The organism is Nocardia abscessus NBRC 100374 (assembly GCF_000308455.1).
Lineage (GTDB): Bacteria > Actinomycetota > Actinomycetes > Mycobacteriales > Mycobacteriaceae > Nocardia > Nocardia abscessus.
On sequence record NZ_BAFP01000139.1, the window covers coordinates 1 to 329,495 of the forward strand.

Genomic DNA, 329,495 nt, shown 5'->3' on the forward strand with positions numbered 1-329,495 from the left:
GACGGTGCGGAGCCACCCCATGCGGGCCGCGGCGGCGCAAGGCGCCCGATCGGCTCTCCGCGCAGGATCGCCGTGTGCGCCGCGGAAAGCGCCGGTCCTGGATCGGTGCCGAGCTGGTCGGCCAATCGGGAGCGGAAGGCCGCGAATGATTCCAGCGCCTCGTTGGGCCGTCCCGCCGCGGCGAGCAGACGCAGGAGGGTCAGCTGCGCGGGCTCGTCCAGGGAGTCGGCGGTGGCACGCCGACGAGCCAGGCGCAGCGCACCGTCGATATCGCCGCCGTCCTCGCGTGCGGCGAGTTCGAGCTCATCGAGTTCGGCGAGCCGCCGCCCGGCCGCGGCGCGCAGCTCGTCGGCGAGGTCGCCCGGGGGGCAGATCGGCGCCGGGGTCGCCGCGCCACAGCGCGCGCGCCCGCGCGATCTCCGCCAGGCACCCGGGCAGGTCGGCTGCGGCGTGCAGTCTGCGCGCCCGCGTCACCCGCTCGCCTACCGAGGACAAGTCGACTTGGTCGGCGCCGAGGGTCAGCCGGTAACCCGCCGGGCCGATTTCCAGCGCACCGACCGGCAGCGCCGATCGGAGCCGGGAGACCTGGGTATGCAGCGCGTTCATCGGCGACCGCGGCGGCTGTTCGCCCCAGACCTCCTCGATCAGGGCGTCTGCGCCACGGCTGCGGCCGGGCCGCAGTGCGAGGGCGGTGAGCAGGAGCCGGGAGCGCGCCCCTGGCAGCGGTGTCAGGGCACCCTCGCGGCGCAGCGCGACCTCGCCCAGCAAGGCCACCACGACCGATTCGCCTGCGGGCGTCGTCACTGCTCGACTGTGGCCGTGCGGGCCGTTGTGCTCCGGAAACATCCCGCGGTCATCGTAGGCGAGCAGGCCCGATGGGGCCGACACGATTTCTTTGCCGCGATCCGGAGTGGTCGGTCGCATAGTCTGACCCCCATGGCTGAGTTCGAGGTGGTCCGGTCGGCCGTGATCACGGCCGCTCCCGCGCGCGTGCACGGGCTGATCGATGATTTCCACGAGTGGGTCAAGTGGTCGCCGTGGGAGGACCTCGACCCGCAGCTGCAACGCAGCTATTCCGGCGCCGACTCCGGTGTCGGCGCGCGCTATGCGTGGAGCGGCAACCGCAAGGCGGGCGCGGGCAGCATGGAGATCATCGGCAGCGCCGACCGCGAGATCGGCGTGCGCCTGGAGTTCCTGAAGCCGATGAAGGCGACCAACATGGTGACCTTCACCCTGGACCCGGTCGAGACCGGCACCGAAGTGACCTGGCGGATGACCGGACAGCAGACCGGCCTGATGGGCTTCATCGGCAAGATCATTCCGATGGACAGATTCATCGGCCGGGATTTCGAGAAGGGACTCGCGCGGTTGCAGGAGGCGGCGACCGCCGAAACGGCCTGACTGCCGCGCGCCAACCACGGCGTACCTCCGCCTCCGCTCCGGCCATGCGCAGACTGACGACGGACCACGTCCGACCGCGCCCACTATGCGTACCTCCGCCTCCGCTCCGGCCATGCGCAGACTGACGACGGACCACGTCCGACCGCGCCCATTAAGCTGCGGACATGGCTACTGCAGCGCAATGGATCGAGGGCGCGCGACCGCGTACCCTGCCGAACGCGATCGCCCCGGTGCTCGCCGGGACCGGCGCCGCCGCGTCCGTCGACGGTGCGGTGTGGTGGAAAGCGATTCTCGCGCTGTTCGTTTCGCTGGCGTTGATCATCGGCGTGAACTACGCCAACGACTATTCCGACGGCATCCGCGGCACCGATGACGTCCGAGTCGGCCCGTTGCGCCTGGTCGGGCAGAAACTGGCCTCGCCCGCCGCGGTGAAGACCGCCGCGATCGTCAGTCTGGTCATCGCCGCCGTCCTGGGTCTGGTGCTGGTGTTCACCAGCGCGTGGTGGCTGCTGCTCGTCGGCGCGGCTTGCCTGGCCGGGGCCTGGTACTACACCGGCGGCAGCAACCCATACGGCTACAGCGGATTCGGTGAAGTGGCGGTGTTCGTCTTCTTCGGCCTGGTCGCCGTGCTCGGCACCCAGTTCGTACAGGCGGGCCGGATCGACTGGGTGGGTGTGCTGCTCGCGGTCTCGGTGGGCGCGTTCTCCAGCGCCGTACTCGTCGCGAACAACCTGCGCGACATCCCCACCGACACCGACTCCGGGAAGGTCACGCTGGCGGTGAAACTCGGTGACCCGCGCACCCGCACCCTGCACCTCGCGCTGCTGACGGTGCCGTTCCTCGCGACGCTGGTGCTGGTGGCCCGCACGCCGTGGGCGCTGGCCGGGCTGCTGGCGATCCCGCTCGCCGTGCGCGCCAACGCGCCGGTGCGCGGCGGCAAGGGCGGCCTGGAGTTGATTCCCGCGCTGCGGGATTCCGGCTTGGCCCTGCTGGTCTGGTCGGCGGTCACCGCGCTGGCGGTCGGGCTGGGCTAGCGCGCACGCGAGCCCTGTGCTCGACCGACGCGACCACGTCGGCCCGAAGGTGGCTCTCGCGCGAAGCCAGACCGAGCGTGGTCCGTGCGAGGCGCCGGGAATCAGTCCGCGTCCGGCACCAGGATGCCCAGCACCCAGTTCACGATCGAGACGATGATCCCGCCGAGCACCGCGGCCCAGAAGCCCTCGACGCGCAGGCCGTAATCGGTGAACGCGTCGGTGATCTCGGCGGTCAGCCACAGCATGAGCGCGTTGATCAACAGCAGGAACAGGCCGAGCGTCACGATCACCAGCGGTAGTGACAGCAACTTCACGATCGGCTTGACCAGCGCGTTCACCACCGTGAACACCGCGGCCACCGCGAGGACGACGGCGATCTTGGCGCCGGTGCCGCCTTCGGGCGCGAGGATGTCGATCTTGTCGACCCAGAAGGCGGCCAGCCAGATGGCCGCCGCGTTGATGATCAACCGAATCACGAGCTGCATGGGCCAATGCTAGGCCCAGAGTGCGGGCATGCGCCGCCGGAAAGACCGACTGGGACAGCGCATGCCCGCTCACTCATGCCGCTCGGTCGAGCAAAGTGTGCACTTCGGGGCGCAGCCGGTCGATCGCGGCGGCTCCGCCGAACAGGCGCTCGGTGGTCTGGTTGGGCGCCCGCAGGATGCCGAGCAGGATGTGCCCGGATTCGATGGTCTTGTCCTTGCGGCCGAGCGCCTCGCGCAGCGAGAGCTCGAGCACCTTCTTCGCGTCTCTGGTGAACGGGATGTGCCGGTAGTCCCCGGCGCGACCCCAGCCGAACAGCCCGCGCCGCGGCTCGGGTGCGGCGCGCTCGAGCGCGTCCTCGCCGAAGTGGGCCTCCAGCGACTCCCGCACCGCGTCGAGGTCGATGCCGATGGACCGCAACGCCTCGGCGTCCTCGGCGCCGAGCGGATCACCCTTGCCCTGCTCCGAGAGCGTGCGCAGCACGCCTTCATGGGTGAGTCCCGTGTCGGCGAGCAGTGCCACGAGCTCCGGCTCGCCCTGCGCGAGCAACCCGAGCAGCACATGCTCCACATCGATGGTGGACGAGCGCAGTTCCCGCGCGTCCTCCTGGGCGACCACGATCGCCGTGCGCGCCGACCTGGTGAACCGTTCGAACATCAGCGGCTCCTGTCTCTCCGGTTGTATTTCTGGTGGACCGCCTGCTTGCTGACCTCGAGCGCTTCCGCGATCGCCTGCCAGGACCAGCCCTGGGCTCGGGCGTTGGCGACCTGGATCGCTTCGAGACGTTCGAGCAGCCTGCGCAGCGCGAGCACCGCGCGCAGCCCGACCTTGGGATCGGGGCTGCCCGCGGCGGCCGCCAGAGTGGTTGCTTCCGTCATGACGTCAATTTTGATTGACGCGCACGCATCGTGTCAACAAAAATTGACGATCGAGGGCGCGGCACAGCTCGATTCCACGATCCGCGAACAAAGAAGACGCGCTTGCGCGCGGCAGATCAGCCGTCCCAGACGCCGGTCGCCAGGAACTTCTCCAAGATCGCCGTCGGCCCGGCGAGGTTCAGCCCTTGCGAGGCGACCCACGCGTCATCGAAATACGTTCCGGCATACCGATCGCCGCCATCGCACAGCAGCGTGACCACGCTGCCGCTGCGGCCTTCGGCGATCATCTCGGCGATCAGGGCGAACACACCCCACAGGTTGGTTCCGGTCGATCCGCCTACCCGCCGGCCGAGCCGCGTGCTGGCGAACCTGGCGGCGGCGATCGACGCCGCGTCGGGCACCTCGAGCATGCGGTCCACCACCTGGCCGACGAACGACGGCTCCACCCGCGGGCGGCCGATGCCCTCGATCCGGGAGGGCATTCCGGTCTGGTAGGCCGCGTCCCCGGTCTCGTATCCGCCGAAGAAGGCGGAATTCTCCGGATCGACCACAGCCAGCTTCGTCGCGTGCCTGCGGTAGCGGATGTAGCGGCCGATGGTGGCGCTGGTGCCGCCGGTGCCCGCCCCGACCACGATCCACTCCGGCACCGGATCGTTCTCCAACGCCATCTGCTGGAAGATCGATTCGGCGATGTTGTTGTTGCCGCGCCAGTCGGTGGCGCGCTCGGCGTGGGTGAACTGGTCCATGTAGTGGCCGCCGCATTCGGCCGCCAGCCGCGCCGCCTCGGTGTACATGTCCGGCGGGCGCCGCACGAAGTGGCAGCGTCCGCCCTGCGCCTCGATCAGCGCGATCTTCTGCGGGGAGGTGCTCGCGGGCATCACCGCGACGAAGTCGAGGCCGAGCAGCTTCGCGAAATAGGCCTCGCTGACCGCGGTGGAACCGGAGGACGCCTCCACCACGGTCGTCCCCTCGGTGACCCAGCCGTTGCAGATCGCGTAGAGGAACAGCGAGCGGGCCAAGCGGTGCTTGAGGCTGCCGGTGATGTGGGTGGACTCGTCCTTGAGATACAGCTGAACGTTCCACTCGGTGGGCAGCGGGTAGCGCAGCAGGTGCGTATCGGCGCTGCGCTGGGCGTCGGCGTCGATCAGCCGCACCGCGTTGTCGACCCAGTCGCGCGGAGCGGCGTGATCGCAGAATTTCACGAAGGCGTGCCCGAGCCGGGCGGGGTGGGCGGCTGATCACCGCGCAGCCGCGCGCGCAGCTCGGCCTTGTCGCGCCGTCTGCGCTCGTCGACCAGGGCGATGTCCTCGTTGACCTTGACCCGCAGCCGCTTGAACAGGGTCAACGACAGCGGCATCGCGATGATCAGAGCGAACAGGGCGGCGACCACCAGCGGGATGTCCACCGACACCAGCCGCGCGGCCAGCACGATCACCGCGGTGAGCACTACCACGAGACCCAACCTGGCGACGGTGTACAGCGCTAGATTGCGGGCCAGCCTGCGTCCTGCGCCAGGGGTTTGCTGTCCGGAAGCACCTTTTGGTGGAGTTGCGTCACGCACATCCCTCAGCCTATGCGAAGCTGTTGCCCGCCCCCGGTGCACGCCCATAGCCGAGGGTGGGGCGCACATCCGTTTTGTCTATTACCTCCCCTTTACCAACTGTAGGTGGTTCGAGTACCTAGGGGTTTCAGTGCGACGATGGCGCCATCTGATGAGGGAACTGTCGAGAACGGAGAGGTTTGCTATGACTGCGATCACCGTCGGCGGCCAGGACACCCTGCTGACTCCGGGCCAGGTTGCTGCCCTGTTCCACGTCGACCCCAAGACCGTGACGCGCTGGGCTCATGCCGGGCGCCTCGGGTCGCTGCGCACACCGGGCGGACATCGCCGGTTCCGCGAATCGGAAGTACTCCAGCTGCTCAAGTCGCTGACCACCGAAGCGACCGCACGCTGATCGCAGGCCGCGCGGGCCCGTCATGCTCGGGTCCGCGCTCGCCCGCAGACCATTTTCGCGTCTGCGGTGTGCTGGAGTCACGTCCGCGACTACCCTCGTAACCAGGAGGTGAGCGACGTGACGTACCTGTTGGCACTCATCGCGGTGGTGGCAATAGCGGTGTTGTGCTGGAAGGCGTTCGGCCCCGAGCGGACTGGACCCACTGCCCCGCAAACGCGTTCACCACAGCGCAAGCGCGTCATCGGACCCGACGACGACCCGGAGTTCCTCTGGCGACTATCTCGCCAGCACCGAGACGGCGAGTCCGGTTCCGCCGAGCGCTGATCGTTCGGCATTACCGCGCGAAAGCACGCGCCCAGCGGCATCGGGCGCTCGCGCGTTTCTCGCTGCTCAGCACGTGGTGCCGAGCATCAGCCGTGGCGCCCTGGCGGCACGGCGATCGACAACCCGGTACGTGTGGGGCAGGCGCGCTGCGGTGCGCCTGCCCCACACGATCCGCGAGCTATCGATCAGGGCTCGCCGTTGACGACCGCCATCAGCGCGTCCATGAACGGCTGCCCGCCCTGGATGGCTCCACCCGCGATACCGCCGACGACCAAGCCGATCGGGCCGGTGATGATGCTGAAGAAGCCCAGACCGATCAGAGCGCCCAGCAGACCGCCGAGCAGCGCGCCGCCGACCACGCCGACGACGTTCTTGTTCAGTTCGGCGATCAGCCGGTTCATCGAGCTGATCGGCTGCATCTCGCCGATCTCCTTGGCGTCGGCCACCGGGGTGAGCGCGAGACGCCGTCCGCTGTCGCTGATTTCGTGCGCGACCGACAGCTTGCTGCCGGAAACCTCGAAGGTCAGCGGCACTTCCGCGACCACGGCTCCGGTGTCGGAGGTCAGCTTGATCTTGGTGCCGTCGTCGACCACCGCGAAGCTGCCGTGCTCGACGGCGGTGCTGATCGCCCCGGTCTCACGGGAGACCGTGGTGCGGTAGTCGACTCCTTGCTCGACACCAACTGTGGTGATCTCTCGATCCGGTTCTACGGGTTGCGCGTTCACGGCGCCCGCGGTGATGCCCACTGCGGCAACCGCACCGAGCGTAATGGCGGCAATAGTGCCGAACTTCATTCTGGAATTCCTTCTCAGCAGACCCCCGGCTCCGGAGGCCGGATGGCGTGTGACTGTACAGCGCCCGTGACTTGTTTCCAGACCTGGCGACCGGCACACATGATCGAGAAGGTTCGTTATCCAATTGTGATCACTTCTGCGGATGGCTGGGCCACGCAGGTGAATTCCCGGGGCGGATCTCCGGTTCCAGGAAGGAGAACTCGACGCGGACGCGCCCCGTAGTGTATGCATGGCGTGGTCTTCAATCCGCAAGATTCACAACTTCGGGTCGCTAGGTGGGTTCGAAGGGTTACAGCTCTGGAGGACGTGACGTGTCGCGCCAACGTGTCCGTGCCGGTATCACCCTGGCCGCCTTCATGGTCGGGACCGGACTGGCGGCCGCCCTCGTGGTCTTCGCCGCGGTATCGATGAGCGGCCCCGCCGACGAGCCGGCCAAAGCCGCCCAGACCGCCGACGCGCCGATCACATCGTCGCCCCCGTCGACCACCGAGGAGCCGCTGCCGACCACCACGGAGGCGCTGCCGACCACCTCGGCGATGCGCGGCGCGTCGAACAAGAGCGCCACCAGCCTGCAGGTGAACATCGGTGACTGCGTGTCGCTCGGCGGCGCGGGCGGGATCGACAAAACCGCTTGTGGCAGCGGGAACTCCGTTTACAAGGTCATCGAGAAGGCGCCGGCGAACAGCACGTGTCCCACCGACGCCGACCGCACCTACAACGAAACCTTGCACGGCGCGGTGCAGGCAGCGCTGTGCCTGGATATCGACTGGGTGGTGGGCGGTTGCATGGAGCTGACCCCCGACAATCCCAAGCGGCTGGACTGTGCGGCCCCCGCCCCCGGCGCGGTTCGGGTGATCGACGTCAAGCAGAACACCGTCGACGTCAACGCCTGCGGCTCGGCCGACAGCGGGATCGTCTACCAACAGCGCCATTTCGTCGTCTGCGTCGCTCGGCTCTGACCCTTCTCGCGGACTCGTTCGCACCCGCCGTTTCCAGCCATGGAAGCGGGGTCCGTACGACGCCCTTAACAGACTTGCGAAGCCCGCGCCCGCCCAGGGCCCGCGCGACAGCGTCTCGGCCGCAGGGTTTTTCGGCGGGTAATCAGGGTGATCATTGCGTGTCCGATCACGGCGCGGATCGATGGCGCTACCGCGGCCGAATTTCGAAGCGTAGCCCGATAACGTTCGCGCCGATCGCTTTTGACGACATCCCGCTAATAAAAACCATATAGTTCCGCGAAATAACGCCCGGGCGCGTGCCGAGGCGGCACCAGCTGTCCGTTTCCGGTCGTGTCGCCGGGTGAGTTGGTCGATACTGGGAGCGTGCGGAACAAGCTGTGGGGTGGGGTTCTGCTCGTTCTCGGAGTCACCGGGATCGGGCTGGGGATCTGGCTGTTCTTGTCGCTCGGCTTGGACCAGGGTGACAAGCTGGCCAGCGTCGTCGGAATGTTCGTCGGGATCGCGGCGCTGGGTCTTTCGATCTACGGCGTGGTCCTGGCACGCCGCGGTACCGGCGGAGGGGCAGCCCCGTCGACCGGCGGGACCTCCATCACCGGGTCCGTCATCGGGGGCGGCGTTTCCACGATCAGCGACGTCGCCGGGCCGGTCACCATCCGCCGACGCACACCTCCGTCCGGAGCCGTACCGCCGCCTGCTCCCGGCGCACCAGGTCGCCCGAGGAGGCAACCGGCTACCGCTCTGACGATCACCGACAGCACGGTGGCTGGACGGGTCGACCGTATCCGTGGTGCGGGTTCGGTCGAAATAGACGAATGAAGCTGCGCTGGTGGCGCGATCGTCACCCGGGGCCACAGCTCGCCAACAGCAGCGTCGGCGGCAGCGTCATCGCCATCCGGCACGTCGTCGGTGATGTCACCGTCACCGATCGTGCCGTCGACTCCGGTCACCGGTACTGGTGTGAGCCGTTTCCCCGTGCGGAGAAGCTGCCGCTCGACCAGGCGCGCGCCCAGCCGTCGCTGCTGTTGCAGCCGCGCTACAGCGTGGTCCGGTTTCTCGGCCGCGACAGCGAACTCACCGAGCTCGACCACTGGCTGGCCGCACCCGAGCCCATCGCGGTGCATCTGGTGCACGCCGCGGGCGGGGAGGGAAAGTCCCGGCTGGCCGGTCGATTCTGCGAGAACGCCACCGCCACCGGGTGGGCCGCGTGGCGGGCGATCCACACCACCGAAGCGAGCGGCCTGCCCGGCACCATCGCGTTGACCCACCGCAACGCGGTGCTCCTGGTGGTCGATGACGCACACCGCTGGCCGGTCGCCCACCTGGACTCGCTGGTCACCAATTTGCGCGCGGTCACCGCCACCGGCGGTGTGAAGGCGCGGGTGCTGCTGCTGGCACGCGCCACCGGGTACTGGTGGTCGACCCTGTCTTCTCGCTTGCTCGAACTCGGCGTCGCCACCAGCGTGACGGCACTCGCGCCCTTGGGGTTACGGTTCGACCGCGCGTCGGTCTTCGACAGCGCGGTCACCGGATTCTCCCGAGCGTTGCAGCTGCGCGACTTGCCCGCCAATCGCTACCGGGTCGGCATCGATCTCGGCGACCCCCGGTTCGATTCGGTGTTGTCCATCCATATGGCGGGTCTGGCGGCCATCCATTCCCGTATCCGCAACGTCTCCCCTGGCCACGACCCCGCAGCGGTGTCGGCCTACCTGCTGGGTCTGGAATACACCGACTGGGCCGACCGGTTCGAGCGAAAACTCATCACCACCAGCCCCGAGGTCATGCGCCGCGTGGTTCATCTGGCGACCATCACCGGCGGTATGTCCCACTCCGAGGCCCGCGCCCTGCTCACCTCGGTCGGGCTGGCGATCGATGAAGCACACGCCGGACGGATCGTCGACGACCACAGCCTCTGCTATCCCCCGACGACGACCAGCGTGCTCACCCCGCTGCAACCCGACCGGCTCGGCGAAGACTTCCTCGCGCTCAACACCCCGGGTAAGCCGGACCGCACCGGCGACGCACTACCGGCCGACCCCTGGACCGTCGACGCCGCGCACAAGCTCATCCGCCGCACCGACTCACCCTGGGTGAGCGCCGCGATCGTTCGACTGGTCGAAGCCGCGGGCCGCTGGCCCCACCTCGCACCCACACTGCTGTACCCGAGCCTGCACCGAGACCCCACCCTCGCCGCCACGACCGGAGGCGCGACGCTGACGCGGCTGGCCGACCTCCCCGGCATCGCACCCGACATCCTGACCGCCATCCAGCAACACCTCGATGACAACCCCGGCCTCGACACCACCACCGCCGCACGAGCACTCGAAATCGCGCTGCTTCCACACCGCATCACCGCGACCACCGACCCGGCCGAGCGAGCCGACCTCTACCGGCGGTACTCCTGGCAGCTGCGCGCCGCCCATCGATACCACGAGGCACTCAGCGCCGCTGAGCAGGCCGCCGAGCTCTACCGATCGCTGAACGACACCGACCCCGACCACTACGCGCCGTCCCTCGCCGCAGCGCTCGCAATTCTCGGGACCCGACTGGGTGATGTGGGTCGCCAGCATGAGGCACTCGGCCCGGCGCAGGAAGCTGTCGCCCTTTACCGGCACCTGGCGGAAACCCGTGCCGAGACCTACCTGCCCGAACTCGGGAACGCGCTGACCCAACTCGGGAACCGTTTGGGTCGGCTGGGGCGCAACTACCAAGCACTGGGTGCCGCACAGGAAGGCGTCGACCTCTACCGACGCTTGGCCGAGGCCGACCCCGCACGCCACCTGCCCCACCTCGCCAGCCCCCTGAACAACCTCGCCAGCCGGTTGGGTGCGCTCGGCCGCCAGTACGAGGCGCTCGACGCGGTTCAGGAAGCCACCACCCTCTACCGGCAACTCGCCGAGGCCGACCCCGACGCCTACTTGCTCAATTTCGCCAGGTCGCTGAACAACCTCGGGATCCGGTTGGGCGAACTGGGCCGCCAACAGGAGGCACTCGACGCGGCACAAGAAGCCGTTTCCCTCTACCGGCAGCTGGTCGAATCCGATTTCGACGCCCACCTGCCCGACCTCGCAGAGGCGTTGATGCAACTCGGAATCCGTTTGAGCCGGCTGGGCCGCCACCACGAGGGGCTCGAAGCCTCGCAGGAAGGCGTCGGTCTGCACCGGCGCCTGGCGAAAGCCAACCCGGACACCCACCTCGCCAAACTCGCGGAAGCCCTGACAGAGCACAGCTTGGGGTTGGGACGGCTGGGCCGCCATCACGAAGCGCTCGAGACCGCGCAGGAAGGGGTCGTTATCTACCGACGCCTGGCGGAATCCGGCCCCGACACCCACCTGGCGGATCTGACCAGCGCGCTCAACAACCTCGGAATCCGGTTGGGCGAGCTCGGCCGCCGCCATGAGGCACTCGAAGCCGTCCGGGATGCCGTCGCCCACTACCGACAACTGGTCGCGGCCGACCCCGACACCTACTCGCAGAATTTCGCCAGGTCACTGAACAATCTCGGAATCCGGTTGGGCGAGCTCGGCCACCACCACGAGGCACTCGAAGCCACACAGGAAGCCGTCTCCATCAACAGACGCCTGGCCGAGGCCAACCCGGACACTCACCTATTCGAACTGGCCAAGTCGCTGACCAACCTCGGAGTCCGGTTGAGCCGGCTGGGCCGTCACTACGACGCACTCGAGACCGCGCAGGAAGCCGTCTCCCTCAACAGACGCCTGGCCGAGGCCAACCCGGCCACTCACCTGCCAGAACTCGCCGAATCACTTCTGTTCTTCGCCGAGAACACGATCAGAGCCGAAGAGCAGCTACAGCACGGGCTCACCGCCGTTCAGGAAGCGGTCACATTGCTCGAGGCTCAGGTCGATCAGGTGCCCGAGGCATACCGATTCCGGCTCGTGCAAGCCCGCCGAGCCCGCAGCGACCTGCTCCAGCAGCTCTCCACCGAATGGCGCGCGCCGTAACCGTCGGCCGCCGCACGAAGACACGCCGCGCGTCCTCGATCTTCTTCTCGCTTGCCACCTGCACGGCGGAAATCACCAGGTACCGTCGCAAGTGGGTAGCCATCGGCGGAGGAGTACGCCATGAACGACATTCCCCCTAACGAAGTCGGACGCAGGCTGCGTGAAATCCGCGCTTGGCGCGGGCAAAGTCTCGAGGTGGTCGCGGGACTGGCCGGTATCAGCTTCGGATACCTCGGACGGCTGGAACGCGGCGAGCAACCGCTATCCAATCGCGCCACGCTCGAGGCGCTGGCGCGGGCGTTGAAGGTGTCGCCGTCGGAGTTCAATGGTCAACCGTGGGAGACCACCGACGGCCCGAGTGCCGAAGCGCACGCCGGACTGATCGCGGTCGAAAACGCTCTGGAAGTCTGCGAACTCGGCACTGACCCTGGAGTCGAGATACGCGAATGGTCTGCGATCGCCGCCGACCTGGCCACTCTGGAAGCCGTTCGTGAGTCCACCGACTACGCGGCCGCTTGCGCGCTGGCTCCGCGGCTGCTCATGGAGTTGCACGCGGCGTATGTCCGACTCCCGCAGCGGAGACGAGAAGTTCTGGTAGGCATCATTCGCTGCTATTACGCGTTGGCGAATACAACCAAACGCCTCGGTGTCCGAGGCTTGCCGATCATGATCGTCAAGGCTGCGAGCACATGTGCGGAAGAACTCGATTCACCCGCATGGATCGGGTTCGCGGTTTGGCTGCGCGGCACCATCGCAGGCTCGATATCGCGTACGCAGCAGTACACCCGCGCTGTTCAGACGGCCGATCGGCTCACGCCGCATCTCGATGATTTCTCCGCCTTGCAGGCATACGGGATGCTCCATCTGTCCGCAGCGCTCGCGGGCGCGGTGCAGTCCGACCGGGACACAGCGAACACTCACCTGGCCGAGGCCGAATCAGTCGCGGCGCGGATGGACGAGGAAATCGGCAACTTCGGCCGACTGTGGTTCGGCCGGACCAATGTCGGGATATGGCGCTCGTCTATCGGCATGGAACTCGGCGACGGGGTACAGGCTGTGGAGTTGACGCGGAACGTACCCGTCGATGCCATCCCGTCCCCCTCCCGCCGTGCGAACTACTACGCCGAGGCGGGGCGGACACTGCTCGCCGAGCCGAAACACCGAGACAACGGCCTAGCTCTGCTCATGAAGGCCGAAGGTATAGCCCCGCAACAAGTTCGCACCGACTTCTTCGTCCGCGAAGCGATCGCCGATCAACTGCGCACCGCGCGACGTGACGCCGGAGGGCGGAATCTACGCGGCTTGGCATGGCGATTGGGGATCGCTCCCGACTTGGCACCGAGGACCTGACCGGACTTCCTTAGCCTGTCCTTTCAGGACAAATCCGTTGTGTCCCTGCTCATAACGTCTCCCCCGGCCCCGACGCCGGGGTGAGCGGGCCGATTCCTCATCTCGGCCGCGCCAGCGCGGTAACGACCGCTGGCTGGGGTTGATGCCCTCGGCGTCGGGTGCTTTCCAATCGGATGGCAGGGAGGCGCAGGGGAATGAATGCCGACAGGGGGCAAGGAATGTATTCGGCAGGGATGGCCGAGCTGGAGCGGATGGCGGCGTTCCTGAAAGACCAGTCGACACCCTTGCGCGGGAAGTTGACAGATGCGCAAGGTCCGCTGGCGATCGGGTTGCGGTGTGTGGCGGTCGCGGATGCCGACGCGGTGGGCGATCAGGCGACGATCGAGAAGTTGACGCGGCGGCACGGGTACACGCTGGCTTCTACGTATGCGGTTGCCCCGCACACGGTGCCGTTGGTCGTGACAGCGAGTGTGTTGGAAATGGTGCACGTGACCCGCGCGGGTGCGGTGATCGTTCCGGGGATGGCGCATCTGGGCGGTTCGGTCCCGGTCGAGTTCACGCGAGTGTGCAGTGTGATCATGCCGGGGCATGTGATGCTCGGCCGCACTTTGTACCCGACCCCATTAACGTCCGGCGACAACACGGATGCGGAGGCACAGGGATGAGCGCGTGCGGCTTCGATCTGACGACCCCGCACGGACAGTGCGCGTTCTACAAGATGGTCTGCCAACTTCCCGCCGAGGTCGAGCCCGAAGCCCTCGGCAGAATCGTCGTACGGGCGGGTTCGATGGTCTGGGGCGTGTCGATGCCCGAGCCATTGGGCCGTGCAGTGACGGACCGGCTCCGCAGCGGCGGGCACAGCCTCGGACCGACCATCTCGCACCCGCATTCACGAACCTGGACCTTTCTCGTGCGGCCCGACCTGCCCGACGAACCTCGGATCTTCGCGGGCTTGTTCCGGGATCGGGTGAAAGTGATCCGCGACGGCGGATTGATCGCGCTCCCGTCCCCGGCCGACCGCAACACCGGATACCGGACATGGCTCGAGGCGCCCCGCGACACGTACCGACCCTCGGGGCGGCTGGTGGTGGAAGCGCTACGCGCGTGCCTGCTCGCACGAGCGGTCAGGACAAGCCGATGAACCGGCGCGCGGCTCTCGACAGCTATCGCCGCCACGGTTCCGGCCACCGCCCCGGCATCGCTCCGGTCACACCAGCACCCGCCCGAATCGCGGTGTCATGAGCGGCAATACCCGATCACCGCACCCAGAGGAACCCGACGTACACCTGTCGGTCTACCTGCACGACCAGCGAATGGACTTCGCAGCATGCCTAACCGCCGCACTCGTATTCGTCCAGGACTGGAACGCCCACCACCGCCCCGGCGCGGTAACCGTCCTACCCGGCAACCCGACCGGCCTCCCCCGCCTACCCAACGAACGGCTCTACCTCGAATCCTGACCAGCCCGCCCTTGCCCGTGCCGCCACTTACCCGGATGCACCCGATCCCGGTGGTGTCGTGCACGGGCACAGGGGGTGCAATCAGGACTAACGAGTCCCTAGTACCGGTCCCGTGCCGGCGGCCTGGCCGAATCCGGCGCACCCGTGACAGTGAGCCCGAGCCGCCGCAAATCCTCGATCGCTACGAGACATCCAAGGCGAACTGCCGGGCCTGTTCCTCGAGGTCGGTGTCGTCGCTCACGCATCCTCGAGAAGGAACTCGATGGATCGCAGCTCATCCCATGCCGCCAATTCCTCTGGCGTCAAGGTTTATTGAGCGGCGAACTCACCGATCTCCTCTCGCGTCATCCCTACGCGACGCAAGACCTCGCTGTGGCGGTGTCGAAGTTCCTCGGACGTGCTGCGTTCAACCGTGACGGTCATCGGCGAATTACCCTCCCTGCTTCGTCGACCATCTCCGCTCATTATGCACACACACCTCGCTCTCTGATCGGGGACCGAGGCAATCTGTTTCTATCAGCGGGGACCGACAAACACGTGTCGAGCCGCCCTGCCCTGAGCCAGATCGTGGCATCAGTATGGAGATGGTTGTGGCACGCCGGTGCTTGCGGCGATTCGCTGCTCGACGCTTGCGAGTGCCGCCGTGCTGCGGACGACTCGACCTCCGTCAGTATTCGCTCGTCGTCGTTGATGAGCCGCTGGAATTCCGCTTCGGTCGCGGGCCGCTGCGCTGCGGTGAGCAGCTCTCGAGCCCAGCCTCTAGCATTCGGGGCATGCGCCGCAGCTGTTGGCTTCCGATCCTGATGTGCCTGGCCGTGCTCGGCACCAGCGGATGTTTCGGCGCGGTTGATCGCGCGGACTTCGAGCAGCAGATACGCACGCGCGGCGGCGGTCTCGTCAACACACTGCCACGCGATGCCATCGCCGCACTCAGCAAGCGACTGGGCACCGCCGACCCGCAAGCGAACGTCATCCTCCTCACCGCACCGAACTCGACCCAGTTCCGGCTGGTCCTGAACAACCAGCCGAATCAAGTGACCCGGTTCCTCACCGAACGCGACGACCTGGCCACTCGCGAACCAACGGCCCGCCTGCGCATCCGCCACCCGGACCGCTCCCGGCAACTCGACGACTATTCGTTCACCCTCGGCGCACTCGGCTCCGCACAGCCGGTGCGGGTTTCGGCATTCGACGACCTCGACAGCGAAATTTTCAGCCTCAGCGAGGTGACCGGCCTGGCACAGATCGAGGACATCGTCGACACCGCCCGCACCCGGAGCGGACTACCCGACGGGCAGGTGAACGCGATTGTGGTGAGCCGTTTCGGCGGCGAGATCCGGATAGTCACCAATGTGGTGTCACCACGGTCGGAGATGCTCGCCGAGTTCGACCGCACCGGCGCCTTCCTGCGAATCCAGCAGGTGTAGTCGATGGCCCGATTCCTGGTGACCGCAGCCTCGACCGGTGTCGCCGCCGGCCTCCTCACCATGGTTCCGTTAGCGATCTGGCCCGGCGAAGCCACATTGACCGCACCACTTTTCTGTTCGCCCGCGACGGAGCCGATGGTCGTCTCGGACACCATGCACGATTCGGAGGGCAGGTCGGTCAATTACACCCTGTACTGCGTGAGTGAACGCGGCGCGATCACCGACGAGGGCTTCGCGCTGCCGATGCTGACACTCTTCGGAGCACACGTCGTAGTGGTGACAGCGCTGGTGTTGCTGGCCGAACTCTGGACACGGTCACGACCCGACCCAACGACGCAGTCACCCGGCGCTCCTGTCGAATACTGAGCCGCTGACAAAAGTGGGATCGCGGCGTTCAGGGGCGAACCCATGAGTACCCGTCCCACAGCTCACCGTTGCGGCGTCGGTGTTAGACACTGATCATGGCCATGTTTCGGGGGAGTGTGTACATCTACGGCACGATGAGCGACGCGATTCGGATCGTCGGGATCTATGCCAAGCGGATGGCGCTGCAAATCGGCGACGAGCCGACATATTTCGCGGTCGATGAGGATTGGTTCGACTCGTTCCGACTTGTCGCGCAATGGTTGGAATACAACGAAGAGCTGACGACCGATGATCTCCCGGAGGGACGGAAGGTGCTGGAGATCAGTTGCGTTTTCCGGCCGGCAGTGGACGGGGAGCCGAATCGGTTCGTCGAGAGGACGATCGACGCCGTGCTCGAAGAGTTCTTTCGCGACGGTGGGCGGCCTGAGTCCGGGAATCCGGAATCGATTCCGTGGGCGAGTTCATCGGGCAAGCTGGACGAGGGCGAAGTCGAGCGGTTCCGGAAGCGGTTTCCGGGTACGCAATTGAGCTGAGGTCGCGTAGCCGAGGCTCGGTTTCGGTGGCGACGAGGCTTCCACCCGCACCGAACAATCCCACCAACGCTTCGACCGCGATCCCATCGCGGCCCCCTCCGTCCCCGGAGAAGCGCTGAGCCAGGAGAATTCAGGATGAGGAAAGACCTATCAGCACGGGTTCAGGCATGAACATCGGCGACGAGTAGGCCCTACGGCGGAATAGGCGGCGTCCTCCTCTCGATTCGGCTGGACAACGATCTCTGCCCGATCGGGCAACGCTGATCGACGTTCACGGAAGCTGCCCGGAGGGGACGGAGCCCGGCTCCATCAATATTCGAGTTCGGTCCAGGGGATGGTAATCGGGAACGGGAAGTCGAACTCGATTCCATCCGGGTTCTGGTGGGTCCACTCGGCGGCGAGGATGTAGTTGGCGGCGCGGAGTGGGTGGACCCCGTCCGGGAGCTGAGCATGGCCGATGTCGAGGCCGTAAGCGCGAACGGTGGCGATCGCGCTGATCTCGCGGGCCAACGTCACCTCCCAGTACCACGGGATGCCCGCGCCGGCGTAGCGCCCCTTCTTCGCTTCGATGTCAGTTTGCGTGTTGGACGGGGACAACACTTCGCCGACCAGCAGGACATCACTCCCCCGCACGTCCTGATAGGGGGAATCCAGGCAGCGGTGAACCAGGAAGTCCGGCGTCAGGAAGTTCGATTTCCCGGTGCGACCCAGGAATACGTTGGTTTCGAAGTTGACACGCCAGCAGTGTTCCGGCTCGTCCGACATCGACTTTCGTGCACAACGTTCGATCGAATTCGTCAGCCGGCGTGTGAAGACCTGGTGTTCGCCGGGCCCACGCCGTACCCAGACCACATGACCGTCCCACAACTCGATCTGCTCCGCGATCTCCTCGGGGAGCCGCTCCAGCTCCTCCCACGTCATCGACTGGGGAAGGTCCGGCCGTTCGAAGTGCGGAAGCGACATGCCGCAATGGTAGTAGCCGACACCGCCCATACGGCTGCTTGTTTCTCGGCCAGACCACGAAGAGGTACAAACCCGAGCGGTCCGGGCGAACAGCTCCCCTCCGAGGCGAACGCAAGGGTCAGAGCGGGTCAGTTCAACCCCGCGTACGAGTGCAACCCGCTGATCACCATGTTGATGATGAACAAGTTGAACAGCATGGCGACGAAGGCGGCGATGTTGATCCAGGCGGCCTTGGTGTCGCGCCAGCCGGAGGTGGCGCGGGCGTGCAGGTAGGCGGCGTAGAGGACCCAGGCGATGAAGGAGCAGGTTTCCTTCGGGTCCCAGCCCCAGAAGCGGCCCCAGGCGGCCTCGGCCCAGATGGCGCCGAGGATGACGCCGGCGCCGAACAGCGGGAAACCGATGATGGTGGTCTTGTAGGCCAACCGGTCCAGGGTGCGGGCGTCGGGCAGGCGGCGGGCGATGGCGCCGAGGACGTTGTCGGACTCCTGGCCGTCGGGCTGGCGCAGGCGGTACAGGAAGAGCATGCTCGCCACGCCCGCGAACAGGAACACGCCGCTGCCGATAGCGACGATGGTGACGTGCAGCGGCAGCCAGAACGACCGCAACGCGGGCACCACGGGCGCGGCGTCCGCGTAGAGCACGGTGCCGGCGAGGAACAGCAGGAGCAGCACCGGCACCAGCACGAACGCCCAGATACCCCGGTAGCGCTGATCGCGCAGGAACACCACCCCCACCAGCACGGCGGCGGCCGTGGCCATGGTGACGAACTCGTACATGTTGCCCAGCGGGAAGCGGTCGGTCGCGAAGCCGCGCAACACGATCGCGCCCACGTGCAGCGCGATGGCGACGATCAGCACCGAGAACGCCATGTTGCCCAGCCGCTCCGACAGCGGCCGCCGCGCGGGCTCGACGATGCGTCCCGGCCCCTGCGGTGTCGATCCGCCGCCGACCGTCACCAGCTCGCGCTCGGCGACCTGGCGGCTGCGCGCCGTCGCGTACTGCCAGATCAGCAGCACCAGCACCAGCGCGTACACCACGATCGCCGTTTTGAACGCGAAATCGCTGTACCTGGCGATGGTCTCGTCGATCGGCATGGTCACTCTCCCGTGGTCTCGGCGCCCCGCGCCGCGGTGGTCTCGGCGCCCCGCGCCCCGGTGGTCTCGGCGCCGGTGTCGAGCAGGCGGGCGCGCAGCCGGTCGAACTCGCCGCCCCAGCCCGCCTGGTCGGTCCTGGCGAGCCCACCCATCTCTACTACAGTGCGTCGTTGGTCAACGGTACCGGCTGCGTCCTCGGCCGGGTACACCCGCACCCAGATCCGGCGGCGCTTGACCAGCAGCGAGACCAGCAGGCCCGCCATCATCAGCAACGCGCTCACCAGCACCCACTGCTGGGCAGGGTCGTGCGAGACCTGGAGATTCACGAACTCTTGCGCGCCGTCGAAGGTGACCTTGGTGCCGTTCGGCAGTGTGGTCGACTCGCCCGGACGCAGATTGACCCTGGCCTCCTTGGCCAGGCGCCCCTGTTTGACCTGTTCCGGGTCGAGGGCGAACAACGACTGCGGCTTCCCGGTATCCAAGCCGGTGTCACCGCGATAGATGTCGACCGCGACGGCCGGATCGTTCATCGCGGGAAACGCCGAGGTCAGCAGAGATCCGTGGAACAACGCGGTGGGCGCGAACAGCCCCTCGATCGCGATCTGGTTCTTGCGGCGCTCCTCGTCGGTGGCGTACATGCCGCCGGGCGGGTCGATCCGCAGCACGCCACTGGACAGGAACGTCGACGCGTCGTCGGGACGCCACTGGATGGACTCGGTGCGGGTCTGGCCGTTCGGGAAGGTGACCGTGAAGGTCGGTGCGTAGCCGTGGCCTTGCAGGTAGAGCCGGTCGCCCGCGACGCGCAGCGGGTGGTTGACCTGTACCCGGGTGTCGCGCCAGGTGTTGTTGCGCAGGTCGTCGCCCGCCTGGTAGGCGAGGTTCGCGGTGAACATCTCGGCTTGCCCGTTGGGCAGGTAATCGGCCTGGAAATCCTTGACTCGTACGCAGATCGGCGTCATGCCGGTGCCGTCGTTGACGTTGCCCGCCTTGAACGAGTCGAACACCGCGGGTGACGTGGTGCAGAAGCCGGGTCCGTTGTTCGCCAGCACGATGACGCTGCCCTCGTAGCCGAACAGCTTGCCCGCCGCGATGGCGACCAGCAGTCCGACCAGTGCGAGGTGGAACACCAGGTTACCGAGTTCGCGGGTGTAGCCCTTCTCCGCCGACAGCGCCACTTCACCCTCGCGGGAGCCGGGACGGACCTCGGTGCGCCAGCCACGCAGCTGCGCGCGAGCGTGATCGATCACGGCCCCGGGCGGCTGCTCGACGCGGCCCGAGTAGTGGTGCGGCAGCCTGGTCAGATTGCGCGGCGCCCGCACCGGCGGCGTGCGCAGGGCGCGGTAATGGTCGACCGTGCGCGGCAGGATGCAACCGACCAGGGAGATGAACAGCAGCACGTAGACAGCCGTGAACCAGAAACTGGAGAACACGTCGAACAGTTCGAAGCGGTCCATCCACGGGCCGAGCGTGGGCCGGTCGGCGATGTACTGCTCGACCTTCTGCTCGTTGAGGTTCCGCTGCGGCAACAGCGCGCCGGGAATCGCGGCCAGGGCGAGCAGGAACAGCAGCACCAAAGCGGTGCGCATGCTGGTGAGCCCGCGCCATGTGTTGCGCAGGAACGCCCAGGCCCGTCGGGCAAGTGATGGGCGCGGGGGCCGGGCGGGCGTGTCGATCGTCGGCTGGTCGGTCACGGTCATATCGGCAAGGTCACCTCGGAGACGAACGCATCGCGCACCCAGGCGACGAACTGGTCCCATGCCCCGGTGACCAGCGCGGCGCCGACCGCGACGAGCAACATGCCCCCGATGATCTGGATGGTGCGGGAATTGCGGCGCAGCCAGCCGACCCCACGCAGCGCGCTCGCCGACCCGAACGCGAGCACGACGAACGGCAGACCGAGACCGAGGCAGTAGGCGACGATCAGGGCGACCCCGCGCACGGCCGTCGTCCCATCGGTGCCGGCGGCCACCGCCATGACGCCCGACAGGGTCGGGCCGAGACAGGGTGTCCAGCCCAGCGCGAACACCCCGCCCAGCAGCGGCGCGCCCACGAGGCTGGTGAGCCTGCGCGGCTCCATCCGGGTGTCGCGCTGCAAGGCGGGCACCAGGCCGATGAAGACCAATCCCATCAGGATCGTCACCACGCCGCCGATGCGTTGCAGCAGTTCCCGATTCACGTTGAGGGTCTGGATGACGCCGAACACCGTCGCGGTGGCGAGCACGAAGACCACGGTGAAACCGGCGACGAACAGCCCGGCCGCACCCGCGACCCGCATCCGTCCGGTGCGCAGCGATGGGGCGGCAACGGTCACCGCACCCGCCCGCGCGGAGCCGGGTGCGGTGGCCTCGGCGACGGTGACGGGCGGCGCCTCGGCGCCGACCAATCCGGCCAGGTAGGATAGGTATCCGGGCACGAGCGGCACCACACACGGCGAGGCGAACGACACCAGCCCCGCGAGCAGGCACGCGCCGAGCGCCAGCAGCAGCGGCCCGGAGGCCGCCGTCTGCTGGAACGAATCACCGACTCCGGCGAGCACCATCACAGGTCCTCACCGGTACCCGGCGCGGTGTGCTCGGAGGTCACACCGATTCCTCCCGCGTGTCCTCCGACGATCGGGCGGCGCGACGCAACGAGACCTTCCGCTCGGTCGCGGCGGGTTCCTCGGCCCCGTCGAACACGGCGAAGTCCAGCAGGGAGTCGGCGGCGACGCTGCGCGGCACGGTGGCGATACCCGCCCACCGGTCGTCGACGGCCCATCCGCCGCCGATACGTCGGGCGCCCTGCCGTGGCCGACAGGCGCGCAGGTGGCGGGTACGGCGGTCGCGATTCACTGTGATTCCTCCGCGGCGATGCTTTCGATTACCGGTTGTAGATCCTCGGCGAGCAGGGACCGCAGGAAGACCGCGGCGACCCGGTGTTGCCGGTCGAGGACGAGCGTGGTGGGGATGACACTGGTCGGGAAGTTCCCGCCGAGCGCCAAGAGCGTGCGCATCGACGGGTCGTAGATGGACGGGTAGCCGACCTTGTTGTCGACCACGAAGTCTTGGGCCTTGTCCTGTTGCGGATCGCGGACGTTGATCCCGAGGAAGGCGACACCCTTGTCCTTGGTCGCCTCGTAGACCTTCTCCAGGGCGGGCGCCTCCGCGCGGCACGGACCGCACCACTGGCCCCACAGGTTGAGGACGACGACCTTGCCCGGGTAGTCCGCGACCGAAATCGTCTTACCGGCCGTCATCAGGTCCGGACCGGCCAGTTCGCCGATGGTGCCGCGCGCGGCGGGCGGATCGTAGCGGATATCGGTCTTGCCGCCGGGCGAGACGAATTCGAAGGTGCCGCCCGAGGCCACCGCGTCCGAACCGGTCGAACAACCCGCGAGCGCGGCGACGAGCGCCACGCACGCGAGCAGCACCGGCAGCACCCGCCCGGTGCGCTTCGAGGGCGGGTCACAGAACGCGGTGGAGCGGATCATGCGCCGTGTACCGAGGGGTCCGAGCCGCCGGCGGGCTCGGAGTAGACGATGTCGACGAGGGTGTCGCCCTGGTAGACCAGCGAGGTCAGCGACGCGAGCGAGCACTGCCGCTGGCGCGGGTCGTGCCAGAGGCGCTGCCCCTGGAGGAACCGCCGCAGCGTCCACACCGGCAGCTGATGCGACACCAGCACCGCCTCGCGCCCGGCCGCTTCGACGCGGGCTTTGTTCACCGCCGCCAGCATGCGATGCGCGATCTGCAGATAGGGCTCGCCCCAGGACGGGGTGAAGGGGTCGCGCAGCTTCCACCAGTGCCGTGGCTTGCGCAGCGCGCCGTCGCCGACGGAGACGCGCAGGCCCTCGAAGGTGTTGCCCGCCTCGATGAGGTTCTCGTCGGTGCGCACGAGCACGTCGTGCTGGGCGGCGATCGGCTCGGCGGTCTCCTGGGCGCGCTGCAGCGGGGAGGCGATGACCAGCGCGATGTCGTGATCGGCCAGGGTCCGCGCCACCGCGGCGGCCTGCGCCCGCCCGGCCACCGAGAGGCTGAAGCCGGGCAGGCGGCCGTAGAGGATTCCGTTCGGGTTGTGCACCTCGCCGTGCCGCAGCACGTGCACGATGGTCTCGACCGGTGCGGTGCCGCCGTCGTGCACACGCTCGGTGGTGTGGGTCCGGCCGTCGGCGCGTTCGACCGGCTCGGTCCCGTTGGCCTCGTTACCGGCCGAAGCGGTCTTGTCTCCCTTATCCCCCTTGCGTGCCGCGACGACCTGCGCGTCCGACGACGCGGCGGCCGCGGCGAACTGCGCGCCCGCGTCGACCAGGCTCGATTCCGCGGGCTCGGCGGTCGCGGTCTGAGCCCCGGCGCCCGCGGCGGCGAATTGCTCGCCCGCGTCGATCACGGTGGCTTCCGCGCCGGGATCGACGGCCGGCGCGGCGGCCACGGCGGTCGCGCCGTTCGTCACGGGCGCATCCGGCTCGGCGGACGGCTTGGCTAGCTCGCGCCGGGCGGCATCGGGCTGATCGAGGTCGGAGGTCACGCGCGGGATCCTTCGGGGGTGGCGGCCGCCGCCGCGTGCGCGGCGGCGGGCAAGGCGGCAGCGATACGGTCGAACGCGTCCTCGTCGAGCGCCGCGGAGACGAACCATGCTTCGAACGCGCTCGGCGGCGCGTACACGCCGCCGTCGAGCAGGGCGTGGAAGAACGCTGGGTAGCGCCAGGTCTCGCTCGCCTTGGCGGCGGCGTAGTCGGTGACCGGGCGTTCGGCGAAGAACACGCTCACCATATTGCCCGCGAACTGGACCTGGTGCCCGACCCCTGCCGTGGTCAGGGCGGAGGTGAACAGATCGCCGAGCCGCTGCGCGTTGCGATCCAGCGCCGCGTAGACCGCGTCGTCGGCCGCGCGCAGAGTGGCGAGGCCCGCGGCCACCGCCACCGGGTTACCGGACAGCGTGCCGGCCTGGTAGACGGGGCCGAGCGGCGCGAGGTGGTTCATGATCTCGGCGCGTCCGCCGAACGCCGCGGCGGGCAGGCCGCCGCTCATCACCTTGCCGAAGGTGTAGAGATCGCCCGCGACGCCTTCCCGGCCGAACCAGCCCGCACTGCTGACGCGGAAGCCGGTCATCACCTCGTCCATGATGAGCAGCGCACCGTGCTCGGCGGTGAGCGCGCGCAGGCCCGCGTTGAATCCGGGCAGCGGCGCGACCGCACCCATGTTCCCCGCCGCCGCCTCGGTGATCACGCAGGCGATCGCACCGGGGTTCGCGGCGAACGCGGCGGCGACGGCGTCCAGGTCGTTGTAGGGCAGCACGATGGTGTCGGCCGCCTGCGCGCCCGTCACGCCGGGTGAGGTGGGCAGTCCGAGCGTGGCGACACCGGAGCCCGCGTCGGCGAGCAGCGCGTCGACGTGGCCGTGATAGCACCCGGCGAACTTGATGATCTTGGTGCGGCCGGTGTAGCCGCGGGCCAGCCGGACCGCGCTCATGGTGGCCTCGGTACCGGAGTTCACCAGCCGTACCCGTTCCACCGGCGCGACCCGCCGCACGATCGCCTCGGCGAGTTCGATCTCGGCCTCGGTCGGCGCGCCGAAGGACAGGCCGCCGCCCGCCGCGCGGCGCACCGCCTCCACGACCGCTGGGTGCGCGTGGCCGAGGATCATCGGCCCCCAGGAGCAGACCAGGTCGACGTACTCGTTGCCGTCGGCGTCGACGAGCGTGCAGCCGTCGGCCGAGGCGATGAATCGCGGTGTGCCGCCGACGGATCGAAACGCCCGCACCGGAGAGTTGACGCCGCCCGGAATCACCGAGCTCGCCCGGTCGAAGAGCTGAGCGGAAACCGGCACCGCTGCACTGGTCACGCGCGGAGAAGAACTCACGCGTTCCAGTCTCGCAGCACCTGGAAATCGATTCGACGACAGGGTGTAGTGCAGTGACGCAGGCCGCAGCCGACCGGCAACACGCCGAGGTGAGGTTCGCGCGAATTTCGATCGCTGAACGGTTGCCGGTGCGTAGTCTCAGCACACATTCGTCCATCGTTCGGGAGGGTCTGCATGCGGATTGCCATCGTCAGCGCGGGTGTGCTCACCGTCGTCGCGGGGGCCATCGCGGCACTCGGCGCCGGGTCCGCCGCCGCGCAGCCGTTCGATCAAGTCGATCAGGCGCGGCTGGCCATCCCGCTGGACCACACGGCGACCACCGCGCTGGCAGGCGGACCCATTCCGGCGCTGGTCACCATGGTGATCCCGCCCAACCGGATCGGCGCCGGGCTGAAGAGCGATTCCGTGATCCACCGCGACGAGCGCGGAGCGGTGCACGCCACATTGCGCCAAGTGGTCCTCGAAGCGGCCAACCATCCCGACGGGACGGTCACCGTCTATCTGAACGCGCCCGGCGCCCGCAACGGCCGCGTGCTGGACATCTACCAGCACTGGAACTGAGCGGGCGCCGCGCCACCGTCAGGCGTACATGCAAGGGACCTGCGCCGACATGGTGTGCAGGAAGCACATGAACCCGTTGTAGGGGCCTGCGGAACCGGAATCCGGCACGAAGATCGGCGCGTCGACCGGGCTCGCGCCTTCCAGTGGCAGTCCCGGGCTCGCGCCGGCGGGCCCGGCCCCGATCCCGAGGGCGGCGGCCACGGCAAACGCGGCACAGATCTTCACGGCGAACCGGTTCATCAAACACTTTCCTTCATCGACGCACGTTCCAACTACGGCCGAAATACTAACGGCCACAGGGCCATTCCAGCCAAAGCGCGCGGTCGACGGGCGTCGGGCACCGGACGGCGCGCGGTTGCACGGTAACCCGTCGGCGCGCCGGACGCAGCGGTTCGCAGGCAATCCGTGGCTACGTGATGCCCAGGCAGAACATGGCGAACCCGGTGGTCACCAGGCACGCCAGCGGCGTGGGCAGCGCGTGCAGCAACGGTGCGGGCGGTGTGGCGGCGAAGACCGATGTCACCGGGACGGGCTCTGCCGCAACGGCTTCGGCGGAGGCGGTGGCGGGTGCGAGCGCTGTCGCGACGACCACACCGGCCGCCACCGCGCCGAAAAGTGTTCGCTGGACAGTTGGTTTCATGTGATCGGCGTTCCCGCGATCCGCTGGATCAAACGGCCACAGGCGGACTCGCGCACCGACTGGACTCCCGCCGATCAGGCGGCAACCCGGGCGCCACGCAGACCGCGCACGAGCCGGGCCGCTGCGTCGATGGCCAGCACCCCGGCCACCGCGACGAGCACGGCGGCCAGCAGCCACCAGGGCGCGACGTAGCGGGTGGCGGTGAAACCAGGCGCGTCGCCCAACGGTGGGAAGTCGGTGGTGCGCACGCCGGCGCGCGCGCTGAGTACCGCCCCCACGAGCGCGAGCACGATCAGATCCAGTTCCACGAAAATCGCGACTATCCAGCGTCTCAACGGTCCACTCCGTCCGCACTGCGCTCGAGGGCTTCGGTCAACGCCGCGCGCAGCGCCCGGTGGTCTTTCGCCCATGCCTGCACCAGGCTGCCGTCGGCCAGTCGCAGCCCGATTCCGGTGCGGCGGCGCGGCACGCCGGTCAGCTCCCCGAGCGCCCGCGCCGACTCCCACTCTTCGTCGTCCCAGGAGTCCTCGTCGCGTTCGGGAAGGACGTCGGCGATCGAGCTCAGCGGCAGCGACTCGGTGCCCGAACGCAGCGTCTCCGGCGTCAGCTCGACGCTGACGTGCCGCTTGCCAGCCACCACCTGCAGCGCGACGAAACCCGCGATCAGCGCGGCACAGAACAGCAGGGCGAACCAGTGCATGGCGCCACCCGTGACGAGTTCGAGAGCGAGAACGGCCAGGCACAGAATCGGGCCGTAGGCGACCGCGCGCCAGCGGGCGCCCGGTTCGGTGAACAAGACGGTCACGCCGGCCCCTTCGCGACAGCGGGCGGCAGCACGACGGAAAGCGAGATCAGCGAGTCAAGCCGGGCAGCAACAGCACGGCGACGGTCAGCACGGCGAACAGAATCAGCAGGCTCAAGACGGCCAGATCCCGCCGAATGCTGTGCGGCTGCTGGATCACCACTCGCATCGATGCCTCCGATCCTCCGGAGCCATCTGCCGAGTTCCCGCACGTAATGCAAGACAACGCATGACAAACGACTACCGGTTCCCACGTCCACTGTGACAACCCTCACCATACATGCCGGACTGTCTCGGACAAACTGAGAACATGTTCCATCCGCGGCTCAGAGCCTGCCCGGCTGGAAGTACTTGGTGGCCTCCGGCCGGTGGGACAGAAAGATGGCGCCGACCGCGAGCACGGCCTGCACGATCGAGGCACCGCCCGCGACGAGCGAAGCCGTTCCGGTCACCGCGTCGATGGCGAACAGCGCACCGACGCCGATCACCAGGACCCACGCGCCGACCACCGTGAGCACGGTGCGCGCCCATGGCTTGCCGCGCCCGAACTGGTACACCACGACCAGCGCGAGCGCCGCGACGCCCAGCCCGATCAGCACGACCACCACGTAGACCAGCGACACCATCAGCTCGGCGCTGGCCAAGGTGACCTGCGGATCCTGCGCCCTGGCCTGCTCGAAGACCTCCTCGGCGAACGTGCGCCGCCGATCCAGCGCGGCGACGATCGAGGCGATCAACTGCACGACGCCGAACCCGATCACACCCCACCACAGCTGCCGCGCGGTACCCACGTCCTCCGGCATCGGAGGCCGAACCGGGCCCGCGGCGAACGGTCCCGCCATATTCGTCACGACAGCCAGTGTGCGGCCTCGGTCGCCCAGTAGGTGAGCACGATGTCCGCGCCCGCCCGGCGGATACCCAGCAGCGATTCGAGAATGGCGCCACGGCGATCGATCCAGCCGCGCTCGGCGGCGGCGGTGATCATCGCGTACTCGCCGGAGATCTGGTAAGCGGCGACCGGGACCGTCGAGTGATCGGCGACCTCCCGCAGGATGTCCAGATACGACATGGCCGGCTTGACCATCACGATGTCCGCGCCCTGGGCCAGGTCAAGCTCCAGCTCGCGGAGCGCCTCCCGGCGATTGGCCGGGTCCTGCTGGTAGGTGCGCCGGTCGCCCTCCAGCGAGGAACCGACGGCCTCCCGGAACGGGCCGTAGAACGCCGAGGCGTATTTGGCGGAGTAGGCCAGGATGCCGGTGTCGATGCGCCCGGCCGCGTCCAGGCCCTGCCGGATCGCGCCGACCTGGCCGTCCATCATGCCGCTGGTGCCGAGCAGGTCGGCGCCCGCCTCGGCCTGGGCCAGCGCCATCTCGACATAGCGGTCCAGCGTCGCGTCGTTGTCGACCGCGCCGTCGGCGGCGAGTACGCCGCAGTGGCCGTGGTCGGTGAACTCGTCCAGGCAGGTGTCGGCCATGACCACCGTCGAGTCGCCCACCTCTTCGGCGAGCGCGCGCAGGCCGCGGTTGAGGATGCCGTGCGGATCGGACGCGGCGCTGCCGACGGCGTCCTTGTCCTCCGGACGCGGCACGCCGAACAGCATGATGCCGCCGACGCCCGCCGTGACCGCCTCGACAGCCGCCTTGCGCAGCGAGTCCAGCGAGTGCTGCGCCACGCCTGGCATGGAGCCGATCGGGCGCGGCTCCGCCAAGCCGTCGGCCACGAACATCGGCAGCACCAATTGCCGGGGTTCCAGTGTGGTTTCGGCCACGAGACGACGCAAAGCCGGGCTACGGCGCAACCGCCGCGGGCGGTCCATTCCGGTCATGAATCGCACGATACGCCCGGTCCGCTCGGCTGTCGCGAGCACCCGGGGCCCGCGCCGGAGCCCCCGCCCCGACCCTCTGGGACAGCTACCGTGCGGCGGCGAAAATATCGCGCTCGCAGATATCTCGCTCGCGCCTTTGTTCAACCGGACGCTGTCGTTATCGGCCGGGTGCGCCTCGACACGCAAGCCGCCGTCGTCGATCGGCCATGTCATCCGAGTGATAACGGTGTGTGAAATCTCACTTGGTCCCCCGCCCCGAAGGCGCATACTCCGATTAGGGGCGAGACCCGCTGGGGGACAGCATGACCGATCCACAGATCGATATCTCGCTGGCCAGAGCCGCCGACTTCGAGTCGTGGGTGGCGGTACTGCTGGCGGGCTGGTGGCCGGTGCTGACCGCCGGTGTGCCCCCGCCCGCGGCCGCGCTGCGCGCGTGGCGCGCCACCGACACCACCGGGAGGAACTTCAGTGTGGAGTTCCTCGCCCGGCAATCTGCCGAGCCCGACGTGATGCCCAGCGCGCACGTCGCCTTCGCCACGCTCGGCATCCGTCCCGACGAGCCGGAATGGGTGCGCAGCCGGGGCACGCACCTGGTCGGCGGCACCGAGGACGCCGTCGTCCAACTGCGGTACTCCGACACCGCCCGCACCGTCTTCGTCCGCCTGCACAGCAGGCCGTGCCAGGTGACCGAAGAGGCGGGCCTGCGGCTGCGCGGCGGGGCGCAGATCAGCGTGCCGTTCCCGAACACCACCTCGGGCCCCTTGGACGTGCGGGTGGCCCGCAACAGCGCACGGCATCTGCTCGCCCAGCACAGCGCCCGGCATGCCACCCCCGCGGACCCCTTGCAGCTCGGGCCGCCGCAGCGGGTCGCCGACATCGGCTGGGCCTTCATCTTCCCGTGGTCGACCACCACCTGGTATCTCGACGGCTCCGTTCCCACGCTTCCGCCGGGCAGCCGTGGGCCGATCGTGGTCGTCAAGGACACCGGACACACCTGGCTGCTGGACAGCCTCCGCAACTACGACGCGCAGCTGACCGACTACGCGCACGAGTACGGGTACCGCGCCCCGGTCGAGCAGGCGCGATGATGGGCAGCGTGATTGTCGCGGAGAGTCGCGAGGTGGGGTGCTGACATGACCGAGCCGCCGAGCGAGGTGGAACTGCTCGCCATGCAGCGGCGCGCCGAAGCGCTGTGGGACGCGGGCGACGCGGCGGGCGCCGAACACTGGCTGCGCCGGGCTGCGGCGGGCGGCAGCGTGCCCGCCATGGGGATGCTCGGAGCACTGCTGGGAGCCGACGGCCGGGTCGGTGAAGGGATCCGCTGGCTGGAGACGGCCGCCGCGCGGGGCAACGAGCCTGCGGGTGTGCAGCTGGGCCTGCTGCACGTCGAGCGCGGCAATCTCGACGAGGCGGAGCGCTGGCTGCGGCCCGCCGCCGAGCAGGGGTTGCCCGAAGCCCTCTGCAACATGGGCGTTCTCGCCAATCGGCGCGGCCGCGACGAGGAGGCCGAGCAGTGGTACGAGCGCGCGGCCCGCGCCGGAAACCCCACGGCCATGCGCAGTCTCGGCCTGCATCTGGCGCGGCGCGGCGAATTCGACCGGGCGATCGACCTGCTCACCGAGGCCGCGCGCCGTGGAAGAACGGACGCGATGGCGGTGCTCGGCGCGCTGCATCTGGACCGCGGCGAGCAGGCCGAGGGTGAGCGGTGGCTGCGCACGGGCGCCGAAGCCGGCGACCCGGACTCGATGTTCCACCTCGCGCTGTTGCTGCGCGCGACGAACACGCCCTACGTGGCAGGCGATTTGGCCGACCCCGAGGTGCTGCGCACCGCGGCCGCCATCGCGACCGGCCGTACGCCCGCGCAGCGGGAGGCCAGGCAGTGGCTCGAACGCGCCGCCGCACTCGGGCATCCGCAGTCGCTGCGGCTACTGCACGATCTGTGAACCGACGGCCGCAGGGCAGGTGAAAACCTTTGTGGCCAGCCGAATTGTCGGTGCCCCCGAGTAGAATCGAAGATACGTTCGAGGGGGCTCGCCCGCCCCCGATCGCCACGGGAGGGATGCCAATGCGCACACCGCAAACCGTTCTCATCGACCGCCCCTACGCCCCGCTGCAGAGGCGCCCGCTGCCCGCGGGCCGTCCCCGGGCGTGGTACGTCTTGCACAACCGGCGGCTCAAGGCGATGCGCCTGGCGATCGCACTGCTCGACTCGGGCGTCTACGCACCGAGCTACGCCACGAACAAGCGGATCAGGCACACCGCCGAGGTGATCGGCATCCGGCCGCCCTCCGACGCCACCTGCACCATGGTCCGCACATTGATGCGTAAGCGGTACTGAGAGCCGATGGGTCGCGCTCGCCGCGTGCCACCCGAACGCGGACAGAGCCGCCGACACCTGGTCGGCGGCTCTGTCCGGGGCGTCCCGGAATTACCGGCTGCGGCGGCTCTTCTTGCGCGGCGGCGGCAGAAGACCTTCGGCGCGCAGCCGGGCCGCGTGCTCGGCCAGTGCCTCGACCAGCGGACCGACTTGGGCCACCTCGGGCTGCACGTCCACGCGCAGGCCGAATTCGATGGCGGTCTCGGCGGTCTTGGGGCCGATGCACGCCACGATGGTGCGCGCGTGCGGCTTGCCCGCGATGCCGACCAGGTTGCGCACCGTGGAGGACGAGGTGAACAGGACCGCGTCGAAGCCGCCGGTCTTGATCATCTCGCGGGTCTCCGCGGGCGGCGGCGAGGCGCGCACCGTGCGGTAGGCCGTGACGTCATCGATCTCCCAGCCGCGGTCGCGCAGCCCCTCGGCCAGCGTCTCGGTGGCGATGTCGGCGCGCGGCAGCAGCACCCGGTTCACCGGGTCGAACACGTCGTCGTAGGGCGGGAAGTCGGCCAGCAGGCCTTCGGAGGACTGCTCACCGCTCGGCACCAGTTCGGGGTTGATGCCGAACGAGCGCACCTTGTCCGCGGTGGCCTCGCCGACGCAGGCGATCTTCACGCCGGAGAAGGCCCGCGCGTCCAGACCGAACTCGGCGAACTTCTCCCACACCGCGCGCACCGCGTTGGTGGAGGTGAACACCACCCACTGGTAGCGCCCGTCGACCAGACCCTTGACCGCGCGCTCCATCTGAGCGGGGCTGCGCGGCGGCTCGACCGCGATGGTCGGCACCTCCATCGGGATGGCGCCGTGCGTGACCAGTCGCTCGCTCATCTCGGCGGCCTGGTCCTTGGTGCGCGGCACCAGCACGGTCCAGCCGTACAGTGCGCGCGACTCCCACCAGGACATCTTCGAGCGCTGCGCGACCACCTTGCCGATGGTCACCACCAGCGGGCCGACCAGCTCGGAGGCCGCGCTGTTCAGCGTGGCCAAGGTGGCCTCGATGGTGCGCTGCTGACGGGTGGTGCCGCGCACCGTCACCGCGACCGGGGTCTGCGGCGCCATGCCGTGCTCGACCAGGGCGCTCGCGGTCTCGGCGAGATGCCCCGAGGTCGCGTGCAAGACGAGCGGGCCGGGGGCGGCCGCCAGCGCCGCCCAGTCGACCTCGCCGCGCACGTCCGCCTCGGTGTGCCCGGAACCCAGCGCGATGCCCGCGTAGCTGGGCACCGTGGAGCCGTTGGGCAGGCCGGGCAGCACCTCGAAGACCATGTGCGACCGGGTGACGGCGTTCACCTCGGCGATCACCGAGTCGGTGGTCAGCGGGTCGCCCGCGACCACGCGCACCACGTCGTGCCCGGCACGCGCCTCGGCGATCAGTGTCTTGGCTACCTCGGCGGGCTCGCCGAGCGCCGGGCGCACGTCGACGGGGCGCTCCCCGTCGGGCCCCGGCTCGACCGCGGTGCCGATCAGGGCGAGCACGCCCTTGTCGACGTCCGGATCGGTGAACGCCAGCGTCGCCCGTCCGATCACTTCACGGGCCCGGACCGTGAGCAGTGCCGGGTCACCCGGACCCGATCCGACGAAAAGGATGCGACCGGGGTGCTTCTTCGTCACTCGGCTCATGCCTGCACCTCGCTTGCGCTCGGCTCCGGCATACCCGAGGGCACGGTGCCTGTGCTTCCGCTCATCGGCTGTTCTCCATTGGGCTGGGGTTGGGCAAGTCTGTGGCGGGCGAACTCACCGCCCGGGTGGGGGAACCGTCGTCCGGTTCGGCGGCGAGCAACTCGCGCGCACCCATATCGAGCAACTCGCGGGCAAGCGCACGGCCGAGCTCCGCGGCGTCGGCCGGGGCGCCGACCACCGATGCCCGCAGCACGTCGGATCCGTCGACCGCCGCCGCGCACGCGCGCAGCGACAGCTCGTCCACGATCCGCCCTTCGTCGTCGAGTGATTCGACCACCTCGGCGAGCGCACCGATCGGCGCGGTGCAGCCCGCCTCCAGTTCGGCCAGCAGCGACCGCTCGGCGATGACCGACGAGCGGGTGGCCTCGTCGTCCAGGCCGGACAGGATCTCCACCAGCGCGGTGTGGTCGCTGCGGCATTCCACCGCGAGAGCGCCCTGGGCGGGCGCCGAGAGCATCTGCACCGGCTCCAGCGACTCGGTGACCGCGTCCAAGCGGTCGATGCGGGCCAAGCCGGCTCTGGCCACCACGACGGCATCCAGTTCGCCCTCGCTGACCTTGCGCAACCGGGTGTCCAGGTTGCCGCGCAGCGGGACGACGTCCAGGCCGAGCCCGAGTGCCCGCAGCTGGGCCGCGCGGCGCGGCGCCGAGGTGCCGACCTTCGAGCCCGCGGGCAGTTCGCCGAGCACCAGCCCGTCGCGCGCCACCAGCGCGTCGCGCGGGTCCTCCCTGGGCGGGATGGCGGCGATGGTGAAGCGCGGGTCCTGCGCGGTGGGCAGATCTTTGTAGGAGTGCACGGCGATGTCGATCGCGCCCGCCGCGAGCTCGTCGCGTAGCGCGGAGGTGAACACGCCGACGCCGATCGTCTGCACCGGGTCCGACGACAGGTCGCCCGCGGTCTTGATCACCACCAGCTCGGCAGGTTGCCCGGCCGCGATCAACGCGTCGCGCACCGTACCCGCCTGGGTGAGCGCGAGCAGGCTCCCCCGGGTGCCGATCCGCCACGGCGTACGGGTGCCGTCCGCGGTCGCGTTGTCTTCCTGGTGCACCATGGTCATGCCGTCTGCCCCTGTTCCTCGCCGCGATGGCCCGCGGTGAAGTCGTCGGCCAGCGCGATCTCTCCGTCGGCCAATGTGATCTCGGCGCGATCGCCCGCGAGCGCGGTGATCTCCATCGGCGCGGCGACCGCTTGGGCCGCACCGGGTTTGAGTTCGAACAATTCGCGCAGCGCCTCGGCGTAGCTGTCGCCGCCCGGCGTCGACGCGAGCTGCTTGACCCGCACCGTCGGCGCGTGCAGCAACTTGTCGACCACCCGGCGCACGGTGCGCGCGACCTCGTCGCGTTCCGGGTCGGCCAAGCCGGGCAGCCGCGAATCGAGCCGCAGCAGTTCGGCCTCCACCACCTCCGCGGCGCGCTGGCGCAGCGCGGCCACCGTCGGGGTGACCTCGGCCATCCGCTGTCCGGCAAGGTATTTGGCGAGTTCGTCGGCGACGATCGTCCGGGCGGCCGCGGTGTCGTCGGCGGCGGCGCCCGCCGCCGGATCCCGCTGCAACGTCTCGATGTCGATGAGCGTGACGCCGGGCAGCCCGGCCACGGCGTGCTCGACATCGCGCGGCAAGCCGAGATCGCAGAACACCAGTGGCCGCTCCACGGTGGCGAACTCCTCGCCCCGCTCCCGCTCGGTGAGTGCGCGGTGGGTGTCGGCCAGCGTCACGACCGCGCCGACCGCGCCGGTACAGGTGACCACCACGTCGGAGGCGGACATCGCCTCGGTGAGCCGCGACAGCTCCATGGCCTCGGCCTCGACGCCGTGCGTCCGCGCGGTCTCCGCGAGTCTGCGCGCCCGCCCTATGGTGCGGTTCACCACGATGATCCGGCCGATCCCGGCGCGCGACAGATGCGCGACGGCGAGACCGCCCATCGCGCCCGCACCGACCACCGCGGCGGTGCGGCCGGCCAGCGGGCCGAGCACGTGCTGCGCGCGATCCAGCGCGACCGACACCACCGACGCGCCCGCGCGGTCGATGCCGGTTTCGGCGTGCACCCGCTTGCCGACCCGCAGCGCGTGCTGCGCCAGTTCGTGCAAGGTCCGCCCGACCGCCTGCTGCGCGTCGGCGGAGGCGTAGGCGCCGCGGATCTGGCTGAGCACCTGCTGCTCGCCGATCACCATCGAGTCCAGCCCGCTCGCCACCGCGAACAGGTGCTCGGCGGCGGCCTCGGAGTAGCGGACGTAGGCGTGCTTGGTCAGGTCGGGCATCGGCAGCCCGGAGTGCTTGCTGAGCAGGTCACCGATTTCGGCGAGACCGCCGTGGAAGGCGTCCACCACCGCGTAGACCTCCACCCGGTTGCACGTGGAGACGATCATCGCCTCGGACACGTGGCTGGAAGCGAGCAGGCGGTCGATCAGCTTGGGCCGGTCGGCATCGGTGACGGCCACCTTCTCCAGCACCGGTACCGGCGCGCTGCGGTGCGAGATGCCGACGAGGAGAACGCTCATGGTGTGACCACCGATCCCTTGCTGCTTGGCTCCGTTGCCGTGTGCGGGGTTGTCGAGTGCTGGAGTGCCGGATGCGCGGGCGCGGCGTGCGGCGTCGGCAGCCGGTGCGCGATACGACCCGAGCCGGCGTGCGCGACTTCCGGCAGCGGGGCCTGCTCCGCGTTGCGCACCCGCTCGAACGACAGCATCTGCATCTCCACGGCCAGGTCGACGCGACGGACCTCGACCGTCGCCGGTGCGACCAGCTCAACGGGGGCGAAGCTCAGGATCGACTGGAGCCCGGACGCGACGAGCCGGTCGCAGACGTCCTGGGCCGCGTCGTCGGGCACGGTGATGACCGCGATGGTCGGCTCCAGCTCGGCGACCGCGTCCGCCAGCTCGGCGACGTCGCGCACCACGAGACCGGCGACCGGCATGCCGATCACCTCGGGGTGGCTGTCGAACATGCCGACCACGGAGAAGCCGCGCCGCCGGAACCCGCCGTAGCCGACCAGGGCCCGGCCCAGATTCCCCGCGCCGACCAGCACGACACGGTGCCCCTGCGACAGGCCGAGCACGTCTTCGATCCGGGAGCGGAGCTTGGCCACGTCGTAGCCGACGCCGCGAACGCCGTTGGGGCCGAGGAAGGAAAGGTCCTTGCGCAATTTGGCCGAATTGACACCCGCCGCGACAGCCAGTTCCTCACTAGATACGATGGCAACACCGTCGTCGGCCAACATGGCGAGAACCCGAAGGTAGGTAGCCAGCCGCGCGACGGTGGCCTGCGGGATGTCCTTCTGCAGAGCCCTGCCGGAGACGCCGCCTGGCGCCTCATGCTGCTCTGTCACGTCGTCGGCTCCTCGTTCCGGGCCTCGGGCACCGGTTCGTCGTTCGACCCCTCTGACCCGCGGGCGGTCCGGTGCCATGGTGTCGAAGTTTCGGATTTCGGGGCGGCTCCGCAGCCTCGGCATGCGGGTCGCGTGCCACCACCGTAACTGCTTGTGAAGCCCTGCACAAAGTCGGTGAAATTGGCCTCATTTTCCGCTGCGACCAGCACAGCGGCCGAATCGGACGGAAAACGCCGTACCTCAGCGCGTCAGGTCCACCCGCAATCGGGTCTCGTCGACATCGAAATAGCTGTGTTCGCGGCCGTCGAGCAGGACGACGGGAAGCCGGTCGCCGTACTCGGCGCGCAGGCCAGGGTCGGTGGCGGCGGCTTCGTCGACGTCGACGGTCCCCGGTTCGATACCGAATTCGGCGCAGATCACGCGCAGCCGTTCCAGTGCCGTCGCACACAGTCCGCAGCCCGCGCGAGTCAGCAATGTCACCGAATGTGTGGGATTGGTCATGACCGATATTTAATCCGGGCCGCGGAGATCACACCGCCTCGGTGCGCGCCACGCGAATGTGTCGCGCGCCGCCTTCTGCCGTGACTGTCACCCGATCCGGCTACTGTTGACATGGTTCGCGCGACGGGCGGAGGTACTGGTGCCGGAACGATCGAAGGTGGCGAGGGCCGGATTCATCGCGGGACGATTCGGTGAGTTTCCGGCGCGATGGAATCTGAGCCAGATGGGCCAGGGTCTGCAGGACCAGCTCGCCCGTATCTCGCGCAGCCCCTTCGGCCCGAGTGAAGAGGAATTGCGGGCCAATCTCGCCGGTGAGGCGAGCGCGGACGCGGCGCTGACCCTGCACGACGCGGAACTCGCCGCGGGTGAGGCGGCGCCGCCGGGCCCGGAGGCGCCGCGCGACTTGACCGCCGCCGCGTTCTTCGACGTCGACAACACGATGGTGCAGGGCGCGTCGATCGTGCATTTCGCCCGCGGTCTGGCGGCGCGCAAGTACTTCAAGACCTCCGATCTGGTGGACGTCGCCTGGAAACAGGTGAAATTCCGGGTCACCGGCAAGGAGAGCAGCACCGATATGGCCAGCGGCAAGGAGAAGGCGTTGGCCTTCATCGCCGGGCGCTCGACCGCCGAGCTTGCCGCGCTGGGCGAGGAGATCTACGACGAGATCATCGCCGACAAGATCTGGCCCGGCACCCGCGCGCTCGCGCAGATGCATCTGGACGCGGGCCAGCAGGTGTGGCTGGTGACCGCCACCCCGGTGGAGTTGGCTCAGGTGATCGCGAAGCGCCTCGGCCTCACCGGCGCGCTGGGCACCGTGGCCGAGAGCGTGGACGGCACGTTCACCGGGCGGCTGGTGGGCGACATCCTGCACGGACTCGGCAAAGCGCACGCCGTGCGCACACTGGCGATCCGTGAGGGCCTGAACCTCAAGCGATGCACCGCGTACTCCGACAGCCACAACGACGTGCCGATGCTCTCGCTGGTCGGCACCGCCGTGGCGATCAACCCGGACTCGGACCTACGCGAAGTCGCCAAGAACCGCGGCTGGGAAATCCGCGACTTCCGAACCGGCCGCAAAGCCGCCAAGATCGGCGTGCCCACCGCCCTAGCCCTGGGCGCGGCAGGCGGCGCGGTCGCAGCGGCGGTCACCCGCCGCCGCGACGGCCACTGACCGACGGCCCCAGCAACCGAGCACGCGCGGCCGTTCGCGGCCGCGCGGCCGACAACTCAGCCCGTGAAGACGTTGCGGCGTTTGGTGAGCAGCTTGTAGAGCGTCTGCTGGATCGTCTCGCGCACCTGATCCGTGATCTCGAACATGGTCATCGGGTCGTCGGCGGCCTCGGGCTCATAGGGCGTGGTGGGGATCGGGGTGCCGAATTCGATGTACCACTTGGACGGCAGCGGTACCGCGCCGAGCACGCCGAGGTGCGGGAACAGCGGCGTCACCGGGAAGTACGGGAGGCCGAGCAGCCGGGCCAGCGGCTTCAGATCGGCCAGCTTCGGGTAGATCTCCTCGGAGCCGACGATGGAGCACGGGATGATCGGCACGCCGGTGCGCACCGCGGCGGCGACGAAACCGCCGCGACCGAAGCGCTGCAGCTTGTAGCGATCGGTGTACTGCTTGCCGACGCCCTTGAATCCTTCCGGGAACACGCCGGTCAGTTCGCCGGAGCGCAGCAGCCGTTCGGCGTCTTCCCGGCAGGCCAGCGTGTGGCCCGCGCGGCGCGCGAGCACACCGAGCACCGGCGTCTCGAAGATCAGATCGGCGGCGAGCAAGCGCAGCGCGCGCTGTTTGGGGTGCCGGTCGTGCACGGCCAGCTGCAGCATCAGCCCGTCCAGCGGCACGGTGCCCGCGTGGTTGGCCACGATCAGCGCGCCGCCCGCCTCGGGGATGTTGTCCATCCCGCTGACCTCCGCCCGGAACCACAGCTCCGACAGCGGGCGCAGCGCGGGCAGGATGACCGACTCGAGCAGATGCTCGTCGAAACCGAATTCGTCGACCTGGTAGTCGCCGGTGAGCCTGCGGCGCGCGAAATCCGCGGTCTTGGTGATCTGCTTGCCCAGCGCGCCGCGCAGCATTCCCGACAGCGACTGCGGCGGGGCGGGCGCTGCCGCCGCGCGCCGTTCCGTCAGCGAGGTCACCGGACTCGGGACGGCCAGGCGGCGTGGCACCGGCCGCTGGCGCGCCTCGATCTGCAGATCGTGGAGTTGGATGACTTTCGCTACGTCGTTCATTGGTGTGCTCCCGTATCGGCCCCGAGCAGGCCGAGCAGTTTGTGTTCTGCGGCGTCGATCCACGCTGGATCGACCACGGGCCGCAACGCTGCGCCCCCTATGAAGTCGTCGAACGCCTGTACCGTCGTCCAGCGCGGCTCGAACCCGAGCTCGGTGCGCATGCGCGTGGTGTCCAGGCCACATCCGAAGTGGAAATAGTCGAGCTGTTCGGCGGAGAACTCCCGCATGACGGGGCCCATGAGCAGGCGCCCCGCGGTGCGGAACACCGTGAAGGGAACCGGCAGCTCGATCCGGCCTGCCCGCCGGACCGCCTGCGACAACGACAGCGCGCCGTCACCCGCGATGTTGTAGGTGCCGCTCGCCGCGGTTCGTGCAGCGTGCGTCAGCGCGGCCACCGCGTCCTCTTCGTGCAGCAGCTGCATCCTGGCGTCCCGGCCGAATACGGTAGGGGTTACCGGCGAACGCAGATATTGCACGCCGCGCGCGGCCAGCCGGGGGCCCACGATCGGCGCGAATCGCAGAATTGAAGTGGCGATATCGGGACGTCGCCGGGCGAGGCTCCGAACGTAACCCTCTATATCGATCATGTCCCGCGCAAACCCACCGCGCGGTGGTGTGCGCGCGCTCATTTCCTCACTGAATTTCGCGGGGTCCTTCGCACTGCAACCGTACACCGCCGAGGAGGAGCGCAGCACGACCCGGCGCACCGAGGACACCTTCTGACACACCGCGAACAGCTGCATGGCGCCGAGGACGTTGTGATCCTTCATCGCGGGGCGCCCGCCGCCCGCGGGTGGACGCGCCAGCACGGCGGTGTGCACCACGGTATCCACCTCGCCACCATCGATCACCTTACGGATCAACGGGTTTCGGATATCCGCTCGCACGAACTCCGCGCGGCCCATGCGCCGCTGCAACTCTCGCCCCGGCGTCATCGTGTCGACGGCGAGAATGCGCTCGATCCCGGGCTCCTGAGCGAGCCGGGCGACGACCGTGCCACCGAAGAAGCGGCTGGCCCCGGTGACCAGCACGACTCTCGGTGTGTGACCTTCCCGACCCTCAGAACCCACCGGCACCCGCTTCCCTTGCCAGCCGCCTTTGTGATTATTCCCAGTGCCCAGCGTAGCGGGTACCTACCCGCTCACCGAGAGTATTAACCAGGATCTAACGATGACTTCAGTCACGCGATACAAATGAAGATTTTCAAAATTTCAAGTTTCAAACAAAAGGCCCGTCACCTATTGGTGACGGGCCTCCGCAGCTAACACGCAGCGATGCCTTACTTGCCGAGTTTGCGCCGCTGGACACGCGTGCGGCGAAGCAGCTTGCGGTGCTTCTTCTTCGACATGCGCTTGCGGCGCTTCTTGATCACAGAACCCATAGGGTTGTCCTCGCGTTCTCTCTACTCGGCGCGCACGCTGCCCGTGCGCGATTGCCGGACGCCCGTCGGCCGGTACCCCGGCCGACCGGCCGGGGTCGCTCGGCTGGCCTCACGTCCCGTGCTCGCGCCGCCGGATACCACGGGGCACCCAACAGCGATGCCACCGGCGGGCGAACACGAACCGAGGGTCTATCGTACCGGCACGCCCCTGCGGTCTCGAAACCGCCTCATCCAGCGTCGAAATAAGACGTTTCCAGATAGTCGTGTACCGCCTTGGCGTGTACCCGGAACGATCGGCCGACGCGCACCGCGGGCAGCTCGCCCGAGTGCACGAGCCGGTAGACCGTCATCTTGGACACCCGCATCAGATTCGCCACTTCGGCGACGGTGAGAAACTGGGTGCCGCCGCCGAGCACAGGTTGCCCCTGCGTCGCGGCCTCACGCTGTACACGGGAATTCCCCCGATTGCCTGCGGGACCGGAGCCGCCGGACGCTCCGGAATTCGCAGACATCTTGTTCGAAGACATCATTGCACCATTGACCTCCGGCACGTCCGCGCCGCCGGCTTCCCCACCGGCGGAACAGACACGCACGTGCTCCTTGAAGCTTAGCGGGACCAGTGGTGTTACTGCGACGGGAGTGAGAAATCGGGTTTTCCGATTTGAAACAGACCGGTCACTCCGCTGACGCGCCCTGTTCGGCGGACCTTTGCTTCGCTGCGAAGAGGCCCTCCCAGAACGCCGAGCGTAGTCCTCCGCGCTCCAGCTCGCGGATCGCGGCCGCGGTGGTGCCCGCGGGCGAGGTGACCGCGGCGCGCAGTTCCGCGGGGGTCTGGCTGGAGCCGTCCAGCAGGGCGGCCGAGCCGACCATGGTCTGCACGACGAGCCGGGTGGCCACGTCCCTGGTGAGCCCGAGCCCGACCCCCGCGTCCACCATGGCCTCGACTACCAGGAAGAAGTAGGCGGGGCCGGAGCCGGACACCGCGGTGACGGCGTCCATCTGGCTCTCCGCCACGGTGACCACCTTGCCGACCGCGTCGAGCACCTCGGTCACCAGTTCCAGATGCTGCTGGCGCGCGTAGCGGCCCGGCGCGATGACGCTCATCCCCTGCCCCACCAGCATGGGCGTATTCGGCATCACCCGGACCACCGGGAATCCGGCGGGCAACTTGCCCTCCAGCCGCGCGGTCGGCACACCGGCCGCCAGCGAGACCAGCACCTGATCGCGATCGCTGCCGATCTCCGCCTTACCCAGCGGTGCCAGCACGGCGTCCACGTCACCCGGTTTCACCGCGATCACCAGCAGATCGGCGCCGACCGCGGCATCCGCCACGTCGTCGGTGACCCGGATGCCGAAGCGATCGGCGATCTGATGGGCCCGTTCCCGATGGGTCTCCACGACGACCAAGTCCTTGGTCAGCCGCCCCGACTCCAGCAACCCGGCGACCAGCGCCTCCCCGATGCGCCCGCCACCGATCACCGCAATTCTCGTCATGGGGCTCAAGGCTAGACGGCGCGCGCCGACGCTCAGCGCTGGGGAACGAGCGCCAGCTGACGACTCTGCGCGACGACCGCGCCGGTCGAGTCGAGCACCAGTTGATCCTCGTCGAACATCCGCCCGCCCACCTCGTGGGTGGTGGCGATGATCCGCAGCCAGCCCGGCGCGGGCCTGCGGCGCAGGTAGGTGGTCATCTGCACGGTGGGCGCCCAGCCGAAGTGGCCGAGGTTCATCGGCACCGGCGGACTCATGTCGGCGCTCATCATGGCGAAGTACATCGCGACGTCGGGATCCTGCTCGTCACCCGGGCGCGGACGCATCCACAGCCGCAGGCGCGGTTCATCCTTCGCGCCGTCGAGGAAGCGGGCCCACTCGCGGTCGAGATAGATCTCGGCGCCTCGGCCCACGTGCACGATGTCGCCCATCGAGGAGCCGGGCTCGTAGCCGATCGCGTCGGCGGGCGGCTGCGCCGGCATATCGGCGTGCTCCGGCGCGTAGATCGGGTCGGCGTCGTCGAGGCGGCTGAAGGTCAGCGCCGTGCGCACCAGGACGCGGCCGTCCTGGACGAGGTCGGCGTCGGCCAGGCAGATCTGGCGGCCGATCTTGCGGACACGCACCTCGTATTCGACCTCGCCGGGGTTGGGGGCGCCGAGGAAATCGGAACTCGCGGCGATCGGGGCCATGCCGACCAGGGCGGGATCGGACGTGCGCAGCCAATTGGTCGCCGCCGCCGCGCTGGCCGCGACCATCGTCCCGCCGTGCACCTTCGGGCCGATGGTCCAGATGTCATCGATGACGCCGAGGTAGCGGCCGGTTCCCTGGGTCGAGGGGCGGGCTTCGGTCAGCGCGCAGACCTTGCTGAACGGTGCGTCGGTCGTGGCGGCCCGGCCGAGGTCGGTCAGCTCCGTCGTCATCCTCACTCCTGTCCTTCGTCGGCCGCACCCGATGGCGTCGTTCGCGGCGATGTAGCGCGCAGCTGCCGAGCGGCGTTCGTACAGCGTACAACGCACCGCGCGGACAAACGCATCGCGCCGTAGCGGAGGAGCGACCAGCGTCACATCGGCGGCTCGGACGACCCGCGGTGCGCGCCGCTGGGCGTGGGCGCGGCAGCGACGGTCAGATGCCTGCGGGCGAAGGCCAGCGTGCGGTGCAGCATCGCGGCCCGGTCCTTGGTGGTGCGCGCGTTCTGCGTATTGATCTCGGCGACGGCCTGGCCGGAGAAGCCGGTGTCCACCAGGTTCGCGCACACTTCCACGCACGGCTGGGTGCCCTCGCCGGGAACGAGATGTTCGTCGTGCGCGGCGCCCCGGCCGTCGGCAAGGTGCAGATGGGCCAGGCCCGGGCCCATGCGGGCAGCCAGGGCCAGCGGATCGGCGCCCGCGGTCGCGGTGTGCGACAGGTCGAGGGTGTAGTGGCGGAAACCCGTCTCGGTCGGGTCGTAGGAGGGGCTGAACGCCGTGAGCGCCGGACCGGGGCCACCCCGGCGCTCCAGCCGTTTCACCGCGCCTTCGCGCCGGCCGAACAGCGTGTCCGCACGCATCGGGAACATGTTCTCCACCGCGACGATCACGGGGCTGTTCTCTTCCAGTTCGGCCACCTGCTCGGCGAACCCCGCCGCGTAGCGGCGCTGCCAGCGGAACGGCGGATGCACCACCACCGTGCTCGCGCCGAACGCCTCGGCGGTGCGCACACTGCGCGCGAGTTTGGCCACCGGGTCCGAGCCCCACACCCGCTGCGAGATCAACAGACACGGCGCGTGCACGGCGAGCACCGGGACGTCGTACCTGCGGGAGTATGCCTGCACGGTGGCGATGCTCTGACTGGCCGGCTCGGCCCAGACCATCAGTTCGATGCCGTCGTAGCCGAGCTCGGCGGCATAGCGGAACGCCGCCTCCGTGTTCTGCGGATACACCGAGGCCGTCGAGAGGCCGACCTTGATGGGTTTCGGATCGGGCGCGCTCCCCTGGTCTCCCGGCGAGCCCGCGCCCGTGCGCGACCCCACCTCCGGCGTGTGCCGCACTCCGGTCTCGTTCGCCTGCCCGATGTTCCCCACAGCCGCTCCCTACTCAGTTCGTACTGAGAAGAAAGGCTAGTGGCCCCAGCGTGACGAAGATGCCCACGACGACGGCGATCACAGTGCTGAGGATGTCGTCGGTCCTGCGCAGAATCCGCACGAGGGCCACCAAGCCCAGAATCACTATCATCGCCAGCGCCAGCGCCACCCAGGGGAGCATCTCCCACATGCGCTCGAAGCCCTTGAACAGCAACATGCCCGCGACGGCGGCGCCGGTGCTCTGACCGCCGAGGATCATCCACTGGCGCCGGTTGGCGTCGTCCTCCGTCTTCTTCGCCGCCCGAGACCGGCGCGGCGCGGTGGCCCTGGTCGCGGCGCGCGGCTCGTCGTCGATGTCGTCATCGTCGTCCAGCGCGATCGGCTCGTAGACGTCGGTGACGCCGTCCAGGTCGGCGACGTCGGCGGCAGCCCGCCCACCGCGCCCACGGCGCCCGCCGCGCTGCGCTGCCCCGCGCTCGGCACGGTCGACGCCGTCGCGCAGCAGGTCGCCCGCGACCGTCTGGCCGGAGAGCAACTGCTGGTCCTGGCTGGCCAGCGACCACGCGGAGGTCGGGATGCCGCCGGATTCCGGCGCCGGATCGGCCTGCGTCTTGTGCCGCCGGGCCGACCAAGCGGGCAGACCGTTCTCGCCCGTGCCGTTGCGCCGGGCTGGTCTGCGCTGCGCCTCCGGCTGGGGCTCGGGTGGAACGGGCCTGCCGGGTTTCGGTCTCGGATCCGGCGGCGGCGGGAGTGGAAGCGGGGCCGACTCCGGAGCGAAACCGCCGGTGGACGGTGACCAGGCCGCGGTGGACGGGCCGAGATCCTCGGCCGCTTCCGCGGCCTCCGCCGCCCTGCGCCTGGCCGCGCGACCGCCTCGGGCGCCGTTGCGCTCGGGAAGGGGCGAGTGGCCGAAGGCGGGCTCGTCGAGTTCCGCGTGGCCGTTGCGGCCCGGTTCGGCGACCCGGCGATCGGACAGCGCGTCCCGGCCGAACGGCTCGGGCTGGATTTCGTGCCAGGACCGTACCTCGGTGGCCTCCTCGTCGGGCTCCTCCCGCCTGCGCCTGCGTCCCGAACGCGGGGGCGTCTCCGCGACGCCGCCACCCAGCGGGTCCGGCACATACGGGCCGGGCGCGGCCGAAAACAGGTCCGACACCGGGGTGTCCGGCGAGAGCGGATCGTAGGTGCCGTGCCGCGAGGAGGGCATCTCCCGGCCGGGCATGACGCGGCTGGATCGCCCGGGCGGCGGATCGGCCCGCGGCGGGTCGGGCTGCGCGTAACCGGCCAGCGGGTCGTACATCGAGATCGGGCCCGACATGGGCGAATACGACGACGGGTCGGGCTGCGGCTCCGGCGCGTAGGAAACCGGCTCCGGGGCCGGAGGATCGAACGAGGGCGGCGCGTAGGCCTGCTCCTCCGCGCCGGAATCGGGCGCTGCGTGCGCGGAATGGCCACCACCCTCCCGGATGACCGGCAGGTCGCCGGTCAGTTCGGCGACGGAGATGCCCCTGCCACCGCGGCGGCGCCTGCCGCCACCGGAGGAGCCGCTCTGCTGGCCGTTACGCGCCAGCAGTTCCGCGACCGACAGCTGTTTGGAGTCCTCACTCATGACGACACCGTCCCGATCGAGCCAGGCAGCGGCGCGCCACCGCCGGGCGCGGGCCTACCGTCTCCGGTCGCCGCGCCCGCTGAGTACGTTGCTTCGGGTCCACCATTCATATCGGTATCCAGTTTGCGCAGGATCAGCCCTTCGCGCAGCGCCCATGGACAAATCTCCAAGGATTCCAGCGAAAGTGCCCGCATACTCGCCTCCGCGACCAATGCGCCGGCCACCAATTGCTGTGACCGATCGGAACTTACGCCTTCCAATTCTGCACGGTCCGACGCCGTCATCCGCGAGATGAACGCAATCAGTTGGCGCAGACCCGAGCCCGTAAGTGTACGGCGCACCCGCGGACCGGCCCCAGAGGGCGCCGCTCCGGTCAGCCGGGCCAGGGATCGGAATGTCTTGGATGTGCCGACGGCCAGATCGGGCTTGCCCGGCTCGAGCAGCTTCTTCGCCGGAACCACCAGCTCGGCGTCGAGCCAGTCGCGCAGCACGGCGACCCGGCGCTTGCCCGGCGGGTCCTCGCGCAGCCACTCCCTGGTCAACCGGCCCGCGCCCAGCTGCAAGGACAGCGCGACATCGGGCTCCTCGTCGCCGCCGTTGGTCATCTCCAGCGATCCGCCGCCGATGTCCAGATTGAGAATGCGCCCGGCGCTCCAGCCGTACCAGCGGCGCACCGCGAGGAAGGTCAGCCGCGCCTCGTCGACGCCGGTCAGCACCCGCAGGTCGACGCCGGTCGACGCGCGCACGCGGCCGAGGACCTCTTCGGAGTTGGCCGCCTCGCGCAGGGCCGAGGTGGCGAACGGCATCAGCTCGACGCACTTGGACGTCTCGGCGATGCTGGCGAACTCGGCCACCGTATCGATCAGCTTCTGCGCGCCCGCCTCGGTGATGCAGCCCGCCTCGTCGATGTTCTCCGCCAAGCGCAAGGTGGCTTTCGTCGAGCTCATCGGCAAGGGGTGACCGCCACGATGCGCGTCCACCACGAGCAGGTGAACGGTATTGCTTCCGACATCGAGTACCCCAAGCCGCACATGAACACGGTACTGGGTGATGCGGCACTTCAGCCCAGGCGACTGAACTGTTAGCGTCCTATTCCGTGACGGTAGGCGCATCCCCGAGCAGCCCGACCCGGCCCCGACCAGCGGCGAAGATCGACCCGGCCCCGGAAGTGGATCCCGACTTTCCCCGCGAGTGGATCGAGTTCGTCGATCCGGCAAACGACGAGCATCTGATCGTCGCGGATCTGACCTGGCTGCTGTCCCGATGGACGTGCGTGTTCGGCACGCCCGCCTGTCAGGGCATCCTGTCCGACCGGCCGGATGACGGCTGCTGCTCGCACGGCGCGTTCCTCTCCGACGACGACGACCGCAAACGACTGGGCCGCGCTGTGAAAATGCTCACACCCCAGGATTGGCAGCTGCGCGGCGAGGCCGTCAACGAGCAGGGCAAGCTCACCAAGAGCGGCTATCTGGAGCTCGACGAGCTGGACGACGAGCCTGCCCTGCGCACGCGCCGGTTCGAGGGGGCGTGCATCTTCCTCAACCGTCCCGGTTTCGCGGGTGGCGTCGGCTGCGCCCTGCACACGATGGCCCTGCGGCGCGGTATCGAGCCGCTGGAGGTGAAGCCGGATGTGTGCTGGCAGCTGCCGATCCGCCGCACCCAGGACTGGGTGGACCGGCCCGACGGCGTGCAGATCCTGCGCACCGTGATCACCGAATACGACCGCCGCGGCTGGGGGCCGGGCGGAGCCGATCTGGACTGGTACTGCTCCGGTTCCCCGGACGCCCACGTCGGCAGCAAGCCGGTCTGGCAGTCCTACGGTCCCGAGCTGACCGAGCTGATCGGCGCGCCCGCCTACGCGGAGCTGGCCCGGCACTGCAAACGCCGCGAGGGCCTCGGCCTGATCGCAGTCCACCCGGCGACGGTGCACGCCGACCGGATGCGGGATTCCGCGGATCCGGTCGCCTGACCGTTTGCTGGTCGAGCGCCCAGTCCGGTCGCCGCTCGCCATCCGGCCGAGCGGGGGTTCACCCGCTCGCCATGCGAGCTTCACCCGGATCGGGTTTGATGTGCCGTTATGTCCAAGAAAGTTCTCACCGCGGCGACCATCGCACTGGGCGCTGCCCTCTCGCTGACCGGAGTAGCCCACGCCGAGCCGAACGGCGACCCGCACAAGTTCTACGACTTCACCACGGAGTTCGTCGCGGCCACCGATCCGGCCGCGGTCAACGCCAAGGCCGCAGGCAAGCTCCTGATCGCGAGCCCGTACGGCACCTCGCACACCATCGCCTGCCGTGGCACCAACACCGCGGACCTCTACGACTGCATGCAGGAAGACGATCTGGGCTGGATCACCCTGCAGAAGACCGAGACCCCGCTCGGCACCACCTGGATCTACTTCCCCTGACGTACGCCGACAGAACGGCCGAGAGCACCGCAGTGCTCTCGGCCGTTCGTGTTCGCCGCGACGCGCGGGCGGTCATGCCTCCAGTTTGTAGCCCAGCCCGCGCACGGTGACCAGGTGTTCCGGCTTGGCCGGGTCCGCCTCGATCTTCGAGCGCAGCCGCTTGACGTGCACGTCCAGGGTCTTGGTGTCGCCGACGTAATCGGCGCCCCACACCCGGTCGATCAGCTGCCCGCGGGTGAGCACCCGCCCGGAATTGCGCAGCAGGTATTCGAGCAGGTCGAACTCCTTGAGCGGCAGCGTGACCGGCTTGGCGTTCACCATCACGGTGTGCCGGTCGACGTCCATCCGGACCGGACCGGCTTCCAGCACGCCGCTCTCGTTGGAGCCGTCCAGCTCGTCGCCCGCGCCGCGGCGCAGCACGGCGCGGATGCGCGCGATGAGCTCGCGAGCGGAATACGGCTTGGTGACGTAGTCGTCGGCGCCCAGTTCCAGGCCGACCACCTTGTCGATCTCGCTGTCGCGCGCGGTGACCATGATCACCGGGACGCCGCTGCGGGTGCGCAACTGCTTGCACACATCGGTGCCGCTCATGCCGGGCAGCATGAGGTCGAGCAGCACGATGTCCGCACCGGACCGGTCGAACTCGGCGAGCGCGGACGGCCCGTCACCGACCACGGTGACCTCGAAACCCTCCTTGCGCAGCAGGAACGCGAGCGGATCGGCCAGCGACTCCTCATCCTCGACGATCAGAACACTCGTCATCTGCGTGCCTCCACACCATTCGGTCGGCCCGGTCCGGTGGGACGCGGGCTTGTTTCTTTCATGCTCACCACGGCGCCGTCGTGGTCGTCGTCGGCGCCTGCTTCGTGGTGGGCGGGTATGCGCAAGGTGAACGTCGATCCGGTGCCCAACTTGCTCCACAGGGTGATCTCCCCGTTGTGGTTGGCGGCCACGTGTTTGACGATAGCCAGGCCCAGTCCGGTGCCGCCCGTCGAGCGCGAACGCGCCTTGTCGGACCGGAAGAATCGCTCGAACACCCGCTCCTGGTCTTCCTTGGCGATGCCGATGCCGCGGTCGGTCACCGCCATCGCCACGTGATCGCCGCGCAGTGAGCGGCTCACCGACACGTGCGAACCGGCGGGCGAGTAGGCGATCGCGTTCTCGACCAGGTTCGACAGTGCCGTGACCAGCAGGGTTTCGTCGCCGAGCACCTCGAGCCCGCTCGGGCGGTCGGTGCTCACCGTGATCCCGGCGGCTTCGGCGGCGGTGCGGGAACGATCGACCGCCTGCATCACCACGGTGTCCACGTCCACCACCTCGAGTTCGGGCAATTTCTCCGCGCCCTGCAGACGGGAGAGCGCGATGAGCTCGGTGACCATCTTGCCGAGGCGGCGCGATTCACCGAGCACGCGCTGACCGAAGTGTCGCACGGCCTCCGGGTCGTCGGCGGATTCCAGGAGAGCTTCGGCGAGCAAACTCATCGCGCCGACCGGAGTCTTGAGCTCGTGGCTGACGTTCGCGACGAAGTCGCGGCGGGTGGCTTCCATCCGGGCCTGTTCGGAATCGTCGTCGGCGAACAGGACGGTGAAGGTGGTCTCTTCCCGTGACAGTTGCCTGGCGACGCCGCGCACCGCGATACGTCCGCGGCCGGGGACCGGATTCTTCGCGGTGAGGTCGAACTCCGACGATTCGCCGGTGGCCAGCACCTTCTCCACCGCAGCCCAGGCGCGCTCGTCGAGCAGGCGATTGCGGACCAGTCCGAGTTCCTCCGCGCGCGGATTGACCAGCACCACGTCGCGGTACTCGTCCACCACCGCGATGCCGCTCTCGGAGGCGAGCACGATCAAATCGAGAACCTGGGACATGGTGAGACCGGACTCGGCCTGCCTGCGTGCGGCCTGCCTGGCATTCACATACGGGATAAGTAGCCCGCCGACTGCCAGACCGACGACAGCCGCCAAGACTGCCAGCAGCACGGCCTGGGGAACACTCACACTTGAATCGTACGGTCGCCGACCAGTTGGCCAACGCCGGGTACGCGAAGTTTCGCGCAGGTCACAGGCCCTTCCGGCCCCGTTAGCCCCGAGTTTACGCACTGTTCGACATGGCGTACTCGCAGCGTATTCACCGGGCGGTCAGTCCGCTTCGTCGGCTCCGGCGAGCGCCTCGTTCACCGCGCGGCCGTGTTTGTCCACCCACTCGCCGAGGGCGTAGATGGGAAGCAACAGGTCCGCGCCCGCGGCGGTCAGCTCGTATTCGACCCGGGGCGGGGCCTCGGCGTAGCGACGACGGCGCACCAGCGTCATCCGTTCCATCCGGCGCAGCGTCTGCGTCAGCATCTTCTGGCTGATCCCGCCGATGGCCGTACGCAGCTCGCCGGGACGCATGGGCCCCTCGCGCAGCATGTACACGATCACCGGCAACCAGGAGTTGCCGAAGATGTCCACACCCATCCGGGCGGGACAGTCGGATTCGAAGTCGCCGTACGGCGCGTAATCCACCCGCTCCGCCGAGACCGGTTCGATCGGTGCCGTGCTCACGGTTCCAGCTTGCCAGCGCGTTGCGCACCCCGGAGTGCCCATCGGGATTCCTAGCGTCGTGGGCGAACACTTTCGAGTCAGGAGTTGGGATGCGAATCGGAATCATCGGTGCGGGCGCGATGGCGCGGGCACTCGGCGGCGGCTGGAGCGCGGCGGGTCACGAGGTACTCGTCGGCGCCCGATCCGCCGACGCCGCAGGGGAACTGGCCGCCGCGATCGGCGCGCGGGCCGGAACGATCACCGACGCGGCGGGTTTCGGCGATGTCGTGGTGCTCGCGGTGCCGGTCGCGGCGTTGTCGCAGGTGCTGCGCGCCGCCGGGAAATTGCTGGTCGGACGCACGATCGTGGACTGCACGAACGCCTTCGCCCCGGACGCTTCGGCGCCGCAGGGAGTCACCGCGTTCGTGCTCGCCGAGGACGCTGTCGCGGAACGGATCGCGGTGCAAGCGCCCGGAGCGCACGTGGTGAAGGCGTTCAATCTGTGTGCCGCCGAGGTGTGGGAGGCGAACGGGCGGATCTTCGAGGACCGCCGCTTGGCGGTGCCGCTGTGCGGTGACGACGAAGCCGCGGTGCGGGCGGTCGCGGCGCTGGCCGAAGACCTCGGGCTGCAACCGATCCCGGCGGGCGGGCTGCACCGGGCCCGCTACCTGGAGGCACTGTCGGTGTTCACCGTCGGTCTCTGGTTCGCCGGACACGATGCCCGCGCGATGTTCCCGCCTTTGGAGGCCGCGTTCGCCGTCGCCGACTGACCACAAAGGCATCAGGCCGGGTCGAGCGCGGCGAGCTTGCGCTCCAGCACCTGCCGTTCGCGCTGGTTGCCGCACATGCCGATGGCGCGCTCCAGTTCGCCGCGGGCCTGCTGGATGCGCCCGAGCCGGATCAGCAGCTCGCCTCGAACGCTCGGCAGCAGGTGCGAATTCGACAGCGTCCCGGCGGCCACCAGCTCGTCCACGATCGGCAGCGCCGCCGCCGGACCCTGCGCCATGGAGACCGCCACCGCACGGTTGAGGTCGACCACCGGCGACGGCGCGAGCCGGCCGAGCGCCTCGTAGATCAGCACGACGCGCTCCCAGTTCGTCGCCTCGACCGAGTGGGCGACGGCATGACACTCGGCGATCGCCGCCTGCAACCCGTAGGCGCCGAGGCCCCGGCCGACCTGCTCGGCGCGGGCCAAGGCGGCTTGTCCCCGGCGGATCGCGGCGAGGTCCCAACGGCGGCGGTCCTGGTGCTCCAGGAGCACCGGCTCGCCGTCGGGCCCGGTGCGGGCGGGAAAGCGCGCCGCGGTCAATTCGAGCAGCGCCAGCAGGCCGTGTGTCTCGGGCTCGTCCGGCACGAGCCTGGTGAGTACCCGCGCCAGGCGCAGTGCACCGCTGGCGAGGTCGAGCCGGATCAGATCCGCCCCGGAGCTGGCCGACGACCCTTCGGTGAAGATCAGGTAGACCACACTGAGCACCGAACCGAGGCGCTTGGTCCGTTCCTCGGCCGGTGGCACCTCGAACGGCACCCGGGCCGCGGCGAGGGTCTTCTTCGCCCGCGTGATCCGAGCCTGCACGGTAGCGGCCGGAACGAGGAACGCCTTGGCGATCTCGTCGCTGGTGAGACCGCCGACCACCCGCAAAGTGAGCGCCACTCTCGCCTCCCGCGACAGCACGGGATGGCAGGAGATGAACATCGCCGCGAGCAGATCGTCATCGATCCGGTCCGGGTCCCACAGCAGGTCCTCGGCGTCCCGGGCCGGATCGGCCGGCGCGCCTCCCAAGACGGCGCCACCCTCGCCCAGGTCTCGGGCGAGGGCGGCGTATCTCTCGTCGAGGGCGGAGCGCCGACGGAAAGCGTCGATCGCGCGACGGCGGCCGACGGTGAGCAACCACCCCGCCGGATTGCGCGGCACGCCCTCGCGCGGCCACGTCACGAGCGCCTCGGCCAGCGCCTCCTGCGCCAAGTCCTCGGCCAGCGCGAAGTCGCCGGTGTACCGCGCGAGCGCACCGACGATCCGTGCGGACTCGATCCGCCAGACCGCGGCTACGGCTTCACGGCCGGTGTGGTCGGCCATCGCCCCTCGATCCGTTCAGAGCTGACCGGTGGCCTCGCGCCACGCCCGCTCCTTCTGGATCCACTCGTTGTCCTGCGGAAACTCGTCGATCGTCGGGACCCGGCGGATCTCGGTCTTGAACCCGGGGCCGGTCATCGGCATCCGCTTGGCCCACTCGATCGCTTCTTCCTTCGACGCCACATTGAGGATGTAGAACCCGCCGAACAGCTCTTTGGTCTCGCCGTACGGGCCGTCGGTGACGACGGGGGTCTCGGAGGAGTAATCGACCACCACACCCTCGGCGGCGTCCTCCAATCCCTCCGCCGCGACCAGCACGCCCGCCCGGATCAGCTCGTCGTTGTACTTACCCATCGTTTCGAGCATCTGGTCGAAGTCGATGTTCGCCATTCCCGCGAAGGCCTCGTCGGTGGCGCGCATGATGAGCATGTACTTCATGGTTGTCTCCCTGGTTGTTCGGATCCCTCTCTGGACCCTCTCACCCATAGGTCGAACGGGGGATCTCGAAGATCGACACACGCGCCGAAATTTTTTTCGACCCACTTCGGAGCCGCCGATCGGAGCGTGCACCCTCGCCCATACCCCGCGGCGTCGACCATGATGCGCGACGGGTGCACGCTCGGACCGCGCCCCAGCTCTACCAGCCCGGATTCCCGCGGACCGGGATGTTGACGAAGCTCGGACGGGCGGGATCCAGCTCCAGGTGCTGTGGCCGCAGACCGGTGTCGATCAGCATCGGCAGGATGGGCAGGCCCTTGGGGAAGTTGCCCGCGTACACGTCGACGCGCAGGCGGTGGCCCGGTTGCAGGAGCGCCTCGGTGGCGGGCAACGCGATGTCCAGCGTGGTCACCTCGCCCGGGACCGTCGGCTGCCGCTGCTCCAGCGAGGTGAACGGTCGCGGGTCGGTGTAGTCGCCGTTGGCCGACTTGCTGCTGTTCGCCTCGTCGATCGCCCGCAGCGACGCCATGAGCTGCCCCGAGGACAACACGCTCGACTGCCCGTCCGGCGCGACGTCGTTCACGGTGACCACCCAGTACCCGTCGGCGGAGTCCTGAACCGTATTGAGCCGCACCGCGATCCGCCCCGAGATCGAGGTCGGCTCGGCGACCGGGGCGCTGGTGAAGGTCAGCCCGTTCAGTTCCTGCACTCTGGAGTCCTTCGCGCAGCCGTCGATGACCGACAGCACGCCCGCGGTGCCCTGGGCGGCGTCGTTGGAGCACAGACTGGTCAGGCCGGGCGCGACAGTCAGGCGCGCGGGCTCGCCGCTACCCTGCGAGTCGAGCGAACCGTCGTAGAGGCTGCCCGCGGTGCCGCTCGGCGCGGCGGACAGGTACATCCTGCGGTGCACCGCCTGCTGCGCATCCGCCGCAGCGGTCGGCGCGGCGAAGGAGTCGGTGGTGATCCAGCCGCCGCCCTGCTGACGCAAGGTGATCGGACCGTACTGGTCGATGCCGTTGTCGATGCCCTTGAGCCACTTGTCGAACCACGCGCGCTGCAGCACGTCCAGCCGCGGCGGCAGGCCCGGCTTGCCGTACTCGTTGCCCGAGTTGAGGTGATAGGTGTTGCCCATCAGCAATTGCTTCTGGCCGGGCGGCAGCGGAATCTCGTTGTAGATCTTGGGTTCCGAGTAGGCGAACAGGTCGTGCCAGCCGCCGGTGACGAAGGTCGGCGTCCGGATCCCGCCCGGATCACCGAGCCAGTCCTCCCGCGGCCGGGAACCGTCGGTCAGCAGTTCCTTGGCGCGGGGGTCGAGATCCTCGATGCGCGCGGTGGTGTAGACGTTGAGCAGGACGTCCATGAAAGTCAACGGATCCCGGGCGCGGTCGGCCAGCCACCTGGTGTCCAGCTGCCCGTTGAGTACCGAGGCCAGGTCGGGAATCAGCTTGAGGCCGTTGATCGCGGTCAGCCACAGCGGGATGAAGTTGAAGCCGAAGCCGCCGCCGGGCGCCAGCACGTCGTTGACCAGGTCGCTGCCCGGCACGACCGGGAAGATCGCCTGCAAGGCGGGTGGGCGCTGCTCGGCGGCCTGCACCTGGTTGATCCCCGAATAGGAGATGCCGTTCATGCCGATCCGCCCGTTGGACCACGGCTGCCGGGACGCCCAGTCGATCACCTCGAGCGTGTCCTGCTGTTCGCGTCCGCGCAGCATGTCCCAGACGCCCTGGGAGAAACCGGTGCCCCGCACGTCCACGACCAGCTGGGAGTAGCCGCTCTTGATCAGTTGCCGGTCGACGGTGAAGTTGCGCAGTTCGCCGCCGCCGAACGCCTTGGTCAGGTCGGTGACTCCGGACAGCGGGGTGCCGCTCATGTCGATCTGCCGGAACAGCTCGATCAGCGCGTCGGACAGGCCGGGAATCGACTGTGCGTGATCGGCCAGGTTCGACACCAGCTTGGTGTACGGCGTGAGGTTCACGATCGTCGGCGTAGGCGTGTCGATGGGCCGCCCGGAGGCGTCCGCGGGGCGGTAGACGTTCCCCTTCAGGACGGTGCCGTCGCTCATCGTGATGGGGACGTCCCACTGGATGTGGATGTTCGGGAACTGCTGTGCGGCGTCCTGGTTGGCCGTCCACTCCGCTCCGGCTGCCCCACCGTCGGGACCGGCCGGCAATGGCGCGGCCGCCGCGCCACTCGTGAGAAAGGGGGCGAGCACCGCGGCGGCGACGACCGCCACTGTGACCCGCAACGCGTACTTCATCGGACGTGTTCCACCTCTCGTGCTGGTCAAGCGACCAAGTGTAACTTTCCTACCCGCCGGTAGGAACTACCGGTAACATACACTGACCCTCGGAACATCGGTTCACATATGCCGATCGAGCAGCAGATTCTCCCGAGTCTTCGCTGGCCACACCCGTCTGGACCCGTTTACAGCATCGGAATCATGGCTCACCGACCGGTCGTAGACCGGCGTTCCGCCGTCCGGCGTGTCGCCCCCCGCCTCGACGAACACGCGACGCTCGCCACTCGTGGCCGAACACGACGACGCGCTGCCACCCCTGAGGAGTGACAGCGCGTCGGGATTCGCGTTCGGAGCTTACTTCCCGCCCTGGCCCGCGACGGCGGCCGCGCCCGCGGCGGCGGCCTCCGGGTCGAGGTACTCGCGCGGACGCACCGGGCGCAGGTCCTGGTCGAGGTGATAGACCAGCGGGATGCCGGTGGGGATGTTCAGGCCCGCGATGTCCTCGTCCGAGATCTGGTCGAGGTGCTTGACCAGCGCCCGCAGCGAGTTGCCGTGCGCGGCGACCAGCACGGTCTTGCCGGACAGCAGGTCCTTGGAGATGGTCGACTCCCAGTACGGAACCATCCGGTTGACCACGTCGAGCAGGCACTCGGTCTTCGGGACCTCGATGCCCGCGTAGCGCGGATCGCCCTCCTGGCTGTACTCGTTGGCCGTGTCGATCGGCGGGGGCGGGGTGTCGTAGCTGCGGCGCCACAGCATGAACTGCTCGTCGCCGTACTTGTCCCGGATCTGCGCCTTGTTCTTACCTTGCAGTTCGCCGTAGTGCCGCTCGTTGAGCCGCCAGTCGCGGATCACCGGAATCCAGTGCCGGTCGGCGGCGTCCAGCGCGATGTTCGCGGTGGAGATGGCCCGGCGCAGCAGCGAGGTGTAGACGACGTCCGGCAGGATGCCGTGCTCGGCCAGCAGTTCCCCGGCACGCTTGCCCTCGGCGATGCCCTTGTCGGTCAGATGCACGTCCACCCAGCCGGTGAACAGGTTCAGGGCGTTCCATTCGCTTTCGCCGTGGCGCAGCAGCACGAGGGAGTACGTCATGCGGTCATCCTCCCATGCGCGCTCGACCGGGTCGCATCGGTTCCCGCCACGCCGCCACGGCCGGCACGGGGAAAGCGCGCAGTCAGACCGGTTCGTCCGCGGCGTGCTCGGCGGCGAGCACACCCGCGCCCGCCAGCGTCGCGCCGTGGGTGATCGCGGAGAGCTCCACACGCAGTCCGCGCAGGAACGTCAGCCCGGCGTGCTCGGCCACCGCGGCGCGCAGCGGATCCCACAGCGGCGCACCGGATCGCGCGAATCCGCCGCCGACGACCACCCGGTCGACGTCCAGCAGGGCGGCGGCCGAGGCGATCGCCGCGCCGAGAGCGGTACCCGCCCGGTGCAGCGCGGCGAGCGCGATCTCGTCGCCCGCGCGCGCGTCCGCGGCCAGCCGCACGCCCGTGCCGCCGGACCAGCCCTGCTCCCGCGCCCAGCGCACCGACGACATGCCACTGGCGACCGCTTCGACGCAGCCGCGGCCGCCGCAGCCACAGGGGGTGTCCCAGCCCGGCACGACGATGTGCCCGACGTGCCCGGCATTGCCGGTGCGCCCGAGCAGCACCGAGCCGCCTGCCACGATCCCGCCGCCGATCCCCGACGACACGGTCATCGCCAGCGCGTCGGGCACCCCGCGCAAGGCGCCGAGGCGGTGTTCGGCCAGCGCGAGGCAGGCGCCGTCGATGGCGAAGCGAATCGCGGCAGCGGGAAACAGCTCCCGCACGGCGGCGACGACCGGGAATCCCGATTTCCATTCGGGAATGTTCAACGGACCGGTGACGCCGGTTCGCACGTCCACCGGCCCGGCCGCACCGATCCCCACGGCGCTGACCGGTGCCGGACCAGCTACCTCGAGCAGCAGTCCGCGACAGGCGTCCCACACGCTCGTGGCCGGCACCTTCACCTGACGTACGTCGCGCACCTCGGGACCGGGGTACACCACCCCGGCCGCGAACTTCGTCGCGCCGATGTCCAGAGCGAGAATCGCCAACGCCGTGTCTCCTTCGCCGATCCGAGCCACCCACGATTGTTACCCGGAGCCGGCGACCGGCTAGGGCCTGTCGGCGGAGTCGACCAGATGCTCGAACGCGCGCAGATTCTGCAGCGACTCGCCGCGCGAGACGCGCCACTTCCATTCCCGCCGAATGGATTCGGCGAAGCCGAGTTCCAGCAGCACGTTGAAGTCGGCGTCCACGGCCTCGAGGATCTGCCCGAACACCCGGTCCAATTCGTCCGGGGTTACGGCGTGCGCGGACATCCGGCCGACCAGGTAGATGTCGCCGACCCGGTCGAGGGTGTAGGCGACGGCGTAGAGCCTGCGATTGCGGCGCAGCAGGAACTTGTATACGCCTTCGAAGTTCTCGTCCGGCTTACGGCAGACGAACGCTTCGACACGAATCCCGTGCTTGCCCACCGTGAGCATCACGGTGGTCTCGAGCTTGCGCTCGCCGGGCAGGACGACGACGAAAGTCTCCTCGCCCGGCCGGGTGTACTCGATCTCCCGGTCGCGCAGCGCCTCGTCGATCAGCTGCGCGGTCGCCTGCACCTCGTTCACCGGCGTACTCCCATCCGGCGCCGCCACAGCGCCCGCGATCTGGCCTGGCTGCTCTCGGCGAGCAGAGCCGCCGTCCGTTCTCCGGCCAGGCTAGTGCGGTCGGCGGCCGCCGGGTCGTAGGCGTCGGCGCGCACGGCGCTGTGCGCCAGGCCGCGGCCGCCGAGCGCGGAGCGCTCGTCGCGGAAACCGGCCAGGGCCGCGGCGTAGCTGGCGAGTAGGCCGTCTGCCGTGTGCGCCCAGGAGAAATTGGCGGCGTGCGCGACGGCCCGCTCGCCCATCCGGCGCAGCCGACCGGGGTCGTTCAGCAGGTGCCGCAGCGCGTTCGCCCAGTCGGAGGTGCGATGTCCCGGGACCAGCAGGCCGGACACGTCGTGCCGCACGGCCGTGCCGAGACCACCCACATCGGCGGCCAGCACGGGAGTGCCGCTGGCCTGCGCCTCGATCGCGACCAAGCCGAAGGACTCGTTGTAGCTGGGCACCGCCACCAGGTCGGCGGCGCGATAGACCAGCACCAGCCGCTGCGGCGGCTGCGGGGGCAGGAAGCTGACCCGCGCGGCGATGCCCAGTTCGGCGGCCAGCTCGATCAGCGCGTCGGGGCGGTCCAAGCCGCTGCCGGAGGGCCCACCCACGATCAGCACGCGCAGCGGGCGCTCGGGCTCGGCGCGCAACACCTCCGCCGCGGCGCGCACCAGCACATCGGGCGCCTTCAGCGGCTGGATCCGGCCGACGAACGCGACGATCTGCTCGTCGGCGGCCAGGCCGAGCGCCGTGCGGGCGGCGGCCTTGTCACCGGGGCGGTAGCGGGTCAGGTCCGCGCCGGGCGGTACGACATCGATGCGCTGCGGGTCGGCCCCATAGAGCTCGACCAGCTGGCGGGCTTCCTCGGCGGTATTGGCGACGAGCCGATCGGATTCGGCGATCACCTGCTTCTCGCCGATCTCGCGGGTCGCCGGTTCGGGGCAGTCGCCCTCGGCCAGCGCCGCGTTCTTCACCGCGGCCAGCGTGTGCGCGGTGTGCACCAGCGGCACCCGCCACCGGTCCCTGGCCAGCCAGCCGACCTGGCCGGACAGCCAGTAATGCGAGTGGACCAGATCGTAATAGCCGGGCAGATGCCGAGCCTCCTGGCGCAACACCTCCGCGGTGAAGGGGCACAGCTGAGTGGGCAGATCGTGTTTGTCCAGCCCCTCGAACGGGCCTGCCACCACGTTGCGCACCAGCACGCCGGGCGCCGCCTCCTGCACGGGCGGGAGGTTGGACGCGGTCGCCCGGGTGAAGATCTCCACCTCGGTGCCGCGCCGGGCCAGCTCGACGGCTGTTTGCAGGACATAGACGTTCATGCCGCCGGCGTCGCCGGTCCCTGGCTGAGCGAGTGGTGAGGTGTGCACCGATAACACGGCGATACGGTTCGGCCGTAGGTCCAGGCGCTGACTCACACTATCCATAGTGCACGTTGCGTTCCCCGGCCCAGACGCGCTATCCGCGGCAAGTGAGAGCTATCACAGACCGGACATGACACCGATCACAAGCTCTCGGCGAACGCGCTCACCTCGGCGACGAACCGCGAACGGTCCTCGATGAACAGGCCGTGCTGGGCGTCTTCCCAGAACGACGCACGGGCGTTCGGGACGGTGTCGGCGATGAAGCGCCCGTTCTCGATCGGCACGACCTGATCGGCGGTCCCGTGCAGGACGAGCACCGGAACGTCCAGCGCGCGCAGTGTCCCGGTGTTGTCGACGGTGCGGTAGAACAGTGCTTTGCGCACCGCGGGCGGGGTGGCGAGACTGGCCCCGAACAGGCGCTGCGCGTCCGGGCCCTTGTCCGCGCCCGGTCCGGTGTTGGCATTGCCGAACGCACCGAAAGCGCGCAGGGCCCGCCCCGCGCTCTCCTCGAAGACGCCCGGCATCGCCTCCCGCATCATGCTGCCGGTGGCCGCACCCGGCACGCCGGGGCCGATGTTCGCCATCGAGCCGGTGTAGACGAGACCCGCGACGGCGTCGGTGCCGTACGCGGTCACATAGTCCGAGAGGACGATCCCGCCGTAGGACCAGCCGAGCAGCACCGCGCCGGAGTCGATGCCCTCGACGGCGAGCACGGCCGCGACGTCGGCCGCCCAGTTCTTCGGATCGTCGTAGCCCGTCGCGGGTGCGTCGGAGTAGCCGTGGCCGCGCAGGTCGACGGCGATCACCCGCAAACGCGCGGCGAGGTCGTCGGCGGCCGCGCCCCAGCAGCGCAGGTTCGCCGACCAACCGTGCAGCAGCACCAGCGGGCGGGCGTGCGCCGGACCGCTCACCCGGTAGACGATGTTCGTTCCGTCCGCGCTCACCACGTCCCGAATAGCCATGCCACTCAGGCTAACGGCGATCCCGGTGACCGCACCGGGCCCGGCAAACCTCGCGCACCTAAGATCTACCGGCATGAGCACTCGCACCGCCGTCGTCACCGGAGCCAGCTCGGGGATCGGCGAGGCCACCGCCCGCGAGCTGGCGAAGCAGGGCTTCCACGTCTACGTCGGCGCCCGCAGGCTGGATCGCCTGCGCCGCCTCGCCGACGAGATCGGCGGCACCGCACTGGAACTCGACGTCACCTCGGACGAGTCGGTGCGCACGTTCACCGAGGCGGTCGAGCGGGCCGACGTGCTGGTCAACAACGCGGGCGGCGCCAAGGGCATGGCCCCGGTCGCCGAGGCCGACCTGGACGACTGGCGCTGGATGTGGGAGACCAACGTGCTCGGCACGCTGCGCGTCACCAAAGCCCTGCTGCCCAAGCTGATCGCCTCCGGCGACGGGTTGATCGTCACCGTCACGTCGGTGGCCGCGTTCACCGCCTACGACAACGGTTCCGGCTACACCTCCGCCAAGCACGCGCAGGCCGTGTTGCACCGCACGCTGCGCGGGGAGCTGCTCGGGCAGCCGGTGCGGCTGACCGAGATCGCCCCCGGCGCCGTGGAAACCGAATTCTCGCTGGTTCGCTTCGACGGCGACGCGGACCGGGCCGCGAAGGTGTACGAGGGCATCGACCCGCTGGTCGCCCAGGACATCGCGGAGGTCATCGGCTTCGTCGCGTCGCGGCCCGCGCACGTCAACCTGGACCAGATCGTCATCAAGCCGAGGGATCAGGCGGACGCGGGCCGATTCGCTCGTCGCGGCTGACCATTTCATAGCCGAAGCGAATCAATCAGCTTTCGTGGTCGTTCCGGCCGCGAATTGCTGCGACTTCGCTATTCGATTCGAACCGTTAGCATCCGAGCAGCCGTAAGGGTAAGGACATCGGATGGGAGTGGTTAGGCTCATGTTCAAGGGTTTCAAAGAGTTCCTGATGCGCGGGAACGTCATCGATCTCGCGGTCGCCGTGGTGATGGGCACCGCGTTCACCGCCGTGGTGACCTCGGTGACGAAAGGCGTGGTGAATCCGCTGCTCGCGGTCTTCGGCAGCACCCACGAACTGGGCCTCGGCGTGCAGCTGATCTCCTCCAAACCCGCCACCTTCATCGCCGTCGGCCCGATCATCACGGCGGTCGTCGATTTCGTGATGGTCGCCGCGGTGCTGTACTTCGTGCTGATGCTGCCGATGAAGACGATCAAGAACCGCTTCGGCACCCCCAAGGCCGCCGAGCCCACCGAGATCGAGCTGCTGACCGAGATCCGCGACCTGCTCGCCGAGCGGCACGCGGCGGTCCGCGCCGAACGCTCGGCCGACCGCGAGGTCGAACAAGCCGCGAAAGAGGACGCGAAGGTCCGCTAGAACCGCTCAGCGCGCGCCGGCCGGCTGCGGAGGCAGCGGGGTGGCGGAGACCACGGCAGAGGGCGCACCCCGCAACGCCGACATGGTTTTCCAGCTGTTCCAGTCGATGGTCCAGTCGTAGAGGTCGCCGTCGGCGGCCGAAAGCGGGATCGAGGTTCCGGTCACCTCGACCGGATCGCCGTACAGGGCCGTGGGGAAGTACGCCTGGGCGTCGCCGGGAGACAGGTTGATGCACCCGTTGGTGACGTTCGCCGAGCCTTGCGCCGACAGTGATTCCGGGTTGGCGTGGATGAATTCGCCGTTGTTGGAGATGCGTACCGCCCAGCGTTCGCGAACGTTGGTGTAGTACGGCGGATTCGACATCATGAAGTCCTCGTACTTCTCGGTGACCACGTGGATGCCGGACCGGGTGACGTTGCGCGGCTCGTTGCCCTCGCCGTAGCTGACCGCGAAATCGAACACCGTCCGCCCGTCGCGGACCACCTGCATGCGGTGGCTCGGGGCGTTCGCCTTGACGATCTGACTGCGCCCGATGCGGAAATCCGTGGTCAGATCGGAATCGCCGTAGTTGCCGCCGCCCAGATCGAGTCCGTAGAGCCGGGCCGACACGTGCACGCTGGTGCCCGGCGTCCAGTAGTTCTTCGGACGCCAGTGCAGCCGCGAGCCGTTGTCGTCCGGAAACCAGGCCCACGCGCCCTCGGTCGGCGGGTCGGTGGTGATGGTGAGCGCCTTCTCCACCGCCGCCTTGTTCGTGACGGCGGACTTGAATTGCAGGATGATCGGCGCCGCGATGCCGACCTCCTGGTTGTCGCCGATGTTCAGGGTCGCGGGAACGGTGCTCTTGGGCGCGAGCGTCTGGAACGAACCGTCGATCGGTATCGGCTTGCCGTCGGTGCCGACCGCGGTGCCCGACCAGGTGTATGTGGCGTCGTAGCCGAGCGGCTCGGTGATGGTGTAGCCGCGTTTGTCCGGTGCGAGCTCGCCACGCACCTGCTTGCCCGCGGCGTTGGTCAGCGCGACCTGATCGATCGTGCCGTCGCTGATCGCTACGGAGACCGGCGCGGTCGGGTTGACGTTCTCGGCGTCGTCGGCCGGGGTCAGCGTCACCTCGGCGATCGGACCGGCGTCGGAGCCCGACCGGTCCGCGTCGTGGTCGATCGTGCAGCCGGCCGCCAGGGCGACGACCACCAGGAGGACAGCCGACACCACGGCAACCGATCGGTGGATCATCGGGCGGTGGTTCACTTCGTCGAATCTACGCGCGGCGCGCGGTCCGATCCGTCGCCGCAGCGTGTGGTGTCGACCTCAGCGCGTCAGAGCGTGACACCGACGGTGACCGGTTCCGGCTCCAGTGTGATCCCGAAACGCTCGGCCACGCCGTCGCGCACCGTCCTGGCCAGCGCCACCAAGTCGTCCGCGGTGGCGTGGCCGCGATTGGTCAGCGCCAGTGTGTGTTTCGTCGACAGCCGGGCGGGCGCCTCGGCGCCGGGGAAGCCCTTGGCGAAACCCGCCCGCTCGATGAGCCAGCCCGCGGAGAACTTCACGCCGTCCGGCGCCGGATAGGTCGGTACCGTGGCATCGCCTACGTGTGCGGCGATCGCGGCGCGCACCTGCGCCACCCGATCCGGCGCGACCACCGGGTTGGTGAAGAACGAGCCCGCGCTCCAGGTGTCGTGGTCGGTGGGATCGAGCACCATGCCCTTGCCCGCGCGCAACCGCAGCACCGCGTCCCTGACCTGTGCGGCAGGCCGGGACTCGCCGTCCGCCGCGCCCACCGCCGTGGCGAGTTCGCCGTACCGCAGCGGCACGCTGGAACCGTCGGCGCGCAGCGCGAAGTCGACCGCGAGCACGACGGCGTCGTCGCGGTGCTTGAGCACGCTGGTGCGGTAGCCGAACCCGAGTTCGCCGGGCTCCACCCAGCGGATCTCCCCACTCGCCCGGTCCAGCAGGCGCACCCGGCGCAGCAGGTTCGCCACCTCCGCGCCGTAGGCGCCCACGTTCTGCACCGGCGTCGCGCCCGCGGAGCCGGGAATGCCGGACAGGCACTCCAGCCCGCCGAGTCCGGCGGCGACCGTCGCACCCACCACGTCGTCCCAGTTCGCGCCCGCCTCCGCGACCACACCACCGTCGCCGATCTCGACGCCGGCGGTGGCTACCCGCACCACCACGCCGTCGAAGCCGTCGTCACCGACGAGCAGATTGGAGCCGCCCGCGAGCAGCAGCACCGGGACGCCCGCCGCGTCCAGCGCGCGCACTGTCGCGACCAGCGCTTCGGTGGTCGCGCACTCGGCGAGCAGGGCGGGGCCGCCCACTCGCAGCGTGGTCAGCTCCGCCAGCCGCACGTCGGCGCGCAGCCGCGCACCGGTGCCGGCGAGGAGGTCCGACGGCACCACTCGTGAAGTTCGCACGCCACACGGTAGCGTGCAGTGCACTGCACGAGGACGGCTGCTGGCCGCTCGTGCAATTCGTGCGGCGCACGGTAGCGTGTGGAGCCATGGCTACACCGCTGGCGTACACGGCCCGCTACTCCCATCCGCCCGCCGCGGTACGCGCGGCATTCGCCGACGAGCAGTTCTGGAAGGATCGGATCGCGGAGGTCGGCGGCCCCGGCGCCCGGCTCGAGTCGATCACCGTCAGCGGCGACCAGGTGCGTGTCGAGATGGTGCAGGCCATCGCCGCCGAGAAGCTGCCGCCCGCGATCACCGCGGTGCGCCCCGGTGATCTGACCATCCCGCGCGTCGAGGACTGGACCGGGGATCACGCCACCTTCGAAGCCCGCGTCGACGGCGCGCCCGCCGAGGTCCGCGGGACCATCACGCTGACCGCCGACGGCTCCGGCACCGTCGCCACGACCGACGGCACCATCGAGGTGAAGATCCCGCTGTTCGGCAGCAAGATCGAAAAGGCGATCGCCGAGCACCTCACCGAGTTGCTGAAGAACGAGGCGGAATTCACCGGCAACTGGCTCGCCTCGCACTGATCCGGGCCGCGCGGACGCGCACTGTGCGACGTCACACTGCGCGGTCCGCGCGTTCGTGTCCCGTCCGCACTCCACCCGCCCGTCGAGGTCGGCGCCACCGGACCCAGTAACGTGTGAGCCCATGGCACGTCGATTGGACTACTCCGCCCGCTATCCGCTGCACACCACAAAAGAGCTGTACGCGGCGCTGTCGAACCGCGACTACTGGGATGCGCGGATGGAAGAGATGCGGAAGTACTCCCCCGGCAACCAGGTGGTCCGGCTGGAGGCGGGCGACGGCGGCATCGACGTCGAACTGCACCACATCCTTCCCCGCGACATGCTGCCGGAGATCGCCCAGACGGTCATGCGCAAGGACATGGTGATCACCCGCAAGGAGACCTACAGCCCGTTCGCCCCGGACGAGATCACCGGGAAGTACTCCGCGTCCATTCCCGCCGGGCCGGGCAGCCTCGGCGGCACCATCCGCCTGTTCCCCACCGAGACCGGCTGCACCATGCGCTTCTCCTCGGAGGCGAAGGTGTTCATCCCCATGGTCGGACCGCGCCTGGAACAGCTGATGCTGGTGAACCTGGTCGACCTGTTCCGCGGCGAGGCCGAGTTCACGGTCAAGTGGCTGGAAGAACAGCACCCCACCCGCTGACCAAACCGGTCGGCACCATCACCCGTGGCACCACCGCCGTCAACCGCCTCCGCCGCAGCGACCGCTGGCTGATCAACGACGAACTCGTCGCCGACCGGCTGGGCGGCGCGCCCGATCCGCTGGTGGTCGACCTCGGGTACGGCGCCAGCCCGTGGACCACGTTCGAGCTGGCCGCGCGGCTGCGCACGGTTCGCGCGGACGTGCGGGTGGTCGGACTCGAGATCGACCCGCAGCGCGTGGTCCCCGGCCGCGACGGCGTCACCTTCGCACGCGGCGGATTCGAACTGGCCGGGCTGCGGCCTGTGCTGGTGCGTGCCTTCAACGTGCTGCGGCAGTATCCCGAATCAGCGGTCCCGGAGGCGTGGTCGACCGTTCTGGCCGGGCTGGCGCCGGACGGCCTGCTGGTCGACGGCACCTGTGACGAATTGGGCAGACGCAGCGCGTGGGTGCTGCTCGACCGGAACGGACCGCGCTCGCTCACGCTGGCCTGGGACCCGTTCACCGTCGAGCGCCCCTCCGATCTCGCCGAACGCCTGCCGAAAGCGCTGATCCACCGCAACGTTCCCGGTGAACCGATCCACGCACTGCTCGCCGCCGCGGATCGTGCCTGGGCCCACGCCGCGCCGATGGCGCCTTTCGGTCCGCGCGTCCGCTGGCGCGCGACGGCGCAGGCGCTGCGCGCGGAAGGTTTCCCGATCCGCCACTATCGTCGCCGGCTGCGCGACAATGTGCTCTCGGTGCCGTGGCCGGCCGTCGCGCCACTCGGCACGAGCTGACCGGCACGCCTCCGCGCGTTTCGTCACGCTACGGCAAGCGCTCGGTACACCCGTTTCGCCGCACGCGGCGACAAGCGCGCCCCCGCGTCGGTGATCTCCGCGCCCGCACACCGGTGGATGGCGACCGCGTCGGCGACCACCTCGTTCAAAGCGGCCTGCCCGATGTCGCCCTCTGCCAGGTCGAGCACCGTACGCACCGGTGTCGTCACCAGGAAGGGGCCCGCCGACTCCACCTCGGCGCCTGCCAGCGCGCGGCGCACGATTACCAGCCGCGGCGTCACCGGCGGACGTCCCGAACGCACCGACAGGTGCAGGAAGCGCGGGCACAGGCTGCCGAGCCCGTGCAGTTCCGCCGCGCTGTGGTGGGAGACCACCGACGCGCCGTCGAACCAGGCCGCCCACATCGCGTATTCGTCGAGCGGACCTTCCGGCCACCCGGCGAACCGCAGCATGCCGACCCCCGCCCTGGTCACCGAACCGTCACCGAGGGCCGCCCGAACTCGCGCCCCACACCCCGTGCGCAGCACCTGCCGAGTTGTGAAGAAACCGGCGTGCCGACCGGCCCAGCGGCGCAGAACGCGCCATCCTTGTTCCGCGGATCCGATCGCGCGGCTTGCCACATCGCCAGCCATGGGCATCAGGCTACGCTCGGTTTTTGTGCCTCATGTCACATTCGAACCCCTCACCGCCTCCACAGAGACGGCTCAGAAAGGTCGGGAAGAATTTTCGCCATGAGTACGAACGCACCCTCCACCTCGACGATCAAACGCCGGCCCCTGCTGATCGCCCTGACCGTGGTAGCGATTCTGCTCGCCACGGTCCTGGTCGGCGGCGAGGCATACGCCAGACACACGGTGTCGAGCTGCATCAGCTCGCAGTTCGAGAAAGAGATGGGGTCGAAGATCGACGTGAGCTTCGGTCCCAAGCCGATGCTGATCACCTGGATCGATGGCAAGGTGCCCTCGGTGAAGGTGAACAGCAACGACACCAAGTTCGGCCCTGCCGTCGGCATGGTGGTGCACGCCGTCTTCCATGACGTCGACGTCGCCGACTCGAACGGCACCGTGATCGACAGTTCCTCCGCCGACGTCACGTGGAGCAACGAAGGCATCAAGGAGACCCTCGGTGGCATGGTCAGCAGCGTGAGCTCCTCGGCGAGCTCGGGCATGCTCACCCTGTCGGTGCTCGGCGGCCTCGCCGAGCTCCAGCTGAAGCCGCAGATCATGAACGGGGCGGTGCAGGTGGAGACGATGTCGGCCGAGTTGCTCGGCATCGGCCTGCCCTCCGACCTGGTGCAGAGCATCGTCGACATCTTCACCGAGAGCCTGCAGAGCTACCCCCTCGGCATGACGGCGACCGAGCTCGAGGTCACCGACTCCGGCGTCGCGGTGCAGCTGGCGGGTGGACGTACCCAGCTCGAGCCCGCGAGCGACAACTCCGACGCACGCTGCTGAACGCGCGCCAGCGCAACGTCTTCGAACCTCGCGCAGGCGCTCCGGGGCGAACCGGATGCCCGTCAACGGGTTTCGGCTGCCGGTCAGGGCGGGAAGCCGTCGAGCACCTCGCGGGATTTCGACAGGCCGAGCCGGGTCGCGCCCGCGGCGATCATCTCCGCCGCGGTCTCGGCGGTCCGGATGCCACCGCTGGCCTTGACGCCGAGCCGGGGACCCACCGTCTCGGCCATCAGCCGCACCGCGTGCGCGCTCGCTCCGCCCGTGGGATGAAATCCCGTGGAGGTCTTCACGAAATCGGCTCCCGCGCGTTCGGCGACCCGGCACACCTGCACGATCGCGTCGTCCGGCAGCGCGGCGGATTCGATGATCACTTTCAACAGCGCCCGGTCGCCGATCGCTTCGCGCACCGTGACGATGTCGGCGAGCACCGCTGTGTAATCGCCCGCGCGCGCCGCTCCGACGTCGATGACCATGTCCACCTCGGCGGCGCCCTGGTCCACCGCGAGCCGCGCCTCCGCGCCCTTCACCAGCGAATGGTGTTTCCCCGAGGGGAATCCGGCGACCGTCGCGACCACGAGCCCGGGCGCGCGCACCGGCAGCATGGACGGCGACACACAGATCGCGAGCACGCCCATCGCGCGCGCGTCTTCGATCAGCGTGTCGACGTCGGCGCGCGACGCCTCCGGGGCGAGCAGGGTGTGATCGATCATGGCGGCCACTTCGGCCCTGGTCAGCGACGTGGAACTTGCCATGGGGTGAGAGTCTGGCACACCGGACGCGAATTCCGTTGCGCGCCTGGCTGCACTTCCCGCACACTCGTAACTGATGGCGCATCGGAGAACGTGACGCCACGGTCGACCGACCGACCGACGTGTGCGGATGGGCCTACTTCGTTCGGGAGGAGACGACAGTGCTGATCCGTCGCGAACGCGCCGACGACATCGCTGCGATCGCGGCGGTGCATCGCAGCGCATTCGCACCGCACTATGCCCGTGCCGACCACCCCGATGGCGCCGGCCTGTCCGGCGACCGGGGCAGCGCGGATCCGCCGGAGGTGGGTCTCATAACGCAGTTGCGCAGTGACGAGGGCTGGATACCGACGCTGTCGCTGGTGGCGATCGAGCACGACAGCGTGGTCGGCCACCTGTGCCTGACCCGAGCCACGGTCGGCCCGTTCCCCGTGCTGGCGCTCGGCCCGATCGGCGTCCTCGCCGACCATCAGGGCGCCGGAGTGGGCTCGGCTCTCATGCACGCGGCCCTCGGCGCCGCCGACGCGCTCGACGAACCGCTGATCGGCCTGCTCGGCAGCCTGGAGTATTACCCGCGCTTCGGTTTCGTCCCCGCCGCCCGCCTGGGCATCACACCGGACGATCCCGCCTGGATCAGCCACTTCCAGGTCCGGTCCCTGTCGGCCTACGACTCCCAGATCGCCGGCGAATTCCATTACGCGGAGCCGTTCTATCACCTCTGAGCGCCACCGCCGGGCACGGATCGTGTGCCGCCTAGCCGACCGGCGTTGCGAACGGCCCGACCTGGCGTCCCCTCGGCACCTGCCGATCGCTGGGCGAAGGTGCGGCAAACGCCGCGCGGCGCACCTGGGAGGATGAACTCATGAGTTCCGCTCCACCCGTTCAGGACGACCGCCGCTACGTGCTGACTCTCGGCTGCCCGGACCGTCCCGGCATCATCGCCGGGATCACGTCGTTCATCGCCGAGTTCGGCGGCTCGATCGTGGAGGCGGGGTATCACTCGGACCCGGATACCGGCTGGTTCTTCACTCGCCAGGCGATCAAGGCGGGCACGGTGCCGTTCGGGCTCGCGGAACTGCGCGACCGGTTCGCCGCGGTGGCGGCCGGCCTCGGTCCGGCGACCGAATGGCAGCTGCTGGACTCCGGGGCGCGCCGCCGCGCGGTCCTGCTGGTCAGCAAGGACGGTCACTGCCTGCACGACCTGCTCGGACGGGCCGCCAGCGGTGAGCTGCCCGCCACCATCGAGGCGGTGATCGGCAACCACCCGGATCTGGCGGCGATGACGGAGGCGCACGGGGTGAAGTTCCATCACGTGCCGTTCCCGAAGGACCCGGCCGAGCGCGGTCCCGCTTTCGAGGAGGTCCGCGCCCTGGTGGACGCGCACGACCCCGACGCGGTGGTGCTGGCGCGGTTCATGCAGGTGCTGCCCGCCGAACTGTGCGAGCACTGGGCGGGCAAGGCGATCAACATCCACCACAGCTTCCTGCCCTCGTTCGTCGGCGCTCGCCCGTACCACCAGGCGTTCGCCCGCGGCGTGAAACTGATCGGGGCCACCTGCCACTACGTGACCGCGGAGCTGGACGCGGGCCCGATCATCGAGCAGGACGTGATCCGCATCGATCACGCGGACGAAGTGCGCGACATGGTCCGCCAGGGCCGCGACATCGAGCGGGTGGTCCTGGCGCGCGGGCTGCGCTGGCACCTGGAGGGCCGCGTCCTGGTGCACGGCCGCCGGACGGTCGTCTTCTCCTGACCGACGCGCGAACGCGGCGTCGGCCGGTCAGCCCGCGAGGTCGGCGCGGGCGCGCTTGCCCACCGCGGCGAGCAGGCGCCCGAGTTCCTCGTTGAACCGCTCGTAGGCCTCGACATTGCCGAGATGGCCGGTCGGCAGCACCTGGTAGCGCATGAGACTGCCGGTCCGCCGGAGCATCTCGACGATCCGCTCGGAGTGGACCGGCGGCGTCATGTCGTCGAATTGTCCCGACAGCACCGTCGTTGGCACTACGAGGTTGCGCGCCGACTCCCCCACATCCATCGCGGCGAGCAGGAAACCGAACTTGGAGCGCACCCAGGCCGGGCACGACCGCACGATGGCCATGCTGAATTCCAGCAGCTCGCCTTTGGCCGCGGTGCTGAGGATCTGGCGCGCGAACAACCAGCGCACCGGCGCGATGGGCGGGAAGACGATCGGTGCGCCGAGCCCCAGCCTGCCGAACAGGAACGGCAGCGGCACCTTCAGCTGCAGCAACCGCCACGGCCGGTTCAGCAGCGGGACCACGGTGGTCTCCAGGATCAGCCGGTCGGCCGCGGTATTGGTGAGCAGCACCGCGAGCGCCTGCCGCGCGACCCGCTCGGGATAGCGTCCGGCCCACGCCTGCAAGGTCATGCCGCCGAGACTGTGGCCGACCAGCACGGCCCGCTGTCCGGGCGCGAGCGCGGCGTCGAGCACCGCGGCCAAGTCGTCGGCCAGCAGGTCCGTGGTCAACCTGCTCGACCCGTATTCGCTCTCACCGTGGCCGCGCTGATCGTAGGCGATCACCCGGTAGTCGCCGGCGAACGCGTTGATCTGCGGATGCCAGTATTCGAGGCAGCAGGTCCAGCCGTGGACGAGCACGATGACCGGGCGATCGGACGGCCCGTAGGCGTGTACGCGCAGCTGGGCGCCGTCACCGGTCCGGACCGGGATCACCTCGCGCGGCGCGGTCGGGGGGTTGAACGCCGCGGTCCGGTAGGTACGCGAACGCAGGTCGGCGCTGTGCGCGTCGCGCAAGCTCCGGAGCAGTCCCGGGAAGCTCGTCAACGCGGTCGGCAGCAGGGCACGCATCGGACACTCCTTTGTGTTACTGCTAGATACAGTAACCCCGATTCGCGCCGCTTGCTAGTGCAAGCACCCTTACCAGACGACGAACTGCCCCCTCACCAGCGCGGACCCCGCTGCACCTCATCCACCTTCGGCCGAACGTCGGCCAGGTAGATGCCCGTCGCGATGATGGCCGCGAAGGAGAGCAGTCCGAGACCCGCCGGGAAGAGGACGAGCACGAGCACAGCCGCCCCGAGAATCCCCAGCCAGATCGGCTTGGTCAGCTTGTCCACCGCGGTGAACGCGTCCGGACGCTGACGCACGGCGTGGATCAGCGCGAAAATCGTCGCACCGAGCGCCGCCAGCCACAGCACCAGCAGGATCATCCCGGTCAATCCGTGCACCATGTTCACGCCACCCATCATAGAAGCAACGCCCCCGTACACCAGGGGTGTACGGGGGCGTCGGGCGGCGTCAGCCGCGGGCGGTTCAGGCCTTCTTGGGAGCGGCCTTCTTCGCGGGAGCCTTCTTGGCGGCGGTGGGGGCGGCCTTCTTGGCCGGAGCCTTCTTCGCCGCGCCGTTCGTGTCGGGAGCCGGGGTGGACTCGGTGGTCACCTCGACGACCTCGGCCTCGACGACCGGCGCCGGGACGACCTGCGCCTCGGCCTCGATCTCGGTCTCGACCTTGGCCGGACGGCCGAGCAGCCCGTTGACGCGCTCGAACACGTCCTCGGCGCGGCTCACCGCGTCGCCGTAGATGGTCTCGACCTTGCCGATCCGATCCTCGACGAGGTGGTTGGCGCGCAGCCGCTCGATGGCCTCCTCACCGCGTACGGCGAGGTCGGCGTAGATGTCGAGCGCCTGGCGGTAGTACTTCTCGGCCAGCGTCCGCAGCTCCTCGGCGGTGAACTTCTCGCGCAGCTCGGCGAGGTCGTCCGGAAGCTCCGACGGCAGCCCGGCCAGCCGCTCGCGCAGCGACTCGAACTGGGCCTGGACGTCGGCGGGAACGTTGGCGAAGCGCTCGCGCGCCTCCTCCACCCTGGTCTGCACCTCGGTCGTGGCGGCACGCTCGCGCACCTGCGCGACGACGTCGTTCACGGCGGTGTAGAGAGCGTCACCCGCGCCGACGGTGGCGAGCAAGGGCTTGGTGACGGTGGCGTTCTTCTCGGTCATGGTGTTTCGTTCTCCTGGCGTGGCGGAGTTTCGGTTGTCGTGCGCGGAACGTCGCTGTCCCATACGTCCCCCCCTGCCTCGTTTCCTCCGTTTTCCCGGCGAAACGATTCATAGATGTCCAGCAGCACCTGCTTCTGCCGCTCACTGATCGATGTGTCGGCAAGCAGGGCGTCCCGGACCGGACTGTGCGGCCGCTGCTCGAGATAGCCAGCCCGTACGTACAAGACCTCCGAGGAGACCCGCAGCGCTTTCGCGATCTGCGTGAGCACTTCGGCGGACGGATTGCGCAGTCCGCGCTCGATCTGACTGAGGTACGGATTGCTCACCCCCGCCAGCTGGGCGAGTTGACGCAACGAGACTTGCGCGGCTTCTCGCTGCGCCCTGATGAAGCCTCCGATGTCGTGCGCCGCGCTGACGACGCGACCCCCTCGTTCGCCGACTCCGGGCGAGTGCTCGTCCGGTCTGTCGGTGTACTCGGCGGAAACCTCGGGCTGGTCTGCCATCACTCACCTTCTGGCGGTTGTACGGGTTCGAGTCTAGGTCAGGGTGCTAGCTATTGCAAGCAGTCTGCTAGCAGTGTTTCGGCAAACGTTCCGCGTGCCGGGGATCAGCCGCCGAACATGAGATGGGAAATCGTGTAGATCGCCAGTCCGGCAAGCGAACCGACAACGGTTCCGTTGATCCGGATGAATTGCAGATCGCGGCCCACTTGCAATTCGATCTTCTTGCTTGCTTCCTCGGCATCCCACCGGGCAACCGTGTCGGTGACCAGGGTGCTGATCTCGCCCGCGTAGTTCTCCACCAGGTAGCGAGCGCCGCGGTCGATCCAGCCGTCGACGTTGGCGCGCATGTCCGCGTCGTCGCGCAATCGCTCGCCGAGCTGCTGAACGTTCTCGGCGACCTTGCGCCGCAGCGTGCTGTTCGGGTCGTCGGCGGATTCCAGGATCAGCCGCTTCGCCGCACGCCAGGTCGCCGAAGCCAGTCCGGTGATCTCCTCGCGACCCATGATCTGCGCTTTGATGCGCTCGGCCTTCTTGATCATGGCGTCGTCGAATTGCAGGTCCGCGGCGAATTCCTCCAGGAACCGATTCGCGGCGAGGCGAACCTCGTGCTCCGGATCGGACCGGACTTTCCAGGTGAACTCGACAAGTTCCCGGTAGATGCGTTCGGAAAGCAGAATGTTGACGAATTTCGGCGCCCACTGCGGCGCGTCCCGCAGCACGATCCGATCGATGGTCTCCTGTGAGCCGAGCGCCCACTGGTGCGCGCGCTCGGCCAGCAGATCCAGCAGCGCCAGCTGCCGGTTGTCGGCGAGCAGTTCCGCCAGCACCCGCCCGATGGGCGGGCCCCACAGCGGCTCGGCGATCCGCTTGACGATGGTGTTGTCGATGACCTGCTCGACGTCCTCGTCGCGCAGCACACCGACGACGGCCCGCAGGATCGTCGAACTCTCCTGCGCCACCCGGGCGGCATGACCGGGATCGGCCATCCACCGCCCGACCCGCCAGGAGACCTGCGCGGAGTTCACCTTGGCCGACACCACTTCCGGCGCGAGGAAGTTCGTGCCGACGAAGCTGCCGAGACTGGCGCCGAGCTGGTCTTTCTTGCGGCGGATGATCGCCGTGTGCGGAATCGGCAGGCCGAGCGGGTGACGGAACAGGGCGGTCACCGCGAACCAGTCCGCCAGCGCGCCCACCATGCCCGCCTCGGAGGCGGCGCGCAGGTAGCCGACCCAGTCGCCGCCCGCGCCGCGCGATTCGGTCCAGCGGCAGAACAGGTAGATCAGGGTCGCGAGGCCGAGCAGGCCGGTGGCGAGCGCCTTCATCCGCCAGAGGTCACGACGCTTGGCCGCCTCGTCGAGCACGGCGGCCAAGCCGAAGGGCGCGGCGGCAGGCGCGGCCGGGGCGTCCAGCACCGCGGTGTTGCCGGGAGCTTTCTCCATACCTCCCATTCTGCTGTGCGCGGCGAAGTGGGCGAGCGGACGAGTGGATATGAACACAACCGACGCGCCCGGCACTGTGGTTCCTACCGCATCCGGGCTCAAACGCGTATATCACCGGTAGCGGGGACCTAAGCTGGTAGCCACCGGAGAAAAACATACGAACGAGGGAGCCCACGCTGTCCACCGAAGACCTTGTCGATATCGGCGAGCGACCGTCGGCGGTGCGCGGCGGCCGGATGGACGGCCGCAAGCGCCGGTGGCGGCAACACAAGATCGATCGGCGCGAAGAACTCGTCGACGGCACCCTGGCCGCGGTGCGCGCCCGGGGCAGCAACGCGGGCATGGACGAGATCGCCGCGGAGATCGGCGTGTCCAAGACCGTGCTCTACCGCTACTTCTCCGACAAGAACGACCTGGTCCACGCGACGATGCAGCGGTACATCGAGACCACGCTGATGCCCCGGGTGTACGGCGCGATCAGCCTGGACGCCGACGAGTACCAGCTGGTCCGCTCGGCGCTGGCCGAGTACGTCGGCACGGTGGACGAGGACCCGGAGGTCTACCGGTTCATCATGGGCAACGGCTCGGCGGACCAGTCCTCGCTCGCGGAGTTCGAGAAACTCTTCGCCGAGGTGGTGTGCGCGGTGATCACCGAGCGCGCCAAGGAGCGGGGCGTCGAGACCGAGGGTGCGGCGCTGGCCTCGTACGTGCTGGTCGGCGGCATCCAGCTGGCGACGCACTGGTGGACCACGAACAAGTCTTTGTCGCGCGAGCACGTGATCGACTACCTCACCATGCTCGCCTGGAGCGCCATCGAGGGCATGGCCCGCGCAGGCGGTTCCCCCGCGGTGTTCAACGCGCAGACGCATGTGCTGCCCGGCCCCGAGACGCCCGCGCAAGGCTGATCCTGGCCGCGGGCACGGGTGCTAGCTGGACTGCTTGCTGAAGTTCACGCGCGCTCTCGACTTTGCCGAAACGTTGGTTAGTCTGAATCCGAGCGGTGCGCCGAGTGCGCTGCGTCACCGCCGGCGCCGTACGTGACGGCGGTCCGCGCCGGACCTCACGGTCCCGGCCACCGCCCGCGCGTCCGTCGCTCCGACCGCGGCACCAACGGAGGTACCTCGATGGCGAAGCAAGTACCGACCTCTCGGCTTGCTCGTGGCACCAAGCTGGGTGCGGTAGCAGCCAGTTCGGTGCTCCGCACCCAGCGCACGCGGTTGACCATGCGGGGCAGATCCGAGGCCGTCCGGGCGAAGATGGCCGAGGAATCCATGATTCGCACCACCGAACAGGTGGTCATGGTGCTGGGCACCATGAAGGGCGTCGCCATGAAGCTCGGCCAGATGATGTCGGTGCTCGACCTGGATCTGGTTCCCGAGGACCACCGGGAGCGTTTCCAGAAACGCCTGGCGGTGCTGCGCAACGCGGCGCCGACGGTCTCCTTCGCGGCCATGCGCCAGGTGATCGAGGAGGATTTCGGCAAACCGCTGGACGCGATCTTCGCCGAGTTCGACGCCGAGCCGGTCGCCGCCGCCTCGATCGGCCAGGTCTATCGGGCGCGGCTGCACGACGGCCGCCAGGTCGCGGTGAAGGTGCAGTACCCGGGCATCGACGTCGCCGTGCGCGCGGACCTGAAGAACCTCGCCATGTTCCGGCGCGTGCTGCAGTCCGCGATGCCGTGGGTGACGCCCGCGGTGCTGGACGAACTGCGGCTGAACATGGAGGCCGAACTCGACTACCGGGCCGAGGCGGCCACCCAGTTGCAGATCGCCGAGATCTACGCCGCGCACCCGTTCGTCATCGTGCCGCGCTCGCTGCCGGAGTTGTCCACCACGCGGGTGCTGGTCACCGAGTACGTGGAGGGCAAGGGCTTCGAGGAGATCCGGCAGTTGCCCCCAGAGCAGCGCGACCGGATCGGCGAGATCATCTACCGGTTCTACGTGGGGTCGCTGTTCACCTTCAACGAGTTCTGCGGCGACCCGCACCCCGGCAACGTGCTGCTGGCCGCGGACGGCCGGGTGGGTTTCCTGGATTTCGGATTGTTCAACCGGATGGACCCCGAGCACGTGCAGTTCGAGCTGGTCTGCCTGCGCGCCGCCGCGGAAGAACGGGCGGAGGATCTGCGCGAGTTGATGATCCAGCGCGGCGTGATCGATTCGCCGCAGGAGATCGGCGCCGAGGAGTGCCTGGAATACGTGCTGGCCGCCTCCGAGTGGTGCCTGGTGGACGAGGAACTGACCATCACCCCCGAGCTGGCCAGCGGCGCGTTCCTGCTCGCCGTAGACCCGAGGGCCAGCGAGTTCACCGGCATGAAGCAGCAGAATCTGCCGCCCGAGCACCTCTTCTCCCGCCGCGCCGATTTCCTCACCTTCGGCATGCTCGGCCAGCTCGGGTGCACCGCGAACTGGCATCGCATCTCGCGGGAATGGCTCTACGACGAACCGCCGGTGACCGAGCTCGGCCGCGCGCATCACGCATGGCTCGCCGAGCGGCCGCAAGCCGCGCCGCACCGGGCGCGCAAGAAGACCACGAAGTAGCCGACGACCGGCGACACGACCGCAGAACGGAAGACCATGGCAGACACTCGGGAATTCGACCTAGTCCTCTTCGGCGCCACCGGCTTCGTCGGCAAGCTGACCGCACAGTATCTCGCCGGAGCCGCACCGGAATCCGCCCGGATCGCGCTGGCGGGGCGGTCGCTGGACAAACTGACCGCCGTGCGTGACGGTCTCGGGCCGAAGGCGGCGAATTGGGGCCTGGTGGTAGCCGATTCGACCGACCGGACCGCGCTGGACGAGCTGGCCGCGCGCACCAAGGTCGTCGTCACCACCGTCGGCCCGTACCTGCGCTACGGGATGCCGCTGGTGGCGGCCTGCGCCGCGAACGGAACCCACTACGCCGACCTCACCGGTGAGCCGCTGTTCATCCGGGAGGCCATCGACGCCCATCACGAACAGGCCGCCGCGACCGGCGCGAAGATCGTGAATTCCTGCGGCTACGACTCGATTCCGTCCGATCTGAGCGTTTACCGGCTCTACCGCCGCACGGTGGAGGACAACACCGGTGAGCTCGTCGACACCACGCTGGTGGCTTCGCTCAAGGGCGGCGTCAGCGGCGGCACCATCGATTCCGGCCGCGCCATGATGGAGGCGGTCGCCGCCGACCCGGCCAAGGGCGCGGTGCTGGCGCACCCGTATTCGCTGAGCCCCGACAAGTCGATGGATCCCGACGTCGGCCGCCAGTCCGATCAGGCGCTGTCCCGGGCGAGTGCCATCGACCCGAGCCTGGACGGGTGGGTGAGCACGTTCGTCATGGCCGCGCACAACACCAAGATCGTGCGCCGCACCAACGGGCTGCTCGGTTGGGTGTACGGCAAGAACTTCCGCTACCGCGAAGTGATGAGCGCCGGGAGGTCGCGGGTGGCTCCGCTGGTCGCGGCGGGCGTGGCGGGCGGCATCGTGGTGGGCCTGACCGCGGGCGCGCTGCTGTCGCGGGCGTCGGCGGGCCGCAAGCTGCTGGACCGCGTGCTGCCCAAGCCGGGCACCGGGCCCGATGAGAAGGCCCGCACCAGTGGTTGGTTCAGCATGAAGACCTTCGCCCACACCACCTCGGGCGCGAAGTACGTGGCCACCTTCGCGGGCACCGGCGACCCGGGCTACCAGGCCACCGCGGTGCTGCTCGGCGAGAGCGGCCTGTGCCTGGCATTCGACACCGACAAGCAACCCGAACTCGCGGGCGTGCTCACACCGGCCGCGGCGATGGGCGACGCGCTCACCGACCGGCTGCGCGCGGCGGGCATGACCATCACGGTCGAGCGCGCCTGAGGAACGCGATGGCGGTGAACCTCGCACGGAAGACGATGAACGCCCCGGCGCTCGCCGCGGTGTACGAACGAGCCTGGCGGCCGACGCTGTTCTATCTCGCCAGCGGCCGCACCACCGCGGCGGACCGGCGCGACGCGGTCGCCACCCTGCGGCTCGGCGGCGCGCAGAAGGTGCTCGACATCGCCTGCGGGCCGGGAAATTTCACCAGGCACCTGAGCGAAGCGCTGTCCGGCGACGGCTACGCGATCGGCCTGGACTATTCCGAGCCGATGCTGGCGCGCGCCGTCGCCGACAACGCCGGACCGCGCGTCGGGTACCTGCGCGGCGACGCGCGCGCCCTCCCGTTCGCGGACGGCACCTTCGACGCGGTCTGCTGTTTCGGCGCGCTCTACCTCATTCCCGACCCGCTCGTCGCCGCCCGCGAGATGATCCGCGTGCTCGCCCCCGGTGGCCGCATCGCGATCACCACCAGCCACCGGGCCGCCAACCCGTTCGGCGACGTGAGCCGCGTGGTCGGCGGTTGGAGCGGACTGCGGGTGTTCGGCACCCGGACTTTCCCGGCCCTCTTCGCCGAACACGGCTTGGTGGAGATCGACCAGCGGGTCCATCGCCTGCTCCAGTACCTCAGTGCGACGAAACCCGCTGCCGCGGCCGGGCACTGAGCTGTTACACGCGATCAGTGCGCTGGCTGCGCACCCGAACCGGGGGATGATCATCCCGCGGTGACCGCCCGGATCAGGAATTCGAGCCTGTCCACGGTCTGATCGAGCGGGCGGGTGCTGCGTTCGGCGCGGCACATCGCCACCGTGCCCTCCACCGCGGCCACGATCAGGGTGGCGGTCTGCTCGGCATCGATGTCGCCGGCGCCGTGCTCGCGCAGCGACCGCGCCAGCAGCCCGGTCCAGTTCTCGAACGCGGCCGCGGCGGCCCGCTGGGGCCGGTCGTCGTCACCCGGGTCTTCGACCGCCACGGCGAGCACCGGGCAACCCGCCTGGAAATCGCTGTCCAGCACGACCTTTCGCCACATGTCCGCGAACGACCGCAGCCCGGCGACCGGCCCGGCCGACAGGCCCTTGGCGAGTTTGCGGGCGGCCAGCGCGTCGGCGAACCGCACGGCTTCGGCGGCCAGCTGCGCTTTGCCGCCCGGAAAGTAGTGGTAGGTGGAGCCCAGCGGCGCCTGGGCGTGCTTGGCCAACTCCCGCACACTGGTCGCGTTCAGGCCGCGGCGGCGGATCATGTCGGCCGCGCCTGCCACCATCCGCTCGCGCGCCTGCGGCGTCTCTGCCATCGCTTCTCCTCCCCTGTCCATGACGACTGTCATAGCGTACCGTGCAGGTGTTATAACGGTCGTTATAGACGACGGCTTCCGTTCCGAATGGAGTTCGACATGCCGATGATCCAGCTGACCCTGCCCGCCGGAGTCCTGCCCGCCGGTACCCGCGCCGCACTGCGCGAGACACTCGCGGCCACCTTGCTGAGGTGGGAGGGAGCGCCCGACACGGCCTTCTTCCGCGCGCTGGCGTGGACCCGCATCGATGAGGTCCCGGCGGACGCTTTCGGCAGCGCCGAGGACGAGTTGCCGCGATTCCGGGTCGACGTCACCGTACCCGCGGGCGCGCTGTCCGATCGCCGCAAAGCGGGGCTGATCCAGGAGGTGACCGCGGACGTCTCGGCCGCGGCGGGACTGGGCGACACCGAAGGCTTGCGCGTGTGGGTGCTCGTCCACGAACAGCCCGAAGGCACCTGGGGCGCGGCCGGGAACGTGGTTCGCTTCGCGGAGCTTGCCGCCTTGGCGAAGGGACAACGCGCTGATGCGTGAGCTGTAGTTCCTCCGCGCCTGGGCACCGTGAGGTGGATCGTGGAGGCACTCCGATGAGTTTCGAGGGAGTAGGAGGTCTACCCGGTTATGAGGAAACTGATCTACGGGTTCAGCGTGTCCCTGGACGGCTACATCAACGACCGCGACGGCAGGATCGACTGGACCGACCCGGACGAGGAGCTGCACCAATTCCACAACGACCGCTACCGCGAGATCGAGATCTCGCTGCACGGCCGTCGCCTGTACGAGCTGATGGCCGAGTACTGGCCGCACGTGCCCGAGGACGCGCCGCGCATCGAGCGTGAGTTCAGCAGGCTCTGGACCGAGAAGCCGAAGGTCGTCTTCTCCCGCACGCTCACCGAAGTCCACTGGAACAGCACGCTGATCAGTGAGAACGCGGTCGAGGAGGTCCGCAGGCTCAAGGCCGCAGGCGATGGCGTCATGGAGGTCGGCGGCGCGAGCCTCGCGGCCTCGCTGCTGCCACACGGGCTCATCGACGAGTACCAGCTGTTCCTCTTGCCCGTGGCGCTCGGCGGCGGCACACCGCTGTTCCCGCCGCTGGACAAGCGCATCGGGCTCCGACTGGCCGAGACGAGGCACTTCAATACCGCGGTGATGCTGCGCTATCTCGCCGACTGAGATCCGTTCAACCGCAACAGCCCCGCTACGCCACCGTGTTGCTCATTTTGAGCAGGACCAGTTGGAGCATCCCTCGGACCATGGCGCTTGGGTTCGCATCGGCTCCCGCATGTCCGCACGGGCACATGGCGAGACAGCATTCGGAACGTCAAGGGGTGGGTGGGGCTGAGCCGAGGTCGACCATGCGATGGAGGATGGCGGGGGCCAGGGCCAATTCGAATTCCGTACCGCTGCTTTCGAAGACGAAGGCGAGGTAGTCGTTATGCGGTAGCGGGGCCCGGCGGACCGAGCAGTGCTCCCCCACGATCAACCAGCCGCCGATGGTCAACTGATCGGACATCGCCACTCCCCACCCCTTCGACACTTCCGACAAGTGGACTATGCCAGTTGCGGCCGAGCGGTGTCAACGGCGGAAATCGGCCGCTGAGCTGGTGAAATACTCCTGCTGGATGATTCCGTGGCCGGGTGGGTGGATGATTTCGCGGTACTCGAGCGCGACGTCGCGGGCATCCAACCCGATGCGGTGCACGACCAGCACCGCCGACGGACCCGAGAGCTCGAGATGGCGACGCTCGTCGTCGGTGGCCAGCCGAGCGCCGACGCTCTCGCGCACGACCGCGGTGACGCGTCCGATCGCGGCTTCCACGTATCTCGAGACGCCACCGGGTACTGGCTCCGAGCGGAGCAAGGGAGCGGCGGCATCAGCGAACGCGCCGGGGAACCAGCAGGTGATGAGCCTTGCCGACCGGGAACCCGCCGCGCACAGCGCCTTTCGCACGATCACCGTGCTCGCCTTGGGCAGGCCGAGCGCGTCGGTCACCTCCTGCGGTCCTTCGAGCACCTCCGCTCGCAGCACGGTCACCGATTCACCTGCGGCAGAGGGCGCTCCGTATCGCGGGGCGTGCTCCCGTATCAGCGCCGAGCGTTCGGCCACATAGGTGCCCGATCCACGACGCGATCGCACGATTCCCTCCTGGCGCAATGCGTTCAGCGCCTTGGCCGCCGTAGGGCGGGCCACCTTCCAGCGTGCGGCGAGTTCGCGCTCGGACGGCACCTCGGCGCCGGGTGCCAGCTCGCCACGCTCGATCAGCTCGCGCAGATGTCCCGAGATCTGCAGGTATTTCGGCACTGCGCCACGGATTTCGGCCACCGGTCCCCTTCCCCTGCGGACACCGCCCCTCGGACCGCTGGCCAGTGTAACAACGGCGGATCGGGTCACCGGGGATGCCACACAAGCCTGCGCCGACGCGGTCCGCCGTCTTGTACCGAGCGGTAAAGTGCGAGTCCAGTACAGCGCGGTACGAACAGGACCGAGCGGAAGGGGGCTTCCACGTGGCGGTACCGGATACCGGACAGGGGACGGCACGAGAGCTGTACGCGGCGGCCGTCGGAGCGGGCGGGGGCGAACCGTTCGAGCTGGACACCGCGGTCGCGGAGAACCTCGCCGCCGCCTGCGACAAACTGGTCGACGATCTGCGTCGCGCGATGACCGGCGAACATCTCGTCACCGACGTGACCGGCTTTCCCGACCTACCCACCGGCCACGGGCTCACCCGCGGATTCGCCGACAAAGGGCGGCAATACCTGGACACCCTCACGGCGTTCCAGGAGACCGCGCTGCTGTTCAAGGCCGCGTATCTCGCCGCGGCCAACCGGCTGGCCGACGCCGAGGCGGCCAATCAGGCCGCGCTGCGGCTGATCACCGAGTACCTGGAGCCCCGGTGAGCACATGCCGGCGCGCCGGGACCGACTGAGGGGGCGAGGATGGCAGACTCCGCGGCACGCGCAGCCGCCGATGGCATCCGGCAGGAGCTGGCCGGATTCACCGACGGGGCGACCGATCCCGCTTACGCACCGGACCGGGAGCTGTTCGGGGCTTATACCCATCAGCAGATCTGGGACCTGGTGCACGAGACCCTCGATCCGGCGGCACTCGGCCGGATCGCCGAGGCATGGCAGGCCAACGCCACCGCGGTGGCCGAAGCGTTCCAAGCCTTCTCCGATGCCACCAACCGGGAATTCGCCCGCTGGTCCGGCCGGGCAGCCGACGCCGCCGTGGGCGCGACCAGGCAGTTCGTCCGCGCGGGCGGGGACGCGCAGGACGTGTGCCGGGCGGTCGCGCGGCTGATGGAGTTGAATAGCGATGCCGCGCAAACGGTCCGGGGCGCTATCGCGCCGCCGCAGCGGTATCGGCCGCTCGCTGACCCGGCCGCCGAAGCGGTTTACGGTGGAAAACGTAGGATGGAACACGACAGTGCGGCGGCAGACATCGAGGCGGATGTCCGGGACACGATGACTTACGTCTACACCCCGACGATGCCCGCCACCGGCGACCACGTTCCCCAGTTCCCTCGGCCGCACGAAGGTTCGGCGGCCGACAATGCCACACCGGCCGACCCGGACGCCGTCCGCGGAGGCGGCGCGCGGTGAAATGGGTGCTCAGCCCGGACGAGTTCACGCATGTCTGGACGAACGAAACGAGCCTGGACCGCAGGCCCTACCCGGTCAATATGGTCCCCTCGGCCACGGTGCGCACCGAATCGGAGTACCACGCCCTCGGTCTGCCGCAGCGCTTCGCCCGGCAGGCTGATCCGGACCTGGCCGCCGCGCTGATGCTGTGCGCGCGCAACGACGCCACCACCATCACCGTCTCCGGCGAACGCACCGCGCTCCCGCGCAACGGCAGCGACGCGGAAACCGAACGAATTCTGGCTTTCGCCGCGGTGGTGCACAATCACGCGGGCATCCTGGTGGCCACCCCCGACCGGGTGACCGTGCAGATGTGCCACGCCCGCGCCGTGGGCGAACGCCTGGTGCACATCATCGGGTCCGCGCGGCCGGGCAAGCTCGCCCCGATGCGCGAGCCGCAGGATGCCGTGCTGAGTCCGGACCGCACCGAGCCGTTCGTCACCAATGGTCACCGCGGCGCGGCGAAATTCCGTCAAACCCTGCGCAAGCCGGTGGACGGACGCGGCTTCATCACCGTCACGGTGGAGCCGGAGAATCCGATGTCCCCGCCCACCCGCCACCGCACTTGGCTGGACTTCACCGGCGACGGGCGCTACCTGCTCACCACCGCGCACGATCTCACCCTCGCCCCCGTGTCGGACGAGGAGTTCGCCGCCCACCTACTACGCCTCGCACAAGTCTGACCACCGGGAAGTTCGCGGGGTTAGGTTTACGGCATGCCGAAGCACTGGACGGTCCCGCCTACCGAGGCACTGAGAGCCGACGGCCTGCGGGTCGCCGAGCTGGACACCTCCGCGATGCCGGGATTCACCGGCGCCAAGAAGGCCGGGGCCGCGCTGCTCGCCGAACGCAGCCTGGTGCTGTCGGATCTCCAGGAGAAGCTGTACGCCAACGGCCGCTCCGGCGGTGATCGGCGCAGCGTCCTGCTGGTGCTGCAGGGCATGGACACGGCGGGCAAGGGCGGCATCGTCCGGCACGTCATCGGCTCGGTCGACCCGCAAGGCGTCGACCATGCCGCGTTCGGCGTGCCGACACCGGAGGAACGACGCCATCACTTCCTGTGGCGCATCCGCAAGGCACTGCCGCGCGCCGGTCAGCTCGGTGTCTTCGATCGCTCGCACTACGAGGACGTACTGGTGGTGCGGGTGCACAACCTCGTGGCGCCGACGGTGTGGGAACCGCGCTACGAGGAGATCAACGCGTTCGAGCGCGAATTGGTGGACGAGGGCACCACGCTGGTGAAGGTGGCCATGTTCGTCTCGCTCGACGAACAGAAGAGGCGCCTTGCCGAGCGACTGGAACGACCGGACAAATTCTGGAAGTTCAACCCGTCCGACATCGACGAGCGCGCGTTCTGGCCCGCCTACCAGGAGGCGTACCAGGCGATGCTGGACCGCACGTCCACCGAGTACGCCCCCTGGCACGTCGTGCCCGCCGACCGCAAGTGGTTCGCCCGCCTCGCGGTCACCGAATTGCTGATCACGGCGCTGGAGCGGCTCGAACTCGACTGGCCCCCGCCGCGGTTCGACGTCGAGCAGCAGAAGCGGCGGTTGGCACGAGCCTAGGTCGGCGCGGGTCGGCGCGTTCCCGGTGACGGGGCCGCCGAGCGCCGCGCCGGTACCGAACCGCGGTGCACTGGAACGGGTGAATCCGGCGCGATGGCCGCGGCCGAGCGCCGCAGGCTCACGGGATCAAAGGCCGGACCTGCTCGGCGACGAACCGGAGATAGGCGGCGGGATCCGGATCGTCGGCGGTGGTCTGTAGTACGACGGTGTCGGCGCCCGCTTCGGCCAGCATGGTGGCGGCCGCCGCGATCGCGTGCGCGTCACCCGCCACGCCCGCACCCGGCGCATGCGCGGAGGTGCGTTCGGCGGCCAGGCGGGCTTCGGCATCCGGGCCGGTGACCGCGAGCAGGTTCGCCACCACGTGGTGGCGGTCGGTGCGCCCGGCCGCGGCGCGCCCCTCGTCGATCAGGGTGCGTGCGGCCCGGACGCCGTTGGCATCGGTGATCGAGTCGAGCAGCGTGCCGTCGGCGTGCTCGCCGGACAGCCGGATCGAGCGCGGACCGCGCGCGCCCGCGTAGACCTTCGGCGGTGTCGTGGGCGGCCAGTCCAGCGCGACGGCGTCGAGATGCACGTAGCGGCCCGCCACGGTGACCTGCTCACCGGCCAGCAGAGCGCGCAACGCGGCAAGGTGCTCGCTCAGCAAGGTCACCGGCGACTCGACGCGTGCGCCGACCTGTGCCATCCAGCTCTGCACGCCGTGCCCGACGCCGAGAATCAGCCGGTCGGGAAACAGACGATGCAGCGTCGCCGCCTCCATGGCGGTGAGCGCGACATTGCGCAGCGGCACGGGTAGCAGCCCGATACCGACGCGTACCCGGTCGGTCCAGGCGAGCGCGGCCGCCGCGCAGGCGATCCCGCTCTCCAGAAAGCAGTCCTCCCACAGCCACAGCTCCTCCAGTCCCGTCGCTTCGGCCATGTCGGCCGCCGCACGCAGCAGTTCGGGCGGATTCTGCGGACGGAACACGGCACCGAGAACAGTCATCCCACTTTCCTACCCGCTGCGCTCGGCGGATGCGGATCTATCGCGCGAGGACGTCCGGTGCCACCCCGGTAGTCGGCCGGTTCCGCACAGTTCGCCCGCCTCCTACGAGACGGCCCGCGCCGACGAACCGGGCCGACGGAGCCGTGAGCGCGCTCAGGGCAGCTGCCGCACGGAACGCGAACCCGGTCGGTGCGGCGTCCAACCGGTGTCGGCGATCCGCCCGGTGCGCACGAATTCGCCCCAGTAGCCGCGGGTTCGGTGGCCGAGCGCGTCGATTTCCGCCACCGTGAGTGGCGCGAGCATCGGGGCGGTGTGCCAGGTGTCGCCGTCGGCGAACAGCAGCGGCAGATCGATGCAGTGGCAGGCGCCGTACGGATTCGCCGGGTGGAGCTGCCCCATCCGGTAGCAGTACACGCGCGCCCCGGCATCGACCAGTTCGTCGGCGAAGCGGAACAGCCCGTGCTCGAACGCCTTTCGCCCGATCAGGCGCTGCACCGCCATGTCGAGCCGGGCGCCGATCACCGGCAGCCGCCGTAGCCTGCCGAAGACCGGATGCGGGCCGCCGTAGAACGCCCGCGCCTCCTCGGCCGTGCACCCGAGCAGCACCGGCAGATCGCCGGCCGCGTCCCGCACCGCTGACCGCCACGCGTGCTCGTCGGGCAGCGGTCCGGCGTCGGCCACGGGCAAGAAGGGTGGCGCCGGGTTCACCGCGCCGGGTCCGGCGCACCGCCGCACGGTGCGGCCCTGCGCCGCGAGCAGTTCGGGTACCGGCGCGGTGAACGGATCGGCGTCGAGTTCGGCGAGGAACATCGCGCCCACCCGCTCGGCCTGCCGGTGGCTGTGGAATCCGACGCCGAACGGCGCGCTCTGCACGATCGCCCCGGCGAACAGCGGCCGCGCCTCCGCGATCCCCAGCAGCGCGACGACCGACTGCGCGCCGGCCGACTGCCCCGACACGGTGACGCGCTCGGGATCGCCGCCGAACTCGGCGATGTGCTCGCGCACCCAGCGCAGCGCCGCGATCTGGTCGCGCAGGCCGAGATTGCCCGCCGAGACGCCCGGCGCGCGCAGGTATCCGAACAGGCCCAGCCGATAGCTCACCGAAACCACGACCACGCCGGTCTCGCCGGCGAGCCGGTCCGCGTCGTACAGATTCCACTGCCCACTGCCCGCCAGATAGGCGCCGCCGTGCAACCACACCAGTACCGGACGGTTGCCCGGCTGCGCGCCCACGGGGGCGGTGACGGTGAGCGCGAGGCAGTCCTCCGACTGCTCCAGCGGCTCCGCCCGCCCCATCACGCTCTCCAGCCGCCCGGGCAACTGCGGCGCCATCGCGTACCGGCGCGTCGCGTCGTACACCCCGTCGAGCGCCGCGACGGGCTCCGGCGCGGCGAATCGCTCCGCCCGCGCGTAAGGAATCCCGCGAAATACCGCGACCTCGCCACGGGCTTCGCCCCGCCAGCGCCCGGAGACCACGTACTCCATGCCACTCCACCTCCTATCGCAAGTCGACTTGCGATAGTGCCACGCTAGAGGCCATGCCGACACAACGCAAGAGGACTTGCGATAATCGCCCGATGGGTGACTCCCCCGCACAGATCCGCGGCGCACGTCTGCGCAAAGCCGTACTCGACGCGACCCTGGCCCGCATCGAGTCGGCGGGCATCGCCACCGTGCGGGTCGCCGATGTCGCCGCGGACGCCGGTGTGCACGAGACCTCGATCTATCGGCGGTGGAAGACACTGCCCCGATTGCTGCTGGACGCATTGCTGTCCCGGGTGGCCGAGGAGATCCCGCTACCGGACACCGGGTCGTTGCGCGGCGATCTGGAGCGCTTCATGACCGATCTCATCCGTTTCGCCGGGACCCCGTCCGGCCGGGCCCTGATCCGCGGCACCGTGATCGCCGAGTCCGACCCCGAGGTCGAGGCGATCCGGCGCGAATTCTGGGTGCGGCGGCTGTCGTCGTCGGAAGAGATCGTCCGGCGCGCCATCGCCCGCGGCGACGTGGCGGCGACGGTGGATCCCCGGCTGACCATGCTGACGCTGGGCGGCTTGGTCCACCTGCACGTCACGCAACTGGGCGCGGAGCTGCCGCCCGGCCTGGCCCGCGACGCCGTCGATCTGGTCCTCACCGGCATCACGGCGCGCTGAACGCGCCGCCGTCGCCTGCGACCCGGCCGAAAACAGCGGCGGCCGCCGGATGTTTCGGAATCTCTCAGGTAGGCCGACCATGATGACCGGTGTGGCCCGATCACGCGGGGACGTGGTCGGCGGATCTACGATCGTGGCGGCAGGAATGTCCGGCGAGCGAAAGGCGTGGTGAACGCACGGTGAGCAAAAACCAGGGTGGGAAGTCGAACCCGCTGCTGGCGGCGGAACGCGCCGACCGCAACCGCAAGATCTTGATCCAGGTGGCCGTCGCCGCCGTGCTCGTCGCGTTGATCGCGGCCATCGGCATCGGCATCGCGGTGAAGAAGGCCCGCAAGGACGATCCCGGCGCCGCCCCGTCCATCGCCGCGACCACGAACCCGGGCGCCGTGCCCGCCTCGATCACCGACAGCGGCGCCGTGCGGATCGGCAAGCCGGACGCGAAGGTCAGCGTGCGCGTGGTCGCCGACCTCCAGTGCCCCGCCTGCAAGGCCTTCGAGGCCGCCAACGGCCAGGTGCTCGAAGAAGCGGTGAACAACGGCACCGCGGTGGTCGAGTACAACGTGATCGCGTTCTTGGACAAAGCGTCCACCACGCGGTACTCCTCGCGCGCGGGCAGCGCCTCCTACTGCGTCGCCGAGGCCGACCCGTCGAAGTACCAGGACTGGCTGAATACGATGTTCGCGCAGCAGCCGCCGGAGGGCGGCGCCGGTCTGTCCGACGACCAGCTGATCCAGATCGCCAAGAGCGCCGGCTACACCGACGACGCGGTCGCCCAGTGCATCACCGACCACAAGTACGACAAGTACATCCAGGCCCGCACCAAGGAAGTGCTGGACAGCGGCATCCAGTCGACCCCCTCGGTGTTCGTCGACGGCAAGAAGGTCGAGTCCAGCCAGGAGATCTTCGGCCCCGGCGGCCTCGCACCCGTGATCAGCGCCGCCGCGGGCCAGTGATCACCGCAGGGCCCCGGGCCGCCTGGGTCCTGTTGATCGGCGGGCTGGCCGGCTGGCTGGCCGCGGTGGCACTGACCGTGGAACGGTTCAAGCTGTTCACCGATCCGGGCTACACCCCGTCGTGCAGCATCAACCCGATCCTGTCCTGCGGGTCGGTGATGGTGACCGACCAGGCCTCGGTCTTCGGGTTCCCGAACCCGCTGATGGGCGTCGTCGGGTTCTCCGTCGTCGTCACCCTCGGGGTGCTCTCGGTGGCCGGGGTCGGGTTCCCGCGCTGGGTCTGGGGCGGAGTATGGCTGGGCTCCCTGCTCGGCGTCGGCTTCGTCTGCTGGCTGATCTTCGAAAGCCTGTACCGGATCAACGCGCTGTGCCCGTATTGCTTGGTGGTCTGGGCGATCATCACGCCGCTGCTCGCGGTGAGCACCGACCAGCTGTGGGGGCGCTCCCGAGGCCCGCTCGGTGTGCTCGCCGAGTGGCGCTGGACGATCGTCGCGCTGTTCTTCGCGGTGGTGCTGCTGCTGGTGTTCCTGCGCTTCCAGGACTACTGGCTGTCGCTGGTCTGATCCCCGCTCGGATCAGTTCGGCGGACCTGCGACCAGCACCACCCGCACCGTTCGCTCGCCGGCCGCGCCGGTGATGCCCAATCGGACGGTGTCGTTCGGCTTGCGCGTGTTCAACGCCGCCCGCAGCGACTGCGCGCTGGTGACGACGTGGTCGTCGAGCGAGGTGATCACGTCGCCCGCGGCCAGCCCGGCGGCATAGGCGGGCATGCCGTGCAGCGCCACGTCCACGCGGGCGCCCGTGCCGACGGGCAGGGCGTTGGAGATGAGCACACCCAGCGTGGCCGTCGGGCCGACGTGCACCGTGTCGGTCGGAGTGCCGGAGCGTATCTGCTGCACCACCCGCATCGCCGCGTCGATCGGCACGGCGTAGCCGTTCGCGGGCTGGTCGGCCGTCCGCGCCCCGTCGCCCGAGGCCGCGGCGATGACACCGACCACGGACGCGTTCCGGTCCACCAGCGCCCCGCCGGACTGTCCCGGCGTGACCGCCGCCGCGACCTCCAGCATGCCGCTGAGCGCCTTGCGGGACAGATCGGCGGCGTTGACCGCCACGATCGCGCTGTCCAGGTCGGTGAGGGGGCCGTGCACGGCGGTCGGTGTACCGCCGGTCCCGCCCGCGTTGCCGATCGCCAGGACCTCCTCCCGCAGGCGCAATCCGGTCGAAGTGCCGATGGTCGCGATCGGCAACTCGGCGGCCGCGGGCAGGTCCAGCAGCGCGATGTCGGCCTCGGAGTCGTAGCCGAGCACCACCGCGTTGTAGACCTTGCCGTTGCCGACGTCGGTGACCGTCACGGTGTCCGCGCCCTTGACCACGTGATGGCTGGTGAGCACCTCGCCGTCCGCGGTCAGGACGATGCCGGACCCGGCCGCGCCGGGCCCGGATCGCTCGGCCGAGGCGTTGATGTTGACCAGTGCGGGGCGCACCGCCGCGGTGACCAGGCCGGGATCGAGCGGCGCGGGCGGAGCGAACGCGACCGAGGCCACGGGCTGGGCGGGATGGGGCCGGTTCGGGGCCGGTAGGTCGCCGCGGTAGCCGAGGAAAGCGGCCGTCGCGAGCACGAAGGTGACGACCAGGATGAACGCCCGGCCGCGCCGCGGCCTGCGTCGCACCCCGGTCCACTGCTGCCGTTCTTCGTCCATGGCTCTCCCGCCTCGGCCGAACCGCTCACCCACTCCATTGTCGCCAAGAACGCGGCCGAAGATCATCGAACCGGCGACCGTGCCGGAAAAACAGCCTGTGAGCATGTCTTTTTCGTGTCGCAGTTGGCAATGGCACCTATGCGACGGTAGGCATGTCCTCATGAGCACCGCCGCCGCCTACGCCCTGTCCGCCTCCGATGGCTCGTTCGAGAAGGTCACGATCCAGCGCAGGGAGCTGGGGCCGCGCGACGTGCTGATCGACATCAAGTTCGCGGGTATCTGCCACTCCGATATCCACACCGCGCGCAACGAGTGGGGCATGACCAGCTACCCCTGCGTGCCGGGGCACGAGATCGCGGGCGTGGTCGCCGCGGTCGGGCCCGCGGTGAGCAGGTTTCGGGTCGGCGACCAGGTCGGTGTCGGCTGCATGGTCGGTTCCTGCGGGGTGTGCGCGCCGTGCCTGGCCGACGAGGAGCAGTACTGCACCGCGGGCGCGACCATGACCTACAACACCGTGGTCGACCCGGCGGTGCAGCCCGGCGGCCACACCCTCGGCGGTTACTCCACGCAAATCGTGGTGACCGAGAACTTCGTGGTCGCCATTCCCGAGGGGATCGGCCTGGACGTGGCCGCGCCGCTGCTGTGCGCGGGCGTCACGCTGTACTCGCCGCTGCGGCACTGGGGCGCCGGGCCGGGCAAGAAGGTCGCGATCATCGGCATGGGCGGGCTCGGCCACGTGGGGGTGAAGCTCGCGGCCGCCATGGGCGCCGAGGTCACCGTGCTGAGCCACTCGCTGAGCAAGCAGGAGGACGGCAGGCTCTTCGGCGCCGTCGGCTACCACGCGACCAGTGACAAGCAGACTTTCCGCGAGCTGCGCGGCCGGTTCGATCTGATCCTCAACACGGTGTCGGCGAACCTGCCGATGGACGACTATCTGCGCCTGCTGGATTTGGACGGCACTTTGGTGATCCTCGGCATTCCCGAGAAACCGTTGAGCGTCAGGTCGTTCAACCTCGCCGGGTACCGCCGCTCGCTGGCGGGTTCGATGATCGGCGGCATCGCGCAGACCCAGGAGATGCTGAACTTCTGCGCCGAGCACGGCATCGGCGCCGAGATCGAGCTGATCGCCGCCGACGAGATCGACGGCGCCTACGACCGGGTCGTGGCCAGCGACGTGCGCTACCGGTTCGTCATCGACGTCTCCACCATGTGAGCCTGCTCGCCGCACCGGCGCGGTCGCGCGGTGTCCGTCCGCTAACCGGTCGTGGCGTGGGTACCTTGACCTTGTGTCAGCGGAGGACGAAGACGAGACGGCGGGCCCGGCCGGCGCCGCGCACGGCATGCCACAGTGGCTGCCGCGCGCGTTCCTGCTCGCCGCGGCGACGATCACCGGGTTGCTGGCGGCCTTCTGGGTGCTCGAGCGCCTGCAGGGCCTGCTGACAGTTCTGCTGGTCTCCCTGTTCCTCGCCTTCGCGATCGAGCCCGCGGTGAACTGGCTGGCGCGGCGCGGTATGCGGCGCGGTCCGGCGACCGGATTGGTCTTCCTCATCCTGACCGCTCTGGTCGTCGCCTTCCTGTGGACGCTCGGCGCGCTGCTGGTCGAGCAGGTCACCACGTTGGTCAAGAACGCTCCGCAATACGCCGACCGAGGCGTGGAGTGGATCAACAACACCTTTCGCCAGGACCTGTCCAGCACCGACATCCAGAAGTACGCCACCGACTGGAGTTCGACCCTGGAGGGCTACCTCACCGGATTGGCGGGCAACGTCTGGGGCATCGGCACGGCCGCGCTCGGCGCGCTCTTCCAAGGTCTCGGCATCCTGCTGTTCACCTATTACTTCGCCGCCGACGGCCCGCGGATCCGTACCGCCGTCTGCTCGCTGCTGCCGCCGCGGCGCCAGCGACATATATTGCGCGCCTGGGACATCGCGGTGGAAAAGACCGGCGGCTACATCTATTCGCGCGGACTGCTCGCGCTCGCCTCGACCCTGGCCCACTACGTGGTCCTGCGGATCCTGGACGTGCCGTCGGCGTTCGCCCTCGCGCTGTGGGTCGGCGTGGTCTCCCAGTTCATCCCCACGGTCGGCACCTACCTCGCCGGTGCGCTCCCGGTGATCGTCGGGTTGGTGCACGGCCCGAGCACGGCGCTGTGGATTCTCGGCTTCATCCTGCTCTACCAGCAGTTCGAGAATTATGTGCTGCAACCGCGGATCACCGCGACCACCCTGGACATGCATCCGGCCGTCGCCTTCGGCGCTGTGCTGGCCGGCGCCGCGATGGTCGGCCCGACCGGCGCGCTGCTCGCCATTCCGGTGACCGCGACGGTGCAGGCGTTCTCGGGCGCCTACATCCGCCGCTACGACGTCGAACACGACCTCGACCGCACCGGCCAGCCCAAGCGCCGCCGGCGGTTCGCCAGGCAGTTGACCCTTCGGCTGGCACGCCGCCACCACCCGCCACGGGGGTGAACCCGCGGCGCCCGAGTCCGGATTCCCGTTCCTTGCACCGACCCGCGACCCGGCCTATCCCACGGTATGGGTAGCCATGGGTCGCCCGCCGATGTAGAACTCTCGGAAAACGATTCGCACCACTCGGTGCCGAGGCTGGATGGGAACAATGCTGAAGCGGCCGCCGGACCTGGCCTTCGACCTCGGCAAGATGCACCGCAGGCGAAACGACGTGGTAGCCGCGCGCGAGGCGTTCCAGATCGCCATCGCCTCCGGTCATCCGAACTGGGCGCCGCTGGCCGCCGCCGAGCTGGGCGGACTGCTCAGCGCGGCCGGTGACAAGCCGGCCGCGGAAGGCGCCTACCACGTGGCGGTCGATTCCGGCCACGAGGACGCCGCGCCACGCGCCGCCTACAATCTCGGCCTGCTGCTGGCCGAGCGCGGCGACACCGCGGCGGCCGAGGCGATGTACGAGCGCGCCGCCGAGTCCGGGCATTCCGATGCCGCGCCCAGGGCCTGGATCAATCTCGGCTACTCCCGAGCCAAGCGCGGCGACTCGGACGCGGCGCGCGCGGCTTACGAGCACGCGATCGGCTCCGGTCCCGGCGACATCGCTCGGCTCGCCCTGTCCAACATGGCTTACCTCCTGCGCGCCGAGGGCGACCTGGACGGCGTGAAAGCCGCCTACCGCGCCGTCATCGACGGCTGGCCCGGGGAGCAGTCCCTGGTCGCCGCGGGCGATCTGGTCCAGCATCTCAGCGAGGCCGGTGATCTGGCGGGGGCCAGGGAGGTCAGCCGGTCCATGGCCGAATCGGACGATCCCGCGGTCGCCGCTCGCGCCAGTTTCGACGTCGGGGTGTTCAGCGACCGACTAGGCGAGCCGGAGGTGGCGCTGACCGCCTTCCAGCGTGCGCTCGATTCGATCGACGCCGAAGCCCGCACGCGAGCGGCGGCCGCCCTCGCCCCGATCTACCACGAGCGCGCCGCCACCGTGCTGCGCGAGACGGACTGGGCGGGGCTGGCGCACGCCGACGGATCCGCGGGCGACGCTCCCGCGATGCTCGCCGACCTGATCAGCGCCACCGTCGAAGATCAGGTACGCGGCGTCGTCTTCCTGTTCTCCTCGGTCCTGCACCAGGGATCGATCTACTCCGTCACCGCACCCGCCGCCGAGGTCGTGCTCGGCGCTCTGTTGCACGAGCGCACCGACGTGACCTATGCCCGCGCCTGGGTGCGCGAGCCGCAACCGCTGCGCTTGGAACTGCTGAACTGGCTGCACGAGGTGATCGCCACCGCCGCATGGCAATCCGCCGCGCAGAACGACGCGGAACTCACCCCGGCCGATCGTGCCGCCACGGCGGCCTGCTTGGCGCTGGTGCCGCATGTGCGTGCCGCCACGTCCGCCGCGCTGGCGATGGCCGAGGTCGACTCGGTCGCCGACGCTGCCACCGAGGTGCTCGCGACGCTCAGCACCTTGGCCGCCGTCACCGAGTGATCGCGCGCAGCACCGCCGCGACCGACTGCTCGGCGAGTTCCTCCGACAGCGGCAGGTGCCCGAACAGGGCCCGGTAGTAGATCGGCGCGGCAATCGAGTCCAGGACGAAATCGAGATCTATGCCGGGATCCACTTCACCGCGCGCGATGGCCGATCGCAGCGCCGCGGCCGTGGTCCGCCTCCGCGGTTCGAACACGGTGGCCAGGAAGTGTGCGCGCAACTGCTCGTCGCCGGCCAGGTCCGCGACCAGCGCGGGCAGCACCCGGTGCAGCGAGGTATCGCGCAGTGCGGCAACGAGTTCGCGCATCGCGCGGATCAGGTCGGCGCGCAGGTCGCCGGTGTCCGGGGTCGGGTGCAGGCCGAGCAGGTCGGCGACGACGTCGACCACCAAGTGCCGTTTGGACGGCCATCGGCGGTAGATGGCGGGACGATGCAGGCCCGCCCTGGTGGCGACCCGGCCGATGGACAGGTCGGCGTAGCCGACCTCGTCGAGTAGTTCACGTGCGGCGCCAAGCACCGCGGCGTCTATGCGGTCGTCGCGGGTACGTCCCGCCATCAGAAGACCGGCCGCGGCATCAGGACGACTCGCCAGCCGTCCGGGTCGGGAAAGGTCAGGCCGCCGTTGGCCGCCCAGAACGGATTCTCGGCGGCCACCGGTTCGACGCCGAACTCACCGAGCCGCTGCGCCACGTCGTACATGTGCGACTCGCCCTCGAAGTAGAGCACCAACAGGTTCTCCGCGCTCGGCGCCTCGCCGGGGCTGCCGTCCACGTGCGTGGTGAACTCCAAGTGGTATCCGGCGCCGGGCAATCCGAGCATCACCCCGTCGTATCCCTCATGGTCGTGGAAACGGTAGAGCTCGCGCAGGCCCAGCCCTTCGACATAGAACCGCACCACCTCGTCGAGCCGGTCGGTCGGGCGAGCGATCCGGACCTGCGCGACGCGCAGCGAGTCCGGCCAGGCGTTGTCGATGTCCATAACCCAACGATACAGTACGTACTGTACCGAAATCGGCGGTGGACAGACCGCGGGCCGCCCCCGTTCGGTCGAACGAAGGCGGCCCTCGGTGCGCTGATCCGCCCTACCTCACTCGGCGGACTCCACCCGCCTGCGGATGCGGCGAGCCGCGGCGACCAAGTTGCGCAGCGACGGCTCGAGCTGCCAATAGTGGCGAGTCTTCAGGCCGCCGTCCGGATTGGCCCACAACCGCTGCGGCGTCACCGCTTCCGCGGCCGCGGTGAGCAATTCGTCCAGCTCGTCGATGTCCGGGATGCGTGCGGACCGGCTCTCGTACACACCGGGGCCGACGCCGTGGCTCAGGCCGTGCCCGGAGGCGCAGTCCTCCTTCAGCGCCCGCAGCACCCACTCGATGGAGCGGGTCGCCACGATGGCGGTGACGTCGGCGTCGAGTTGCTCGATCGCCTCGACCACCTCGGCGCGGCCGGAATAACCGATGTGCGTGTGGATCTGCGTCTCGGCCTGCACCCCCGAGGTGGCCAGCCGGAACGCGCCGATCGCCCAGCGCAGGTACTCCGCGCGGCCCTCCGGGCGCAGCGGCAGCATTTCCCGGATCGCGGGCTCGTCGACCTGGATGATCGAGATGCCCGCCTTCTCCAGGTCCACCACCTCGTCACGGATCGCCAGCGCCACCTGGTCGGCGGTCTCGTACAGCGGCTGGTCCTGCCGGACGAAGGACCGGGCGATCATGGTGACCGGCCCGGTGACCATGCCTTTGACCGGTTTGTCGGTGAGCGACTGCGCGTAGCTGATCCACTCCACCGACATCGGCGCCGGGCGCGACACGTCGCCGTAGATGATCGGCGGTCGCACACAACGGGATCCGTACACCTGCACCCAGCCGAAGTGGGTGGTCGCGAAGCCGTCGAGCAGCTCGGCGAAGTACTGGATCATGTCGTTGCGCTCGTGCTCGCCGTGCACCAGCACGTCCAGGCCGATGTCCTCCTGCAGCCGGATCGTCGCCTCGATCTCGGCCTCGATCCGCTTGCGGTACTCCTCGTAGGACAACCGGCCCTCACCGAGTTCGTAGCGCGCCTGGCGGATCCCGGCGGTCTGTGGGAAGGACCCGAGCGTGGTCGCGGGCACCGGCGGCAGGTTCAGCTTGCGCTGCTGAGCTTCCCGGCGCACCTCGTAGGGCTCTCGCGAGCGCATGTCCGGGGTGATCGCGTAGACCCGCTGCCGCACCGCGTGCTTCTGCTTGAAATGCACCTCGGTCGGCCGCTTGCGCCACTTGTCCGACGGACCCTCGGTGAGCGCCGTGGCGAGCGAGACCACCTCGCCCACCTTCTGCTTCGCGAAGGCGAGCCGATCGGCGACGTGCCCCTCGATGTCGTATTCGATCAGCAGGTCGTATGGCACGTGCAGCAGCGTGGTCCCGGTCGAGACGACCAGGTCCGGGCACACCTTGGCCAGTTCGTTGAGGTATTCCAGCGTGACGTAGCGGTCCGCGCGCCACACGTTGCGGCCGCTGATCACGCCCGCGTACAGGCGCTTGCGGCGGATGCCGGGAATCTTCGCCAGATCCTCCGGCCGGATCCGATGGCTCGCGAGGTCCAGGCCGATCGCCTCGACGTTGGTGCCCGCCAGGATGGTCAGCGCCTCCCCGAAATCACCGTACTGGCCGGTGACCAGGATGCGCGGGCGCAGCGGGGCCTTGGCCAGGCGCTGGTAGGCGGCCTCGAACGCGGCCAGCTCGGCGGGCGTGCGCTCACTGGTGAACGCGGGCTCGTCCAGCTGCACGCAGGTGGCGCCGCGCTTGGCGAGGATCTCGAACAGTTCCTCGTAGACCGGTAGCAGCTTGTCCAGCAGGCTCAGCGTGTCGAATCCGCCCGAATCACCGGGGATGTGCCCGGCCTTGGACAGCAGCAGCAGCGACACCGGCCCGAGGACGACCGGACGCAGTTCGATGTCGGCCGCCTTCGCGCGATCGAACTCGTCGAGCAGGGCCTCCGGATGCAGCGAGAACTCGGTGGCGGCGTCCACTTCCGGCTGGCGGTAGTGGTAGTTCGTGCCGAAGAACCGCACCAGCTCGAGCGGCGGCAGATCCGGGCGGCCGCGCGCCATCAGGAAGTAGAAGTCCAGCGGGTGCAGGTCGTCGCGGTAGGGCTCGAACCGCCGGGGCACCGCGCCGAACAGCAGCGCGTTGTCCAGGACGTGGTCGTAGAACGAGAAGGTGTTGCCGGGCACCTGGGTCAGGCCGGTGGCGGCCAGCTCGTTGAACTGGGTCTCCTGGATCTCGCGACCGACCGCCAGCAGCTCCTCGCGGTCGAGCGAACCGTGCCAGTAGGCCTCCAACGCCCGCTTGAGCTCGCGGTGCGGTCCGATTCTGGGATAGCCGAGAATGCTCGAGCCGTAGCCGTCGGTCACGTTCACCATGAGCGGATTACCTTCTTTCGATCACCTGCGCGGCCCGCCGAGATCGACGGGTCGATCCGGCTGCGCTCTGGATACCCAGCCGCGCCGTCGACATGGCCCGGCTGTTGTGCAGCTTATGCCGACTGCCGTCACCGGCTCGGCAACACCAACTTCTGGTCGATTCTCCGCATCGAGGCCGGGCAGCGCCGCCGGTCACCGCGAGCGAGCCATTGCCTCGGCGCACCTTTGATAGCGATCGTCAGGTGCTCGTCCTACCCAGTCCCATCGGGTGCGAGTCTTACGAGCACCGTTCGCGGCCCGTCTCGCGTCCGAGTGTCCGTTGCGCATGCGCCGCAGGCGCGAGCAGCGGACGCTCGGACGCGAGACTCCCAGGGGCACCGCACCCGTAGCGCCGCAGGCGCTGTAGATCAGGCCCTGTACTGGTAGAAGCCCGCTCCGGTCTTCTTGCCGAGCAGACCCGCCTCGACCATGCGCATGAGCAGCGGCGGCGCCGAGTACAACGGCTCCTTGAACTCGCCGTACATCGAGTCGGCGATGGACTTCACGGTGTCCAGGCCGACCAGGTCGGTCAGCGCCAGCGGGCCCATCGGGTGGGCGCAACCGAGCACCATCGCCTTGTCCACGTCCTCCTTGGTCGCGAAGCCGGACTCGACCATGCGGATCGCCGACAGCAGATACGGCACCAGCAGCGCGTTGACCACGAAGCCGGAACGGTCCGCCGACCGCACGACCTGCTTGCCGAGCACGTCGCCCGCGAAGGCCTCGGCCCGCACGGAGACCGACTCGCTGGTCTTGAGCGTGGTGACCAGCTCGACCAGCGGCAGCACCGGGACGGGGTTGAAGAAGTGCATGCCGACCACGCGCTCGGGGTTCGCCGTGGCGACCGCGATCTTCATGATCGGGATGGACGAGGTGTTGGAGGCCAGCACGGCCGAGGGGTCGGTGACGACCTTGTCGAGCTCGGCGAAGATGCTCGTCTTCACCTTCTCGTCCTCGAGCACCGCCTCGACCACCAGCTGGCGGTCGGCGAAGTCGCCGAGATCGGAGGTGAACCGCAGACGCCACGCGGCCTGTTCGCGTTCGCGCTCGGTGATCTTCCCGCTGCTCACGCCGCGATCGAGGGACCGGAGGATGCGGGCGCGGCCCGCAGCGGCCAGTTCACGGGTCTGCTCGAACACCAGCACGTCGATGTGCGCCCTGGCACACACCTCCGCGATTCCGGCGCCCATCTGGCCGGCGCCGATAACACCGACGCGTTGGATCTTTTCGCTGCTCACGTCCCGCTCCTGCTGGGTTGTCTGGCTCTGGGGTGGCTGGTCTGCAAAGGTGTCGCTCCGGTGTGAGCGTGCCCTTCGATGGTCCAAGGTATAGGGATGCCCTCCCCGCCGGGGCTGTTCAGCGGGGAGGGCAGTACACCCCTACCGGAGTAGAGGAATGTCGGTTTTCACGTCGGGAACCTCACTTCCCTCGGCAAGCACCTGATGTGGTTTTCGAATGCCCGCGCATCGCGACCCGCGACGCGCGAGGCATTCGACCAGCCGCGACCGAGGCGCGGCATTTCAACTCAGTGGAACTGCCCCTCTTCGGTCGAGCCCTTCAGCGCGGCCGTCGAGGTGTTCGGGTCCACGGTGGTGGCGATGGTGTCGAAGTAGCCTGCGCCGACCTCACGCTGGTGCTTGATGGCGGTGAAGCCACGCTCGGCGGCGGCCTTGAACTCGCGCTCCTGCAGGTCGACGAAGGCGGTCATGCCCTCGCGGGCGTAGCCGTAGGCCAGGTCGAACATGCCGTAGTTGAGCGAGTGGAAGCCGGCCAGGGTGATGAACTGGAACTTGAAGCCCATCGCGCCGAGCTCACGCTGGAACTTCGCGATGGTCGCGTCGTCCAGGTGGGCCTTCCAGTTGAAGGACGGCGAGCAGTTGTAGGCCAGCAGCTGATCCGGGAACTCGCCACGGACGGCCTCGGCGAACTTGCGCGCGACCTCGAGGTCCGGCACGCCGGTCTCCATCCAGATGAGGTCGGCGTAGGGGGCGTAGGCCTTGGCACGCGCGATGCAGGGCTCGATGCCGTTCTTCACACCGAAGAAGCCCTCGGGGGTGCGGGTGCCGTCCAGGAACTCACGGTCGCGCTCGTCCACGTCCGAGGTGATCAGGGTGGCGGCCTCGGCGTCGGTGCGGGCGATGATCACCGACGGCACGTCGGCGACGTCGGACGCGAGACGCGCGGAGGTCAGGGTGCGGATGTGCTGCTGGGTCGGGATCAGCACCTTGCCGCCCAGGTGGCCGCACTTCTTCTCGGAGGCCAGCTGGTCCTCCCAGTGCACGCCCGCGGCGCCGGCCTGGATCATGGCCTTCTGCAGCTCGTAGGCGTTCAGCGCGCCACCGAAGCCGGCTTCGGCGTCGGCGACGATCGGGGCCAGCCAGTTGGAAACGGCGGTGTCGCCCTCGACCTTGGCGATCTCGTCGGCGCGCAGCAGCGCGTTGTTGATGCGGCGGACCACGGCCGGAACCGAGTTGGCCGGGTACAGCGACTGGTCGGGGTAGGTGTGGCCGGACAGGTTCGCGTCACCTGCGACCTGCCAACCCGACAGGTAGATGGCCTTCAGCCCGGCGCGGACCTGCTGGACCGCCTGGTTGCCGGTGAGGGCGCCGAGGGAGTTGATGTAGTCCTCGTTGTTGACGAGATCCCACAGGATCTCCGAGCCGCGGCGAGCGAGGGTGGCCTCCTCGACGACGGTGCCTTGGAGCTTCGACACCTGCTCCGCGGTGTAGTTACGGGTGACGCCCTTCCAGCGGGGGTTGGTGTCCCAATCCTGCTGGATTTCCGCGGCGGTCCTCGGGGTGCCGGTGGTCGACATCTGTGACTCCACTTCTTCGTTCGGTCCATGCCGCCCGGTCGAGCTACGAGGCAGCTCGTACTGCTGGAGCGGCAATTTGCAGGCTTGCTAGGCCCTTGGGGTGTACTTCCACACGATGGCACACGAAGAAATAGCCGTCTACCTGTTGTTAATGTGAATCTAAGCTAGGTTTTCCGCCCTCTTTGCTAACCCTGCAAAATTTGCCACCGAATTGCAAAGGTGCAATCTACTGGCCGGTAGTGCTGACGTGCGGTTTTAGCGTAACGCTTGTACTGTTAGCGATCGACGGGCGGTCCGGTTCCGGCCCGCCCGGCCATTCCCAACTGTGAGCACCTTCACAAGTCCTGGCAGGCGCCCTTCGTGTGGGCCACGCCACCCTGGGCGGCGCCCGAGCGGTCGACTCCACGCGAGCCCCGGCAGGGAAGCGCCGAGAACCACGCGGCTAGCGGGAGCACTCCGGTTCACCGAGCACCCCACACACCGGCGCCGCATATCCGGCCGCCCGCAGGATGGGACGCCTTCACCGCGGGGGTGCAATCAGGGGAGCTCCGCCCGCCCGCATAACGACTCCACACGCGCGACTCGCAAGGAAACTCGAGGCGTAAACACTCTCATCGCAGGCGTACGCGCCAACTACCTGCTGACGGGTGGCACATCAGCGAGAGCCGTACTCGCATTTCGCCACAGGCATGTGCCACTCGTGGGTGAGTACGGGGGATTCGGCGCCGTTTGGAGGAGCGCATCCGGTCGGGCTGGTTGTCGGTTCAGGGCGAGTTGGGTGGGGGGTGGAACGTGCGCCAGTGTTCGGCGATGTCGATGCGGCGGGTGAGCCAGACCTGGTCGTAGGACTGGATGTGGTCGAGTAGGCGTTCCAGGGCGGCGGTGCGGGCTGGGCGGCCGATGAGGCGGCAGTGCAGGCCGATGGACAGCATTTTCGGGCTGCCTTCCGCGCCTTCGCGGTAGAGGACGTCGAAGGCGTCGCGTACGTGGGCGAAGAACTGCTCGCCGGTCGGGAAACCGGCGGGCGAGGCGAAGCGCATGTCGTTGGTGTCCAGGGTGTAGGGGACCACCAAATGGTCGTGGCCGTGGACGCGCACCCAATAGGGCAGGTCGTCGGCGTAGGAATCCGCGTCGTAGACGAAGCCGCCGTGCTCGACCACCAATTCCCTGGTGTGCGGCGAATCGCGGCCGGTGTACCAGCCCAGGGGCGCGTCGCCGGTCAGCTCGGTCAGGATGCGCACCGCCTCGGTCATGTGCGCGCGTTCGGTGTCGCGGTCGGTGAGCTGATAGGACTTCCAGCGCAGGCCATGGCAGGCGATCTCGTGACCCAGTTCCCCGAAGGCCGCCACCGCCTCCGGGTTTCGTTGCAGGGCGCGGGCGACGGCGAAGATCGTCAGCGGCAACCCGCGTCGCTCGAAGACGCGCAGTACTCGCCACAGCCCGGCGCGGGAGCCGTATTCGTAGAGCGACTCCATGCTCATATGGCGGTTCGGGAACGCTTCCGCGGGCGTCATCTCCGACAAGAACGTCTCGGAGTATTCGTCGCCGTCGAGGACGCTGCTCTCGCCGCCCTCTTCGTAGTTGAGCACGAACTGGACCGCGATCCGCGCCTCACCCGGCCACCGAGGGTCCGGTGGGTTCGGGCCGTAACCGACGAAATCCCTCGCACCCTCGACTCTTACGCCCCGCTGCCACCCTCGGTCCTGGCCGCTCACGACTGCGCCTCATCCACGCTCCGCCGCCGCCTTCGCGCCCCGCCGGTCACGACTGGTCCTCGCCGACGCTCCGCCGCCGTCCTCGCGCCCGGCTGCACACGACTGCGCCTCCCCGCCCCTCCGCCACCAGCCCATGGGCCTGCCTCACGACTGCGCCTGGTCCACGCCCGGCTCCGACCCTCTCCGCCACCAGCCCATGAGCCCGCTTCACAACGGCACCTCGCGGACACTCCGCCACCAGCCCATGAGCCCGCTTCACGACTGTGCATCGGAGGCGCTCCCCCACCGACCCTTGGGCCTGCCTCACGACTGCGCCTGGTCGACGCCCGGCTCCGGCAGCCGCGATGCGCGATATCGACTTTCGCCCGGCGCCCCCGCTCATGCGCCGAGCTCGCCGTACAGTCGCAGCCGCGCCAGCCCGCCGTCGGGGTAGATGTCCAGGCGGACCTCTTCCACCGACGCGGCCATCGGCGCGATCGGGAACCGGTGCCTGGTATCGGGTTGTAGCGCGGTGCGCGGTAACAGCTCCAGTTCGGTGCCGTCGTTGGTGCGTCCGGTGAGCCGGGCCGCGCCCGGGCTGTTGCCCAGGAAGTAGGAGGTGTCGAGTTCGGCGAGCCGGATCAGTCCCGGTCCGGCCAGGCGGACGCGCACCCAGTCGTTGCCGTCGTCCCTGCGCCGGGCGGTCTCCCAGCCCTCGCCCATGGACCGGGCCCGGCCGGGATAGAGCAGCTGGTTGGGCGAGCTGTAGAAGCGGTTGGAGCAGTCCAGCACCAGCGCGCCGTTCTCCAGCGCGGCCAGATCGAGCGGGCCCAGGCCGAGCAGCCGCGGATCCGGTCGCCCCTCGCCGTGCACTCGCAGCCTGGCCACGCCACCGTCCGGGTGCATGGTGAGCTTCACGTGCGTCCAGCGCTTCTCGTTCTCGACGGCGAACTGGTTGCGGCTGTCGCCGGTCACCGGAGAGCGATCGACCAGCATCACCCAATCGTCCCGCGCGGCAATCGTTTCCGCAGGCGGATAGTCCTCGATCTCCAGCGCGGACACCGAGACGGCCGGTGGGTAGTTGCCCGTGAACCATGCCGTGTCCACGACGATCCCGCGGATCACGCCCGGCACACCGAGCCGCACGATCGCGGAGTCGTCGCCGGGCTGCCCGCGGTGCCTGCGTGTCTCCCAGCCGTCGTAGATCTGGCCCTTGTGCCCGAAGCTGGACGGCTGGTACAGGGCGGGACCAGGGTTGATCAAATTCTCCTTCTCCGCGAAGAATTCGTCGTTCGCCCAGATCACCGAGCCGCCGAGCGGCCGGACCGCCAGATCCGGCAGCAGCGTGAACTCCTCGTCGTCGCCCCGGTCGCGCATCGCGCCTCCTGTGTCTTTCGGAACCACCCCGTTCGGATGACCGATCACGTCACCTCCGTCGGGATCGGCGCGCGTGCCGCCAGCGCGCGCAGGACCGCCTCGGTCAATTCCGGAGCCCCTGCGTCCGGGCGGGCACCGCAATCGATCCCGCGCAGCACGGTGACGGCCAGCGCTTCCGCGGTGGCGGGCTCGTCCACGACATCGCCGCCACGCCGGGCCAGATAGTCGCGCAAGCGCGGCACCGCCACATCGATCGCCCGGCGGAAGAAGTCGTAGGTGGCCAGCCAGCGTGTGACCAAGTGACCCGGATGCATGTCCCAGCCCTGGTAGTACCCCCGCCGCAATGCCCGGGCGACCAGCCGGTGGTGGTTGCGCAGCGCCGCCTCCGGGTCTGCGCCGGGCACGATCTGGGTGGAACCGTCACACAGCCACACCCCGGTCTGCGCGGCCGCCACCTGCATGACCGCCTTCGCGTAATCGGCGGCCGGGTGGTCGAGCGCTTGGTCCGGCGCGGCGACGCCACAGGCGGCGGTGTAGTCGTAGGTACCGAAATGCAAGGCACTACAGCGGCCTTCGGAAACAGTGAGCATGGGGGCCACCGGGGCGGTGCCGTCCGCCGCGAGGATCGCCTGCGGACTCTCGATCTGCAATTCGAAGCGCAGGCTGCCCTCCGCTATGCCGTACGCGCGTTCCAGCCCTACGCACAGCTGAACCAGAGCTGTAACCTGTTGCACGGCACGAATTTTCGGCACGGTGAAGACGAACCCTTCCGGCACTCCGCCCGCGCTCTCCAACACGAGGTCGAGCGTGCGCAGCGCACGACGACGCTCGTCGCCGGCCAATCCCTTCATCCGGATGCCACTGCGGGCCGGGCCTTCGCAGCGCCGCGCCCAGGCCGCGAGCACGGCGCCCGCCGCCGAAGCCGCGCGGTCCTCCTCGGCGTCGGCGCGCATGCCGTAGCCGTCCTCGAAGTCGATACGCAAGTCCTGCACCGGGTCCGCTTCCAGCCGCTTGCGCACGTCGGGCAGCGAGCCGGTCTCGTCCAGCGTGGCCAGCAGATCGTGGTGGCGGTCGAGCAGTTCGACCGCGGTCGCGCCCCATTCCCCTGGCGTCTCCTCGGCGACCCGGTCGGCCGGGACGTACACCGTATGGATCGGCTGCGACCGGCCATTCGATCCGGGATATCTGCGGCGCAGCTCGGCGTCGACCGCGTCGAGCGTCGACTCGATCCGCGCGCGAACGTTCTCCGGAACCTTCATCGTGACCCCTTCTCCCGCAGGGCGGCCCAGACCCGGTCCGCGGTCATCGGCAAGCGGTCCAGCCGCACGCCCACCGCGTCGCGGATCGCGTTGGCCAAGGCGGGTGCGACCGGGTTGTACGGCGACTCGCTCATCGACTTGGCGCCCAGCGGGCCGAGCGCGTCGGCCGTCTCGGCGAAGTACACCTCCGTGCGCGGCACGTCGGCGAATTGCGGCACGTGGTAGTGCCGCAGAATTCGCGCACCGACCACACCGTGCGCACTGCGCATGTCCTCGTACAGCGCCGTGCCGATGGCCTGCGCGGCACCGCCTTCCACCTGCCCGCGACACTGCACCGGGTTGAGCACCGTGCCCGCGTCGGCGGCCTGGATCGACTGGAGGATGCGCACCGAGCCGGTGCCGGGGTGCACGGCGACGCGGAAGGCGTGCACGTTGAAGCTCACCGACCTGGGGCTGCCCCCGTGCTCGGCGTGGGCGGTGAGCTCGCCGCCGGTCAACAGTTCCTCCGCGCCGAGCAGCCGGTCACCGCAGAACACGCCGCCCGGACCGGGCACGCAGTCCCGCTCCGGGACGCCCGTCAGCTCCGCCGCTCTGGCCAGCACGAGCCCGCGCAACGCGCACGCCGCCGCGTACACGGCTTTGCCCGCGACCACGATGCCGGTGGAGCCGAAGGCGCCGGTGTCGTAGTCCACCAGGTCGGTGTCGGCGTGCCGGATCACGATGCGGGCGACCTCGGTGTCCAGCGCGGTGGCCGCGAGCTGGGCGTGCACCGTCGTCGTGCCGTTGCCGAATTCCGCCGTGCCCACCCGGATCTCGTAGCGGCCGTCGGGCAGCAGCGACACCGCCGCCGCGGACCGGTGCCCACGCGGCGGGACGGTCGCGATCATCGCGGCGGCCATGCCGGTGCCGACCCGCCACTCCGGGCCGGGCGCGTGCACGTCGTTGCCGCGCAGCAGCGCCCGTTCGGCGAGATCGAGACATTGGTCCAGGCCGTAGCTGCCGAAGATCAGGTCGCCTTCGTTCACCGCGGCGCCGACGAACCGGTCACCGGGCGCCACGACGTTGCGGCGGCGCAGTTCGAACGGATCCATGCCGATCGCGTGCGCGAGCTCGTCCAAGGCCGACTCGACTCCGAAGATCACCTGGCCGAGGCCGTAACCGCGGAACGCCCCGGAGGGAACGTTGTTGGTGTAGACCGCCTGCGCGTCGACCCGCTTGTTGGCACAGCGGTACAGCTCGACGGACTCACCGACGCCGTGGTACATCACCCCGCCGCTGTGATTGCCGTAGGCGCCGGTGTCGGCGAGCACGTCGACGGCCAAGGCGGTCAGCACACCGTGGGCGTCGGCTCCCACCGTCACCGCGACCCGCATCGGATGCCTGCACGTCGCGGAGGTGAACTCGTCGGAGCGAGAGAACTCGTACTGCACCGGACGGCCGGTCCGCAGCACGGCCAGCGCGATCAGGTCCTCGGCCAGCATCTCCTGCTTCGCGCCGAATCCGCCGCCGACCCTGGCCGCGAACACCCGCACCTGAGCCGAGGTCAATCCGAACAGGCGGCACAGTTCGTCGCGCACCAGGAACGGCACCTGGGTGCTGCACCGGATGACCAGCCGTCCGGCGTCGTCCAGCCATCCGACTCCGCCGTGCGTCTCCAGGTGCACGTGCTGTGCGCGCGGCGAATACCAGACACCGCGCACCACGTGGGCGGCGGCGGCCAGACCGGCCGCGACGTCGCCCACCTCGCCGTGCAGCTCGGCGACCAGGTTGCGGCCGGGATCGGTGATCCGAGCCGAGGCCGGTTTGTCGCCGTGCAGTTTCGGCGCGTCGGCGCGCAGCGCGTCCCGCGGATCGAACACCGCGGGCATGGTCTCGTAGTCGACGACCAGCAGACGGCACGCTTCGCGCGCGATCGCGACGCTGTCGGCCACCACCGCGGCCACCCGCTGCCCGGCGAATCGGACGGTCCGGTCGAGCACGTAGGTGTCGTCCGGGTCGTCGGTGCGAAGTTCATGCCGCGCGGTGGAGAACGGCACGTCCGGTGCGTCGGCATAGGTGAATACCGCGTGCACGCCGGGCAGCGCCTCGGCGGCGGCGGTGCCGATCGCGCGGATGCGCGCGTGGGGGTGCGGACTCGTCAGCACCGCGAGGTGCAGCGGGGCGGTCGGCGGAGCAGAGACATCGCCCGTTCGCGGTCCGCCCTCCTCCCGGGATTCGACCGGCGGCAGATCCAGGGTGAACGGCTCGCTACCGCAGACGATGCGCGGCCCGGCCGGAGCGCCGACACCGGCGCCCGCGGCGGACGTCTCGGTTCGATCGGGGGCGACGGCGGCAGGATCGTCCGGGGTGAGCGGCTCACCCAGCGCGGCGCGGATGGCGCGGTACCCCGTGCAGCGGCAGAGATTTCCCTTCATGAGTTCGGCGAGCTCGTCGCCGGACATGCCGGCCTGTTCACCGGCGGCGCATCCCAGCCCTGCCGCCGTGACCACCATGCCCGCGGTGCAGAACCCACATTGGAACGCGGCCTTGTCGACGAATCGGCGCTGCACCGGGTGCGGGTGCTCGGGGGTGCCCAGCCCGGCCGCGGTGGTGACGGAACGTCCGGCGGCGCGATAGGCGGGGACGACGCAGGAGTGCACTGTCATTCCGTCCACCAGCACCGAGCAGGCCCCGCAATCGCCCGTATCGCACCCCTTCTTCACCGCCGTGGCGCCGCTGTCCCGCAGCACGGAACGCAGGCATTGGCCCGGCCGCGCGTCGATCTCGACGGACCTGCCGTCCACCTCGAATCGCATCACGGCCCCCGCAGTTCCCCGGCGACCTCACCGGCGAGCCGCCCCGCGACGTGCCTGCGCCACTGCGGCGACCCGTGCGGATCGTCGAACCAGAGCGCGGAATCGATCGTGACCAGGGCGTCGCGCAGCGCACCCTCGCTCGGCGGCGTGGCGAAGTCCAGCACAACGGGCCTCGTGGTGGCGGCCGTGATGGTAACCGCGCTGCGGCCGCCGGGTTCGCGCCGCCCCATCACCACGGCGCCGGACCGGCCGAGCGGCGCGAGCGCGATCTTCCGGAAGCTGGTGCGCGCCAACAGGCTCGACCGCGGCAGGCGAATCGATCGCAACACCTCCCCGGGTCGCAGCACCGTGCGGCCGGGACCGATGACGAACTCGCGCAGCGGGATATGCCGATCGCCTCCGCCCGCTGCCCACACCACCGCCATCCCGTCCAGCGCCACCAGCGCGCCGAGCACCGCGCCCGCGGGCAACGCGAGACAGACGTTGCCGCCGACGGTGGCGGTGCGCCAGATCTTGTGCGAGGCCAGCAGTGCCCGGCAGGACTGCGCGAACAGCGCGGTCCCCGGCCACAGCTCGCGCAACACCGGCGTCCCCAGCTCACGTCCCGGTCCGGCTCCGGCGAACTCGGCCAGGGTGCAGGTCGCGGCGATCTCCAGTCCGTCGTCCACGATCTCGAACGCGGGCCACCCCAGGCCGGTGATGTCGACCAGGCGCACCAGCTGCTCCTGCGGTTCGGAGAACAGGAAGGTCCCTCCGGCGAGCACCGCGGTCGAAGGGCCGAGCACCGCCAGGTCGTCGCGCTCGCGCGCGAGGACCACCTCGCGAATCGTGTCCAGGTCCACGTCTCACCTCGTTCCTGCCTCTCCGTCACCGTAGAGCCAGTCGGTTGCCGCTGTATTGCGCGCGACGCATGTCAGATTGCGCGGCCGTTACCTCGCCGCACGACGACCACCCGCGGCCCGGGAACCGTCCCGGCCGAGCGTTCTGCGGGCGTGCCGTCCACACACCACGGCTCCCGCCCGCCTCGACAGGCCGTACGAGCCGACACTGCTTCAGTATTGCGCGTCCGGCCTGACCAGGCACGACACCTCGCCCACCAGTCGCGAGGGAACTTCGGCCACGCGGCAGCGCCTTCAGGGGCGCGGTGCACCCAGCATTCCGGTCCGCGCTCGAATGCGCGGGTGTCGCGGCACCGCAGTCGATGTACCCGGCCGTCCGGTCCACGATCGACTTCGAGCACGCCGCCCCCGGTCGAGTCGCTCACCCCGCTTTCGCGAGCAACGCCGCCTGGGCTCGCGCCACCTCGACGGCGATCACGTCCGTGTCTACCGTCCGCACCTCGCCCTCGCGCACCACCTCACGCCCGTTGACCAGCAGCGCGGCCAGCGGCGGGGCCGAGCCGAGCACCAGGGCGGTCACCGGATCCGCGATCCCGGCGTGCGCGGCCGTGTCCAGCCGCCACAGCGCCAGATCCGCCAGCTTGCCCACCTCGATCGAACCGATCTCGGCCGCCCTGCCCAGCACTCGCGCGCCGCCCATGGTGGCCAGTTCCAGCGCGGTGCGTACGGTCATCGCCCGCGGTCCGCCCCGGTTGCGCGCCCACAGCAGCGCGTGGCGTGGCTCTTCGATCATCGAACCGGCCTCGTTGCTCGCCGCTCCGTCTACGCCGAGCCCCACCGGGACGCCCGCGCGCACCAGATCGGCGGTGCGGGCGACGCCCGCGCCCAGCCGCGCGTTCGAGGTGGGGCAATGCGCCACGCCGGTACCGGTTCGCGCCAGCGCGTCGATCGCGCCGTCGTCCAGGTGGACGGCGTGCGCGTACCAGACGTCCGGACCGAACCAGCCGAGCCGCTCCAGGTATTGCGCGGGCGTGCAGCCGAAAGTCGCCGCGCAGTAGTCCTGCTCGTCGACGGTCTCGGCGAGGTGGGTGTGCAGCCGGACTCCGGTGGCGCGGGCCAGCGCGGCCGACTCGCGCAGCAGTTCCGGCGTGACCGAGAACGGCGAGCAGGGCGCCAGCGCGATCCGCACCATGGCGTCGAACGACGGGTCGTGCCAGCGTGCGACGGCCTCCGCGCTCGCGGCGAGGATGTCGTCGAGACGCTCCACCAAGTGATCGGGCGGCAACCCGCCCGCGCTCACCCCCAGGTCCATCGATCCACGACAGGGGTGGAAGCGCAGGCCCACCTGCGCCGCCGCGGCGATCTCGGCGGCGAGCGGGTCACCGCCGTCGCGCGGGAACACGTAGTGGTGATCGGTGGTGGTGGTGCACCCGGTGCGCGCGAGCGCGGCGAGCGCACCCGTGGCGGCCACGCGCACCCCGTCCTCATCGATGCCCGCCCAGGCCGGGTAGAGCGTGGTGAGCCATTCGAACAGCGTGTGGTCGGTGGCCAGGCCGCGGGTGATCCATTGATAGAGATGGTGGTGGGTGTTCACCAGCCCTGGCGTCAGCAGGCAGCCGTGCCCGTCCACGCGCCGCGCATCCGGGTCGAGGTCCGGCGCGTCGCCCGCGCCGACCGCGTCGATCCGGTTGCCCCGCACCACGACGTAGCCGCGGTCGTACTCGGTCCCGTGCGCGTCGACGGTCGCGACGGCACAGTCCGCGATGACGGTCACCTGGTCCACGCGGGGCCCGCTTCCGGCGCGTCGGCACGTGCCACGGTGGCGTGGATCAGCCCGTAGGGGCGGTCGTCGGCGTGGTAGACCTCGCCGCGGTTCTCGAGGCCGAAGCGGGCGAGGTCGTAGTCGAAGTGGTGTTTGTTCGGCGCCGCGAGCCGGATCTCGGCCAGCACCGGGTACGCCGTCAGCGCGGCCTTGCCCATCTCGAACAGCGTCTGCTGTAGCGCCTTGGAGTGCAGCGTCGCGAAGGTCTCCACCAACCGCGCCCGCACTCCGGTGTAGACCTCGTCCCAGTCGACGCCTTCGCTGCCCGCGAAGCGCCACTCGGCGACCAGCGAGGTGGCCAGCATTCGATCGTTGGTCGGCGCGAGCACGGTGAAGTCGTCGGTCAGGAAGTCCGCGAATTCCGAGCCGGTCGACTTCAGGATGGTGAGGTCCTTCACCCCGCCGACCACCCAGGCCCGCCGATCGGCGCCGCTACCGGTCACGGTGACCGCCGCGGTGCGCACCTCGGTCCCCCGGCGCACCCAGGTGTGGTCGTGCTCGACGCCACCGACCGAAACCCGCTCCCAGGCGTATTCGTCGACCTCGACGCGTGCGCTGCGCACCGGCTCGATCTCGGCGACGAAATGGTCGGCCAGCGCCAGCGCGTAGTCCTCGATGGTCCGCAGCCCCGCCCGCTTCGCGAAGGCGTAGGCGGTGTGCTTCTGCGAGTCGGTGGGCAGGACCTTCGCCTGGTCACCCGCGATGTACGCGTCGGCGAAGTCGCCGCGCAGCACGGTGGAGACGTTCACGTCCCGGATTTCGTGCCGTGCGCCCTCCCGGTAGATCCGGACGATCCGGTTCTCCGCCTTGCCGTATCGGTGGTCGGTCAGCACGATCGGCCCGGTCAGTTCCATGCTCGGCTCAGCTCCCTCGATAGGTGGAAAAGGCGAACGGCGACAACAGCAACGGGACGTGATAGTGCCGCTCCTCGGTGACGACGAACGCGACGGCCACCTCGGGAAAGAAGGTTTCGACGTCACGGCCCGCGAAGTAGGCGCCGGTGTCGAACACCAGGCGATAGGTTCCGGGTGCGAGCGCTTCGCCCAGTGCCCCGACCCGTCCGTCGACATCCGTTTCGCCCGAATCGAGTCGCCGATCCTGCCGGTACAACGTCACCGTGACGCCCGCGGCGGGCGCACCGAGCATCGCGTCCAGCACGTGGGTGCTCAGTGTGCTCATGACCGCGCCTCGCCGGCGCTCGGCTCCGTCATGACCACGGGCGCATTCATGACCGCTGCTCCAGCAGCGCGCGCAGCCGGATGCGGTTGATCTTCCCCAGTTCTGTTCGCACGACACGCCTTTCGGTCTCGGGATCATTGCGCAGCCGGGCGTTGAGCAGTGCGAGCAACTCCTCGGCCGATCTTCCGCTCGCGCACACCAGGTAGATATGCCCGAACCGTTCCTCATAGGCACGGTTGCCCGCGGCGAGTGCCGCGCGTACCGCGTCGGCCGCTCCCGCCACCCCTGCCTGCTCCCGGGCCGACGCGGCGGAGTGCGGCCGCTCCCCGATCCTGGGATGCCCCGCGAGCGCCGAGTCGAGTTCGGCCTCCGGCAGTCGCGCCGACGCCGCGTCCGCCGCGTCGAGCAGCGCCGCCACGCTGCGGTACGGACGGCCCTCGACCAGCGACCGCGCGAAGCCCGGCGACGAGCAGCAGCCGAGCACCGCCCGGTAGGCCGCCTCGTCGGACAGCGCGTCGAACGCCGCGATTCCGGCTCGCTGATCCGTCATCGGACCAGCATCGAATACGACCCGGTGAGCCGCCACCGGAACGGGATGGATCACCATCGGCGTGTCGCGCACACCGACACGACGGGAATACGTCTGAGCACCGGATTTCCATCGTGCGGCGCAGACCGCCCGGTATTACCTTCTTAGCTATGGCTGACCCTGATCGCCCGGTCGTCGCACCGTGCGCGGGCATCGTGCTCGCCGCAGGCGCCGGGACCCGCTACGGCAAACCCAAAGTGCTCGCCGAGGGCGGCGCCTGGCTGCGCGCGACGGTCACCGCGCTGCGCGACGGGGGGTGCGATCCGGTCATCGTGGTCCTCGGCGCGACCGGCCCGAAACCAGAGATCGTCGACCTGCCGCCGAACGTGCGCCACGTGTGGGCGGCCGACTGGGCTACCGGGCTGAGCGCCTCACTGCGGGCGGGTCTGATCGCGGCGGCGAGCACCCCGGCCCGCTACGCCGCGATCATGCCGGTGGACACCCCCGATGTCGGCGCCGACGTGGTGGCCCGGGTGCTCACCGCCGCGCTCGCGGCCCCGAGCGGCCTGGCGCGCGCTGTGTTCCACAACACACCTGGGCACCCCGTTGTTATAACCCACAAGCACTGGAATGCGATTTCTGGGTCGGCATCAGGAGATTCCGGAGCCCGCGCCTATTTGACCGGCAGAAACGATATGGTGTGCGTCACGTGCGACGATTTGGCGACGGGCGTCGATCGTGACTTCCCGGCCACGACCGCACGGTGATCGGAGCTAGCTGATGCGGGACATCGTCGACGACCTGTTGCGGGTGTGGCACTCGGGCCGGACCGGCGGACTCGGCACCGTTGTGCGCACCGTGGGCGCCGCCCCCTTACCGGTGGGCTCGGCGATGCTGGTCGACCCGGACGGGGGCGTCTACGGTTCGGTCGCCGCGGGCGGGCTGGAGGAGATCGCGTACGAGGCGGTGCTCCAGGCAGCGCGCACCGGCCGCCGCGCGATGCACCGCTTCGGCGTGGCCACCGGCCTGGAGTCGGGCGCCAACGGCGAGGGGATGATGGACGTCTTCACCGAACCGTTCTCTCGAAGACACTTCCCGGAGTTCCCGGATGTCGCCGCCGAGATCGCGGCACACCGCAGGGTCACCGTCTTCACGGTGGTTTGGAACTCCGATGCCGACCTGATCGGCCAGCACCTGATCACCGACAAGAAGCACGCCACCGAACTGGTCGCGCTACCGGATTCGGACGTCTTCGTCTCCTCCTTCGCCCCGCCGCCGCGCCTGATCATCTTCGGCGCCAATTCTTTCGCCGCCGCACTGACCGTGCAGGCCGAGTTGCTCGGCTACCGGGTGACGATCTGCGACTCGCGCCCCAATTTCGCCATCCCGGAATCGTTTCCCGGCGCCGAGGTCGTGGTCGACTGGCCGCACCGCTATCTCAACACGCTCTCCGCGGCCGGTGAAATCGACAGCAGCACAGCCATAGTCCTCCTATCGCACGATCCCATGTTCGAGATCCCGCTGCTCACCGTGGCGCTGCGACTACCCGAGCTCGGCTATCTCGGCGCCATGGGCTCACGTCAGGTGCACATCCGGCGCATGGAGGATCTCCAGGCCGGCGGTTTCAGCGCGGAGACACTCGCGCGGCTGCATTCGCCCGCGGGATTCGACATCGGCGCACGCACCGCGCCCGAGATGGCGGTCGCGATCGCGGCGGAACTGCTGGCCGTCCGCGCCGCGCAACCGGCGCGAGCGGCCGACCCGTACAGCGGTGAAATCCCGATCACTCCGAAAACCGCTGTCGGCATCTAGTCACTTCAGGCCGGGGTTCTCGGCATACACCTCGCGCAGCACGGACAGGTCGAACAGCTGCGCGGCCTTGATATCTATCTTCGCGGTGCGCAACGCGGCGATGTTCTGCTCGATCAGCGCATCGGTCATCGAGAGCAAGCCATTCGCGGCCGTGTCCGCCGAAACCACCAGATCGTTCTGCGCGATCGCTTCTTTCGTCTGTTCGGCGAGATCGAGCTTCTGGTCCTTGCCGTACACCTCCACGGCGAGCCGGGCCGACTCGGCCGGGTCCGCCACCGCGTCTTTCCATCCCTTGATCTCGGCGGCCAGGAACGCCTTCAATTTGTCGCGCTCCTTGTCGATGGTGGACTGCGCCACCGTGAGCGTCTCCGCGACCAGCGGCAGGTCGAAGTCGGCGAACAGGAAGTGCGTGTTCTGGAAGCCCTTTGCCGCCAGCGTGATCGGCTCGTTCGTCACATAGCTCACCCACCCGTCGACCTCGCCGTTGGCCAGTGGGGTCGGGTCGAATTGCGCGGGCACGACGGTGACATCGCCCGGCTTCATCCCGTTGGCCGTGAGCAGCGCGTTGAAGATCAACTGGTTGGTGTCCTGCACGCCGATCTTGCGGCCCTTCATGTCCTCGGGCGAATTGATCGGTCTCGCCGCGGAGGAGACGATCGCGAACGGATTCTTCTGATACGTGGTGGCGACGATCTTGGCCGGGAGCCCCTCCAGGATCGCCGGTGCGGTGGTCTGCGGAGCGGACAGCCCCAGCCACACCTTCCCGGTGTCCAATCCGGCCTCCACCGACGTGCTGGCCGCGCCACCTGCGATCAGGTCGACCGAGCCGAAGCCGGCTTCCCGGAAATACCCTTTCGCGTCGGCGAAGTATTCGCCCGCGAACTCGATGTTCTTCAGCCAGGACAGCTGCACCGCGACGCTGCCGTATTTCGAACCGTCCGCGGTGGTGCCGCCCGAGGAGTCGCCGGAGTTTCCGCCGCAGGCGGCCAGCGCTCCCGCGCCGCCCAGCGCGGCGCCGGCGAGCGCGGAGTAACGGAAAAACGAGCGTCGGTTCAGGTGCCCGAACGTGGAGCGTTGCACGGGTGTCATGGGCCGAATCTAGGTGTAGCGCGTTTCATTTTCTTTACTTTGACGTTCCGAGCGCGGATTCGCGCAAATTTCGCCGGGGTGACCGTTGAATCAAAGTCGTCCGGCTTCCGGCCCGAACCGGGCGAGCACCAGGTTCTCGATGACGCCGACGATCGCGTACAGCACCACGGAGACCAGCGTGACGATCACGATCGAGGCCCACAGCTTGCTGTATTGGAATGTGGGGATGGCCCGGATCAAGCTGGCTCCCAGTCCCGTTCCGCTGCCCAGCCACTCGCCGAGCAACGCGCCGATCAGCGCGCCCGGCACCGAGATCCGCGCGGCGGCGAACACCGAAGGCAGAGCCGCGGGCACGGCCACCATGCGCAACCCGGTCCACCGGGACCCGCCGTAGGCGGCCACCAGCTCCAGCGCCTGCCGCGGCGCGTCGCGCAGTCCCGCCGTGATCATGACCAGGGCGGGGAAGAACACCACGATCCCCGCGAGCACCGCGACCCCCGCCAGGCCACGGCCGAACACCAGCACGATGATCGGCGTGAGCGCGACCAGCGGCACCGAGCGCAGCAGCATCGCCACCGGCAGGAAGGTCTGCTCGACCGCGGCGAACGACACGAACAGCGCCGCCACCGCCAGCGCGGCCAGCATGCCCGCGCCGAATCCGATGGCCGCGTCGCGCAGCGTGATCTGCAGGTCGTCCAGGATCGCCTGCCGTGCGGCGGCGGCGTTCGGCGCCGTGACCAAGTAGGTCCAGATATCGCCGGGTGTCTTGCCGACCCGCGGACCGACCTGCGGGAACGCCTTCAGGAAGACGTACCAGATCACCAGCATCAGTAGCAGCGAGGTGGCCAGCGGGAGCAGGAAGATCCCGATCCGTCGCAGGAGCTTCATCGGGCCTCCTCGACCTGGTCGCGCGGAACCCGCTTCGCGATGGAGCTTTTCATCGCGCCTCCCGCGCGGTCCATGGAGCTGCCAAGCGCGCGGCCAGCGCCACCAGTGCGTATCCGAGTCCGGCCAGCGCCGCCGCGACCAGCGCCATACCCCAGGTGCGCGGCACGTTGTAGGAGGTCTGCGCGGCGGTCAGGGCCACGCCGATCCCGCTGTCCACGCCACCGAGGTATTCACCGATGATCGCGCCCAGCACCGCCGACGGCGCGGCGATCTTCAAGGCCGCGAAGGTGCTCGGCAGCGCCGAGATCGCCTGCACCCGGTACAACTGCTGCCAGCGTCCGCCGCCGTAGGCGCGCACCAGGTCCAGGCTGGTCCGGTCGGCCGAGCGCAACCCGGCGACGGTGCCGACCATCGTGGTGAAGAAGCAGTACATCGCGGCCAGGAACACCGTCGGCGTGCGTCCGCCGAAGACCACCAGGATGATCGGGCCCAGCGCCAGCAGCGGCGTGCAATAGCTCAGGATCGCCAGCTGGGTGGCCAGTGACTCGATCGGCGGGACCAGCATGATCAGCACGGCCAGCGCGATGGCGAGGCCGTTGCCCCAGACGAATCCCTGCAGCGCGCCGAGCGCGGTGATCCGGAAATTGGGGCCGTAGAGATCCCATCCGTCGGTGTACATGGTGTGCAGCACCTGCCAGGGACTCGGTATGGTGCCGCCCGCCACCTCGAACGCCGCGAGCGCCCACCACACCGCGACCAGCCCGAGCACGCCGAGCACGCCGCCGAAGCGCTTCACTCCCCACCTCCGGCCCGACGGAGCCGGCACGCGAGCGGGTGCCACCGCACCGGCCCGGTCCACGCGCTCGACCGCTGCCTGCCCGGCTTACTGGGGCAGCGTTCCGAGTGCGACCCGTTCATGCGACGCCTCCCTTCCCCGAAGTCCCGAACAGCAGCTCCGACAGGTAGTCGTGCAACTTGTGGAACTCCGGCGTTCGCATCATCTCCGGCAGCCGCGGGCGCGGCAGGTCGATCTCGACCAGCTCGAGCACCCGCCCCGGCCGCGGGCTCAGCACGGCCACCACGTCGGACAGGAACACCGCCTCCGCGATGCCGTGGGTCACCATCAGCGTGGTCGCGGGCTTCTCGGTCCAGATCCGCAGCAACTCCAGATTGAGCCGCTGCCTGGTCATGTCGTCGAGCGCGCCGAAAGGTTCGTCCAGCAGCAGCACGGTCGGCTTCACCACCAGCGCCCGCGCGATCGAGACGCGCTGGCGCATACCGCCGGACAGCTGGGCGGGCTTGGCCTTCTCGAAACCCTCCAGCCCGACCAACCGGATCAGGTCATCGATCTGGCCCGGTTCCGGGGCGATGCCCGCGACTTGCAACGGCAGCTTGATATTCGACTCCACCGATCGCCACGGCAGCAGCGCCGAATCCTGGAACGCGATGCCCAGCGCGTGGTGGCCGCGCAGTTCGGCGGGCGTGGCACCATCGATCAGCGCCGTACCGGCGGTCGGGGTCTCCAAGCCGGCGAGGATGCGCAGCACCGTCGACTTGCCGCAACCGGACGGGCCGAGCAGCGACAGGAACGCGCCCTGCTCGGTGTGCAGGTCGACGCTCGCCAACGCCTGCACGGTCTTCCGTCCGACCCGGAAGGTCTTGGTCAATCCGCTGAGCTGAATTCCGGTCCCCCCGGCGGTACCGCTGTCCGTCCTCATGACGGCCACGATAAGAGCACCCCATTGCACCGACATTGCGAATCGTGCCGCCAGATTGCGCAATCGTTACGGTCCGCACCGCGGCGGCAGCGTGGATTTCGAATCGCGGCGAGCCGATCGGATGAGATACCCCCCACCGCGGGTTACACGACAGGTGAACCCGATCCTCACGCTGCTCGACGCCAAGCTGCACATCGCGGGCTCGGAGATCCTCTGGCGCGAAGTGATCGGCAACGGCTTCGGCCTGGCCTCCGCGATCGGCGGCATGCGGCGGCGCGTCTGGGCCTGGCCGGTCGGCATCGCCGGGAACGCGCTGCTGTTCACCGTGTTCGTCGGCGGCGTGTTCCACACCCCACAGCAGCTGAACATGGCCGGACAGGCCGGACGCCAACTGATGTTCGTCGCGGTCAGCGTGTACGGGTGGTGGAGCTGGTATCGCCACTCCGCACGCGAGACCGGGCTCGAGCACCGCGGCGTCGACCCGCGCTGGGCCGGCCCGCGCGAACGCGTCGTTCTCGTGGTGGCGATGCTCGCGGGCACGGCGGTGTTCGCTCAGCTGTTCGCGTGGCTCGGCTCCTACGGTCCGTGGGCCGAGGCGTGGATCTTCACCGGATCGGTGCTGGCGACCTACGGCATGGCCCGGGGGCTGGCCGAGTTCTGGTTGATCTGGATCGCCGTCGACCTGGTCGGCATCCCCCTGCTGGTGCGGGCGGAGTATTACCCGTCGGCCGCTTTGTATCTCGTCTACGCGGGCTTCGTGGCCTGGGGATTCCTGGTGTGGACCCGCAGCATGCGGCCGGACGCGCAGACCACGCCGCCACTGGAACCGGCCGCCGTGGAGTGAATCGGTCCGGCGTGTCTACACCACGTCGACCCGCACGCCCGCGGCTCGAATCTTCTCCACTGCGGCCGGATCGGCTTCGGTGTCGGTGACCAGCACCTGCACCTGCTCGATGCCGCAGATGCGGGCCAGCGCCGTGCGCTCGAGCTTGTCCCCCGTGGCCACCACCAGCACCCGCCCGGAACGCCGCACCATCTCGGTGGTCACCCCGGCCTCATCGATGTGCCTGCACTGAGCGCCGCCCTCGGCGGAGATCGCGTTCACGCCGAGCACGAGATCGTCCAGCCGCAATTGCGCCAGCGCCCGTTCGGCCAGTGGCCCGTGCAACTCGTAGGACTCCCGCCGCGCCACCCCACCGAGGACGATGGTGCGCATGTGCGGCCGCAACACCATCTCGCCCGCGATGTTCAGCGCGTTGGTGACGATGGTCAGCTGCTCGTCACCGGCAGGCCCGAGGTCGGTGCGCCGGGCCAGCGCCCTGGCCACGGCCGTGGTGGTGGTGCCGCCGTTCATTCCCACCACCGCGTGCGGATCGACCAGCGACGCGGCGTGTTCGGCGATGCGCTGCTTGGCCTCGCCCGCGGACTGCCGGTACCGCGCGGGCAGGTCGTAGGCCACCGCGGTGGCCACCACGCCGCCGTGCGTCCTGGTCGCCAACTGCTGTTCGGCGAGGGCGGTGAAATCGCGGCGCACCGTCGCGGCGGACACGCCGAGCCGCTCGGCGGCCTCCTCCACCGAGAGCCGCCCGGATTCGGCGAGCAGCTCCAGCAACCGGTTCCATCGCTGCGGACGATCCGTGGGTCCGGTCATCTCACACCGCCCGTTCGCCGCACACGGCGGACGTCGTGCGGGAAACCTGCTGTTTCGGCGAGCACGCGAACAATATGAACACACGCACCCGCCGACCGTAGAGATTCTCCACGTCCGATGCCAAGCCGGGCCGGGTCAGGACACATCGGCCTCTGCTGTCGGTCTGAGCAGCAGCCGCGGTGTCTCTGGTCCGCGCCCGGCCGCTTCCTCCGTGCCCAGGTCGACGCGCGTCTGGGACAGACCGGAATTCACGAAATACGCGATTTCCTCGCAGATTTCGTCCAGCCCCACCGCCGCATCCGGCGCTGTGCTCTGCACCATTTCCTGGGCGAGGGAGGTGACCGCGCCGATCACGGCCAGCGCGAAGAGATCGAAGCGCCGGGGGCCGGTCTCGCCGCGGCCGACGGCGCGTTCGGCCTCGCTGATCAGCAACGCCGACAGCAAGCGGCGCTGCTGCCTGCGCCACTCCTCCACCGCGGCGCTCACGCCGACCACCTCGACGTAGCACACTCGCGCGCACCGGGCGTCGGCACACGTGACGCCCAGATACGCGCGAAAACTCGCCACCACGCGCGTGGGCAGCGGCTCGTTCTCGGTGGCCGCCAGCGCCGCGAGCGCGCACTCCAGGGCGCGAGAGGTGATGCGATTGGCCAAGGCGATGAGCAGCGCCTCGCGGCTGCCCATGTCCTCGTAGAAGCTGCGTGTGGAGACATTCGCCAGGGTGCAGAGGCGTTCGATGGAGGTGGCCGCGTAACCCTGGGTGCCGAATAGTTCGAGGGCGGCATCGATCAACCGGGTCTGCCGCTGGGCCACCCGCTGTTCCTTGGACAGCCCGCCGTAGCTGCGACCGTCCTTGGGTCCGTGATCCCGCAGTGTCACCGTTCGATGCTACCGCGCGGCTACCTTCCGGCAGCGCGCCGAACGGACGATTCGATCGCCTCGGGCCTCCGGCGCTCGTGTCATGCGCGGCAATGGATTCGATCGTGTGCGAGCTATTTCACACTGCCCGCCGTCAGACCCGCCACCAGACGCTTCTCGATGACAGCGAACAGCAGCACCACCGGAATGATGCCGACGGCGGAGATCGCGAACACGTACTGCCATGCCGTGTCGTACTGGCCGACGAACTTGGTCAGCGCCACCGACAGCGGCTGATTCTCCGGGGTGGTCAGCACGACCAGGCTCGCGGCGAATTCGTTCCAGCACGCCACCACGACGAAGATCGTGGCGGTGACGATGCCGGGCCAGACCAGCGGCAGGCTCACCCGGGTCAGCGTCTGCCAGCGGCCGAGTCCGTCGAGCATCGCGGCCTCTTCGATCTCCACCGGGATCGCGGCGAAGAAGCTGTGCAGGATCCACACCGCGAAGGACAGGTTGAACGCGGCGTTCACCAGGATCATCGCCAGCCAGGTGTCGTTGATGCCGAGCACGAAGAACTCCCGGATCAACCCGGTGACCAGCACCGTGGGTTGCAACATCTGGGTCACCAACACCACTCCGAGAAACACCCCGCGCCCCGGAAAGCGGTGCCGCGCCGTGTAGTACCCCGCCGGAATCGCCACGACCAGCACCAGCGCGGTGGCGCAGACCGCGATGATGATCGTGCTGGTCAGATTGAACGGCAGCGGCGTCTCCGGGGTGTCCCACATCGTCGCGTAGTTGTCCGGGTGCCAGGTCTGCGGCAGATACGTCGGCGGGATGCGCAAAATCTCGGCCCTGCTCTTCAGCGAACCGAGCACCATCACGACGAACGGCAGCAGGAACACCGCGGCGAGCACCACGCCGACCGCGGTGAGTTCCCAGCGCCGCCGTCCGGCGCGTTCGGACGACGGCGCGACGGCCGGGGCGCCCTGCTCGAGTACCTCGGGCCGCGCGGTCATCGGTCGACCTCCCTGGTCGGACGGACCAGCCGAACGTAGATCGCGATGATGACGACGATCAGCGCGAAGTTCAGCACGCTCATCGCGGCGGCGGTGTCGATCTGCTGGTTCTGCCGGATGAGCTTGAACGTGAGCGTCGTGGTGGTGTCCGCCGAGAATCCGGCGATGCTGCCGGTGATCACCTGCAGGATCGGCAGCGAGTTGAACACGTTGATGATGTTGATGATGGTCGCCACCGCGATGGCCGGACGCAGCTGCGGCAGGGTGAGATAGCGGTAGCGCTGCCACGGGCCCGCTCCGTCGACGCGACCCGCCTCATCGATCTCGGCCGGAATGGATTGCAGTCCCGCCAGAATCGTGTAGGTCGTGAAGGGCACCGAGACGAACACCGCGACGCCCATCGCCACGAGGAACGCCGGCGTGGGCTGTTTGGTGAAGCCGTAGCCGCGGTCGAGCAGGCCGATGTCGACCAGGAACCGGTTGGCGATGCCCACGTCCGGATCGAGCATGTAGTAGAAGATCGTCGTCGTCATCACCACCGACGCCGCCCACGGCACCAGGATCGCCATCCGCACCGCGGTGCGGCCGGGGAAGTCCTTGTTCAGGAACTGCGCCAGCGCCGCGGACAGCACCAGGGTGAGCAGCACGACGCCGACCACCCAGACCACGGTGTGGACCAGCACCGAGCCGAGTTCGGAGATCCCGAACAGGGTGCGGTAGTTGGCCAGTCCGGCGCTGCCCCGGTCCTGGCCGTAGGCGCTGAGGTCCCTGGTGCTGGTCCACACCATGTAGCAGGCCGGGAAGGCGACGATGGCCGCGATCAGGACCAGCGACGGCCCGATCCAGGGCAATGCCGCCAGTATTCCTCTGCGCCGCACGTCAATTCGCGGCTTCCTGGATCCGGCGCAATACCTGCGCCGGATCCGCGCCCTGCCCGATGGTGCCCATCTGCTGGCGGATGGCGCCCTGCGCCGCGGCCCACTTCGGGTTGTTGCTCGGGTAGAACCGCGCCACCGGCAGCGTGGCGGCGAATGCCTTGGTGACCGGGTCGTCGGCGAGCGCCGTCGCCGCGCTGTGGGTGATCGGGATGAAGCCCTCGTGCTTGACGAAGTCGGCGTAGACCGCGGCCGAGTAGAAGTAGTCGAGGAACTTCTTGATCGACTCCGCCTTCCTGCCGTCCTTCTTGAACGCCATCAGGTGATCGGCCACGCCGAGGGTGACCGGCGTGCCGGTCTTGGTCGGCGAGGGCGCGGTCGCGTACCGCAGACCGGGGTTCTTCGCGGTGATCTGGCCGATGGTGGGCGGCAGCGCCTCGATCATGCCGATCTTGCCCTGGATGAAGGCGTTGATCACGTCCTTGCGGTCGGTCGCGCCCGGATTCGGCTGGGTCGCACCGGCGTCGATGATCTCGCGCATGGCGCGCACCCCCTCCAGGTTCTGCGGGGTATCCACCGTGATCCGGTCGCCGTCGGCCCAGGAGCCGCCCGCGCCGAAGGTCCAGATGGAGGTTTCGCCCTGCGCCTCCTCGCTGCCCAGCGGCAGGCCGTACCCGGAGACGCCGCCGCCGAGCGCCTGGATCTTCTTCGCCGCGTCGGTCAGCTCGGCCCAGTTCTTCGGCGGCCGGACGATGCCCGCCTTCTCGAACAACTCGGTGTTGTAGAACAGGGTGCGGGTGGAGGCGAACAGCGGCAGCGCGTATTGCGTGCCGTTCAGCGCCGCGTTCTGCGCGAAGGCGGGCTGGATGTCGGCCAGCACCGGCGCGGAGACGATCTCGGTGGCCGGGTAGAGCAGGCCGTCGCTCGCGAAGCCGGCGTAGGCGTCGATGTTGAGGATTTCCGGGGTGGTCGACTGGGACTGCAGTTTGGTGCGTACGACGTCGTTGATCGAGTTCCACGACTCCATCTGCACATTGACGGTGATTCCCGGATTCTGCTTCTGGAACTCGGCGACGATGCCTTCCCACAGCGCCTTGGTGCCCGTGGCGCCGTCGCTGTAGACCGGGGCGAGGAAATTGATCGTGGTATCGGAGTCCGCGGCGTCTTTCGAACCGAACCCGCAGGACGAGAGGGCCAGCGCGACGCCGGTGACCATCGCGACTCCGGCAAGCACGCGGTGGAATGGTCTTTTCACGAGCAGAACCTTTCAGATTTACCCACCCCGCGCCAGCGCAGGCGCCGATGATGGGAGGACGCACCGTCCGTGCAGCTGAATGTAGCTCGAATTGTGATCATATGTGACCGATTTGATCGTAAATTTGACATGAACGATCACATGGAGTGAAGCTGTTCCGGTGCCAACGCCTGCCGACCACACGCCGGAACCGCATCTGGCCACCGAGGTAGCCACCCAACCGGACGACTGGACGCACGCCGCGACCGTCGCCGCCGACCACCACGCCGCACTGCCGAGACCGGGCGAGAAGGTAGCCCTGATCGGCTGCGGTACTTCGTATTTCATGTCCCGCGCGATCGCGGCGCTGCGCGAGGGCGCCGGCCTGGGGGTCACCGACGCCTGGCCCGCCAGCGCGGTTCGCGATCGCGGATACGACCGCTACCTGGTGATCTGCCGCTCCGGCACGACCACCGAAGTGGTGCGTGCCATGCGGGACATCCCGGCGCGCACGCCGCGCGCGGTGATCTGTTCCAGCCCCGGCACACCCGTCCTCGAACTGGGCGATCCGATCCTCATCGACCGGGTCGACGAGCGATCGGTGGTGCAGACCCGCTTCGCGACGACCACCCTGGCCATCCTGCGCAGTCACCTGGGCGAAGAACTGGCGCCGGTGATCGCCCAGGCGCGCGCGGTGCTCGCCGAGGATCCCGCCGAGTCACTGGCCGCGGTACGCGGCGCCGAGCAGATCAGCTTCGTCGGCACGGGATTCGCGGCGGCCATCGCCGAGGAGGCCGCGCTCAAGCTGCGCGAATCCTGCCAGTCCTGGACCGAGGCGTACCCGGCGACCGAGTACCGCCACGGGCCGATCGCCATCTCGGCGCCCGGCCGCGCGGTCTGGGCCTTCGGGCCACTGGAGCCGGACTTCGCCGACGACGTCGCCGCCACGGGAGCGCATCTGGAGCACCGCGACATCGACCCGATGGCGGACCTGCTCCGAGTGCACCGGCTCTGCCTCCTGCGTTCCGCCGACCTGGGCCTCGACCCCGACCACCCACGCGGCCTGAATCGCTCGGTGGTCCTGAAGTCGTGATCGAAGGCGTGCGGTGAATACCGGCCGGGGCCTGGTCTCGTCGGTCGGTGGCACGACATCACCGCGGGCCGCGCGTGCACCGGCGCGGGAGTTTCCACGAACTACTGTGCCGAGAATGGGAAGCGAACAGCCGCGGACGCCGCCGGGCTCCGGCGTGTCCGGACCGCGCACCGGGGGAACGGACGGCGCGTTCCGCGACGACCGCCCGGCCGCGCGCCGGGGTTCGACCGGGCAGCCCATGATCGGCACAGCGGCGGGCACCTCGGCGCTGCCTGGCGACGCGCTCGTCCTCGGCTTGGATGTCGGCGGAACCACCATCAAAGGCGAGGTCACCGACACTATGGGCGCGGCGCTGACCGTGGGCGCGGTCGCCACGCCGTACGGTCCGGCCGCCTTCGACGCGATGGGCGAGCTGGGTGAGCGATTGCTCGCAGAACTGCCGGAATCCGACCGGCGTCGCGTCCGCCGCGCGGCCGTCGTGCTGCCCGGCATCGTCGACACCGCCCGATCGATCGCGGTGTTCAGCAGCAATGTCGGCTGGCGGGACGTGCACGTCGGCGACCGCTTCACCCACCGCTGGGGTCTGCCGACGCTGATCGAACACGACGTCGCCGTGGCCGGGTGGGCGGAGTGGCGGTACGGCGCAGGTCAGGGCTACGACAATGTGTGCGTCGTCATTCTGGGCACCGGCATCTCGGGGACCCTGTCGGTCGGCGGACGGTTGGTGCGCAGCAGCTACGGGCAGGTCGGCGAGTACGGGCACGTGCCGGTGCGTGGTGCGGGCGGGTTGCCCTGCCCCTGCGGCAATACCGGGTGCGTCGAAACGGTCGCGTCGGGAGCGGCCATCGCGCGAGCCTACACCCGCCGCACGGGGCGCGAGATCGCGGGCGCCGCAGACGTTTTCGCTCTGGTATCCACAGACCCCGACGCGGCGGCCGTGGTCGAGGACGCGGTGGACGCACTCGCCGACGGGCTGGTCGGCATCGTGCACGCGGCCTGTCCGGAACTGGTCGTCCTCGGCGGCGGACTAGCCGGAGCGGGCGCGGCACTCACCGACCCACTGCACCGAGCCCTGGCTGCCCGCCTCCGCCTGGTCCCCCCGCCACGAGTGGTGCTCGGCCGATTCGGCGCCCGCGCTGGCCTAGCTGGCGCCGCCCTGTTCGCGCGCCAGGGGGCACTGACATGACGTCGCCTGCGAAACCGCCGATCCGGGGACACATGCGCCACCTTCGACAATGGCTGGGCGCCGATATTCGGGACCGGCTCGATGACGTGCGACCATCAACCCGGCGGCCCGCCTGCGGCACAGCCGAACCGCGCTCCCGCCGGACCTGGACCCGCCCGTCCGGCAGCACCTCTTCTGCACACAGGGAGGACCCGGCGTGAACAGCGCGTGTGAAACCGACGATCCGGGGACACCTCCCGTCCGCGCGTGTGACGCTCGACGACGTGGTGACGACTTCCGCGACTCGAATCCGGCCGGTGCGAACTTGCACCCGGCGACGCACCGCCTCGGGCCCCTCGCAGCCGCCGCACTCCAGTTCACCGATCGTCGCGCATGGTGGACGCGTCCTCCGACGTCGCAGCCGGACCCCCTACTCGCCGACCGGTCCCGCACGGCGCGCACCCAAATCTCGGGCCGGGAGGCACTGACATGACAGCACACATCGAACTGATGATCCGGGGCCGCATCGTCTCCGCGAGCGTCGCGTTGGACGACGGCGTGGTGATGGTCTCCGGGGACCGGATCGAGGCGGTTCGGTCGTTCCCGCAATGGCGCGCGGCGCATCCCGGTTTACCTGAGCCGCCATTTTCTGGAACCGTGCTGCCGGGGCTTGTGGATATTCACAATCACGGCGGGTTCGGGTATCGGTTCGACAGCGTGCACGGCGCACAGGCCCGGAAGGCGGCGCAATCGCATCATGCGCACGGCTCGACCACGGTCGTGGCGAGCGTGGTCACCGGTCCCACCGCGGAGATGGTGGCGCAGACGGCTGCCCTGCGCGAACTCGCCGAGGAAGGCGTGCTCGGCGGCATCCATATCGAGGGGCCGTTCCTCTCGCCGGCGCGATGCGGGGCGCAGGACCCACGATTCCTGCGCGACCCCGATCTCGGGCTGACCGACGAGCTGCTGACCGCGGGAGGCGCGCACCTGCGCGCAATGACGCTCGCGCCGGAGCGTCCCGGTTACGCGGCCGTCGCGCGGCGGCTGGTCGACAACGGCGTGGTGGTCGCGCTCGGCCACAGCGACGCCGACTACGCGTCCTTCCGGAAGTCCCTGCTACCTCAGGGATCGGGCAGCCTGGTGACGCACTTGGCGAACGGCATGCCGCCGCTGCACCACCGGCACCCGGGCCCGGTCGCCGCGGCGCTGGTGGCCGCCGCTGCCGGGGACGCGATCGTGGAGCTGATCGGCGACGGCGTGCACGTGGATCCGGGCTTCGCCGCGCTGGTGTTCGCGACCGCACCGGGCCGCGTCGCGCTGGTCACCGATGCCATGCAGGCGGCGGGGCTCGGAGACGGCGAATACCAGCTCGGCCCCCAGCCGGTGACGGTGCGCGACGGGGTGGCGCGGATCGCCGATGGGTCGATCGCCGGCGGCGTCAGCACCCTGCTGGAGTGCCTCGCGCGCGCCGTGCGCGTATCCGGTGTCCCGCTGCGGGACGCGGTGCTCGCCGCCACCTCGGTTCCGTCCGCCGCGCTCGGGCTCACCGGCGTCGGTGACCTGCGGCCCGGTCATTTCGCCGACATATTGACAGTCAGTGACAATCTCCACTTGCGCGGGGTGCTCAGACGTGGACAGTGGTTGAGGTGATCCTCACCGTGACAATGAATCCCGCGTACGACATGACCTATCGCGTCGAACGCTTCGAACGCGGGCAGGCTCACCGGGTCCGGTCGGTGGAGCAGCGCATCGGCGGCAAGGGCATCAACGTGACCCGGGTGCTGAATCAACTCGGCAAATACGCCAGGGCCACCGGGTTCTCCGACCACGCCTTCGCGGCCGCCGCCGAACTGGAGATGCCGGTCGACTTCGTGCACGCACTGCCCTGGGTGCGCCGCACGGTGGTGATCAGCGAATCCGAGGACGGCACGGCCACCGCATTGTGGGAGCCTGGCGCCCGCGTCTCCAATCCGCATGCCGCCGAGCAATTGGCGGTGCGGGTGGCGGGCATGCTGCCCGATATCGCCGGTCTGGTCATCTCCGGTTCGCTACCGGGCGGCATCGAACCCTCGCTGCCCGCCGAGATCGCGCGCACCGCCATCGCGGCCGACGTGCCGACCATCTGCGACATCGACGGCGAGGCGCTGCGGTTGGCCGCCCAGGTGCCGGGCATCGTGCTCATGCCGAACGAGGCCGAATTCCAGCGCCTCACCGGCGCGGAACCCGCGACCGCCGACGAGATCGTCGCCGCCGCGAATTCGGTCATCGAGAACGGGGCGCGCGCCGTGATCGCGACGCGTGGCCACGAGGGAATCACCGCGGTGACCGCCGACGGCGCGTGGTCGGCGGCGCTGCCCGAACCGCTCGCCGGGAATCCCACCGGCGCGGGCGATGCCGCGGTGGCGGCGGTGATCGCGGCCCTCTCCTCCGAACCGCGCGCGGACTGGCCCGCCCTGCTCGCCGACGCGGTCGCGACGTCCGCGGCCGCCGTGGTGGTCCCGGTGGCCGGCGAGATCGACCGCTGTCTGCGCACCCGCCTCACCCCCACGGTCCGGGTTCGAGAACTGGGTTTACCTACAGCTCAGAAGGCTTCCCCATGAATGTCGCCCACCACACCGTGTCGGTCGGCCGCCGTTGCGGTCCACCATGTAGCCCGAGGACACAGCGCGCGGGCGGGCGGGATGCCCGGATGTCGCGGCCCGGCCGCGGATTCCTGGCGCCCTGGTCCCGAGCATCGCCTGGTTGGCGAACCCGGCGCAGCGGCGACATTCCGACGGCCCCGGTCACCCCATGTGGCGAGCCGCTCACGGAAGGCAAGTCCGCACAGGTGCCGCTGCGGTTCTGGTCGATGACGCGTACCGGGCCGGTGAGCGCGAAGACCGAAGCGCCACTCGACCGAGTCTCGCCCGACGCCGCCGAAGCCGGAAAGCCCCTGCGCAACAGCCACATTACGGCCTCGCGAAAGCACGCACTATGCCGCTGACGTCGATTCCGGAACTGATAGCCGCGGCCCGCCCGGGCGGACTCGGCGCATTCAACGTGATCACCCTCGAGCACGCCGAGGCGATCGTGGCGGCCGCGGAATCAGCGAACCGGCCGGTGGTCCTGCAACTGTCGGAGAACACCGCGATCTATCACCGGGGCATCGCCCCTCTCGCCCTCGCCTGCCTGCGCATCGCCGCCGACAGCGACGCCGCCGTCGCGGTCCATCTCGACCACGCCACGAGCGCCGAATTGATTCATGCCGCAGTCGATCTCGGTATCCAGTCGGTCATGTACGACGGCTCCGCCCTCGATTACGCCGACAACCTCGCCGGCACCGCCGCGATCACCGCTTGGTGCCACGAGCGCGGCGTGCACATCGAAGCGGAGCTGGGTGAGGTGGGCGGCAAGGACGGCGCGCACGCACCCGGCACGCGCACCGATCCCGACGAGGCAGTCGAGTTCGTGCGTGTCACCGGCGTCGACGCACTTGCGGTGGCGGTCGGTTCTTCACACGCCATGCACACCCGCACCGCCGAACTCGACAACGACCTGATCGCCCACTTGGCCGCGAAAGTCCCCGTCCCCCTTGTCCTGCACGGCTCCTCCGGCGTCTCCGATCAAGGCCTCCGCGCCGCCGTCGAGCACGGAATGACGAAGATCAACATCGCGACCCGCCTCAACATCCGGATGACAAAAGCCATCCGCGCCTGCCTCACCTACGACTCGCACCTCTCCGATCCACGCAAATACCTCATCCCCGCCCGCGTCGCCATCCAATCGGAAGTCGAACACTTCCTCCACCTCCTCACCTGACAAGCCGCGAGGCGTTTCGCCACGACGCGCTCACCGAGTGATTAAGTGATGCGATGATTCTTCGGCACGTGACGGTCGACTGTTCCGACCCCTTCGCCCTCGCGTCGTTCTGGAGCGCCGTCACCGGATGGCCGGTGGCGGAATCAGGAGGTTCCGACGACTCCTGGGCCCGCCTCGAGGCCCCGGAAGGAACACCCGGCCTGCTGTTCATCCGAGTACCCGAGGCAAAGACGGTGAAGAACCGCGTCCACCTCGACTGGATACCCACCCAACCCCACAACGAAGAAGTCAACCGAGTCATCACCCTCGGCGCAACCCTCCACGAAGACCACCGAACCCCCGACGGCCTCGGCTGGACCACCCTCCGCGACCCCGAAGGCAACGAATTCTGCATCGAACGCAGCCGCTGACCCTCCACGAGTGGCACACCACCGAGAGGTCTACTCGCGTTTCGCCGCAGCCATGTGCCACTCGCGGAATTTGTCGGGGGTGGTGGGGAGGATGGGGGTATGGGGGAGATTGGGGAGGTTTTTCCTGGGAGTTGGGCGGTTCGCGCGGGGGCGGTGAGTGCTTGGGAGTTGCGGCAAGATTTCGAGCGGGTGCATCCGGATGTGTATGTCCGGAAAGGGGTTCGCTTGGATGCGCGGGGCAGGGCACAAGCGGCGGGGCATTGGGCCAAGGGCGATGGGATCCTGGTCGGATTCTCCGCTGCGGCTCTGCACGGGACGCTGTGGCTGGACGACAAGCCCGCCGAGATCGCACTGCCCACTCGTGCCCGGCCGCCACGGCACGTATCGGTCTGTCGGGCCACCATTCCGACCGACGAAGTGTGCACGATCGGCGGGTTCCGTTGCACCACACCGGCTCGGACCGCGTTCGACCTGGCTCGACGCCTCGACTTCGGCGAGGCGGTGGAGATAGTCGACGCCCTGTGCAACGCGACCCGGCTGACTACCGGAGACATCGAGCGGCTGGCCGATCGTCACCCGCGCGCACGCGGCGCCAAGAGCCTGCGCCGAGTTCTGCCCTATATCGACGGTGGCGCCGAATCCCTCCAGGAGACGCGCACGCGTCTGTTGCTCCGGCAGGCCGGACTACCCGCGCCGGAAACACAAATCCGTGTTGCGGGCCCGGATGGAATGGCCTTCGCGCGCCTGGACATGGGCTGGCGCGAATGGCGAGTCGGCGTCGAGTACGACGGAGCCCACCACTGGACCAACCGTGACCAGCGCGCCTGGGACATCGACCGCACCGCCGCCCTCGAAGCCCTCGGCTGGACCCTCATCCGAGTAAGCGCCGCCCTCCTCACCCACCGCCCCCACACCATCATCACCCGAACCCACCAAGCCCTCCGCCGCCACGGCGCCGATATCTGACGAGTGGCACACCACCGAGAGGTCTACTCGCGTTTCGCCGCAGCCATGTGCCACTCGCGGAAGGGCGGGGGCCGGCGGCGCGGGCGAGGGGTTGGGCGCCGCCGGCCGGTTGGGGTGGGCAGGGCAGTTGTCCACCGGTTGGGTTGTCGATGGATCGCTTTGTATCGACGGGGACACTCTTGCGGGTGAAGCTGGGGGCTGGGTGTTGTGGAGCTGAGAGTCGGCTGGGAGACGCGCTCGCCGGTGGTCAGGCTTGTTCGGGGGCGCGGATCGCGGTGGTGAATGCTGCCCACTGGGTGGGCGTGAACGCCAGCGTGGGTGATGCGTCGGGTGAACCCTGGAACTTGCTGTCTCGGACCAGCACTCGGCCAGCGGTGAAGCACACCTCTACGCACGCCTGGCTGTCACTGGAGTAGGACGACTTGAACCAGCCCGGCACAGGGAAATTCGAGCTATCCACAATCTCGAGCTTACAAGCCGTCCGTCTTGGCCTCGATCAAGGCGAGCGAATCGGTCCTGGACATGGCGTGCTCGGCAAGCGCGTTGTCGAACATCGTGTTGAGATGCCGCACCGGCTCGGTGTCCTCGATCAGCCCGAGTTGGGCGAGAGTCTCACTCCACGCGACGTCCGGCAGCAGTGCGCTCTCGAAGCCGAGCACGTGAAAGGTCGCCCCGCCGAGTAGGACTCCGCCCGGAGCGTCGAACGGGACGACCCTGATGTCCACGGTTTCCGGGTAGCGCTGGATCAGTGATGTGAGATGGCGAAGTTGCCCCCGGAGGACCTCGACGCCACCGGTGCGCTGTGTGATCGCCGCTTCACCGATCACGGCGACGAGGCGCAGCGGATCGGGCTCGGTCAATCTTTCCTGGCGGCGCATGCGGACCTCGACCCACCGGTCGATCTCGACCCTACGAACCCGAGCGAGGTCATTGGTGAAGACTGCGCGTGCGTACTCCCGTGTTTGCAACAACCCAGGGATCAGGACGCTTTCGTAAGTGCGGATGTGCTTGGCCCCGTGCTCCAGTCCGTAAAGGCGCGTCACCTCTTCCGACAGCAACCCCGCGTACTCCGACCACCACCCGCGCCGCTTCGCGATCTCACGCAGACGCAGCATCTCCGCACGCTCGTCCGGGTCGAATTCGAGCAGGCTCATCAGTTTTCGGAGCTTGTCCTCGGCCAGGATTCGTTCCTTCTCCACCTTCGACCAGTACGACAGCGTGAAGCCGAGCTCCTTGGCGATGACCGACGCGGAGACGTCGAACTCGGTGCGGCGGCGCTTGATTCGGAGCATGAGCTCCCAGCGCGCGACCGTGGGCGAGAGTGGTGCCATCGTCCGATGAATCCTTCCGGCTCCGGCTGTTCGTGCAGATGACCGTACCTGCATCCACGGCGGACCGAGTTTGTCAAATTGACTGGTCAACTTGACTTATCCAGCGTCCGACACTTAGGCTGCCTGTGTTGTGCATCACAGGCGGGGGCTGTGCACCGGCCCCGCTCGGTGGGATGGAGGGGGTTCTGATGTCCGTGCATGTCGTCGACCGGAATTGGATCGTGAGCGATCGGACGCCGCATCAGGCGCGGCGGGTCGACGACGACGCGTGGGTGGTGTCCTATCTACGCGGCCGGATGGTGACCACGGAACAGGCGACGGCGGCGATCCAAGCGGCGGAGATGGTTTCGCTGACGGAGGAGCTGGTGCGCCGGATCGGGCTGACGGCGCTGGAGGCGGTCGGCCTCGTCGTCCTCGAATCGCCGTGGGACACCGGGCCGATTGCCGATCGGCACCGATTGCCGCGCCCGGGCGGGCGGCATCGTCGATGATCTTCGCGTCTCACGTGACGCCCGGCGCGACCATTCGATCCAGGGGGTTATCGCAGTGGAACCACTGCCGACGAAAGAACTCGTCCTGCACGCCTGCCGCACCGTGCCACGCCTCGACCACCCGGTACTGGCGTCCGCCCACTTACTCGCGGGATTACACAAGCGCCGCCTGCGCTGTGAACTGGACGGGGCCAACGACATCGACCGGCATCGCGCCCGGCTCGTCCTCGCCATCGACCGCTGGGTCGCCACCGAGGCGCCACCGCCGCACGGCGGCGCGCACATGCACACCGAAACCGTGGGCATGGTGGTCGACCGTCTCGCCCAGTTCTCCGCCTGCGCGTACGAAATCCTCTCCGGTGCACCGGAATGGGCGGTGCACAACGCCTGGGAACGCCTCTCGGAACTCGCGCTCGGCTACGAGGATCTCGCTTACGAGGTTGCGGCAGGCCTGCGCCGCCTGCCCTACCTCAGCGGCCCACGCAAGCAGCCGTGACCAGTCCACGTCCGGGCCCGGCCAGGCGTTGGCCCCTGGCCCCACGAGCAGCCGTGACTCGAGCCCGGCCCGCCCAGACCACATCGACGCCGCGAACAATCGCGCCACACGCCTCGTCCGGGTTCGGCCGAGCACTGGCCTCGACCACACGGACGCCCCGACTCGAGCCACACCCCCACCGCCCACACATCGACCTCGACCCCCGCAAGCAACCGCGCCTCCCCTCCTCGGGGCCCGGCCATGCATCGACCTCGACCCCCACAAGCAACCGCACACCTCAACCCTCCCCAGGGCCCGGCCACGCATCGACCTCGACCCCCACAAGCAACCGCGCACCTCAACCCTCCCCAGGGCCCGGCCACGCATCGACCTCGACCCCCACAAGCAACCGCACCTCAACCCTCCCCAGGATCCGGCCAGGCAGTGGCCTCGACCCGGGCGCGCACCCGGGCCACGTCGGCTTCGGACGGCATGTCGTTGGTGATCTTGGTGATCATCACCTGGATGTCGGTCGCATCGATGTCCGCCTTGGCGGAGCCGGTGAGCGCGGCGGCAATCCGGGCCACCTCCTCGTCGGAGAGGCGGCGGCGCAGTAGCGCGAGCAGCGGGATGTAGTCGGACTCCGGGACGCCGTCCGGATATCCCACCCGCAGCCAGCCGATGATCGCGTTCAGGAAGGGAGGCATCGGCGGCGGCTCGGTCAATCGGAATCGGCGGGCGGATCGGCCAGCGGCCAGCCGCCCGCGGCCAGATGGGAGGCGACGCGGGCGACGTCCCGCTCGTCCGGCTGCTCCAGGGCGAACCGAGCGATGGCCTGCACGATCTCGGCGCGGCTGATCTGGCTGTCCGGATTCGACACCACCAGTTCCTCCGCGATGGCGACCACTTCGTAATCGGTGAGATGCCGGTGCAGAACAGCGAACAGGGCGACGTAATCCGACTGCGGCACACCTTGCGGGTAGCCCGCGCGCAGCCAGCCCACCACCTTCCCGAGCAGCTTCGGCCGGGTCGGGGCGGGTTTCACTGGATCGGTCACGCTGGCACTCCTCAGGCCTGTCCGAACAGATGGATGCCGAATCTGGCGGCGAGGAACGCCTTCGCCGTGTACAGGATTCCGCCGACGATGGCCACGACGACCAGCACGAAGCATGTCAGCGCGATCGCGAGCGCGGGGTAGTTGCGCCGCACCGTGCCCGTACCCGCGTCGGTCGTCACGGTCATCGACCAGAACCGCACTCCGATCGCGAAGATCATCGGCAGCCCCGCTCCGAGTATCAGCCCGGCCACGGTGACTTTCCACAGCGCGTTCAGATTCGTGACGAGTGTGTGCACGCGTGATCCTCCTACACCTGGGCCGAGTGGTTCGAGTCCGCCGGCGTGGTCCGGTCGCCCGCGGCGGGCGGCGGCGCGGAGGGCGGATCGGTCCCGTCGCCCGGCCACTCGTTGACGTTGCCCGTGTGCACCGGATCGCGCCGCGACCGCAGGTACATCAGCGCCGACAGTCCGAGCAGGATGCCGAAGACCACGAGCACCCCGGCCAGTCCGCCGATGACGTGAGCGATGGCCCAGCAGATCGCCCCGGCCACCGCGGCCAGCGGCAGCGTGAGCAGCCACGCGACGACCATCCGGCCCATCACGCCCCAGCGCACCTCGGCGCCCTTGCCGAGGCCGGTGCCGAGGATCGAGCCGGTCGCGGTCTGTGTGGTGGACAGCGGCAACCCGAAATGGGCCGAGGTCAGAATGATCGCGGCCGAGGCTGATTCCGCCGCCAGCCCCTGCGGGGAGTCGATCTCGACCAGGCCCTTGCCCAGTGTCCGGATGATCCGCCAGCCGCCGAGGTAGGTGCCCGCCGCGATGGCGACGGCGCATGCGGCCATCACCCACAGCGGCAGGTCGTCGTCCTTGGTGAGCGTGCCGTGCGCCACGAGCGCGAGGAAGATCACGCCCATCGTCTTCTGCGCGTCGTTCGTGCCGTGCGCGAGCGAGACCAGCGAGGCGGAGCCGATCTGACCCCAGCGGAACCCCTCGGTGACCTTGTCCTCTTCGGCGGCGCGGGTGATCCGATACACCAGCCAGGTGCCGATCGCCGAGACCAGTGCGGCGACGATGGGCGCGAGCACGGCGGGAAGAACGATCTTGGTGAGCACGCCGTCCGACCCGGAGGCCCAGATCACCCCGCTCCAGCCGAGCGCGGCCAGCGTCGCGCCGATCAGACCGCCGAACAGCGCGTGCGAGGAACTCGACGGCAGCCCCAACAGCCAGGTGAGCAGGTTCCACAGGATCCCACCGACCAAACCGGCGAACACGATCACGAGCAGGTCGTGGCCTCCGACGGCATCGAGCTGCACGATCCCCTTCGCCACGGTGGCCGCCACGGCGACCGACAGGAACGCGCCGACGAGGTTCAGCACCGCCGAGAGCGCGACCGCCACGCGCGGCCGGAGCGCTCCGGTGGCGATGGAGGTCGCCATCGCGTTTGCGGTGTCGTGGAAGCCGTTCGTGAAATCGAATGCGAGCGCCGTGACGATGACGATCAGCAGAACCAGTAATTCGACGGTCACGCCTCCAGTGTGCTGCACCCTTGATTTCCACAGCTATGCCGGTGAGCGAAAGTTCCATCGACCGGCATGGACTAGTCTGGTTCGCCCTGTGTCAGCCGGATCGGGTGCAGTGCGCGGCCACCGGACGCCCGGCGAACCGATCATCGATCCAGGAGTTCGCGCCGGGGATGCCGCTGAGGCCGACCAGGAAATGTTCGCCGAGATAGACCTGGAAATCCACCGGCGTTCCGGCGCCGCACCAGTCCGCGTAGAGGTTTTCCGCGCCGGCCAGCGGCACCCACGGGTCGTGGGTGGCGTGGTAGAGGAAGACCGGTACCGTCGGCGCGCTCGCGCCCAGCCGATTGGCGGCCAGGATCTCCCTGACCATCGGCAAATCGGTGGGCGCCGCGGCTTGGGTGAGCGCCTGCACCGGAATCGGCGCCACGACACCGGCGAATTCCTCCGCGGTCATGCACAGGTCCTTGCCGATCTGGGCCAGTCGCCAGCCGTTGTCGTTCATCAGGTCGAGCAGCTCGGGATACTCCCGCGCCAGCCCGAGCGTCGCGGCCAAGAAGACCCCGGAGGCGGCATTGCGGCCGTTCATGGTGGACAGCAGCATGCCGAAGTCGGCGGGGACGCCGCCGAACGCCGCGCCAACCAGATTCAGCTCGGGCGCGTACTCCGGCGCCAGCTGGGCGGCCCACCCGCTGGCGATCGCGCCACCGGAATATCCGGTGACCACCGTCGGCGCGTCCGGACGCAACCCGAACTCCGGCGCTCCCACCACGGCCCGGATCGAGTCGAGCACCGCGTGCCCGGCCATCAGTCCCGCCCCGTATGCCTGCCGCGGACCCTGATGGTCCGGGATGAGCACCGCGTAGCCCTTGGCCAGCGGTATCTGGGCGGCCCACAACTTGGCCGACAGCTCGGTCCTGAGCTCGTAGGACGGTGCGCACCGATGCCCCAGCGAGTCGATCGCGGCATTGAACGACAGCACCGGACGCGGACCAGGCCCGGTCCATGGCGCGCGCGGCACGAGCAACGTCGCCACCACCGGCACCGGACGATCCTTGGCATCGGTGGACCGGATCAGCAGTTCGGTCGACTGCAATGGGAAGACGGTCAGGCCGGTGCCCCCTGGGCGGGACGCGAGAATCGTTCCCGGAGGCAAGGTCTCGAATTCCGGCGGCGGCGTGTAGAACGGATCGTTCAGCGGCGTCGGCAGAATTCCCGAGTATTCGCGTGATGGCGTGAGGAACTGCTCGATCGGATTCGCCTGTGCGGGCGTACCGACCGCACTCACCGCCAAGGCGCCCAGCAGCGCCACTATCAGCCGGACATACCGCCCGCACAGCACAATTCGCATAATCCCACCCGCCCGCCGATTCCTTGTCCGGAAGCACGAACCGGCCGGACCATGTGCATTGTGGCGGCCATCCGGAACCTTGCGCTGCCCATACTTACAGTGGCTCGACGCGCACCGCACGCCCGACACGCGCCCGGCGCGGGAACGAGCGCGCTTCACATCGCGGCGACGATTACGGCAGCAACGCGCGGACGGTATCGATGGTGTCCGCTTCGGCGGGCTCTTTGTCCGGGCGGTAGCGCACCACGCGTGCGAAACGCAGGGCGACACCGCCGGGATAGCGCGGGCTGACCTGCACGCCGTCCAAGGCGATCTCGACGACGAGCGCAGGCCGCAGATACACGGTGTGCTGATCGCGGGAGCGCTCGTGGCGCGGGAATTCGGCCGTCTGCCACTGCAGCAGCGCGTCGGTGAGTCCCTTGAAGGTCTTGCCGACCATGACCGGCTCGCCGGTCTCCGGGTCCCGCGCGCCCAGATGCAGGTTCGACAGGTAGCCCGTGCGGCGCCCGTAACCCCACTCCGCCCCGAGCACGATCAGATCGAGGGTGTGCGTCGGTTTGATCTTCTGCCAGGCCCTGCCCCGTCTGCCCGCGGCGTACGGCGCGGTCAGCGACTTGATCATGACGCCCTCGTGCCCCGCGGCCAGCGCGCCGTCGAAGTATTCGGCGGCCGTCTCGGCGTCCGGCCGCAGCAGCGCGGGAATGGCATGCCCGCCGGCCACCTTCGTCAGCGCGGCGCGCCGCTCGGACAGCGGAGCGTCGAGCAGGTCCCGGCCGTCCAGGTGCAGGCAGTCGAAGAAGTACGGGTGCAGCAGCAGTTCCCGGGTGGAACTCACCTCGGCGAAGCGGCTCATGGTCTCCTGGAACGGGCGCGGCCGCCCGGAGTCGGTGAGCGCCAGCGTCTCCCCGTCCAGCACGACGCTCGTGCAATCCAGGGCCGCGACCAGCTCGACGAGTTCCGGCACGCCCGCGGTGATCTCGCGCAGCGTCCGGGTGAACACCCGGACCCGGTCGCCGTCCCGGTGCACCTGGATGCGGGCGCCGTCGAGTTTGTGCTCGACGCTCACCTCGCCCTCGAACTCGATCAGCGCCTCGTCCAGCGTCGCACCGGGTGAGGCGAGCATGGGCTGGATCGGACGGCCGACTTCGAGCCGGAACTCCGCGAGCGCGGGAGCGCCACCGGTGAGCGCCGCGACGGCGGTGACCGGCAACCGGCCCGACAACATGTACGCCCGGCGCACCAGATCCGGCGGCACGCCCGCGGCGACCGCCACGGCTTCGGCGACCACGGCGGTGAGTGCGCCCTGTCGCAGTTCGCCGGTGAGCAGGCGCACCAGGAAGTTCTGCTCCTCCGCCGTCGCCGCGGACCACAGCGCCACGAGCAGTTCCTTGCGCCGGGCCGCGGAACCGGCGCCGGAGGTACCGGCCAGATCACTCAGCGCGGCGTGCACCGCCGGAACCGACAGCGTCGCCACCGGCGCGGGCGCGCTGTCGAGCGTGGTGAGCGTGCGCCACCCCGTGCCGATCCGTCCCTGCGGTAGCTCACCGGACGCCCATGCGACCACCGGTGCGAGTTCCTCGGGCGCGGCCGAGGTCATCAGCTGCGCCAACGTGGCGATTTTCGTCTTGCGTGACCTGGTCGCGCGCACGGTCTCCGAGGCCACGACGACATCCGAGAACAACACCCTGCCGACGGTAGCCGCCGGGTATGACACCGTGGTGGAACCAAGTGTTAATCATCGATTGGCACAGATGTGAAAGCGCCCATAAACTGGACGCATGGCCAAGACCTACGTCGGCGCTCGGTTGCGTCAGCTGCGAACCGAACGCGGGCTGAGCCAGGTCTCCCTGGCCCAGCAGCTGGAGATCTCGGCGAGCTACCTCAACCAGATCGAGCACGACGTGCGCCCGCTCACCGTCCCGGTGCTGCTGAAGATCAGCGACGTATTCGGCGTCGACGCCACCTTCTTCTCCGCCCAGGACGACACTCGCCTCATCGCCGAACTCCAAGAGGTGGTGATGGACCAGGAGCTGGGCATCGAGGCCGACGCCCAGGAGATCGCGGACATGGTCTCGGCGCATCCGAGCATGGCCCGCGCGCTGGTCAATATGCACAACCGCTACCGCAACACCTCCGCGCAGCTGGCCGCGGCCACCGAAGACCGGTTCGCCGACAGCGCGGGCAGCGGGGCGATCAGCAAGCCGCACGAGGAAGTGCGCGACTACTTCTATCAGCGGCAGAACTACATCCACGAGCTGGACACGGCCGCCGAAGACCTCACCGCGCGCATCCGCTTCCACGGCGGCGACGTCAACAGCGAGATCGCCAGGATGCTGCGTTCGCACGACGTGCGGATCACCGAGCGCATCGACCTCGGCGAGGGCGTGCTGCACCGCTACGACCCGCAGACCCGGAACCTGGAGATCGCCCCGCATCTGTCCGGCGGCCAGCGGACCTTCAAGCTGGCCGCCGAGCTGGCCTACTTCGAGTGCGGCGAGCTGCTGGAAAAGCTGGTCGAGGAGGGGAATTTCGCGTCCGAGGACGCGCGCAAGCTGGCCATGCTCGGCCTGGCCAACTACTTCGCCGCGGCGACGGTGCTGCCGTATACGCATTTCCACGAGGTCGCCGAGAACTTCCGTTACGACATCGAACGGCTGTCGGCGTTCTTCACCCAGAGCTACGAGACCATTTGTCACCGGCTGTCCACGCTGCAACGACCGTCGCTGCGGGGCGTGCCGTTCTCGTTCGTGCGGGTGGATCGGGCGGGCAATATGTCCAAGCGCCAGTCCGCCACCGGTTTCCACTTCTCGGCCAGCGGCGGGACGTGTCCGCTGTGGAACGTCTACGAGACCTTCGCCTATCCCGGCAAGATCATGACCCAGATCGCGCAGATGCCCGACGGCCGCAAATACCTGTGGGTGGCTCGCACGGTGGAACGCCGCGCCACCCGCTTCGGCCAGCCGAGCAAGACCTTCGCCATCGGTCTCGGGTGCGAACTGCGGCACGCGGCCCGCGTGATCTACGCCGACGGCATCGATCTCGACGAAGTGCAGCCGACGCCGATCGGTGCGGGCTGCCGGGTCTGCGAACGCGCCAACTGCCCCCAGCGCGCGTTCCCGCCCCTGGGCAAGGTGCTCGACATCAGTGAACACCGCAGCTCCGTGTCGCCGTATGTGCTGAAGTAGCCGCACGAACGGTTGGAGCCACAGCATCCTGGACACGCGAGGCGGGATGCTTTGCGGACGCCTGACGCGTGTCGCCGCTGATGCCACGCCCGAGCAGGCGCGGGCCGCCGCGGTCACGATGCTGCGAGATGCGGCTCGGGAATTCCACGGCACGGAGATCGACGTCGCCTGGGATGGTCCGCAGCCCGGGGAGACCTGCACCGGCCGAGTCATTCCGGTGCGGCGGACCGACGGTGGAACATGACGGCCGGTATCGGCGTACCGATACCGGCCGGAGGTCATGGTCGGTCAGGCGGCTTGCGTCCTTCGCTGCATCCCCAGACCGACCACCGTCATAACCAGCGCGGCGACCAGCAACAGCGCGAGTGTCCAAGCGAGGGTCGCGAAGCCGTGCGGCGCCGCGGCGGCAGCGACCAGCGGGCCGATGGTCGCGCCCACGTAGAAGCTGAACATGGCGACCGACATGGCGGCGGCGCGCGATTCGCCGCCCAGCTCGCCCGCGCTCTGCAGCACGGCCGGGGCGATGATGCCGAGCCCGCCGACCAGAACGGCGAGCAGGACGGCCAGTACGGCCGGGTGGGTTCCCTCGAAGGTCGCGATCACCATCGCCGTCGCGGCTATCAGCGCGCCGAGCACGATCTGACCGTGCTTGGACAGCCGGGCCAGTGGCACCGCGAGCAGCGGAAGCGCGATCATCACCGGCAGCGCGCCCGCACGCAGCGCGAGCAGTTCGCCCGAGCCCCGCACCACCCCGGTCAGTTCGAGCCCGGTGTACACCCCGACCATCACCGCCATGCTCATCGCGCCCGCGATCAGCATCGGCAGCAGCGCCCGGATGCGCAGCACCGCGGGAATCGCGGCGTAGCTGTGCCGCAGCGGCTGGTCCCGACCGGTGGGCGTGTCCGAAAGCAGCGCGGACCGCAGCACCAGCGCGAGCACGGCGAAGACGATCGCGGAAGCGACGAACACGGTGCGCCAGGGGAACGCGCCGACCATCCACTGCGAAACGATTTGCGCGATCACCGTCGCCGCGAGGAACGACGTGGCCACCGACATGGTGGCCACGGCCCGGTGCGCGGGGACGATGCGGGTGGCCACGTAGGCCATGATCGCGGGCGGAATGGAGCCGACCACCAGGCCCTGGGCAACCCGGAGGGCGACGGCCAGCGGCGCACTGAACGCCAAACCGGTCAATAGTGTGACCACCGAGGCCGCCAGCATCCCGATGACCAGCACCCGCCGGTGACCGTAGCGATCCGACAGCGGCCCGAACAGGACGAAGCCGCCTGCGTAGCCGAAGGCGAACGCGCTGATGATCCAGGTCATCGCGGCCGAACCGACGCCCCAGTCGGCCTGCATGGCGGTGAAAAGCGGAATCGGAACGTACATCTGGCCGGTGGCCAGCAGTGCGGAGAGAACGAAGAAGGGCAGGGTGCGCCCGGTGTGGGCACGCGAAGAGCTGTCTCGGGTGCGCGGCCGGGCCGGAGCCGCGGACCGGAAGGTGGGCATTGCCATGGATCGAAGGTAAGCCGGGAGCGGACCGATTGTCAACCAAATAGTTGGTTTAACGGAATGGTAAAGTGTTCGCCATGACGGCCACGATGAAACGCAGTGACGCGACCAGGCAGGCTCTGTTGCGCGCCGCCCGCGACGAATTCGCCCGGTACGGGCTGGCCGGCGCGCGGGTCGACCGGATCGCCGAGGCGGCGGGCGTCAACAAGGAGCGCATCTACGGCCTGTTCGGCAGCAAGGACAAGCTGTTCGACGTCATCCTGATCGACACGCTGCGCGAGTTCATCGACGTGGTGAAACCGTTGGCCGACACCGAACCCGGGGCTTATGTCGGCAAACTGTTCGACTACCACCGGGACAATCCGCAACTGTTGCGGCTGATGCTCTGGGAGGCGCTGCACCGCGGCGCGGACGCGCACGACATCGATGGCTGGCGCGCCGCGCACTACGTGCGCAAATCCGACCGCGCCCAAGAGCAGTTCGACGTGGACTCCGCGGACGCCGGCCGCCTGCTGCTGGCGCTGTGCGGCCTGGCCAACTGGTCGCACGCCGTACCGCAGACCACCAGGCTGCTGCTCGGCGAGGCCGCCGCGGAGGACAAGCACGCCACCCGCGCGTTCCTGATGGAGTTCGCCAGGGCGGCGATGCGCCGCGACAGGGCCCCCGGCGAGCCGGAAGCACGCCTCCCGGAGGTCGAACTGGTCAACGATTTGACCGCCAGCGACCACCAGTCCGAGGTGGACCGGGCCGCTCAGCGCCTCCGCGACGCCCAGGCCGCCGCCGAAGCCGCCCGCACGGACCTCGCCACCGCCCTACGCGCAGCCCACACCGCGGGCGCGAGCGCCAACCAGCTCGCCAGGCAGGTATCGGGCACCCTGTCGCGACCTGTCGTGCTCAAACTGCTGTCCCAGCCCGAGCGCTGACACGACGTCCGCTCCCCGCCACGGGCGACCGCAGCTGATCCGGGTACACCGACACGCCCTTACGGCACCACCGACCTCGACCGTCAACGCACGGCACCACAGTCGAGGTCTGGCGGTAGCCGCTCGCCCCGGCCCTCACCCGCCCAAACGCGTGCACTTCGTCCGAAAACTCCAACGCCGACGCGCCCAGCGCACCCCAACCCCAGGTTTCGAGCGAAGCGAGACCGACCATGCGCCGTTCGCGGCCCGGCTCGCGTCCGAGCGGCCGCCGCGTCCGCGACGAAGTCGCCAGCGGCGGTCACTCGGACGCGAGCCATAAGGGGCCGCGAACACGCGGCGCCGCAGGCGCCGCAATTAGAACACCGCCTCGTCCAGGTTCATGATGTCGTTGTCGAGGGCGGCGATGATGCCGCGCAATGCGGTGAGGTTCGGCAGCACGTTCTTGGCGAAGAAGCTGGCGGCGGCGACTTTTCCGGCGTAGAAGGGGCGATCCTTCTCCGATGCGTCGGTGGCCAATGCGGCGGCGGCGATCTCCGCCTGCACCAGCAGCCGCCAGCCGATGAGCAGGTCACCTACCGCGAGCAGGAAGCGCACCGAACCGAGGCCGATCTTGTAGAGCTCGGCGGGCGTCTGCTGGGCGGCCATCAGGAAGCCGGTTAGTGTGGCCGCCATCGCCTGCACGTCCTCCGCCGCCGTGCGCAGCAGTTCGCGCTCGGTGCCGAAACGACCGGTCTTCGCGTCCAGGAACGCCGCGATCCGCGCGTTGACGTGGCCGAGCGCCACACCTTTGTCGCGGATGATCTTGCGGAAGAAGAAGTCCTGCGCCTGGATGGCGGTGGTGCCCTCGTAGAGCGAGTCGATCTTCGCGTCGCGGATGTACTGCTCGATCGGATAGTCCTGCAGGAAGCCGGAACCGCCCAGAGTCTGCAACGACTCGGTCAGGTACTGGTAGGCCCGCTCCGAGCCGACACCCTTGACGATCGGCAGCAGCAGATCGTCCACCCTGTGCGCCAGCTCGGGGTCGGCGCCCGAAACGAGCTGGGCCACATCGGCATTCTGGTGCGCGGCGGTGTACAGGTACACCGCGCGCAGACCCTCCGCGTACGCCTTCTGCATGGCCAGCGAACGACGAACGTCCGGATGCTGCGTGATGGGGACGCGGGGCGCGGCCTTGTCGGTCATCTTGGTCAGGTCGGCGCCCTGCACCCGCTCCTTGGCGAAGTCCAGCGCGTTGAGATAGCCGGTCGACAGAGTGCCCGAGGATTTGACGCCGACCATCATGCGCGCGTTCTCGATCACCTGGAACATCTGCGCGATGCCGTTGTGCACCTCGCCGACCAGCCAGCCCTTGGCGGGGACGCCGTGGCCGCCGAAGGTCAGCTCGCAGGTGGGCGAGGACTTCAGGCCCATCTTGTGCTCGACGCCGGTGACGTACACGCCGTTGCGCTCGCCGAGTGCCAAGGTCTCGGGATCGAAGAGGAATTTCGGCACGTAGAACAGCGACAGGCCCTTGGTGCCCGGTCCTGCGCCCTCCGGGCGGGCAAGCACTAGATGGAAGACGTTCTCGGCGGTGTCACCGACCTCGGCCCCGGAGATGAACCGCTTGACGCCTTCGATGTGCCAGGAGCCGTCTTCTTGGCGGATCGCTTTCGTGCGGCCCGCGCCCACGTCGGAACCGGCGTCCGGCTCGGTGAGCACCATGGTGCCCTGCCAGCCCTTCTCGAAGCCGAGCGTGGCCCAGTGCCGCTGCTGCTCGGTGCCGACGTTGTACAGCACCGACGCCATCACCGGGCCCATGTTGAAGAACGACGCCGACGGATTGGCGCAGGTGATCATCTCGGCGACCGCCCACACCAGTACCGCGGGCGCCGGGGTGCCGCCCATGCCCTCCGGCATGCCGAGCCTGCTCCACTCCGCGTCGCGCACGGCGGCGATCGTCCTACGGAGCGGCTCCGGAACAGCGATCGAGAACGTGGTCGCGTCGTAGACCACCGGATCGCGATCGGCCGCCGCGAAGGAGTCCGCCACCGGGCCCTCGGCCAGGCGCTGAACCTCGGACAGGATCTCCCGCACGGTGCCGGAATCGAGGTCGCCGTAGGCCCCTGTATCGAGGAGTTTGTCCAGCTCAAGCACTTCGAACAGGTTGAACTCGATATCCCTCAGGTTCGCCTTGTAGTGGCCCACCGGGTCCTCCTCGACTCGAGTCCGCGGCCCGCCGCCGCGGCATGGGACGGTTCAGGCGTCGTACGAATCGAAGCGTGCCGCATCGCGGCGACGCTACGCAACCGTAGCCACATCCGCCCCGGCCAGCGGGTTTGCCACAACCTCACAACTGTTCACCGTCCGTTTACGGAAAAGGTTCACACAGGCGAAACAGACGAAACGGACTTGTCATCGAGAGATATTCCGGCGCAACAACTTCTGTCTACCGTTCGCATCACGAATACAGCCGTTGTATACAGCCCCGTCTACAGCCGTGACCGGGGCGAAGACGGCGATATTCGATGCGGCGCCCAGCCGACGCCGCCGCAACACCTGATGAGGAGAGGGTTCGCCCCATGCCAGATTCCCGTGCCACCCATCGCTCCAGGCGCTTGATCAGAGTGGTGGCGGCGCCCACCGCGGTCGCGCTCGCCGGCCTGTTGCTGACCGCATGTGGCGCCAAGGACGACGCCTCGACCACCGGCTCCAACGCCGCCTCCTGCGTCGACACGTCCAAGGACACGATCAAGGTCGGTTCACTGCACTCGCTGTCCGGCACGATGGCCATCTCCGAGGTCACCGTCGCCAACTCGACCAAGCTGGCTGTCGACCAGATCAACGCCGCGGGCGGCGTGCTCGGCAAGAAGATCGATCTGGTGCTCGAGGACGGCGCCTCGGACCCGAAGACCTTCGCGGAGAAGGCGGAGAAGCTGATCAGCTCCGACTGCGTCGCCGCGGTGTTCGGCGGCTGGACCTCGTCGAGCCGCAAGGCGATGAAGCCGAAGTTCGAGAGCCTGAACTCACTGCTCTACTACCCGGTGCAGTACGAGGGCCTGGAGGACAGCAAGAACATCTTCTACACCGGCGCGACCACCAACCAGCAGATCATCCCGGCGCTGGACTACCTCAAGCAGAAGGGCATCACCTCCCTCTACCTGGTCGGCAGCGACTACGTCTTCCCGCAGACCGCCAATCGCGAGATCAAGGCGTACGCCGCCGCCAACGGCATCGAGATCAAGGGCGAGGACTACACCCCGCTCGGGTCCACCGATTTCTCCACCATCGTGAACAAGGTCCGCACCGCCAAGGCGGGAGCGGTGTTCAACACCCTCAACGGCGACTCCAACGTCGCGTTCTTCCGCGAGTACAGCAACGCGGGCCTCAAAGCCGCCGAGATGCCGGTGGTTTCGGTGTCCATCGCCGAGGAAGAGGTCGCGGGCATCGGCGCCCAGCACATCGCCGGGCAGCTCACCGCATGGAACTACTACCAGACCGTGGACAACCCGGTGAACAAGAAGTTCGTCGCCGACTACAAGGCCGCCTTCGGCGCCGACAAGCCGACCTCGGACCCGATGGAGGCCGCGTACGCGTCGGTCTACCTGTGGAAGAACACCGTCGAGAAGGCGAAGTCGTTCAAGGTGGAGGACATCCAGGCCGCCGCCGGCGGCGTCAGCTTCGACGCGCCCGAGGGCCTGGTCACCATCGACGGCTCCAACCACCACATCACCAAGACCGCCCGGATCGGCGAGATCCGTCCCGACGGGCTCATCTACTCGGTGTGGGACTCCGGCAAGGCCGTGACGCCGGACCCCTACCTGAAGTCCTACGACTGGGCCAAGGACCTGAAGTAGTCCGCCGCTGTCCGCGGCCCAGCTCTCGGTGACTGCCCAGCGACACAGTCGCAACGGCGATCACGCGGAGCGAGTAATGAGGGGGGCCGCGGACAGCAACGGACGAACCGCGGGTAAGCGAACCATTGGTCCACACGCACGCGCGCCCCACGCGCCCGGCGCACCCCAACTCCAGGTTTCGAGCGAAGCGAGACCGAGCATGCGCCGTTCGCGGCGCGAAGGCGCGGCAAATTAGACACAGGAGCTTTCTCTCCCATGGACGTTGTGATCGGACAGCTCTTCACCGGGCTGAGTCTGGGATCGATTCTCTTGCTCGCCGCGCTCGGGCTCTCGCTGACCTTCGGTCAGATGGGCGTGATCAACATGGCGCACGGCGAGTTCATCATGGCCGGTTGTTACACGACCTACGTTGTGCAGAAGGTCATCTCGTCGGCGGGCGTCTCGCTCGTGGTCTCCCTGCTGATCGGTTTCCTCGTCGGCGGCCTGCTGGGCGCCGCGTTGGAGATGGGCCTGATCCGGTGGATGTACGACCGGCCGCTGGACACCCTGCTGGTCACCTTCGGTGTCGGGCTGGTGCTGCAACAGCTGGCCCGCGACATCTTCGGCGCGCCGGCCAAGAACGTCATCGCGCCGGAGTGGCTCAGCGGCGGCGTCACGATCCTGGGCGCGGTGGTGCCGAAGACGCGCATCTTCATCCTCGTTCTGGCGATTGTCGCGGTGAGCGCGCTGGCCGCGGTGCTCAAGGCGACTCCGCTCGGTCGCCGCATCCGTGCGGTGGTGCAGAATCGCGGATTGGCCGAAACTTCGGGCGTGTCCAGCCGTTTCACCGATATCGGCACGTTCTTCATCGGCTCGGGCCTGGCGGGCGTGGCCGGTGTCGCGCTCACCCTGATCGGCTCGACCAGCCCGACCATCGGGCAGAGCTATCTGATCGACGCGTTCCTCGTGGTGGTCATCGGCGGGCTCGGCCAGATCAAGGGCACGGTGATCGCGGCGTTCGCGCTCGGCCTGCTCAATTCCTACATCGAATACTCGACCACCGCGTCCATCGCGAAGGTCATCGTCTTCGTCGTCATCGTGATCTTCCTGCAGGTCCGCCCGCAGGGTCTGTTCACCGTCCGGACAAGGAGCCTGGCATGACCACGCTCGTACAACGGTGGCGCGCGCACTCCTCGGTCGGCGCGCCGGCCGGATTCGCCGTCGCCGCCGTGCTGTTGTTCGCGGTCGCGCCCGCCGTGCTCAGCGATTTCCGGCTCAACCTGCTGGCGAAGTTCCTGTGCTTCGCGATCGTGGCGGTGGGCATCGGATTGGCCTGGGGGCGGGGCGGGATGCTCACCCTCGGTCAAGGCGTGTTCTTCGGGATCGGCGCCTACATCATGGCCATGCATCTACAGATGGCCGACGCCGCGCGGCTCGGCAACGACGTACCGGAGTTCATGGAGATCGCGGGCATCCGCGAATTGCCGTCGTTCTGGCAGCCTTTCGCGTCGGCTCCGGTGGCACTGCTGGGCATTCTGGTGCTGCCCGCGCTGGTCGCCGCGGTGCTCGGCTACGGGGTGTTCAAGCGGCGCGTGAAGGGCGCCTACTTCGCCATCCTCAGCCAAGCGCTGGCCGCCGCGCTGGCCATTCTGCTCACCGGCCAGCAGGCCATCGGCGGTTTCACCGGCCTGTCGGACTTCCGCGCCTTCTTCGGTTTCAAGCTGTCCGACCCGGTCAACCGGCGCATGCTGTTCTTCCTCGCCGCGGGCACGCTGCTGGTGGTGGTCGCGCTGGTGCGGCAACTGATGCACAGCCGGTACGGCGAACTGCTCGTGGCGGTGCGCGACCAGGAGGAGCGGGTGCGCTTCCTCGGATACGACCCGGCGAACGTGAAGATCGTCGCCTACGTGGTCGCCGCGTTCTTCGCGGGCATCGCCGGTGCGCTGTTCACCCCGATCGTGGGCATCATCTCCCCCGCCGATATCGGCGTGGTTCCGTCCATCGCGTTCCTGATCGGCGTCGCGATCGGCGGCCGGACCACCCTGCTCGGGCCGGTGCTCGGCGCGATCGGCGTGGCCTGGGCGCAGACGGCGTTCTCCGAGGAGTTCCCCTCGGGGTGGACGTATTTGCAAGGCGTGCTGTTCATCGCGGTGGTCGGTTTCGTCCCGGCGGGGCTGGCCGGACTGTGGCCGATGGTGAAGGGTCTGCGGGACAACCGGTTGCGGCGCCCCGCCGCGCCCGCGGCCGTGGTGGCCGAGGCGCTGCCGGAACCCGCGACCGAGAAGGTGGAATCGCGATGACCGAGACGACGCACGAACCGAAGCTCGGCGGCAATGCCGGAATGTCCAGCGAGTATCTCGAGATCCGCGGTCTGTCGGTGAGTTTCGACGGGTTCAAGGCCGTCACCGAGGTGGATCTGACGGTGTTGCAGGGCGATCTGCGCTTCCTCATCGGCCCCAACGGCGCGGGCAAGACCACCCTCATCGACGCGATCACCGGGCTGGTCCCGGCGACCGGGTCGGCGCAGAAGACCGGCGTCGAGCTGCTCGGCAAGAAGGTGCACCAGATCGCCCGGCTCGGCGTCGGACGGACGTTCCAGACCGCGAGCGTGTTCGAGCAACTCAGCGTGCTGCAGAACCTCGACATCGCCGCGGGCGCGGGCCGCTCGGCGCTCACCATGCTGCGCCGCCGCAGATCGGTGCTGCCCGCGATCGAGGAAGCGCTGGAGATCACCGGCCTGGCCGAGCTTCGCGACAAGCCCGCCGGGGTGCTCGCGCACGGACAGAAGCAGTGGCTCGAGATCGGCATGCTGCTGGTGCAGAACGCGTCGGTGCTGCTGTTGGACGAGCCGGTGGCCGGGATGAGCGCCGAGGAGCGCGAGGAGACCGGGAATCTGTTGCGCCGCATCGGCGGCGACCGGGTGGTCGTGGTGGTCGAGCACGACATGGACTTCATGCGCGCCTTCGCCAGCTCGGTCACCGTCCTCGCGGGCGGCACGGTGCTCAGCGAGGGGACCGTCGAACAGGTGCAGGCGGACCCGAAAGTCCAGGAGGTCTATCTCGGCACCGCCGCGGCCGTCGGCACCGAGCTGGAGGACGCCTCGACCGCGCCGAGCCCGGAGTCACCCCAGAAAGGGGACAGCGATGCTTGAACTCACCGATATCCACTCCGGTTACGGCCGCACCGAGGTGATCCACGGCGTCTCGGTGACCGTCCCGGGCGACAGCGTGGTCGCCGTCATGGGACACAACGGCGCCGGGAAGACCACGCTGCTGCGCACTGCCGTCGGACTGATCGGCACGAAGTCGGGACGGATCGCGTTCGACGGCGAGACCATCACGAAACTGTCGCCGTCGCGGCGGGTGCGCCGCGGGATCGCCTACGTTCCGCAGGGACAGCAGAGTTTCCCGCAACTGACCACAGCGGAGAATTTGCAGGTGGTCGCGGACGGCCGTAAGCGCGGCAAGGCGCTGATCGATGAATCGCTCGATCTGTTCCCCGCGCTGCGTGAGCTGCTCGGCCGCAAAGCGGGCCTGCTGTCCGGCGGTCAGCGTCAGCAGCTCGCCATCGCGCGCGCGCTGATCACCGAGCCGAAACTGCTCATCCTCGACGAGCCCACCGAGGGCATCCAGCCGTCGGTGGTCGCCGAGATCGAGCGCACCATCATCGACCTCACCCGGCGCGGCGGACTGAGCGTGCTGCTGGTCGAACAGCACATCGGCTTCGCCTTGCAGGCGGCGCAGCACTACTACGTGCTGCGATCCGGCCGGGTGAGCTCCTCGGGCGCGGGTGGCGCGGGCGCCGAGAGCGACGTCCGCTCGGCGATGGCGATCTGAGCGCCGCCGTGACCCGCGACAGGGGTCGGATTCCGTTGCGCGAGCAGGTGTACGACTCCTTGCGCCGGGATCTGGCCACCGGAACCATCGTGCCGACCGAACGGCTCGGCGAAGAGCGCCTCGCCGAGGCCTACGGGGTGTCACGCACCCCGGTGCGCGAGGCGCTGGCCCGGTTGCAGGCGGACGGATTGGTCGAGCGGCTCTCCGACGGCCTCTATCCGTACCGCCCCAGGCTGGACGAACTCGATCACCTCTACGAGTTGCGGCTCGTGCTGGAGGCCAGGGGCATGCGGCGGGTGGGTCCGGCCGGGGAGGCGCCCGCGCACGATCTGGATCTCGTGCGCGCCGAACTCGAGGCCTGGCGCGCACTGCGGGACCACCCGCCCGAGCCTGGCCCCGCGCTGGTGGCCGCCGACGAACGGTTCCACACCACCTTGCTCACGGCCGCGGGCAACGCCGCACTCGCCGAGGCGCTCACCGCCGTGCACATCCGGGTGCGCCCGGTGCGCACGCTGGACATGCCGACCCCGGAGCGCATCGCCAGGATGACCGCCGAGCACATCGCGGTCGCCGAGCACCTGGTGTCCGGGGCGGTGGACGCGGCGTCGGCCACGCTCACCGCCCATATCGACACGTCGCGAACGCATGTGCTGGCCCGCGCCCAGCACGCGCTGCGCCTGACCAAATTGGGCAGCGCCGTACGGGATTGACGGGTCAGCAGTTCTGCTGGAACGGATAGCAGTCGGTGGGCCGGTACGCGGGCGGTGACGGAGTCACGCTGGTCGTCGGATCGGTCGCCGGCCCCGGCTGCGCCGAATCGTGTGCCAGCGCGGTGGCGATCACACCGAGCACGAACAGGATTCCGATCACGCCGATCACGACGACGGACCAACCCGCGTAGGCCTGGCTCTTCGTCGCGGCGCCCGGCGTCGGCTCGACACGCGGCTTGGGTGCGCGCGGGATGGTCGTGACCGGCTCCGGCACGTTCTCCTCGAAGCCCGCATCGAGCAGTTCGGCGCGGGAGGGGGCGAGCTGCGCCAAACCGAGCGCACCGCACGCGCCGATCACCCGGTCCGCGGTCCAGTTGCGCGGCCCCGCGGAGAAGCCCTCCAGGTAGATGCGCAGCTCGGTCGCGTCGGTGACGTTGCCGACGACGACGTCCAAGCCCGGCCGCAGATTGGTGCGCGCCGGGCGCACCACGGCGCCGCGGAACGGGACGAGCACGACGGCGCCGCTGATGTGTCCCGGGTCCTGCAGTGCCCGCTGGAGCATGTGCTTGACCGCGTAGATGCCGTGTTCGACTCGGTCGGCGGGGCTCCCGGATTCCGCGTCGTCCAGTTCCACCGGCGCGTCGCTGATCTTCCACGGCCCCTCGGCCGGTGTGCTCAGAATGCCGCTCTGCCTGCGCTGGAACCCGTGCACCTCCAGCACGGTCAGGCCACGCGGCGTCCACACCACCGCGTCGACGCGCCGATTGTCGGCCTCGAGATCGATCACGGCGAGGCCGGTCGTCGGATACGACCGCAGGCACGCGACGAATTCCTGCTCCGCGCCGGAAAGCTCCGCTCCGGGCCTGATCCTCACCAGCATCTGTTCCCCTGCCGACCTGTCGTCCACACCTGTCGCCGCGAAAGCCCACTGCGGCTGCGGCCACCCGCACCGGTACTGATGATGACGGGGTACCCGGCCGAAAACCACTCCGAAAGCAAAAGAATCGTGGCCGCTACGCGGGATACTGCCAAGTAGGCTCTTTTCTCGGTCGGCACCGACGCCGGCCGCACAGACCACGCGGAGGTGGCAACCAGCATGGTTTCAGCGCTGCAACCACGCATCTCACCCGGACGGCTCCGGGAACTCGGCCCGCTCAACTGGGTTGTCTGGCAAGTGCTTTCCCGCGCGGCGGGCACCGGCGACGCCCACTTGTTCAGCACGCTCGGCCGCACCCGCGGGCTGTTCCGCGGCTGGCTGCACTACTCGGGCAAGCTCATGCCCGGCGGGCGGCTGCCCCGCCACGAGTCCGAGCTGGTCATTATTCGCGTCGCGTATCTGCGCGACTGCGACTACGAGATGGACCATCACATCCGGCTCGGCAAACGCGCCGGGGTGACGGCCGAGATTCTCGAGCGGCTGCGCACGGGGCCTGCGGCGGCGGGCTGGTCGGACAAACACCGCGCGCTGCTGGCCGCCGTGGATCAGCTGGTGCAGAAACGCGATCTCGACGACGACACCTGGACGCAGTTGGCGAGCCACTACGACGAGCGCAGCCTGATCGAGATCGTCCTGCTGATCAACCAATACGACGGGCTGGCGTCCACCATCACCGCGCTGCGCATCCAGCGCGACGGCGTCTAGGCGGCGGGCCCCTCGATGCGGCGCGCCAATCCGTCCAGCACCAGCGCCAAACCGAACTCGTAGGCGTGATCGGCGCTGTAGGCGGCGTCGTGCGCCTGGCCCGCGGCCGCGCCGACGCGGGCGGCGAGCGGGTAGCGCTCGGCATCGAAGACCTGCGCCAGCACCGGTGCGGCCCGTTCCCACCACTGCCCGTCGGACATGGCGCTGTCGGACGCCGCACGCTCGCTGTCGATGGCGATGCGGGCGACCGAGGTGACGAAGCCGAGCACGTAGGTCAACGCGGCGTCCATGGTGACGTCGTCGAGCCCGAGGTCCGCGAAAGCCCTCAACTCGTGGTCGTATTTCGCGGCCGAGCCGGGGCCCAGCGGCGGCCGGGTGGTCGGCAGATAGGCCACCCAGGGATGCCGCGCCAGCATGGCGCGGTTCTCCGCCGCGACCCGGGTGACCCGCTCGCGCCAGGGCAGACCGGTGAGGTCGGCGCGCTCCATCCGCGCGTACACCGTGTCCAGCATCAGATCGATCAACTCGGCTTTGCCCGGCACGTAGGTGTAGGTGGCCATCGGGGTCAGACCGAGCCGGGTGGCGACCGCGCGCATCGTGAGCGCGCCGATCCCTTCCACGTCGGCGATCTCGATCGCCGCGGTGACGACCGCTTCGACGCTGCTGCGCTGCTTCGGGCCACGGCCGGAGCCGGGCGAAATCCGCCATAGCAGCTCCAGCGTGCGCACCGGATCGCCCGCACCGCTGCGTTCTCTCGGCTGTCCCACCGCCGCCTCCTCACGCCCTCGAAGCACCGATGGTATCGATGTGACCCAGCTCATAGTGCAGTCCGTCAACAAACTCTCTACAACATACAGTGTACTGAGTACAGAGTTTACCCGCCGAGGAGGACCATGAACATCACCGCTTCCGCCATCTCGCTCAATGTCCCCGACCCCGTCGCCTCGGCGAAGTTCCTCATCGACCACTTGGGCTTCGAGGAGAAGATGTCCGCCGACGGGTTCGTCTCGCTGGACCGCAGCGATGCCGGACTGAACGTCATCTATCTGCGCACCGGATTGGCGAGCTTCAAACCGAAGAGCGCGGCGGGCAGCGCGGGCGAGGGCCTGCTCGTCGTCTTCGTCGTCGACGACATCGATGCCGAATACGCCCGGCTGCAAGGCGAGGGAGTGCCGATCGTGACGCCCATCGAAACCGAGGAATGGGGCGAGCGGTATTTCCAGATGACCGATCCCAACGGGATCATCATCCAACTGGTGCAGTGGGTGTGAGCTGTGTTCGATTTGCAGCGCCTGCGGCGCTGCGTGTTCGCGGCCCCTCCATGGCTCGGGTCCGAGCGACCACCGCTTGCGACTTCGTCGCGGACGCGGCGGCCACTCGGCCCCGAGCCGGGCCGCGAACGGCGCATGCTCGGTCTCGCTTCGCTCGAAACCTGGGGTTGAGGTGCGCTGGGCGGCATGGAGCGGAGGCCGCCGCATCCGGGCTTCAGCTCGCGGCACCGGCTGTGCCGATCGGCTTCGGTAGCAGGTCCCATCACGGAGGCGGCCGCCGGAAAGTGCCCGGAGAGCATCGGACAGGGCCGTGCGGATGGCTTACCGCGACCACCAGCGCGATCTGCCACACGTCCCGTGCCCGCGCGGGAGGACGGGTCGCCGACCACCAAGGGGCGCAGCCGCGGCGGAAGATGCCGACGGGCACCACGGCGGCCCTGGGCGGCAAGAGCGGCAGCGCGTGAGCGGAAGACTCAGCCGAGCGCTGCGCGGAAGACCTCGACGGCCGCGGTAGCCGGTCGGCCGAGCAGTTTCTCCAGATCCCCGGAGCGCACGTCGAGAATGCCCGTGGCAATGCCGGCGTCGGCGTCGGCGAGCGCCTTCGCGTAGGGCTCCGGCAGCCCGGCCTGGATCAGCGCGGCGGCGTAGTCCGCTTCGGGCAGATTCTCGTAGCGCACCGGCTTGCCCGCGGCTTCCGAAATCGCCTGTGCCAGGTCGGCATAGGTGAGGCTCGCACCGCCCCCGAGTTCGTATACCCGGCCCGCGTGACCATCGGTGGTGAGCACTCGCGCGGCCGCCTCGGCATAGTCCGCGCGCGCGGCTCCCGCCACACGCCCCTCGCCCGCCGCTCCGTGCAGCACGCCCGACTCCACCGCGTGGGCGAGGCCGCCCGCGTAGTTCTCCCAGTACCAGCCGTTGCGCAGCAGGACGTGCGGCACCGCCGATTCGGCGAGCACCGCCTCGGTGGCCCGGTGCTCCTGCGCGAGGATCAGCGGGTTGTCGGTCGCGCTCGGAATGCTGGTGTAGGCGAGCAACTCGATGCCCGCGCGCTCGGCCGCGCGAATGACATTGGCGTGCTGGGCTACTCGCGCGCCGAACTCGTTGCCCGAGATCAACAGGAGCCGGTCGACGCCGTCGAGCGCGCGCTCCAGCGCGGCCGGGTCGCCGTAGTCGGCCTGGCGGACGTCCACGCCACGGTCGGCCAGGTCCGCCGCCTTGAGCGGATCACGCACGATCGCGACGACCGGCGTCGACCCCGCGCGCACCAGTTCCTCCACCACTAGTCGGCCCAGCTGCCCGCTGGCCCCGGTCACGGCGACGGTCATGACTACCTCCCAAAACTCTGTACGAATCCGCATGCACTAACTATTCGTAAGTACTATGCATTCCGTAGCCACTGCGGTCAAGTTGGGTACCATGGCTGTCATGACCACCCAGCACGATGTCTCGGCCGAGGCCGACGACCCGACGCTGGAAGCCGATGTCTTCGCCCGCAACTGCACCTCGCGGCCGGTCCTGCAGAATGTCGCCGGTCGCTGGGGCACCCTGGCTCTGGTCGCGTTGCGCGAAGGCCCGTACCGGTTCAGCGCCCTGCGCAGGCGGGTCGACGGCGTGAGCGAGCGCATGTTGTCGCAGACCCTGCAGGCATTGGAACGCGATGGCATGGTGCATCGGGAAGTGCTGGAGACGATTCCGCCGCGGGTCGAATACACCCTCACCGAACTCGGGGCGGAGGTGGCCGAACACCTGGAGGCGCTGATCCGTCTGCTGGAGATCAACATGCCCCGTGTGCGCGAGGCGCAGGCGGCCTACCACCGCGACTGATCCGCGACCGGGAAGAGACCGGCGTCACCACGGGTTACACGGGCATGGAACTCGCCGCCGCAGTCGATTTCGCCCGCGACCACCGCAGGTCCGTGCTCACCACGATCCGCCGCAACGGACGCCCGCAACTGTCCAACGTGCTGCACGTCGTCGGCGCCGACGGCCGCATCCGCATCTCCGTCACCGCCGACCGTGCGAAGTATCACAACCTGGTCCGGGACCCGTGGGCGGCACTGCACGTCACCCGCGAGGACTTCTTCGCCTACGCCGTGCTCGAAGGCACGGTAGAACTCACCCCGGTGGCCGCCGCGCCCGACGACCCGACGGTCGACGGGCTCGTCGACTACTACCGCGCCGCCAACGGCGAGCATCCCGACTGGGACGAATACCGCAACGCGATGGTCACCGACCGCCGCGCCCTGGTGCTGTTCACGCCGACCCACGCCTACGGCATGCTCCCGACCGGTTAGCTGAACAATCCCTGCGGCATGAACTCGACCGGGCGTGGCCGACGTCGTATCGCAGCAGGCCGCTGCGCGAGTCCGGGCTCGACGCGGCAGGCGGATCGGAAGGCGAACTCGCGGAGCACTCCGGCGCGACAGCGGGTGCGCATCCACCGCCGGCGTCGTGGCGGCTGACCCGACTCGCCCGTCATGGCGGCCGCTGGGTCGCACACCGGAGCGGCCTGATCAGCGCGACATCAAATCGGAGACGGTGACGAATTCGTATCCCGCCGCCCGCAATTCGGCGACGATGCGGGGGATGGCGGCGATCGAGGGGTCGGCGTGCCCGTGCATGACGTGCAACAGGACGATCGAACCGGGGCGGACTTTGCCGAGGGTCTCGGCCACGATGTCGTCCGCGGTGGCATCCGCCCGGCCCGAATCGGGCTCGACGTCCCACGTCACGGTGACCCGGTCGTGCTCGGCGAGGTAGTGCGGCAGCACCCACAGCTTCTTGCCGTAGGGCGGACGGAAGGTGATCGGGCCCGCGTAACCGGTTTTCCTGATCTCGGCGTCGGTGCCCTCCACTTCGTCACGGACCGTGCCGGGCGTGACGAAGACCATCCGTCGATGCGTATAGGTGTGGTTGCCGATCTCGTGGCCCGCCGCGGCGATCGCCCTGCCGTGCTCCGGGTGCGCGGCGAGATCACGGCCGTTCAGGTAGAAGGTGGCCGGAACCTGTGCGTCGGCAAGGACTTTCAGCACTTCCGGCGCCCGATCGGACGGCCCGTCGTCCAGCGTCAGCGCGACCACCCTCGCGTCGGTGTGCACCCGGCTGACCACGTGCCCGGCCAACTGGAAGGTACGCGCTTTCATCAGGTAGAAGGTGCCCGTCCCCAGGAGCACCACCACGACGAGCACCGGCACACTTCCGATCAGCCACCTGCGAAACATGCACGCTGTATAGCAGATCGTCCGCGCCCGCGCCGACCGCCGGCCGCCCTACCGGCGCGGAAACCATTGCCCGACAGACGAAAAGGGCGCGCGATCGATGATCGCACGCCCTTCTCCGCGACCGGATCAGAAGTTGATCATGTGGCCGGCCAAGCCGTGGAAGGCTTCCTGGAGGGCCTCGCTGAGCGTCGGGTGGGTGTGCACGTTGCGGGTCAGCTCGTTGACCGTCAGGTCCCACTTCTGCGCGAGGGTGAGCTCGGGCAGCAGCTCGGAGACGTCCGGGCCGATGAGGTGCCCGCCGATCAGCTCGCCGTACTTGGCGTCGGCGACGAGCTTGACGAAACCGGTCGGGTCGCCGAGGCCGTGCGCCTTGCCGTTGGCGGTGAACGGGAAGGTCGCGACCTTCACGTCGTAGCCCTCGTCGCGCGCCTGCTGCTCGGTCAGGCCGAAGCTGGCGACCTGCGGCTGGCAGAAGGTGGCGCGCGGCATCATCCGGTAGTCACCGAGGGTGACGGTCTCCGCACCCGCGATGGTCTCGGCCGCGACCACGCCCTGCGCCTCCGCGACATGCGCGAGCTGCAGCTTGCCGGTGACGTCGCCGATCGCGTAGATGTGCGGCACGTTGGTGCGCATGTAGTCGTCGATCCCGATCGCGCCGCGATCGGTGACCTGCACGCCGGTGGTCTCCAGGCCGTAGCCGTCGACGCGCGGCGCGAAGCCGACGGCCTGCAGCACCTTGTCGACGGTGACCGTCTCGACCGAGCCGGACTTGTTGTCCTTGATCGAGACGGTGACCTTGGCGCCGTCGTCCTCGATCGACTGCACGGCCGCACCGGTGGTGATGGTGATGCCGAGCTTCTTGTACTGCTTGGTGATCTCCTTGGAGACGTCCGCGTCCTCGTTCGGCAGCGCACGGTCGAGGAACTCGACGATGCGCACGTCGACGCCGTAGTTCTTCAGGACGTAGCCGAACTCCATGCCGATCGCGCCCGCCCCGACGATCAGGATCGAGCCGGGCAGGTCACGGGTGAGGATCTGCTCCTCGTAGGTGACCACGTTGGCGCTGAGCTGGGTGCCGGGCAGCAGCTTGGTGACGGTGCCCGCCGCGATGATCGCGTTGTCGAACGTGACCGTCTCGGTGCCGCCCTTGCTGAGCTCGACCGACAGCGAGTTCGGGCCGGTGAAGGTGCCCTTGCCGTCGAACTCGTCGATCTTGTTCTTCTTCATCAGGAAGTGGACGCCCTTGACCCGGCCGTCGGCGACCTTGCGGCTGCGGTCGAAGGCGATTCCGAAGTCGAAGTTCACCTCACCGGAGATGCCGAAGGTCTTCGCCTCCTTGGTGAAGATGTGGGCGAGCTCGGCGTTGCGCAGCAGCGCCTTGGACGGGATGCAGCCGACGTTCAGGCACACACCGCCCCAGTATTTCTGCTCGACGATCGCTGTTCGCAGGCCGAGTTGAGCGGCGCGGATCGCGGCGACGTATCCGCCGGGACCAGCACCGAGAACGACGACATCGTAGTGGGAAGTCACGAACCGAGCCTAACTCTGTAGCGGGAAGTTCACCCACCCATCCCCCACCACAGTGAGGCGTGGGCCACACCCGACCGGCTGACTCCCGCGAGCGGGAAGAACGGGGTGCACCTGTGCGGTTAGCATGCCCCGTGAACAGCCGTGTCGATCCGGTCTCGGAGCCGTCGCCCGGCGGCAGCGCATCGCCGCCGAACCCGCTGGACGGTACCGCTTCCACCCACCTGACCCGGTTGGTCCGCGACACCGCCCGAGCCGCCGGAGTCCCCGCCGACCGGCTGGCCGCCGTCCCCGGTACCGACGACGCGGCGCTCGCGAGCGAACTGAACCGGATACCGCTGCACTCTCTGGCGCGGCTGTGGGACTTGCTCGCCCGGACGAGAACCGGGCCGGGCGCCGGCTTGTCCGTCGCCGCCGCCGCACCGCTCGGCACCCTCACCACCTGGGACTACCTGCTCGCCAATGGTCCGACGCTGGCGGATTCGCTGCGCACGGCACAGCCGTATCACCGCCTGGTCACCGCGGCCGAGGAGGGCTTCGACCTGACGCACGACCGCGCCCTGACCGTCGGCTTCCGCACCACCGCGCCGGACCCGGAGGCGGTCGCGGTGATCAACGAATACGTGCTCGCCTACTACCTGCGCAGGGCCCGCGAAGCCACCGGACGCCCCGTCATCCCGGAACGGGTCGCCTTCAGTCGCCCCGCGCCGCCCGACCACCGCGTCCTCGCCGAGGCCTTCGGCACCGACCGCATCGACTTCGGCGCCCCGGTCGACGCGATCACCTTCACCGAGGCCGACGCCACCGCACCGCTGGTCCGCGCCGATCCCCTGCTGGCGGATCTGCTGCGCAGCCACGCCGACCTGGTACTGGCCACCGCACGACCGATCCCGGGACCACTGGAGTCCTTCCGGCTCGCGCTCGCGTCGGCGATCGCCGACAGCGACGCCTCGCTCGGGGCCGTTGCCCGCCGACTGGCGGTGAGCACCCGCACTTTGCAACGCCAACTGGCCGAGCAGAACACCACGTGGCGCGAGGAATACGATCGCGCCCGCTACGAGCAGGCGCGCAGCTTGCTCGCCGAGGGACGATTGACCACCGCCGCGATCGCGGGGCGGCTCGGGTTCACCGACGACCGCGCGTTGCGCAAGGCCTATCGACGGTGGAGCGGCTCGCCGCCCTCTCAGGCCAGAGGGCGATAGCGTCCGCATCGAAACCGGCAACCGCGACCAGTGCGGTGGAGCAGGCGGTCCGCCCCACGACAGACCTTGCACGTCGCCAGCGGTTCGGCGCGAAAGGACCGGTTGGTGGCGGCGCAGGACCTGGGGGCGGAAGCGGAACGCTCATAGCGTCATCGGTACCGGATCGCACCCGTGCGAGTCCCGAAGAAAGTCGCTCCGCGGAGCTTCGGAAAGGCACCGTCATGACCGAGACCACCTCGACCCTCCCGATCACCTCACGTGAGTTCCAACTCGCCGCGCGGCCGGTCGGCGCACCGACCGCCGCGAACTTCGCCCTGGTCGAACGGCCGATACCCGAGCTCGCCGAAGGACAGATCCTGGTGCGCAACACCTGGATGTCGGTGGACCCGTACATGCGCGGACGGATGGACGACCGCCCGTCCTACATCCCCCCGTTCCAGGTGGGCGCGGCTCTGGAGGGTTCGGCGCTGGGCGAGGTGATCGCGTCGGCCGCTGCGGCCCTTCCGGTGGGTACCACCGTCACCCATTTCGCGGGCTGGCGCGACTACTCGGTGGTCGACGCCGCCACCGCCGCACCCGTGGACACCTCGCTCGCGGCACCGCAGCACTACCTCGGCGCGCTCGGCACCACCGGCCTGACCGCGTACGCGGCGCTGACCGATGTGGCGCCGGTCGAACCCGGCGACACCGTGTTCATCTCCGCGGCGGCGGGCGCCGTCGGCAGCGTCGCGGGGCAGATCGCCAAGGCGCTCGGTGCGGCACGGGTCATCGGGTCGGCGGGCGGCGCGGCCAAGACGGCGATGCTGCTCGACGAGTTCGGCTTCGACGCCGCCATCGACTATCGCGAAGGCGATCTCGCGGGCCAGTTGACGGCGGCCGCTCCCGACGGCATCGATGTGTATCTCGACAGCGTCGGAGGCGAACACCTGCGCGTCGCGGTGGAGGCCATGCGTCCCAAGGGCCGCATCGCGCTGGTCGGTGCCATCAGCGGCTACAACGGCGCCGCCGCGGACCCCGGCCCGGACCTGTACCTCGCCGCGACCAAGGAACTCTCCCTGCGCGGCATGCTGGTCAGCAGCTATTTCCCGATCTTCGGCGAGTACATCGCCAAAGCCGCCGGATGGCTGGCCGACGGCACCCTACACACCAAGGAAACCGTCTACGACGGTCTCGACCGAGCCCCCGCCGCCCTCCTCGGCGTCCTCTCCGGCGCGAACATCGGCAAAATGCTCGTCCGCCTGCCATGAGCGCAAGTGGCACATGGCTGCGGCAGAACGCGAGTAGCCCTCTCGGTGATGTGCCACTCACGGAAGGCCCGTGGGGTCAGGTTCGCCAGACTTGTCGGGCGACGCGTTGGAAGTTTTTGCCGAATACTGCGGTTCGGTCGGCTGGGGTGAAACCGCGCCGGGCCAGCACTTCGTCGAGGCCGGGTTGGTCGGCGGCGCCGGTCAGGTCCTCGGGTGGGACCCATTGGAGTGGACCCCATCTGGTGTATGCCTCGGAGAAAGCGCCCGGATTGTTCCGCATTTCGGCGTTGAAGTCCTCGGCGTCGAACGAATAGTCCGACCCGATCCCGATGTGCTCGATCCCGACCAGCTCGGCGCCGTACTCGATGTGCCGCGCCATCGCCTCGATCCGCTCGGCGCGCTCGCCGACGGCATTGCGGCCCAGGAAGATTCCGACGCCGTTGATTCCGATCACGCCGCCGGTCGCCGCACAGGCCCGCGCCTGTTCGTCGGTGATGTTGCGCGGGTGCTCCCACAGTGCCGCGAAGTTGGAGTGGCTGTAGATCATCGGGACCACGCTCAGTTCGGCCAGCTCCAATCCGGTGCGCCGGGAACAATGGGAGCCGTCGGCGAACATCCCGACTTCGTTGAGGGTGTGCACGAGATCGCGCCCGTATCCGGTGAGCCCGGTGTCCTCGGTGTCCAGGCACCCACAGCCCGCGGCGTTGGCGTGGTTGTAGGCGGGCAGCAGCGATCGCACGCCGAGGTCGTAGAACCGCGCGACGTTGTCCAGGTCGCCACCGAGCGGGCCGGAGTCCTCCAGATCGAACGCGAGCGCGATGGTGTCGGACGCTCCGATGTCCTCGACGCCGCGGACGAGACGAAACCGGCCGTCCACCGACGCGGCGCGGCGAAAACGATCCAGCAGCGCCAGGGAATCCGCGGTCGACTGACGCGAATATCCGACGTTCACCGACAGGTACGATCCGGCCGGATAGCGCGCGAGGTCGCCGATGCGCGCGGCGGGCGACAGCGGTAGACAGCAGTGCTGTTCCCAGAGAAACGGCGGCAACCTGGGACCTCCTGGTCGATCGGCATCGGAGCAGCGATCCTACTGTCCAGGCCGCGCGGGCGTCGGCGCACAGCAAACTCCGAGCCGCCGAGGTCTCGCCTCATACCCGAGTTGTCCGGCTCGCCAATGCTTTTCGGTGTTCCGACCTGCGTAACAGCGCATCCCCGGGGTGCGATGCATGTTATACATCAATCCCCTGTGCCCCCGAAGGCGGTGCGACCATGCGTCGCTTGCTTCTGCTGTTGTCTTCCCTCGTGACATTCGCCGGTCTCTGGATCGCGCCCGCCCCCGCGTCCGCCGCTCCGGAATGCGCCTCCGGTTGGGGTTCGATCCCCAAGGTGAGCCAAGCCCGAACGCTCGCGCCGCTGACCGGCGTGCGCGCCGGGCGGCACGACTGCTTCGACCGGCTGGTCTTCGACGTCGCCGGGCCCGTGCCGGGTTACCACGTCGGCTACGTCGAGCGGGTGGTCATGGACGGCTCCGGCGCACCCGTTGCGCTGCGCGGCGAGGCGTTCCTGAGCATCGCCATCAACGCGCCCGCCTACGACGACGCGTTCACCCCGACCTATGACCCCGCGAACCGGGCCGAACTCGCCGACGTGCGGGACTACCGGACCTTCCGTCAAGTGGCCTGGGCCGGTTCCTTCGAAGGCCAGACCACGGTCGGTTTGGGCACGCGCGCCCGGTTGCCGGTCAAGGTGCACACCCTCGATGGACCGGGCGCCGGATCGCGCGTCGTTGTCGACGTAGCACACTCCTGGTGAACCCGCCGTGCGCGGCTGGGCCACAATGTGGGGATGAGCGGCGTTGAGCAGAATGTGACCGACCCCTACCTCTGGCTCGAAGAAGTGTCCGACGAGCGTGCCCTGGACTGGGCGCGCGCGCACAATTCCGTCGTGCGCGCCCGCTTCGCCGACTCCGATCGCTTCCGTGAGCTGGAGCGGCGCATCCTCGACATGCTCGACACCGACACGAAGATCGCTTACCCGGCTCGCCGCGGCCCCTGGCTCTACAACTTCTGGCGGGACGCCGGGCACCCGCGCGGCCTCTGGCGGCGCACCACGTTCGCCGAGTACGCCGAGGACGCGCCGAACTGGGACGTCCTGATCGACCTGGACGCGGTGGCCGCCGCCGAGGACGAGAACTGGGTGTGGGGCGGGGCCGCGGTGCTGCGTCCGGAACAGTCCCGGGCGCTGATCAGCCTGTCGCGCGGCGGTGCGGACGCGAAGGTGGTCCGCGAGTTCGACCTCGAACGCAGGGTGTTCCTCGACCCGGCCGACGGCGGCTATTTCCTGCCCGAGGCGAAGTCCGAGATCCGCTGGATCGACATCGACTCGGTGTACGTGGGCACCGACTTCGGTCCCGGCTCACTGACCGATTCGGGATATCCGCGAATCGCGAAACTGTGGCGCCGCGCCACCCCCTTGGACGAGGCGGAAACCGTCTTCGAGGGCGAGCCCGGCGACGTCGCGGTCTCGGCGGGCTACGACCGCACCCCGGGTTACGAACGACACTACGTCGGCCGGGCCACCGACTTCTTCAACGAAGAGGTCTATCTGCTGGCCGACGACGGCACCCTGCGCCATCTCGACCTCCCCAGCGACGCCAGCGAATCCTGGTACAAGGACTGGCTGCTGGTGCGGCTGAAGTCGCCGTGGGAGGTCGGCGGCGCGAGCTACCCCGCGGGCGCGCTGCTGGCCGCCGACTTCGAGAAATTCCTGGCCGGCGCACGGGATTTCGAAGTGATCTTCACCCCGGACGCGCACACCTCGCTGCACGGTTACGGCTGGACCGAGAACCACCTGCTGCTGGTCACCCTGGAGGACGTGCAGACCAAGCTCTACGTGCTGACCCCCGGCGCGGACGGCTGGCGTCGCGAGCCGCTGGCCGACACCCCGCCGATGGCGACCACCAGCGTGCTGAATCTCGACCCGCTGGAGGGCGGCGACGAGTTCATGCTGAACACCAGCGGTTTCACCACTCCGTCCACGTTGCTGGCCAGCGCGGTCGGCCGGCGCACCGAGCGGCTCAAGCAGGAGCCCGGGTTCTTCGACGCCGACGGGGTCGAGACCGAGCAGTTCTTCGCCCGATCCGACGACGGCACGCCGGTGCCGTACTTCGTGATCCGCCACCGCGACCGCACGGACGGTCCGGGGCCGACGGTGATGTCCGGCTACGGCGGCTTCGAAGTGTCGCGCACCCCGGGCTACAGCGGCGCCTCGGGCATGGGCTGGCTGGAGCGCGGCGGAACCTGGGTGATGACGAACATCCGCGGCGGCGGCGAGTACGGGCCGCAATGGCACACCTCGGTGCAGAAAGCCAACCGGCACAAGGTGTACGAGGACTTCTCCTCGATCGCCGCGGATCTCGTCGCGCGCGGAATCACCACCGCCGACCAGCTCGGCGCGGTCGGGGGCAGCAACGGTGGACTGCTCATGGGCGTGATGCTGACCCGCTACCCCGAATTGTTCGGTGCGATCGTCTGTCAGGTGCCGCTGCTGGACATGAAGCGCTACCACCTGCTGCTGGCGGGCGCGTCGTGGATGGCCGAGTACGGCGACCCCGACGCGCCGGAGGATTGGGAGTACATCGGCAAGTACTCGCCCTACCAGAACGCTCGTACCGACCGCGCCTACCCGCCGATCCTGCTCACCACCTCCACCAGGGACGACCGGGTGCATCCCGGCCATGCCCGCAAGATGGCGGCGCTGCTGGAGGAGCAGGGCCACGAGTTCTGGTACCACGAGAACATCGAAGGCGGCCACGGCGGCGCGGCGGACAACAAGCAGTCGGCCTTCCAAGCGGCACTGATCTACGAGTTCTTCACCCAGATGCTGATCGAGCGACGCGCCTGAGCACAGCACCCAGCCGGACGTAGTCCGCCCTCAGCGGTCCCGCAACCACTTCTCGATCTGGTCGACCGTGCTGCCGCACTGCCGGATCCAGCCGTTGTGGCCCAGCGGTTCCGGTTGCCGCCAGCGCGTCACCTCGGCGTTGGGCAGCTTCTCCAGCAGGTGCTCGGCGGAGCTGGGCGGGGTGAGGTCGTCGCCGGTCATCGTGATGGACAGCACCGGGAGCCGCAGCCGCGCGATGCGCTCCTCGTAGTCGATGTCCGCGCCGACCGGCACGAACCGGCCGGTGCGCGCCAACCGGGCCCAATCCGAGATCAGCACCTTGGACTGGCGGCCGAAACCCATCGCGACCCGGTCGCCGGGCCAGAAGCCCGCCAGGTTGGCCGTCAGCGACATCGCGGCGGTGCCCACCAGCATGCCCGGACTCGAAAGTCCGCGGTAGCCACGGTAGTACGGGGTGCCGGACGCGATCAGGATCAGTCCGCCCAGCCTGCCCCGGATGCGCGCGGCGTACATGACGCCGAGCTGGCCGCCCATGCTGTGACCGAGCAGGTACGGCGTGCTGTCCGGGAACTGCTCGCGCACCACCTCGAAGATCGCCGGGAAATCCACCGAGACCAGCTCGTGGTAACCGAAGGTGCTGCTGGAGCTCGGCTTCGGCCTGCTGTCGCCGTTGCCGCGCATCTCGCCTAAGGCCACGTCGAACCCGCGCTTGGCCAGGGTCGATGCGAACAGTTCGTAGTAACCCGCCGGAACGCCGAGCCCGGGCACGATCACCAGGACCGGGCGCGGTGCGTCCGGGGTGACCGGATGCCGGTGCGCGCCCTCGGCCGGGACCAACCGCACCGGAACCGTGGTGCCGTCCGGCATCTGGATCGGAACTGTCTGCATTCCCGCACGTTACCGCGCTCCCGGCCCACGGTCCCGCAGGCCGGAACGCTATGCGCGGACAGCGCCGATGATCACCCTGCTCAGTACCCGGATCACGTCGTCGAGCGGCGGGCGCGGGTCCGCGCCGCTCCACGAGTCGACCACGTAGTTGACCGCGCCGATGATGGCGAGCATCCGCATCTCGTAGTCGCCGGTGGGTATCTCACCGTGCAGCGCGGCGTCTTCGGCGGCGCCGGCCAGCAGCGAACCCCACTCCCGGCGCACCGCCAGGCGGAACTTCTCCACCTTCGGGCCCGCGCCGACCACCTCGACCAAGGCGACGCGCGCCTTGCGCGGATCGGATCCGATGGATTCGACGTAGGCGCGCACGGCGGCGTCGATGACTTCCAGCGACTTGGCGCCGGACTTCGCGTCCAACGCCTTCTTCACGGCGTCGCGCGACTCCCGGTCGATCTGCTCGTAGAGCTCTAGGAGTAGGGACTCGCGACCGGTGAATTCTTCGTAGAACTGCCGCGAGGACAGTCCGGCGTCCTTACAGATGGCGCCGACCGAACTATTGGCGTAGCCGTCCCGCGCGAAGACCGTCAGGCCTGACTCCAGAAAACGCGCACGCCGCTGACGCTGCCGGTCCTCCACGGGTTGCCCGGCATACATTCGACCCGTATTCGCATCCTGTGACATCGGGGCAGACAATACAGAAGGGCCCGAACTCATCGTCACCGATCGGGCCCTTCGTTACAACCCTCGGCCGAACGCGAGTTAGCCGAAAGTTGGCTGAGTAGTTGCTAGCTCATTGATCGGTCGCCGAGCCGAAGCCCGGCGACCATAGTAGTTTGCGCACAAGCACGCTCATCAGCGAATGGAGCATCCGGCAACTCCGATCTGTCCGTAGAACATTCCTTGTCACTGGCTATTTGCCGGAACAGACGATACCTAGAAGCGTTGCGGTTGCGGGCAATTTTAGAGGGAATCTGTAGAATTTTTGTTTTCATTCCGAGTAGTCGGTTACGGCACGTTCGCCCGCTCTGTCGGTTCAGCCAGTAATTCCGGCAGACCGGCCACCGAATCGATGACGTGATCCGGCGCGCGATCGGCCGACGCGAGCACCGCGGGCCGGAATTTGCCGGTGCGCACCAGAACACCGGTCAAACCCGCGTCTTGCGCCGCAAGCACATCCGAGTACAGGTCGTCACCGATCATCAGGACCTCCGCCGGGTCCAACCGCATCAGCGCCGCGGCGGTCCGGAAACCGGGTGCCGCGGGCTTGCCCACCACCTCGATGCGCGCATTGCCCGCCGCCTCCAGTCCGGGCAGGTACACGCCCGCGTCGATGAGCAGCCCCTCCGCCGTCGCCCAGGTCAGCCCGCTGTGCATGGCGACGACGGGTACACCCTCCAGCATCAGTTCCACCACCCGGCTCAGCGCCGAATGGGTGAATTCCGGTCCGGCCCCGCCGATCACGACCACGTCCGGACGATCGGTGTCGAGTGTCAAACCGGTGAGGTCGGCCTCGATGTCGCCGTGATTGAGCACCCAGACGGCGGCGTCCGGGTAGCGACCGCGTACGAACTCGGCGGTGAGGCGTGCCGCAGTGACGATCTCGGCGGAGTCGACCTCGATGCCGGTGTCGCACAGGCGTTCCGCGATCTCGGCGCAGGTGCGCGAGGTGGTGTTGGTCAGGAACGCTCGGCGCAGACCGCGCTCGCCGATCCGGCGCACCGCGGTGGCGGCGCCCTCGATCTCCCGCCAGGAGGTCACCAGGACGCCGTCGATGTCGTAGAGCACACCTCGAATCCGACCGCGGTCAGGCATGGCTTCAGCGTACGACCGACCGGCGGGCCCGGCAGGCTGACCTAGGGTGATCCCATGCCGCAAGCGCTGCTCTACGGCCTCGGAACGGCCGTGCCGCTGATCCTCGGCGCCGCCATCGGGTTGCACCGGCGACTGCCGAAGGCGTTGCTCGCCTCGCTGATGGCCTTCGGCGCTGGCACGATGATCGCGGCGGTATCCAACGAGTTGTTCGAACCCGCCTTCCGCCAGAACGCGACCATCGCCGGGTTCGCGCTGTTCGCGGGCGCGGGCGTCTACGTGGTGGCCGACCATCTCATCGAGAACGAGCTCGGTCCCCGTGCGATCGGCTGGGCGCTGATGCTCGGCACTGTGCTGGACGGCGTTCCGGAGAACACGGCACTGGGCGTCTCCCTGGCCGGTGGCGGCGGACTGGTCCTGCTGGTGGCCGTAGCGGTGGGCAACGTTCCCGAGGCGATCAGCGGCGCCGCGTTGATGCGCGATCAGCACGGCGTGGCACAGCGGCGCACGCTGTGGCTGTGGACGGCGACCGGCGCGGTGCTCGTGCTGGTCACCGTGCTCGGAAACGCGTTGTCGGACAATCTCTCCGCGACCCACATCGGAGCGGTGCAAGCGTTCGCCGGCGGCGCGACGATCGCGGTGCTGGCCGACTCGCTGATGCCGGAGGCCTACCGTGAAGGCGGCTGGTGGGTCGGGATGGCCACGGCGGCGGGGTTCCTCGTGGCCTTCCTCCTGCCGGGCTGACACCGCTTCCGTCGACCGGGGGTCAGCGCCGGGCTCCGGTGGCGACGGCGTACAGCAGGCACGGAAGGCCTGGCCCCCAACAAGACTTGGGCCACTGCCTGATCTCCGCCCGCCGGGTGGCGCTTCGCCGAGACCTCGGCAGCGTCACTCGTCGCGCGGTCGAGCAGCCGGAGCGGGACGGATCGAGTCCAGCCGGTCGGCACACCGAGTGAGCAACTCCAGCAGGGTGTCTCGTTCGGCGGCGGTGAACTCCTCGGCCAAGGCGCGTTCGACGCGGATCGCGCGCTCGTCCGCGTCGCGCACGAGCGCCGCGCCCTTGTCGGTCAGCGTGGTCTCCAGGACGTTCTTGTGCCACGGATGCGGTGTGCGCTCGATGAGACCCCGGTCCAGCAGATTGCCCAGCACGGTGTTCATCGACGGCGGGGTGACGCCACAGAGCCGGGCCAGGGCCGCGGCCGAGATACCGGGGTTCTCGGCGAGGTAGAGCAGCGCGGCGTACTGCGGGACGGTGACGCCCGCCGGCTTCAACGCGGCGTTCTTGGCCGTGTTGAGGGACTGCTCGGCCCGTTTGAGATACGAGCCGATCCGTTCGGCGGCGGGCATCGACGTCATAAGCGCATGGTATCCGCACGTCTACTAGTTTCAGCCTTGACTAGAATTAGAGTTCTAACATAGATTCGGGCATGTTATTCAAAGTGAACACGTTTGATTACATGATCTCGAAGAGGTGCCCGATGCCCCACGCCCTGTCCCGCCGCCTGCTGTCGAGCCTGGCCGCCGGAAGCGCCTGTCTCACGCTCGTCGCCTGCGGCACGAGCGACGCGCCCAGCACTGCCGTCCACACCGCCTACGAACTACCTGGCGCCCGCGTCTACCCCGAGGGCATCGCGGTGGACGCGCGCACCGGAGACAGCTACGTCGGCTCCTACAGCACCGGCGCGGTCTATCGCGCGACACCGAACGCGCGACGGGCCGAGGTCTTCCTGCCCGAAGGCGCGGGCGGCCACAGGACCGCCAACGGCTTGAAGGTCGACGCGGCAGGCCGGCTCTGGGTCACCGACTCGACCACCGGAGTCGCGGTGTACGACATCGCGACTCGCGCCCTGCTCGCCGACTTCACCGTGCCGGGCGCCGACCCGCGCTTCGTGAACGATCTCGCCATCACGCCGGATGGCACCGCGTACTTGACCGACAGCGTGCGGGCGGTCGTCTATCGCGTCACCCCGGACCAACTGGCCGCCGCGCGGGCACAGGGCGGGCGCGGCGAATTGACCCCGCGATTCGACCTGCGCACCGTTCTGCCGCCGATCGAGCCGGGCGCCTTCACGTTGAACGGCATCGTCGCCGATCCGGCCGGCCGCTATCTGCTCACGGTCGACATGCCGCGCGGCGAGCTGTACCGCATCGCCCTGACCCAGGAAGCGAGCCCGATCGGCAAAGTCACCCTGCGCGGCGGCGATCTACGACAGGGCGACGGACTCGAGCTGCACGAGGGCACCCTCTGGGCCGCGCACAACACCACCAACACGATCAGCCGCTGGACCATCTCCGACGACGGCGCCACCGCGACGCTCGCGCAGCAGCGCACCGACGAGACCCTGGCCATTCCCACGACTCTGGCCCGCTCTGGTGACCGAACCCTGATCGTCTCCTCCCAGTTCGACAAGGGCGGTCCGATGGCGCCGGGCAGCCCGAAGACGCCGTTCGCCGTCGTCACCCTCGACGGGATCTGACGCCGAAACGCCGGAAGCCGGCCCACCTCGCGGTGGACCGGCTTCCGGTTCGAAATGTGCTGCCGGGTGGCTGGACTCAGAAGTCCATGCCGCCCATGCCGCCGGTCGGGTCGCCGGCGGGAGCGGCGGCCTTCTCCGGCTTGTCGGCGACAACGGCCTCCGTGGTCAGGAACAGGGCCGCGATCGAAGCCGCGTTCTGCAGCGCCGAACGGGTGACCTTGACCGGGTCGGCGACGCCGGCGGCCAGCAGGTCCTCGTACTCGCCCGAGTCGGCGTTCAGGCCGTGACCCGCGGGCAGGTTCGACACCTTCTCGGCAACCACGCCGGGCTCGAGGCCCGCGTTGAACGCGATCTGCTTCAGCGGAGCCGACAGCGCGACCCTCACGATGTTCGCGCCGGTGGCCTCGTCACCGGTGAGCTTCAGCTCGTCCAGCGCCGGAGCCGACTGCAGCAGGGCCACGCCACCACCGGCGACGATGCCCTCCTCGACGGCCGCCTTCGCGTTGCGAACGGCGTCCTCGATGCGGTGCTTGCGCTCCTTGAGCTCCACCTCGGTGGCCGCGCCCGCCTTGATCACCGCGACACCGCCGGCCAGCTTGGCCAGACGCTCCTGCAGCTTCTCACGGTCGTAGTCCGAGTCGGAGTTCTCGATCTCGCTGCGGATCTGCTGGACCCGGCCCTTGATGGCCTCCGGGTCGCCCGCGCCCTCGACGATGGTGGTCTCGTCCTTGGTGACGACGACCTTGCGCGCCTGACCGAGCAGCTCGACGCCCGCGGTCTCCAGCGACAGGCCGACCTCTTCGGTGATGACCTCGCCACCGGTCAGGATGCCGATGTCGGCCAGCTGCGCCTTGCGGCGATCGCCGAAGCCGGGAGCCTTGACCGCGACGGACTTGAAGGTGCCGCGGATCTTGTTCACGACCAGGGTCGACAGGGCCTCGCCCTCGACGTCCTCGGCGATGATCAGCAGCGGCTTACCGGCCTGGATGACCTTCTCCAGCAGCGGCAGCAGGTCCTTGACGGTGGAGACCTTCGAGCCGACCAGCAGGATGTACGGGTCCTCGAGGACCGCTTCCTGACGCTCCGGGTCGGTGACGAAGTAGCCGGAGATGTACCCCTTGTCGAAGCGCATACCCTCGGTCAGCTCCAGCTGGAGGCCGAAGGTGTTGCTCTCCTCGACGGTGATGACGCCTTCCTTGCCGACCTTGTCCATGGCCTCGGCGATCAGCTCACCGATGGACGGGTCGCCGGCCGAGATACCGGCGGTGGCGGCGATCTGCTCCTTGGTCTCGACCTCCTTGGCGGTGTCGAGCAGCTTGGCGGTGACGGCCTCGACGGCCTTCTCGATGCCGCGCTTCAGACCGAGCGGGTTCGCGCCGGCCGCGACGTTGCGCAGACCCTCGCGCACCAGCGCCTGGGCGAGCACGGTCGCGGTGGTGGTGCCGTCGCCCGCGACGTCGTCGGTCTTCTTGGCGACTTCCTTGACCAGCTCGGCGCCGATCTTCTCGTACGGGTCCTCCAGCTCGATCTCCTTGGCGATGGACACACCATCGTTGGTGATCGTGGGGGCGCCCCACTTCTTCTCCAGGACAACGTTGCGACCCTTGGGGCCCAGCGTCACCTTGACCGCGTCGGCGAGGCTGTTGAGGCCCCGCTCGAGGCCGCGGCGGGCCTCTTCGTCATACGCAATTGTCTTGGCCATGGCGTTGTTGAGATCCTCCATGTGTATGGCTGACACACAGGACGACCGCCGGTTGGGTCGCCCCAGTTACGCTGGCCAGGTTCGGTGCCCGCGACGGACGACCGAGGGTGTCTACGGAACCCGGTCTCACCGTCCCGACCTGGCACTCACAGGTCGAGAGTGCCAAGAGCATTTTTAGCACTCAGGGGTGGCGAGTGCAAGGTCCGGCCGCACCGCCGCGCCGCTAATGGCGGTCGTCGACGCGCAGAACCAGCGCGACGAAGGCGTCGGTGCGGCGTTCCTCGGGCGTGCGGGGCTCGCCCTCCTCGACGGTGACCTGTTCGGCGTCGTGCAGCAACAACTCCGCCTCCACCCGCATGATGGCGCGAATGAACGGCGGCGCGACGTCCGGCGGCAAGTCGCCGTTCACCACATAGCTGCCGTCCGGTTGGGACTCGGTGGACACATACGAAAGCGCGCGCAGCAGATCTGCGCGCCGTTCCCCCGCTATTAGGTCGGAATCCATTTCATCCGCCATTGCTATAGCTTAGCCGCCAGGGGTTCACATCTTCGGCCGGACGATTCGCCGTCTCCTGCCCGGACGACAAAACCGCAGTTCAGCGGGCCTTTTCTCGGACAGCGGGGAATTCGACGCCGCGCCACCGCGCCCGCCGGGGCGTAGATTCCGACTGGACCATGATCAACCTCATCCCGGAAGGGGACGCAGGGTGGCCGACCTGCCGTTCGATTCGCTGTACCGGCACGGCTTCGCCCGGGTGGCGGTCGCGGTGCCCCGGGTGCGCGTGGCCGACCCCGCCTACAACGTGGAGCAGACCGTGGAACTGGCCGCGCAGGCCGCGGCGGCCGGTGCGGTGCTGACGGTGTTCCCCGAGCTGGGCTTGTCCTCCTACACCGCCGACGACCTGTTCCACCAGGACGCGCTGGACGCCGCGGTCGAGGCGGCGCTCGAGCGCGTTGTCGCGGCGAGCACGGACATCGACACGGTGCTCGTGGTGGGCGCCCCGGTGCGGGCCCAGGGCCGGTTGTACAACTGCGCGATCGCCATCTGCCGCGGCCTCGTGCTCGGCGTGGCGCCGAAGAGCTACCTGCCGAACTATCGGGAGTTCTACGAGACGCGCCAGTTCGCGGCGGCGCGGGAGGTGCTGGAGGACCACGTCACGGTGGCCGGGCACCGGGCGCCGTTCGGGTCCGATCTGCTGTTCCGCGCGAACAATCTGGACGATTTCGTCTTCCACCTGGAGATCTGCGAGGACGGGTGGGTGCCGTTGCCGCCGAGCGGGTTCGCCGCGCTGGCCGGGGCGACGGTGCTGGTCAACCTGTCCGCGAGCAATATCGTGATCGGGAAGGCCGACTACCGGCGAACGCTGTGCACCTCGCATTCGGCGCGGTATCTCGCGGCCTACCTGTACTCCGCGGCGGGCCACGGCGAGTCCACCACCGACCTCGCCTGGGACGGGCAGGCACTGATCTGCGAGAACGGCGACCTGCTCGCCGAGGGTGAGCGGTTCTGCGATCATCCCCAGCTGGTCACCGCCGACCTGGACCTGCGCCGCCTCGCCGCGGATCGCTTGCGCACCACCAGCTTCGCCGACAACGTGCACGACCACCGGGACCGGCTGGTCGCGATGCGGCGCATCGACGTCCGGCTGCCCGTCCCCGAGGTCGCGGTCCCGCTGCGCCGCGAGATCGAGCGCTTCCCCTACGTGCCCGCCGACCCGGCCGTGCGCAACGAGCGCTGCGCCGAGGTGCACCACATCCAGATCGAGGGCCTGAGCACGCGTTTGCGCGCCACCGGGCTCGAGCGGGTGGTGATCGGGGTGTCCGGCGGGCTGGACTCCACCCAGGCTCTGATCGTGGCGGCCAAGGCGATGGATCGGCTCGGCCTGCCGCGGTCGAACGTGCTGGCCTACACCATGCCCGGCTTCGCGACCAGCACCAGGACCAGAACCGACGCGCACCGTCTGATGGCCGCTCTCGGCGTCACGGCGCGCGAGATCGACATCCGCCCCTCGGCCACCCAGATGCTGCGCGACCTCGGCCATCCGGCCGCCGACGGCGCACCGGTGTACGACGTCACCTACGAGAACGTGCAGGCGGGCGAGCGCACCTCGCATCTGTTCCGGCTGGCGAACCTGCACGGCGCGCTCGTGGTCGGCACCGGCGACCTCAGCGAACTCGCGCTCGGCTGGTGCACGTTCGGCGTCGGCGATCACATGGCGCACTACAGCGTCAACGCCTCGGTGCCCAAGACGCTGATCAAATACCTGATCGCCTGGGCGGTGGACACCGAACAGCTCGGCGCCGAAGCGGGCGAGGTGCTGTCGTCGATCCTGCGCACCGAGATCTCCCCCGAACTCGTTCCGAACGCCGATCCCTCGGCGCCGGCCCAGAGTTCGGAGGCCACCGTCGGCCCGTACGAGTTGCAGGACTTCCACCTCTACTACGTGCTGCGTTTCGGTTATCTACCCAGCCGCGTCGCCTACCTGGCCAGGCACGCGTGGTCCGATCCCGCGACCGGCCGCTGGCCCGACCTCGTCCCGGCCGACCAGCGCAACGCCTACGACCTCGCGACGATCAAGCACTGGCTCGGCGAGTTCCTGCTGCGCTTCGTGCAGACCAGCCAGTTCAAGCGCTCGACGCTGCCGAACGCGCCGAAGGTCGGCTCCGGCGGTTCGCTGTCGCCGCGCGGCGATTGGCGCGCGCCGAGTGACGCCTCGGCGGCGGCCTGGCTGGCGGAACTCGCTCGCAACGTGCCCGACGCCTGACCCGCTCCGAGCGTCGGACGCCCTCGAGTGCGGCCGGACGCGCCGTGCCTATGGTGACTGGGTGAGTGAGAAACCCGGCTGGGATGCCATCGATGAGGCGTTGCGGCCGCTGTACGGCGACATCGAGCCCTTCCACTGGGCATCCGACCACCCGTGGTCCCTGGGTGGGCCCGACCCGCTCGACGGGATCAGCGCGTACCGCCGCACCGACCCGGTGCCGCACTGGCACTACGTCAGCTACGGGATGACCGAACTGTACGAGAAGGAATGGGACAACCCGGCGGAGTCCGGCTGGGGTTTCGAATTCACCTTCCGGTTGGCGCGCGAGCCCGCCGACACCGAACCGCCCGTATGGCCTGCGAACTTCGTGCAGAACCTCGCCCGTTACGTCTTCCAGTCCGGCAAGTGGTTCGAACCGGGACACACCATCAAAGCGAACGGGCCGATCGCGGCGGGCCACGCGGACTGCACCAATCACGCCGTCTGCTTCACGCCCGACCCGGAACTGGGCGCCATCGACAGCCCGCACGGCCGCGTGCTGTTCCTGCAGATCGTCGGGCTGACCATGCGGGAATACCGCGCGGCCCAGGGCGGCCGCGCTCTCGCGCTGCTCGCCGAACTGGAACCGCGACTACCCCTGTACGTCACCGACATCCACCGCGAGCCTTTGGTCGCCGAGCCGAAGCCGCAGGCTCGTTGGCCGCGGTGGGGCGGCGGCCTGGCCGGACGGGCGTGATCAGGCCGCTCGCCTCGCCGGTAGGCCGGTTGCGGCGGTCCGGCGTGGCCCGGGGTTTCCGGCGCCCCGGGTGCGCAACGCCCGCCGCCGCCGCGCCCGTGCGGTCCGCGCACCGCGGAACCCATTGACGACGTTGCGCATCCGGTGGAGCGGCGCCGATCGCCCCGGCAGCCCGATCACCAGCAAGGACAGTGCGAAAGCGAGTGCGATCCCCGCGCGGAACCTTCCGCAGCCCATCGGCAATCAGGGTTTCTCGGTCGTGATGGACGCGAGCACCTCGACCAGATGCGTTTCGACACTCGCCTTGTCGACGCCGAGATCACTGAGCAGGCCCGCGCCGTTCTCCTGTTCGAGCAGGGCGAGCAGAATGTGCTCGGTGCCGATGTAGTTGTGCCCCAGCCGAAGCGCCTCGCGGAAGGTGAGTTCCAGGACCTTCTTGGCCTCCGCGCCGAACGGGATCAGCGGGGGGACTTCCCCTTCGCTCGGCGGCAGGGACGCGGAGGCCGCGGCGGAGAGCACGTCGATCGCCACACCGCGAGAGATGAGTTCCTGCACCGCGAGCCCCTCCGGTTCGGTGAGCAGGCCCAGCACCACGTGCCCGAGGGCGATTTCGCGGTTGCCCGCCGTGCGCGCGGCCTCCTGTGCCGCCATCACGACCGCCCGCGCCCGCGCGGTGAAACGAGCGAAGCCCGCGTTCGGGTCCATGGCCGCCGCGGCGCCCGGATCGGGCACTTTGGGCACGAACCGCTTCTGCGCTGCCTGCTTGGTGACGCCCATGCTGGCCCCGATGTCGGTCCACGAGGCCCCGGAGCGCCGGGCCTGGTCGACGAAGTGGCCGATCAGGTGATCGGCCACTTCATCGAGGTGATTCGCCACGACCACGGCGTCGGACAGCTGCTCGAGCACGTTGTCGGGACGGGCTTTCTTGATGCCTTCGATCAGGTCGTCGAGGCGGAATTGTGAACTCATGCGTCAACGATAGGTTGACGATGCCAGATCGTCAACGGTTGGTTGACGTTTAGTTCAGGGGCGCGCCTGCCAGGCCGCGGCGCGCACGATGCGCTCCTTCACCCACGCCGCCGTCCGCCCGGTCAGCACCGTCCGCGCCGGTGCGTCGTCGGCGTGCACCGCCTGGACGACCCCGTCCCGGCGTCCCAGGCTGAGGCAATGGAGCACATACCGGAACTCGAACTCTTCCGGCTCGCGACCGCGCATCCGGGCGACGACGGCATCGGCCGCGTGCTTGCCGGTGGGCAGCGCCGTGGCGCACGCCATGCGCAGATCGCGACCGCCCGGCCCTCCGATGACGGCCGCGTCACCCGCCGCGTAGACGTCCGGGTGCGACACCGAACGCAAGGTCGCGTCGGTCAGCACCCGGCCGTCGGAATCCACCGCCAGGCCGGACCGGGCAGCGAGGTCGGGCACGCGAAATCCCGTGGTCCACACCGTCGTCGCGGCTTCGACCAGCGAACCGTCGGCCAAGCGCGGGCCATCGGACGAGACCTCGATCACCTTGGCGCCGCAGCGGATCTCGACCCCGAGACGCTCCAGTGTCCGCCTGATGTGCGCCTGCGCCCGCGCCGACAGCCAGGCGCCCGGCTCCTGCGACCCGAGCAGCAGCACCCGGGTGCCCGGATACGATTCCGCCAGTTCCGCCGCCAGTTCGATGCCGGTCGCCCCGGCCCCGACAACCGCCACCGGTCCGCCCGGCGCCGGCAGCGAGTTCACGTCCTTCTGCGTCGCCACCGAGTAGGCGTGTGCGGCAACACCGGGAACGCTCTCGACATCGGCGATGCTGCCGAGGGCGTAGATCAGCGTGTCGTAGTCGACGGCCTGCGCCGCGTCGAGCACCACGCGCTTTCCGGCCGTATCGATGTCCGTCGCCCGTGCGTTCACGAACTCGATTCCCTTGCTCTCCAGCAGTTCCCGCAGATCCCATGCGGGAATGCGCTGGCCGGACGCCTGCTGGTGCAGCCGCACCCGCTCGACGAACGACGTGTGGGCATCCATCACGGTGATCCGCGCGTCCCGCGCCGTGCGAGCGAGCCTGCGGGCCGCCGCCAGCCCCGCGTATCCCGCGCCGAGCACGACGATCCGATGCTGTCCGGTCATGATGTGGCTCCTTTCGATCGGCCATCACCCTTCAGACCGGACAGGCCACCGGAACCTGACAAATCAGAGCCGTGAAGCGCGTCACACCGGGCGTCGACGCCCGTCCGGCAGCGCACCGACGACGCCGTCCGGGCCGCTCGACCGCGCCAAATAGGCCAGTTTCTCCGGATTGACGATCAACCGCAGCGCGGTGACCGCTCCGTCGGCGACCTCGACACCCACCACGAGCAGTGGCGCGCCCTCCACCCGCACGACCGCGGCGGGGGCACCGTTGACCTCTTCCACGAGCAGCCGCATCCCGGGTACCTCCCAGCGCCACAGACCCGCCATGTACCGCGCCACGTGGTTCGCGCCGAGCACCGGCCGCCGGGCCGCGTTGACCTGGCCGCCGCCGTCGGCGGTCGCGCTCACGTCGGCGGCGAGCATCCGCTCCAGCGCCTCGATATCGCCCTCACGCGCCGCCTTCAGGAACCGCTCGATCAGTTCGTGGGCGTGCCCGGCCGGTATACCGAAGCGGGCCCGGCCTTCTCGCACGCGCTGGCTCGCTCGGCGGAAGATCTGCTGGGAGTTCGTCTCGGTCACGTCGAGCATGTCGGCGATCTCACGGTGGGCGTAGCCGAATGCCTCGCGCAGCACGAAGACGGCGCGCTCCACGGGGGTCAGCCGCTCCAGCGCGGTCAGCAGGGCCAGCGAGACCAGTTCACGCTCTTCCACGGTCTCCAGCGGACCGAGCTCGCCGCGGCCGGTCGGCACCGGCTCGGGCAGCCACGGCCCGACGTAGGTCTCCCGCCTGGCCCGCGCCGAAACCAACCAGGTGCGGCAGAGATTCACCAGCGCCGTGGTCAACCATGCCTCGGCGGAACGGATTCCGGCGCGGTCGGCGCCGTCCCAGCGCAGATAGGTCTCCTGCACCGCGTCCTCGGCCTCGGTGGCCGAGCCGAGCATCCGGTAGGCGAGTGCGAACAGCCGCGGTCGATGCCCCTCGAATTCCCGCAGGCACTCCAGCCGCTCCGGGTCGTCAGGCCGTACCGGGCGGGTGACGCGAGACATGCGTCCAGGCCCCGCGTTCAGTGCCGCTGCTGGTTTGGGCGTGCCCGACGAGTTACCAGTGTGCTCCCTGAACGCATCGCCGCTGGTCATGGGGACGACAGTACCGTGTGTTGTGCGGCCGATTGCCATCTAGTTGTCAAGAATTCGGGCTACGTATGTAGGGCGGTGCTGAATGACGCCGTGTGCTGGTCTCGCCCGGTCGGGCCGGGCTGGTGGCTGTCTGCGGTGTCGCCGGACCCCACCCGAGTTTCATCGCCGTACTCTCACGGCACGTCGAACCTTCGTGCGCCCCGCGACCGAGCGGAGCATGCTGAAATCACTGGCCACTGACCTGGCAACTTAACATCGGGCTGGGTGTCGGTTGCCACCGTCGCGGGACCACCACGTTGCCAGTTGTAGGACCACTGGCAGCGGTACAGGAGTGGAACGGGTTATCGCGCTGTTGATTGGCGGACCCCGCGTTCCCGAACCACCGATATGCGTCCCGCGTCGACCAGCTTCGACAGTACCCACTCATGCCTGGTGACCAGCTCTGCCGGGCCGCGTCTCCGGCTCCGTCGTAATGTGGCGCGTCGAAGATTCCGAAATTCGTTGGAACCGTCGGGAACCACGGCGCGTCCTACCTAGTGACCGACCAAGAATCGAGGAAGGAGCGGTCCGGTAGCCCGGTGTGCGCGACCGGCGGATCGTTCCGAAACCGAGAGACTGGCGGTGGAATCCGTTGTTCCCCAACTGGACAGGGCGGGACATGCATGCCCGGAGCGGCGATTCCATCGGAACAGGAGTAGCTGTTGTAACCATCGACACGATTGCGGTGCAGGGCACCGCGACGGATCTGGTCGTCTCGACCCAGACCGTACTGGATCTGGCCTCGGCAACGCGATTTGCTGCCGCACAGGTGACTCCGGCCCAGGTAGGGCAGACCTATCGGCCGTTCGGTGACCGGCTGTCGCTGGCGTGCTCGGATGCCGCGCGCATTCTGGCGCGTTGGGGTGCGAGCATCGGTGACTGCACAACGGCGCTCAACCGTTGCGCTACGGCCTACCAGGCGCAGAAGCAGGACAATCGAACCTCGATCGTCACCTGCCGACTGAATATGGCTGCGTGATGGATACTTTCGAGCCGAGCGCCAACGCCCTGTTCGACCGCGGCAATCCGGACCGCGGCAATCCGGACTGCGGCGACTGCAGGAGCTCGTCGAGCCTCGGGTGTGGCAACCGGCGAAAACTGTTGTCCCTCAGGCGAACAATTACAAAGCGACCTGTTGCGCAACGTTTAATTGCGTACTATGCTCACATGAGAGGCCGGGGAGGCATCATCTGTTGGGAGGGGTTCTTCAATCTAGTTGCACACCGATCTATTATCGGCATAACTACTGTTTGAGCAGTTGATAAGAAACCCGAACCGAGCGCGGTTTGGTACGTCGGTGTACTTCTATTCGCATCCTATACAAAGAGGCATTTTCAGGACCAGGCGCGATGCTGGGCGGCCCCGTGATCGCTACCAGCGGCGATGCTAAGTGCCACCTGGATTAGCCTTGAGATTGACATCAACTACGCATGCGATTTGCACGAGTAAACGTCCGGGGAGGGTTTCTGTGTTCGTTAAGACTGCCGGTTTGGTTGCGATCGTTACAGCCGTTGGCGCAGGGGAATCGGCTGCTGCTCAGTATTTTCCGCAGCCTTCCCGGGATAAATGCGAAATCATTGCCCAAGAGCCGGAGTGCTGTATAGGCATCTCCGGCGATTGGTATCGGAATCCAAACTATCCGAATCCTTGTCCGATCTCCTGATCGCAGCGAGTCCGAGATGATCTTAGAGCAGTATTGCATGCGGGACCGTGAATTCTTCAGCGCACCGTCGGACGTCGGCGTCGACGATGCTGACAGGGTTTTAGCTGGGGAGATTCCAGGATATACATCAAAGACCGGCACATATTGGACATATTGGACTCCCGACGTGGGTCCGGACGCTCCTCATCAGGGTTGGAAAATCCATCTCAGCGCCGCACTGGGTAGAGAGCGAAAAGTAGCAGAAATCGCCGCAGATTTTTGTCGAGATATGGGCTTGCACTTCAAGGTTGCTGCATCGATCGCACAGTATCGGTCGATGAACTCCAAGAATGCCGACCGGGTATCCTCCGGAAAGCTAGTGACTGTATATCCAGATTCGGATCGGCTCGAGCGGGCGGTCGTCGAGTTGGGTAATCGAACTGCCGATTTCGACGGTCCGCACATACTGACCGATCTGCGGTGGAAGCGTGGGCCCGTTTTCGTCAGGTACGGTGGATTCCGGCGGCTGGAGGTCGACGGAAAGCTGTGCATCATCGACCCGGATGGACGGCCGGAGGAGGACCAGCGGCTGCCCTGGTTCAGCCCACCTCCCTGGTTGGAAATACCGGAATTCTTGCGGGGCGTTATGGGCCGGTCTGAGGGTGGAACTGTTCCTTTCACTATCGAATCTGCTATCAGTCATTCCAACGCAGGCGGAGTTTACCTCGCCACGATGCTGGAAAATGGCGAGAAAGTCGTCGTCAAGGAGGGACGGCCGAACGCAGGTTACACGCCGGACGGCCGCGATGGCTACCGAAGGATACGTGATGAGGTGATGACCATCCGCCGGTTAGGCGATCCGGACCTCTTTCCGCGAGTCCTCTGGAGCGGGGAGGTGGGCGGTCATTACTTCATGGCGATGTCCCGTGCTGTCGGTATCACATTGCAATCATGGATAGTCGGCAATATGCCGCTCTACTCGGCGGACGGCGCCGATTGGGATCGGTATGGGAAAGACTGCGGCGTGATTCTGGAAAACGCGGAGCGTGGGGCCAATCATATACGAAAAGCAGGTCTGGTTCACGCGGACCTCCATCCCCGAAACATCATTGTCGATCCCGATACGCTGGCTATCACAATCATTGATTTCGAGACCGCCAAGGACATCACCGGTTGGAAGTCGAGCGGTATACACGCACCGGGGTTCGCCCCGCCGCCCGGTGTTGCCCCTCAGGACATAGATTCGTATGCCCTTGCGCAGACGATCACGCAGATGCTCACGGCAAGAGTAGAGCACGCCGAGATCACGTCGAATCGTTTCAATTGGGCGCTTCCAGGATTGCTGGAAGTCCTGAAGCGACATAACGGTCGCGTGCCGGACGGCGTAGCCGAGAATGTGATCAAACGGGACAGCATCATGGCGGCGCTGTCCTTGCCGGCAACTCTGCGACAAAAGCCTCCTCCGAAGGACTTTTTGGCCGCTCTTCGCGACGATCTCCCTGCGGTTCTCGGGGCGGCGCACGCTCGGCTGAATCGACTACCTGTCCATGCCGAGGCGCTGGAGGACTCCCTCTTCGGCCTGGCCTTCGGCGCCGCGGGCCACGCACTCGCTTTGCCCGACATGTTCGGTGATTCGGCCACCCACCAAGTGGTCGCCGAGGCGGGCCGGGTCACTAGGTCCGGACTCTTCGATGGATTGTGCGGGTCGATTTATGCCCTGCTAGTACTGAACGAGGCCGTGGCCGCGGAAAAGCTCTCGAGAGATACGAATCTGCTGGATCGCGCGGACGGATGGCGCATCTTCGACGGGAAGGCGGGCATTATGCTTGCCGCTCTGCGGATGGAGCATTTCCCCGACGTCGAGTCGGTGCTCGTTCCCGATTTGGCGGCACAGCTGGCGGATGCTGCGCAGCGATACTGCGCGGGTGTCCCGTTGCTTCCTCCTCCGGAAAGCAAGGTGATGACCAATAGATTCACCGCGCAAACATCAGGTCTGATGTACGGCCACCTGGGGCTGGCGTGGTTGTTCGCGGAGGCACACCGTCGGTTCGGTGATGATCTCTTCGTCGATGCAATGAATCATGCTCTGCTCACTGAGTTGGACCATTACGAGAGAGACGACAGAAATATACTTCATTACAAGCAGGGAAAGCGGCTGATACCGTATCTTGCGACGGGATCCGCGGGATTCGGTGTGGCGTTGAACAATGTCGATGTCAAGCGGCTCGACGGCAAAGTGACGTCGAGCCTAGAGGATCTCGCCAGGGTCGATTCTACGTTATTCACCGTCAATTGCAGTTTGTTCAATGGATATGCTGGTCTACTCTACGGTACAAATGGTTTGAAGATGGTCATGGGCCTTCCCGTGCGGCCCGTTTCCGATCTCAATCGGATGGTCCGAAGTATGGCGGTCCGGATGTCGACAGATACCTGGGCTATTCCTGGAGATTCGAATTTCCGTATCACAACGGATCTCGCCTCCGGCTCCAGTGGAGTGATGCACGTGGAGTCCATGATGAAACGACGCGACTATGGGCTTCTGCCTCCTATACCGGAACCAACCCAAGGACTTGGCTCGCGAACCGCGTGATCAAGGCGGCCATGCTCGGCCAAGGGCAACGATTTGAAAGAGAGGAGGATGACATGACTGTACTTGACGTTCTCGAGCTCCAGAAGCTGGAGATTCCCGAACAGTGGCTGGAAGCGGACAATCTGCGAAGCACTCTGAGCCACAACGAATGCGGTACACAAGGTACTAGCTACATCAGCTGGCACGGATGCATCGTTCCGTCGTAGCCGAGAGGCGAACACGCTGACGCGGTATCGTGTCGGTCAAGAATTTCAGCAGACACGATACCGCGCCAGGTTTACTCGGAGAGCATGCGGTGTGACCAGACCACTTTGTCGGTGTAACCGTCGTCTCTGTCCGAGTAAGTGGACGCCAAGTGCGCTGCCACCCCGTCAGCGATGTGGGTCAACTGAAGGTGGATTGGGTCGTCACGGTTCTGGTTGATGACGATCCGATGATGAGTCCGTGGCCCAGCGTCCTTTCCAGGGTTCCGGGCGAACCACTCTGTGCTCAGCTCGTCTTGTTCCGGTGAAAGAGTGGTGGAAGCGATGTCGAAGGTGCCCTGTTCGGCATATGCGTCGACAATCTCTTCGACGTAGGACCGAAGGTCCTCGAACTCTTCGTCGGTGCTGAAGATCGCAATCTCCAGCTTATTGAATAGGCTGGTCATTGGATTCCTTTTGTGGTCTCGGGTCGGACGGCTTCGGCATCAGAGTACCGGTTGGGCGGTTGATGAGCCACCGAAATTTCATTGGTGGGGGAGGTAACTTCGAGAATCATTCGATAATACCTGTGCAGTTTATTTCATATCGATCCGGTCGCAGATGACGAGAACCGTGGCCGGTTGACAAAGGGAGAACGGAATGAAATCGAAATTCGGCAGGAGCCTGGGCGCCGCTATCGTGAGTGCGGGTGTCGTGGTATCGGCGCTCGTCGGAACGGGGGTGGCGGAGGCGGCAACCGTTACCGCTAAGGTCAGGTGCGACAAGGTTGAGAACAAGGGCGGCGCCACCGTTGGCTGGCTGGAAGCAGAGGGGACCGGCAACAACGTGGGAGAGGCGCTCGCGAACGCCGAGAAGAATGTCCAGGTGCCGGAAGGCTACTACAAGCGCCACTGCCGTCCGACAAAATAGCCATCCCGATGCCGGTAAGCAACAGGCCTGGGCCTCCTGAAGGCTGCGGGGCTTTGTAGCGGCAGCGGCCGGTCGGAACACCGTGGGTCCGGTCGCCCGCTGCCCCGGCTGACCGGGACCATCGGAGGCGATCAAATGGTGACGCGCTGCTCTTCGGGAAGCCACAGTTTGTCGGTGGGTTGCACAGTGAAGGTGGCGTAGAACTCTGGCAGGTTGCGGACGGGCTGGTTGCAGCGGAATTCGTTGGGAGAGTGGGGATCAGTGGCGACCTGGTCGGCAGTCGCCTCGTGGCGCCGCTTCTCCCGCCAGGTGCGGGCCCAGGCCATGAAGACGGCGGTGTAATCGAGGGCAGCGCCGCGCTTCTGCATGGCGATCCGGTAGGCGGCCAGCGAGGTGGCGAAACCACGGAGGTCCGCCAGGTTCTCGCCGACCGTGAACTTGCCGTTGACGTGCTGATCGGGTGGGACGCCGTCCGGGACGAGCTTGTCGTACTGGGCGATGAGCATGTCGGCGCGCTCGGCGAAGGCGGCGCGGTCTTCGGGGGTCCACCAGTCGTGCAGGATACCGTCACCGTCGTATCTGGAGCCCTGATCGTCGAAACCGTGGCCCAATTCGTGGCCTATCATCGCGCCGATGCCGCCGTAGTTGACAGCAGGGTCGGCGTCGGGATCGAAGAACGGCGGCTGCAGGATGCCTGCGGGGAAGACGATCATGTTCATGCTGGCCGCGTAATAGGCGTTGACGGTCTGCGGAGTCATCCCCCACTCGCCGCGGTCCACAGGTGTGCCCAATTTGGCCAGCTGACGCCTGCTTTCGAAGACGTTCGCGGCGCGGATACTGGTAACGAGCTGGTCCTTGGTGACGTAGAGGTTCGAGTAGTCGCGCCACTTGTCGGGGTAGCCGATCATCGGCTGGACCTTGTCGAGCTTGGCGATGGCGGCGTCGCGAGTCGCCTTGCTCATCCATTCGGTGCGCTGGAACCGCTCGCGGTAGGCCTCGCGCAGGTTGGCGACAAGATCGAGCGCCTGCTTCTTGGCCTCAGGTGGGAAGTGTTCGGCGACATATTTCTGGCCGAGCAGCTCGCCCGCCGTGGTGTTGATCAGGCGGACCGCCAGCTTCCACCGGTCCTCCGGCTGCTCGAGTCCTTTCAGAGTCTTGCCCGCGAAGTCGAAGTCGGCGTCGGCGAAATCCTTCTTCAGGAAGGGGGCGAATGCGCGGACGATGGCCAGTGTGAAGTACTCGCGCCAGACGGCGATGTCGGTATCGACCCACAGCTGCGCAAAAGCCGTGACGTACGAGGGCTCGTCGACCACCACAGTGGCGAACTCGGCGGGGCTTTCGGATATCGCCGCGAGCCAGCTGTCCCAGTCGAATCCCGGTGCCTGCGTGCGCAACTCAGCCCAACTGCGGATATTGTAAGTCCTGTCGGCGTCGCGGGTGTCGACCTGGTTCCAGTGTCCTGCAGCGATTCCTGTCTCCAGGTCGAGCACGCGTTGTGCCGTGCCTACCGGGTCTGGTAGTCCCGCGCCGGCGCCGAGGCGTTGCAGGTACGTGCGATAGGCGTCGCGGATCGGGGCTTTCGGCAGGTCGCGGTAGTAGGCCTCGTCCGACATGCCGAGGCCGGACTGAGCCATCCTCGGCAGGTAGCGGGTTGAGTCCTTGGGATCGACGCCGACGTACAGCTGGAGCGGAGTGGTCTGAAACTGGGTGCGGAAACCTCCCGTCATGACCAGCTGACCGGCGACGTATGCAAGGTCCGACTTAGTCGCAGCGTTGTCCACGGCCGCGAGCAGGTCGGCGATCGGCTTCGTGCCCTGACGCTCGATCGTGTCGATGTCGAGACAGCCGCGGTAGAGGTCGCGCAGTTTCTGCTCCGGTGAGCCCGGCGCAGCGTCGTCGTCGATGCCCTTGAGGATGGCATTGAGGTTATGGCGGGCGCGCTCGTCCATCTCCTCGAATGAGCCATAGCGGGACTTGTCCGGCGGTAGCTGGTAGGTCCGCAACCAGGTGCCGTTGACGTGAAGATACAGGTCGTCCTGAGGCCGGATTGCGTTGTCAGCCTCGGACAGATCCGGCCCCTCCGGCTTCGTGGACTCCGACGAACACGCTACGGGCACCACGCCGAGAGCGAGCAGAAAAGCGCGGCGGCCAAACGGCGTTACAGTCAAAGAACCCCCCTCAATTTACGCCCGACGCCCGAGCGTACCGGAGAGAGTCGTATGGCCAAAGGGGACTCACGCGCCTGGGTTTGGTTGGACGGCCGCATTACTGCGGCGGTCCAGATACGCACACGTTCGTTCGGTTCCGCCCAACGTTTCAGCGATGAGCCGGACGTGGCCGCTGTTTGCATGTCCTGCCAGGGCACAACCTACGACAGGGCGAACTGCAAGGGTCGACGCCCATCCGATGGCAAAACTGCCCTCTTGTCCGATCGCTCATGTCCGGCATAGTTGCTGGCCAGCCGTCGAGGCTTGTCATCGAACCCGCCATCGATAGCACAGCCAGAACTGGGCAGAATCTCAATATATCCGCGGTTCAGAGGCTCACTGAACCAACGACACCTAACGCCGCCAACGCTTGACAACGACACCCATCGCACGCTAGTTCGATGCGAGTACATGGAGTTACCCATGTACTCACGAAACCAGTTGTCTCCTGGAAGAGCTACAAAAGATCCGAACTCGGTGGCGGATGACCGTTCTGGCGCTGCTTCGCACCAGGGCGGCGCAGTCGCAGACGAGCCGACGAGCCACGGATGGCCGGTCGCCGGATCGCCGGAAGCCGCCGGTCGGCCCGGCGTTGCGCCCGGCGTTCGGCGGGTTTGTGTGTCCAGGTCTCCGGACGCGCGGCCACCCAGCGCTGGGAATGCCAGGCGAACGGGATATGACCCAGGTACAGCGCGACCAGCACCAGCAGCAGCACGATCGGATAGGTGACCAGCGCCGCCGCGGCGAGCGCGACCAGCACCAGCAGTCCCGCCGCCGCCTGCGGCGCCACCGACACCGACTTCATGGCGAGCGTCGGAATGGTGCTGACGCACAGCGCGGCGGCGAACACCGTCCACGCCGCGACCTCGTAGAAGCCGACCCACCAGCCGTCGCCGAACTGCACGAACAGCGCCACCGGCACCATCGCGATGAGCGCACCGGCCGGAGCGGGCACGCCGACGAAGTACTCGCGCGCCCAATCCGGCCGGGTGTCGTCGTCCATCAGGGTGTTGAACCGGGCCAGGCGCAGCACGATGCTGACCGCGAACAGCAGCGCGACGATCCATCCCACGCTGTTGCTGCTGAGCAGGGTCACATACAGGACGAGCGCGGGGGCGACGCCGAAGGAGATGGCATCCGACAGCGAATCCAGCTCGGCGCCCATCTTCGTGGTGGCGTCCAGCATCCTGGCCAGCCTGCCGTCGAGGGTGTCCAGCACGGCCGCCGCGCCGATCATGGCCAGCGCGATATCGAGCTCGCCGTCGAGGCCGAACTTCACCGACGAGAGCCCGGAGCACAGCGCCAGGATGGTGACGATGCTGGGCAGCAGGCGGATGCTCCGCCGCCGGCGCCGCTGGGTGGGTGCCGCCGCTTCCATCACGAGTCGGCGGTTGAGCCGAGCACGGCGAGCACGGTCTCGCCGCCGATCGTGCGCTGACCGGGCTGCACGAGTAGTTCGGTGCCCGGCGGGAAGTACGTGTCGACCCGCGAGCCGAAGCGGATCAGGCCGTAGGTGTCGCCGATGGTCAGCACGTCGCCGACCTGGGCGTCACAGACGATGCGCCGCGCGAGCAGTCCGGCGATCTGCACCACGACCACCCGGCTGCCCTCCGGCGTCTCCAGGACCATGGTGTTGCGCTCGTTCACCGAACTCGCCTCGGGCAGGTCCGCGGAACGGAATTGGCCGGGCTGGTGCAGCACCGTGCGCACGATGCCGGAGACCGGCGTGCGCTGCACGTGCACGTCGAGCACGGACAAGAAGATGCTGACCCGGGGCAGCGGCTCGTCGCCGAGACCGAGCTCGGCGGGGGGAGCGGCGGTGTCGACCAGGGCGATCTCGCCATCGGCGGGGGCGACCACGACGCCCGGCCGGTTCGGCGGCACGCGATGCGGATGACGGAAGAAGGTCGCGCACGCCGCCGCGGCGAACAGACTCGTGCGCCGCACCCATCTGCGCTTGCCGCCGACGACGGCGACCGCGAGGGGCGCGGCGACGAACGGGAGCCCGGCGGGATGCAACGGAGGGATCGCGTTGCGGACCAGGTCGACGACGTGGCCGACTCCGGTTCGTTCAGGCGTGCCGGGCGGGGTGGGACGGCGGGCCACAGGCTCCTCTTTCGTGCTCGATACAAACGGGTTGCGCTTCCTCAACGATAGGACGGGCGCAAGCGTTCACACCTTACGGGAAGGGAGCCTGTGGCACGCGGGGTCAGGACCTGACTCGGGCCCCCGTGACCAGTCGAACCAGGAACAGCAGGATGACCGCGCCGCCCAGGCAGGTGAAGAAGCTGAACCAGAGCCCGGCGCCCTCGACGTCGACTCCGAACAGCCTCAACAGGAACCCACCGAGCAGACCACCGACCACCCCGACGACGATATTCAGCAGAATGCCCTGCTGGGCGTCCGTCTTCATGATCTTGCTGGCGATCCATCCGGCCAGACCGCCGATGATGATCCATCCGATAATCCCGAGACCGAGCATGGTGTCCTCGCATCCTAGTTGGGCCACGCCTCGTGCAGCAGTGGCGTGCTCCGTCGAGATACCCAGCGATTGTCGAAATACGCGCGGCGAATTAGCGACTTTCGGGCTAATATGAGGAAGCCTCATGTCTATCCACCGATGGACATGAGCTGATGAGGGACCGATTTCGATGCTTCGGGGAACACCCGGCGGCGCCGCCGCAGGTACATAGGAGACGCAGATGGCTGCTCGAATCGCCCAGACCACCGGGGCTGAGCACACGGCGCTTCTCGGGCTCGGCGTTTACCGCCCTGCTCGAGTGGTCACCAACGACGAGGTGGCAGGTCCGATCAACTCCAGCGACGAGTGGATCCGCACCAGGTCGGGCATCAAGACACGGCGGTTCGCCGACGAATCGGAGACGATTCAGAGCATGAGCGTCGCGGCCGCGCGCGGCGCGCTGGAATCCTCGGGCCTCGCGGTCGACCAAGTCGATTGCGTGATCGTTGCTACCTCGACCCATCTGTTGCTGACGCCGGCGGCCGCGCCGCGCATCGCCACCGAACTCGGCATGAACGGCGCCGCCGCCTTCGACGTCTCGGCCGGCTGCGCGGGCTTCTGCCACTCGATCGCGCTGGCATCGGATCTGGTCCGCGCGGGTACCGCCGCACACGTGCTCGTGATCGGCGTGGAGAAGCTGACGAACACGGTCAACCCCACCGACCGCTCCACCGCCTTCCTTTTCGCCGACGGCGCGGGCGCGGTGATCGTAGGGCCCGCCGACGAGCCGGGCATCGGCCCCACCGTGTGGGGCTCGGACGGCACCCAGCACCACGCCATCCGGCAGGACAAGGACTGGATGGAGTACTTCCACGAGATCGATGAGAAGGGCCTGGAGGCGGTGCGGCCGTATCTGGCCATGGAAGGCACCGCGGTGTTCCGGTGGGCCGCGCATTCGCTGGAGAAGGTGTGCCGGGACGCCATCGACCGCGCCGGCCTGTCTCCGGAGGACCTGGACGCGATGATCCCGCACCAGGCCAACGGCCGCATCATCGAGATCATGGCCCGGGTGCTGAAGCTGCCCGAGCACTGCGCGCTCGCCAACGACATCGAGGACGCGGGCAACACCTCCGCCGCCTCGATCCCGCTGGCGATGGAGGCGCTGCTGCGCAAGGGCGAGTCCAAGCCGGGCGACACGGCCCTGCTCATCGCGTTCGGCGCGGGCCTCTCCTACGCGGCGCAGGTTGTGAACCTGCCCAACTGGAAGTAACGCCGCACTCGCCGCGGTGCTGTCACGGCCTCCCGTGACAGCACCGCGTCACGCGTGTCCGACGGCGAAGTCGCCGCGCGGGCCTCAGGCGCCCGCCTCGACCGCCGTCTTGATCTTGCCCAGCGTCTCGTTCATGCCGCGCACCAGCTGCTCCTCGAACGAGAGCTCACCGCCGAGCACAGCCTCGATCGCCTTGCGGGAGAACCAGGTGGTGCCGTTGGGCACATCCCGCCGCTCGATCAGCCGCGTGCCCGACTCGGTCGGCTCCAGGGTGTAGCTCCACACCGTCCGGTTCTCGGTGACCCGGAAGGCGAACGCCTGGTTCGGCTCGAAACGCACGATCCGGGAGGTGGTCGGCCAGTATTTTTTGCCGTCGCGATTGAGGTTGACCGTCCAGGTGCCCGCCCGGAGCGAGCCGAGCGCCACCATGCGCACACATTGCGGGCTGAACTCCGGCATCCGCTTCAGATCGGAGACCACCGCCCACACCCGCTCAGGGGGTGCGGCGATGTCGATGGTGGCTTCGAGATTCTTCGGCAACGCTGCCTCCGGGATACGAGCGACGGACCGATGGCCGGTTGTCCGAACGCGTGTGGACGATGCGCGCACATTTTAGACGGGAAGACAGCTACGTCACATTTCGCTACCGACGCACCGGCCGCTGTAATGCGCGGCGGACAATCACAGATAGATGAAGCAACAGACACTGCCTCCAACTTTCGGCGTCCCAACGTGAGGTGATCGGCCGTGAAACTGCGCTCCCTGCTGCATCTTCGACCCGCGGACCAGGTTCCGCTACTGCCCGCCGTCGAGCCCGAGAACAGGCGAAGAACCCGCGGCGCGTCGGCATTCCCGCGCACCGCCCGCGCGGCCGCACAGGAAGAACGTCTGGAGCGCCTGCTCACTCCGCGTGAGCTCGATCTCGTCCGGCATCATCGGCTCTGAGCCGTGGGCGAACGCCCACGACAGACCGCATCGACAGGCTCCATACTCGTCAGGTGAGTTCTCCCGCTGCTACGAAACCGGCCATCCTGAGCGTCGATGACGATCCGGGCGTTTCCCGGGCGGTCGTCCGCGACCTGCGCCGCCGTTACGGCGCCGAATACCGGATTCTGCGCGCGGAGTCGGGTGCGCAGGCGCTGGAGGCGCTGCGCGAGATGAAGCTGCGCGGGCAGCCGGTCGCGGTGTTGATCGCCGACTACCGGATGCCGGGCATGGACGGCATCGAATTCTTGGAGCAGGCGATGGACCTGCATCCCTACGCGCGCCGCGTGCTGCTGACCGCCTACGCCGACACCAACGCCGCGATCGACGCGATCAACGTCGTCGACCTGGACCATTACCTGCTCAAGCCGTGGGACCCGCCGGAGGAGAAGCTCTACCCGGTGCTGGACGGCCTGTTGGAGGCCTGGCGCGGCAGCGAGCATCGGCCGGTCACCGAGACCAAGGTGGTCGGCAATCGCTGGTCGCCCCGGTCGTCACAGGTGCGCGAATTCCTGGCCCGTAACCAGCTGCCCTACCGGTGGTACCTGGCCGACGAGCCGGAGGGCGCGCGCCTGCTGGAGGCGGCGGGGGCCGACCCCGAGCGCTGTCCGGTGGTGATCACCTCGGCGGGCGAGGCGCTCGTGCAGCCCTCCGACAGTGAACTGGCCCGGAACGTCGGCCTGACCGTCGCCGCGGCCGGCGAGTTCTACGACCTGATCGTGGTCGGCGGCGGTCCCGCCGGTCTGGGCGCGGCGGTCTACGGCGCGTCCGAGGGCCTGCGCACCGTGCTCGTGGAACGGACCGCGACCGGCGGGCAGGCGGGGCAGAGCTCGCGCATCGAGAACTACCTGGGCTTCCCCGACGGCCTGTCCGGCGCCCAGCTGGCCGACCGGGCGCGGCGGCAGGCCGCGAAGTTCGGCGCCGAGGTGGTCACCACGCGCGAGGTGGTCGCGCTGGAGGTGAACGGGTCCGCGCGCACCGTGCGGTTCGCCGACGGCGGCAGCCTGTGCGCGCACACGGTGATCATCGCGACCGGCGTCGACTACCGCCGCCATCCGGCGCCGGGCGTCGACGATTTCACCGGGCGCGGCGTGTACTACGGCTCGGCCATGACCGAGGCGTCCGAGTGCGCCGATCACGAGGTCTACATCGTGGGCGGCGCGAACTCCGCGGGCCAGGCCGCGGTGTTCCTGTCCCGCAACGCGCGCACCGTGCACCTGCTGGTCCGGGCGGATTCGCTGGAGCAGTCCATGTCGCACTATCTGATCCAGCAGATCGCGCAGATCGGCAACATCCAGGTGCACACCAACACCGAGGTGGTCGCCGCCGACGGCGCCGATCACCTGCAACAGATCGTGCTGCGCGACAACCGGACCGGCGCCGAGGAGAAGGCCGACGCGGAGCGGCTGTTCCTGTTCATCGGCGCCGCGCCGCAGACCGAGTGGCTCGACGGTGTCGTCACCCGCGACGACGCGGGTTACGTGCTCGCCGGGCCGGACCTGATGGTCGACGGCGCACGCCCCGCGGGCTGGGAGCTGTCCCGGCCACCGCACCATCTGGAGACGAGCGTGCCCGGCGTGTTCGTGGCGGGCGACGTGCACGCCGAGTCGGCCAAGCGCGTCGCCTCCGCCGTCGGCGAGGGCGCGATGGCCGTCATGCTCGTCCACCGTTATCTCGCCTGATCAGGAGGCCGCAATGACTTCGAACCAGACCGCGGACCGCAGCAGCAGGCTGGTGTGCGACCCCGCCGAGCTGCGCACCCTGTTCCTGTTCGAGAAACTGAACGACGAGCAACTGGAATGGCTGTGCGCCGACGGCCGGATCGAGACCATCGAACCCGGTCTCGTCTTCCGCGAAGGCGAACCGGCCACCTGCTTCTACGTGCTGATGGACGGCGAGGTGGTGCTCACCAAACAGTCCGCGGGCGCGGAGATCGAGCTGGTCCGCACCGAGCACCACGGCTCCTACGCGGGCGCGTGGATGTCCTATATCGGCGACAAGGTCGAGCAGACCTACAACGGCTCGATGTACGTGACGCGACCGTCGCGGTTCTACGTGCTGGACGCCGAGGTCTTCGCCCGGATGATGCACGAGTGGTTCCCGATGGCGGTGCACCTGCTCGAGGGCGTGTTCTTCGGCAACCGCAACACCAACGCGCGCATCGGCGAGCGCGAACGGCTGCTCGCGCTCGGTTCACTGTCGGCGGGTCTCACCCACGAGCTGAACAATCCGGCCGCCGCGGCGGTGCGCGCCACCGCAGGCCTGCGCGAACGAGTCGCCGGCATGCGGCACAAGCTCGCGATGATGGCGGAGGGCAAGTTCGATCCGTCCTCCCTCGGCGCCTTGGTGCGCCTCCAGGAGGAGGCGGCCGCCCAGGTCGCGAAGGCGCCGGAACTCTCGCCCATGGAGGCCGCCGACCGGGAGGACCTGCTCGGCGAATGGCTGGAGGAGCACGGCATCGCCGACGGCTGGAACCTCGCGCCGAACTTCGTCCAGGCCGGCTTCGACACCGACTGGCTGGAGCGCGTGGCCGCCACGCTGGAAGGCGCTCCGGAACAGGTGTTCCAAGGCGCCGTCCGCTGGCTGAACTACACCATCGAGACCGAGTTGCTGATGAACGAGATCGGCGATTCGACCACGCGGATCTCCTCGCTGGTCGGCGCCGCGAAGCAGTACTCGCAGATGGACCGGGCGCCGTTCCAGGTGGTCGACATCCACGAACTGCTCGACAGCACGCTGGTGATGCTCAGCCGCAAGATCGGTGACGGGGTGCGCGTGGTCAAGGAGTACGACCGCACCCTGCCCCAGGTGCCCTGCTACGCCGCCGAGCTCAACCAGGTGTGGACCAACTTGATCGACAACGCGGTGTACGCGATGAACGGCGAAGGCACCTTGAGCATCCGCACCAGGCACGAGAACGACTGCGCGGTCGTGGAGATCGGCGACACCGGCTCCGGCATCTCGCCGGAGGCGCGCAACCGGATCTTCGAACCGTTCTTCACCACCAAGCCGATGGGCGAGGGCACCGGGCTCGGACTGGACATCTCGTTCCGCATCGTGGTCAACAAGCACGACGGCGACATCCGGGTGGACTCCGAGCCGGGCGACACCAGGTTCAGCGTCCGGCTGCCGCTGCACCGCCCCGGACAGGAGCAGATCGACGGCGCCACCGCGGCGAACACGGAAGGACAATCATGACCGAGCAACTCGCGGGCATCGATCCCGCCGTCGCACCCAGCGGTCCCGGCTGCGCGGAGTGCGAGCAGAACTCCGGCTGGTGGGTGCATCTGCGCCGCTGCGCCCAGTGCGGGCATGTCGGCTGCTGCGACACCTCCCCCGCGCAGCACGCGACCGGTCACGCGAAGAGCACCGGTCACCCGTTCATCCAGAGTTTCGAGCCGGGTGAGGACTGGTACTACAACTTCGAGACCGGAGAGATGTACACCGGCGGACCGGAATTGGCGCCACCGCACAGTCATCCGGCTGATCAGGGCGTGCCGGGCCCGCGCGGGCGCGTTCCGGCGGATTGGCAGGCACACATTCACTGATCCCGGCGGAACCGGTACGCTGCTGCGAACGCCGGGGCCTCCGGCACCGAGATCCACCCGGGAAAGCACGGTATGAAACGAACTTCCGCCATCGTCCTGGCCGTCGGGACGGTGGGTTTCCTGCTGGCAGGCTGCGGCGGAGCGGACGAGTCCACCGACGCGAACGGATTGCGCAAGGGCTCCGCGAGCGCGACCACGTCCGCCTCGGCCGCGCGCACCACGACCGCTCCCGACACCGCTACTCCGGATACCCCGGCGAACACGGAGGAGCCGGCCACGACGAACCAGAGCGATCCCTCGCTCGGCCCGGCGTCCAGCACCACCTGCGGTGAATTCCGGAAGCTGGACACCGACGGCGAGAAGGCGCTGATCGAGCAGATCCTCGCGGAGAACCCGGGCGGCCCGTTCGACGGCAGCCCGAACGTCGCGCTGGGCACCGCCAAGCTGGTGTGCCTGTCGCCGAGCGTCGCAGGCACCTCGGTCGCGATCGCCGCCGGAATCGTGAAGAAGTAGGCGGACGACCCCTCCTCCACGGGCCGCGGAACGATGAACCGTGACCGATGCCGTGCTGACGCGGCAGAATGGCACAGTGGCAGAACTGGCACTCACCGCCCGCTTGAATCCCTCCGCCGCTGACGCCCGGCGCGGGGTGGTCCGGCTGCATCCGGAGGCGCTGACCGCACTGGGATTGCGGGAGTGGGACGGAATCATCCTGGTCGGCTCACGGCGCACGGCCGCGGTGGTCGGCGTGGCGCGCCAGGGAACGCCCGCCGGGGTCGCCCTGCTCGACGACGTCACGCTGTCCAACGCCGGGTTGCGTGAAGACGCGACCGTGGTGATCTCCCCCGCCACCGTCTACGGCGCGAAACAGATCACGGTGAGCGGCTCGGTACACGCCACCCGGACGATTCCGGGCGCGACCCTGCGGCAGGCGCTGCTCGGGAAGGTCGTCACGGTCGGCGACGCGGTCTCGCTGTTGCCGCGCGACCTCGGCCCCGACATCAGCTCCGCGGCGGCCAGCCAGGCGCTGTCACGCACTTTCGGCATCGCCTGGACCACGGAGTTGCTCACCGTCACCGCCACCGATCCGCGCGGGCCGGTGAGCGTGCAGCCGAATACCGCGGTCGTCTGGGGCGCGGGGGCGGTAGCCGCACGCGCCGCCGCCGATCTGGCCTCGGCCGGAACCCCGATCCCGGTGGGCGAGGCCTCGCGCGGCGCCATCGAGGCCGCCGTCTTCGACACGGCCGCGGGCACCAACGGCGCCACGGTGGGCCGGATCGCGGCGCCCGGGGACGCCACCGCGATCATCTCGGTCGAAGACCTGGCCGGCGCGCGCAGCCAGGCCGCGAAGCTCGGCGAATGGCTCACCCTCGCCTTGGACGAGCCCGAACTGCTGCGCACGCTCGGCGCACGCCCGCACCTCGGCGTGCTGATCACCGGCCCGGCCGGTGTCGGCAAAGCGACGCTGGCCCGCTCGGTCGCTGCCCCGCGGCGCGTGGTGGAGCTGGACGGCCCCACCATCGGTGCGGCCGAGAGCGGGGCGCGGCTGCGCGTGGTCGCCGAGGCGGTGGCCGATATCGGTTGCGGCAAGGGCGGCGTCCTGCTGATCACCGACATCGATGCGCTGCTGCCCGCGGCCGCCGAGCCGGTCGCCACGCTCATCCTCGACCAGTTGCGCGCCGCGATCGCCGAACCCTGCGTCGCGTTCCTCGCGACCACGGCGCATCCCGCCGGGATCGACCAGCGGCTGCGGGCACCGGACCTGTGCGACCGCGAACTCGCGCTGCCGCTGCCGTCGGCCGCCGTGCGCAAGGCGCTGCTCGAGCAGCTGTTGCGCCGGGTGCCGACCGCGGAGCTGAAGCTCGACGAGATCGCCGCGCGCACGCCGGGATTCGTGATGTCGGATCTGGCGGCGCTGTGCCGGGAGGCGGCGCTGCGCGCGGCGTCACGGGCCAGGGAGCAGGGCGAGCCACAGCTCACCCAACCCGACCTGCTCGGCGCGCTCGAGGTCATCCGGCCGCTGTCGCGCTCCGGTATGGAGGAACTCGCCATCGGCAGCCTGAGCCTGGACGACGTCGGCGACATGGTGGAAACCAAGCAGGCGCTGACCGAGGCGGTGCTGTGGCCGCTGCGGCACCCGGACTCCTTCGCCCGCCTCGGCATCGAGCCGCCGCGCGGGGTGCTGCTCTACGGCCCGCCCGGCTGCGGCAAGACCTTCCTGGTGCGCGCGCTGGCCGGTACCGGTCAGCTCAGCGTGCACGCGGTCAAGGGCGCCGAACTGCTGGACCGGTGGGTCGGCTCGTCGGAGCGCGCGGTGCGCGAATTGTTCCAGCGGGCGCGCGATTCCGCGCCGTCGCTGATCTTCCTGGACGAGGTGGACGCGCTGGCCCCGCGCCGCGGCCAGAGTGCCGACGCCGGTGTCGGCGACCGGGTGGTCGCGGCACTGCTCACCGAACTCGACGGCGTGGAACCGTTGCGTGACGTGGTGGTGCTGGGCGCGACCAACCGGCCGGAGCTGATCGACCCCGCGCTGCTGCGGCCGGGCAGGCTGGAACGGCTGGTCTTCGTACCGCCGCCGGACGCCGCCGCCCGGCGGGAGATCCTGCGCACCGCCGGCCGCGCGGTGCCGCTGGCCGCCGACGTCGACCTGGACGCGCTCGCCGAGAAACTGGACGGCTACTCCGCCGCCGACTGCGCGGCGCTGCTGCGCGAGTCCGCGCTCACGGCGATGCGCCGGGACATGCACGCGGCCGACGTCACCGCGGCCGACGTGCTGGCCGCCCAGGCGGTGGTGCGGCCCTCGCTCGACCCGTCACAGATCGACACGCTGCGCCGGTACGCGGACAGCCGCGGCTAGATCACAAGCGAGGCGCGAACTTCAGCCAATCCCTGGTAATTCGGGCTACGCCGCAGTTTTCCACTCGCAGACATTTATTGGCGAATTTCCAGCAATCACAAGATCTGGTGCGCACCACGGGTATGTTCGACAATCGTGCGCAGGGTCAGGGTCGGCGAGATCGTCGACGCGACCACGGCCTTCACCGGAGCCGCGGTCGCGGGCGTCACGCTGTTCCTGCCGGTCACCGTCAGCGCCCAGAGCCAGTCCACGTCGTACCGGATCGCCGGCCTGCTCAACAGCGTGCCGCGCAGCGCGGCGCTGGGGGTGATCGTCGCCGTGGCGGTCGCCGTGCTGGTCTCCACCACCACGCGGCCGCTGACCGGGTGGGCGACCGCGACGGCCGCCGCCACGGCCCAGCTGATCAACCACTTCGCCGGACGCCAGGCGTCGACGGCCGAGATGCTCACCACGCAGAACTACATCGACTCGGTGTGCGCCGCGGTACTGCTCGGCGGGCTGGGAGCCGTGGTGTTGCGCCGCCCGCTGCCCGGCGCGGCCTTCGCGGTGGGCGGAGTGGGATTCTTCGGCTTCGGCGATCTGGCGGAACTGCTGAACATCAACGTGGACGCGTACGCGGTGCTGGAGACCCCGACGCGCTGGATGCTCGGCGCGGCGCTGGCCCTGCTGGTGATCAGCACCCTGCACAACTGGAAGCGCACCGAGGAGCCGAAGACGCCGCGCATGGCGATCGCACTGCCGGTGACGCCGATCCTCGCCGCCATGGTGCTCGCGCTGGTGGTCCTGGCCGGTACCGAGTGGCTGGGCCGCCAGTACAGCAAGCTGCCCGCCGAGAGCCACCTGGTCGAGATCGGGATCGTCGTCGCGGCGACGATCGTCAGCGCGACCGCCGCGGCCATGCTGCTGCCCGGCCGCGACGGCACCGGTGTCTACCTGGCCGTGAGTCTCACCGCGGCGGTCGACGCCGTGGGTTACGCGGTCCGGCCCGGCTGGACCTCCGCGGTGCTGATCGCCTTGACCGCCGCCGGACTCGCCATCGGCGCCCGCATGCCCTCGGCCGCCCTCGCCATCCTGCTGCTCGCGGGTATCGCGGTCTTCGCCATCGTCACCTCGACCTCCGCGGGGACCGTCGCCTTCGCGGTGATCAGCGGCGTCATCGCGTTGACCGCGGGTTACTGCTGCGGCACGGCGCGACCGCACTACGCGCCCAGCGGTGTGCTCGCGATCACCGCGCTCTACCTTCCCTCGGCGGTGTCGGTGATGCCGGACAAGTTCAAGGACTGGCGCGAGGACGTGACGGTGCACGACGCCACCCCGGGCCGCACCGCGCTCGCCATCGTCATCGGCAGCGCGATCGGACTCGTCGTACTGCGCAAATTCCGGCCGCGTAGCAAGCGCCGGGCAAAGGGGCAATCGGAAAGCGAATCATTAGCGGATATATAGCCGCTGTTCCCGCGGATGGCGGACGCCATACTTACCCCTTCCGCGAAAAATGCAGGCTTTACGTAGGATTGTCCAGGACACCCCGCCGCCCCTACCCGACGGAGTGAAGTTTGCTCGCAATCCTGCTCGCTCATGCCGCAGCCGCCTTGACGGCACCGCTGTGGGTGCGGGCACTGGGGCGCAACGCTTTCTACCTGTTGGCCGCGGTGCCACTCGGCTGTCTCGGCTGGGTGATTGCGAATTGGTCCGAGCCGCAGCGCGTTCGCCTGAGCTGGGCGCCGAGCATCGCATTGAACATCGATCTGCGGTTCGACACGCTCGCGGCGGTGCTGTGCGCGCTCGTCCTGGGCATCGGAGCGCTGGTCCTGGTCTACTGCGCCAGGTACTTCGAGAACGACCAGGCGCGGCTCGGGGTGTTCGCCGCCGAGCTGGTCGCGTTCGCCGGCGCCATGTTCGGCCTGGTCACCAGCGACAACATGGTGCTGCTGTATGTGTTCTGGGAAGCGACGACGGTGCTGTCGTTCCTGCTGATCGGTCACAACGCCGAGCAGGCGGCCAGCCGCAGGGCCGCGATCCAGGCCCTGCTGGTGACCGGCGCGGGCGGATTGGCGATGCTGGCAGGCATCGTCGTGCTGGGCACGGCGAACGGCAGCTATCTGCTGTCGGATCTGCTCGCGAATCAGCCGCCGAGCGGGGTCGCGGTCGACGTCGCGGTGGCGCTGCTGCTGGTGGGCGCGCTCACCAAATCCGCGGTGGTGCCACTGCATTTCTGGCTGCCCGGCGCGATGGCGGCGCCGACGCCGGTGAGCGCGTACCTGCACGCCGCGGCGATGGTGAAGGCAGGCGTGTACCTGATCGCCCGGCTCGCACCGGTCTTCGCGCAGAGCCCGGTGTGGCATCCGCTGGTGCTCACCCTCGGCCTGGCGTCGATGCTGCTGGCGGGGCTGCGATCATTCCAGGTAGTCGACCTGAAACTGGTGCTGGCCTTCGGCACGGTGAGCCAGCTGGGATTCCTGATCGTGCTGGTCGGCATCGGCACGCCCGACGCCGCGCTGGCGGGCGTGACGATGATCGTCGCGCACGCGCTGTTCAAAGCGTGCCTGTTCCTGGTGGTCGGGATCATCGATCACGGTGCGGGAACGCGCGACCTGCGCAGGCTGTCCGGTCTCGGCCGCCGCGCTCCGGTGCTGTACGGCACCGCGATCCTCGCGGCGCTCAGTATGGCCGGCATCCCGCCGCTGCTCGGTTTCGTCGGCAAAGAAAGCGCGCTGAGCGCCGTCATGAACGCGGACGTACTCACCGCGCCCGCACGCGGGGCGGTGCTGGCCTGCGTCGTGCTCGGTTCGATACTGACGGTCGCTTACAGCATCAGGTTCGTCCAGGGCGCATTCGCCGACAAGGGTGTCGAAGGTGAGCCCGCTCCCGGCGCCACCACACCGCTCGCCCACCACCCGAGCGAAGTGCCCGTCGCCGCGGGCCGGCCGGAACCCGAGGACCATCTCCGCTGGCACCCCCCGGGTGCGCTCTTCCTGGCGTCACCGGTGCTCCTCGCCGTCGCGGGCCTGGTGGCCGGTCTCGCGCCGTCCTGGTTGGACGCACGGTTGCGCCCCTACGCCGAAACGCTTGCCGGCACGCCGGTTTCCCATCTGGCGCTGTGGCACGGCTTCGGCCCCGCCCTGGCGGCGACCCTGCTGATCGTCGTCGGCGGCGTCCTGCTGTACCGGCTGCGCGACCGCTTCCCGGAATCGGACCACCCCCGCCTGGGCAATGCCGACCGGGCCTACGACGCCACGCTGCGCGCGATGGACACCCTCTCCCTGCGGATGACCGGCGCCGTACAGCGTGGGTCGCTGCCGCTGAGCCAGGCCACGATCCTGGTCACACTGATCATCCTGCCGACCGTCCTGCTCGCCCTGGGCACCCGTACCGGAGTCACGTTGCGCCTGTGGGATTCGCCGCTGCAATCGGCCATCGGGGCGATCATGGTGGTCACCGCGCTCGCCGCGACGGTGCTGCGCAACCGGTTGGCGAGCGTGCTGGTCGTCGGTGTGACCGGATACGGCAGTGGTGTGATCTTCGCGCTGCACGGCGCGCCCGACCTCGCGCTCACCCAATTCCTGGTGGAGACGCTGACGCTGGTGATCTTCGTTCTCGTGCTGCGCGTTTTTCCCGCGCGGATCGAGGCGAGCCGCAGGACCGCGTTCAAGGTGCGCAGGGCGCTACTGGCGGTGGGAACGGGAACGGTGGTCGCGGTCCTGGCCGGGTTCGCCGTCGCGGCCCGCACCGCCGAACCCGTCTGGCCTCGGATCCCCGACGCCGCCTACGAGTTCGGCGGCGGCAAGAACGCCGTCAACGTCTTGCTCGTCGACCTGCGGGCATGGGACACCCTCGGCGAGATCTCGGTGCTCGTCGTCGCCGCGACCGGCGTGGCCTCACTGGTCTTCCGCAGCAGGCGTTTCGGCAGCGCGCCACGGGCGGCGGACTCTCCCGACTATGATCCGGCGCTGGTGAGCTGGCTGCCCGCGGGCCGGTTGGTCGACCGGGCCGAGCGGTCGATGGTCCTGCAGATCACCACGCGCCTGGTGTTCCCCACCATCATGGTGTTGTCGGTCTACTTCTTCTTCTCCGGCCACAACGCCCCCGGCGGTGGCTTCGCGGGTGGGCTCACCGCCGGGCTCGCGCTGACCCTGCGGTATCTCGCGGGTGGCCGCTACGAGCTGGGTGAGGCGCTCCCCGTAGACGCGGGCCACGTCCTCGGGGCGGGCCTCACGCTGGCGGCGGGCACCGCGGTGTCGTCGCTGCTGCTCGGCGCGCCTCCGCTGTCCTCGGCGATCATCGAGGTTTCGCTGCCGGTGGTCGGGCACGTCAAGGTGGTCACCGCGCTGCTGTTCGATCTCGGCGTCTATCTCATCGTGGTCGGCCTGGTGCTGGACGTGCTGCGCAGCCTCGGCGCGCGGCTGGACAGCGAGCTGGCCGACGCCGAGACCCCCTCGGCGAACGGGGGTTCCGGCGCATGACGGCCAACCTGACCTTGCTGGTGGTGATCGGTGTCCTGGTCGCGTGCGGGGTGTACCTGATCCTGGAACGCGCGGTGTCGAAGATGCTGCTCGGGTTGATCCTGTTCGGCAACGCGGTGAACCTGCTGATCCTCACCGCGGGCGGCGGCGACGGTAAGCCGCCCATCCACGGCGCCGCCGACACCGAGGAGATGGCCGACCCGCTCGCCCAGGCGATGGTGCTCACCGCGATCGTGATCACCATGGGCATCGCGGCATTCGTGCTCGCCCTCGCCTACCGCGCCTACATGCTCACCACCAGCGACGACGTCGCCAACGACGAGGAAGACGCGGAGGTCGCCCGGCGGCGGGCCGGAGAGGATCCGGAGACGTGACCCCCGCTTCCGGCCTGCTGCCGATCCTCATGCCGCTGCCGGTGCTCGTTCCGCTGCTCGGCGCCGCGGCCACGCTCGTCTTCGGCCGCAGGCCCCGGATCCAGAGCGCGGTCAGCGTCGGCGCGCTGTCCTGCGTCGTGGTGATCTGCGGCCTGCTGCTGTTCCTGGCCGACCGGCACGGCACCACCGCGTTGCAGGTCGGCAACTGGGCGGCCCCGATCGGCATCACGCTGGTGGTGGACCGGCTCTCGGCGGCGATGCTGCTCGTCTCGTCGATCGTGCTGTTGTCGGTCGCGCTCTACGGCGCGGGCCAGAACATCCGCGACGGCGACGAGCGGCAGCCGACCTCCATCTACCGGCCCACATATCTGGTTCTGACCGCCGGTGTCTCGGCCGCCTTCCTCGCCGGTGACCTTTTCAACCTCTTCGTGGGCTTCGAAATTCTGCTCGCGGCGTCGTTCGTGCTGCTCACCGTGGGCGCGACCACCGAACGCATCCGGGCGGGCGTGGCCTACGTGATGGTGTCGATGGTCGCGTCACTGATCTTCCTCACCGGCATCGGACTGACCTACGCGGCCACCGGGACACTGAATCTCGCCCAGCTCGCCGTCCGGTTCGGCGCCGTGCCGGAGGGCACGCGCACGGCCGTCTTCGCGGTGCTGCTGGTGGCGTTCGGCATCAAGGCAGCCGTCTTCCCGCTGTCGAACTGGCTGCCCGACTCCTATCCGACCGCCCCGGCCCCGGTCACCGCCGTGTTCGCCGGCCTGCTCACCAAAGTCGGTGTCTACGCGATCATCCGGACGCACTCGCTGCTGTTTCCCGACGGCGGCTTCGACTCGGTGCTACTGGTGTGCGGCCTGCTCACCATGCTCGTGGGCATCCTCGGCGCCATCGCGCAGAGCGACATCCGCCGTCTGCTGTCGTTCACGCTGGTCAGCCACATCGGATACATGGTGTTCGGGGTCGGGCTGGCCAATGCGGCCGGGCTGGCGGGCGCGGTGTTCTACGTGGCGCACCACATTCTGGTGCAGACCGCGCTGTTCCTGGTGGCCGGACTGATCGAGCGGCAAGCTGGATCGACCTCGCTGCGCCGACTGGGCGGGCTCGCCGCGGTGAGCCCGCTGCTGGCCGTGCTGTTCTTGGTTCCCGCGCTCAATCTCGGTGGCATTCCCCCGTTCTCGGGGTTCATCGGCAAGGTGGCGCTCCTGCAGGCGGGCGCCGAGAAGGGCAGCGTGCTGGCCTGGGTGCTGGTGGGCGGCGCTGTGCTCACCAGTCTGCTCACCCTCTATACCGTGGCCCGGGTATGGAGCAAAGTGTTCTGGCGACCGCGCGAAGACGCGCCCGAGGGCCATCTCACCGCGGCGAAGCCGCCGACGTTGATCGAGGACACGACCGACGTGCACTACGACGAGCGCACCGATCCCGGCCGGATGCCGCCGCTGATGGTGCTGTCCACGGCGGCGCTCGTCACGGTCGGTCTGTGCCTGGCGGTCCTGGCAGGCCCGATCCTCGCGATCGCCGACCGGGCGGCGATCGACCTGCGCGATCCCGGCGTGTACATCAATGCGGTGCTGGGCGGCTCGCCCGGCGAACCGGGAGGTCCGCGATGAGCGCCGAGCAGACCCGGCGGGGCCCGCGGCGCGACACGGTGGTCCGGGTCGGCATCCTGGTGTGGCTCACCGTGGTCTGGCTCGCCCTGTGGGGCGATCTCAGCGTCGCGAACATACTGGGCGGGCTGGTGGTCGGCGCACTGATCATGGTGGCGCTGCCGCTGCCGAGAGTGCCGGTGACCGGTCGGTTGAATCCGCTTCCGCTGGTCGAATTGATCGTGGTGAGTGCGTATTACGCGCTGAAGTCGAGTCTCCAGGTCGCGTGGTTCGCGATCCGCCCCGCCGGGGCGCCGGTGTCCGGGGTCCTGCGGGTGTACTCGGCCACGCGGTCGGATCTGGTGCTGGTGCTGTGGACCGACGTGCTCAACCTGATCCCCGGCACCATGGTGCTGGAGATCGACCGCGGGCGCTGCGTCGTCTACGTGCACGTCCTCGACGTGGGCAGCGACGCGGCCGTGGCCGAGTTCTACCGGACCACGCGACGATTGGAACGCCTGCTGATCGAAGTGTTCGAACGCCCGACCGGATGGCCGCACTCCCGGCCGACCACACCACCGGAGGTGACAGGGTGACCGTCGTCGCCGTCCTCGCCGCCGTCATCCTGGCCGCGGCCGCCCTGCTCACCACCTACCGCGTCGTGGTGGGACCGAGCACCCTGGACCGGGTCGTCGCCGTCGACTCGCTGATGGCCATCGCCGCCTCCGGACTGGCCGTGTGGGCGGCCTACAGCGCCGACACCACCGTGGTGCCCGCGATCGTGGTGCTGGCGCTGGTCGGCTTCCTCGGCTCGGCCGCGGTGTCCCGATTCCGGGTGCGGGACGAAAAATGAACCTCTGGCAGGTGCTCGCGGGCGCCCTGATCCTGTTCGGCTCGACGCTCGCGCTGACCGCCGCGATCGGGATCGTGCGCTTCCCCGACACGCTGACCCGGATGCACGCCGCCACCAAGCCGCAGGTCGTCGGACTGATCCTGGTGCTGGTGGGCGCCGCGATCCAGCTGCGCGGTCAAGGCAACGTCTGGGCACTGGTGCTGGTCGGGCTGTTCACCCTGGTCACCGCCCCCGTGATCGCCCACATCATCGGGCGCACGGCCTACCGGGAGCAGCGCCACCGCGACGGTCTGCTGCGCGTCAACGAGATGCGCGACGACGACGTCGATTGACCCGCCCGACCGGCTTCAGCGCGTGGCGGGCTCGACTTCCCGTTCGGCCTGGCGTGGCACTCGCACCGTCGCGAACCACGTCGCGTGGAACGCCGCCGCCAGTCCGGCCAGCAGCCCGAGCACGACGGTGCCCGCGAGCACCGGGTAGTCGGCCATCGGCACGGCGAGGTACCGGTAGGACAGCAGCAGCGCGGCCAGCACGACCGCACCGGAGGCGACCAGCCGGACCCGGAACCATCCCCAGCCGCGCTCGGGCTCGCGCAGCGCCGATTCGACGGTGAGGCACAGCACCGCGCCCGCGACCAGGTCGACGCCGTAGTGGTAACCGAAACCGAGGGTGGCGGTCAAGGTGGCCAGCAGCCAGAACGCGCCACCCCAGCGCAGCCAGCGCGGAGCGGGCTCGCCGTCGATGCCGCGGCGGGTGTGCAGGAACACCGACAACGCCCAGGCCGTGTGCATGGAGGGCATGCAGTTACGCGGAACCGCGGCGTCGAACGGCAGCGGCATCGGATTCCGATCGATGGGCGGTACCACGCCCGGCCAGTAATTGCCCAGTTGCAGCCCGTTGCCGTCGGGTCCGTACGCGAACATCGGCCCGACCACCGGGAACAGCACGTAGACCAGGGGCCCGATCAGCCCGAGCACGAGGAAGGTTCGCACCAGATAGTGCGACGGCCACCGGCCTGAGGACACCACTCGGCGCAGCTGCCACACAGCCACGACGATCGCCGCCACGGGCAGCTCGATATAGACCCAGTGCAGCACCGCGTAGACCACCGGCCCGAGCGCGTCGACCGCACGGCCGAGCACCCACGACGGGTCGCCCAGCGCATGGTCGGCCAGCATCACGTACTCGTCGAGCACTGTGGGTTTGCCGATCACGGTGACGTGCAGCCACACGTCGCCGACCTTGGTGGCCAAGACGAGCAACGCGCCGAGCGCGACCGCGTGCAGCGCGTCGCGCCGTTCGCGGCCGGACCAGCGCAGCCAGGCCACCAGCGCCAGGCCGGTCAGCACGATCACCGGACCGTTGCCGACCGCGAACGGCTCCCCCGCCAGCAAGCGGGCGCCCGCCCACACCACATCGACGGCCACCGCGACGCCGGCCGCGACCCATCGCCGCCGCGTCGAAATACCCACCAGCGCAAGCACCAGCCCGGCCCAGGGCACGGACATGGATTTGGGTGTGCCGACGTAATCCCGCGCCACACTCTCCAGCGGGCCTTCGAATCCCTGCCACATGGCGACGGCCTGCAGCACGAGCAGCAGGACCGGCACCGCGGCCACCGCCGCGGTGACCCGGACCCGGGTCTGTGGCACGCGACGGCTCGGTGCCGCGCTTCCTACTCTGGAACCCGGGTCTTCGACAAGCATCCGACCATAGTAAACGGGGGGTGAACGCCGTCCCCCCGGCCAGCTGAACGGCAACCGACCTATCCGCGGCCGGACGCTACTGTTTCAGCTCCTCGACCAGCGCGTCCACCACCGCGACCAGATCGCCCTGCGATGCCGCGGCAACCCGGCGCTGCCGCTGATAGGAGGCGCCCCGCTTGGGAATCTCGGCCACCAGCGCGAGTTCGTCCGCGCAGCCCAGCCGCGCAGCCGTCGGCTCCAGCCGGTTCAGCAGATCGTTCAGGTCGTCGGTGACCAAACGCTCGTTGCTGTCGGCGTCGGTGATGATGATCGCGTCCAGCCCGTAACGGGCGGCGCGCCACTTGTTCTCCTGCACATGCCACGGCGGCAGCGTCGGCAGGTCCTCGCCGTTCTCGACGCGGTGATCCAGGTCGACGATCAGGCAGTGGATGAGCGCGGCCATCGCGGCGAGCTCGGCGCGGGTGGAGATGCCGTCACAGACCCGCACCTCGATGGTGCCCCACTTCGGCGCCGGGCGGATGTCCCAGTGCATGCCGCCGAGCTGCGTGAAGACCCCGGTCTTGAGCTGGTCGTGCACGAAATGCTCGAACTGGGTCCAGTTCTCGAACTGGAACGGCAGGCCCGCGGTCGGCAGCTGCTGGAACATCAACGTCCGATTGCTGGCGTAGCCGGTGTCCGACCCGGACCACATCGGCGAGGACGCCGACAACGCGAGCAGATGCGGATACGACAGCAGCAACGAGTTGAGGATCGGGAACACCTTGTCGCGGTGGGAAACACCGACGTGCACGTGCACGCCCCAGATCATCATCTGCCTGCCCCACCACTGCGTGCGGTCGATCAGCTCGTCGTAGTGCTCTGACCGGGTCAGCTGCTGGGCCGACCACTGCGCGAACGGATGGGTGCCCGCGCAGAACACGTCGACGCCGAGCGGGTCGCCCGCGCGGCGCACCGTGTTCATGGTGCCGGTCAGGTCCTCCACCGCCGCGCCCACGGTCTCGTGCACGCCGGTGACGAGCTCCACGGTGTTGCGCAGCAGCTCCTTGGTCACCTGCGGGGTGCCGTCGTGGGCACGCAGCTCACCGAGCGAATCGAAGACCTCCGCGGCGGTATTCGACAGATCGCGGGTCACCTTGTCCACCAGCGCGATCTCCCATTCGACCCCGATGGTGGGCCGGGGCGAACCTTCGAAGGGAACGTGCTCGATTCCTGCCCCGGCCATATGCCACCGCGCTACTGGATCACGCCACAGGCGACACGGCCACCCGCGTCGCCCGTCGCTAGGGTCGATTCGTCGGGGCCCGCGACGCCATCGGCACGGACGTAACGGTTGGGGATGTTGCCGAAGTTGTCGGCGTCGGCGTGGATGATCAGGGCCTTGCCCTTCACGTCGTCCAGCGTGACCTTGTCGGTGGTGGTGACCAGCTTGGCGGCGCCGTCGGAGCGCACCTCCAGCGAGGTCAGATCACCGCTGGCCGGGTGCGCGTTGGCGCTGCCGACCTGCAGATGACCACCGGCGGACAAGAAGTCGCCTGCCGGGCCGCCGGTCGGCGCGACCGAGTTCGCCTCGCACTTGCCGACCTGGTGCACATGCATGCCGTGGAACCCGGGACGCAGCCCGTGTGCCTCGACGGTGACCTGCAGGTGGCTGCCGTCCTCGGTGAAGTTCGCGGTGCCGACCGAGGCGCCCGAGGGGTCCTTGAGGTCCACCTTCGCCCCGGACTCGGTGTGCGGCGTGCCGTGCTCGGTGCTCGACTGTCCGGCCGGAGCGGGGGACCCGGTCCACACCGGCGGGGTCGTCCCCTGGACGTCACTCGACTCCTGGCTGTTCGAGCAGGCGGCGAGGCCGAAGACCGCGACCGCGAGCACCGGGGTCACAGTCCGCCAGGACGGGCGTCGGGTTGTGGACGGGGCCATCGGGGAACTCCTTTACGAGTACCGAGTTTACGAGTAAAGCTGGGTGGACACGTTCGTTACCGGACAAGATGATGCCACGCCCGCCGTGTCACGCCCTCGACAGGGCGGGGCGCCCTCATCCGGTCTCGGCCGGTCCGCGCGTACGCGGCGGCCACACGGGTCAATTACCCGTGACGATCACCGTTACACCCGGCCCGGAGTCTCCGATCCCGCTGGACTTCGGTGCGACCGACGCGCCCAGCTCGTCGGCGACGGCCTGCGCCGCCTCCTTGTCGCCGGGTGAATTGCCGTAGTACACCGTGGTTTTCGCGATGCTCGCGCCCGGGTAGTTGCCGGTTTCCGCGATCGTCCAGCCACTTGCCGAGAGCTGGTCGGCCGTCTTGGCGGCGAGCCCGGGCACCATGCTGTTGTTGAGCACGCGCACCGGCACCGAGCGGGCCGCGGTGGAGGTGGTCGGCGCGGCGGTGGTGGTCGGTGTCCCGGTCGCCACCGCGGTGGACGAGGACGCGGCCTGCGCCCTGGGCGCGGTCGTGCTCGCCGGAACCTGGGGCGCGGCCGACGCGCTCGAGGTCGGTGTTTCGCTGGTTCCCGAGGCGTCGGTATCGGCATCGGAATTCGACAGCGACATCGCGCCGAGGCCCGCGAAGACGATGGCCAACGCGATCAGCACCATCGCCAGGGCGCGCAACGGTGGCCCACCGGAGGTGGGATTCGGGTAGCTCACTCTCGCGAGCCTAGTCGCACGGGACGGGTCCGGGTCGGCATCGCCGGGTCAGACCTGGAAACCCAGTCGCCGCGCCGCCCGCGCCTTCTGCCTGCTCGCGCGCAGCCTGCGCAGCCGCTTCACCAGCATCGGGTCGGCGGCCAGCGCCTCCGGCCGGTCGACCACCGCGTTCAGCACCTGGTAGTACCTGGTCGGCGACATGGCGAACAGCTCGCGGATCGCCTCTTCCTTCGCCCCCGCGTACTTCCACCACTGTCGCTCGAACGCGAGGATGTCGAGTTCGCGCCGGCTCAGTCCGTCGCCGTCGGCCTGCTCGGCCGCGGCGTGTCCGGTCGTGCCGTCTTCGCTCGCGGCGAGGCCGTCCTCGATCGCGGAAAGATTCCGTGCCGCTGCGCCGTCCATCTCGCTCCCTCGCCGAGTGACCACCAGACGAAAATGGTGCTTGTACGTCGCGGAATATTCAACCACGCGCACCGGGAATCGCCCGGTCCACGGCGCGGCGTGTTCGCTACCTGCCGGTAGCGTCCGTGCCTGCCCTGACACCCGAGGCGGTGTGACGTGGCACCCACGGCAATAATTGGCCCATGGCAATCCTCCCGATCGTGATAGTCGGCGACCCGGTTCTGCACAATCCGACCGAACGGGTCACCCAATCGCCGGAGGAATTGGCTCCGCTCATCGCGGACATGTACGACACGCTCGACGCGGCGCACGGCGTCGGACTCGCGGCCAACCAGGTCGGCGTCGGGTTGCGCCTGTTCGTCTACGACTGCCCCGACCTCGGCCCGGACGGCACCGCGACCCGGCGCCGCGGAGCGGTGATCAACCCGGTGCTGGAGACCTCGGACATTCCGGAGACCATGCCCGACCCGGACGACGACGAGGAGGGCTGCCTGTCGGTGCCCGGCGAGCAGTTCCCCACCGGCCGCGCCGAATGGGCCAAGGTGACCGGGACCGACGAGCACGGCGAGCCGGTCGAGGTGGAGGGCAAGGGCTTCTTCGCCCGCATGCTCCAGCACGAGGTCGGGCACCTGGACGGGTTCCTCTACGTCGATGTTCTGATCGGCCGCAACGCACGGGCCGCCAAGAAGGCGATCAAACGGAACGGCTGGGGCACACCGGGTCTGAGCTGGCTGCCCGGCACCGACCCCGATCCGTTCGGGCATGACGACTGACCCCGCCGCCGGCCTGCCCGATATCCCGCTCGGCCGCCGCGTGGTGCTGCGTTATCAACTGCCCGCGGGTTATCCCCAACCGCTGACCGACGTGATCGGCGAACTCGTGTCACTGGACCCGCCGACCGTGCGCGGCGCCGACGGCGCGGTCGTCTCGGTCGCTCCGGACCGCGTGATCGCGCTGAAAGCCATCGGCCCCAGGCCGATTCGCACGAAGGAGATCCGCGCGCTGGAGGCCGCGGCCGCCTACGCCTGGCCCGGCGTCGAGCACACCTGGATCGACGGCTGGCTGGTGCGGGCCGGTCACGGTTACACCGGTCGCGCGAATTCCGCTGTGCCACTGGGCAGCTCCGGGAGCCCCGCCGTCGTGTCCGCGGAGACGCTGCGCCGCATCGGCGAGTGGTACACCGCGCACGGCCTGCCACTGCAGCTCGCGCTGCCCGATCGGCTGGCCCCGGCCCCGCCCGGCTGGCACAGCTGGCGAGAGACGCTCATGCTCGCCATCGATATCGACAATTTCGTTCTGCCCCAGGGCCCTCCGATGGTGCGGATCGCGCCCGCACCCGACGCCGACTGGCTGGAGATGCACCGCTACGGCGGCGAAGATCCGGCCGGGCGGGCGATTTCCGCCCCCGCGCCGCTTCCCGAGGTACTGACCGCGGTGCTCGACGGCGAACTCGGCTTCGCCTCGCTCGGCTTACCGCGTCCCATCGCGATCGGCCGCGGCGCGCTCACCACCGCACCGGACGGACGCCGCTGGGTCGGCCTCACCTGTGTGGCCGTCGCCGCCGCGCACCGCAGGCACGGGCTCGGCTCGCTGGTCTGCGCCGAACTGGTGCGCTGGGGCCGCGACCGCGGCGCGACGCACGCCTATCTCCAGGTGGAGGCCACCAACGAGCCGGCCCGCGCGATGTACCTGGACCTGGGTTTCGTCGAACACCACGCCTACCGCTACGCCGCGCCGGAACCCCTCGCCGGGCCCGGCGGCCTGCGGTAGAACAGACCTGTCAACAGTCGAAGGAAGGCCGCAGTGCGTCTCGCCACCTGGAACGTCAACTCGATCCGCTCCCGGCTCGACCGTGTCGCGGACTGGCTCGACCGCCAGGACATCGACGTGCTCGCCCTCCAGGAGACCAAGTGCCGGGACGACCAGTTCCCGTTCGAGCGTTTCGACGAACTCGGCTACGAGGTAGCCCACCTGGGGATCAATCAGTGGAACGGGGTGGCGATCGCCTCGCGGGTCGGCCTCACCGACGTCGAGTTCGCCTTCCCCGACCAGCCCGGCTTCGACAAGGACGCGGGCGAGTCGCTGATCAGCACGCCGGTCGTCGAGTCCCGCGCGATCGGGGCCACCTGCGGTGGCGTGCGCGTGTGGAGCCTGTACGTGCCCAACGGCCGCACCTTGGGCGATCCGCACTACACCTACAAGCTGGAATGGCTTGCCGCGCTGCGGGACAACGGCGCGCGCTGGCTGGCCGAGAACCCGCGGGCCAAGATCGCGCTCGTGGGCGACTGGAACATCGCGCCGACCGACGACGATGTGTGGTCCGTGGAGTACTTCGCCGACAAGACGCACACTTCGCAGCCGGAGCGCGATGCCTTCCAGGCCGTCGTCGACGCCGGGTACGCGGACGTCATGCGTCCGTTCGCCCCGGGGCCGGGCGTCTACACCTACTGGGACTACACGCAGCTGCGTTTCCCGCGTAAAGAGGGGATGCGCATCGATTTCGTTCTCGCCTCCCCCGCCCTGGCCGCCACCGTGACCGACGCGATGGTCGACCGCGAGGCGCGAAAGGGCAAGGGCGCCAGCGACCACGCCCCGGTGATCGCCGAATTCGCCGACGAACCCGGGCACCCGTGACCCGCCCCGCACAACCGCCTTTCCCCCGCCGCAGCAGCGGGAACCGGATAGCGGGCGCCAGGCTGGGCGGCCTGAACAGCGATCCGACGGTGGGACCACGGCAGCGGGCGCAACACCTCGGCCCGGAGCGCCGCCGCCCGCAGGTACTCGACACCGCGCTCGCCATCGCCGTGGAGCACGGCGTCGCCGCGGTGACCATGGCCGCGATCGCGGAGCGGATGAAGGTGACCAGGCCGGTGGTCTACGCCTGCTTCGCCGATCGGGTCGAGCTGATCGAGGCGCTGATCCAGCGCGAGGAGGGTTACCTGGTCAGCGGGGTGTTCGAGGTGGTGACGCCGCGCGACGTGGACGCGGACGAGACCGTGTTCGTCGAAGGTTTCCGCGCGCTGCTGACCAAGGCAGCGAGCAGGCCCGAGGCGTGGCGGCTGGTCTACGGCAATCCAGACCCCGCCGTGGCGAATTCGTTCGGTCGAGGCCGTGCCCTCGTCATCGAGCGCTGCGCCAAGCTCCTGCGCCCGACGCTGCGGGCCTGGGGCACCGTCGACGCCGAGCGCAAGCTGCCCGTGCTGGTGGAGCAGTGGGTGTCCGCCGGGGAGGGGGCCGTGCGCGCGCTGCTCGCGGACCAGGACGGCTGGACACCGGCGGATCTCGGCGCGTTCGTCGGCGCCGCGGTCTATCGCGCCCTGCGAAACGCCTGATCAAGCGGAATTCCCGCGCCGTACGGCCGGGCCGATCACTACGATGGTGATCAACTATCCGACCACCGGCTGGCGGAGGAACGGTCATGGCGTTCTATCGGCAAGTGGGTGCGGTACCGCCGAAGCGGCACACCCAGCATCGTGACGAGCAGGGCCGGCTCTACTACGAGGAGCTGATGGGCGAGGAGGGCTTCTCGGGCGACTCCTCGCTGCTCTATCACCGCGGCCTGCCGCCCGCACTGGTCGACTCGACGGTGTGGGAGCTGCCCGATCAGCGGACGACGCCGAATCATCCACTGCGCCACCGCCATCTGCGCCTGCACACCCTGTTCCCCGGCGACACCCCGGCCGAGACCGATCCGGTCACCGGGCGGCGCCTGCTGCTCGGCAACGCGGACGTGCGCATCTCCTACGTCGTCGCCAAAGGCGGATCACCGCTGTACCGCAACGCGATCGGCGACGAGCTGGTGTACCTGGAATCCGGCGCCGCGGTGGTCGAAACCGTGTTCGGCGCGCTGCCCGCGCGCCAGGGCGACCAGGTGCTCATTCCGCGTGCCACGACCCACCGCTGGCGGCCGACCGGTCCGGAACCGTTGCGGGCGTATGTGATCGAGGCGACCGGCCACATCACGCCGCCGAAGCGCTACCTGTCGAAGTTCGGCCAGTTGCTCGAGCATGCCCCGTATTGCGAGCGCGACCTGCACGGACCGGCCGAGACGATCACCGCGTCCGGCACCGACGTCGAGGTGCTCGTCAAGCACCGGCCCGGCGGACAGGTCGTCGGCACCAGGATGGTCTACGCCGACCACCCGTTCGACGTGGTGGGCTGGGACGGCTGTCTGTATCCGTTCACCTTCAACATCGCCGACTTCGAACCGATCACCGGCCGCATCCACCAGCCGCCGCCGGTACATCAGGCGTTCGAGGGCGGCAACTTCGTCGTCTGCAACTTCGTTCCGCGCAAGGTGGACTACCACCCGCGATCGATCCCGGTGCCCTACTACCACTCCAACGTCGATTCCGACGAGGTCATGTTCTACTGCGGCGGGAACTACGAGGCGCGCAAAGGGTCGGGGATCACCCAGGGCTCGGTGTCGGTGCACCCCGGCGGCTACGCCCACGGTCCACAGCCCGGCGCCTACGAGAACAGCATCGGCATCGAGTACTTCGACGAACTGGCCGTCATGGTGGACACCTTCCGCCCGCTGGAACTCGGCGAAGGAGCTCTGGCCTGCGAGGCTCCGACCTACGCGTGGACCTGGTCCGGGCGGGGCCCCGAGTGAGGACCAGGGTCGAGGCATCTCCCGACTCGCTGTTCGGTACGGACAACCTGCCGTACGGGGCTTTCGTTCCGGAGGGCCGAGCCCCCCGGGTAGGGGTGCGGCTCGGTGACCAGGTCATCGACCTCGCCGCGGTACTGGATGACCCGGTGTTCGCCGCACCGAGCCTGAACGCCTTCCTGGCCCAGGGCCCCGCACGCTGGCGCGCGGTCCGCGATCGGGTCCGCGAATCGGTCGACGGCGAGATCGACGCCGCCGCCGTTCACCGTCTGGCCGACGTGGGACTGCGGCTGCCCGTGCGGATCGGCGACTACGTGGATTTCTACGCGAGCATCGATCACGCAACGAACCTCGGCCGCCTGTTCCGCCCGGACGGTGACCCGCTGCTGCCGAACTGGCGTCACCTGCCGGTCGGCTATCACGGGCGGGCGGGCACCGTCGTGGTCTCCGGCACCGCGGTCCCGCGGCCCTGCGGCCAGCGCCGAACGGAGTCCGGCGCACCGGATTTCGGCCCGTCGCGGCGGCTGGACATCGAGGCGGAACTCGGCTTCGTGATCGGTGTCGGCTCGCGGCTCGGCGTACCGGTCGGGATCGATGAGTTCGCCGACCGGGTCTTCGGCGTCGCGCTGGTCAACGATTGGTCCGCGCGCGACATCCAGGCTTGGGAGTACCAGCCGCTCGGCCCGTTCCTCGGGAAGTCGTTCGCGACCTCGATGTCGCCGTGGATCACCCCGCTGGCCGCGCTGGAGGCTGCGCGGATACCGCTGCCCGAGCAGTCACCCGCCCCACTGCCCTACCTGCGGGGAACAGAGCCGTGGGGTCTGGATCTCGAGCTCACCGTGGCATGGAACGGCCAACCGGTCACGTACCCGCCGTACGCCCGGATGTACTGGTCACCGGCGCAGATGCTCGCCCATCTCACCGCGAACGGCGCATCCACCCGCACCGGCGATCTGTACGCCTCCGGCACCATCTCCGGTCCGGCGCCGGACCAGCGCGGCTCGTTCATCGAATTGTCCTGGGGCGGCAGCCGACCGGTCCTGGTCGACGGGCGACAGCGCACCTTCCTGGAGGACGGCGACGAAGTGACGATCACCGCGTCGGCTCCCGGTCCGCATGCGGCCCGGATCGGATTGGGCGAGGTCACCGGGCGCATCCTCCCCGCACACCGCACTGAAGACCCCTGAATCGAGGGCTTCGCAGAAAATCCTACGGCCAGTAGCGTTCGCTTCCGGAGGAGGAACTTACCGGGGGCGTACTGAGAGAAGGATTATGAAGCGCTCGATAGCCGGATTCGTCGTTGCCGGTGCCCTGCTGGTTCCCGCGCAACTCGCCCCCGCGGTGGCCACCGCCGCGCCCGCGACGGTCGCCGACTCCGGATCGTCCTCGACCGGCTCGGGGGGCTGCACGTCCAGCCAGCCCCCGACCTGCAGCTCTCCCTTGGCCTACCTGCTTTTGCAGCTGGTCAACGCCATCGCCACCGGTTCCGCCAACGCCCGCTGACGGGTTCCCGGTGAACTGATCCAGCGCCCTCCTCGCATCGGTGACGCCGGTGCGAGGAGTCAGCCGTCGGTGCGCAGGTCGCCGGGGCGGCGGCCGGACTCCACTACGGTGACGAAGTGGGTGAGGTCATCGATCAGGGTGGCCGGGGATGGGGCCGGGTCGGTGTGCAGCCAGTCGGCGACGAGTTCGAAGATGCCGCCGATGGTGGCCAAGGCCAGCTGTGGTCGTTCGCCGGGAGACCACTGTCGATCGAGAAACGCCGCCGCCCAGCGGCGGTTGGCGCGGCGTTGCCGTTCGACCTCGGGTGAGATACCGCCCGCCGCGCCGAAGGTCACTCTGCCCAGTCTCGGATCGTCGGTGATGGCGTGCACGAACGCGCCGACGATCGCCTCCACGCGCTCCGGCCAGGCCGCGTCCGCGGTGCCGGCCGCGCTATCCGCGACGCGTTGCTGAATCTGTGCCGTCACCTGCTCGAGCAAGGCGAGGTAGCACGCTTCCTTGCTCTCGAAGTGGTCGTAGAAGCCCTTGGTCCCCACGTACGCGCGCTGGCAGATCTGCTCGATCGAGGTTCCGGCGAAGCCCTGTTCGGCGAAGAGTTCGGTGGCGGCGTCGAGGAGCTGGCTGCGCCGCTGGGCGCTGCGCTGCTCGGCGTCGAGTCCACGAATCCGGCGCCGCGCCGGGCTCGCGGCAGGCCGCGCGGCGGAGGTGCTGCGGGTCATGCCTCGACGATAGCCGGGAAACGCCAGGCCGCGCCGGGCGCCGCAGCGGCCTGCCGACGCTTGAGCGCGACCCTATCCGGGTACGCCGCCGCTACAGCCGCCACATACGCCGGACAAGGAGCGAGGTCATGACCGATCGCCCGGACGTTGCGCACTGCCGCCCCGACGGCGTCGACGACGCCACCGTCGCCGCCACCGGCAAACTTTCGGAAGCTCTGGAAACCGTCGAACGCGCCCGCGGCCACCTGTACGCCTTCCATCAGCTGACCGGCGGCGCCGACCTGGCGCTCGACCAAGCGGTGGAGCTGTTCCGCGAGGCCGGTCACGCTCGATTCGCCGATCGGATAGCCGCCGAGCTGATCGGCCGCAACGTCCTGACCGGACGCTGGACGTTCCAGATCGTCGAGGAGTACGACGACGGTTACTACGGCCTGTTCCGCGACATCGAACGAGCCGCTCGGGACGAATTGCTGGACGGTCGCCGCCACATCTACGAGGCCGAGATGAAGGAAGCCCGCCGCACCCACGGCGCGCCGGGCCATTCGGCGGCGCCGGAGACCACGGAAGACCCGTAATCACACTCGGGTATCCCGCCACGAGCCGGCATGCACGTTTTCAACAAGAACTCTTGTTGGTAATCAGTTGCCGTGCTGTAATCACTGTCACGTCGATGAGGAAGGACGTGGCGGTGAGCATTGCGGAGCGAAGCGGCCATCGCGGCGTGCGTGCGCTGGCGGCGGTTGTGGTGACGGTGGTGGCGGCGGGCTACACCCTGCTCGCGGGAGCGCCACCCGCGGCGGCGGTGCCACTACCGCGATCGGATGCGTTCTACGAAGCGCCGGAAGGGCTCGAGTCCCGCGAACCGGGCGAGATCCTGCGCGCACGTGAGGTGCGCCTGGCAGTGCTCACCGCGCTCCCGCTGAACGTGCGGTCCTGGCAATTGCTGTACCGGACCACCGATCTGTTCGGGCAACCCGCCGCGGCGGTGACCACGGTGCTGTTGCCGGCGGGCGCCGATCCGCACCGCTCCCGCCCGCTGGTCTCGCTGCAGTTCTACTACGACAGCGCGAGTCCGGATTGCGCCCCGTCGTTCGTACTGCGCCAGGGCGCGGGTCTGCCCGGACTCGAAGGCATCCACTCCCAGAGTGAACTGATCGCGATCGCGGCCCTGCTCAGCCAAGGCTGGGCGGTGTCCGTCCCGGACTACGAGGGGCTGGAAGGGCATCTCGCGGTGGCCGAAGAACCTGGATACATGACGCTGGACGGCATCCGCGCCGCCGAGCGCTTCGAGCCGTTGGGCTTGGACGGCCCGGCCACTCCGGTCGCGCTGTGGGGGTACTCCGGCGGCGGGATGGGGTCGGGCTGGGCGGCCGAGATGCAACCGGCCTACGCACCCGAACTGAACGTCAAGGGCATCGCGCTCGGAGCGCCGACCTCGGACGTGGTGTCCCTGCTGCACGTCAACGGCTCGATGTTCGCGAGCCTCGTCGGCATCGGCATCTCGTCGCTGCGCAAGGCGTACCCGACGTTCCGCGCGGCGTCCGACCGCTATCTGACGCCCGAGGGCAGAGCGCTGATGGACCGGACCGCGACGCAATGCCTTCCGCGCAACGCGCTCACCCAGATGTTCGTCGACTATCAGCGCATGCTGACGATTCCGATCGCCGACTTCCTCGCCGTCCCGGAGATAGCGGAGGTGTTCGACGCGACCGTTCTGGGCCGCAACATCCCCACCGCACCGATCTTCCTCTACCACGGCGTCTTCGACGAGGCAGTGCCGATTTGGACCAATGAGCGCCTGGCACAACAGTATTGCGCGGGCGGCGCTTCCGTGCTGTTCAAGCGCGACCACCTGAGCGAGCACCTGACGCTGCCCTCGCTGGGCATGGCGGACACCTTCAACTGGCTGAAGGAGCGCTTGGCGCCGAACGCACCGGATCAGGTCGGCTGCCGCACCGAGGACGTCGTATCCATGCTCGCCGACGCCGACGGGTTGCGGTCCCAGCTCGAGATCAATCTGAACGCGACCTTCGGCGCCTTCGGATTCACGATCGGCCCGCGCGAGCGCTGAGGCCGCTGCCTGGGAGTTCACCTCATCCCGGCGAATCGCCGGGCAGGGCTTCGGGTGGTCCGGGTATGGTCGGGCGGGAAAATTCCACAACCAACGGGGGCTCGCACCAGCGGGCTGAGAGGACGGCTAGCCGAGAGGCGTCAGGGCCGTCGACCGTATGAACCTGACCGGGTAATGCCGGCGTAGGGAGGAAAAGATGGCACTCGCCAATGCGTCCGACGGCCGATCCGCACCCGTCGACAGCGTCACCACCGGCCCCATCGAGGGCAGCGTCAAGCACTATCTAGAGGTCGACGACCTGCGCATTCCGGTGCGTCGGGTCAACCTGACCAACGGAGAGCACTTCGACGTCTACGACACGTCCGGCCCGTACACCGACGAGACGGCGGCGATCGATCTCGAAGCCGGTCTACCGAAGCTGCGCGACACCTGGACCAAGCCCGAGGGGGCGGGTGCGCCCACCCAGCTCGCCTGGGCGCGGGAAGGCATCATCACGCCGGAGATGCGCTTCATCGCCGCGCGCGAAGGGGTCGCGCCCGAGGTGGTGCGCGAAGAAGTGGCCGCGGGCCGCGCGGTGATCCCCGCCAACCACAAGCACCCCGAACTCGAGCCGACCATCATCGGCAAGAAATTCCTGGTCAAGATCAACGCGAACATCGGCAACTCGGCCGTCTCCTCCTCGATCGCCGAGGAGGTGGAGAAGATGGTGTGGGCGACCCGCTGGGGCGCGGACACCATCATGGACCTGTCCACCGGCAAGAACATCCACGAGACCCGCGAGTGGATCCTGCGCAACTCCCCCGTCCCGGTCGGCACCGTGCCGATCTACCAGGCGCTGGAGAAGGTGAACGGCGATCCCACCGCGCTCACCTGGGAGATCTACCGCGACACCGTGATCGAGCAGTGCGAGCAGGGCGTGGACTACATGACCGTGCACGCGGGCGTGCTGCTGCGCTACGTGCCGCTGACCGCCAAGCGGGTGACCGGCATCGTCTCGCGCGGCGGGTCGATCATGGCCGCCTGGTGCCTGGCGCATCATCAGGAATCGTTCCTGTACACGCACTTCGAGGAACTCTGCGAGATCCTGGCGCGCTACGACGTCACCTTCTCCCTGGGCGACGGCCTGCGGCCCGGCTCCATCGCCGACGCCAACGACGAGGCGCAGTTCGCCGAGTTGCGCACCCTGGGCGAATTGACCAAGATCGCGAAATCGCATGGTGTGCAGGTGATGATCGAGGGCCCCGGTCACGTGCCGATGCACAAGATCGTGGAGAACGTCCGGCTCGAGGAGGAATGGTGCGAAGAGGCGCCGTTCTACACCCTCGGCCCGCTCGCCACCGACATCGCACCCGCCTACGACCACATCACCTCGGCCATCGGGGCCGCCATCATCGCGCAGGCGGGCACCGCGATGCTCTGCTACGTCACGCCGAAGGAGCATCTGGGCCTGCCCAATCGCGACGACGTGAAAGTGGGCGTGATCACCTACAAGATCGCCGCGCACGCCGCCGACCTCGCCAAGGGGCACCCGCACGCACAGCAGCGCGACGACGCGCTGTCCAAGGCGCGTTTCGAGTTCCGCTGGCGCGATCAGTTCGCGCTGTCCCTGGATCCGGACACCGCGCGGGAGTACCACGACGAGACACTGCCCGCCGAACCCGCCAAGACCGCGCACTTCTGCTCCATGTGCGGCCCCAAGTTCTGCTCGATGCGGATCTCCGCGGACGTGCGCGAGTACGCCGCGCGCCAGGGCCTGAACGAGGCCGAGGCGCTGGAAGCGGGAATGGCCGAGAAGTCGGCCGAGTTCGCCGACCGCGGCAACGCCGTCTACCTGCCCGTCGTCTCCTAGTGACCTCCCGTCGCCCGCCGTATTCCGGCGGGCGGCGGGAGTGTCCTACTCTTCCGCGCGCAACACGGCGGTCACCCGCAACGACGTCTCGTGCAGCCGGTCGAACACCTCGAGCACGAGTTCCATCTGCTCAGCGGTGTAATCCGCCATGGCCGCGCCGAATTCGTTCGCCAGTACTTCGTAGTGCGGCGCGATCCGGTCGATCTTCTCCTGGACCACACTGACGATGACCCGCCGCCGGTCCTGCTCGTCGTGTTCCCGGCGGACATAGCCCGCTTTCAACAGCCGGTCGATCATCCGTGTGATGGCGCCGGTGGTCAGGCCCGTCTGGGTGGCGAGTTCGCCCGCCGTAGCCGGGCCGCCGATGCGCAGCAGGTTCAGGCAGCGCAGGTCGGTGACGTGCAAGCCGAGTCGATCGGCCACGGCCTAGCCACAACGGTAGTGACGGTCGGTATCGACCGCCTGGTACGCCTGATCGTGCCGCCGTCCACTACATAGTGCACTACAGTCAAGCCTCACAAGGCCTCACGTACGGAGCGTTTTTCGGATCTCGTCCGCGAGCTCGAAATTTCCAGCGGCAATGAACTTTTGACGCCTGTTCATTGCACTCTCGATGTCTGACAATGAGTTCAGACCGTAGTCCAGCGAGATCGGCGCTCCGTGCAGATCGATGACCGCACCCCCGGCTGCGTGAAGGACATAATGCCCGGGGGAAAGATCCCAGATCGCGAAGCCCTTTGCGAATTCGATCATGGCGTCCGAGAAGCCTGCGGCTACGTGACACAAACCAATCGATCCGAAATCGACCCCGATACGACCTCTCGATTTTCCGTCATCAGATGGCTCGCTGAGGGCTTTCATGAAGTTCCGCTGCTCGGCGAGTGGCCGGAATCGTTCTGCGGGCCGCATCATGTAGTTGGTGACCAGTGCTTCGGAGAGTTTCGCCACAGAGGGCTGGTCGAGAAGATGTCGATTGCCATCCTCTGTGATTATGAACGCGCGATCTTTGCCACTGCCGTCCCGGGCCGCCAGATACATCTGGACATGATGGAAGATATCGCCGACCACAGCGGCAACAGGCCGGGCCAGACTGCGCGAGTACACCATGACATGCGTATAGCCGCAAAGTCCTCGCACGGCTAGTTCGCTGGTATCGAGAGGATCGACCAGCACACATAAGTCCGGATCTACGTCATCTCCGATGACCTCCGGGTCAGCCTCCTCCGAGGCGTAGACGAACGAGGGAATGTGCTCGACCAACACCTCTTTGTAGCGTTCATGCATCCACAAATCATGCTCGGACAAGAAATTGTCGGCGTGACGCAAATTCTCACTTTCTGCGCGATGACCGGTCAGCGCAGCTTCGATGAGTCGGGGCCGGATTTCCCCTATGATCTGGCGCACTACCTCGGCGAGGCGTGGTGCGATATCCGGGATCGCGCTCGAACTACTCATAGGGCGATCGCCTCTTTCGGGTGTCACCGCAACTCCAGCGGAGGTTCGATACCGGGCGGGCTCATGGTTGCGGCAATGAAGATAGCCGCAAAGTCGGCTGCGCGCATGATTTTCGCCCCGGTCAGATCATCGAATCCACCAACTTCCAAGTCACGCCCTTTGGTCATGGCACCGAACACGGCGAAATACAGCTCGGCTTTCGGGTACCGTGCGCGAACTTGTTGGGTGAGATATCCGACAACGTCGGCGTGTTTGACCTCGAAGTCACAGATAAATATGGTCGGCGCTTCTCTGGCTTCGGGAAAGTACGACGACTCATCCAGATCGATGCCGTCACGTACTTTATTGCAACGAAGATAGCCGATCCGGCACCGCGAAAACCGCGACGAAGCAAGGAAAGTTGCCATTACAAGGCCGGCCTCGTTGACGCCGAAGCATAGGTCCACGTCCAGGCGTCTTCCGACACTTTTGATCTGCCGTGACAGACGCTCGATGCCGAACCCGAATGTCTCCCAGGACAGATCCAGCAGCTGACCTGGGTGCGGATTGGGTAGAGAGCACACCAAAATTTCGGAATTTCCGTATTCGACCGTGGGCACAGACAGACTGAATTCACCGCCCACCTGGCTCGGCATTCCCTCCGAATTCGAGGTGAAGTCCGCGATCCGAGCCGTGGCATCCAGCTGATTATCCGCGACCTTCGATCCGACTCCGTTGTTCGTAAATTGTTTGAGCGACAACTGGTCCTCGATCGGCAGGCGTTCGTAAGCCTCGGCGATCAACTCGGTCGGCGACACATATTCTTCCGCAACTCCGAGCGGGCCACGGCCGTAGGCCGTGCACAGGATCAACACACTCGACAACGATGGTGGAGATCCTTGGCCACGCCCTCGCGCCCACGTTTCCCACGCGTTGATGGACGTGCCACCCAGGCTTGTCTGATTCCCGGTCACTTCGTTATAACGCTCAGCAGCATGATCTTGAGACAAACCAGCTGCGTACCTGTATGCCTGCAGACTCGGCACATCTGGGTACCTGGCCGATAACTCCGCCGCCACGAGCCGCACCGATCCCAGCTCGGTCCACAGCTTCTTGCCTACGGCAGCCATCTCGCGACCACGGGCTTGCGGGCTCAACCGTTGGCCGAACCGGGAATTTGCCTTCGGCGACCTCGACGAGACTTCCACGTACCCCACCCCTTCGCGCCGTGAACCGTCAGCGACGTCTCAAGTTACCCATTCTGCTGGGCAAGGCCGGAACAAACAGCCGAAATCGCAGGTCAGGATACCCAAGAACGCGTCGTAGATCGAACCGCTACACAGGTGTCAAGGGGCCGATCCTGCTGCCACTCTGAGATCCAGCACCCACCCGGCGGGCGCGTCCCAGTTCCCCTCTCACGATACGGACGCATCGCTAGCCGTGAGCGGCTGGCGATGACCGTCACCCCGCCGGGTGGCGTGCACCAAACGTCGAGCGACACAGCAGGGGTGCAATCGGATGGGGTTCAATTGGTGGCGGGAAGCCGAACAGGACGACACATCGGCACAAGCAATCATCGACCGCGTGGCCGCCGAATGGCAGGCGGAACGCCAACGCGAACGAAGTCGTGTCGAGCAGCCTGACGCCGGACTATGGCCTACTGGATGGCCCCATGAGGCACCCGAGAACCCGCTGAGTGTTGCCGAAGCGCACTGGACCATGCAGCGGCACAAGGATTGCCGCACGGATCTGTGCCCGCGCAAGGCGGCGGCCCGGCAAACGCTCATCGACGCGGGGCGGATGAAGCCGGACACCTCGCGGGAGCCGTACTGACGTGCGCGCATGGAAGCGTGTCCGGCGATTCGGACGCGCACCGGCGCCTAGCCGAGCATCTGCTCGATCAGGCGGCGGGCCGCGCGATCGGTGCGCTCGACCTCGCCGGTGATCAGCCGGTCCTGCAGGATGCCGCGCAATCCCGAAACGAGCAGGGTGGCAACGGCTTCCGGATCGTCGATGGCGTCGAGGCCGCGTAGCCCGTCGGCCAGCGCCGAGACGAAGACGGCGATGGCCGAGGTGGCGTAGTCGATGTACGGACTGCGCGGGGCGCACGCCGCGCCGAGGACTTGGAGCATCACTTGGACGCTCGTGCGGCCGTCACCCGAGGTGTTGGCGGTCCAGAAGTTCCAGAGCCGGTCGCGGAGTTCGGAGGCGTCCCGGATGTCGGCGAAGAGGGCCGCGATATCGGGGCGCTGCGTCGCCAGTGCTTGGACCAGCAGTTCCTCTTTGGTCGTGAAGTAGTAGATCAGCATGCGCGAGCTGGTGCCGAGCTCGGCGGCCAGCGGGCGCAACGACAGGTCCGCGAGGCCGTGATCGGCGATGTAGCGCACGACGGCGGCGAGGAGTTCGGCGCGTTTGGCGTGGTCGAGAGGGCGGGCCATAGGTTGACTGTAGCGATTGGTACAGGTATTCATGACATCGTGACTGTAACAATCGCTTCAGAAACTCGGGATTCGGTCGTGGTCACCGGATACGCGGCCACCACGTCGCTGGCCGATGACATGGATACGACCTGGTCCGGATTGCTCGCGGGGCACAGCGGGATCGGCGCGCTGGAGGACGATTTCGTGGCCGAGTACGACCTGCCGGTCCGCATCGGCGGCAAGCTGAAGTCACAGCCGGGCGCCGAGCTGACGCGGGTGGAACAGCGCAGGCACTCCTACGTCGAGCAAATGGCGCTGGTGCTCGGCCGCCGGGTGTGGCGCTCGGCGGGGACGCCCGAGGTGGACGGCGACCGGTTGGCGGTGGCCGTCGGCACCGGGCTCGGCGGCGGCGACGCGCTGATCTCGGCGGTGGACGCGATGCGCACCGGCGGCTACCGGAAAGTGCCGCCGATGTCGGTACCGATGGTGATGCCGAACGGGCCCGCCGCCACCGTCGGCCTCGAAATCGGAGCCAGAGCAGGGGTTTTCGCACCGGTCTCGGCCTGCTCGTCGGGATCGGAGGCGATCGCGCACGCGTGGCGGCTGATCACCACCGGCGAGGCGGACGTGGTGGTGGCGGGCGGCGTGGAAGGACACATCGACGCCGTGCCCATCGCCAGCTTCGCCATGATGCGCGCCATGAGCACCCGCAACGACGATCCGGAACGCGCGTCCCGCCCGTTCGACCGGGACCGCGACGGGTTCGTCTTCGGCGAGGCGGGCGCGCTGCTGGTGCTCGAGTCGGAGCGGCACGCACGCGCGCGGGGCGCCACGGTGCACGGGCGCGTGCTCGGCGCGGGTATCACCTCCGACGCCTATCACATCGTCGCGTCGGAACCGGAGGGCATCGGCGCAGCCCGCGCGATGCGCAAAGCCATCGAGACCGCGGGGCTGCGGCCTGCGGACATCCAGCATGTGAACGCGCACGCCACGTCGACCTCCATCGGCGACGCCTCGGAGGCCAACGCGATAGCGTCCGTCGTGCCCGATGCCTCGGTCTACGCTCCGAAATCCGCGCTGGGGCACTCGATCGGAGCGGTCGGCGCCTTGGAATCGCTGGTCACCATGCTCACCCTGCGGGACCAGGTCGTTCCGCCCACCCTGAACCTCGACAACCGCGATCCGGCGATCGACCTCGATATCGTCGCGGGTGCGCCGCGTACCCAGCGCATCGACTTCGCGCTGAACAACTCGTTCGGCTTCGGCGGGCACAATGTGGCCCTCGCGTTCGGGCGGGCCTGACGGCGGCGCGGCTCAGAAGCCCGGCTACCGTCGAGAGAAAAGACCGATCGGCCCGGAGGACGTACGACGTGGGTGAGCGCCAGCGCAGCAATCGAGGACACATCCCGTGGTCACGCACGACCGAGCCGAGCGCCGGAGAGGCACAGTCGTGAGTGGCGCCTTTTACCTTCCCGACCCGGATCAGCCGGATCGCTTCCTCTCGACCGAACTCACCCGCGGCCCCTGGTCGCCGGACGCCCAGCACGCGGGCCCGCCCTCGGCGCTGCTCGGTCACGTGATCGAGCGGTGCGAGCCGCGCCAGGGGTTCCAGGTCGGCCGGGTCGCGGTCGAGATCCTCGGCCCGGTGCCGCTGGAACCGCTCACCGCGGTGGCGCGCGTCGTCCGCCCCGGCCGCAGCGTGGAACTCATCGAGGCGACGCTGTCCTCCGAGCGCGGGCCGGTGATGCGGGCGAATGCTTGGCGGTTCAAGCTGGCTGAACCGGAATTGCCGCTGCCGGAACGTTTCCTGCCCGCGGGCACGCGCCCGGGCCCCGAGCAGGCGGATGTGCCCGCGCCGTTCCCGTCCACCCAGCCGGTCGGCTTCCACACCGCCATCGAATACCGCTTCGTCAGCGGATCTTTCACCGAACCAGGCCCGGCGGTCTGCTGGATCAGGATCAAGCACCCGATCGTCGCGGGCACCGATCCCAGCCCGCTGGAGCGCACCCTCGCGGCCGCGGATTCCGGCAACGGCGTCAGCGCGATCCTGGACTGGTCGAAGTACCTGTTCATCAACACCGATCTCACAGTCACCCTGCACCGCCAGCCCGCAGGCGAATGGGTCTGCCTCGACGCCGTCACCTATCCCCAACCCCATGGCATAGGTATGGCCGAATCGGCGCTCTACGACGAAAAGGGCCCGTTAGGCCGCAGCACGCAAACCCTCTTCCTCGGCACCCGCTAGCCGAGGCAGACCCACTCGACGTTCGTCACCGACCGGCTCGCGGACGGGTCGAAATCTGCTGCGCGGCACGCACGTTGCCATCACGGCTGGTGAAGAAGATTGCGAGGAATCGTCGCTCGTTCCGAGCGCGGAGCCACAGCGCCGTCCCCGCGTCACCAAGGTGGTGACTACGACTGCCGTGCAGACACCGACGACGCATGCGCGATTGACGCGGCCTCATCCGCACACCACCGAAACTCGTTCCAGCGCACCGAGGAATTGCAGGCACTCCGCTCCGTGCCCGGCGTGCTGGGTCAGGATGATCTTCGCGACGTCGAGGGAGAGATCGCCGGGTTGTTCACTGCAGACGCGGTGGCGGATTCGAACGATAGCTGCGTCCACGGCCGGGGTCATGGCGCCCTGCGCTGGGCACGTTCGTCCGGGACAATGTGCCCGGCATCGACCAAAGTCCAGTACGCATAGGCCTTGTCCGAACAGGAATCAATGCTGCAACGGACGTGGTCTTGCATAGTCGCATGAGCGTGCTCGATGTCGAGGCGGTCGATGATGTCGGTAGCGGGCACTGCTGATTCTGGTAGTACGTCGTCTCTATCGAGTAGGTACGGCAGGACATAGAAGGTGCCTACGGCCAGCAGCGCCAGCGCGACCGCAACGATTCCTGCGGTGACGATCTGATCCATGCGGAAGAGGGTCGGGAGCGCGCCGGTCTGCCCGCGCCGCCACGAATGCATCACCTTGATCAGCAGAATCGGCAGAGGTATCTTCTATGTCTCATCTTCGCCCTACCGTCAGGACAACCCGAAGGGTGTGCACCTGTGGGAACTGTACTGAAAGCCTTGCTGCAACAGCGCCACCTTCAGACCGTCTCCGCGTTCAACCGCGAGTACGATCGCATCGCGCGCAGCTCCGAACCCGAACTCGTCGGCGCCGGGCCCAAGAAGGCCCAGTTCTATCGTTGGCTTTCCGGAAATCTGACCAGTTTGCCGTACCCTCATCATCGCCGGATTCTGGAGGCCATGTTCCCCGGCTGGTCGGCCGATGAACTATTCGACGACTGCACGAATTCCAGTGAGATCCGGCCGGCCCGCGAAAACGGTGCTCGCATCAGGCCTTCCGATCACATCATGGCCGATGTCGAGGCAATCTTCGCCAACCGAGCCGACTTTCTTCACGCGATGCCCCCGCGAAAGCTCTTCGAAGGTACCCGCCGAATCGACATGGCGGGACTATCACTGAATCTGCTTTGCCAGCAGTACTCGGATAGCGACCTCATGAAGTTGCTCGATTCCGGCGCCATACTTCGCTGCCTTTTCCTTGATCCGAACGGCACTCACATCCGTGCCCGGGAGAGCGAGGAGGGGCATGCCCCGGGAGTGCTGTCGAGCCTTACCGAACTCAACATGAAGTGCCTGATACGAGCGCAGAAGCGATATGCGACACAGCAGGCGCAGCCCATCCAGATCCGCACATACGATGAGACCGTTCGCTTCAATATAACCATCGTCGACTCGGCAGTCTGCATCATTCAGCCCTACCTGCCGAGAGCCCGGGGAGTCGAATCGCCGACGTTGGTCGCTCGAAAATCAGAGCCGCCAGGGCTCTTCGACACTTTCGCCGAGATCTTCGAAACGATGTGGTCCAGCGCCCGGGAGGTTCCGGCGGTATGACAGTGAGTCGAGACAAGCTGCTCCAGATCGCCCGGTCGGCAGTCGACGGAGGCGCCGAACTTCTCCGCACCGCCGATCGGGGGAACATCCAGATCAAGGGTGACCGCGACTACGCCACCGACTTGGACCACCGAATTCAGGACCATATCGGACGACATCTGGCCGATGCGACACCCGGAATCGGTTTTCTGGGTGAGGAACTAGAGGAGGTGTCGCTCGATTGCACTGGCGGATACCTGTGGGTTCTCGACCCGATCGACGGAACTTCCAACTTCATCCATGGGCTGCCGCTCTGTGCCGTGTCGCTGGCACTGGTGCACGACGGCGAACCGGTGATCGGTGTCGTCAGCGCACCGTTCCTCGGCCTGGAGTACTACGGTGCGGCTGGACAGGGGGCGTGGGGCAACGACAAGCCGATCAAGGCGAGCAACGCCGAAACGCTCAACCGGGCCATCGTTTCCGTTGGCGACTACGCGGTCGGATGGGACGCGGAGCCTAAGAACAAACACCGCATTGCACTCACCGCTGCACTTGCCGCAACCGTCGAGCGGGTGCGAATGTTCGGATCCGCCGCCCTCGATCTCGTCTGGGTCGCCGAGGGACGGACCGATGCCTGCGTCATGCTGTCCAATAAGCCCTGGGACACGGCCGCCGGTGTGCTCATCGCGCGTGAGGCGGGGGCTGTTGTCCTCGACTCGGCCGCCCGCAGGCACAGCCTCCACTCTCCCGACACGATCGCCGCGACACCCGTCATCGCCGACCAACTCATGGTCCTGGTCAACGAATCGATCCGCTGACCGTCAATCAGACGATGACAGGACCAGCACGGACCCTTCAGCAGCGGCGAATCTTGTTCACCGACTCCAGGCGTCAGGGCCGTTGCCGGTATCAGTCGCTCACGGACGGGTGGAGATCTGCTGGACGCCCCAGCCGTTGCCGTCGGGGTCGGTGAAGAAGAAGAATCCGACGTTGTCCAGGGGGTCGGGCATGGGGGTCGGGTTCTCGCCGAGGGATTGGATTTCGGTTACCTCTACGCCGCGGGAGGTCAGTTCCTCGTGGGCCTTGCGCAGGTCGTTGACCACTAGTTGCAGGCCTTGCTGGGAGCCGGGGGGCATGTCCGGCACCGCGCCCTTGCCGATCACGATCGAGCATCCGGAGCCAGGCGGGGTGAGTTGCACGATACGAACGTTGTCGTCGATCTTGGTGTCGTGGTCGACGGCGAAGCCTAGTTGCTCGGCGTAGAACTGCTTGGCACGGTCGATATCCGACACGGGCACGATCACGACCTCGAGTGTCCAGTTCACGGCACATCCTTTCGGTGCGGACAGCGGTATTCGTACCAGTGCGGACCGGTTCAGGCGGGGAAATTCATCGCCGCGCCCAACGCCAGGTGAACTCGTCCGGCGCGGGCGGCGGGCCGGGCAGATCGCCGTCCGCGCTCAACCCGGCCACGAGCATCGCGAGCACGCGGCGGCGCAACTGGACGGTGCGCTCCGGGCTGGGCACCGCGACGGCAGCGCAGGATTCCAGGATCAGGCCGAGATCCTGCGGGGTCACGTCCGGACGCAGCTTGCCGGTGGCGTGGGCGCGGCGCACGAGCTCCTCCGTCACCTCCGCGGCGTGCCGAACATCGGGCAGGAGCGATTCGTCGGGTGTGAACGTGCCCGCGAGGTGCACAGTGAGCGAGTGCACGTCGGCGTCCACCACGCGCTCCAGAAAGCCGACCAGGCCGCTCCAGCCGTCCGGATCCCCCAACGCCGCGTCGGCTTCCGCGTTGTACCGGCGCAGACCGTCGTGACAGAGCGTGCGCAACAGCACCTCTTTGCTCGGATAGCGCCGGTACAGCGCGCTGATCCCGACGCCGGCGCGTTCGGCCACGGCGGAGATCGGGGCTGTGGCGTCGGCGAGGAACACCGCGCGGGCGGCCTCCAGGATCAGGCCGTCGTTGCGGGCGGCTTGCGCCTTGCGGCCGGGTAGGCCCTTCTGAGCTGGGGCTTCGGATGTCTTCGGCATGCATCGAGGATAACACTTGAAACGGAATGATCCGTTCTGTTAGAGTTCAATCAGAACAGAGCATTCCGTTTCAAAAGGAGCCAGGACATGACCGCCATCACCCCCTTCCGCATCCACGTCGACCAGGCCGATCTGGACGACCTGCGCGATCGCCTGGCCCACACCCGTTGGGCCGAGCAGATCCCCGGCTCGGGCGACACCTACGGAGTGAGCGTGGAACGGGTGCGGCACCTGGTCGGATACTGGCGTGACGGATTCGACTGGCGCGCCGTCGAGAATTCTTTGAACGCCTACCCGCAGTTCACCACCGAGATCGACGGCCAGAGCATCCACTTCCTGCACGTGAAATCCGCGCAGGACAACGCCTTCCCGCTGATCCTCACGCACGGCTGGCCGGGCACCTTCGTCGAGTTCATCGGCGTCATCGAGCCGCTCACCGCGGCCGGGTTCGACCTGGTGATCCCCTCCGTGCCGGGATACGGATTCTCCGGCCCCACCACCGAGGCGGGCTGGAACGACGCCCGGATCGCCCGCGCCTGGGCGGAGCTGATGCGGCGGCTCGGCTACTCCCGCTACGGCGCGGTGGGCAACGACGGAGGCTCGCAGATCTCGCCGGAACTCGCCCGGGTGGCTCCGGACAACGTGGTCGGGGTGCATGTCACGCAGGTGTACTCGTTCCCGTCCGGCGATCCGGCCGAGCTGGCCGATCTCGACGAGGGCGAGCAGCAGTCACTGGCCACCCTGGACTGGTTCGTCAAGCACAAGATGGGCTTCAACGTGCTGCAATCGCAGCAGCCACAGACGTTGGCGCACGCGATCACGGACTCGCCCGCCGGATTGGTCGGCTGGAACGGGCAACTGCTCGGCCCGGACCTGGACGACGACTTCGTGCTGACCAACATCGCGATCCACTGGCTCACCGGCACCGCGGGATCGGCGATCCGGCACTACTTCGAGAAGGACAAGGCCGAGCACCCCTCGGCGCCGTCCACGGTTCCGCTGGCGCTGTGCGGCTCCACCGGCGATTTCCACGGCATCCGCCGCTTCGCCGAGCGCGACCACAACATCGTGTCCTGGCGCACGCAGGACGTGTTCACCCACTACCTGCACCACGTCGCGCCCGCGCTGATGGCGGAGGAGATCACGGAGTTCTTCGCCCAGCTGCGCTGAGACAGTCTCTTATGTCATCGAGACTCACGGCCATGGTTCGTCTCGCTTCCCGCTGATGTACTGAATTCAGCAACAACACAACAGCTTTCCGACCGGAAGAGGGAACACCATGAAAATCGCAGTCTTCGGCGCCACCGGTACCGTCGGTCGTCACGTCGTCGAGCAGGCCCTGCGGGAGGGGCACGAGGTCACCGCCTTCACGCGCAGCGCCGCGAGCGTGGGGCAGCGGCACGAGCGGTTGCGCGTAGTGGAAGGCGAAGTGCTGGACACCAATTCGGTGCAGCGAGCGGTGGAGGGGCAGGACGCGGTGCTGATCTCGCTCGGCAACGGCCGCAAGGGCGTGGTCCGGGCGGGCGGCACCAAAGCGATCATCGACGCGATGAATCGCACCGGCGTCAAGCGGCTGATCTGCCAGACCACGCTCGGCGTCGGCGACAGCCGGGGCAACCTGAACTTCCTGTGGAAGTACGTGATGTTCGGGCTCCTGCTGCGCCCGGCCTACGCCGACCACGTCCAGCAGGAGGAGTACGTGCTGGCCAGCGACCTGGACTGGACGATCGTGCGGCCGAGCGCCTTCACCGACGGCCCGGCCACCGGCAGCTACCGGCGCGGGTTCCCGGCGGGCGAACGTGGTCTCACGCTGAAGATCGCCCGTGCCGACATCGCCGGATTCATGATCGAGCAACTGACCGACACCACCTACCTCCGCCAGGCGGCCGGCATCTCGAACTGAGGACGGCGCACCATGCGGTGGCGCGGAAGCGGCCCACGCCCCGAAGCCGGGAGCGTGGGCCGCGGCCGTTGTCGCGGGTTTCAGGCGTGCTCGTGCAATTCGCCCCAGGCCGGGAAGGGATCGGAATACTCGGCCCACGCACCGGGACCAGCGGCGAACTCCGCGGCGGTGAGCAGGGCGGCATCCAGCAACGCGCGCACCTTGTCGCCGCAATCCAGTTTTATCCCGATGAAGACGATCTCCTGCCCCGGCGGCACTTCCAGCGACGACCACCAGGCGGCGGGTTCGAAGACCAGATTCGGCCCCGCTTGCGACCACACCGCGGCCAGGGTCGACCGGCTCGCGATCCAGCAGAATCCCTTGCTGCGCAGCAGACCGCGCAACCGCTCCAGCGCCTCGGACAGCCGCAGCGGATGGAACGGCCGATCGGCAGTGTAGGTGAGGCTGCGAATGCCGTACTCCTCGGTTTCCGGCGTGTGCCCGCCGGCGAGCTCCTCCGCCCAGCCCTCGGTCTCCGCGGCAACCACCGGGTCGTAGCGCCCGGTGTCCAGGACCTCAGCCAGGTCGACCACGCCGTTCGTCGTGCGCAGCACGCGGGCGCGCGGATTCAGGCGGCGCACCGTGGCTTCTACCGCGCCCGCCGCAGCCGCGCCGACCAGGTCGGTCTTGTTCACCAGCAGGACGTCGGCGAACTCCACCTGATCCACCAGCAGGTCGGCGATGGTGCGCGCGTCGCCGTCGCCCGCTTGCAGGTTCCGCTCGGCGAGCGCCTGGCCGCGCGCCACTTCCGCGAGGAAGGTCGAGGCGTCGACCACGGTCACCATGGTGTCCAACCGGGCGATCTCACCGAGCCGGAACCCGTCCTCGAACTCCCAGTCGAACGTCGCCGCCACCGGCATCGGCTCGGAGATGCCGGTCGATTCGATCACCAACTGATCGAACCGCCCCTCGCGAGCGAGCCGGGCGACGGCCTCGATCAGGTCCTCGCGCAATGTGCAGCAGATGCAGCCGTTGGTCAGTTCGACCAGTTTCTCTTCGGTGCGGTCGAGGTGGCCCTGTCCGGCGACGAGCGCGGCGTCGATGTTGACCTCGCTCATGTCGTTGACGATGACCGCCACCCGGCGGCCCTCACGGTTGGCGAGGATGTGGTTGAGCAGCGTCGTCTTGCCCGCCCCGAGAAAGCCGGACAGCACGGTGACGGGAAGCAGATCGGAGTCCATACACTAATGATAACGATTTTCATTTGCTGTCGGCCACCGGGCTCCGGTTGCCGGTGGCGAGCGAACGGGACCGCCGTAGGGTTTGTGGCGTGAAATTGCTGCCATTGCCCGCCGAGGGGCAGACCCCCGTCCGGGCGCTCACCATTGCCGGTACCGATTCCGGTGGAGGCGCCGGAATCCAAGCCGATACCCGCACCATGGCGTTGTGCGGCGTGCACGCGCTGGTGGCCGTGGCGGCGGTGACCGTGCAGAACACGGTGGGCGTCAGCGGCTTTCACGAGATTCCGCCGCAGGTCGTGGCCGATCAGGTGCGCTCGGTCGTCGGCGACATCGGGGTGGGCGCCGCGAAGACCGGCATGCTGGCCTCCACCGCGATCATCGAGGCGGTCGCGGCGGTCTGCCAGGAGGTCGGCATCGGTCGCGACGGCGACATCCCGCTGGTCGTCGATCCGGTCGCGGCCTCGATGCACGGCGATCCGCTGTTGCACGCCGAAGCGCTCGACGCGGTGCGCACCACGCTGATTCCGCTCGCGACCGTGGTGACGCCGAACCTGGACGAGGTCCGCTTGCTCACGGGAATCGACGTGGACGACGACGATTCGGCGCGGCGCGCGGCCGAGGCGCTGCACAAGCTGGGGCCGCGGTGGGCGATCGTCAAGGGCGGGCACCTGCGCTCCTCCGAGTACAGCACCGACCTGCTGTTCGACGGCGACCAGTTCCTCGAGTTCTCCGCGCCGCGCATCGCGACCGGCAACGACCACGGGGGCGGCGACACGCTGGCCGCCGCGATCGCCTGCGCGCTGGCGCACGGCTATCCGGTGCCCGAAGCGGTCGAGTTCGCCAAGGAGTGGACCTACCGCTGCCTCGCGGCGTCCTACGATCTCGGCGCAGGCCATGGGCCGGTGTCCCCGCTGTGGCGGTTGCTTCAGAGTTGACCGGCAACCGTTCGGCGCACGCGATTTCTTGTCGGTGGGCGCTGCCATACTGAGGACGTCGCCGACACGGATGGCTTCAACGGCGAGGCGATCGGAACAACGACGTTCGGCGTTGTCGCGGCAATGACCTCGGCGCCCGTCCCGGGGGGCGCTCCGGTCACAGACTGGAAAATGCCCTGTGCAGCGGAAGATCGGCCGTGATCGCGATGCCGTGCAACCGAGCGCTCGCCGCCACCAGCGCGAAGATGATTTCGCTCAGATAGGCGGCGAACTGTTCGACCGGCATCGCGGGCGGCTCCAGCCGGTTCGTCCCCAGCCACCAATCGGTGGCCGAGGCCACCGCGCCGAAGATCGAATAGATCACCAGTTCCGCGTCCGCCACCCGCACCGATTCGTCGTCCACCGCGCCGGCGAACAACGCGGCGGCGCGTTCGGCGGACTGCCTGGCCGATTGCAGGGCGCGGCCGGTGTCGTCGGAGCGCTGTGTGAAGTGGCTGTGCAGCATGAACCGGAAGACGTCCGGCTGCCGGGCCACCACCAGCGCGTACTCGGACGCGGCCCGGCGCACCAGTTCACCGGCCGAGTCGCCGGTCAGGTCGAAGCTGGTCATGATCTGTTCCCAGAGCATGTCGCGAACCCGGTCGACGATCGCGTTGTAGAGGTCGGCCTTGTCCTCGAAGTGGCGATACAGCTTCGGCTTGGCCGCGCCCGCCTCCTTGGCGATGTCGCCCATGCTGACGCCGGGGCCGAACTTGTCGAGCGCGCGAAAGGCCGCGTCCACGAACTCTTCGCGCACCTTCTTGCGATGCTCGCGCCAACGCTCGGTGCGCGCGTCCACACGTTTGCGCGGCAGGTCCTCCTCCGTCCCGCCGCTGAGCATCACGAATCCGGATGCTACCTGCTACCTCCGGTACGACGCCGCACCCGCCGACCTCAGCCGCCGACAGGCCTATGTCGGCGGCGATCGAAGGTGAGCGCGGTTGAGAACGATCGCGGATGCGCGGGCGCGGACCTCATCCCGGGTGCGGCCGTGGTGATCGGCAGCGAGGAACTGGTTGCCGATGGCCAGGCAGAAGGCAAGGAGGCTGCGGGCTTCGACCTCGTCGGGGTCGGAGCAGAAGGTGCCGATCATCTCGCGGAGCAGATCCATACGCCGGTCGTCCACCCGGCGCAGCCGTTCGGCGACCGATTCGTCTCGCCGGGCCCAGTTGCGGATCGCCAAGTCGATCGCCAGCAGGCGGTCGCTGGACAGGGTCAACCGTCCCGCCAGGACGAGCTTGTCCCGTGGGTCGTCTTCGCGTGCGACGCGGTCGAGTACCTCATCGATGCTCTCGCGCTCCCATTCGTCCAGCAGCGCTTCCAGCAGTGCGTTGCGATCCGCGAAGTAGCCGTAGAACCCGCCCTTGGTCACGCCGAGCGCCTTGGCCAGCCCCTCGATGCGGACCGCGTCCACACCGCTCGCGGCCAGTGTCTGCAATCCCTGGTCGATCCAGGCCTGGCGTGGTGTGCGGGCCACGCCCACAGTGCGACTCCTCTCACACCTTCCCATCTATACGGCACCGTACATCAGGGCTAGGCTCCGTGTTATACGCCATCGTATAACAGAATTCGAGGGTGGCGGTCTGCGCGGCGAGGTGAACGGGTGTCGCGGGGCCACGGTCGCCCGGACAACCCGATGGAGCCACCTGGCTCCGCGCAAGGAAATGGGGAGTTCACATGATCAAGTGGGCTGGCTGGCTCATTGTGTTGTTTCCAGGAGTAGGGCACACGCTGGGCGCTCTCGTGGAGACTGCCCCGCGCTACGCCGGGGCGTGGTTCAGCGGAGAGGGGTGGGAGGTGGATGCCACTGCGATGAACTACGCCGAGGCCACGTTGTGGTACACCGTGTTCAGCTTCGGCGTGCCGTTCCTCCTGATCGGCCTGATGGTGCTGTGGCTGGACCACCGCGGCAGCACACCGCCACCGTTTCTCGCCTGGATGGTGGCCGCTTGGACTTTGACCACTGTGGCGGTCGGCGGCCCCTCGCCCTTGCTGGTCCTCCTGATCGCCGCCGGCCTGCTACTGGCCGGCTCCAGACGCGCCGCTCGCCGCGACAACCCTGGAACTACTGCCGGAATATCCATCCGGCCGAGCTGAACTGCCGCCGTGCAACGGGTGCGGCCGCAGATGCGCCGCTCCCCTGGCCGGGCCGCTGAGCGAGTGGTTCTCGCTCAGCGGCACGGTCAGCGCTTCTTGATGTCGATGACGGGATCGACTGAGGACTTGGCCCTCTTCTCCGCTCGCTTTTCCTTGAGGGACTTCCCGGACTTCTTGGACATCGAGCTGCGCGGAGATTTGTCGGACAAACGTGGTCCTTTGCTCGGAGAACCTGAATGGTCCCGCTGCTGTCGACCGTACGCTACGGAGGCCGATCCGGGTGGGACCGGCGAAATCGGCTACCAGGAACCTCACAGCTGAGCCCCAGCACCGTGGCAGTGTGGCCGCCGAATGTAGTTCGCATGACCGAGACCTCGACCGTCGCGGCGGCGGAACGAACCGAGACCACGGGTGCGCCCGTGCTGGACGTGGTGATACCCGTCTACAACGAAGAGACCGATCTCGGCGTGTGCGTCCGCAGACTGCACGCCTACCTGCGCAACGGGTTCCCGTTCCCGGCGCGCATCACGGTCGCCGACAACGCGAGCACCGACGACACGCTGCAGGTCGCACGGCTGCTCGCCGACGAGCTGGACGACGTGCGAGTCGTGCACCTGGCCGCCAAGGGACGCGGGCGGGCGCTGCGAGCGGTGTGGGAACGCTCGGACGCGCAGGTGGTCGCCTACATGGACGTCGACCTGTCCACCGACCTGAACGCACTGCTGCCCCTGGTCGCACCGCTGATCACCGGGCATTCCGACCTGGCGATCGGCACCCGGCTGGATGCGGCGTCCCGCGTGGTGCGCGGCCCCAAGCGAGAAATCATCTCGCGCTGCTACAACCTGCTGCTGAAAGCCGCACTGCGCGCGCACTTCTCCGACGCCCAGTGCGGCTTCAAGGCGATGCGCACCGACGTCGCGCGCCGCCTGCTGCCGCTGGTGCGCGACGGGGAGTGGTTCTTCGACACCGAATTGCTCGTCCTCGCCGAGCGGGCCGGTCTGCGCATCCACGAGGTCCCGGTGGACTGGATCGATGATCCGGACAGCCGGGTCGACATCGTCGACACCGCGCGCAAGGACTTGCTCGGCATCTGGCGGCTCGGGCGGGCGCTGGCCACCGGCGCGCTACCGCTCGACGAGCTGCGTAGCGCGGCGGGCCGGGAACCCCTGGTGGCCGGGGTGCCGCTGGGCATGGTCGGACAGCTCGTGCGTTTCGCGATCGTCGGCGTATCGAGCACGCTGGCCTATCTGCTGCTCTATGTGGTGCTGCAACCGTTGACCGGCGCGCAGGTGGCGAACTTCGCGGCGCTGCTGATCACCGCGGTGGGCAATACCGCGGCCAACCGGGCCTTCACCTTCGGCGTGCGCGGCTCGAACGGCGCCGTCTCGCACCAGTTCCAAGGTCTGGTGATCTTCGGCATCGGGTTGGCGCTCACCAGCGGGTCGTTGTTCGCGCTGCATCGGTGGGCGCCGGACGCCTCGGTGCACCTGGAATTGTTCGTACTGGTGGTGGCCAATCTGGTGGCGACGCTGTTGCGTTTCGTCGGTCTGCGCTGGGTGTTCCGGGACGGCGCGGGACGCGATCGCTCGGCTGAGCCGGTGGCGTCGGCTATCGCCTCCATCGGTCGTGACGACGAGGGGGACCGTCGATGACAGCGACACTGACCGCGCAGCCGGTCGCCACCGAAACGCGGCCGCAGACCAACCGGAAGTGGGAGTATCCGGCGCTGGCGACGCTACTGCTCGGCACGGCCGTGGCCTATCTGTGCAACCTGAGCGCCAACGGGTGGGGGAACTCCTTCTACTCGGCTGCCGTGCAAGCGGGGTCGGTGTCGTGGAAGGCGTTCTTCTTCGGGTCTTCGGACGCGGCGAACTCGATCACCGTGGACAAACCGCCCGCCTCGCTGTGGTTGATGGAGCTGTCGGTACGGGCGTTCGGGCTCAACAGCTGGAGCATCCTGGTGCCGGAGGTGCTGCTCGGAGTGGCCACCGTGGCGCTGCTGTGGGCGACGGTGCGCAGGCCGTTCGGGCCCGCCGCCGGATTGCTCGCCGGGTCGGCGCTGGCGGTGACGCCCGTCGCGGCACTGATGTTCCGGTTCAACAATCCCGAGGCGCTGTTGGTGTTCTTGATGGTCGCCGCCGCCTGGGCGATGACGCGGGCGGTGGAGGACGGCCGCTGGCGCTGGCTGGTGCTGACCGGCGGCCTGATCGGATTCGGTTTTCTCACCAAACAATTGCAAGTGCTGCTGGTGGTGCCCGCGCTCTCGCTGACCTACCTGATCGCGGGTCCGCCGAAGCTCGGCAAACGCATCACGCAACTCTTCGCGGCCGGCGCCGCGATGGTGGTGGCCGCGGGCTGGTGGCTGCTGGCGGTGGAGCTGTGGCCCACCTCGTCCCGGCCGTGGATCGGCGGCTCGCACGAGAACTCGATCCTGGAACTGACACTCGGCTACAACGGGCTCGGCCGGCTCAACGGCAACGAACGCGGCAGCGTCGGCCCCGCCGGGCGTCCGCCCAGCGGCAGCGCCTCATGGGGCAGTCCTGGTATCACGCGCATGTTCGACCCCACGCAGGGCGGCCAGATCGCCTGGTTGCTCCCCGCCGCCCTGATCGCGCTCGTCGTGGGAATCCTGCTGCGCGGCAGAGCGGCTCGCACCGATCGGCAGCGCGCTTCGCTGGTCCTCTGGGGCGGCTGGCTGCTGGTGACCGGGCTGGTGTTCAGCTTCATGGCCGGCATCTTCCACCAGTACTACACCGTGGCCCTGGCTCCGGCCATCGCCGCACTCGTCGGCGCGGGCGCGGCGCTGACGTGGCGGGAGCGGCATCGGCTGTGGGTGCGGCTGTTGACAGCGCTGGCGGTGGGTCTCACCACAGCGACCGCATGGATGCTGTTGTCCCGCAGTCCCGAATGGCAGTCGTGGCTGCGCTGGACGGTGCTGGTCGTCGGCGTCATCGCGACGCTCGCCGTCCTCTTCCCCGCACCGCGAAAACTGGCCGCCTTGTCGGCGCTGGCGGTCGCGTTCACCTTCCTGGCCGGACCGGCGGCCTACGCGGTTGACACCATAGCCAAGCCGTACACCGGCGCGATCCCCTCGGCGGGCCCCGACGTCGCGACGAGTGGACATCGGCCGTCATGGGGCGAGGTAACGAATGGCACGGCGGGCCGCCCGCAGCGAGACGGGCACGCACCGGGCACTGCAGACGCCAGCACTCCGAACACGACACCGATCGGCTCGGGCAGCAGTGGGGTCGGCAGCCTGCTCGAGGCCGGCAAACCCAGCGCACAGGTGGTGTCGTTGCTCGAGCAGAACGGCGGCGACTACACCTGGGTGGCGGCAGCCATCGGCTCGAACAACGCCGCAGGCTTCCAGCTGCCCACCCAACTTCCCGTGATGCCGGTCGGCGGCTTCAACGGCAGCGACCCCTCACCGACGCTGGAGCAGTTCAAACAATATGTCGCGGAAAGAAAGATCCACTACTTCGTCGGCGGAACCCTCGGCGGACCCGGAACCTCCGAAACCTCCCCTAGCACACAGATCGCCCAATGGGTCCAGGCAAACTTCACCGCCACCCAGGTGGACGGGGTCACCTTGTACGACCTGACCGCCACCCGCTGAAACCGCGCGATGCGGTCGCGGCGCCCTGCATTCCCCGCCGACCGCATCGCCTTCCAGTGTTCAGCGCGACTCCCTGCGCCCGCTGAACACCGCATCCGCACCGACGCCATACCTCGGCGTCGGTGCGGATGGCGTGTGCGAGCCTCGATTCGAGGTGTGCAGAGGGGAGTGTGGATTCGGTCGCCGCTCTTGGCATCCCGCAAAACGCCAGCGATGATGATCGGGATGTGTGACGGCTCCCGGCGGGGAGCCGGGGCCCCGCCACCATCAGGTCACGCGTCCACCGCGAACATTCAGGGAAACAATTGAACGCTCTCATGAAGCTGGCCGTGACGGTGGTCAGCGCACTGGTCGCAACCGCGCTCACCGTCGGATTCGCCGCCACCGCGTCGGCCGCCCCCGCTGAGCGAGCCGAACCGATCGCCGCGGCGACCAGCGAACCCCCACAGGTGACCTACATCAAGGCTTGCCTGCCGCCGGGCGACACCATCGAATTGCGCACGGGAATCGGCGCGGCGATCGGCGCCGCGATCGGCGCGCTCGTCGGCCTGCCCGTCTTCTTCGTCGGCGCGATCCCCGGCGCGATCATCGTCGGCCTGGTCGGGGCCGCCATCGGAGCCTCCTCCTACGCCATCGATTCCGGCCGCCTCGAGCAGCAAGGACTGTGCTGATCAGCGAACCACTCGATCAGCCGCGGATGCCCGCGACGGACAGTCTCGCGTAGGGACGGGATCGCGTCTCCAGGAAAGGGCAAAGGCGTGATCTGGTACGTGACGCTCGCGGGCTCCCGCTCAGCGGGGTGCGTGCAAGGCGGCGTGTAGCGTGGCCGCCCACTGCTCGACGATCCGCTTGCGGCGGGCCGAATCGTCGGTGAGAACGTCGGCGAGACCGAGACCACGCGCCATGTCCAGCGTCGCCTGCACCAGGTGGTGGGCGACCGGATCGGAGTCGTCCACCCTCAGCGCTTCGACCGCGCGGCGGTGCGAGGCGCGCCCGAAGCGAGCCTCCAGCGGAACGATGCGTTCGCGCAGCACCGGATCGGCGGCGGCGTGCGTCCACACTTGCAACGCCGCCTTGAACAGCGGGCTGGTGTAGGACTCCACCAGCCCGGCCACCACCGCCTCGGTGCGCGCGATGCCGTCGCCGAGTTCCACCAGGGTCTCGGCCTCCTGCACCGCCTGCCCGCTGCGCGTGTCGAACATGTACTCCAGCGCGGCGGTGATCAGATCCTCCCTGGTGGGAAAGTGATGCTGCGCCGCGCCGCGCGACACCCCGGCCCGTTCGGCGACCACGGCGACCGTCGCGGCAGCCCAGCCCATCTCGGACAGGCAGTCGATGGTCGCCTCGAGCAGGCGCTGCCGGGTGGCTCGGCTGCGGTCCTGCTTGGGTTCGTGAGGTGTCGCCATGGTGGTTATTCTGCCCAGCTCGGCGAGCGACGCTGCAAAAAGGCCAGCATGCCCTCGTGGACTTCGGGGGTGCCGAAGAAGCTCGCCGAGCGCCGCGCGAGTTCCTCGGCGGAGGCGTCGAACTCGGCGAGGATGCTCGCGTTGACCAACCGTTTGGCCTCGGCCAGCCCCTGCGGGGAACCCTTGCGCACTTCCCCGCACAGCCGAGCGACCTCGGCCGCCGGATCGTCGGCGGTGACGGTGACCAGGCCGATCTCCTTCGCCGCGGCGGCGTCGAACTTCTCGCCGGTCAGGTAGTACCGGCTGGCCGCGCGCGGGCTGAGCCTGGGCAACAGGGTCAGCGAGATCATGAACGGCGCCAACCCGATCCGCACTTCGGTGAGCGCGAAACTGCTGCCCGGCCCGGCCACGACCATGTCGCAACCGGCCACGATGCCCATGCCGCCGGCCCGCACGTTCCCGTCGATCCGCGCGATCACCGGTTTCGGGATCTCCACCAACCGGCGCAGCACCCCGATCATGACCCGGGTGCGCTGGTCGGCGGCCACGGCCGGATCGGCGTCGCTCGCCTCGCTGAGATCCGCGCCCGCGCAGAAGGTGTTGCCGGTGTGCGCGAGCACGATGACGCGCACCGCGTCGTCGGCGGCCGCGTCGTCGAGCCCGCGCAGCAGTTCGGCGACCAGCTTGGACGACAGCGCGTTGCGGTTGTGCGGCGAATCGAGCGTGAGCGTCGCGACGCCGCCGCCGACCTCGTAGCGGACGAACGGACCCGTCTCGGTCATGCGCGGCCTCTCAGTACGACTTGGGCAGGCCCAGCGAGTACTGGGCGACGAAGTTCAGGACCATTTCCCGGCTGACCGGCGCGATGCGGCCGATGCGCGCGGCCGCGAGCATCGCGGCCAGCCCGACGTCCCTGGTCAGGCCGGAGCCGCCGTGGGTCTGGATGGCCTGGTCGAGTGCCTTGATGCTGGCTTCCGCCGCCGCGTACTTCGCCATGTTGGCCGCCTCGGCGGCGCCCATCTCGTCACCGGTGTCGTAGAGGGTGGCGGCCTTCTGCATCATCAGCTTCGCCAGCTCCAGCTCGACCTTCACCTGCGCGAGCGGATGCGAGATGCCCTGGTGCGCGCCGATCGGCGTCTTCCACACCGTGCGCTCCTTGGCGTATTCCACCGCCCGGTCGATGGCGTAGCGGGCCAGGCCGATGGCCATGGCCGCGCCCATGATGCGCTCCGGGTTCAGGCCCGCGAACAGCTGCATCAGCGCCGCGTCCTCCTTGCCGATCAGTGCGGTGGAGGGCAGCCGGACGTCGTCGAGGAACAGGCTGTACTGGTGGTCGGGCTCGATGATGTCCATCTCCTGCGCCGTCTTGGTGAAGCCTTCGGCGTCGGTCGGCACGATGAACAGGGCGGGCTCGAGCTTGCCGGTCTTGTGATCGGAGGTGCGGGACACGATCAGCACGGCCTCGGCCTGGTCGACGCCGGAAATGAAGATCTTGCGGCCGTTGAGGATCCAGTCGTCGCCGTCGCGCCGCGCGGTGGTGGTGATCTGGTGGGAGTTGGAGCCCGCGTCCGGCTCGGTGATGCCGAAGACCATCTTGCCGGAGCCGTCGGCGAGTTTGGGCAGCCATTCCTGCTTCTGCTCGTCGGTGCCGTACTTGGTGATGATGGTGCCGCAGATGGCCGGGGAGACCACCATGAGCAGCAGGCCCGCCCCCTGGGCCGACAGCTCCTCCATCACCAGCGACAGCTCGTACATGCCCGCGCCGCCGCCACCGTACTCCTCGGGCAGGTTCACCCCGAGGAACCCGAGTTTGCCCGCCTCCTGCCACAATTCGTCCAGCGGCTCGTTCTTGCGCGCCTTCGGCAGTACGTAGTCGCGGTAGTTGTACTTCGCGGCCAGCGCGGCGACGGCGGCCCGCAGCGCCTTCTGCTCGTCGGTTTCGATGAAGCTCATCAGTTCTCCTGTGTCTTGCGGGGGCTCCCGCACCCCGTCGGCTCGATGAGCGCTGCGCGATCGTGGCTCATCGCTCCTCCTGTGTTTCCTCGTTGTCGGCGGGTTCGACGACCGCGAGCACGGCGCCGACGTCGACCTGCTGGCCGACGGTGACGTTGACGGCGCTGAGCACGCCCGCGGCGGGCGCGGCGATGGTGTGCTCCATCTTCATCGCCTCCAGCCACAGAATCGGCTGACCCCGTTCGACCTGGCTGCCGACCTCGGCGCCGAGCCGGATCACGCTGCCCGGCATGGGCGCCAGCAGCGAGCCGGTGGCCACCTGGTCGGCCGGGTCGCTGAAGCGCGGCAGCCTGCGCAGGGCCACCGGGCCGAGCGGCGAATCGACGTAGACCTGGTCGCCGTAGCGCGCGACCTCGAATCGCCTGCGCACCGGGCCGCGTTCGCCCGGCACCGACAGCACGACGCGATCGGGCCCCGACTCGACGAGTTCGAGACCGTCGTGGCCGTCCACGGTGACGCCGGTGCGACCGAATCGGTAACCGACCTCGTGCGTCCCGGTGGCGCGACTCTCGTAGGACTTGCGCTGCGACCGCGAGGGCAGATTGCGCCACCCGCTGGGCAGCCCGCCGCCCACTCGCGCGCGGTCGCGGTTCGCGGCGGCGTCGGCGAGCGCGGCGGCCACGATGGACAGCGTCTCGTCGGTCTCCGATACCAGTGGCGCGGCGAGGGTGTCCAGCCCGTGCGTCGCGAAGAACGCGGTGTCGGTGTCACCGGCCAGGAACGCCGGATGACGCAGCACGCGCACCAGCAGGTCCCGGTTGGTGACCAGGCCGTGGATCTTCGCCCGGTGCAGGGCGGCGGCCAGCAATCGCGCTGCCTCGCCGCGTGTCTCGGCGTAGGAGATGACCTTCGCCAGCATCGGGTCGTAGTGCACACCGACCACCGAGCCGTCCACCACGCCGGTGTCCAGCCGCACGCCGGGCCGGTCGAGCAGGTCGAATTCGGTGCGCACCGAGGGGATCTCGATCCGGTGCACCGTTCCGCTCTGCGGCTGCCAGCCCTGCGCCGGGTCCTCGGCGTAGAGCCGGACCTCGATCGAATGTCCGCGCATCGCGGGCGGTTCGGCGGGCAGCGCGCCGCCCGCGGCGACGTCCAGTTGCAGCCGGACCAGATCCAGACCGGTGGTGCACTCGGTGACCGGATGCTCCACTTGCAGACGGGTGTTCATCTCCAGGAAGAAGAACTCGCCCTGTTCGTCGGCGAGGAACTCGACGGTGCCCGCGCCGGTGTAGCCGATCGCGCCCGCCGCGAGGCGCGCCGCCTCGAACAGCCGCGCCCGCATGCCTTCGGTGCGTTCCACCAGCGGCGAGGGCGCCTCCTCGATCACCTTCTGGTGGCGGCGCTGGATGGAGCACTCGCGCTCGCCCACCGCCCAGATAGCGCCGTGCGTGTCGGCCATCACCTGGACCTCGATGTGCCTGCCGGTCTCCAGGTAGCGCTCGCAGAAGACCGTCGGGTCGCCGAACGCGGATTCCGCCTCGCGCCGGGCGCCCTCGATCTGCGGGGCCAGGTCGGCCAGCTCGCGGACCACGCGCATGCCGCGCCCGCCGCCACCCGCCGACGCCTTGATCAGCACCGGCAGGTGCGCCTCGGTGACCTCGGCCGGGTCCAGTTCGGCCAGCACCGGCACTCCGGCGGCGTCCATCATCTTCTTCGAGGCGACCTTCGAGCCCATCTGCTCGATCGCCTCGACCGGCGGGCCGATCCAGACCAGTCCGGCGTCGAGCACGGCCTTGGCGAATTCGGCGTTCTCGGAGAGGAACCCGTACCCGGGATGGATGGCGTCGGCGCCCGCCGCCACCGCGGCCTCGATGATCAGCTCACCGCGCAGATAGGTTTCCGCTGGTGTATTGCCGGGCAGGCGTACCGCGGCGTCCGCCTCGGTGACGTGCGGCGCGGCGGCATCCGCGTCGGAGTACACCGCGACGGTGCCCAGACCCATCCGGCGGCAGGTGGCGAAGACGCGCCGGGCGATTTCGCCCCGATTCGCCACAAGAACGTTCGTGATTTCCATCCGCGGCCTCACATTCGGAAGACGCCGAAGCTGTCGGCGCCTTTGATCGGGGCATTGTGAATGGCCGAGAGGGACATTCCCAATACGGTGCGGGTGTCGCGCGGGTCGATGACGCCGTCGTCGTAGAGCCGCCCGGACATGAACATCGCCAGCGACTCCGCCTCGATCTGCGCCTCTACCATCGCGCGCATCCCGGCGTCGGCCTCCTCGTCGAACGGCAGGCCCTTCGCCTCGGCGGCGGCCCTGCCGACGATCGAGATGACGCCCGCCAGCTGCGCGCCGCCCATGACGGCGGATTTCGCACTGGGCCAGGCGAAGACGAACCGCGGATCGTAGGCCCTGCCGCACATGCCGTAATGACCCGCGCCGTAGGACGCGCCCATCAGCACCGAGATGTGCGGCACCTTCGAATTGGAGACGGCGTTGATCATCATCGCGCCGTGTTTGATGATGCCCTTCTGCTCGTACTCCTTGCCCACCATGTAGCCGGTGGTGTTGTGCAGGAACAGCAGTGGCGTGTTCGTCTTGTTGGCCAGCTGGATGAACTGGGTGGCCTTCTGTGACTCCTCGGAGAACAGCACACCGCGCGCGTTGGCCAGGATGCCGACCGGATACCCGTGCAGCTGCGCCCATCCGGTGACCAGGCTGCTGCCGTAGAGCGGCTTGAACTCGTCGAAATCCGAGCCGTCCACGATGCGGGCGATCACCTCGCGCGGGTCGAACGGGATCTTCAGGTCCGACGGCACGATGCCGAGCAGATCCTCCGGGTCGTAGAGCGGATCGATCACCTCGGCGCGCGGGGCCGGGCCCTGCTTGCGCCAGTTCAGCCGCCTGACGATGGAGCGGCCGATGCGGATCGCGTCCTGCTCGTCCAGCGCGTAGTAGTCCGCGAGGCCGGACACCCGCGCGTGCATGTCGGCGCCACCGAGGGACTCGTCGTCGGACTCCTCACCGGTGGCCATCTTGACCAGCGGCGGACCGCCGAGGAACACCTTGGAACGCTCTTTGATCATCACCACGTGGTCGGACATTCCGGGAATGTAGGCGCCGCCCGCGGTGGAGTTGCCGAACACCAGCGCGATGGTCGGGATGCCCGCCGCCGACGCCTGGGTGAGGTCGCGGAACATCCGGCCGCCGGGGACGAAGACTTCCTTCTGCGTGGGCAGATCCGCGCCGCCGGATTCGACCAGCGAGATCACCGGCAGCCGGTTCTCCCGCACGATGTCGTTGATCCGCAGGGTCTTGCGCAGCGTCCACGGGTTGGAGGTGCCGCCGCGCACCGTCGGGTCGGGCGCGACGATCATGCACTCGACGCCCTCCACGATGCCGATTCCGGCGATGGTGCTGCCGCCGACGTGGAATTCGCTGCCCCAGCCCGCCAGCGGGCACAGCTCCAGGAACGGCGAGTCCTCGTCGACGAGCAGTTCGATGCGCTCGCGCGCGGTCAGCTTGCCGCGCTTGCGATGCCGGGCCAATTTGTCCGGCCCGCCGCCCGCGATGGCCTTGGCGAACTCCGCCTCCACCTCGGCGAGCTTGGCCGTCATGGCGTCGGCAGCCGCTTCGTACTCGGGCGCGGCGGTGTCCAGGGTGCTGCGCAGAACGGTCATTTCTGGTACCCCAATCGCTTCGCCGCCAGTCCGGTGAGGATCTCGGTCGTGCCGCCGCCGATCCCGAGGATGCGCATGTCCCGGTACTGGCGCTCGATTTCGGATTCGCGCATGTAGCCGAGGCCGCCGAACAGCTGGACGGCCTGGTTGGCCACCCACTCGCCCGCCTCCACCGCGGTGTTCTTGGCGAAGCACACCTCGGCGATCAGGTCGGTCTCGCCTTCGGCGCTGCGCTGCACCACGTCGCGGGTGTAGACGCGGGCGACGTCGATGCGCCGCGCCATCTCGGTGACCGTGTTCTGCACCGCCTGCCTGCTGATCAGCGGACGGCCGAAGGTCTCGCGGTTGCGCACCCACTCCAGGGTGAGGTCCAGGCAGCGCTGCGCGCTGGAATACGCCTGCACCGCGAGGCCGACGCGCTCGCTGACGAACGCGCCCGCGATCTGGAAGAAGCCGGAGTTCTCCGGGCCCACCAGGTTCTCCACCGGCACCCGGACGTCCACGTAGGACAGCTCGGCGGTGTCGGAGGCGAGCCAGCCCATCTTGTCCAGCTTGCGGCTGACCGTGAAGCCAGGCGTGTCCTTGTCGACGATGAGCAGCGAGATGCCCCCGGAGCCCGGTCCGCCGGTGCGCACCGCGGTGACCACGAAGTCGGCGCGGACGCCGGAGGTGATGTAGGTCTTGGCGCCGTTGACGATGTAGTGGTCGCCGTCGCGGCGCGCGGTGGTGGTGAGGTGCCCGACATCCGATCCGCCGCCGGGTTCGGTGATCGCCAGCGAGCCGATCTTCGCACCGGCCAGCGTCGGCTTCACCCAGCGCTCGATCTGCTCGGCGTCGCCCGAGGCGATGATGTGCGGCACCGAGATACCGCAGGTGAACAGCGAGGCGAACAGCCCGCCGGACGCACCCGCCTGGTGCATCTCCTCGCAGACGATCATGCCGTCGACGCCGTCGCCGCCGGAACCGCCCACGGATTCCGGGAACTGCACGCCGAGCAGGCCGAGCGCGCCCGCCCTCTTGTGCAGCTCGCGCGGGATCTCCCCGGCGCGCTCCCAGCCGTCCAGGTAGGGCAGGATCTCGCGTTCCACGAAGCCACGCACCGTGGCACGCAGTTCCCGGCGTTCCGGCGTTTCCCAGAGTTTCGTCATGTCAGCAGCTCCACTGGAATGTCGAGGTGACGAGACCGCAGCCATTCGCCGAGTCCCTTGGCCTGCGGGTCGAAGCGGGCCTGATAGGCCACACCCTGACCGAGCAGGCCTTCGATGATGAAGTTCAGCGCCCGCAGATTGGGCAGCACGTGCCGGATGACGGTCAGCGAAGCCGCTTCCGGCAGTAGCTCTTTCACGCGTGCGACGGTGAGTGTGTGCACCAGCCAGCGCCATTGCTCATCGGTGCGCACCCAGACGCCGACGTTGGCGTCACCGCCTTTGTCGCCACTGCGGGCCAGCGCGATCGTGCCCAGCGGCACGCGGCGGGTTTCCCCCGCGGGCAACGGTTCCGGAGCGGGTGGTTCGGCGACCTCGGTGAGTTCGGCCGTCTCCGCAGACGGCGCGACCGCGACGCGGGCGCCATCGGGCAGCACCGCTACATGCGGCACCTCGGCCGCGTCGACGAACCCGGGCGTGAACACGCCGTACGGGGATCCGTTGCCCGGCAGGGTCGTGAAACTGCATCCCGGGTAGCTGGCCAGCGCCAGTTCCACGGCGACATTGGAGAACGCGCGCCCGACCTTGTTCGGGTCCGGGTCACGGACGACGCAGCGCAGCAGTGCGCTGGCCTGCTCCTCGGTCTCCGCGTCCGGCCGGTCCAGGCGTGCCAGGGTCCAGGTCAGCTCGGCGGGGCGGGTCGGCAGCCAGGCTTCCAGCTGGCGTTGCGCCAGTGCCGCTTTCGCTTCGATGTCCAGACCGGTGAGCACGAACTCCATCTCGTTGCGGAATCCGCCGAGGGTGTTCAGCGAGACCTTGAGCCGGGGCGGCGGGGCCGCACCGGTGACGCCGCTGATCCGCACCCGGTCCAGGCCGTCCTGGTCGAGCCGGATGGTGTCCAAGCGAGTCGTCACGTCGGGTCCGGCGTAGCGGGGCCCCTGGATCTCGTACATCAGCTGGGCCTCGACGGTGTCCACGGTGACCGCGCCGCCGGTACCCGCGTGTTTGGTGATGACACTGCTGCCGTCGGCGCGGATCTCCGCGATCGGGAAGCCGGGCCTGCCCAGATCGGCCAGCTCGGTGAAGAAGGCGTAGTTTCCGCCGGTGGCCTGGGTACCGCATTCGATCACGTGCCCGGCCACCACCGCGCCGGCCAGCCGGTCGTAATCCATTCGGCCCCAGCCGAAGTGGGCGGCGGCGGGGCCGACGATCACCGACGCGTCGGTGACCCGGCCGGTGACCACGATGTCCGCGCCCGCGTTCAGGCATTCGACGATGCCCCACGCGCCGAGGTAGGCGTTGGCGGTCAGCGGCGCGCCGAAACCGAGCTCGGCGGCGCGCGCTACCAGGTCGTCGCCTTCCACGTGCGCGATCTTCGCGTCCAGCCCGAAGTCGGCGGCGACTTTGCGCAGCTTTTGCGCCAGGCCCGCCGGGTTCAGGCCGCCCGCGTTCGCCACGATGCGCACCTTGCGCTCCAGCGCGAGCCCGAGGCATTCCTCGATCTGCTTGACGAAGGTCTTGGCGTAGCCGAGGTCCGGGTCCTTCATCCGGTCCCGGCCGAGGATAAGCATGGTCAGCTCGGCGAGATAGTCGCCGGTGAGCACGTCGAGCTGCCCGCCGTCGAGCATCTCGCGCATGGCACTGAGCCGATCACCGTAGAAGCCGGAACAGTTGCCGATCCGGAGCACATCCGGGTCGGCGGCCAGCATACTCATCAGCGGGAATGCCTCCTGTACGGCGGACCGTCAGGATGAGCCGCATGCCGCACCCGTGAAGTCCGCGTTCCGCGACCAGCATCACACCGCGGCAAGAAAAAAGCAAGCATGCGTGCTTGTTAATTGACGACTGAACGACTTGCCCACCCGCACGGCACCGACCGAGCAGGTCGGAGCAAGATAGGCACAGTGTCCAGCGACGTGACCGTGATCATTCTGTTCGCCCTCGCGGGTTTCCTGCTCGGCGGCGCGTACACCACCTGGAAGACGGCCCGGCCGCTATCGATCGCGCTGGGCGTCTGCGCCCTCCTCGCGGCGGGCGGCGCGCTGGCCTGGTGGCTCGCGTAGGGGCGGGCCGAGCGAAGGCTCGGCCGCCTAAGCCTTCGACAAGCGGAAGATCCGCAGGTCATCGGGGACGCCGTTGAGCGGAGCGGCGAAGAAGCTGCGGCGATACGGTTTGACCGCCAAGCCCAGTTCCGCCAGCGTCTCCGGCCGCAACCCTTGCAGCGTGGCCTCGGACAGCATGGTGTTCCCGTTGCCACCCGCCTCCATGACCCGGGCCGCGATCGTGACGTCCACGCCGAGCCAGTCGCCCCCGATCTCACGCGGAGAACCGGTGTGCAAACCGATCCGCATCTGCGGGGTGTAGCCGCGCACCTGGACGTCGGCCAGGTTGCGCCTTGCCGTCACGGCGGCGCGTATCGCCCGGTCCGCCGAAGGGAACACGGCCATCACGCCGTCGCCCATGCGCTTGACCACCTGTCCGCCACGCTCGGCGATCGGCGGCTCGATGGCCTTGGCCACCTTGCGCAGCAGTTCGAGCGTGGCCTCGTCACCGGCCGAGAGCGACCAGCGCGAGAAGGCCACCAGGTCGGTGAACATGACAGTTATTTCCTGGCTACCTTTGCCGCGTCCGACTCGCTCCAACGCCGCCTGCCAGACCTGCAAGGCGCCGAAACCGATTTCGCGCGCCGCGCTCGGCGTGTCGCCGACCAGTTTGTCCGCCGCGCGCGCGACCGCCCGCGCACCGCCCGGCCCGGAAACCGACAGCGGGTCACCGAAAGCGGGATCCCCGGGCAACTGCTGGCGCGCCTTGCGCAGCATGCCGATCAGATCCGCCCGCTGATTGGCCGCGCTCACCAGCGCGGACAGCTGGCCACGGCGGAATCCGCCAGGACGGCGGGGAGGATCGAACTCGTCGGACGGCTCCAACGGAATGACCACCTCGGGCGGTACGCCTCCCTCGGCCTCCGCCCCCGACCCCGGCTCGGCGCCGCCGGAAGGTGTTTCACTCACGCCCCGAGGGTATCTCAGCCGACCAGACGTGGACGTGTTACCGATCATCACCATCTGCCACCTCCGCTGCGAACCTCCGCGAGCACATCGTCGGGCCCGGCGATGGATAACGAGCTGGTTGCTGAATCGAGGCTACTCGGACGAGAACAGGTCTCGGAACCCGCAGGCGGCATAGTTTCCTCGATGTTCACACGCACGATCGGCCCGGCGCGAGAATTCGCACCGGGCCGATCGTCGCACCGTCCGCCGGGCAGTGGCGGGCGGTGGGGCGGAGCGCCGGACCTCCCGACAAGGTCGGCGCCCCTACCACCCGAGTGGCGAGGGAGGGCGACTCGGGTAGCTGGGCGGCTGCCTCGCAGCCGGTCAGGCGTCGCGCTGGTTCACCAAGACCAGGGCCGCGCCGAAGACGATCGCGACGAAGGCGGTGAAGTACAGCAGGCTGCCCCAAGGCCCCCAGTGCCAGTTGGCCGTGGACGCGGCGGAGCTGATGAAGTGGTTCGCGTTCGCGAACGGCAGGAACGGGGTGACATTGCGGCCGAAGCTGCCGAACGCCCCGAGCAGGCCCTCGATGAGCAGCGGCCACAGCACGATCAGCGAGATCGCGGCGGCGGATTGGCGCACCAGCACGCCGACCCCGACCGCGAGCAGCACGCACAGGAACGCGTAGATCGGGATGCCGTAGACCTCGCGCCAGTCGTCCGCGCTGGACAGGGTCAGCGTCGCACCCGCTTCCGGACCGCCCAGGGCCTTGGCCACCAGGTAGGCGAGGAACACCAGGACGAAGGTGAGCACCGCGCCGTACACGCCGACCAGCCCGGCCTTGGTCAGGATGACCTTGGCCCGATGCGGCGTGGCCTGGAACGTCGTGCGGATGATGCCGAAGCGATATTCGCTGGTCACGGTCAGGGTCGCCATGATCATCAGGACCATCACGCCGAAGCCGCTGATTCCGGCCACCGCGGTGGAGACGGTCAGATCGATCGCGCCGTCGGTGCCGTAGGACGCGCGCGCCACCGAGGCGAGCAGCGCGGCCATGCCGAGCGCCAAGGCGACCACGATCGCCGAGCACCACCAGGGCGACCTGGTGGAGGTGAGCTTGATTCGTTCCGCTGCCAGCACGCCCATCAGAGCGCACCTCCCATCACCTGATCGAAGCCTTCACCGTGGTACTGCACGGCGCCACCGGTCATCCGCATGAACGCCTCTTCCAGCGAGGCGCGCTGCGGGGCCAGCTCGAACAGCGTGATCTCGTTCGCGCCCGCCAGCTTGCCGACCGCGTCGCTGGTCACGTTCGCCACCACCAGCGCGGGGCCTTCCGTGCCCGCGCCGTCCTCGCGGACGGTCATGCCGTTCGAGGTGAGCACGCTGCGCAACTGGTCCAGCTGCGGGCTGCGCACCCGCACCGACTGCTCGGAGGCGCGCTCGATGAACTCCTGGGTGGTCGAGTCCGAGATCAGCTTGCCGCGCCCGATCACCACCAGGTGCTCGGCGGTCTGCGCCATCTCCGACAGCAGATGGCTGGAGACCAGCACCGTGCGGCCCTCGGCGGCCAGCCGCTGCATGAACCGGCGGATCCACAGGATGCCCTCCGGGTCGAGGCCGTTGACCGGCTCGTCGAACAGCAGCACCTGCGGGTCGCCCAGCAGCGCGCCGGCCAAGCCGAGCCGCTGCGACATGCCCAGGGAGAAGCCGCCCGCGGACTTGCCCGCCACCTCGGACAGGCCGACCAGCCGCAGTACCTCCTCCACCCGGGACTTGGCGATGTCGTTGGACGCGGCCATCCACTCCAGATGGGCGCGCGCGGAGCGGTTCGGGTGCACCCACTTCGCGTCCAGCAGCGCGCCGACGGCGCGCAGCGGATGGTCCAGTTCGTGGTACGGCTTGCCCTGGATCAGCGCCGTGCCCGCGGTGGGCTTGTCCAATCCGAGGATCATCCGCATGGTGGTCGACTTGCCCGCGCCGTTCGGCCCGAGGAACCCCGTCACCTGTCCGGGGCGAACGGTGAAGGACAGATCCTGTACCGCTACGGTCTGCCCGTAGTGCTTGGTCAGGCCTCTCAGCTCGATCATGCCGCCAGCATTCCGTAAATCGCGTCGGCGCGCGTCGGTAATTAGTGGCGAGTTGGATCATCCTCGAGGATGAGGGCGGTCCCCCAGTTCGCCTTCGGCACCCTAGGGGCATCCCCCCACTCGGTCAGGGCTCGCCGACCGCCGGATGCGCCACGAGAGCGAGCACGGCGCCGAGCGCCGACGCCGCGTCGAGAAGTGCACGCGAGCGGGCCGTGATGTTCGCGTCGCGGGCTGCCAGCGCTGCGGCCACCTCGCCGCGCGGCAGGCCGGGCAGCAGTCTTCGCAGCAGGTCGACGCGGTATCCGGCACTGCGGAGCTGGTGGACGATCCGCGCGTCCCGGACCTGGGCAGGCGAGTACCGCCTCGTTCCCTGTGCGGAGACACGATCCGGAACGACGAGCCCTTCGGCATCCCAATGCCGCAGGGTCGACGGGCGCACGCCCAGCGCGGCGGCGAGTTCGGACACGCTCATCGCGTCCGACGGGCGCACGTCGGCGATCGGCTCGGCGGAGATCGCCGCCGCCGCCCGCTGGGCGAGTTCCAGATCGGCGCGCTCCCGGTGCAGCCTGGCGTGTGCCGCGTCGAGCAGGGCGAGCACCTGGGCGAACGGTCCTTCGTGGACGGCACGAACGATTCGCTTGGCTTCGACCGGGCCGACCCCCGCTGCCAGCGCTCGGTAGGCGAGCGCGGAACGCAAGTGCAGCTCGCCGTATCTGCGATAGCCCGTCGCGGTGCGTATCGCCATGGGCAGAACACCATCGCGCTCGAGGTTGCGGATCTGCTGCACGGAGTACCCGGCACGCCGCGCCACATCGACCGTGCGCATTACGCAGTTGCGAGTTTCCACCCAACTTCCCTGTATATCTCGCTCGAAGTCTCCACAAGCACCTTAATGATTCGCTGGAGCACATGACCATCGACGAGATCATCGCCTTCGTCTCCGCCCTCGACGGAGTCCTGAGCCTCACCCCCGGCCCCGGCGACGGCTCACCCGAAATCAGCTGGGGCGACACCTTCTTCTACTACTCACCCGACGGCGTCGTACCGACGACGACCCAACCTTTCGCGACGATCGTCACGAAGAACTACCCCGGCGACGAGGAATCCCACCTGGACCGCCCGGACACCTTCCGCGTCAACATCAACGCAGGCAAAGAAGCCTTCATCCAATGGACCGGCCACACCCCCCGCGAACCATCCCCAGACCACGACCCAAGCGCGACAGACACGGTCATCCCCCACCCGATCTACAAATCCGCCGGTTGGCTCGCGATCGTGAATCCAGACCAGCGAACCACCGACCCCACACGCGAACTCCTCCAAACGGCATACAACCTCGCACGCTCCCGCTACAAACGCCGCACCTCACCCACCCACGCCTAACCGCTCCGTCAAGCCCACGAGTGGCACATGGTTGCGGCGAAGTGCGAGAAGACCTCTCCACCATGTGCCACTCGCGGGCCCGAGTTTCGTTACAGCGCCGGGGAGGAGGCCTGCGCCCAGAACCGTTTCGGGATGCGCCCGGCCAAGCGGGCGGCGTATCCGGCGCGCACCGCGTCCGCCATGGCGGCGGCCATCAGTTCGGGACGGTGCGCCCTGGTGACGGCGGTGGCCAGGAGCACCGCCGAGCAGCCCAGTTCCATGGCGAGCGCGGCGTCGCTCGCGGTGCCGATGCCCGCGTCCAGGATGACCGGGACCTTCGCGTCCGCGACGATCATCTCGATGTTGTGCGGATTGCCGATGCCGAGGCCGGTGCCGATGGGCGCGCCCAGCGGCATCACCGCCACGCAGCCCGCGTCCTCCAGGCGCCGGGCCAGGACCGGGTCGTCGTTGCTGTAGGGCAGTACGACGAATCCGTCGTCGACGAGTTGTTCGGCGGCGGTGAGCAATTCGATCGGATCGGGCAGCAGGGTGCGCTCGTCGGCGACCACCTCGAGCTTCACCCAGTTGGTGTCCAGCGCCTCGCGCGCCAGCTGCGCGGTGAGCACCGCTTCGGCCGCGGTGCGGCAACCCGCCGTGTTCGGCAGGGGCGCGATGTCCAGCCGTTTCAGCAGGTCGAGCACGCCGGTGCCGCCCGCGGCGTCGATGCGCCGCATGGCCACGGTGGTCAGCTCGGTGCCGGAGGCGATCAGCGCCTCCTCCAGCACAGCGAGGTTCTCCGCGCCGCCGGTCCCCATGATCAGGCGGGAACCGAATTCACGGTCGGCGATCCGCAGTGGGGCGTCGGCCCGCCCGGATGCCGTCGCTGCCTCAGCCACCTTGAACCGCCGTCAGCACCTCGATCTGCCAGCCGCGCCCGACCGGTTCGTCCCAGCGCGACTTGGGAAACACAGCCCCGTCCACCGCGAGCGCGACACCCTGGCACGGCAGGCCGAGGCGGTCCAGCAACTCGCGCACGGTGAGCGGCTCGGCGAACTCGTGCTCGTCGCCGTTCACCGTGACACCGATGGGAACGGATGACAGCGTCATCGGCTTCCTCCTACAGTCGTCGAAAAGCGTTGCGGGTCGGCTACTTCCGCTTCGGGCAGCGTTGCCCCGCCGAGCAGGCTCGCCACCGCGTCCACCGTGAGCGGCAGTGTCAACATGCCGTTGCGGCCGTGTCCGGTGGCCGCGACGATCCGGTCGGTGAGCCGGCCGATCAGCGGCAGGTTGTCGGGGCTGCCCGGCCGGGAGCCTGCGCTCGCCTCGGCGAGTTCGTATTCGCCGATGCCGGGGAACACCGCCTCCGCGTCGGCGATCAGGTCACGGACGCCCGCGACGGTCACCGCGGTGTCGAAACCCGCTTCGTACTGCGTGGCGCCGACGACGATCCCGTCCGCGCGCGGCACCAGATACACCGGCCGTCCGTGCACCCGTGCCCGGATCACCCGGCGCGGCGCCGGAGCGACCCCGGGCCGTTGCCGCAGGCGCAGGATCTCGCCCTTGACCGGGCGGACCGGCAGCTCGGGCCACAACGTCGCCGACGCGGCCCCGGCGGCGAGCACGACTTGGTCGTGCGGAAGTTCCGTCAGCGAGTCTACGGATTCGGCGCGCAGCGTGACGCCCGCCGCCACGGCCGCCTGCCGCAGCGCGCCGACGAGTTTGCGATTGTCGACCGCGGGTTCGGTGGGTGCGAGCAGCCCCGCGCGCACCGTCCTGGCCAGGCTCGGTTCCCGCTCCCGAACTCCGGCGCGGTCCAGAACATGCAGCTCGTGTCCGCGTTCGCCGACCCAGTCGGCGACGGTGCGCAGGTCGGCGGCGTCGGCCGCGTCGAGCGCGACGGTCATGGTCTCGTCGGCCACGAAGACCGGCACCGCGGTCGCGGCCGCCAGCCGGGCGGCGAACTCGGGCCAGCGGGACAGCGAGGCGGCGCCGAACGCGAGCACCCGCTCCTCGCCGGGCCAGCCCTCCGACAGCGGTGCGAGCATGCCCCCGGCCACCCAGGAAGCGCCGGTCGCGACGGCCGGATCGAACAGGGTGACCGACCAACCGGCCTCGGCGGCCCGCCAGGCCGTGGCGAGCCCGACGGCGCCGCCACCGACGACGGCCAGAGTCCGCATCCGATCCACCTGCCTCCTGTTTCGCATCCCCACGGTAGCGCGGCTACCGTCGAAGGCGTGCAACCCTCCCACCCGAATCGACCCGCCTCGCCGCGGGAGCGTCTGGCGAACGCGCGGCTGTATCTCTGCACCGACGCACGCCGGGAGAAGGGCGATCTGGCCAAGTTCGCCGAGGCGGCGTTCGCGGGCGGAGTCGACATCATCCAGCTCAGGGACAAAGGCTCACCGGGCGAGGCGAAGTTCGGCCCGCTGGAGGCCAGGGCCGAACTCGGCGCGCTCGCCGAACTGAAGGCCGCCGCGCGCAGGCGCGGCGGGCTGGTCGCGGTGAACGACCGCGCGGACATCGCGCTCGCCTCGGGCGCCGACGTGCTCCATCTCGGGCAGGGCGACCTTCCGCCCTGGTACGCGCGCCGGATCCTCGGGCCCGACGTGGTGATCGGACGATCCACGCACAATCGCGCGCAGGCCGGGCTCGCCGCGATCGATGAGCACATCGATTACTTCTGCACCGGCCCCATCTGGGCGACCCCCACCAAACCCGGCAGGCAGGCGGCGGGCCCCGAACTGGTCCGCTCGACCGCGGAGGCCCATCCCACCCGGCCGTGGTTCGCCATCGGCGGGATCAACGCCGACAATCTCGCGCAGCTGCTGGAAGCCGGGGCGAAGCGGGTCGTCGTGGTCCGGGCGATCACCGAGGCACGCGATCCGGAGGCCGCGGCGCGCGAGCTGAAAACGGCGCTGCTGGCGAACGCGTGAGCGTCGCGGTCAGGAAAGCACCTGCCCGCGGGTGAACGAAAGCGCGGTCTCCACCGCCGTGTTTCCGTTCGACGCCGGTTCGGCGACCTGCGTGCCCGGCTCGTCGACGATCCTGGCGTAATCGCCCGGCCCGGCCGGATCCGAATGCAGCCAAACGAAACCGAGGTCGGCGAGGTCGAGCGTGCGCGGCAGCGCGGCGGCCACCGCGCGGTCGTCGCCGATCTCGGCGAGCAGCACCCGCGCGGGCGCGGCGCGCAACGTCGGCCAGGACGCGGCGAAGCCGGGGTGCAGCGGACGGGCCTCGACCTCGTCTTCGGGAATCCAGGCCAATTCGGTGCTCTCGCGATTGCCGGTGGTCGGGAGGGTCATGACCGCGTCGGCGACGACGGTCGTGTAGGTCCAGCCGCTCAGCGCCGACGCCGTCACCCGCTCGCCGCGGACCCGGACGTCGGCGGGCTCGATGCCCGCCTCCTCCCACGCCTCGCGGACCGCCGCGTGCACCGGCGTCTCGTGGCTGTCGCGCGCCCCGCCGGGCAACGCCCAGGTCCCGCCTTGATGACTCCAGGGGGCGCGGTGTTGCAGCAGCACCGCCGAGCCGCCGCCGGCGAGCGGAGCGCGCAGGAGAAGTCCGGCGGCGCCGAAGCGACCCCAGTGCCGCAATCCGTCCGGGCCACGCGACCAACCGTCACCGTCACCACGCATCTCGTACCCATCCTCGTCCAGCTACGGCAGTGCCCCACCCCGTTTCCTCCCAACCGGGGGTGTTTCACACGCCGCGGCGCCCGTACGACCACAATAAACTCCGCACCAACACGCACGGGTCGATCGAATTCTCGGTCCAGCCGTCGAGAAATCCGCGCAGGCGGCCCAAACTGGGGAGGTGGACATGGCTAGCTCCGAGCCGACGACGGCCGAAATCCTGCCGTCGTCCGCGCCCGAGCCCGCCGGTCGGGACATTCCGGGCGGGCTGAGCGTCGCGGTGGTGCGCGAACGTCTCGACCTGTCCAACCTGCGTTCGTTCGCCAATTCCTCACCGGGGCGGCTGATCGCGCTCGGCCTGCTGCTCATCGGCCTGTGCCTGGCCGCGGGTTCGGTGACCGCCGCGACGGTGGGTGACCGGCAGCAGGGCTTGGACGTGCTGCTCTACGACACCGAGCCGGACGCGCACTCGGCGCATCGGCTCTACACCTCGCTGTCGATCGCCGACGCCGCCGCCAGCACCGCCTTCATCGCGGGCGGGCTGGAACCGCAGGCGGTGCGCGACCGCTACACGCAGGCCATGGGCGAGGCGGCCGCAGAATTGGTGACTCAATCCGACCGTGCCGTCGGGCCGAACGCGGGCATGGATCCGGATGCCCGGCTGCGAACCGGCATAGTTACCGGCCTGCCGGTGTACTCGGGTCTGGTGGAAACCGCACGAACGAACAATCGCAGCGGATATCCGGTCGGGGCCGCGTATTTGAGTGAGGCGTCCAACCAGATGCAGACGACGCTGCTACCGATGGCCGAGGAATTACACAATCATCGCTCGGCGGCGGTGACCGACGCGCAGCGCAACCACGTGCGCCCACCGTGGCCCGCGATCGGCCTGCTCATCCTCACCCTGGGCGTGCTGGTCTGGGTGCAGCGGGATCTGGCGCGCCGCTGGCGGCGAGTGCTCAATCCGGGCCTGCTGCTCGCATCGGCGGCCATGCTGATCCTGCTGGCGTGGACGGTGATCGCGGGCTCGGTGTCGGCGACGTCGATGATCAGCGCCCGCGACGACGGCGCGGTGCCCTCCTCACGGCTGACCGAGAGCCGGATCCTGGCGCAGCAGGCGCGCGCCGCGGAGACGTTGAAACTGGTGCGCCGGGACGCCACCGGCGACTACGACCGCACCTACGACGCGGACATCGAGCGGCTGGCCGATCTGCTCGGCAACTATCCCGATTCCGCGCCCGCGGCGGGCGAAGTGCGCAACGCCGTTCCGGCGCTGGCTCGCTGGCGGGTGGCGCATCAGCGCATGAACGACGCGCTGGCCAAGGGCGATTTCAACACCGCGGCCGTGATGGCGACCGGTCCCGGCGCCGCGGACGCCACCGTGCAGGTGGAGGCGCTGGACCGTTCGCTCGAGCAAGGAATCACCGCGACCAGGGACACCCTGCGCGACAGGATCTCGCAGGCGGCGCGGGTATTGGATTTCCTGGGCGCCGGAGCGATGGTGCTCGGCATTCTGGCGGCATGCTATGTCGGACTGGGCATGTGGCCCCGGCTTCGGGAGTACCGATGAGATCCGCGCGCGGCATTCTGGGGGCCGTTCTCGTCGTGACGGCGCTGGCGAGCGGCTGTACCAGCGATTCCAGTGCGCCTGCGCCGACCAAGTCGCCCGTCTACACCGATCCGCCGCTGCCCGCCAAAGCCGTTCCGGTGTTCACCGATTCGCCCGTCCCACTGCCGCCGGGCAAACCGCGATGCGGAGACGCGACCGCCAGCCTGCGCCCGACCGGAGCCGGGGCCGCCGCGCGCGGCCCCGCGATCGATGCGATCCGGGCGCGCGGCCGGCTGCTCGTCGGCCTGGACACCGGCAGCAATCTGTTCAGTTACCGCGACCCGGTCTCCGGCGCCATCGTCGGCTTCGACGCCGACATCGCCAGGGAGGTGGCCCGCGACCTGCTCGGCAGCCCGGATCTGATCGAGTTCCGCAGCCTGGGCTCCGCCGAACGCGAGACGGCGTTGCAGAACCGCACCGTCGACCTGGTGGCCAAGACCATGACGATCAATTGCGAGCGCCGCGAGAAGGTCGCCTTCTCCACCGTCTATCTGCACGCGAACCAGCGGGTGCTCGCGGTGAAGAACTCCGGTATCCGCAGTCTGGCCGATCTCGCCGGTCGACGGGTGTGCATCGTTTCCGGCACCACGTCGCTGGAGCACATTCGCCGCGACCAGCCTGCCGCGACCATCCTCACCGTGCCGAGCTGGGCCGACTGCCTGGTCGTCCTGCAGCAGCGCCAGGTGGACGCGGTCAGCACCGACGACGCCGTTCTCGCCGGCTTGGCCGCGCAGGACCCGTACACCGAATTGGTCGGCGGCAGCATCAGCGAGGAGCCGTACGGCATCGGCATCCCCAAGGGCAACGACGATCTCGTCCGTTTCGTCAACGGCACGCTGGAACGCATCCGCAATGACGGCACGTGGGTCGGTCTATACCAGAAGTATCTTCCCTCGCTCGGCCCCGTTCCCGCCCCGCCCGCCCCGACCTATCAGGACTGACGGGCGAATGAGCACACGGCCAGCCCCCGAGCCCGACCCGGACGAGACCGCCACGGGACGGCCCGGTTCGGCCGATGTGTTCGAGGGCGGATTCCCCGGGTCGGCCGGGCATCGCCCGGGTGGAGCCGCGCCGGAAGGACTGCGCGGAGACTACGAGCCGAACGTGAGCGCGGCCGGGCCGTCCGGCCGGATCGAACCGAACCCGGTCGCGGAGGACCGGGACGCCACCGGCAGGCAGGTCGGCCGAACGGAATCGTCGTTCGGCACGGTCGCGTGGAGCCGGGACGCCGATACCACCGGTGGAGACCAGGAACCGCGGATGTCGGCCGACCGCGATTCCGCGAGAGCGACATCGTCCGGAGGCGACGAGGCAAGCGAACCCGGCCCGACCGGCAGACCGGGTACCGCCGAATCGGGCGCCAGAGCGGCGGAAGACGACCCGGACGCGACCCGCATGCAGGTGAGAAGTACGGACACCACCGCGGGCACGGGCGCGGGAAACCGCGAGCCGGACCTCGACCCGGCCGGACGCCAGGAAGCACCGCCGCCAGAGGCGGACCAGGATGTCGAACAACCGGCGCGCTCCACCGACGACATTCCCGGCACGGTGGCAGTAGACGCAGAGGAGACGGCGTCGCAGGCCGAAGAGGCGGAGCAGGACAGAACTCGGCGAACGACGTCCGAACCCACATCCGCCCCACTGCGCACCTCCGGCCGCAGCGTGCGCACCGCGCGGACCCGGCCTGCGGTGCGGCGGCTCGGCGCGGGACTGGTGCCGATCCCGACGGTGACGCCTGCGGACCCTCGCGACGCCGTCCTCACCGACGCGGTGGTCTCGGAGGGCAGGCGATTCTGCTGGCGCTGCGGCAAACCGGTCGGCCGGGCGACGGCGACCCGCCCCGCGACCACGGCGGGCACCTGCGCGACCTGCGACGTGCCCTTCGACTTCCGCCCCACGCTGAGGCCCGGCGATATGGTGGCCGGACAGTACGAGATCCAAGGCTGCATCGCCCACGGCGGACTCGGCTGGATCTACCTGGCGATCGACCGCAACGTCAGCGACCGCTGGGTCGTGCTGAAAGGCCTGCTGCACAGCGGGGACGCCGAAGCGCAGGCGGTCGCCATGGCCGAACGCCAGTTCCTCGCCGAGGTGGCGCATCCCAGCATCGTCAAGATCTACAACTTCGTCGAGCACACCGGCGCGGACGGCACACCGGTCGGCTACATCGTCATGGAGTACGTGGGCGGCCGGTCGCTGCGTGACATCCTCGACGCCTACGAACGCCCGAAGCGCATGCCGGTCACCGAGGCGATCGCCTACCTGCTGGAGATCCTGCCCGCGCTGGAGTACCTGCACTCGACCGGGCTGACCTACAACGACCTCAAGCCGGACAACATCATGGTCACCGAGGACCAGGTCAAGCTCATCGACCTCGGCGCCGTCGCCACCATCGAGGCCTACGGAAACCTGTACGGCACCAGGGGCTTCCAAGCTCCGGAGATCGCGCGCACCGGCCCGACCGTCGCCTCGGACATCTACACGGTGGGGCGCACGCTGGCCGTGCTCACGCTGAACATGCCTTCGGAGCACGGACGTTATCTCGACGGTCTGCCCGACCCGGCCGAGGAAACGGTGCTGGCGCGCTACGAGTCCTTCCATCGTCTGCTGCTCTGCGCCACCGATCCGGATCCCCAGCGCCGCTTCCCTTCCGCCCGCGCGATGTCGGCCCAGCTGTCGGGCGTGCTGCGCAAGATCCTCGCGCTGGAGACCGAGACCGAGCACCCGCAGCTGTCCACCGTGTTCACTCCGCCCCGGGCGAGCTTCGGCACCGAGGAGCTGATCAGCCAGACCGACGCCTACGCCGACGGCCGGCCGCGCAGCAGCTTGCTCGACGCTCTCGATGTGGTGGCGGGGTTGCCGATCCCGCTGCTCGACCCGGCCGAGCCGTCCGCGCCCCTGCTCTCGGCCGCGGTGCATCCCGAGCCCGCGCACGCGCTGGAAGCGCTGCGCAACGCCCGCGATCGAGCCGATACCGATCCCGCCAACGCCCCGGAAACGCTCGATCTGGAACTCACCCTCGCCGAGGCGCGCGTGCGGCTCGATCTGCGCGAGTCGGCCACGGTCCTGGATCTGCTCGCACGGCTACCCCAACGAGAATGGCGGGTGAGCTGGTATCGCGGTATGGCCCAATTGCTCGACCGGGAGTATGAGCGCGCGTTCACGAATTTCGACGAGGTCTTCCGGGTGCTTCCCGGCGAACTCGCCCCCCAGCTCGCACTCGCCGCCACCGCCGAACTCGTTCTGCAGCATTGGGACTCGTCGGATCCCGAACAGTGGCGCGCCTACGCGGAAAAGGCGTACGAGACCGTCTGGCGCACCGACCGCACCGTGGTGAGCGCCGCCTTCGGGCTGGCCAGGCAACTGGCCACGGACGGCCGGGTGAACCAGGCCGTCCAGGCGCTGGACGCGGTGCCCGCCGCGTCGCGGCATTTCACCACCGCGCGGATGACCGCCGTGCTGCTCATGCTCACCGCCGCGCCGGTGGCCGACCTCGACGAGGCCACCCTGCACATCTCGGCGTCGCGGGTGCGGAGCCTGCCCGCGGGCGAGAGTCGCGCGGTGCAGATGCGGGTGCTGGTCCTCGGCGCCGCCTTGGCGTGGCTGCAGGCGGGCAACGTGCCGAAGCGCCCCGATGCCACGCTGTTCGGCGTGCCGTTCACCGAACGCGAACTGAGGGCGCGCACCGAGACGAACCTGCGCACCCTGGCTCGCGGGGCGCCCGACCGCAAGCATCGATACGCGCTCGTCGACCTGGCCAATTCGATTCGCGCGAAGACCTGGATCTAGTCGAGCCGGTCGACCACCTGTCGCGCGGCACGGGCGATGGCCAGTTCCTCGTTCGTGGGCACCACCAGCACCGCGACCGGTGCGTCCGGCGGGGAGATCCGCCGTGCGGCACGGTTTTCCGCCGTGTTGGCCGCCGGGTCCACCTCGATGCCGAACCGGGCCAGGCCCGCCAGGGCGTCGGCGCGAACCTGCGGGCTGTTCTCCCCGACCCCGGCGGTGAAGGTGATCGCGTCGACGCCGCCGAGCTCTATCAGGTACGCCCCGAGATAGCGCCGCAGCCGATGAACGTACACGTCGTAGGCCAGCCGGGCGGCTTCGTCACCGGTCTCGATGAGGCGGCGCAGTTCGCGGAAATCGTTCACGCCGGACAGGCCTTTGATGCCGGAATCCCGGTTGAGCAGCGTGTCGATCTGATCGATGTCCAGGTGCGCGGACCGCGCGAGATGCGCGACGATGCCGGGATCGAGATCACCCGGCCTGGTGCCCATCACCAGACCTTCCAAAGGGGTGAGGCCCATGCTGGTGTCCACCGGGCGCCCGCCGCGGATGGCCGAAGCCGACGCGCCGTTGCCCAGGTGGAAGACGATCTGGTTCAGCTCGCCCGGGTCGCGCCCGAGCAGCTCGGCCACCCGGCCGGACACGTACTCGTGCGAGGTCCCGTGGAATCCGTACTTCCGGATGCCATGCGCGGCGGCCACTTTGGCATCGATGGCGTAGGTCTTGGCGGCGGCGGGCAGCCCGTGGAAGAACGCCGTGTCGAACACGGCGACCTGCGGCGCGTCCGGCAACAGCGCACGCGCGCTCTCGATCCCGGCGAGGTTGGCCGGGTTGTGCAGCGGCGCCAGCGCGGACAGGTCCGATATCGCGGCGGCCACGTCGTCATCGATCAGGGTGGGCCGGTAGAACACCTCGCCGCCGTGCACCACGCGATGCCCGACCGCACGCACGCCCTCCCGCCGCAGATCGTGGCCCGTCGCGGCGAACATCTCGAAGACCAGCCGCAACCCGGCGGTGTGGTCGGCGATCGGCTCGCGGCGCTCGGTCGACTCGCCGTCGGCGCGATGCTGGATCACGCTGTCGTCCTCGCCGATGCGCTCCACGATCCCGGACGCGGCGACCACGCTCGACTCCGGGTCGAGGAGCTGATACTTGATGGACGACGAGCCGGAGTTGATCACCAGCACGAAGTCCTCGGCCGTCTCGCCCATTACGCCTCCTGTATCCCGCGTGGCGACCGCACCCGGCGGGGCAACCACGCTCGCTCAGCAACCACGATCACGACGCGATTGTTCCGCGCCGCCACGCGGACGCGCCGCAGCGGACAGCGCCCGCATCAGCCCTCCTGCGCCTGGATGGCGGTGATCGCCACGGTGTTGACGATGTCGGCCACCAGGGCGCCGCGGGACAGATCGTTGACCGGCTTGCGCAAGCCCTGCAGCACCGGCCCGATCGCGATCGCGCCCGCGCTGCGCTGCACCGCCTTATAGGTGTTGTTGCCGGTATTGAGATCGGGAAACACGAACACGGTCGCGCGCCCGGCGACCTCGGAATCGGGCAGCTTGGTATCGGCGACGGTCGGTTCGATCGCGGCGTCGTACTGGATCGGCCCCTCCACCGGTAGCTCCGGCGTGCGCTCACGCACCAGCTTGGTCGCGACGCGCACCTTGTCCACGTCCGCGCCGCTGCCCGATTCGCCGGTCGAATACGACAGCATCGCGACCCTGGGTTCGATGCCGAAGCGTTCGGCGGTCGCCGCGGAGGAGACCGCGATGTCGGCCAGCTGCTGCGCCGTCGGGTCCGGCACGACCGCGCAATCGCCGTACGCGAGCACCCGGTCGGCCAGGCACATGAGGAACACGCTGGAGACGGTGGCGACACCCGGCACCGTTTTGATGATCTCCAACGACGGCCGGATGGTGTGCGCCGTGGTGTGCGCCGCACCAGAGACCATGCCGTCGGCGATTCCCTTGTACACCATCATGGTGCCGAAATACGAGATGTCGGCCACGGTTTCGCGGGCCCGCTCCACCGTCATGCCCTTGTGTTTGCGCAGTTCGGCGTACTCGGCGGCGAACTCGTCCAGGTAGCCGGAGCTATGCGGGTCGAGCACCTCGGCGGCGGAGATGTCCACCCCGAGTTCGGCGGCGCGGGCGCGCACGGTCGTCTCGTCGCCGAGGATGACCAGGTCGGCGATCTTGCGCTGGAGCACCCGTCCCGCCGCGCGCAGGATGCGGTCGTCGTCGCCTTCGGGCAGCACGATGCGCTTGCGATCGGCTCGCGCGCGCTCGATGAGCTGGTATTCGAACATCTGGGGCGTGATCACCGAGCTGGGTGGAACGTCGATGCGCCGCAACAGCTCCACCGCGTCGACGCGTTCCTCCATCAAGGCCAGAGCCGTGTCGACCTTGCGCGGGTTGCCCGCGGACATCCGGCCGCGGGTGCGGTAGGCCGCGCCCGCGGTGTCGTAGGTGCCGAGGTCGGTGGTGAGAATCGGCAGCTTGGGCTTGAGACCGGTCATCAGCCGCGCCACCGCGGGATGCGGCAGCAGGCCACCGTTCATGATGATGCCCGACAGCGACGGGAAGCCCTCCGCCTCATGCGCGTTCACGACGCTGAGCAGCACGTCGGACCGATCGCCCGGCGCGATCACGACGACACCCTCGACCAGCCGTTCCAGGATGTGCTCGGCCGTCATGCCGCCGACCATGATCTTCAGCGCCTCGCGGTGCAGCAATTCCGGGTCGCCGCTGTACATCTCGCCGTCGATGGCGGTGCACAGCTCGGCCATGGTGGGCGCGATCAGCAGGGGAACCTCGGGCAGAGTCCAGGAGGGGACCTCCAGCGCACCCAGCACGGCGGCCACCTCGTCCAAGCCCTGCGGCTCACAGCGGTTGGCGATGATCGCGACCAGCTGCGCGTGCTCGTGGGCCAGCTCGGACGCGCACAGTTCGGCCAGTTGCCGCACCTCGTCCGGAGTGCGGCCCGCGCCGCGGACCACCAGCAACACCGGGGCGCCCAGATTGACCGCGATCCGCGCGTTGAAGCGCAGCTCGCTGGGGCTGGCCACGTCGGTGTAGTCGCTGCCGACCACGACCACCGCGTCGCACAGCTTGGCGACCTCGTGGAAGCGCTGAACGATCTCGCTGATCGCCGCGTCCGGGTCGGCGTGCACCTGCTCGTAGGTGGTGCCGATCGCCTGCGCGTAGTCGATGTCGGCCGTACTGTGCTCGAGCAGCAACTCGAGGATGTAGTCGGGCTCGGTGGTCGAGCGCGTGATCGGGCGGAAAACCCCGACCCGCGCGGTGGTCGCGCACAGCATCTGCAGTACCCCGAGGGCCACCGTCGACTTGCCGGTGTCGCCTTCGGGTGAGGCGATGTACACGGCGGATGGAGCGTTGTCGGCCATGTCCGAGAGCTTAGTGAACCAGGGGCAACCGAGCGGCGCGTGCGAGCCTCGTCACCGGCCGCCACGCACCGAGCGGTCTCGGCGCTCTTCGCCGCGGGACAGCGGCTGAAGCCGCGGTGGCCCGTGTCCCGCGCCGCTATAGTCCGGGCATGGCTGAGCATTTTCCGGATCGGCAGTGGGGTTCGCGCACCAACCTATTCGCCCGCACGGCAAGTAGATTTGCGGCTACCAAGGCCGGGTCCCGGCTCGTCCGCGCCATCACCCCGCTGGATCGGGCGGTCCTGGAACGCACCGGCGCCAAGTACACCCTGCTCGGCCCGATCGGCGCACCGGTCATCCTGCTCACCACCATCGGCCGTAAGTCCGGGCAACCGCGCACCCAACCCCTGCTGTACGTGCACGACGGCGACACGCTCTACGTGATCGGCAGCAACTTCGGCCAAGCTCACCACCCGGCCTGGACCGCCAATCTGCTGGCGAACCCGACAGCCACGGTCGCGATCGCGGGCGAACGCATCCGAGTAACCGCCACCCCGGTCGAAGCCCCCGACAAAGACCCGGTCTTCCAGCGCTTCGTAGACATCACCGGCGCCTACGCCGCCTACCGCACCCGCACCACCCGCGACCTCCGCATCTTCGCCCTCCAGCGGGCGTGACCCACGAGTGGCACACCACTGCGGCATCGGTCGAGTAGACCTCTCCGTGGTGTGCCACTCGTGGAGGTCAGGACAGGGCGCGCAGGCGGGGGGCCAGGTCGCGTTGGAAGAGGGAAAGGAAGCGGCGCTGGTCGTGGCCGGGGGCGTGGAAGACCAGGTGGTTGAGGCCGGCGTCGAGGTAGGGCTTGATCTGGGCGACGGCTTCGTCGGGGTCACTGGCGACGATCCAGCGCTTGGCGATCTGCTCGATCGGCAGCGCGTCGGCGGCGGTCTCCATCTCGATCGGGTCGGTGATGCTGTGCTTCTGCTCCGCGGTGAGCGAGAGCGGGGCCCAGAACCGGGTGTTCTCCCTGGCCAGTTCCGGGTCGGTGTCGTAGGAGAGCTTGATCTCGATCATCCGGTCGATGCCGTCGACGCTGCGTCCGGCCTTCGCCGCGCCCTCGGCGACGGCGGGCATCAGCTTCTCGGTGTAGAGGTCCATGCCCTTGCCCGAGGTGCAGATGAACCCGTCGCCCGCACGGCCGGCGTACCGTGCGACCAGCGGACCGCCCGCGGCGACGTAGATCGGGATGCCGCCCTTGGGCACGTCGTAGATGGAGGCGCCGACGGTCTTGTAGTACTGGCCGTCGAAATCCACGCGGTCGCCGGTCCACAGCGCGCGCATCAGGTCGACGGCCTCCCGCAGGCGCGCGAAACGCTCCTTGAACTCGGGCCATTCGCCGGTGTATCCGGTGGCGATCTCGTTGAGCGCCTCACCGGTGCCGACCCCGAGCATGACCCGGTCCGGGTACAGGCAGCCCATGGTGGCGAATGCCTGGGCGATCACCGCGGGGTTGTAGCGGAACGTCGGGGTGAGCACCGAGGTGCCGAGCTGGATGCGGTTGGTGCGCTCGCCGACCGCGGCCAGCCAGGCCAGCGAGAAGGGCGCGTGCCCGCCCTTGTGCCGCCACGGCTGGAAGTGGTCGCTCACGGTGGCGCTGTCCAGGCCGTGTTCCTCGGCCAGCACCGCGATCTCGACGAGTTCACGGGGGCCGAACTGCTCCGCCGATGCCTTGTATCCGAGCTTGAGTTCGCTCATCTGCCACGCTCCTCGCGTTTCGTTTCGCCGCCATCGCGATCCGTCCTCGACAGTAGCCAACGCCGCCGCCCTCCGCGCCGACGGCCTGGACGCGGATGATCTTCGTAGCGACATGGTCGTGAGCTCACTCGACCGGCCACAGCAGGAGAACGCCGCCACCGGGTCGAAATGTTCGTCGGTGCAGGGGTGCGACCGGCACATACCGGTCGTTCCGGTTTCGGTCACGGGGCGATAGCGGATAATGGCCGCGTGACCGCAGACGACGAGCCGATCCTGTCCTACTTGACCGATATGGACGGCGTGCTGGTGCACGAGGACCACCTCATCCCGGGCGCCGACAAGTTCCTCGCCGAACTGCGCGCCAATGAGACGCCGTTCCTCGTGCTGACGAACAATTCGATCCGCACCCCGCGCGATCTGCAGGCGCGGCTGCGCCACACCGGCCTCGACATCCCGGAAGAGGCGATCTGGACCTCCGCGCTGGCCACCGCCACTTTCCTGAACGAACAGCGTCCCAACGGAACCGCTTACGTGGTGGGCGAATCCGGGCTCACCACCGCACTGCACGAGATCGGCTACGTGCTCACCGACAGCGACCCGGACTACGTCGTCCTCGGCGAGACCCGCACGTATTCCTTCGAGGCGATCACCACCGCGATCCGGTTGGTCGAGCGCGGCGCCCGTTTCATCGCGACCAACCCCGACCCGACCGGGCCGTCCCGGGACGGCTCACTGCCCGCGACCGGCTCGGTGGCCGCGCTGATCACCCGCGCCACCGGCCGCGATCCGTACTACGTCGGCAAGCCGAACCCGCTGATGATGCGCTCGGCGCTGCGCCGCATCGGCGCGCACTCCCAGTCGACGGTGATGATCGGCGACCGGATGGACACCGATGTCATCTCCGGCCTGGAAGCGGGCATGCGCACCATCCTGGTCACTTCGGGCATCTCCACCCGCGCGTCCTTCGAGGCCTACCCCTACCGTCCGACCATGGTCGTGGACTCCGTCGCCGACCTGATCGGTAAGACGAAGTCCCCGTTCACGGACTGAGCGGGGCGTCCGCGGCGATCGCCTCCATCGCCGCGGACAGCTTGGTGAGCATCTCGACCGTGAGCGCGAGTTGCTCGCGGCCCAGCTCGTCCACGAGCCGTTCGGACATCACCTTGTGCTGCGGGTCGATGCGGCGGACCGCGGCCAGGCCCGCCTCGGTGACTGCGACGAGTTTCGCTCGGCGGTGGGCGGGATTGGGACGGTATTCGGCAAGCCCCTTGTCCACCAGGAGATCCGCGATGCGCTGCACGCTCTGGCGGGTGATGCCCATCTCGCGGGCGATCCCGGCGACGGGCAACGGCGCCCGCAGCACCGCGCCGAGCACCTGCCACCAAGCGGCGGTCAGACCCGCCGGTCGCGCCAGTTCCTCGGCCACCGCGAGGAACTGGCCGTTCAAACGGAACGACGTGATCGCCGTCGTGGCGAACAGCTCCTGTTCGCTGTTCATGCCGCACCTCCCGAGGCTCGCGTCGGTGACCCGGCCGACCGGATCACCGACGATTCTCGCTCACGCATGCTGCGCGTCGTATTCCGCGAGCACCGCCCATCCGGCCGGGTCGGCGTGTGCGAACAACCGGTACCAGCCGTCCAGCACATGCGGCTCGTACACGCCGAGCCGGCCGAGCACCTCGCGCGCGAATTCGAACGGGGCGCTCGCACTGGCGGTGATCACGTCGCCGTCGGTGACGGCAGGCGCCTCGACATAGTGGTCGGCGCCTGAGTACCCGCTGTAGAGCAGGAATTCCGCGACATTGCTGGTGTGCTTGCGGGTATCGAGCAGGCCCGCCTTGGCCAAGCCGAACGTCGCGCCACAGATCGCGGCGACCGGGACACCGGCGGCCACGAACTCGCGCGCCTTGTGCGTGAACGGATCCAATTCCGTTCCCTCCCAGGTCTCCGCCCCCGGCAGGATCAGCATCGCGCTGTCGGCGGGTGTGAGATCGGCGAGCACGACGTCCGGCACGATGCGCATCCCACCCATCGTGGTGATCGGCTCCGCACTCAGGCCCACCGTCTTCACCTGCCACGTTCCCGGCTCCCGATGCCAGCTCGGCTTGTTGATGTGCGCGGTGGCCGCGCCCACCTCCCAGTCGGCGAGGGTGTCGTAAACGGCCATGTGCACTGTCTTCGTAAGCATGACAGTATGCTGTCATATTTGACAGGATACTGTCAACACCCAGCCGCTGTGTCGGGTCGGGTACGAAGCGGGACGACACGGCGAAGCGGCAACTACGCTGGGGTCATGCGAATCTCGGTGGCGGCGGACGAGCGGGTCGGGGTGGCCGAGGAACTGGTCGGCGAGCTGGGCAAGCGCGGTCACGAGATCGTGCTGCACGGCGCGCTGTCCGCCGAGGAGCGTGACGACTGGGCATGGGCCAGCGAAGCGGCGGCCCGTGACGTGGCTCGAGGCCACACCGACCAGGCGATCGTCTGCTGCTGGACCGGCACCGGTGCCTCGATCGCGGCCAACAAGGTCCCCGGCGTGCGCGCCGCGCTCTGCGCGGACGCCTCGACCGCGGCGGGCGCCCGCACCTGGAACGACGCCAACGTCCTTGCCCTGAGCCTACGTTCGACCTCCAGCGCCGAACTCCGCGAAATCCTCGACGCCTGGTTCACCACCGAACCGAGCGCAAGCCCCGACGACCAGGCCAACATCGCCCATCTCGCCGAAATCGAGCGGCACCCCTGACACCATTCGCGTCCCGCCCACGGGCGCCACGACAAGCGCGACACGCCCTCGCGTAGGAAAGACGTGCGCGGCCACGCAATGAAACCAGCCGACACCGCCCGGACAGCGCGCGTCGCAGAGGTCCTGTCCGGCTGATTCGAGCACCGCGGTACCCCTCCCAGCGGGTACTGGTGCTCCACTTCATGACCTGGTCACAGCCGCATACCGAGCGGAGAAGCCGCGCGCCAGACCACAAGTGGGCCGCTCGAGCAGGGACCGGCCACGCCGCCCCGGCGGCGGTTGATCTGCGCCGCCGAGGCGGATCAGGAAAGGGCGTGGTCGAGGTCGTCCAGGAGGTCTTCGACGTCTTCGAGGCCCACCGAGATGCGCACGACGCCGTCGGTCAGGCCGATGGTGGCCCTGCCTTCGGGGCCCATGGCGCGGTGGGTCGTGGTAGCCGGGTGTGTGATCAGGGACTTGGCGTCGCCGAGGTTGTTGGAGATGTCGACGATGCGCAACCCGTTCAGTACTTCGAAAGCGCGCTTCTTCGCCTCGTTTTCGGGGGCGTTCAGCTCGAAAGTGACCACGGTGCCGCCTCCGCTCATCTGACCGGTGGCCAGCGCGTGCTGCGGATGCGATTCCAGGAACGGGTATCGCACCCAGCTGACGGCCGGGTTGCTCTCCAGGAAGCGGGCGATGCGCAGGGCGGACTCGGCCGAATGGCGCACCCGCAGCGGCATCGTCTCCAGACCCTTGAGCAGTGTCCACGCGTTGAACGGGCTCAGCGCCGGACCGGTATGGCGCATCAGCGTTTTCACCGGCCCGTCGATGTAGTCCCGCGAGCCCAGAATCGCGCCGCCCAGCACGCGGCCCTGCCCATCGATGTGCTTGGTGCCCGAGTAGACCACCACGTCGGCGCCGAGCTCGAAGCCACGTTGCAGCAGCGGAGTGGCGAACACGTTGTCCAGCACGACCTTCGCACCCGCCGCGTGCGCCAGCTCGGTTACCCGGCGCACGTCGACCAACGTCTGCATCGGATTGGCGGGCGTCTCGAAGAACACCGCCTGGGTGGGCACCGACAGCGCCTGTTCCCACTGGTCGAGATCCTCGCCGTCGACGAAGACGGTCTCCACGCCCCAGCGCGGCAGGATCTCGTTGCACACCACGAAGCACGAGCCGAACAGGCTGCGCGCGGCGACGAGCCGGTCGCCCGCGCTCAGCAGCGCGCCCAGCGCCGTGAACACCGCGGACATGCCACTCGCGGTCGCGAAGCACGCTTCGGCGCCGTCGAGCAGGCGCATCCGCTCCTCGAACATGGCCACGGTCGGGTTGCCGTAGCGGGAGTAGACGAAGTGCTCGACCTCGCCGGTGAACGCGGCCTCGGCGGCCTCGGCGCTCTCGTAGACGAAGCCGGAGGTCAGATACAGCGCCTCGGCGGTCTCCTCGAAACCGGAGCGCCGCAGCCCGCCGCGCACGCCGAGCGTCGCGGGGCCGACGCCGTCGGGCAGCGGCTTGTCGAACGCGCCGCCGGTGATCACGACTGCCGCCAGGGCAATCCGAGGGCACGCCAGCCCGCGCCGCCGCGATGCCCGAATTCGTCGAGCGGGCCTTCGAAGCCCTCGAGCACGTTGTAGGAGGAGCGGTAACCCGCCGACGTGGCGGTGATCGCCGCGCCCACCGAACGCTGGCCGGAGCGACAGAGGAAGACGACGGGAGCATCGGGGTCGTGACGGTCGAGCGCCTGCTTCAACTGCTCGACGAACGCCTCATTGCGCGCACCCGTCGAGTCGACCCACTCGATCAGCACGGTCGGCCGTTCGATCGAGCTCGTGTCGGGGACGCCGACGAACCTCCATTCCGCTTCCGTCCGCACGTCCACCAGGACGGCTTCGGGATTGTCCCGCAACAGTTCCCATGCCTGCTGCGGAGTGATGTCACCGGCATAACTCATGTGCACCTCCTGCGAATCCGCACTTGCCGCGCCCGGGACCGGGGCGCCGCCAGGTCGTCACCCGGAGCACCCCACCGCGGAGGAGGGTTGCCGACCAGTAATGCCGGGGCTTGACACTGGTTCTCATGACCTTCGACTGAGATTGCACCGACCCGGGTCACCCTGTCAAACCCTGGCGCACACTGCGCGAATGCTCAGGTGCAGACCAGCCACTTGCCGCCGGACCTGGTGAGATTCCAGGTCGACGTCGCCTCCCGCCCGTCCACCTTCGTGGTCACCGTCGCCTTGCCCCGGTCGCCGTCCACCATGGGACTGTCGATTTTCGTGATCTCGACCGGCTTTCCGGCGCCGTCCTGGCCCGCCAGCGGCGAGCGGCTCGCGTCGAAACCCTGGCACGCGGTGCCCGGCGGCGGCACCGCGTCACTGCGGTTGGAGCCGTCGACGAAATTGCGGACGGCCGCCACGATGCGGTCGGCTTCTGTGACATTTTTCTCAGCGGGCGACAGCACACCGCCGAGCACGATCGCGATCAGCACGATCGCCGCGACCGCCGCGGCCGCGATGAACGGGGCCGCGGAGCGCTTGTCGGTCTGATCGACCCGGATGATCTCGTCCTCGCCCGGGGTCGGCTGCTGTTCGGTCATGACTCGATGATCCCTGGTCGGCGCGGGTATCGAGCGCTCGGCCCCCGGCTCGGGATCGCGGCGATCACGACAGAGTCCGGGCGGCCGCGATAGGCGGCGCGGAACCGGGTAAGCGATGGATGTGGCTTGCGATGGCATCTGCCGAGTTCACGCACCGCCGCGGGGTGGGATCGACCATCCCGATAGAATCGCGGGACGGCGGCCTGCTGTCATAGCGAATCGGCAGCTCCACGCCGCGGCGAACGGAGCACCGTGCAGCCACGAGCCGGCAACGCCGGCGTCCGCACCGGACGGGTGCGACGAGCCGGTGCGTCAACTTAGCCTAAGCTAAGCCCAGACGTCATTAATTGTTTCGACCATAAAGGTGCGCGTAAAAGATGACCGAACAGAGTGCAGTAGAGGACGGCGGTGTCCGCGAGCCCTCCGTGGGGACGCAGGCTTCCTCCTCCGGGCCTGACGCGCACACCGCGAAGACCCGCCCGCTCCGCATCGCGATCGTGGGCGCCGGACCGGCCGGGATCTACGCCGCCGACGCGTTGATGAAGTCCGATGCCGAGGTGAGCATCGACCTGTTCGAGCGCATGCCCGCGCCGTTCGGGTTGATCCGCTACGGCGTCGCGCCCGACCATCCGCGGATCAAGGGCATCATCACCGCCCTGCACAAGGTGCTGGACAAGCCGCAGGTGCGCCTGCTGGGCAACATCGACTACGGCACCGACATCACCCTCGACGACCTGCGCGCCTTCTACGACGCGGTGATCTTCTCCACCGGCGCCAACGCCGACCGCGCCCTGCCGATCCCCGGGATCGATCTGGACGGCTCCTTCGGCGCGGCCGACTTCGTCTCCTGGTACGACGGCCACCCCGACGTGCCCCGCACCTGGCCGTTGGACGCGGAGAAGGTCGCGGTCCTCGGCGTCGGCAACGTCGCGCTGGACGTCGCGCGCGTGCTGGCCAAGACCGGCGACGAGCTGCTGCCCACGGAGATCCCGCCGAACGTCTACAAGGGCCTGAAGGCCAACAAGGCCGTGGAAGTCCACGTCTTCGGCCGCCGCGGCCCGGCGCAAGCCAAGTTCACTCCGCTGGAACTGCGCGAACTCGACCACTCGCCCACCATCGAAGTCATCGTCGACCCCGAGGACATCGACTACGACGAAGGCTCCGAAGCCGCGCGCCGCCACTCCAAGCAGGTCGACATGGTCGCCAACACCCTCGAGCAGTGGGCCATCCGCGACGCGGGCGACCGCCCGCACAAGCTGTTCCTGCACTTCTTCGAATCGCCCGCCGAGGTGCTCGGCGAGAACGGCAAGGTGGTCGGCCTGCGCACCGAGCGCACCCAGCTCGACGGCACCGGCAACGTCAAGGGCACCGGCGTGTTCAAGGACTGGGACGTGCAGGCGATCTACCGCGCCGTCGGCTACCTGTCGCAGAACCTGACCCACCTGCCGTTCGACGACCAGGCGGGCACCGTGCCGAACGAAGCGGGTCGCGTGATCGCCGACGAGAACGCCGACGGCGCCGCGCGGTACATGCCCGCCACCTACGTCACCGGCTGGATCAAGCGCGGCCCCGTCGGCCTGATCGGTCACACCAAGGGCGACGCCAACGAAACCATCGCCTGCCTGCTGGACGACGCTCCCGGCTTCGCACCGGCCGAGCGGCCCGAACCCGAGGCCGTTACCGAGTTCCTGGAGAGCAAGGGCATTCCGTTCACCACCTGGGCCGGCTGGTACCGCCTGGACGCGCACGAGCGCTCCCTCGGCGAGCCCGAGGGCCGCGAGCGGGTCAAGGTCGTGGAGCGCGAGGACATGCTGCGCGCCAGCGAACCGCACAAGGTCTGATCACCCCGCTGCGAACGACTCCGCTGCCACCGCGACACCCCCCGCTGTGGCAGCGGAAAATCCGACACTGAGGCATTCTGTACAAGTGTTCGATGCCCACCTGCACATCTTCGACCCGCGGTTTCCGTTGGCCGAGAACGAGGGCTACCTGCCCGATCCGTTCACCATTGCCGATTACCGCAAGCGCATGGCGCGATTCGACATCGGCGGCGGCGCGGTGGTCAGCGGGTCGTTCCAGGGCACGGACCAGACGTACTTGAAGGCCGCCCTCGCCGAACTCGGTCCGGGCTGGGTCGGCGTCACCCGGCTCGACCTCGACGCCACCGACGAGGAAATCCTCGAACTGGACCGCATCGGCGTGCGCGCGCTGCGCTTCAACCTCAAGCGCGCGGCCACCGACATCACCGGGATGACGTTGCAGGCGCTGCGCGCCTACGAATTGGCGGGCTGGCACGTCGAGGTCTACATCGACGGCACGATGCTGGCCTCGCTGCAACCCGTCATCTCCAAGCTGCCCGCGCTGTCGGTCGACCATCTGGGCATGTCCGCGGAGGGCGTGCCTTTCCTGCTCGATCTCGTCGATCGCGGCGCCAAGGTCAAAGCGACGGGTTTCGGCCGGGTCGCCATGAACGTGGCCGACACCCTGCGCCGCATTCACGCCGTGAACCCCGAAGCCCTGATGTTCGGCACCGATCTGCCCGGCACTCGCGCCGGGCGCCCGTTCGAGGACTCGGACGTCGATCTGCTCTGTGACGTCGTGGGCACCGACATGTACGCGGTGCTGGAGGACAACGCGCGCGCGTTCTACCGTCTCCCGGCCCGCGAGCGCACCGTCAGCACCGACCACGCCCCCACACTGCCGCTGTACCGCCCGGAACCGCCGACCCTGCGGCTGCGCCGCGACGAACTGCCCGACGAAAGCCTTGCGGGAGATACGATTCCGTTCCCCGCCATCGATCGGTAGCGCTCAGACGGCGAAGACGCCGGCCACCCAGACAGCGACGGCCAGCAGCGCGCCGAAGAGCTCGATCATGATGGACAGGCCGACGCCCTTCAACGCGTGCACCGTCGCCTGCCAGGCCTGCCGGTTGACGCGCAGCCGCTGGAGTTCCGAAAGGTACACGCCGAGAACGAACCCCACGAACAGGCCGACCACCGGGATCACGAAGAAGCCGACCACGCCGAGTACCGCACCGAGGAAGACCGCACGGTTGGACACCCCCGCGTCCTTCATCCTGCGCCCGGGCCAGGTGTATTTGACGACGCCGGAGAGCACCAGCAGCAACGTGCTGATCGCGAAAACCGTCCAGGCCGTGGCGCCCCCGGTCAGGAAGACCCAGACGGCGATGGCCCCGAAGATCAGGATGACCCCCGGCAGGATCGGCACGACCACCCCGACGAGGCCGACCAGAATCACAAGGCCGGCGAGAAGGGTGTACCACCCCTGATCAGACAGCGCGTCCACACGTGCAGCCTATAGCGGCGAGCGCCCCGGGGCTGGTCCGAGACCGCGCCATCTCACAGGAACTCGGCGAGAGCTTCGTTGAAGCGCTCCGGTTCCTCCGAGAACGGCGCATGTCCGCTGCGGTCGAAGCGCACCGCCTTCGCGTTCGGCAATTGCGCCGCGAGCCATTCGTCGAGCGGACCCGGGAAGATCTTGCTCTGCGCCCCGTAGATCAGCAGTGCGGGCACCGTGACCTCGGGCAGGACCTGCCGGAAGTCCGCGAAGGCCATGTCATACCAGATGGCGCAGGCCGCCGCGGTCGGTGTTTTCGCCGTCTCCGCGTACACCGCGTCGATCACCTCCGGTGGCGGGGTATCGGCGAAGCATGCCGCGATGAACGGCTTGATCACCGACGGCCGCGCGTACTTCACCGCCTGCACGAAAACCGCGAGATCACTCTGGGAGTAGCCGCCCTGGAGCGGAAAGTCCCAGCCCGGCGCGTCGAGAAATCGTGGCGACTGGTCCACGAAGACCACCGAATGCAGCCGCTCACAATCGAACTGCTGGATGTAGGCGAGTATCACCGCTGTGCCCATCGACCAGCCGACCAGGCATACGTCATCGAGCGAGAGGTGATCGAGCAGACTGCGGATGTCCCGTGCGTACTGCGCGAGGGTATGACCGTCGTCGGTCTTCCCGGAGGCGCCGTGCCCGCGAAGATCGAGATTGATCACCCGGTTTCCCGCTGCCAGGGCGGGCACATTCTGCGCCCAGAAGGTGCTGTTCATGGTCCATCCGTGAATGAGCACGACAGGACGCCCGGTCCCGTGATCCTCGTAGTACATCGGCACACCATCGGGCAGTTCGAAGTATGGCATCGACAACTCCAGTTCACGAGAAGTGGTTGAGCACACGATGGCGCGCATTCGTCGCGCGGAGAAGGCGCCGAACGGGGGTTGCATGAACGTTGCAGCGCGGCGCAACCCGTTGTCAGGGCGATGGCGCGGTACTTACTCTGGTCTCGACGCCAGGACGTCTCCGGGCGGTAGGACACTGTGGCCGATCGAAATACGACGAGGCACCCGCTTTTGGTGACAAGGCAGACGCACTTGATGCGTGCGGACGTGCGCGCCTCGTGGGATCGCGCCCGAGGTCGCGGCCTGCATCCGGACCGGCATCTCCCCGAGGTCGGCCTGACCGACGACGAGGTGCGCACCTGGCGCAGAAATCACCGGATGGCCTCGGTCTGGCCGGTCCTGTTCGCGAGCCTCGAGGGCGCCGCGTTCGAACCGGGCCACGTCCTGTTCGGCGCCGACGCGGACGGCCATTTGCTCTGGGTACAAGGCGATTCCACGACCAGACGAGCAGCCGGGCGAGCCAATCTCGTCCCCGGAGCGCGCTGGCACGAGACCGAAGCGGGCACCAACGGCGTGGGCACCGCTCTGGCTCTGGGGCGCGCGTTCCAAGTCCGCGGCACCGAGCACTACCTGTCGGTCGCCGCGGACTTCACCTGCACAGCGGCACCCATCAGGGACCCGGTGGGTGGTGCTGTGATCGGCGTAGTCGACGTCACCTGCAGACTTCGCCACACGAATTCGCTGGCGCTGCCTCTGGTCACGACGGCGGCGCGGCTGGCAGAGGCGCACCTTCGTGAACTCACCGGGCGGCATGACGCCGAGGTACGCACCCGCTACCTCGATCGTGTCCTCAGCCGGGCCGGCGACCACGGTGCCCTGCTGTCGCACGAGGGCCGGCTGTTGCACGCGTGGCCTCCGGGTTGGCTGCCCGAGGTCTGGCCCGCACCACTGGTCGAGGGCGAAACCGAACTGCCCGACGGTCGGCGCGTAGTGATCGAAAGGCTCGCGCCGGGCGGACCGTTCTCCGTCTCCGCTCTGCCGGACAGCGTTTCGGGCGAACGGGCGCCCCGCGTGAGCACACTGGGCCGCGCCCGCGCCCTGCTGTGGATGGACGGCGTCGTCCACGAACTGAGTCCTCGGCACAGCGAGCTGGTGGTTCTTCTGCTCGACAACCCCGACGGGCTGACCGCGGCGCTCTTGGCCGAAGAGCTGTACGGGACCGGCGGAAAGACGGTAACGGTACGAGCGGAACTGGCCAGGCTCCGGCGAATCGTCGGATATCGCCTGGTGTCGGACCCGTACCGGCTCGACCCACGCATCCGCGCCGACTTCCGGCAGGTGGAGGCCGGTCCAGGGCAGGGATCCGCCAGCGAACTCGGGAGCCGATATCCAGGTCCTTTGCTGCCCGATTCCCAGGCTCCCGGCATTCGAAGAATACGCAATCGAGTGCACAGCAGGCTGGTATCCGCTGATCGTTGATGCCCCCGGGCGCCCAGCGATTCCCAGTGATGAGGACCGCGCGGTAACACAGGACAGCACAATTGATCTCGGCCACAGCGCTGGGCGATAGCCGTGCCGGATGGGCTTGTGGGCATGCGGAGGTGATGGTGACCAGCGAGGAAGTGGCTCACCTCGTGGAGGAAGAGTCAGCGAGCGAGGGCGGACCCGCCGACAACTCGACCGGCATCCCGGGGTCCGCGACCCCTGCGCCCGAGCGGAAAGACCCCGGTATCGCCGCCCAGGCAGCCCGTGTTCTCACCGATCTGGCGCGGCACGCGCCCGGCACAACCACCGCGGCGCCCACGTCGAACTCACGCGCGCAACCCGTTTCCGCACCCGCTACGACCGCTCCCGCCCCCAATGGCGCACAACCACCAACGGCTACCGGCACCGCGGTCCCCGGCGGGGCTGTGGCGCCGCAGCCCGGTGGCCTGGTGGCACCGCCCGAGGGCGCCGCACCGCCGTCGAACGCCGCCGCGCCACCAGCGAGCGGCGAGCCCGCCGCACCACCGCCCGGGATCGACCCGGAGATGATCGCGGCCCTCGCCCCGGCCGCCATGACGGCCGGGTCGATGGCCATGATGGCGCTGCCGATGCTGGCGCAGGCGCTCTCCGGCCTCGCGGGCGGCGGATCCGGCGCGGGCTCGGGCGGTGGATCCGGCGCAGGCACGGGCGGGTCGAATGCCACCACCACCGCCGATGCGGCCGCACTGACGCCGGAGGCGCGACAAGCACTGGAGGCGTTGAAAAAGCTGGAGGCGCTGTACGGCACCGACGGCGACGCTGCGGGCACCGCAAGTCTGGGCGCACGCCCAAGTGGATCGGTCGGCTCGGGCGCGGGAGCGACAGCGATCAAGGCGCGAGCGCTGTTCCAGAAGAACGCGGCGAAGGCGTTCAACAACCTGGACAACGACCTCGCGCGATACATTTCCGGCCTGGCCGGGGACAGCCGGGCCGACCGGAAAGCCGTAGTCCGGCTGATCCGTGACGTCAACGTGCAACTCGCCGAACTCGGGCCCAGCGCCTACACCAAGGAAGGTCAGCGGAAGGTACACCAGATACTCTCCGAGGCTCTGCGGAAAGCCCAGACCATAGTCCGGGGAGGACAGGCCAAGGCGACCGAAACCGCCGCGATGGTGGACCGCCTCACCGCGCAATACCTCAACGGCATAGCCGGAAAACACACCAGGCTCGCGAGCGCGTTGCCGGGCGACGGCCGCCCCCGCTCGCCCCTCGACCCGGGGAAATACCGGATCAGCTCGCACTACGGTCCCCGGGGCGGCAAGCACCACGGCGGGCTCGACCTCGCCGCCCCCTCCGGCACGCCCATCTACGCCGCCACCGGCGGCACCGTGGTCAAAGCGGGCAACTTCGGCGACGGGTACGGCTATCAGGTCCGGATCCGGTCCGCCGACGGCACCGAGACCATCTATGCCCACCAGACGCCGGGCAGCATCCGGGTCCAGACCGGCCAGCGAGTCGCCGCGGGCACCGTGATCGGCGCCGTCGGGTCCACCGGCAACTCCACCGGCCCGCACTTGCACTACGAGGTGCGGCGCAACGGCCGCGCCGTCGAGCCCGTCGCCTATCTCGCGTCGCAGGGTGTTCGAGTATGACCCGGCTCCGGCCGCAGCGTTATTGTCATACTGTCAATACACCCTCCCGGTCGCGTCCGGGAGGACGCACCGGCCGGCGGTGCGCTGGATCAACGACGAACCGAGGTAGGGCGTGAGCATTCCATCCACCACCGAGCGAGGCCCGCTCGCGGGCATCAAGGTCATCGAGTTGGCCGGTATCGGCCCTGGTCCACACGCCGCGCTGCTGCTCGCCGATCTGGGCGCCGACGTGGTGCGGGTGCAGCGGGCGGGCCAGCTGCCCGGCGGGTTCGACCGGCCGCAGCTGCGTGGCAGGACCATCGTCGAGGCCAACCTCAAGGACCCGGCCGACATCGAGAAGGTGCTCGGCCTGATCGAGAAGGCGGACGTGCTGATCGAGGGCTTCCGCCCCGGCGTCACCGAGCGGATGGGCCTCGGCCCGGACGACGCGCTCGCCCGCAACCCGCGCCTGGTCTACGGACGAATGACCGGATGGGGCCAGCAGGGCCCGCTGGCCGACCGCGCCGGGCACGACATCAACTACATCTCCATCACCGGTGTGCTGCACGCCATCGGCCGCAAGGGTGAACGCCCGGTTCCGCCGCTGAACATGGTGGGCGATTTCGGCGGCGGCTCGATGTTCCTGGTGTTCGGCGTCCTCGCGGCGCTGGTCGAACGGCAGCAGTCCGGCAAGGGCCAGGTGATCGACGCGGCCATGGTCGATGGCGCCCTTGCCCTTTCGCACATGATCTGGGGCATGCGCGGCGTAGGCGCCTGGTCCGACGAGCGCGGGGTGAACCTGCTCGACACCGGAATGTCGTTCTACGACACCTACGAAACCGCCGACGGAAAGTACATGGCGGTCGGTGCCATCGAACCGCAGTTCTACGCACAGCTGCTCGCCGGCCTGGAGATCGACGCGGACGGCCTGCCCTTCCAGCTCGACCCCGCCGGGCAGGACACGCTGAAAAAGCTGTTCACCGAACGTTTCCGGACCAAGACCCGGGACGAGTGGGCCGAAATCTTCGTCGGCACCGATGCGTGCGTCTCGCCCGTGCTCACCTTCGAGGAGGCGACGCGCAACGAGCACATCGCCGCCCGCGGCTCCCTGATCGAGCTGGACGACATCACCCAGCACGCCCCCGCCCCGCGATTCTCCCGCACCCCGAACGGGATTCCGACCCCGCCGCCGACCACCGCCACTCCGATCGAGTCGGTCTGGGCCGACTGAGCGCGGAGCGGGGTGCCGCGGCGCACTCGCCGCGGCACCCCTCGCTGATTGAAAATTGCAACAAACCAACCGGTTCGACAGTTCGGCACCGCACCTGCCATACTGTCCGCGAGCTGGCGGCCTTCGAGAACAGCGGATCTCATCCGAACCCGATCCGGTCCGCTTCTTGACCGCAGCTCGAGCTGGAGGCCGAGGCGCCGTGCGAGCTTTCCGCACGCCGCCCGAGCACGACGAAGGTCGGCCCCGAGGGGTGGCCGGCCGATCGTGCCCGGCGGCGCTCGGAGGGGAAGTGCCGCCGGCGGAGGCTCCCCACGCGGCGGCGAGAACCCCTCAGTAGCAGGTCAACGGCGTCAACGGGTCCGCGGCGCGCGGCGTGAGCGCCACATAGGCGGAGGCAATGGCCTTGACCGCCAGTCGCAATTCCGGTTCCCGATGGGTGAACGGCAGCCGCAGGAACCGTTCGAACGCGCCCTGCACACCGAATCGGGGCCCGGCCGCGAGCAATACACCGTGGTTGGGCGCCGTGGCGGCCAACGCCGTGGAGACCGAGGTCGGCAGCTGCGCCCACACCGACATGCCACCCGCGCCGACGGTGACGCGCCAGTCCGGCAGTTCCTCGGCGAGCGTGTCGAGCAGAGCGGCACGCTGCGAACGCAATTGGCCGCGCCTGCGGTCGAGAATGACGTCCGCGTGCTCGAGCAGGTGCACGGTGGCCAACTGGTCCATCACGGGGGTGCCGAGGTCGACCGTGGAGCGGATGCCGAGCAGCTTGGTGATCAGCGCCTGATTGGTCCGGATCCAGCCGACGCGCAGACCGCCCCAGAACGACTTCGAAGCCGAGCCGATGGTGACGATCTCGGCGCCCTTGGCGAAGGCCGCGACCGGCGGCGGTGCGATGTCCTCGCTCAGCCCGAGATCCGCCATGGACTCATCGATCACGACGGTCATCCTGGTATCTCTCGCGATCGCGGCCAGTTCGGCGCGGCCGTCCGCGTCGAGCAGCAGGCCGGTCGGGTTGTTGTAGTCCGGCACCAGATAGGCCAGGCTCGCCGCGGTCTGCCGGGCGGCGCTGCGGATGCCGTCGAGATCCCAGCCGCCCGCCGGGTCCTCCGGGCGCAGCGGCACCGGCACCGGCCGGGCGCCGACATCACGGATCGCCTCGATGGCGTTCGGATAGGTCGGATGGTCGATGAGCACGCGGGCGGCGGGCGCCGTGAGCACGTTCAGCAACAGCCGCAGACCGTGCTGGGCGCCGAGGGTGACCAGGATCTGGTCGGGCTCGGTCGGCAGGCCGCGCGCGGTATAGCGGCGGGCGATCGCCTCGCGTAGCGCGAGCACGCCGACCGGGTCCATGCCGTGGGTGCCGAGGTATGCCGGGATCCCCTCCAGAGCAGCCGAATACGCGTCCTGCATCTCCAGCGGGGCGGCCATGGCGGCATAGGTCATGTCGATGGTGGGCAGCTCGGGCGAGCCCATCATCGCGAGGATGCTCCTGGCCGGTTTGACGCCGTCGTGCTGCACGTCCCGGGGCAGGGCCACCGTGCTGCGCGATCCCTGACGGCTGATCAGGTAGCCGTGCTCCCGCAGCAGCGCGTAGGTGGAGGTGATGGTGGTGCGGCTGACCCCGAGGGTGGCGGCGAGATCGCGTTCGCTGGGCAACGCGACACCCAGCGGCGCGCGACCGTCGTGGATCAGCAGCCGGATGCCTTCGGCGAGCGCCAGGTACGCCGGGCGGGCGGACCGCCGCCCGGCCGCGTCCGGCTCACCGTCGTCCGCGTGCCGCCAGCGGCCCAGATCGCGAGCCAGACTGCCCGCGCCGATCACTCTCGTCGCCATGCGGTCCAGTATCGGCCGATTGGATATTTCTTGGCAAGGCCAGTGGCGCGCACGCTGGCGGATATGACCGCCCTCGCCACACTGCTCCTGCTCGTCCTGTTCGGCTACCTGATCTATCGCTACGCACCGAGCCGCGACGAACACGCGTTCCGTCTCGAACGCTTCCATCCGGGCACGCCGATGTCCGACCAAACCCTCTCCTACTACGACCACCAGCGGCGATACTCCGACCTCGCCGCGATCTACGGCCACAGCGACGCGCCGGACCCGGACTTACCCAGCGCGGAAAAGTCCACGGCGATCGCCCCTCGGCCGCAAGCATCCGTGCTCGGCCCGTCGTCACGGAAGGCCGCCCCGCCGGCACCAGGCCAGTGTGGCGGCAGCACGCGCCCCAGCACGTCCGCCCCGGTCGCCCGCCACGCCGAGCCCGCGGGCGTTCGACGTGCCGAAGGCACATCAAAGGCCAGTTCCGAATAACTGGACTGCCCATTGCGAACTTGTCGGTCCGGCGGTGCAGACTTGGCACATGAGTGACGCCACTCGCCTCACCTCCGCGACCGATCGCCCCACCGAGGCCACCGGTTCCACCACGGAGCCCGTGGCCTCCGGCCGTGCCGCGGCGGCGCTGTTCGACACCGCGATCGGTTGCTGCGCCATCGCATGGAGCGGTGCGGGGGTGATCCGATTCCAACTCCCGGAGGCGGGCCCGGCGGCCACCCGCGCGCGCATCACCCGCCCTCGCGCTGGGGAAGGAGTACCCGAGCAAACGCCCGTCGGTGCCATCGCCGAGGCCGTCGCGGGTATCCGCGCCCACCTCGCGGGCGAACTCGACGATCTGCGCTGGATTCCCGTGGACACCAGCGGAATTCCGGAGTTCCACCGCGCCGTCTACACCGTCACCCGTGCGATCGATCCCGGCCACACCCTCAGCTACGGCCAGGTCGCCGACCGCGTCGGCGCACCGGGCGGAGCCCAGGCGGTCGGGCAGGCCTTGGGCCGCAATCCGATTCCGCTGATCATCCCCTGCCACCGCGTGCTCGCCGCCGACCACGCGCTACACGGCTTCTCCGCCCCCGGCGGAATCGATACGAAGCAACGCCTGCTGACCATCGAACGCACGCCAGGATTCGGCGAGCCCACTTTGTTCTGAGCGGCCGGGCACGCGGATCGTAGCGCGGTCGAGGTCCGATGCGCCTCACCGCGGCGTGCCACCCGGCGCGGTGATCACCGAGTTCGACCCACATCGGAATATCGGTCTGCTCGCCCGGATGGCCGCAACCTTCCACACCGGCGTCGAGCAGCCCAGCGCACAGCTCAGTCGATCGGGTGTGCGCGGAAGAACTCGCAGGCGTCTCCGGTGATGTATCCGTCCGCGCAGCCGAAGTACGTCTGGATGCAGGCGTTGGTGGAGCAGCCGAGTTCGATCAGCTTCTGCCTGATCCGGGCGTTGCGCTCTTGAGGCGTCTCGGTTTTCGGCGCCACCGTCGCCGAGGGAAGCGCCGAACTGGTGACCGGTTGCGGCTGCCCGTCCGAGCATCCGGCGGCCAGGACCAGCCCGGCTGCCATCGCACTCACCACCGCGGTCGATCGCAGGGTCATCCTCCGCTCCCGGTCTCGCCGCGCATCAGCGCTCCGAGGGACTCGCGATCGGTGACGTCCATTTTGATGCAGGCCCGATAGAGATGGCCCTCGACGGTGCGCACCGAAACGGTGAGCCGGTCGGCGATCTGCCGGTTGGACAGGCCCGCGGCGACGAGGTTCGCGATCTCGCGTTCCCGGGCGGTCAAGGGCAAGGGCTGCGCGGCCTGCCGCAGCGCCGGAGTGCTCGCGCCGCCGCACGCGGCGGCGAGCCGGTTGGCCGCGGCGGCGGACTCCAGCAGCCTGCGCCGATCACCTGCTCGCTCATGTGCCGAGGCGGCCTGCGCCGCGGCGTCGGCGGCCGACAGCAACACGCCGATGCGCTCGAATTCGGCGGCGGCCGCGTCGAGCCCCGGTCCGTCATGAGCGGCCAGCGCCACCGCGTGCCGCGCTTGCACCTGGACCAACCGCCCGTCCACCCGAGTGGCCAGCTCGGCGAGGCGTCCGGACACGGAATGGTCGCCGAAACGGGCCGCGGTGTGCAGCGCCAAAGCCTCGATCGCGTGCTGATGCGAACGCGCTGCCGCGTCGGCCGCGTTGACCGCGATCCGGATGGCCGGGGTCACGGTTCCCTCGGCGGCGGCCAGCCAGGCGCGGGCGACTTCCAGCTGCGGCTCGTACACAGCGCTGTGCCTACCACCCCGCGCGGTGGCGTGCGCGATCGACTCGGCGGCCTCGCCGGGGCGACCGAGCGCCGAATACGCTTCCGCCAGGCGAATCCTCGCCGGGAACATCCACGCCGCGGCGCCCTCCGCGGCAAGTGCGGCCAGCGCCTGTTCCAGATTCTCGATGGCGTCCAGGAACCGGCCCTGCGCCGCGTCGACGGTGCCCTGCAAGATCTTCGACATGCCCCAGGCCAGATATTGGCCCGGCGAGGAGTAGCCGACGAAGGCCCCCGCACGGCGTCGTGCGGCCTCCAGATCGCCGGTGAAGGTCAGCGCGAGCACCTCGGCGTGCGTGGACATGAAGCGGTTGAGCCCGTCGATGTGCTCCTCCACCTCGTGCCCACGGGCCGCGTACTGCCTGGCCGCCTCACCCTTGCCCGTCAGCGCCAGCGCCAGCCCGCCGCCGAACGCCGCCCACCACACCGCCCACGGCGGGGCGCCATCGGCGGACATCACCGTTTCCGCCTCGGCGATCGCGTCGTCGACGCGGTTCTCGTTCACCAGACTCGCGGAGGCCAGACCGGTGAAGATGGCCGCGATCTTCGGATGCCGCACCTTTGCGCGCACCAACTTCAGCACCTCGTCGGCACGGTCGGCATCGCCCATGGCCCACAGCAGATTCGCCACCCGGGTACTGCCCCAGCGCGCCAGCTGCACCTCGTCGAGCTCGTCGGGGTCGAAGCTGGCCAGGGTGCGCTCGGCCTCGATCCGGTGCCCTTGCCAGAGCAGGGCACGCGCCAGCAGGTCGGCGGATTCCACACCGCCACGCCGCTCCACCGCAGCCCGCGCGAAGCGCTCGCCCAGTGGCAGGTTCGCCAATCCGATCGCGTCGGCAGCGGCCGCCTCGAACAATTCCAGATCCGCGGATTTGTCGCTGTCCAGGGCCAATTCGGCCAGCCGGATACGGTCGGCGGCGGAATTGATCCGGCGTTCCTTCAACGACGAATACAGCCTGCCGCGCAGCCGCCGCGCCGAGGCGATACCGAGTCGGCGCCGGATCACCTCACCGAACAGCGGGTGGTTGTAGCGCACGATCAGTTCGCGCGAATTCTGCACGACGCGGATCACGCCGCGCGTTTCCGCGGCCTCGACCGCGTCCTCGCCCGCCAATTCGGCGAGGACGTCGAGATCGATCGGTTCACAGAAGGTCAGCAGTTCCAGCACCCGCAGCACCGGCTCCGGCAGCTGCTCGACCCGGTCTTCCAGCAGCGCGGCCAGCTCCGAGGTCACCGCGGCTCGACCGCGCAGCTGCCATACCCCGTTGACCTGACGCAGCGTGCCCGCCTCCAGCGCTCCCTCGACCAAATGCCTCAGGAACAACGCGTTTCCGGCGGAGGACTCCCACATCAGATTGGCGGTGAACCCCTCGAGCTGCCCGCCGAGCATCGACTCCACCAGCTCCACGCTCTGGCGCTGGGTGAACGGGCGCAGGTCGATGCGCGTCAAATGGCCGTCTTTCCACAGTGACGTGACGGCGTCCGGCACCGGGACTCCACTGCGGACGGTCACCACGATGTGCGCGGCCTTGTCGATCGCCAGCTGTAGCAACAGCGTGGCGGAGAGCTGATCGAGCAGATGGGCGTCGTCCACGCCGATCACCGTGTCCCCGTCGGCGAGCAACGCCTCCCGCGCCGCCGACATGAACGTGACCGGATCGTGTGCCGTATAGACGCCGACCATGTGCGCGAACACCCCCAGCGGGATACTGCGCGCCGACTCGGTGCCCGCGACCCAGCGCACGTTGCCGCCGATCGCGGAGGTGGCATGCCTGGCCAGGGTGGTTTTGCCCACCCCGGCATCGCCGGTCAGCACCACACCGACGTGCTCCGGACCGGTCAGTGCCGCGCGGATCGCCTCGAATTCGCTCTCGCGCTCGATCATCGGCCAGTTCCGAGCCATGCTCTAACTGTAGTTCTTCACCGATCATGATCGAAGCCGAGCGAGCACGATCGATGGGGCTAATTTGTGGTGATCGTGCCGAATTTCCGCTGGACCGCGCGGAATTCGAACAGGTTCTAGCCGAGTACGTCGTGCCGGACGATGGTCTGATCCCGGCCGGGACCCACGCCGATGCACGAAATACGGGCGCCGGAGAGCTCCTCCAAACGCAACACGTACGCCTGGGCGTTGGCGGGCAGCTCCTCGAAGGTGCGCGCGCCGGAAATGTCCTCCCACCAACCGGGCATCTGCTCGAAAATCGGCTTCGCGTGATGGAATTCGGTCTGCGTGGTCGGCATCTGCTCCACCCGCTCGCCATCGACCTCGTAGGCGACGCAGATCGGCACCGTGTCCAGACTGGATAGAACGTCCAGTTTGGTGAGGAAGTAGTCGGTGATGCCGTTGACCCGGGTGGCGTAGCGCGCGATCACCGCGTCGAACCAGCCGCAGCGGCGGGCGCGGCCGGTGGTGACGCCGACCTCGCCGCCGGTCTTGGCCAGATAGGCGCCGAACTCGTCGAACAACTCGGTCGGGAACGGGCCGGAACCGACCCGGGTGGTGTAGCACTTCAGGATGCCGAGCACCGTGTTGATCCGGTTCGGCCCGATGCCCGCGCCGACCGCCGCGCCGCCCGATGTCGGGTTCGACGAGGTGACGTACGGATAGGTGCCGTGGTCGACGTCCAGCAGCGTGCCCTGCGAGCCCTCCAGCAGTACCGTCTCGCCGCGCTCCAGCGCCAGATTCAGCTTCAGCCGGGTGTCGGCGATCCGGTGTTTGAAGCTGTCGGCTTGGGTGAGCACCTCGTCGACCACCTGCTGGGGATCCAGCGCTCGGCGGTTGTAGATCTTGACCAGCACCTGGTTCTTGAACTCCAGCGCCGCCTCGACCTTCTGGGTGAGGATCTTCTCGTCCAGGACGTCCGCCACGCGCACGCCGACGCGGGCGACCTTGTCCTGGTAGCACGGCCCGATACCGCGGCCGGTGGTGCCGATCTTCTTGTTACCGAGGAAGCGTTCGGTGACCTTATCGATGGCCACGTGGTACGGCATGATCAAGTGCGCGTCGGCCGAGAGCAGCAGACCGGAGGTGTCGACACCGCGCTCTTCCAGACCCGCGAGCTCGTCGAGCAGCACGCCGGGATCCACGACGACGCCGTTGCCGATGACATTCGTCACGCCCGGGGTGAGGATGCCGGAGGGAATCAGGTGCAACGCGAAGTTGTCACCGTTCGGCAACACCACGGTGTGACCGGCGTTGTTGCCGCCTTGGTAACGGACCACCCACTGCACCCGGCCGCCGAGCAGGTCGGTTGCTTTGCCCTTTCCCTCGTCACCCCACTGGGCGCCGATGAGGACGATTGCCGGCATGGTCGTGTCTCCTACGGTTCGACAGGCAACACTGATGTGTTGCAGCTACCTGCCGTACTGAGGCGGTGGCCGGAAGGACAGTCTAGCCGACCTGTCCGCGGCGGCATCGCAGCGGATCTCGTCGTAGGCTCGACAACCGTGTGGTCGCGGCCGGGCAGGGCTATGGTTGCACGGCACGCCGAGCGGCAGCGCGGTGTGGACGGGAGAGCCGCAGTGGGTTCGCCCGCGATCGCGAGGGGCCCGACGGTGTCGGCTCGAACCGAGGAGGGTGTACGGCAGCTTGAGTACCCATGTTCTCCGCTGCGACGGCGCCCCCGTACCCATCGCGCTCGCGGCACTGCCGACCACCCAGACGGCCGCCGTCCCCGACACCACCGTGATCGACGAACTGCTTCCCGTACTGGCCGCCGACAGCCTGCCGCGGCTGATCGTGCTGGGCGAGGACGCCGCGCTGGCCGCGGTGCTCACCCACCTGATGCGCACCGAGCGCCTGCACGTGGAGATCGGCTACGTGCCGGTCGAGAAGACCTACGGTTCGCGTGCGTACCAGACCGGTACCGGCAACGCCGCCGCCAAGCGCGCCATCGAAGGCCGCGCCGTCGAGACGCCACTGGTTCGCGACGACACCGGGAAGGTACTCGCGGGCCGAGCGGTGATCACCGGCGTCGGCGGCGAGAAGCTGGAGGGTGAAGCGTACGTCGACGAGACGCTGCTGTTCTCCGGAAAGGTGACGGCCATGCTCGTCTCGCCGTCCCTCGAACCGCCCGGCGTGCGGGCCACCATACGCAAAGGCTTCCGCAAACGGCGCTGGGTGGAAGGGCGAGCGGCGCAACTCGGTACGCCCGGCGCGATCGTGACCAGGGACGGCGTCCGCGCCGATCGCCCGGTGCCGCGCTCGAGCTTCTACCGCCACCACGAACCATGGCTGCTGGTGCGATGAACTCTCCGTTCCCGATCGACCGCAGATCACGCGCGGTCCGGCCGAGCCCGGTGTTCCTGCTCGTGATCGCCGTGACCGCCGTCGGCGGCGCGCTGGCCTGGGACGCCCCGCTGGACTCGACCAGAGCCAAGGCCGGGGTGTTCGTCTTCGTGGTGGCCGGGTGGGTGGTGACGCTGTGCCTGCACGAGTTCGCGCACGCGTACACGGCCTGGCGCGCGGGCGATCGCGAGGTCGAGTTGCGCGGCTATCTGACGCTCAACCCGTTGAAGTACAGCCATCCCCTGCTGTCGATCGTGTTGCCGATGGTGTTCATCGCGCTCGGCGGCATCGGCTTGCCGGGCGGCGCGGTCTACGTGCACACGCACAATGTCGCGCCGCGCACGCAGCGGATCATCAGCGGCGCCGGTCCCGCGGTGAACGCGCTGTGCGCGGTGCTGCTGTTGGTGGTCGTCCGGATCTGGGGCGGTACCGACCATCACCCCGCGTTCTGGTTCGGCGTCAGTTTCCTTGCGTTCCTGCAGATCACGGCGACGCTGCTGAACCTGATCCCACTGCCGGGACTGGACGGTTACGGCATCGTCGAGCCCTCGCTGAGCTACCAGACCAGACGCTCACTCGACCAGTTCAAACCGTTCGGCATGCTGATCCTGTTCGCGTTGCTGTTCACTCCCGCCATCAACGAGGTGTTCTTCGACGCGGTGTACGCGCTGTTCGAACTGTCCGGCGTTCCGTCGAATTGGTCGCGCTACGGCGGCTATCTGACGCGATTCTGGACCTGATCGCCGGGATCGGTTCCCGGCGAGGCGCGAAGCCGCCCGGTCAGGTCGGCCGGACGGCCCCGCTTCTTCGCCCGCTTTCGATCCGCCCCACCCTCCGGCCACCACACCCCTAGGCCGGAGGGCCCTTTCGTCCACGTGCGAAGCGATCGACCGCGATACCCCTCGAACTCGCGGTCACATCGCAAAACTACGGCGGGAACAGGCGCGCGACACGAGTAGCGCACTACTTGAAGATCAACTTTTCGGCGTGCCGCGCCCGGCGCGGACCACGGTGCCCGGCGCGAATGTCCGAATACCGCTGAGTAGTCCGGCTTCAGACCTCCGGCCGCACGTACGGATTCTTGACCGTCGGCGGCAGCAGGGCAATCGCCGAGATACGCTGCACGCCGCACACCTGCATCAGGTCTACCAGCGTCGACCGTACCTGCGCGAAGACGACGTGCGCCGAGAGCCCCGCGCCCGCTACCAATTCCGGGCGCGCGCCCTTCGCGACCGAGCGCAATACGCGGGCGGCCTCGGCCCGGTCGGGCTGCTCACCCGGGTCGGTCAGCATCATCCGGCGCACCACGTCGACGGCCTGGCCGAGCCGCTCCACCTCGTCGATCAGTCCGGGGTCGAGGATTTCGTCGTCGCGCACCAGAGTCAGCGAGCGGCGCAACAGGACCCGGGTGTTGCGGATGGCGTTGTCCAGCGGATCCGCCGTCGCCCCGATGCGATCGAGGCGTGGACGGGAGTTCCAGTACAGCGGTGAGATCCGGCTGATCTCGCGGCCGCCCTCGAGGGTGGCGCGCAACGAGTCGATCTGCGGCTGAGTGGCGCGCATCGCGGTGAGCGCGCGGTGCAGCTTCTCCGGATCCTGTTCGAGCAGTCCGTCGGCGCAGTCGGTGATCGACTTGCCCATCACGCCGAGGATGTCCGCGGCCAGCGTCCGCGCCCTGCGCACGGGGTGCAGAGGTATCGCGGCGACCACCACCACGCCGACCAGACCGCCCACCAAGGCGTCGATCATGCGAGACAGGCCGCCGCCCGCCGAAGGCGGCAGCAACGTCGCGACCAGCACGGCGGAACCCGCCGCCTGCATGGTGATGATCGAGCCGCCGTCCAGGAACACGGCAGCGGCCATGGCGACCGCGACCACCAGCGCGATCTGCCACACGCCGGTGCCGGCCCGGGAGATGAACAGGTCACCGATGCCGATGCCGACCGCGACGCCGACCACGAGTTCCACCGAGCGGCGCAGCCGGGCGCCGAAGGAGATGCCGATGGACACCACGGCGGCCGTGGGCGCGAAGAACGGCAGCGCGTGGCCGATCACGTGATGGGCGAGGAACCAGGCCAGCGCGGCGCCGACCGCGCACTGGACGATCGGCAGGACCGACCGGCGCAGCCGCGCCCACGAGGCGCGCAACCTCGCCATGCTGCTCGCGCGGGCGCTGCCGACACGGGACGCCGGGTCGAGCCCGCCCGTCATCCGGCCACCACCCGTCGTCGAATCGCTACGCGGTGCTCCGATCACTACGACTCAGTCGAGGCCGAGCTCCGCGGCCGCCCGGGGGTCGCAGTCTTCCAGCAGGTCGAGGCAGCGCGCGTACTCGTCGGTCTCGCCGATCACCTTGGCGGCGCGGGCCAGCGCGCCGACGCTGCGCAGGAAGCCCCGATTCGGCTCGTGACTCCACGGCACCGGACCGAAGCCCTTCCAGCCGTTGCGGCGCAGGAGGTCCAGGCCGCGGTGATAGCCGGTGCGGGCGAAGGCGTACGCGGCGAGGATGTCGTGATTGATCGCCTCGTCGTGGGCTTCGCCGCGGGCCAGCGCCGCCTCGGCGAGGTGCGCCCAGGCGATCGAGGCGGCCGGGTGATCGGCCGCGACCCGCACCGGATCGGCGTTGTCGAGGAGCGCGTCCTCGGCATCGGAGATTTCGGGTAGCAGTACCGGTTGCGGTCCGAGCAGGTCACCGAACGAGGTCATGCGGTTCATTCTGCACCGCAGGCCACTCCGGTCGACAGGCGGCTGCCTCGCCTCCGGCTCAGCCCGGCGCGGGGCTTCAGACGGACTCCGTCCGACAGCGTCCAGTATGCGGCTGCCCCGCCTCCACTCGCCCCTGGCGCATGACCGCAGACAGACTCCGCCCCACAGCCTCCGATACGCGGCAGCCCCCGCCTCCCCTCGCCCCCGACGCATGACCGCAGACAGACTCCGCCCCACAGCCTCCGATACGCGGCAGCCCCGCCTCCACTCGCGCGACGCAAGGGCCGCAGACAGGCCCGCCCCACAACGTCCAAAATGCGGCAACCTCGCCTCCACTCGCCCGACGCATAACGACAGACAGACTCCGCCCCACAGCCTCCGATACGCGGCAGCCCCGCCTCCACTCGCCGCTGGCGCAAGGCCGCAGACAGACTCCGCCCCACAGCGTCCAATATGCGGCAATCTCGCCTCCACTCGCCCGACGCATGACGGCGGACAGACTCCGCCCCACGGCCTCCGATACGCGGCAGCCCCGCCTCCACTCGCCGCTGGCGCAAGGCCGCAGACAGACTCCGCCCCACAGCGTTCGTTGTGCCGCTGCCGACCCTTCGCTCGCCCCCGCCCGGGTCCGACGAGGACTTCGCACCCGGCACTGGCGTGTTGTGTGGTGTCGGCGTTGAGACCCAGCCACGAGGAGGGTCCGGCGGAGAACACGACCGCGGCCTGGAAGTGGGCGGCGATGCGTTGCGCCCGGGCAGGCTGACACTGTGTTCGCCCCGTTGGAGGCAGCCCACCGTCTGGTACTGCACCCCTGGTGCGCGAGCCGGTTCATGCCGCGAGATGCACGGATTTCGGGCAGGCCGCGGGTCGTCGAGTGGGCGACTCGGCGTTCGCTCGGCTCGGCGTGGGCTGATGACGGACTTCGCCGCGCCGCGCCCATTAGGCTGGCCGTCGAGTTCAACAGTTCCGCCTTAGCGAGGGGTGTGCGTGTCCGACCCGAACGACGAGAAGAACACGGCGCGGGATAGCGCCGGACCGGCCGACGCAGCCGGGGCCGACGCACGCCCCGACGCCGCCACCGAACGTATTACGGCTGCGGGAAAGGGCGCCCCGTCTTCCTCGGCCGCCCCCACCGAGCGCATCGCCAAGGCTCAGCGGCCGGGCGAAACGACGTCCGGTGACGCCAGCCGATCCGCCTCGGGCACAGATGCTTCCGCGGCGAGCCCGAAGCCGGACGCGGGCACTCGCGGTCCGGCTCCCAGCGCGCCACGTGCCGGACAGGCCTCCGACAGCGGTCCGGCCTCGTCGACGGACGCGAACTCGACGCCGTCGAGCACGGCGGGCGCGAATCCGGCGAACGGTCCCGCAGTCAGGACGAACTCACCAACCCCCACCGCGCCGAATTCCGGCGCTCCCGCACCGGCGAAGGGCGCCGCACAGCAGCCCGCGCCGCATCCCAGCGCTTCCAGCGGTACGAAGCCTGCGGCCCCGGACAACCGGACGAACTCCACGAACCAACCCGCCCCCGCCAATTCCCCGGCGGCCCAGCCCTCGAGTGCACCAAGTGCAGCAGGTAGCCCAGGGGCAGCAGGTGGCGCGGAGGCAGCAGGTGGCCCCCGGGCAACAGCTGGCCCAGCCGCAGCAGGTGGCCCACCTGCAAAAGGTGGCCCCGCAACAAATGGCCCGCAGGCAACAGGTGGCCGGGGGGCAGCCGGTGGCGCGGGCGCAGCAGGTGGCCCGCGCGCAACAGGTGGCCCGCGCGCAACAGGTGGCCCGCGCGCAACAGGTGGCTCGGACGCAGCAGGTAGCACGGGTGCAGCCGGTGGTCCAGGCGCAACAGGTGGCCCGCGGGCAACAGGTGGCCCGGAGGCAACAGGTGGTCCGCGCGTAGCCGGTGGTCCGCGCGTAGCCGGGGGCCCAGGCGCAGCCGGTGGCCCGCCGGCAACAGGTGGTCCAGGCGCAACAGGTGGCCCGCGCGCAACAGATGGCCCGGACGCAGCAGGCGCCAAGGGCACACCCTCCGGCCCGGTCGGCGGCGGAAAGGCTCCGACGTCGAGCGTGCCTGCGGACCGCGCACCCGGCTCGCCTGCGGACAGCGCACCCGGCTCGGCGGCGGGCGGGGTACCGGTCGGCACCGGTAAACCGCATCCCCTTGCTTCCGGCCCTACCTCCACCAGGGCCCCGGCGTCCCAACCAGCCGGGCAATCCACTGTTGCGCGGTCAGAAGGCAGGCCGACCACACCGCCCGCGTCCGGGCCACCCGCGTCGAACGCGCCCGGTAGCAAGGGCCCGGCACCATCCGGACCGGCCGGTCCCGGCACGGCGAGCGCCGCTCCTGGGAATGCCGGCGGCGAACCGGCGCGCTCCGGAGCGGGCCAGGGATCCGAGGCGAAAACGGCCGGGACCGATCGGGAATCCGCACCGAAGCAGCCGGAAACCGGCGGCGGCACGCCGAAGGCCGGTTCCGCGCCGGACGGGTCGGCCGCAGCGCGCACCGTGGTGATCAAACGGGATCAGACGCCGCCCGGTACGCCCCAGGGTTCCGCGCCGGGCACGCCCCCGGCAGGGGGGTCCGCTGCGAAAGGCTCCGCAGCGCAACCGAGCAGGCCCGCGCAAAACCGGACAGCGCCGGAATCCGGCGCGAAAGCGGCCGGTGCCGCCGCATCCGTCCCGAAGCCCGCGGAAGCGGCCCCGGGCTCCTCGCCCGAGACCACCGCGGGCGGTAAGACCCCGACGGGTGACTCCGCTGTGCCGAGCGGCACCGCCGAGGCCGAGACCGCCGAGATCCAGCAGGGCGGTCCGGCCCCGGGCGGAGAATCCGCGACCGTCGTGATGCGCAGGCCGCAGCCGCCGACCGGACCGGGCGATCCCAAGTCGGCGACGGCCGGCAAGTCCACCCCGGGTGACGAGCAGAACCCGCCCGGTTCGGATGACGTCACGATGGCGATGCGGGTGGTCGACCCGGACGACGCGAAGACCGTCGCGCTCCCCATCCAGCGCCCCGCCGACGGCGGCCGACCGGGAACCGATCGCGTGGTCGCCTCACCGGCGGGACCGGTTCCGATCACGAAGCCACCGAGCACTCCGCGTCCCGCTGCCGGGCCCAAGCAGCCCGGACCGCACGGCCCGTCGGCGCCGCCGCAGCACGGTCCGGGAGTCGAGGAGACCCGCCCGTCGCCACCGCGCGCGCCGGGCAGGCCGCGCCAGGTGGCTACCGCGCCGTCCCCCGCGGACGTCCAGCAGACCGTTCCCGCGCAATCGATGTCCGGTCCGCGCGCGCCGCAGACCCGCCCCGTCGCACCCCCGCAGCGGATCGCCCCGGCATCGCAACCAGGCGCTGGGGCCTCCGCCACCGCCCCCGCTCGGCCCAATCGCAAGCTGATCCTCCTCGGCGCGGCGGGCGCGGCGGTGATCGCGCTCGTCGCGGTGATCGTGGCGCTGGTCACGATGACCGGCGAGGATTCCCCCGAGACGCAGGTGCGCGGTGCGATCACCAGCTACACCGAGGCATTGCAGACCGGCGACCTGGAGGCACTGCGCTCCTCCACCTGCGGCCCGCTGCACGACTTCTATCAGGGCATTCCGAGCGACCAGTTCGCCGGCGTGCACAAGCTGTCGGTCGAGCGCAAGAACATCCCGGTGGTGGACAGCATCGACGCCATCCGCATCACCGACGACACCGCTATCGCGCAGGCCACGGTGTACACCGAAGCCGACCCGGCGAAGCGGTCCGCACGCACCTTCGACCTGCAGCGCACCGACGACGGATGGAAGGTTTGCGACCCGCCCTCCAGCACGCAGTAAACGCCCCGCGGCGTGATAGCCGCCACGCATCGATGCCGGTCGCGCGCGTCACACTCACCTGGTCAATGGTCCGGCTCGGCAGTAGCATGGCCCGGATCATGAGCAGGGAGCAGACGATGGCGCGGCCGGATGTCGATCTCGTTCCGGTGACGCCGACCGGACAGCGATTCCGGGTCCGCGACCACTACGAGGTCGGCCGGGAAAAAGTCCGGGAGTTCGCGCGCGCGGTTCAGAATCACCATGCGGCGCATCAGCGCGAGGGCGACGCACGCGCGCTCGGTCATCCCGGCATCATCGCCCCGCCGACCTTCGCCTCGGTGATCGGGATGACCGCGACCAGGGCGCTGCTCGACTCGGTGCTCACCCAGTACGACCTGTCCCAGTTCCTGCAGACCGACCAGGTCTTCGAGATCTACCGGCCGATCCTGGCAGGCGACCGGGTGCGCAGCGAGATCGTCATCGAGTCGATCCGCCAGTTCGGCGACAACGACTTCATCGTGGTGCGCTTCGCGCTGAGCAACCAGCACGGCGAGGTCGCCATCGTCGGGTCGACCACGATCGTCGCGCGCCGTGGCGTCGAGGTCGACGCGGGCCTGAACGACGTGGTCGAGAACATCATGATGCACGGCCGTCCGGTGGAATCGGCCCGGGCCGGCGCCGATCTCGCCCGGAGCGACGCGCTGGTACCACTCGGCGTCGGCCCGCTGGTCGAGCCGGACCGCCACGAGATCGCGCCGGTGCACACGTTGCCCGCGTTCGACGAGCTCGCCCCCGGCGACCAGCTGCCCGTCGGCTCCTTCCGGCTGACCCGCGGCGACCTCGCGAACTACGCGGGCGTGTCCGGCGACGCCAATCCGATCCACTTCAGCGACCACGCCGCGCAGATGGCCGGGCTGCCGACCGTGGTAGCGCACGGCATGCTGACCATGGGGCTGGCCGGCGGCTATCTCACCGACTGGCTGGGTGATCCGACCGCCATCCGGAAGTTCAGCGTGCGGTTCTCCGGTTTCGTCCCGGTCGCCGCCGACGCGGCGAGCACGGTCGAGTTCACCGGCAAGATCAAGTCGCTCGACTCGGCCACGCGCACCGCGACCATCCTGCTCGGCGGCTCCTCCGAGGGACGCAAGCTGTTCGGTCGCGCACTGGCCGAGGTTCGGCTGCGCTAACGCGACCGGATCACTCGGTGAAGACCGAGTGCATCAGGTAGACGTTGTAATCACTCCAGGTCGACATGGTGAAGTAGAAGTCCGATCCGGATGACCAGGGGTGGATGAACCCGCCGTACAGCTCCGGATAGTTCAGCACCGACACCGTCGGCGTGCTCTCCGACCACACGCCCTGCGGTGTGTCCGCCTCACGGACGACGATGGCGGCCTTCGTCGTGTCCAGATAACTCATCTGCCAGACGTTCCGCGCGGCGTCGTAGCGCACGGACAGTTCACCGGCGGGGCCGTGCACGATCGGCGTGGCCGAAGCGAATCCACCGACCGGGGTCCACGCGCCGTCGCGCCAGTACTGGTAGGCGGTGGTGTTGAGGAGCTGGTCCTCGGGCACCCTGGCCAGGCCGACGGCGCCGAGCCGGGTGTTGGGCGTACCGAACATGTACACGTAGCCGCCGTGCGGGACCATCGCGCTCACTTGGAAATTCGCCAGGCCGAAGATGTTGTCCCAGCGGGCGTGCGGGTCCTTCGTCCAGGTCTGGCCGTGGTCGTCGGAGTAGGCGATGCCGCCGTAGTTGGTGAAGAACGTGCCGGGCAGGCTGTTCCAGGTCCGGATGGACATATAGCTCAGATACTGGCGCTCGCCGAGCGCGAAACCCGAGGTGGGAATGGTGGTGACCTCGACGTTGTCCAGCTTGCGGCTGGCGAGCACCTCGGCCGCGTGGCAGCGGTCGTCGGTGACCATCCGGTCGAAGGTCACCCCGTCGGCGAGTTCACGGTCGGTACTGAAGGCGAGCACGTTGCTGCGCCAATCCAGTCCCATGCCGCCCGGTGGGTGGAAGCCGCGCCCGACGGTGTCGCCGAACGCGGCCGCGATCTCGCCCGGCGCGCTCTCCCACATGATGCCCAGGTCGGTGCCGTCCACCTGCCACCGCTTGTCGGTGCGGTTCACCGAGTTCGCGCCGGTCAGCTTCGCCACCTCGCGGGCGGGACCGAGGCGCGGCGCGGGCCGGGCGGGCGACTGCGCCGCGGCTTCGACCGGCGGCTGCACCGGCGCGGGAGGCGGCGGCACCGGGCCGGGGTCCGGGCCGGGGCCGGGAATCGCGAAGTGGAAAGGCTTGGGGTTCAACAAGATCTCCGGAATCCCCAGTTGCGCGGCGAGGCCGGGTGGCGCGCCGGGCAGATCGGTGAGATCGGGGCAGGGGTTGGCGCACGGGTCCAGCGGAAGCTCCATCCGCGTTCGCTTCGGCGTGGATTCCGGTACCTGCGGCGGGAGCACGGTGACCACCGGGTAGGGAATCGGCACCTCCAGCGTCTTCGGCACCAGCGGCTCGTGGGTCGCGACCGGATCGGTCGCGCACGGCCCCGCTCCCGCAGTGCCGCCGGTCGCTTCGGGCGCGGCGGCGGCGGGCCTGTCGGCGTAGACGAGCATTCCCGCACCGACCACGACCGCGCCGACCGCGGCCAGCATTCGCATCGCCATAGCAAACCCCTCGAAATCCGTTGCGGACACGAACTTGCGGACACGAACCAGCGGAACGACCCTACCCCGTTCGCCTTTCGAACACGGGCGGACCGACACGCCCAATAAAGAGGATTTATTTGCTTAATTTTGCTGGACGAGGCGCGGCAATTTGCTAGCGTCCATTTCGCGACGACTCCAGTCGGGGAGAGTGGCCGTCCGGAGCACGACTCCGGGTCATAGTTCGAACCTGTTGCCGCCGAGCGTGTTCCGACCCGCCTGGCGCTGACCGAGAACGGAACACATGAAGAACACGCTCCTGCGCACCCTGCTCGGCATCGGCTCAGCCGGTCTGCTCACCGCCGCCGCGCTCACCCTCGGCTCCCCCGTTGCCGCGGCCGACCCGCTCACCGAACTGCTCTGCGGCTCCGGATCCGCGCAGCTCTGCCCACCGCCCGCGGCCCCGCCGCAAGCTCCCCCGTCCCAGCCGAACAATCCGCGGCAGCCGAACAATCCGCCGTCGCAGGTGCCACCGAGTCCCTCCTACAAAAACTGCACGGAAGTCCGCAACGCGGGCAAGGCCCCACTGTTGCGCGGGCAACCCGGTTACGCCCCGCACCTGGACCGGGACGACGACGGAGTCGCCTGCGAGTGAATCACTCCGGCGCACCGGCCGATCCGGGAGCAGGATGGAAGGCGTGACCAAGTCAGTTCTCCGCGTCCTACCCGCGATCGGGGCGGCGCTGCTGGCGGCCGGAGCGAGCGCGCTCGTGCCGTCGGCGGCGTCCGCCGTCGCGCCTTCGGCCGCCGCGATCGCCGGACCGCACGAAGACCATCCGATCCCGCACAATCGGTCCGGCCCCAAGGGCGAAAGCCAGCGGCCGGAGGAATCCGGTGAGCGGTCGCAGAAGATCTACACCGATTGCGACCAGGTGCGCGCCGACGGCGCCGGGCCGCTGTACCGGGGACAGCCCGGCTTCAACGCGCATCTGGATCGGGACGGCGACGGGATCGCTTGCGACTAGCGCAGCGCCTGGAAGGTCAGGATCGTCGCGCCGATGCGGATCTGATCGCCGTCGGCCAGCAGTACGCCGCTGTCGATCGGATCGTCGTTGACGAAGACGCCGTTGGCCGAGTGCAGATCCTTGATGAGCAGGCCGGCGCGGCTCGGCATGATGTGCGCGTGGTAGCGGCTCGCCCGTGGATCCTCGAGTACCAGGTCGTTGTCGGTCATCCGGCCGATCCGCAGACCGCCCTGCGCGATCGTCACCGCACGACCGTCCGGCAGGCGCAACTGGCCGCTGCGCACCGCGCGCGGCATCTCGGTGACCGTCTCGGTCATCGCCGCGGCCAAGCGCTCGACCTGCCGGAGTTCGACCGTGCTCAGCGGCTCCTGTCGCAGCACGCGCTGCTCCAGATCGACCAGCGCCGGTCCCGGGTCGATGCCCAGCTCGTCGGCGAGCACACCGCGTACCTTCCGGCACGCCTCGAGCGCGTCCGCCTGGCGTCCGGACAGATACAGCGCGGTGATCAACTGACCCCAGAGCGGTTCGCGCAGCGGGTGCTCGGTGGTCATCGCCACCAGCTCGCCGACCACCGAGGACGCACGCCCGCAGGCGATCTCGGCGTCGATCCGGGCCGAGGCGGCCAGCAGCCGCTCCTCGTCCATGGCCGTGGCGAAGCCGTCGGCGAACTGCAAACCGGCCAGATCGGCCAGCGCCCGGCCGCTCCACTCGCGCAGCGCGGAGCCGAACAACTGCGCCGCCCCGGCGTGATCGCCCGCCTCGGCGGCGCGGGCGCCCGCTTCCCGCGCCGCCTCGAAACGTCCCAGATCGCAGGCGGTCTCCTCGATCTCCAACCGATAGCCCGAGGACTCGGTGCGCAGCACCGTGGCCGGGTCGACCCCGGAATTCCGCAGCGCCTTGCGGATATTCGAGACGAAAACCTGCAGGCTCGCGGCGTAGGAGTCGGGTGGTTCCTCGTTCCACACCAGGTCGGCGAGCGCGGCGGAGGACACCGCACGCCGCCGATTCACCGTGAGCGCGGCGAGCAGTGCTCGCGGTTTGGGCCCGCCGACGGCCACCGGCTCACCACCGACGAGCAGTCGAACGGGCCCGAGCACGCGCACATCCAGACTCATGTGCGCCAAGCCCCTGACGGGTGCACCAGGGGTCAGGCGCTGATCGAGCGTCCGGCGGAGTGCAGGTCGTTGCACGCCTCCACCACACGCGCCGCCATCGAGGCCTCGGCCTTCTTCAGGTAGCTGCGCGGGTCGTAGGACTTCTTGTTGCCCACTTCGCCGTCGATCTTCAGCACGCCGTCGTAATTGGCGAACATGTGCCCGGCGACCGGCCGCGTGAACGCGTACTGGGTGTCGGTGTCGACGTTCATCTTCACCACGCCGAAGCGCAGCGAGTCCTCGATCTCGGACTTCAGCGAGCCGGAACCGCCGTGGAAGACGAAGTCGAACGGCTGCGCGTCGCCGGAGAGGCCGAGTTTGGCAGCGGCGACGCGCTGGCCCTCGGCGAGCACCTCGGGCTTGAGCACGACGTTGCCCGGCTTGTACACCCCGTGCACGTTGCCGAAGGTGGCCGCGAGCAGGTACTTGCCGTTCTCGCCCGCGCCGAGCGCGTCGATGGTCTTCTGGAAGTCCTCCGGCGAGGTGTAGAGCTTTTCGTTTATCTCGGCTTCGACGCCGTCCTCTTCACCGCCGACGACACCGATCTCGACCTCGAGAATGATGTTCGCCGCATGCGTGGCCTTCAACAGCTCCTTCGCGATCTCGAGGTTCTCGTCGATCGGGATCGCGGAGCCGTCCCACATGTGCGACTGGAACAGCGGGTTCCGGCCGGCGTTGACCCGCTCCTGGGAGATCGCCAGCAGCGGCCGGACGAAGGTGTCCAGCTTGTCCTTCGGGCAGTGGTCGGTGTGCAGCGCGATGGTCACGTCGTACCTGGCCGCGACCACGTGCGCGAACTCGGCCAGCGCCACCGCACCGGTGACCATGTCCTTCACACCCTGGCCGGAACCGAATTCCGCGCCTCCGGTGGAGAACTGGATGATGCCGTCGCTGCCCGCGTCCGCGAAGCCCTTGATGGCCGCGTTGATCGTCTCCGACGACGTGCAATTGATGGCCGGGAAGGCGAAGGAGTTGGCTTTGGCCCGACCGAGCATCTCGGCGTAGACCTCCGGAGTCGCGATGGGCACAGTAAGACCTCCGTGTTGTGCGGCAAAGACCTATTTTGTCAGCCCTTACCCTAAGGCAGCAGTGTTTCGCCTGGTATGCAGGGAGGGAGTGCGCAGGTGACCCACCGGTAATTTTGCGCACAGCACGAGCATTCTCAGGCGGAGCCGGTACTGTGGGGCCGGTAATTTGCGCTGGCAGCTTCCGACGCGGTGGCAAGCGATGCAGGCCAGCCGTATCGGGACAGGAGGCCACGTGATTCTGCAGGCAGCGACAGAATCGGTGACGAGCAACCTCGCGCTTACCGAGTTGCTCGATCCGATGCACCTGCTCACGGAGACGTGGCTGAAGAACGCGGTGCTGCCGGCCATCCTGGTGATCGTCTTCATCGAGACCGGCCTGCTGTTTCCCATCCTGCCCGGCGACTCGCTGCTGTTCACCGGCGGTCTACTCGCCGCGCAGCCGAATCCGCCGGTGTCGATCTGGGTGTTGGTGCCCGCCACCGTGCTGGTCGCGTTCGCGGGCGACCAGTGCGCCTATTGGATCGGACGGGCGATCGGGCCCGCGCTGTTCCACAAAGAGGACACCCGCTTCTTCAAGAAGCATTACGTCACCGAGACGCACGAATTCTTCGAGAAGCACGGGCCGAAGACGATCATCCTGGCTCGGTTCGTGCCGATCGTGCGCACCTTCATGCCGGTGCTGGCGGGCGTCTCCAAGATGGATTACCGCAAGTACGTCGCGTTCGACATCGTCGGCGCGCTGCTGTGGGGCGGCGGCGTCACGGTGCTCGGCTACTTCCTGGGCAACGTCGCGTTCATCCGGGACCACGTCGAGGCGATCTTCCTGCTCATCGTGTTCGTGTCGATCCTGCCCGGCATCACCGCGGTGGTGAAGAAGCTGCGCAGCCGCGGCGGCCCGGCGGCCGAGCCCGCCGAGGCCGAGCTGACCGTTTCGACCAGCGAGCCCACCCGCTAGCCGGTGACGACGGAATCGTCGCCCCTAGCCGTGGGCAGTTTCGATCTCCTGCTGTCGGCGGGCCCCGCGCTCGTCTGGACAGTGGTGCTGACTTTTGTCTTCCTCGAATGCGCTGTGATCCTCGGGCTGTTCCTGCCCGGCGACTCCATGCTCATCACCGCGGGCATCGTGATGGCATCGCACGCCTCCGGCGAGGCGCACGTGTGGGCGCTGTCGCTGGGCGCGATGGTCGCGGCCATCGCGGGCAACCAGGTGGGCTACGTGATCGGCCACCGGGCGGGACAACACCTGGTCGCGCGGAAGAACGGCAGATACATCAACGTCCGCAACCTGCAGCGCGTCGCGGAACTGCTGCACCGGCACGGTTTCGTCGCGGTGCTGATCGCCCGCTGGATTCCCTGGGTGCGCACGCTGTGCCCCTCGGTCGCGGGCGCCGCGCGGATGGACCACCGCAAGTTCACCGTGGCCAGCACAATCGGCGCGATCGTCTGGGCGCCGGTGCTGTTGCTCATCGGCTACTACGCGGGCAGCTTCCTGCAGCGCGTGCCCTGGCTGATGCCGATCGTGATCGGCACGCTGGTGGTGGGCCTGATCATCGGGACGGTGCTCGGCATACGGCACTACCGGCAGGAGATGTCCCAGCCGGCCGAGGACTTCGCGCTGGAGACCAGCCCGAGCGTGATGCTCGATTCGGAGAGCTGACCCAGGTCACAGGCCCGCGGCGCTGACCTGGAAGGCCGCCTCCATGAGCAGCCAGCCGGACAGCTGCACGGACAGATCGCGTTCGGGCACTTTCGACGGGGTCACCGAGCCGCCGGAGGTGAAATGGCCTGCTCCCGCGCTGCCGCCGGGCAGTTGCGCGGGTTTGCTCCAATCATGCCCGAACAGCGGCTCGCCCTCGACCTGCAGCCGGTTCGCCCATGCCGCCGCGGCGGACGCGTGGACGATCGCCGCGGCCGCCCGGCGGTCGGCCACCTGTTCGGCGTCCTCACCGGGCAGCATCACCGCGACCAGCGCGAGATAACGGGCCAGGATGCCGTTGAACAGGCCACCGTCGCCGCCACCGCCGCCGTTGACGACACCGCCGGTGGTCATGTGCTGCTCGACGGCCGCCAGCAACCGATGCACGCGTTCGGTGTGCCTGGGTTCGCCGGTCTGCACGGCCAGTTCGGTCTCCAAGGCGAGCACCACGCCCTGGCAGTAGGTGAACACGGGACGCTCGATCGTCCCGGAGGGCAGATGGATGCCGTCCAGGATCAAACCGGTCTCCGGGTCACGCAATGTCGCGTCCAACCAGTCCGCCATCTCCTGGGCGCGCTGGATCCGCCCGAGCCGCAGCAACGCGATCGCGGCGGGACCGTTCGCGGGCGCGTTGAAATAATCCGAGCCGATGCGCCAGGGCAGACCGCCCCCCACCTGTGGCTGCCAGCCGTCGTGCAGTTGCTTCTCCAGCGCCGCCAGCGCACTGCGCACGTCGGCGCCCTGGGTGCGCTCGGCGCGTTCCAGGGCGATGGCCAGCCACGCCATGTCGTCGTAGTACCGGTTGGTCCAGCCGGTGAGATTGCGGAAGCGATGCGAGCGCGCCAGCGCGGCGATTCGCCTGCGGCGCAGCGGAGTCGGCGCCCGGTTCGCGGCGTCGACCGCGCAATCGATGAGATGCGATTGCCACCAGTAGTGCCACGAACCGAAGACCCGCTCGCGCTTGGTGGCCGGCCAGCCGACCACGCCCAGTTCCGTGCCCGGCAACGCCCACAGCGCCCGAAGGTGCCGCGAGACGACCGCCGATTCGGCCATGTCGGCTCGTTCGGACCACAGCGTCGCGGGCGCGACGCCATCCCGGCCCGCCGCCGCACGGCCGACCGGCCTGCGCGGTGCCGCGGAGCCTTTTTCGGCGTGTTCCGCGCGCGGCACCTCGATATCGTCGCTCCGCGAGGTCATGGGTCAATGGTGCCAGTCCAGAACGGATTTACGCGCCCGATTTGTTACGAAAGCGATGTGAAATCGTGCCGGTGCACTCCGGCACAGGAAGATCTCCTGTTCACGCGGTCGACGAGTCGTCCGGCATTCACCACGCGGCGGTCGGATCGGCGTGTTGCCGGACCCAGGTGTGCATGGCGATCCCCGCGGCGACGCCCGCGTTGATACTGCGGGTGGAGCCGAACTGCGCGATCGATACCGTCATGGCCGCGGCCTGCTTGGCGTGGTCGGTGACACCGGGGCCTTCCTGGCCGAACAGCAGCAGACACGCGCGCGGCAACGTGACCGTCTCCAGCGGGACCGACCCCGGCACGTTGTCCACGGCGACCACCGTCAGCCCGGCCCGCTCGCTGAACGCCAGCAGCTCGCCGATATCGGCGTGGTGCCGGATGTGCTGGTAGCGGTCGGTCACCATGGCGCCGCGACGATTCCAGCGCCGCCTGCCGACGATGTGCACGGCCGCGGCGGCGAAGGCGTTGGCGGTGCGGACCACCGTGCCGATGTTGGCGTCGTGCCCGAAATTCTCGATCGCGACGTGGAACGGGTGCCTGCGCCGGTCGATGTCGGCGACGATCGCCTCGCGGCTCCAGTACCGGTAGGCGTCGACCACGTTGCGGCGATCGCCGCCGGCCAGTAGCCCCGGATCCAGGCGGGGATCCTCCGGCGGCGGCTCGGCGTGCTCGCTCGCCCACGGGCCGACGCCGTTCGGGTGCTCGCCCCACTCCGTCGGCCCGGGTAGGTCCTGCTCCGCCGCGTCCGGCACTGGATGACTCACCCCGACGATGCTAATTCCGGCCGCCGCGCCCGAGCCGGGCGGCTCAGTAGCTCGATGAGCTTCCCGCGAATGCGCCGACCAGGCCGAGCACCACGAACAACGCGACGAACAGCAGGCTCAGGCACAGCAGCGCGGTCGCGATGATGCCGCAGATGTACCCCGCGTTGACGTTTCCCCTGCCACCGATGGTTCCGCCCGAGGTGTCGATCTCGTTGAGCGCCCGCTTTCCCATCACCCAGGCGAAAGGTCCCATCAACTGGCACAGCACGAGGCTCAGGATGCCCAGGATGAGGATCGTGGTGGCTTGCGGATGGTCCTGGGGTCCGTAGGCACCATAGGCTTGGTAGCCGTACGGCGGCTGCTGCGGCGGGTAGCTCATCAGCAGGATCGTAGTAGGTGTAGCCCGCTACACCACACCTACGGCGGGCAGCTCCATGGAATTCCGCCCACCGCGGCGACAACCATAGGATCCATGACCGAGACACACGCCGAACCGACCCTCGTGCTCGACCCGCCGGGTGCGGCCGAACCGCGAGAGCACGTGCTGCGCACGGTCTTGCTCGCGCCGGTGCGCGCCCGGTTCTGGAAGGAACTCGTCTACGTTCTCACGGTTTTCGTGCTCGGCTGTGTGGCGGTGATGTACCTGTTCTTCGGCTTCGGTGGTGGGTTGTACCTCGCGATCACCATCGTCGGCGTGCCCGCACTGGCGCTGGTGCTGCTCGGCGGACGAGTGTGGGGCCGCGTCTACCGCGCACTGGCCAAGGACCTGCTCGGTGTCGCCGTTGCGCCGCCTCCGCCGTTCGCGCCCGCGTCCGGCCTGATCGGATTCCTCAAGAGCGCTTTCACCGATCGGGTGAGCTGGCGCGCGGCGGTATTCCTGCTCGCCCAAGCCGTGCTCGGCGTCGCGGTCGGGTATCTGGTACTCGTCGCGGTCGCGATGACCATGTTCACCGCGATCTCCCCGCTCCCGTGGGCGCTGATCCACCCGACCAACGTCGACGAGAACGGTGTCGAGCACCAGTCGATGATCCAATTCGGCGATTTCTACCTCGACAGCTGGCCGAAGGTGCTCGGGTTCGCGCTGGTCGGCGTGCTCGGCTGCCTGGCGTTGCCCTGGCCGCTGCGCGCCGTCTGCTGGTTGCACCGGCTGCTGACCATCGCCCTGCTGAGCGCGACGGCTCGCGACCGCCGGGTGACCGAGTTGCAGGAGAGCAGGCGTACCGCGGTCGAGGACTCCGCCGCGACGCTGCGCAGGCTGGAACGCGACCTGCACGACGGCACCCAGGCCAGATTGGTCACCATCGCGATGGCGCTGGGGCGGGCCGAGGACCGGCTCGCGGCGGGTGGGAACCCGAGCGACCTGATCGCGGACGCGCACGCGAGCTCCAAAGAGGCGCTGACCGAACTGCGTGAGCTGGTGCGCGGAATCCACCCGCCCGCATTGGAATTGGGACTCGAACCGGCCCTGGAGACGCTGACGGCGCGCTGCTCGGTGCCGGTGCGGCTGCGGGTCCACCTGCCCGAGCGGCCGAGCCCGGCGATCGAGGCGATCGCGTACTTCTCGGTGGCCGAGCTGCTGACGAACGTGGTGCGGCACGCGGGGGCCACCGACGCATGGGTCTCGGTGCTGCCGGCCGACCGGCGGGCCATCGCGGTAACCGTGCGCGACAACGGGATCGGCGGCGTGGTCACGCCCGTGGACGGCGCGATCGGCGCGGGTAGCGGGTTGTCCGGCCTCGCGGCCCGGGCCCGCACCGTGGACGGGACGCTGACCGTGCAGAGCCCGGCAGGCGGACCGACCGTGGTGATCATCCTGCTGCCGCTGGCGGGGTCGCGATGAGCGACGGACTGCGCATCGTGATCGCCGAGGACAGCGCCATCCTGCGCGACGGGCTCGCCGGGCTGCTCACCGAACGCGGCCACGAGGTGGTCGCCATGGTCGGCGACGCCACCACCCTCGCCGACGTGGTCGGCACACATGCTCCCGACGTCGCCGTGGTGGACGTGCGGATGCCACCGAGCTACACCGACGAGGGGCTGCTCGCCGCCATCGAACTGCGCCGTAAATACCCGATGACCGGCGTGCTGGTGTTCTCCCAGTGGGTGGAGACCCGTTACGCCACCGAGCTGTTGGCCGGCGGTGCCGGCGGCGTCGGCTACCTGCTCAAGGACCGGGTCGCCGACGTACGGGACTTCGTGGACGCGCTGCACCGCGTGGCCACCGGCGGCACCGCGCTCGACCCGGAGGTGGTGAGCCAGTTGATGGGTGCCTCGCGTCAGCAGGATGCACTGGCCCGCCTCACTCCGCGCGAACGCGAGGTGCTCGAACTGATGGCCCAAGGTTTGTCCAACAACGCCATCGCCGCCGCCTTGACCGTCACCGAGCGCGCGGTGGAAAAGCACATCGGCAATATCTTCATCAAGCTCGACCTACCGCCCTCGGAGACCCACCACCGCCGGGTCCTGGCGGTATTGCGACTCAAGGGCTGAGGACGCTGTGGTTTGTCGGCGTGCTGTGCCAGACTGGCCCCGAACGCGGTATCCGTGCGGGGAGGGGAGGAAGCGATGACCGTCGACGTGACCTGGCCTGATCATCTGCTGACCCTGGAGGACTGGATCGCGCTGCCGGAGGACAGCAGCCGCAGCTACGAGCTCGTCGAGGGGGTTCTGGTCGTGTCACCGAAACCGGTGTCGCAACATCAGCGCGCTATCTTGCGGCTGGGTGCGCAACTGGAACCACAATTGCCCGGCACCCATGGCGTGCTGGCCGATACAGAAGTGTTGATCGATGAGGGCCCGCTGCCGACGATACGGGTTCCGGACATCCTCGTAGTGCCCGAAGCGGGCATCCAGGCCAACCTGCCGCGCTATGACGCGGCCGACGTGCTGCTCGCCGTGGAGATCCTGTCGCCCGGTTCACGACGTACCGACCGGGTGACGAAATTCTTCGACTACGCCGAGGCTGGTATCGAGTACTACTGGCTGATCGACCTCGACAAGCCCACGAGCCTCGCCTCCTATCACCTCATCGACCGGGACTACGAACTCGTCGCCGAACAGACCGGCACGGTGACACTCGACATCGCCGGAACACCGATCACGATCGACCTTGCCACGCTGACCAGCAGTCGCGCACACTGATCGCCCGCACCGCCGGGTGCGCTGGGCCTATCCTGGAGGTCTGGCACTCGGGGTGGAGGCTGGCATGGAACACGAGCGGATACTGCGCACGGTGCTCGGGGTGACCGCCGGGTATCTGATCCTGCTCGCGTTGTGGTTGGGATGGGTGGTGCACCGGACGCCGCCGGGAACCGTGCCTTATCAGATCGTGGCGCTGGTCGGGTTGTTCGGTTCCGGTGTGGGCATCGGGATGATGCTGGCCGCCCGGCCGTCCAAAGCGGATCGCCAATTGTGGCGGCACGGCTTGGAGGGCTGGGCAACGGTCGAGGGCGTGCATCCGCTGCAACGCACCGACCATCAGACCGAACTCACCGAGCTGGATCTGGAACTGACCGTGCCCGGTTCGGAAAGCTACCGGGGCACCATCGTTTTCGATGCCACGCCGGCCGACAAGCCCCGGCTCGCGGTCGGCGAGATCCTGTCCATCCGCGTCGACCCGGCGAACCGGGATCGCATCATTCTGGTGCTGTGACCACCGGTTTCACGTGTGCTTTCGGGTCGGCGAGCAGATACTGCGCGACCGCGTAGGTCGCCAGGATCACGCCTTCGGTCACCCGGCGGGCCCGCTGACCGCGCGCGAACAGCCGCCGCAGCACGATGAGCCCGTCGGAGACGGTGAACAGCAGTGCGCCCAGACCGAGCCGACTGCGCGGATCTGTGCCGGGAACATTTACGCCCGCAACGTTTTTCGTGGCGGGCGCCAGCGCCGGGTCGGATGCCAGCACGGCCGCGGCGCCCAAGGTGACGCCATAGGCCGTCAACGGCGTGGCCACCGACGGCGCCTTCGACCGCAGCAAGCCGGCCACCCCCAGCCAGGCGGCCACCCGCGGCAGGGCGACCGCGGTCGTGGGCCTGCCGCCCATCCGCCACCACAGCGTGGAGTAGCCGGCCTGCATCACCGCGAACGACGACGCGCCCGCGATCAGTCTGCGATCGTCGTCCGGGTCGATGAGCAGGATGTCACCGACAGTGGCCGCGCCGAGCGAACCGATCAGCACGGTGCGCTCGGTAGGCGGCAGCTCCCTGCCCTCGGTCGCCACGTCGGCCGCCAGCAGCGGCATCAGCAGCGGCTTCGCCATCCACTGCGCCTTCTCCCGCCCGGTGACGGCGCCGTAGACGGTGACCGCCGCCGCCGCGAGATACCCCGCTCGAAACGGGCGCATCGGCTAGAAGCTCGGCTCGGCGGGCGCGGGCGGCAGCGTGACGACCTGGCCCGCGTAGCTCAGGCCCGCGCCGAAGCCGAGCAGCAGCGCGGTCTGGCCGCCCTTCGCCTTGCCGGTGACCAGCATCTCCTCGATGGCGAGCGGAATCGACGCCGCCGAGGTGTTGCCGGTGTTCTCGATGTCGTTGGCCATCGGGATCTCGTCGGCCAGGCCGAGGTTCTTCTTCATCAGCTCGTTGATCCTGGCGTTGGCCTGGTGCGGGACGAAGACCTCGATGTCCTCCTTGGCCACGCCGGACACCTCGAGCGCGGTGGACAACGCGCGCGGCAGGGTGACCGCGGCCCAGCGGAAGACGCGCGGGCCTTCCATCCGCAGCGACATCCGGCCGACCGGATCCACCGCCGGGTCCATACCCTGCATGGACTGGGCGCGGTGCATGTACTCCAGGAAGTCGATGTCCTGCATGATCGCGGCGGCGTTCTCGCCGTCGCTGCCCCAGACGGTCGGGGAGATGCCGTTCTCCTCGCTCGGACCGACCACCACGGCGCCCGCGCCGTCACCGAAGATCATCGCGGTGCCGCGGTCGGTGGGATCGAGCCCCACCGTCATCGTCTCCGCCCCGATGAGCAGGACGTACTGGGCGGAGCCGGAGCGGATCATGTCGGCGGCCACACCGAGGCCGTAGCCGAAGCCGCCACAGCCGGAGGTCAGGTCGAAGGCGGGAACCCCGTTCATCCCGATGTCGTAGGCCACCTGCGGCGCACCGTGCGGGGTGAGGGTCAGCCAGCTGGACGTGGCCAGGATGACGGCGCCGATCTCGGACCGGTCGACGCCGCTGTTGACGATCGCGCGCTCGCCCGCCGCCGCGGCGATCGACCGGAGCGTTTCGTCACCGCTGATCCAGCGCCGGTTGCGGACGCCGGTTCGCTCGAAGATCCACTCGTCGGTGGAATCCAGGACTTCGCAGACCTCGGCGTTGCTGACCAGGCGCTTGGGTCGGTAAGCGCCGATTCCGAGCATCGCAACGTTTTCGCGACTTCTGTTGACTGCAATGCTCACCACTGGTGACTCACACGACCCTTCACCTTCGAAGACTTAGACCTTCATCCAGGCTATCCCAGGGCGAGATCCTTCAAGCCGAGGATCGACCGGTACTCCAGTCCCTCCGCGGCGATCACCTGGTCGGCGCCGGTTTCCCGGTCTACGACGGTGGCGACGCCGACCACGGTAGCGCCCGCCGCGCGCAGCGCGCGCACCGCGGTCAAGGGGCTGTTCCCGGTCGTCGTGGTGTCCTCGACGACCAGCACCCGCTTACCCGCGATGTCGGGGCCTTCGATCTGGCGCTGCATGCCGTGCGACTTCGCGGCCTTGCGCACCACGAACGCGTCGATCGGGCGGCCGGGCGCGTGCATCACGGCCAGTGCCACCGGGTCGGCGCCCATGGTCAAGCCGCCGACGGCGTCGAAATCCCAATCCGCGACGAGTTCGCGCAGCAGCTTGCCGATCAGCGGGCCCGCGCCGTGGTGCAGGGTGGCGCGGCGCAGGTCGACGTAGTAGTCGGCCTCCTTGCCCGAGGACAAGGTCACCCGGCCGTGGACCACGGCGAGTTCGCGCACCAGGGCGGCCAACCTGTCCCTGTCGTTGGTTATCACGTCGATCATGTCTAAGTCCTTCCGCGTGCGTCGAACAGCCCGCGATTGAGCCGGGCCCCCAGGGTTCGCGGGATCATTCCGGCGACGGTGGTGAGCGCTTTGTACTGCATACCGGGCACGCTGAGCACCCGGCCCTTCTCCAGATCACGCAGTGAGCCGGCGACTACCCGGTCGACGCTCAGCCACAACGCTTTCGGCAGCGAGGACATCTCGATGCCGGCTCGCTGATGGAATTCCGTGCGGACGAATCCCGGGCACAGGGCTTGGACCCGAACTCCGGTTCCGGCCAATCCCCCTGCCAACCCTTCGGTGAAGGATACGACGTAGGCCTTGGACGCCGAATACGTCGACCCGCGTCCGGGGATCAGGCCCGCCACGCTGGCCACGTTGACGACGCAGCCGTTCGCCGCCGCGATCATCGGCGGCAAGGCGGCCCTGGTCAGCTGCACCACCGACGTGACGTTGACGTCCAGTTGCGCTTGGAGCTGATCGGGCGGCACGGTCCAGAACTCTCCGGAGTGCGCGAAACCCGCGTTGTTGACCAGGAATTCGACGCCGTCGGCCAGTCGCGCCACGACCTGCTCGCGGTCCTGCGCCAGGGCCAGATCCGCGACGAGCACCTGCGAGCGAGTGCCGAAGCGATGCTCCAAGTCGGTCGCGAGGGCGGCGAGACGCTGCTCGTCGCGGGCGACCAGGACCAAGTCGTAGCCGAGCGAGGCCAGGCGGGTGGCGTAGCCGTGGCCGATGCCCGAGGTCGGCCCGGTGATCAAGGCCACAGGGCGGGTGGCGCCGGGCAGCCTCGGATGTGGGTGCTCGATCATGACCGCGCGATCGATCGCAGTCGCGCGGACCCGACTGCGCTGGGCGCGCGGCCGGTCACTTCGGCACGGGTCCCTGATAGGGGCGGAATCCGGGATGGAACGGGCCGCCGGGCGCGTCGGACGGCCGCCGCTGCGACTCGGCGTCCGGCCGGCCTTCGGCGGCGGCGCGCTCGTCGTGCTCCTCCCGCGGCCGAGCCTGCTCGTCGTCGCGCACCCGGGCGCGCGCGTTCGGCACGACGGCGAGCGAGGGGCGGCGGGCCGGTTCCGAATCGTCGGCGCGGTCGTCGGCGTAGGCGTCCTCGCCGGGCAGTTCGTCGTCGCCGGCTTCTTTGCGCAGTCGCGGCCGGTCGACGTCGCCCTCGACGTCCCTGGCGTTCTCGCCGCGCTGCCGATCGCGGGGCCGCGGCCGACTCACGTCGTGTGCGCCTTCCGAGCGCGGCTCGCTGACCGGTGGCAGCACGTGCAGCAGGCCGGACAGGCGCAGCACCGCATCGATCGCGCCTTCCCAGTCCTTCGAGGTGGTGCCGACCAGCAGCATGCCCAGCGTCCAGTTGCCCTCGCTCCAGAGCATCTGCACGGTGTCGGGCAGGGCCTCGATGAAGGCGACCATGCGCTGATCGACGGCGTGCCTGGCGATTTCGGGATTGGTCGCGAACACCACGCGGTCGCCGATGGCGCCGAGCAGTTCCAGATCGTGGTCCTTGGGCGGCGAAGCCGTCTTCAACCGCATGTCCACGTCGATGTCCGAGCCGATCTGGCGGCGCACCGCGACCAGCGTCGCGGAATCCTCCAGGTCGAACAGCACGAACTTCTCGCCCTTACGGATGCCGGAGACCACGTCGACCGCGGAGAGATAGCCCAGTTTGGCCAGCGCGCCACGCCGCCACGTGGACGGCAGCGCGGGTTCCACGGACACGTAGGTATAGCCCTGCGACTTCGCCCAGACCTGTCGCGCGTGACCGGTCCGCTGCCGCTGGAGCCGATCGAAATACAGCAGCACGATCGCGCCCACGAGCGCGATCGCCGCCAACCCGAACCACATTGCCGTCATCGGTGCCTAGCCTAATAGGCCCGGCCGGACATGGTCCGTCATTACCCCCGCGGCAGGCCGAGCGAAAGCCGAGCAGACGTCGATCCCGCTTGACGGCCGAATGCGCGCCGCCGCACGCGGAGGGCGCATGGCACGGTTCATCGTCCGCCGCCGGGCAGCGAGGTACCGATGATGATCTTGGCCTGGATCGACCCGTCCGGCGCCTTGTCGCCCTGGATCAGCACGAGTTCGCCGGCGGCCAGGTCGGACACCTTGGTGCCCGACAACGCGATCACCTGGGTGTTCGCGTCGGTGCGCACCGTGATGGAGTCGCCCATCACCGAACTCACCGTCAGGGTGCCCGCGTCGTTGGCCGTGATGGTGCCCATCGTGGCGCCGAGTCCGTCGACATCGCCGAGACCGGGCACCCCCGGCAACCCGCTGGGCGGGGTCGGTGGCGCGGTCCTGGTTCCCGGCAGGGACCTGGTCGTGACGGGCGCGGTCGAGGCGGCCGCGGTGTCCGCCGAATCGGAATCGCTGCCGCCGAGCAGCACGCCCGCGACGACCCCGATCGCTCCGATCAACAGCACGACGCCGATGGCCAGGGCGATCCACAGACCGGTATTGCGGCGCGGCGGCTGCGGCGGCCCCGGCGGCGCCGCGCCGGGCGGTATCGCGCCACCGGGCGGTGCCGCCGTCCCAGGCCACTGACCAGCGCCGCTGTCCTGATAGGCCGACCATTGGGAGTCGTAGGGCGGGAGCTCGCGCGTCGCGTTCGGCCCCGGCGGCCCCCAGCCTCCGTACTGCTCCGTGGGCGGATACGCCGACGGCGCGCCGGTGCCGTAGGCCTCCAGGTACTCCGTGGTGTGGGTCGGGTCCCCGTACCCGGACTTGCCCGGACCCAGGTGTTCGGTCGGCGCATCCTCCGGCCGCTGCCCCCACGGATCGTTCGGGTTGGTCATGCGTTCCAGCGTAGGCTCTGTTCGTTCCACCGCGCTCGCGCCCGGGGAGCCGGTGCGCCTTCGGTGCGAAACTCCCTCTGCCCCTGGAAGACCCGGGACGGGCGATGACGAAGGTCCGCTCCGGGCGCTACCCGGAACGGACCGCTTGCCGCGATGCGCCCGCACGGGCGCCGCGCGGAACATCACCTCCGCGCGGCGCCCGCTCGGCTCATCTCCCGACGATCAGGCCGTCGCCGTCGGGGCTGACGGTCACCTTGACGCTGTCGCCGTCGGAGACCTCCCCCGCGAGCAGTTCCTTGGCGAGGGTGTCGCCGATGGCCTGCTGGATCAGCCTGCGCAACGGGCGCGCGCCGTAGGCGGGGTCGTAGCCGCGCACCGCGAGCCAGAACCGGGCCGAATCGCTGACCTCCAGCTTCAACCTGCGCTGCGCCAGCCGCTTCTGCAGCTGATCGAGCTGGATGTCGACGATGCTCTCCAGCTGCTCCTCGTCCAGCGAGTGGAACATCACCACGTCGTCGAGGCGGTTGAGGAACTCCGGCTTGAACGCCGAACGCACCGCGTTCATGACGAACTCGCGGTCACCGCCCGCACCCAGGTTCGAGGTCAGGATGAGGATGGTGTTGCGGAAGTCCACCGTGCGGCCCTGGCTGTCGGTGAGCCTGCCCTCGTCGAGCACCTGCAACAGGATGTCGAACACGTCCGGGTGCGCCTTCTCGATCTCGTCGAACAGCACCACCGTGTAGGGCCTGCGCCGCACCGCCTCGGTGAGCTGGCCGCCCTGGTCGTAACCGACATACCCGGGCGGAGCGCCGACCAGCCGGGCCACCGAGTGCTTCTCGCTGTACTCGCTCATGTCGATGCGGACCATGGCGCGCTCGTCGTCGAACAGGAAGTCCGCCAACGTCTTCGCCAGCTCGGTCTTCCCGACGCCGGTCGGGCCGATGAACATGAACGAGCCGGTCGGGCGGTTCGGATCGGCGACACCGGCGCGCGCCCGGCGCACCGCGTCCGACACCGCCTGCACCGCCTCGGCCTGCCCGACCACGCGGCGAGCCAGCTCGTCCTCCATGCGCAGCAGCTTCTGCGTCTCCCCTTCCAGCATCCGGCCCACCGGGATGCCGGTCCACGAGGACACCACCTCGGCGATGTCGTCCGGGCCGACCTCCTCTTTGAGCATGACCTCGCCGTCTCCCGCTGTGGCGGAAGTCTTCTCGGCCGCGGCGAGCTGCTTTTCCAGCGCGGGGATGCGTCCGTAGCGCAGCTCGGCCGCCTTGCCGAGGTCGCCGTCGCGCTCGGCGCGTTCGGATTGGCCGCGCAGCGCTTCCAGTTCCTCTTTGAGCGTGCGCACCTGGTCGATGGCGTTCTTCTCGTTCTGCCAGCGGGTGGTCAGCTGGTTGAGCTTCTCCCTGCCGTCGGCGAGTTCCGCGCGCAGTTTGTCCAGCCGCTGCTTGGAGGCCTCGTCGGTCTCCTTGGCCAGGGCGACCTCTTCGATCTCCAGCCTGCGCACCGCGCGCTCCACCTCATCGATCTCCACCGGGCGCGAGTCGATCTCCATGCGCAACCGCGACGCCGACTCGTCGACCAGGTCGATCGCCTTGTCCGGCAGGAACCGGGAGGTGATGTAGCGGTCCGACAGCGTGGCCGCGGCGACCAGCGCGGAGTCGGTGATGCGCACGCCGTGGTGCACCTCGTAGCGATCCTTGATGCCGCGCAGGATGCCGATGGTGTCCTCCACCGACGGCTCGCCGACCAGCACCTGCTGGAAGCGCCGCTCCAAGGCGGCGTCCTTCTCGATGTGCTTGCGGTACTCGTCCAGCGTGGTCGCGCCGACCAGGCGTAACTCGCCGCGGGCCAGCATCGGCTTGATCATGTTGCCCGCGTCCATCGCCGATTCCCCGGTGGCGCCCGCGCCGACGATGGTGTGCAGCTCGTCGATGAAGGTGATGATCTGGCCCGCGCTGTTCTTGATGTCCTCCAGCACGGCCTTGAGCCGTTCCTCGAATTCACCGCGGTACTTCGCGCCCGCGACCATCGCGCCGAGGTCCAGCGCCACGACGGACTTGCCGCGCAGCGACTCCGGGACGTCGCCCGCCACGATGCGCTGGGCGAGTCCCTCGACGATCGCCGTCTTGCCGACGCCGGGCTCACCGATCAGCACCGGGTTGTTCTTGGTGCGACGGCTCAGCACCTGGACCACCCGGCGGATCTCGGTGTCGCGGCCGATGACCGGGTCGAGCTTGCCGGAGCGGGCTTCGGCGGTGAGATCCGTGGAGTACTTCTCCAGCGCCTGGTAGGTGCCCTCCGGATCGGGGCTGGTCACGCGGGCGCTGCCGCGTACGGCGGTGAACGCCGAACGCAGCGCGTCGGCGGTGGCGCCGTACTTGGTGAGCAGCATGGTCACGTCGGAGTCGCCGTCGGCGAGACCGACCATCACGTGCTCGGTGGAGACGTATTCGTCACCGAGCTCGGTGGCGAGATGTTGCGCCGCGGTGATCGCGGCGAGTGCCTCACGGCCCAGCTGCGGTGAGGTGGTGGCGCCGGTCGCCCGGGGCAGCCGGTCCACGATGTCCTGTGCCTCGCGCCGCACGGTCGCCGGATCCGTTCCGACGGCCTTGAGCAAAGGCGCGGCGATGCCGTCGGTCTGGTCCAGCAACGCCACCAGCAAGTGCGCCGGACGAATCTCCGGGTTGCCCGCGGCGGAGGCCGCCTGCAAGGCGGCCGTCAGAGCCGCCTGGGTCTTGGTGGTGGGATTGAACGAGTCCACGAGTCACCTTCCTACTAGTCGATTCGCACGGCGCCGAGCACCGTGTCCGGTGCGATCGCCCGAGGCGAGGCCTTCGCTTCGTCTCGCCCGCTCCGCCATCGGCTCGGCGCCGTTCCTTACCGTCCAACGTCCGAAAGGTTGAGTCTGTTCCGCTCAAGTTTGAATTCTTCGCCGCGCCCGGCCCGACACCCGCCGAATCGTGTCGAACGCTACGCCCCGACACCGGCGAATGCGACGATTCGCGACACCGCCCATGCGATGATTCCGCACGTCGGCGGGGTTGGGGTGCCTACGATGACCACGGCCGTCACTTGTTGCATCACTCTTCAGCCCGAATCAAGGAGCGAATGGATGCGCGCGATCGTGGTACGGAAGTTCGGAGCGACGCCGGAACTGGCCGAAATGCCGATGCCCGAGCCGGGGCCGGGAACCGTGCGGGTCCAACTCCAGGCGGCCGGGGTGAACCCCTTCGACCGGAAAGTGGCCTCCGGAATCCTGGACGGCAAACTGCCGCACGACTTTCCGATGATCCTCGGAGTGGACGGCGCCGGCACCGTCGCCACGATCGGCGCGGGCGTCAGCCGCTTCGCCGTCGGCGACCGGGTAGTCGGCAAGTTCCTCACCCCGCCGGTCGGCCACGGCAGTTTCGCGGAGTACGCGGTGTTACCGGAAGGCGGCACGCTGGTGCCGATCCCGCCGGGCGTGCCGACCGTCGCGGCCGCGGCGCTGCCGACCGCGGGCGTGACCGCGCAGGACCTGGTGGACGCCACGCACATCGAACCCGGCCAGACCGTGCTGATCGTGGGCGCGACCGGCGGCGTCGGCTCCTTCCTGGTACAACTGGCCAATATCGCGGGCGCGCACGTCATCGCGACGGCGCGCGGCGGCTCCGCCGATCAGATGACCCGCCTGGGCGCGGCCGAGACGGTGGACTACACCGCGGGCCCGGTGCGCGACCAGGTCGCCGCCGCGCACCCGGACGGCATCGACGTCCTGTTCGACCTGGTGAGCCCGCCGGAGGCGCTCGCGGAGCTGACCACGCTGGTCCGTGACGGCGGCACCGTCTACTCCACCACCTTCGCCGCCGACGAGGACGCGTTGCGCGCTCGGTCGATCAAGGGCGGCAATATCGAATCGCAGGGCAAGGCGCCCGAGTTGGCCCGGCTGATCCAGCGGGTCGCGGCGGGTGACGTGGTCGTGCCGATCGACGCGACCGTCCCGCTCGCGCAGGGGCCCGCGGTCATCGGAGCGCCCGGCGCGCGCGGCAAGACAGTGCTCGCCATCTGAGCCGTACCGCCGACACCGCGCCGGTTCGGCCGTCCCCGAGACCACCCGGAGGTGTGCGATGGGCGCCCGACCGCCCGAGTTCGGCTTGTTCCTGATCCCCGAGGCCGACGACTTCCGCGGGCTCGCCGAGCTCAGCGTGTACGCGGACGTGTCCGGGCTCGACCTGATCGGCATCCAGGACCACCCCTACCAGCGCCGTTTCCTGGACACCTGGACCCTGATCACCGCTCTCGCCGGGCGGACCGAACGGATCACCTTCTTCCCCGACGTGGCGAACCTGCCGCTGCGCCACCCGGCGCTGCTGGCGAAGGCGGTGGCCTCGCTCGACATCATCAGCGACGGCCGGATCCAGCTCGGTCTCGGCGCGGGCGCGTTCTGGGACGCCGTCGCCGGGATGGGCGGGCCGCGCCGGACCGGCGGCGCGGCGGTGCGCGCGCTGGCCGAGGCGATCACGGTGATCCGCGCGCTGTGGTGGAGCGACGCGCGATCGGTCCGGGTGCCCGGGGACTACTACTGCCTCGCGGGCGCGCATCCCGGCCCCCGCCCGCGTCATCATCCCGGCATCTGGCTCGGCGCGAAGGGGCCGCGCATGCTCGAGCTCACCGGACGCGTCGCCGACGGCTGGGTGCCGTCCTCCGCGTGGGCGCCGCCGGAGTTCCTGGCCGAGGCGGGCGGGCGGATCGATGACGCCGCCGCAGCCGCGGACCGGGACCCGCTGTCGGTGCGGCGGGTGTTGAACGTCTCCGGGACCATCACCGCGGACGGGACCGACCACGGTTTCCTGGAGGGCCCGCCCGAGCGCTGGGCCGACGATCTGCTGACACTGCACCGCGACCAGCGGATCGACGGATTCGTCTTCTGGCCGACCGAAGGGGAACCGGTCGAGCAGATCCGTCGTTATACCGAGCAGGTCGTGCCTGCGGTCCGCACCGGCGCCGGGACCTGACCGGCCGGAATCCGGCGCCTTTCCGCCCAGGATGGGTCTGGCGAGTTCCGGCGCGGCTCGCCCGCGCGCCGGCTCGTGACGGGCCAGCGACATCCGTCGTTTGCCCACCGATTACCGTTTGGCCGGGTCTTACGGCACCGGCGGGCGCGGTCGGACGTAGTCCGTCGCCGGCCCGCGGATGGCCGGAGCGAAGGCGAAGGTACGTCATACCCACACGACCACGGCATTTTCGGGGATACTTGTCGGCGGGAGACCGCCGGTAACGGGTATGTCCCCGGGCAGAACTGAGGGAAAGGAAGCTCCACGTCGTGGATGCGCGTTCGGCTGCGCTGGTCCGCGCCAATTTCCGTTCGGTGATCGAGTCGCCGAACGGACCCGAGCGGTTGGTCAGTGCGTTCTACGGACATTTGTTCGCCGAGAACCCACGGCTGCGCGAATTGTTCCCGCCCGCCATGGAGATGCAGGCCAAGCGGATCGCCACAGCCATCCAGTACGTGCTCGATCACCTGGAGGACTGGGACCGGGCGCAGAAGTTCTTGGAGCAACTCGCCCGCGACCATCGCAAGTACGGCGTGGAGGCCGCGCACTACGATGTGGCCGGCCGCGCGCTGCTCGCGGCGTTCCGCGCCTACAACGGCGCGGCCTGGCACCGGGGCCTGGAGGAGGGCTGGCGCGACATCACCATCCTGATCTCCGCCTCCATGGCCATCGGGGCCAACTCCGACAAGTCGCAGCCGGTGTGGGAGGCCACCGTGGTCGGCCATCGCCGCGTGCTCGAGGACCTGGCCATCGTGCGCCTGCAGTCCGACGGGCCGGTGCCCTACCAGGCCGGGCAGTACGTGCCGGTCACCATTCCGCAGCGCCCCAAGATGTGGCGCTATTTCTCCCCGGCGATCCCGTCCAACCCTTACGGCGAGATCGAGTTCCACGTGCGCAAGATCCGCGGCGGCTGGGTGAGCCCAGCGATCGTCAACGAGACCAGGGTCGGCGACCGGTGGCGGATCGCGGGCCCGCTCGGCGGACTGCGCGTCGACCGGGACAGCGGCCGCGACGTGCTCATGATCGGCGCGGGCACCGGCATCGCCCCGCTGCGCGCCCAGCTGATCGAGATGGGCCAGCGCGGCATCAACCCACGGGTGCACTTCTTCATCGGCGGCCGCTACCCCTGCGACCTGTACGACGTGGAGAACATGTGGCAGCTCTCGCAGAGCAACCCGTGGCTCACCATCGTTCCGGTCTGCGAGCAGAAGACCAATCCGTGGTGGTACCCGCATCCACCGCAGGACGCACCGTACGGCATGCATCGGCGCCTGATCGGTAACCTTGGCGCCGTGGTCGCGAGCTTCGGCGCGTGGGCCGACCGCCAGATCCAGATCGCCGGCTCGGCCCGGATGATCGCGGACACCCGGCGCGCGCTCATCGCGGTCGGCACGCCGGAGCAGAACATCAGCTGCGACCCTGTGTAACGAAGGAGGCCCCGTTGGGGGATCCGAGCATGCTCGGTAACGGTGCGCATCAGGCGCCCGAGTGGACCTCGACCGTCGTCGGTCATCATCGGCTGCGTCACGATCTCGCGGTGATCCGCCTGATCGGCGAGTTCGTGCCGTTCGCCGCGGGTCAGTCGGTCGAGGTGCGGGTGCCACAGCATCCCGGTGTGCGGCGCAGGCTTTCGCCCGCGCTGCCGCCCTCGCTGGACGGCAAGCTGGAGTTCCACGTGCGCACCGTCCCGGGTGGCTGGTGCAGCGGCGCGATCGTGGCCGACACCCAGCCGGGCGACGAGTGGCGGATCGGCGCTCCGCTCGGCGGGTTCTGGGTCGACCCGGACGGCGACGAGGTGGTGATGATCGCGGGCGGCACGGGATTGGCGCCGATGCGCGCGCAGATCCTGGAACTGGCGCGCAAGCCTTCGCCGCCGCCCACCTACCTCTTCGTCGGTGGGCGCTCCCCCCGCGACCTGTACGCCGCGGACATGCTGTTCCTGCTGGCCGGTGAACTGCCGTGGCTCACCGTGATCCCGGTGGTGGAGACCCCGCACGACCCGGACTGGATCGACGAGTGGTACGAGCAGTCCCGCGTCGACATCGGCTTCCCACCGGACGACCTGCTGTACGGCACACTCGCCGACGTCCTCGGCTCGCACGGCGCGTTCCGCGAGCACCAAGTGCTCGTCTGCGGCTCCCCCGCCATGGTCCAGACCACCGTCGACCGCCTCCTCGAAACCGGAACACCCCCGGAACGAATCCAATTCGAAGGACTCTGAACAACTCCGCAACCTGAATCGCCAGTCATCCGGATGACAGCCCGCACCGAACGCGGCGGCCATGCCTATCGCAACCACGTCAGCCCAACCCCGGGCACGAACGAAGCGAGACGAGCATTGCCCGTTCGCGGCGACGCAAGCCACGAGGGACCGCGAACACCCAGCGACAGGCCCCGGAAAAACCAACACAGCCCGGCGCGGTCCGAGCGGCCGCCGCGTCCGCGATAAAGGAGCAAGCGGCGGTCACTCGGAAACGAATCAGGTCGGCCGCGAACACCCCACGCCGCACGCCTTGGAAAACCAGCACCGTCCGGCGCGCGTCCGAGTGACCGCGCCGACGACAAGGCCTCCCAGAGAACGCACCCTTTCGGCGGCTATCCGTTGACGGCGCACACCTAGCCTCGCGCATACCATCCCCACGCAACCACATCAGCCCAACCACCGGTTTCGAGCGAAGCGAGACCTAGCATGCGCCGTTCGCGGCCCGGCTCGCGTCCGAGCGGCCGCCGCGTCCGCGACGAAGGAGCAAGCGGCGGTCGCTCGGACGCGAGCCATAAGGGGGCCGCGAACACGCCGCGACGAAGTCGCGGCCAATCAAAAGAGCGGGTCGTGGCGGATGTTCTTCGCGAGCGTTCCCGCCGCCATGAGGCGGAACTTGGTGGTCTGCACCATCGATGGTGATCCGACGATCTGTACGTCGCGGTCGGACCAGGCGCCGAAGCTCGCGACGACCTTGCCGATCTGGCCGGTGACGCGGGGTTCCAGGCCGGGCCACGTGGTGCGTGGCTCGTCGGGTTCGGCGTACCACCATGGGTTTTCGTCGTGTTCGCTGACCGGCGTGACGGTGAGCCAGCGGTTGGCCATCGCCAGTTTGCTCAGCGTCTCCAGGTCGTAGAGGTCGCACGGGTGGTGGCCGCCGACGAACAGGTGCACCTTCGGATTGGTCCGCCGCATCGCCATCGCCATGAGCTGCGCACGCAGCGGCGCGATTCCGGTGCCGCAGCCGACCATCAGCATCTTGCGTTTGGTGTTGCGCGGGATGCCGAGGCCACCGAGCGGTGAGCCGAGCAGCCATTGGTCCCCGACGACAGTCTGGCCGACGATGGCCGAACTGACCCAGCCGCCCAGCACGCCGCGGACGTGGAACTCGATCTCACCGTTGGCGTTCGCGGGCACGGCGGGTGAGAGGTAGCGCCACATGCGCGGCCGTGACGGGATCTGCACGCTCAGGTACTGGCCCGCGGCGTAGGACATCGGCTGGTCCAGTTGCAGCCGGACGATGACCAGGTTGCGCAGCACTTCGCGGCGTTCGATCACGGTGCCGGTCCATGCCGACGGCGTGGTCTCCTTCTCCGCGGCGCCGATCATGGTGTCGGCGATGATCTTCAGGCCCTCGTCCCAGGCGCGGTCGACCTCGTCGGTCCACATCTCGGTGCCCGCGAAGACCTTGACGGCGGTCTTCAGCGCAGTGGACACGGCGGTGTAGTGCGCGGGCTGCACGCCGTACTTGCGGTGGTCCCTACCGAGTTGGGCGAGGAACGGCAGCAGTTTGTCGGGCTCCTCCAGCCGGTCCAGCGCATAGGAGATCGCCTTGACCAGGCGATCGCGCTGGGCGTCCATCGCGGCCGGGAAGAAATCGCGGACGTGCGGGTAGTCGGTGAACAAGATCGCGTAGAACGATCTCGCCAGTTTCTCCGGCCCCCCGTCTTCCGCAGCAACCGCCTTGAAGGTCGTTCTTATCAAAGCGACAGTGCGTGAATCCATTGATCTCACAACCCCATTTCGCACTCGTTCACCAACCATGCCGACGAGTGAGATGCTGCTGGGCCACTCGACAGCAGCCGATGGGAAGGAGTGTAGGCGAGGTTTGCCAGCTACGGAATCTTTCGATTGGACATCACGCGTGTAATTTCGTCAAAACGAGGATATCCAGCGAGACACGCCAGAGAAACCGACTGCAAGACGGTAGATATGCCGCAAAATCAGTCGAAGGATCACCGAATTCGCAAGGGTTGCTTAGGAATTTACGTCCCGATTGGTCTGTTCTAGCGACACCAGGGCAACACCGCTGCGGCCGAATAGAGTTCGATCCGGGCAAACCGCGCCGATACCATCGGCCAATCTATGGTGAAAATGTCCAGTTGATTCGACAACGAAATATCCTCTGCCGTACCGCTTACGCCAAACATGTTCTGGTTTACTGTCAGCAAATAATCGGTGGTAGCGGGCGCGAAACGACGACGGCCCCGGCCTCGAATCGCGCTGTGCGACCGGAGGCCGGGGCCGTCGTCGTCGTGCCGTTATCGCCGGTGCCGACCGTCTTCGCGACGATGGCGCGGCTGCCAGACCACCAACGCGGTACTGCGTTGCGGCGGGGCGAGATCGGGACGGTATCCGGCCCGCGTCCGCTCCAACTCGGCCGACAGTTCCGCCACCTGCTGGCGCAGTTCCTCCACCTGATTGGTCAGTTCGATGATGCGCTTGATGCCCGCCAGGTTGACGCCCTCGTCCTGGGACAGCCGCTGCACCTCGCGCAGCAGCTCCACGTCCCGGGCCGAGTAGCGCCGCCCGCCGCCCGAAGTACGTTGCGGCGTGACCAGTCCGAGACGGTCATACGTGCGCAGCGTCTGCGCGTGCATGCCGGCCAGCTGGGCTGCCACCGAGATCATGAAGAACTCGGCGCGGGCCCCGCCGGACGCGCTCTTCGGTTCCGAGGACATCACGCACCTGCCCATCCCGCACGTGGATCGAAGCCGCCGGCCCGCTCGGCCTCCTGGTAGCGCTTGAGGGCCTCGACGGCGTCGCCGTCCAGCTTCTGCGGCACCGCGACCTTCACCGTCACCAGCAGGTCTCCGGCGCCGCCGCCGCGCTTGGGCACGCCGCGGCCGCGCACCCGAAGGATGCGGCCGTCGGCGGTACCCGGAGGCACCTTGACGCCGACTCGCCCGTCCAGCGTGGGCACCGAGACCGTGGTACCGAGGACCAGTTCACTGTAACTGACCGGCAGCACCAAGGTCAGGTCGTCGCCGTTGCGGCCGAAGACCTTGTCCTGGCTGACGTGGACGGTCACGTAGAGGTCGCCCGACGGCGCCCCGCGCAGGCCCGCCTCGCCCTGACCGGCCAACCGGATCCGTTGCCCGTCACCGACTCCGGGGGGAATCCGCACCGTGATGGTGCGCGTGCGGTTCTGGATGCCGTTGCCGTGGCAGTCGACGCACGGGTCGTCGATGATCGAACCGCTGCCCCGGCACTCGTCGCACGGCTCGCTGAAGCCGAACGCGCCCTGGTTGCGGCTGACCACCCCGGTCCCGTTGCAGATCGGGCAGACCCGCGGGCTCGTGCCCGGTTTCGCCCCGCTGCCGTGACACGTGGTGCACGGCGACGGGCTGGTCATCCGCAGCGGAACCGTGACGCCCTGGGCGGCCTCCCGGAAACCGAGCGTCGTCTCGGTCTCCACGTCGGCGCCGCGGCGGGGGCGGCTCGAGGTCCGCGTGCCGCCCCGGTTGAACAGACCGCCGAGCAGGTCGCCGAGGCCACCGTCGCCGGCGCCGGCGCCGCCGAAGATGTCCCCGATGTTGAACTCCTGCGAGAAGCCGCCGCCCGCACCGGGACCGAACCCACCGCGACCGTAGCCGCCACCCGCGAAGAGCTTGCGGGTGTCGTCGTACTCTTTGCGCTTGGCCGGATCCGACAGTACGGCGTGCGCCTCGCTGACGGCCTTGAACCGCTCCTCGGCTTTGGTGTCACCGGGGTTGGCGTCCGGGTGCAGGTCGCGCGCGAGCTTGCGATAGGCCTTCTTGATCTCGTCCTGCGAGGCGCCGGAGGAAACACCCAGCTCCTTGTAGAAGTCCTTTTCGATCCACTCCCGTTGGCTCACCGAGCATCTCCTCCTCTCGCGTCCTTATTGTTCGTTCGCGCCGGCATCAACATCCGATGCCTCTTCGGTCGGTTGATCCGCGTTTTCCGTCAGATCGGCTACGCCGTCGGTTACCCCGACCAGCGCGTGCCGAAGCACCCTATCGCCGAAGCGATAGCCTTTGCGCATCACAATGCCGATCACCGGATCGTGGCCGGAGCCCTCGTGCTGCACGGCCTCGTGCAGGGTCGGGTCGAAAGGCTCGCCCTCCGAACCGAACTCCTCGAGGCCCTGCTTGAGCAACGCGGCCGACAGCTTGTCGGCCACCGACCGCAGCGGACCGGACTCCAGATCACCATGCGCCCGAGCGCGGTCGAGATCATCGAGCACGCCGAGCAATTCGGTGACCACCGACGCCTTGGCGGAATCGATCGCGGCCTTGCGGTCGCGCTCGACCCGGCGCCGGTAGTTGGCGTACTCCGCGGTCAGCCGCTGCAGATCGGAGGTGCGCTCGGCGAGCTCGCCGCTGATCGTGTCGGCGAGCGCCTGGGCGTTGCCGCCGTTGCCGGTCTCCGCACCGTTGCCCGACTCCGGGGCCTGCGCGGCCGCGGCGCCGTTGTCCGCGGCCGGCTGGCGGATCTCACCGGTCTCCGGGTCGATCTTCCGGTTGTCGACGAAGGTGATCGGCTCCTTCTCAGAGTTGCCCTCGGTCACTTCTTCTCCGTGTCGACCGGCTCGTCCACGACCTCGGCGTCCACGACCTGGTCGTCATCCTGCGCGCCGCTCGACGCGCCGTTGCCCTGCGCCGCGGCGTCCGCGGCGGAGGCCTCGTAGATGGCCTGGCCGAGGGCCTGCGACTCGGTCGCCAGCTTCTCGACGGCTGCCTTGACCGCGGCGATGTCGGTGCCCTTGAGGGCCTCGTTCGCTTCGGCGATGGCCGCCTCGACCTTGGTCTTGACGTCCGCGGGGACCTTGTCCTCGTTCTCCTTGATGAACTTCTCGGTCTGGTGCACCAGCGACTCGGCCTGGTTGCGGGTCTCGGCCTCCTCGCGGCGGGCCTTGTCCTCGGCCGCGTGCGCCTCGGCGTCCTTGACCATCCGATCGATCTCCTCCTTGGACAGGCCGGAGCCGTCCTGGATCTTGATCGTGTTCTCCTTGCCGGTGCCCTTGTCCTTCGCGGTGACGTGCACGATGCCGTTGGCGTCGATGTCGAAGGTGACCTCGATCTGCGGCACGCCGCGCGGGGCCGGCGGGATGCCGGTCAGCTCGAAGGAGCCGAGCAGCTTGTTGTGCGAGGCGATCTCGCGCTCACCCTGGAACACCTGGATCTGCACCGACGGCTGGTTGTCGTCGGCCGTGGTGAAGGTCTCCGAGCGCTTGGTCGGGATGGTGGTGTTGCGCTCGATGAGCTTGGTCATCACGCCGCCCTTGGTCTCGATGCCCAGCGACAGCGGGGTGACGTCGAGCAGCAGGACGTCCTTGACCTCACCCTTGAGCACACCGGCCTGCAGGGCGGCGCCGACGGCGACGACCTCGTCCGGGTTCACGCCCTTGTTGGGCTCCTTGCCACCGGTCAGTTCCTTGACCAGGTCGGAGACGGCGGGCATCCGGGTGGAGCCGCCGACGAGCACCACGTGGTCGATGTCGGACACCTTGATGCCCGCGTCCTTGATCACGGACTGGAACGGCGCGCGGGTGCGGTCGAGCAGGTCCGAGGTGATCTTCTGGAACTCGGCGCGGGTCAGCTGCTCGTCCAGGAACAGCGGGTTCTTGTCCGCGTCGACGGTGATGTACGGCAGGTTGATCGAGGTGCTCTGCGAAGAGCTCAGCTCGATCTTGGCCTTCTCGGATGCCTCACGCAGCCGCTGCATGGCCATCTTGTCCTTGGTCAGGTCGATACCCGAGCTGGCCTTGAACTTGTCGACCAGCCACTGCACGACCCGCTCGTCCCAGTCGTCACCACCGAGGTGGTTGTCGCCGGAGGTGGCGCGGACCTCGACGACGCCCTCGCCGATTTCCAGCAGCGAGACGTCGAAGGTGCCGCCACCGAGGTCGAAGACCAGGATGGTCTGTTCCTTGTCGCCCTTGTCCAGGCCGTAGGCGAGCGCGGCCGCGGTGGGCTCGTTGACGATGCGCAGGACGTTCAGGCCCGCGATCTGGCCTGCTTCCTTCGTGGCCTGCCGCTGGGCGTCCTCGAAGTAGGCGGGCACGGTGATGACCGCGTCGGTGATCTCCTCACCGAGGTAGGACTCGGCGTCGCGCTTCAGCTTCATCAGCGTGCGCGCGCTGATCTCCTGCGGCGTGTACTTCTTGCCATCGATCTCGACGCTCCAGTCGGTGCCGATGTGCCGCTTGACCGAGCGAATGGTGCGGTCGACGTTGGTGACGGCCTGGTTCTTGGCCGGCTGGCCGACCAGCACCTCGCCGTTCTTCGCGAACGCGACGATCGACGGGGTGGTGCGCGATCCTTCCGAGTTGGCGACGACGACCGGCTCGCCGCCTTCGAGAACGGCGACGACCGAGTTCGTGGTCCCGAGGTCGATTCCGACCGCACGAGCCATAGTGGTTCCTCCTAGTTGACGTACCGATGTGTGTAGGTGCCGGGGCGAACAACCGCCCTGCGACGCCCGGTGAAGGACGCCGCGAGACCTCGCCCCTAGCACCTCACGGAGCACGGCCCCAGCAACACTGAGCGTGGTCGGCTCAATCCTGCACCGCAGGAGTCCCGGAGTCAACCGAAACTTGAGCCATCCACACTCAATCTTGTCGAAAAGCTCAACGGGCGACTCCCGCGATTAATTCCCGACCGGCGGCACGAGTGTGCGCGGGCAGTTCCCCACGGTGGCCTCGGTTCCCTCTTGATACCGTCGGCTGCCCTGGCAGAATCGGCGCTCATGGACGCACCGGCGACGCCTTACCACTGCGATGGCGAGGGCGACTACGACGTTTTGCAGTGGGACACCCGAGCGGACTGTGAAGTGCGCCAGATCCTCGACCGGGTCGCCGACAAGTGGTCGCTGCTGGTGATCGCGCTGCTGGATCAGCGCAGTCTGCGGTTCACCGAACTGAAGCGCGCCATCGACGGCGTCAGCCAGCGGATGCTCACCAAGACCCTGCGGTACCTGGAGCGCGACGGCCTGGTGCGGCGCACCGTGTACCCGACCATCCCGCCGCGGGTCGACTACGCGCTCACGCCGCTCGGCGCGAGCCTGCACACCACGATCAATGCGCTGGTCACCTGGACCGAGACGCATCAGAACGAAATCGCCTCGGCCCGTTACGCCTACGACCGCCGTGCGGCCGAGGAAGCCACGGTGGGCGCTACCGCGCAGTAGGGTGACGGCGAGCGGCCCGGCCGGACCGCCGTGCGCCG

337 protein-coding genes and 1 riboswitch are annotated in these 329,495 nt (G+C 68.8%); of the genes, 153 read left to right on the forward strand and 184 right to left on the reverse strand.

What is annotated here, in order from left to right; translation table 11 throughout:
- On the reverse strand, nt 1–374 hold a 374-nt coding region (locus ON19_RS44025), incomplete at its 3' end, for an AfsR/SARP family transcriptional regulator (RefSeq protein ID WP_306307063.1).
- Nucleotides 304–804, reverse strand: coding sequence for an AfsR/SARP family transcriptional regulator (locus ON19_RS44030; RefSeq protein ID WP_255218414.1), 501 nt, complete (start codon nt 802–804; stop codon nt 304–306). The genes ON19_RS44030 and ON19_RS44025, both read right to left, overlap by 71 nt.
- A gap of 132 nt (nt 805–936) precedes the next feature.
- Here ON19_RS44030 and ON19_RS27470 point away from each other — a divergent pair, with 132 nt between their 5' ends.
- Nucleotides 937–1,401, forward strand: coding sequence for an SRPBCC family protein (locus tag ON19_RS27470; protein ID WP_043699003.1), 465 nt, complete (start codon nt 937–939; stop codon nt 1,399–1,401).
- A 164-nt stretch (nt 1,402–1,565) separates the two neighbouring features.
- Complete coding sequence (locus tag ON19_RS27475; RefSeq protein WP_043699005.1) at nt 1,566–2,435, forward strand: 1,4-dihydroxy-2-naphthoate polyprenyltransferase; 870 nt, start codon at nt 1,566–1,568, stop codon at nt 2,433–2,435.
- Nucleotides 2,436–2,536: 101 nt separating this feature from the next.
- On the opposite strand, the gene ON19_RS27480 is transcribed toward ON19_RS27475, so the two are convergent.
- The 5 genes from ON19_RS27480 to ON19_RS27500 form a co-directional block, all read right to left on the reverse strand.
- Nucleotides 2,537–2,920, reverse strand: coding sequence for a phage holin family protein (locus ON19_RS27480; RefSeq protein ID WP_043699007.1), 384 nt, complete (start codon nt 2,918–2,920; stop codon nt 2,537–2,539).
- Nucleotides 2,921–2,993: 73 nt separating this feature from the next.
- Nucleotides 2,994–3,575: a Clp protease N-terminal domain-containing protein gene (locus tag ON19_RS27485; protein ID WP_043699009.1), complete on the reverse strand. Its 582-nt coding sequence runs from the start codon at nt 3,573–3,575 to the stop codon at nt 2,994–2,996.
- Nucleotides 3,575–3,796 (reverse strand): hypothetical protein, encoded by a 222-nt coding sequence (locus ON19_RS27490; RefSeq protein WP_043699011.1) that lies wholly within the window; start codon nt 3,794–3,796, stop codon nt 3,575–3,577. The genes ON19_RS27485 and ON19_RS27490 overlap by 1 nt, the downstream gene beginning before the upstream one ends.
- Before the next feature lie 116 nt (nt 3,797–3,912).
- Nucleotides 3,913–4,998, reverse strand: coding sequence for an L-cysteine desulfhydrase Cds1 (gene cds1, locus ON19_RS27495; RefSeq protein WP_043699013.1), 1,086 nt, complete (start codon nt 4,996–4,998; stop codon nt 3,913–3,915).
- A complete protein-coding gene (locus tag ON19_RS27500; RefSeq protein ID WP_051169359.1) occupies nt 4,995–5,405 on the reverse strand; it encodes a DUF4229 domain-containing protein in 411 nt (136 codons plus the stop codon). Before ON19_RS27500 ends, cds1 begins: the two co-directional genes overlap by 4 nt.
- Nucleotides 5,406–5,541: 136 nt before the next feature.
- Between ON19_RS27500 and ON19_RS27505 the strand changes: the two genes are divergently transcribed.
- Together ON19_RS27505 and ON19_RS40765 are read left to right on the forward strand one after the other, a co-directional pair.
- A complete protein-coding gene (locus ON19_RS27505) occupies nt 5,542–5,751 on the forward strand; it encodes a BldC family transcriptional regulator (protein WP_040783886.1) in 210 nt (69 codons plus the stop codon).
- A 117-nt stretch (nt 5,752–5,868) separates the two neighbouring features.
- Complete coding sequence (locus tag ON19_RS40765; RefSeq protein ID WP_043733248.1) at nt 5,869–6,075, forward strand: hypothetical protein; 207 nt, start codon at nt 5,869–5,871, stop codon at nt 6,073–6,075.
- 185 nt (nt 6,076–6,260) lie between these two features.
- On the opposite strand, the gene ON19_RS27510 is transcribed toward ON19_RS40765, so the two are convergent.
- Nucleotides 6,261–6,869 (reverse strand): DUF8020 domain-containing protein, encoded by a 609-nt coding sequence (locus ON19_RS27510; RefSeq protein WP_043699017.1) that lies wholly within the window; start codon nt 6,867–6,869, stop codon nt 6,261–6,263.
- A 311-nt stretch (nt 6,870–7,180) separates the two neighbouring features.
- Here ON19_RS27510 and lppU point away from each other — a divergent pair, with 311 nt between their 5' ends.
- From lppU to ON19_RS27555, 10 genes are all read left to right on the forward strand, one after another.
- On the forward strand, nt 7,181–7,828 hold the full coding sequence (gene lppU, locus ON19_RS27515; RefSeq protein WP_051169360.1) for an LppU family putative lipoprotein: 648 nt from the start codon (nt 7,181–7,183) through the stop codon (nt 7,826–7,828).
- Between the two features lie 363 nt (nt 7,829–8,191).
- Nucleotides 8,192–8,644, forward strand: a complete 453-nt coding sequence (locus ON19_RS27520; protein ID WP_051169361.1) for a hypothetical protein — start codon at nt 8,192–8,194, stop codon at nt 8,642–8,644.
- Nucleotides 8,641–11,790: a tetratricopeptide repeat protein gene (locus ON19_RS39230; RefSeq protein ID WP_051169362.1), complete on the forward strand. Its 3,150-nt coding sequence runs from the start codon at nt 8,641–8,643 to the stop codon at nt 11,788–11,790. The genes ON19_RS27520 and ON19_RS39230 overlap by 4 nt, the downstream gene beginning before the upstream one ends.
- 120 nt (nt 11,791–11,910) lie before the next feature.
- Nucleotides 11,911–13,140: a helix-turn-helix domain-containing protein gene (locus ON19_RS27530; protein WP_043699019.1), complete on the forward strand. Its 1,230-nt coding sequence runs from the start codon at nt 11,911–11,913 to the stop codon at nt 13,138–13,140.
- 233 nt (nt 13,141–13,373) lie between these two features.
- Nucleotides 13,374–13,805, forward strand: coding sequence for a hypothetical protein (locus ON19_RS27535; RefSeq protein WP_157229864.1), 432 nt, complete (start codon nt 13,374–13,376; stop codon nt 13,803–13,805).
- Complete coding sequence (locus ON19_RS27540; protein ID WP_043699023.1) at nt 13,802–14,281, forward strand: hypothetical protein; 480 nt, start codon at nt 13,802–13,804, stop codon at nt 14,279–14,281. Before ON19_RS27535 ends, ON19_RS27540 begins: the two co-directional genes overlap by 4 nt.
- A gap of 97 nt (nt 14,282–14,378) precedes the next feature.
- Nucleotides 14,379–14,600, forward strand: a complete 222-nt coding sequence (locus ON19_RS42255; RefSeq protein WP_157229865.1) for a hypothetical protein — start codon at nt 14,379–14,381, stop codon at nt 14,598–14,600.
- Nucleotides 14,601–15,373: 773 nt separating this feature from the next.
- Nucleotides 15,374–16,027 carry a hypothetical protein gene (locus tag ON19_RS27545; protein ID WP_043699025.1) on the forward strand — a complete coding sequence of 218 codons (654 nt, stop codon included), beginning with the start codon at nt 15,374–15,376 and terminating at the stop codon, nt 16,025–16,027.
- A gap of 3 nt (nt 16,028–16,030) precedes the next feature.
- Nucleotides 16,031–16,393 (forward strand): hypothetical protein, encoded by a 363-nt coding sequence (locus tag ON19_RS27550; RefSeq protein WP_051169364.1) that lies wholly within the window; start codon nt 16,031–16,033, stop codon nt 16,391–16,393.
- A 95-nt stretch (nt 16,394–16,488) separates the two neighbouring features.
- Entirely contained in the window at nt 16,489–16,926 is a 438-nt protein-coding gene (locus ON19_RS27555; protein WP_157229866.1) for a hypothetical protein, read from the forward strand.
- A gap of 309 nt (nt 16,927–17,235) precedes the next feature.
- Here ON19_RS27555 and ON19_RS27560 read toward each other — a convergent pair whose 3' ends face one another.
- The 8 genes from ON19_RS27560 to hemL form a co-directional block, all read right to left on the reverse strand.
- Nucleotides 17,236–17,889: a Uma2 family endonuclease gene (locus ON19_RS27560; protein WP_043699593.1), complete on the reverse strand. Its 654-nt coding sequence runs from the start codon at nt 17,887–17,889 to the stop codon at nt 17,236–17,238.
- A 128-nt stretch (nt 17,890–18,017) separates the two neighbouring features.
- On the reverse strand, nt 18,018–18,983 hold the full coding sequence (ccsB, locus tag ON19_RS27565; RefSeq protein ID WP_043699028.1) for a c-type cytochrome biogenesis protein CcsB: 966 nt from the start codon (nt 18,981–18,983) through the stop codon (nt 18,018–18,020).
- Nucleotides 18,984–18,985: 2 nt separating this feature from the next.
- On the reverse strand, nt 18,986–20,680 hold the full coding sequence (gene resB / locus ON19_RS27570) for a cytochrome c biogenesis protein ResB (protein WP_043699029.1): 1,695 nt from the start codon (nt 20,678–20,680) through the stop codon (nt 18,986–18,988).
- Nucleotides 20,677–21,522 carry a cytochrome c biogenesis CcdA family protein gene (locus tag ON19_RS27575; RefSeq protein WP_043699030.1) on the reverse strand — a complete coding sequence of 282 codons (846 nt, stop codon included), beginning with the start codon at nt 21,520–21,522 and terminating at the stop codon, nt 20,677–20,679. The genes resB and ON19_RS27575 overlap by 4 nt, the downstream gene beginning before the upstream one ends.
- A 40-nt stretch (nt 21,523–21,562) precedes the next feature.
- A complete protein-coding gene (locus ON19_RS27580; protein ID WP_043699032.1) occupies nt 21,563–21,814 on the reverse strand; it encodes a hypothetical protein in 252 nt (83 codons plus the stop codon).
- Nucleotides 21,811–22,452 (reverse strand): TlpA disulfide reductase family protein, encoded by a 642-nt coding sequence (locus ON19_RS27585; protein WP_051169365.1) that lies wholly within the window; start codon nt 22,450–22,452, stop codon nt 21,811–21,813. The genes ON19_RS27580 and ON19_RS27585 overlap by 4 nt, the downstream gene beginning before the upstream one ends.
- Nucleotides 22,449–23,099, reverse strand: a complete 651-nt coding sequence (locus ON19_RS27590) for a histidine phosphatase family protein (protein WP_043699599.1) — start codon at nt 23,097–23,099, stop codon at nt 22,449–22,451. The genes ON19_RS27585 and ON19_RS27590 overlap by 4 nt, the downstream gene beginning before the upstream one ends.
- Nucleotides 23,100–23,479: 380 nt before the next feature.
- Nucleotides 23,480–24,799 (reverse strand): glutamate-1-semialdehyde 2,1-aminomutase, encoded by a 1,320-nt coding sequence (gene hemL / locus ON19_RS27595; protein ID WP_043699601.1) that lies wholly within the window; start codon nt 24,797–24,799, stop codon nt 23,480–23,482.
- A gap of 192 nt (nt 24,800–24,991) precedes the next feature.
- Here hemL and ON19_RS27600 point away from each other — a divergent pair, with 192 nt between their 5' ends.
- The gene (locus ON19_RS27600) at nt 24,992–25,378 is read left to right on the forward strand and encodes a hypothetical protein (RefSeq protein WP_169334229.1); all 387 of its coding nucleotides are present in this window, start codon (nt 24,992–24,994) and stop codon (nt 25,376–25,378) included.
- 18 nt (nt 25,379–25,396) lie between these two features.
- Here the strand turns inward: ON19_RS27600 and ON19_RS27605 are convergent, their stop codons facing one another.
- The 6 genes from ON19_RS27605 to hemB all read right to left on the reverse strand — a co-directional run bounded on the left by ON19_RS27605 (nt 25,397) and on the right by hemB (nt 28,645).
- Entirely contained in the window at nt 25,397–25,618 is a 222-nt protein-coding gene (locus ON19_RS27605) for a hypothetical protein (RefSeq protein WP_043699034.1), read from the reverse strand.
- Between the two features lie 169 nt (nt 25,619–25,787).
- Nucleotides 25,788–26,018 carry a hypothetical protein gene (locus tag ON19_RS27610; RefSeq protein WP_157229867.1) on the reverse strand — a complete coding sequence of 77 codons (231 nt, stop codon included), beginning with the start codon at nt 26,016–26,018 and terminating at the stop codon, nt 25,788–25,790.
- A gap of 74 nt (nt 26,019–26,092) precedes the next feature.
- Nucleotides 26,093–26,353, reverse strand: a complete 261-nt coding sequence (locus ON19_RS27615) for a hypothetical protein (protein ID WP_157229868.1) — start codon at nt 26,351–26,353, stop codon at nt 26,093–26,095.
- The gene (mce1N, locus tag ON19_RS27620) at nt 26,350–26,823 is read right to left on the reverse strand and encodes a transport-regulating membrane protein Mce1N (protein WP_043699038.1); all 474 of its coding nucleotides are present in this window, start codon (nt 26,821–26,823) and stop codon (nt 26,350–26,352) included. Before mce1N ends, ON19_RS27615 begins: the two co-directional genes overlap by 4 nt.
- Before the next feature lie 323 nt (nt 26,824–27,146).
- A complete protein-coding gene (locus tag ON19_RS27625; protein WP_043699040.1) occupies nt 27,147–27,662 on the reverse strand; it encodes a hypothetical protein in 516 nt (171 codons plus the stop codon).
- Nucleotides 27,663–27,667: 5 nt separating this feature from the next.
- Nucleotides 27,668–28,645, reverse strand: a complete 978-nt coding sequence (gene hemB, locus ON19_RS27630) for a porphobilinogen synthase (protein ID WP_043699605.1) — start codon at nt 28,643–28,645, stop codon at nt 27,668–27,670.
- Nucleotides 28,646–28,947: 302 nt separating this feature from the next.
- On the opposite strand from hemB, the gene ON19_RS27635 reads away from it, so the two are divergent.
- From ON19_RS27635 to ON19_RS27645, 3 genes are all read left to right on the forward strand, one after another.
- Nucleotides 28,948–29,733: a hypothetical protein gene (locus tag ON19_RS27635; protein ID WP_043699042.1), complete on the forward strand. Its 786-nt coding sequence runs from the start codon at nt 28,948–28,950 to the stop codon at nt 29,731–29,733.
- A 45-nt stretch (nt 29,734–29,778) separates the two neighbouring features.
- The gene (locus ON19_RS39235) at nt 29,779–30,588 is read left to right on the forward strand and encodes a tetratricopeptide repeat protein (RefSeq protein WP_051169367.1); all 810 of its coding nucleotides are present in this window, start codon (nt 29,779–29,781) and stop codon (nt 30,586–30,588) included.
- Between the two features lie 122 nt (nt 30,589–30,710).
- A complete protein-coding gene (locus ON19_RS27645; RefSeq protein ID WP_086006734.1) occupies nt 30,711–30,983 on the forward strand; it encodes a hypothetical protein in 273 nt (90 codons plus the stop codon).
- Between the two features lie 90 nt (nt 30,984–31,073).
- Here ON19_RS27645 and ON19_RS27650 read toward each other — a convergent pair whose 3' ends face one another.
- The 5 genes from ON19_RS27650 to ON19_RS27670 form a co-directional block, all read right to left on the reverse strand.
- Nucleotides 31,074–32,636 carry a bifunctional uroporphyrinogen-III C-methyltransferase/uroporphyrinogen-III synthase gene (locus ON19_RS27650; RefSeq protein ID WP_043699045.1) on the reverse strand — a complete coding sequence of 521 codons (1,563 nt, stop codon included), beginning with the start codon at nt 32,634–32,636 and terminating at the stop codon, nt 31,074–31,076.
- A gap of 61 nt (nt 32,637–32,697) precedes the next feature.
- On the reverse strand, nt 32,698–33,753 hold the full coding sequence (gene hemC, locus ON19_RS27655) for a hydroxymethylbilane synthase (protein WP_051169368.1): 1,056 nt from the start codon (nt 33,751–33,753) through the stop codon (nt 32,698–32,700).
- Nucleotides 33,750–35,192 (reverse strand): glutamyl-tRNA reductase, encoded by a 1,443-nt coding sequence (locus tag ON19_RS27660; protein ID WP_043699047.1) that lies wholly within the window; start codon nt 35,190–35,192, stop codon nt 33,750–33,752. The genes hemC and ON19_RS27660 overlap by 4 nt, the downstream gene beginning before the upstream one ends.
- Complete coding sequence (locus ON19_RS27665) at nt 35,189–36,019, reverse strand: redox-sensing transcriptional repressor Rex (RefSeq protein ID WP_043699615.1); 831 nt, start codon at nt 36,017–36,019, stop codon at nt 35,189–35,191. Before ON19_RS27665 ends, ON19_RS27660 begins: the two co-directional genes overlap by 4 nt.
- Before the next feature lie 240 nt (nt 36,020–36,259).
- Entirely contained in the window at nt 36,260–36,520 is a 261-nt protein-coding gene (locus tag ON19_RS27670; RefSeq protein ID WP_043699048.1) for a glutaredoxin family protein, read from the reverse strand.
- A 223-nt stretch (nt 36,521–36,743) separates the two neighbouring features.
- Here ON19_RS27670 and ON19_RS27675 point away from each other — a divergent pair, with 223 nt between their 5' ends.
- On the forward strand, nt 36,744–37,691 hold the full coding sequence (locus tag ON19_RS27675) for an HAD family hydrolase (RefSeq protein ID WP_051169392.1): 948 nt from the start codon (nt 36,744–36,746) through the stop codon (nt 37,689–37,691).
- Nucleotides 37,692–37,747: 56 nt separating this feature from the next.
- Here the strand turns inward: ON19_RS27675 and ON19_RS27680 are convergent, their stop codons facing one another.
- The 9 genes from ON19_RS27680 to ON19_RS27715 all read right to left on the reverse strand — a co-directional run bounded on the left by ON19_RS27680 (nt 37,748) and on the right by ON19_RS27715 (nt 46,323).
- Nucleotides 37,748–38,755: a lysophospholipid acyltransferase family protein gene (locus ON19_RS27680; protein WP_043699050.1), complete on the reverse strand. Its 1,008-nt coding sequence runs from the start codon at nt 38,753–38,755 to the stop codon at nt 37,748–37,750.
- Nucleotides 38,752–39,825, reverse strand: coding sequence for an NAD-dependent epimerase/dehydratase family protein (locus ON19_RS27685; protein ID WP_051169393.1), 1,074 nt, complete (start codon nt 39,823–39,825; stop codon nt 38,752–38,754). The genes ON19_RS27680 and ON19_RS27685 overlap by 4 nt, the downstream gene beginning before the upstream one ends.
- Nucleotides 39,826–40,034: 209 nt before the next feature.
- Entirely contained in the window at nt 40,035–40,136 is a 102-nt protein-coding gene (locus ON19_RS40770; protein ID WP_003402602.1) for a 30S ribosomal protein bS22, read from the reverse strand.
- 227 nt (nt 40,137–40,363) lie between these two features.
- Nucleotides 40,364–40,666, reverse strand: coding sequence for a helix-turn-helix domain-containing protein (locus ON19_RS27690; RefSeq protein WP_372478648.1), 303 nt, complete (start codon nt 40,664–40,666; stop codon nt 40,364–40,366).
- Between the two features lie 145 nt (nt 40,667–40,811).
- A complete protein-coding gene (gene proC / locus ON19_RS27695; protein ID WP_043699055.1) occupies nt 40,812–41,630 on the reverse strand; it encodes a pyrroline-5-carboxylate reductase in 819 nt (272 codons plus the stop codon).
- Between the two features lie 32 nt (nt 41,631–41,662).
- The gene (locus ON19_RS27700; protein WP_051169369.1) at nt 41,663–42,547 is read right to left on the reverse strand and encodes a thioesterase family protein; all 885 of its coding nucleotides are present in this window, start codon (nt 42,545–42,547) and stop codon (nt 41,663–41,665) included.
- A 140-nt stretch (nt 42,548–42,687) separates the two neighbouring features.
- Nucleotides 42,688–43,572 carry a sugar phosphate isomerase/epimerase family protein gene (locus tag ON19_RS27705; protein WP_043699623.1) on the reverse strand — a complete coding sequence of 295 codons (885 nt, stop codon included), beginning with the start codon at nt 43,570–43,572 and terminating at the stop codon, nt 42,688–42,690.
- 127 nt (nt 43,573–43,699) lie between these two features.
- Nucleotides 43,700–45,292 carry an Rv0497 family membrane protein gene (locus ON19_RS43155; RefSeq protein ID WP_051169370.1) on the reverse strand — a complete coding sequence of 531 codons (1,593 nt, stop codon included), beginning with the start codon at nt 45,290–45,292 and terminating at the stop codon, nt 43,700–43,702.
- Nucleotides 45,289–46,323 carry a Ppx/GppA family phosphatase gene (locus ON19_RS27715; RefSeq protein WP_043699057.1) on the reverse strand — a complete coding sequence of 345 codons (1,035 nt, stop codon included), beginning with the start codon at nt 46,321–46,323 and terminating at the stop codon, nt 45,289–45,291. Before ON19_RS27715 ends, ON19_RS43155 begins: the two co-directional genes overlap by 4 nt.
- 65 nt (nt 46,324–46,388) lie before the next feature.
- Between ON19_RS27715 and ON19_RS27720 the strand changes: the two genes are divergently transcribed.
- Together ON19_RS27720 and ON19_RS27725 are read left to right on the forward strand one after the other, a co-directional pair.
- The gene (locus ON19_RS27720; RefSeq protein ID WP_051169371.1) at nt 46,389–47,261 is read left to right on the forward strand and encodes a DUF3109 family protein; all 873 of its coding nucleotides are present in this window, start codon (nt 46,389–46,391) and stop codon (nt 47,259–47,261) included.
- 108 nt (nt 47,262–47,369) lie between these two features.
- Entirely contained in the window at nt 47,370–47,699 is a 330-nt protein-coding gene (locus ON19_RS27725) for a hypothetical protein (RefSeq protein WP_040870397.1), read from the forward strand.
- A gap of 72 nt (nt 47,700–47,771) precedes the next feature.
- Here ON19_RS27725 and ON19_RS27730 read toward each other — a convergent pair whose 3' ends face one another.
- The 3 genes from ON19_RS27730 to ON19_RS27740 all read right to left on the reverse strand — a co-directional run bounded on the left by ON19_RS27730 (nt 47,772) and on the right by ON19_RS27740 (nt 50,239).
- Nucleotides 47,772–48,461, reverse strand: a complete 690-nt coding sequence (locus ON19_RS27730) for a response regulator (protein ID WP_043699059.1) — start codon at nt 48,459–48,461, stop codon at nt 47,772–47,774.
- Entirely contained in the window at nt 48,458–49,693 is a 1,236-nt protein-coding gene (locus ON19_RS27735) for a sensor histidine kinase (RefSeq protein WP_043699061.1), read from the reverse strand. The genes ON19_RS27730 and ON19_RS27735 overlap by 4 nt, the downstream gene beginning before the upstream one ends.
- Before the next feature lie 141 nt (nt 49,694–49,834).
- Nucleotides 49,835–50,239 (reverse strand): winged helix-turn-helix transcriptional regulator, encoded by a 405-nt coding sequence (locus ON19_RS27740; RefSeq protein WP_227954488.1) that lies wholly within the window; start codon nt 50,237–50,239, stop codon nt 49,835–49,837.
- 89 nt (nt 50,240–50,328) lie between these two features.
- Here ON19_RS27740 and ON19_RS27745 point away from each other — a divergent pair, with 89 nt between their 5' ends.
- Nucleotides 50,329–50,988, forward strand: coding sequence for an NADPH-dependent F420 reductase (locus ON19_RS27745; protein WP_043699063.1), 660 nt, complete (start codon nt 50,329–50,331; stop codon nt 50,986–50,988).
- An 11-nt stretch (nt 50,989–50,999) separates the two neighbouring features.
- Here the strand turns inward: ON19_RS27745 and ON19_RS27750 are convergent, their stop codons facing one another.
- The 8 genes from ON19_RS27750 to ON19_RS27785 all read right to left on the reverse strand — a co-directional run bounded on the left by ON19_RS27750 (nt 51,000) and on the right by ON19_RS27785 (nt 59,948).
- Nucleotides 51,000–52,292, reverse strand: a complete 1,293-nt coding sequence (locus ON19_RS27750; RefSeq protein WP_043699065.1) for an RNA polymerase sigma factor — start codon at nt 52,290–52,292, stop codon at nt 51,000–51,002.
- 15 nt (nt 52,293–52,307) lie between these two features.
- Nucleotides 52,308–52,727, reverse strand: coding sequence for a YciI family protein (locus ON19_RS27755; protein WP_043699067.1), 420 nt, complete (start codon nt 52,725–52,727; stop codon nt 52,308–52,310).
- A gap of 199 nt (nt 52,728–52,926) precedes the next feature.
- Complete coding sequence (locus tag ON19_RS27760) at nt 52,927–54,984, reverse strand: CocE/NonD family hydrolase (RefSeq protein WP_043699069.1); 2,058 nt, start codon at nt 54,982–54,984, stop codon at nt 52,927–52,929.
- A gap of 336 nt (nt 54,985–55,320) precedes the next feature.
- Nucleotides 55,321–56,058 (reverse strand): phosphoglyceromutase, encoded by a 738-nt coding sequence (locus tag ON19_RS27765; protein ID WP_043699071.1) that lies wholly within the window; start codon nt 56,056–56,058, stop codon nt 55,321–55,323.
- 82 nt (nt 56,059–56,140) lie between these two features.
- A complete protein-coding gene (locus ON19_RS27770) occupies nt 56,141–57,043 on the reverse strand; it encodes an ROK family protein (protein ID WP_043699636.1) in 903 nt (300 codons plus the stop codon).
- Nucleotides 57,044–57,103: 60 nt separating this feature from the next.
- Nucleotides 57,104–57,598: a type III secretion system chaperone family protein gene (locus ON19_RS27775; protein WP_051169395.1), complete on the reverse strand. Its 495-nt coding sequence runs from the start codon at nt 57,596–57,598 to the stop codon at nt 57,104–57,106.
- 5 nt (nt 57,599–57,603) lie between these two features.
- Complete coding sequence (gene mshA / locus ON19_RS27780; RefSeq protein ID WP_043699075.1) at nt 57,604–59,049, reverse strand: D-inositol-3-phosphate glycosyltransferase; 1,446 nt, start codon at nt 59,047–59,049, stop codon at nt 57,604–57,606.
- 77 nt (nt 59,050–59,126) lie between these two features.
- Nucleotides 59,127–59,948, reverse strand: coding sequence for an alpha/beta fold hydrolase (locus tag ON19_RS27785; protein WP_043699076.1), 822 nt, complete (start codon nt 59,946–59,948; stop codon nt 59,127–59,129).
- 73 nt (nt 59,949–60,021) lie between these two features.
- On the opposite strand from ON19_RS27785, the gene ON19_RS27790 reads away from it, so the two are divergent.
- Together ON19_RS27790 and mscL are read left to right on the forward strand one after the other, a co-directional pair.
- Nucleotides 60,022–60,756, forward strand: a complete 735-nt coding sequence (locus ON19_RS27790; RefSeq protein ID WP_043699078.1) for an SDR family NAD(P)-dependent oxidoreductase — start codon at nt 60,022–60,024, stop codon at nt 60,754–60,756.
- A 121-nt stretch (nt 60,757–60,877) separates the two neighbouring features.
- Complete coding sequence (mscL, locus tag ON19_RS27795) at nt 60,878–61,348, forward strand: large conductance mechanosensitive channel protein MscL (RefSeq protein ID WP_306307062.1); 471 nt, start codon at nt 60,878–60,880, stop codon at nt 61,346–61,348.
- A gap of 6 nt (nt 61,349–61,354) precedes the next feature.
- On the opposite strand, the gene ON19_RS27800 is transcribed toward mscL, so the two are convergent.
- Nucleotides 61,355–62,578 (reverse strand): L,D-transpeptidase, encoded by a 1,224-nt coding sequence (locus tag ON19_RS27800; protein ID WP_043699082.1) that lies wholly within the window; start codon nt 62,576–62,578, stop codon nt 61,355–61,357.
- 83 nt (nt 62,579–62,661) lie between these two features.
- Nucleotides 62,662–63,756: a UDP-N-acetylmuramate dehydrogenase gene (locus ON19_RS27805; protein ID WP_372478649.1), complete on the reverse strand. Its 1,095-nt coding sequence runs from the start codon at nt 63,754–63,756 to the stop codon at nt 62,662–62,664.
- 86 nt (nt 63,757–63,842) lie between these two features.
- Between ON19_RS27805 and ON19_RS27810 the strand changes: the two genes are divergently transcribed.
- From ON19_RS27810 to ON19_RS27820, 3 genes are all read left to right on the forward strand, one after another.
- Nucleotides 63,843–64,328: a DUF2505 domain-containing protein gene (locus tag ON19_RS27810; RefSeq protein ID WP_043699640.1), complete on the forward strand. Its 486-nt coding sequence runs from the start codon at nt 63,843–63,845 to the stop codon at nt 64,326–64,328.
- 121 nt (nt 64,329–64,449) lie between these two features.
- Nucleotides 64,450–64,971 (forward strand): DUF2505 domain-containing protein, encoded by a 522-nt coding sequence (locus ON19_RS27815; RefSeq protein ID WP_043699084.1) that lies wholly within the window; start codon nt 64,450–64,452, stop codon nt 64,969–64,971.
- A complete protein-coding gene (locus ON19_RS27820; RefSeq protein ID WP_083899669.1) occupies nt 64,941–65,747 on the forward strand; it encodes an SAM-dependent methyltransferase in 807 nt (268 codons plus the stop codon). The genes ON19_RS27815 and ON19_RS27820 overlap by 31 nt, the downstream gene beginning before the upstream one ends.
- A gap of 23 nt (nt 65,748–65,770) precedes the next feature.
- Here the strand turns inward: ON19_RS27820 and ON19_RS27825 are convergent, their stop codons facing one another.
- Entirely contained in the window at nt 65,771–66,379 is a 609-nt protein-coding gene (locus tag ON19_RS27825) for a hypothetical protein (protein ID WP_043699085.1), read from the reverse strand.
- A gap of 99 nt (nt 66,380–66,478) precedes the next feature.
- On the opposite strand from ON19_RS27825, the gene ON19_RS27830 reads away from it, so the two are divergent.
- Nucleotides 66,479–67,201 (forward strand): LmeA family phospholipid-binding protein, encoded by a 723-nt coding sequence (locus ON19_RS27830; RefSeq protein WP_051169372.1) that lies wholly within the window; start codon nt 66,479–66,481, stop codon nt 67,199–67,201.
- Nucleotides 67,202–67,284: 83 nt separating this feature from the next.
- Here ON19_RS27830 and deoC read toward each other — a convergent pair whose 3' ends face one another.
- Nucleotides 67,285–67,953 carry a deoxyribose-phosphate aldolase gene (deoC, locus tag ON19_RS27835; protein ID WP_043699087.1) on the reverse strand — a complete coding sequence of 223 codons (669 nt, stop codon included), beginning with the start codon at nt 67,951–67,953 and terminating at the stop codon, nt 67,285–67,287.
- Between the two features lie 158 nt (nt 67,954–68,111).
- Here deoC and ON19_RS27840 point away from each other — a divergent pair, with 158 nt between their 5' ends.
- Nucleotides 68,112–68,672 carry a GNAT family N-acetyltransferase gene (locus tag ON19_RS27840; RefSeq protein WP_043699648.1) on the forward strand — a complete coding sequence of 187 codons (561 nt, stop codon included), beginning with the start codon at nt 68,112–68,114 and terminating at the stop codon, nt 68,670–68,672.
- Between the two features lie 140 nt (nt 68,673–68,812).
- Nucleotides 68,813–69,703: a formyltetrahydrofolate deformylase gene (gene purU, locus ON19_RS27845; RefSeq protein ID WP_043699089.1), complete on the forward strand. Its 891-nt coding sequence runs from the start codon at nt 68,813–68,815 to the stop codon at nt 69,701–69,703.
- A gap of 27 nt (nt 69,704–69,730) precedes the next feature.
- Here purU and ON19_RS27850 read toward each other — a convergent pair whose 3' ends face one another.
- The 5 genes from ON19_RS27850 to ON19_RS27870 all read right to left on the reverse strand — a co-directional run bounded on the left by ON19_RS27850 (nt 69,731) and on the right by ON19_RS27870 (nt 73,865).
- The gene (locus tag ON19_RS27850) at nt 69,731–70,774 is read right to left on the reverse strand and encodes an alpha/beta fold hydrolase (RefSeq protein WP_043699091.1); all 1,044 of its coding nucleotides are present in this window, start codon (nt 70,772–70,774) and stop codon (nt 69,731–69,733) included.
- 92 nt (nt 70,775–70,866) lie between these two features.
- On the reverse strand, nt 70,867–71,157 hold the full coding sequence (locus ON19_RS27855) for a DUF2516 family protein (RefSeq protein WP_280474403.1): 291 nt from the start codon (nt 71,155–71,157) through the stop codon (nt 70,867–70,869).
- 82 nt (nt 71,158–71,239) lie between these two features.
- Complete coding sequence (locus tag ON19_RS27860; protein WP_043699093.1) at nt 71,240–71,923, reverse strand: heparin-binding hemagglutinin; 684 nt, start codon at nt 71,921–71,923, stop codon at nt 71,240–71,242.
- Nucleotides 71,920–72,426 (reverse strand): helix-turn-helix domain-containing protein, encoded by a 507-nt coding sequence (locus tag ON19_RS27865; protein WP_043699095.1) that lies wholly within the window; start codon nt 72,424–72,426, stop codon nt 71,920–71,922. The genes ON19_RS27860 and ON19_RS27865 overlap by 4 nt, the downstream gene beginning before the upstream one ends.
- A gap of 104 nt (nt 72,427–72,530) precedes the next feature.
- Entirely contained in the window at nt 72,531–73,865 is a 1,335-nt protein-coding gene (locus ON19_RS27870; RefSeq protein WP_174377738.1) for a DUF445 domain-containing protein, read from the reverse strand.
- Nucleotides 73,866–74,086: 221 nt separating this feature from the next.
- Here ON19_RS27870 and ON19_RS27875 point away from each other — a divergent pair, with 221 nt between their 5' ends.
- The 4 genes from ON19_RS27875 (at nt 74,087) to ON19_RS27890 (ending at nt 78,351) form a co-directional block, all read left to right on the forward strand.
- On the forward strand, nt 74,087–74,770 hold the full coding sequence (locus ON19_RS27875) for a TetR/AcrR family transcriptional regulator (protein WP_043699097.1): 684 nt from the start codon (nt 74,087–74,089) through the stop codon (nt 74,768–74,770).
- A 219-nt stretch (nt 74,771–74,989) separates the two neighbouring features.
- The gene (locus ON19_RS27880) at nt 74,990–76,402 is read left to right on the forward strand and encodes an ABC1 kinase family protein (protein ID WP_043699099.1); all 1,413 of its coding nucleotides are present in this window, start codon (nt 74,990–74,992) and stop codon (nt 76,400–76,402) included.
- Nucleotides 76,403–76,438: 36 nt separating this feature from the next.
- Nucleotides 76,439–77,689, forward strand: a complete 1,251-nt coding sequence (locus tag ON19_RS27885; RefSeq protein WP_043699100.1) for a saccharopine dehydrogenase family protein — start codon at nt 76,439–76,441, stop codon at nt 77,687–77,689.
- A gap of 8 nt (nt 77,690–77,697) precedes the next feature.
- Nucleotides 77,698–78,351, forward strand: coding sequence for a class I SAM-dependent methyltransferase (locus tag ON19_RS27890; protein WP_227954490.1), 654 nt, complete (start codon nt 77,698–77,700; stop codon nt 78,349–78,351).
- A gap of 50 nt (nt 78,352–78,401) precedes the next feature.
- Here ON19_RS27890 and ON19_RS27895 read toward each other — a convergent pair whose 3' ends face one another.
- A complete protein-coding gene (locus ON19_RS27895) occupies nt 78,402–78,977 on the reverse strand; it encodes a TetR/AcrR family transcriptional regulator (RefSeq protein WP_043699102.1) in 576 nt (191 codons plus the stop codon).
- Nucleotides 78,978–79,076: 99 nt separating this feature from the next.
- Between ON19_RS27895 and ON19_RS27900 the strand changes: the two genes are divergently transcribed.
- Both ON19_RS27900 and ON19_RS27905 read left to right on the forward strand, forming a co-directional pair.
- Nucleotides 79,077–79,508 (forward strand): tautomerase family protein, encoded by a 432-nt coding sequence (locus ON19_RS27900; RefSeq protein ID WP_043699659.1) that lies wholly within the window; start codon nt 79,077–79,079, stop codon nt 79,506–79,508.
- Between the two features lie 87 nt (nt 79,509–79,595).
- Nucleotides 79,596–80,147: a dihydrofolate reductase family protein gene (locus ON19_RS27905; protein ID WP_043699104.1), complete on the forward strand. Its 552-nt coding sequence runs from the start codon at nt 79,596–79,598 to the stop codon at nt 80,145–80,147.
- A 148-nt stretch (nt 80,148–80,295) separates the two neighbouring features.
- Here the strand turns inward: ON19_RS27905 and ON19_RS27910 are convergent, their stop codons facing one another.
- Together ON19_RS27910 and ON19_RS27915 are read right to left on the reverse strand one after the other, a co-directional pair.
- Nucleotides 80,296–80,487: a hypothetical protein gene (locus ON19_RS27910; RefSeq protein WP_043699106.1), complete on the reverse strand. Its 192-nt coding sequence runs from the start codon at nt 80,485–80,487 to the stop codon at nt 80,296–80,298.
- A gap of 63 nt (nt 80,488–80,550) precedes the next feature.
- Nucleotides 80,551–81,297 carry a GntR family transcriptional regulator gene (locus ON19_RS27915; protein ID WP_043699107.1) on the reverse strand — a complete coding sequence of 249 codons (747 nt, stop codon included), beginning with the start codon at nt 81,295–81,297 and terminating at the stop codon, nt 80,551–80,553.
- 182 nt (nt 81,298–81,479) lie between these two features.
- Between ON19_RS27915 and ON19_RS27920 the strand changes: the two genes are divergently transcribed.
- Genes ON19_RS27920 through ON19_RS27935 form a run of 4 tightly spaced genes read left to right on the forward strand, consistent with a single transcriptional unit; the run spans nt 81,480 to nt 84,181 of the window.
- Nucleotides 81,480–81,872 (forward strand): hypothetical protein, encoded by a 393-nt coding sequence (locus tag ON19_RS27920; protein WP_043699109.1) that lies wholly within the window; start codon nt 81,480–81,482, stop codon nt 81,870–81,872.
- Between the two features lie 39 nt (nt 81,873–81,911).
- Nucleotides 81,912–82,577, forward strand: a complete 666-nt coding sequence (locus tag ON19_RS27925) for a hypothetical protein (protein WP_227954491.1) — start codon at nt 81,912–81,914, stop codon at nt 82,575–82,577.
- On the forward strand, nt 82,574–83,299 hold the full coding sequence (locus tag ON19_RS27930) for an ESX secretion-associated protein EspG (RefSeq protein ID WP_043699111.1): 726 nt from the start codon (nt 82,574–82,576) through the stop codon (nt 83,297–83,299). Before ON19_RS27925 ends, ON19_RS27930 begins: the two co-directional genes overlap by 4 nt.
- Nucleotides 83,300–83,332: 33 nt before the next feature.
- Nucleotides 83,333–84,181 (forward strand): polyphosphate kinase 2 family protein, encoded by an 849-nt coding sequence (locus ON19_RS27935; RefSeq protein WP_043699113.1) that lies wholly within the window; start codon nt 83,333–83,335, stop codon nt 84,179–84,181.
- A 118-nt stretch (nt 84,182–84,299) separates the two neighbouring features.
- Here ON19_RS27935 and ON19_RS27940 read toward each other — a convergent pair whose 3' ends face one another.
- Nucleotides 84,300–85,163 carry an LLM class flavin-dependent oxidoreductase gene (locus ON19_RS27940; RefSeq protein WP_043699114.1) on the reverse strand — a complete coding sequence of 288 codons (864 nt, stop codon included), beginning with the start codon at nt 85,161–85,163 and terminating at the stop codon, nt 84,300–84,302.
- A 153-nt stretch (nt 85,164–85,316) separates the two neighbouring features.
- Nucleotides 85,317–86,648, reverse strand: a complete 1,332-nt coding sequence (locus ON19_RS27945; protein ID WP_043699116.1) for a carboxylesterase family protein — start codon at nt 86,646–86,648, stop codon at nt 85,317–85,319.
- A 92-nt stretch (nt 86,649–86,740) separates the two neighbouring features.
- Between ON19_RS27945 and ON19_RS27950 the strand changes: the two genes are divergently transcribed.
- From ON19_RS27950 to ON19_RS27960, 3 genes are all read left to right on the forward strand, one after another.
- Nucleotides 86,741–87,316: a TetR-like C-terminal domain-containing protein gene (locus ON19_RS27950; protein WP_043699118.1), complete on the forward strand. Its 576-nt coding sequence runs from the start codon at nt 86,741–86,743 to the stop codon at nt 87,314–87,316.
- Between the two features lie 179 nt (nt 87,317–87,495).
- On the forward strand, nt 87,496–88,269 hold the full coding sequence (locus ON19_RS27955; RefSeq protein WP_043699120.1) for a DsbA family protein: 774 nt from the start codon (nt 87,496–87,498) through the stop codon (nt 88,267–88,269).
- On the forward strand, nt 88,269–88,832 hold the full coding sequence (locus ON19_RS27960; protein ID WP_043699663.1) for a vitamin K epoxide reductase family protein: 564 nt from the start codon (nt 88,269–88,271) through the stop codon (nt 88,830–88,832). Before ON19_RS27955 ends, ON19_RS27960 begins: the two co-directional genes overlap by 1 nt.
- Before the next feature lie 12 nt (nt 88,833–88,844).
- Here the strand turns inward: ON19_RS27960 and ON19_RS27965 are convergent, their stop codons facing one another.
- On the reverse strand, nt 88,845–89,969 hold the full coding sequence (locus tag ON19_RS27965) for a S1C family serine protease (protein WP_043699122.1): 1,125 nt from the start codon (nt 89,967–89,969) through the stop codon (nt 88,845–88,847).
- Between the two features lie 160 nt (nt 89,970–90,129).
- On the opposite strand from ON19_RS27965, the gene ON19_RS27970 reads away from it, so the two are divergent.
- From ON19_RS27970 to ON19_RS27980, 3 genes are all read left to right on the forward strand, one after another.
- On the forward strand, nt 90,130–91,182 hold the full coding sequence (locus ON19_RS27970) for an NAD(P)-dependent alcohol dehydrogenase (RefSeq protein ID WP_043699124.1): 1,053 nt from the start codon (nt 90,130–90,132) through the stop codon (nt 91,180–91,182).
- 73 nt (nt 91,183–91,255) lie between these two features.
- Nucleotides 91,256–92,437, forward strand: coding sequence for an AI-2E family transporter (locus ON19_RS27975; RefSeq protein ID WP_051169373.1), 1,182 nt, complete (start codon nt 91,256–91,258; stop codon nt 92,435–92,437).
- Nucleotides 92,438–92,576: 139 nt separating this feature from the next.
- Nucleotides 92,577–93,911: a tetratricopeptide repeat protein gene (locus tag ON19_RS27980; protein ID WP_083899673.1), complete on the forward strand. Its 1,335-nt coding sequence runs from the start codon at nt 92,577–92,579 to the stop codon at nt 93,909–93,911.
- On the opposite strand, the gene ON19_RS27985 is transcribed toward ON19_RS27980, so the two are convergent.
- From ON19_RS27985 to uraD, 14 genes are all read right to left on the reverse strand, one after another.
- Nucleotides 93,901–94,467, reverse strand: coding sequence for a TetR/AcrR family transcriptional regulator (locus tag ON19_RS27985; protein WP_043699127.1), 567 nt, complete (start codon nt 94,465–94,467; stop codon nt 93,901–93,903). The genes ON19_RS27980 and ON19_RS27985 overlap by 11 nt on opposite strands.
- Complete coding sequence (locus ON19_RS27990; protein WP_043699129.1) at nt 94,467–94,889, reverse strand: VOC family protein; 423 nt, start codon at nt 94,887–94,889, stop codon at nt 94,467–94,469. Before ON19_RS27990 ends, ON19_RS27985 begins: the two co-directional genes overlap by 1 nt.
- 108 nt (nt 94,890–94,997) lie before the next feature.
- Entirely contained in the window at nt 94,998–97,304 is a 2,307-nt protein-coding gene (gene metE / locus ON19_RS27995; RefSeq protein ID WP_043699130.1) for a 5-methyltetrahydropteroyltriglutamate--homocysteine S-methyltransferase, read from the reverse strand.
- A gap of 407 nt (nt 97,305–97,711) precedes the next feature.
- The gene (locus ON19_RS28000; RefSeq protein ID WP_043699132.1) at nt 97,712–98,581 is read right to left on the reverse strand and encodes a 3-hydroxybutyryl-CoA dehydrogenase; all 870 of its coding nucleotides are present in this window, start codon (nt 98,579–98,581) and stop codon (nt 97,712–97,714) included.
- A 287-nt stretch (nt 98,582–98,868) separates the two neighbouring features.
- Nucleotides 98,869–100,158, reverse strand: a complete 1,290-nt coding sequence (aceA, locus tag ON19_RS28005; RefSeq protein WP_043699134.1) for an isocitrate lyase — start codon at nt 100,156–100,158, stop codon at nt 98,869–98,871.
- A 764-nt stretch (nt 100,159–100,922) separates the two neighbouring features.
- A complete protein-coding gene (gene puuE, locus ON19_RS28010) occupies nt 100,923–101,873 on the reverse strand; it encodes an allantoinase PuuE (protein WP_051169374.1) in 951 nt (316 codons plus the stop codon).
- 378 nt (nt 101,874–102,251) lie between these two features.
- Entirely contained in the window at nt 102,252–103,229 is a 978-nt protein-coding gene (gene alc, locus ON19_RS28020) for an allantoicase (RefSeq protein WP_043699138.1), read from the reverse strand.
- A 44-nt stretch (nt 103,230–103,273) separates the two neighbouring features.
- A complete protein-coding gene (locus ON19_RS28025) occupies nt 103,274–104,488 on the reverse strand; it encodes a DUF6986 family protein (RefSeq protein ID WP_043699140.1) in 1,215 nt (404 codons plus the stop codon).
- Entirely contained in the window at nt 104,485–107,283 is a 2,799-nt protein-coding gene (locus ON19_RS28030) for a molybdopterin-dependent oxidoreductase (protein WP_043699142.1), read from the reverse strand. The genes ON19_RS28025 and ON19_RS28030 overlap by 4 nt, the downstream gene beginning before the upstream one ends.
- Nucleotides 107,283–108,125 carry an FAD binding domain-containing protein gene (locus ON19_RS28035; protein ID WP_043699144.1) on the reverse strand — a complete coding sequence of 281 codons (843 nt, stop codon included), beginning with the start codon at nt 108,123–108,125 and terminating at the stop codon, nt 107,283–107,285. Before ON19_RS28035 ends, ON19_RS28030 begins: the two co-directional genes overlap by 1 nt.
- Before the next feature lie 418 nt (nt 108,126–108,543).
- Complete coding sequence (locus ON19_RS28040; protein ID WP_043699146.1) at nt 108,544–109,905, reverse strand: 8-oxoguanine deaminase; 1,362 nt, start codon at nt 109,903–109,905, stop codon at nt 108,544–108,546.
- A complete protein-coding gene (pucL, locus tag ON19_RS28045) occupies nt 109,893–110,798 on the reverse strand; it encodes a factor-independent urate hydroxylase (RefSeq protein WP_043699148.1) in 906 nt (301 codons plus the stop codon). The genes ON19_RS28040 and pucL overlap by 13 nt, the downstream gene beginning before the upstream one ends.
- Nucleotides 110,799–110,805: 7 nt before the next feature.
- Entirely contained in the window at nt 110,806–111,123 is a 318-nt protein-coding gene (uraH, locus tag ON19_RS28050; RefSeq protein WP_043699150.1) for a hydroxyisourate hydrolase, read from the reverse strand.
- A 46-nt stretch (nt 111,124–111,169) separates the two neighbouring features.
- Nucleotides 111,170–111,673: a 2-oxo-4-hydroxy-4-carboxy-5-ureidoimidazoline decarboxylase gene (uraD, locus tag ON19_RS28055; protein ID WP_043699673.1), complete on the reverse strand. Its 504-nt coding sequence runs from the start codon at nt 111,671–111,673 to the stop codon at nt 111,170–111,172.
- 149 nt (nt 111,674–111,822) lie between these two features.
- Between uraD and ON19_RS28060 the strand changes: the two genes are divergently transcribed.
- Together ON19_RS28060 and ON19_RS28065 are read left to right on the forward strand one after the other, a co-directional pair.
- Nucleotides 111,823–112,419, forward strand: a complete 597-nt coding sequence (locus tag ON19_RS28060; RefSeq protein ID WP_051169375.1) for a nucleotidyltransferase family protein — start codon at nt 111,823–111,825, stop codon at nt 112,417–112,419.
- 13 nt (nt 112,420–112,432) lie between these two features.
- On the forward strand, nt 112,433–113,464 hold the full coding sequence (locus ON19_RS28065; RefSeq protein ID WP_043699152.1) for an XdhC family protein: 1,032 nt from the start codon (nt 112,433–112,435) through the stop codon (nt 113,462–113,464).
- Here the strand turns inward: ON19_RS28065 and ON19_RS28070 are convergent, their stop codons facing one another.
- From ON19_RS28070 to ON19_RS28085, 4 genes are all read right to left on the reverse strand, one after another.
- On the reverse strand, nt 113,465–114,553 hold the full coding sequence (locus ON19_RS28070; protein ID WP_043699154.1) for an ABC transporter substrate-binding protein: 1,089 nt from the start codon (nt 114,551–114,553) through the stop codon (nt 113,465–113,467).
- Nucleotides 114,554–114,643: 90 nt separating this feature from the next.
- Nucleotides 114,644–115,441: an ABC transporter permease gene (locus tag ON19_RS28075; protein WP_043699156.1), complete on the reverse strand. Its 798-nt coding sequence runs from the start codon at nt 115,439–115,441 to the stop codon at nt 114,644–114,646.
- 49 nt (nt 115,442–115,490) lie between these two features.
- On the reverse strand, nt 115,491–116,237 hold the full coding sequence (locus tag ON19_RS28080) for an ABC transporter permease (protein ID WP_227954492.1): 747 nt from the start codon (nt 116,235–116,237) through the stop codon (nt 115,491–115,493).
- A 118-nt stretch (nt 116,238–116,355) separates the two neighbouring features.
- Complete coding sequence (locus ON19_RS28085; RefSeq protein WP_043699680.1) at nt 116,356–117,159, reverse strand: ABC transporter ATP-binding protein; 804 nt, start codon at nt 117,157–117,159, stop codon at nt 116,356–116,358.
- 154 nt (nt 117,160–117,313) lie between these two features.
- On the opposite strand from ON19_RS28085, the gene pnuC reads away from it, so the two are divergent.
- Nucleotides 117,314–118,003: a nicotinamide riboside transporter PnuC gene (gene pnuC, locus ON19_RS28090; protein ID WP_043699158.1), complete on the forward strand. Its 690-nt coding sequence runs from the start codon at nt 117,314–117,316 to the stop codon at nt 118,001–118,003.
- 15 nt (nt 118,004–118,018) lie between these two features.
- Here pnuC and ON19_RS28095 read toward each other — a convergent pair whose 3' ends face one another.
- The 5 genes from ON19_RS28095 to ON19_RS28115 form a co-directional block, all read right to left on the reverse strand.
- Nucleotides 118,019–118,810, reverse strand: coding sequence for a DeoR/GlpR family DNA-binding transcription regulator (locus ON19_RS28095; protein ID WP_043699159.1), 792 nt, complete (start codon nt 118,808–118,810; stop codon nt 118,019–118,021).
- A gap of 135 nt (nt 118,811–118,945) precedes the next feature.
- A complete protein-coding gene (locus ON19_RS28100; RefSeq protein WP_083899674.1) occupies nt 118,946–119,689 on the reverse strand; it encodes a TetR/AcrR family transcriptional regulator in 744 nt (247 codons plus the stop codon).
- A gap of 113 nt (nt 119,690–119,802) precedes the next feature.
- Nucleotides 119,803–120,690, reverse strand: a complete 888-nt coding sequence (locus ON19_RS28105) for a carbohydrate ABC transporter permease (protein WP_083899675.1) — start codon at nt 120,688–120,690, stop codon at nt 119,803–119,805.
- A complete protein-coding gene (locus tag ON19_RS28110; protein WP_227954493.1) occupies nt 120,687–121,541 on the reverse strand; it encodes a carbohydrate ABC transporter permease in 855 nt (284 codons plus the stop codon). Before ON19_RS28110 ends, ON19_RS28105 begins: the two co-directional genes overlap by 4 nt.
- Nucleotides 121,542–121,569: 28 nt before the next feature.
- On the reverse strand, nt 121,570–122,820 hold the full coding sequence (locus tag ON19_RS28115; RefSeq protein WP_227954494.1) for an extracellular solute-binding protein: 1,251 nt from the start codon (nt 122,818–122,820) through the stop codon (nt 121,570–121,572).
- A 160-nt stretch (nt 122,821–122,980) separates the two neighbouring features.
- On the opposite strand from ON19_RS28115, the gene ON19_RS28120 reads away from it, so the two are divergent.
- From ON19_RS28120 to ON19_RS28150, 7 genes are all read left to right on the forward strand, one after another.
- Nucleotides 122,981–123,892: an SIS domain-containing protein gene (locus ON19_RS28120; RefSeq protein WP_043699165.1), complete on the forward strand. Its 912-nt coding sequence runs from the start codon at nt 122,981–122,983 to the stop codon at nt 123,890–123,892.
- 115 nt (nt 123,893–124,007) lie between these two features.
- The gene (locus ON19_RS28125) at nt 124,008–125,078 is read left to right on the forward strand and encodes an ROK family protein (RefSeq protein ID WP_083899677.1); all 1,071 of its coding nucleotides are present in this window, start codon (nt 124,008–124,010) and stop codon (nt 125,076–125,078) included.
- 468 nt (nt 125,079–125,546) lie between these two features.
- On the forward strand, nt 125,547–126,707 hold the full coding sequence (locus ON19_RS28130) for an N-acetylglucosamine-6-phosphate deacetylase (RefSeq protein ID WP_043699167.1): 1,161 nt from the start codon (nt 125,547–125,549) through the stop codon (nt 126,705–126,707).
- Between the two features lie 8 nt (nt 126,708–126,715).
- Nucleotides 126,716–127,657 (forward strand): hexose kinase, encoded by a 942-nt coding sequence (locus tag ON19_RS28135; RefSeq protein WP_255218415.1) that lies wholly within the window; start codon nt 126,716–126,718, stop codon nt 127,655–127,657.
- A 373-nt stretch (nt 127,658–128,030) separates the two neighbouring features.
- On the forward strand, nt 128,031–128,855 hold the full coding sequence (locus ON19_RS28140; RefSeq protein ID WP_043699172.1) for a class II fructose-bisphosphate aldolase: 825 nt from the start codon (nt 128,031–128,033) through the stop codon (nt 128,853–128,855).
- A gap of 68 nt (nt 128,856–128,923) precedes the next feature.
- Nucleotides 128,924–129,265: a VOC family protein gene (locus tag ON19_RS28145; protein WP_255218416.1), complete on the forward strand. Its 342-nt coding sequence runs from the start codon at nt 128,924–128,926 to the stop codon at nt 129,263–129,265.
- Between the two features lie 99 nt (nt 129,266–129,364).
- Complete coding sequence (locus ON19_RS28150) at nt 129,365–130,231, forward strand: type IV toxin-antitoxin system AbiEi family antitoxin (protein ID WP_051169377.1); 867 nt, start codon at nt 129,365–129,367, stop codon at nt 130,229–130,231.
- 247 nt (nt 130,232–130,478) lie between these two features.
- Here ON19_RS28150 and ON19_RS40775 read toward each other — a convergent pair whose 3' ends face one another.
- Together ON19_RS40775 and ON19_RS28155 are read right to left on the reverse strand one after the other, a co-directional pair.
- A complete protein-coding gene (locus tag ON19_RS40775) occupies nt 130,479–130,691 on the reverse strand; it encodes a DUF397 domain-containing protein (protein WP_227954495.1) in 213 nt (70 codons plus the stop codon).
- Between the two features lie 10 nt (nt 130,692–130,701).
- Nucleotides 130,702–131,562 carry a helix-turn-helix domain-containing protein gene (locus ON19_RS28155; protein WP_043699180.1) on the reverse strand — a complete coding sequence of 287 codons (861 nt, stop codon included), beginning with the start codon at nt 131,560–131,562 and terminating at the stop codon, nt 130,702–130,704.
- A 188-nt stretch (nt 131,563–131,750) separates the two neighbouring features.
- Here ON19_RS28155 and ON19_RS28160 point away from each other — a divergent pair, with 188 nt between their 5' ends.
- Together ON19_RS28160 and ON19_RS28165 are read left to right on the forward strand one after the other, a co-directional pair.
- Nucleotides 131,751–132,053 carry a hypothetical protein gene (locus ON19_RS28160; RefSeq protein ID WP_043699689.1) on the forward strand — a complete coding sequence of 101 codons (303 nt, stop codon included), beginning with the start codon at nt 131,751–131,753 and terminating at the stop codon, nt 132,051–132,053.
- Nucleotides 132,054–132,108: 55 nt separating this feature from the next.
- Entirely contained in the window at nt 132,109–132,549 is a 441-nt protein-coding gene (locus tag ON19_RS28165) for a DUF4254 domain-containing protein (protein ID WP_043699182.1), read from the forward strand.
- Between the two features lie 395 nt (nt 132,550–132,944).
- Here ON19_RS28165 and ON19_RS28170 read toward each other — a convergent pair whose 3' ends face one another.
- From ON19_RS28170 to ON19_RS28195, 6 genes are all read right to left on the reverse strand, one after another.
- On the reverse strand, nt 132,945–133,235 hold the full coding sequence (locus ON19_RS28170; RefSeq protein ID WP_043699195.1) for a DUF3349 domain-containing protein: 291 nt from the start codon (nt 133,233–133,235) through the stop codon (nt 132,945–132,947).
- A gap of 14 nt (nt 133,236–133,249) precedes the next feature.
- Nucleotides 133,250–133,585 (reverse strand): DUF3349 domain-containing protein, encoded by a 336-nt coding sequence (locus tag ON19_RS28175; protein ID WP_043699198.1) that lies wholly within the window; start codon nt 133,583–133,585, stop codon nt 133,250–133,252.
- 11 nt (nt 133,586–133,596) lie between these two features.
- Nucleotides 133,597–133,881: a hypothetical protein gene (locus ON19_RS28180; protein WP_043699201.1), complete on the reverse strand. Its 285-nt coding sequence runs from the start codon at nt 133,879–133,881 to the stop codon at nt 133,597–133,599.
- A gap of 11 nt (nt 133,882–133,892) precedes the next feature.
- On the reverse strand, nt 133,893–135,110 hold the full coding sequence (locus tag ON19_RS28185) for an inorganic phosphate transporter (RefSeq protein ID WP_043699690.1): 1,218 nt from the start codon (nt 135,108–135,110) through the stop codon (nt 133,893–133,895).
- Nucleotides 135,111–135,201: 91 nt separating this feature from the next.
- Complete coding sequence (locus tag ON19_RS28190; RefSeq protein ID WP_043699202.1) at nt 135,202–136,455, reverse strand: lipase family protein; 1,254 nt, start codon at nt 136,453–136,455, stop codon at nt 135,202–135,204.
- A gap of 172 nt (nt 136,456–136,627) precedes the next feature.
- Entirely contained in the window at nt 136,628–138,139 is a 1,512-nt protein-coding gene (locus ON19_RS28195) for an ATP-dependent DNA ligase (RefSeq protein WP_043699691.1), read from the reverse strand.
- A gap of 94 nt (nt 138,140–138,233) precedes the next feature.
- Here ON19_RS28195 and ramB point away from each other — a divergent pair, with 94 nt between their 5' ends.
- A complete protein-coding gene (gene ramB, locus ON19_RS28200; RefSeq protein ID WP_043699206.1) occupies nt 138,234–139,640 on the forward strand; it encodes an acetate metabolism transcriptional regulator RamB in 1,407 nt (468 codons plus the stop codon).
- Between the two features lie 288 nt (nt 139,641–139,928).
- Here ramB and ON19_RS28210 read toward each other — a convergent pair whose 3' ends face one another.
- Nucleotides 139,929–141,155, reverse strand: a complete 1,227-nt coding sequence (locus tag ON19_RS28210; protein ID WP_043699213.1) for an MFS transporter — start codon at nt 141,153–141,155, stop codon at nt 139,929–139,931.
- A gap of 74 nt (nt 141,156–141,229) precedes the next feature.
- Here ON19_RS28210 and ON19_RS28215 point away from each other — a divergent pair, with 74 nt between their 5' ends.
- A complete protein-coding gene (locus ON19_RS28215; RefSeq protein ID WP_227954496.1) occupies nt 141,230–142,075 on the forward strand; it encodes a TetR/AcrR family transcriptional regulator in 846 nt (281 codons plus the stop codon).
- Nucleotides 142,076–142,429: 354 nt separating this feature from the next.
- On the opposite strand, the gene ON19_RS28220 is transcribed toward ON19_RS28215, so the two are convergent.
- The gene (locus ON19_RS28220; RefSeq protein WP_043699215.1) at nt 142,430–144,259 is read right to left on the reverse strand and encodes an acyl-CoA dehydrogenase; all 1,830 of its coding nucleotides are present in this window, start codon (nt 144,257–144,259) and stop codon (nt 142,430–142,432) included.
- Between the two features lie 374 nt (nt 144,260–144,633).
- Here ON19_RS28220 and urtA point away from each other — a divergent pair, with 374 nt between their 5' ends.
- The 6 genes from urtA (at nt 144,634) to ON19_RS28250 (ending at nt 150,433) form a co-directional block, all read left to right on the forward strand.
- Nucleotides 144,634–145,908: an urea ABC transporter substrate-binding protein gene (gene urtA / locus ON19_RS28225; RefSeq protein WP_043699217.1), complete on the forward strand. Its 1,275-nt coding sequence runs from the start codon at nt 144,634–144,636 to the stop codon at nt 145,906–145,908.
- Between the two features lie 255 nt (nt 145,909–146,163).
- Entirely contained in the window at nt 146,164–147,048 is an 885-nt protein-coding gene (gene urtB / locus ON19_RS28230; RefSeq protein ID WP_043699219.1) for an urea ABC transporter permease subunit UrtB, read from the forward strand.
- A complete protein-coding gene (gene urtC / locus ON19_RS28235) occupies nt 147,045–148,187 on the forward strand; it encodes an urea ABC transporter permease subunit UrtC (protein ID WP_043699222.1) in 1,143 nt (380 codons plus the stop codon). Before urtB ends, urtC begins: the two co-directional genes overlap by 4 nt.
- Nucleotides 148,184–149,038 (forward strand): urea ABC transporter ATP-binding protein UrtD, encoded by an 855-nt coding sequence (urtD, locus tag ON19_RS28240; protein WP_043699224.1) that lies wholly within the window; start codon nt 148,184–148,186, stop codon nt 149,036–149,038. Before urtC ends, urtD begins: the two co-directional genes overlap by 4 nt.
- The gene (gene urtE, locus ON19_RS28245; RefSeq protein WP_043699227.1) at nt 149,031–149,723 is read left to right on the forward strand and encodes an urea ABC transporter ATP-binding subunit UrtE; all 693 of its coding nucleotides are present in this window, start codon (nt 149,031–149,033) and stop codon (nt 149,721–149,723) included. Before urtD ends, urtE begins: the two co-directional genes overlap by 8 nt.
- Nucleotides 149,724–149,731: 8 nt before the next feature.
- On the forward strand, nt 149,732–150,433 hold the full coding sequence (locus ON19_RS28250; protein ID WP_043699230.1) for a GntR family transcriptional regulator: 702 nt from the start codon (nt 149,732–149,734) through the stop codon (nt 150,431–150,433).
- 4 nt (nt 150,434–150,437) lie between these two features.
- On the opposite strand, the gene ON19_RS28255 is transcribed toward ON19_RS28250, so the two are convergent.
- Nucleotides 150,438–151,313, reverse strand: a complete 876-nt coding sequence (locus ON19_RS28255) for a hypothetical protein (protein WP_043699694.1) — start codon at nt 151,311–151,313, stop codon at nt 150,438–150,440.
- Nucleotides 151,314–151,541: 228 nt separating this feature from the next.
- On the opposite strand from ON19_RS28255, the gene ON19_RS28260 reads away from it, so the two are divergent.
- A complete protein-coding gene (locus ON19_RS28260) occupies nt 151,542–152,075 on the forward strand; it encodes a carboxymuconolactone decarboxylase family protein (protein WP_083899691.1) in 534 nt (177 codons plus the stop codon).
- Here ON19_RS28260 and ON19_RS28265 read toward each other — a convergent pair.
- Nucleotides 152,072–152,842 carry a TetR/AcrR family transcriptional regulator gene (locus ON19_RS28265; RefSeq protein ID WP_043699233.1) on the reverse strand — a complete coding sequence of 257 codons (771 nt, stop codon included), beginning with the start codon at nt 152,840–152,842 and terminating at the stop codon, nt 152,072–152,074. The two genes, ON19_RS28260 and ON19_RS28265, sit on opposite strands and share 4 nt — an antisense overlap.
- 126 nt (nt 152,843–152,968) lie before the next feature.
- Between ON19_RS28265 and ON19_RS28270 the strand changes: the two genes are divergently transcribed.
- Complete coding sequence (locus ON19_RS28270; RefSeq protein ID WP_043699236.1) at nt 152,969–153,346, forward strand: VOC family protein; 378 nt, start codon at nt 152,969–152,971, stop codon at nt 153,344–153,346.
- A gap of 473 nt (nt 153,347–153,819) precedes the next feature.
- Here ON19_RS28270 and ON19_RS28275 read toward each other — a convergent pair whose 3' ends face one another.
- The gene (locus tag ON19_RS28275) at nt 153,820–154,671 is read right to left on the reverse strand and encodes an SDR family oxidoreductase (protein WP_043699238.1); all 852 of its coding nucleotides are present in this window, start codon (nt 154,669–154,671) and stop codon (nt 153,820–153,822) included.
- Between the two features lie 100 nt (nt 154,672–154,771).
- Here ON19_RS28275 and ON19_RS28280 point away from each other — a divergent pair, with 100 nt between their 5' ends.
- Nucleotides 154,772–155,170, forward strand: a complete 399-nt coding sequence (locus ON19_RS28280) for a winged helix-turn-helix transcriptional regulator (protein WP_043699239.1) — start codon at nt 154,772–154,774, stop codon at nt 155,168–155,170.
- Nucleotides 155,171–155,214: 44 nt separating this feature from the next.
- Nucleotides 155,215–155,640, forward strand: a complete 426-nt coding sequence (locus ON19_RS28285; protein WP_043699241.1) for a PPOX class F420-dependent oxidoreductase — start codon at nt 155,215–155,217, stop codon at nt 155,638–155,640.
- 219 nt (nt 155,641–155,859) lie between these two features.
- On the opposite strand, the gene ON19_RS28290 is transcribed toward ON19_RS28285, so the two are convergent.
- On the reverse strand, nt 155,860–156,567 hold the full coding sequence (locus ON19_RS28290) for a polysaccharide deacetylase family protein (protein ID WP_043699244.1): 708 nt from the start codon (nt 156,565–156,567) through the stop codon (nt 155,860–155,862).
- A gap of 126 nt (nt 156,568–156,693) precedes the next feature.
- A complete protein-coding gene (gene lpdA / locus ON19_RS28295) occupies nt 156,694–158,097 on the reverse strand; it encodes a dihydrolipoyl dehydrogenase (RefSeq protein WP_043699247.1) in 1,404 nt (467 codons plus the stop codon).
- A gap of 131 nt (nt 158,098–158,228) precedes the next feature.
- Between lpdA and ON19_RS28300 the strand changes: the two genes are divergently transcribed.
- Both ON19_RS28300 and ON19_RS28305 read left to right on the forward strand, forming a co-directional pair.
- Nucleotides 158,229–159,296, forward strand: coding sequence for an AraC family transcriptional regulator (locus ON19_RS28300; protein ID WP_043699249.1), 1,068 nt, complete (start codon nt 158,229–158,231; stop codon nt 159,294–159,296).
- 221 nt (nt 159,297–159,517) lie between these two features.
- Nucleotides 159,518–160,543: an NADP-dependent oxidoreductase gene (locus tag ON19_RS28305; protein WP_043699252.1), complete on the forward strand. Its 1,026-nt coding sequence runs from the start codon at nt 159,518–159,520 to the stop codon at nt 160,541–160,543.
- Between the two features lie 76 nt (nt 160,544–160,619).
- On the opposite strand, the gene ON19_RS28310 is transcribed toward ON19_RS28305, so the two are convergent.
- The gene (locus ON19_RS28310; RefSeq protein ID WP_043699254.1) at nt 160,620–161,594 is read right to left on the reverse strand and encodes a dipeptidase; all 975 of its coding nucleotides are present in this window, start codon (nt 161,592–161,594) and stop codon (nt 160,620–160,622) included.
- Between the two features lie 221 nt (nt 161,595–161,815).
- Between ON19_RS28310 and ON19_RS28315 the strand changes: the two genes are divergently transcribed.
- A complete protein-coding gene (locus ON19_RS28315; RefSeq protein WP_174377740.1) occupies nt 161,816–162,358 on the forward strand; it encodes an AMIN-like domain-containing (lipo)protein in 543 nt (180 codons plus the stop codon).
- A 33-nt stretch (nt 162,359–162,391) separates the two neighbouring features.
- Nucleotides 162,392–164,449, forward strand: coding sequence for a prolyl oligopeptidase family serine peptidase (locus ON19_RS28320; protein ID WP_083899681.1), 2,058 nt, complete (start codon nt 162,392–162,394; stop codon nt 164,447–164,449).
- A gap of 30 nt (nt 164,450–164,479) precedes the next feature.
- On the opposite strand, the gene ON19_RS28325 is transcribed toward ON19_RS28320, so the two are convergent.
- The 3 genes from ON19_RS28325 to ON19_RS28335 form a co-directional block, all read right to left on the reverse strand.
- A complete protein-coding gene (locus ON19_RS28325) occupies nt 164,480–165,337 on the reverse strand; it encodes an alpha/beta hydrolase family protein (RefSeq protein WP_043699257.1) in 858 nt (285 codons plus the stop codon).
- A gap of 48 nt (nt 165,338–165,385) precedes the next feature.
- A complete protein-coding gene (locus ON19_RS28330) occupies nt 165,386–166,018 on the reverse strand; it encodes a TetR/AcrR family transcriptional regulator (RefSeq protein ID WP_043699260.1) in 633 nt (210 codons plus the stop codon).
- A gap of 324 nt (nt 166,019–166,342) precedes the next feature.
- A complete protein-coding gene (locus ON19_RS28335) occupies nt 166,343–167,149 on the reverse strand; it encodes an HAD-IIA family hydrolase (RefSeq protein ID WP_043699263.1) in 807 nt (268 codons plus the stop codon).
- 54 nt (nt 167,150–167,203) lie between these two features.
- Between ON19_RS28335 and ON19_RS28340 the strand changes: the two genes are divergently transcribed.
- Nucleotides 167,204–167,890, forward strand: coding sequence for a ZIP family metal transporter (locus ON19_RS28340; protein ID WP_043699268.1), 687 nt, complete (start codon nt 167,204–167,206; stop codon nt 167,888–167,890).
- Nucleotides 167,891–168,034: 144 nt separating this feature from the next.
- Here the strand turns inward: ON19_RS28340 and ON19_RS28345 are convergent, their stop codons facing one another.
- Nucleotides 168,035–168,502 (reverse strand): MarR family winged helix-turn-helix transcriptional regulator, encoded by a 468-nt coding sequence (locus ON19_RS28345; RefSeq protein WP_227954497.1) that lies wholly within the window; start codon nt 168,500–168,502, stop codon nt 168,035–168,037.
- Nucleotides 168,503–168,624: 122 nt separating this feature from the next.
- Between ON19_RS28345 and ON19_RS28350 the strand changes: the two genes are divergently transcribed.
- Nucleotides 168,625–169,623 carry an SMP-30/gluconolactonase/LRE family protein gene (locus tag ON19_RS28350; protein ID WP_043699270.1) on the forward strand — a complete coding sequence of 333 codons (999 nt, stop codon included), beginning with the start codon at nt 168,625–168,627 and terminating at the stop codon, nt 169,621–169,623.
- Nucleotides 169,624–169,699: 76 nt separating this feature from the next.
- Here ON19_RS28350 and groL read toward each other — a convergent pair whose 3' ends face one another.
- The gene (gene groL / locus ON19_RS28355) at nt 169,700–171,325 is read right to left on the reverse strand and encodes a chaperonin GroEL (protein ID WP_043699706.1); all 1,626 of its coding nucleotides are present in this window, start codon (nt 171,323–171,325) and stop codon (nt 169,700–169,702) included.
- A gap of 223 nt (nt 171,326–171,548) precedes the next feature.
- Complete coding sequence (locus ON19_RS28360) at nt 171,549–171,842, reverse strand: hypothetical protein (RefSeq protein ID WP_043699272.1); 294 nt, start codon at nt 171,840–171,842, stop codon at nt 171,549–171,551.
- A gap of 190 nt (nt 171,843–172,032) precedes the next feature.
- Between ON19_RS28360 and ON19_RS28365 the strand changes: the two genes are divergently transcribed.
- Together ON19_RS28365 and ON19_RS28370 are read left to right on the forward strand one after the other, a co-directional pair.
- Nucleotides 172,033–174,090 carry an NAD(+) synthase gene (locus tag ON19_RS28365; RefSeq protein ID WP_083899682.1) on the forward strand — a complete coding sequence of 686 codons (2,058 nt, stop codon included), beginning with the start codon at nt 172,033–172,035 and terminating at the stop codon, nt 174,088–174,090.
- Between the two features lie 61 nt (nt 174,091–174,151).
- On the forward strand, nt 174,152–174,826 hold the full coding sequence (locus tag ON19_RS28370) for a suppressor of fused domain protein (protein ID WP_051169379.1): 675 nt from the start codon (nt 174,152–174,154) through the stop codon (nt 174,824–174,826).
- Nucleotides 174,827–175,069: 243 nt separating this feature from the next.
- Here the strand turns inward: ON19_RS28370 and ON19_RS28375 are convergent, their stop codons facing one another.
- The 3 genes from ON19_RS28375 to ON19_RS28385 form a co-directional block, all read right to left on the reverse strand.
- Nucleotides 175,070–175,795 (reverse strand): Clp protease N-terminal domain-containing protein, encoded by a 726-nt coding sequence (locus tag ON19_RS28375; protein WP_043699276.1) that lies wholly within the window; start codon nt 175,793–175,795, stop codon nt 175,070–175,072.
- 54 nt (nt 175,796–175,849) lie between these two features.
- Nucleotides 175,850–176,938: an NAD(P)/FAD-dependent oxidoreductase gene (locus tag ON19_RS28380; protein WP_043699278.1), complete on the reverse strand. Its 1,089-nt coding sequence runs from the start codon at nt 176,936–176,938 to the stop codon at nt 175,850–175,852.
- 81 nt (nt 176,939–177,019) lie between these two features.
- Nucleotides 177,020–177,988, reverse strand: a complete 969-nt coding sequence (locus ON19_RS28385; protein ID WP_051169381.1) for an RNA polymerase sigma-70 factor — start codon at nt 177,986–177,988, stop codon at nt 177,020–177,022.
- A 721-nt stretch (nt 177,989–178,709) separates the two neighbouring features.
- On the opposite strand from ON19_RS28385, the gene ON19_RS28390 reads away from it, so the two are divergent.
- From ON19_RS28390 to ON19_RS28400, 3 genes are all read left to right on the forward strand, one after another.
- The gene (locus tag ON19_RS28390; RefSeq protein WP_157229869.1) at nt 178,710–179,096 is read left to right on the forward strand and encodes a hypothetical protein; all 387 of its coding nucleotides are present in this window, start codon (nt 178,710–178,712) and stop codon (nt 179,094–179,096) included.
- Nucleotides 179,097–179,796: 700 nt separating this feature from the next.
- Complete coding sequence (locus tag ON19_RS28395) at nt 179,797–182,349, forward strand: class III lanthionine synthetase LanKC N-terminal domain-containing protein (RefSeq protein ID WP_083899683.1); 2,553 nt, start codon at nt 179,797–179,799, stop codon at nt 182,347–182,349.
- A 53-nt stretch (nt 182,350–182,402) separates the two neighbouring features.
- Nucleotides 182,403–182,555: a hypothetical protein gene (locus tag ON19_RS28400; RefSeq protein ID WP_157229870.1), complete on the forward strand. Its 153-nt coding sequence runs from the start codon at nt 182,403–182,405 to the stop codon at nt 182,553–182,555.
- 71 nt (nt 182,556–182,626) lie between these two features.
- Here the strand turns inward: ON19_RS28400 and ON19_RS28405 are convergent, their stop codons facing one another.
- Nucleotides 182,627–182,998, reverse strand: coding sequence for a hypothetical protein (locus tag ON19_RS28405; protein ID WP_043699290.1), 372 nt, complete (start codon nt 182,996–182,998; stop codon nt 182,627–182,629).
- 193 nt (nt 182,999–183,191) lie between these two features.
- Between ON19_RS28405 and ON19_RS28410 the strand changes: the two genes are divergently transcribed.
- Complete coding sequence (locus ON19_RS28410) at nt 183,192–183,461, forward strand: hypothetical protein (RefSeq protein WP_043699293.1); 270 nt, start codon at nt 183,192–183,194, stop codon at nt 183,459–183,461.
- A gap of 131 nt (nt 183,462–183,592) precedes the next feature.
- On the opposite strand, the gene ON19_RS28415 is transcribed toward ON19_RS28410, so the two are convergent.
- From ON19_RS28415 to ON19_RS28430, 4 genes are all read right to left on the reverse strand, one after another.
- Nucleotides 183,593–185,581 (reverse strand): M13 family metallopeptidase, encoded by a 1,989-nt coding sequence (locus ON19_RS28415; protein ID WP_227954498.1) that lies wholly within the window; start codon nt 185,579–185,581, stop codon nt 183,593–183,595.
- A gap of 544 nt (nt 185,582–186,125) precedes the next feature.
- On the reverse strand, nt 186,126–187,046 hold the full coding sequence (locus ON19_RS28420; RefSeq protein ID WP_051169382.1) for a CDP-alcohol phosphatidyltransferase family protein: 921 nt from the start codon (nt 187,044–187,046) through the stop codon (nt 186,126–186,128).
- Nucleotides 187,046–187,774 carry a phosphatidylserine decarboxylase gene (locus ON19_RS28425; RefSeq protein WP_043699301.1) on the reverse strand — a complete coding sequence of 243 codons (729 nt, stop codon included), beginning with the start codon at nt 187,772–187,774 and terminating at the stop codon, nt 187,046–187,048. The genes ON19_RS28420 and ON19_RS28425 overlap by 1 nt, the downstream gene beginning before the upstream one ends.
- A 103-nt stretch (nt 187,775–187,877) precedes the next feature.
- Nucleotides 187,878–188,150: a GlsB/YeaQ/YmgE family stress response membrane protein gene (locus ON19_RS28430; RefSeq protein ID WP_043699723.1), complete on the reverse strand. Its 273-nt coding sequence runs from the start codon at nt 188,148–188,150 to the stop codon at nt 187,878–187,880.
- A gap of 220 nt (nt 188,151–188,370) precedes the next feature.
- Here ON19_RS28430 and ON19_RS28435 point away from each other — a divergent pair, with 220 nt between their 5' ends.
- Nucleotides 188,371–189,399, forward strand: a complete 1,029-nt coding sequence (locus tag ON19_RS28435; RefSeq protein ID WP_043699303.1) for a beta-ketoacyl-ACP synthase III — start codon at nt 188,371–188,373, stop codon at nt 189,397–189,399.
- An 84-nt stretch (nt 189,400–189,483) separates the two neighbouring features.
- On the opposite strand, the gene ON19_RS28440 is transcribed toward ON19_RS28435, so the two are convergent.
- On the reverse strand, nt 189,484–189,939 hold the full coding sequence (locus ON19_RS28440) for an SRPBCC family protein (protein ID WP_043699305.1): 456 nt from the start codon (nt 189,937–189,939) through the stop codon (nt 189,484–189,486).
- 207 nt (nt 189,940–190,146) lie between these two features.
- On the opposite strand from ON19_RS28440, the gene ON19_RS28445 reads away from it, so the two are divergent.
- The 13 genes from ON19_RS28445 to mnhG all read left to right on the forward strand — a co-directional run bounded on the left by ON19_RS28445 (nt 190,147) and on the right by mnhG (nt 204,393).
- Nucleotides 190,147–190,344, forward strand: a complete 198-nt coding sequence (locus ON19_RS28445; RefSeq protein ID WP_043699312.1) for a hypothetical protein — start codon at nt 190,147–190,149, stop codon at nt 190,342–190,344.
- Between the two features lie 53 nt (nt 190,345–190,397).
- Nucleotides 190,398–192,065: an NAD(P)/FAD-dependent oxidoreductase gene (locus ON19_RS28450; RefSeq protein WP_043699315.1), complete on the forward strand. Its 1,668-nt coding sequence runs from the start codon at nt 190,398–190,400 to the stop codon at nt 192,063–192,065.
- A gap of 13 nt (nt 192,066–192,078) precedes the next feature.
- The gene (locus tag ON19_RS28455) at nt 192,079–193,581 is read left to right on the forward strand and encodes an ATP-binding protein (RefSeq protein WP_043699317.1); all 1,503 of its coding nucleotides are present in this window, start codon (nt 192,079–192,081) and stop codon (nt 193,579–193,581) included.
- Complete coding sequence (locus ON19_RS28460; protein WP_043699318.1) at nt 193,578–193,931, forward strand: UBP-type zinc finger domain-containing protein; 354 nt, start codon at nt 193,578–193,580, stop codon at nt 193,929–193,931. The genes ON19_RS28455 and ON19_RS28460 overlap by 4 nt, the downstream gene beginning before the upstream one ends.
- Nucleotides 193,932–194,003: 72 nt before the next feature.
- A complete protein-coding gene (locus ON19_RS28465) occupies nt 194,004–194,444 on the forward strand; it encodes a hypothetical protein (protein ID WP_043699319.1) in 441 nt (146 codons plus the stop codon).
- 76 nt (nt 194,445–194,520) lie between these two features.
- Nucleotides 194,521–196,788, forward strand: a complete 2,268-nt coding sequence (locus tag ON19_RS28470; protein ID WP_043699726.1) for an AAA family ATPase — start codon at nt 194,521–194,523, stop codon at nt 196,786–196,788.
- 135 nt (nt 196,789–196,923) lie between these two features.
- Nucleotides 196,924–198,231 (forward strand): hypothetical protein, encoded by a 1,308-nt coding sequence (locus tag ON19_RS28475; protein WP_043699321.1) that lies wholly within the window; start codon nt 196,924–196,926, stop codon nt 198,229–198,231.
- A 110-nt stretch (nt 198,232–198,341) separates the two neighbouring features.
- Nucleotides 198,342–201,248 (forward strand): Na+/H+ antiporter subunit A, encoded by a 2,907-nt coding sequence (locus ON19_RS28480; RefSeq protein ID WP_043699325.1) that lies wholly within the window; start codon nt 198,342–198,344, stop codon nt 201,246–201,248.
- Entirely contained in the window at nt 201,245–201,622 is a 378-nt protein-coding gene (locus tag ON19_RS28485) for a Na(+)/H(+) antiporter subunit C (protein ID WP_043699326.1), read from the forward strand. Before ON19_RS28480 ends, ON19_RS28485 begins: the two co-directional genes overlap by 4 nt.
- Nucleotides 201,619–203,232 (forward strand): Na+/H+ antiporter subunit D, encoded by a 1,614-nt coding sequence (locus ON19_RS28490; protein ID WP_043699333.1) that lies wholly within the window; start codon nt 201,619–201,621, stop codon nt 203,230–203,232. Before ON19_RS28485 ends, ON19_RS28490 begins: the two co-directional genes overlap by 4 nt.
- The gene (locus ON19_RS28495) at nt 203,229–203,804 is read left to right on the forward strand and encodes a Na+/H+ antiporter subunit E (RefSeq protein WP_043699341.1); all 576 of its coding nucleotides are present in this window, start codon (nt 203,229–203,231) and stop codon (nt 203,802–203,804) included. The genes ON19_RS28490 and ON19_RS28495 overlap by 4 nt, the downstream gene beginning before the upstream one ends.
- Complete coding sequence (locus ON19_RS28500; RefSeq protein WP_043699728.1) at nt 203,801–204,061, forward strand: monovalent cation/H+ antiporter complex subunit F; 261 nt, start codon at nt 203,801–203,803, stop codon at nt 204,059–204,061. The genes ON19_RS28495 and ON19_RS28500 overlap by 4 nt, the downstream gene beginning before the upstream one ends.
- Complete coding sequence (mnhG, locus tag ON19_RS28505; RefSeq protein WP_043699344.1) at nt 204,058–204,393, forward strand: monovalent cation/H(+) antiporter subunit G; 336 nt, start codon at nt 204,058–204,060, stop codon at nt 204,391–204,393. The genes ON19_RS28500 and mnhG overlap by 4 nt, the downstream gene beginning before the upstream one ends.
- Nucleotides 204,394–204,408: 15 nt before the next feature.
- Here mnhG and ON19_RS28510 read toward each other — a convergent pair whose 3' ends face one another.
- The 5 genes from ON19_RS28510 to napA form a co-directional block, all read right to left on the reverse strand.
- On the reverse strand, nt 204,409–205,767 hold the full coding sequence (locus ON19_RS28510; protein ID WP_043699350.1) for a phosphatase PAP2 family protein: 1,359 nt from the start codon (nt 205,765–205,767) through the stop codon (nt 204,409–204,411).
- A 76-nt stretch (nt 205,768–205,843) separates the two neighbouring features.
- Nucleotides 205,844–206,989, reverse strand: coding sequence for a glutamate--cysteine ligase (locus tag ON19_RS28515; RefSeq protein WP_043699352.1), 1,146 nt, complete (start codon nt 206,987–206,989; stop codon nt 205,844–205,846).
- A gap of 11 nt (nt 206,990–207,000) precedes the next feature.
- A complete protein-coding gene (gene sodC, locus ON19_RS28520) occupies nt 207,001–207,684 on the reverse strand; it encodes a superoxide dismutase[Cu-Zn] (RefSeq protein WP_051169383.1) in 684 nt (227 codons plus the stop codon).
- A gap of 160 nt (nt 207,685–207,844) precedes the next feature.
- Complete coding sequence (locus ON19_RS28525) at nt 207,845–208,408, reverse strand: LytR C-terminal domain-containing protein (RefSeq protein WP_043699360.1); 564 nt, start codon at nt 208,406–208,408, stop codon at nt 207,845–207,847.
- Between the two features lie 48 nt (nt 208,409–208,456).
- Complete coding sequence (gene napA / locus ON19_RS28530) at nt 208,457–208,810, reverse strand: nucleoid-associated protein NapA (RefSeq protein ID WP_043699363.1); 354 nt, start codon at nt 208,808–208,810, stop codon at nt 208,457–208,459.
- Nucleotides 208,811–208,992: 182 nt separating this feature from the next.
- On the opposite strand from napA, the gene ON19_RS28535 reads away from it, so the two are divergent.
- The 7 genes from ON19_RS28535 (at nt 208,993) to ON19_RS28565 (ending at nt 214,925) form a co-directional block, all read left to right on the forward strand.
- Nucleotides 208,993–209,583, forward strand: a complete 591-nt coding sequence (locus ON19_RS28535) for a peptide deformylase (RefSeq protein ID WP_043699366.1) — start codon at nt 208,993–208,995, stop codon at nt 209,581–209,583.
- Nucleotides 209,573–210,580 carry an N-acetylglutamate synthase, CG3035 family gene (locus tag ON19_RS28540; RefSeq protein ID WP_043699368.1) on the forward strand — a complete coding sequence of 336 codons (1,008 nt, stop codon included), beginning with the start codon at nt 209,573–209,575 and terminating at the stop codon, nt 210,578–210,580. The genes ON19_RS28535 and ON19_RS28540 overlap by 11 nt, the downstream gene beginning before the upstream one ends.
- A gap of 33 nt (nt 210,581–210,613) precedes the next feature.
- Nucleotides 210,614–211,444, forward strand: coding sequence for an exodeoxyribonuclease III (locus tag ON19_RS28545; protein ID WP_043699373.1), 831 nt, complete (start codon nt 210,614–210,616; stop codon nt 211,442–211,444).
- Nucleotides 211,445–211,533: 89 nt separating this feature from the next.
- Nucleotides 211,534–212,142 carry a TetR/AcrR family transcriptional regulator gene (locus ON19_RS28550; RefSeq protein ID WP_280261660.1) on the forward strand — a complete coding sequence of 203 codons (609 nt, stop codon included), beginning with the start codon at nt 211,534–211,536 and terminating at the stop codon, nt 212,140–212,142.
- Between the two features lie 86 nt (nt 212,143–212,228).
- Complete coding sequence (locus ON19_RS28555; protein WP_043699376.1) at nt 212,229–213,425, forward strand: homogentisate 1,2-dioxygenase; 1,197 nt, start codon at nt 212,229–212,231, stop codon at nt 213,423–213,425.
- Nucleotides 213,422–214,609: a fumarylacetoacetase gene (gene fahA / locus ON19_RS28560; RefSeq protein ID WP_043699732.1), complete on the forward strand. Its 1,188-nt coding sequence runs from the start codon at nt 213,422–213,424 to the stop codon at nt 214,607–214,609. The genes ON19_RS28555 and fahA overlap by 4 nt, the downstream gene beginning before the upstream one ends.
- Before the next feature lie 85 nt (nt 214,610–214,694).
- The gene (locus ON19_RS28565) at nt 214,695–214,925 is read left to right on the forward strand and encodes a hypothetical protein (RefSeq protein ID WP_043699379.1); all 231 of its coding nucleotides are present in this window, start codon (nt 214,695–214,697) and stop codon (nt 214,923–214,925) included.
- Nucleotides 214,926–214,984: 59 nt separating this feature from the next.
- On the opposite strand, the gene ON19_RS28570 is transcribed toward ON19_RS28565, so the two are convergent.
- Nucleotides 214,985–215,644, reverse strand: a complete 660-nt coding sequence (locus ON19_RS28570; RefSeq protein ID WP_043699380.1) for a TetR/AcrR family transcriptional regulator — start codon at nt 215,642–215,644, stop codon at nt 214,985–214,987.
- A 128-nt stretch (nt 215,645–215,772) separates the two neighbouring features.
- Between ON19_RS28570 and ON19_RS28575 the strand changes: the two genes are divergently transcribed.
- The 3 genes from ON19_RS28575 (at nt 215,773) to thiC (ending at nt 219,564) form a co-directional block, all read left to right on the forward strand.
- Complete coding sequence (locus ON19_RS28575) at nt 215,773–216,219, forward strand: hypothetical protein (RefSeq protein WP_043699382.1); 447 nt, start codon at nt 215,773–215,775, stop codon at nt 216,217–216,219.
- Nucleotides 216,220–216,314: 95 nt separating this feature from the next.
- The gene (locus ON19_RS28580) at nt 216,315–217,715 is read left to right on the forward strand and encodes a lipase family protein (RefSeq protein WP_083899686.1); all 1,401 of its coding nucleotides are present in this window, start codon (nt 216,315–216,317) and stop codon (nt 217,713–217,715) included.
- 196 nt (nt 217,716–217,911) lie between these two features.
- On the forward strand, nt 217,912–219,564 hold the full coding sequence (gene thiC, locus ON19_RS28585; protein WP_043699383.1) for a phosphomethylpyrimidine synthase ThiC: 1,653 nt from the start codon (nt 217,912–217,914) through the stop codon (nt 219,562–219,564).
- A 45-nt stretch (nt 219,565–219,609) separates the two neighbouring features.
- Here the strand turns inward: thiC and ON19_RS28590 are convergent, their stop codons facing one another.
- From ON19_RS28590 to ON19_RS28600, 3 genes are all read right to left on the reverse strand, one after another.
- Nucleotides 219,610–219,987: a MarR family transcriptional regulator gene (locus ON19_RS28590; protein ID WP_051169385.1), complete on the reverse strand. Its 378-nt coding sequence runs from the start codon at nt 219,985–219,987 to the stop codon at nt 219,610–219,612.
- A 102-nt stretch (nt 219,988–220,089) separates the two neighbouring features.
- The gene (locus tag ON19_RS28595; protein ID WP_043699384.1) at nt 220,090–221,019 is read right to left on the reverse strand and encodes an inositol monophosphatase family protein; all 930 of its coding nucleotides are present in this window, start codon (nt 221,017–221,019) and stop codon (nt 220,090–220,092) included.
- 23 nt (nt 221,020–221,042) lie between these two features.
- Nucleotides 221,043–222,206, reverse strand: coding sequence for a hypothetical protein (locus ON19_RS28600; RefSeq protein ID WP_157229871.1), 1,164 nt, complete (start codon nt 222,204–222,206; stop codon nt 221,043–221,045).
- A gap of 310 nt (nt 222,207–222,516) precedes the next feature.
- Between ON19_RS28600 and ON19_RS28605 the strand changes: the two genes are divergently transcribed.
- Nucleotides 222,517–222,831 carry a hypothetical protein gene (locus ON19_RS28605; RefSeq protein ID WP_043699387.1) on the forward strand — a complete coding sequence of 105 codons (315 nt, stop codon included), beginning with the start codon at nt 222,517–222,519 and terminating at the stop codon, nt 222,829–222,831.
- A 47-nt stretch (nt 222,832–222,878) separates the two neighbouring features.
- Here the strand turns inward: ON19_RS28605 and ON19_RS28610 are convergent, their stop codons facing one another.
- Complete coding sequence (locus ON19_RS28610) at nt 222,879–223,436, reverse strand: TetR/AcrR family transcriptional regulator (protein ID WP_043699390.1); 558 nt, start codon at nt 223,434–223,436, stop codon at nt 222,879–222,881.
- Between the two features lie 39 nt (nt 223,437–223,475).
- Between ON19_RS28610 and ON19_RS28615 the strand changes: the two genes are divergently transcribed.
- Together ON19_RS28615 and ON19_RS28620 are read left to right on the forward strand one after the other, a co-directional pair.
- On the forward strand, nt 223,476–224,720 hold the full coding sequence (locus ON19_RS28615) for a KasA/KasB family beta-ketoacyl-ACP synthase (RefSeq protein ID WP_043699398.1): 1,245 nt from the start codon (nt 223,476–223,478) through the stop codon (nt 224,718–224,720).
- 148 nt (nt 224,721–224,868) lie between these two features.
- Nucleotides 224,869–225,663: a thioesterase family protein gene (locus ON19_RS28620; RefSeq protein WP_043699738.1), complete on the forward strand. Its 795-nt coding sequence runs from the start codon at nt 224,869–224,871 to the stop codon at nt 225,661–225,663.
- A 216-nt stretch (nt 225,664–225,879) separates the two neighbouring features.
- Here ON19_RS28620 and ON19_RS42260 read toward each other — a convergent pair whose 3' ends face one another.
- Together ON19_RS42260 and ON19_RS28625 are read right to left on the reverse strand one after the other, a co-directional pair.
- Nucleotides 225,880–226,044 (reverse strand): hypothetical protein, encoded by a 165-nt coding sequence (locus tag ON19_RS42260; RefSeq protein WP_157229872.1) that lies wholly within the window; start codon nt 226,042–226,044, stop codon nt 225,880–225,882.
- 8 nt (nt 226,045–226,052) lie between these two features.
- A complete protein-coding gene (locus tag ON19_RS28625; RefSeq protein WP_157229873.1) occupies nt 226,053–226,343 on the reverse strand; it encodes a hypothetical protein in 291 nt (96 codons plus the stop codon).
- Between ON19_RS28625 and ON19_RS42950 the strand changes: the two genes are divergently transcribed.
- The 3 genes from ON19_RS42950 to ON19_RS28635 are packed head-to-tail and all read left to right on the forward strand — an operon-like array spanning nt 226,342 to nt 228,127.
- Complete coding sequence (locus ON19_RS42950; protein ID WP_169334230.1) at nt 226,342–226,494, forward strand: hypothetical protein; 153 nt, start codon at nt 226,342–226,344, stop codon at nt 226,492–226,494. The genes ON19_RS28625 and ON19_RS42950 overlap by 2 nt on opposite strands.
- Nucleotides 226,479–227,330 carry a DUF5919 domain-containing protein gene (locus tag ON19_RS28630; RefSeq protein ID WP_043699406.1) on the forward strand — a complete coding sequence of 284 codons (852 nt, stop codon included), beginning with the start codon at nt 226,479–226,481 and terminating at the stop codon, nt 227,328–227,330. The genes ON19_RS42950 and ON19_RS28630 overlap by 16 nt, the downstream gene beginning before the upstream one ends.
- Nucleotides 227,327–228,127 carry an inositol monophosphatase family protein gene (locus ON19_RS28635; protein ID WP_043699740.1) on the forward strand — a complete coding sequence of 267 codons (801 nt, stop codon included), beginning with the start codon at nt 227,327–227,329 and terminating at the stop codon, nt 228,125–228,127. The genes ON19_RS28630 and ON19_RS28635 overlap by 4 nt, the downstream gene beginning before the upstream one ends.
- 99 nt (nt 228,128–228,226) lie before the next feature.
- Here the strand turns inward: ON19_RS28635 and ON19_RS28640 are convergent, their stop codons facing one another.
- Both ON19_RS28640 and ON19_RS28645 read right to left on the reverse strand, forming a co-directional pair.
- On the reverse strand, nt 228,227–228,634 hold the full coding sequence (locus tag ON19_RS28640) for a VOC family protein (protein WP_043699409.1): 408 nt from the start codon (nt 228,632–228,634) through the stop codon (nt 228,227–228,229).
- 64 nt (nt 228,635–228,698) lie between these two features.
- Entirely contained in the window at nt 228,699–229,343 is a 645-nt protein-coding gene (locus ON19_RS28645) for a TetR/AcrR family transcriptional regulator (RefSeq protein ID WP_043699411.1), read from the reverse strand.
- 87 nt (nt 229,344–229,430) lie between these two features.
- Between ON19_RS28645 and ON19_RS28650 the strand changes: the two genes are divergently transcribed.
- Both ON19_RS28650 and ON19_RS28655 read left to right on the forward strand, forming a co-directional pair.
- Nucleotides 229,431–230,513 carry an epoxide hydrolase family protein gene (locus ON19_RS28650; protein ID WP_043699414.1) on the forward strand — a complete coding sequence of 361 codons (1,083 nt, stop codon included), beginning with the start codon at nt 229,431–229,433 and terminating at the stop codon, nt 230,511–230,513.
- A gap of 109 nt (nt 230,514–230,622) precedes the next feature.
- Entirely contained in the window at nt 230,623–231,246 is a 624-nt protein-coding gene (locus tag ON19_RS28655; protein ID WP_043699416.1) for an NAD(P)-dependent oxidoreductase, read from the forward strand.
- Between the two features lie 80 nt (nt 231,247–231,326).
- On the opposite strand, the gene ON19_RS28660 is transcribed toward ON19_RS28655, so the two are convergent.
- Nucleotides 231,327–232,466 (reverse strand): GTP-binding protein, encoded by a 1,140-nt coding sequence (locus tag ON19_RS28660; protein ID WP_043699418.1) that lies wholly within the window; start codon nt 232,464–232,466, stop codon nt 231,327–231,329.
- Between the two features lie 89 nt (nt 232,467–232,555).
- On the opposite strand from ON19_RS28660, the gene thiD reads away from it, so the two are divergent.
- Complete coding sequence (gene thiD / locus ON19_RS28665; RefSeq protein WP_043699420.1) at nt 232,556–233,401, forward strand: bifunctional hydroxymethylpyrimidine kinase/phosphomethylpyrimidine kinase; 846 nt, start codon at nt 232,556–232,558, stop codon at nt 233,399–233,401.
- Nucleotides 233,402–233,558: 157 nt separating this feature from the next.
- On the opposite strand, the gene ON19_RS28670 is transcribed toward thiD, so the two are convergent.
- Nucleotides 233,559–234,281, reverse strand: coding sequence for a TetR/AcrR family transcriptional regulator (locus ON19_RS28670; RefSeq protein WP_051169386.1), 723 nt, complete (start codon nt 234,279–234,281; stop codon nt 233,559–233,561).
- A 69-nt stretch (nt 234,282–234,350) separates the two neighbouring features.
- Nucleotides 234,351–234,923: a TetR/AcrR family transcriptional regulator gene (locus ON19_RS28675; protein WP_043699422.1), complete on the reverse strand. Its 573-nt coding sequence runs from the start codon at nt 234,921–234,923 to the stop codon at nt 234,351–234,353.
- A gap of 194 nt (nt 234,924–235,117) precedes the next feature.
- Here ON19_RS28675 and ON19_RS28680 point away from each other — a divergent pair, with 194 nt between their 5' ends.
- A complete protein-coding gene (locus ON19_RS28680) occupies nt 235,118–235,537 on the forward strand; it encodes a DUF6463 family protein (protein ID WP_051169387.1) in 420 nt (139 codons plus the stop codon).
- 86 nt (nt 235,538–235,623) lie between these two features.
- Here ON19_RS28680 and ON19_RS44040 read toward each other — a convergent pair whose 3' ends face one another.
- Nucleotides 235,624–235,746, reverse strand: a complete 123-nt coding sequence (locus ON19_RS44040) for a hypothetical protein (RefSeq protein ID WP_255218417.1) — start codon at nt 235,744–235,746, stop codon at nt 235,624–235,626.
- 153 nt (nt 235,747–235,899) lie between these two features.
- Here ON19_RS44040 and ON19_RS28685 point away from each other — a divergent pair, with 153 nt between their 5' ends.
- From ON19_RS28685 to ON19_RS28695, 3 genes are all read left to right on the forward strand, one after another.
- Nucleotides 235,900–237,189 carry a bifunctional glycosyltransferase family 2/GtrA family protein gene (locus tag ON19_RS28685; RefSeq protein WP_051169388.1) on the forward strand — a complete coding sequence of 430 codons (1,290 nt, stop codon included), beginning with the start codon at nt 235,900–235,902 and terminating at the stop codon, nt 237,187–237,189.
- On the forward strand, nt 237,186–239,153 hold the full coding sequence (locus ON19_RS28690; RefSeq protein ID WP_043699426.1) for a glycosyltransferase family 39 protein: 1,968 nt from the start codon (nt 237,186–237,188) through the stop codon (nt 239,151–239,153). Before ON19_RS28685 ends, ON19_RS28690 begins: the two co-directional genes overlap by 4 nt.
- A gap of 305 nt (nt 239,154–239,458) precedes the next feature.
- Nucleotides 239,459–239,824, forward strand: a complete 366-nt coding sequence (locus ON19_RS28695; protein WP_157229874.1) for a hypothetical protein — start codon at nt 239,459–239,461, stop codon at nt 239,822–239,824.
- Between the two features lie 120 nt (nt 239,825–239,944).
- Here the strand turns inward: ON19_RS28695 and ON19_RS28700 are convergent, their stop codons facing one another.
- The 7 genes from ON19_RS28700 to ON19_RS28730 all read right to left on the reverse strand — a co-directional run bounded on the left by ON19_RS28700 (nt 239,945) and on the right by ON19_RS28730 (nt 249,053).
- On the reverse strand, nt 239,945–240,559 hold the full coding sequence (locus ON19_RS28700) for a TetR/AcrR family transcriptional regulator (protein WP_043699432.1): 615 nt from the start codon (nt 240,557–240,559) through the stop codon (nt 239,945–239,947).
- 5 nt (nt 240,560–240,564) lie between these two features.
- Entirely contained in the window at nt 240,565–241,341 is a 777-nt protein-coding gene (locus ON19_RS28705) for an enoyl-CoA hydratase family protein (RefSeq protein ID WP_043699435.1), read from the reverse strand.
- A gap of 10 nt (nt 241,342–241,351) precedes the next feature.
- Nucleotides 241,352–242,512: an acyl-CoA dehydrogenase family protein gene (locus ON19_RS28710; RefSeq protein ID WP_043699749.1), complete on the reverse strand. Its 1,161-nt coding sequence runs from the start codon at nt 242,510–242,512 to the stop codon at nt 241,352–241,354.
- Nucleotides 242,513–242,579: 67 nt separating this feature from the next.
- Entirely contained in the window at nt 242,580–244,586 is a 2,007-nt protein-coding gene (locus tag ON19_RS28715; protein ID WP_043699437.1) for an acetyl/propionyl/methylcrotonyl-CoA carboxylase subunit alpha, read from the reverse strand.
- A gap of 8 nt (nt 244,587–244,594) precedes the next feature.
- On the reverse strand, nt 244,595–246,193 hold the full coding sequence (locus ON19_RS28720) for an acyl-CoA carboxylase subunit beta (protein ID WP_043699440.1): 1,599 nt from the start codon (nt 246,191–246,193) through the stop codon (nt 244,595–244,597).
- Nucleotides 246,190–247,341, reverse strand: a complete 1,152-nt coding sequence (locus tag ON19_RS28725; protein WP_043699442.1) for an acyl-CoA dehydrogenase family protein — start codon at nt 247,339–247,341, stop codon at nt 246,190–246,192. The genes ON19_RS28720 and ON19_RS28725 overlap by 4 nt, the downstream gene beginning before the upstream one ends.
- Nucleotides 247,338–249,053 (reverse strand): acyclic terpene utilization AtuA family protein, encoded by a 1,716-nt coding sequence (locus tag ON19_RS28730; protein ID WP_043699444.1) that lies wholly within the window; start codon nt 249,051–249,053, stop codon nt 247,338–247,340. The genes ON19_RS28725 and ON19_RS28730 overlap by 4 nt, the downstream gene beginning before the upstream one ends.
- A gap of 201 nt (nt 249,054–249,254) precedes the next feature.
- Between ON19_RS28730 and ON19_RS42955 the strand changes: the two genes are divergently transcribed.
- Nucleotides 249,255–249,401 (forward strand): CG2302 family histidine operon protein, encoded by a 147-nt coding sequence (locus ON19_RS42955; protein WP_169334228.1) that lies wholly within the window; start codon nt 249,255–249,257, stop codon nt 249,399–249,401.
- 27 nt (nt 249,402–249,428) lie between these two features.
- Here the strand turns inward: ON19_RS42955 and ON19_RS28735 are convergent, their stop codons facing one another.
- From ON19_RS28735 to ON19_RS28750, 4 genes are all read right to left on the reverse strand, one after another.
- Nucleotides 249,429–250,349 carry an adenylate/guanylate cyclase domain-containing protein gene (locus ON19_RS28735; RefSeq protein ID WP_227954500.1) on the reverse strand — a complete coding sequence of 307 codons (921 nt, stop codon included), beginning with the start codon at nt 250,347–250,349 and terminating at the stop codon, nt 249,429–249,431.
- 363 nt (nt 250,350–250,712) lie between these two features.
- Nucleotides 250,713–251,474 (reverse strand): ABC transporter permease, encoded by a 762-nt coding sequence (locus ON19_RS28740; RefSeq protein WP_043699446.1) that lies wholly within the window; start codon nt 251,472–251,474, stop codon nt 250,713–250,715.
- Entirely contained in the window at nt 251,474–252,418 is a 945-nt protein-coding gene (locus ON19_RS28745; protein WP_043699448.1) for an ABC transporter ATP-binding protein, read from the reverse strand. Before ON19_RS28745 ends, ON19_RS28740 begins: the two co-directional genes overlap by 1 nt.
- 124 nt (nt 252,419–252,542) lie before the next feature.
- Nucleotides 252,543–253,244, reverse strand: a complete 702-nt coding sequence (locus ON19_RS28750; RefSeq protein ID WP_043699450.1) for a MerR family transcriptional regulator — start codon at nt 253,242–253,244, stop codon at nt 252,543–252,545.
- 83 nt (nt 253,245–253,327) lie between these two features.
- On the opposite strand from ON19_RS28750, the gene ON19_RS28755 reads away from it, so the two are divergent.
- Entirely contained in the window at nt 253,328–253,801 is a 474-nt protein-coding gene (locus tag ON19_RS28755) for a DUF6194 family protein (RefSeq protein ID WP_043699452.1), read from the forward strand.
- An 89-nt stretch (nt 253,802–253,890) separates the two neighbouring features.
- Here the strand turns inward: ON19_RS28755 and ON19_RS28760 are convergent, their stop codons facing one another.
- The 3 genes from ON19_RS28760 to thiO are packed head-to-tail and all read right to left on the reverse strand — an operon-like array spanning nt 253,891 to nt 255,957.
- On the reverse strand, nt 253,891–254,676 hold the full coding sequence (locus ON19_RS28760; RefSeq protein WP_043699454.1) for a thiazole synthase: 786 nt from the start codon (nt 254,674–254,676) through the stop codon (nt 253,891–253,893).
- Complete coding sequence (thiS, locus tag ON19_RS28765; RefSeq protein WP_043699456.1) at nt 254,669–254,887, reverse strand: sulfur carrier protein ThiS; 219 nt, start codon at nt 254,885–254,887, stop codon at nt 254,669–254,671. The genes ON19_RS28760 and thiS overlap by 8 nt, the downstream gene beginning before the upstream one ends.
- A complete protein-coding gene (thiO, locus tag ON19_RS28770; RefSeq protein WP_157229875.1) occupies nt 254,884–255,957 on the reverse strand; it encodes a glycine oxidase ThiO in 1,074 nt (357 codons plus the stop codon). The genes thiS and thiO overlap by 4 nt, the downstream gene beginning before the upstream one ends.
- Before the next feature lie 57 nt (nt 255,958–256,014).
- Between thiO and thiE the strand changes: the two genes are divergently transcribed.
- Nucleotides 256,015–256,713, forward strand: coding sequence for a thiamine phosphate synthase (thiE, locus tag ON19_RS28775; RefSeq protein WP_043699458.1), 699 nt, complete (start codon nt 256,015–256,017; stop codon nt 256,711–256,713).
- 9 nt (nt 256,714–256,722) lie between these two features.
- On the opposite strand, the gene ON19_RS28780 is transcribed toward thiE, so the two are convergent.
- Nucleotides 256,723–257,415, reverse strand: coding sequence for an NUDIX hydrolase (locus ON19_RS28780; protein ID WP_043699459.1), 693 nt, complete (start codon nt 257,413–257,415; stop codon nt 256,723–256,725).
- A gap of 184 nt (nt 257,416–257,599) precedes the next feature.
- Here ON19_RS28780 and ON19_RS28785 point away from each other — a divergent pair, with 184 nt between their 5' ends.
- The 3 genes from ON19_RS28785 (at nt 257,600) to ON19_RS28795 (ending at nt 262,810) form a co-directional block, all read left to right on the forward strand.
- On the forward strand, nt 257,600–258,982 hold the full coding sequence (locus tag ON19_RS28785) for a GlnX family signal transduction membrane protein (RefSeq protein WP_043699760.1): 1,383 nt from the start codon (nt 257,600–257,602) through the stop codon (nt 258,980–258,982).
- On the forward strand, nt 258,979–259,962 hold the full coding sequence (locus ON19_RS28790) for a glutamate ABC transporter substrate-binding protein (protein WP_043699461.1): 984 nt from the start codon (nt 258,979–258,981) through the stop codon (nt 259,960–259,962). The genes ON19_RS28785 and ON19_RS28790 overlap by 4 nt, the downstream gene beginning before the upstream one ends.
- A gap of 454 nt (nt 259,963–260,416) precedes the next feature.
- Nucleotides 260,417–262,810 carry a serine/threonine-protein kinase gene (locus ON19_RS28795; protein WP_083899694.1) on the forward strand — a complete coding sequence of 798 codons (2,394 nt, stop codon included), beginning with the start codon at nt 260,417–260,419 and terminating at the stop codon, nt 262,808–262,810.
- On the opposite strand, the gene ON19_RS28800 is transcribed toward ON19_RS28795, so the two are convergent.
- Together ON19_RS28800 and pta are read right to left on the reverse strand one after the other, a co-directional pair.
- Nucleotides 262,807–264,018, reverse strand: a complete 1,212-nt coding sequence (locus ON19_RS28800) for an acetate kinase (RefSeq protein ID WP_043699463.1) — start codon at nt 264,016–264,018, stop codon at nt 262,807–262,809. The two genes, ON19_RS28795 and ON19_RS28800, sit on opposite strands and share 4 nt — an antisense overlap.
- 125 nt (nt 264,019–264,143) lie before the next feature.
- Nucleotides 264,144–266,216, reverse strand: a complete 2,073-nt coding sequence (gene pta, locus ON19_RS28805; RefSeq protein ID WP_043699464.1) for a phosphate acetyltransferase — start codon at nt 266,214–266,216, stop codon at nt 264,144–264,146.
- A 149-nt stretch (nt 266,217–266,365) separates the two neighbouring features.
- Here pta and ON19_RS28810 point away from each other — a divergent pair, with 149 nt between their 5' ends.
- The gene (locus ON19_RS28810; protein ID WP_043699465.1) at nt 266,366–266,872 is read left to right on the forward strand and encodes a nitroreductase/quinone reductase family protein; all 507 of its coding nucleotides are present in this window, start codon (nt 266,366–266,368) and stop codon (nt 266,870–266,872) included.
- 67 nt (nt 266,873–266,939) lie between these two features.
- Here the strand turns inward: ON19_RS28810 and fgd are convergent, their stop codons facing one another.
- Complete coding sequence (gene fgd, locus ON19_RS28815; protein ID WP_043699468.1) at nt 266,940–267,950, reverse strand: glucose-6-phosphate dehydrogenase (coenzyme-F420); 1,011 nt, start codon at nt 267,948–267,950, stop codon at nt 266,940–266,942.
- A 291-nt stretch (nt 267,951–268,241) separates the two neighbouring features.
- Here fgd and ON19_RS28820 point away from each other — a divergent pair, with 291 nt between their 5' ends.
- A complete protein-coding gene (locus ON19_RS28820; RefSeq protein ID WP_086006741.1) occupies nt 268,242–269,000 on the forward strand; it encodes an HAD-IIA family hydrolase in 759 nt (252 codons plus the stop codon).
- Here the strand turns inward: ON19_RS28820 and ON19_RS28825 are convergent.
- Nucleotides 268,990–269,448 (reverse strand): MarR family winged helix-turn-helix transcriptional regulator, encoded by a 459-nt coding sequence (locus tag ON19_RS28825; protein WP_043699469.1) that lies wholly within the window; start codon nt 269,446–269,448, stop codon nt 268,990–268,992. The two genes, ON19_RS28820 and ON19_RS28825, sit on opposite strands and share 11 nt — an antisense overlap.
- A gap of 60 nt (nt 269,449–269,508) precedes the next feature.
- Nucleotides 269,509–270,138 (reverse strand): type 1 glutamine amidotransferase family protein, encoded by a 630-nt coding sequence (locus ON19_RS28830; RefSeq protein WP_043699470.1) that lies wholly within the window; start codon nt 270,136–270,138, stop codon nt 269,509–269,511.
- A 105-nt stretch (nt 270,139–270,243) separates the two neighbouring features.
- Here ON19_RS28830 and ON19_RS28835 point away from each other — a divergent pair, with 105 nt between their 5' ends.
- Nucleotides 270,244–270,690, forward strand: a complete 447-nt coding sequence (locus tag ON19_RS28835) for an RpiB/LacA/LacB family sugar-phosphate isomerase (RefSeq protein WP_043699474.1) — start codon at nt 270,244–270,246, stop codon at nt 270,688–270,690.
- Between the two features lie 302 nt (nt 270,691–270,992).
- On the opposite strand, the gene ON19_RS28840 is transcribed toward ON19_RS28835, so the two are convergent.
- From ON19_RS28840 to ON19_RS28850, 3 genes are all read right to left on the reverse strand, one after another.
- Nucleotides 270,993–272,207 (reverse strand): O-succinylhomoserine sulfhydrylase, encoded by a 1,215-nt coding sequence (locus ON19_RS28840; RefSeq protein ID WP_043699477.1) that lies wholly within the window; start codon nt 272,205–272,207, stop codon nt 270,993–270,995.
- A complete protein-coding gene (locus ON19_RS28845) occupies nt 272,204–272,620 on the reverse strand; it encodes a rhodanese-like domain-containing protein (protein ID WP_043699480.1) in 417 nt (138 codons plus the stop codon). Before ON19_RS28845 ends, ON19_RS28840 begins: the two co-directional genes overlap by 4 nt.
- 14 nt (nt 272,621–272,634) lie before the next feature.
- Nucleotides 272,635–272,751, reverse strand: a riboswitch (SAM riboswitch).
- Between the two features lie 63 nt (nt 272,752–272,814).
- Nucleotides 272,815–273,264: an Rv0361 family membrane protein gene (locus ON19_RS28850; protein WP_043699483.1), complete on the reverse strand. Its 450-nt coding sequence runs from the start codon at nt 273,262–273,264 to the stop codon at nt 272,815–272,817.
- Between the two features lie 377 nt (nt 273,265–273,641).
- On the opposite strand from ON19_RS28850, the gene ON19_RS28855 reads away from it, so the two are divergent.
- Both ON19_RS28855 and ON19_RS28860 read left to right on the forward strand, forming a co-directional pair.
- Nucleotides 273,642–275,105 carry an FAD-dependent oxidoreductase gene (locus tag ON19_RS28855; RefSeq protein WP_227954502.1) on the forward strand — a complete coding sequence of 488 codons (1,464 nt, stop codon included), beginning with the start codon at nt 273,642–273,644 and terminating at the stop codon, nt 275,103–275,105.
- Nucleotides 275,106–275,190: 85 nt separating this feature from the next.
- Nucleotides 275,191–276,069, forward strand: coding sequence for an amidohydrolase family protein (locus ON19_RS28860; RefSeq protein ID WP_043699486.1), 879 nt, complete (start codon nt 275,191–275,193; stop codon nt 276,067–276,069).
- Between the two features lie 3 nt (nt 276,070–276,072).
- On the opposite strand, the gene ON19_RS28865 is transcribed toward ON19_RS28860, so the two are convergent.
- Together ON19_RS28865 and ON19_RS28870 are read right to left on the reverse strand one after the other, a co-directional pair.
- Nucleotides 276,073–276,570 (reverse strand): DUF456 domain-containing protein, encoded by a 498-nt coding sequence (locus tag ON19_RS28865; RefSeq protein WP_227954503.1) that lies wholly within the window; start codon nt 276,568–276,570, stop codon nt 276,073–276,075.
- A 53-nt stretch (nt 276,571–276,623) separates the two neighbouring features.
- Nucleotides 276,624–277,427, reverse strand: a complete 804-nt coding sequence (locus ON19_RS28870; protein ID WP_043699774.1) for an alpha/beta fold hydrolase — start codon at nt 277,425–277,427, stop codon at nt 276,624–276,626.
- 213 nt (nt 277,428–277,640) lie between these two features.
- Here ON19_RS28870 and ON19_RS28875 point away from each other — a divergent pair, with 213 nt between their 5' ends.
- The 3 genes from ON19_RS28875 to ON19_RS28890 all read left to right on the forward strand — a co-directional run bounded on the left by ON19_RS28875 (nt 277,641) and on the right by ON19_RS28890 (nt 281,732).
- Complete coding sequence (locus ON19_RS28875) at nt 277,641–278,885, forward strand: GAF domain-containing protein (RefSeq protein ID WP_157229876.1); 1,245 nt, start codon at nt 277,641–277,643, stop codon at nt 278,883–278,885.
- A gap of 128 nt (nt 278,886–279,013) precedes the next feature.
- A complete protein-coding gene (locus tag ON19_RS39250; RefSeq protein ID WP_169334231.1) occupies nt 279,014–280,522 on the forward strand; it encodes a peptidoglycan DD-metalloendopeptidase family protein in 1,509 nt (502 codons plus the stop codon).
- A gap of 112 nt (nt 280,523–280,634) precedes the next feature.
- Nucleotides 280,635–281,732, forward strand: coding sequence for a CaiB/BaiF CoA transferase family protein (locus ON19_RS28890; RefSeq protein WP_043699491.1), 1,098 nt, complete (start codon nt 280,635–280,637; stop codon nt 281,730–281,732).
- A 330-nt stretch (nt 281,733–282,062) separates the two neighbouring features.
- Here the strand turns inward: ON19_RS28890 and yczR are convergent, their stop codons facing one another.
- Entirely contained in the window at nt 282,063–283,568 is a 1,506-nt protein-coding gene (yczR, locus tag ON19_RS28895; protein WP_043699494.1) for a MocR-like transcription factor YczR, read from the reverse strand.
- A 30-nt stretch (nt 283,569–283,598) separates the two neighbouring features.
- Between yczR and ON19_RS28900 the strand changes: the two genes are divergently transcribed.
- Together ON19_RS28900 and ON19_RS28905 are read left to right on the forward strand one after the other, a co-directional pair.
- The gene (locus tag ON19_RS28900; RefSeq protein ID WP_157229878.1) at nt 283,599–284,045 is read left to right on the forward strand and encodes a hypothetical protein; all 447 of its coding nucleotides are present in this window, start codon (nt 283,599–283,601) and stop codon (nt 284,043–284,045) included.
- A 49-nt stretch (nt 284,046–284,094) separates the two neighbouring features.
- Nucleotides 284,095–284,718, forward strand: a complete 624-nt coding sequence (locus tag ON19_RS28905) for a methylated-DNA--[protein]-cysteine S-methyltransferase (protein WP_083899688.1) — start codon at nt 284,095–284,097, stop codon at nt 284,716–284,718.
- A gap of 164 nt (nt 284,719–284,882) precedes the next feature.
- Here the strand turns inward: ON19_RS28905 and ON19_RS28910 are convergent, their stop codons facing one another.
- From ON19_RS28910 to ON19_RS28920, 3 genes are all read right to left on the reverse strand, one after another.
- Nucleotides 284,883–285,167 carry a hypothetical protein gene (locus tag ON19_RS28910; RefSeq protein ID WP_043699498.1) on the reverse strand — a complete coding sequence of 95 codons (285 nt, stop codon included), beginning with the start codon at nt 285,165–285,167 and terminating at the stop codon, nt 284,883–284,885.
- Nucleotides 285,164–287,770 (reverse strand): helix-turn-helix transcriptional regulator, encoded by a 2,607-nt coding sequence (locus tag ON19_RS28915; protein ID WP_043699500.1) that lies wholly within the window; start codon nt 287,768–287,770, stop codon nt 285,164–285,166. The genes ON19_RS28910 and ON19_RS28915 overlap by 4 nt, the downstream gene beginning before the upstream one ends.
- Before the next feature lie 116 nt (nt 287,771–287,886).
- Nucleotides 287,887–289,176, reverse strand: coding sequence for an adenylosuccinate synthase (locus ON19_RS28920; protein WP_043699502.1), 1,290 nt, complete (start codon nt 289,174–289,176; stop codon nt 287,887–287,889).
- A gap of 280 nt (nt 289,177–289,456) precedes the next feature.
- On the opposite strand from ON19_RS28920, the gene ON19_RS28925 reads away from it, so the two are divergent.
- Together ON19_RS28925 and ON19_RS28930 are read left to right on the forward strand one after the other, a co-directional pair.
- Nucleotides 289,457–290,116 carry a hypothetical protein gene (locus tag ON19_RS28925; RefSeq protein WP_227954504.1) on the forward strand — a complete coding sequence of 220 codons (660 nt, stop codon included), beginning with the start codon at nt 289,457–289,459 and terminating at the stop codon, nt 290,114–290,116.
- Nucleotides 290,113–290,895, forward strand: coding sequence for a site-2 protease family protein (locus tag ON19_RS28930; protein ID WP_086006737.1), 783 nt, complete (start codon nt 290,113–290,115; stop codon nt 290,893–290,895). Before ON19_RS28925 ends, ON19_RS28930 begins: the two co-directional genes overlap by 4 nt.
- A 313-nt stretch (nt 290,896–291,208) precedes the next feature.
- On the opposite strand, the gene ON19_RS28935 is transcribed toward ON19_RS28930, so the two are convergent.
- The 3 genes from ON19_RS28935 to ON19_RS28945 form a co-directional block, all read right to left on the reverse strand.
- On the reverse strand, nt 291,209–292,366 hold the full coding sequence (locus ON19_RS28935) for an FUSC family protein (RefSeq protein WP_174377741.1): 1,158 nt from the start codon (nt 292,364–292,366) through the stop codon (nt 291,209–291,211).
- Between the two features lie 51 nt (nt 292,367–292,417).
- Complete coding sequence (locus ON19_RS28940; protein WP_043699788.1) at nt 292,418–292,861, reverse strand: DUF3151 domain-containing protein; 444 nt, start codon at nt 292,859–292,861, stop codon at nt 292,418–292,420.
- 1,151 nt (nt 292,862–294,012) lie between these two features.
- On the reverse strand, nt 294,013–294,372 hold the full coding sequence (locus tag ON19_RS28945) for a hypothetical protein (protein WP_157229879.1): 360 nt from the start codon (nt 294,370–294,372) through the stop codon (nt 294,013–294,015).
- A 53-nt stretch (nt 294,373–294,425) separates the two neighbouring features.
- Between ON19_RS28945 and ON19_RS28950 the strand changes: the two genes are divergently transcribed.
- The 3 genes from ON19_RS28950 to ON19_RS28960 all read left to right on the forward strand — a co-directional run bounded on the left by ON19_RS28950 (nt 294,426) and on the right by ON19_RS28960 (nt 297,831).
- Nucleotides 294,426–294,752 (forward strand): hypothetical protein, encoded by a 327-nt coding sequence (locus ON19_RS28950; protein WP_157229880.1) that lies wholly within the window; start codon nt 294,426–294,428, stop codon nt 294,750–294,752.
- 857 nt (nt 294,753–295,609) lie between these two features.
- Complete coding sequence (locus ON19_RS28955) at nt 295,610–296,665, forward strand: Rv0361 family membrane protein (protein ID WP_227954505.1); 1,056 nt, start codon at nt 295,610–295,612, stop codon at nt 296,663–296,665.
- A 98-nt stretch (nt 296,666–296,763) separates the two neighbouring features.
- Nucleotides 296,764–297,831 carry a fused (3R)-hydroxyacyl-ACP dehydratase subunits HadA/HadB gene (locus ON19_RS28960; protein WP_043699794.1) on the forward strand — a complete coding sequence of 356 codons (1,068 nt, stop codon included), beginning with the start codon at nt 296,764–296,766 and terminating at the stop codon, nt 297,829–297,831.
- Between the two features lie 10 nt (nt 297,832–297,841).
- Here the strand turns inward: ON19_RS28960 and ON19_RS28965 are convergent, their stop codons facing one another.
- On the reverse strand, nt 297,842–299,308 hold the full coding sequence (locus ON19_RS28965; protein WP_043699513.1) for a glycoside hydrolase family 183 protein: 1,467 nt from the start codon (nt 299,306–299,308) through the stop codon (nt 297,842–297,844).
- 283 nt (nt 299,309–299,591) lie between these two features.
- Between ON19_RS28965 and ON19_RS28970 the strand changes: the two genes are divergently transcribed.
- Nucleotides 299,592–299,942 carry an excalibur calcium-binding domain-containing protein gene (locus ON19_RS28970; protein ID WP_043699515.1) on the forward strand — a complete coding sequence of 117 codons (351 nt, stop codon included), beginning with the start codon at nt 299,592–299,594 and terminating at the stop codon, nt 299,940–299,942.
- A gap of 43 nt (nt 299,943–299,985) precedes the next feature.
- The gene (locus ON19_RS28975) at nt 299,986–300,312 is read left to right on the forward strand and encodes an excalibur calcium-binding domain-containing protein (protein WP_227954506.1); all 327 of its coding nucleotides are present in this window, start codon (nt 299,986–299,988) and stop codon (nt 300,310–300,312) included.
- Here ON19_RS28975 and ON19_RS28980 read toward each other — a convergent pair.
- Together ON19_RS28980 and fbaA are read right to left on the reverse strand one after the other, a co-directional pair.
- Nucleotides 300,309–301,427: a BTAD domain-containing putative transcriptional regulator gene (locus ON19_RS28980; RefSeq protein ID WP_043699796.1), complete on the reverse strand. Its 1,119-nt coding sequence runs from the start codon at nt 301,425–301,427 to the stop codon at nt 300,309–300,311. The two genes, ON19_RS28975 and ON19_RS28980, sit on opposite strands and share 4 nt — an antisense overlap.
- A gap of 32 nt (nt 301,428–301,459) precedes the next feature.
- Nucleotides 301,460–302,494, reverse strand: coding sequence for a class II fructose-bisphosphate aldolase (gene fbaA, locus ON19_RS28985; RefSeq protein WP_043699520.1), 1,035 nt, complete (start codon nt 302,492–302,494; stop codon nt 301,460–301,462).
- A gap of 298 nt (nt 302,495–302,792) precedes the next feature.
- Here fbaA and ON19_RS28990 point away from each other — a divergent pair, with 298 nt between their 5' ends.
- Nucleotides 302,793–303,449, forward strand: a complete 657-nt coding sequence (locus ON19_RS28990) for a DedA family protein (RefSeq protein WP_051169406.1) — start codon at nt 302,793–302,795, stop codon at nt 303,447–303,449.
- A 3-nt stretch (nt 303,450–303,452) separates the two neighbouring features.
- Entirely contained in the window at nt 303,453–304,151 is a 699-nt protein-coding gene (locus tag ON19_RS28995) for a DedA family protein (RefSeq protein WP_043699524.1), read from the forward strand.
- 6 nt (nt 304,152–304,157) lie between these two features.
- Here ON19_RS28995 and ON19_RS29000 read toward each other — a convergent pair whose 3' ends face one another.
- The 3 genes from ON19_RS29000 to ON19_RS29010 all read right to left on the reverse strand — a co-directional run bounded on the left by ON19_RS29000 (nt 304,158) and on the right by ON19_RS29010 (nt 306,580).
- Nucleotides 304,158–305,243 (reverse strand): glycoside hydrolase family 76 protein, encoded by a 1,086-nt coding sequence (locus ON19_RS29000; protein WP_043699799.1) that lies wholly within the window; start codon nt 305,241–305,243, stop codon nt 304,158–304,160.
- A 271-nt stretch (nt 305,244–305,514) separates the two neighbouring features.
- Nucleotides 305,515–306,201, reverse strand: coding sequence for a TrmH family RNA methyltransferase (locus tag ON19_RS29005; RefSeq protein WP_051169391.1), 687 nt, complete (start codon nt 306,199–306,201; stop codon nt 305,515–305,517).
- A 43-nt stretch (nt 306,202–306,244) separates the two neighbouring features.
- Nucleotides 306,245–306,580 (reverse strand): DUF4190 domain-containing protein, encoded by a 336-nt coding sequence (locus tag ON19_RS29010; protein WP_043699528.1) that lies wholly within the window; start codon nt 306,578–306,580, stop codon nt 306,245–306,247.
- Between the two features lie 93 nt (nt 306,581–306,673).
- Between ON19_RS29010 and ON19_RS29015 the strand changes: the two genes are divergently transcribed.
- The 4 genes from ON19_RS29015 to ON19_RS29030 all read left to right on the forward strand — a co-directional run bounded on the left by ON19_RS29015 (nt 306,674) and on the right by ON19_RS29030 (nt 309,853).
- Nucleotides 306,674–308,041, forward strand: coding sequence for a sensor histidine kinase (locus ON19_RS29015; protein ID WP_043699530.1), 1,368 nt, complete (start codon nt 306,674–306,676; stop codon nt 308,039–308,041).
- Nucleotides 308,038–308,691: a response regulator transcription factor gene (locus tag ON19_RS29020; protein ID WP_063709504.1), complete on the forward strand. Its 654-nt coding sequence runs from the start codon at nt 308,038–308,040 to the stop codon at nt 308,689–308,691. The genes ON19_RS29015 and ON19_RS29020 overlap by 4 nt, the downstream gene beginning before the upstream one ends.
- Before the next feature lie 75 nt (nt 308,692–308,766).
- Complete coding sequence (locus ON19_RS29025) at nt 308,767–309,342, forward strand: Uma2 family endonuclease (protein WP_043699532.1); 576 nt, start codon at nt 308,767–308,769, stop codon at nt 309,340–309,342.
- 64 nt (nt 309,343–309,406) lie between these two features.
- Entirely contained in the window at nt 309,407–309,853 is a 447-nt protein-coding gene (locus tag ON19_RS29030; protein WP_043699535.1) for a hypothetical protein, read from the forward strand.
- On the opposite strand, the gene ON19_RS29035 is transcribed toward ON19_RS29030, so the two are convergent.
- The 7 genes from ON19_RS29035 to clpB all read right to left on the reverse strand — a co-directional run bounded on the left by ON19_RS29035 (nt 309,837) and on the right by clpB (nt 317,773).
- On the reverse strand, nt 309,837–310,544 hold the full coding sequence (locus tag ON19_RS29035; protein WP_043699537.1) for a lysoplasmalogenase family protein: 708 nt from the start codon (nt 310,542–310,544) through the stop codon (nt 309,837–309,839). The two genes, ON19_RS29030 and ON19_RS29035, sit on opposite strands and share 17 nt — an antisense overlap.
- A 3-nt stretch (nt 310,545–310,547) precedes the next feature.
- Nucleotides 310,548–311,606 (reverse strand): beta-ketoacyl-ACP synthase 3, encoded by a 1,059-nt coding sequence (locus tag ON19_RS29040; RefSeq protein ID WP_043699540.1) that lies wholly within the window; start codon nt 311,604–311,606, stop codon nt 310,548–310,550.
- A gap of 50 nt (nt 311,607–311,656) precedes the next feature.
- Nucleotides 311,657–312,205: an orotate phosphoribosyltransferase gene (pyrE, locus tag ON19_RS29045; RefSeq protein ID WP_043699542.1), complete on the reverse strand. Its 549-nt coding sequence runs from the start codon at nt 312,203–312,205 to the stop codon at nt 311,657–311,659.
- A 2-nt stretch (nt 312,206–312,207) separates the two neighbouring features.
- A complete protein-coding gene (locus ON19_RS29050; RefSeq protein ID WP_043699545.1) occupies nt 312,208–313,017 on the reverse strand; it encodes an SDR family NAD(P)-dependent oxidoreductase in 810 nt (269 codons plus the stop codon).
- Nucleotides 313,018–313,072: 55 nt separating this feature from the next.
- Complete coding sequence (locus tag ON19_RS29055; RefSeq protein WP_372478654.1) at nt 313,073–314,068, reverse strand: TtfA family protein; 996 nt, start codon at nt 314,066–314,068, stop codon at nt 313,073–313,075.
- 137 nt (nt 314,069–314,205) lie between these two features.
- Complete coding sequence (locus tag ON19_RS29060) at nt 314,206–315,009, reverse strand: DUF5666 domain-containing protein (RefSeq protein ID WP_043699551.1); 804 nt, start codon at nt 315,007–315,009, stop codon at nt 314,206–314,208.
- A 208-nt stretch (nt 315,010–315,217) separates the two neighbouring features.
- On the reverse strand, nt 315,218–317,773 hold the full coding sequence (gene clpB, locus ON19_RS29065) for an ATP-dependent chaperone ClpB (RefSeq protein WP_043699555.1): 2,556 nt from the start codon (nt 317,771–317,773) through the stop codon (nt 315,218–315,220).
- Between the two features lie 351 nt (nt 317,774–318,124).
- On the opposite strand from clpB, the gene ON19_RS29070 reads away from it, so the two are divergent.
- The 4 genes from ON19_RS29070 (at nt 318,125) to ON19_RS29085 (ending at nt 322,266) form a co-directional block, all read left to right on the forward strand.
- Entirely contained in the window at nt 318,125–319,060 is a 936-nt protein-coding gene (locus ON19_RS29070) for an NADP-dependent oxidoreductase (RefSeq protein WP_043699559.1), read from the forward strand.
- A 58-nt stretch (nt 319,061–319,118) separates the two neighbouring features.
- Entirely contained in the window at nt 319,119–320,006 is an 888-nt protein-coding gene (locus ON19_RS29075) for an LLM class flavin-dependent oxidoreductase (RefSeq protein WP_043699562.1), read from the forward strand.
- Between the two features lie 308 nt (nt 320,007–320,314).
- Complete coding sequence (locus ON19_RS29080; protein WP_043699565.1) at nt 320,315–321,472, forward strand: FAD-binding oxidoreductase; 1,158 nt, start codon at nt 320,315–320,317, stop codon at nt 321,470–321,472.
- Nucleotides 321,473–321,501: 29 nt separating this feature from the next.
- Nucleotides 321,502–322,266 (forward strand): FAD-binding oxidoreductase, encoded by a 765-nt coding sequence (locus ON19_RS29085; protein ID WP_043699567.1) that lies wholly within the window; start codon nt 321,502–321,504, stop codon nt 322,264–322,266.
- 594 nt (nt 322,267–322,860) lie between these two features.
- Here ON19_RS29085 and ON19_RS29090 read toward each other — a convergent pair.
- The 5 genes from ON19_RS29090 to dnaK form a co-directional block, all read right to left on the reverse strand.
- Nucleotides 322,861–324,030: a globin domain-containing protein gene (locus ON19_RS29090; protein WP_043699569.1), complete on the reverse strand. Its 1,170-nt coding sequence runs from the start codon at nt 324,028–324,030 to the stop codon at nt 322,861–322,863.
- A gap of 536 nt (nt 324,031–324,566) precedes the next feature.
- Nucleotides 324,567–324,986, reverse strand: coding sequence for a heat shock protein transcriptional repressor HspR (locus ON19_RS29095; RefSeq protein ID WP_043699573.1), 420 nt, complete (start codon nt 324,984–324,986; stop codon nt 324,567–324,569).
- On the reverse strand, nt 324,986–326,143 hold the full coding sequence (gene dnaJ, locus ON19_RS29100) for a molecular chaperone DnaJ (protein WP_043699575.1): 1,158 nt from the start codon (nt 326,141–326,143) through the stop codon (nt 324,986–324,988). The genes ON19_RS29095 and dnaJ overlap by 1 nt, the downstream gene beginning before the upstream one ends.
- A 24-nt stretch (nt 326,144–326,167) precedes the next feature.
- A complete protein-coding gene (gene grpE, locus ON19_RS29105) occupies nt 326,168–326,836 on the reverse strand; it encodes a nucleotide exchange factor GrpE (protein ID WP_043699577.1) in 669 nt (222 codons plus the stop codon).
- Nucleotides 326,833–328,683: a molecular chaperone DnaK gene (dnaK, locus tag ON19_RS29110; RefSeq protein WP_043699579.1), complete on the reverse strand. Its 1,851-nt coding sequence runs from the start codon at nt 328,681–328,683 to the stop codon at nt 326,833–326,835. Before dnaK ends, grpE begins: the two co-directional genes overlap by 4 nt.
- A gap of 333 nt (nt 328,684–329,016) precedes the next feature.
- Here dnaK and ON19_RS29115 point away from each other — a divergent pair, with 333 nt between their 5' ends.
- The gene (locus tag ON19_RS29115; RefSeq protein ID WP_043699581.1) at nt 329,017–329,457 is read left to right on the forward strand and encodes a winged helix-turn-helix transcriptional regulator; all 441 of its coding nucleotides are present in this window, start codon (nt 329,017–329,019) and stop codon (nt 329,455–329,457) included.
- Nucleotides 329,458–329,495 lie beyond the last annotated feature (38 nt).

What these genes read in the sequence shown, in the direction of transcription:
- ON19_RS27470 (WP_043699003.1), top strand. Translation starts at nt 937, where the DNA reads ATGGCTGAGTTCGAGGTGGTCCGGTCGGCCGTGATCACGGCCGCTCCC.
- ON19_RS27475 (WP_043699005.1), top strand. Translation starts at nt 1,566, where the DNA reads ATGGCTACTGCAGCGCAATGGATCGAGGGCGCGCGACCGCGTACCCTG.
- ON19_RS27480 (WP_043699007.1), bottom strand. Translation starts at nt 2,920, where the DNA reads ATGCAGCTCGTGATTCGGTTGATCATCAACGCGGCGGCCATCTGGCTG.
- ON19_RS27485 (WP_043699009.1), bottom strand. Translation starts at nt 3,575, where the DNA reads ATGTTCGAACGGTTCACCAGGTCGGCGCGCACGGCGATCGTGGTCGCC.
- ON19_RS27490 (WP_043699011.1), bottom strand. Translation starts at nt 3,796, where the DNA reads ATGACGGAAGCAACCACTCTGGCGGCCGCCGCGGGCAGCCCCGATCCC.
- ON19_RS27500 (WP_051169359.1), bottom strand. Translation starts at nt 5,405, where the DNA reads ATGGGCGTGCACCGGGGGCGGGCAACAGCTTCGCATAGGCTGAGGGAT.
- ON19_RS27505 (WP_040783886.1), top strand. Translation starts at nt 5,542, where the DNA reads ATGACTGCGATCACCGTCGGCGGCCAGGACACCCTGCTGACTCCGGGC.
- ON19_RS27510 (WP_043699017.1), bottom strand. Translation starts at nt 6,869, where the DNA reads ATGAAGTTCGGCACTATTGCCGCCATTACGCTCGGTGCGGTTGCCGCA.
- ON19_RS39230 (WP_051169362.1), top strand. Translation starts at nt 8,641, where the DNA reads ATGAAGCTGCGCTGGTGGCGCGATCGTCACCCGGGGCCACAGCTCGCC.
- ON19_RS27530 (WP_043699019.1), top strand. Translation starts at nt 11,911, where the DNA reads ATGAACGACATTCCCCCTAACGAAGTCGGACGCAGGCTGCGTGAAATC.
- ON19_RS27535 (WP_157229864.1), top strand. Translation starts at nt 13,374, where the DNA reads ATGGCCGAGCTGGAGCGGATGGCGGCGTTCCTGAAAGACCAGTCGACA.
- ON19_RS27540 (WP_043699023.1), top strand. Translation starts at nt 13,802, where the DNA reads ATGAGCGCGTGCGGCTTCGATCTGACGACCCCGCACGGACAGTGCGCG.
- ON19_RS42255 (WP_157229865.1), top strand. Translation starts at nt 14,379, where the DNA reads ATGAGCGGCAATACCCGATCACCGCACCCAGAGGAACCCGACGTACAC.
- ON19_RS27545 (WP_043699025.1), top strand. Translation starts at nt 15,374, where the DNA reads ATGCGCCGCAGCTGTTGGCTTCCGATCCTGATGTGCCTGGCCGTGCTC.
- ON19_RS27550 (WP_051169364.1), top strand. Translation starts at nt 16,031, where the DNA reads ATGGCCCGATTCCTGGTGACCGCAGCCTCGACCGGTGTCGCCGCCGGC.
- ON19_RS27555 (WP_157229866.1), top strand. Translation starts at nt 16,489, where the DNA reads ATGGCCATGTTTCGGGGGAGTGTGTACATCTACGGCACGATGAGCGAC.
- ON19_RS27560 (WP_043699593.1), bottom strand. Translation starts at nt 17,889, where the DNA reads ATGTCGCTTCCGCACTTCGAACGGCCGGACCTTCCCCAGTCGATGACG.
- ccsB (WP_043699028.1), bottom strand. Translation starts at nt 18,983, where the DNA reads ATGCCGATCGACGAGACCATCGCCAGGTACAGCGATTTCGCGTTCAAA.
- resB (WP_043699029.1), bottom strand. Translation starts at nt 20,680, where the DNA reads ATGACCGTGACCGACCAGCCGACGATCGACACGCCCGCCCGGCCCCCG.
- ON19_RS27575 (WP_043699030.1), bottom strand. Translation starts at nt 21,522, where the DNA reads ATGGTGCTCGCCGGAGTCGGTGATTCGTTCCAGCAGACGGCGGCCTCC.
- ON19_RS27585 (WP_051169365.1), bottom strand. Translation starts at nt 22,452, where the DNA reads ATGATCCGCTCCACCGCGTTCTGTGACCCGCCCTCGAAGCGCACCGGG.
- ON19_RS27600 (WP_169334229.1), top strand. Translation starts at nt 24,992, where the DNA reads ATGCGGATTGCCATCGTCAGCGCGGGTGTGCTCACCGTCGTCGCGGGG.
- ON19_RS27605 (WP_043699034.1), bottom strand. Translation starts at nt 25,618, where the DNA reads ATGAACCGGTTCGCCGTGAAGATCTGTGCCGCGTTTGCCGTGGCCGCC.
- ON19_RS27610 (WP_157229867.1), bottom strand. Translation starts at nt 26,018, where the DNA reads ATGAAACCAACTGTCCAGCGAACACTTTTCGGCGCGGTGGCGGCCGGT.
- ON19_RS27625 (WP_043699040.1), bottom strand. Translation starts at nt 27,662, where the DNA reads ATGGCGGGACCGTTCGCCGCGGGCCCGGTTCGGCCTCCGATGCCGGAG.
- hemB (WP_043699605.1), bottom strand. Translation starts at nt 28,645, where the DNA reads ATGACCGGAATGGACCGCCCGCGGCGGTTGCGCCGTAGCCCGGCTTTG.
- ON19_RS27635 (WP_043699042.1), top strand. Translation starts at nt 28,948, where the DNA reads ATGACCGATCCACAGATCGATATCTCGCTGGCCAGAGCCGCCGACTTC.
- ON19_RS39235 (WP_051169367.1), top strand. Translation starts at nt 29,779, where the DNA reads ATGACCGAGCCGCCGAGCGAGGTGGAACTGCTCGCCATGCAGCGGCGC.
- ON19_RS27645 (WP_086006734.1), top strand. Translation starts at nt 30,711, where the DNA reads ATGCGCACACCGCAAACCGTTCTCATCGACCGCCCCTACGCCCCGCTG.
- ON19_RS27650 (WP_043699045.1), bottom strand. Translation starts at nt 32,636, where the DNA reads ATGAGCCGAGTGACGAAGAAGCACCCCGGTCGCATCCTTTTCGTCGGA.
- hemC (WP_051169368.1), bottom strand. Translation starts at nt 33,753, where the DNA reads ATGACCATGGTGCACCAGGAAGACAACGCGACCGCGGACGGCACCCGT.
- ON19_RS27660 (WP_043699047.1), bottom strand. Translation starts at nt 35,192, where the DNA reads ATGAGCGTTCTCCTCGTCGGCATCTCGCACCGCAGCGCGCCGGTACCG.
- ON19_RS27670 (WP_043699048.1), bottom strand. Translation starts at nt 36,520, where the DNA reads ATGACCAATCCCACACATTCGGTGACATTGCTGACTCGCGCGGGCTGC.
- ON19_RS27675 (WP_051169392.1), top strand. Translation starts at nt 36,744, where the DNA reads ATGGGCCAGGGTCTGCAGGACCAGCTCGCCCGTATCTCGCGCAGCCCC.
- ON19_RS27680 (WP_043699050.1), bottom strand. Translation starts at nt 38,755, where the DNA reads ATGAACGACGTAGCGAAAGTCATCCAACTCCACGATCTGCAGATCGAG.
- ON19_RS40770 (WP_003402602.1), bottom strand. Translation starts at nt 40,136, where the DNA reads ATGGGTTCTGTGATCAAGAAGCGCCGCAAGCGCATGTCGAAGAAGAAG.
- ON19_RS27690 (WP_372478648.1), bottom strand. Translation starts at nt 40,666, where the DNA reads ATGATGTCTTCGAACAAGATGTCTGCGAATTCCGGAGCGTCCGGCGGC.
- proC (WP_043699055.1), bottom strand. Translation starts at nt 41,630, where the DNA reads ATGACGAGAATTGCGGTGATCGGTGGCGGGCGCATCGGGGAGGCGCTG.
- ON19_RS27700 (WP_051169369.1), bottom strand. Translation starts at nt 42,547, where the DNA reads ATGACGACGGAGCTGACCGACCTCGGCCGGGCCGCCACGACCGACGCA.
- ON19_RS43155 (WP_051169370.1), bottom strand. Translation starts at nt 45,292, where the DNA reads ATGAGTGAGGACTCCAAACAGCTGTCGGTCGCGGAACTGCTGGCGCGT.
- ON19_RS27725 (WP_040870397.1), top strand. Translation starts at nt 47,370, where the DNA reads ATGTCCAAGAAAGTTCTCACCGCGGCGACCATCGCACTGGGCGCTGCC.
- ON19_RS27730 (WP_043699059.1), bottom strand. Translation starts at nt 48,461, where the DNA reads ATGACGAGTGTTCTGATCGTCGAGGATGAGGAGTCGCTGGCCGATCCG.
- ON19_RS27745 (WP_043699063.1), top strand. Translation starts at nt 50,329, where the DNA reads ATGCGAATCGGAATCATCGGTGCGGGCGCGATGGCGCGGGCACTCGGC.
- ON19_RS27750 (WP_043699065.1), bottom strand. Translation starts at nt 52,292, where the DNA reads ATGGCCGACCACACCGGCCGTGAAGCCGTAGCCGCGGTCTGGCGGATC.
- ON19_RS27755 (WP_043699067.1), bottom strand. Translation starts at nt 52,727, where the DNA reads ATGAAGTACATGCTCATCATGCGCGCCACCGACGAGGCCTTCGCGGGA.
- ON19_RS27760 (WP_043699069.1), bottom strand. Translation starts at nt 54,984, where the DNA reads ATGAAGTACGCGTTGCGGGTCACAGTGGCGGTCGTCGCCGCCGCGGTG.
- ON19_RS27765 (WP_043699071.1), bottom strand. Translation starts at nt 56,058, where the DNA reads ATGACGTACTCCCTCGTGCTGCTGCGCCACGGCGAAAGCGAATGGAAC.
- mshA (WP_043699075.1), bottom strand. Translation starts at nt 59,049, where the DNA reads ATGGATAGTGTGAGTCAGCGCCTGGACCTACGGCCGAACCGTATCGCC.
- ON19_RS27785 (WP_043699076.1), bottom strand. Translation starts at nt 59,948, where the DNA reads ATGGCTATTCGGGACGTGGTGAGCGCGGACGGAACGAACATCGTCTAC.
- ON19_RS27790 (WP_043699078.1), top strand. Translation starts at nt 60,022, where the DNA reads ATGAGCACTCGCACCGCCGTCGTCACCGGAGCCAGCTCGGGGATCGGC.
- mscL (WP_306307062.1), top strand. Translation starts at nt 60,878, where the DNA reads ATGGGAGTGGTTAGGCTCATGTTCAAGGGTTTCAAAGAGTTCCTGATG.
- ON19_RS27800 (WP_043699082.1), bottom strand. Translation starts at nt 62,578, where the DNA reads ATGATCCACCGATCGGTTGCCGTGGTGTCGGCTGTCCTCCTGGTGGTC.
- ON19_RS27810 (WP_043699640.1), top strand. Translation starts at nt 63,843, where the DNA reads ATGGCTACACCGCTGGCGTACACGGCCCGCTACTCCCATCCGCCCGCC.
- ON19_RS27815 (WP_043699084.1), top strand. Translation starts at nt 64,450, where the DNA reads ATGGCACGTCGATTGGACTACTCCGCCCGCTATCCGCTGCACACCACA.
- ON19_RS27825 (WP_043699085.1), bottom strand. Translation starts at nt 66,379, where the DNA reads ATGGCTGGCGATGTGGCAAGCCGCGCGATCGGATCCGCGGAACAAGGA.
- ON19_RS27830 (WP_051169372.1), top strand. Translation starts at nt 66,479, where the DNA reads ATGAGTACGAACGCACCCTCCACCTCGACGATCAAACGCCGGCCCCTG.
- deoC (WP_043699087.1), bottom strand. Translation starts at nt 67,953, where the DNA reads ATGGCAAGTTCCACGTCGCTGACCAGGGCCGAAGTGGCCGCCATGATC.
- purU (WP_043699089.1), top strand. Translation starts at nt 68,813, where the DNA reads ATGAGTTCCGCTCCACCCGTTCAGGACGACCGCCGCTACGTGCTGACT.
- ON19_RS27850 (WP_043699091.1), bottom strand. Translation starts at nt 70,774, where the DNA reads ATGCGTGCCCTGCTGCCGACCGCGTTGACGAGCTTCCCGGGACTGCTC.
- ON19_RS27855 (WP_280474403.1), bottom strand. Translation starts at nt 71,157, where the DNA reads ATGGTGCACGGATTGACCGGGATGATCCTGCTGGTGCTGTGGCTGGCG.
- ON19_RS27860 (WP_043699093.1), bottom strand. Translation starts at nt 71,923, where the DNA reads ATGACCGAGAAGAACGCCACCGTCACCAAGCCCTTGCTCGCCACCGTC.
- ON19_RS27865 (WP_043699095.1), bottom strand. Translation starts at nt 72,426, where the DNA reads ATGGCAGACCAGCCCGAGGTTTCCGCCGAGTACACCGACAGACCGGAC.
- ON19_RS27870 (WP_174377738.1), bottom strand. Translation starts at nt 73,865, where the DNA reads ATGGAGAAAGCTCCCGGCAACACCGCGGTGCTGGACGCCCCGGCCGCG.
- ON19_RS27880 (WP_043699099.1), top strand. Translation starts at nt 74,990, where the DNA reads ATGGCGAAGCAAGTACCGACCTCTCGGCTTGCTCGTGGCACCAAGCTG.
- ON19_RS27885 (WP_043699100.1), top strand. Translation starts at nt 76,439, where the DNA reads ATGGCAGACACTCGGGAATTCGACCTAGTCCTCTTCGGCGCCACCGGC.
- ON19_RS27890 (WP_227954490.1), top strand. Translation starts at nt 77,698, where the DNA reads ATGGCGGTGAACCTCGCACGGAAGACGATGAACGCCCCGGCGCTCGCC.
- ON19_RS27895 (WP_043699102.1), bottom strand. Translation starts at nt 78,977, where the DNA reads ATGGCAGAGACGCCGCAGGCGCGCGAGCGGATGGTGGCAGGCGCGGCC.
- ON19_RS27900 (WP_043699659.1), top strand. Translation starts at nt 79,077, where the DNA reads ATGCCGATGATCCAGCTGACCCTGCCCGCCGGAGTCCTGCCCGCCGGT.
- ON19_RS27905 (WP_043699104.1), top strand. Translation starts at nt 79,596, where the DNA reads ATGAGGAAACTGATCTACGGGTTCAGCGTGTCCCTGGACGGCTACATC.
- ON19_RS27910 (WP_043699106.1), bottom strand. Translation starts at nt 80,487, where the DNA reads ATGTCCGATCAGTTGACCATCGGCGGCTGGTTGATCGTGGGGGAGCAC.
- ON19_RS27925 (WP_227954491.1), top strand. Translation starts at nt 81,912, where the DNA reads ATGGCAGACTCCGCGGCACGCGCAGCCGCCGATGGCATCCGGCAGGAG.
- ON19_RS27935 (WP_043699113.1), top strand. Translation starts at nt 83,333, where the DNA reads ATGCCGAAGCACTGGACGGTCCCGCCTACCGAGGCACTGAGAGCCGAC.
- ON19_RS27940 (WP_043699114.1), bottom strand. Translation starts at nt 85,163, where the DNA reads ATGACTGTTCTCGGTGCCGTGTTCCGTCCGCAGAATCCGCCCGAACTG.
- ON19_RS27945 (WP_043699116.1), bottom strand. Translation starts at nt 86,648, where the DNA reads ATGGAGTACGTGGTCTCCGGGCGCTGGCGGGGCGAAGCCCGTGGCGAG.
- ON19_RS27950 (WP_043699118.1), top strand. Translation starts at nt 86,741, where the DNA reads ATGGGTGACTCCCCCGCACAGATCCGCGGCGCACGTCTGCGCAAAGCC.
- ON19_RS27965 (WP_043699122.1), bottom strand. Translation starts at nt 89,969, where the DNA reads ATGGACGAAGAACGGCAGCAGTGGACCGGGGTGCGACGCAGGCCGCGG.
- ON19_RS27970 (WP_043699124.1), top strand. Translation starts at nt 90,130, where the DNA reads ATGAGCACCGCCGCCGCCTACGCCCTGTCCGCCTCCGATGGCTCGTTC.
- ON19_RS27980 (WP_083899673.1), top strand. Translation starts at nt 92,577, where the DNA reads ATGGGAACAATGCTGAAGCGGCCGCCGGACCTGGCCTTCGACCTCGGC.
- ON19_RS27985 (WP_043699127.1), bottom strand. Translation starts at nt 94,467, where the DNA reads ATGGCGGGACGTACCCGCGACGACCGCATAGACGCCGCGGTGCTTGGC.
- ON19_RS27990 (WP_043699129.1), bottom strand. Translation starts at nt 94,889, where the DNA reads ATGGACATCGACAACGCCTGGCCGGACTCGCTGCGCGTCGCGCAGGTC.
- metE (WP_043699130.1), bottom strand. Translation starts at nt 97,304, where the DNA reads ATGGTGAACGTGACCGACGGCTACGGCTCGAGCATTCTCGGCTATCCC.
- aceA (WP_043699134.1), bottom strand. Translation starts at nt 100,158, where the DNA reads ATGTCGACCACCGGCACCCCGAGGACCGCCGCGGAAATCCAGCAGGAT.
- alc (WP_043699138.1), bottom strand. Translation starts at nt 103,229, where the DNA reads ATGCGCGACCGGGGCGACGACGAGGAGTTCACGCTGCTGCCGGATCTG.
- ON19_RS28025 (WP_043699140.1), bottom strand. Translation starts at nt 104,488, where the DNA reads ATGAAGGTTCCGGAGAACGTTCGCGCGCGGATCGAGTCGACGCTCGAC.
- ON19_RS28030 (WP_043699142.1), bottom strand. Translation starts at nt 107,283, where the DNA reads ATGCGATTCGAGGTGGACGGCAGGTCCGTCGAGATCGACGCGCGGCCG.
- pucL (WP_043699148.1), bottom strand. Translation starts at nt 110,798, where the DNA reads ATGGAACTGACCGGGCCGATCGTGCTGACCGACCACCGATACGGCAAG.
- uraH (WP_043699150.1), bottom strand. Translation starts at nt 111,123, where the DNA reads ATGAGCACACTGAGCACCCACGTGCTGGACGCGATGCTCGGTGCGCCC.
- uraD (WP_043699673.1), bottom strand. Translation starts at nt 111,673, where the DNA reads ATGACGGATCAGCGAGCCGGAATCGCGGCGTTCGACGCGCTGTCCGAC.
- ON19_RS28060 (WP_051169375.1), top strand. Translation starts at nt 111,823, where the DNA reads ATGGCTGACCCTGATCGCCCGGTCGTCGCACCGTGCGCGGGCATCGTG.
- ON19_RS28065 (WP_043699152.1), top strand. Translation starts at nt 112,433, where the DNA reads ATGCGGGACATCGTCGACGACCTGTTGCGGGTGTGGCACTCGGGCCGG.
- ON19_RS28070 (WP_043699154.1), bottom strand. Translation starts at nt 114,553, where the DNA reads ATGACACCCGTGCAACGCTCCACGTTCGGGCACCTGAACCGACGCTCG.
- ON19_RS28075 (WP_043699156.1), bottom strand. Translation starts at nt 115,441, where the DNA reads ATGAAGCTCCTGCGACGGATCGGGATCTTCCTGCTCCCGCTGGCCACC.
- ON19_RS28085 (WP_043699680.1), bottom strand. Translation starts at nt 117,159, where the DNA reads ATGAGGACGGACAGCGGTACCGCCGGGGGGACCGGAATTCAGCTCAGC.
- ON19_RS28095 (WP_043699159.1), bottom strand. Translation starts at nt 118,810, where the DNA reads ATGACCGGACCCACGGATCGTCCGCAGCGATGGAACCGGTTGCTGGAG.
- ON19_RS28105 (WP_083899675.1), bottom strand. Translation starts at nt 120,690, where the DNA reads ATGACCGCGCGGCCCGAGGTACTCGAGCAGGGCGCCCCGGCCGTCGCG.
- ON19_RS28125 (WP_083899677.1), top strand. Translation starts at nt 124,008, where the DNA reads ATGGGAAGCGAACAGCCGCGGACGCCGCCGGGCTCCGGCGTGTCCGGA.
- ON19_RS28130 (WP_043699167.1), top strand. Translation starts at nt 125,547, where the DNA reads ATGACAGCACACATCGAACTGATGATCCGGGGCCGCATCGTCTCCGCG.
- ON19_RS28140 (WP_043699172.1), top strand. Translation starts at nt 128,031, where the DNA reads ATGCCGCTGACGTCGATTCCGGAACTGATAGCCGCGGCCCGCCCGGGC.
- ON19_RS28150 (WP_051169377.1), top strand. Translation starts at nt 129,365, where the DNA reads ATGGGGGAGATTGGGGAGGTTTTTCCTGGGAGTTGGGCGGTTCGCGCG.
- ON19_RS28155 (WP_043699180.1), bottom strand. Translation starts at nt 131,562, where the DNA reads ATGGCACCACTCTCGCCCACGGTCGCGCGCTGGGAGCTCATGCTCCGA.
- ON19_RS28160 (WP_043699689.1), top strand. Translation starts at nt 131,751, where the DNA reads ATGTCCGTGCATGTCGTCGACCGGAATTGGATCGTGAGCGATCGGACG.
- ON19_RS28170 (WP_043699195.1), bottom strand. Translation starts at nt 133,235, where the DNA reads ATGCCTCCCTTCCTGAACGCGATCATCGGCTGGCTGCGGGTGGGATAT.
- ON19_RS28190 (WP_043699202.1), bottom strand. Translation starts at nt 136,455, where the DNA reads ATGCGAATTGTGCTGTGCGGGCGGTATGTCCGGCTGATAGTGGCGCTG.
- ramB (WP_043699206.1), top strand. Translation starts at nt 138,234, where the DNA reads ATGGCCAAGACCTACGTCGGCGCTCGGTTGCGTCAGCTGCGAACCGAA.
- ON19_RS28210 (WP_043699213.1), bottom strand. Translation starts at nt 141,155, where the DNA reads ATGGCAATGCCCACCTTCCGGTCCGCGGCTCCGGCCCGGCCGCGCACC.
- ON19_RS28215 (WP_227954496.1), top strand. Translation starts at nt 141,230, where the DNA reads ATGACGGCCACGATGAAACGCAGTGACGCGACCAGGCAGGCTCTGTTG.
- urtA (WP_043699217.1), top strand. Translation starts at nt 144,634, where the DNA reads ATGCCAGATTCCCGTGCCACCCATCGCTCCAGGCGCTTGATCAGAGTG.
- urtB (WP_043699219.1), top strand. Translation starts at nt 146,164, where the DNA reads ATGGACGTTGTGATCGGACAGCTCTTCACCGGGCTGAGTCTGGGATCG.
- urtC (WP_043699222.1), top strand. Translation starts at nt 147,045, where the DNA reads ATGACCACGCTCGTACAACGGTGGCGCGCGCACTCCTCGGTCGGCGCG.
- urtD (WP_043699224.1), top strand. Translation starts at nt 148,184, where the DNA reads ATGACCGAGACGACGCACGAACCGAAGCTCGGCGGCAATGCCGGAATG.
- urtE (WP_043699227.1), top strand. Translation starts at nt 149,031, where the DNA reads ATGCTTGAACTCACCGATATCCACTCCGGTTACGGCCGCACCGAGGTG.
- ON19_RS28255 (WP_043699694.1), bottom strand. Translation starts at nt 151,313, where the DNA reads ATGCTGGTGAGGATCAGGCCCGGAGCGGAGCTTTCCGGCGCGGAGCAG.
- ON19_RS28270 (WP_043699236.1), top strand. Translation starts at nt 152,969, where the DNA reads ATGAACATCACCGCTTCCGCCATCTCGCTCAATGTCCCCGACCCCGTC.
- ON19_RS28275 (WP_043699238.1), bottom strand. Translation starts at nt 154,671, where the DNA reads ATGACCGTCGCCGTGACCGGGGCCAGCGGGCAGCTGGGCCGACTAGTG.
- ON19_RS28280 (WP_043699239.1), top strand. Translation starts at nt 154,772, where the DNA reads ATGACCACCCAGCACGATGTCTCGGCCGAGGCCGACGACCCGACGCTG.
- ON19_RS28285 (WP_043699241.1), top strand. Translation starts at nt 155,215, where the DNA reads ATGGAACTCGCCGCCGCAGTCGATTTCGCCCGCGACCACCGCAGGTCC.
- ON19_RS28290 (WP_043699244.1), bottom strand. Translation starts at nt 156,567, where the DNA reads ATGTTTCGCAGGTGGCTGATCGGAAGTGTGCCGGTGCTCGTCGTGGTG.
- ON19_RS28305 (WP_043699252.1), top strand. Translation starts at nt 159,518, where the DNA reads ATGACCGAGACCACCTCGACCCTCCCGATCACCTCACGTGAGTTCCAA.
- ON19_RS28315 (WP_174377740.1), top strand. Translation starts at nt 161,816, where the DNA reads ATGCGTCGCTTGCTTCTGCTGTTGTCTTCCCTCGTGACATTCGCCGGT.
- ON19_RS28320 (WP_083899681.1), top strand. Translation starts at nt 162,392, where the DNA reads ATGAGCGGCGTTGAGCAGAATGTGACCGACCCCTACCTCTGGCTCGAA.
- ON19_RS28325 (WP_043699257.1), bottom strand. Translation starts at nt 165,337, where the DNA reads ATGCAGACAGTTCCGATCCAGATGCCGGACGGCACCACGGTTCCGGTG.
- ON19_RS28330 (WP_043699260.1), bottom strand. Translation starts at nt 166,018, where the DNA reads ATGTCACAGGATGCGAATACGGGTCGAATGTATGCCGGGCAACCCGTG.
- ON19_RS28335 (WP_043699263.1), bottom strand. Translation starts at nt 167,149, where the DNA reads ATGCCTGACCGCGGTCGGATTCGAGGTGTGCTCTACGACATCGACGGC.
- ON19_RS28340 (WP_043699268.1), top strand. Translation starts at nt 167,204, where the DNA reads ATGCCGCAAGCGCTGCTCTACGGCCTCGGAACGGCCGTGCCGCTGATC.
- ON19_RS28345 (WP_227954497.1), bottom strand. Translation starts at nt 168,502, where the DNA reads ATGACGTCGATGCCCGCCGCCGAACGGATCGGCTCGTATCTCAAACGG.
- ON19_RS28350 (WP_043699270.1), top strand. Translation starts at nt 168,625, where the DNA reads ATGCCCCACGCCCTGTCCCGCCGCCTGCTGTCGAGCCTGGCCGCCGGA.
- groL (WP_043699706.1), bottom strand. Translation starts at nt 171,325, where the DNA reads ATGGCCAAGACAATTGCGTATGACGAAGAGGCCCGCCGCGGCCTCGAG.
- ON19_RS28360 (WP_043699272.1), bottom strand. Translation starts at nt 171,842, where the DNA reads ATGGCGGATGAAATGGATTCCGACCTAATAGCGGGGGAACGGCGCGCA.
- ON19_RS28375 (WP_043699276.1), bottom strand. Translation starts at nt 175,795, where the DNA reads ATGAGTTCACAATTCCGCCTCGACGACCTGATCGAAGGCATCAAGAAA.
- ON19_RS28380 (WP_043699278.1), bottom strand. Translation starts at nt 176,938, where the DNA reads ATGACCGGACAGCATCGGATCGTCGTGCTCGGCGCGGGATACGCGGGG.
- ON19_RS28385 (WP_051169381.1), bottom strand. Translation starts at nt 177,988, where the DNA reads ATGTCTCGCGTCACCCGCCCGGTACGGCCTGACGACCCGGAGCGGCTG.
- ON19_RS28395 (WP_083899683.1), top strand. Translation starts at nt 179,797, where the DNA reads ATGATCTTAGAGCAGTATTGCATGCGGGACCGTGAATTCTTCAGCGCA.
- ON19_RS28400 (WP_157229870.1), top strand. Translation starts at nt 182,403, where the DNA reads ATGACTGTACTTGACGTTCTCGAGCTCCAGAAGCTGGAGATTCCCGAA.
- ON19_RS28405 (WP_043699290.1), bottom strand. Translation starts at nt 182,998, where the DNA reads ATGACCAGCCTATTCAATAAGCTGGAGATTGCGATCTTCAGCACCGAC.
- ON19_RS28410 (WP_043699293.1), top strand. Translation starts at nt 183,192, where the DNA reads ATGAAATCGAAATTCGGCAGGAGCCTGGGCGCCGCTATCGTGAGTGCG.
- ON19_RS28420 (WP_051169382.1), bottom strand. Translation starts at nt 187,046, where the DNA reads ATGGAAGCGGCGGCACCCACCCAGCGGCGCCGGCGGCGGAGCATCCGC.
- ON19_RS28430 (WP_043699723.1), bottom strand. Translation starts at nt 188,150, where the DNA reads ATGCTCGGTCTCGGGATTATCGGATGGATCATCATCGGCGGTCTGGCC.
- ON19_RS28435 (WP_043699303.1), top strand. Translation starts at nt 188,371, where the DNA reads ATGGCTGCTCGAATCGCCCAGACCACCGGGGCTGAGCACACGGCGCTT.
- ON19_RS28455 (WP_043699317.1), top strand. Translation starts at nt 192,079, where the DNA reads ATGACTTCGAACCAGACCGCGGACCGCAGCAGCAGGCTGGTGTGCGAC.
- ON19_RS28460 (WP_043699318.1), top strand. Translation starts at nt 193,578, where the DNA reads ATGACCGAGCAACTCGCGGGCATCGATCCCGCCGTCGCACCCAGCGGT.
- ON19_RS28465 (WP_043699319.1), top strand. Translation starts at nt 194,004, where the DNA reads ATGAAACGAACTTCCGCCATCGTCCTGGCCGTCGGGACGGTGGGTTTC.
- ON19_RS28485 (WP_043699326.1), top strand. Translation starts at nt 201,245, where the DNA reads ATGACGGCCAACCTGACCTTGCTGGTGGTGATCGGTGTCCTGGTCGCG.
- ON19_RS28495 (WP_043699341.1), top strand. Translation starts at nt 203,229, where the DNA reads ATGAGCGCCGAGCAGACCCGGCGGGGCCCGCGGCGCGACACGGTGGTC.
- mnhG (WP_043699344.1), top strand. Translation starts at nt 204,058, where the DNA reads ATGAACCTCTGGCAGGTGCTCGCGGGCGCCCTGATCCTGTTCGGCTCG.
- ON19_RS28510 (WP_043699350.1), bottom strand. Translation starts at nt 205,767, where the DNA reads ATGCTTGTCGAAGACCCGGGTTCCAGAGTAGGAAGCGCGGCACCGAGC.
- ON19_RS28515 (WP_043699352.1), bottom strand. Translation starts at nt 206,989, where the DNA reads ATGGCCGGGGCAGGAATCGAGCACGTTCCCTTCGAAGGTTCGCCCCGG.
- sodC (WP_051169383.1), bottom strand. Translation starts at nt 207,684, where the DNA reads ATGGCCCCGTCCACAACCCGACGCCCGTCCTGGCGGACTGTGACCCCG.
- napA (WP_043699363.1), bottom strand. Translation starts at nt 208,810, where the DNA reads ATGGACGGCGCAGCGGCACGGAATCTTTCCGCGATCGAGGACGGCCTC.
- ON19_RS28535 (WP_043699366.1), top strand. Translation starts at nt 208,993, where the DNA reads ATGGCAATCCTCCCGATCGTGATAGTCGGCGACCCGGTTCTGCACAAT.
- ON19_RS28540 (WP_043699368.1), top strand. Translation starts at nt 209,573, where the DNA reads ATGACGACTGACCCCGCCGCCGGCCTGCCCGATATCCCGCTCGGCCGC.
- ON19_RS28555 (WP_043699376.1), top strand. Translation starts at nt 212,229, where the DNA reads ATGGCGTTCTATCGGCAAGTGGGTGCGGTACCGCCGAAGCGGCACACC.
- ON19_RS28565 (WP_043699379.1), top strand. Translation starts at nt 214,695, where the DNA reads ATGAAGCGCTCGATAGCCGGATTCGTCGTTGCCGGTGCCCTGCTGGTT.
- ON19_RS28570 (WP_043699380.1), bottom strand. Translation starts at nt 215,644, where the DNA reads ATGACCCGCAGCACCTCCGCCGCGCGGCCTGCCGCGAGCCCGGCGCGG.
- ON19_RS28575 (WP_043699382.1), top strand. Translation starts at nt 215,773, where the DNA reads ATGACCGATCGCCCGGACGTTGCGCACTGCCGCCCCGACGGCGTCGAC.
- ON19_RS28580 (WP_083899686.1), top strand. Translation starts at nt 216,315, where the DNA reads ATGAGGAAGGACGTGGCGGTGAGCATTGCGGAGCGAAGCGGCCATCGC.
- thiC (WP_043699383.1), top strand. Translation starts at nt 217,912, where the DNA reads ATGGCACTCGCCAATGCGTCCGACGGCCGATCCGCACCCGTCGACAGC.
- ON19_RS28595 (WP_043699384.1), bottom strand. Translation starts at nt 221,019, where the DNA reads ATGAGTAGTTCGAGCGCGATCCCGGATATCGCACCACGCCTCGCCGAG.
- ON19_RS28605 (WP_043699387.1), top strand. Translation starts at nt 222,517, where the DNA reads ATGGGGTTCAATTGGTGGCGGGAAGCCGAACAGGACGACACATCGGCA.
- ON19_RS28610 (WP_043699390.1), bottom strand. Translation starts at nt 223,436, where the DNA reads ATGGCCCGCCCTCTCGACCACGCCAAACGCGCCGAACTCCTCGCCGCC.
- ON19_RS42950 (WP_169334230.1), top strand. Translation starts at nt 226,342, where the DNA reads ATGCGGAAGAGGGTCGGGAGCGCGCCGGTCTGCCCGCGCCGCCACGAA.
- ON19_RS28625 (WP_157229873.1), bottom strand. Translation starts at nt 226,343, where the DNA reads ATGGATCAGATCGTCACCGCAGGAATCGTTGCGGTCGCGCTGGCGCTG.
- ON19_RS28635 (WP_043699740.1), top strand. Translation starts at nt 227,327, where the DNA reads ATGACAGTGAGTCGAGACAAGCTGCTCCAGATCGCCCGGTCGGCAGTC.
- ON19_RS28645 (WP_043699411.1), bottom strand. Translation starts at nt 229,343, where the DNA reads ATGCCGAAGACATCCGAAGCCCCAGCTCAGAAGGGCCTACCCGGCCGC.
- ON19_RS28650 (WP_043699414.1), top strand. Translation starts at nt 229,431, where the DNA reads ATGACCGCCATCACCCCCTTCCGCATCCACGTCGACCAGGCCGATCTG.
- ON19_RS28655 (WP_043699416.1), top strand. Translation starts at nt 230,623, where the DNA reads ATGAAAATCGCAGTCTTCGGCGCCACCGGTACCGTCGGTCGTCACGTC.
- ON19_RS28660 (WP_043699418.1), bottom strand. Translation starts at nt 232,466, where the DNA reads ATGGACTCCGATCTGCTTCCCGTCACCGTGCTGTCCGGCTTTCTCGGG.
- ON19_RS28670 (WP_051169386.1), bottom strand. Translation starts at nt 234,281, where the DNA reads ATGCTCAGCGGCGGGACGGAGGAGGACCTGCCGCGCAAACGTGTGGAC.
- ON19_RS28680 (WP_051169387.1), top strand. Translation starts at nt 235,118, where the DNA reads ATGATCAAGTGGGCTGGCTGGCTCATTGTGTTGTTTCCAGGAGTAGGG.
- ON19_RS28685 (WP_051169388.1), top strand. Translation starts at nt 235,900, where the DNA reads ATGACCGAGACCTCGACCGTCGCGGCGGCGGAACGAACCGAGACCACG.
- ON19_RS28690 (WP_043699426.1), top strand. Translation starts at nt 237,186, where the DNA reads ATGACAGCGACACTGACCGCGCAGCCGGTCGCCACCGAAACGCGGCCG.
- ON19_RS28700 (WP_043699432.1), bottom strand. Translation starts at nt 240,559, where the DNA reads ATGGCGACACCTCACGAACCCAAGCAGGACCGCAGCCGAGCCACCCGG.
- ON19_RS28705 (WP_043699435.1), bottom strand. Translation starts at nt 241,341, where the DNA reads ATGACCGAGACGGGTCCGTTCGTCCGCTACGAGGTCGGCGGCGGCGTC.
- ON19_RS28710 (WP_043699749.1), bottom strand. Translation starts at nt 242,512, where the DNA reads ATGAGCTTCATCGAAACCGACGAGCAGAAGGCGCTGCGGGCCGCCGTC.
- ON19_RS28715 (WP_043699437.1), bottom strand. Translation starts at nt 244,586, where the DNA reads ATGGAAATCACGAACGTTCTTGTGGCGAATCGGGGCGAAATCGCCCGG.
- ON19_RS28720 (WP_043699440.1), bottom strand. Translation starts at nt 246,193, where the DNA reads ATGACCGTTCTGCGCAGCACCCTGGACACCGCCGCGCCCGAGTACGAA.
- ON19_RS28725 (WP_043699442.1), bottom strand. Translation starts at nt 247,341, where the DNA reads ATGACGAAACTCTGGGAAACGCCGGAACGCCGGGAACTGCGTGCCACG.
- ON19_RS28730 (WP_043699444.1), bottom strand. Translation starts at nt 249,053, where the DNA reads ATGAGTATGCTGGCCGCCGACCCGGATGTGCTCCGGATCGGCAACTGT.
- ON19_RS28740 (WP_043699446.1), bottom strand. Translation starts at nt 251,474, where the DNA reads ATGGGCGTGCTGGCAGCGGAACGAATCAAGCTCACCTCCACCAGGTCG.
- ON19_RS28745 (WP_043699448.1), bottom strand. Translation starts at nt 252,418, where the DNA reads ATGATCGAGCTGAGAGGCCTGACCAAGCACTACGGGCAGACCGTAGCG.
- ON19_RS28750 (WP_043699450.1), bottom strand. Translation starts at nt 253,244, where the DNA reads ATGCGCACGGTCGATGTGGCGCGGCGTGCCGGGTACTCCGTGCAGCAG.
- ON19_RS28755 (WP_043699452.1), top strand. Translation starts at nt 253,328, where the DNA reads ATGACCATCGACGAGATCATCGCCTTCGTCTCCGCCCTCGACGGAGTC.
- thiS (WP_043699456.1), bottom strand. Translation starts at nt 254,887, where the DNA reads ATGACGCTGTCATCCGTTCCCATCGGTGTCACGGTGAACGGCGACGAG.
- thiO (WP_157229875.1), bottom strand. Translation starts at nt 255,957, where the DNA reads ATGCGGACTCTGGCCGTCGTCGGTGGCGGCGCCGTCGGGCTCGCCACG.
- ON19_RS28780 (WP_043699459.1), bottom strand. Translation starts at nt 257,415, where the DNA reads ATGCGTGGTGACGGTGACGGTTGGTCGCGTGGCCCGGACGGATTGCGG.
- ON19_RS28785 (WP_043699760.1), top strand. Translation starts at nt 257,600, where the DNA reads ATGGCTAGCTCCGAGCCGACGACGGCCGAAATCCTGCCGTCGTCCGCG.
- ON19_RS28790 (WP_043699461.1), top strand. Translation starts at nt 258,979, where the DNA reads ATGAGATCCGCGCGCGGCATTCTGGGGGCCGTTCTCGTCGTGACGGCG.
- ON19_RS28795 (WP_083899694.1), top strand. Translation starts at nt 260,417, where the DNA reads ATGCAGGTGAGAAGTACGGACACCACCGCGGGCACGGGCGCGGGAAAC.
- ON19_RS28800 (WP_043699463.1), bottom strand. Translation starts at nt 264,018, where the DNA reads ATGGGCGAGACGGCCGAGGACTTCGTGCTGGTGATCAACTCCGGCTCG.
- pta (WP_043699464.1), bottom strand. Translation starts at nt 266,216, where the DNA reads ATGGCCGACAACGCTCCATCCGCCGTGTACATCGCCTCACCCGAAGGC.
- ON19_RS28810 (WP_043699465.1), top strand. Translation starts at nt 266,366, where the DNA reads ATGGCTGAGCATTTTCCGGATCGGCAGTGGGGTTCGCGCACCAACCTA.
- fgd (WP_043699468.1), bottom strand. Translation starts at nt 267,950, where the DNA reads ATGAGCGAACTCAAGCTCGGATACAAGGCATCGGCGGAGCAGTTCGGC.
- ON19_RS28820 (WP_086006741.1), top strand. Translation starts at nt 268,242, where the DNA reads ATGGACGGCGTGCTGGTGCACGAGGACCACCTCATCCCGGGCGCCGAC.
- ON19_RS28825 (WP_043699469.1), bottom strand. Translation starts at nt 269,448, where the DNA reads ATGAACAGCGAACAGGAGCTGTTCGCCACGACGGCGATCACGTCGTTC.
- ON19_RS28830 (WP_043699470.1), bottom strand. Translation starts at nt 270,138, where the DNA reads ATGCTTACGAAGACAGTGCACATGGCCGTTTACGACACCCTCGCCGAC.
- ON19_RS28835 (WP_043699474.1), top strand. Translation starts at nt 270,244, where the DNA reads ATGCGAATCTCGGTGGCGGCGGACGAGCGGGTCGGGGTGGCCGAGGAA.
- ON19_RS28845 (WP_043699480.1), bottom strand. Translation starts at nt 272,620, where the DNA reads ATGAGTTATGCCGGTGACATCACTCCGCAGCAGGCATGGGAACTGTTG.
- ON19_RS28850 (WP_043699483.1), bottom strand. Translation starts at nt 273,264, where the DNA reads ATGACCGAACAGCAGCCGACCCCGGGCGAGGACGAGATCATCCGGGTC.
- ON19_RS28855 (WP_227954502.1), top strand. Translation starts at nt 273,642, where the DNA reads ATGACCGAACAGAGTGCAGTAGAGGACGGCGGTGTCCGCGAGCCCTCC.
- ON19_RS28870 (WP_043699774.1), bottom strand. Translation starts at nt 277,427, where the DNA reads ATGCCATACTTCGAACTGCCCGATGGTGTGCCGATGTACTACGAGGAT.
- yczR (WP_043699494.1), bottom strand. Translation starts at nt 283,568, where the DNA reads ATGGCGACGAGAGTGATCGGCGCGGGCAGTCTGGCTCGCGATCTGGGC.
- ON19_RS28905 (WP_083899688.1), top strand. Translation starts at nt 284,095, where the DNA reads ATGAGTGACGCCACTCGCCTCACCTCCGCGACCGATCGCCCCACCGAG.
- ON19_RS28910 (WP_043699498.1), bottom strand. Translation starts at nt 285,167, where the DNA reads ATGACCCTGCGATCGACCGCGGTGGTGAGTGCGATGGCAGCCGGGCTG.
- ON19_RS28915 (WP_043699500.1), bottom strand. Translation starts at nt 287,770, where the DNA reads ATGGCTCGGAACTGGCCGATGATCGAGCGCGAGAGCGAATTCGAGGCG.
- ON19_RS28920 (WP_043699502.1), bottom strand. Translation starts at nt 289,176, where the DNA reads ATGCCGGCAATCGTCCTCATCGGCGCCCAGTGGGGTGACGAGGGAAAG.
- ON19_RS28930 (WP_086006737.1), top strand. Translation starts at nt 290,113, where the DNA reads ATGAACTCTCCGTTCCCGATCGACCGCAGATCACGCGCGGTCCGGCCG.
- ON19_RS28935 (WP_174377741.1), bottom strand. Translation starts at nt 292,366, where the DNA reads ATGACGGGCGGGCTCGACCCGGCGTCCCGTGTCGGCAGCGCCCGCGCG.
- ON19_RS28940 (WP_043699788.1), bottom strand. Translation starts at nt 292,861, where the DNA reads ATGACCTCGTTCGGTGACCTGCTCGGACCGCAACCGGTACTGCTACCC.
- ON19_RS28960 (WP_043699794.1), top strand. Translation starts at nt 296,764, where the DNA reads ATGAGCAGGGAGCAGACGATGGCGCGGCCGGATGTCGATCTCGTTCCG.
- ON19_RS28965 (WP_043699513.1), bottom strand. Translation starts at nt 299,308, where the DNA reads ATGGCGATGCGAATGCTGGCCGCGGTCGGCGCGGTCGTGGTCGGTGCG.
- ON19_RS28970 (WP_043699515.1), top strand. Translation starts at nt 299,592, where the DNA reads ATGAAGAACACGCTCCTGCGCACCCTGCTCGGCATCGGCTCAGCCGGT.
- ON19_RS28980 (WP_043699796.1), bottom strand. Translation starts at nt 301,427, where the DNA reads ATGAGTCTGGATGTGCGCGTGCTCGGGCCCGTTCGACTGCTCGTCGGT.
- ON19_RS28990 (WP_051169406.1), top strand. Translation starts at nt 302,793, where the DNA reads ATGCACCTGCTCACGGAGACGTGGCTGAAGAACGCGGTGCTGCCGGCC.
- ON19_RS29000 (WP_043699799.1), bottom strand. Translation starts at nt 305,243, where the DNA reads ATGGCCGAATCGGCGGTCGTCTCGCGGCACCTTCGGGCGCTGTGGGCG.
- ON19_RS29010 (WP_043699528.1), bottom strand. Translation starts at nt 306,580, where the DNA reads ATGAGCTACCCGCCGCAGCAGCCGCCGTACGGCTACCAAGCCTATGGT.
- ON19_RS29015 (WP_043699530.1), top strand. Translation starts at nt 306,674, where the DNA reads ATGACCGAGACACACGCCGAACCGACCCTCGTGCTCGACCCGCCGGGT.
- ON19_RS29020 (WP_063709504.1), top strand. Translation starts at nt 308,038, where the DNA reads ATGAGCGACGGACTGCGCATCGTGATCGCCGAGGACAGCGCCATCCTG.
- ON19_RS29025 (WP_043699532.1), top strand. Translation starts at nt 308,767, where the DNA reads ATGACCGTCGACGTGACCTGGCCTGATCATCTGCTGACCCTGGAGGAC.
- ON19_RS29030 (WP_043699535.1), top strand. Translation starts at nt 309,407, where the DNA reads ATGGAACACGAGCGGATACTGCGCACGGTGCTCGGGGTGACCGCCGGG.
- ON19_RS29035 (WP_043699537.1), bottom strand. Translation starts at nt 310,544, where the DNA reads ATGCGCCCGTTTCGAGCGGGGTATCTCGCGGCGGCGGCGGTCACCGTC.
- pyrE (WP_043699542.1), bottom strand. Translation starts at nt 312,205, where the DNA reads ATGATCGACGTGATAACCAACGACAGGGACAGGTTGGCCGCCCTGGTG.
- ON19_RS29050 (WP_043699545.1), bottom strand. Translation starts at nt 313,017, where the DNA reads ATGATCGAGCACCCACATCCGAGGCTGCCCGGCGCCACCCGCCCTGTG.
- ON19_RS29055 (WP_372478654.1), bottom strand. Translation starts at nt 314,068, where the DNA reads ATGACGGCAATGTGGTTCGGGTTGGCGGCGATCGCGCTCGTGGGCGCG.
- ON19_RS29060 (WP_043699551.1), bottom strand. Translation starts at nt 315,009, where the DNA reads ATGACCAACCCGAACGATCCGTGGGGGCAGCGGCCGGAGGATGCGCCG.
- ON19_RS29070 (WP_043699559.1), top strand. Translation starts at nt 318,125, where the DNA reads ATGCGCGCGATCGTGGTACGGAAGTTCGGAGCGACGCCGGAACTGGCC.
- ON19_RS29075 (WP_043699562.1), top strand. Translation starts at nt 319,119, where the DNA reads ATGGGCGCCCGACCGCCCGAGTTCGGCTTGTTCCTGATCCCCGAGGCC.
- ON19_RS29085 (WP_043699567.1), top strand. Translation starts at nt 321,502, where the DNA reads ATGCTCGGTAACGGTGCGCATCAGGCGCCCGAGTGGACCTCGACCGTC.
- ON19_RS29090 (WP_043699569.1), bottom strand. Translation starts at nt 324,030, where the DNA reads ATGGATTCACGCACTGTCGCTTTGATAAGAACGACCTTCAAGGCGGTT.
- ON19_RS29095 (WP_043699573.1), bottom strand. Translation starts at nt 324,986, where the DNA reads ATGTCCTCGGAACCGAAGAGCGCGTCCGGCGGGGCCCGCGCCGAGTTC.
- dnaK (WP_043699579.1), bottom strand. Translation starts at nt 328,683, where the DNA reads ATGGCTCGTGCGGTCGGAATCGACCTCGGGACCACGAACTCGGTCGTC.
- ON19_RS29115 (WP_043699581.1), top strand. Translation starts at nt 329,017, where the DNA reads ATGGACGCACCGGCGACGCCTTACCACTGCGATGGCGAGGGCGACTAC.